The 461373-nt window shown below is 70.6% G+C and carries 380 protein-coding genes, 9 tRNA genes, 3 rRNA genes, 5 pseudogenes, 2 CRISPR repeat arrays and 2 riboswitches (2 of these 401 only partly in view); of the genes and pseudogenes, 135 read left to right on the top strand and 262 right to left on the bottom strand.

Annotated elements, in window-relative coordinates; translation table 11 throughout:
• Positions 1-112: the 3' portion of a WhiB family transcriptional regulator gene (locus tag EL266_RS05470; RefSeq protein WP_026428061.1), read on the top strand. The gene continues 194 nt to the left of window position 1, outside the view; 112 of the gene's 306 nt are visible here — the last part of the coding sequence; its start codon lies beyond the left edge, outside the window; the stop codon is at positions 110-112.
• Positions 113-1005: 893 nt separating this feature from the next.
• Here the strand turns inward: EL266_RS05470 and groES are convergent.
• Complete coding sequence (gene groES, locus EL266_RS05465) at positions 1006-1302, bottom strand: co-chaperone GroES (RefSeq protein WP_026428060.1); 297 nt, start codon at positions 1300-1302, stop codon at positions 1006-1008.
• 343 nt (positions 1303-1645) lie between these two features.
• Here groES and EL266_RS05460 point away from each other — a divergent pair, with 343 nt between their 5' ends.
• Positions 1646-2926 carry a class I SAM-dependent methyltransferase gene (locus EL266_RS05460; RefSeq protein ID WP_026428059.1) on the top strand — a complete coding sequence of 427 codons (1281 nt, stop codon included), beginning with the start codon at positions 1646-1648 and terminating at the stop codon, positions 2924-2926.
• Between the two features lie 56 nt (positions 2927-2982).
• Complete coding sequence (locus tag EL266_RS05455) at positions 2983-4221, top strand: glutamate--cysteine ligase (RefSeq protein WP_051281462.1); 1239 nt, start codon at positions 2983-2985, stop codon at positions 4219-4221.
• A 97-nt stretch (positions 4222-4318) separates the two neighbouring features.
• Here EL266_RS05455 and tsaD read toward each other — a convergent pair whose 3' ends face one another.
• The 4 genes from tsaD to EL266_RS05435 all read right to left on the bottom strand — a co-directional run bounded on the left by tsaD (position 4319) and on the right by EL266_RS05435 (position 9036).
• The gene (tsaD, locus tag EL266_RS05450) at positions 4319-5410 is read right to left on the bottom strand and encodes a tRNA (adenosine(37)-N6)-threonylcarbamoyltransferase complex transferase subunit TsaD (protein WP_051281461.1); all 1092 of its coding nucleotides are present in this window, start codon (positions 5408-5410) and stop codon (positions 4319-4321) included.
• A gap of 137 nt (positions 5411-5547) precedes the next feature.
• Positions 5548-6318 carry a succinate dehydrogenase/fumarate reductase iron-sulfur subunit gene (locus EL266_RS05445; RefSeq protein WP_026428058.1) on the bottom strand — a complete coding sequence of 257 codons (771 nt, stop codon included), beginning with the start codon at positions 6316-6318 and terminating at the stop codon, positions 5548-5550.
• Entirely contained in the window at positions 6315-8315 is a 2001-nt protein-coding gene (locus tag EL266_RS05440; protein WP_026428057.1) for a fumarate reductase/succinate dehydrogenase flavoprotein subunit, read from the bottom strand. Before EL266_RS05440 ends, EL266_RS05445 begins: the two co-directional genes overlap by 4 nt.
• A 10-nt stretch (positions 8316-8325) precedes the next feature.
• Positions 8326-9036, bottom strand: a complete 711-nt coding sequence (locus EL266_RS05435) for a succinate dehydrogenase cytochrome b subunit (RefSeq protein WP_197719293.1) — start codon at positions 9034-9036, stop codon at positions 8326-8328.
• Between EL266_RS05435 and EL266_RS13400 the strand changes: the two genes are divergently transcribed.
• On the top strand, positions 8987-9232 hold the full coding sequence (locus EL266_RS13400; protein WP_169719983.1) for a hypothetical protein: 246 nt from the start codon (positions 8987-8989) through the stop codon (positions 9230-9232). The genes EL266_RS05435 and EL266_RS13400 overlap by 50 nt on opposite strands.
• 174 nt (positions 9233-9406) lie before the next feature.
• On the opposite strand, the gene EL266_RS05430 is transcribed toward EL266_RS13400, so the two are convergent.
• The 7 genes from EL266_RS05430 to EL266_RS05400 form a co-directional block, all read right to left on the bottom strand.
• Entirely contained in the window at positions 9407-9985 is a 579-nt protein-coding gene (locus EL266_RS05430) for a GNAT family N-acetyltransferase (RefSeq protein ID WP_026428055.1), read from the bottom strand.
• Complete coding sequence (gene tsaB, locus EL266_RS05425) at positions 9982-10716, bottom strand: tRNA (adenosine(37)-N6)-threonylcarbamoyltransferase complex dimerization subunit type 1 TsaB (protein ID WP_026428054.1); 735 nt, start codon at positions 10714-10716, stop codon at positions 9982-9984. Before tsaB ends, EL266_RS05430 begins: the two co-directional genes overlap by 4 nt.
• A 102-nt stretch (positions 10717-10818) precedes the next feature.
• Positions 10819-11139: a ribbon-helix-helix domain-containing protein gene (locus EL266_RS05420; RefSeq protein ID WP_051281460.1), complete on the bottom strand. Its 321-nt coding sequence runs from the start codon at positions 11137-11139 to the stop codon at positions 10819-10821.
• Between the two features lie 194 nt (positions 11140-11333).
• Positions 11334-12260: a hypothetical protein gene (locus tag EL266_RS05415; RefSeq protein WP_051281459.1), complete on the bottom strand. Its 927-nt coding sequence runs from the start codon at positions 12258-12260 to the stop codon at positions 11334-11336.
• Positions 12253-12849, bottom strand: coding sequence for a tRNA (adenosine(37)-N6)-threonylcarbamoyltransferase complex ATPase subunit type 1 TsaE (gene tsaE / locus EL266_RS05410; protein ID WP_051281458.1), 597 nt, complete (start codon positions 12847-12849; stop codon positions 12253-12255). Before tsaE ends, EL266_RS05415 begins: the two co-directional genes overlap by 8 nt.
• A gap of 60 nt (positions 12850-12909) precedes the next feature.
• Positions 12910-14190: an alanine racemase gene (gene alr, locus EL266_RS05405; protein ID WP_034515715.1), complete on the bottom strand. Its 1281-nt coding sequence runs from the start codon at positions 14188-14190 to the stop codon at positions 12910-12912.
• Positions 14191-14266: 76 nt separating this feature from the next.
• The gene (locus EL266_RS05400) at positions 14267-15934 is read right to left on the bottom strand and encodes a bifunctional ADP-dependent NAD(P)H-hydrate dehydratase/NAD(P)H-hydrate epimerase (protein WP_232012122.1); all 1668 of its coding nucleotides are present in this window, start codon (positions 15932-15934) and stop codon (positions 14267-14269) included.
• A gap of 103 nt (positions 15935-16037) precedes the next feature.
• On the opposite strand from EL266_RS05400, the gene EL266_RS05395 reads away from it, so the two are divergent.
• Positions 16038-16424, top strand: coding sequence for a holo-ACP synthase (locus tag EL266_RS05395; RefSeq protein WP_026428052.1), 387 nt, complete (start codon positions 16038-16040; stop codon positions 16422-16424).
• A gap of 8 nt (positions 16425-16432) precedes the next feature.
• Here the strand turns inward: EL266_RS05395 and glmS are convergent, their stop codons facing one another.
• Positions 16433-18325: a glutamine--fructose-6-phosphate transaminase (isomerizing) gene (glmS, locus tag EL266_RS05390; RefSeq protein ID WP_026428051.1), complete on the bottom strand. Its 1893-nt coding sequence runs from the start codon at positions 18323-18325 to the stop codon at positions 16433-16435.
• A 101-nt stretch (positions 18326-18426) separates the two neighbouring features.
• Here glmS and coaA point away from each other — a divergent pair, with 101 nt between their 5' ends.
• Together coaA and EL266_RS05380 are read left to right on the top strand one after the other, a co-directional pair.
• Positions 18427-19386, top strand: a complete 960-nt coding sequence (coaA, locus tag EL266_RS05385) for a type I pantothenate kinase (RefSeq protein ID WP_026428050.1) — start codon at positions 18427-18429, stop codon at positions 19384-19386.
• Between the two features lie 114 nt (positions 19387-19500).
• Positions 19501-21084, top strand: a complete 1584-nt coding sequence (locus EL266_RS05380; protein WP_084501164.1) for a dihydrolipoyl dehydrogenase family protein — start codon at positions 19501-19503, stop codon at positions 21082-21084.
• 112 nt (positions 21085-21196) lie between these two features.
• Here EL266_RS05380 and EL266_RS05375 read toward each other — a convergent pair whose 3' ends face one another.
• Positions 21197-22072 (bottom strand): alanyl-tRNA editing protein, encoded by an 876-nt coding sequence (locus EL266_RS05375; protein ID WP_026428049.1) that lies wholly within the window; start codon positions 22070-22072, stop codon positions 21197-21199.
• Positions 22069-23301 carry an MFS transporter gene (locus tag EL266_RS05370; RefSeq protein ID WP_169719984.1) on the bottom strand — a complete coding sequence of 411 codons (1233 nt, stop codon included), beginning with the start codon at positions 23299-23301 and terminating at the stop codon, positions 22069-22071. Before EL266_RS05370 ends, EL266_RS05375 begins: the two co-directional genes overlap by 4 nt.
• Before the next feature lie 89 nt (positions 23302-23390).
• Between EL266_RS05370 and EL266_RS05365 the strand changes: the two genes are divergently transcribed.
• Positions 23391-23984 carry a TetR/AcrR family transcriptional regulator gene (locus tag EL266_RS05365; protein WP_026428048.1) on the top strand — a complete coding sequence of 198 codons (594 nt, stop codon included), beginning with the start codon at positions 23391-23393 and terminating at the stop codon, positions 23982-23984.
• Positions 23985-24132: 148 nt separating this feature from the next.
• Here the strand turns inward: EL266_RS05365 and glmM are convergent, their stop codons facing one another.
• The 5 genes from glmM to truA all read right to left on the bottom strand — a co-directional run bounded on the left by glmM (position 24133) and on the right by truA (position 29280).
• The gene (glmM, locus tag EL266_RS05360) at positions 24133-25488 is read right to left on the bottom strand and encodes a phosphoglucosamine mutase (RefSeq protein ID WP_026428047.1); all 1356 of its coding nucleotides are present in this window, start codon (positions 25486-25488) and stop codon (positions 24133-24135) included.
• A 284-nt stretch (positions 25489-25772) separates the two neighbouring features.
• Positions 25773-26870, bottom strand: a complete 1098-nt coding sequence (locus EL266_RS05355) for a Fic family protein (RefSeq protein WP_026428046.1) — start codon at positions 26868-26870, stop codon at positions 25773-25775.
• Between the two features lie 227 nt (positions 26871-27097).
• Positions 27098-27592, bottom strand: a complete 495-nt coding sequence (gene rpsI, locus EL266_RS05350) for a 30S ribosomal protein S9 (RefSeq protein ID WP_026428045.1) — start codon at positions 27590-27592, stop codon at positions 27098-27100.
• A gap of 39 nt (positions 27593-27631) precedes the next feature.
• Entirely contained in the window at positions 27632-28075 is a 444-nt protein-coding gene (gene rplM, locus EL266_RS05345) for a 50S ribosomal protein L13 (RefSeq protein WP_026428044.1), read from the bottom strand.
• Between the two features lie 275 nt (positions 28076-28350).
• Positions 28351-29280 (bottom strand): tRNA pseudouridine(38-40) synthase TruA, encoded by a 930-nt coding sequence (truA, locus tag EL266_RS05340; RefSeq protein WP_026428043.1) that lies wholly within the window; start codon positions 29278-29280, stop codon positions 28351-28353.
• 68 nt (positions 29281-29348) lie between these two features.
• On the opposite strand from truA, the gene EL266_RS05335 reads away from it, so the two are divergent.
• The 3 genes from EL266_RS05335 to EL266_RS05325 all read left to right on the top strand — a co-directional run bounded on the left by EL266_RS05335 (position 29349) and on the right by EL266_RS05325 (position 33344).
• Positions 29349-30107: an ROK family protein gene (locus tag EL266_RS05335; RefSeq protein WP_026428042.1), complete on the top strand. Its 759-nt coding sequence runs from the start codon at positions 29349-29351 to the stop codon at positions 30105-30107.
• Positions 30108-30313: 206 nt separating this feature from the next.
• Complete coding sequence (locus tag EL266_RS05330) at positions 30314-31855, top strand: Re/Si-specific NAD(P)(+) transhydrogenase subunit alpha (protein WP_026428041.1); 1542 nt, start codon at positions 30314-30316, stop codon at positions 31853-31855.
• A 13-nt stretch (positions 31856-31868) separates the two neighbouring features.
• Complete coding sequence (locus EL266_RS05325; RefSeq protein ID WP_034515713.1) at positions 31869-33344, top strand: NAD(P)(+) transhydrogenase (Re/Si-specific) subunit beta; 1476 nt, start codon at positions 31869-31871, stop codon at positions 33342-33344.
• Positions 33345-33434: 90 nt separating this feature from the next.
• On the opposite strand, the gene rplQ is transcribed toward EL266_RS05325, so the two are convergent.
• The 41 genes from rplQ to EL266_RS05115 all read right to left on the bottom strand — a co-directional run bounded on the left by rplQ (position 33435) and on the right by EL266_RS05115 (position 71837).
• Complete coding sequence (gene rplQ, locus EL266_RS05320; protein ID WP_026428039.1) at positions 33435-34199, bottom strand: 50S ribosomal protein L17, sunset domain variant; 765 nt, start codon at positions 34197-34199, stop codon at positions 33435-33437.
• 30 nt (positions 34200-34229) lie between these two features.
• Positions 34230-35231, bottom strand: coding sequence for a DNA-directed RNA polymerase subunit alpha (locus tag EL266_RS05315; RefSeq protein WP_026428038.1), 1002 nt, complete (start codon positions 35229-35231; stop codon positions 34230-34232).
• 151 nt (positions 35232-35382) lie between these two features.
• Positions 35383-35784, bottom strand: coding sequence for a 30S ribosomal protein S11 (rpsK, locus tag EL266_RS05310; protein WP_026428037.1), 402 nt, complete (start codon positions 35782-35784; stop codon positions 35383-35385).
• Positions 35785-35837: 53 nt separating this feature from the next.
• A complete protein-coding gene (rpsM, locus tag EL266_RS05305; protein WP_026428036.1) occupies positions 35838-36212 on the bottom strand; it encodes a 30S ribosomal protein S13 in 375 nt (124 codons plus the stop codon).
• 156 nt (positions 36213-36368) lie between these two features.
• Positions 36369-36482: a 50S ribosomal protein L36 gene (gene rpmJ / locus EL266_RS05300; RefSeq protein ID WP_005987264.1), complete on the bottom strand. Its 114-nt coding sequence runs from the start codon at positions 36480-36482 to the stop codon at positions 36369-36371.
• 35 nt (positions 36483-36517) lie between these two features.
• Entirely contained in the window at positions 36518-36739 is a 222-nt protein-coding gene (infA, locus tag EL266_RS05295; protein WP_003781847.1) for a translation initiation factor IF-1, read from the bottom strand.
• Between the two features lie 273 nt (positions 36740-37012).
• Complete coding sequence (gene map, locus EL266_RS05290; RefSeq protein ID WP_026428035.1) at positions 37013-37888, bottom strand: type I methionyl aminopeptidase; 876 nt, start codon at positions 37886-37888, stop codon at positions 37013-37015.
• Positions 37889-37909: 21 nt separating this feature from the next.
• Positions 37910-38494: an adenylate kinase gene (locus EL266_RS05285; RefSeq protein ID WP_026428034.1), complete on the bottom strand. Its 585-nt coding sequence runs from the start codon at positions 38492-38494 to the stop codon at positions 37910-37912.
• The gene (secY, locus tag EL266_RS05280; RefSeq protein ID WP_026428033.1) at positions 38491-39783 is read right to left on the bottom strand and encodes a preprotein translocase subunit SecY; all 1293 of its coding nucleotides are present in this window, start codon (positions 39781-39783) and stop codon (positions 38491-38493) included. Before secY ends, EL266_RS05285 begins: the two co-directional genes overlap by 4 nt.
• Positions 39784-40179: 396 nt before the next feature.
• Positions 40180-40680: a 50S ribosomal protein L15 gene (gene rplO / locus EL266_RS05275; protein ID WP_084501162.1), complete on the bottom strand. Its 501-nt coding sequence runs from the start codon at positions 40678-40680 to the stop codon at positions 40180-40182.
• A gap of 1 nt (position 40681) precedes the next feature.
• Positions 40682-40918, bottom strand: a complete 237-nt coding sequence (rpmD, locus tag EL266_RS05270) for a 50S ribosomal protein L30 (protein ID WP_026428031.1) — start codon at positions 40916-40918, stop codon at positions 40682-40684.
• Positions 40918-41625, bottom strand: a complete 708-nt coding sequence (rpsE, locus tag EL266_RS05265) for a 30S ribosomal protein S5 (RefSeq protein WP_026428030.1) — start codon at positions 41623-41625, stop codon at positions 40918-40920. Before rpsE ends, rpmD begins: the two co-directional genes overlap by 1 nt.
• 34 nt (positions 41626-41659) lie before the next feature.
• Positions 41660-42040 (bottom strand): 50S ribosomal protein L18, encoded by a 381-nt coding sequence (gene rplR / locus EL266_RS05260; protein WP_026428029.1) that lies wholly within the window; start codon positions 42038-42040, stop codon positions 41660-41662.
• Between the two features lie 2 nt (positions 42041-42042).
• Positions 42043-42582, bottom strand: coding sequence for a 50S ribosomal protein L6 (gene rplF, locus EL266_RS05255; RefSeq protein WP_026428028.1), 540 nt, complete (start codon positions 42580-42582; stop codon positions 42043-42045).
• A gap of 21 nt (positions 42583-42603) precedes the next feature.
• Positions 42604-43002 (bottom strand): 30S ribosomal protein S8, encoded by a 399-nt coding sequence (gene rpsH, locus EL266_RS05250; RefSeq protein WP_026428027.1) that lies wholly within the window; start codon positions 43000-43002, stop codon positions 42604-42606.
• Positions 43003-43060: 58 nt separating this feature from the next.
• The gene (locus EL266_RS05245) at positions 43061-43246 is read right to left on the bottom strand and encodes a type Z 30S ribosomal protein S14 (RefSeq protein ID WP_026428026.1); all 186 of its coding nucleotides are present in this window, start codon (positions 43244-43246) and stop codon (positions 43061-43063) included.
• 1 nt (position 43247) lies between these two features.
• Complete coding sequence (rplE, locus tag EL266_RS05240; RefSeq protein ID WP_026428025.1) at positions 43248-43814, bottom strand: 50S ribosomal protein L5; 567 nt, start codon at positions 43812-43814, stop codon at positions 43248-43250.
• A gap of 2 nt (positions 43815-43816) precedes the next feature.
• Positions 43817-44161 carry a 50S ribosomal protein L24 gene (gene rplX / locus EL266_RS05235; protein WP_026428024.1) on the bottom strand — a complete coding sequence of 115 codons (345 nt, stop codon included), beginning with the start codon at positions 44159-44161 and terminating at the stop codon, positions 43817-43819.
• Position 44162: 1 nt separating this feature from the next.
• A complete protein-coding gene (gene rplN, locus EL266_RS05230; protein ID WP_026428023.1) occupies positions 44163-44531 on the bottom strand; it encodes a 50S ribosomal protein L14 in 369 nt (122 codons plus the stop codon).
• Positions 44532-44921: 390 nt separating this feature from the next.
• The gene (locus EL266_RS05225) at positions 44922-45908 is read right to left on the bottom strand and encodes a hypothetical protein (protein ID WP_232012121.1); all 987 of its coding nucleotides are present in this window, start codon (positions 45906-45908) and stop codon (positions 44922-44924) included.
• Between the two features lie 203 nt (positions 45909-46111).
• Positions 46112-46417: a 30S ribosomal protein S17 gene (gene rpsQ / locus EL266_RS05220; RefSeq protein ID WP_051281453.1), complete on the bottom strand. Its 306-nt coding sequence runs from the start codon at positions 46415-46417 to the stop codon at positions 46112-46114.
• A complete protein-coding gene (rpmC, locus tag EL266_RS05215) occupies positions 46414-46662 on the bottom strand; it encodes a 50S ribosomal protein L29 (protein WP_026428020.1) in 249 nt (82 codons plus the stop codon). Before rpmC ends, rpsQ begins: the two co-directional genes overlap by 4 nt.
• Positions 46662-47081, bottom strand: coding sequence for a 50S ribosomal protein L16 (gene rplP, locus EL266_RS05210; RefSeq protein ID WP_026428019.1), 420 nt, complete (start codon positions 47079-47081; stop codon positions 46662-46664). The genes rpmC and rplP overlap by 1 nt, the downstream gene beginning before the upstream one ends.
• A gap of 3 nt (positions 47082-47084) precedes the next feature.
• Positions 47085-47894, bottom strand: a complete 810-nt coding sequence (gene rpsC, locus EL266_RS05205) for a 30S ribosomal protein S3 (RefSeq protein WP_026428018.1) — start codon at positions 47892-47894, stop codon at positions 47085-47087.
• Positions 47894-48271, bottom strand: coding sequence for a 50S ribosomal protein L22 (gene rplV / locus EL266_RS05200; RefSeq protein WP_026428017.1), 378 nt, complete (start codon positions 48269-48271; stop codon positions 47894-47896). Before rplV ends, rpsC begins: the two co-directional genes overlap by 1 nt.
• 31 nt (positions 48272-48302) lie before the next feature.
• Complete coding sequence (gene rpsS, locus EL266_RS05195; RefSeq protein ID WP_008729396.1) at positions 48303-48581, bottom strand: 30S ribosomal protein S19; 279 nt, start codon at positions 48579-48581, stop codon at positions 48303-48305.
• 12 nt (positions 48582-48593) lie between these two features.
• Positions 48594-49430, bottom strand: a complete 837-nt coding sequence (gene rplB / locus EL266_RS05190) for a 50S ribosomal protein L2 (RefSeq protein ID WP_026428016.1) — start codon at positions 49428-49430, stop codon at positions 48594-48596.
• A 21-nt stretch (positions 49431-49451) separates the two neighbouring features.
• Positions 49452-49757 carry a 50S ribosomal protein L23 gene (gene rplW, locus EL266_RS05185; protein WP_026428015.1) on the bottom strand — a complete coding sequence of 102 codons (306 nt, stop codon included), beginning with the start codon at positions 49755-49757 and terminating at the stop codon, positions 49452-49454.
• Entirely contained in the window at positions 49754-50398 is a 645-nt protein-coding gene (gene rplD / locus EL266_RS05180) for a 50S ribosomal protein L4 (protein WP_026428014.1), read from the bottom strand. Before rplD ends, rplW begins: the two co-directional genes overlap by 4 nt.
• A 4-nt stretch (positions 50399-50402) precedes the next feature.
• On the bottom strand, positions 50403-51071 hold the full coding sequence (gene rplC, locus EL266_RS05175; protein WP_034515706.1) for a 50S ribosomal protein L3: 669 nt from the start codon (positions 51069-51071) through the stop codon (positions 50403-50405).
• An 8-nt stretch (positions 51072-51079) separates the two neighbouring features.
• The gene (rpsJ, locus tag EL266_RS05170; RefSeq protein WP_003786051.1) at positions 51080-51388 is read right to left on the bottom strand and encodes a 30S ribosomal protein S10; all 309 of its coding nucleotides are present in this window, start codon (positions 51386-51388) and stop codon (positions 51080-51082) included.
• A gap of 540 nt (positions 51389-51928) precedes the next feature.
• Entirely contained in the window at positions 51929-53455 is a 1527-nt protein-coding gene (locus EL266_RS05165) for a hypothetical protein (RefSeq protein WP_126412198.1), read from the bottom strand.
• Positions 53456-53540: 85 nt separating this feature from the next.
• A complete protein-coding gene (locus EL266_RS05160) occupies positions 53541-55076 on the bottom strand; it encodes an alpha/beta hydrolase (protein ID WP_126412196.1) in 1536 nt (511 codons plus the stop codon).
• A 366-nt stretch (positions 55077-55442) separates the two neighbouring features.
• Positions 55443-56633, bottom strand: coding sequence for an elongation factor Tu (gene tuf, locus EL266_RS05155; RefSeq protein ID WP_026428010.1), 1191 nt, complete (start codon positions 56631-56633; stop codon positions 55443-55445).
• 195 nt (positions 56634-56828) lie between these two features.
• Positions 56829-58961, bottom strand: a complete 2133-nt coding sequence (gene fusA, locus EL266_RS05150; protein WP_026428009.1) for an elongation factor G — start codon at positions 58959-58961, stop codon at positions 56829-56831.
• Between the two features lie 79 nt (positions 58962-59040).
• Positions 59041-59511 carry a 30S ribosomal protein S7 gene (rpsG, locus tag EL266_RS05145; RefSeq protein WP_026428008.1) on the bottom strand — a complete coding sequence of 157 codons (471 nt, stop codon included), beginning with the start codon at positions 59509-59511 and terminating at the stop codon, positions 59041-59043.
• A complete protein-coding gene (rpsL, locus tag EL266_RS05140) occupies positions 59511-59885 on the bottom strand; it encodes a 30S ribosomal protein S12 (RefSeq protein ID WP_026428007.1) in 375 nt (124 codons plus the stop codon). Before rpsL ends, rpsG begins: the two co-directional genes overlap by 1 nt.
• 378 nt (positions 59886-60263) lie before the next feature.
• A complete protein-coding gene (locus EL266_RS05135) occupies positions 60264-61253 on the bottom strand; it encodes a hypothetical protein (protein ID WP_126412194.1) in 990 nt (329 codons plus the stop codon).
• 340 nt (positions 61254-61593) lie between these two features.
• Positions 61594-65550, bottom strand: a complete 3957-nt coding sequence (locus tag EL266_RS05130; RefSeq protein ID WP_026428006.1) for a DNA-directed RNA polymerase subunit beta' — start codon at positions 65548-65550, stop codon at positions 61594-61596.
• Between the two features lie 127 nt (positions 65551-65677).
• A complete protein-coding gene (rpoB, locus tag EL266_RS05125; RefSeq protein WP_026428005.1) occupies positions 65678-69199 on the bottom strand; it encodes a DNA-directed RNA polymerase subunit beta in 3522 nt (1173 codons plus the stop codon).
• Between the two features lie 1582 nt (positions 69200-70781).
• Positions 70782-71837 (bottom strand): hypothetical protein, encoded by a 1056-nt coding sequence (locus EL266_RS05115; protein ID WP_051281450.1) that lies wholly within the window; start codon positions 71835-71837, stop codon positions 70782-70784.
• Positions 71838-72243: 406 nt separating this feature from the next.
• Between EL266_RS05115 and EL266_RS05110 the strand changes: the two are divergent.
• Positions 72244-73540, top strand: a pseudogene (locus tag EL266_RS05110) (integrase core domain-containing protein).
• Between the two features lie 480 nt (positions 73541-74020).
• On the opposite strand, the gene rplL reads toward EL266_RS05110, so the two are convergent.
• Both rplL and rplJ read right to left on the bottom strand, forming a co-directional pair.
• Positions 74021-74413 carry a 50S ribosomal protein L7/L12 gene (gene rplL / locus EL266_RS05105; protein WP_026427378.1) on the bottom strand — a complete coding sequence of 131 codons (393 nt, stop codon included), beginning with the start codon at positions 74411-74413 and terminating at the stop codon, positions 74021-74023.
• A gap of 62 nt (positions 74414-74475) precedes the next feature.
• Complete coding sequence (gene rplJ, locus EL266_RS05100; protein ID WP_026427377.1) at positions 74476-74997, bottom strand: 50S ribosomal protein L10; 522 nt, start codon at positions 74995-74997, stop codon at positions 74476-74478.
• A gap of 767 nt (positions 74998-75764) precedes the next feature.
• Between rplJ and EL266_RS05090 the strand changes: the two genes are divergently transcribed.
• The 12 genes from EL266_RS05090 (at position 75765) to EL266_RS05040 (ending at position 90003) form a co-directional block, all read left to right on the top strand.
• On the top strand, positions 75765-77447 hold the full coding sequence (locus EL266_RS05090) for an L-lactate permease (RefSeq protein WP_026427376.1): 1683 nt from the start codon (positions 75765-75767) through the stop codon (positions 77445-77447).
• 514 nt (positions 77448-77961) lie between these two features.
• Positions 77962-78795, top strand: coding sequence for a (Fe-S)-binding protein (locus tag EL266_RS05085; RefSeq protein ID WP_026427375.1), 834 nt, complete (start codon positions 77962-77964; stop codon positions 78793-78795).
• Complete coding sequence (locus EL266_RS05080; RefSeq protein ID WP_051281311.1) at positions 78792-80345, top strand: LutB/LldF family L-lactate oxidation iron-sulfur protein; 1554 nt, start codon at positions 78792-78794, stop codon at positions 80343-80345. The genes EL266_RS05085 and EL266_RS05080 overlap by 4 nt, the downstream gene beginning before the upstream one ends.
• Positions 80345-80995 carry a LutC/YkgG family protein gene (locus EL266_RS05075; protein WP_026427374.1) on the top strand — a complete coding sequence of 217 codons (651 nt, stop codon included), beginning with the start codon at positions 80345-80347 and terminating at the stop codon, positions 80993-80995. Before EL266_RS05080 ends, EL266_RS05075 begins: the two co-directional genes overlap by 1 nt.
• 15 nt (positions 80996-81010) lie before the next feature.
• A complete protein-coding gene (locus tag EL266_RS05070) occupies positions 81011-81583 on the top strand; it encodes a GNAT family N-acetyltransferase (RefSeq protein WP_026427373.1) in 573 nt (190 codons plus the stop codon).
• A 201-nt stretch (positions 81584-81784) separates the two neighbouring features.
• Positions 81785-83050 carry an alpha-hydroxy acid oxidase gene (locus EL266_RS05065; protein WP_026427372.1) on the top strand — a complete coding sequence of 422 codons (1266 nt, stop codon included), beginning with the start codon at positions 81785-81787 and terminating at the stop codon, positions 83048-83050.
• A 313-nt stretch (positions 83051-83363) separates the two neighbouring features.
• Positions 83364-84902, top strand: a complete 1539-nt coding sequence (locus tag EL266_RS05060; RefSeq protein WP_034515132.1) for a peptide MFS transporter — start codon at positions 83364-83366, stop codon at positions 84900-84902.
• A gap of 594 nt (positions 84903-85496) precedes the next feature.
• On the top strand, positions 85497-85751 hold the full coding sequence (locus EL266_RS05055) for a hypothetical protein (RefSeq protein ID WP_026427385.1): 255 nt from the start codon (positions 85497-85499) through the stop codon (positions 85749-85751).
• A 67-nt stretch (positions 85752-85818) separates the two neighbouring features.
• A complete protein-coding gene (locus EL266_RS13705) occupies positions 85819-87420 on the top strand; it encodes a DUF6571 family protein (RefSeq protein WP_232012120.1) in 1602 nt (533 codons plus the stop codon).
• Positions 87354-88067: a transposase gene (locus EL266_RS05050; RefSeq protein ID WP_232012145.1), complete on the top strand. Its 714-nt coding sequence runs from the start codon at positions 87354-87356 to the stop codon at positions 88065-88067. The genes EL266_RS13705 and EL266_RS05050 overlap by 67 nt, the downstream gene beginning before the upstream one ends.
• Before the next feature lie 23 nt (positions 88068-88090).
• On the top strand, positions 88091-89023 hold the full coding sequence (locus EL266_RS05045; protein WP_126412192.1) for a DUF6571 family protein: 933 nt from the start codon (positions 88091-88093) through the stop codon (positions 89021-89023).
• A gap of 644 nt (positions 89024-89667) precedes the next feature.
• On the top strand, positions 89668-90003 hold the full coding sequence (locus tag EL266_RS05040) for a hypothetical protein (RefSeq protein ID WP_026428201.1): 336 nt from the start codon (positions 89668-89670) through the stop codon (positions 90001-90003).
• A 77-nt stretch (positions 90004-90080) separates the two neighbouring features.
• On the opposite strand, the gene panC is transcribed toward EL266_RS05040, so the two are convergent.
• From panC to folP, 8 genes are all read right to left on the bottom strand, one after another.
• Positions 90081-91016: a pantoate--beta-alanine ligase gene (gene panC / locus EL266_RS05035; protein ID WP_026428200.1), complete on the bottom strand. Its 936-nt coding sequence runs from the start codon at positions 91014-91016 to the stop codon at positions 90081-90083.
• A gap of 70 nt (positions 91017-91086) precedes the next feature.
• The gene (locus EL266_RS05030) at positions 91087-92742 is read right to left on the bottom strand and encodes a lysine--tRNA ligase (protein WP_026428199.1); all 1656 of its coding nucleotides are present in this window, start codon (positions 92740-92742) and stop codon (positions 91087-91089) included.
• Between the two features lie 152 nt (positions 92743-92894).
• Complete coding sequence (locus tag EL266_RS05025) at positions 92895-93824, bottom strand: Rossmann-like and DUF2520 domain-containing protein (RefSeq protein ID WP_026428198.1); 930 nt, start codon at positions 93822-93824, stop codon at positions 92895-92897.
• A gap of 63 nt (positions 93825-93887) precedes the next feature.
• Positions 93888-95720, bottom strand: a complete 1833-nt coding sequence (locus EL266_RS05020) for a PH domain-containing protein (protein ID WP_084501224.1) — start codon at positions 95718-95720, stop codon at positions 93888-93890.
• Positions 95717-96199, bottom strand: coding sequence for a PH domain-containing protein (locus EL266_RS05015; RefSeq protein WP_026428197.1), 483 nt, complete (start codon positions 96197-96199; stop codon positions 95717-95719). The genes EL266_RS05020 and EL266_RS05015 overlap by 4 nt, the downstream gene beginning before the upstream one ends.
• Before the next feature lie 83 nt (positions 96200-96282).
• Positions 96283-96768 (bottom strand): DUF3180 family protein, encoded by a 486-nt coding sequence (locus EL266_RS05010; RefSeq protein WP_026428196.1) that lies wholly within the window; start codon positions 96766-96768, stop codon positions 96283-96285.
• On the bottom strand, positions 96768-99122 hold the full coding sequence (folK, locus tag EL266_RS05005; protein ID WP_034515870.1) for a 2-amino-4-hydroxy-6-hydroxymethyldihydropteridine diphosphokinase: 2355 nt from the start codon (positions 99120-99122) through the stop codon (positions 96768-96770). The genes EL266_RS05010 and folK overlap by 1 nt, the downstream gene beginning before the upstream one ends.
• On the bottom strand, positions 99119-99973 hold the full coding sequence (gene folP, locus EL266_RS13395; RefSeq protein ID WP_026428195.1) for a dihydropteroate synthase: 855 nt from the start codon (positions 99971-99973) through the stop codon (positions 99119-99121). The genes folK and folP overlap by 4 nt, the downstream gene beginning before the upstream one ends.
• Before the next feature lie 362 nt (positions 99974-100335).
• Here folP and EL266_RS13975 point away from each other — a divergent pair.
• Both EL266_RS13975 and EL266_RS04995 read left to right on the top strand, forming a co-directional pair.
• Positions 100336-101025: pseudogene (locus EL266_RS13975) on the top strand (ABC transporter ATP-binding protein); the annotation flags it as partial.
• A gap of 407 nt (positions 101026-101432) precedes the next feature.
• On the top strand, positions 101433-103898 hold the full coding sequence (locus tag EL266_RS04995; protein ID WP_026428193.1) for an FtsX-like permease family protein: 2466 nt from the start codon (positions 101433-101435) through the stop codon (positions 103896-103898).
• A gap of 65 nt (positions 103899-103963) precedes the next feature.
• Here the strand turns inward: EL266_RS04995 and EL266_RS04990 are convergent, their stop codons facing one another.
• On the bottom strand, positions 103964-104635 hold the full coding sequence (locus EL266_RS04990) for a response regulator (RefSeq protein WP_026428192.1): 672 nt from the start codon (positions 104633-104635) through the stop codon (positions 103964-103966).
• 104 nt (positions 104636-104739) lie between these two features.
• Here EL266_RS04990 and EL266_RS04985 point away from each other — a divergent pair, with 104 nt between their 5' ends.
• Together EL266_RS04985 and EL266_RS04980 are read left to right on the top strand one after the other, a co-directional pair.
• Positions 104740-105909 (top strand): sensor histidine kinase, encoded by a 1170-nt coding sequence (locus EL266_RS04985; protein ID WP_026428191.1) that lies wholly within the window; start codon positions 104740-104742, stop codon positions 105907-105909.
• 549 nt (positions 105910-106458) lie between these two features.
• Positions 106459-107328, top strand: coding sequence for a sensor histidine kinase (locus tag EL266_RS04980; protein ID WP_232012119.1), 870 nt, complete (start codon positions 106459-106461; stop codon positions 107326-107328).
• Between the two features lie 38 nt (positions 107329-107366).
• Here EL266_RS04980 and folE read toward each other — a convergent pair whose 3' ends face one another.
• Both folE and ftsH read right to left on the bottom strand, forming a co-directional pair.
• The gene (gene folE / locus EL266_RS04975) at positions 107367-107939 is read right to left on the bottom strand and encodes a GTP cyclohydrolase I FolE (RefSeq protein WP_026428189.1); all 573 of its coding nucleotides are present in this window, start codon (positions 107937-107939) and stop codon (positions 107367-107369) included.
• Positions 107936-110092, bottom strand: coding sequence for an ATP-dependent zinc metalloprotease FtsH (gene ftsH, locus EL266_RS04970; RefSeq protein ID WP_084501220.1), 2157 nt, complete (start codon positions 110090-110092; stop codon positions 107936-107938). The genes folE and ftsH overlap by 4 nt, the downstream gene beginning before the upstream one ends.
• Before the next feature lie 557 nt (positions 110093-110649).
• Here ftsH and cas6 point away from each other — a divergent pair.
• Entirely contained in the window at positions 110650-111453 is an 804-nt protein-coding gene (gene cas6 / locus EL266_RS04965; protein WP_026428188.1) for a CRISPR system precrRNA processing endoribonuclease RAMP protein Cas6, read from the top strand.
• Here the strand turns inward: cas6 and EL266_RS04960 are convergent.
• From EL266_RS04960 to EL266_RS04910, 10 genes are all read right to left on the bottom strand, one after another.
• Complete coding sequence (locus EL266_RS04960) at positions 111392-113164, bottom strand: hypothetical protein (RefSeq protein ID WP_026428187.1); 1773 nt, start codon at positions 113162-113164, stop codon at positions 111392-111394. The two genes, cas6 and EL266_RS04960, sit on opposite strands and share 62 nt — an antisense overlap.
• Positions 113161-116034, bottom strand: a complete 2874-nt coding sequence (locus tag EL266_RS13505) for a hypothetical protein (RefSeq protein ID WP_197719274.1) — start codon at positions 116032-116034, stop codon at positions 113161-113163. The genes EL266_RS04960 and EL266_RS13505 overlap by 4 nt, the downstream gene beginning before the upstream one ends.
• The gene (locus EL266_RS04950; RefSeq protein ID WP_026428186.1) at positions 116003-117454 is read right to left on the bottom strand and encodes a hypothetical protein; all 1452 of its coding nucleotides are present in this window, start codon (positions 117452-117454) and stop codon (positions 116003-116005) included. The genes EL266_RS13505 and EL266_RS04950 overlap by 32 nt, the downstream gene beginning before the upstream one ends.
• Before the next feature lies 1 nt (position 117455).
• Positions 117456-118037: a hypothetical protein gene (locus EL266_RS04945; protein ID WP_051281503.1), complete on the bottom strand. Its 582-nt coding sequence runs from the start codon at positions 118035-118037 to the stop codon at positions 117456-117458.
• Positions 118034-119650, bottom strand: coding sequence for an RAMP superfamily CRISPR-associated protein (locus EL266_RS04940; protein ID WP_051281502.1), 1617 nt, complete (start codon positions 119648-119650; stop codon positions 118034-118036). Before EL266_RS04940 ends, EL266_RS04945 begins: the two co-directional genes overlap by 4 nt.
• Positions 119647-121542, bottom strand: coding sequence for a hypothetical protein (locus EL266_RS04935; RefSeq protein WP_051281501.1), 1896 nt, complete (start codon positions 121540-121542; stop codon positions 119647-119649). Before EL266_RS04935 ends, EL266_RS04940 begins: the two co-directional genes overlap by 4 nt.
• Complete coding sequence (locus EL266_RS04930; RefSeq protein WP_051281500.1) at positions 121539-123398, bottom strand: hypothetical protein; 1860 nt, start codon at positions 123396-123398, stop codon at positions 121539-121541. Before EL266_RS04930 ends, EL266_RS04935 begins: the two co-directional genes overlap by 4 nt.
• A gap of 287 nt (positions 123399-123685) precedes the next feature.
• A CRISPR array of direct repeats spans positions 123686-124147; the repeat unit is 38 nt; unit sequence GTCTCAATGCACCTTATGGCGCGTGGTGCCTTCTGACC.
• Between the two features lie 626 nt (positions 124148-124773).
• Entirely contained in the window at positions 124774-125259 is a 486-nt protein-coding gene (locus tag EL266_RS04920; protein WP_269471449.1) for a MerR family transcriptional regulator, read from the bottom strand.
• Positions 125260-125354: 95 nt separating this feature from the next.
• Positions 125355-125735 (bottom strand): type II toxin-antitoxin system death-on-curing family toxin, encoded by a 381-nt coding sequence (locus EL266_RS04915; protein WP_026428184.1) that lies wholly within the window; start codon positions 125733-125735, stop codon positions 125355-125357.
• Complete coding sequence (locus tag EL266_RS04910) at positions 125732-125935, bottom strand: hypothetical protein (RefSeq protein ID WP_026428183.1); 204 nt, start codon at positions 125933-125935, stop codon at positions 125732-125734. The genes EL266_RS04915 and EL266_RS04910 overlap by 4 nt, the downstream gene beginning before the upstream one ends.
• A 142-nt stretch (positions 125936-126077) precedes the next feature.
• Positions 126078-126681: direct repeats of the CRISPR family, unit length 37 nt; unit sequence GTCTCAATGCACCTTATGGCGCGTGGTGCCTTCTGAC.
• Positions 126682-127109: 428 nt separating this feature from the next.
• Here EL266_RS04910 and EL266_RS04905 point away from each other — a divergent pair.
• Both EL266_RS04905 and EL266_RS04900 read left to right on the top strand, forming a co-directional pair.
• Positions 127110-127394 carry a transposase gene (locus EL266_RS04905; RefSeq protein WP_026427393.1) on the top strand — a complete coding sequence of 95 codons (285 nt, stop codon included), beginning with the start codon at positions 127110-127112 and terminating at the stop codon, positions 127392-127394.
• Positions 127391-128275 (top strand): IS3 family transposase, encoded by an 885-nt coding sequence (locus EL266_RS04900; RefSeq protein ID WP_026427392.1) that lies wholly within the window; start codon positions 127391-127393, stop codon positions 128273-128275. Before EL266_RS04905 ends, EL266_RS04900 begins: the two co-directional genes overlap by 4 nt.
• A 1195-nt stretch (positions 128276-129470) precedes the next feature.
• On the opposite strand, the gene EL266_RS04895 is transcribed toward EL266_RS04900, so the two are convergent.
• The 4 genes from EL266_RS04895 to dacB form a co-directional block, all read right to left on the bottom strand.
• Positions 129471-130859, bottom strand: coding sequence for an NlpC/P60 family protein (locus tag EL266_RS04895; protein WP_051281309.1), 1389 nt, complete (start codon positions 130857-130859; stop codon positions 129471-129473).
• A gap of 85 nt (positions 130860-130944) precedes the next feature.
• The gene (gene hpt, locus EL266_RS04890; RefSeq protein ID WP_026427369.1) at positions 130945-131499 is read right to left on the bottom strand and encodes a hypoxanthine phosphoribosyltransferase; all 555 of its coding nucleotides are present in this window, start codon (positions 131497-131499) and stop codon (positions 130945-130947) included.
• A 194-nt stretch (positions 131500-131693) separates the two neighbouring features.
• A complete protein-coding gene (locus EL266_RS04885; protein WP_084500923.1) occupies positions 131694-132926 on the bottom strand; it encodes a zinc-dependent metalloprotease in 1233 nt (410 codons plus the stop codon).
• A gap of 11 nt (positions 132927-132937) precedes the next feature.
• A complete protein-coding gene (gene dacB / locus EL266_RS04880) occupies positions 132938-134335 on the bottom strand; it encodes a D-alanyl-D-alanine carboxypeptidase/D-alanyl-D-alanine endopeptidase (RefSeq protein ID WP_026427367.1) in 1398 nt (465 codons plus the stop codon).
• A gap of 269 nt (positions 134336-134604) precedes the next feature.
• Between dacB and EL266_RS04875 the strand changes: the two genes are divergently transcribed.
• A complete protein-coding gene (locus tag EL266_RS04875; protein WP_026427366.1) occupies positions 134605-135105 on the top strand; it encodes an inorganic diphosphatase in 501 nt (166 codons plus the stop codon).
• A 136-nt stretch (positions 135106-135241) separates the two neighbouring features.
• On the opposite strand, the gene EL266_RS04870 is transcribed toward EL266_RS04875, so the two are convergent.
• The gene (locus EL266_RS04870; RefSeq protein WP_084500921.1) at positions 135242-136696 is read right to left on the bottom strand and encodes a C40 family peptidase; all 1455 of its coding nucleotides are present in this window, start codon (positions 136694-136696) and stop codon (positions 135242-135244) included.
• Positions 136697-137436: 740 nt separating this feature from the next.
• Between EL266_RS04870 and EL266_RS04865 the strand changes: the two genes are divergently transcribed.
• The 3 genes from EL266_RS04865 to EL266_RS04855 all read left to right on the top strand — a co-directional run bounded on the left by EL266_RS04865 (position 137437) and on the right by EL266_RS04855 (position 141352).
• The gene (locus tag EL266_RS04865) at positions 137437-138792 is read left to right on the top strand and encodes an O-acetylhomoserine aminocarboxypropyltransferase/cysteine synthase family protein (RefSeq protein WP_026427364.1); all 1356 of its coding nucleotides are present in this window, start codon (positions 137437-137439) and stop codon (positions 138790-138792) included.
• A gap of 54 nt (positions 138793-138846) precedes the next feature.
• Positions 138847-140052: a homoserine O-acetyltransferase MetX gene (gene metX, locus EL266_RS04860; RefSeq protein WP_034515122.1), complete on the top strand. Its 1206-nt coding sequence runs from the start codon at positions 138847-138849 to the stop codon at positions 140050-140052.
• 259 nt (positions 140053-140311) lie between these two features.
• Positions 140312-141352, top strand: coding sequence for an alpha/beta hydrolase (locus tag EL266_RS04855; protein WP_026427362.1), 1041 nt, complete (start codon positions 140312-140314; stop codon positions 141350-141352).
• A gap of 125 nt (positions 141353-141477) precedes the next feature.
• On the opposite strand, the gene EL266_RS04850 is transcribed toward EL266_RS04855, so the two are convergent.
• The 13 genes and pseudogenes from EL266_RS04850 to EL266_RS04790 all read right to left on the bottom strand — a co-directional run bounded on the left by EL266_RS04850 (position 141478) and on the right by EL266_RS04790 (position 159059).
• Positions 141478-141948, bottom strand: a complete 471-nt coding sequence (locus EL266_RS04850; RefSeq protein ID WP_126412182.1) for a hypothetical protein — start codon at positions 141946-141948, stop codon at positions 141478-141480.
• Positions 141949-142192: 244 nt separating this feature from the next.
• On the bottom strand, positions 142193-142801 hold the full coding sequence (locus EL266_RS04845) for a hypothetical protein (protein ID WP_126412180.1): 609 nt from the start codon (positions 142799-142801) through the stop codon (positions 142193-142195).
• A 100-nt stretch (positions 142802-142901) separates the two neighbouring features.
• Positions 142902-143366, bottom strand: coding sequence for a hypothetical protein (locus EL266_RS04840; protein ID WP_126412178.1), 465 nt, complete (start codon positions 143364-143366; stop codon positions 142902-142904).
• A gap of 174 nt (positions 143367-143540) precedes the next feature.
• Entirely contained in the window at positions 143541-145325 is a 1785-nt protein-coding gene (locus EL266_RS13695; RefSeq protein WP_026427255.1) for a restriction system modified-DNA reader domain-containing protein, read from the bottom strand.
• 135 nt (positions 145326-145460) lie between these two features.
• Complete coding sequence (locus tag EL266_RS04830; protein ID WP_026427256.1) at positions 145461-147911, bottom strand: transglutaminase-like domain-containing protein; 2451 nt, start codon at positions 147909-147911, stop codon at positions 145461-145463.
• Complete coding sequence (locus tag EL266_RS04825; protein WP_034515041.1) at positions 147911-149290, bottom strand: DUF58 domain-containing protein; 1380 nt, start codon at positions 149288-149290, stop codon at positions 147911-147913. Before EL266_RS04825 ends, EL266_RS04830 begins: the two co-directional genes overlap by 1 nt.
• 17 nt (positions 149291-149307) lie before the next feature.
• Positions 149308-150510 (bottom strand): AAA family ATPase, encoded by a 1203-nt coding sequence (locus tag EL266_RS04820; RefSeq protein ID WP_084500876.1) that lies wholly within the window; start codon positions 150508-150510, stop codon positions 149308-149310.
• Positions 150511-150805: 295 nt separating this feature from the next.
• Positions 150806-151189 carry a hypothetical protein gene (locus EL266_RS04815; RefSeq protein WP_126412176.1) on the bottom strand — a complete coding sequence of 128 codons (384 nt, stop codon included), beginning with the start codon at positions 151187-151189 and terminating at the stop codon, positions 150806-150808.
• A 172-nt stretch (positions 151190-151361) separates the two neighbouring features.
• A pseudogene (locus tag EL266_RS04810) lies at positions 151362-152688 on the bottom strand (ISL3 family transposase).
• 391 nt (positions 152689-153079) lie between these two features.
• Complete coding sequence (gene ppdK, locus EL266_RS04805; RefSeq protein ID WP_026427260.1) at positions 153080-155797, bottom strand: pyruvate, phosphate dikinase; 2718 nt, start codon at positions 155795-155797, stop codon at positions 153080-153082.
• 578 nt (positions 155798-156375) lie between these two features.
• Complete coding sequence (locus tag EL266_RS04800; RefSeq protein WP_126412174.1) at positions 156376-157005, bottom strand: hypothetical protein; 630 nt, start codon at positions 157003-157005, stop codon at positions 156376-156378.
• Positions 157006-157204: 199 nt separating this feature from the next.
• Positions 157205-157591 carry a hypothetical protein gene (locus tag EL266_RS04795; RefSeq protein ID WP_126412172.1) on the bottom strand — a complete coding sequence of 129 codons (387 nt, stop codon included), beginning with the start codon at positions 157589-157591 and terminating at the stop codon, positions 157205-157207.
• 175 nt (positions 157592-157766) lie between these two features.
• Entirely contained in the window at positions 157767-159059 is a 1293-nt protein-coding gene (locus EL266_RS04790) for a chymotrypsin family serine protease (protein WP_026427263.1), read from the bottom strand.
• A 251-nt stretch (positions 159060-159310) separates the two neighbouring features.
• Between EL266_RS04790 and EL266_RS13385 the strand changes: the two genes are divergently transcribed.
• On the top strand, positions 159311-159466 hold the full coding sequence (locus EL266_RS13385; RefSeq protein WP_156907651.1) for a hypothetical protein: 156 nt from the start codon (positions 159311-159313) through the stop codon (positions 159464-159466).
• 294 nt (positions 159467-159760) lie between these two features.
• On the opposite strand, the gene EL266_RS04785 is transcribed toward EL266_RS13385, so the two are convergent.
• Both EL266_RS04785 and pelF read right to left on the bottom strand, forming a co-directional pair.
• Complete coding sequence (locus EL266_RS04785; protein WP_034515043.1) at positions 159761-160846, bottom strand: putative glycoside hydrolase; 1086 nt, start codon at positions 160844-160846, stop codon at positions 159761-159763.
• Positions 160843-162537 (bottom strand): GT4 family glycosyltransferase PelF, encoded by a 1695-nt coding sequence (gene pelF / locus EL266_RS04780; protein ID WP_232012118.1) that lies wholly within the window; start codon positions 162535-162537, stop codon positions 160843-160845. Before pelF ends, EL266_RS04785 begins: the two co-directional genes overlap by 4 nt.
• Between pelF and EL266_RS13690 the strand changes: the two genes are divergently transcribed.
• Positions 162525-162686 carry a hypothetical protein gene (locus tag EL266_RS13690; protein WP_232012117.1) on the top strand — a complete coding sequence of 54 codons (162 nt, stop codon included), beginning with the start codon at positions 162525-162527 and terminating at the stop codon, positions 162684-162686. The genes pelF and EL266_RS13690 overlap by 13 nt on opposite strands.
• Positions 162687-163328: 642 nt before the next feature.
• Here EL266_RS13690 and EL266_RS04775 read toward each other — a convergent pair.
• From EL266_RS04775 to EL266_RS13685, 8 genes are all read right to left on the bottom strand, one after another.
• Positions 163329-164780 (bottom strand): hypothetical protein, encoded by a 1452-nt coding sequence (locus tag EL266_RS04775; protein ID WP_026427266.1) that lies wholly within the window; start codon positions 164778-164780, stop codon positions 163329-163331.
• Between the two features lie 332 nt (positions 164781-165112).
• A complete protein-coding gene (locus EL266_RS04770; protein WP_026427267.1) occupies positions 165113-167695 on the bottom strand; it encodes an ATP-dependent Clp protease ATP-binding subunit in 2583 nt (860 codons plus the stop codon).
• Between the two features lie 216 nt (positions 167696-167911).
• On the bottom strand, positions 167912-168544 hold the full coding sequence (locus tag EL266_RS04765; RefSeq protein ID WP_026427268.1) for an O-acetyl-ADP-ribose deacetylase: 633 nt from the start codon (positions 168542-168544) through the stop codon (positions 167912-167914).
• Positions 168545-168580: 36 nt separating this feature from the next.
• Positions 168581-169033 (bottom strand): D-aminoacyl-tRNA deacylase, encoded by a 453-nt coding sequence (gene dtd, locus EL266_RS04760; protein WP_026427269.1) that lies wholly within the window; start codon positions 169031-169033, stop codon positions 168581-168583.
• On the bottom strand, positions 169033-169422 hold the full coding sequence (locus EL266_RS04755; RefSeq protein WP_051281284.1) for a DUF2516 family protein: 390 nt from the start codon (positions 169420-169422) through the stop codon (positions 169033-169035). The genes dtd and EL266_RS04755 overlap by 1 nt, the downstream gene beginning before the upstream one ends.
• Positions 169423-169540: 118 nt before the next feature.
• Positions 169541-170356 (bottom strand): response regulator, encoded by an 816-nt coding sequence (locus EL266_RS04750; RefSeq protein ID WP_084500878.1) that lies wholly within the window; start codon positions 170354-170356, stop codon positions 169541-169543.
• On the bottom strand, positions 170353-171597 hold the full coding sequence (locus EL266_RS04745) for a sensor histidine kinase (protein ID WP_051281285.1): 1245 nt from the start codon (positions 171595-171597) through the stop codon (positions 170353-170355). Before EL266_RS04745 ends, EL266_RS04750 begins: the two co-directional genes overlap by 4 nt.
• A complete protein-coding gene (locus EL266_RS13685; RefSeq protein WP_232012116.1) occupies positions 171594-173438 on the bottom strand; it encodes an ABC transporter ATP-binding protein/permease in 1845 nt (614 codons plus the stop codon). The genes EL266_RS04745 and EL266_RS13685 overlap by 4 nt, the downstream gene beginning before the upstream one ends.
• Before the next feature lie 551 nt (positions 173439-173989).
• Between EL266_RS13685 and EL266_RS04730 the strand changes: the two genes are divergently transcribed.
• From EL266_RS04730 to EL266_RS14040, 4 genes and pseudogenes are all read left to right on the top strand, one after another.
• Positions 173990-174274 (top strand): transposase, encoded by a 285-nt coding sequence (locus EL266_RS04730; RefSeq protein ID WP_026427393.1) that lies wholly within the window; start codon positions 173990-173992, stop codon positions 174272-174274.
• Entirely contained in the window at positions 174271-175155 is an 885-nt protein-coding gene (locus EL266_RS04725) for an IS3 family transposase (RefSeq protein WP_026427392.1), read from the top strand. Before EL266_RS04730 ends, EL266_RS04725 begins: the two co-directional genes overlap by 4 nt.
• Before the next feature lie 117 nt (positions 175156-175272).
• Entirely contained in the window at positions 175273-176871 is a 1599-nt protein-coding gene (locus EL266_RS04720) for a DUF5979 domain-containing protein (RefSeq protein WP_126412170.1), read from the top strand.
• Between the two features lie 227 nt (positions 176872-177098).
• Positions 177099-177290 (top strand): annotated as a pseudogene (locus EL266_RS14040) (IS1380 family transposase); the annotation flags it as partial.
• Between the two features lie 15 nt (positions 177291-177305).
• On the opposite strand, the gene EL266_RS04710 reads toward EL266_RS14040, so the two are convergent.
• Together EL266_RS04710 and EL266_RS04705 are read right to left on the bottom strand one after the other, a co-directional pair.
• Entirely contained in the window at positions 177306-177617 is a 312-nt protein-coding gene (locus EL266_RS04710) for a PIN domain-containing protein (RefSeq protein ID WP_126412168.1), read from the bottom strand.
• 17 nt (positions 177618-177634) lie between these two features.
• Positions 177635-178132 carry a helix-turn-helix domain-containing protein gene (locus tag EL266_RS04705; protein WP_026427386.1) on the bottom strand — a complete coding sequence of 166 codons (498 nt, stop codon included), beginning with the start codon at positions 178130-178132 and terminating at the stop codon, positions 177635-177637.
• Positions 178133-178340: 208 nt separating this feature from the next.
• Between EL266_RS04705 and EL266_RS04700 the strand changes: the two genes are divergently transcribed.
• Positions 178341-178541, top strand: coding sequence for a Fic family protein (locus EL266_RS04700; protein WP_026427387.1), 201 nt, complete (start codon positions 178341-178343; stop codon positions 178539-178541).
• A gap of 144 nt (positions 178542-178685) precedes the next feature.
• Here the strand turns inward: EL266_RS04700 and EL266_RS04695 are convergent, their stop codons facing one another.
• From EL266_RS04695 to EL266_RS04670, 6 genes are all read right to left on the bottom strand, one after another.
• Positions 178686-179330, bottom strand: a complete 645-nt coding sequence (locus EL266_RS04695) for a nitroreductase family protein (protein WP_232012115.1) — start codon at positions 179328-179330, stop codon at positions 178686-178688.
• Positions 179331-179379: 49 nt separating this feature from the next.
• Positions 179380-179643, bottom strand: coding sequence for a hypothetical protein (locus EL266_RS04690; RefSeq protein ID WP_126412164.1), 264 nt, complete (start codon positions 179641-179643; stop codon positions 179380-179382).
• 182 nt (positions 179644-179825) lie between these two features.
• Positions 179826-180572, bottom strand: coding sequence for a 4'-phosphopantetheinyl transferase family protein (locus EL266_RS04685; protein ID WP_232012114.1), 747 nt, complete (start codon positions 180570-180572; stop codon positions 179826-179828).
• 9 nt (positions 180573-180581) lie between these two features.
• The gene (ygfZ, locus tag EL266_RS04680) at positions 180582-181730 is read right to left on the bottom strand and encodes a CAF17-like 4Fe-4S cluster assembly/insertion protein YgfZ (protein WP_026428089.1); all 1149 of its coding nucleotides are present in this window, start codon (positions 181728-181730) and stop codon (positions 180582-180584) included.
• Positions 181731-181812: 82 nt separating this feature from the next.
• Entirely contained in the window at positions 181813-182415 is a 603-nt protein-coding gene (locus EL266_RS04675) for an FABP family protein (protein WP_084501177.1), read from the bottom strand.
• A gap of 141 nt (positions 182416-182556) precedes the next feature.
• A complete protein-coding gene (locus tag EL266_RS04670; protein WP_232012113.1) occupies positions 182557-183528 on the bottom strand; it encodes a hypothetical protein in 972 nt (323 codons plus the stop codon).
• 125 nt (positions 183529-183653) lie between these two features.
• Here EL266_RS04670 and EL266_RS04665 point away from each other — a divergent pair, with 125 nt between their 5' ends.
• The 3 genes from EL266_RS04665 to EL266_RS04655 all read left to right on the top strand — a co-directional run bounded on the left by EL266_RS04665 (position 183654) and on the right by EL266_RS04655 (position 186268).
• Positions 183654-184322: a winged helix-turn-helix domain-containing protein gene (locus tag EL266_RS04665; RefSeq protein ID WP_026428091.1), complete on the top strand. Its 669-nt coding sequence runs from the start codon at positions 183654-183656 to the stop codon at positions 184320-184322.
• Positions 184323-184614: 292 nt separating this feature from the next.
• Entirely contained in the window at positions 184615-185235 is a 621-nt protein-coding gene (locus EL266_RS04660) for a DUF47 domain-containing protein (protein WP_026428092.1), read from the top strand.
• A gap of 10 nt (positions 185236-185245) precedes the next feature.
• Positions 185246-186268: an inorganic phosphate transporter gene (locus EL266_RS04655; protein ID WP_026428093.1), complete on the top strand. Its 1023-nt coding sequence runs from the start codon at positions 185246-185248 to the stop codon at positions 186266-186268.
• A gap of 71 nt (positions 186269-186339) precedes the next feature.
• Here EL266_RS04655 and pstB read toward each other — a convergent pair whose 3' ends face one another.
• The 7 genes from pstB to EL266_RS04620 all read right to left on the bottom strand — a co-directional run bounded on the left by pstB (position 186340) and on the right by EL266_RS04620 (position 195070).
• Positions 186340-187119 carry a phosphate ABC transporter ATP-binding protein PstB gene (pstB, locus tag EL266_RS04650; protein WP_026428094.1) on the bottom strand — a complete coding sequence of 260 codons (780 nt, stop codon included), beginning with the start codon at positions 187117-187119 and terminating at the stop codon, positions 186340-186342.
• Between the two features lie 32 nt (positions 187120-187151).
• Entirely contained in the window at positions 187152-188252 is a 1101-nt protein-coding gene (gene pstA / locus EL266_RS04645; protein WP_026428095.1) for a phosphate ABC transporter permease PstA, read from the bottom strand.
• 1 nt (position 188253) lies between these two features.
• On the bottom strand, positions 188254-189189 hold the full coding sequence (gene pstC, locus EL266_RS04640) for a phosphate ABC transporter permease subunit PstC (RefSeq protein ID WP_051281481.1): 936 nt from the start codon (positions 189187-189189) through the stop codon (positions 188254-188256).
• Between the two features lie 174 nt (positions 189190-189363).
• On the bottom strand, positions 189364-190464 hold the full coding sequence (pstS, locus tag EL266_RS04635; protein WP_232012112.1) for a phosphate ABC transporter substrate-binding protein PstS: 1101 nt from the start codon (positions 190462-190464) through the stop codon (positions 189364-189366).
• Between the two features lie 116 nt (positions 190465-190580).
• Complete coding sequence (locus tag EL266_RS04630; protein WP_034515767.1) at positions 190581-191573, bottom strand: NUDIX hydrolase; 993 nt, start codon at positions 191571-191573, stop codon at positions 190581-190583.
• Between the two features lie 26 nt (positions 191574-191599).
• Positions 191600-194284: an RNA degradosome polyphosphate kinase gene (locus EL266_RS04625; RefSeq protein WP_026428099.1), complete on the bottom strand. Its 2685-nt coding sequence runs from the start codon at positions 194282-194284 to the stop codon at positions 191600-191602.
• Between the two features lie 129 nt (positions 194285-194413).
• The gene (locus tag EL266_RS04620; RefSeq protein ID WP_026428100.1) at positions 194414-195070 is read right to left on the bottom strand and encodes a hypothetical protein; all 657 of its coding nucleotides are present in this window, start codon (positions 195068-195070) and stop codon (positions 194414-194416) included.
• A 145-nt stretch (positions 195071-195215) separates the two neighbouring features.
• On the opposite strand from EL266_RS04620, the gene EL266_RS04615 reads away from it, so the two are divergent.
• Positions 195216-195292, top strand: a tRNA-Lys gene (locus tag EL266_RS04615).
• Positions 195293-195655: 363 nt separating this feature from the next.
• Positions 195656-195853: an antitoxin VbhA family protein gene (locus EL266_RS13675; RefSeq protein ID WP_026428101.1), complete on the top strand. Its 198-nt coding sequence runs from the start codon at positions 195656-195658 to the stop codon at positions 195851-195853.
• Between the two features lie 685 nt (positions 195854-196538).
• On the opposite strand, the gene EL266_RS04605 is transcribed toward EL266_RS13675, so the two are convergent.
• The 7 genes from EL266_RS04605 to EL266_RS04575 all read right to left on the bottom strand — a co-directional run bounded on the left by EL266_RS04605 (position 196539) and on the right by EL266_RS04575 (position 204074).
• Complete coding sequence (locus tag EL266_RS04605) at positions 196539-198041, bottom strand: DEAD/DEAH box helicase (protein ID WP_051281468.1); 1503 nt, start codon at positions 198039-198041, stop codon at positions 196539-196541.
• A gap of 200 nt (positions 198042-198241) precedes the next feature.
• Positions 198242-199168: an EamA family transporter gene (locus EL266_RS04600; protein ID WP_084501179.1), complete on the bottom strand. Its 927-nt coding sequence runs from the start codon at positions 199166-199168 to the stop codon at positions 198242-198244.
• 18 nt (positions 199169-199186) lie between these two features.
• Complete coding sequence (locus EL266_RS04595) at positions 199187-200137, bottom strand: endonuclease/exonuclease/phosphatase family protein (RefSeq protein WP_026428103.1); 951 nt, start codon at positions 200135-200137, stop codon at positions 199187-199189.
• A 3-nt stretch (positions 200138-200140) separates the two neighbouring features.
• Complete coding sequence (msrB, locus tag EL266_RS04590) at positions 200141-200548, bottom strand: peptide-methionine (R)-S-oxide reductase MsrB (RefSeq protein ID WP_051281469.1); 408 nt, start codon at positions 200546-200548, stop codon at positions 200141-200143.
• Positions 200549-200613: 65 nt separating this feature from the next.
• On the bottom strand, positions 200614-201969 hold the full coding sequence (locus EL266_RS04585; protein ID WP_051281470.1) for a mechanosensitive ion channel family protein: 1356 nt from the start codon (positions 201967-201969) through the stop codon (positions 200614-200616).
• 162 nt (positions 201970-202131) lie between these two features.
• Positions 202132-202797, bottom strand: coding sequence for a response regulator (locus EL266_RS04580; protein WP_026428105.1), 666 nt, complete (start codon positions 202795-202797; stop codon positions 202132-202134).
• Positions 202794-204074 (bottom strand): sensor histidine kinase, encoded by a 1281-nt coding sequence (locus tag EL266_RS04575; protein WP_051281471.1) that lies wholly within the window; start codon positions 204072-204074, stop codon positions 202794-202796. The genes EL266_RS04580 and EL266_RS04575 overlap by 4 nt, the downstream gene beginning before the upstream one ends.
• Positions 204075-204325: 251 nt before the next feature.
• On the opposite strand from EL266_RS04575, the gene EL266_RS04570 reads away from it, so the two are divergent.
• The 3 genes and pseudogenes from EL266_RS04570 to EL266_RS13875 all read left to right on the top strand — a co-directional run bounded on the left by EL266_RS04570 (position 204326) and on the right by EL266_RS13875 (position 207042).
• On the top strand, positions 204326-205273 hold the full coding sequence (locus tag EL266_RS04570; RefSeq protein ID WP_051281472.1) for a CPBP family intramembrane glutamic endopeptidase: 948 nt from the start codon (positions 204326-204328) through the stop codon (positions 205271-205273).
• Positions 205274-205508: 235 nt separating this feature from the next.
• Positions 205509-205826: pseudogene (locus EL266_RS04565) on the top strand (PadR family transcriptional regulator); the annotation flags it as partial.
• Between the two features lie 91 nt (positions 205827-205917).
• The gene (locus tag EL266_RS13875) at positions 205918-207042 is read left to right on the top strand and encodes a permease prefix domain 1-containing protein (RefSeq protein WP_026428107.1); all 1125 of its coding nucleotides are present in this window, start codon (positions 205918-205920) and stop codon (positions 207040-207042) included.
• A gap of 155 nt (positions 207043-207197) precedes the next feature.
• Here EL266_RS13875 and EL266_RS04555 read toward each other — a convergent pair.
• From EL266_RS04555 to EL266_RS04545, 3 genes are all read right to left on the bottom strand, one after another.
• Positions 207198-207270: transfer RNA gene (locus EL266_RS04555), tRNA-Phe, on the bottom strand.
• A gap of 48 nt (positions 207271-207318) precedes the next feature.
• Positions 207319-207392 (bottom strand) — tRNA-Asp (locus tag EL266_RS04550).
• A 25-nt stretch (positions 207393-207417) separates the two neighbouring features.
• Positions 207418-207490: transfer RNA gene (locus EL266_RS04545), tRNA-Glu, on the bottom strand.
• Between the two features lie 205 nt (positions 207491-207695).
• Here EL266_RS04545 and EL266_RS04540 point away from each other — a divergent pair.
• Complete coding sequence (locus tag EL266_RS04540) at positions 207696-208973, top strand: glycoside hydrolase family 3 N-terminal domain-containing protein (protein ID WP_026428108.1); 1278 nt, start codon at positions 207696-207698, stop codon at positions 208971-208973.
• Positions 208974-209161: 188 nt separating this feature from the next.
• Here the strand turns inward: EL266_RS04540 and EL266_RS04535 are convergent, their stop codons facing one another.
• On the bottom strand, positions 209162-211537 hold the full coding sequence (locus EL266_RS04535) for a variant leucine-rich repeat-containing protein (RefSeq protein WP_126412162.1): 2376 nt from the start codon (positions 211535-211537) through the stop codon (positions 209162-209164).
• Between the two features lie 233 nt (positions 211538-211770).
• On the opposite strand from EL266_RS04535, the gene EL266_RS04530 reads away from it, so the two are divergent.
• The 10 genes from EL266_RS04530 (at position 211771) to EL266_RS04485 (ending at position 222696) form a co-directional block, all read left to right on the top strand.
• The gene (locus EL266_RS04530) at positions 211771-212169 is read left to right on the top strand and encodes a metallopeptidase family protein (protein ID WP_051281474.1); all 399 of its coding nucleotides are present in this window, start codon (positions 211771-211773) and stop codon (positions 212167-212169) included.
• Between the two features lie 213 nt (positions 212170-212382).
• Positions 212383-213231 (top strand): ABC transporter ATP-binding protein, encoded by an 849-nt coding sequence (locus tag EL266_RS04525; protein WP_026428111.1) that lies wholly within the window; start codon positions 212383-212385, stop codon positions 213229-213231.
• 3 nt (positions 213232-213234) lie between these two features.
• Entirely contained in the window at positions 213235-215802 is a 2568-nt protein-coding gene (locus tag EL266_RS04520) for an ABC transporter permease (protein WP_026428112.1), read from the top strand.
• A gap of 235 nt (positions 215803-216037) precedes the next feature.
• The gene (locus EL266_RS04515; protein WP_026428113.1) at positions 216038-217918 is read left to right on the top strand and encodes an ABC transporter ATP-binding protein; all 1881 of its coding nucleotides are present in this window, start codon (positions 216038-216040) and stop codon (positions 217916-217918) included.
• Positions 217918-219654 carry an ABC transporter ATP-binding protein gene (locus EL266_RS04510; RefSeq protein WP_026428114.1) on the top strand — a complete coding sequence of 579 codons (1737 nt, stop codon included), beginning with the start codon at positions 217918-217920 and terminating at the stop codon, positions 219652-219654. Before EL266_RS04515 ends, EL266_RS04510 begins: the two co-directional genes overlap by 1 nt.
• A 154-nt stretch (positions 219655-219808) precedes the next feature.
• Entirely contained in the window at positions 219809-220714 is a 906-nt protein-coding gene (locus EL266_RS04505) for an ion transporter (RefSeq protein ID WP_051281475.1), read from the top strand.
• A 140-nt stretch (positions 220715-220854) separates the two neighbouring features.
• Positions 220855-221313, top strand: coding sequence for a phage holin family protein (locus EL266_RS04500; protein ID WP_026428115.1), 459 nt, complete (start codon positions 220855-220857; stop codon positions 221311-221313).
• Entirely contained in the window at positions 221310-221924 is a 615-nt protein-coding gene (locus EL266_RS04495; protein ID WP_026428116.1) for a hypothetical protein, read from the top strand. Before EL266_RS04500 ends, EL266_RS04495 begins: the two co-directional genes overlap by 4 nt.
• On the top strand, positions 221921-222307 hold the full coding sequence (locus EL266_RS04490) for a DUF3618 domain-containing protein (RefSeq protein WP_026428117.1): 387 nt from the start codon (positions 221921-221923) through the stop codon (positions 222305-222307). Before EL266_RS04495 ends, EL266_RS04490 begins: the two co-directional genes overlap by 4 nt.
• Before the next feature lie 170 nt (positions 222308-222477).
• The gene (locus tag EL266_RS04485) at positions 222478-222696 is read left to right on the top strand and encodes a DUF3073 domain-containing protein (protein ID WP_026428118.1); all 219 of its coding nucleotides are present in this window, start codon (positions 222478-222480) and stop codon (positions 222694-222696) included.
• Positions 222697-222814: 118 nt separating this feature from the next.
• On the opposite strand, the gene purM is transcribed toward EL266_RS04485, so the two are convergent.
• From purM to EL266_RS04410, 15 genes are all read right to left on the bottom strand, one after another.
• Positions 222815-223957 (bottom strand): phosphoribosylformylglycinamidine cyclo-ligase, encoded by a 1143-nt coding sequence (purM, locus tag EL266_RS04480; protein WP_026428119.1) that lies wholly within the window; start codon positions 223955-223957, stop codon positions 222815-222817.
• 87 nt (positions 223958-224044) lie between these two features.
• Positions 224045-225757 carry an amidophosphoribosyltransferase gene (gene purF / locus EL266_RS04475; RefSeq protein ID WP_051281483.1) on the bottom strand — a complete coding sequence of 571 codons (1713 nt, stop codon included), beginning with the start codon at positions 225755-225757 and terminating at the stop codon, positions 224045-224047.
• Positions 225758-225825: 68 nt separating this feature from the next.
• Positions 225826-227289 carry a GntP family transporter gene (locus EL266_RS04470; protein WP_084501186.1) on the bottom strand — a complete coding sequence of 488 codons (1464 nt, stop codon included), beginning with the start codon at positions 227287-227289 and terminating at the stop codon, positions 225826-225828.
• Positions 227286-228257, bottom strand: coding sequence for an NAD(P)-dependent oxidoreductase (locus EL266_RS04465; RefSeq protein ID WP_084501188.1), 972 nt, complete (start codon positions 228255-228257; stop codon positions 227286-227288). Before EL266_RS04465 ends, EL266_RS04470 begins: the two co-directional genes overlap by 4 nt.
• A gap of 70 nt (positions 228258-228327) precedes the next feature.
• Positions 228328-229785 carry a four-carbon acid sugar kinase family protein gene (locus EL266_RS04460; protein WP_026428121.1) on the bottom strand — a complete coding sequence of 486 codons (1458 nt, stop codon included), beginning with the start codon at positions 229783-229785 and terminating at the stop codon, positions 228328-228330.
• 264 nt (positions 229786-230049) lie between these two features.
• Positions 230050-231588, bottom strand: a complete 1539-nt coding sequence (locus tag EL266_RS04455; RefSeq protein WP_026428122.1) for an RNB domain-containing ribonuclease — start codon at positions 231586-231588, stop codon at positions 230050-230052.
• A gap of 102 nt (positions 231589-231690) precedes the next feature.
• Complete coding sequence (locus EL266_RS04450) at positions 231691-232293, bottom strand: hypothetical protein (protein WP_126412160.1); 603 nt, start codon at positions 232291-232293, stop codon at positions 231691-231693.
• A gap of 250 nt (positions 232294-232543) precedes the next feature.
• Positions 232544-232909, bottom strand: coding sequence for a sterol carrier family protein (locus EL266_RS04445; protein ID WP_026428123.1), 366 nt, complete (start codon positions 232907-232909; stop codon positions 232544-232546).
• A 132-nt stretch (positions 232910-233041) separates the two neighbouring features.
• Positions 233042-235126 (bottom strand): PTS fructose transporter subunit IIABC, encoded by a 2085-nt coding sequence (locus tag EL266_RS04440; RefSeq protein ID WP_034515769.1) that lies wholly within the window; start codon positions 235124-235126, stop codon positions 233042-233044.
• Between the two features lie 88 nt (positions 235127-235214).
• Positions 235215-236189, bottom strand: a complete 975-nt coding sequence (locus EL266_RS04435) for a 1-phosphofructokinase family hexose kinase (protein ID WP_026428124.1) — start codon at positions 236187-236189, stop codon at positions 235215-235217.
• Positions 236186-236956 carry a DeoR/GlpR family DNA-binding transcription regulator gene (locus EL266_RS04430; RefSeq protein WP_026428125.1) on the bottom strand — a complete coding sequence of 257 codons (771 nt, stop codon included), beginning with the start codon at positions 236954-236956 and terminating at the stop codon, positions 236186-236188. The genes EL266_RS04435 and EL266_RS04430 overlap by 4 nt, the downstream gene beginning before the upstream one ends.
• Before the next feature lie 218 nt (positions 236957-237174).
• Positions 237175-239550 (bottom strand): 5'-nucleotidase C-terminal domain-containing protein, encoded by a 2376-nt coding sequence (locus tag EL266_RS04425; protein WP_026428126.1) that lies wholly within the window; start codon positions 239548-239550, stop codon positions 237175-237177.
• Between the two features lie 232 nt (positions 239551-239782).
• A 5S ribosomal RNA gene (gene rrf, locus EL266_RS04420) occupies positions 239783-239900 on the bottom strand.
• A 209-nt stretch (positions 239901-240109) separates the two neighbouring features.
• Positions 240110-243300, bottom strand: a 23S ribosomal RNA gene (locus tag EL266_RS04415).
• 555 nt (positions 243301-243855) lie between these two features.
• Positions 243856-245411, bottom strand: a 16S ribosomal RNA gene (locus EL266_RS04410).
• The 16S, 23S and 5S rRNA genes sit together here, the layout of an rRNA operon.
• A gap of 778 nt (positions 245412-246189) precedes the next feature.
• Here EL266_RS04410 and EL266_RS04405 point away from each other — a divergent pair.
• From EL266_RS04405 to EL266_RS04385, 5 genes are read left to right on the top strand one after another with little or no spacing between them, the layout of a single operon-like run.
• A complete protein-coding gene (locus EL266_RS04405) occupies positions 246190-247455 on the top strand; it encodes a hypothetical protein (protein ID WP_126412158.1) in 1266 nt (421 codons plus the stop codon).
• Positions 247456-247509: 54 nt separating this feature from the next.
• On the top strand, positions 247510-248115 hold the full coding sequence (locus tag EL266_RS04400) for a helix-turn-helix domain-containing protein (protein ID WP_026427227.1): 606 nt from the start codon (positions 247510-247512) through the stop codon (positions 248113-248115).
• On the top strand, positions 248108-248866 hold the full coding sequence (locus EL266_RS04395; RefSeq protein WP_232012111.1) for a B3/B4 domain-containing protein: 759 nt from the start codon (positions 248108-248110) through the stop codon (positions 248864-248866). The genes EL266_RS04400 and EL266_RS04395 overlap by 8 nt, the downstream gene beginning before the upstream one ends.
• Positions 248863-249210: an antibiotic biosynthesis monooxygenase family protein gene (locus EL266_RS04390; protein WP_026427225.1), complete on the top strand. Its 348-nt coding sequence runs from the start codon at positions 248863-248865 to the stop codon at positions 249208-249210. The genes EL266_RS04395 and EL266_RS04390 overlap by 4 nt, the downstream gene beginning before the upstream one ends.
• A complete protein-coding gene (locus EL266_RS04385; protein WP_034515011.1) occupies positions 249207-250109 on the top strand; it encodes a dihydrodipicolinate synthase family protein in 903 nt (300 codons plus the stop codon). The genes EL266_RS04390 and EL266_RS04385 overlap by 4 nt, the downstream gene beginning before the upstream one ends.
• A gap of 199 nt (positions 250110-250308) precedes the next feature.
• Here the strand turns inward: EL266_RS04385 and EL266_RS04380 are convergent.
• The 4 genes from EL266_RS04380 to EL266_RS04365 form a co-directional block, all read right to left on the bottom strand.
• Positions 250309-250381, bottom strand: a tRNA-Ala gene (locus EL266_RS04380).
• Between the two features lie 95 nt (positions 250382-250476).
• A complete protein-coding gene (locus EL266_RS04375; protein WP_232012110.1) occupies positions 250477-252006 on the bottom strand; it encodes a hypothetical protein in 1530 nt (509 codons plus the stop codon).
• Between the two features lie 182 nt (positions 252007-252188).
• Entirely contained in the window at positions 252189-252881 is a 693-nt protein-coding gene (locus EL266_RS04370; RefSeq protein WP_051281275.1) for a GNAT family N-acetyltransferase, read from the bottom strand.
• A gap of 3 nt (positions 252882-252884) precedes the next feature.
• On the bottom strand, positions 252885-254096 hold the full coding sequence (locus tag EL266_RS04365) for a molybdopterin molybdotransferase MoeA (protein ID WP_026427223.1): 1212 nt from the start codon (positions 254094-254096) through the stop codon (positions 252885-252887).
• 79 nt (positions 254097-254175) lie between these two features.
• Between EL266_RS04365 and EL266_RS04360 the strand changes: the two genes are divergently transcribed.
• The 3 genes from EL266_RS04360 (at position 254176) to mscL (ending at position 256236) form a co-directional block, all read left to right on the top strand.
• Positions 254176-254823, top strand: a complete 648-nt coding sequence (locus tag EL266_RS04360) for a 5-formyltetrahydrofolate cyclo-ligase (RefSeq protein WP_026427222.1) — start codon at positions 254176-254178, stop codon at positions 254821-254823.
• Between the two features lie 222 nt (positions 254824-255045).
• Positions 255046-255711 carry an SAF domain-containing protein gene (locus EL266_RS04355; RefSeq protein ID WP_026427221.1) on the top strand — a complete coding sequence of 222 codons (666 nt, stop codon included), beginning with the start codon at positions 255046-255048 and terminating at the stop codon, positions 255709-255711.
• Between the two features lie 96 nt (positions 255712-255807).
• Entirely contained in the window at positions 255808-256236 is a 429-nt protein-coding gene (mscL, locus tag EL266_RS04350; RefSeq protein WP_026427220.1) for a large conductance mechanosensitive channel protein MscL, read from the top strand.
• 129 nt (positions 256237-256365) lie between these two features.
• On the opposite strand, the gene EL266_RS04345 is transcribed toward mscL, so the two are convergent.
• The 9 genes from EL266_RS04345 to EL266_RS04305 all read right to left on the bottom strand — a co-directional run bounded on the left by EL266_RS04345 (position 256366) and on the right by EL266_RS04305 (position 270086).
• Entirely contained in the window at positions 256366-256659 is a 294-nt protein-coding gene (locus EL266_RS04345; protein WP_051281274.1) for a hypothetical protein, read from the bottom strand.
• A 6-nt stretch (positions 256660-256665) separates the two neighbouring features.
• Positions 256666-261099: a hypothetical protein gene (locus tag EL266_RS04340; protein WP_026427219.1), complete on the bottom strand. Its 4434-nt coding sequence runs from the start codon at positions 261097-261099 to the stop codon at positions 256666-256668.
• 118 nt (positions 261100-261217) lie between these two features.
• A tRNA-Arg gene (locus EL266_RS04335) sits at positions 261218-261290 on the bottom strand.
• Between the two features lie 70 nt (positions 261291-261360).
• The gene (locus EL266_RS04330) at positions 261361-262293 is read right to left on the bottom strand and encodes a universal stress protein (RefSeq protein ID WP_026427218.1); all 933 of its coding nucleotides are present in this window, start codon (positions 262291-262293) and stop codon (positions 261361-261363) included.
• Positions 262294-262444: 151 nt separating this feature from the next.
• On the bottom strand, positions 262445-263272 hold the full coding sequence (locus EL266_RS04325; protein WP_026427217.1) for a C40 family peptidase: 828 nt from the start codon (positions 263270-263272) through the stop codon (positions 262445-262447).
• 4 nt (positions 263273-263276) lie between these two features.
• Positions 263277-263434, bottom strand: a riboswitch (cyclic di-AMP (ydaO/yuaA leader).
• Positions 263435-263807: 373 nt separating this feature from the next.
• On the bottom strand, positions 263808-264479 hold the full coding sequence (locus EL266_RS04320) for a metal-dependent transcriptional regulator (RefSeq protein WP_026427216.1): 672 nt from the start codon (positions 264477-264479) through the stop codon (positions 263808-263810).
• Between the two features lie 140 nt (positions 264480-264619).
• The gene (locus EL266_RS04315; RefSeq protein WP_051281273.1) at positions 264620-266134 is read right to left on the bottom strand and encodes an NCS2 family permease; all 1515 of its coding nucleotides are present in this window, start codon (positions 266132-266134) and stop codon (positions 264620-264622) included.
• An 85-nt stretch (positions 266135-266219) separates the two neighbouring features.
• Positions 266220-267563: a DUF3027 domain-containing protein gene (locus EL266_RS04310; RefSeq protein WP_232012109.1), complete on the bottom strand. Its 1344-nt coding sequence runs from the start codon at positions 267561-267563 to the stop codon at positions 266220-266222.
• Between the two features lie 60 nt (positions 267564-267623).
• Positions 267624-270086, bottom strand: a complete 2463-nt coding sequence (locus tag EL266_RS04305) for a helicase-associated domain-containing protein (RefSeq protein WP_034515007.1) — start codon at positions 270084-270086, stop codon at positions 267624-267626.
• 256 nt (positions 270087-270342) lie between these two features.
• Between EL266_RS04305 and EL266_RS04300 the strand changes: the two genes are divergently transcribed.
• Together EL266_RS04300 and EL266_RS13870 are read left to right on the top strand one after the other, a co-directional pair.
• Positions 270343-272025 (top strand): DNA repair helicase XPB, encoded by a 1683-nt coding sequence (locus EL266_RS04300; protein ID WP_026427212.1) that lies wholly within the window; start codon positions 270343-270345, stop codon positions 272023-272025.
• Between the two features lie 475 nt (positions 272026-272500).
• On the top strand, positions 272501-272623 hold the full coding sequence (locus EL266_RS13870) for a hypothetical protein (RefSeq protein ID WP_269471448.1): 123 nt from the start codon (positions 272501-272503) through the stop codon (positions 272621-272623).
• A gap of 458 nt (positions 272624-273081) precedes the next feature.
• Here the strand turns inward: EL266_RS13870 and EL266_RS04295 are convergent, their stop codons facing one another.
• Positions 273082-273954 (bottom strand): type 1 glutamine amidotransferase, encoded by an 873-nt coding sequence (locus tag EL266_RS04295; RefSeq protein ID WP_051281272.1) that lies wholly within the window; start codon positions 273952-273954, stop codon positions 273082-273084.
• A 187-nt stretch (positions 273955-274141) separates the two neighbouring features.
• Here EL266_RS04295 and EL266_RS04290 point away from each other — a divergent pair, with 187 nt between their 5' ends.
• The 6 genes from EL266_RS04290 (at position 274142) to EL266_RS04265 (ending at position 280865) form a co-directional block, all read left to right on the top strand.
• Positions 274142-274864, top strand: a complete 723-nt coding sequence (locus tag EL266_RS04290) for a hypothetical protein (protein WP_126412156.1) — start codon at positions 274142-274144, stop codon at positions 274862-274864.
• A 207-nt stretch (positions 274865-275071) separates the two neighbouring features.
• Positions 275072-276451 (top strand): coiled-coil domain-containing protein, encoded by a 1380-nt coding sequence (locus tag EL266_RS04285; protein ID WP_232012108.1) that lies wholly within the window; start codon positions 275072-275074, stop codon positions 276449-276451.
• Between the two features lie 194 nt (positions 276452-276645).
• Positions 276646-277485 (top strand): PspA/IM30 family protein, encoded by an 840-nt coding sequence (locus tag EL266_RS04280; RefSeq protein WP_051281271.1) that lies wholly within the window; start codon positions 276646-276648, stop codon positions 277483-277485.
• A gap of 262 nt (positions 277486-277747) precedes the next feature.
• Complete coding sequence (locus tag EL266_RS04275) at positions 277748-278350, top strand: NYN domain-containing protein (RefSeq protein ID WP_026427210.1); 603 nt, start codon at positions 277748-277750, stop codon at positions 278348-278350.
• Between the two features lie 146 nt (positions 278351-278496).
• Positions 278497-279234, top strand: a complete 738-nt coding sequence (locus EL266_RS04270; protein ID WP_026427209.1) for a response regulator transcription factor — start codon at positions 278497-278499, stop codon at positions 279232-279234.
• The gene (locus EL266_RS04265; RefSeq protein WP_051281270.1) at positions 279234-280865 is read left to right on the top strand and encodes a sensor histidine kinase; all 1632 of its coding nucleotides are present in this window, start codon (positions 279234-279236) and stop codon (positions 280863-280865) included. Before EL266_RS04270 ends, EL266_RS04265 begins: the two co-directional genes overlap by 1 nt.
• A gap of 120 nt (positions 280866-280985) precedes the next feature.
• Here the strand turns inward: EL266_RS04265 and EL266_RS04260 are convergent, their stop codons facing one another.
• Entirely contained in the window at positions 280986-282281 is a 1296-nt protein-coding gene (locus tag EL266_RS04260) for an HD domain-containing protein (protein WP_026427208.1), read from the bottom strand.
• Positions 282282-282780: 499 nt separating this feature from the next.
• On the opposite strand from EL266_RS04260, the gene EL266_RS04255 reads away from it, so the two are divergent.
• Both EL266_RS04255 and EL266_RS04250 read left to right on the top strand, forming a co-directional pair.
• A complete protein-coding gene (locus EL266_RS04255) occupies positions 282781-284352 on the top strand; it encodes an IS1634 family transposase (protein ID WP_026427207.1) in 1572 nt (523 codons plus the stop codon).
• A gap of 244 nt (positions 284353-284596) precedes the next feature.
• Entirely contained in the window at positions 284597-284881 is a 285-nt protein-coding gene (locus EL266_RS04250; protein WP_026427206.1) for a transposase, read from the top strand.
• 127 nt (positions 284882-285008) lie between these two features.
• On the opposite strand, the gene EL266_RS04245 is transcribed toward EL266_RS04250, so the two are convergent.
• Together EL266_RS04245 and EL266_RS04240 are read right to left on the bottom strand one after the other, a co-directional pair.
• The gene (locus EL266_RS04245; RefSeq protein ID WP_051281269.1) at positions 285009-285611 is read right to left on the bottom strand and encodes a hypothetical protein; all 603 of its coding nucleotides are present in this window, start codon (positions 285609-285611) and stop codon (positions 285009-285011) included.
• A gap of 365 nt (positions 285612-285976) precedes the next feature.
• Positions 285977-286561: a DUF6318 family protein gene (locus EL266_RS04240; protein WP_126412154.1), complete on the bottom strand. Its 585-nt coding sequence runs from the start codon at positions 286559-286561 to the stop codon at positions 285977-285979.
• A 556-nt stretch (positions 286562-287117) separates the two neighbouring features.
• Between EL266_RS04240 and EL266_RS04235 the strand changes: the two genes are divergently transcribed.
• Positions 287118-287417, top strand: a complete 300-nt coding sequence (locus EL266_RS04235) for a WXG100 family type VII secretion target (protein WP_026426940.1) — start codon at positions 287118-287120, stop codon at positions 287415-287417.
• A 173-nt stretch (positions 287418-287590) separates the two neighbouring features.
• On the opposite strand, the gene groL is transcribed toward EL266_RS04235, so the two are convergent.
• From groL to EL266_RS04220, 3 genes are all read right to left on the bottom strand, one after another.
• Positions 287591-289210, bottom strand: a complete 1620-nt coding sequence (gene groL / locus EL266_RS04230; protein ID WP_026426941.1) for a chaperonin GroEL — start codon at positions 289208-289210, stop codon at positions 287591-287593.
• A gap of 449 nt (positions 289211-289659) precedes the next feature.
• A complete protein-coding gene (locus EL266_RS04225) occupies positions 289660-290502 on the bottom strand; it encodes a serine hydrolase domain-containing protein (protein ID WP_026426942.1) in 843 nt (280 codons plus the stop codon).
• A 45-nt stretch (positions 290503-290547) separates the two neighbouring features.
• Positions 290548-291348, bottom strand: a complete 801-nt coding sequence (locus EL266_RS04220) for a nitroreductase family protein (RefSeq protein WP_051281142.1) — start codon at positions 291346-291348, stop codon at positions 290548-290550.
• Between the two features lie 73 nt (positions 291349-291421).
• Between EL266_RS04220 and EL266_RS04215 the strand changes: the two genes are divergently transcribed.
• Complete coding sequence (locus EL266_RS04215) at positions 291422-292189, top strand: 3'-5' exonuclease (protein WP_034514874.1); 768 nt, start codon at positions 291422-291424, stop codon at positions 292187-292189.
• Between the two features lie 45 nt (positions 292190-292234).
• On the opposite strand, the gene EL266_RS04210 is transcribed toward EL266_RS04215, so the two are convergent.
• The 3 genes from EL266_RS04210 to EL266_RS04200 are packed head-to-tail and all read right to left on the bottom strand — an operon-like array spanning position 292235 to position 294573.
• Positions 292235-293356, bottom strand: coding sequence for a hypothetical protein (locus EL266_RS04210; RefSeq protein WP_026426944.1), 1122 nt, complete (start codon positions 293354-293356; stop codon positions 292235-292237).
• Positions 293353-293997 carry a dCTP deaminase gene (dcd, locus tag EL266_RS04205; protein ID WP_034514875.1) on the bottom strand — a complete coding sequence of 215 codons (645 nt, stop codon included), beginning with the start codon at positions 293995-293997 and terminating at the stop codon, positions 293353-293355. The genes EL266_RS04210 and dcd overlap by 4 nt, the downstream gene beginning before the upstream one ends.
• Positions 293998-294045: 48 nt before the next feature.
• A complete protein-coding gene (locus tag EL266_RS04200) occupies positions 294046-294573 on the bottom strand; it encodes a TM2 domain-containing protein (RefSeq protein WP_197719272.1) in 528 nt (175 codons plus the stop codon).
• A gap of 160 nt (positions 294574-294733) precedes the next feature.
• Between EL266_RS04200 and EL266_RS04195 the strand changes: the two genes are divergently transcribed.
• Positions 294734-294804, top strand: a tRNA-Gly gene (locus EL266_RS04195).
• Positions 294805-294909: 105 nt separating this feature from the next.
• Here EL266_RS04195 and EL266_RS04190 read toward each other — a convergent pair.
• Positions 294910-296151 carry a sugar ABC transporter substrate-binding protein gene (locus tag EL266_RS04190; protein ID WP_026426947.1) on the bottom strand — a complete coding sequence of 414 codons (1242 nt, stop codon included), beginning with the start codon at positions 296149-296151 and terminating at the stop codon, positions 294910-294912.
• A gap of 331 nt (positions 296152-296482) precedes the next feature.
• A complete protein-coding gene (locus EL266_RS04185) occupies positions 296483-297184 on the bottom strand; it encodes a M50 family metallopeptidase (RefSeq protein WP_026426948.1) in 702 nt (233 codons plus the stop codon).
• 141 nt (positions 297185-297325) lie between these two features.
• Between EL266_RS04185 and EL266_RS04180 the strand changes: the two genes are divergently transcribed.
• Positions 297326-297862, top strand: a complete 537-nt coding sequence (locus EL266_RS04180) for an NUDIX domain-containing protein (protein ID WP_051281143.1) — start codon at positions 297326-297328, stop codon at positions 297860-297862.
• Between the two features lie 42 nt (positions 297863-297904).
• Positions 297905-298612 (top strand): TetR/AcrR family transcriptional regulator, encoded by a 708-nt coding sequence (locus EL266_RS04175; protein WP_026426949.1) that lies wholly within the window; start codon positions 297905-297907, stop codon positions 298610-298612.
• 30 nt (positions 298613-298642) lie between these two features.
• Here the strand turns inward: EL266_RS04175 and EL266_RS04170 are convergent, their stop codons facing one another.
• The 10 genes from EL266_RS04170 to EL266_RS04125 form a co-directional block, all read right to left on the bottom strand.
• Positions 298643-299605, bottom strand: coding sequence for a tetratricopeptide repeat protein (locus EL266_RS04170; protein WP_051281144.1), 963 nt, complete (start codon positions 299603-299605; stop codon positions 298643-298645).
• A complete protein-coding gene (locus EL266_RS04165) occupies positions 299602-300684 on the bottom strand; it encodes a VWA domain-containing protein (RefSeq protein ID WP_026426950.1) in 1083 nt (360 codons plus the stop codon). Before EL266_RS04165 ends, EL266_RS04170 begins: the two co-directional genes overlap by 4 nt.
• Positions 300681-301742, bottom strand: coding sequence for a vWA domain-containing protein (locus EL266_RS04160; protein ID WP_026426951.1), 1062 nt, complete (start codon positions 301740-301742; stop codon positions 300681-300683). Before EL266_RS04160 ends, EL266_RS04165 begins: the two co-directional genes overlap by 4 nt.
• Positions 301736-302257 carry a hypothetical protein gene (locus EL266_RS04155; RefSeq protein WP_026426952.1) on the bottom strand — a complete coding sequence of 174 codons (522 nt, stop codon included), beginning with the start codon at positions 302255-302257 and terminating at the stop codon, positions 301736-301738. The genes EL266_RS04160 and EL266_RS04155 overlap by 7 nt, the downstream gene beginning before the upstream one ends.
• A gap of 2 nt (positions 302258-302259) precedes the next feature.
• Complete coding sequence (locus EL266_RS04150) at positions 302260-303276, bottom strand: DUF58 domain-containing protein (protein ID WP_026426953.1); 1017 nt, start codon at positions 303274-303276, stop codon at positions 302260-302262.
• Positions 303277-303334: 58 nt separating this feature from the next.
• Positions 303335-304696, bottom strand: coding sequence for an AAA family ATPase (locus EL266_RS04145; RefSeq protein WP_026426954.1), 1362 nt, complete (start codon positions 304694-304696; stop codon positions 303335-303337).
• A gap of 198 nt (positions 304697-304894) precedes the next feature.
• The gene (locus tag EL266_RS04140; RefSeq protein WP_126412152.1) at positions 304895-305824 is read right to left on the bottom strand and encodes an LmeA family phospholipid-binding protein; all 930 of its coding nucleotides are present in this window, start codon (positions 305822-305824) and stop codon (positions 304895-304897) included.
• Positions 305821-306639: an FHA domain-containing protein gene (locus EL266_RS04135; protein ID WP_026426956.1), complete on the bottom strand. Its 819-nt coding sequence runs from the start codon at positions 306637-306639 to the stop codon at positions 305821-305823. Before EL266_RS04135 ends, EL266_RS04140 begins: the two co-directional genes overlap by 4 nt.
• Positions 306640-306710: 71 nt before the next feature.
• A complete protein-coding gene (locus EL266_RS04130; RefSeq protein WP_026426957.1) occupies positions 306711-308045 on the bottom strand; it encodes an FHA domain-containing protein in 1335 nt (444 codons plus the stop codon).
• Complete coding sequence (locus tag EL266_RS04125) at positions 308042-308824, bottom strand: PP2C family protein-serine/threonine phosphatase (protein WP_026426958.1); 783 nt, start codon at positions 308822-308824, stop codon at positions 308042-308044. Before EL266_RS04125 ends, EL266_RS04130 begins: the two co-directional genes overlap by 4 nt.
• Positions 308825-309187: 363 nt before the next feature.
• On the opposite strand from EL266_RS04125, the gene EL266_RS04120 reads away from it, so the two are divergent.
• Both EL266_RS04120 and EL266_RS04115 read left to right on the top strand, forming a co-directional pair.
• Positions 309188-310681 (top strand): variant leucine-rich repeat-containing protein, encoded by a 1494-nt coding sequence (locus EL266_RS04120; RefSeq protein ID WP_034514876.1) that lies wholly within the window; start codon positions 309188-309190, stop codon positions 310679-310681.
• A 7-nt stretch (positions 310682-310688) separates the two neighbouring features.
• Positions 310689-312023 (top strand): MFS transporter, encoded by a 1335-nt coding sequence (locus tag EL266_RS04115; RefSeq protein ID WP_026426960.1) that lies wholly within the window; start codon positions 310689-310691, stop codon positions 312021-312023.
• Between the two features lie 157 nt (positions 312024-312180).
• On the opposite strand, the gene EL266_RS04110 is transcribed toward EL266_RS04115, so the two are convergent.
• From EL266_RS04110 to EL266_RS13660, 7 genes are all read right to left on the bottom strand, one after another.
• Complete coding sequence (locus tag EL266_RS04110; RefSeq protein WP_051281147.1) at positions 312181-312594, bottom strand: Rv3654c family TadE-like protein; 414 nt, start codon at positions 312592-312594, stop codon at positions 312181-312183.
• Positions 312591-312905 carry a TadE family type IV pilus minor pilin gene (locus EL266_RS04105; protein WP_034514878.1) on the bottom strand — a complete coding sequence of 105 codons (315 nt, stop codon included), beginning with the start codon at positions 312903-312905 and terminating at the stop codon, positions 312591-312593. The genes EL266_RS04110 and EL266_RS04105 overlap by 4 nt, the downstream gene beginning before the upstream one ends.
• Positions 312906-313129: 224 nt before the next feature.
• On the bottom strand, positions 313130-313330 hold the full coding sequence (locus EL266_RS04100; protein WP_051281160.1) for a DUF4244 domain-containing protein: 201 nt from the start codon (positions 313328-313330) through the stop codon (positions 313130-313132).
• A gap of 293 nt (positions 313331-313623) precedes the next feature.
• Positions 313624-315075: a DUF1501 domain-containing protein gene (locus EL266_RS04095; RefSeq protein WP_026426962.1), complete on the bottom strand. Its 1452-nt coding sequence runs from the start codon at positions 315073-315075 to the stop codon at positions 313624-313626.
• Between the two features lie 21 nt (positions 315076-315096).
• Positions 315097-317196 carry a DUF1800 family protein gene (locus tag EL266_RS04090; protein ID WP_084500706.1) on the bottom strand — a complete coding sequence of 700 codons (2100 nt, stop codon included), beginning with the start codon at positions 317194-317196 and terminating at the stop codon, positions 315097-315099.
• 432 nt (positions 317197-317628) lie between these two features.
• Positions 317629-321264 carry a DEAD/DEAH box helicase gene (locus tag EL266_RS04085; protein WP_026426963.1) on the bottom strand — a complete coding sequence of 1212 codons (3636 nt, stop codon included), beginning with the start codon at positions 321262-321264 and terminating at the stop codon, positions 317629-317631.
• Positions 321265-321488: 224 nt separating this feature from the next.
• A complete protein-coding gene (locus tag EL266_RS13660) occupies positions 321489-322385 on the bottom strand; it encodes a helix-turn-helix transcriptional regulator (RefSeq protein WP_051281151.1) in 897 nt (298 codons plus the stop codon).
• A gap of 49 nt (positions 322386-322434) precedes the next feature.
• On the opposite strand from EL266_RS13660, the gene EL266_RS04075 reads away from it, so the two are divergent.
• Positions 322435-323049 carry a VOC family protein gene (locus EL266_RS04075; RefSeq protein WP_051281153.1) on the top strand — a complete coding sequence of 205 codons (615 nt, stop codon included), beginning with the start codon at positions 322435-322437 and terminating at the stop codon, positions 323047-323049.
• Between the two features lie 261 nt (positions 323050-323310).
• Here EL266_RS04075 and EL266_RS13655 read toward each other — a convergent pair whose 3' ends face one another.
• Positions 323311-328929 carry a DUF4011 domain-containing protein gene (locus EL266_RS13655; RefSeq protein ID WP_051281155.1) on the bottom strand — a complete coding sequence of 1873 codons (5619 nt, stop codon included), beginning with the start codon at positions 328927-328929 and terminating at the stop codon, positions 323311-323313.
• Positions 328930-329067: 138 nt separating this feature from the next.
• On the bottom strand, positions 329068-329790 hold the full coding sequence (locus EL266_RS04065; RefSeq protein ID WP_026426964.1) for a TetR/AcrR family transcriptional regulator: 723 nt from the start codon (positions 329788-329790) through the stop codon (positions 329068-329070).
• Between the two features lie 67 nt (positions 329791-329857).
• Between EL266_RS04065 and EL266_RS04060 the strand changes: the two genes are divergently transcribed.
• On the top strand, positions 329858-330937 hold the full coding sequence (locus EL266_RS04060; RefSeq protein ID WP_034514880.1) for an NAD-dependent epimerase/dehydratase family protein: 1080 nt from the start codon (positions 329858-329860) through the stop codon (positions 330935-330937).
• 173 nt (positions 330938-331110) lie between these two features.
• Positions 331111-332454 carry a DUF4921 family protein gene (locus EL266_RS04055; RefSeq protein ID WP_026426966.1) on the top strand — a complete coding sequence of 448 codons (1344 nt, stop codon included), beginning with the start codon at positions 331111-331113 and terminating at the stop codon, positions 332452-332454.
• A 153-nt stretch (positions 332455-332607) separates the two neighbouring features.
• Here EL266_RS04055 and EL266_RS04050 read toward each other — a convergent pair whose 3' ends face one another.
• Positions 332608-337542, bottom strand: a complete 4935-nt coding sequence (locus tag EL266_RS04050) for an acyl-CoA dehydratase activase-related protein (protein ID WP_051281157.1) — start codon at positions 337540-337542, stop codon at positions 332608-332610.
• Between the two features lie 187 nt (positions 337543-337729).
• Here EL266_RS04050 and EL266_RS04045 point away from each other — a divergent pair, with 187 nt between their 5' ends.
• The 4 genes from EL266_RS04045 to EL266_RS04030 all read left to right on the top strand — a co-directional run bounded on the left by EL266_RS04045 (position 337730) and on the right by EL266_RS04030 (position 342220).
• The gene (locus EL266_RS04045) at positions 337730-338434 is read left to right on the top strand and encodes a DUF998 domain-containing protein (protein ID WP_084500709.1); all 705 of its coding nucleotides are present in this window, start codon (positions 337730-337732) and stop codon (positions 338432-338434) included.
• A gap of 138 nt (positions 338435-338572) precedes the next feature.
• On the top strand, positions 338573-340024 hold the full coding sequence (locus tag EL266_RS04040) for an AAA family ATPase (RefSeq protein ID WP_026426968.1): 1452 nt from the start codon (positions 338573-338575) through the stop codon (positions 340022-340024).
• The gene (locus EL266_RS04035) at positions 340021-341127 is read left to right on the top strand and encodes a tetratricopeptide repeat protein (RefSeq protein WP_026426969.1); all 1107 of its coding nucleotides are present in this window, start codon (positions 340021-340023) and stop codon (positions 341125-341127) included. The genes EL266_RS04040 and EL266_RS04035 overlap by 4 nt, the downstream gene beginning before the upstream one ends.
• Positions 341128-341461: 334 nt before the next feature.
• Positions 341462-342220 (top strand): hypothetical protein, encoded by a 759-nt coding sequence (locus EL266_RS04030; RefSeq protein WP_126412150.1) that lies wholly within the window; start codon positions 341462-341464, stop codon positions 342218-342220.
• 209 nt (positions 342221-342429) lie between these two features.
• Here EL266_RS04030 and EL266_RS04025 read toward each other — a convergent pair whose 3' ends face one another.
• The 12 genes from EL266_RS04025 to EL266_RS03970 form a co-directional block, all read right to left on the bottom strand.
• Positions 342430-343293, bottom strand: coding sequence for a glutathione S-transferase C-terminal domain-containing protein (locus tag EL266_RS04025; RefSeq protein ID WP_026426971.1), 864 nt, complete (start codon positions 343291-343293; stop codon positions 342430-342432).
• Between the two features lie 184 nt (positions 343294-343477).
• On the bottom strand, positions 343478-346537 hold the full coding sequence (locus EL266_RS04020) for a tetratricopeptide repeat protein (RefSeq protein WP_026426972.1): 3060 nt from the start codon (positions 346535-346537) through the stop codon (positions 343478-343480).
• A gap of 61 nt (positions 346538-346598) precedes the next feature.
• On the bottom strand, positions 346599-348392 hold the full coding sequence (locus EL266_RS04015; RefSeq protein ID WP_026426973.1) for an HSP90 family protein: 1794 nt from the start codon (positions 348390-348392) through the stop codon (positions 346599-346601).
• A gap of 265 nt (positions 348393-348657) precedes the next feature.
• Positions 348658-349173: a hypothetical protein gene (locus EL266_RS04010; RefSeq protein ID WP_051281158.1), complete on the bottom strand. Its 516-nt coding sequence runs from the start codon at positions 349171-349173 to the stop codon at positions 348658-348660.
• The gene (locus EL266_RS04005) at positions 349173-349610 is read right to left on the bottom strand and encodes a hypothetical protein (protein WP_026426974.1); all 438 of its coding nucleotides are present in this window, start codon (positions 349608-349610) and stop codon (positions 349173-349175) included. The genes EL266_RS04010 and EL266_RS04005 overlap by 1 nt, the downstream gene beginning before the upstream one ends.
• A 149-nt stretch (positions 349611-349759) precedes the next feature.
• Positions 349760-351088: a DUF6620 family protein gene (locus EL266_RS04000; RefSeq protein WP_026426975.1), complete on the bottom strand. Its 1329-nt coding sequence runs from the start codon at positions 351086-351088 to the stop codon at positions 349760-349762.
• Between the two features lie 41 nt (positions 351089-351129).
• Positions 351130-352182 carry a hypothetical protein gene (locus EL266_RS03995; RefSeq protein WP_126412148.1) on the bottom strand — a complete coding sequence of 351 codons (1053 nt, stop codon included), beginning with the start codon at positions 352180-352182 and terminating at the stop codon, positions 351130-351132.
• A 59-nt stretch (positions 352183-352241) separates the two neighbouring features.
• Positions 352242-352457, bottom strand: a complete 216-nt coding sequence (locus EL266_RS03990; RefSeq protein WP_026426977.1) for a hypothetical protein — start codon at positions 352455-352457, stop codon at positions 352242-352244.
• Positions 352457-353503, bottom strand: coding sequence for an SPFH domain-containing protein (locus EL266_RS03985; RefSeq protein ID WP_026426978.1), 1047 nt, complete (start codon positions 353501-353503; stop codon positions 352457-352459). The genes EL266_RS03990 and EL266_RS03985 overlap by 1 nt, the downstream gene beginning before the upstream one ends.
• 620 nt (positions 353504-354123) lie before the next feature.
• Positions 354124-355128: an ABC transporter ATP-binding protein gene (locus tag EL266_RS03980; RefSeq protein ID WP_026426979.1), complete on the bottom strand. Its 1005-nt coding sequence runs from the start codon at positions 355126-355128 to the stop codon at positions 354124-354126.
• Positions 355121-356917 carry an ABC transporter permease gene (locus EL266_RS13865; protein WP_269471447.1) on the bottom strand — a complete coding sequence of 599 codons (1797 nt, stop codon included), beginning with the start codon at positions 356915-356917 and terminating at the stop codon, positions 355121-355123. Before EL266_RS13865 ends, EL266_RS03980 begins: the two co-directional genes overlap by 8 nt.
• 149 nt (positions 356918-357066) lie before the next feature.
• Positions 357067-358194 (bottom strand): thiamine ABC transporter substrate-binding protein, encoded by a 1128-nt coding sequence (locus tag EL266_RS03970; RefSeq protein WP_034514881.1) that lies wholly within the window; start codon positions 358192-358194, stop codon positions 357067-357069.
• A 50-nt stretch (positions 358195-358244) separates the two neighbouring features.
• Positions 358245-358349, bottom strand: a riboswitch (TPP riboswitch).
• Positions 358350-358574: 225 nt separating this feature from the next.
• Between EL266_RS03970 and EL266_RS03965 the strand changes: the two genes are divergently transcribed.
• The 8 genes from EL266_RS03965 to EL266_RS03930 all read left to right on the top strand — a co-directional run bounded on the left by EL266_RS03965 (position 358575) and on the right by EL266_RS03930 (position 371118).
• Positions 358575-358868, top strand: a complete 294-nt coding sequence (locus tag EL266_RS03965) for a DUF4235 domain-containing protein (RefSeq protein ID WP_026426981.1) — start codon at positions 358575-358577, stop codon at positions 358866-358868.
• Between the two features lie 310 nt (positions 358869-359178).
• Positions 359179-361698: a (Fe-S)-binding protein gene (locus tag EL266_RS03960; protein ID WP_026426982.1), complete on the top strand. Its 2520-nt coding sequence runs from the start codon at positions 359179-359181 to the stop codon at positions 361696-361698.
• Positions 361699-361957: 259 nt separating this feature from the next.
• Positions 361958-363304, top strand: a complete 1347-nt coding sequence (locus tag EL266_RS03955; RefSeq protein WP_026426983.1) for a replication-associated recombination protein A — start codon at positions 361958-361960, stop codon at positions 363302-363304.
• A gap of 618 nt (positions 363305-363922) precedes the next feature.
• A complete protein-coding gene (locus tag EL266_RS03950; protein WP_084500498.1) occupies positions 363923-364507 on the top strand; it encodes a TetR/AcrR family transcriptional regulator in 585 nt (194 codons plus the stop codon).
• Positions 364508-364916: 409 nt separating this feature from the next.
• Positions 364917-366257: a glycosyltransferase gene (locus tag EL266_RS03945; protein WP_197719271.1), complete on the top strand. Its 1341-nt coding sequence runs from the start codon at positions 364917-364919 to the stop codon at positions 366255-366257.
• Positions 366258-366435: 178 nt separating this feature from the next.
• Positions 366436-368937, top strand: coding sequence for a glycoside hydrolase family 3 C-terminal domain-containing protein (locus EL266_RS03940; protein WP_197719270.1), 2502 nt, complete (start codon positions 366436-366438; stop codon positions 368935-368937).
• Between the two features lie 236 nt (positions 368938-369173).
• Positions 369174-370481, top strand: a complete 1308-nt coding sequence (locus tag EL266_RS03935; RefSeq protein ID WP_026426445.1) for an AAA family ATPase — start codon at positions 369174-369176, stop codon at positions 370479-370481.
• A gap of 76 nt (positions 370482-370557) precedes the next feature.
• Positions 370558-371118: an RloB family protein gene (locus EL266_RS03930; RefSeq protein ID WP_026426444.1), complete on the top strand. Its 561-nt coding sequence runs from the start codon at positions 370558-370560 to the stop codon at positions 371116-371118.
• A 2-nt stretch (positions 371119-371120) separates the two neighbouring features.
• Here the strand turns inward: EL266_RS03930 and EL266_RS03925 are convergent, their stop codons facing one another.
• A complete protein-coding gene (locus EL266_RS03925) occupies positions 371121-372359 on the bottom strand; it encodes an ATP-binding protein (protein WP_026426443.1) in 1239 nt (412 codons plus the stop codon).
• Positions 372360-372568: 209 nt separating this feature from the next.
• On the opposite strand from EL266_RS03925, the gene EL266_RS03920 reads away from it, so the two are divergent.
• Positions 372569-372970, top strand: a complete 402-nt coding sequence (locus EL266_RS03920) for a DUF2218 domain-containing protein (RefSeq protein WP_026426442.1) — start codon at positions 372569-372571, stop codon at positions 372968-372970.
• Here the strand turns inward: EL266_RS03920 and EL266_RS03915 are convergent.
• The gene (locus EL266_RS03915) at positions 372965-374371 is read right to left on the bottom strand and encodes an MFS transporter (protein WP_026426441.1); all 1407 of its coding nucleotides are present in this window, start codon (positions 374369-374371) and stop codon (positions 372965-372967) included. The genes EL266_RS03920 and EL266_RS03915 overlap by 6 nt on opposite strands.
• Before the next feature lie 612 nt (positions 374372-374983).
• On the opposite strand from EL266_RS03915, the gene EL266_RS03910 reads away from it, so the two are divergent.
• Positions 374984-376462 (top strand): SGNH/GDSL hydrolase family protein, encoded by a 1479-nt coding sequence (locus tag EL266_RS03910; protein WP_232012106.1) that lies wholly within the window; start codon positions 374984-374986, stop codon positions 376460-376462.
• Positions 376463-376572: 110 nt separating this feature from the next.
• Here EL266_RS03910 and EL266_RS03905 read toward each other — a convergent pair whose 3' ends face one another.
• From EL266_RS03905 to EL266_RS03870, 8 genes are all read right to left on the bottom strand, one after another.
• The gene (locus EL266_RS03905; protein WP_026426440.1) at positions 376573-377139 is read right to left on the bottom strand and encodes an ankyrin repeat domain-containing protein; all 567 of its coding nucleotides are present in this window, start codon (positions 377137-377139) and stop codon (positions 376573-376575) included.
• A gap of 179 nt (positions 377140-377318) precedes the next feature.
• Positions 377319-378008: a response regulator gene (locus EL266_RS03900; protein ID WP_026426439.1), complete on the bottom strand. Its 690-nt coding sequence runs from the start codon at positions 378006-378008 to the stop codon at positions 377319-377321.
• 3 nt (positions 378009-378011) lie between these two features.
• Positions 378012-379106, bottom strand: a complete 1095-nt coding sequence (locus EL266_RS03895; protein WP_026426438.1) for a sensor histidine kinase — start codon at positions 379104-379106, stop codon at positions 378012-378014.
• 935 nt (positions 379107-380041) lie between these two features.
• Positions 380042-380533, bottom strand: a complete 492-nt coding sequence (locus EL266_RS03890; protein ID WP_126412146.1) for a hypothetical protein — start codon at positions 380531-380533, stop codon at positions 380042-380044.
• Between the two features lie 199 nt (positions 380534-380732).
• Positions 380733-381548, bottom strand: a complete 816-nt coding sequence (locus tag EL266_RS03885; RefSeq protein ID WP_051280971.1) for an IspD/TarI family cytidylyltransferase — start codon at positions 381546-381548, stop codon at positions 380733-380735.
• An 18-nt stretch (positions 381549-381566) separates the two neighbouring features.
• Entirely contained in the window at positions 381567-382049 is a 483-nt protein-coding gene (locus tag EL266_RS03880) for a CarD family transcriptional regulator (RefSeq protein ID WP_026426436.1), read from the bottom strand.
• Between the two features lie 128 nt (positions 382050-382177).
• Positions 382178-382885, bottom strand: coding sequence for a response regulator transcription factor (locus EL266_RS03875; RefSeq protein WP_026426435.1), 708 nt, complete (start codon positions 382883-382885; stop codon positions 382178-382180).
• Positions 382882-384222 carry a sensor histidine kinase gene (locus EL266_RS03870; protein WP_126412144.1) on the bottom strand — a complete coding sequence of 447 codons (1341 nt, stop codon included), beginning with the start codon at positions 384220-384222 and terminating at the stop codon, positions 382882-382884. Before EL266_RS03870 ends, EL266_RS03875 begins: the two co-directional genes overlap by 4 nt.
• 218 nt (positions 384223-384440) lie before the next feature.
• On the opposite strand from EL266_RS03870, the gene phoU reads away from it, so the two are divergent.
• Positions 384441-385121, top strand: a complete 681-nt coding sequence (phoU, locus tag EL266_RS03865; RefSeq protein WP_026426434.1) for a phosphate signaling complex protein PhoU — start codon at positions 384441-384443, stop codon at positions 385119-385121.
• Between the two features lie 144 nt (positions 385122-385265).
• Here phoU and EL266_RS03860 read toward each other — a convergent pair whose 3' ends face one another.
• From EL266_RS03860 to EL266_RS03850, 3 genes are all read right to left on the bottom strand, one after another.
• Complete coding sequence (locus EL266_RS03860; RefSeq protein WP_026426433.1) at positions 385266-386003, bottom strand: phosphoglyceromutase; 738 nt, start codon at positions 386001-386003, stop codon at positions 385266-385268.
• A 219-nt stretch (positions 386004-386222) separates the two neighbouring features.
• Positions 386223-386543: a histone-like nucleoid-structuring protein Lsr2 gene (locus EL266_RS03855; protein ID WP_026426432.1), complete on the bottom strand. Its 321-nt coding sequence runs from the start codon at positions 386541-386543 to the stop codon at positions 386223-386225.
• 510 nt (positions 386544-387053) lie between these two features.
• Positions 387054-387126, bottom strand: a tRNA-Thr gene (locus EL266_RS03850).
• Between the two features lie 219 nt (positions 387127-387345).
• On the opposite strand from EL266_RS03850, the gene EL266_RS03845 reads away from it, so the two are divergent.
• Positions 387346-388818: an amino acid permease gene (locus EL266_RS03845; protein ID WP_026426431.1), complete on the top strand. Its 1473-nt coding sequence runs from the start codon at positions 387346-387348 to the stop codon at positions 388816-388818.
• 2 nt (positions 388819-388820) lie between these two features.
• Complete coding sequence (locus EL266_RS03840; protein ID WP_026426430.1) at positions 388821-389825, top strand: asparaginase; 1005 nt, start codon at positions 388821-388823, stop codon at positions 389823-389825.
• A gap of 121 nt (positions 389826-389946) precedes the next feature.
• Here EL266_RS03840 and EL266_RS03835 read toward each other — a convergent pair whose 3' ends face one another.
• The 5 genes from EL266_RS03835 to tmk form a co-directional block, all read right to left on the bottom strand.
• Positions 389947-391518, bottom strand: a complete 1572-nt coding sequence (locus EL266_RS03835) for an alpha/beta hydrolase (RefSeq protein ID WP_026426429.1) — start codon at positions 391516-391518, stop codon at positions 389947-389949.
• A gap of 122 nt (positions 391519-391640) precedes the next feature.
• Positions 391641-393323, bottom strand: a complete 1683-nt coding sequence (locus EL266_RS03830; protein WP_232012105.1) for an alpha/beta hydrolase — start codon at positions 393321-393323, stop codon at positions 391641-391643.
• 128 nt (positions 393324-393451) lie between these two features.
• Entirely contained in the window at positions 393452-393706 is a 255-nt protein-coding gene (locus EL266_RS03825) for a hypothetical protein (protein WP_026426427.1), read from the bottom strand.
• A 65-nt stretch (positions 393707-393771) separates the two neighbouring features.
• Entirely contained in the window at positions 393772-394971 is a 1200-nt protein-coding gene (locus EL266_RS03820) for a DNA polymerase III subunit delta' (RefSeq protein WP_026426426.1), read from the bottom strand.
• The gene (tmk, locus tag EL266_RS03815; RefSeq protein WP_051280969.1) at positions 394968-395630 is read right to left on the bottom strand and encodes a dTMP kinase; all 663 of its coding nucleotides are present in this window, start codon (positions 395628-395630) and stop codon (positions 394968-394970) included. The genes EL266_RS03820 and tmk overlap by 4 nt, the downstream gene beginning before the upstream one ends.
• A 151-nt stretch (positions 395631-395781) precedes the next feature.
• Between tmk and EL266_RS03810 the strand changes: the two genes are divergently transcribed.
• Positions 395782-396279, top strand: a complete 498-nt coding sequence (locus EL266_RS03810) for a DUF3806 domain-containing protein (protein WP_026426425.1) — start codon at positions 395782-395784, stop codon at positions 396277-396279.
• Between the two features lie 332 nt (positions 396280-396611).
• Here the strand turns inward: EL266_RS03810 and EL266_RS14035 are convergent, their stop codons facing one another.
• The 5 genes from EL266_RS14035 to EL266_RS03790 form a co-directional block, all read right to left on the bottom strand.
• Complete coding sequence (locus EL266_RS14035; RefSeq protein WP_084500936.1) at positions 396612-396980, bottom strand: DCC1-like thiol-disulfide oxidoreductase family protein; 369 nt, start codon at positions 396978-396980, stop codon at positions 396612-396614.
• Positions 396980-397291: an SdpI family protein gene (locus tag EL266_RS14030; RefSeq protein ID WP_408608486.1), complete on the bottom strand. Its 312-nt coding sequence runs from the start codon at positions 397289-397291 to the stop codon at positions 396980-396982. Before EL266_RS14030 ends, EL266_RS14035 begins: the two co-directional genes overlap by 1 nt.
• Positions 397260-398006, bottom strand: coding sequence for a hypothetical protein (locus tag EL266_RS13380; RefSeq protein ID WP_169719967.1), 747 nt, complete (start codon positions 398004-398006; stop codon positions 397260-397262). The genes EL266_RS14030 and EL266_RS13380 overlap by 32 nt, the downstream gene beginning before the upstream one ends.
• A 312-nt stretch (positions 398007-398318) precedes the next feature.
• On the bottom strand, positions 398319-398756 hold the full coding sequence (locus EL266_RS14025; protein WP_084500932.1) for an SdpA family antimicrobial peptide system protein: 438 nt from the start codon (positions 398754-398756) through the stop codon (positions 398319-398321).
• A gap of 162 nt (positions 398757-398918) precedes the next feature.
• Entirely contained in the window at positions 398919-399521 is a 603-nt protein-coding gene (locus EL266_RS03790; RefSeq protein ID WP_126412142.1) for a hypothetical protein, read from the bottom strand.
• A 350-nt stretch (positions 399522-399871) separates the two neighbouring features.
• Between EL266_RS03790 and EL266_RS03785 the strand changes: the two genes are divergently transcribed.
• Positions 399872-400120: a hypothetical protein gene (locus tag EL266_RS03785; protein WP_126412140.1), complete on the top strand. Its 249-nt coding sequence runs from the start codon at positions 399872-399874 to the stop codon at positions 400118-400120.
• Positions 400121-400209: 89 nt separating this feature from the next.
• Here EL266_RS03785 and EL266_RS03780 read toward each other — a convergent pair whose 3' ends face one another.
• From EL266_RS03780 to EL266_RS03720, 13 genes are all read right to left on the bottom strand, one after another.
• Entirely contained in the window at positions 400210-400755 is a 546-nt protein-coding gene (locus EL266_RS03780; RefSeq protein WP_126412138.1) for a hypothetical protein, read from the bottom strand.
• Between the two features lie 408 nt (positions 400756-401163).
• Entirely contained in the window at positions 401164-401886 is a 723-nt protein-coding gene (locus tag EL266_RS03775; RefSeq protein WP_026426423.1) for an ABC-2 transporter permease, read from the bottom strand.
• Positions 401887-401950: 64 nt separating this feature from the next.
• A complete protein-coding gene (locus EL266_RS03770; RefSeq protein WP_126412136.1) occupies positions 401951-402838 on the bottom strand; it encodes an ABC-2 transporter permease in 888 nt (295 codons plus the stop codon).
• On the bottom strand, positions 402831-403661 hold the full coding sequence (locus tag EL266_RS03765) for an ABC transporter ATP-binding protein (protein WP_026426421.1): 831 nt from the start codon (positions 403659-403661) through the stop codon (positions 402831-402833). Before EL266_RS03765 ends, EL266_RS03770 begins: the two co-directional genes overlap by 8 nt.
• Positions 403658-404050, bottom strand: coding sequence for a GntR family transcriptional regulator (locus EL266_RS03760; protein ID WP_034514632.1), 393 nt, complete (start codon positions 404048-404050; stop codon positions 403658-403660). The genes EL266_RS03765 and EL266_RS03760 overlap by 4 nt, the downstream gene beginning before the upstream one ends.
• Positions 404051-404299: 249 nt before the next feature.
• Entirely contained in the window at positions 404300-404971 is a 672-nt protein-coding gene (locus EL266_RS03755; RefSeq protein ID WP_034514631.1) for a hypothetical protein, read from the bottom strand.
• Between the two features lie 123 nt (positions 404972-405094).
• Entirely contained in the window at positions 405095-406372 is a 1278-nt protein-coding gene (locus EL266_RS03750) for an OmpA family protein (protein WP_026426419.1), read from the bottom strand.
• A 19-nt stretch (positions 406373-406391) separates the two neighbouring features.
• Entirely contained in the window at positions 406392-407516 is a 1125-nt protein-coding gene (locus EL266_RS03745; protein WP_232012104.1) for a sensor histidine kinase, read from the bottom strand.
• Positions 407517-407956: 440 nt separating this feature from the next.
• Complete coding sequence (locus EL266_RS03740) at positions 407957-408724, bottom strand: response regulator transcription factor (RefSeq protein ID WP_026426417.1); 768 nt, start codon at positions 408722-408724, stop codon at positions 407957-407959.
• 7 nt (positions 408725-408731) lie between these two features.
• On the bottom strand, positions 408732-409349 hold the full coding sequence (locus tag EL266_RS03735; protein WP_034514630.1) for a DUF3060 domain-containing protein: 618 nt from the start codon (positions 409347-409349) through the stop codon (positions 408732-408734).
• 321 nt (positions 409350-409670) lie between these two features.
• Positions 409671-412526, bottom strand: coding sequence for a type I DNA topoisomerase (topA, locus tag EL266_RS03730; protein WP_026426415.1), 2856 nt, complete (start codon positions 412524-412526; stop codon positions 409671-409673).
• Positions 412527-412783: 257 nt separating this feature from the next.
• Complete coding sequence (locus EL266_RS03725) at positions 412784-414118, bottom strand: diguanylate cyclase (protein WP_026426414.1); 1335 nt, start codon at positions 414116-414118, stop codon at positions 412784-412786.
• A 141-nt stretch (positions 414119-414259) separates the two neighbouring features.
• Positions 414260-415615, bottom strand: a complete 1356-nt coding sequence (locus tag EL266_RS03720) for a diguanylate cyclase (RefSeq protein ID WP_026426413.1) — start codon at positions 415613-415615, stop codon at positions 414260-414262.
• 426 nt (positions 415616-416041) lie between these two features.
• Here EL266_RS03720 and EL266_RS03715 point away from each other — a divergent pair, with 426 nt between their 5' ends.
• Positions 416042-416791 (top strand): response regulator transcription factor, encoded by a 750-nt coding sequence (locus tag EL266_RS03715; RefSeq protein ID WP_026426412.1) that lies wholly within the window; start codon positions 416042-416044, stop codon positions 416789-416791.
• A 175-nt stretch (positions 416792-416966) separates the two neighbouring features.
• Positions 416967-418532: a sensor histidine kinase gene (locus tag EL266_RS03710; protein ID WP_084500514.1), complete on the top strand. Its 1566-nt coding sequence runs from the start codon at positions 416967-416969 to the stop codon at positions 418530-418532.
• 164 nt (positions 418533-418696) lie between these two features.
• Here EL266_RS03710 and EL266_RS03705 read toward each other — a convergent pair whose 3' ends face one another.
• Both EL266_RS03705 and EL266_RS03700 read right to left on the bottom strand, forming a co-directional pair.
• Positions 418697-419674 carry a phosphatase PAP2 family protein gene (locus EL266_RS03705; protein ID WP_084500494.1) on the bottom strand — a complete coding sequence of 326 codons (978 nt, stop codon included), beginning with the start codon at positions 419672-419674 and terminating at the stop codon, positions 418697-418699.
• A 231-nt stretch (positions 419675-419905) separates the two neighbouring features.
• Positions 419906-421573, bottom strand: a complete 1668-nt coding sequence (locus tag EL266_RS03700; protein ID WP_084500492.1) for a DUF7059 domain-containing protein — start codon at positions 421571-421573, stop codon at positions 419906-419908.
• Positions 421574-421776: 203 nt separating this feature from the next.
• Here EL266_RS03700 and EL266_RS03695 point away from each other — a divergent pair, with 203 nt between their 5' ends.
• On the top strand, positions 421777-422358 hold the full coding sequence (locus EL266_RS03695) for a peroxiredoxin (protein WP_026426410.1): 582 nt from the start codon (positions 421777-421779) through the stop codon (positions 422356-422358).
• A gap of 39 nt (positions 422359-422397) precedes the next feature.
• Positions 422398-422928: a carboxymuconolactone decarboxylase family protein gene (locus EL266_RS03690; protein ID WP_026426409.1), complete on the top strand. Its 531-nt coding sequence runs from the start codon at positions 422398-422400 to the stop codon at positions 422926-422928.
• Between the two features lie 83 nt (positions 422929-423011).
• Here EL266_RS03690 and EL266_RS03685 read toward each other — a convergent pair whose 3' ends face one another.
• The 4 genes from EL266_RS03685 to EL266_RS03670 all read right to left on the bottom strand — a co-directional run bounded on the left by EL266_RS03685 (position 423012) and on the right by EL266_RS03670 (position 427111).
• The gene (locus EL266_RS03685) at positions 423012-423524 is read right to left on the bottom strand and encodes a PH domain-containing protein (RefSeq protein ID WP_026426408.1); all 513 of its coding nucleotides are present in this window, start codon (positions 423522-423524) and stop codon (positions 423012-423014) included.
• Positions 423525-423635: 111 nt separating this feature from the next.
• Positions 423636-424799 (bottom strand): type II secretion system F family protein, encoded by a 1164-nt coding sequence (locus EL266_RS13860; protein ID WP_026426407.1) that lies wholly within the window; start codon positions 424797-424799, stop codon positions 423636-423638.
• Complete coding sequence (locus EL266_RS03675) at positions 424796-426052, bottom strand: TadA family conjugal transfer-associated ATPase (protein WP_084500490.1); 1257 nt, start codon at positions 426050-426052, stop codon at positions 424796-424798. The genes EL266_RS13860 and EL266_RS03675 overlap by 4 nt, the downstream gene beginning before the upstream one ends.
• Before the next feature lie 3 nt (positions 426053-426055).
• A complete protein-coding gene (locus EL266_RS03670; protein ID WP_084500488.1) occupies positions 426056-427111 on the bottom strand; it encodes a nucleotide-binding protein in 1056 nt (351 codons plus the stop codon).
• A 383-nt stretch (positions 427112-427494) separates the two neighbouring features.
• Here EL266_RS03670 and EL266_RS03665 point away from each other — a divergent pair, with 383 nt between their 5' ends.
• Positions 427495-428376, top strand: a complete 882-nt coding sequence (locus tag EL266_RS03665; RefSeq protein ID WP_084500486.1) for an HAD family hydrolase — start codon at positions 427495-427497, stop codon at positions 428374-428376.
• A gap of 7 nt (positions 428377-428383) precedes the next feature.
• Here the strand turns inward: EL266_RS03665 and EL266_RS03660 are convergent, their stop codons facing one another.
• Both EL266_RS03660 and EL266_RS03655 read right to left on the bottom strand, forming a co-directional pair.
• Positions 428384-428980, bottom strand: coding sequence for a DUF5655 domain-containing protein (locus EL266_RS03660; protein WP_026426406.1), 597 nt, complete (start codon positions 428978-428980; stop codon positions 428384-428386).
• Positions 428981-429142: 162 nt separating this feature from the next.
• Positions 429143-430093 carry a Fic family protein gene (locus tag EL266_RS03655; RefSeq protein ID WP_026426405.1) on the bottom strand — a complete coding sequence of 317 codons (951 nt, stop codon included), beginning with the start codon at positions 430091-430093 and terminating at the stop codon, positions 429143-429145.
• Between the two features lie 96 nt (positions 430094-430189).
• On the opposite strand from EL266_RS03655, the gene EL266_RS03650 reads away from it, so the two are divergent.
• The 6 genes from EL266_RS03650 (at position 430190) to EL266_RS03625 (ending at position 437333) form a co-directional block, all read left to right on the top strand.
• Entirely contained in the window at positions 430190-431167 is a 978-nt protein-coding gene (locus EL266_RS03650; RefSeq protein WP_232012103.1) for a hypothetical protein, read from the top strand.
• Positions 431168-431203: 36 nt separating this feature from the next.
• Complete coding sequence (locus EL266_RS03645; protein ID WP_126412134.1) at positions 431204-434092, top strand: hypothetical protein; 2889 nt, start codon at positions 431204-431206, stop codon at positions 434090-434092.
• A gap of 29 nt (positions 434093-434121) precedes the next feature.
• Entirely contained in the window at positions 434122-434901 is a 780-nt protein-coding gene (locus tag EL266_RS03640) for an AzlC family ABC transporter permease (RefSeq protein ID WP_051280984.1), read from the top strand.
• Positions 434895-435218 carry a branched-chain amino acid transporter permease gene (locus EL266_RS03635; RefSeq protein ID WP_026426403.1) on the top strand — a complete coding sequence of 108 codons (324 nt, stop codon included), beginning with the start codon at positions 434895-434897 and terminating at the stop codon, positions 435216-435218. Before EL266_RS03640 ends, EL266_RS03635 begins: the two co-directional genes overlap by 7 nt.
• A gap of 176 nt (positions 435219-435394) precedes the next feature.
• A complete protein-coding gene (locus EL266_RS03630; protein WP_026426402.1) occupies positions 435395-436312 on the top strand; it encodes an alpha/beta fold hydrolase in 918 nt (305 codons plus the stop codon).
• 46 nt (positions 436313-436358) lie between these two features.
• Positions 436359-437333 carry a 2-hydroxyacid dehydrogenase gene (locus EL266_RS03625; protein ID WP_026426401.1) on the top strand — a complete coding sequence of 325 codons (975 nt, stop codon included), beginning with the start codon at positions 436359-436361 and terminating at the stop codon, positions 437331-437333.
• Positions 437334-437355: 22 nt separating this feature from the next.
• Here EL266_RS03625 and nth read toward each other — a convergent pair whose 3' ends face one another.
• Positions 437356-438072, bottom strand: coding sequence for an endonuclease III (gene nth / locus EL266_RS03620; protein WP_051280964.1), 717 nt, complete (start codon positions 438070-438072; stop codon positions 437356-437358).
• A 186-nt stretch (positions 438073-438258) separates the two neighbouring features.
• Between nth and EL266_RS03615 the strand changes: the two genes are divergently transcribed.
• Positions 438259-438936: a Crp/Fnr family transcriptional regulator gene (locus tag EL266_RS03615; RefSeq protein WP_026426399.1), complete on the top strand. Its 678-nt coding sequence runs from the start codon at positions 438259-438261 to the stop codon at positions 438934-438936.
• A 108-nt stretch (positions 438937-439044) separates the two neighbouring features.
• Here EL266_RS03615 and EL266_RS03610 read toward each other — a convergent pair whose 3' ends face one another.
• A complete protein-coding gene (locus EL266_RS03610) occupies positions 439045-439203 on the bottom strand; it encodes a DUF4177 domain-containing protein (protein ID WP_084500484.1) in 159 nt (52 codons plus the stop codon).
• 154 nt (positions 439204-439357) lie between these two features.
• Complete coding sequence (locus EL266_RS03605) at positions 439358-439693, bottom strand: WhiB family transcriptional regulator (RefSeq protein ID WP_026426398.1); 336 nt, start codon at positions 439691-439693, stop codon at positions 439358-439360.
• Between the two features lie 453 nt (positions 439694-440146).
• Between EL266_RS03605 and EL266_RS03600 the strand changes: the two genes are divergently transcribed.
• Both EL266_RS03600 and EL266_RS03595 read left to right on the top strand, forming a co-directional pair.
• Positions 440147-442342, top strand: coding sequence for a transglycosylase domain-containing protein (locus EL266_RS03600; RefSeq protein ID WP_084500482.1), 2196 nt, complete (start codon positions 440147-440149; stop codon positions 442340-442342).
• A 3-nt stretch (positions 442343-442345) separates the two neighbouring features.
• Complete coding sequence (locus EL266_RS03595) at positions 442346-443323, top strand: metallophosphoesterase (protein ID WP_034514676.1); 978 nt, start codon at positions 442346-442348, stop codon at positions 443321-443323.
• Between the two features lie 87 nt (positions 443324-443410).
• Here EL266_RS03595 and EL266_RS03590 read toward each other — a convergent pair whose 3' ends face one another.
• Positions 443411-444298, bottom strand: a complete 888-nt coding sequence (locus EL266_RS03590; protein WP_084500510.1) for an SDR family oxidoreductase — start codon at positions 444296-444298, stop codon at positions 443411-443413.
• A 135-nt stretch (positions 444299-444433) separates the two neighbouring features.
• Here EL266_RS03590 and EL266_RS03585 point away from each other — a divergent pair.
• A tRNA-Pro gene (locus tag EL266_RS03585) sits at positions 444434-444507 on the top strand.
• On the opposite strand, the gene EL266_RS03580 is transcribed toward EL266_RS03585, so the two are convergent.
• Entirely contained in the window at positions 444489-444737 is a 249-nt protein-coding gene (locus EL266_RS03580; RefSeq protein ID WP_126412132.1) for a hypothetical protein, read from the bottom strand. The two genes, EL266_RS03585 and EL266_RS03580, sit on opposite strands and share 19 nt — an antisense overlap.
• Before the next feature lie 281 nt (positions 444738-445018).
• Between EL266_RS03580 and EL266_RS03575 the strand changes: the two genes are divergently transcribed.
• The 11 genes from EL266_RS03575 to EL266_RS03525 all read left to right on the top strand — a co-directional run bounded on the left by EL266_RS03575 (position 445019) and on the right by EL266_RS03525 (position 456822).
• Positions 445019-445768 (top strand): hypothetical protein, encoded by a 750-nt coding sequence (locus tag EL266_RS03575; RefSeq protein ID WP_126412130.1) that lies wholly within the window; start codon positions 445019-445021, stop codon positions 445766-445768.
• Between the two features lie 174 nt (positions 445769-445942).
• Complete coding sequence (locus tag EL266_RS03570) at positions 445943-447532, top strand: diacylglycerol kinase family protein (protein ID WP_051280982.1); 1590 nt, start codon at positions 445943-445945, stop codon at positions 447530-447532.
• A gap of 75 nt (positions 447533-447607) precedes the next feature.
• The gene (locus EL266_RS03565; protein WP_026426392.1) at positions 447608-448942 is read left to right on the top strand and encodes a Mur ligase family protein; all 1335 of its coding nucleotides are present in this window, start codon (positions 447608-447610) and stop codon (positions 448940-448942) included.
• Entirely contained in the window at positions 448939-449694 is a 756-nt protein-coding gene (locus EL266_RS03560) for a type 1 glutamine amidotransferase (RefSeq protein WP_026426391.1), read from the top strand. Before EL266_RS03565 ends, EL266_RS03560 begins: the two co-directional genes overlap by 4 nt.
• A 252-nt stretch (positions 449695-449946) precedes the next feature.
• On the top strand, positions 449947-450258 hold the full coding sequence (locus EL266_RS03555) for a FeoA family protein (RefSeq protein WP_051280963.1): 312 nt from the start codon (positions 449947-449949) through the stop codon (positions 450256-450258).
• Positions 450255-452354, top strand: a complete 2100-nt coding sequence (gene feoB / locus EL266_RS03550) for a ferrous iron transporter B (RefSeq protein WP_026426389.1) — start codon at positions 450255-450257, stop codon at positions 452352-452354. The genes EL266_RS03555 and feoB overlap by 4 nt, the downstream gene beginning before the upstream one ends.
• Positions 452355-452500: 146 nt before the next feature.
• Entirely contained in the window at positions 452501-452998 is a 498-nt protein-coding gene (locus EL266_RS03545) for a NifU family protein (protein WP_051280962.1), read from the top strand.
• Between the two features lie 110 nt (positions 452999-453108).
• Positions 453109-453606 carry an NUDIX hydrolase gene (locus EL266_RS03540; RefSeq protein ID WP_026426387.1) on the top strand — a complete coding sequence of 166 codons (498 nt, stop codon included), beginning with the start codon at positions 453109-453111 and terminating at the stop codon, positions 453604-453606.
• 431 nt (positions 453607-454037) lie between these two features.
• The gene (locus tag EL266_RS03535) at positions 454038-454445 is read left to right on the top strand and encodes an RCC1 domain-containing protein (protein WP_084500476.1); all 408 of its coding nucleotides are present in this window, start codon (positions 454038-454040) and stop codon (positions 454443-454445) included.
• A 151-nt stretch (positions 454446-454596) separates the two neighbouring features.
• Positions 454597-455916, top strand: coding sequence for an MFS transporter (locus EL266_RS03530; protein ID WP_084500475.1), 1320 nt, complete (start codon positions 454597-454599; stop codon positions 455914-455916).
• Positions 455917-456180: 264 nt separating this feature from the next.
• The gene (locus tag EL266_RS03525) at positions 456181-456822 is read left to right on the top strand and encodes a TetR/AcrR family transcriptional regulator (protein WP_026426385.1); all 642 of its coding nucleotides are present in this window, start codon (positions 456181-456183) and stop codon (positions 456820-456822) included.
• Between the two features lie 42 nt (positions 456823-456864).
• Here EL266_RS03525 and EL266_RS03520 read toward each other — a convergent pair whose 3' ends face one another.
• Positions 456865-458994: a beta-galactosidase gene (locus EL266_RS03520; protein WP_034514629.1), complete on the bottom strand. Its 2130-nt coding sequence runs from the start codon at positions 458992-458994 to the stop codon at positions 456865-456867.
• A gap of 217 nt (positions 458995-459211) precedes the next feature.
• Entirely contained in the window at positions 459212-460483 is a 1272-nt protein-coding gene (locus tag EL266_RS03515; protein WP_026426384.1) for an alpha-amylase family protein, read from the bottom strand.
• Positions 460484-460522: 39 nt separating this feature from the next.
• Here EL266_RS03515 and EL266_RS03510 point away from each other — a divergent pair, with 39 nt between their 5' ends.
• Positions 460523-461134, top strand: a complete 612-nt coding sequence (locus EL266_RS03510) for a TetR/AcrR family transcriptional regulator (protein WP_026426383.1) — start codon at positions 460523-460525, stop codon at positions 461132-461134.
• 226 nt (positions 461135-461360) lie between these two features.
• On the opposite strand, the gene EL266_RS03505 is transcribed toward EL266_RS03510, so the two are convergent.
• On the bottom strand, positions 461361-461373 hold the 3' portion of the coding sequence (locus EL266_RS03505) for a Dps family protein (RefSeq protein WP_026426382.1). It continues 485 nt past the right edge of the window; only the last 13 of its 498 coding nucleotides appear in the window; its start codon lies off the right edge, out of view; its stop codon occupies positions 461361-461363.

Genomic DNA, 461373 nt, shown 5'->3' with positions numbered 1-461373 from the left:
TGCGCTGCGCACCCATGAGCCCTATGGGGTGTGGGGAGGAATGAGCGAGGACGAGCGTCGCGCGCACTATGAGCGCCGGGCGCGCCGCACGATCCCCAACGAGCCGGCCTAATCGCGCAGCCCCTCACCATTCCGCACAAAAACGGAATTCACCGGGGGAAAGCACCAGGGCCTCATCGAGCCTTTCTCGTCGGGGTCGGCGAGTAGGTGGGATGCCGCCCCTGGATGCCGCCCCGGCGGACATGGGCGACCGGGACCCCGGCCTCGGGCGGGGCGCCCCTGCGTGCCGCCCAGTGATGCTGGCGCCGCCCAGCGATGGGAGGCCGGAGCGCCGGTTCGCGCCGACGACGTGGGTCTGCGTACCGGACGAAGGTTCGCGCCGACGACGTGCGCCTGCGTACCGGACGAGGGTCTGCGTATCGGACGAGGGTTCGCGTCATCGGACTGGGGTTAGCACAGGGGTGATTGACGCAAAGGTTCGTCGACGACGCAAAGGCTCGTCCGAGCCGCCCCGGCGTCGCCCCACCGATCGCACTCGGGATCGTGCGGCACGGCACACCCGCCGCCCCGGCGTCGCCCCACCGATCGCGCTCGGGATCGTGCGGCACGGCACGCCCGCCGCCCCGGCGTCGCCCCCGCCGATCGCGCTCGGGATCATGCGGCACGGCACGCCCGCCGCCCCGGCGTCGCCCCCGCCGATCGCACTCAGGATCATGCGGCACGGCACGCCCGCCGCCCCATGCCCAGGACCGCGGCCCGCACTCGCATGATCCGCAGGTCGAGCCTGAGGTTCGGGTGGTCGCGCCAGGACCACGGCCCGCACGCGCACGACCCGCTGAACCGCCCCCCCCTGCACCCCACCCCGATGAGAGAGGCTCACTCATCTCGCGCGGCATTGACTCGCGCAGCGTTGAGGGGCGACCACCATCTGGTGGTCGCCCCTCAACGCTGCGCGATGCTATCGCCGGAGGCATCGCCCCGAGCCGGCTCGGGGCGAGCATGCGATCACTTGGTGACGACCGCCAGGATGTCGCGGGCCGAGAGGATGAGGTAGTCCTCACCGGCGTACTTGACCTCGGTGCCCCCGTACTTGGAGTAGATGACCACGTCGCCCTCGGCGACGTCGACCGGGACGCGGTTGCCGGAGTCGTCGACCCGACCCGGGCCCACGGCCACGACCTTGCCCTCCTGGGGCTTCTCCTGAGCGGTGTCAGGGATGACCAGACCCGATGCGGTGGTCTGCTCGGCCTCAACCGTCTGGACGACGACGCGGTCCTCCAGCGGCTTGATGGAGATCGACATTGCGGACCTCCCCTTCTCGCTTGTCAGCGTGCGGTGGAACGGCTTGTTCGCCCTCCCGGGCTGTGCCCGGCCGCCGTCGCGGGGGTCGGCCCGACACTGGGAGTGCGAGTCGCACAGCCCATCCAACCGTGCCTGACCTGGGCGAATGCCAGACCATGGCAGGGTGGGTGAGCCATGCGCCTGCGCAGAATCTACGACGTCGTTAGCACTCAGTCAACGCGAGTGCCAACGACGTGTCGTCGTTTCGCCACGGGCGTCAGCCCTGTCCCGGCGCCGCTGGCGCGCCCTGCCGACCCCCGGCCTGCGGCGCGCGGGGTCGTCTCACATGGGATGATGGGCGGCGATGACCGATTCATCCGCCGGCTCGCACGCCGCCCTGCTCCTGACCCCGGAGGGCTGGGCCTTCCTGGCCTCCCTTCCGCCCTATGACCCCGGTGAGGCCCTGGCCCTGGGCAGGTCCCTGCGCGAGCAGGGCCACTCCCCCGCCCTGGTGGCCGCCGGGCTGACCCAGCAGCGCCTGCGGGCCCGCGCCCAGTCCAAGTTCGGGCCCTTCGCCTCCTCCATGCTGCTGACCCCTGACGGCCTGGAGCAGGCCACCCGCCTGGAGGTGGCCGCCCATCACGCCGCCCGCTACGCCGCTGCCGGGGCGCAGAGGGTGGCCGACCTGGGCTGCGGGATCGGCGGGGACGCGATGGCGCTGGCCGGCCTGGACCTGCCCGTCCTGGCCGTGGAGCGCGATGAGGCCACCGCGGCGCTGGCCACCGTCAACCTCATGCACTTCCCCCACGCCGAGGTGCGCTGCGCCGACGCCCTGGAGGTCGACATGGAGGCCGCCGGCATCGACGCGGTCTTCGCCGACCCCGCCCGCCGCGCCGCCGGCAGGCGCCTCACCGACCCCGAGGACTGGTCCCCGGCACTGAGCAGCATCCTGGCGCTGCGCGAGCGCGTCCCGGCCCTGGGGGTCAAGGTCGCCCCCGGCATCGACCACGCGGCCCTGCCCGACGACGCCCACGTCCAGTGGGTCTCGGTGGCCGGAGAGGTTGTCGAGGCCGCCATCTGGTGCGGCCCCCTGGCCCCCGAGGGCCCGGGGCGCTCCGCCCTCGTGCTGGGCGCGGGCGCCTCCGCTCATACCCTGGCCGACCCATCGGTGGACGATCCCTCCGCGCCGCCCGAGCAGCTCGAGCCCATCGCCTCGCCGCAGGACCTGGGCCCCCTCATCCACGAGCCCGACGGCGCCGCCATCCGCGCCGGCCTCGTGCCCCACCTGGCCCGGGGAATGGATGCCCAGCCCGTGGGGCCGCGCATCGCCTACCTGACCGGCGATGCGCCCCCGCCCGACCACCTGGCCCCCTTCGTGCGCAGCTGGCGGATCACCGAGGTCCTGCCCCTGCGCCTCAAGGGGCTGCGATCCCGCGTCCGCGAGCGCGGCATCGGCCGCCTGGAGATCCACAAGCGCGGCGTCGACGTCTCCCCTGACGCGCTGCGCGCCTCCCTCAAGCCGCGGGGCGAGGCCGCGGAGACCTGGATCCTGACCCGCCTGGGGCGGGGGGCCAAGGGGGCGGTCCTCGTCGTCGAGCCCGATCAGGCCGACGATCCCCGCGCCCTGACAGACGACGACCAGTAGCCCGCCCGAGGCCCACCGGGGCTCGGGGCCGAGTGCCGCCAGGAAGGACACGTGCCATGAGCGCATCCGCATACCCAGCGGGCCGGGGAGCCGGCCCCTCGGCCGCCAGCGGCCCGCACCACCACCCGCTGCGCTTCAACGACTCCCCGCGCTCCACCCTGGGGGTGGAGTGGGAGCTGGCCCTCATCGACCGCGACAGCCTGGACCTGCGCCAGTGCGCCGCCGAGGTGCTGGCCGAGGTCGGGCAGGACCCGCACGTCCACGGCGAGATGATGCTCAACACGGTGGAGCTGGTCTCGGGGGCCCGCGCCACGGTGGGCCAGTGCATGGAGGACCTGGCCTTCGCCTTCGACCGGGTGCTGCCGGTCACCGATCGCCTGCGCGTGGATCTGGGCTCGGCCGGGACCCATCCCTTCGCCGATCCCCTGGTGCAGAAGGTCACCGACGCCGATCGCTACGCGCGCCTGGTGGATCGCACGCGCCTGTGGGGCCACCAGATGCTGATCTTCGGCACCCACGTCCATGTGGGGGTTGAGGACCGCGCCAAGGTCCTGCCGATCCTCCAGGGGCTGCTCACCCGCACAGCTCACCTGCAGTGCCTGTCGGCCTCCTCGCCCTTCTGGGCCGGTGCTGACACGGGCTATGCGGACAACCGGGCCATGATGTTCCAGCAGCTGCCCACTGCCGGGGCGCCCCACCAGTTCAGCGCGTGGGAGGAGCTGGAGAACTACACCGGGGACCTCATCCACACCGGTGTCATCGAGGACTTCACGGAGATCCGCTGGGATGTGCGCCCCTCCCCGCGCCTGGGGACCATCGAGGTGAGGTCCTGCGATGCGGCGACCAACCTCACCGAGCTGGCGGGGATCGCCGCTCTGACGCAGTGCCTGGTCGAGGACCTCTCGCGCCGGCTCGATGCCGGTCGGCCCATTGACTCCCTGCCCGACTGGTATGTGGCGGAGAACAAGTGGCGCTCGGCCCGCTACGGCATGGATGCGATCCTCATCGTCAATGCCGCGGGCGAGGAGGAGCTGGTCACGGACACGGTGGAGCGCATGCTCCGCGATCTGGAGCCGGTGGCTGAGGACCTGGGCTGCGCCGCCGAGCTCGACGGCGTGCGGGCGACCCTGGAGGCGGGGGCCTCCTACCAGCGCCAGATCGCGGCGGTGGGTGCTGCCGGGGGCATGCGGGAGGCGGCGGTCCGCCTGCTCCTGGCCGAGGCCCGCGCCGGGCGGCCCCTGCGCCCCACCGAGGTGCTGGCCTCGGCCACGCCGGTCCACTCCTCGCCGCGCTGACCTCTCGCCGCGCGCTCTTCGCCGCGCACCCCCTTCGCCGAGGTAGACATTGTCCGCCGAGATTGACGGTGAATGCGTCGACCTCGGCGGGAAATGTCTACCTCGGCGCACCTGGCACCGTGGGCGAGCCTGGCGCCGTGGGCGAGCCCGCCACGATGGTGTCCAGTGGCATCGATGAATCGGGGGCGAAGTCCAGGGGCGAGGGCTCGACCCCGGCTCGCACCGCAGCCGCCCCGAGGGCCGCGATCTGGGCGCCGTTGTCCGTGCAGTAGCGCAACGGCGGGATGCGCAGCTCGATCCCCGCCTCCTGGCAGCGCTGGGCGGCGAGCTCGCGCAGGCGGGAGTTGGCGGAGAATCCCCCGCCCACCACCAGGGTCGAGCAGTCGGCCGCCTGGCAGGCGGCCACGGCCTTGGCGGTCAGGGAGTCGTTGACGGCCTCGGAGAAGCCCGCGCAGACGTCGGCCTGGGGCACTTCCCGACCCGCGTCCTGGAGGGACTCGATATAGCGGGCCACCGCGGTCTTGAGCCCCGAGAAGGAGAAGTCGTAGCGGTGGCGCTCCCTGTCCTTGGCCGCTGCCAGCCCCCGGGGGAAGCGGATCGCCCCGGGGTCCCCCTCGCGGGCCAGGCGATCGACATGCGGGCCGCCGGGGTAGGGCAGGCCCAGCAGCCGGCCGACCTTGTCGAAGGCCTCTCCCGCGGCATCATCCAGGGTCCCGCCCAGCTCGACGACGTCGGTGGCGATATCCCCGATGCTCAGCAGGTTGGAGTGGCCTCCTGAGACGATGAGGCCGATGAAGCGCTCGGGCAGGGGTCCGGTGACGAGCTCGTCAACGGCCAGGTGCCCGATGACATGGTTGACCCCGTAGATGGGCTTGCCCAGTGAGACGGCCAAGGCCTTGGCCGCTGTGATGCCCACGGTCAGGGAGCCCACGAGCCCGGGCCCGGCGCTGACGGCGATGGCGTCGACCTCCCCCAGGTCCACCTCGGCCCGCTCCAGGGCGGCGTCGAGGGTGGGGAGGAAGGACTCCAGATGGGCGCGCGAGGCGATCTCGGGGATGATGCCGCCGTAGCGGGCGTACTCGTCCATGGAGGTGGCCGTGACGTCACCCAGGAGCTCGCGGCCGCGCACCAGGGCCACGCCGGTCTCGTCGCAGGTCGACTCGATGCCGAGGATCAATGGTTCGCTCACGGCCGCCAGCCTAGTGCCTCGGCGGCCCGGCCCCGCGGACACGGTCACGGCGCCGGTCGACCTACCAATGGCAGGCGACCGGCGCCGTGCGCGTGAGTGATGCGTCAGCACCCGTCAGCGGGCTGGTCAGCGGCTCGTCAGTGGGCCTTCTGCCCCTTCCACAGGGCGTGGCCCAGGTCCCGGTTGAGGCGGGAGATGACCTCCAGCGGCACCGACTTGGGGCACACGGCGGCGCACTCGCCGATATTCGTGCAGCCGCCGAAGCCCTCGGCGTCGTGCTGGCCCAGCATGGAGACCACGCGGGCCAGGCGCTCGGGCTGGCCCTGCGGCAGCAGGCCCAGGTGGGCGATCTTGGCCCCCGTGAAGAGCATGGCCGAGGCGTTGGGGCAGGCCGCCACGCAGGCGCCGCAGCCGATGCAGGCGGCCGCCTCGAAGGCGGCGTCGGCCTTCTCCTTCTGGACGGGCACCGCGTGGGCGTCGGGCGCCCCGCCCGTGTTGACCGAGATGTACCCCCCGGCCTGGACGATGCGGTCCAGGGCCGAGCGGTCCACGATGAGGTCGCGCAGCACCGGGAAGCCGGTGGAGCGCCAGGGCTCGATCGTGATGGTCGAGCCGTCCTTGAAGGACGGGTCCTCGGCCAGGTGGCGCATGTGGAGCTGGCAGGTCGTGGAGCGGATGGGCCCGTGGGCCTGTCCGTTGATGACCACGCCGCACTGCCCGCAGATGCCCTCGCGGCAGTCGGAGTCGAAGGCCACCGGCTCCTTGCCCGCGGCGAAGAGCTGCTCGTTGAGCAGGTCAAGGACCTCGAGGAAGCTCATGTGCTCCTCGATGTCGCTCATCGCGTACTCCTCGAAGCGCCCCGGGGAGTCCTGGTTCTGCTGACGCCAGATCTTGAGCTTGATGTTCACTTGTAACTCCGCTGCTTGAGCTCGATGTCCTTGTAGATGAGGTCCTCCTTGTGGAGGATCGGCGGCTGGTTCTCCCCGCCCCACTCCCAGGCGGCCACGTAGAGGAACTGGTCGTCATGCCTCAGGGCCTCGCCCTCGGGGGTCTGGGACTCGGCTCTGAAGTGCCCGCCGCAGGACTCGCGGCGGTGCAGGGCGTCGATGCACATGAGCTCGGCCAACTCGAAGAAGTCCAGCAGGCGGCCGGCCTTCTCCAGGGCCTGGTTGAGCTCATCGGCCTGACCGGTGATGCGGGCGTCCTTCCAGAACTCCTCCTTGAGGGCCCGGATCTGCGCGATGGCCTCGCGCAGCCCCTCCTCCCGGCGCTCCATGCCGCAGTACTCCCACATGATGCGCCCCAGCGCCATGTGGAAGTCGTCCACGCTGCGCGTGCCGCGCAGAGCCATGAGGCGGGCGATGCGCTCCTCGACGTCCCGCTTGGCCTCGGCGATCTCGGGCGCGGCGGGGTCCACCTTGCCCTCGCGCAGCATGCCGGCCAGGTAGTCGTTCATGGTGTCCGGCAGGACGAAGTAGCCGTCGGCCAGTCCCTGCATGAGGGCCGAGGCCCCCAGGCGGTTGGCGCCGTGGTCGGAGAAGTTGGCCTCCCCGGCCACATACAGGCCCGGGATGCTGGACTCCAGGTCGTAGTCCACCCACAGGCCGCCCATGGTGTAGTGCACGGCCGGGTAGATGCGCATGGGGACCTCGTAGGGGTCGTCCCCGGTGATGCGCTGGTACATCTCGAACAGGTTGCCGTAGCGGGCCGAGACCGCGTCCTTGCCCAGGCGCTCGATGGCCTCGGAGAAGTCCAGGTAGACGCCGCGGCGCATCATCCGCTCGTTGCCGGCGGCGTCGCGCTCCTTGATGGCGGGGCCGACGCCGCGTCCCTCGTCGCACATGTTCTTGGCCTGGCGCGAGGCGATGTCGCGGGGCACCAGGTTGCCGAAGGCCGGGTAGATGCGCTCCAGGTAGTAGTCGCGCGCCTCCTCGGGGATCTGGCGCGGGTCCTTGTCGCAGTCCTCGGCCTTCTTGGGCACCCAGATGCGCCCGTCGTTGCGCAGGGACTCGCTCATAAGGGTGAGCTTGGACTGGAAGTCGCCGGACTGGGGGATGCAGGTGGGGTGGATCTGGGTGTAGCAGGGGTTGCCGAAGTACGCGCCCTTGCGGTGCGCGCGCCAGATCGCGGTGGTGTTGCAGCCCATCGCGTTGGTGGACAGGAAGAACACGTTGCCGTACCCGCCCGAGGCCAGCACGACGGCGTCGGCCAGGTGGGTGTCGATGGCGCCGGTGACCATGTCCCGGGTCACGATGCCCCGGGCCCGGCCGTCGACGACGATGAGCTCGACCATCTCGTGGCGGCGGAACTCCTTGACCGTGCCGGCGTTGACCTGGCGCTCCAGGGCCTGGTAGGCGCCGATGAGCAGCTGCTGGCCGGTCTGGCCGCGGGCGTAGAAGGTGCGCGAGACCTGGACGCCGCCGAAGGAGCGGTTGTCCAGCAGGCCGCCGTACTCGCGGGCGAAGGGCACGCCCTGGGCCACGCACTGGTCGATGATGTTGGCGCTGACCTCCGCCAGGCGGTAGACGTTGTCCTCACGGGCGCGGTAGTCCCCGCCCTTGACCGTGTCGTAGAAGAGGCGGTAGGTGGAGTCGCCGTCGTTGCGGTAGTTCTTGGCGGCGTTGATCCCGCCCTGGGCGGCGATGGAGTGGGCCCGGCGGGCGGAGTCCTGGTAGAAGAAGACCTTGACGTTGTAGCCCTGCTCGCCCAGGGATGCGGCCGCGGCGCCGCCGGCGAGTCCCGAGCCCACCACGATGATGTCGAGCTTGCGGCGGTTGGCGGGGTTGACCAGGGCGGCCTCGAACTTGCGCTGCTCCCAGCGCCGGTCGAGCGGGACGTGACGGGGGGCCTTGGTGTCGGCGATCTTCTCGCCCTCGTAGTACAGGCCGTCAATGAGTTCTGACATGGTTACTCGCTCACATTCCGACCGCGGCGGCGGCCGCGGCGTACTCGGCGGGGGACATGGGCGCGGGGAAGTATCCGAAGAGGATCAGCGTGGGGACGATCATGAAGACCGCGAAGAGCCCGAAGGCGACGACGAAGGCGATCAGGCGGATGACAGGGATGGTGTTGCCGCGAACCGCGCCCAGGGTCTGGAGGGCCGACCACACGCCGTGCCACACGTGCAGGCACAGGGCCACCAGGGAGACGGCGTAGATGAGCCAGACCCACCACAGCTGGAAGCCGTAGTACATGTTGGAGTAGGCCCGCCCGTGGATGTACTCCCCTCCCGGCGTGATGTGCAGGGTGGTGTACTGCAGGATGTGCCAGACGATGAACAGCAGCAGGATCACCCCGCCCCAGCGCATGGTGCGCATGGCGTAGCGCGAGGCGAAGTAGTCGGCGCCGGACTTCTTGACCGCGTACTTGTCCGATCCGCGGGCCCTGCGGTTGCGGGCCCACAGGTGGAAGGCGCTGCCGGCGTGGGCCAGCAGGCAGACCAGCAGGACGATGCGCAGGATCCACAGCACACCACTGTGCGGCAGGATCGGGACCAGCAGCTCGCGCAGGAAGTGCGCGTAGTGGTCGTAGGCGATCTCACCCTCGAAGTAGTGGAGGTTGCCGTAGGCGTGGAAGATGACGAAGAACAGGAACACGATTCCTGAAAACGCCATCATCCGCTTCATGAAGACGGTCGTGTGGAAGGCGGTTCGCTTCCTCGGGGACGGAGCAGGTGTTTTGGCCACGCCGACAGGTTATCCAACTCACCTGCGCCCTTGGTCCCATCGCATCGCTGTTCGCGCAGGTGAGCGGGCGATCCGCGTCATCCCGGGCCTGAGAGCCCGCTGGGCGGGCCTGGGCGCCTGCCGACGTCGCGCCTGAGCACCCCGTTTCCCAGTCGTTTTCGTGACGGCGGCGTTCAGAAATCCCTGCGCGCTGCCGATGGCGCCTCCTCGCGGCATGACAACAGGTCGGATGGGCCCTCTCCGCCGGAGGATCGTGCCGGGCGGTGAGGGCGGCCGGAGAGGGCGGCGGGACCTGCGCGCCCGCCGGGGCTCAGGTGGCCTCGGCGCCCACCGGGCCGGTGCTGGCGCGCAGGCCCAGGCGCATGACGACGGCGTCCTCCACCGGCGCCCGGTAGTAGCGGCGACGCAGCCCGATGGGCTCGAATCCCTGGGAGAGGTAGAGGCTCCGGGCCGCGGTGTTGGAGTGGCGCACCTCCAGCAGGACGGCGCGGCATCCCGCCCGGCGGGCGGACTCCACCAGCTCGGCGAGCATGAGGCGGCCCAGGCCCTGGCGCCGGGCGGCCGGGGCGGTGGCCAGGGTCAGCAGGTCGGCGTCCCCCAGCCCGTCGCCGTGATAGAGCCCGGCATAGCCCAGCAGGGGGAAGCCGTCCCGACCATCCCGACTGCCCCGGCCGTCCTGCTGACCATCCTCCTGGCCGTCCTCACCGGGCTCGACGACGATGTAGCGCCGATCCCCCCGTGCGGCCGCGTGGAGCTCGGCGCTGAGCGTCTGCCGGCTCCAGGCCTCGGCACCGAAGAGCTCGGCCTCCATCCGGGCGACGCGGGGAAGGTCCGCCACCTCCATGGGCCGCAGGCTGAGGCCCGCGGGGGCCTGATCAGGCGCGCTCATGTCACGCGCTTGCGGGCCTGGGGCATCTGGACATCGGCATGGCGCAGGTAGAGGGGCCGCCCATCCAGCTCCTCGCCCCGCTCCAGGCGGGCCAGGGCGATGCGGACCTGGGCCACGGCATCCCCCGAGACGGGCGCCACGGTCGGCAGGCCCTCGCCCAGCTCGGGGTAGAGCACGGCTCCCGATCCCGCCACGGCCTGGGCCGCCCCGAGATCGCGCGCCCGGTCCGGGGCCACGACGGCCAGGTCGTCGAGCCGGATGACGTCGTCGGCGCCCCTGGCGCGGTACCGGGCGGCGTAGACCTCCCGGCGTCGCGCATCGGTGGTCACGAGGATCACGGGGCCAGCCTGAGCATCGGAGCGGGTCCCGGCGAGATCGGCGGGGACCTCAGGGGCCTCAGGGGCCTCAAGGACATCGAGGGCGCAGCGGGCCACGGCATCCAGGCTGGGCACGCCGTGAACCGGGATGCCCCGGGCCCTGCCCAGGGCGCGGGCGGCTACCAGTCCGGCGCGCAGCCCGGTGAAGGGAGCGGGGCCCGTGGCCGCCACCACCGCGTCCAGGGCGCCAGCCTCGGGGGCGGCCAGTGCCTGGGCGAGCAGGGGCCCCAGGGACTCGGCGTGGCGGCGGGGATCGTCCTGCTCGATCCGGGTCAGGACCTCCAGGCCGTGGGGGCCGGCGTCCACCACGGCGACCTGCGTGCCCAGGGAGGAGTCGATGGAGAGGATACGCACGGGGCCAGCCTAGAGCAGGCTAGCTGTACTTCCTTGGGGGCGGGAACATGAGGTGTCCTTCGTGAGGCGGTTGAGGTGGCCGGGCCTGCGGGACGGCCAGGATCAGGCGGCGTTGAGGTAGGCGGTCAGGGCGTCACGGATAACGGCACTAGGGGTGGTGGAGTGGGCTGCAGCGTAGTCGTCGAGGGCGGCGTTGAGGTGCTCGGGCAGGCGGACCTGGCGGCGGGCGGAGGCGCCCGCGCCGGTGGCGTGCGCGGAGCCGAGGTTGGGGCGCCCACCGAGGATCGCTCTGAGCTCGTCCTCGTCGGCGATGGGGCCACCGCCCGCGGGGGCACCGATGGGGCGCAGCGCGCCGGCACTGGCCAGAGCGTCAAGCTCGGCGCTGGTGGTGGTGTCCGTCAGGTGGGTGTTCGAGGTGGTCATGGGTGTCAGTCCTCCCAGGGGGTATGTCCGGGCGCGTGCAGGAGCCAGCGCCAGTTGTCGGTGATCTCCATGGCATGGATGCCCGCGAGAGGGGCGCCATGCCTCATGTGGAAGTGCCCGCGTCATCCGCCGACCGTTGTGGGCCCGGGAAGCGAGCTGTCAATGGGCCGGTCGGAGGTCACGAGGAGGTGCGCCTAGAGCTTGGACAGATCGACGTGGCTCTCGGGGATGGTGTCGGCGCCCACGGGCGTGGCCTGGTGGCGCTGGCGCAGGGGGGCGGTGACCTTGCGCTCATGGCGCAGGGTGACCACAACGATGACGACGCCCACGATCGCGACGCCCAGCACGGGCCCCCACACGCCCCATCCCCCGGCGGCCTCCTCGAACTGCGGCTCGGCGACGGCCACCGGGGTGGTCTTGGCGCGCTCGCGCAGGATGCGGCCGTACTCGGCCAGGTCGATCGGGCCGGCCAGGAGGGAGGCCGCCTTGGTGCCCATCGCGCTCACCGTGCCGTTGGCCACGGCGTACCAGGCGTCCGTGCTCTGGTCGTGGACGACGTCGGCGTCCTGCTCCTCGGTCAGGTCCAGGCCCAGGGCGGCGTCCTGCTCGAAGCTGCCGCTGGCAGTGCCATCGGTGACGGTGGCCAGCACCACCCCCACGGGCTCCGTGCCCACGCTGATGGGGGCCACCCATCCCCCGGTGCTCACCGGTGGGGCGGCGGGCTGGGAGCCGTCGAGGAAGCCCGGGGCCCAGGACTTCACGGGACGCAGGTCGCCCAGGACCATCTCCCCCTGCTCACCGGTGTGCTGACGCGCCTGGGTCAGGCCCTCCTGCTCCATCCAGGCCCGGGCGATGCCCTGGGGCTCCTCGGGACTCAGGGAGGCATCGGCGGCCGGCTCGGCCGGCGGCTGCCCGTGCTCGGGAGGCTGCCCGTGCTCAGGGGGCGCGGGCTTCGTGGCCGCCACCGCCGCGGGCGAGGCACCCGTGAGTCCCGCACCGACGAGGACGGGCAGCGCCACCAGCGCGCTGAGCAGGCCAATAGAGATGAGCCCGGCCAGCGCGCGGCGCATCACCGCAGCAGCCGGGCGGACGACCACCTGCTGATCGGGGCTGTCAGTCACTGCCGGCCTCCTCAGCGCCGGCCAGGCTCTCCAGCGGGCCGGCCGGCTCGGCCAGGGTCTCCAGCTCGGCCCGGGACCAGCGCTCCCCCGCGCCCCGCAGCACGATGAGACGGCGACCGTCGTCGGCCCCGTCCAGGTCAGTGCCGGCCTCCAGGCCGCCGTGGGGCCGGCGCACCTCGACGGTCAGGGGCTCGGCCGCCAGGGACTCGACCTTGTCCTCGCCCCACTCCACCAGGGTCACCGAGTCCTGGAGTGAGGAGTCCAGATCCAGGGCATCGACCTCCTCCAGGGAGCCCAGGCGGTAGGCGTCGACGTGGATGAGGTCGGGACCGCCGCGGGTCGAGGGGTGGGTGCGGGCGATGATGAAGGTCGGGGAGGACACGCGCCCGCGCACGCCCAGGCCCGCGCCGATGCCCTGGGCCAGGGTGGTCTTGCCGGCGCCCAGCCCGCCGGCCAGGACCACGAGGTCGCCAGCGCGCAGCAGGGCCGCCAGGCGCTCCCCCAGGTCACGGGTCTGCCCGGCGCTGGCCGTGGCCACGACGACGCCCTCCTCCCCGGCCTCCGGCACGGCGGGGGCTGCCTCGGGCATCTGCTGGGGACTCACGGTGGCTCCTGGTGTCTCCTGATCGGCGTGGGGACGGCGCTAAGCCTAGTCCACCCGGCCATCGGCGGGGATATGGCGTCGCGGCACCCGGGCCCCGAGCCTGGTCACGATCTCATAGTTGATGGTCCCGCAGGCGCGGGCCCAATCATCCGCCGTGGGGACCGGGTGGGGCGCCTGGGCCGGGTCCCCCCACAGCACCGCGGTCTGCCCCTCGACGGCGGGGGCCGGACGGGCGACGCCGTCGGCGTCCCGGGCAGGCCCCAGGTCGATGACCACCTGGTCCATGCACACGCGCCCGACGATCGGGGCCCAGATGCCCGCCACCGACACGGGGCCGCAGGAGGAGGCCGACCGGGGCAGGCCGTCGGCATAGCCCAGGGGCACCAGGCCCACCCAGCGCTCCTCGGGGGCGCTCCAGGTGCCGCCGTAGGAGACGGCCTGGCCGGCGTGGAGGCGCTTGACCTGGATGAGCTCGGCCTGGAGCGTCATGGCCGGGCGCAGGCCCAGCTCCTGCGAGGTGGCAGTGGCGGGGTTGGGGCTCAGGCCGTACAGGCCGATTCCGGCGCGCACCAGGTCCAGATGCGTCTCGGGATGCCACAGCAGGCCCCCTGTGGCGGCCAGGTGGCGGACGGTCGGGCGCAGGCCTGAGCGCTCGACCTGCTCGGCGGCTGCGTGGAAGCGCTCCAGATGGTCCCGGGTGGATCCCGACTCGGGCTCGTCGGCGCGCGAGAGGTGGGACCACAGGCCGACGACGCACAGCGCCCCGTCCTGCTCGGCGGCCCTCAGGGCACCGGCGACCTCGGCAAGCTCCTCGGCCGTGGCCCCACCGCGGGACATGCCGGTATCGACCTTGAGGTGGACGCGGGCGGGGGCGCCATGGGCGCGGGCCGCGGCGGCGATGGCCCGGGCCTGCCCCACGGTGGAGGCCGACAGGTCCAGGTCGGCGGCCAGGGCGGCGCGCAGCGGGGAGTCGGGGGCCTGGGCGCGCTCGGCGGACAGGACCGGGGCGATCCAGGTCATGAGGCGGGGCGCCCGGGGGTCGGCCGCGGCCTCGGGCCCCGGCTCGGGGCGGGCGATGCCGGCGGCGTCCAGGGCCGCGCGCAGGCTCAGGGCCTCGGCCAGCTGGGCCACGCCCAGCCAGCTGGCGCCCGCGCCAAGACAGGTGGTGGCCACCTGCGCCAGGCCGTGGCCGTAGGCGTCGGCCTTGACCACGGCCATCCAGGGGGCCGTGGTCCGCTGGGCCAGGACACGGGCGTTGTGGGCGATGGCGCCCAGGTCGATGACGGCCCGGGACGTGGTGGCGGCCAGGGCGGGATCAGTGCTCACGGGTGCCTCCTCTCAGGCGCGCTGACGGCGTGATTCTCGCATCCCCGCCGCCTCCTGCCCCACTGGGCGCCCGCGCTCACCGTTGTCCCCGCGCCGAGGCGAGGCCCGCCCAGGCCCCGGGGATGGCATCGGCGATGTCCAGGGCGAGGATCGGGGCGCCGGGATCATCGCCGAGCGCCGGTCCGGCGGCGTCACCGCCGCGCGGCGCTCCGGCCCCTGCGCCCAGGCCACTGGCCAGGGCGCCCGCCCGGGCGTGCAGACGCACGCCCGCCGCCACCACCGCGACGATCTCCTTCGGCTCGGGCGCGCCGCCCCGCCGCTCCCAGTCGACGGCGGCGCCCGCCAGGAGGGCGCCCAGGATGCCGGACAGGACGTCCCCGCTGCCCGCCGTCGCCATCCATCCCGGACCCGCGCCCACACTGGTCAGGGCCACTCCCGCCGAGGCGATGAGGGTGGGCTCGCCCTTGAGCACCACCGTGGCGCCGGTCAGCTCCTGGAGGAGCCCGGCCGCCTGGGCACCATGGGCCTCGACCTCCTCGCGCGTCCAGCTGCGCCCCAGGCCGGTCAGCAGGGCTGCGGCCTCGCCGGCATGCGGGGTCAGGATGTGCTCGGGCCGGCAGGACCTGCCCTGCTCCATCAGCTCGGCCAGGAGGCTCAGGCCCCCGGCGTCGATGACGATGGGAGGGCCGCCGGCCCCGGTGCCCACCAGGGTGCCCGCGAGCAGGCCGTCCAGGACGGAGCGGACCTCAACGGCCCGGGGGCCGTCCGCGGTGTCGATGCCCGGCCCCATGACCAGGGCCTGGCTGCGACCGGCCATGGGGACGACCTCGGGCCGGCTGGCCACGACCAGATCCGCCACCCGGTGGGGAGCGCACAGCCTGACCATGCCCGCCCCGGCGCGCCCCGCTCCTGAGGCCGCCAGGAGGGCGGCCCCCGGGTAGGAGGCGGAGCCCGCCCACAGCCCCACCACGCCGCGGGTGTACTTGTGGTCGGCCAGCCCCGGGACCCTCAGGGCTCCTGCCAGCGCGGCGTCGGCGGGACGGCTCACCAGCTCCGGCCCCTCCGGCAGGGGCAGGCCCAGGTCGACGACCTCGACCCGCCCGGCCTCATGGCAGGCCGGGGGCAGGCACAGGGCGCCCTTGAGGCAGGTGAAGGTCACGGTGCGATCGGCTCTGAGCACCGGGCCGGGGAGGGCCCCCTCATCCACCCCGGTCCCACTGGGCAGGTCAACGGCCAGGACCCGGAAGGGCCTCCCCTCGGGGCGCTCATCCGCGGCCCGCAGCGGGGCGATGAGCGCTGCGGCCCGGGGCCGCAGCGCCCCGCTGGCGCCGATCCCGGTCAGGCCATCGAGCACCAGTCCCCCGCCGTTGGCCAGGAAGGACCGCACGGCCCGAGGGCCATCGGCGGCAATCACCACTCCCGCGCCGACCGCCTCATCGACGGCCATGGGCAGGGGCCTGGAGGTGGACAGCGCCGCGGTGACCGAGCGGCCCCGCCCGGCCAGGAGCGCGGCCGCCAGGAGAGTGTCGGCCCCGTTGTGACCCCCGCCGGCCAGGGCCAGCACCGCCGGGGCGCCCCCCGCCTCCTGCGTGTCCGTCATGGCATCCAGCTCGGCCAGGGCGGCGCGGGCGACCGCCTGGGCCGCGGCGCGCATATAGCGGTCCGTGTCCGCCGTCATCGGTGCCTCGGCCTGGCTGATCGCCGCTGCGGGCCAGGCCGCATCGGGGGCGTGGGTCATGCTCATGGACCTCATTGTGTCCCAGGGCACTGCCGCGGCGCCCGCTGATCGGCACCTCGATGGTGCTGGATTCCACTCCCCAGCGCGCTCCTTCCGGCACAATGGCAGGGTGATCCGTGCAGCCGGGACCGATCTGGTCGATGTCGAGCGCTTCCGCGGCTACCTGGAGCGGGTGAATCGGCTCTCCGAGCGGCTCTTCACCCCCGATGAGCTGGCCGCCTGCGTGGGACGGCCCGAGTCACTGGCCGCGCGCCTGGCCGCCAAGGAGGCCGTCCTCAAGGCCCTGGGCAGCGCCTGCGCCGAGCAGGGCATCGAGGCCCCCCAGGGGTGGTCCTACCAGGAGGTGGAGGTGACCTCCGCCCCCGGGACAGCCCCCCGCCTGGAGCTCGACGGCGTCGTGGCCTCCACCGCACGGGATCTGGGCATCGGCCACTGGTACCTGTCCCTGGGGCACGACGGCGGGATGGCCCTGGCCTTCGTCGTCGCCGCGGCCTGAGCCAGGCCTCACTCCACCGTGACGGACTTGGCCAGGTTGCGGGGCTGATCGACGTCCAGGCCCTTGGCGGTGGCCAGGGCGGCGGCGAAGATCTGCAGGGGCACCACGGTCAGCAGCGGCATCATGAGGGTGGGGGTGGCGGGCACCCGGATGATGTGGTCGGCGAAGGGCTCCACGGCGGAGTCACCCTCCTCGGCGATGACGATGGTGCGCGCACCGCGGGCGCGGATCTCCTGGATGTTGGAGATGACCTTGCCGTGCAGCATGGGCCGGCGCGGGGTGGGCACGATGACGAAGACCGGCAGGCCATCCTCCACCAGGGCGATCGGGCCGTGCTTGAGCTCTCCGGCGGCGAAGCCCTCGGCGTGCACGTAGGCCAGCTCCTTGAGCTTGAGCGCCCCCTCCAGCGCCACCGGGAAGCCGACGTGGCGCCCCAGGAACAGGAAGGAGCCGTGGGAGGACAGCTCCTCGCCCAGGGCCTTGACCGCCGGGGCCTGCTCGTCCAGGATGCGCTGGATGCTCGCGGGCATCTGGGCCAGGGTGTCCAGGTAGTCGGCAACCTCGTCGATCCACTTGGTGCCGCGCAGCTGGGCCAGGTAGAGGCCCAGCAGGTAGCAGGCGGTGATCTGGGCCAGGAAGGCCTTGGTGGAGGCCACCGCCACCTCCGGGCCGGCATGGGTGTAGAGCACGGCGTCGGCCTCGCGGGCGATGGTCGAGCCGTAGGTGTTGACGATGGCCAGGACCTTGGAGCCCTGCTCGCGGGCGTGGCGCACCGCCTGGATGGTGTCCATGGTCTCCCCGGACTGGGAGACGGCCACGGTCAGGGTCTTCTCGGAGACCACGGGGTCGCGGTAGCGGAACTCGTGGGCCAGCTCGACCTCCACCGGCACGCGGCACCAGTGCTCGATGGCGTACTTGGCCACATGCCCGGCGTAGGCCGCCGTCCCGCAGGCGATGACGATGATCTTGTCGACGCTGCGCAGCACGGAGGGGTCGATGCGCATCTCGTCGAGCCGCAGCTCGCCGCGCTCATCGACGCGCCCCAGGAGCGTGTCCGCCACGGCGGTGGGCTGCTCGTGGATCTCCTTGTCCATGAAGGTGTCGTACCCGCCCTTGACGGCGGCCGAGGCGTCCCAGGAGACCTCCCAGGTGGCGGGCTCGACGGCGGCCCCCTCCTTGTCCCACACGCGCACCTCATCGGCGCTCAGGGCCAGGACCTGGTCGTCGCCCACCTCGGCGGCGCGCTTGGTGAAGGCCACGAAGGCGGCCACATCCGAGCCCAGGAAGTTCTCGCCCTCGCCCAGGCCGATGACCAGGGGGCTGGAGCGGCGCGCGGCCACGATGACCCCGGGGGCCTGGTCGGTGATGGCCAGCAGGGCGAAGGTGCCCTCCAGGCGGGCGGTGACCGCGCGCATCGAGGCGACGAGGACCGAGGCGGCGTCGGCCCCCTGGCCGGCCAGGGCCAGGCGCTCGGAGAAGTCCAGGTCCAGGACCTGGGCGACCACCTCGGTGTCGGTCTCGGAGACCAGCACGCGGCCGGCGGCCTCGACCTCCTCGCGCAGGGAGCGGAAGTTCTCGATGATGCCGTTGTGGACCACGGCCAGGTGGCCGGCGCGGTGGGGGTGGGCGTTGGCCGTCGTCGGGCCCCCGTGGGTGGCCCAGCGGGTGTGGCCGATGCCGGCGGTGGCCGGGGCGGGGGCGGCCTCCTCCAGGGCGGTGCGCAGCCCCTCCAGCTTGCCGGCGGCCTTGACCACGTCAAGGCCCGACGGCCCGGCCAGGGCCACACCGGCCGAGTCGTAGCCGCGGTACTCCAGGCGGCTGAGGCCGTCGAGCAGGACGGTCAGGGGGCGATCAGATCCGGTTCCAGTGACAGGGCCGACGTGGCCAACGATTCCGCACATGACACGATCGAATCACGAGGCAGGTTCAGATGCCAATGGCCGGGCCGCGCACGCGGTGTGATCCCGTGCGGCCGGGCCGCGGGCAGGCGACCAGGTCGGCCCTGATTTGCCAGACTGTCCCGGTGATCACCTCGCCCTACATCGAGCTGAACCGAGATCAGTGGTCGGCTCTGGCCTCCTCGGCGCCCCTGCCCCTGAGCCAGGAGGATGTCGAGAAGCTGCGCGGGCTGGGCGACCCCATCGACCTGGCCGAGGTCGACGCCGTCTACCGCCCACTGACGGCGCTGCTGGAGGACTACATCGGCGCCACCCGGGCCAGGGCCCAGCGCACCGCCGGGTTCCTGGGGGTCGATGAGCCCCCGACCCCCTTCATCGTGGCCGTGGCGGGCTCCGTGGCGGTGGGCAAGTCCACCACGGCCCGGCTCATCGCCCACCTGCTGGCCCGCTTCCCCGCCACCCCGCGCGTGGACCTGGTGACCACTGACGGCTTCCTCCATCCCAACCGGGTCCTGGAGGAGCGCGGCCTGCTGGCCCGCAAGGGCTTCCCGGAGTCCTATGACCGCCGCGCCCTGCTGGACTTCGTCGCCGCGGTGAAGTCCGGTGCCCCCAGCGTCAGCGCCCCGGTGTACTCCCACACCGTCTACGACGTCGTCCCGGGGCGCTCCATCACCGTCCAGCGCCCCGATGTCCTGGTCTTAGAGGGCCTCAATGTGCTCCAGCCGGCGCCGCGCGGCCCGCGCCCCGGGGCCTCGACCCTGGCGGTCAGCGACTTCATCGACTTCTCCATCTACGTCGACGCCGACCCCGCCGATATCCGGCGCTGGTACCTGGACCGCTTCCTGACCCTCAAGCGCACCGCCTTCACCGACCCGCAGTCCTACTTCCGGCGCTACGCCGCCATCCCCGACGACATCGCGGTGGCGGCGGCCTCCGAGATCTGGGAGTCGGTCAACCTGGCGAATCTGCGGGAGAACATCGCCCCCACCCGGGGACGGGCCACCCTGGTCCTGCGCAAGGACGCCGAGCACCGCATGAGCCAGGTCCTGCTGCGCAAGGCCTGATCGGCCCCTTCCACGGTCCCCAGCGGGAGGCGCTCGCCTCAGCCCGAGCATGCCCGGGAATCGCCGGGGGAACAATGCGGAGGGGAGTCGACTCCGATATGCCACCATCGAGTCATGGCTATTGCGAGAAATGCAGGAGGCGCCGGGAGCGGCGGCGCCGGGCCGGCCCTGACCACGCAGGCGGCCGAGGCCTCCAGGAGGGCCGTTCTCTCCGGGCCCCAGGAGGCTCAGGGGAGCCCGGAGGCCGCGCAGGGTCACGGCAGTCCCGACAGTCACGACAGCTACGACGTCGTCGTCATCGGCGGTGGGCCCGCCGGGGAGAACGCCGCCCAGTACGCCATCGCGGGCACGGGCATGACCGCGGCGATCGTGGAGGGCGAGCTCATGGGCGGGGAGTGCTCCTACTTCGCGTGCATGCCCTCCAAGGCTCTGCTGCGCCCCCTGGAGGTGGCCGCCGCCTCCAGGAGCCTGCCGGGGCTCCGGCCCGCCGAGCTCGATGCCCCCGCGCTGCTGGAGCGGCGCGACCGGTGGGCCTCCCACTACGACGACGCCGGTCAGGTGCGCTGGGCCCAGGGCGCCGGCATCACCGTGGTGCGCGGGTGGGGGCGCCTGGCGGGAGAGCGCAGGGTGGCCGTCTCCGGGCCCGCGGGTGAGCGCGTGCTCCTGGCCCGTCAGGCGGTGGTGCTGGCCACCGGGTCGCGGCCGGTGGTGCCCGATCCCCTGAGCGAGGTGGCTGCCTGGGACTCCCGGGATGCCACCGCTGTCCAGGAGGTGCCCGTGCGCCTCGTGATCGTGGGCGGCGGGGTGGTGGCCTGCGAGGCGGCGACCTGGATGTCGGCGCTGGGCAGCGAGGTGACCATGCTGGTGCGCGGCCCCCGGCTGCTGTCGACGGCTGAGCCCTTCGCCTCCCAGATCGTGGCCGAGTCGCTGGCCGGGCTCGGGGTGCGGGTGCTCACAGGTGCCCGGGTGAGCGCCGCCTCCCGTCCGCGCAGGCAGGACCGGCCCGCGCTGGGACGCCTCCACGGCGGGCCGGTGAGCCTTGAGGTCGCACGGGGAGGCGTCCGCGAGAGCATCGAGGCCGATGAGGTCATCGTGGCCACGGGCCGCCGCCCCCTGCTGGAGGGCCTCGGCCTGGAGTCGGTGGGGCTCTCGGCCGAGGACGTCGTCTCCGGCCGGATGCCGCAGTGGCTCGACGCCGTGGGCGATGCCAGTGGGGGCGCGCCGCTGACTCATATGGGCAAGTACCAGGCGCGCGTCGTGGGTGAGCGGATCGCCGCGCGCGCCACGGGGCGGGAGCCGGAGCCGGTGGCCGGGGACGTGCCGGTGCCGCGCGTGGTCTTCACCGACCCGCAGGTGGCCTCCTGCGGGCTGACCGAGGCCCAGGCCCGGGAGGCGGGCCTGGAGGTGGCCACCGCGCAGGTGGCCTACACCTCCGCCGCCGGGGCGGCGCTGCTGCGCGACGACGCCCGTGGGCGGGCCCAGCTGGTGGTCGACCGCGCCGCGCGCGCCATCGTGGGCGCCACCTTCGTGGGGCCGGAGGCCGGGGAGCTCATCCACGCCGCCACCATCGCCATCGTGGGCGAGGTCCCCGTGGAGCGGCTGCGCCACGCGGTGCCGGCCTATCCCACGGCCTCCGAGATCTGGCTGCGCCTCATCGAGTCCCTGCCCGCCGAGCTTCTTCACCCCGACCGGAGCTGACAGGGCCCGTGATGACCGCCTCACCGCCGAGCAGCGCCTCAAGCACCTCGGCGGTGAGGCCTGAGCAAGTGCTCGGAGGCGAAGCCGCGCATGGCGGCATGGCGCCTGGGATTCACCGATGGGACCTTCCGGCGGTGGTGCGCATGGTGATCTCCGTGGCGCCCTGCACTGCGACGGGATCGAGCGTGATCGTCACCGCGCCGAGTTCGGCGAGGTCGCTGACGTGAGTGCCTCCGCACGGGATTGAGACGTCGCCTTCAGGCAGTCGGCACTTCCAGGAGCGCCGGCCCGATAGGCCCGGTGATGGCGCCGCGATGCGCACCGCGCCGCCGCCCGCGATCCAGGTGGCGAGCCGCCCATTCACCTCCTCGGTAATGCGCTCGAGGTCGTTGAAGCCGGTTGCGGGAAACCCCTTGCGGCGCAGTGACTTCCCCAGCCGGTAGACATCGTCGGACTGGTAGGGGCCGATGCGGGAGGACCGGATCGCCAGCGAGTCGAACGCCGGATTGCCGAGCGCATCGACGGGCGCGGGCTTCGTCCACTGATTCGCCAGGGCCGCATCGAGCGCGAGTGCCGCGAGGTGGCAGGCTGTGTGCCCGGCGCTGAGAGCGGCACGGTACTCGGCGTCGACCTCGACCCGCACGGTAGAGCCCTCCCCGGGTGCTGCGCCGTCAATGATGTGGGCAACGACGAACACCCACCCCTCGGTACCGGTGCGCACCGGCAGATCGGCGCCGAGGTGAAGACGATCCTCGTGGATGCCGCCGGTCACCAGGTCGATGATCTCGAGCCTGCCGTGCTCGGTGTGGAGGGCGGCGCGATCGGCGGGCTGATCGGGCCAGGCGGTATCGACCGGGTGCGCGGCGGTGCGGTCGAGCAGCACCGCGCTGCGACCATCAGGCAACGGCTCGACGTGAATGACCACGCCCTGGCTGCGGGTCTCCGCGGAAGGGTAGGTGATGATGGTGTCGGTGGAGGGCAGGGTCATACGGGGTTCCTTTCAACGAGAGTGCGCGGCACTGGTCTGGTCCGTTGCGCGCTGAGGGAGTGAACAAGGACGAGGACCGTCGCGGCGCCGACGAGCACCGCGCAGGTGGCGAAGGCGGAGGCCATGCCGGCGATGGCGAGCGTGCCGCTGGCGATGATGGTGCCCAGGGAGGTCGCGGTGCGCAGCAGCGCGAAGGCCTCGGCGCGCTTGCCCGGTGGGGCGAGAAGGTCGAGCACAAGCGAGAAATGCGTGCCGAGCCACGGCAGGCAGAACCCGACGAGCGCCGCTCCCGCAAGCGTCGTGGCGAGCGACCAGCCGCCCATCACGAGCACCATGCCGAGCGTGGTCGCGGCGAGGAAGAGGAGGACCTGCCGGTTGCGGGCCCGCCGGTTGTGGATGCTCACCCACACTCCGCCCGTGATCGACGCCAGACACAGCGCCAGCGCGAAGATGAACCCTGCAGCGGGGTCGAGGCCGAACCTCACGGCCAGCGACACTGCGGCGATCTCCACGACGGACACCGATGCCGCGCCTGCGACGGCGCAGAACAGCCACACGAGGAACTCGGGCTTCAGGAGAGCGCGCGTCGACCCGGTGGCCTCAGGCGCCTGTCCGTTGTGGATCGACGGCACCAGGAACAGCGGCGCCGAGCCCAGCACGGCGAGCACGGCGATGGCGAGCACCGGGGAGAGAGCGCCGAGGGCGGAGGCCACGACGGGGAATGCCGCGAAGGTGACCTCGTTGAGTGTCGCCGCGACCCCGAGTGCTCGCGGGAGTTGGCGCGGTTCGACGAGACTGTTGAGCAGTGCGCGCAGGTATCCGAAGGCGGCGCCGTTGACGAACCCGGCGACCATGGCGGCAGCCGCGAGACCGGTGAGGGGAACTCGCAGTGCGGCGAGCACGGCGGTGAGGATGAGCGCGAGCGTGCGAATGCCGACGAGCAGTCGCAGATAGGCCACGGCTCCCCTGCCCCGGCCCCATCGGGTGACGGGCACCGCGCCGATGATCTGCGCAATCGTCATCGACAGCACGATGACCGCGCCGTGCTCAGCCGAGCCGGTCAACGGCAGCGCGAGCAGAGCGAACGCTATCGGTGCGGCTGCCTGCGGGATCCCGAACGCCCCGTAGGCGCATACCCACCGGATGAAGAACGCTCGCGACGACCCCTCGCGCATTGCGGCCCCCTGCTCACGACATTCCAGGGTGCGACCAGATGCGGTCATGGTCATTAGCGCGTCCTCCCCGCTCGGTTGGGTCGGCATTGACGGCCTGCCTCCCGCCTCCTACCATCGAGCGTAACACTTGTTATGGAGGTTCCATGGTGCAGCGGCCTACTGCGGACGAGCCCACCGCGGACATCTCGCAGGCGGTGTGGAGGACCGTCGCCGAGGACGGGATCGAGGCAACGACCGTGCGGCGGGTCGCTGAGCGTGCCGGCTGCACGACGGGGCGCATCATGCATCACTTCCGCACCCGCAGCGCGATGCTCATCCATGCTCGCGAACTGCTCTATGAGCGCACCGCCGCCCGCGCTGATGCGGCGGAGCGGGCCATCGGTGACCCGCAGGAGCGCCTCATCGAAGTGCTGTCGGGCTCACTCACCCTCGACGCCGAGCGAGGCCAGGAGGCACGGGTCTGGACTGGATTCGCTGCGGCGGCGCTCCCAGACGGCGACATGCGCCAGACCCATATCGCGAGCACACGGCGCTGGCGGGCCAGGATCGAAAGTCTGGTCGAGGCGTGCGCAGGGCAGGCATCGACAACTGCGACTCGTCACGCCGCGATGCGACTGATCGCGCTCACCGAGGGACTGGCGGGCCTCTCATCCCTCGATCCGGATTCCTATCCTCCTGAGCAGCAGACCACTCTCCTCCGCGAGGAAGTCACCCTCACTCTCCGCGCCTTGGCTTAGGCCGCCGCGCCCAGCAGAGCCATTGGAGGGCCACGGGGGTGGCCGAGCGCCGCATGAGTCAGGTCCTGCTGCGCAAGGCCTGAGGGTGGGCCCGCGAGTTCCGCGGGCCCACCCTCAGGCGGTTGGTCATGGGGATGGGTCCCAGGCCCTACAGGCTCAGGTTGTCCTTGACGACGGTGGCCAGGGTGCCGGCGACCTTGTCGGCCTCGGCCTGGGTGGCGGCCTCGACCATGACGCGCACGACCGGCTCGGTGCCGCTGGGGCGCAGCAGCACGCGGCCGGTCTCCCCCAGCTCCTTCTCCGCGGCGGCGACGGCGTCCTGGACCGTCTTGTCGGTGCCGGCGGCCGCCTTGTCCACGCCCTTGACGTTGATGAGGGTCTGGGGCAGGCGGGTGACCACGGAGGCCAGCTCGGCCAGGCTCTTGCCAGTGCGCTTGACGCGGGCGGCCACGTGCAGGGAGGTGAGCACGCCGTCGCCCGTGGTGGCGTGGACCGTGTCGATGACGTGCCCGGACTGCTCCCCTCCCAGGGTGTAGCCGCCCTGGAGCATGCGCTCCAGGACGTAGCGGTCCCCCACGCCGGTCTGGACGGTGCGGATGCCGTGCTCGCGCATGGCCAGGATGAGGCCGAGGTTGCTCATCACCGTGACCACGAGGGTGTCCGATCCCAGGGTGCCGTCGGCCTTCATGCCGATGGCGAGCATGCCCATGATCTGGTCGCCGTCGACGAGCTGGCCCTGGGCGTCCACGGCCAGGCAGCGGTCGGCGTCGCCGTCGTAGGCCACGCCCATGTCCGCCCCCACCGCCACGACGTAGCTCTGGAGCTGCTCGGGGTGGGTCGAGCCGCAGTTGTCGTTGATGTTCAGGCCGTCCGGGGAGGCGTTGATGACGATGACCTCCGCCCCGGCGGCGCGCAGGGCGGCGGGGCCGACGGTGGAGGCGGCGCCGTTGGAGGCGTCGACGACGATGCGCAGGCCCGACAGGTCGGTGGCCGCGGAGTCGACGAGGTGGTTGATGTAGTTCTGGTCGGCGATGGTCTCGCCCTTGATGACCCGCCCCACCGCGGCGCCGGTGGGCCGGTCCTCGATCGTGCCCAGGAGGGACTCGATCTCGTCCTCAACGGCGTCGGCCAGCTTGTACCCGCCGCGGGCGATGAACTTGATGCCGTTGTCGGGGAAGGGGTTGTGGGAGGCGGAGATCATGACGCCCAGCTCGATGTTCTGAGTGGCGGTCAGGTGGGCGATGGCGGGCGTGGGCAGGACCCCCACGCGGGTGACGTCCACCCCCGATGAGGCCAGGCCGGCACTGATGGCGTGGTCGAGGAACTCACCGCTGGCGCGGGTGTCGCGCCCCACGATGGCGCGGGGGCGGGCCGAGCCCGCACCGGATGGGGAGTCCTTGACCAGGACGCGTGCCGCGGCCTCGCCGAGCTGGACCGCGAGCGCCGGGGTGAGCAGGTCGTTGGCCAGGCCACGGACACCATCCGTGCCGAAAAGACGTGCCATTGAGGGGAACCTCCTGAGTCGGTGGACATCGCTCCCCAATCCTGCCACGCCGGGGCAGCCGCGGTGGGGCGGGCGTCGTGGGCCGGGCGTGCGAGACGTCACGCATCGGGAAGGACCACAGGGCCGGCGGACGTGACTGTCGTCACTATGACGTGTACGTTTTCGCGTCGAAAACGTACACGTCGGCGCGATATGTCGTTCACGCGTACATGTCCGGTGACGCCCGGCCGCCCTCAGGCCCGCCCCGCCCGGCACCTGCGCGGGGGCGCCGGCAACGACGGCGCTCAGGCCACCGGCGGGGAGGTGAACAGCAGCGAGAGCAGCCCGTCGTTGACGAAGATCGAGGACCGCCCGATGCGCTCCCTGATCAGGACCTCGCCTTCGACCAGGGCCCCCAGCCAGTGGGAGGCCGCCTGTCGCTTGGCATACCCCGCCCTCACCACGTCCTCGATGCGGATGTAGGGCTGGGTGAACAGCAGTCGGGTGAGCTCGGCGGCCGGGGCGCGCGGCACCAGGCGGCGCACCTGCTCCTCCGTGCCGGCCTGGAGCTCGGAGATGGCCTCGATGAGCCTCAGGGCCCATGTGGCCGTGGCGTCCACCGCCTCCATCATGTAGACGATCCACTCCTCCCAGGCCCCCGCCTCGGTCACGCCCTGCAGGCAGTGGTAGTACCGGGACTTGTGCCGCAGGATGTAGCCGGAGAGGTAGAGCACCGGGGTGGCCAGCAGTCCCTTGTCCACCAGGTAGAGGAGGTTGAGGACGCGCCCCGTTCTGCCGTTGCCGTCCGGGAAGGGGTGGATCGCCTCGAACTGGTAGTGCTGAAGCGCCATGGCCACCAGCGGGTCGATCCCATGACTGCCGTGAAGGAAGGCCTCCCATGCGCTCAGGTGCTGCCGGATGACCTCGGCCCCCTGCGGCGGGGTGTAGATCCGGCGTGAGGAGGCGGGATCGCCGATGTAGGTGCCGGTGTAGTCGCGCACACGCGCCTCCACGCCTCGCAGACTGGTGCACACAATGGTGGCTGTGGTCACGCTCAAGGGCCGCTCACTCAAGGAGTCATAGCCCTGTCGCAGCGCCTCGCGATAGCGCAGCGCCTCTTTGACGGCAGGCGTTTCCGGTTGGGAGAGCGCCCCGTGAGCCGCCCGGAAGACCTCGTCATTGGTGGTCACGATGTTCTCGATCTCGCTGGAGGCCTGCGCCTCGAGCAGCGGGACCGTGTTGATGAGCATCGACGGGTCGGGGAGCCTGCGGCATGCGGCGTCCAGGGCCGCCAGGCTCCGGCTGGCTGCGATGGCCGCCTTGAGCACGCGCGGCGTCTCCACCTCGCTGCTGGGAGGCAGCGGGGGGAGGTCCTGGTACGGCACCTCGGGATCGGCCCACATATGAGGCAGGCTACCCGAGGCCACCACGACGTGTACGTTTTCGCGTCGAAAACGTACACGTCGGCGCGATATGTCGTTCACGCGTACATGTCCGGTGACGCCCGGCCGCCCTCAGGCCCGCCCCGCCCGGTCCCTGCGCGGGGCGCCGGCAACGACGGCGCCCCGCCTCCGTCGGCACGGACGGGGCGGGGCGTCGGGCGGGCCGCGGTGCCGGAGCACCGCAGCGATCAGCGCTTGGAGTACTGCGGGGCGCGGCGGGCCTTGTGCAGACCGGCCTTCTTGCGCTCCACGATGCGCGAGTCGCGGGTCAGGAAGCCGGCCCTCTTGAGGGTCGGGCGGTTGGCCTCGCGGTCGATCTCGTTGAGGGCGCGGGCGATGCCCAGGCGCATGGCGCCGGCCTGCCCGGAGATGCCACCGCCGTGGATGCGGGCGACGACGTCGAAGCGGCCCTCCAGGCCCAGGATGGTGAAGGGCGAGCGCACGAGCTGCTGGTGCAGCTTGTTGGGGAAGTAGTCCTCCAGGCTGCGCCCGTTGAGGGTCCACCGGCCGGTGCCCGGCACCAGGCGGACGCGGGCGACGGCCTCCTTGCGGCGGCCAAGGCCGGCGCCAGGGGCGGTGATGGACTGGCCGCGGCCCTCCGCGGCGCCCTCGGTCTCAGTGGTGTAGCTGGAGGGAGCGTTCTCCTCATCCAGCGCGTCGATGTCGACAGTGGTCTCAGCCACGATGTGTCCTTTGCTTGCGGGGTGCCGAGCGCAGCGCGCTCACTGGGCGACCTGGGTGATCTCGAAGGCCTGGGGGTTCTGGGAGGCGTGCGGGTGCTCGTCGCCGCTGTAGACCCGCAGCTTCTTGAGCTGGGCGCGGCCGAGCTTGGTGTGCGGGACCATGCCCTTGACGGCCTTCTCCACGGCGCGCTCGGGGCGGGTGGCCAGCAGTTCGCTGTAGGGCACGGCGGTCAGGCCACCGGGGTGGCCGGAGTGCCGGTAGGCGAACTTGCGGTCGGCCTTGCCATTGGTCAGGGCCACCTTGTCGGCGTTGATGATGATGACGTAGTCGCCGCAGTCCTCGTTGGGGGCGAACTGGGGCTTGTGCTTCCCACGGAGCAGCTGGGCGGCCTGGGCCGCGAGTCGGCCGAGGACGACGTCGGTGGCGTCAATGACGTACCAGTTCTTCTCGACGTCGCCGGGCTTCGGTGTATACGTGCGCACGGGCGTTGCCTTCGTTTCTCTTGGCGAGTGGGCACGCCGAAGCGCGTGAAGCGTCGCGGATCGGCGAGACCACCATGGTCAGGTGAGTGGTCGGAGCACAGGCGATCCGGGGCGAGTGGGACGGCACCGCGGATAAGCGCATTCGTGCTGCACGACGGTGAAACCTTACCGGCCGCACGCGATCAGGGTCAAAGGCTGCGGCGCGGCCGTCGTCGTGAGTCCCACCACGTGCGCCCCACGGGCCCCGCCCGCCGAGAGCCGCTGAGCGGAGCCGCTCAGCAGCCCAGGCAGCGGGTGACGCGGGCGCGTCGGGCCTGGGCGGCGAGCTCCTCGTCGGCAGGGTAGTCAACGCCCTCCAGGCTCAGCCCATGCGCAGGGGCGACGGGGGCTGCGCCCTGGCGCGTCCGGGCCGCCAGCAGCTCGCCGGGCCAGGCCACCGGACGGCGCCCCTGCCCCACGGCCAGCCCCGCCCCCACCAGGGAGCGGACCATGGAGTGGCAGAAGGCGTCGGCCCTGACCGTCAGGGTCACCAGGCCGGCGTCGGCCGCGGGCCCCTGCGCCACCCGCTGCCAGTGCAGGGCGGTCAGGGTGCGGATGGTCGTGGCGCCCTGGCGGGGCTTGCAGAAGGACAGGAAGTCGTGCTCGCCCAGCAGGGGGCTCGCCGAGGCCGCCATGGCCTCCACGTCAAGCGCATCGGGCAGCCAGAGCACATGACCGCGGCGGCGCGGGTCGCGCGGGGAGCGGGCATCGGCGATCCGGTAGGTGTAGCGGCGCTCCAGGGCGCTGAACCGGGCGTCGAAATCCGCGCTGACGCGACTGACCCGCAGGACGACGAGATCGCTGGACCCCCGCGGGCACCCGGGCCCGGCCTGGCGGCCCAGCACCCCGGCCAGGCGCGCGGCCAGGGCCTCCTGGGCAGGACGATCCGAGCGCCCGGGCAGGGCGCTCCAGGCCGCCTCGGGCACATCGAGATGGGCCACCTGGGCGGCCGCGTGAACGCCGGCGTCGGTGCGCCCGGCCACGGTCAGTCGCACCGGCACGCGCAGCACCGTGGCCAGCGCCTCGCTCAGCACGCCCTCGACGGTGCGCAGCCCCGGCTGGGCCGCCCAGCCGCTGAAGCCCCCGCCGTCATAGGCCAGGTCCAGGCGCACCCGGATGCTCTCGCGCACCCGGATGCTCTCGGCGCTTGCCTCGTGCAGTGTCATGGCCCCATGAGATCACGTCGCGGGCCATGAGGCCGACCGCGGTGCCCTCGACGTGATGTCATGGACCCATGACCTCAACGACAACGCTCTCAGTGGACTGCGGCGGCGGCGGCATCAAGGCCTCGGTGCTCGACGCCGAGGGCACCATCGTCTCGCGCGCCGTGCGCACCCCCACCCCCTACCCGCTCCCGCCGGCCAAGCTCGTGGAGACCATCGCCTCCCTGGCCGACCAGCTCCCCACGGCCGACCGGGTGACCGTGGGCATGCCGGGGATGATCCGCCACGGCGTCGTGGTGGCCACGCCCCACTACATCACCCGGGACGGTCCGCGCTCGCGCGTGCTGCCGGAGCTGGTGGAGGCGTGGGCGCGCTTCGACATGGGCGGGGCCGTCAGCCAGACCCTGGGCGCCCCCACCCTGGTGCTCAATGACGCCGAGGTGGCCGGGGCCGGAGTCGTCACCGGGCACGGCCTGGAGATGATCGTCACCCTGGGCACGGGCCTGGGCAACGCCGTCTTCGACAACGGGCTGCTGGCGCCCCATGTGGAGGTCTCCCAGGGCCCCGTGCGCTGGGGCCTGACCTACGACGACTACATCGGCGAGCACGAGCGCCTGCGCCTGGGCGATGCGCACTGGTCCCGCAGGGTGCGCCGCGTCGTCGACGCCCTGCGCCCCATGTACCTGTGGGACCGCCTCTACCTGGGCGGAGGCAACTCCCGGCGGATCACGGCCGCCCAGTTGGGCAAGATCGGCGAGGACGTCGTCATCGTCCCCAATGAGGCCGGCATGACCGGCGGCGCCCGCTGCTGGGCGATGGTCCGCCCCTGAGCCCATCGGGCTCCGGCCGCTCCCGGCCGCTCCCGGCCGCTCCCGGCAGCACGGCCCCGCGCCCTGGGCGCGCCTTGCCCTCTTCCCCGCTCTTATCTCTCTTATGCGTGTGAAGTTGTCGCAGGTCCAAACCACCCGTACTGTTTCCCCACTTTCCCCACAATCGACCGAGCCCCTCCCACGGGGCCAGGAGAAGGGAGGCGCTTGTGCGCATCGGAGTCCCCTGCGAGCCGCCCGGGCAGCCCCTGGTCGCGGCCACACCGCACACAGTGGAGCGCTTGGCCCGCCTGGGCCATGAGGTCCTCATCGAGCCGGGGGCGGGGTCCCAGTCCTCCTACCCCGACGCCGACTACGAGGCGGCCGGCGCCACGCTGGCCCCCGCCGCCCAGATCTGGGACTGCGACATGGTGCTGGGCACCGGCGCCCCCACCACCGACCAGCTGGACCTCATGCACTCAGGGGCGATCGTCGTCGGCCGCCTCGACCCGGCCCGCAGCCCCGAGCTCCTCGAGGCCCTGACCAGCCGGGGCCTGACCGGACTGGCCATGGACGCCGTGCCCCGCATCTCCCGCGCCCAGGCCATGGACGTCCTGTCCTCCCAGGCGAACCTGGCCGGCTACCGGGCCGTGGTGGAGGCCGCCTCGCACTTCGGGCGGCTCTTCTCCGGGCAGGTCACCGCCGCCGGGAAGTTCCCGCCCGCGGCGGTCTACGTCATCGGAGCCGGGGTCGCGGGGCTCTCGGCCATCGGAACCGCCTCCTCCCTGGGCGCCGTGGTGCGCGGCACCGATGTGCGCCCCGAGGTCGCCGACCAGGTGCGCTCCATGGGGGCCCAGTTCGTCGCCCTGCCCAGCGCCCAGGAGGAGTCCTCCGACGGCTACGCCAAGGAGATGAGCACCGATCAGGAGGCGGCCGCCCGCGCCCTGTACGCCGAGCAGGCCGCGGCCAGCGACATCGTCATCACCACCGCCTCCATCCCCGGGCGGCGCGCGCCCCTGCTGCTGGACCGCCAGGCCATCGAGGCCATGCGGCCCGGCTCGGTCATCGTCGACCTGGCGGCCGCCAATGGCGGCAATGCCGAGCTGACCGAGCCCGGGAAGGTCATCACCACCCCCGGGGGCGTGACCATCGTGGGCCACACGGACCTGGCCCGCCGCCTGCCCGCCCAGGCCTCCCAGCTCTACGGCCAGAACATCGTCAACCTGCTCACCCTGGCCACCCCCGGCAAGGACGGCGACCTGGTGCTGGACATGGAGGACCCGATCCTGCGCGCCATCACCGTGACCCGCCAGGGCGAGCTCATGTGGCCGCCCCCGCCGATCACCGTCTCGGCCGCCCCCGCCCCGCAGCAGGCGCCCGAGCCCGCAGAGCCCGACCCGCAGGCCGAGGCCGCCGCCCAGGCGCGCACCCGGCGGCGCCAGCTGACGGGCCTGGCGGCGGCCACCGCCCTGGCGGCGGCCCTGGTCCTGGTGACCCCCGCCGCGGCGGCCACCCACTACATCGTGCTGACCCTGGCGATCATCCTGGGCTTCCACGTCATCTCCAATGTGACCCCCGCGCTGCACACGCCCCTGATGTCGGTGACCAATGCGATCTCGGGCATCATCCTGGTCGGTGCCATCTCCCAGGTGGGCAACGCCGACCCGCTCATCAGCGGGATCTCCCTGGTGGCGATCGTGCTGGCCAGTATCAATGTCTTCGGCGGCTTCGCGGTGACCCACCGCATGCTCGCCATGTTCAGGAAGGACTGAGACGGTGCCTCCGATGACCCAGCTCGCCCTCGGCGCCCCGGCGCTCCTGCCCGCGCAGGCCACCGACGCCGCCCAGGCCCTGCCCTCGGCCGTCACCCTGGCCTACATCGCCGCAGCCATCCTGTTCATCCTCGCCGCCGCCGGCCTGTCCCGCCATGAGACGGCGGTGGCGGGCAATGTGGCCGGCGCCGTCGGCATGGCGGTCGCCGTGGCCGCCGCCATCGGCCTGGCCCTGACCTCCGATCCGGGCCAGGGCGTGGTGACCACGGCGATCCTCATCGCCGTGGGCCTGGGCCTGGGAGCCGTGATCGGCATGGTCCTGGCCGGTCGGGTGGCCATGACCGGCATGCCCCAGCTCATCGCCGTGCTCAACGGCCTGGTGGGACTGGCGGCCGTCATCGTCGGAGCGGTCTCCTACGCCTCCCCCGATGCCGCCTCCGCCAGCCTGGGCGCCTTCCACCTCGGCGAGGTCTTCCTGGGCATGTTCGTGGGGGCGGTGACCTTCACCGGCTCGGTGATGGCCGCCCTCAAGCTCTCCGGCCGCATCCCCGGCCGCCCCCTGACCCTCCCGGGGCGCCACCTGCTCAATCTGGCGGCGCTGATCGTCTCCCTGGTGCTCATGGTGGCCTTCCTCGTGCTGCCCGAGGGCTCCCCGGCGGCCTGGGCCGCCCTGGTGGCCATGACGGTGATCGCCCTGCTCCTCGGCATCCACCTGGTGGTGGCCATCGGGGGCGGGGACATGCCGGTGGTCGTCTCGATCATGAACTCCTACTCGGGCTGGGCCTCAGCGCTGACCGGGTTCATCGTCAACTCCGACCTGCTCATCATCACCGGCGCCCTGGTGGGCTCCTCGGGCGCCTACCTGTCCTACCTCATGTGCCAGGCCATGAACCGCTCCTTCGCCTCGGTGCTGCTGGGCGGTTTTGGCACGGACTCCTCCTCCGCGCCCGCCCAGGGCCAGGACGGGCCCATCGACCAGACCGACGCCGCCAGCGTCGCCCACCTCCTGCAGGGGGCCCGGCGCGTGGTCATCACCCCGGGCTACGGCATGGCCGTGGCGCAGGCCCAGTACCCGGTGGCCACGCTGACCGAGATGCTGCGCGCCGAGGGCGTGGAGGTCGTCTTCGCCATCCACCCGGTGGCCGGGCGCCTTCCGGGACACATGAACGTCCTGCTGGCCGAGGCCAAGGTCCCCTACGACATCGTCCTGGAGATGGACGAGGTCAACGATGACTTCGACTCGGCCGACGCCGTCCTGATCATCGGGGCCAATGACACCGTCAACCCGGCGGCCGAGGAGCCCGGCTCCCCCATCGCCGGCATGCCGGTGCTGCGCGTGTGGGAGGCCAAGCGGGTCATCGTCTTCAAGCGCTCCATGGCGGCCGGCTATGCGGGCGTGGCCAACCCCCTCTTCTTCAGGGAGAACACCTCCATGCTCTTCGGGGATGCCAAGGACACGGTCGAGGACATCATCCGCGCCCTGGAGTAGGGCGCATGCACGAATCGCAGGCACAACGATGCGGGGGCCCGGCCACCAGGAGGTGGCCGGGCCCCCGCATCATCGCTGCGGCTCAGGGCCTCACTTCTCGACCTTCTGCGCGGCGGCGCCGCCGGCGGGGGCGAAGCCCGCGGCCTCGGCGTCCTCGGCGCTGGCGAACCAGACCTCGGCCACCGTGGCGTCGTACCAGCGCGAGCCGGGCACGTGGTACTTCATGGAGTCCTCGTTGCCCTTGACCTGGTGGTCGGCGTCGGGGGCCTCGGTGGAGCCCTCCTCCACGCGCACCGAGCCGGCGTACTCGACCTTCTCGGCGGAGTCGGCGCTGTCAGCGGCGTCGGCCTCGGCGGAGGTCTCAGCCTCGGTCTCCTCAGCTGCCGGGGCCTTCTCCTCCGCGGCCTCAGCGGCGTCGTCCTTGGCCTTCTCGGCAGCCTTGGCGGCGGCCTTCTTGGCGGTGGCCACGGCGTCGGCCACGACCTCCTTGGAGGCGACGGGCTCGAGCACCAGGGAGATCACGGCCATGGGGGCGTTGTCGCCCTTGCGCGGCGCGGTCTTGATGATGCGGGTGTAGCCGCCCTCGCGGCCCTCGAACTGCGGGGCCAGCACCTCGAAGAGGCGGTAGACGGCGAACTTGTCCGTCACCTTCTTCAGCACGGTGCGACGGGCGTGCAGATCGCCGCGCTTGCCCTTGGTGATGAGCTTCTCGACGTAGGGGCGCAGGCGGCGGGCGCGGGCCTCCGTGGTCGTGATGGACTCGTGGACGATGAGCTGCGTGGCCAGGTTGGCCAGCATGTGGCGCTCGTGCTGGGCGCTGCCGCCCAGGCGGGGACCCTTGGTGGGGCGAGGCATGGTTGTCTCCTAGATGAATGACGGGCCGGCTCAGGCCTGGGGCTCGTCGCTGAACGTGGGGTTGGCGTAGTCGTCGTCCGGGACGTAGTCGACCGGCGAGCCCTTGAGGGACAGGCCCAGCTCGGCCAGCTTCTCCTTGATCTCGGAGATCGACTTGGCGCCGAAGTTGCGGATGTCGAGCAGGTCCGCCTCACTGCGGCCGACCAGCTCGCCGACCGTGTGGATGCCCTCGCGCTTGAGCGCATTGGAGGAGCGCGCCTGCAGGTCGAGCTCATCGATCATGAGCGCCAGGTCCTGCTGGAAGGCCTCATCGACCGGCGAGGGGCCGACCTCGATGCCCTCGGCCTCGACATTGAGCTCGCGCGCCAGGCCGAAGAGCTCGACCAGGGTCTTGCCGGCCGAGGCCAGGGCGTCGCGCGGGGTGATGCAGGCCTTGGTCTCAACGTCGACGATGAGACGGTCGAAGTCCGTGCGCTGCTCGACACGGGTGGCCTCGACGGCGTAGGAGACCTTCTTCACCGGCGAGTAGATCGAGTCCACGGGGATCCGGGAGATCTCCGCGTTGGGGTCCTTGTTCTGGTTGGCCGAGACGTAGCCGCGGCCGCGCTCGACCGTCAGCTCGATCTCCAGCTTGCCCTTCTCGTTGAGAGTGGCGATGACCAGCTCGGGGTTGTGGATCTCGACGCCGGCCGGCGGGGTGATGTCACCGGCGGTGACGGCCCCGGGGCCGGACTTGCGCAGGTACATGACGACCGGCTCGTCGTTCTCCGAGGACAGGACGATCTCCTTGATGTTGAGGATGATCTGGGCGACATCCTCCTTGACTCCCGCGATGGTGCGGAACTCGTGGGGGACGCCGTCGATCCTCACGGAGGTCACCGCCGCCCCCGGGATGGAGGACAGCAGCGTGCGCCGCAGGGAGTTGCCGAGGGTGTAGCCGAATCCGGGCTCGAGGGGCTCGAGCACGAACCGCGCGCGGCGGCCCTCCTCGACGACCTCCTCGGTGAGCGTGGGTCGCTGTGCAATGAGCACGTGGTTTCCTTTCGTCGCGGCGCCCGCTATATGACGCCGTTACCGGGAGCGCGGCGCACCGGTCCGGTGCCGGTGCGCCACCGCCCCGCCGGGCGGGGCGTGGGTGGGGACGACGACGCGCCGGCGGGCTGCGCCGTCGTCCCCGGTTGTCTCAGACGCGCCGGCGCTTGGGGGGCCGGCAGCCGTTGTGGGCCTGGGGGGTGACGTCCGTGATCGGGCCGATCTCCAGGCCGGCGGCCTGCAGGGAGCGGATCGCGGTCTCGCGGCCCGGACCGGGGCCCTTGACGAAGACGTCGACCTTCTTCATGCCGTGCTCCTGGGCGCGGCGGGCGGCGGCCTCGGCGGCGAGCTGGGCGGCGTAGGGCGTGGACTTGCGCGAGCCCTTGAAGCCGACCTGGCCCGAGGAGCACCAGGCGATGACAGCGCCGGTCGGGTCCGTGAGGGACACGATGGTGTTGTTGAAGGTCGACTTGATGTAGGCGTGGCCGTGGGTGACGTTCTTGCGGTCCTTGCGGCGCGTCTTGCGCGCGGCGGCGCGGGTCTTGGGAGGCATTCTTCCTTCTTCGTGATGAGGTCGTCGCCGGCGCCCTGGGCACCGGCTGCTGCTTACTTGGCCTTCTTCTTACCGGCCACGGTGCGCTTGGGGCCCTTGCGGGTGCGCGCGTTGGTCTTGGTGCGCTGGCCGTGCACCGGCAGGTGGCGGCGGTGGCGCAGGCCCTGGTAGCAGCCGATCTCGATCTTGCGGCGGATGTCCGCCTGGACCTCGCGGCGCAGATCGCCCTCGACCTGGTAGTTGGCGTCGATGTGAGTGCGCAGGGCCACCAGCTCTTCCTCGCTGAGGTCCTTGACGCGGGTGTCGGGGTTGACGCCCGTCGCCGTGAGGGTCTCGTCCGCGCGGGTGCGCCCGATCCCGAAGATGTAGGTCAGTGCGATCGCCACGCGCTTGTCGCGAGGCAGGTCGACACCGGAAATGCGTGCCACGGTGTGGTTCTCCTAGGTGCTCTCAGAGGTCGTCACCCACCTCCCCCGCCCTGCGGGCGGCCCCGGCCTCCGAGAACCGGGGGTTGCGGTGCGCCGGGGCGCATCCGCTGGGATGGGTGCTGGTTGGGGCCGCTGGCTGGGCGGCCTGCGCCGGGCTCAGCCCTGGCGCTGCTTGTGCCGCGGGTTCTCGCAGATGACCATGACACGGCCGTGGCGACGGATCACCTTGCAGTTGTCACAGATCTTCTTGACGCTCGGCTTGACCTTCATGCTGTGTTCCTCCGCCGGCCCGGTGGGCCGGCATGTCACTTGTACCGGTAGACGATGCGGCCGCGGGACAGGTCGTAGGGGCTCAGCTCCACGACCACGCGGTCCTCGGGGAGGATGCGGATGTAGTGCTGCCGCATCTTGCCGGAGATGTGCGCGAGCACGACGTGCCCGTTGCTCAGCTCCACCCGGAACATCGCGTTCGGAAGGGCCTCGACGACCGATCCCTCGACCTCGATGACGCCGTCCTTCTTAGCCATGTTCCTCCATCGGTGCTTTCTCGCTCGAGTTCACCCGGCCGACGACGCCGCCCGGGCGGACGCCACCGGGACGACGGCCCGGGGCCATGGGGCTCCAGCATGGGACTCCAGGGGGCTCCAGGGCGCGCAGTATCGTCACGGGATTGTCCGACGGCCAACTCTACGGCAGAGCTCCGGGACTCCACCATGCGCTACCGCCTCCGAATCCGGTGTTTCCGGCCACATCACGGGGCGGCCAGCGCCTCCGGCTGCCTCCGGCCGGGGTTGCCGAGGTCAGTCCAGGGTCACCGGGGCCAGGCCGAAGGGCTCCAGGCCCTGCGCTCCGCCGTCGGGGGCGGTGAGCACCCACACCCCGCCGGGCATGACGGCCACGGTGTGCTCCCACTGCACCGAGCGCGAGCCGTCCTGGGTCACCACGGTCCAGCCGTCGTCGAGCTCACGGACACGGGGCGCGCCCGCGGTGAGCATGGGCTCGATGGCCAGGACCATGCCCGGCCGCAGGCGCGGGCCGCGGCGGCGCACCGAGTAGTTGAGGACATCGGGGGGCATGTGCATGGCGGTGCCGATGCCGTGCCCCACGTACTCCTGGAGGATGCCGAACTCCCGGCCCTCCTGGGCGGCGGTGCGGGCGACGGTCTCCTCGATGGCGTCGCCGATGACATTGAGGCACTGCTCGCGCCCACGGCCCTGGCCGGCGGCGGCCCTGGCCACGGCGGCGATGGCCTCCCACAGGGCGCGCTGGCCGGTGGTATCGAGGAGCTCGTCCGCGTCGTCGCGGTAGGAGCCCACCACGGTGGTGAAGGCCGCGTCCCCGTGCCATTGGACACCGGCCTCGGTGATGAAGGCCCCGCAGTCGAAAGTGACCAGGTCCCCCTCCTCCAGGACGCGCGGGCCCGGGATGCCGTGAACCACCTCGTCATTGACGGAGATGCACGCGGTGGCGGGGTAGCCGTGGTAGCCCAGGAAGTTCGAGCCCGCCCCGGCCGCCTCGATCACCCCGGCGCTGACGGCGTCGAGCTCGCCGGTGGTGATGCCGGGCCGCACGGCGCGGCGCAGGGCGGCATGGATGTCGGCGACGACGAGCCCCGCCCGCCGCATGAGGCGGACCTGCTCGGGGGTCTTGATCTCGATGCTCTCGCGGCCCAGCACGGCGCCGTCGTCCTTGCCGGGTCAGGCGGCGATGCCGCGGGCGGCCAGGGCCTGGGCGATCCGCTCGGTGACCTCGTCGATCCCGCCCATGCCGTCGACGCGCACCAGCAAGCCCTTGCCCTCATAGAGGGCGGCCAGCGGCGCGGTCTGCTCGGCGTAGACCTCCAGGCGGTGGCGGATGACCGGCTCGGTGTCGTCGGCGCGGCCCTGCTCGTCGGCGCGCTTGAGCAGGCGCTCGACCACGGCCTCGGTCTCGGCGGTGATCTCGACGACGACGTCCAGGGCCAGCCCGGAGGCGGCCAGCATGGCCTCGAGCTCGCCGACCTGCGCCTCGGTGCGGGGGTAGCCGTCCAGGAGGAAGCCGGTGGCGGCGTCGGGGGCGGACAGGCGGTCGGCGACCATCGCATTGGTCACGGAGTCGGGCACGTACTCGCCCTTGTCCATGTACTCCTTGGCCTTGAGGCCGAGCTCGGTGGCACCGGCCACATTGGCGCGGAAGATGTCCCCGGTGGAGATGGCCGGGATGGACAGGCGCTCGGCGATGCGGGCGGCCTGCGTGCCCTTGCCGGCCCCGGGCGGACCGAGGAGGACCATGCGTGCGCTCATGAGAGGAACCCTTCGTAGTGGCGCTGCTGGAGCTGGGAGTTGATCTCCTTGACGGTCTGGAGGCCCACACCCACCATGATGAGGATCGTCGTGCCTCCGAAGGGCAGGGCCTGGGTCAGGCCCATGGCGATGACCGCCGCCGTGGGTGCCAGCGCCAGGACCACCAGGTAGATCGAGCCCGCGGTGGTGACCCGGTTGATGACGTAGGTCAGGTAGCGGACGGTGGGCTCCCCGGCGCGGATGCCGGGGATGAAGCCGCCGTAGCGCTTCATGTTGTCCGCGATCTCCTCAGGGTTGAAGGTGATGGCGGTGTAGAAGAAGGCGAAGAAGAGGATGAGCACGCCATAGGCCGTCAGGTACACCGGGTGGGTCTGCTGCAGGTTGGTCATGATCCAGTTCACCCAGCCGGAGGACTGGTTGCCGAACTGGGCCACCAGCATGGGCATGGCCAGCAGGGAGGAGGCGAAGATGACCGGGATGACTCCCGCGGTGTTGATCTTGACCGGGATGTAGGTGGTCGAGCCGCCGTACTGGCGCCGGCCCACCATGCGCTTGGCGTACTGGACGGGGATGCGCCGCTGCGCCTGCTCGACGAAGATCACCGCGGCCGTGGCCACCAGGACGATGGCGATGACGGCCAGGAACTTCCCCGCGCCGCCCGAGCCGCGCACGATGGAGAGCATGTTGGAGGGGAACTGGGCCACGATGGAGGTGAAGATGAGCAGGGACATGCCGTTGCCGATGCCCCGCTCGGTGACGAGCTCGCCCAGCCACATGATGAGGCCGGTGCCGGCGGTCATGGTCACCACCATGAGCGCCAGGGTGACGGGGGTGGCCTCGGCGATGACCGGCTGGGGGCAGCCCGGGAAGAGCTGGCCGGAGGCGGCGGTGGCCACGAAGGTGGAGGACTGCAGCAGGGCCAGGCCGATGGTCAGGTAGCGGGTGTACTCGGTGAGCTTGGCCGTGCCCGACTGGCCCTCCTTGTGCAGCTCCTCGAACTTGGGGATGACCACGCGCAGGAGCTGGATGATGATGGAGGCCGTGATGTAGGGCATGATGCCCAGCGCGAAGACGCTGAGCTGGAGCAGCGCGCCTCCGGAGAAGATGTTGATCAGGCCGAACAGCCCCTGGTCCTCGGCCTGGCCCACGCAGAACTCGGCAGCGGCCACATCGACGCCAGGAGTGGGAACGATGGATCCCAGCCGGAAGAGGGCCATGATGCCCAGGGTGAAGAGGAGCTTGGCCCTGAGGTCTGGCGTGCGGAACGCCTGCATGAATGCGCTGAGCACTCGATCTCCTGTGGACTCGGGGGTGTGTGGCCATCGCGCGGGCACGCGACACGGCGCGTGCGGCGCCCCGGACAGACTACCGTTTCCTGCCCACGGACCTGGCCTTGAGATCGCCTCGCAATGCGGGCTTTGTCACGCAACGGCCCTGACCGCCGCTCCGCTGTGACCCGGGTCCCATCGTGGGGGCCTCCGCGGGGACGCATCGGGGCGCTTCAGGGACCGCCTCGCGCCGGTGGGCGCGCGGATCTGCCGGCCGGCGCCCCTGAGGCTGCCGGCCTCCCGCCCAAGCGCCGGCCGCGGTGGCGCGGGCCGCCTCGCCGTGCACGACGACGGACCCCGGGCGGCCAGGATGTGTCCTGGCCGCCCGGGGTCCGGTGCGGCACTGGCTGAGGGTGCTCAGCGGGCGGTGATGGTGCCGCCGGCGGCCTCGATCTTCTCCTTGGCGGAGCCGGACCAGGCGTCGGCGGTGATGGTCAGGGCCACGGTGACGTCCCCGCCGCCCAGGACCTTGACCAGCTGGTTCTTGCGCACGGCCCCGGCGGCCACGAGGTCCTCGACGGTGACCTCGCCACCGGCGGGGAAGAGCTCGGCGATGCGGCCGACGTTGACCGGCTGGAACTCCACCCGGTTGGGGTTGCGGAAGCCGCGGAGCTTGGGCAGGCGCATGTGCAGCGGCATCTGGCCGCCCTCGAAGCCGGGGCGGACCTGGTAGCGGGCCTTGGTGCCCTTGGTTCCGCGACCGGCGGTCTTGCCCTTGGACGCCTCACCGCGACCCACGCGGGTCTTGGCCTTCTTGGCGCCCGGGGCCGGGCGAAGGTGGTGGAGCTTGACAACCCGCACCTTCTCCTGGCCCGCCTCCTCGGCGACGGTCTCAGCAGTCTTCTTGGTGTCAGCCATCTCAGACCTCCTCAACGGTGACCAGGTGGTGCACCGTGGCAATCAGGCCGCGCACGCTCGGGGAGTCCTCGCGCACCACGGACTGGCGGATCTTGCGCAGGCCAAGGGTCTTGAGGGACTCGCGCTGGCGGTGGGTGCCCCCGATGCCAGAGCGGACCTGGGTGACCTTGAGCTGCTTGGTCGAGCCGGCCGGCGCGGCCGGCGCGGCCTTCTGCTTGGTCGTCTTGGCCTCAGCCATCACGCACCCACTCCTTCAGCGGCCTTCTCGGCCTCCTTCTTCTCGGCCTCGGCGCGCTTGTCGGCCTCGCCCTCGGCACGGGCCCGCAGCATGGACTGCGGGGCGACGTCCTCCAGGGGCAGGCCACGGCGGGCCGCGACGGCCTCGGGCTGCTCCAGGTTCTTCAGGGCGTCCACCGTGGCGTGCACGATGTTGATCGCGTTGGAGGAGCCCAGCGACTTCGACAGGATGTCGTGGACGCCGGCGCAGTCCAGCACGGCGCGCACCGGGCCGCCGGCGATGACCCCGGTTCCCGGGGAGGCCGGGCGCAGCAGGACGACTCCGGCGGAGTCCTCCCCCTGGACCAGGTGCGGGATCGTGCGGCGGATCATCGGGACGTGGAAGAAGTTCTTCTTCGCGATCTCGACGGCCTTGGCGATGGCGGAGGGGACTTCCTTCGCCTTGCCGTAGCCCACGCCGACCGTGCCCTCGCCGTCGCCCACGACCACCAGGGCCGTGAAGGTGAAGCGGCGGCCGCCCTTGACGACCTTGGACACGCGGTTGATGGTGACGACGCGCTCGATGTACTTGTCGTCATTGCCGCGACCACGGTCGCGGCGGTCGTTGTTGCGGTCGCGGCGGCCGCGGCCCTCGCCCCGGCGCTCGTCGTTCTCGCGCTGGGCCGAGCCGTCGGACGACGCGGACCTGTCTCGCTGCGGTGCAGCCATCAGATGTTCCTCTGCTTTCTCGTCGTCGTCGGTCTCACAGCGTCAGGCCGCCCTCACGGGCGCCCTCCGCAACGGCGGCCACACGGCCGTGGTACTTGTTGCCACCGCGGTCGAAGACGACCGCCTCGATGCCCAGCGCCTTGGCGCGCTCGGCCACCAGCTCGCCGACCTTGCGGGCGGCGCCGACCTTGTGGCCCTCCACGCCCTTGGCGGCCTCCTCCAGGGTGGAGGCGGAGCACAGGGTGTGGCCGATGGTGTCGTCGACGACCTGGGCCACCATGTGGCGGTTGGAGCGGGTGACGACCAGGCGCGGGCGCTCGGGGGTTCCGGAGATGTGCTTGCGCACGCGCTGGTGACGGATCTTGCGGGCGATCCTCTTGGCGTTGCCCTTGCCCCTCTTGATCGAGTAAGCCATGGTCACTTACCAGCCTTTCCGACCTTGCGGCGCACGTTCTCGCCGGCGTAGCGCACGCCCTTGCCCTTGTAGGGCTCCGGCGGGCGGATCTTGCGGATGTTCGCGGCGACCTCTCCGACCTGCTCCTTGGAGATGCCGGAGACCTTGATCTTGAGGTTGCCGTCCACCGTCAGGGTGATGCCCTCGGGGGGCTCGACGGTCACGGTGTGCGAGAAGCCCAGGGACAGCTCGATGCCCTGGCCCTTGGCGGCCACGCGGTAACCGGTGCCGACGATCTCAAGGTTCTTCTCGTGGCCCTGGGTCACGCCCACCATCATGTTGTGGATGAGGGTGCGCGACAGCCCGTGGAGCGAGCGCGAGCGGCGCTCGTCGTCGGGCCGGGTCACCAGGATGGAACCGTCCTCCTGGCGGGTCACGCTCAGGGGCTCGCAGATGGTGCGCGACAGGGTGCCCTTGGGGCCCTTGACGGTCACCTCCTGGCCATCAATGGTCACGTCCACTCCGGCGGGAACCGGAACGGGGAGACGTCCAATACGAGACATGGTTTTCCTCCGTTCCCTCTCTCACCAGACGTAGGCGAGGACTTCGCCGCCCACGCCCTTGGACTCGGCCTGCCGGTCGGTCAGGAGGCCGGAGGAGGTGGACAGGATGGCCACTCCCAGGCCGCCGAGAACCTTGGGCAGGTTGGTGGACTTCGCGTAGACGCGCAGGCCGGGCTTGGAGATCCGGCGCAGGCCCTGGATGGCGCGCTGACGGTTGGCGCCGTACTTCAGGGTCAGGGTGAGCGTCTTGCCGACCTCGGCGTCCGCGACCTCGTAGCCGGCGATGTAGCCCTCGGCCTTGAGCATCTCTGCGATGTTGACCTTGAGCTTGCTCGACGGCATCGAGACGGAGTCGTGGTAGGCGGAATTGGCATTGCGCAGACGGGTCAGCATGTCTGCGATCGGGTCTGTCATTGTCATGAGTGGGCCTTGGCCCTTCCTCGTCGTGGTTTCCTCATCGGACCTGCGACGTAAGTTCTTACCAGCTGGACTTGCTCACGCCGGGGAGCTCGCCGCGCAGGGCCATCTCCCGAAGGCAGATACGGCACAGGCCGAACTTGCGGTACACCGAGTGGGGACGGCCGCAGCGCTGGCAGCGCGTGTAGGCCCTCACGCCGAACTTCGGCTTGCGGTTCGCCTTGTTGATGAGAGCGGTCTTCGCCATGTCACTTCTCCTTGAAGGGGAAGCCGAGCTGCTTGAGCAGAGAGCGGGCCTCCTCGTCCGTTGTGGCCGTGGTCACCACGGTGATGTCCATACCGCGCACGCGATCGATCTTGTCCTGGTCGATCTCGTGGAACACGGCCTGCTCAGTCAGACCGAAGGTGTAGTTGCCATTGCCGTCGAACTGCTTGGGGGACAGTCCGCGGAAGTCGCGGATGCGCGGCAGGGAGATCGACACGAGTCGGTCGAGGAACTCCCACATGCGGTCCCCGCGCAGCGTGGCGTGCGCGCCGATCGGCATGCCCTCGCGCAGCTTGAACTGCGCGATGGAGCGGCGGGCCTTGGTGATCTGCGGCTTCTGCCCGGTGATGGCGGCGAGGTCGCGCACGGCGCCCTCGATCATCTTGGAGTCGTGAGCGGCCTCGCCCACGCCCATGTTGACCACGACCTTGGTCACGCCCGGGACCTCCATGACATTGGAGTGGTTGAACTCCTTGAGCAGGGCCGGGCGCACCTCCTGGGCGTACTTGGTCTTGAGGCGGGGGACGATCTTGTCAGCCTTGTCAGCCATGGTCACAGGTCCTCCCCGCTCTTCTTGGCGTAGCGCACGCGCACCAGGCGCTTGCGGCCGTTGGGACGCTCGCCCTCCTCGACGCGAAAGCCAACGCGGGTGCGCTGCTTGGTCTTGGGGTCAACGAGCATGACATTGGAGGCGTGGATCGGGGCCTCGACGGTCTCGATCCCGCCGGTGCGGGCACCCTGGGCGGACTGCCCCACCTTGGTGTGCTTGGTGACGCGCTGGACACCCTCGACGATGACGCGGTCACTGTCCTTGAGGACCTGGAGGACCCGGCCGGTCTTGCCCTTGTCCTTGCCGGAGATGACGATGACCTGGTCGCCCTTCTTGATACGTGCCATTTCAGATCACCTCCGGGGCGAGCGAGACGATGCGCATGAACTTCTTGTCCCGAAGCTCACGGCCGACGGGGCCGAAGATGCGCGTGCCGCGCGGGTCGCCGTCGTTCTTGAGGATGACAGCCGCATTCTCATCGAAGCGGATGTATGAGCCGTCCGGGCGGCGGCGCTCCTTGCGGGTGCGCACCACGACGGCCTTGACGACCTCGCCCTTCTTCACGTTGCCACCGGGAATGGCGTCCTTCACGGTGGCGACGATGGTGTCGCCGACACCCGCATAGCGCCGACCCGAGCCGCCGAGAACACGGATGCAAAGGATCTCCTTGGCACCGGTGTTGTCGGCGACCTTCAGTCGCGACTCCTGCTGGATCATTGAGTGTTCTCCTGTCGTCGAGCCGGTTCTCGAGCAGCACTCGAGCCTAGCCGAACGTTCTTCTGGACTTGCGCGCCGCCGCCCCGCCGCCCGGAGGCACGGGGCTGACCGGTAGGTGAGGAGGTCCGCGGCGCGGGACTCCCAGCAGACACAGGCGCACGCGGCACGAGGTCTCTGCTGGGCGCACCGAGGGCGCGCGCAACCCCATAAGCTTAGTCCAGCCGCCCCATGACGCGGAACCTGGGAGTCTGCCGCACGCCTGTGCCTTTCCTCTCACGCCCCTCTTCTCTCGTGCGCCGAGGTAGACATTTTCCGCCGAGGTCGACGGCGAATGCGTCTACCTCGGCGGAAAATGTCTACCTCGCGAAGGAGTCGGGTGGGGAACCACCTTCACCAGCGCTGGCCGGTGGGGTGCACACCGCAGCGGGCGAGCTCCTCAATCATGGCGGCGCCCTCGTGCCGCCAGGCCTGATCCCAGGTCCATCGAGACACCTCGATGCCGGCCCGGATGATGGCGCGCTCGCGCTGGCGCTCCTCCCACACCGTCTGCTCGGCATTCTTGCCGAAGCTCTCGCGCCGGTACTTCTTGCGGCCGTCGAACTCGCCGTCGACCCTTGGCCGGGCCCAGAAGAAGTCGAAGCGGTAGATCCGGCCGTCGATACACACCTCGTACTGCAGCTCTGGCCGGGGCAGGCCGGCCTGCCACATCCGCACCCGTGACAGGGACTCCCCCGGTGATTCGGAGCGGCCGTCCGCCAGATGGGCAGCCGTGCGGGCGCAGCGCACCCCGCGCGCTCCACGGCCCAGCCTCTCCACGGCATCCTCGATCGCCTCACCGGTCACCCGCCCCTGCGCCAATGCGGAGTCCATGGCGCACACGCCCTGGACGAGTCCACCGCAGCGAGCCAAGTCGACGGCGGTGTCAGCCGCGCTCGTGGTGAGGATGCCGCCGACCTCGATGAGGTCACCCAGTCCGGCGCGCTCGTGGCGGCGAAGTCCGGAGGTGCCTCGTCGATCGCCCCGCTCCCCCACGCACTGGACCTGATCAGGGATGGGACCGACGACGCCGATCCCCTGCCAGAGCGCGGCCGATGCGCCCATGAGCACGAGGTCCCCGCCACAGACCTCCTGCGCGGCCCGGATCCTGGCGAGGTGGCGGTCCTGGTGTGTGGCCTGCGCCCATCTCTCAGTGGGCACGTAGACACCGCTGCTGATGCGGGTCAGCCCGGGCGCGCGGGACAGATGCTGGGAGGCATTGGTCTGAGAATCAGAGCTCAGCAGCAGTGGCAGGGCCTGCCCCTGAGACGGTGGCCCTGCCCGGAATGCCTGCTCGCCTTCACCTGGTGGGACGCTGCGGATCTGACAGTTGCTGCTCATGGCCCCAGAGTGCGACCGGCCGGAGCCGCGGTGCCAGGCCGATGCGCAGCCCTGGGGACAGCGCCTGCACAGCCGCTCGAGGTGGATCCCGGGACGCCCCACCATTGCGCCGAGGTAGACGTTTTCCGCCGAGGTCGACGGCGAATGCGTCTACCTCGGCGGAAAATGTCTACCTCGCGAAGGAGGCGGGAGGGGGCCTCAGATCACTTGGCCTTCTCAATGATCTCCAGAAGACGGAAGTGCTTGGTGGCACTCAGCGGGCGGGTCTCCATGATGGAGACGAGGTCGCCCACGCCGGCCTCGTTGTGCTCGTCGTGGACCTTCACCTTCTTGGAACGGCGAAGGACCTTCCCGTACAGGGAGTGCTTGTAGCGCTCCTCGACCAGGACGACGACGGTCTTGTCCATCTTGTCGGAGACCACGTAGCCGCGGCGGACCTTGCGCTGGTTGCGCTCGGTGGCCTGGGGCGTGCCGGTCTCCACTGCTTCAGTGCTGGTCTGCTCGCTCACTTCTTGGACTCCTGGCTGCTGGGAGCGGTACGGATGCCGAGCTCGCGCTCGCGCACGATGGTGTAGATGCGGGCGATGTCGCGACGCACGGCCTTGAGCCGGCCGTGGTCCTCGAGCTGGCCGGTCGCCGAGGCGAACCGGAGGTTGAACAGCTCGGCCTTGGCCTTGGAGAGCTCCTCGGCGAGGCGCTCGTTGTCCATGGCGTCGAGGTCGGACGGGGTCAGCCCCTTGGAACCGATAGCCATCAGACGTCACCACCCTCACGAGTCACGAAACGGGTCTTCATCGGCAGCTTGTGCTGTGCGCGGCGCATGGCCTCGCGTGCGAGCTCCTCGGGAACGCCGCCGAGCTCGAACATGATGCGTCCGGGCTTGACATTGGCGATCCACCACTCGGGCGCGCCCTTACCCGAGCCCATGCGGGTCTCGGCGGGCTTCTTGGTCAGAGGACGGTCCGGGAAGATGTTGATCCAGACCTTTCCGCCACGCTTGATGTGACGGGTCATGGCGATACGGGCCGCCTCGATCTGACGGTTGGTGATGTAGGCGGGCTCCAGGGCCTGGATGCCGAAGTCACCGAAGGCGATCTGGTTGCCGCCCTTGGACAGGCCCGTGCGATGCGGGCGGTGCTGCTTGCGGAACTTGGTCCGGCGGGGGATGAGCACGGCTCAGGCCTCCGTTCCCTGCTCGGCGGCAGCGTTCTCGGCGGCCGGCGCCTGCTCGGCCTGCTGCTCGCTGTTGTGACGCGCGCCGCGCTCACCGCGGCGGCCGCCGCGGCGCTCGCCCCGGCCACCACGGCCGCGGCCGCCGGCCTCGGCCTGCTGGCGGGCGAACTCGCGCTCGGTGATGTCGCCCTTGTAGATCCACACCTTGACGCCGAGACGGCCGAAGGTGGTCTTGGCCTCGTAGAAGCCGTAGTCGATATTCGCCCGCAGGGTGTGCAGCGGCACGCGGCCCTCACGGTAGAACTCCGAGCGGCTCATCTCCGCGCCGCCCAGGCGGCCCGAGCACTGGACCCGGATGCCCTTGGCGCCGCCGCGCATGGCGGACTGCATGCCCTTGCGCATGGCGCGGCGGAAGGAGACGCGCGAGGCCAGCTGCTCGGCGATGCCCTGAGCCACGAGCTGGGCGTCCAGGTCGGGGCTCTTGACCTCCAGGATGTTGAGCTGGACCTGCTTGCCGGTCAGCTTCTCGAGCTGACCGCGCAGGCGCTCGGCCTCGGCGCCGCGGCGACCGATGACGATGCCGGGACGGGCGGTGTGCAGGTCGACGCGCACGCGGTCACGGGTGCGCTCGATGTCGACCTTGGAGATGCCTGCGCGCTCCATGCCGTCCTCCATGAGGCGGCGGATCTTGACATCCTCCTCCACGAAGTCCCGGTAGCGCTGACCGGCCTTGGTGGAGTCGGCGAACCAGCGCGAGCGGTGGTCCGTGGTGATGCCCAGGCGGAACCCGGTCGGGTTGACCTTCTGCCCCATTACCGGGCTCCTTCCTTCTTCGCGGAGTCGGCCCTCTCGCCGACGATGATGGTGATGTGGCTGGTCCGCTTGAGGATCCGGCCGGCGCGCCCCTGGGCGCGGGGACGGAACCGCTTGAGGGTCGGGCCCTCATCGGCGAATGCCTCAACGATGAACAGGTCGTCCTCGTTGAAGCGCTCGCCGTCGCGCTCGGCCTTGAAGCGAGCGTTGGCGATAGCGGACTCGATGACCTTGCGCACCGGCACCGCAGCGGCCTGCGGGGCGAATCGGAGCACGTTGACCGCCTCGACGGCGCGCTTGCCGCGGACGACGTCCACGACGCGGCGGGCCTTCATCGGCGTGCAGCGCACGTACTTGGCCTGCGCCTTGGCTTCCATAGTTCTCTGCCTCTCTTGACTTCCCACGGCGTCAGCGACGCGACTTGCGATCGTCCTTGACGTGCCCGCGGAAAGTGCGGGTCGGAGCGAACTCGCCGAGCTTGTGGCCCACCATGGACTCGGTGACGAAGACCGGGACGTGCTTGCGGCCGTCGTGGACGGCGAAGGTGTGTCCGAGGAAGTCCGGCGTGATGACGGACCGGCGGGACCAGGTCTTGATGACGTTCTTGGTGCCCTTCTCGTTCTGGGCGTCCACCTTCTTCTGGAGGTGGTCGTCGACGAAGGGACCCTTCTTCAGGCTGCGCGGCATCTCAGGCTCCTATCAGCGCTTCTTGCCGGTCCGACGACGACGCACGATGAGGCGGTCGCTGGACTTGTTCGGACGACGGGTACGGCCCTCGGGCTTGCCCCACGGGGAGACGGGGTGACGCCCACCGGAGGTCTTGCCCTCACCACCACCGTGAGGGTGGTCGACGGGGTTCATGACCACACCGCGCACGGTCGGGCGAACGCCCTTCCAGCGCATGCGGCCGGCCTTGCCCCAGTTGATGTTGGACTGCTCGGCGTTGCCGACCTCGCCGATGGTGGCGCGGCAGGCGGCCTCCACGTTGCGGATCTCCCCGGAGGGCATGCGCAGCTGCGCGTACTTGCCCTCCTTGGCGACCAGCTGGACGGAGACGCCGGCGCTGCGGGCGATCTTGGCGCCGCCGCCGGGGCGCAGCTCGACGGCGTGCACCACGGTTCCCGTGGGGATGTGGCGCAGCTGCAGGCTGTTGCCGGGCTTGATGTCCGCACCGGGGCCGGACTCGACGACGTCGCCCTGGCGCAGCTTGTTGGGGGCGATGATGTAGCGCTTCTCGCCGTCGGCGTAGTGCAGCAGGGCGATGCGCGCGGTGCGGTTGGGGTCGTACTCGATGTGCGCGACCTTGGCGGGCACGCCGTCCTTGTCATGACGACGGAAGTCGATGACGCGGTAGGCGCGCTTGTGGCCACCGCCCTTGTGGCGGGTGGTGATGCGGCCCGAGGAGTTGCGGCCACCGGTCTTGTGCAGCGGGCGCACGAGGGACTTCTCGGGCGTGCTGCGGGTGATCTCCACGAAGTCGGCCACGGAGGCGCCGCGACGACCCGGGGTCGTGGGCTTGTACTTACGGATTCCCATATCGATCCTCTACCTTCCGTGTCACTCGGTGACGTCGCCGAAGATGTCGATGGATCCCTCGCGCAGCGTGACGATCGCGCGCTTGGTGTCCTTCGACTTGCCGATGCCGGTCCGGGTGCGACGCGTCTTGCCCTTGCGGTTACTGGTGTTCACCGAGTCGACCTTGACCGAGAAGATGGCCTCGATGGCCTGCTTGATCTCGGTCTTGTTGGAGCCCGGCGCCACGAGGAACGTGTACTGGCCACGGTCCATGCAGGCGTAGGACTTCTCGGAGACCACCGGCGCGATGATGATGTCGCGGGGGTTCTTGGACTTCTCGAGGCTCACTTGGACTCCTCCTCGCCCGCGCCCAGGAAGCTCTCCAGGGCCTCGGCAGTGAAGACGACGTCGTCGGAGTTGAGGACGTCGTAGGTGTTGAGCTGGTCGGCCCACAGCACATGCGCCTCGGGGGCGTTGCGCAGGGAGAGCAGGGACAGGTCGTCCTCGCGGGTCACCACGACCAGGGCCTTGCGGTCGGTCAGGTTGCGCAGAGCGGACAGGGCGGACTTGGTCGAGGGCACCTGGGAGGTGACGAACTCGGTGATGACGTGGATGCGCGCGTTGCGGGCGCGGTCCGACAGGGCCGAGCGCAGGGCGGCGGCCTTCATCTTCTTGGGGGTCCGCTGGCTGTAGTCGCGCGGCTGAGGGCCGTGGACGGTGCCTCCGCCGACGAACTGGGGGGCGCGGGTCGAGCCCTGACGGGCGCGGCCGGTGCCCTTCTGGCGGTAGGGCTTGCGGCCACCGCCGCGCACCTGGCCGCGGGTCTTGGTGGCGTGCGTGCCCTGGCGGGCGGCGGCGAGCTGGGCGACGACCACCTGGTGCATGAGCGGGATGTTCAGGGGCGCATCGAAGATCTCCGCGGGCAGCTCGGCCGAGCCGGTGGTGGCGCCCGTGGAGTCGACGATGTCGACGGTCAGGTTCTCAGACATGGTCTCAGGCTCCCTTCACGGCGGTGCGGACGACGACGACCGAGCCCTTGGGGCCGGGGATGGCGCCGTTGACGAGCAGGACGCCCTTGTCGGCGTCGACGCCGCGGATCTTCAGGTTCTGGACGGTGCGCTTGGCGTTGCCCATGCGACCGGCCATGCGCAGGCCCTTGAAGATGCGGCCCGGGGTGGCGCAGGCGCCGATGGAGCCGGGCTTGCGGTGGTTGCGGTGGGCGCCGTGGGAGGCCCCCACACCGGCGAAGCCGTGGCGCTTCATGACACCGGCGAAGCCCTTGCCCTTGGAGGTGCCGGTGACGTCGACCAGCTGGCCGACCTCGAAGGTGTCCGCGCCCAGCTCCTGGCCCGGGGCGAAGTCGCCGGCCAGGGAGGTGCGGATCTCGGCGACGTGGCGGCGGGGGGCGACCCCGGCCTTGGCGAAGTGGCCGGCCAGGGGCTTGGTCACCTTGCGCTCGTCGATCTCGCCGAAGGCGAGCTGGACGGCCTCGTAGCCATCGGTCTCGATGGTGCGGACCTGGGTCACGACATTGGTGTCGACTCGCACAACCGTCACCGGGCGCAGGATCCCGTCCTCGTCCCAGATCTGCGTCATGCCGAGCTTGGTGCCGAGCAGCGCCTTGGCAGGCGCGGCTCCAGCCGGCGTGTTAAGCGTTGTCATGGCAGTCCTCAGAGCTTGATCTCGATGTTGACGTCGGCGGGCAGGTCGAGCCGCATGAGCGAGTCGACGGCCTTGGGCGTCGGGTCGACGATGTCGATCAGCCGCTTGTGGGTGCGCATCTCGAAGTGCTCACGGCTGTCCTTGTACTTGTGGGGCGACCGGATGACGCAGAACACGTTCTTCTCGGTCGGCAGCGGCACCGGGCCCACGACCGTCGCACCTGCGCGGGTCACGACGTCGACGATCTTGCGCGCCGAGGAGTCGATGACCTCGTGGTCGTAGGACTTGAGCCGGATGCGGATCTTCTGTCCCGCCATGGCGCCTAACCTCTCTTGCTTTCGGGGACCGGTCCACGCGCTCGGGCGTGTCGCTCGCGACACACTCGGCTTCACCCTGTGAAGAAGGTGAACCGGTCTGGACACACGGAAACCCGATGGGCTCGGGTCCGTCAGACTGGTTCCCGGGTCGACCCCGGGAGGTGACCGGTGCCGAGGCGGCGTGAGAGCCCGCTCCGTACCGGCTGGGCAACGCTATCAGCGACGGCGCGAACCGCGGAAGTCGACGGCGGGGCTCGCACCTGTGAGACCGCCCACCCGGTCCACGCGCCCGGGCGTGTCTCATCCGAGTCGCGCCCAGGGCTCCTGCCGGTACCCGCCCCTCCTCCTCGCGCGCGAGGACCGGGGTTCCGGTGCTGGCCGGGCACGGGCTCACGCGAGCGGCCGCCGGGGGCCGTGCTCCGACGGTGCCGACGATCGGTCTGAGACGTTCCGTCGGCCTCGCCCGGACGCGGCACCCCGGCGGCTCCCGGCCCCAGGCGCCCCGAGCGACGTCGCGGCGCCACGCATCACGCGCGGCGATTAGCTCGCGACGAACACCTCACGCCCGCCCTCGGTGGTCCGCTCGGCGCCGATGCTCCCGTTGATGGTGTCGCTCTCGACTGTGAGCACGCCGTCGGCGTAGCTGTGCGTGACCCCGATCAACGGGATGGTCAATGCTCCCCCATCACCACTGGTAAAGCTAGGGGCTCCCAGCACCTGCAGACTCTGCCCAGAACCGTTGAGCACGAGGATGGTCATGGTGAGCACCACTTTGTCCCGATAGGCGTAGGAACCACCGAACCCGATCTCGCCGTAGTCGGAGCAGCGCAGATAGGCGATACTGGTATCGGCCTCGGCGTCGTCAATCTTCTTGATATCCGGAGCAACCTCATCCTCAGACTTCCTGATCAGCTCCTCGACCTTCCCGCTCAGTTCAGTATCAACATCCTCAGGAACAGGGGAGACGTTCTCAAGAAGGAGATCGGTCAATGTCTTGCCACTGGCGTAGAATCCGTTCTTCCACTCCGGCTCGAGGGAGTCGAGGAGAAGCCCGGTGATGAAACCCAGAGCATAGGACTCGGTATCGATCGACACGCCCAGGTACTCATCTTTCAGCAACAGTTCCCGTCGAGCCTGCAGCTGCTCATCGGACTGCCCATCCTCGATCGACAGCGCCGTATACTCCACGTAGCGGGCGACTCCCTCCGCGATGTCGTAGTGGTGGATGTCCTCCGCCTCGCTGGGGAACTCGGACTTCCAGGTGTCGAGCCAGTAGCGGGCACGCCCCAGGTGCTCCGACCTCCTGTCGGCCTCGGTGGCGGCCATGCGTAGGCGGTGCAGCAGCATGCGCCGCAGGATGCGAGGACGGGCCTCGAACGGGTAAGGGGTGTCGCGACTGCTCGAGGCTGACACGTTGATCTCACCCTGGTAGTAGAAGTGAACTAGCTCGTGCGTCACGAGGGCGAAGGCGTAAGTGGAAGGATCCTTCAGGTTGGGCACGGGCTCCGAGGCGCCGGTCGCGCTGATAGCGGGGGTAGAACCCGAAGGCTCTGCGGACCCCTCCTGGTCGTTCCCACCACTGACCGAGGCAGCCTGGCCGAGGTTGAGGGAGATGGACGGCTTCCCCTCGAAAGTGATCTTGTCGTAAGAGGTGGGCGCCTTGATGTCCGCGTACTCATCGCCCTTGAGCTCACGATGCCCGTCGGTCGAGATGACCCATGCGCGTGCGGCCTTGAGCTCCTCATCGACCTGCATGGCCACGATCCGGTGCTGGGTATAGTCGGCTCCAGGCCACACCGAGCCCATGAGCGGCCAGGAGCGGGACACCCATGCGGCCACTCCCTCGACCATGGTCTGGTACTGCTCGTCGGACAGCGGCGTCGTTCCCGCCATCCCACTCAACGGGTTATCGGGGCCAGGAGCGGCAGACGCGGACGCACTGCTGGAGCCACCGGCCTCGCCCCGCCTTCCGCAGGCGACCAGCGGAAATATGAGCGCCATTGCGGCCGTCGTCATCACTGTGCGTCGGCTCATCGTGGGGGCCGACATGAGGCTGTTACTCGTCACGGAATTCTCCTTCATCAAAGGACTCGGGTTTCAAGACATTATCCGCTGACCCGCCGGGCCGCGCGGTGCGTCGATAGTGGGCGCGCTAGGCCTGCTCGACCTCCTCCGCGCACGTGAGCCCCTTCTCGGGCAGCTCGCCGCGCAGGAGATAGGCGTCGACCGCGTCGGTGACGCACGCGCCCTTGCGGTTGTAGGCACCGTGGCCGTTCCCCTCGACCGTGAGCAGGCGGGCCGAGTCCAGCTGAGCCGCCAGGTCCTTGGCCCACTGGTACGGAGTCGCCGGGTCCCCGGTGATACCGACCACGAGGATCGGCGCCGCTCCCGCGGCCCGGATCCGGCCGGGCTGATGGTCGCTGTGGTGACCCCAACCCTGGCAGAAGGCGTCGGGATAGGCCAGCCCCGACCCGAGAGTGGGCGCGACCTCCTTGATCCTCTGGGCCTGGGCGTCCCACTGGGCGCGATCGCCACGAACCGGGTAGTCCAGGCAGTCGACGGCACTGATGGCGTTCTCGTTGGCGGCCCTGCGCGCCTCCTTCTCCGCCAGCTCCCGGGGGTCGGTCTCCTCGTCCGTCAGGGAGGGGTTGCCCAGCACCGCCAGGGAGGTGCCGTCATTGTCCCTGACGGCTCGGCGCAGCGCCGCGGTGAGCAGGTCCCAGGTGCTGTTGTCGTACATCAGGTCGATGAGCGTGCTGGTCAGCGTCGTCCCATCGACCGGCTGCCCCTTGGTGACGGGCAGGGGGTTATCGGCCGCCTTGCGGATGAGGTCCCCGATCTGCGTCACACCGGCCTGCTCGTCCCCCGTGAGCGGGCAGTCCTCACCCGCCTGACAGTGCCGGACGTAGGCGTGCAGGCTCTTCTCAAGGGCCTCCGCCTGCTCCACGACGTTCTCGGCGTGGTCCTGGGACGGGTCCTGCGCGCTGTCGAGAACCATGCGCCCGACGTTGGCGGGGAACATCTCGGCATATCGGCTCCCCAGGTAGGTGCCGTAGGAGAACCCCAGATAGTGCAGACGGGAGTCACCGGTCAGGGCGCGCAGGACATCCATGTCCCGAACCACCGAGGCGGTGTCCATGTGGTCGATGATCTCCGGCACAGGCGAGTGCTGCTGACACTTGGCGGCCAGGTCCGCAGCGGCCTGCTCGGCGGAGTCAGCCGTCTCCGTCTCAGTGCCGTTCTCCTCCCTGGCGGTGCTCCCGGACCCCCTCGACTCCAGCTCGGCGGCTACGGTGTCGTCGATCTCCTGCGGGCTCAGGCAGGTCAAGGGCGCCGACTGCCCCACGCCGCGCGGGTCGAAGCCGACGATGTCGTAGGCCGAGCGCAGGGCGTCGGAGAACGCCCCCTCCTCACCGACGTAGTCCAGGCCGCTCGCGCCAGGACCACCCGGATTGGTCAGGAGGGTGCCGATCGGCCTGCCGGAGGTGGAGGGCAGCTTCTTGAGCGCGAGGTCGATACGCCGCCCGGACGGGTCGTCGTAGCTGAGCGGGACCTCGACGGAGGCGCACTGCAAGGAGGAGTCGTCCTCGCAGGGACGCCAGTCAACCTTCTGCTGGTAGAAGCTCTCCATCCCGGCGGGGACCGGCGCGGCGCTCCGGGCGTCCACGGGTACGACCGACGGCGGCACGGCACCGCCTAGTGCGCACGCCGGCAGGGCCAGGCAGGCTGCGACCACCATGAGCAAAGAGGCACACCGCCTACGATCCGTCTTTATTCTCACGGAGGCGATCCTAGGTCGATGACAGGCAGCACCCATCCATCCGTCGGACGATCATCGGAATCACCCTGGTCGTTCCACAGGAGGAGAACCCTCTCTTCCCAGAGTCGTAGACCGGCGAGCGAGGCCGCCCGCGCTACCGGAGCACCCCTCAGGCCCGGTCGCCCTTCGCCCGGCGGCCGCTTCCTCAGACGGCCGTCCCCCGGACCTCACGAGGTCCGGGGGACGGCCGGTGGCTGGTTCTCACCCGTCTTCATCGACGACGGGCTCAGATCCTCACTTGAGGACCTTGGTGACGCGGCCGGAGCCGACGGTGCGGCCACCCTCGCGGATGGCGAAGCCCAGGCCCTCCTCCATGGCGATGGGCTGGATGAGCTGGACGCTCATCTCGGTGGTGTCGCCGGGCATGACCATCTCGGTGCCCTCGGGCAGCGTGATGACGCCGGTGACGTCGGTGGTCCGGAAGTAGAACTGCGGACGGTAGTTCGAGTAGAAGGGGTTGTGGCGGCCGCCCTCGTCCTTGGTCAGGATGTAGACGTGGCCCTCGAACTCGGTGTGCGGGGTGATGGAGCCGGGCTTGCAGACGACCTGGCCGCGCTCGACGTCCTCGCGGCGGGTGCCGCGCAGGAGCAGACCGCAGTTCTCGCCGGCCCAGGCCTCGTCCATCTGCTTGTGGAACATCTCGATACCGGTGACGGTGGTCTTCTGGGCCTCGCGGATGCCCAGGATCTCGACCTCGGAGTTGATCGGCAGCTTGCCGCGCTCCACACGACCGGTGACCACGGTGCCGCGGCCGGTGATGGTGAAGACGTCCTCGATGGGCATGAGGAAGGGCTTGTCCATGTCACGCTCGGGGGTGGGGATGAACTCATCCACCGCGTCCATGAGCTCCTTGACCTTGCCGGCCCACTCGGCGTCGCCCTCCAGGGCCTTGAGGGCGGAGACGCGGATGACCGGAGCCTCGTCGCCGTCGTAGTCCTGGCTGGAGAGCAGCTCGCGCACCTCCATCTCCACCAGGTCGAGCAGCTCCTCGTCGTCCACGGCGTCGGACTTGTTGAGGGCCACGAGCAGGGCGGGGACGCCGACCTGACGGGCGAGCAGGACGTGCTCGCGGGTCTGGGCCATGGGGCCGTCGGTGGCGGCGACCACGAGGATGGCGCCGTCCATCTGGGCAGCACCGGTGATCATGTTCTTGATGTAGTCGGCGTGACCGGGGGCGTCGACGTGCGCGTAGTGGCGCTTGTCGGTCTGGTACTCGACGTGCGCGATGTTGATGGTGATACCGCGCTGGCGCTCCTCAGGAGCCTTGTCGATCTCGTCGAAGGGGGTGAAGGGGTTCAGCTCCGGGTACTCGTCGTGCAGAACCTTGGAGATCGCGGCGGTCAGCGTCGTCTTGCCGTGGTCGACGTGACCGATCGTTCCGATGTTGACGTGCGGCTTGGTCCGCTCGAACTTGGCCTTGGCCACTGGTGTCCTCCTGGGACTCGGGTAGGTCTCTTCGTCGGGATTCGACTAGCACATGCTAGCCGCAAGTGACGGCGAGAGTCTCTACTGGTGGATGTTGGAAATCTTACTGAACAGGATGCCTGAGAGCGCGGCCGCGCCCTCAGGGGCGCTGGGGACCGCACCGCGGTGCGGGGGCGGCCCCCAGCATGCAGGGCGTCACACGCCCTTGACCTTGGCGATGATCTCGTCGGCGACGTTCTTGGGAACCTCGGCGTAGGAGTCGAAGGTCATGGAGTAGACGGCCCGGCCCTGCGTCTTGGAGCGCAGGTCGCCGACGTAGCCGAACATCTCCGACAGCGGCACGTTGGCGCGCACCACCTTGACGCCCACGGCGTCCTCCATCGAGGCGATCATGCCACGACGGGAGTTCAGGTCACCGATGACGTCGCCCATGTACTCCTCGGGAGTACGGACCTCAACGGCCATGACGGGCTCCAGCAGGACCGGGGAGGCCTTCTTGGCGCCCTCCTTGAAGGCCATGGAGCCGGCGATCTTGAAGGCCATCTCCGAGGAGTCGACCTCGTGGTAGGCGCCGTCGACCAGGGTGGCCTTGATGTCCACCATGGGGTAGCCGGCGAGGATGCCGGTGAGCATGGCGTCCTGGACGCCGGCGTCGACACTGGGGATGTACTCGCGCGGGACGCGACCGCCGGTGACGGCGTTGGCGAACTCGTAGTGCGCGGACTCGCCCTCGGCGCCCTCCTCGGCCACCAGGGGCTCGAAGGTCATCTGCACCTTGGCGAACTGGCCCGAGCCACCCGTCTGCTTCTTGTGGGTGTACTCGACCTTGTCCACCTTCTTGCGGATGGTCTCGCGGTAGGCGACCTGCGGGGCGCCCACATTGGCCTCGACCTTGAACTCGCGGCGCATGCGGTCCACGAAGACGTCGAGGTGGAGCTCGCCCATGCCGCCGATGACGGTCTGGCCGGTCTCCTCGTCCAGGGAGACGGTGAAGGTGGGGTCCTCCTCGGAGAGTTTCTGGATGGCCACGCCCAGCTTCTCCTGGTCGCCCTTGGTCTTGGGCTCGATCGCCACGTGGATGACCGGGTCCGGGAAGGTCATGGACTCCAGGACCACCGGGGAGCCCTGCGCGCACAGGGTGTCACCGGTGGTGACGTCCTTGAGGCCGATGAAGGCGTAGATGTGGCCGGCGTGGGCCTCCTCCACCGGGTTCTCCTTGTTGGAGTGCATCTGGAAGAGCTTGCCGATGCGCTCCTTCTTGCCCTTGGTGGCGTTGAGGGCCTGCTCGCCCTGCGAGATCTTGCCGGAGTAGACGCGCACGTAGACCAGCTTGCCGTAGAAGGGGTGCGTGGCGACCTTGAAGGCCAGCGCGGCGAAGGGGCCGGACTCGTCGGCGGAGCGGGTGATCGTCTCCTCCTCGTTGCCGGGGAGGTGGCCCTCGACGTCGGGGACGTCCAGGGGCGAGGGCAGGTAGTCCAGGACGGCGTCGAGCACGGGCTGGATGCCCTTGTTCTTGAAGGCCGAGCCCGCCAGGACCGGGAAGGCCTCGCCGGCCACGGTCAGCTTGCGGATCCCGGCCTTCAGCTCGGCCAGGCTCAGCTCCTCGCCCTCCAGGTACTTCTCCATGAGCTCGTCGTCCGCCTCGGCGACGGTCTCGACCAGCTGGCCGCGCAGCTCCTCGGCCTTGGCCACGAGCTCGGCGGGGATCTCCTCGTACTCCACGACGGAGCCGCGGGTGTCCTTGCCGTCGGCGTCCTTCTCGGGGAAGCGGATGGCCCGCATCTCCAGGACGTCGACCAGGCCGGAGAAGTCGTTCTCGGCGCCGATCGGGAAGTTCAGGACGATCGGCGTGGCGTGGAGGCGGTCGCGGATCGTCTGGACGGAGAAGTCGAAGTCGGCGCCCAGCTTGTCCATCTTGTTGATGTAGCAGATGCGCGGGACGTTGTACTTGTCCGCCTGGCGCCACACGGTCTCGGACTGGGGCTCAACGCCCTCCTTGCCGTCGAAGACCGCGACGGCGCCGTCGAGCACGCGCAGGGAGCGCTCGACCTCGACGGTGAAGTCGACGTGGCCGGGGGTGTCGATGATGTTGATCTGGTTGTTCTTCCAGAAGCAGGTGGTGGCGGCGGAGGTGATGGTGATGCCGCGCTCCTGCTCCTGCTCCATCCAGTCCATGGTGGAGGCGCCGTCGTGGGTCTCGCCGAGCTTGTAGTTGATGCCCGTGTAGAACAGGATGCGCTCGGTGACGGTGGTCTTGCCGGCATCGATGTGGGCCATGATGCCGATGTTGCGGACCTTGGTGAGGTCTGTCAGCACGTCGAGTGCCACTAGTGGTGTCCTTCGTTCGTAAGTCTTGGCCGGGAGGCGCCGGGTCCCGCCATGGGGCGGGAGGCCCGGCATGCTGGGTTCACCAGCGGTAGTGGGCGAAGGCCTTGTTGGACTCGGCCATTCGGTGCATGTCCTCGCGGCGCTTGACAGCGGCGCCCAGGCCGTTGGAGGCGTCGAGGATCTCGTTCATGAGGCGCTCGGTCATGGTGTTCTCGCGGCGCTGGCGGGAGAAGTCCACGAGCCAGCGCAGGGCCAGGGTGGTGGCGCGGCCGGGGCGGACCTCAACGGGGACCTGGTAGGTGGCGCCGCCCACGCGGCGGGAGCGGACCTCCAGGGCCGGGCGGATGTTGTCCAGGGCGCGCTTGAGCACGGAGACCGGGTCCTGGTCCGTCTTGGTGCGCACGCCCTCCAGGGCGCCGTAGACGATGCGCTCGGCGGTGGACTTCTTGCCGTCCAGCAGGACGCGGTTGACCAGCTGAGTGACCACCGGCGATCCGTAGACGGGGTCGACGACGAGCGGGCGCTTGGGTGCGGGGCCCTTACGAGGCATTACTTCTTCTCCTTCTTGGCGCCGTACTTGGAGCGCGCCTGCTGGCGGCCCTTGACTCCCTGGGTGTCCAGGGAGCCGCGCACAATGTGGTAGCGGACGCCGGGAAGGTCCTTGACACGACCGCCGCGCACGAGCACGATCGAGTGCTCCTGGAGGTTGTGCCCCTCACCGGGGATGTAGGCCGTGACCTCGATGCCGGTGGACAGGCGCACACGGGCGACCTTGCGGAGGGCGGAGTTGGGCTTCTTGGGGGTGGTGGTGTACACGCGGGTGCACACACCACGACGCTGCGGGCTGGACTTCAGCGCGGGCGTCTTGGACGCCGTGCGCTTGGTCGAGCGGCCCTTGCGGACCAGCTGCTGAATCGTGGGCACTACGGATTCTCCATCTTGACGTGCATGGACGTGATGCGCTGCCTGCTCATCGGGCCGCCCTCCGGCTTCACGGCGCGCGCTGCCGCGGGGAGGGCCGGCCCGCCTGCGCCCGAGGGCCGACGTCCGGAGCCCCGCGCAAGGGGCCCGTCGGTTCCCGCTGCGGCAGACCCGCATGGCCAGCGCTGCGATACTGCGGTACTGCGCAGAGCAGCGCGGCTGGGAACGGAATGGAGAGCGGTGACCGGCGTGCGGGCACCGCGGGCCAGGCTACCGCCGATCAGCCCCCGGCCGCCAGGCCCGCAGGGCCGGGAGCGGAGTGCTGTCGGCCACGCCGTCGGGCCGCGCCCTGATGCGGGGGCGGCGGGCCGGTGCGCGCCCCTACTCGGGCTGGCCGGCGCGCAGGATGTCAATGACCTCCTGGCTCCAGGGGATGTCCACTCCCAGGGACTCGGCCTGCTCGACGATGCCCTCGACCTTGGCGGGATCGACCTGCCCGGTGACCTCCTGGGCGTCGGCCAGGGTCTGCTGCTTGAAGGGCTCGGCCCCCAGGTAGATGCCGGCGGCGCAGGCGCCGATCGGCAGGAAGAAGGCGCCGAGCATGAGGGCCATGGCAGCGGTCTTGGGGCGCGAGCGCCCCACGGCGACGAAGCTCGTGATGACGGTGATGAAGGCCAGGATGGCGCCGGCGACGATCGCCCCCACCGCCGTCCAGTTGAGCTCGACGGTGCCCTGGATGAGGTCGAACACGCGGAGGGTGGTCAGCAGCGTGTAGCACCCCCATCCCAGCAGCCCCAGGGTGACCAGCAGCAGGAAGACGCCCATGGGAAGTGCCGCGGTGCGCTGGCGGACCCGGCGCATCGCGGGCGGCAGGACCTCGGCCGGCTCCTGGGGGACCGCCGGCGCGGGCTGGGCGGGCTGGGCGGGCTGAGCGGGCTGGGGCGTGCGCTGGACCGGCATGGCGGTGGTGGGCGCCACCGGCTGGTGCGCCGGAGCGGGGGCGACGGAGGCCGGCATGGCAGGCATGGCTGAGGTCGGCTCCACCGTGGCCGGCATCATGGATGTCTGCTCGCCCTGGGTGGGCCAGGCGGTGGACAGGGCGGAGGTCGGCTCCCCCTCGGAGGCGAAGACCGAGGTGTGCTCGCCGCCGGCGGGCAGGGCGGAGGTCGGGTCCTGGGGGATGGCGAAGGCGTCAGTGGCCTGACCGTCACCACCGGGCAGGGGCATGGCGGAGGTGGCCTCATCCTCGTGGGCGGCCAGGTCCGGGGTGGCGGAGACCCGCAGCGCCCGGTCCCTCAGGCTGATGCGCTCGGTGGCCTGGGGCTCGCGATGGTGGTCCGGGGACTGCCCGGGCACGGGTGGAATGGACACGATGACGGACTCCTCGTGCAATGGCCTGCCTCTACCGGGCCAGCAGGTGCGCCGACGCCGGTCCCGCATATGCGGACACCCCTCACGGTACGGCACGCGCGAGCCGGCGCAAGGCTCGGCGAGCCGCGTCACTGGTCCTGGCCCGGGCGTGCCATGCCGCGTTTTCCGCGCACCCACTCCCCCACGGCCGGGCCGGGCGCGGGGCGCGAGCCTCAGGGTGAGATGCCTCGCTCGACGCACCGACCGGGCGGGCAGTGACTGCCAGGGGGCCGGTCAGACGCCCCGGGGCCCGGACCGCTGATCCAGCGGTCCGGGCCCCGGGGCTGCCCGACGGCGGGGCTCAGAACTCGAAGTCCTCACTCGCGGCGGTGAAGCCGGGGCGGAAGTCCTCGGAGAAGTCGGCCCGCAGGTCGCCCCCGAAGTGGAAGTCGTCCAGGGCCACGGACTCCCCGAAGGAGGACTCGTTGAAGCCGGTGCGGGAGAAGACCTCGGCCTTGACCTCCTCGGTGGGCTCGACCTCGATATCGGCGTAGCGGGCCAGGCCCGTGCCGGCGGGGATGAGCTTGCCCAGGATGACGTTCTCCTTGAGGCCCAGCAGAGGATCGGACTTGCCGTTCATGGCGGCCTCGGTGAGCACGCGGGTGGTCTCCTGGAAGGAGGCCGCCGAGAGCCAGGAGTCGGTGGCCAGGGAGGCCTTGGTGATGCCCATGAGCTCGGTGCGGCCCGTGGCGGTCTTGCCGCCCTCGGCCATGACGCGGCGGTTCTCCTCGCGGTAGTGCATGACATCGACCAGGTCGCCCTGCAGCAGGCGGGTGTCCCCGGAGTCCAGCACCGTGACGCGGCGCAGCATCTGGCGCACGATGACCTCGATGTGCTTGGAGTGGATGTCCACGCCCTGGGAGCGGTAGACCTCCTGAACCTCCTCGACCAGGTGGCGCTGGGTGGCGGCCACCGAGCGCAGGCGCAGCACCTTCTTGGGGTCCACCGGGCCCTCGGTGAGGGCCTGGCCGGGCTCGACGTGGTCGGAGTCGGCGATCAGCAGGCGCTGGCGGCGCGAGACGGGCACCACCACGTCCTCCTCGCCGTCGTCGCGCGTGATGACCAGGCGCTTGCCGTCGGCGTCGTCCTCGATCTTCAGGGTTCCGGCGGCCTCGGCCACGGCGGCCTCGCCCTTGGGGGTGCGGGCCTCGAAGAGCTCCTGGACGCGGGGAAGACCCTGGGTGATGTCGGCGGCGCCCGCGGCACCACCGGTGTGGAAGGTGCGCATGGTCAGCTGCGTGCCGGGCTCACCGATGGACTGGGCGGCGATGATGCCCACGGCCTCGCCGATGTCCACCCGCTTGCCGGTGGCCAGGGAGCGGCCGTAGCAGGCCGCGCAGGTGCCCACCACCGAGTCGCAGGTCAGCACCGAGCGGACCGAGATCTCCTCGATGCCCGCATCGATGGCGGCCATGACCTCGGCCTCGCCCAGGTCCGTGCCGGCCTCGACGACGACCACGCCCGACTCGTCCACCAGGTTGCGGGCCAGGGTGGTGCCGTAGACCGTGGTGCTCAGGATCTCGCTGGGCTCCTTGAAGCGCTCGCCGTCGACCTCCACCCAGGAGAAGATCCGCTTGGTCAGGCCCTTGCGGGTCCCGCAGTCGTCCTCGCGGACGATGACGTCCTGGGAGACGTCGACCAGGCGGCGCGTGAGGTAGCCGGAGTCGGCGGTGCGCAGCGCCGTGTCCGCCAGGCCCTTGCGGGCGCCGTGGGTGGCGATGAAGTACTCCAGGACGCTCAGGCCCTCGCGGTAGTTGGACTTGATGGGGCGCTCGATGAGCCGCTGCTTGGGGTCGGCCACCAGGCCGCGCATGCCGGCCAGCTGGCGGATCTGGTCCCAGTTGCCTCGCGCCCCGGAGACCACCATCTGGTAGACGGTGTTGCGGTGCGGGAAGTTCTCGCGCATGGCGTCGGCGACCTCGGCGGTGGCCTTGGTCCAGATGTCGATGAGGGAGGCGTAGCGGTCCTCCTCGGTCAGGGCGCCCAGGTCGAACTGGTCCTCGATCTCGGCGGCCTCATCCTCGTAGCGGGCCAGGATCTCGGCCTTGGCCTCCGGGGAGACGACGTCGGCGAAGGCCACGGTGATGCCCGACCAGGTCGACCAGTAGAAGCCGGCCGCCTTGAGGGCGTCCAGGGATGCGGCCACGTCCACGCGCGGGTAGTTCTCCGCCAGGGCGTTGACGATGTTGCCCAGGGCCTTCTTGTCCACCACGTAGTTGACGTAGGGGAAGGACTCGGGCAGGGCCGTGTTGAACAGGGCGCGCCCCAGGGAGGTGCGCAGCGTGATCGGCTCGCCCTCCTCATGGTCGAGGGGGGCCTGCCAGCCCTCGGGCGCCACGATCCCCTCCTCGAAGCGGATGTCGCAGGCCGCGTTGACGTGCAGCTTGCCGAAGTCGTGGGCCATGACGGCCTCGGCGAAGGAGGAGAAGGACGGGACCACCGGGTTGCCGGCGGCGTCGAGCTCGACCTCGACCGCCGGGTCGGGGTCGGAGGTCAGGTAGTAGGTGCCGATGATCATGTCCTGACTGGGCATGGTCACCGGGCGCCCGTCGGAGGGCTTGAGGATGTTGTTCGAGGACAGCATGAGGATGCGGGCCTCGGCGGCGGCCTCGGCGCCCAGGGGCAGGTGGACCGCCATCTGGTCGCCGTCGAAGTCGGCGTTGAAGGCGCCGCACACCAGCGGGTGGAGCTGGATGGCCTTGCCCTCGATGAGCTGGGGCTCGAAGGCCTGGATGCCCAGGCGGTGCAGGGTGGGGGCGCGGTTGAGCAGCACGGGGTGCTCGCGGATGACCTCGGCCAGGACGTCCCACACCTTGGGGTTGGCGCGCTCGACCATCCGCTTGGCGGCCTTGACGTTCTGGGCCTCCTTGAGCTCGACCAGCCGCTTCATGACGAAGGGCTTGAACAGCTCCAGTGCCATCTGGCTGGGCAGGCCGCACTGGTGGAGGGCCAGCTGGGGGCCCACCACGATGACCGAGCGGCCCGAGTAGTCCACGCGCTTGCCCAGCAGGTTCTGGCGGAAGCGCCCCTGCTTGCCCTTGAGCATGTCGGACAGGGACTTCAGGGGGCGGTTGCCCACGCCGGTGACCGGGCGGCCGCGCCGTCCGTTGTCGAACAGGGCGTCCACGGCGTCCTGAAGCATGCGCTTCTCGTTGTTGACGATGATCGTCGGGGCGCCCAGGTCGATGAGCCGCTTGAGGCGGTTGTTGCGGTTGATGACCCGGCGGTAGAGGTCGTTGAGGTCGGAGGTGGCGAAGCGCCCGCCGTCGAGCTGGACCATGGGGCGCAGGTCCGGGGGGATGACCGGGATGTTGTCCAGGACCATCGACTCCGGGGCGGTGCCGGTCATGCGGAAGGCGTTGACCACCTTGAGGCGCTTGATGGCGCGGGTCTTGCGCTGGCCGGTGCCGGTCTCGACGATCTCGGCCAGGGCGGCCGCCTCGCTCTCCAGGTCGAAGTTGCGCAGGCGGGCCTGGATGGCCTCGGCGCCCATGGCGCCCTTGAAGTAGATGCCGTAGTCGGCGGCCATGTCCCGGTAGAGCACCTCATCGCCCTCCAGGTCGCCGACCTTGAGGGAGACGAACCGGTCCCAGACCTTGTCCATGTGCTCCACGGTGCGCTGGGTCTTGCGGCGCAGCGCCGTCATCTCCCGCTCGGCGGTCTTGCGCAGCTTCTCGCGCTGGGCGGCGTCAGCGCCCTCGGTCTCGAGCTGGGCCAGGTCGGACTCCAGGCGCTGCTGGCGCGCCTCGACGTCGGCCAGCCCCGACTCCTCGACGTGCTTGCGCTTGACCTCCAGCTCGTTGCGCAGGGAGGGAAGGTCGTCGTGACGGGCCTCCTCATCGACCTCGGTGACCATGTAGGCCGCGAAGTAGATGACCTTCTCCAGGTCCTTGGGGGCCAGGTTGAGCAGGTAGCCCAGGCGCGAGGGCACGCCCTTGAAGTACCAGATGTGGGTCACCGGCGCGGCCAGCTTGATGTGGGCCATGCGCTCACGGCGCACCTTGGAGCGGGTGACCTCCACGCCGCAGCGCTCGCAGACGATGCCCTTGTAGCGCACGCGCTTGTACTTGCCGCAGGCGCACTCCCAGTCACGGGTGGGGCCGAAGATCTTCTCGCAGAAGAGCCCGTCCTTCTCCGGCTTGAGGGTGCGGTAGTTGATGGTCTCGGGCTTCTTGACCTCGCCGTGCGACCAGGACTTGATGTCCTCCGCGGTGGCCAGGCCGAGCTGGATCCTGTCGAACACGTTGGCGTCGAGCACAGTTCCTACTTCCGATGGTTCAATTCACCAGGTGATGTCGTCGGGGCGGCCGTCGTCGTGCTTCCAGGACGACGACGGCGCCCGATGGGCGGCGAGCGCGGGGCCCCGCCCAGTGGAGTTGTCCGGATCAGATCTCGTCGACCGTGGAGGCCATGGCCCCGCCCGGGCGGCGGCCCAGATCGAAGCCGAGCTCCTCGGCGGCGCGGTGGGAGTCCTCGTCGGTGTCGTCCAGGCCGATCGCGTTGCCCTCGGCGTCCAGCGCCTCAACATTCAGGCACAGCGACTGCATCTCCTTCATGAGCACCTTGAAGGACTCGGGGATGCCGGGCTCGGGGATGTCATCGCCCTTGACGATGGCCTCGTAGACCTTGACGCGGCCGATGACATCATCGGACTTGACGGTCAGCAGCTCCTGGAGGGCGTGGGCGGCGCCGTAGGCCTCCATCGCCCAGACCTCCATCTCGCCGAAGCGCTGGCCGCCGAACTGCGCCTTACCGCCCAGCGGCTGCTGGGTGATCATGGAGTAGGGGCCGGTGGAGCGGGCGTGGATCTTGTCATCCACGAGGTGGTGGAGCTTGAGGATGTACATGTAGCCCACCGAGATGGGGTACGGGAAGGGCTCGCCCGAGCGCCCATCGAACAGGTGGGCCTTGCCGTCGGACTGGACCAGCTCCAGGCCCTCGGGGCTGGGCAGGGTGGAGTCCAGCAGGCCCATGAGCTCGTCGTCGCGCACGCCGTCGAAGACCGGGCTGGCCACGGGGGTGCGGGGCTCGGCGCTCACGCCGTTGTCCGGCAGGCGCAGGGCCCAGGCCTCCCCCGCCTCGCGGGCGGCGGTGGCGTCCCAACCGCGAGAGGCCACCCAGCCCAGGTGGAGCTCGAGGACCTGGCCGACGTTCATGCGGCTGGGCACGCCCAGCGGGTTGAGGATGACGTCGACCGGGGTGCCATCGGCCAGGAAGGGCATGTCCTCCACGGGCAGGATCTTGGAGATGACGCCCTTGTTGCCGTGACGGCCCGAGAGCTTGTCGCCCACGGTGATCTTGCGGCGCTGGGCGATGTAGACGCGCACCATGCGGTTGACCCCGGCGGGCAGCTCGGCGTCGTCGGAGGCGGCGTCGATCTCCCGCACGCCGGTGACGATCCCGTACTCGCCGTGGGGGACGCGCAGGGAGGTGTCGCGCACCTCGCGGGCCTTCTCCCCGAAGATGGCGCGCAGCAGGCGCTCCTCACTGGTCAGCTCGGTCTCGCCCTTGGGGGTCACCTTGCCCACGAGGATGTCGCCGCTGCGGACCTCGGCGCCGATGCGGATGATGCCGCGCTCGTCCAGGTTGGCCAGGGTCTCCTCGGAGACATTGGGGATGTCGCGGGTGATCTCCTCGGCGCCCAGCTTGGTGTCGCGGGCGTCGACCTCGTGCTCCTCGATGTGGATCGAGGTGAGCATGTCCTCGGCCACCACCCGCTGGGAGACGATGATGGCGTCCTCGTAGTTCAGGCCCTCCCAGGTCATGAAGGCCACGAGGAGGTTCTGGCCCAGGGCCAGGTCGCCCTCGTTGGTGGCGGGGCCGTCGGCCAGGACCGAGCCCACCTCCACGCGCTCGCCCTCGGTGGCCACGACCCGCTGGTTGTAGCAGTTGCCCTGGTTGGAGCGGCGGAACTTGGCGACCTTGTAGACGGTCTCGGTGGCGTCGTCGTTGGCCACGCGCACGAAGTCCGCGCAGACCTCGGTGACCACGCCGGCCTTGTCCGCCACCAGGACGTCCCCGGCGTCAACGGCGGTGCGCCGCTCCATGCCGGTGCCCACCAGCGGGGCGTCGGGGCGGATGAGCGGCACGGCCTGGCGCTGCATGTTGGCGCCCATGAGGGCGCGGTTGGCGTCGTCGTGCTCCAGGAAGGGGATGAGCGAGGTGCCCACCGAGACCATCTGGCGGGGCGAGACGTCCATGAGGTCGACCTGCGAGGAGGGGACCAGGGCCGGCTCGCCGCCGGTGACGCGGCACAGGACGTGGTCCTCGGCGAAGCGGCCGTCCTCGGTGAGGGTCACGTTGGCCTGGGCGATGACGTGGCGGTCCTCGTCGTCGGCCGTCAGGTAGTGGGTCTCATCGGTGACCTGACCGTCCTTGACCACCCGGTAGGGGGTCTCGATGAAGCCGAAGGGGTTGATGCGCCCGAAGGTGGCCAACGAGCCGATGAGACCGATGTTGGGGCCCTCGGGGGACTCGATGGGGCACATGCGCCCGTAGTGGGAGGTGTGGACGTCGCGGACCTCCATGGAGGCGCGCTCGCGCGACAGGCCGCCGGGGCCCAGGGCGCTCAGGCGCCGCTTGTGGGTCAGGCCGGCCAGCGGGTTGTTCTGGTCCATGAACTGGGAGAGCTGGGAGGTCCCGAAGAACTCCTTGATCGCCGCGGTCACCGGCCGGATGTTGATGAGGGTGTTGGGGGTGATGGCCTCGACATCCTGGGTGGTCATGCGCTCGCGCACCTGGCGCTCCATGCGGCTCATGCCGGTGCGCACCTGGGCCTGGATGAGCTCGCCCACGGCGCGGATGCGACGGTTGCCCAGGTGGTCGATGTCGTCGTACTCCACGGCGATCTGGGTGATCTCGCCGTCGCGCACGCCCTCAACGCTCTCGGCACCGGCGTGCAGGGCCAGCAGGTACTTCAGGGCCGCCACGATGTCCTCAATGCGCAGCACCGAGTCGCCCAGCTCGGTGGCCAGGCCGAGCTTCTTGTTGATCTTGTAGCGGCCTACCTTGGCCAGGTCGTAGCGCTTGGGGTTGAAGTAGAAGTTCTCCAGCAGGGTGCGGCCGGCCTCGACGCTGGGCGGCTCGCCGGGGCGGATCTTCTTGTAGATGTCCAGGAGGGCCTCGTCCTGGGTGGTGACCTTGCGGTCCTCGTCCAGGGCGGAGGTCAGCGCCGGGTAGCCCTCGAACTCCTTGCGGATCTCGGCCTCGTCCATGCCCAGGGCCAGCAGGAAGACGGTGACGTCCTGCTTGCGCTTGCGGTCGATGCGCACGGCCACGCGGTCGGACTTGTCGATCTCGAACTCGAGCCAGGCGCCGCGCGAGGGGATGAACTTGACGCTGTAGACGAACTTGTCCGTGGCCTTCTCCGTGGTGCGCTCGAAGTACACGCCCGGGGAGCGCACGAGCTGGGAGACCACGACGCGCTCGGAGCCGTTGACGATGAAGGTGCCGCGCTCGGTCATGAGCGGGAAGTCGCCCATGAAGACCGTCTGGGACTTGATCTCACCGGTGGAGAAGTTCTCGAAGTCCGCCACGACGTAGAGCGGGGCGGCGTAGGTCAGGTCCTTCTCCTGGCACTCCTCGGCCGTGTACTTCGGCTCCTCGAAGCGGTGGTCGTGGAAGGACAGGGCCATGGCCTCGGCGAAGTCCTCGATGGGGGAGATCTCGTCGAAGATCTCCTCCAGCCCCGAGGTCTCGGGCAGGGAGCCGGGGCGCGCGCGGTTGGCGGCACTCACCCGCTCACGCCATTTCTCGTTGCCGACGAGCCAGTCGAAGCTCTCGGTCTGAAGGGCCAGGAGGTTGGGAGCCTGCATGGGCTCCGCGATCTTGGCGAAGTTGATGCGCCTGGACGCGGTGCGGGCGGCGATGTCGGCAGCAGTAGGTGCAGAGGTGCGCGAGGCAGCCAAAGGGGATCCTTCCCTCAGATCGGGGACCACTCGGCGAGCACTGGGCGCATGCGCGCTCGGGGCTCACCGGCCGCGTGGGCCTGTGGGACCCACGGGTCTGAAGAGAGCGCTGAGACGAATGCACACAATGGACGCAAAGCGCTAGCGTACACGCCCGGGTCAGCCGTATCTACGGCGAGCAGCGCGGGGTGCTTGCGATTCCCGCCACAGTCGCGCATACTGCCCCACTCCCTGGGCCCGCAATACTCACACCGCGGCGGTGGGCGGTGGTGGGCGGGGTGGAGGCGGCGGAGCCGGCGGGGTGGCGGAGGCCGGTTGGCGGGTGGGTGGGGTGGCGGAGGCCGGTCGGCGGGTGGGTGGGGTGGTGGGCGCGCGGGTGGCGGTGGGTGGGCCGCGGCGGGCGGCGGTGGGTGGGCCGCGGCGGGTGCCGTCGGACGTGCGTCTGCGTACCGGACGAGGGTATGCGTCATCCAACGAGGGTCCGCACATAGGCAACTGACGCAAAAGCTCGTCCCCGACGCAAAGGCTCGTCATCGAGCCGGCGCGGCGGGCGGGCGCCAGGCAGGGCAGCAGGCAGCGACGGGCATGCGGGCGGCAACGGCGAGCACGGCCGGCGGGGCGGCAGGCGCCCGCGGGCGAGGTGGCGGGAGGCGTCGGTCGGTGACGACATCGGGCCGGCGGCGTCGGACGTGCATCTGCGTACCGGACGAGGGAATGCGTCATCCAACGAGGGTCCGCACATAGGCAACTGACGCAAAAGCTCGTCCCCGACGCAAACACTCGTCACCGAGCGGGCGGGTGGCAGGCGACGGGCAGCGGGCCGGACGGGCGGCCGCGGACAGCGACGACGTCGGGCGGGTGCCGTCGGACGTGCGTCTGCGTACCGGACGAGGGTATGCGTCATCCAACGAGGGTCCGCACATAGGCAACTGACGCAAAAGCTCGTCCCCGACGCAAAGGCTCGTCATCGAGCCGGCGCGGCGGGCGGGCGCCAGGCAGGGCAGCAGGCAGCGACGGGCATGCGGGCGGCAACGGCGAGCACGGCCGGCGGGGCGGCAGGCGCCCGCGGGTGAGGTGGCGGGAGGCGTCGGTCGGTGACGACATCGGGCCGGCGGCGTCGGACGTGCATCTGCGTACCGGACGAGGGAATGCGTCATCCAACGAGGGTCCGCACATAGGCAACTGACGCAAACGCTCGTCCCCGACGCAAACACTCGCCATCCAGCCGGCGCGGCGGGCGGGCGCCAGGCAGGGCAGCAGGCAGCGACGGGCATGCGGGCGGCAACGGCGAGCACGGCCGGCGGGGCGGCAGGCGCCCGCGGGTGAGGTGGCGGGCGGCGTCGGTCGGTGACGACATCGGGCCGGCGGCGTCGGACGTGCATCTGCGTACCGGACGAGGATATGCGTCATCCAACGAGGGCCCGCACATAGGCAAATGACGCAAACGCTCGTCCCCGACGCAAACACTCGTCATCCAGCCGGCGGGCCGGGCGGGTGGAGGGCAGCGGGCCGGGCGGGCGCGTGGACTGCGGCGGCACCGGCGCCGTCGGCCAGCGCCGTGCCGCCGCTCCCGCCGCTCACCTCACCACGCCAGGTCGCGCGGCGGCCGAAGACCGGCGACGACCGAGGCGGGGAAGAGCCTCAGCAGGCGGTCGGCCAGGGCCGCCATGTCCTGAAGGTCCTGCCAGGTCACGCGCAGGAAGTCCCACCCCAGGTCGTGGATGGCGTCCTGCCGGAGCTTCTCGGCGAAGACGTCATCCTCGGTGCGGTACTTCAACCGCCCATCGAACTCCAGGGCGATGCCGAACTCCGGCCAGCACAGGTCGATGAAGTACTCGCCGCGCCTCGTGACCACCAGGCGCTGGAGCGATGGGGCCGGCAGGCCCAACGACAGCACCAGCCAGCGCAGCACGCTCTCACCGGGCAGCATCGCCCAGGGACTGGCTACCGCCAGGACCGCCCGCGCCCGCGGGAGGCCTCGGCGCCCACGATGACGCTCCAGGAGCGCATCCCAGTAGGCACGGGCCTGCGCCAGGCGGTCTTGACAGGCCTCCGGGTGCCAAAGATCGGGCTGGCAGTATCGGCGCAGCGCCGCATCGGCGATCGACAGGGCGTTGGCCGGCGGCTCGTCGCAGGCGGCGTCGAAGGCAGTGCGCAGAATTGTGGTCACAGCCACCCCGGACACGACCTCGATCTCCTCATCGGCGACCTCGAGGCAGCGTCGGTGGATTCGCACCCGCGCGTCATAGACACCGGCGCGCTGAACGACGACGGGCTCCCCCGTGGCGGGGAAGTGGAAGGTCGGCAGCAGCACTGTGCAGCGCTGCGGGCGCGAGGGCAGGGCGAGGTAGACGTCGGGCTCCTGGGTCCACATGGACAGGCCGTGGACAAGCGCGGCGGAGGTGTGGGTCAGGCAGCGAGCAGAGGGCGTCGTCCGCAGGGCGGCCATGGCTCGGCCCAGGGAGACCGTGAAGCGCTGCTCCCAGCGCTGCCGATCGAGCTCGAGCTTGATGTAGACGCCCCGCATGACCCGCTGCAGTCCGGGAGTTCGCCACAGGTTGCGGCTGCCGCAGCTGTCGGCGTAGTAGAGACGGGGGCGCAGGTAGTTGGGGATGCTGTTTGGGCTCGTTGTGTCCATGTGGCGAGTGTGTGCGGCGGCGCCTCGTCAAGCACGCCCCAACGGGGAGCCTGTGGAGAACTCCGCGGCAGCCGGCTCCTGTCCACAGGCCGGTGATCCGATGCCCCGCGGAATTCTGCGGATCGCCCTCCCAACCCGCACAGGCCCTGCATGCTCCTTACCTGCCCGACGTCGACCAGCCCTCCTGTCATCACGGGGCCTCCGAACCGCCGGCCCCGGTGGCGGGCGGCGTCGGTCGGCGACGGTCGGCGACGACGTCGGGCGGGTGCCGTCGGACGTGCGTCTGCGTACCGGACGAGGGTATGCGTCATCCAACGAGGGTGTTATGTCTCAGGACATCGGTGACAGTTCTGCCTCAGGACATCGGTGACGGTTTGAGGGGGTCTGGTGGTGACACTTCGATGGGCTGGTGAGCAAACCTGTTGATCCTCGTATCCGCCTGGCGATCGCCAACTGGCCCGCCGACGCCCCGCGTGGGGCGGTGGCCTCGTTGGGCGCCGAGCATGCCATCTCCCGCAATACCTTCTACAAGCTGCGCCGCCGGGCCGAGCAGATGGGCCAGGCCGCTGTCCTGGAGCCCCTGTCGCGCAGGCCCCAGACGAGCCCGACCGCCCTGGGCCAGGAGGTCAAGGATCAGGCCGTGTCGGTGCGCGCGGCACTGGCGGCCTCGGGCCTGGACCATGGCCCGGTCAGCGTTCATGACAAGATGAGGCAGATGGGCCTGGACAACCGCGTCCCCGGCAGCGCTGGCCCGCCTGTTCCGGGCTCGGGGCCTGGCCCGGGCCGAGCCGTCCAAAAGGCCCCGAGCGGCCTGGAGGCGGCTCTACCCCGCGCCCAACGCCTGCTGGCAGATCGGGCGCCACCACCTACGTGCCAGGCGGCGGCCGCAAGTGCGTGGATCCGCCCGGCTCATCGATGACCACTCCCGCCTGGCCCTGGCCTGGCTGGCGGCCCGGGGCGAGACCAGCACCGCGGCGATCACCGTCCTGTCACGGCCGTGGCGCGCCACGGGGTGCCCCAAAGACTGCTGACCGACAACGGCAGCGCTTTGAACCCCACCAGGCGGGGCAGGCAGGGCGCGCTCGTGGAGCACGTGCGGGCCCTGGGGGTCGAGCCCATCACCGGCAAGCCCTACAAGCCCACCACCCAGGGCAAGACCGAGCGCTTCGGCCACACCTTGCTGCGCTACCTCGATGCCCAGCCCCTGGCCAAGGACCTGGACGAGCTGCAAGCCCAGATCGACGCCTTCGACCAGATCTACAACACCCAGCGCCCCCACCAGGGCCTGCCCGGACACATCACCCCGGCCCAGGCCCGACCACGCCACCCCCATCGCCGAGCCCCCACGCCCCCACACAGCCAACGACGAGCCCATCATCCCCGGCGGGGCGCCCACCAGCCACAAGCCACGGACCCGCTCCAGGACCCCGCAGCGCGGTCAGCGACGAAGCCGGATCCAGGCCAACGGCACCGTCAGCCTGGGGGCCATCGTCTTCCTGGCCTCCAAGGCGCACGCCCGATGCGATGTCGAGATCACCTGGGACCCCGCGACCATCGTCTTTGCCACCCCCGACGGCCAGATCCTGGCCCAGCACACCTGGCCCGCCCCTGGCGTGACCTACGTCTCCACCCACGCCCCTGACCCCACCAACTCCCGAGGCGGACGAGGCCGCAAGAAGACACAACCGTCACCGATGTCCTGACACACCAACTGTCACCGATGTCCTGAGACAGAACTGTCACCGATGTCCTGAGACATCACAGTCATCCAACGAGGGTCCGCACATGGGCAAATGACGCAAACGCTCGTCCGCGACGCAAAGGCTCGTCATCGAGCGAGCGCGGCCGGCGGGTGGCAGCTGGCGGACGGCGTCGGGCGGGTCTGCGGGCAGCGGGCCGGACGGGCGCGCGGACTGCGGCGGGCCGGCGGCGTCGGACGTGCGTCTGCGTACCGGACGAGGGAATGCGTCATCCAACGAGGGTCCGCACATAGGCAAATGACGCAAAGGCTCGTCCCCGACGCAAAGGCTCGTCATCGAGCCGGCGCGGCAGGCGGCGCCGACGAGCGACGCCGCCCCGCACGCACAGCCGGGCCCCTCCCGCATGATCGCGGGAGGGGCCCGGCCGGTGCTTGCACCCCCAGGCCTCAGGCGACGCGCGCCCGAGCACCTACGGGGACGGGCTCACTTGAGGGTGACGGTGGCGCCAGCGCCCTCGAGCTGCTCCTTGGCCTTCTCGGCGGTCTCCTTGTTGGCGCCCTCGAGAACGGCCTTGGGGGCACCGTCGACGAGCTCCTTGGCCTCCTTCAGGCCGAGGGAGGTCAGGGCGCGCACCTCCTTGATGACCTGGATCTTCTTGTCGCCGGCGGACTCGAGGATGACGTCGAACTCGTCCTTCTCCTCCTCAGCGGCGGCCTCGCCACCGGCAGCGCCGGGAGCGGCGGCCACGGCCACGGCGGCCGGGGCGGCAGCGGTGACGTCGAAGGTCTCCTCGAAGGCCTTGACGAACTCGGAGAGCTCGATGAGGGTGAGCTCCTTGAACTGCTCGATGAGCTCTTCGGTGGTCAGCTTCGCCATGATGGGCGTTCCTTCCTGGTGTGGTTCCTGCGCGTGCAGGGGTGGTGGATGACGCGTGCGGCTCAGGCCGCGGTCTCCTGCTTGGCGCGCAGGGCGTCGACGGTGCGCACGGCCTGGGAGGCCGGTGCGGCGAAGAGGTACACAGCCTTGGACATGGACGCCTTCATAGCGCCCGCGGCCTTGGCCAGCAGCACCTCGCGGGATTCGAGAGAGGCGAGCTTGTCGACGCCGTCGGCGGACAGCACGGTGCCGTCCATGACGCCGCCCTTGATGACGAGCTGCTTGTTGTCCTTGGCGAAGTCACGCAGAGCCTTGGCCGCCTCGACCGGCTCACCGGTGACGAAGGTCAGGGCTGAAGGGCCCTTGAGGTCCTCGGCGAAGGCCTCGAGACCGACCTGGCGGGCCGCGATGGCGGCCAGCGTGTTCTTCACCACGGCGTACTCGGCGTTGTCACCCAGGGAACGGCGCAGCTCCTTGAGCTGGGCGACGCTCAGTCCCCGGTACTCAGTCAGCAGGACCGCATCCGACTCGCGGAACTTGTCCGCCAGCTCGGCAACAGTTGCCTCCTTGTCAGGCCGTGCCATGGGCCCTCCTTCCGTGGTCTGCCGCAGGGCCCGCTTCATGGGAAAAGCCCCGCGCCGGTGGGCACGGGGCTCGCAGTGCGGGGTCTCCCCCAGCGGGTCTCGTCTCACCTGCGCCGGCTCCACCTGTCAGCGGACTTGGTCCCGCCTGGGCGGGAGACCTGCGGTCTTTGGCAGGGGCAACCATACACACCGACGACGACGCCCCCGCAAGACCAGCGGGCGTGGGAGTGGTCACGGGGCCGGCCCCGCCCGGCGCACCCGTTGCCCGGCCACCCTGCGCCGACCACCCGCCCCCCTGGCGCCCCCGCCCCCGGCGGCCAAGGGCACCGTGGCCGCCCGACACCTTGCGCGCCCGGCGCGCCGCCCCGGCCGTCTGGCGCCCTGCGCTGGCCACCTTGCCCGGGCATCCCCAGCCCCCTGCGGCCAAGGGCACCGTGGCCGCCCGACACCCTGCGCGCCCAGCCCCCGGCGCGCCCGCCCCCCGGCGCCCCCGGCGCGCCCGCCCCCCGGCGCCCCCGGCGCACCCCAGCCCCGGCCGACACACGCCCCAGCCACCCCACCCCGGCCGGCGCAGGCGCCGGCGGAACAACTCCGCCCACCACCGCCGCCTCCGTCACGCTCGGCGCGCGCTCGACCGCCCTCCGCCTCCTCCCTGACCTGGGACCACGCCGCCGCTTTGTGCACTGGAGCGCCATCCGTGGCAGTATCGATGAGAAATTCATCCAGGGATCGCCCTGCCTACAACAGATCAACTCGGGGAGCAATCAATGACGCCTGTCCTCCTTGGTGGCCTGCACGCTGCCTCTTTCACGCCGTCGACCACTGCGGTGGGAGGCAGTGTGTACCTGACAGCGGCCGTGGGCCTGCTGCCGCTGGTGACCTTCTTCCTCCTCATGGGGGTCTTCAAGGTGGCCACGCACTGGTGCTCCCTCATCTCCCTGGGGCTGGCGGCCGTCCTGGCCGTGGTGGCCTTCGGCATGCCGGTGGGGATGACCGTCATGAGCGCCACTCAGGGGGCGGCCATGGGATTCGTGCCGATCATCTACATCATCATCGCGGCCGTGTGGCTCTACAACCTCACGGAGGTCTCGGGGCGCTCGGCGGATCTGCGGGCGGTGTTCAACGCGATCGGCAAGGGCGATATGCGCGCCCAGGCGCTGATCGTCGCCTTCTCCTTCTGCGGCCTCATGGAGGGCCTGGCCGGCTTCGGCGCGCCCGTGGCCATTGCCGCGGCCATGGTCGCCACGCTGGGCGTGGCCAAGCTGCGGGCGGCCGCCGTGGTCATGGTGGGCAATGCCATCAACGTGGGCTTCGGGGCCATGGCCATCCCGGTGACGACGGCGGGCAAGCTGGGCGGCCAGGAGCCGGTGACCGTGGCCTCCTTCATGGGCCACCTGACCTGGGTGCTGTGCGCCGTCATCCCGCTGGTCCTCCTGTTCATCCTTGATGGGCTGCGGGGCGTGCGCCAGCTGTGGCCCCTGGCGGTGGTGGCGGGCCTGGCCACGGGCGCCGGGCACTTCCTGACGCCGACGCTGTCCTATGAGCTCACCGCGGTCCTGGCCTCTCTGCTGGGCCTGGCGGCCTCCTACGCCTTCCTCCTGGTGTGGACGCCCACAACCCCCCAGGAGCACCGCTCCCACGTGGACAAGGCCGATGCGCCCGACCGCGAGCGCGTCATCCTGGCCCTGCTGCCCTACGTCCTGGTGGTGGTCATCATCGCGATCACCAAGCTGTGGAAGATCGGGGTGGATCTCAGCCAGGCGCTGCGGGCGACGGATATCTCGGTGCCGTGGCCCGGCGTGCACGGCTCCCTCCTGGGGCCCGACGGCGAGGCCTCGGCCAGCGCCATCTACACCCTGCAGATCCTGTCCAACCCGGGCACCTGGATCCTGGTGACCGCCGTGATCGTCACCCTCGTCTACTCGGCGCGCTCGGTGCCGGGGGCATTCGAGATGACGGTGCGCCAGGGCTTCACGACCCTGGCCACCACCTGCCACACGCTGCGCCTGGCGATCCTCACCATCGCCAGCGTCATGGCCCTGGCCTATGTCATGAACTTCTCGGGCCAGACCACGGCGATCGGCGCGGCTCTGGCGGCCACGGGGGCGGCCTACGCCTTCCTGTCCCCCGTGCTGGGATGGGTGGGCACGGCGGTGGCGGGCTCGGCCACGAGCGCCGGCGCCCTGTTCGCCAACCTGCAGGCCACGGCCGCCCAGGGGGCCGGCCTGGATCCGCGCATCCTGCTGGCGGCCAACACGATCGGCGGCGGGCTGGGCAAGATCGTCTCCCCGCAGAACCTGGCCATCGCCTCGACGGCGGTGGAGGCCCCGGGCTCGGATGCGGAGATCCTGCGGAAGGTCGCCCCCTACTCCCTTGGCCTGCTCCTGGCGCTGTGCACCCTGGTGTTCATCGCCTCCCAGGGCTGGCTGGACGCCTACCTTCCCGCCTGAGCCCGCCTGAGCCCGGCGCCCCGGCAGGGCGCGGACGGGGCCTGCGCCCCGACGGACCGGGCGCCCCGACGGGCCGGGCCGGGCGCCCACGCTCTGCCCCAGCAGCTCTCTCCCGCCCCGGCGCGCCGGGCAGGACGGGTTGGCCGGCCCAACCCAGCCAACCCAGCCAACCCTGCCAACCCTGCCAGCCGGGCCAGCCCGGCCCAACCGGCGCCGAGGGGCACCGCTGGGCGGCCGCCCGGTGCGCCGTCGTCGGCCCTCGGGCGGGCGTCCTCGCGGGCCGACGCCGATAACCGCATTCCCGCTTGACGAAAAAGACGGCGTCGGTTCGGGCCGGGCCCAATCCCCGCCATGGGAGCGGGTCGACCCCGATCCGGCCTGATGGCGCCGAAGACGCCTCCCTTCATCAGATCTCCACCCCGGCGCTTCGATCACCGTGCCAATGAGGGCTTAACCTCAACGCATCATCAACGACGCTGTCAGGGCGCCTCAGCGCCCATCACGGAGGTGCATTGTGCGCATCGCACTATTCGCGACCTGCCTGGCGGACACCATGTTCCCGCAGGCGGCGCAGGCCACCGTCTCCATCCTGGAGCGGCTGGGCCATGAGGTCTTCTTCCCACCGGGCCAGGTCTGCTGCGGGCAGATGCACGCCAACACCGGCTACTTCGCGCATGCGGCCCGCATCACCCGCAACCATGTCGAGACCTTCTCCCCGGTGCTCGACGGGCAGTGGGACGCCATCGTCATCCCCTCGGGCTCGTGCACGGGGGCGGCCCGCCACGAGCAGAAGCTGGTGGCCGAGCATGTGGGGGACGCCGCCCTGGCGGCGCGGGTCGAGCAGATCGCCGCCCACACCTATGACCTCTCCGAGCTGCTGACCGACGTCCTGGGCCTGGAGGATGTGGGCGCCTACTTCCCCCACACGGTCACCTACCACCCCACCTGCCACTCCATGCGCGTGGCCGGGGTGGGCGACCGCCCCTACCGGCTGCTGCGGGCGGTGGAGGGCCTGACCCTCATCGACCTCCCCGACGCCGAGGTCTGCTGCGGGTTCGGGGGGACCTTCTCGGTGAAGAACTCCGAGACCTCCACGGCGATGCTGGCGGACAAGATGAGCGCGGTCATGTCCACCCGCGCCGAGATCCTGTGCGCCGGGGACTACTCCTGCCTCATGCATATCGGCGGGGGCCTGTCCCGCGTGCACTCCGGGGTGAGGATCATGCACCTGGCGGAGATCCTGGCCTCGACCAAGGAGGCGCCCTTCGAGGGCAATATCTCCTTCGCCCCCCGCCAGACCCAGCCCACCCAGCCCACCCAGCCCACGAGCAAGGCGGTGACACGATGACACAGGTATTCCTGGGCATGCCCCACACCGGCGGCTGGCGCACCGACGTCGAGCAGCCCGCCGACACCCTGCGCTGGGGACACACCTTCCCCCAGGGCGCCCACAAGACCCTGGCCAACACCCAGATGCGCCGCAATCTGGGCCACGCCACCCGCACCATCCGCTCCAAGCGGGCCATGCGCGTGGCGGAGATGCCCGACTGGGAGGAGCTGCGCAACGCCGGGGAGGCCGTGAAGTTCGAGGTGGCCTCCCGCCTGCCCGAGCTGCTGGAGCAGTTCGAGGCCAATGTGACCGCCCGCGGCGGGATCGTCCACTGGGCGCGCGACGCCGCCGAGGCCAATCGGATCGTGGCCGGCATCATCGCCTCCAAGGGCGTCGACGACGTCGTCAAGGTCAAGTCCATGGCCACCCAGGAGACCAATCTCAACGAGTACCTGGCCGACCGGGGCATCACCGCCCATGAGACGGACCTGGCCGAGATGATCGTCCAGCTCGCCGACGACATGCCCTCCCATATCGTCGTGCCCGCCATCCACCGCAACCGCTCGGAGGTGCGCGGCATCTTCCTGGACAGGATGGAGGACGCCCCGGCGGACCTGACCGATGACCCCCAGGAGCTGACGGCGGCGGCCCGCGCCCACCTGCGGCACAAGTTCCTGCGCGCCTCGGTGGCGGTCTCGGGGACGAATATGGGGGTGGCCGAGACCGGGACGGTCTCGATCGTGGAGTCCGAGGGCAATGGCCGCATGTGCCTGACCCTGCCCGACACCCTCATCACCCTCATGGGCATCGAGAAGCTGGTGCCGCGCTTCCAGGATGTTGAGATCTTCACCCAGCTGCTGCCGCGCTCGGCCACCGGGGAGCGCATGAACCCCTACACCTCGATGTGGACGGGCGTGACCCCGGGCGATGGGCCCCAGGAGTTCCACGTCATCCTCATGGACAACGGGCGCACCAAGACCCTGGCGGACCCGGTGGGCCGGGCGGCGCTGGCCTGCATCCGCTGCGGCTCGTGCATGAACATCTGCCCCGTCTACCAGCACACCGGTGGGCACGCCTACGGCTCGGTCTATCCCGGGCCGATCGGCTCGATCCTCACCCCGCAGCTCACCCAGGGGCTGGCCGACGACGATCCCGTCCACACCCTGCCCTTCGCCTCCTCCCTGTGCGGGGCCTGCGGCGAGGTGTGCCCGGTCAAGATCGACATCCCCACCATCCTGGTCCACCTGCGCGCCCGCTCAGTGGATGTCAAGCGCCGCCTGGTGCCCGATATCTGGGATGTGGCCCTGGGCGCCTCGGCGCCGGTGATGTCCAATGAGAAGCTGTGGGCGGCCGCCTCCCAGGCGGTCAAGGCCTCGGCGCTGGTGGGCGGCCAGGATGGGACGATCGGGGCCCTGCCCTTCCCGGCCTCGCTGTGGACCGGGGCCAGGGACCTGCCGGTGGCGCCGGCCGAGACCTTCCGCCAGTGGTGGCGGCGCACCCACCCGGAGGCCCCGGGCGGCGGCTCGGCGGCCCAGTCCACCGCCTCGACGACGACGGAGGAGAACTGATGGATGCCAAGACTGCGATCCTGGCCCGGGCCCGCGATGCGATCTCGCGCTCCCAGAGTGGCCCGGTGCGGGAGATCCCGCGGGACTACATCCGCTCGGGCACCGAGGCGCCGGGCTCAGCGCCGGTGATCGAGGAGATGGTCGACAAGCTCGAGGACTACTCGGCCGCGGTGTCCCTGGCGCCCACGCAGGCCGAGGTGCTCGACGCGATCGACGCGCTGCTGGGGCCGGCGCGCATCGTCGTCGTGCCCGACGGACTGCCCCAGGAGTACAAGGAGGCCGCCGGGCGCGGTGGGCGCGAGCTGTGGGAGGACTCGCGCGAGGCCCCCATCGCCACGCTGCGCCTCGATGAGGCCGACGCCGTGCTGACCTGCTCGCGCCTGGGCATCTCGATCTCGGGCACGATCGTCCTGGACGGCGAGCCCGATCAGGGGCGCCGGGCGATCTCCCTGATCCCCGACCGCCACGTGGTGGTCCTGGAGCGCGAGTCCGTGGTGCCGACGGTCCCCCAGGCCGTCGATGTCATGGGGCTCCACCCCACTCGGCCGATGACGTGGATCTCGGGGCCCTCGGCCACGAGCGACATCGAGCTGGTGCGCGTCAACGGCGTGCACGGGCCGCGCAATCTGGGCGTCGTCATCGCCCACTGAGCATCGGGTGATTCCATGCCCTTCGAGATTCGCCCCCTCTCGCCTGAGAACTTCGACGACTTCGCCACCGTCGCGAATCCCAACCGGAGGGCCACCCACTGCTGGTGCTTGTCCCATCGGCTCACGGCCGCCCAGATGCGCGAGCTCGGTGACACGCGCGAGGACGCCCTGCTCGCACTGTGCCATCGAGATCCCGGCCCTGGCGTCATCGGCTATGACGACGGCGTTCCCGTTGCCTGGTGCGCCATCGGGCCTCGCTCCGCGATCCCCAGGCTCGAGGCATCCAGGCTTATTCGGCGCATCGATGACGTAGGCGTATGGGCGATCATCTGCGTGGTGGTCCGCAGCCGCGGGTTCCGCCGGAAGGGCTATGCGCTGCAGGTGATCAACGGGGCGGTGGCCTATGCCGCCCAGCAGGGCGCCCCGGCAGTGGAGACCTACCCGCCGGACACAGATAAGCGCATCGACACGACCATGGCCTTCCTGGGCACACGAGCCCTCTTTGAGAAGGCCGGCTTCACCAAGATCGGCATGACAGAGGCGACCGGCGCCGGCCACCCCCGCTGCGTCATGCGCCGAACGCTCTGATCGCCCCACCCCCACTCACCACCAACACCGACCGGACCGAGCTGCCGATGCGGCGCAGTATGCTTAGGTTTACCTTGCTTGCATGACTTACGTCCCATAGGATTCTGCTGTCCTGATCGGGCGGCGGCTGACCCGCTTCATCCGGCACCGGCGTCCGGCACGGGCCCCGTGGGGCCCGCTCATCTCACAGTCGAGGTATCCATGGTCACGCGTCAGATCCCCAAGCCCAGCGAGATCTTCGAGCTTCTCCAATTCAAGGCCCCTGATCTCAACGGCCGCCGACGACGTCTGGCCGCCGCCCAGACGATCTGGGACCTGCGCGCGCTGGCCAAGCGCAACACCCCGGCAGCCGCCTTCGACTACACCGATGGCTCCGCCGATGAGGAGATCTCCCTGCGCCGGGCCAGGCAGGCCTTCCGCGACATCGAGTGGCACCCCGACATCCTTCGCCCGGCCCCCGATGTGAACACCTCCTGCCAGATCCTGGGCGGCCCCTCGGCCATGCCCTTCGGCATCGCCCCGACCGGCTTCACCCGCCTCATGCGCACCGAGGGCGAGACGGCCGGGGCCGGGGCGGCCGGGGCGGCGGGCATCCCCTTCACCCTGTCCACCCTGGGCACCACATCCATGGAGGATGTGGCCGCCGCCAACCCGCGCGGGCGCAACTGGTTCCAGCTCTATGTCATGCGCGAGCGCGAGATCTCCTACGGTCTGGTGGAGCGGGCCGCTGCCGCGGGCTTCGACACCCTCATGTTCACCGTGGATGTGCCCACGGCCGGGGCGCGCCTGCGCGATAAGCGCAATGGCTTCTCCATCCCGCCGCAGATCACCGCCTCCACGGTGCTCAACACCGCTATGTACCCGCGATGGTGGTTCGACTTCCTGACCACGCCCAAGCTGGAGTTCGCCTCCCTGTCCTCCACGGGAGGGACTGTGGGAGAGCTGCTGGACAGCGCCATGGATCCCACGATCTCCGACGAGGACCTGGCGGTGATCCGCTCCCTGTGGAAGGGCAGGATCATCATCAAGGGGGTCCAGAACGTGGCGGACTCCAAGCGCCTGGTGGACCTGGGGGTGGACGGGATCCTGCTGTCCAACCACGGCGGGCGCCAGATGGACCGGGCCCCCATCCCCTTCCGCCTCCTGCCGGAGGTCCTGCGGGAGGTCGGCCGGGACACCACCGTCATGATCGACACCGGGATCATGCACGGCCAGGACATCATCGCCGCCGCCGCGCTGGGAGCGAAATTCTCCCTGGTGGGCCGCGCCTACCTGTACGGCCTCATGGCCGGGGGCCGCGCCGGGGTGGACCGCGCCATCGAGATCCTCTCCGATCAGGTGGTGCGCACCATGAAGCTGCTGGGGGTGGCCAGCCTCGACGAGCTCGAGCCCCGTCATGTCACCCAACTGACCCGGCTGGTACCGGTTCGCCCCGAAGTGCGCGCGGCAGCCGATCTGGAGCGCTGAGGCGCACCGCCGGCTCCGGGGCGAGCGCCCTGGGGCCGGCGCCCTGGGGCCGGCGCCCTGGGGCCGGCGCCCTGGAGCGGGCGCCCTGGGGCCGGCGCCCTGGAGCGGGCGCCCTGGGGCCGGCGCCCTGGGGCGGGCGCCCTGGAGCGCCGTCGGGCGGCGGCGCCTGATCGCGGCATCGCGCCCGGCTCGGGGATACGGGGACGGGGACGGCGACCCATTCCCACGCGACGCCGGATGCCGGAGCGCTAGGCTCAACTCCGTCGTCGCGGGCTGCCTGCGCGCGGTCCACCCTCCCCGGAAAGGACGCCATATGCCAGCCGAATCAGCCTCACCATCCCCAACGCTCTCGCGCTGGAGGCCGGACAGGCTGCGCACCTCGCCGTCGGTGGAGGACCGCGGCATACTCGGCCACCCCAGGGGCCTGCCCTGGATGCTCAATGTGGAGATGTGGGAGCGCTTCTCCTACTACGGGATGCGCGCCATCCTGCTCTACTTCATCACCGATACCGTGGCGCGCGGCGGAATGGGGATTGATGAGAACACCGGGCAGGTGATCCTGGCGGCCTATGGGGCCGCCGTCTACCTGCTGGCCATCCCCGGAGGGATCTTCGCCGATCGCATCATCGGCCCCTGGTCCTCAGCGCTGTACGGCGGCGTGGTCATCATGGCCGGCCACCTGTGCCTGGCGGGCCCCACCGGCCTGCTGTCGTGGATCGGCATCGCCCTGGTGGCCGTGGGGACAGGCTTCGTCAAGCCCAATCTCTCCACCATCGTCGGCGGCCTGTACGACACCGGTGATCCGCGGCGCGACGCCGGTTTCCAGCTGTTCTACATGTCGATCAACATCGGCTCCTTCTTCTCTCCCCTGGTCACCGGGTGGCTGCGGGCCGCCTACGGCTATCACGCGGGCTTCGCGGCGGCGGCCGTGGGCATGGCGCTGGCGCTGGTGGCCTTCGTCTACGGGCGCCGCAAGCTCTCCTCCTTCGCCTTCGAGATCCCCAACCCGCTGGCGCGCGATGATCGCCGTCGTCTGCTGCTGGGGTCGGCGGCGGCCGTGGTGGCGGCGGTGGTGCTCGTGGGCCTGCTCTACGCCGTGACCGGGACGATGGCCTCGGCCATCGCCTATGCGCTCTTCCTCATCTCCACGGGGGCCTCGATCGCCTATTTCGCGGTCATGCTCCGCTCCTCCAAGGTCACCGCCACTGAGCGCACCCATGTGCGGGCCTACATCTCGCTGTGGATCGGGGCCGTGCTGTTCTGGATGATCTTCGAGCAGGCCTCGGGCAAGATGGCGACCTTCGCCCTGTCCCACACCGATGGCACGACGCCGTTCTTCGGCTGGTCCTTCAGCGCCGAGTCCTACCAGTCCGTCAACCCGGCCACGGTGGTCATCCTGGCCCCTGTCATTGGCTGGCTCTTCACCCGCCGCGCGGGGCGCTTCCCCTCCACCGTGGTCAAGTTCGCCACGGCGGTGCTCATCATCGGCCTGTCCGCGCTCATGATGGGATTTGGCTTCTCCGCGTGGCCGGGCGGGGCGGTGCTGGCGCCCTGGTGGTTCCTGGTGGTGGTCTTCGCCTTCCAGACGGTGGGTGAGCTGTTCCTGTCCCCTGTGGGCCTGGCGACCACGACGGCGCTGGCCCCCAAGGCCTTCGCCTCCCAGGCGATGGCCCTGTGGTTCCTGGCGGTCTCCACCGGCCAGGGCGTGGCCGCCGTGGTCATCGAGCGCACCGGCGGGATTGGGGACTCCGCCTACTACTACGGCCTGGGGGCGATCACCGTGCTCATGGCGGTGGCGCTCTACGCCGTCGCCCCCTGGACCCAGCGCCTCATGGCCGACGTCGAGGGCTGAGCTGCGGGCCGTGCCCGGCGGCCCGTGCCCGGCGGCTTGTTCCCGGCGGGCCGTGCCCGGCGGCTTGTTCCCGGCGGGCCGTGCCCGGCGGCTTGTTCCCGGCGGGCCGTGCCCGGCGGCTTGTTCCCGGCGGGCCGTGCCCGGCGGCCGTGCAGCCGGGCCCCGCGCCGCCTTGCACACCCCGCGCTCTGTGCCCCCGCGCCGCAGCGTGGGGGCACGGGCAATACGGGAGATCGGGGTGGATGAAGGAAGGTCGGCGCTCCCGGCGCTTCGCAATCCGCGTTTTCCGTGCCCCACGCCTTCTCACTCTGCGCGCCCTGTGCCCCGGAGCCGCAGGGGGCACGGGCTGAGTAACCGGACATGCTCGGCCTGCTCTGGGTGTTCGGCATGTGTGTCCTGCGCGCCCAGGTGGGCGGGACCTGGCTCTGTGCGCGAGCCGAGCTCTGGCCGCTCTGCGCTGTTCGCCGGGCAGTACTCCCCGGTGAGTTCGGCCCAGGTCACGCTCCCCGTGGACCAGGCGGGTCTATAGATCTAGCCTGAGAAATAGCCTGAGTTGTGAGGGCATGGACGCTGACCACGAGACAGGAGGATGCCATGTCGAAACCGGAGTACGAAGCACTGACGGAGCTGATCGACTACGTGAGCGCGAAGAACGACGAGATCGGCTTCTCCGACGCTAGTTCTGACAAACTGGATTTTTACTGGAAATACATCAATCACGAGATGGTATGGAAGGCTCCCCTAGCCGACAGCATGGCCACAGCGGCGAGAACCAGGATAAGGAGCACCTCCAGCGTATTCACATCATTTTTGAGAACATTGAAATCGGAGCGAGAGAAGTTCCGCTAATAGACACGAAGTCACAAAACAACTACACGTTCGATCGCCAAGAAAACCAGAACCACAGGAGCATGTCATGGCAAAATTCAAACTCAATCCCGATAGACTAAAAAGTGAAATCGAACGCCTCACTTTATTCATCCAGGAAACGAGATCTGCCAGAAGTGCGATTCACCGCAAATATGAATCGACAGCAGGGAAGTACAATCTTAGCGACATCAGCTCTTTCAATGGGAGCGTGAGCGCCAACTGCGACCGTCTAGCCCAGTTGGCAGACGAGATCGAGAGCGCCCGGAGAGGGATTGTTCATCTGAATCAGAACGGCTTAACAACCTCTCCCGACGGGAGCGGAACCGTCGAGTACGAGATCCCAGACGGCACTGTCATCAAGAGCGGAAAAGCCCTCAAAAGTTGGAGTCAGGGGAAGGTGGACGGCCATAATTTAAAATTACTCACCAAGGACTACAACAACCTCAATGACGAAGAAAAGAAGCAGTATAAAAAAATTATCGAAGAAGGTGACTACCTTACTGACATTCCAGATTTCCGACGAGAGGAGAAATTGGAGGAAATTCGCAAGCGCTTAGAAAGCAGGTCAGATGATAATTACTACTCCGCCGGCGTCGTCGATGGAGTCGGTCCAGAAAATCTTACTTCAATACCCCTACGAGAAAGAGAAATCGATACACAAAAAAAGATGGCTAAATTTCTCGGAATTCATCTTGCTGGCGCCTCGAAGACCTGGACGCGCGATAAGCAGAAATCGGTCGCCCGCGCAATCAAGGAATCGATGGACGAGAGTGGCGAGTACGGTCGTATCACCGTATTCAACAGGATGATGAAAGAGAATAACACGAACAAGAATGGACGCAACAGCCTCTCCTTTAATAAAGACTTCCTCGTCACCCTCGGCAACACCCTCCGGTCGATTGATTGGCAGAAGATATCTCGTCTCCTAAAGAACAGGAAGGAGCTAGCTGACGAAGGAAACGACACTTTCGCGGTAGATCAATTCGGCGATTTCCTCACCGACGGCTCCTGGTCCTGGAGCGACGACGATCCCGACTTCACCATCTTCGATCCTATTTACGGTATCCTTGACGCTATGACAGGAAACCCCCATGCAGCAGCAGAATTCTTCGCCCCCAACGGAAGAACATCTGCGCCTCAGGATATCAGGGACATCATCCACCGCAGCAGTCTAGGGGATAACGATTGGACAAAGAACCTCACCACCATCAGTGCCCATATGGCGGAAGAGTTTGGACGGGAAGATTTTTCCAAGGCCGGCAAAACTACGAAGAGTTACATGGACAAATCCGCATTCACCACCTCGCTGATTTTCAATGAGATTGGCGAGAACGACGTAAAGTTGGGAGACCTTGCAAGGGAGAACGCCTTCACAGTCATGACGATCTACGCACCCGGCGTAGAGAACTCAGGGTGTTATTCATGGGGGTTTGTTCGTGTCGTTAGTTGGTGCATCGGCCGTCTCGGGAGAGAATTGGGTTACCACACTCGATTCTCTTGGGGAGGCGGCCGATGCATTACGAGTCTACCACGGGGCTGTGCGATGAGGATATCGATGAGCTTGTCGGGCGCATCGAAGAGGTGCTCGAATCTCGGGGCCAGAGTCTATTGGGCTACCGCCTGGGGCTCAGGCAGCAGGTGGAGTTGACCTTGATTCTGGCGCGCCATAACATCTCCCAGGCCCTGGCCGCCGACATGTGCGGCGTCTCCCAGCCCACCGTCTCCAGGATCTGGAGGCGCATGGTCCCCTTGCTGACCCATGTGCTGGCCATGAGTGGGATCTCTCTGTCCCAGGCAGTGGCTCAGGGCAGCCTGCTGCTCGTTGATGGCACGCCGATCCCCACTGGTAACAGGCCCGCAGCCGGCAGGCAGGTCGAGAAGGCCAACTACTCGGGCAAGCACCATGCCCAGTGCCTGAATGTCCAGGTCGCCGCCACCACCGACGCCACCCTGGTGGCGGTCTCGGACCCGGTGCCCGGCTCACGTCACGACAGCGCCGCCTTGAGCCTGTGCGGCTGGGACACGATCCTCACCGGCGCCGATTGGATCGCCGATACCGCATACACCGCTCATGGCGCACTGACCCCCATCAAGAAGACGCCGGGAAGAGATCGTCTGGAATGGGAGAAAGACTTCAACAGAGCCGTGTCATCCACGCGCGCCGCCATCGAGCACACCATCGCGACGCTGAAGAAATGGAAGATCCTATCCACCGGCTACCGCCACCGCCTGGCAGAGCTCCCCAGCATCATCACCCTGATCACCAAACTCGAACTCTACAGAACAGGCTGGTAACCCCCACATGAATAACACCCTCAATGATTGATGGCGGAAATAAGAGCAGTAATACATTCAACACATACACCAGCCCTTACGATACATATAATGAGGAAGAATGGGACGGCAAGGTTGGTACACAACCAACATTCTCCGATTATGCGCTCTCCGAATTAATCGGCCAGACTTTCGACGATAAAAAGCGGCAAACCGACATGCAAATTCGCCTGAAAGCCATCGACGCGAGTCGCTACATGGCGGCCCTGAATTATTACAAAAAAACCGGCAAGGCTACGCGACTTACTGAATATTTCGCTAAATATTATCACAAAGAAGGGTTTGTCACTGGGGCTTTCAATGAGAGGACCGTTGCTGACGCAAAAGAGAGGGATCGAAGGGAAAGAGAGTGGATACGCAATTCAAGAGATACTGCGGTTGCAGTTGCTGGTGCAATTCCATACGCATCCGGAGCCGTCTCCGTGACAATAGATCGGATTTCGGAGGATCTGGAAAATCGGCTCGCGAACAACACAAAGGAAGCCATAGTCGGCAACTCTGACGTGAAACGAGACAGAAACCAGCAGGCTCGACTTAACGCCTTGACTCTACTATTAAATTCTAACATGTTTACACAGCGCCAGCTCAGAGATTTTATGAGCGCTGGCAACCACGGCAGTATTGTTGCTAAGGACGAAAAGACTGGGAAATTGGTCATTGACAAAAAATTAATCGCGGGTCTCCGCTCTACGGATGAGACGACGCGAATCCTCGCAGAGGAAAAACTCGATAATTTCGACAGAAATAAGTCCGCCATGGAATCTCCTGCAGCCAGCAGCGTCGACGGCACGACTAGCAAAGGCAACGGCAAAGACTTTTCTTTTAATGAGGGTTACAAGAGAGCGAAAGACGGAGAGGAGCGGGACGGTAAGAAGGCGGCTTATCCGAATAAGTTCAGCGACAACAAAAATAGGTAATTTCTAACTTCATAACTCTTGCGTGAATTAGCGTCCTTCCAGGCCTAGAAAGGTGCGAACTCACATAACAGGACGGAGTCAGGGGTGAGCGAGCGAGCCAGGACGACCAACACCACCGCTGTCATCACCATCTCTCCCCCGAGGCATCAACGGCAGCCTTGCACAGGTTCGGCTCTGCGGGTCAGATCTCCACATCCCGCATGGTCTCGGGCACAACACTTCTCGCATCTGGGATGAGCGTCAGCTGAGGCCGACCACACGCAGATGGCAGTGGCCACTTGCCCCGTATCCGAGGAGAACTCTGGCCCCGAGCGGTTTTGCTTCCTTCACCAGCAGTCTGCTGTCTGTTGCCGACCAGGGAGAAGGCGTCGTCGTCGAGCACACCACTATTACCGTGGAGCCCGCCGACCGCGGCCTGAGTGCGATCACCCGCCTCATCGCCGTCGGAGGCCCACACCGCACCCCGTCTTACCCGTCCATCATCGAGGACCAGCAGCCTCTCTGCGAACCCGGCCCGCCGTCAGGCACACCGCTGCTACAGTGAATTCCGCCGACCACGGCTGAGCACAGTCACCGGGCTCATCGCCGTCGGGCACCCGCACCGCAACCCTGCGGGCCGGTCCTCACGCATAAGGAGATAAGGAATGACCTACCCATCGACCGAGCCGCGGCCCGCGCTGACCTCCAGCGAACTGAGCCATCTGGAGCTCAAGCAGACCTGGTGGATCGGTGAGGGCTATGACTGCGAGGAAGTGGACTCCGTCGTCCTCGATGTCATCGACACACTGCGCACCTGGGAGGCCGCGGCGATCACCGGCGGGGCCCCGCAGCACCAAAGCACCCGACGCTTCCTGAGCTCAACAGAACTCCAGGGCGTCATGTTCAGGGCACTGAAGTTCGGCCGCAGCTACGACCAGGACCACGTCGACGATGTCCTCGAGCACGCGACGGAGACCCTGCGCAACTACGAGTCCGCCTGACCCGTGATTCCGCCAATTTGCGCGAGTTCGTACATTTCCGGGCCCGGAAAAGCACGAACTCGCGCAAATTGGCGGAGTCAGGGGAGGATCAGGGTGTTGTCGATGAGCCTGGTGGAGCCCACGCGGGCCGCCACGGCCAGCAGCCAGGCGGGGGCATCCGCGCTCCGCGCTGCGCCGGCAGCCAGGCCGAGCCCCGCGCCGGCCAGATCCTCGAAGGTGCCAGGGTTCACCACCGCTGCATAGTCGACCTCGACCCCGTCGGCGGCCTCCAGGACCTCCAGGGCGGCAGCGCGCACGGCCCGGGCATCGCCGCCCGACCTCGCCGCGACCGCACCGGCCTCAAGCGCCCGGGACAGGGCCAGCGCCTGTTGGCGCTCCCGCGCACTGAGATAGGCGTTGCGCGAGCTCATGGCCAGGCCGTCATCCTCCCGACGAATCTCCACCGGCACGATCTCCACACCGACGGCCAGGTCCTGGACCATGGCCCGCACGATGGCCAACTGCTGGGCGTCCTTCCGCCCGAACAGTGCCCACTGGGGCGCGGTCAGGTTCAGCAGGGTGAGGACCACCTGACAGACCCCGGCGAAATGGGTGGGCCGACTCCGCCCCTCCAGAACCGTGGCCAAGGGGCCCGGATCGATGCGCACCCCCGGCTCGCCGCGAGGGTAGATGACCTCGGTCGTGGGGGCGAAGACCACCAGGCGCCCCGTACTCTCCCCGCGCTCTCCCAGGACCCGCTCCAGCCCATCCACATCGCGCTCCAGGTCGCGCGGGTAGGCCTCCAGGTCCTCCCCCGCGGCGAACTGCAGTGGGTTGACGAAGATCGTCACCACCACAGTTCCCCCCGGCCCGGCCAGGTCGGCGGCCCGGCGGACCAGGTCGAAGTGCCCCTCATGGAGGGCGCCCATGGTCATCACCACGGCGCGCGGCCCAGGACAGAGCTCCAGCGCGGCGGCCAGCTCGCCACGAGTACGAGCCAGGGCAGTGCGGTCGGCAGAAGGATCAGCGCTCACGCCCCAAGGCTAGATGATCGGGGGCCGAGCCCCGCACGGGAACGCTGGAAGCCGGGGCGACAGGGCGAGATCAGCCGCGCTTGACGATGGGGAAGGTGATGGTCTCGCGGATGCCCTGGCCGGTCAGGGCCATGAGCACGCGGTCGATGCCCATGCCCATGCCGCCGCAGGGCGGGAAGCCCTGCTCCATGGCCACCAGGAAGTCCTCGTCGAGGATCATCGCCTCGGGGTCGCCATTGGCGGCCGCCAGGGCCTGGGCCTCGAAGCGCTCACGCTGGACAACGGGGTCGGCCAGCTCGGAGTAGGCGGTGGCGGTCTCCATGCCGCGGATGTAGAGGTCCCACTTCTCCGTCAGGCCCGGCCGGGAGCGGTGGTAGCGGGTCAGCGGGGAGGTGTCCTCGGGGAAGTCGAAGACGAAGGTCGGCTCCCACAGGTCATCGCCCACGGTCACCTCGAAGATGTCCTCGACGATCTTGCCGGCCACCGCGTAGTCATCCACCTCCAGGTCCAGCCTCTCGGCGATCCGCACCAGCTGCTCGCGAGGAGTCTCCACGGTGATCTCCTCGCCGACGGCCTCGGAGACCGAGGTGTACAGGTCGATCTGGCGCCACTGGCCGGACAGGTCGTACTCGGTGCCGTCGGCCAGCGTGACGATCTCCTTGCCCTCCTCCAGGCCCAGCGCGTCGCGGGCGGCGACCTGGATGAGGTCACGGGTCAGCTCGGCCATGCCGTGGTAGTCCGAGTAGGCCTCGTAGGCCTCCAGGGCGGTGAACTCCGGGGAGTGGGAGGAGTCCACGCCCTCATTGCGGAAGTTCCGGTTGATCTCGAAGACGCGGTCCACGCCGCCCACCACGGCGCGCTTAAGGTAGATCTCCGTGGCGATGCGCAGGTAGAGGTCCGTGTCGAAGGCGTTCATGTGGGTGACGAAGGGCCGCGCGGACGCCCCGCCGTGGATGACCTGGAGCATGGGGGTCTCCAGCTCCAGGTAGTCGCGGCCGTGGAAGTTCTCGCGGATGGAGCGCACGACGGCGGCCCGCGTGCGCACCATGTCCCGCGCGGCGGGCCTGGTGATGAGGTCCAGCTCCCGACGGCGCACCCGCTGCTCCTCCGAGAGGGTCACCGTCTCCCCGGCCTCATTGGTCCAGGTCTTGGGCAGTGGGCGCAGGGCCTTGGAGGCGATGCGCCAGGCCGGGACCTCAATATCGTCATCGCAGGCCTCGGCCAGCTCGGCGCCCTCGCGCAGGATGGGCTCGGCGAACACCGAGAGCTCGCCGCGCCGCGAGCAGCCCACGCGGCCGTGGACGAAGAGATGATCGCCCAGGTCCACATCCGCCTTGAAGGCCGCCAGGCTGGAGTGCCCGGAGCCGGGCAGGGACTTGGCCGAGAGCATGGCCTGAAGAGTGGTGCCCGCGCCATCCATGAGGGTGACGAAGCACAGCTTGCCGGTGTTGCGCAGGAAGACCACGCGCCCGGCCACGCCCACCAGGACCTCGGTCTCCGCGCCGGCCTCGAGGTGGCCGTGCGCGGCGCGCACCTCGGCGATCGTCGTGGTCACCGGCACGCTCACCGGGTAGGGGTCCCAGCCCTCCTCCCGCAGGCGCTCGCGCTTGCCGGCGCGGACCTGGAACTGCTCTCCCGGCCCGGGATCGGAGGCGGGCCGGGGGGCCTCACCGGACTCGGCGGGCTCAGGGACGGGGGACTGCTGGAGCTCATGGGCGTCGGTCACGCCCGGAAGTCTACCGGGAGCCCCGGTGCCGCCGAGCGGCAGGCGCCGGGCTGTTCCTCACGCCCGCAGAGACCCAGGCGCCCCGGCCTGCCGCATCCCGGATCGCAGCAGATGCTCCTGCCATCGCGGCTGGTATGGATCGACCGGGTGGGTCACGGGGCCGTGTCCCCGAGGGCCTGCCTCAGCCGGCGCGCCTGCGAGGCGTCGATCCGCCCCTGGTCCAGGCAGCGCTGCACCGTGGCGCCGGCCAGATGCCGGTAGCTGCTCACGACATCGCCCAGATCACGGCCCTCCTCGTCGCCCAGCGCCTCAAGGGCCTCCAGGTGGGCGGCCACCGTCCCCGCGTCGCCGCGCGAGACCGGGCCGGTCAGGGCGGTCCCGCCCTCCTGCAGGGCCCGGTCCAGGGCGGCACCGAGCAGGGGCCTGAGAGTGGCCGGGGCGTCATCGACCCCGGCGGCGCGCAGGGCCCGGACCGCCTGATCCACCAGGGTCACCAGATGGTTGGCGCCATGCGCCAGAGCGGCGTGGTAGGCGGGCCGGGCGGCCTCATCGAGGATGAAGGGCTCACCGCCGAGCTCAACGGCCAGGGCCTGGGCGATGGGCAGAACCGCCGCGGGAGCGGTCACGGCCATGGGGCAGCCCACGAGCCTGGCCACATCCGTGGAGAATCCGCCGAAGGTCATCGCCGGGTGGATGGCCAGGGGGATCGCCCCCAGGCGCCGGGCGGGCTCCAGGATGGCCAACCCGTGAAGCCCGGAGGTGTGGGCGACCAGCTGCCCCGGCTGCCAGCGGCCAAGATCGGCCAGTCCCTGAACAAGGGATCCCAGGGCGTCATCGGGCACGGCCAGCAGGACGAGCTCGGCGCGCTCAACGATCTGCTCGACCTCGGCCAGGGGCACGCCCGGCAGAAGCATCTCCGCCCGCTCCCGGGATTCCTCGGAGACGGCGTGGACGCCGACGATCTGGTGCTCCACCGCCCTGAGCGCCGAGCCCAGGACAGCGCCGACGCGTCCCGCGGAGATGATGCCCACCCCCAGACGCCCAGGACGCCCGGCAAGGGCGGTGCCATCAGTCAAACTCATGGCACCGATGCTCTCACGGCTGCCACCGTCCCAGGGCCGGCGGCGCTCACGGGTCGGCCGCGCTCACGGGTCAGGCGACTCTACGACGGGCCACCCAGCGGCAGCCGGCCCAGCAGCCGGCGGCTCGGCGACAGGCCACCCAGCAGCAGGCGGCTCTGCGATAGTCCGCTCAGCAGCAGATGACCCAACGGTGGGCGCCGCTGCAGCGGGCGGCCCAGCAGCAGGCGGCGCCGCAACAGATGCCACCGCAGGCCGCCCCGCGGCGGATGCCCCGGGATCATCCGATGCCCCGGGGACTGTGATGGCCCGCTGGAGCCAGCGGTCCAGGTGCTCCTGGCTGCGGCGCATCACCGAGCGCTCGGCGATCTCGTGGACCAGTGCGTAAGCGTCGACGGCAGGGAGATTGCCCACCCACATGGACAGGTCGTCGGCGACCATGTCGAGCTTGAGGGAGGCCAGGCCGAGCCGCCGGGCCATGGGCCCCCGGAGCACCCGCAGGGACTGGATGCGCTCGTAGGGCACGGCGATGATCCGCCGCCGCACGCGCCCGGTGCGGACGATCACGCAGGTCCCGGTCAGGATGATGGCCTCGCGCCGCCAGACGATCGGGGAAAAGACCCGGCCGCGCGGGGAGACGCGCACGAAGCCCCGCCCGGGCTCCCCCACCGGGGCGCGGCGGTCCCCCACCCCATCCTCATCCATCCCGTCCAGGGCACTGGCCAGCAGCCCATCGGGGTCGGCGTGCCCGAGGTCGGAAATCACCAGCCACAGCGCGCGCAGCGCGGTGGCGCGCTGGCCCACGGGCAGGAGCACATCGATCGCCGCGGACTGGCCGTTGTCCTCCGAGCTGCCCTCGCGCCCGGCCACGACGATCTCCACCCTCCACCAGTCCTTGGAGCGCCACAGCAGGGGCTGGCCGATCTTGACGGCGTGAACCCGACCTGGCGGCAGGGTGCGCGAGATCTCCGAGGTCAGCCCGTAGCGCATGCGGATGCCACTGGGGGTGGCGGCCGCGCGGAAGTCCCAACCATTGTTGAAGCGCCGCCACACGATGGTGATGACACCCACGGGCGTGGCCAGGGCCGGCATCAGCGCCCCCAGGGCGGACAGGCTCGCCATCTCGCTCGTGATCAGGGCCACGGCGGCGGCGCCGATGGAGGCCAGGGCGAAGACGAGGCCGCCGACCACCACCCCGCTGCGGGCCATGGAGGCCAGGAGCATCCCGGGCTGAACCGCGTAGAGGGGGTGCTCCTCGCGGCTCCGCGGAATCCTGCCCGGCGCCTCGACGCCCCCCTCCCCCGGCGCCTCCCGCCCTGCCGGGGATGCCGCGGCATTGTGAGGCCCATCGGCGACTCCCGCCGCCAGGTCCAGGATGCGCTCGCGCAGCGCCTCCAGGTCGCGGGTTCGCAGGAACCCGATGACCACCCGGGAGTCCTTGCCCCCGGCCACCTCCACCGTCAGCTGCCCCATGCCCAGGATGCGGCCCAGAAGGGGATGGACGACGTCGACGGACTGGATGCGCGGCAGGCGCGCGGTGCGCAGCTGGCGGAAGAGCAGGCCGGTGCGCAGGTAGACGCCGTCGGCATCCACCGCGTAGGAGCGCCGCCACCAGGAGGCCAGGCCCAGCAGCGCCCAGATCAGGAGCAGGGCCGCCACCACCAGCCCGGCGTAGAGGACATGCGCCGCGGCGATGCCGCCGCGCTCATCGAGGTACCGGTAGGCCTGGACGATCTCATCGAGGTTCTGGACGGTGATGAAGGCCAGGATGCCCGTGGCGATCTTCCACCCCTCCAGGATGGGGGTGACGATGGACACCCGCCGCCAGCGGACGTCGGCGGGCAGGGCGATGCCTCGCTCCTGCTTGTGCCTGCCGCCTGCGGCCTGCCGGCGGGTCACAGTCCCGCCATCCTCTCCTCGCCGCGCTGGGACAGCACCTGGCGCAGGTGCTCGGCCTGGGCGACGGGGAGCCCGTTGATGGTCGCATCGGTGCTGGCCGAGGCCGTGTGGAGACGGACCTTGGCGATGCCCAGGCGCGAGGCGAGGGGCCCCTGGGAGGTGTCGACGAACTGCATGCGGCCATAGGGGATGACGCTCATGGAGCGGAACATGACGCCGTGGCGCCACAGGAGGTGGTCGCCGGTCAGGGCGTAGCCCATGGCCCTCACCTGGCGCGGGATCAGCCACAGCATCCAGACCATGAGCCCCGCGCCGACGCCGGAGCACACGAGCCACCAGGGGCCCAGCAGGTAGCCGGCCACGGCCCCCGCGATGATGAGGCAGGCGCAGCACAGCACGGCGATCAGGAGCCTGGCAGTGGTCAGCCGGGCGGAGACCGGTTGGAAGGCAACGCCCTCAGGGGCGAAGGGGTGATCCATATCGACCTACTCCTCGCTTCGACGATCCCCCATATCCTCCCAGGTCAGCGGCCTGCCCGCTGGCCTGTCGCAGAATCGGCCGGTCAGGCGGCCGCGCCGCCGGAGGGGGCGCCACCGGGACCATCCTCATCCTCGCCGTCGGAGATGACGCACCAGTGCTCGACGACGAAGCCGATGATGCACCAGATCAGGCAGGCCACCAGGCTTCCGCCCGCGCTCCAGGCGTGCTGGCCCATTGCCGGGGAGTCGGGGGACAGCAGGGCCAGGACCAGCTGACCGCCGTAGACCCCGCCCACGACGGCGCCCACATGCGCCGAGGCCTGGGCCGCCGCTGCCGTGATGGCGGCGCCGGTCGGGGTCATCCAGGTGCGCTCGCGCGCGCGCAGGCGCCGCACGGCCAGCCCGCAGGTCAGGACGATTCCCGCGATCCCCAGGGCGACCAGGGCCCCCCAGGGGGTCAGGGAGGGAAGCCATCCGCGATGGCGCAGCACCACGTCGCCAGCCGCCCAGGCGGCCACTGAGGCAACCGCGAACCAGGCCAGGGCACTGGTCCAGCGGGTCCGACGCATCAGGAGCCCTGACGGGGACCTGAACCGGGGCCACCCCCGATGACGTCGTTCCACTGCAGCGGGGCGTCCCAGGAGTCCTCGGCGCCGGCCGGGGGAGCCTGGCCGGGGACGTGGAAGGGCGAGTGCTGGCCCAGGTCTAACTGCTCGCCCTGCCCCACCTGCTCGGGCTGCTCGACCTGCTCCGCCTGATCAACGGGCACCGCGTAGTCGGTGCCGAAGGAGGCCGCCGCGAAGGGGTTGTCCAGGCCCTGGGCCGCGCCGGGGCCCTCGGCCTGGGGCTCTGAGGGGAGGTCCGGCTGGGCGGCGGCGCTGCGCGGCTCGGCGGACTGGACGGCCTGGATGGCGTGCCCGGCCTGCGGGTCCGACCCGAGCCCTCCGACGCCGCCGAGGTACTCGGCGGCCAGCTCGGCATCGGCCACGGAGCGCTCATTGCGGGTGGCCTCGTAGACCACCTCCATGGGCTCGGGGTCCTCCTCCAGGACGGGGGGCGCCACGTAGGGGCCGGTGGGCTTGTCGGGGATGTTGTCGGTGTCGAGCCAGTCGAAGGCGAGCCAGCGCAGGCCGTCGCGGCCCGGCGCCTCGTCGGCCAGCTCGGCCACGGCCCGCCCGTCCAGGTCGGCGAAGGGGTCCGCCTGAGCCCAGGGCACCAGCACGAAGGCCCGCTCGTGGGCCCGCGGGTGGGGCAGGCTCAGCTCGGGATCGTGGGAGGTCACGCCCTCGACGCTGATGACGTCGACGTCCAGGGTGCGCGGGGCCCACTGGGTGGTGCGCACCCGTCCGGCCTCCGCCTCCAGCTGCTGGCACAGGGCCAGCAGCTCGCGCGGGGTCAGGGTAGTCAGCGCGGTGACCACCGTGTTGAGGTAGTCGGGCTGCGGCTCGGCGTCGGGCAGGACCTCGGCCACGGTGCGGGCCAGGGGCCCGACCTGGAGGACCTCGAGGCCCTCGGCGCCCTGCAGGGAGCGCACGGCGTTGCGCAGGTTGACCAGGACGTGGCCGGCGTTGGCGCCCAGGGCGATGACCGCCCCCACGGGGCGCCCGGGGCGCTGGTCGAGCGGGTCCACCGCCTGAGCGGCGACGACGGGGGCCGACTGGTCCTCCCGGGCCTCCTCGGGAGCGTCGGTCACCGGGGCCTGGGCCAGGAACGCGCCGGGGTCGTCAGCGCTCCCAGCGCTCCCCGCCGGCCTGGCGGAGTCGGCTGGCTCAGCGGAATCGGCCGTGTGAGCGGTGGGATCGAGCAGCGCCGCGCTCGCCGCGGACTCGCCGCCCAGGCCGGCCGCGGCCGCCTCGTCACCGGCGGCGTCCGGGAGGCCCGGGAGGCCCTCCTGCTGGTCCAGGTAGGAGTCCTGGGGCGAGCCGATGCCGGTCTCGGCGCGGTGGCGACCCTCCCCGGGAAGCTGGATGGGAAGGCCCGCCGGCAGGGAGTCGATGGGGGCCGCCGGCGCCGCGGCGTCGGCCACGGAGTCCTGGGTGACCCATCCCTCGGAGTCGTCGACCACGGGGCTGGGCCCGCCGACCGCGGCCTCCTGCTCGGCGGCACCGAAGTCCGGGTAGCCGGGCTCGTCGTCCGCCTGGACGGCGGCCATGAGGGCGTCCTCGAGGAGGTGGTCGGCGTCCTCGTCCTGGTCGCCCAGGTCGGGCGCGGCGCTGTCCGTCACGGGCTCGGGCTCGGCGCGCAGGGGCGACTGGCTCGCGGGCTGGGCGGAGAGGAGGTCGGGGGCCGACAGGGCGTCGGAGGCCTGCGCTGAGTCAACCGAGTCAGCTGAGTCCTGGGAGTCATCCGCCCAGGCCTGGCTCCCCCAGGTGGTCGAGGCGGCGATGCCGGCGGCACCCGTTGCCCCAGCGGCCCCGGAGAGGTGCTCGTCGGGGGACTGGGCGCGGTGCGAGGTGTGGCGGCGGGCCTCGGGCTCGGCGGGCTCAGCGGCGGGGGCCGCGGCCGACTCGGCGGGCTCGCTCGACTGGGCGGCATCCGAGACGCGGTGGATGGTCACCGCCACATCCTCGAAGGCCACATCCAGGGGGGCCTGGGGCTTGTGCACCGTGATCTCAGCGGCGCGCACGCGCGAGTAAGACAGGACCTTTTCAGCGATGCGGTCCGCCAGGGACTCCAGGAGGCCCACCGGCTCGCCCTCGATGATGGTGACCACGGCCGTGGCCACCGTGGCGTAGTCCACGGCGTCATCGAGGCTGTCGGTCACGGCGGCCACCGCGGTGCCGCGCGGGCCCAGGTCGAGGGTGACGTCGACGGTGAAGAGCTGTCCCTCCTCGCGTTCGAAGGGCAGGACGCCGTGATGGCCGCGGGCTGACAGTCCGACCAGACTGATCCGGTCGCCGGTCGCGGTGACGGTGGTGCTCACTGGTGTTCCTTCCAGAGGGAGGCGGTGCGAAGAGCGTCCCGGTTGGCCGGGACCTCGTGGACTCTGACCGCCCAGGCGCCTGAGGCGGCTGCCAGGGCAGTGGTGGCGGCGGTTGCGGCGTCGCGCTGGGCGGGCGCGGCGCCCTCGTCGCAGGCAAGGGAGAGGAAGCGCTTGCGGGAGGCGCCGATGAGGACCGGGTGGCCCAGCTCTGCGCCCAGGGTGCCGGTGGCGGCCAGGAGCTGCCAGGACTGCTCGTGGGTCTTGGCGAATCCGAGCCCGGGGTCCACCACGATCTGGTGGGCCTGGGCCCCGGCGGCGGCGAGCTCGTCGAGGCGGGCCCGCAGCTCTGCCGTCACGCCCGCGACGACCCCCTGGGGGTAGTCGGTCAGGGTGTCCATGGTCTCCGGGCTCCCCCGCCAGTGCTGGCAGATGTAGATGGCGCCGGACTCGGCCACGAGGCGGTGCATGGCGGGATCGGCCAGGCCCCCGGAGACGTCGTTGATGATGCTCGCCCCGGCCTCGAGGGCGGCCTCGGCGGTGGCGGCGCGGGTGGTGTCCACGGAGACGACCGTCTGCTCGGCCAGCTCGCGGATCACCGGCAGGACGCGGGCGGCCTCGGTGGCGGCGTCGACGCGCTGGGCGCCGGGACGGGTGGACTCCCCACCGACATCGATGATGTCGGCTCCTTGGGCCACCAGGTCGCGGCCATGGGCCACAGCGGCCTGCGCGGTGTCCCATCGCCCGCCGTCAGAGAAGGAGTCCGGGGTGATGTTGACAACCGCCATGAGCAGCGTGCGCCCGCGCAGCGACCGCGGCAATGACGCCGGGGCGATGGCAGGCACGGAACTCACAGGCCCAGGCTAACGGTTGGGCCGCCCTTACGGGTGCACCCGTGTGTTTTCCGCCCGCGGCGAGCCGCTGGAGGGGCGATCGACCGGGGCATGTGTCCACGGTGAACAACTTTAACGGCAGCAGCCACGTGGTCACTCGACGAAACCATGCTCTCACCTGCATGGTTTCTAAAGGTTAGGATTGAGGTGGCTTTGAAAGTTGTTCATCATGGACAGAATCCGTCCCACATCATCCTTTGGTCGCAGATGGCCCGCGATCCCAGCCCTTCGCCGCATTCCCCGGCGCGCCGGGCGCTCCTAGCCTGATGAGCAGGTCGCAGTCACAGGCTCGAATCACTGGCGCACAGCAGAAAGGCTGAACCATGGAACCCCGCATTCATCCCACGCAGGCCGTTGTCGAGGCCCGGGGAGTGACGAAGGTCTACGGCCAGGCAGACGCACGGGTCGTCGCCCTTGATGACGTCACCCTGGCCATCGGCCAGGGCGAGTTCGCCGCCATCATGGGCCCCTCGGGCTCGGGGAAGTCCACCCTCCTGCACTGCCTGGCCGGCCTCGACTCCCCTACCTCTGGCCAGGTCCTCATCACCGGCGAGGACCTGGCCGGCATGAATGACCGCCAGCTCACGAAGGTGCGCCGCGACAAGCTCGGCTTCATCTTCCAGTCCTTCAACCTGCTGCCCACGCTGACCGCCCAGGAGAACATCCTCCTGCCCATGCGCCTGGCCCATCGCACGCCGGACAAGGACTGGTATGACGCCGTGGTGACCACGCTGGGCATCGGCGACCGCCTGACTCATCGGCCCACCGAGCTCTCCGGCGGCCAGCAGCAGCGCGTCGCGGTCGCCCGCGCCCTGGTCAGCCGCCCCGACGTCATCTTCGCCGATGAGCCCACCGGCGCGCTGGACACCGCCTCGGCCGCCAACCTTCTGGAGACCCTGGTCCGCATGTGCGAGACCCTGGGGCAGACCATCGTCATGGTGACCCACGACGAGGACGCCGCGGCCACCACCAAGCGGATCATCCGGCTGCGCGATGGCCGCATCGTGGGCGACTCCCCGGTCTCGCGCCTCGGCGCCCGCGTTGCACCGACCGCTGGCCAGCGCAACCAGCACAGCCACGTGGCTGCTCCGGCCGCTCCCGCAGCGCCGGCAGCGCCAGCAGCGCCAGCAGCGCCGGCAGCGCCAGCCCCGGGCACCGCCCCCGGGGCGACGGCAGGCTTGCCGTCGAGCCCGCCGGCCGCCCCACCGTCGAGCCCGCCGGCCGCCCCACCGTCGAGCCCGCCGGCCGCCCCACCGTCGAGCCCGCTGGCCGCCCGGCCGGCCGGCCCGCCAGCCGGGCTCGGGGCCGCCCGCCAGCCCAGCGCCCCCGGTCGCCCCGGGTATATCGCCCGCCACGCCGCTGCCCCCGCCCAGCCCCACGGGTTCGGCCCGGCGCGCGCCACAGGAATGGGGGCCCGCTGATGCCCACGATCCTCGATCTGCGGCGCACCATCGCCGCACTGGTCGCAGTCGCCATGAGCGCGGCCCTCATCGCCTTCGCCTTCATCATCTCCGACTCCTTCCGCACCCAGGTGCAGCAGGACGCCCGCCTGTCCGTGGGCGGCGCCTCCGTCGTCGTCACCGACGGGCGCCTGGCCAGCAGCACCGAGGGCGGCCTGGATGAGGCCCTCGTGTCCCGGATCTCCGAGCTCGACGGCGTCGAGTCCGTGCGCGGCGCGCACTGGACCGCCCTCAAGCTCGACCTGCCGCCGCAGCTGGCGAACTCCATCGGCAGCACCATCGCGGTTCAGGACGTGCCCGCCCTGACCGAGCACACCAGGCTGACCAGTGGCCGTCTGCCCCAGGCGGCCGGGGAGATCGCCATCAGCACCGACCTGGCCGAGCAGCAGGGTCTGGGCGTGGGCGACACGATCCGCACCACGACCCCCGATGAGAGCGCACGGCGCGCCTCCTCAGTGGTCGGCATCATCTCCCCGGGGGCGGACTCCCATCGCGCGGGGATCGGCACCATCTACGCCACCGCCGACCAGATCGTGGAACTGGGGGCCGATGTCGACTACCACTACCTGTACGTGACCGGCTCGCCGGCCACCAGCCCCGCAGATCTGCGCGACAAGGTCGCCGAGGCGGTCAACGCGGTTCAGCCCTCGGCCTCCGTGCAGACCGCGGAGGACGAGATCATCCAGCGCACGAGCAGCGAGCAGGGGGGCGCGACCATCGCGACCATCCTCAACCTGCTGGCCCCGGTGTGCGCGGTCGTGGCCATGATCGTCATCGCCACCACCTTCACCACGCTCGTGGCCCGCCAGACCCGCACCATCGGGCTCTTGCGCTGCATCGGCAGCAGCCGGCGGCAGGTGATGCTCGCCATCCTGCGCACGGGCCTCATCACGGGAGTGATCGGCTCCTTCATCGGAGCGGCCGTGGGAGTCGGCAGCGCTGCGGCCCTGGTGCGATCGGGGACCTTCGCCGATCTGGCCGGCGAGCACCTGACCATCTCCCCGGTCTCCGTCGCACTGACCATCGCCCTGGGCTCCCTGGTCGCGCTCGTCGCGGTGCTGCGCCCCGCTCGCCGGGCCACTCGCATCTCGCCACTGGTGGCGCTGACGGGCCAGACCGCGGACGTCAGGCAGGCGGGGCGCCGGCAGCGGTGGGCCGCGATCCTCGGTGCGGCCCTGGCCCTCATCGGAGGGGCGCTGGCCGCACTGGGCAGCATGGGAGGCCAGCTCTACCTGGCTGCTGCCGGGAGCCTGGTGGCTGTGGCAGGTCTCCTGGCGATGCTGCCCCTGCTCACGGTGGCGATCGTCAGCCTCATCGGGAGGATCGGCGCACCGGGGCGGTTCCCGATCCTCCACCTGGCCGCTCGCAACCTGGCCGGCAACTCCGGTCGCTCCGCAGCGACGGCGGCCACGCTGTTCGTCTGCGTCCTGGTGGGCTCTGCGCTGTTCGTCGGGCTGTTCTCCCTGAGGGTGTCCTTTGACGACATGGTCCACAAGGGCTCTCCCGTCGACATCCAGGTCCATGGCGTCACGCCGCAGACCGACACTGAGGCCCTCTCCTCAACCATGACATCGATCAGCGGGGTGGAGAAGTCCATCTACGTCCCCTCGATGGACCTGACCAGGACCGTGGGAGGCGAGCAGGCGCCGATCAACGTCATCGCCATCGATACGGCGCAGGCCGCCACCGTCGTGCGCACCACCCAGGGGCTGGAGGAGCTCTCCGATGACACGATCATCGTGGGCAGCATCTATGACATCCCCGACGGCGCGCAGGTCATCCTCACGGGGCCCGGCGGCCAGACCACGCTGACGGCACGCCGGCTCGAGGGCTGGGGAGCGGCGATCACCCCCGCCACCGCGCAGCGCCTGACAGGGGGAGCCCCCACGGACTCCATGATGTGGATCCGTGCCGGCGAGGACTCCTCGGCCGCCACGGAGAAGGCCGTCCGGGAGGCGACCCAAGGGCAGGACCTCATGGTCGTGGGGAGCGCGACGGCGCGCGCCCAGGTCGAGGCGAATATCAACCGCGTCATGCTCATCGTGTGCCTCGTCATCGGGGCGGCCTTCATCATCTCCCTGTCCGGGCTGGCCAACACCACCGACATCTCGGTCCTGGAGCGCACGCGCGAGATCGGCGTGCTGCGGGCCACCGGCTCCAGCCGATCCGAGATCAGGCGCCTCATCGTCTCCGAAGGAGTCCTGCTGGCCATCACCGGAGGAGTCCTGGGAGTGGCCGCGGGAGCCGGTCTGGGCGCCGCCGGGACCGTAGCGGCGCTGAAGGACGGCGGGGTCACCCTGGACATCCCTGCCGCGGCACTCGCCGGGATTGTCATCGTCACCCTGCTTGTGGCTATGGCGGCCTCCCTGCGGCCAGCCGGGCGGGCGAGTGCCATCCCGCCGGTGATGGCGCTTGCGGAGGACTGAGGAAACCGGGGCCGGGCGCGGCGTCGCTGGCCCGATGCCCGCAGGTGGGCAGCAGCGCGGCGCGCTCAGCGAGCGGCGTCCTGGGCGTGATGGACGGCGACGACGAGTTTGAGCCGGGACGATACAGAGAACTTCTTCATGAGGTGGGAGACATGCGTCTTGACCGTTGCCTCGGAGACCACCAGGCGGGCGGCGATCTCCGCGTTGGAGTACCCCTCGCACAGCAGGTCAAGCACAGCCTGCTCGGCGGCTGTGACCTGGGGCAGGGGCGGCGGGGCAGGGCGGATATGGTGGGCGACAAGGCGGGAGGCGGTGGTCGGGGATATCGTGGTGCCGCCGTCGGCGGCGGCGAGAACGGCCCGGATGATCTCCTCCGGGGTGCTGTCCTTGAGGAGGAAGCCGTTCGCGCTGGCGGACAGGGCCGCGAGCATGGCCTGGTCGTCATCGAAGGAGGTCAGGACCACCACGGCGACGCCGGGGTGGTCCTGGCGCACCCGGCTCAGCAGCTCCAGGCCGTCCATCCTGGGCATCCGCACATCGGTGAGCAGGACGTCCGCCCGGACTCGTCGCAGGAAGGCAAGCGCGTCCGCACCGTTGGAGAAGGTTGAGAGGACCTCGATGCGATCCGAGGAGTCGAGGTAGGTGCGCAGCGCGGTCAGGACGAAGGGGTCATCGTCAACGAGGGCAACGCGAACCATCGAGGAGTGTGAGGCTGTCTCCGGAGCACGGATGGTCATGGCAGGATGCTAATGGCTTGCAGGTGAAGAAACTCCCTGGAAGACAGGTGAGCGGCATCGAGAGGGGGCTCCGTATGGCACGAGCGGCAAGGCTTCCCGGTCTCGTGACAGGCCTCCTCGCCCCCACGCGTCTGACTGTGTGGACACCCAGGCTCCGCACGCACCTGCTGTGTCTGGCCTGCGCGACGCTGCTCACGCTCGCCGCTGTGGCGGCGCTGGTCCCGGATCGGCGGACCGATGCGTTCTACATGGTGACCCTGCTCATCAGCGGCCTGGGCGTCGCAGTGCTTTCAGTGGCACCGCTCATCAGCAGTGGCCTGTGCCTCGGCACGCTGTACGCGTTCCTCCTTGCACTCGGCGATGCTGCCCCTGCGGGCCCTTCCCTGCCCGCTATTGGGCCGTGGCTGTGCGCATCGGTCCTCCTGACCCGCGGCTTCAGCAGGCTCAGCGCCTACGGTCTTGTCCTGATCTCTCTTGGCGGGTCGGTCATCGGCCACCACTCGAATGTGGTTTCCAACTCCGCGCTTGCGACAGATTTCACCTACACCATGCTGGTGGGGACGATCTGCCTGATCGTTGCCGAGCTCATGCGCCAGCCACGCATGGAGGCCGAGGCCGCGGCCCGGCGCCATGAGGCGGATATGCGGAACCAGCGCCTGCTCATCGTCTCCGAGCTGCATGACACCGTCGTGCGCGATCTGACTCAGGCGGTGATGAGGGCCGAGCAAGCGCGCCTGGCCCAGCCCGACGCGCCACTGGTCGGCGAGCTCGGGGCGATGACCTCCTCGGTGCGCACCGCCGTCGATCAGCTGCGCTCCAGCCTGCGGTCGATGAACGACATGGCGGATCAGGTGCCCCTCGACGTGCTGGCATCCTCCGCGCCGAGGTCCTTGACAGAGGTGGTCGACGAGACGCGCCGCACCCTCGCGGCCCGCGGGATCAGCCTGGAGACGGCAGGGCTTGAGGCGCTGGAGAGCGCGAGGATCGGCCCTGGGCTGCGCCAGCAGTTGGTGCGCATGCTGGGCGAGCTGACAACCAACATGGCCAAGCACGCGGCGCCCGGGCCTGCGCGACTCGTCGTGGAGCACGATGGGATGAGCCTGGAGGCGATGAGCTCCAACACGGTCGACGCCGGGACGGAGGCGGATCCGGTGGCCTCGTCCGGATTGGGACTCGTGGGAGTGCGGCGCCGCGTGGAGGCCCTGGGCGGAACTCTGAATGTGTCCCGCACCCCGGATCGCTTCACCGTCGTCCTATCCGTACCGGTGGTGTAGGCGCTGGCCGCTCCACCGCCGCAGCTCGACCGCGACCCCTCCTACTGCGCCCAAACTTTATGAGAATTAAATAAAGTGAAGTAAGGGTATTAACCCCGCTGAGATAGGTCCTCAGGGCCCGCAGCACCATCGGGTCATCGTCGACGACTATCACTCGACATTTCTCATCACTATTTTTTGCCGCACTGGAGGGGAGGGGTTCACTATGCATGGAATAATGATAACCATCAAGCCCTCGACACGGGAGGCGCCACCGTGCATCCCCACAACTCCAGCAACCGGGCCTCCGTCGTCTGGTGGCCCCCACGGCACGCGCACATGATGCATGCGGGTATCGCCCTCTTCCTGTTCATCGCCTCCCCCCTCGTGGGCGGTTCCCGTCAGCCATGGGGACTAGCGATCACGGCGCTCCTCGCGATCTGCCTCCCCTTGTCCTCCCTGCGCCCCCGCATTGGTCTCTTCGCCAGCCTTGTCCTCGCTTGGATCGGTCTGGCCGGAGCGGAACCGATCGCCCTGTTCGCCATCGCGATCCCCTGGTTCATCTGTGCAATGCTCCTGTCCAGGGGACATCCACGCCGCACGATCTACCCCGCCGCCGCGGCGCACGCCCTCGCGCTCATCATCTACGCCTCCCAGACCCCCGATGGGCCGTTCTTCGGCACCCTGGCGACCGCCATCATCGCAACCCCCTGTCTAACCGCTGGCGAGATGGTTCGACTGCATCGCCAAGCGACCGCCCGGACCGAGCTGGAGCGCCAGGAGAGGCTGGAGCGGCAACGGCGCCTGGTGATCTCAGAGCTCCACGACACCGTGGTCCGCGACCTGAGCCATGCGGTCATGCTCGCCGAGCAGGCCCGCCTGACTCATCCTGATGACGAGCTCCTCCACCGCGAGCTCGCCGCGGTGACCGCCCCGGTCCGCAGCGCCATCAAGCAACTGCGGAACAGCCTCAAGGCGATGAGCGCCGCCAAGGGAGACGACGCCCTCCTCCTTCTCGCCTCCTCTCCCCCGCCACCCCTGTCAGAGACCATCGAGCGCGTCCGCGCCTCGCTTGCCCAGCGCGACACGGTCCTGCTGGTCGAGGGCCTGGAACTACTCGATCATCAGAGCATCACCCCGGGCGTGCATCAGCAGTTGGTGCGGGTCATCGGGGAGCTCATCACCAACGCCTCGAAGTATGCACCCCCATCGACCAAGGTCTCCCTCCTCATCGAGACCGATGACCGCACCGTGGAGTGCATGTGCGTCAACGCCATCGGCCCTGATACCCCGCCCAGTACGGCTCTGTCCTCCAAGATCGGCCTGGAGGGGGCACGGCGCCGGATCGAGACACTGGGCGGCACCTTCACCGTGAGCAAAACGGCCGAGCGCTGGTCCGTCGTCTTCAGCGTCCCGATCCAGGACGACGACGCAACCTGAGGCGCTCGCATGCGGGGCCCCTCGCGGCCCCGCGGACCTCAGGACCGGCCGCCCTGGATGAGGCTCATGGCCTCAGCCCGGGTGGCCGCGTTGCGCAGTTGGCCGCGCACCGCGGAGGTCACCGTGTTGGAGCCGGGCTTGCGCACGCCCCGCATGGACATGCACAGGTGCTCGGCCTCGACCACCGTCAGCACGCCCCGGCAGCCCAGTCGCTCCACCATGGCGTCGGCGATCTGGGCGGTCAGGCGCTCCTGGACCTGGGGGCGACGGGCGTACCCCTCCACCAGCCGCGCCAGCTTGGACAGGCCGGTCACGCGCCCGCCCTCCCCCGGGATGTAGGCCACATGCGCCTGGCCGTGGAAGGGCAGGAGGTGGTGCTCGCACACCGAGTACAGGGGGATGTCGCGCACCAGGATCATCTCCTCATGCCCGACGTCGAAGACCCGCTCCAGGTGCTCGGCCGGATCCTCCTCGAGCCCGGCGAACATCTCCGCATAGGCGCGCGCCATCCGATCAGGGGTCTCGCGCAAGCCGTCACGGTCGGGGTCCTCGCCGATGGCCACGAGCAGGTCGCGCACCGCCTGGCGCACGCCCTGCGCGTCATAGCTCACGACCCGGACCCGAGGTCGCCCTCAGCGCCCCCGGCACTCTCAGGGCTCTCGGCGCTCCAGCCGCCCTGGTCGGGCTCAGCGTCCTGGCCGCCCGCAGCAGCGTCGTCCGGCTGCGCATCCGCAGCCTGCTCGGCTCCGCCCGGAAGCGGGGCGGGATCCGCGATGAGGGAGTCGTCGGAGCGCCACAGGGGCCGCTCGGCCTGCTTGACCACGGGGGCGAAGATCTCCTCCAGGTCCTTCTCCAGGAGCGTCTCCCGATCCAGGAGCTGGTCGGCCAGGCGGTCCAGGACGGCGCGGTTGCGGGTGAGGATCTCCCAGGCCTCGCGGTGGGCGGCGTCCAGCAGCGCCCGCACCTCGGCGTCGACCGTGGCGGCCACCTCCTCGGAGAAGTCCCGGCTGGTGGCGGACAGCCCCAGGACCGTCTCGTTCTCGGTGGTGCCGAGCTTGACGGCGCCCACGGCGGCGGTCATGCCGTAGTCCGTGACCATCTTGCGGGCCGTGGAGGTGGCCTTCTCGATGTCGTTGGAGGCGCCGGTGGTGGGGTCGCGGAAGATGATCTCCTCGGCGGCCCGCCCGCCCATGGCGTAGACGAGCTGGTCGAGCAGCTCGTTGCGGGTCACGGAGTACTTGTCATCGGCGGGCATGACCTGGGTGTAGCCCAGGGCCCGACCGCGCGGCAGGATGGTGACCTTGGTGACGGGGTCGGAGTACCGCCCCGCGGCGGCACACAGGGCGTGGCCGGCCTCGTGGTAGGCGGTGACCCGCTTCTCGTGGTCGTTCATGACCCGGGTGCGCTTCTGAGGGCCGGCGATGACACGGTCGATGGCCTCATCCAGGGCGCGGTTGTCGATGAGCTGGGCGTTGGAGCGGGCCGTGAGCAGGGCCGCCTCGTTGAGGACATTGGCCAGGTCCGCACCGGTGAACCCGGGGGTGCGCTTGGCCACCAGGTCGAGGTCGACGTCGCGGGTCAAGGGCTTGCCCTTGGCGTGGACCTTGAGGATGGCGGCGCGCCCCGCCATGTCCGGGGCCTCCACGGAGACCTGGCGGTCGAAGCGGCCGGGCCGCAGCAGCGCCGGGTCCAGCACATCGGGGCGGTTGGTGGCGGCGATGAGGATGACATTGGTGTTGGCGTCGAAGCCGTCCATCTCCACCAGCAGCTGGTTGAGGGTCTGCTCGCGCTCGTCGTGCCCGCCGCCGGTGCCCGAGCCGCGGTGACGGCCCACGGCGTCGATCTCATCGACGAAGATGATCGCCGGCGCGTTCTCCTTGGCCTGGTCGAACAGGTCGCGCACGCGCGAGGCGCCCACACCCACGAACATCTCGACGAACTCCGAGGCCGCCATGGAGAAGAAGGGCACCCCGGCCTCCCCGGCCACGGCCTTGGCCAGGAGGGTCTTGCCGGTTCCGGGCGGACCGTAGAGCAGCACGCCCTTGGGGATCTTGGCGCCCACGGCGCGGAACTTCTCCGGCTCGGAGAGGAACTCGCGGATCTCCTCGAGCTCCTCGACAGCCTCATCCTCACCGGCGACGTCATCGAAGGTGACGTCCGGCATCTCCTTGGAGCCGATCTTGGCCTTGGACTTGCCAAAGCCCATGGCGCCACCGCGCCCCCCGCTCATGCGCGAGAACATCCACCACATGATGACCAGGAAGATGGCCAGCGGCAGGAAGAGCTGGAGCAGCGAGGACCACCAGGAGGTGGTGGGCACCACCGAGTTGAAGCCGGCCTTGGGGGCGGCCCCCTGGACCAGGTTGTCGACCTGCTCGGCCTGGGCGTCGGTGAAGGTGAACTGGACGCGCTTGCCCATGTCCTCCTCCGACTCGCCCTCCTTCTTGGGCTTCTGCACGTAGGACTCGGTCAGGTCGAGCTCGACGCGCTGAGTGCCATCGATCACCGTCACCGACTCGACGGTGTCCGGCTTGTCCTTGAGCAGGGCGATGCCGTCGGAGGTGTCGATGGCCTGGTAGCCGCTCAGGGCTGAGGTGAACGCCCAGATGAGCAGCATGACCAGGACGATGGGGGCCGCCCACAGGAACGGGTTGCCCAGCGCGCCGCGGCGCTTCTTGTCACGCCCGCTCCTGGCGTCCTTCTTATTCATGTTGCCCGGCTTGTTCGGGCGCTTACGGCCAGGCTTCTGGCCCGTGTCACTCATCAGCGGTGGATCCCTTCGCGCGTGTGCACCCTAGACGTTAGCCGATGGCGGGCGGATTCTCCCCATCGCCTCGGCCCATGTTCGCGCCAGGCGTGGGCAGCACCGGGGGAATCCTGGACGGGAATACCGGGACCCGGACCCGCCCCCTATCGAAGCGTCGGGGTGGCGAGGGGCACCATGGCGCCGGCATGGGAGCGGCGCGGGATCACCGCCGGCCTTCTGGCCCAGGGGCAGCGGACCCGGAGACCGAACGAGGCGCTAACGGCGCCGCGAACCCTCGTCGGTGACGCGAAGCGCCGCCGCCTCCCCTCGGCATGTTGTCCACGGTGAACAACTTTAAGGCTCACCGCCACCTGCCGTAATCGCGAACGCGCAGGTCAGGGCACTTTTCCGGCCGCAGACCAGCAAGCGGAGGCGGTTAAAGTTGTTCACCGTGGACAACCGCGCTCAGGCCGCGGGTGCCCGAAACCGCCCTCATCGGAGCATCGAAGTGGCAGAGTGGGTGGCACTGGCGCGAGATCCGGCGCGGCAGCGGTCTCATCGGTGGAGGTGCACTGATGCCCAGTACTGCACTGGTCAGCTTCGATGCGGCCGCGCCGGTGGCGGCCACGCCCCGCCGGCTTCATGCGGCCTGGGGACGGGTCTTCGACCTGCCCGAGGGAGTCTCCCGCGAGCGCGCCGCCGCACGGCCCGCCCTGGCTGCCCGCCCGCCCCATGACCTGGCGGGCACCAAGCCCTACTGCCTGGGGCAGTTGTCCGCGGGCCCGGGCGCATTCGGCATGGAGCTGCGCTTCCTGGACGACCGGCTCCTGGACACTCTGGACGCGTGGCTGGCCTGGGGCGGGGTGCTGCCGATCGGGGACGGCAGTGGCCGCCAGGCGCCTCTTGTCCCCGTGGAGGCCCAGATCCTGGAGCAGGCCTCCTGGGAGGAGATGGCAGCCGACGACAGCGCCTCGACCTGGCTGGTGCGCCTGCTCTCCCCCACGGTCATCACCTCTCGGGGCAGGCATCTCGACACGGTTCCCCCCGCCTCCTTGGCGACGAGCCTGCACACCCGGTGGCGGCAGTGGTCCCCCGCCACGGCGCCCGAGCTGCCCGGCCGCGACGCCCTGGAGCGGATGCTGGCGACCCAGGACCGCACTCATCCGGTGAGCGTGAGCCTGGGCATGCCGCGCAGCGATGGGCGGGGCCGGCTATCCTCCCGCAGGATCACCGCGCGGGAGGGCGAGATGCGGATCAGCGGGACCCCGGGGGCGCCCGCCACCCGCGTCTTCTCCAGCCTCATGTCCCTGGCCCGGTTCACCAACGCCGGCTCTCATGCGGCCTTCGGCATGGGCGCACTGGATGTGGAGGCCTTGTAGTGCGGCCAGGCGGGCCGCGCGGCTCAGAGGGACCGGCGGGCTCGGGGATCGTCGGTGGTGCTCGGGTCCTGGCGGTCGGGCGGCTTGAGGCTGACGTGGAGCACCCTGGCGATGAGGATGCCGATGAGCACTGCGAGGAGGAGGACCACGGGCAGGGATGCCAACCACCACCATCCGCGCGCTCCACCATGCGGGCGCCGGGGTCCCAGTTGATCCATATCTCCAGCAGGACGGTCAGCGGGACGCCGATGAAGGCCAGGACGCCGACCGCCCATTCCAAGGTCTGCTGCTGGCGCGCCTCGGCGGCCTGTCGCTCGCGCTCGAGCTCCTGGCGCCTGCGCTCGATGGCGTTCCTCTCGGCGTCAACCCGACGCTCCTCGCGCTCGATGAGGGTCTGCACGGTCTCGCGCAGGAGGCGGGCCTGCTGGACGATCTGGGCGACGGCGTCGTCCAGTCCCGCCGCCTCCTGCATCCAGGCGAGGAGCTGGTCCACGCGGTGGTGCTCGGCGATGTTCGTCCACCATTCGGAGGCCAGGAAGGCGACGGCCTCGCTGTCCAGGGCGATGGCGTTGTCGATGAGCTGATCGAGGCGCTCCTGCTGGTGGGCGGGGCAGGCTCCCTGGTGCAGGTGGTCCCGCAGCCGCTCGGCAGTGTCGGCCAGCTGCTGGGACAGGGAGCGCACTCTCAGGCGGTCCAGGGCCACCAGGAGGTGGATGTCGAGGTCGGTGGAGCAGGCGCGCAGCATCCCCTCGCACAGGAAGGGGTCCGTGCTCTGCCGGGCCAGGTAGGCCGTCCCGGTTCTTCCGACGGCGACCGCCCAGCTCTGGGAGAGCAGGTGGGTGCGCTTCAGGTGGGCCTGGTAGTTCTCCTCGCTGAGCTCGACGCCGCCGGGGGTGGGGAAGTCACTCCACTGCCAGCCGGAGACCGCGAGCTGCGGCGCGCCCAGCCTGCTGCTGGCGGCTGCGCCCAGCTCGGCGTCGGCGCGCAGGAGGCTCTGGACTTCCTCGGACACCCAGGCGCCCTGGCCTGCTCCTGGGGTCCGGGGCTTCGAGCCGGGCCCGGGCGACCAGGCGGCGCTCAGCCTCCAGGGGACCCAGGTCAGTGTCAGTAGCGGAGGGGCGAACCAGCCTTCGCGCTCCTGGTGGTCGGAGGCCAGCGTGAGGGGGTGCTCACCGCAGACCTCCGGGGAGGCGAGGAGCTCGGTGAGGAACCCGCCCAGGTGGGGCAGGGCGCCGAGCCGCATCGTGGTGTTGAAGCAGCGCTCGTAGTCGGCCTGGGGGACGACGGCGTGCACGGCGAGGATGACTGTGCAGGATCCGCTGCGCTGCTCGGAGACCCGCAGCACCTCCAGTGCGCCGATCCGCAGGTCGGGTTGGGCGCGGTGCGGTGCGGTGGGGTCGGTGGGCTTCGCGTAGTCGGCCAGACTGTCCAGGGGCTTGGATCGCCGGTTGCCCGGGTCCAGGAGCCTGGCGGCCACCTCCGGGTGGACGTATCCGGCGCGCCAGAAGCTGCTCGCGTTCCTCCTCCTGCCTGCCCTGTCGCGGGCGCGAAGATTGAGGGCGCCATCGTTCCAATTCTTGAAGGTGGTCTCCCAGCCATCGGCGGCCTCTGCCTTCCACAGGGTGATGAGCCGCATCTCCTGGGGGTCGTTCAGGTGGATGAACCCGGTGCCCTGCGCGTGCGCGGGCTGCGTGGACTGCCCGTCAGTCATGGCCCGCTCCTCCCGACTCGTGCGATGAGTCCTCGCCCAGGCGCGAGCGTGGCCAGGCCCCGCGCGGCCGTCACCTGGCCGGTGCTGTCACGGATGAGGTCGGCGGGCCATACCAGGTCGGAGCGCTGGGGGTGGTGCTCGGCCACGACCCGGCCGGTGATGTAGAGCGTGCCCGGCCTGGGATCGGGCAGGGGCGGGTCAATGCCCTGGACCCGGCGGCCGATGGAGAGGGGGACCTCCCGGGCGCGCTCGTCGTCTTGGGGGTCCCGGACGGCGAGGATCCCCTGCTGGCCCTGGTCGAGTAGGAGCCTGGGCGACTGGCCGGCGCTGGGTAGGCGCAGTGGCTCGCCGACGCCGCAGTCCAGCACGACCTCATGGGGGGTGAGGTTGATGAGGGTCTGGGGCTCGCCTAGAGCATCTCCTGGCAGGAGTGCCGCGGTCGGCTCCTGGTCGCGGTTCCCGCTTCCGCAGTGGTGGGCGAGCAGCGCGTGGATGCCGTGGCGAACCCGCGTCATGCGCTCGTCCCAGTCGGAGCTGCCGGTCCAGGGGTGGTCGCGGCGGACGGCGCGAACCGCCTGGCGCAGGAGCTGCGGATAGGTGAGCTCAGGATGGGCCCGCCGCCCCTGGGGTCCCAGCTCGTGGGCGGTGGCCTCCTCCAGGCCCTGGGAGCCGTGGTTGATGGGGGTCTTGTTGCGAATCCTGTAGAGCAGGCGCAGCAGTGCGCCGGCCGGGGCCTCGCGCAGATTCACGCCCTGGGGAATGTCGCCGTAGTCGCTCATCGCCAGGATGACGGGGGTCCGCTCGGGCTTCGGAGGGATGTGGAGGAGTTCGCCGGCGATGGTGGCGAGCCGGATCTGCGCGTCGTCCTGCAGCTCGCCGGAGTCGATGAGGCCGGCGATGGCTCCCAGCACGGCCAGAACGGTGGGGGCGTGAGCGTCTCGCGTTTGCGGACTGGAGCGCACGGCGGCAAGAAGCTCCTCGGCCAGGATGCCGCTGCAGGCGGCGAACCGCTTCATGTCGGAGTCTCCCAGTGCCAGGAGGCGCTGGGCGGTGAGCAGGTCGAATCTGTCCAGGCAGTGCATGGCCGCCTTGAGCAGGGCCGCGCGAACGTCCCTGTCGAGGCCGAACTGGTGGAATTGGAACTGCTCCCGGCCCTGGCCCTTGGTGATCGAGGACATGAGGAGGACGGGGACTCCGTGGTCGGCTCCGAAGGCCTGGGCGGCTTGGAGCAGGGCGATGGCTGCGGCTTTCTCACCGGTGGTGGCGACGACAACGGCGCGGGGCCGGGGGCTCTGCTGGCTGAGCCAGGTTCGCGCCTGATGGCGCAGGCCCGTCATCGCCTCATCGATCTGGGCCGAGGAGAGCTCGGGGGCGGTCATCGAGGCGTATTCGCGCAGTGAGACCTCGGCATGCCCCCAGCCCTGGTCGACGGCGGACCGGGAGGGACGATCCTCACGAGTCCTCTTCACGGTCTCCTGCACCTTCTGAGCCGCCTGATGCGTTTGCGTAGAGTGCGCGATGAGCGCCTTGAGCGCCAGGGGGCCTGGCACGGCGCAGGAGTCCCGCAGCTCACGGGCGGGAGGCCGGGAGAGCAGATTGACCACCAGTGGGCGGCGAGGATGGCCCTCGCCGGCGCGCTCCTTGCCCTGCGCGAGGAGCAGGCAGATCTCCGACCCCGGCCAGTTCAGCCAATCCGGGATCCTGTCCCCGAGCTCGCGACGCACCTCTGCCACCAGGGGAAGGGCGCGGTCATCCCTGGTGGGGGAATCGGCGTCATGGGTGGCGTTGTTCCCGAGCTCGACCAGGTGCTGACGGGCGAGCATCCATTTGTCAGGCTCCTGCAGCGAGCGCTCAAGACGCTGGATGCGGCCGAGAGTCTGCCCGGGACTTCTACTGCCGTTCTTACTCTGATCCGTGTGCCCTTCGGTGGCCTTATGGAGTTCGAGATAGACGGCGGTCATCCAGGCCCGCAGGGCCATGCCTGCTGCGAGGTCGCCACGCGCAACATCGGTGATCAGCAGGGCAGCGATGTCATCAGAGGTGGCTTCCAGCTCTGACCCGCCTCCCCCGAGGGCACGGCGGATGGAATCGGCCGCGGAGCGGACATCGGAATCGTGGTCGTCAGTGGGCTTCGGGGCTCCGGTGCCCTGGAGGCTGTCGAGGACCGTGGGCAGCCCGAGCCCGAGAAGCCATCCTCTCAGTGGGTCTGCCGGTACTGACATGTCAAGCACGGGCGGGTCCCACCGCTCCTCGGCCCCCGACCGTGCCTGCCGGTCGAGGAGGATGAGCGACCAGTTGTCGGGGTGGGTTGCGGTGGTGACCGCTGCGGCGGCCAGGACGACGGCCATCGCTCCCCCGCCCAGCGGGAGCAGCACATGCCCGTGGTGGGACCCCACCACGGACTCCAGCTCCTCCAGGCTGGAAGCCTCCTCGAGTCCTGGCAGAAGGCAGGCGTCGTGGATTCGCACCGGGCGGCCGGCAAGGAGCCCACCGTCCTTGACCGCGATTCTCAGGGCCGTGGTCAGCGCCTGCGCCAACTGCTCGGTGGGAGTCCGATCTCCTTTGACTCCGACGATGATGATCTCCAGGGGCTCTGCTGGCGCTGTCGCCGCACCGGTGTGAGCGGCCTGGGCCTGGGCGCCGCGATTCACGAGCGCGGCGATCTCCTGGTCGAGTGGGCTGCGCATCCCGCCTGAGGGCTCTCCTGGCGCAGGGGCGTCATAGTCCAGATCGATGATTCGACGTCGTGCCTCATTTGGCTCCTGGCAGTCCGCCAGCTCTCGGCAGCGCTCGATCGAGGCGCGCTCCGCCCCCTCCTGCCGTCCAGGGATGCCGAGATCAGCGAGCCCCGCGATGTGCACGAGCAGCATGGTTTCTCCTCTGCTTCGATGGCAGCAGATCCGTATCGATGGGGCGCGGGTCATCGACCAAGTCCCGTGGTGAGACACCGCCCCCCTCCCTGGGCAGCCCCTCCTCGGTCAGGTTGTTCCGCTTGTTCTCCTCCAACGACATATAGCGGACATCGACGCCGTCGGTATAGCCGTAGGCCGCCCGCTGCATGGCCTTGACCCACGGAAGCCTGTCCAGGAGGCTCAAAACATGAGAGGGCAGAGTCGGAAGCGATGCTGGAGCGCTCTCCAGGCCGAGGCACGCATTGAGCTCCCGGTAGCTCTGGGCGAGGTCGTCTCCGCGGACCGCCCGCACGCCTCCGTCGGGGATCTCCACCTTGACCACTCCGAGGCCGAGGGGCTTACCCAGGCCCATGCGCAGGAACCCAGCCTCGTCGGACTGGCGGTGCTGGACCGGGACAAGGTTCTCGGGCGTGAGGATCCACAGGAGTGCCGCCAGCTCGGAGGCGGACAGGTCGGAGAAGCGGAGCGCGCATCTCATGACGCTCCCGGTGGCGATCCAGGAGACGACGCGCAGCCGGACCGAAGGCCCTGGTGCCTCCATCCCGGAATCTTGGTGAACTTTGGTCGCCTTGTGGGGGAATCCAGTGGTGCCGAGGTACTTGCGCTCAACCGGATACGCCGCGCTCCCGAGTTGCTGGCCCTCCGCATAGTAATCGGCCCGGGGCAGTGGCCCTCCACCGCGCCTGGTCAGAGTCCTCCCCTTGACATCGGTGAGAAAGCGGCGAGCAGACGTCGGTCTGGGACTCAGCAGAGGCGAAAGAAGACGAGGTTTCTCCCTCACCACGACATCCTCGGTGTCGACCGCGCTAACGGCGATCCTTCCTCGCAGGGCCACATCCCCGCCTTTGGCGTCCTCCTCTGCTTGTGGCACCACGTAGCCGAAGAGGCGGTCCGCCGGGCTGGCCTGCTCCCGGTCGCCCAGGGGCAGCACCTTCTGGCTACGGGCCAGGTCATGCGGGGAAGCGCTGTACTCCCGACGGCCAGAGGCTCGGGGAGTGTCGGGGCGGTAGGTCAGCCGCTCTGTCCGCTCCTCGAAGACGCGGAACCGTGACGCGGTGAGAGTCTCGTAGGCGCGCGAGAGCATGCCCTTGATCATGGTGGGAGGGACGATGACACGCCCATCACCATCCCGCGGGAGGCCCACGATCGCCGCCTCCTGCCCGGTCTCCGATCGCTCTTGCTCCCCGAAGACGATGGGGGTCATCGCGGTCAGGCGCAGATCGATGGAGCCCGACCACCGCTCGGCGTGCAGATGGTCGTGCCCCTCAGCCGCATGGTCGGTGAAGATCTCCCGTGGGAGCTCCCCTTCTTCTGCGTGATTTGCGGCGCAGTCACGCAAAACAGGGATGCGGTTGACCGCGGAGTGGAACAGTGCCATCTCAACCCCACTTTCCGGTGAGAAGCTCGTCGGCGAATACTGTGCTGCCGTATTCGCTCTCCTGGGTGAAGACCTCCAGGCTGGTCATCGTTGGCGCTGATCCCGTGCGCTCGGCACTGTGGTGCTGGAGGTAGGCGTTGTGGCGCCACCAGCACGGCTCGCCCACGGCACCGCTGAACCCCTGCCCTGCTGGGGCGGTCTCGACGCGGATCTCGGCGCTGCCCGCGCCGTTGATCCAGCGCAGCTCATGGGCGAGCAGGCCGCCTTCGGCATGGCCCAGGGGCCGCCAGAGCCGCAGTTCGTACACGGTGTCGAGTGGAACAGATTCGCCGGCGGTGTCGGTCAGAGCCTCGGCCGTGGCGCGACGCAGGGCACGGGAGCCCGTGGTGGTCTCGGCCAGGCCTACCCACGGGCCTTCGCGCTCCTCGCCGTCCAGGAGGGCGAGGACGTCGCCCACGGTGGCGGTGGGGACCGTGGCGGCGGGCGTCTCGCTCCAGATTCCCTCGCTCAGCTCCGGCAGGTCCCTGCTCAGGGCGCTGGCAACATCCTGGGGCGTCAAGGGCTGTGCATTCTCGGCGTTCATCGCGCTGCACCTTCCTGGGCGGTCTGCGTCGTCGTGCGCCCGGGGGCGTCATCGAGGTAGTCGGTCCATGCGCCTCCCCCATCGGCTGCGATGGCCTCATTGAGCCCTCGCAGGCGGGTGAGCAGCTCCTCGGCGATCCGCCTGCTGCCCTCGGCCCCTGGGGTGTCGGCCGTGATGCGCCAAGCGCCGTCGAGAAGGGCGTCATCGCCGTCGATGCTCACCGCGGTGACCTCGACGGCGCCCAGGCCCCGTGTGCCGCGGCTTCCCAGGGTCAGCGTTCCGGTGGCGAGCTCGGCGATGACCAGGCCCAGCAGGCACAGGGCCGCCCGCTGCCGGTTGAGGGCCTCGGCGCTGTTGACGGCGCTGCGCGCCACCCGCTGCAGGTCGACCTCCAGGACGAGGTCGTTCCAGTCGACATCGGGGATGAGCTCGCAGTACAGGCCCCCATCCTTGACTCCTCCCGTCCAGCGATCCCCGGCGTTGTGCGTGCGCTGGGTGAGCGTCTCCGCCCGCCTCTGGCTGTCCGGGGTCTCCATCACCCGGACTGCGCCGCGACGCTCGGTGGAGCCGAATAGCTCGCGCACCAGGCGCGGGTCCTCGGCGAGCTGCTGGTGAACCCCTGTCCCCGACCAGTCCCGGTCCTGTCGATCGGCCTGCTCCCCGGTCAGGAGGATGGTGCGGGCGATCCGACTGGCACGGCTGCGCAGTGCCCCGCGCACGCTCGATCCGGGCAGCACCAGGGCGCCGGCCTCATCCGAGGCCCTGCCCTTCATGGAGCGCTGACGCAGGGGGCGTGTGGGGACCGGCTCCTCACCATTGCCACCATTGACCTCCTCCTCATCGCGCGGCTCGGCGATGAGAATGCCGGTGGGGCTCCTCCAGCCGATCACGACGGTCAGCCCGCGCGCGGGCCGCACCTCCTGCACGGGGATCGAGTGCTGCTGCTGATGGTTTGCGAGGAAGGCGAGCAGTCCCCGGGGATCGGCCAGGGCATCGCGACGCACCGGAATCTGAGGTCCTGGCGCCTCATTGAGCGTGACCCGTCCCCAGCCGGCGTTCTGGCGGCCTCCCAGGCTGACGCGCCCGGCGGCCAGGAGGCCCACCACCTGCCCCAGGAGGGTCTCCACGGCGGTGGGATCGCCGTCGTCCTGGATGCTGCCGACCTGGGCGGTCAGGCGCAGGTTCAGCGTGACCCCTGCCGGGATGATCTCGTGCTCGAACAGCGCGGTGTCCCCCGCGCTGCCCCAGTAGCGGTCGACGGCGATTCCCGTGCGGTACGTCGCCTCGACTCCGCTGAGGTCGATGGCGTGGACGGTCAGGGCGGCCGCGCGGTCCTGGTCTCCCCAGAGCGCCAGCAGCGGGTGGTCCCGGTCCTGGCGAGCGAGCTCATGGCCGTAGGCCTCCATCCAGGCGGCTCGCAGCGCACCCTTGACGCTGCGCCCGCTGAGCACGCGGTCGCCCACCGCGTCGCGCGCGAATTGTCTGGGCGCGGTTTCCCGCTGCTCCTGACTTCGCGCGGCCGCACTGCGATCGACGTCGTGCTCGGCTCCGCCGCTGTGCAGGGGCGAGTCGGTGCGCAGGACCAGGTCGAGCTGGTATCGGGTAATGCTCATGATCTGCTCCCCTCGCCGGTGAAGTCGCACTGCCTGAGTCTGCGGGCCCGGATCCTCGCCCCCGCCCCGTCATCCGCGAGCAGGTGGTGGCCGACGGCGATCCTGCCGTAGCCCTGCTCGCGCAGGTGCCCGATGCCCTGGCGCTGAAGTCGCGACAGGCGCTGGGCCAGCTCCTCGTTGCGGGCGGCGTCCTGGGCGGCGATGCGCAGGGTGGTGCCCGCCTGGATGGCGATGCGGCTGGCTCGCGGCTGCTGGCTCGCGGCCGACCAGCCGTCCACGCGCCGGTGCCGCAGGCCGACGGCGTAGCGCGGGTCCGTCCCCTCGGCGTCGGGATCGGGGACGAGGGTGAGTGGGAGGCCTCCGCCCAGTGCGTCCAGCAGGGGACCCACGCCTCCGGCGGTGCCCAGGCGGGGCGACCGCAGGATCACATCGGAGAGGCACCAGATGGTGAAGTCCTCGGGCGCACTCCCGCTGGGGGCCGGGGCGGTGGCCTCCAGTACGGGGCCCAGTGAGCAGGTGGCTGTCCCGTAGGTGCCGGAGAGCCGGCGCGATCCAAGCCGTGCGGGCCGGCTGAGGAGTGCGCTGAGCTGGTCGTCGACGATCTCGTGCAGCGCGGCGGACAGGCTCACCTCGGCCTGGAGGACGACGCCGGCCGGAAGGGCGCGGACCATGAAGAGCTGGCCCGTGGCGGCGGCCCCGGTGCTGGCCTGGATGGCTGTGGACTGCCGGCCCACGAGAGCCGGGGCGCCCAGGGCGACCTCGGCGTCGCCCTCGATGCGGTCGAAGATGTAGCCCGAGCGCATGGGGACGTGCACGCCGGTTGGCTCCTGGCTGTGAAGCCGGTTCCACAGCTCGAGCTGCGCCGCGCTGTCTCCTGACCGCTTGTCCCGGGAGAGGACGAGTGGGACGGGCAGGCCCCGCACCCCGCCGACCACCGGGGTGGCGTCGCTGACTCGCAGCATTCCTGTGACGACGGCGTCGCGCACGAGGTCGCTGCTGGGGAAGGCGTGGCGCAGGCGGGAGTGGACCCAGGGAAGCAGGACGGTCCCGCGCAGGAAGTCCAATGAGCGCACCTCATTGGAGTAGGGGACCTCATAGGACACCAGGGGCGTGTCCAGGCGGATGGTGAGCGTGGCGGTCGCCGTCGTCTCGCAGGCGGATGGGCCGGCCTGCCGGGCGGCGCTCAGCACGACGGGCTGCCCCCTGGTCGGGCTGGGGGCCTGCGGGTCCCTGGCGACGCCGTCGTCGAGCAGCCTCTTCACGTGTGAGGCGCACCAGTCGCGGTCCAAGGGTGTGCCGTCATCGACGATGAGGGCGCGGCAGGCCCCGTCGCCGCTGGTCCGGTCCGAGCCGACGGCGGTGATCAGCTGGGCGGCCAGGGCCAGTAGGAGGCGGGCGTCCTCGCGCTGCTGGCTGTCCCAGGTGATCGGGCTGCGATCCAGGCCCTCGGTGAGGAAGGTGATGGTGGCCTCCCCGCTGCCCTTGCCCGCCCGCTCGACAAGGCGCAGGAAGTCCTCCTTGGCGGTGCCGGTCGCCTCGTCGATGGACACTCCGATGACGGTGTGCGTGGGCCGGTGGTCGCCTCCTTCACGGGTGGATACGGTGATGGGCGCGTCGGAGAGGCTGATGAGGCGCGGGTGCTCACTGGTTCCGAAGAGGGTCTGGGCCAGGCTCTGCCAGGCGTGGCGGTCAGGGCCGTCCAGGGCGCGGGCGGCGTTGGCCGCCTGCTCGCGCAGGATGCCGGTGAGGATGGTGGCGCGCAGGAGGGGCAGTCCGGAGTCGCCTGGCTCTTTCTCGATGACGTCGTCGAGGCCTCCGGCGATGCCGGTGCCTGTGGCTGCGCCCCAGTCGGAGTCCAGGGTCAGGCGCAGGGTGAGGGGTGCGGGGTTCACGCCGTCTCCTCCTCGGTGGTGGTGGCTGCGGGCGTCGCGCCGGCGGAGGATGCGGGGGACGCGAGGGACGCAGGAGAGCCGGCCAGGGCCTCCTCCAGGTAGGAGGTGGGCAGGAGGTCGGAGAGTTCGAGCAGGTCGGGGAGGTATCGGGGGTCGTCGATGCCGTCGATGAGGGTGTCTCCCAGGACGCGGCGGGCGTCCGCCCATTCGGCGTCGATCGTGCCTGTCAGCTTTTGGTGCTGCTCACTGTCCTGGTCCAGCGCTGAGCGCTTGGACAGCAGCGAGCGGATGCGGGCGGCGCGGGTTCTGGGGAAGGCGGTGCCGCTCGGGGTCATGCCCCGGGCGTGGCAGGCGCGGTGGAGCATGGCCTGCCAGGCGGCGCCTTGGAGTGAGTCGGTGGTCGAGCCTGTGGTCGGGTCTGCGGTGGGGTGCTGCTCGGCGGGCGCGTGCAGCCGGTAGGGCCTGGCGGTGAAGCTCCTGTAACTGGCGAGGAGCTCGCCGGCGTCGACGATCGTTGAGTCGATGAGCGCGTGGTAGGTGAGTGTGGAGCACTCCCTGCCTTCTTCCTTGCCGGTTCTCTTGGCCTCGGAGACGAGTGCCTCGGCCAGGGTGTAGGCCAGGTGGAAGGGGAAGTTGCGCGGGACGATCGCCGCTCCGGCGGCCGCGGTCATGGAACCTGTGCTCTGGGATGCTCTGAGGGAGGCGGGGCCGAGGTATCGCAGGAGGGCGTCGTCGGCGGTGGCCTCCTCGTAGGCGCGCAGGTAGGCCTCCATGAAGGGGAGGGCGTAGTGGCCCTCGGTGAGAACGGTGAGGTCGTCCCCGCCCATGAGAATGGGCACGACGGGGATGATTCGCTCGGTGGCGGTTCCGCGGTGGTCGGCCTGCCATAGGCGGGCGACCTTCTCCCATGCCGTGAAGAAGGCGTGGGTGACGGAGTCGTCGAAGCGCTTGTTGATCTCAAGGAGGAAGCGGCGCAGGGATTCGGCGTGGTCCGGTGGGCATCCGACCTCGCGGTGGAAGACGTCGGAGCTGACGCGGCTCTTGCTGTCGTTGAGTGCGCGCATGATGGCGCCCACGCCGTTGCCGTCGATGTGGATGACGGCGATGCGGGAGAGCTCGATCGGTTGCGCGGATCGTGCCCGCGGGGCGCTCTCGGCGCGTGAGCTGTCCGTGGGTTCGGGCTCCTCGGTGTTCTCGGGGTCGGAGTCGAAGGCGTCCTCGAGTGCCTTGAGGCTGTCCATGAGGAGGGCGTCATCATGACCGATGAGCTGTGCGAGGGGCGTGAATTCGGAGGCTTTTTTGACGAGGTGGTTGCGGGCCTGGATGGCGCAGGCGCGTTTGACTTGACTGGGTAGGGAGTGGGCGGTTGCGCCGGGCGGGCGGGTACCCAGGAGTGTGCGCCTTGGTGCGGCGGGCAGGTTTGAGTTCTCGGCGCGCTGCAGGAAGGGGATTTGGGGGAATCTGGCCTCCGCGGGGGGCCGGCTCAGGGCGTAGCGGCTGGCGAGGGAGTGGATGCGCCTGAGGTCGGATTCGGTGACGTTGATGTGGGTGCCGTTGCTGGGGTCCGCGAGTGGCATGAAGACGCCGGTGACATCCATGCCCGGGGCGATGGCGTGGACTCGACGGGTGGTGGCGCCAATGAGCCTGGTGGCGGAGTCCTGATCGGGGACGGTGAGGATGGTTTTGCCGGAGGAGTCTGAGACGCGGGTGGTGGTGATGTTCAGGGCTGCGGCGATCTCGTGCGTCCATGGGGCGAGCATCGTCAGCAGGAAGGAGCCGCCGATGTTCTCGCGCTGGCGCGGCGAGGAGAAGACGTAGCGCTGATTGCCGCCGGTCTCGAGCATGACGAGGTACATGGTTACCTTCTTTGGCGTCTGGAACGACGGCAACCTAGCACAAGTGGACGAGCGGCGATACCTTTTGAGGAAAGCCATGCCGCTACTCAACAAACGCGCAGGTCAGAGCACGTTTGACCGAGAGAATGCGACACGTCTGATCGTGAAGAGTCAACTTAAATGAGCGCAATTCTTATGGGTTGATCCAAATCGATCGCAAGCACCTTTGGATGAATGCTGGGCGCCCCGACATCCTGACAACGTGTTCGAAACAGCCAAACTGCACCATTTGCTACACGACGCCTTCTTACTCAATGCACCTTATGGCGCGTGGTGCCTTCTGACGTACCGGATTGGGACTTCTTCCCTTGGATGGGCGTGTCTCAATGCACCTTATGGCGCGCGGCGCCTTCTGACGAGTACTACGGGTGGTCCTGGAACCTCGTCCACACGTCTTAATGCACCTTATGGCGCGTGGTGCCTTCTGACTTGATGTTAGGGCAAGCGTTCGCAACGCCCGCGTCTTAATGCACCTTATGGCGCGTGGTGTCTTCTGACACGCCCAGCACCACCTCAACCTCACGTGAACGTCTCAATGCACCTTATGGCGCGTGGTGCCTTCTGACCCTTTGAAGACAACCCGAGGACCACGGTCGAGGGTCTCAATGCACCTTATGGCGCGTGGTGCCTTCTGACCGCCAGCTATGACTTGCTGGCGGCGATCTTTCTAATGTCTCAATGCACCTTATGGCGCGTGGTGCCTTCTGACCCACCCCTCGATCCACCCCCTGTGACCAGGGACGATGCGACGAGTAGCGCCAGCGGCTCTCAGGCACCTGTCGAACCGCCTCGGCACCAAGGCAGTTCTACCACATCCGCGCAGGTCAGCGCCACAGCGCCAGCGACGCGCTTCTCAAGCCCCCGCCACCCGGCTTTCAACGACCTCTTGCGGAAAAGTGCCCACGCACCACTCGACATCAGACAACCCCTCGCCCTCCAGGACCACGCCCCACCGACTCCCCGCCCCACCCTCACCACACATCAGAACAGACCCCGGTACAGCTCGCCGTCATCCTGACTGGGCGGCACGCCCAGGACCTGCACCCGATCGCGACAGGATCGACACAGACGATAGACATGCACGACATCATCAGAACTCTCGATGGGCCTTTCTCATCAACCCTGACGAGAAAACCTCACTGTAGCGGTACCGTCAGACACGAACCAGTGCGGAATCACGCGGATCCCACCCCAGACCCACGAACTGAACGCGCAGCCCGCCCCTCACGGGGGCGAGCACCTGCACGTGGGAGACCCCGGAGCGACCGGTGCTCCTCCCGGCTGCCGTCACCATGACTGCGGTGCACGCCGCTGCGGCCGGAGGACAGGGGTCGGGTCAGGCGTCGATCACCGGCAGGCAGACGTCGGTGACCCAGGCAGCCGGGTCGGGATCCTGAGCCGGGCTGACCCGGTATATGTTGAACATCGGCCCCGTGCGCAGGTCGTGCGCGGCAACATAGGAGCCGAGGACGGCGGTGGCCTCCGGCACGCCGTCGTAGCTGCCGTGCAGGGTGGCGACGATGACGTCGCGCGCCGCGCTCATCTCCCCCAGCCGGGCATGCTCGGCCCTCAGGTGCTCGGCGTGGGCGGACAGGAGCCCGCTGAGGCGCTCAGGATCATCGCGGTCGGCCATGACCTCCCTGATCTGCGCCACTGGCAGCCCGGCCTCACGCAGACGCGTGATCCAGTGGGCGTCCACGAGCTGGTCGGGGTGGTAGTAACGGTGGCCGGTGAAGGGGTCGACAGCGAAGGGGGTGAGGACCCCCTGCTCCTGGTAATGGCGCAGCATGCGCACGCTGATGGCGGTCAGCCTGGAGAACAGGCCGATTCTCAGCAGTCCGACGCCGGTGGCTCGATGGTCCGGCCGGCACTCTCGCAGGGGTGGTCCATGCCGCTATCGCACATGCTCACACCGTGTCAGGTGCAAGGAGCCGTCTGAGTCCACCGGGAGAACGCGAGAGCCACGTCGAGCATGTCGGCCCGCCCGTCGGCCACCCTCATGACGAGGTCGTAGGCCTCATCGTCCGGGGACTCAATCGAGCACCCGTTGATATCGAGGAGCACCAGTGCGGCCAGCCAGCCGAGGCGCTTGTTCCCGTCGACAAGGGCGTGGTTGCGGACCAACGACTCAAGGAGTGCAGCCGCCTTGTGGGCCAGCGACGGGTAGGCGTCCTTCCCAAGGAGCGTCGTCGCGGGGCGACAGGCTGCGGACTCGAGGAGGCCCAGATCACGCACCGGCCCGACACCCAGGTCGTTGACGAGACTCAGCAGGTCCTCAAGCGAGAGGTACTCGGTCACCGTCCAAGCCGCTCAAGGAGATGACCGTAACGATCTCGTACACGCGCTGAGGCGTCTGCGACCCTCCGCTCGTGCGCGCGCCGCGCCGCAGTCTCGCGAATGGCCCGCACCGTGGCCTCCTGGCGGCTGATGCCGTCCTCCTGCGCGATACGGGCGAGAATCTCCTCATCATCCTTGGTTAACCGCAGAGTCATCGCCATGACGCGATGATACCACTTCGATACCACGCGACTGGCCTCCCCAGTCGCAGCACCGCAGGAGCGTCACGGTCCTTCACCGTCGTCGGGGCCAGTCACCCGCGGCGGGTGTCCACAGATATGCAAGGACAAAGGCGCTGAGACCGTCGCAATGCACCTTATGGCGCGTGGTGCCTTCTGACTCTGATGGGCGCAGCTGGATCCTAGAGATCCCAGGTCTCAATGCACCTTATGGCGCGTGGTGCCTTCTGGCCGCCGCCTCACCCAGGGGGCAGGCATCACGTCTTAATGCACCTTATGGCGCGCGGTGCCTTCTGACGAGACCGAGGATGCACTTGATGCCGCTAGATGGAGTCTCAATGCACCTTATGGCGCGTGGTGCCTTCTGACCAACAAGGAGAAACACCATGGCAAACCCAGCTAATTGTCTCAATGCACCTTATGGCGCGTGGTGCCTTCTGACTAGAACTGGGTGGGAGCAGCCCCATCCAGACGAGGGTCTCAATGCACCTTATGGCGCGTGGTGCCTTCTGACGACCTCAATCTCTACTACTCCTACGAGTTGGAGTGTCTCAATGCACCTTATGGCGCGTGGTGCCTTCTGACGAGAGCTTGAGAGGAAGGAGGCGACCATGGGGGTCGGTCTCAATGCACCTTATGGCGCGTGGTGCCTTCTGACCCAGAAAGGACCAGGACGATGACCATCACCATCGTCTCAATGCACCTTATGGCGCGTGGTGCCTTCTGACCCACCCCCCGATCCACCCCCTGTGACCAGGGACGATGCGACGAGTAGCGCCAGCGGCTCTCAGACACCCGTCAAACCGCCTCGGCACCAGCACTGTTCTACCACATTCGCGCAGGTCAGCGCCACAGCGCCAGCGACGCGCTCCACAGGCCCCCGCCACCCGGCTTTCAACGACGTCTTGCGGAAAACTGCCCACGCACCACTCGACATCAGACAACCCCTCACCCTCCAGGACCACGCCCCACCGACTCCCCACCCCACCCTCGCCGCGCGTCAGAACAGGCCCCGGTAGAGCTCGCCGTCATCCTGACTGGGCGGCGTGCCCAAGATCTGCACCCGATCACGGCAGGATCGGCACAGGCTGGGGTGAGTGGTGTTTCTCGGACAGGGGAGGATTTTCATCCTCCTTTGATTCGATAGGATGGAGCCATGTCAAGGGCAAAGTACTCTGATGAGTTCAAGGAACAAGTGGTGCGCGAGGTGATCGAGAAGGAACGGTCGATCGCGTCGGTGGCCGCTTCCTACGAGTTGGTGCCCCAGACGGTGGGCAACTGGGTCGCGAAGCACAGGAAGGAGCACGGCAGCGCTGAGGAAAGAGAAGCGGTTGCCGAAGCCGAGGAGGTAGCCCGCCTGAGGAAACAGGTCCGCGAGCTGCAGCAGGAGAACGAGTTCCTGAAAAAAGCGGCGGCCTTCTTCGCGAAGGAACAGCGGTGAGTCACAAGTATGCGCTCATCAATCGCGAGGAAGGCAACTACCCGATCGTCTCGATGTGCCGGTGGTCGAAGGTCTCCCGTTCGGGCTACTACTCCTGGCGGGACCGGCCACAATCGGCGACCTCAATGAGAAGGGAAGAGCTGACGGCCCTGATCAAGGCCGAGTTCGAGGCCTCGGACGGCACCTACGGGTACCGCAGGATTACCGCCCGTCTGGGGCGCAGAGGCGTGGTGGCGCACCATGACACCGTGCGCTCCATCATGCGCGAGCGCGGCCTGGTGGCCGCTCAGCCTCGCCGAAGGACTCGCACCACCACCCCGGCGGCCGACCTGAAGGAGTGGCCAGACCTGGTGGAGCGCGACTTCACCGCCACGGCGCCAGGAACCAAGTGGGTCGGGGACATCACCTATATCCGCACCTGGGTGGGATTCGTCTACCTGGCCACCGTCCTGGACTGCGCCACGAAGAAGGTCGTGGGCTATGCGATGGCTGATCACATGCGCACTGAGCTTGTCTGCCAGGCTATTGATATGGCGGTGCGCAACTGCCCGCCGGTGACAGGAACGACGATCTTTCACTCCGACCGGGGGTCGCAGTACACCTGTCAGAAATTCGCTGAGCACCTGGGCGCCTATGGTATTCGCTTGTCGGTGGGCAGGACCGGGGTGTGCTGGGACAATGCGTGGGCGGAGTCCTTCAATGCCACGCTCAAGAATGAGAGGGTGCACCGGATGGTGTATCCCACACGGGGCAAGGCCATGAATGATATTGCCTCATGGATCGAGCTGGTCTACAATCACACCCGGCTGCATTCTTCTCTGGGATATCGCACTCCTAACGAGGTGGAGCGCGAGCTCCTGGACCACAAGAAGGCAGCCTGACCAACACAACACACAGTCCGAAAAACACCCAGCAGTCCAGCACGATGCGCCGCACGGCATTGCGCGGTATGGACAGATACGGAACGGAGTGCTCGGACTCCACCACCAGCCGATCCCGCGTCACGCTGACCCTCGCACCGTCCCGCCCCACATAGACGACGCGGTCCGGATTGGCGTCGTGATCAACGTCGTGCCGCGGATCGCACACCGGATAGGTGGAACCCAGGTCCTGCCCCAGGAGGCGCCGACTGCTCACCGCCGCCCCCAATGCCTTCACGGCAAGTTCGAGTCGCACATTGGGGACGAAGTCCTCCACTGGGGCTTCTGGTCCACCGTGCGCTGGCCGGCGGGGCGGCTCACCCGGTGAGGACGGTCTTGCACATTCATTCATGAGCCCCACCAGAGTGCCCACCCAGGAATCCGCATGATTCCGCGGATCCGCCACCCACGCCTCCCGGGCAGCACCAGGATGAATGTGCATCAGCGTCGCCGATGCACATTCATCCCTTCTCACCGAGGCAGTCGCCAGCCCAGATCGTTGGAATCCCAACGATCCCCCACGCAGACACGCAGAATGAATGTGCAACACCGAGCCCCACCACAACCCAGGCCCACCACCGACGGCCACACCCCCGCCCCGACCCCGACCTGTGGGGGCCGGAAGCCCAGCCCCACCACCGACGACCACACCAAGAGACCTGACCGCGGAGCACTGGGTGAGGCCCTCCAGCAGGTCGCGCGTACCCAGGCCGCGGGCTGCGCCCCGTGCCCGGGGCGCAGCCCGCGCGGCATGTTGTCCACGGTGAACAACTTTCAGACTCACCACTCACTCCACACCACCTGCCGCAATCGCGAACGCGCAGGTCAGGGCACTTTTCCGGCCGCAGACCAGCAAGCGGAGGCGGTTAAAGTTGTTCACCGTGGACAACCACGGGCGCAGCCGGCCCCGGCACGGGACGCCGCGGACGTGCGTTTGCGTAGCGAACGTGCACTTGCGTCACGCACCCCTGTGCCAACCCCAGTTCGATGACGCAAACCCTCGTCCGGTACGCGAACTCACGTCATCGGCGCGGACCGGCCGGGCCAGGAACCAACCTGACGAACACAGAACACACGGGTGTGGCCCGCCGGCCGGAGCCGACGGGCCACACCCGTGTTCTCGACTGCACTCAGCGCCCTGGCGGCGCTGGCTGTCTCATTCGCCCGAGCTCGCCGACGGGCTCGAGCCCCCGCGGGCCCGCAACCGCCGGAACAGCATGAGGCCAACGCCGCCTCCCACCAGGAGGACGGCCAGCAGAATGCCGGCCACCGAGGCGCCCGTGGAGGGAAGCCGCGACTCCTGGCCCGCGGCCGCCTGGGCGGCGGGCTTGGCCCCCTGGTCCTGGGCCTGAGTCTGAGCCTGGGCAGGGGCGTCGCCCTCGACCTGCTCGGCGCTGACCTCGGGGACATCAGCCTTGGCCTGCGCGTGGGCCTGCTGAGCCGCGGCCGTCTGCTCCGCGGCCGTCTGCTCCTCAGCCGCCTGGGCGGCCTGCTCCGACTGCTCGGCCTGAGCGGCCTGCTCGCCCTGCTCCTCCTGCGAGGCGGCTGCAGCGCCCTGATCGGAGGCGGGCTGCGCACCCGCCTGAGCCCCGGAGGCGCCGGCGTCAACGGAGCTGCTCTTGGTCCCCGTCCAGTTCGGACGCGCCACGAAGCTCAGTTCGGCCTTGAGGGACTCGCCCATCTTCGAGATGTGCACGCCCTGACCGGCGGCCTTGCCGGTGGAGTGCATGAGCATGCCGTCACCCAGGTAGATGGCCACGTGGTAGACGTTGGCGAAGGTCGAGCGCGAGCCCGCGCCGGTGCCGGGGCGCACGGTCGGGGTCGGGCTGGAGAAGAACAGGACATCGCCGCGCTGGTAGTGGCCCTCGGTGTCGTACCACATGTCGCCGTTGGCGTAGAACCAGCTGGCCAGGTTGTTGGCCTGCCACAGCCCGGAGCCCTCGGGGTTCTGCCCGAAGTCAACGGAGTAGCCCACCACGGAGTTCTTGTCCGCGGTGTAGGTGGAGCTCTGGTAGTTCCAGCCCACCAGGGTCATGCCCACGAAGGTCGAGCAGCTGACGGCGTAGGGGGCCTCCTGCTCCTGGTGGATGACCTTGCCGGACAGCGGCGAGACGCGGGAGCCGTCCCACTCGAGCTGAGTCCCGGCATCCACGAAGGTCTGCCCGCGGGCGATCATGTCCTCAGCCGCGGCGGCGTTGGGCTGGGTGGTCGGCGCGCTGGGGAGGTTCTGGGGCATCGCCCAGGAGCCGTCCGCCAGCGGCAGGGCGACATTCGCCCCTGGACCGGTGGGCTGCGTGGTGGAGATGGTGTATGTCATCCCTGAGCCGTCGTCGGCGAACTCGTCGCCGGCGGTGGTCACCGTGCCCGATAGCCCGGTCGCCTGCTGCATGTCCGCCGTGGTGTCGAAGCGACTGCCAGAGGACTGCGAGGCGGGCAGGCCCCCGGCCGGTCCAGCCATCGCCGCCGGGGCGATGAGCGAGGAGGCGAGCAGTGCAGTGGCGGCCATCGCGGCCCCACGTCGTAGGTTCGGCTTGTTGTCAGCCATGCGCAGTAACTCCTGCCGTAGTCATCAGTTGGCGCGAGAGACCATACCGTGACCTGATGACAATGCAAGCACTTTTGGAGGCCCCTCAGCCTCCGTAGACCTCCGGGCTCAGGGTGCCGATGAAGGGGAGATTCCTGTATTTCTCCGCATAGTCCAGGCCGTAGCCGACGACGAACTCGGTGGGGATGTCGAACCCGACATATGTCACATCCACGTCAACCTTCGCAGCCTCGGGCTTACGCAGTAAGGTGGCGATTTCCACAGAGGCGGGCCCCCGGGAGCCGAGGTTCCCCACCAACCAGGACAGGGTCAGGCCCGAGTCGATGATGTCCTCGACGATGAGCACGTCGCGCCCGGTCAGGTCGGTGTCCAGGTCCTTGAGGATGCGCACCACGCCGGAGGACTTGGTGCCCGAGCCGTAGGAGGACACGGCCATCCAGTCCATGGGGACCGAGCGGTGCAGGCGGCGCGAGAGGTCGGCCATGACGTACACGGCCCCCTTGAGCACTCCCACCAGGAGGAGGTCGCGCCCCGCGTAGTCGGCGTCGATCTGGGCGGCCATCTCGTCGAGCCGGCGCCCGATCTGCTCCTCGGTGATGAGGACCTGCTGCAGATCCGACCCCATGTCAGCGACATCCATCACTTCCGCCTTCCGTCGGCGCACGATCGGGGCGATGCCCCGCCTACCAGCCAAGCCTGCCACACAGCCATGTCTCAGCCCGGCACATCCTGCTCGCGCCCGGCAGCCCCTTGGCCCGGAATCCGGCGGCCCGGCTGCGCCCCTCGGCGCGCCCAGCGCCCCTCAGCGCACCCAGCGCCCCGGCGCCCTGCCGCTCAGCCCACGCGCTCCAGCCACAGGTCGGGGCGGGAGATCTCGGCGGGTCCGGGCAGGAGCTCGGGCCCGTCCCACACCCGGTTGAGGCCCTCATGGCCCGCCCGGGCGATGACGGCGCGGGCGAAGGCGACGCCGTCGACGTACTGGGCCTCCTTGGCGTCCAGGCTCACCAGCCGGTGCAGGAGTGAGCCGACGCCGAGCCCCGGCCCCACGCCCAGCGTGTCGGAGCCGGTGCGCGAGAGCACGGCGCGAAGGCGATGGACCGAGGGGATGCGCGTGGGCCCCACGGAGTCCAGCACCGCCTCGGCGTGCCCCTCCAGGAGGGTCAGGGCGGCCACGAGTGAGGCCAGGCCGGCGCGCTCGGAGGCGCTGAGCAGCTCATCGAGCGCCGGCCCCTTGCCGGCCAGGACGGCCCCCAGCCCGATGCGTCCCATCCTGCGGCTCAGGGCCGGATGCTGGTCCTGACCGCCGATGCTGCGCACCACGGCCCGCAGCACATCGCGCGCCTGGCCAACGAGGTACTCCGAGAGCCAGGGCGCGGCGGCGAGCTGGATGGCGTGGGTGGTCTCATGCAGGGCCACCCAGGTGGGCAGGTCGAGCAGGTCGAGGTCCAGACGACGGCGCACCGCCAGCACATTGGGCGCCACGAGCAGCAGGCGCGGGGTGGGCTCGCCGGCGCCCCCCGGGGCGGGATCGGCCGTCAGGGCGTGCGTGCCGGGCAGGACCTGGCCGAGCAGCCGGGTGGAGATGAGGCTCAGGGCCCCGGCCACCTCCACGGCGCCCGCGGTGCGGGTCAGCCTCGCGGCGGGCGGCGCGGGCACCGCCGCCATGAGGCCGCGCAGGCTGGCCGCCGAGGCGCGGATGAGCCCGGCGCGGTCGACCACTCGCAGATCGGTGTGGGAGGCGACCTGGGCCGCCGCCCGGCGCAGGCCGGTGATCTCGGCGATCCACTCGGGGGCCTGGAGGGCCGAGCGCCTCAGGACCGCCACGGTCCCGGCCCGCACCTGCCGGGAGACCACGGGCCCCGGCGGCACCAGCGCCGCCATCCGGTCCACGGCCTGCCAGTCGATGAGCCCGGCGGCGGTGCCCTCCTCACCGAGGGCGACCGCCTCACCGGCGGCCTCCCCACCGGGGGCGCCGGCCCGGGCGGCGAGGCGCCAGGGCTCCCGGGGCGCGCGCGCCGCGGCGCGCCCCGCCGACTCCCCCTGCCTGCTCTTCCTGTGCTCGCTCATGCGGACCCCGCTCAGCCCTGGCAGCCGCAGGCCGCCAGCGGCGCCACCACATTGTTGTCCAGGGCAGCGCGGGCGCCCCAGGCGTTCTCCGCGGGGAAGCCGTCAACGACGACGGCGAAGGCCAGCAGCCTGCCATCGGCGGTGGTCGCGACGCCGGACAGGGACACGGACTGCTCCAGGGAGCCGGTCTTGGCCCGCACGGTTCCGGCCGCCTGGGTCTCGTGGAGGCGGTCGTCCAGGGTTCCGTCCAGGGCACCCACGGGCAGGGCCGAGATGAGCGCGCGCCCGACGGTTCCGCCGTCGGGGGCCGCGGCGCGCGCCAGGATCTGGGCCAGGAGGCGGCCGGGGACCTTGTTGCCCTTGGCCAGTCCCGAGGAGTCCAGGAGAGTGACCCCCGAGGTGTCGAAGCCGTCCTTGCGCAGCTGGGCGAGCACGGCGCGCGAGGCGCCCTGGAAGTCGGTGCTCTCCCCCGCGGTGGCGGCCACGAGCCGGCCCTCGACCTCGGTCATGGTGTTGTCGGAGGTCTTGAGGGACAGGGACAGGATGTCGGCCAGCGGGGCCGATGAGACGGCGGCCAGCTCCGAGGCGCCCGACGGGGCGGCGGCGCGGGAGACCTCCCCGCTGACCGTGATGCCGGCGTCCTCCAGGTGCTGGCGGAAGACCTGGGCGGCCTCCATGGCCGGGTCGTCGGGATAGTCCCCCTGGCCGTGATGGGCGGAGATGTCCACCATGATGGGCTGGATCTTGGCCACCCAGGCCTCGTTGCCCGCCTCCCAGCCGTCGTTCCAGGCAGGCCCGGTGAACAGGGTGTCATCCAGGCTCACCGACACGCTGGTCACGCCCTGGGCCTTGAGCGCCTCGGCGCTCTGCCTGGCCAGGTCTCCCAGGCCCGCCCGCCCGGCCGTGGCCGTGGGGTCGCCCTTGTCCTCGGCGAGCAGGACGTCTCCCCCGCCCACCAGGGTCAGGGTCGAGCCCTGGAGCACCGTGGTGGTGCTCAGGGTGTGGTCGGCCCCCATGAGGGACAGGGAGGCCTGGGCGGTCAGGAGCTTGTTGGAGGAGGCCGGGGTCACGCCGCTGGCGGCGGAGTGGTCGAGCAGCTCGGTGCCCGAGGCCACGTCGATGACGGAGGCGGAGACGGAGGCCCCCTCCATGGCGGGGTCGGCGACCATGGAGGTGACCATGGCGCTCAGCGCGGCCGATGAGGGCATGGGCGCCTCAGGGTCCAGGCCGGCCACCTGCGCCTGGGGGAGGCTGGGGGCGCTGATGGTGGGGTGGGGCTGCGCCGCGATGTCCATCGGGGCCACGGTGACGGGACCGGGCACCAGGTCGAGAGCGTCGGCCAAGCCGTAGTAGCCGCCGGCAACCAGGAGGCTCGCCGCAGTCAGTGCGGCGATCTGTGCCTTGCGCATGTCTCCTCTTTACTGACGTGGGATGCTTGTTGTCAGGCAGTCGCCCTGACCTGCACCGACAGGCGCGTTGGCCGGGACGGCACCGGGGCGGGCGCCCGCATGCGGGAACGGGGCCATGGGGTAGCGCAGTTGGCCACCTCGAAGGCCTCCGTACGCCACACTAGTGCTATCAGGACCTGCGTCGGGATCGAAGCCGACCCCATCGCCGGTCCGAGCGGTCACATTCCTGCGGTCCCACCCGGACCGCCCCACAAGCGAAGGAGGCTCCCGTGGAGTTCGACGTCACCATCGAGATCCCCAAGGGAAACCGGAACAAGTACGAGATCGACCATGTCACGGGCCGCATTCGCCTGGACCGCATGCTCTTCACCTCTACGCGCTACCCGGACGACTACGGGTTCATCGACGACACCCTGGGCGAGGACGGCGACCCCCTGGACGCGCTGGTGCTGCTGGAGGAGCCGACCTTCCCCGGATGCGTCATCCGGTGCCGCGCCCTGGGCATGTTCCGCATGCGGGACGAGAAGGGCGGGGACGACAAGGTCCTGTGCGTGCCCAGCGCCGATCAGCGCGCCTCCTGGCGCACGGACATCGAGGATGTCTCGGAGTTCCACCGCCTGGAGATCCAGCACTTCTTCGAGGTCTACAAGGACCTGGAGCCGGGCAAGTCCGTGGAGGGCGCCCACTGGGTGGGCCGCGAGGAGGCCGAGGAGGAGATCCGCCGCTCCTACGAGCGCGAGGCCGAGCGCGCCCAGCGCGAGGGCCACTGATCCCCCGCCCGGGCACCCTCGCCCGCCCCGCGATCAGCGGGAGGACGACGACGGCCGGTGACCTGAGCAGGTCACCGGCCGTCGTCGTCGATGGGCTCGGGGCGGCCTCACGGCGCAGGGACCGCCCGGCCCCGGCTCAGTAGGGGCGCACCGCGTAGGGCATGGCCCCCGAGTAGCGCATGGAGGTGATCGTGACCGTGTAGCCGAAGGTGGGCGCCTCGATCATCATCCCATCACCCAGGTAGATGGCCACATGATAGATCCCCGACTGGCTGCCGTCCGAGGACCAGAAGACCAGGTCTCCAGGGATCGCCTCGGACAGCGGGACATGGGTCCCCTCACCGTACTGCACGCGCGAGGAGTGCGTCAGGCCCACCCCGGCCTCCTGGTAGGCCATCATCGTCAGGCCCGAGCAGTCCAGTCCGCTGCTCGACTCCCCGCCCCACACGTAGGGCGTGCCGATGTAGTTCTTGGCCGCGGCGATGGCGGTGGCCGCGGCGTCCCCCGAGTAGGAGGGCGCCTCGGGCTCAGGCTCGGGGACATCCTGGGCGGGGGCGGGCTCCTCGGCGGGCTCCTCGGCGGGCTCCTCGGCGGGCTCAGCCGGGGCCTCCTCGGGCTCCTCCTCAGGCTCAGCCGGGGCCTCCTCGGGCTCAGCGGGAGCCGGGGCGGACTCCTGGCTCGGCTCCTGCGTGGGCTCCTCGCTGGGAGTCTGCGTCGGCTCCTGTGTAGGCTCCTGAGTCGGCTCCTCGCTGGGAGTCTGAGTCGGCTCCTGGCTGGGAGCCGGCGCGGCATTCTTGGCGGCCTCCTCCGCCGCCTCCTTGGCCGCAGCCTCCTCGCGGGCCCGCCGCTCGGCCTCGACCTGCTCCTGGTGGCGGGTCTCGAGCTCCAGGGTGGTGCCCCGCTGGGTAGCGAGCTGGCTCAGAAGGGCCTGCCGCTTGGTCTGCGTGTCGGTGACCGCGGTCAGGGCCGCGTTGGCGGCGGCCTCCGCGGTGTCCTTGGCGGTCTGCGCCTGGGTGGCTGCGGTCTCCTTCTCGGTGACCTTCTGGTCGGCGACGGCCTTGAGGCTGTCGGCCTCGGCCTGCTTGGCCTCGACCTTCCGCACCCGGGACTCGGCGTTCTCGCCCATGCGGAGCCTGGCGACCTCGGCGGCGGAGAACTCGGCCAAAGTCTGGGAGGTCACGTAGGGGGCCAGCGCGCTCATCGCGCTGCCGCCCTCCTGATAGGTCTGAACGACGACGGCGCTCAGATCCGCCCGGGCCGAGCTGGTGGCCTTGGCGGCCTTGTCCGCGTCGTCCTGAGCCGTCTTGGCATCGGCCGTGGCCGTGCTCAGCTCGTCGGCCGCCACGAGGTAGTCCTCGTTGGCGATCTGGGCGTTGAGCTGGGCCGCCTCCAGGTTGGTGTTGAGCTCGCTCAGCCGCGCCTCGAGCTCGGCGATCGAGGCACTGGTGGTCGACTCGGCCGCCTTGGCCTGGTCGATGTCCTCCTGGTTGACGGGGTCGGCATGGGCTGCAGGTGGGAAGGTGCAAGCCAGCGCCAGGATGGCCGCGGCGATCGGGCCGCGCCTCCATCGCTTCTGGGTTGTAGGGCTCACAGGGATCTCCGTCGTCGTTCAGGGTGCGCGCCGGGGGCCGCACCGGATTTGTACCTTCGCCACAGTAGTCGCTCCGGTTCATTCTGGAAACACTGTTCACATCATTCACATCGATCACTTACACCACTGTAGTTTCCGAGAGATCCGCGGCATGAGGCCGATCGGACATCTCGATATCACCATGTGATCGACGTGACATCCCACACAGGCGGCGCCGCCGCAGGACGAAGGGCCACGGCGGGCAGTCCCGCCGCCCGAAACCGCTGCCCGCAGCCACTGCCCGCGACCACTGCCCGCAACCGCGCCCATGGCACCGCGCCCCACGGGCCCTCACCGCCCCGGGGCTCCGGGGCTCCGGGGCTCCAGGTGGGGCGGGCCGGGGCGCGGCGGCGGGGCGGCCCTCGGCCCCGCCTCACAGGGCCTCCCCTCTTCACCGCCCCGGGGCTCCGGGTGGGGCGGACCGAGGCGCGGCGGTCGGTGGGCTGAGGCGCGGCAGAGGGGCGGCTCTCGAATGGAAGGCGAGCAGCAGGTGAGCGGCAAGATGCGTGCGGGCGCGCAGGGCGGCTATGGTCTGCCCCATGTCCTGCGCCGCACACGCCCGCCGAATGCACTGCTGACGCGCACGCCGCCTCAGCCCACGTGCGCGTCGCCTCTCCACATCCACCACCGGTGGCGGACGAGGAAGCGCCAGGATCCGCGCCCGCGCAGCCGCCCCGGTCCACCGCACCGAGGAGCACCCCATGACCGACGCCACCACGCCCGCCAACCCCGCCGACTGGCGCTTCGAGACCAAGCAGGTCCAGGCCGGCCACGACCCCAAGGCGGACACCGCCCGCGCCCGGGCCATCCCGATCTACCAGACCACCTCCTACGTCTTCGACTCCGCCGAGCAGGCCGCCGCCCGCTTCGCCCTGAGCGACCTGGGCCCCATCTACACGCGCCTGACCAACCCCACCAACGACGTCGTCGAGCAGCGCATCGCCGCCCTGGAGGGCGGGGTGGGAGCGCTGCTGACCGCCTCGGGGCAGGCCGCCGAGACCCTGACCTTCCTGACCCTGGGCGGGGCGGGGAGCAACATCGTCTCCTCCCCCTCCCTGTACGGGGGCACCACCAACCTGCTGACGCACACCCTGCCCAGGCTCGGCATCGAGACGCGCTTCGTGTCCGACCCCGCCGACCCCGCGGCCTGGCCCGCCCAGGCCGATGAGCGCACCATCGCCTTCTTCGGGGAGACCATCCCCAACCCGCGCGGCGACATCCTGGACATCGAGGCCGTGGCCGGGGCCGCCCACGCCCTGGGCATCCCCCTGGTGGTGGACAACACCGTGGCCTCGCCCTTCCTGACCAGGCCCATCGAGTGGGGCGCGGACATCGTGGTGGCCTCGGCCACCAAGTTCCTGGGCGGTCACGGCTCCACCGTGGCCGGGGTGATCGTCGACGGCGGCAGCTTCGACTTCGCCGCCCAGCCCGAGCGCTTCCCGGGCTTCAACACGCCCGACCCGTCCTACAACGGCCTGGTCTACGCCCGGGACCTGGGCGTGGGGGGCGCCCTGGGGGCGAATCTCGCCTTCATCCTCAAGGCCCGCGCCGAGGGTCAGCGCGACCTGGGCTTCCCGCTGGCCCCGCACTCGGCCTTCCTCATCGCCCAGGGCATCGAGACCCTCTCCCTGCGCATGGAGCGCCACGTGGACAACGCCCTGGCGGTGGCAACCTGGCTGGAGGGGCGCGACGACGTCGAGCGCGTGCGCTACTCGGGCCTGCCCTCCAGCCCCTACTACGAGCTGCACCGCAAGTACTGCCCGCGCGGGGCGGGCGCGGTCCTGGCCTTCGACCTCCCCGGGGGCAGGCAGGCCGGGGAGGCCTTCATCGACGCCCTGGGGCTGCTGTCCAACCTGGCCAATATCGGGGATGTGCGCTCCCTGGTCATCCACCCGGCCTCCACCACCCACTCCCAGGTCGACGACGCCGGGCTAGCGGCCGCCGGGATCACCCCGGGCACGGTGCGCCTGAGCGTGGGCATCGAGCATGTCGACGACATCCTGGCCGACCTGGCCCGGGGCCTGGCGGCCGCCGCGGCAGTGGGCCCGGGCGCCTGACGGCGCGCGTCACCGTCGTCCCGCTGAGACCGCTCCTGCCAATCGGAGGAATCCATGAGCACTGCACCCGATGCCCTGCCCCTCCCGTCCGAGGCCGTGCCCTCCTACGGCGTGGGCACGGCCGCGTCCAAGCTGGTGGATCGCCAGGCCGGCTCCCCCACTGGGGCGTGGCGCACCGGCGATGACCCGGGGCGGCGCCGCTTCCTGGAGATCGGGGACCTGCCTCTGGAGTCCGGGGAGGTGCTGCCCAACACGGTCCTGGCCTTCGAGACCTGGGGGGAGCTGAGCCCTCAGGGCGACAACGCCGTCCTGGTGCTCCATGCACTGACCGGGGACAGCCATGTCACCGGCGAGGCCGGGCCGGGCCACCCCACGGCGGGCTGGTGGTCGGAGGTGGTCGGGCCGGGCCGGGCCATCGACACCGAGCGCTTCTACGTGGTGGCGGCCAACATCCTGGGCGGCTGCCAGGGATCGACGGGACCCTCCTCGATCGCCCCGGACGGCCGCCCGTGGGGCTCGCGCTTCCCCTGGCTGACCACCCGGGATGCGGTCGAGGCGGAGGCGCGCCTGGCGGACGCTCTGGGAATCGAGGCCTTCCACCTGGTCATCGGGGCCTCCCTGGGCGGGCACCGCGCCATCGAGTGGGCGGTGACCCACCCCCACCGAGTGCGCAACCTGGCCCTGGTGGCCACAGGGGCCTCGACCACGGCGGACCAGCTGGCGTGGTGCCACCTCCAGGAGCTGGCGATCGTGGCCGACCCCTACTTCTTCGACGGGGACTACTACTCCCATGCGGTGGGGCCGGTGCGGGGGCTGGGACTGGCGCGGGCGCTGGCACATACGACCTACCGCTCGGCGGCCGAGCTCGATGCGCGCTTCGGGCGCAAGCACCAGGGCCAGGAGGACCCGGCGGTGGGGGGCCGCTACCAGGTGGAGTCCTACCTGGACTACCACGCCGGCAAGCTGCTGGCGCGCTTCGACGCCAACTCCTACCTCATCGTCACGCATTCGATGATGGTGCATGACGTGGGCACGGGCCGCGGGGGGATCGAGGCGGCCCTGGCCAGGGTGACGGCGCGGACCCTGGTGGTCGACGTGGACTCCGACCGGCTCTTCCTGCCCGCCCAGGCCGAGGAGCTGGTCTCGGGGATCGCGGGGGCGCAGAGGCGGACGATCACCTCGCTGTTCGGTCACGACGGCTTCCTCATCGAGGCCGAGCAGATGGAGGCGGCGCTGCGCGAGTTCCTCGACGGGGCGTAGGGCCGGGCCGGCGCGCCTGTGGGCCGTCGCAGGGCCTTCACCGCCGTCAGCGCGGCGAAGGGCTCTCGTGGGCGATAATGGCCCCGTGAGCACAACCGGCAGAAGCAGTGGGCCAGGCACAGGCGCCGAGCCTGAGAGCACAACGGGAACCGACATCGAGGTCAGTCCCGGGGCCGCGCTGAGGACGAGCGGGCAGACCGGTCCTGATGACAGCCCTCGGGAGGGCGCTGACTCGGGGGCCTCGCAGGAGCATGCCCCGGTGGGCGCCTGGGGGCCTGACATCCTGGGGCCGGGCTTCTACGCCCGCACGCTGGAGCTGCTCCCCGATGATGAGGACGACGGCGCCGTGGCCACACTGGTGCGCCATGTTCCGGCTGATGATCCGGGGGCGCTCGTGGGAACGCCGTCGAGCCCGAGCTTTGTCTACCTGTATCTGCACGGGTGGAACGACTACTTCTTCCAGGCGCATCTGGCGCGGGAGATCGCGCGCCTGGGCGGGGCCTTCTACGCGCTTGACCTGCGCCGCTATGGCCGCTCGTGGCGTGAGGGGCAGATGCACGGGTGGTGCTCCTCTCTGACGGATTACGACGAGGACCTGGGCCTGGCGCTGGGGGTGATCCGCGCGGAGCACGGGGATGCGGACCTGGTGCTCTCGGGGCACTCGACGGGTGGGTTGACGGCGGCGCTGTGGGCGGATCGGCATCCGGGGGCGCTCAGCGCGCTGGTGCTCAGCTCGGCGTGGCTGGAGATGCAGGGCTCGGACATTCTGCGCTCGGTGGGTGAGCCGGTGATCCGGACGCTGGCGATGCGCGATCCGCGTATGGCGCTGCTCTCCGGGATGATCAACCCGGAGAACAGCTTCTGGGTGGTTGATGGCTGGGATGTCGAGCGCGAGGGCCCGCTGCCGGATCCCTCTTGGGAGGGCGACCCGTATGTCACGGGGTGGCCGATCAATCCGGCGTGGTGCCCGCGGCCCTCGGCTCCGATTCGGCCGGGGTGGCTGCAGGCGATCCTGGCGGGGCATGCGCGGGTGGCGCAGGGACTCGATATCCGGTGCCCGGTGCTGTCGATGTGCGCGGGCAGCACTCGTCTGGGGGTGGCGTGGACGCCGGAGTCGCGGCATGCGGACACGGTGATCGATGCGGCGGCGACGGCGCGGCGCTCGGTGCGCCTGGGCGACCTGGTGACGGTGGCGCGCTTCCCGGGGGCGGTGCACGATCTGACGCTGTCTGAGCCTCCGGTGCGCGAGCAGGTCTTCTCCGCCCTGCGGCGCTGGCTGGCCGCCTACGTGCTGCGCTGAGCGTCTGGGATGCCCTCCGCCCTGCGTCTCCGATAGGCCGCGTGTCGCACTGAGGGCCTGGGAGTCACGGGAGTCGAGCGTGGGGCTCGCACTGGTCGTGCTGGCCATGGCCGCCTCGGCGTGACTCAGTAGCCCGGGCTGGGCGTCACGGTGGGGGTGAAGTTGGGGACCGGCCGCTCTCCGCACGCCCAGGGTCGCACCGTCTTGACGAGGTTGACCGCATCCACGGCCGGATCGCGATCCTTGGCCTGCTTCTCACTCAAGTGGAGGCGGACAACAATCCCACGATTCTTCTCATCACCACACCGCCACGCCGCGGTAACACCGGGCCCTTCATCATGAGTCCTCCCCCCTTCCCCTTGCGCCACTCCATCGATGGTAAAAGGAACACCATCCTGGCCGAAGAGACTCCGTTTACCCGCAAAGGGATAACCCGAAAGCGTGGAAAGGCCAAGAAATTCGATAGGCCCCCAGTCAATGTACACCGACGCTTCGGCAAAATTGCTATCAGTAGCATTAACATTGCAGTCAAAATAGGAGTACTCATCGACCGGCTTCGGATTAGCCTTCGGCGATTCACCGACAACCGGCCTCACATCCGACAGGCGGAGACCCGGGCAGATCCACCTATCAGCCGTAGGCGACGCCGAAGCCGTCGCACCTCCGTCAGAAGAGGAGCACCCCGCAACAAGAAGCAGCGTTGAAACTATCGAGAAGCACTGTGTGACAATGCGTCTCATGTTGACTCCGGATACATCATAGCAACCATTAACCCGATGATAGCAAGCATCGTGGGAGTCGCCAACCCATCCCGCAGGGAACCTGGCCCCACCTGAGGCTTCAGTACCCTGGGCTGGGCGTCACTGTGGGGGTGTAGTTGGGGACCGGCTGCTCTCCGCACGCCCAGGGGCGCACTGTCCTGACGAGATTGACCGCATCCACGGCCGGATCACGATCCTTGGCATGCTCCTCATTCAAATAAACATCTACAACAATCCCTCGACTTTTCTCATCATCACACCGCCACGCCGCCGTTTCACCTCGCCCCTCATTGTCGGTCCTTGCCCCCTCCCCTTGTTCGACTCCATCGATACCAAAAGAAACTCCATCCCCATCAAAAAGACTCCGCCCTCCTTTAAAAAAAGCACCCAAGGACGAGTCGTTGTCGCCGATCTTTCCCCAGTTAATGCGCACAGACGCATTAGCATGACCTTCGTCAGCAGCATCGATTATGCAACTAAAAAAAGAAATTCCCTGGACCCCAATCGGATCAACGTCGGGTGACTCGCCGACGACCGAACTCACATCCGACAACCGAACTCCTGGACAAATCCACCTATCAGCCGCGGGTGACGCCGAAGCCGTCACACCCCCATCAGAAGAGAAGCAACCCGCAACAAGAAGCAGCGTCGAAACTACCGAGAAGCATTGCGTGACGATGCGTCTCATGTCGACTCCGGATACATCATAGCAACCATTAACCCGATGATAGCAAGCATCGTGGGAGTCGCCAACCCATCCCGCAGGGAACCTGGCCCCACCTGAGGCTTCAGTACCCTGGGCTGGGCGTCACTGTGGGGGTGAAGTTGGGGACCGGCCGCTCTCCGCACGCCCAGGGGCGCACCGTCTTGACGAGGTTGACCGCATCCACGGCCGGATCACGATCCTTGGCATGCTCCTCATTCAAATAAACATCTACAACAATCCCTCGACTTTTCTCATCATCACACCGCCACGCCGCAGTATCCCTGCGCGAACTATTGTCGGTCCGAGCGCCCTCGCCCTGCTCCACCCCATCGATGGTAAAAGGAACCCCATCCTCACCGAAAAGACTTCGTTTCCCCTCAAAAGGACCATCTACAGATGAGGCGAGATCATGAATGCGACCCCACTCAACACGCATCGACGCGTCAGCGAAATCACCGTCAGTAGCGTAGGTATAGCAATCAAAAAGAGCGAGCTTCTCGATCCTCTTCGGATCAACCTTAGGCGACTCTCCGACAACCGGACTCACATCCGACAGCCGAACCCCCGGACAAATCCACCTATCAACCGCTGGCGAACCCGAAGCCGTCGCATCCCCACCAAAGGAGGAGCACCCCACCATAAGCGACAGCGCAGAGCTCGCTGCCAAACACGACAGGAAAACGTTTCCAGTTCGCATTGCCGCAATGGCCCGATCTGCAGATTACTCGCGTTCGGGGAGGGCCTCGCGCAGCTCGCCGAGCTGGGGGCCGCGCACGCCCAGGCGCCACACCCGCCAGCCATCGGCGTCGTCCACGCCCTGGGCCGCATTGGCCGCGGCGGACGGGTCAGTGAAGGTCCGTCCATCCACCAGGGCGATCACGCCCTTGCTGGACAGCGTCGCCTCGTGGTAGATGCCCCGGCGCAGGCCTTGCCAGATGATCCGCTTGGGCCTCTCAAAGCCCGCGGCGATCGCCGCCAGATCAGCAGCGGCCTGGGCAGAGCCGGGAGTCGGCTTCCCCGCCGCCGCCCGGTTCTCCGCGTCCTCCACACCCACCTGCTCCTCATCGGGGCGCTGATCCCACACGCCGGCGCCCTGGCGCGGGGTCACTCTGGTCACCGACACCGGTGAGCCGCTCGGAGTGCCCAGCACCTGGACGGGGGCGATCCCCGGCCCCTGAGGCTCAGAGGCCCGAGCACCCGCAGCCCTGGCCGCGGCCCGATCCCCGGCGCCATCCGCGCGCTCCGCATCAGTAGCAGGCGCGGGCACCGGCATCGCCGCATGCGCCCCATGGGTGACCACCGCCTCTTGGCGGGCCGCCCCAGCGCTATGAGCCCGGCGCCCCGGAGCCGTGCGCGGTGGCACCGCCTCCCTCGCAGCGCCCTCAGCGCCCTCTGCGCTGGCACTGCGCCCTGGCGTCTTGACCTCAGTGGCGGCCCCAGTCCTCGGCTCCGTTCTCGCAGCGCTACCCGTGCTCCCTGCGCTGCCTGCGCTCACCGCGCTCCCTGTGCTCACCGTGTTCTTCGCACTCGCCGCAGTCACCGACGGGGCCTGGCCGGATCGGGCGGCCGGTGCCGCCTCAGACCCGGGCTCCGGCGGCGTGACCGCCGAGACCGCCCGCTCCCGCCGCCCCGGCGATGCGACCTCGGCCGCTGCGGACCTGGCGTGCCGGCGCCCCTGAGACCGGCCCAGGCCGAGCAGTCCCGCGCGCGCCGCACCGCTGTGAGCCTCAGGCGCCTCAGGAGTGCTGGCCACCACCGGGGCGGGCTCCTTGCCCTTCTCCCCCACCGGCATGACGACGGTCTCCTCGCCCTGGGGCTGCTCCTGCTTGGGAGCGACCATCTCAATGGGCCCGGTCACCGGCTCGCTGCGGCTGGCCTGGGATGCCGGATCGATCGCCCGCGACCCCGAGCCCGTCAGCTCCGGCCGTGGCGCCCTGGCCACCAGGAGGGGCCCGCCCGCGCCCAGGGCGCCGTCCTCGACCTGCTCGACCACCACCACGACGCGGGCCTCATCAACCACCCGCACATCCACCTCGTAGAGCTCAACGCCCGAGCTCATAAGAACCGCCAGGCCTGCGCGCACATCAGCCTTGACCGCCGTGGTCAGGAAGGTCAGCCGCGGGCCCGCCTCCACCTGGGCGGGCATCGCCTCACGGAACTCGCTCCAGTCCTCCCGGAAGGCCACCACCCCATTGCCGTAGCGGTTCGCCAGCTCGCGGCGGCCCAGCCCGGCCATTGCCGTCAGCCGGCTCATCGCCGCCATGACCTCTGCCGCCCCCAGGGACTCCACCACCTCCACCAGGACCACCTGGCCGGTGGCGTCCAGGGCGGTCAGACTCTCCCCGCCCTCGATCTGATTCCACTCCAGGGGGAAGAGGGGACGGCGCAGCACATCAACGATCTGACGCCGGACGGCGCCAAGACTGCGAGCCCGGGTGTCATCATCCGCGGCGCGTCCCAGCCGCACCGGCAGAAGGTGGTTGCCATCGAGCTCGTACATGGCCATGAACCAGAAGCCTTTCCTCGTCATCGTGCGCAACCGCGCCGGCGTCGCGCGGCACCGCGGGCGATTCCCCATATCCTCTCATGATCACGGTTGTGCAGCGAAGCCTTGCCCCGCCCACCAGCGCCGGCCCACCGGTCACCCGGGCAGGAGGCTCGCCGGGGCCACCGTCGCGCGCAGCCTGCCCCACCGGCCGGCCACCCGCCGCAGCGCGGCGCGGGCCGTCCCCACATCGGCCACCAGCCCTGCCGTGTCCACTGAGTCCACAGGGCCCACTGAGTTCGCAGCCTGTCCGGCGGGACCGTAGCGCTCAGCCACGACGGCGCGCGCCACCCGCTCCAGAGCCTGCCCGGCCCCCTGATCCCCGGCCCGCTCCCCCTGGCCCATGACCGCGGCCAGCCCCTGGGCGATGGCCTCCTCCGTGCGGGCACGCGCCGGCGCCCCGCCCAGCCCCAGGTCCCTGGCCGTGTCCAAGAGCTCCTCCCAGGCCCGGGCCGCGGGCTCCCGCCCCGCCTCGATGGCCGCGATCCGACGTCGCCGCACCACCACGCGCAGGAGGGCCGGCCCCGCCAGGAGGCAGACCACCACCAAGGCGACCGCCGTCCAGCCCAGCACCCGCAGCACCGACCCATCGTCCTGCCGGCCCGCGCCGGTGACCGGCGGGCTGCCGGCGGCGCTGCTGGGCGCGGACGCCGAGGGCTGGGAGGAGGCCGTGGCGCCCTGGGGCGGGCCGGCGCTCGGGGTGGGCTCCTCGCCCGCCCCCTCATCAGCCGCCACACCCGCACCACCGGGCGTGGGCTCGAAGGCCACCCAGCCGACCCCGTCCAACCACACCTCGGGCCAGGCGTGGAGCTCCTCGCCGCTGACGGCCGTCCACTGCCCCGGCCCGGAGAAGGAGGAGGCGTAGCCGATGGCGATACGCGTGGGGATGCCCAGGGATCGGGCCATGGCGGTGAAGGCCGAGGCGTAGTGGGCGCAGTAGCCGCGCCGCTGCTCCAAGAAGGTCGCGACCACGTCCATGGTGCCGGCGTCATCGGCGTCGTAGGGGGCGGACTCGTCGTAGACGAATGCCCCGCCCCGCAGCCATGCCACCAGCGCGGCCGCCCGGGCGCCGTCATCATCGCCCGCCTGCTCGACGACCGCCTGGGCGCGCTGCCCGATCACCGCCGGCATGTCCTCGGGAAGTTCGGTGTACGACTCCAGCGCATCGGGGTCGGGCTGGGCCGCCGGGAAGGGGACGGGCGTGGTCGGCCGGCCCTCGGCGTCGGCCACCGCATTCCAGCCCAATGCCGTGTAGGTCTGCCCCGGCTCCAGGGAGACGCCCAGGCCCGTGGCCGTCGTCGAGCGCGACATCCAGAACCACCGCGAGGCATCCAGGCTGCTGCCCTCCACGCCCGGGGGCAGGGAGACCGGCTCGGCCACGGGCTCGGTGATCAGGGCGGTGGACTGCAGGGTGGGCAGGTTCGTCGAGCCCAGCGTGTGGGAGGCGATGGTCACCGACTCCACCGCGCCGCGAGCATCCTCCACGCTGGTCTGCGCGGCGCTGACCGCTCCCCCCGCGCTCAGCGCGCCCCGGCCCTCAGCGCTCTGGAGCTCCTCGACGGAGGAGCGCTCACGCACGTCGTCGGGCTCCCAGGTCCGCCCCTCCAGGGAGGAGATCACGGCCAGGGTCAGGCGCATCGAGGTGCCACGCTCCATCTCCCCGGTGTAGCTGAAGGCCGTGGCACTCGACCCGCGCACCAGGTCATCGGACAGGGACAGGCTCGTGTCCGGCGCCGCCGCCCCGGCACCCGCCCCCGGGGGATTCCACACATGATCCTGGGTCACTGGGGTCGATCCCATCACGGCGGCGCCCACCGCCAGCGCCAGGGCGCCCAGGCCCAGAGCCGTCAGGCGGCGCGTCCGGCTGGGGCCATGCCCATGACCGGCGTCATGAGTCATGGCGGGCCAGTGGCGGGCGGGGGCGCAGGCCAGGATGAGCCCCAGCAGACAGGCCCCCATCACCACCAGCAGGAGCGTGCTCGGGGAGCGCGAGACCACCAGCGGCACCAGGAGGAGCACCGATGCCGGCACCAGGCCCGAGATCCCCACCGCATCGGCGCCCCCGGCCGACAGCACCGCGCAGGACCAGGCCAGGACCAGGCAGGCCAGCACCAGGGCCGAGCCCAGCACCCCCGAGGAGTCCACGGGCGGGACCCCCACCGAGATCAGTTCGCGCAGCGCCCCCACCTGGCCCTGGGGGTCGTGCCACCACAGCTCGGGGTAGGGCGAGCCCAGGCCCGTCAGCGGGACCATGGCGCCAGCGGCCGCCAGGCCCACCAGCAGGGCGGCCAGCGGGTGGCGGGGCCACAGGCTGCGACCCACTGCCGGCACCATGATGGCGGCAGCCCCCACTGCCAGCGCCTGGAGCTGCCAGGCCCCGGGGGCGACGATCGGCTCCAGCGCCTCGATGGCCGCCCACCACGCCACGCACAGGATCGCGGCGGCGATGACCGGCTCCAGGCGCCCTCCGGCTGTCAGGATGCGGTTGCCGACGTCGTCGGGTCGCAGCCGGGCGGAGCCGGCACGGGACGGGCGTGAAGGACTCATCACTGCTCCTGCCGATCAGCGACGGCCAGCACCCGCCAGGTATCAGGGGCACCGGTGGCCTGGGCCCGACCCGCCCCGGCCACCACCAGGACTCCGCGCGCGCCGGGATCCAGGGGCGGGAACACCGCCTGCCCGCCACCCTGGGGGCTGGCGGTGATGACGACGTCGGCCCTGGCGTACCGGGGCAGTGCCACTGATTCCAGGGACAGGCGGGGCTCGTGGTCGGCCACCGCCTCCATCGCGCCCAGGCCGCCCGGGGCTCCGGGCTCCAGGCGGGCCAGGACCTGCAGCAGCCGGCCGGCCTCCGCCTGCTCGGTGCCGAAGCGCAGAGCCGCCCAGGCGCCCTGGCCGGGGCGGCGGGCCAGGAGCAGCAGGTCGGCCCCCAGGCGCTGGCGGGCCCACTGCCCCACAACCCCGGCGGCCAGGGAGATCGCGGCCTCCAGGTGCTCGGGACCGCGGTAGGCGCCCGGCTCCACGACCAGGGCGAGGCTGGGGTGGGGCAGGGCCTCGTGCTCGCGCTCGACCACGAGGAGCTGGTCGATGCGCGCCGACTGCCGCCAGTGGATGGAGCCCAGCGCGTCGCCGGGACGGTACTCGCGCAGGCTGGCCAGGCGCTCCTCGCCCTGGTCACCGAGCCTGCCCCCGGGGAGGTCGCAGGCGCGGGGCGCGGGCAGGGGCTCGGGAAGCTCGGCGGGCCGGGGAAGGACCAGCACCTCGGTGGAGGCCCCCAGAGGGATGCGGGCACGGGCCAGGCCCAGGGGCTCGGCCACCACGATCCATCGCGTCATCACCGCCTCCGGCCCGCGGCGCTGCGCCGTCATGCCCAGCGCCGAGCGACCCGCATCCAGGGGCGTGAGCGCCCGACCGGACCGCTCGGGCCCCACCTGCCAGGCGACCCAGGCGGGCAGGAAGGCCGGCAGGAGGCAACGGACCTTGATACTCACCCAGAGCCGTTGGCCCGCCTGCGGCTGGCGCGAGGCGGTCAGGCGCACCCGCGGGCGGCGCACGGCATTGACCACCGCCAGGGCCGCGGCCGCCATGAGGCCCACGACCACCGGGGCGGCCAAGAGGCTGGCGGCGTCGGTCAGCAGGCGCAGGCGCAGCAGGTACCAGGACATGACCAGGAGCAGGGCCACCGCCAGCAGCCCCCACCCGCGACGGGTCAGCTCCAGGCGCGGCAGGCGGCGGGCCACCTGCCGGAGCTCAGGAGCCTCCGGCGCCACCCCCGTGGCCGTGGAGCGCGGGGCGCGTCTGGAGCCCAGGGCGTGCGAGGCGCGCGTGGCACGCGAGGGCCCGCGTCTGGACCCGGGGCTCGCCCGCCCGCCCCCTGCGCTGCCCTTGGCGCCTCCCGGGGCGTTGCCGGCCATCGTCTGAGTCATCAGCGGCTGGCGGATCATCAGGCGGCCGGAACCGGGGTGCGCGCCACAATGCGCGCCAGCGCCTCCCCGGCGGCTCCATGAGCGGCAGCGGATGAGGGGAAGCGCCCGGCGGGGATGAGGCGATGGGTCAAGGCGCCGTGAGCTGCGCGGGCGACGTCGTCGGGCGTGACGAAGCTGGACCCGCGCATGGCGGCGCGCGCCCGCGCCAGGGCCGCCAGCTGGAGACCCGCGCGCGGGCTGGCGCCCAGGGCGATCGCCTCATCCGCGCGGGTGGCCCCCACCAGGGCCACGATGTAGCCGGCGACGGGCTCGGCCATGGGCAGGCGGGCGACGGCGCTGCGGGCCCGGCGCACGTCCTCGACGCTGGCCAGGGGCTCCAGGGCGGCCAGGGGGTCGACGCCGCTGCGGGCGGTGTGCATGGCGGTCTCCGCTCCCGGCTCGGGGTAGCCCATGGAGATGCGGGCCATGAAGCGGTCGCGCTGGGCCTCGGGCAGGCTGTAGGTGCCCTCCATGTCCAGGGGGTTCTGGGTGGCCACCACCATGAAGGGGTCGGGAAGCGCCATGGGGCGACCCTCGACGCTGACGCGCCCCTCCCCCATGGCCTCCAGCAGGGCCGACTGGGTGCGCGGGGTGGCCCGGTTGATCTCATCGGCGATGACCACTGAGGCGAAGACCGGGCCGGGGTGAAAGCGGAAGGCGCGGCTGGACTGGTCGTAGATGCTCACGCCGGTGACATCGGCCGGCAGCAGGTCGGAGGTGAACTGGATGCGGGTCGAGCTCAGGTCCAGGCAGCGGGCGATGGCCGTGGCCAGGGTCGTCTTGCCCACGCCGGGGACGTCCTCGATGAGCAGGTGGCCGCCGGCCAGGAGGGTGGCGATGGCGGTCTCGACGGCGCGGCGCTTGCCCACCACCACCGTCTCGATCCGCTTGCGCAGGGAGCGGGCCAGGGCATGCAGGGCCTCGGGGGTCACCGGGGCCTCAGAGGAGGCCGATGTGGAGGCTGTGGATGCAGAGGGAACAGTGGCGGGCGGGGCCGCGTTGGCGGGCACGGGCTGGGTGTCGGGGACGTGTCCGTGGGCGGCCGAGGCGTGCGGTGAGGCAGGTGGGACGCGGTGGGCGCCGGAGGCCGGCGGCACGACGGCGGGGTCCGAGCCGGCGCGGGCACGTGTGCGTGCGGGCGGGATGGCGGGTCCTGGCGCCGATGGTGCTGCACTGGTCATGACGCGATCATGGCACGCCTGCCTGGGGTGCCTCCCGATGCCTCACCCTCAGCGGAACCAGGGTCCTCGAGGGGGCGCCGCTCAGGAGCCTGGGGCACTCAGGGTTTGGGCCCGGTGGGCTCGGTGGGAGTGGTCGGAGTCGCGGATAGGCCCGCCGGGCGCAGGGACGGCGGCGCCCTGGTCCTGAGGCCTCGCAGACGTGCGTTCGCCGTCGCAGGCGCCGCTTCGCTTCATGCTACCGAGCCCGGCACTGGGGGAAACTGGCGCGGACCGGCGCCTGCCGGCACCCCAGCCCTCACCCCGACGATGCCGCGGGCGAGGGCGTGGCGGTGCTTGTGGCGGGGTCGTTGTAGTTCGGGCCAGGATCCTCCGTGCGCTCAGGGGCATCCTTGAGCACCTCCGGGGCATACTTCCGGACGATCTTCTCCGCCGCCGCCACAGTGGACGCGTCGACGTCATCGACGGTGAGGGTCCTGACTGAAAACCCTGCCCGGCCTTCCACCCAGTAAGCGTGAGCCTGAGGACTCGACGTCCAGTCCGTGGAATACGCGAAGACCACCGCATTAGTGCCCGGAACAGGCTCACCCTTCGTGCCCGTGCGCCGCTCCAGCGTCCTCAAGGCATTATTTCCGTTCTCCCCATAAGCAACCCATGAGTTATCCGTAGCGCGCAGCACCACCGTTCCACGCTCACCAGAAATCCTGCACCATATGGGTTGCCTACCCTTGTCGTTAACCTCCTTAACATAACCAACAATCGGGCGCACATCATCCGCAGTGAACAGACCGCAATACGGCTCTTCGACCGCCCCAATATGGGCTCTTCGTGTTTGGGGGTGTGGTAGGTGGGGCTTATGGGTGGGTGTAGGTGGTTGCTTTGAGTTGGTCCTTGAGGCGTCCGGCGTGGATGAGGCTGCGGGTGGTGTAGTGGGTCAGGTTGCGGAATCCCAGGGCGATGCCTCGCAGGTGCTCCAGGCGCCCGTTGATGGCCTCGGTGGGGCCGTTGGATGTGTGGGGGCGCTCGAAGTAGGCCAGGATGTCCTGGCTGCGGCTGGTCAGGGTCTTGGCCAGTGCCGTGATCTCCTCCAATCCGGCCGGGATGGGCCGGGTCAGGGAATCGATGGCGCGTTGCATCAGGAACCGCCCCAGGCCGCGATCCTGGGCCCGGTAGGCCTGGATCAGGCGCTGGTAGATGCTCCAGGTGGCCTGCACGGCCGCGTGGCGCTCGTGGGCGAACAGCTCCTGGAGGCGCTGCGCGCCGGGGTCGGTGAGCAGGTCGGCCCCGGTGCGCAGGGTGCGCCTGGCCCGGTAGAGCGGGTCGGTCTTGGTGCCCCGGCCCCCGGTGGTCTGACGCTGGATGCGGCGCCGGCACTCATCGAGTCTGTCGCCTGCCAGGGCGATGACGTGGAAGGGGTCCATCACCGCCCGAGCTGCGGGAAGCTGCTGGGCAGCGGCGGTCTTGAACCCGGTGAAGGCGTCCATGGCCACCACCTCGACGCCCTGCCTCCAGGACTGGTCGCGCTGGGCCAGCCAGTCCTGGAGGGCCCTGCCAGAGCGGCCCTCGATGACATCGAGCAGGCGGGCCGGGCCAGTGGCCTGGCGCACGGGGGTCAGGTCGATGACCACAGTGACGTAGCGCTGGCCGAGCCTGGTATGACGCCAGATGTGCTCATCAACGCCGAGGACCTCGACCCCCTCCAAGCGGTGCGGATCATCGGCGCCCATCCGCTGGGCGCGGGCGAGGATCGCGCTATTGGCCGTGTGCCAGGCCACCCCCAACGCCTGGGCGACCCGGCGCATCGACATGCACTGGCGCCCCAGGGCCCACAGCCCCCAGTCCACGCCCCTGGCGGGTCAGGCGCGCCCGGGGCTCGGCCAGGCCGGTGGTGTCCTGCCTCCATACCCGCTGGCAGTGCTCGCAGGAAAAGCGCCGCAGGCGCACCACCAGCTGTGTGGGCCGCCACCCCACCGGCACGTGCGCCAGGCGCCGGGTCACGGTGCCCCGCGCCAGGCCCTGGGCCCCGCAGGCCTTGCAGAAGGGATCCTCCACGCACACGGGCATGCGGCACTCGACCACCGCCCGCTCAGCCTCCAGGCGCTGGCCCACCGCCACCAGCCCCAGGCCATCCAGCCCCAGGAAGGTAGTCAAATCCGGACAGGAGAAGGTAGCGTCAGCCATGTCGAGGTCCTCCCAGATGGGTTGGTTAAGCAGCTCCCATCATCAGGGGACCTCGACCCCTACCCCAGCAACGACGCACCCACACCAACCACCATCACACCCATAAGCCCCACCTACCACACCCCCAAACACGAAGAGCCCCAATATGGCAACCCGTACAGCAGGTCAGCACTATCGCCGACGCGAGAACAACCCCTAAAGGCGACCCCATCTTCATCATTTCTCTTTATTGCGAGACAGGTCTCGGAATCCTATTATTTGACGACGTAGCAAATGCCACAAGATTTTCGCCCCCGGTTGGGTCTGCGCAGCGGGATCGTGCTCCGCAGACCCAACCGGGGGCGACGTGAATCGGGCTCGAATCCGGCCCGCTCAACTCATCTGGCTCGGCTCAGTCCTCGGCCTTGGACGGGCTCAGGATGGCCACGCGGCCGGCCTCCAGGCGCGCCACGGGCACGCGGAAGGGGGAGCAGGACACGTAGTTCAGCCCGGAGCGGTGGAAGAAGCCGATCGACTCCGGGTCGCCGCCGTGCTCACCGCAGACACCCAGCTTCAGGTCGGGCTTGGTCTCCCGCCCTCTCTCAGCGCCGATGGCCACCACGCGCCCCACGCCCCGCTCGTCGATGGTCTCGAAGGGCGAGACCCCGAAGACGCCCAGGTCCAGGTACTCCTTGAAGAAGACGCTCTCGACGTCGTCACGCGAGAAGCCCCAGGTGGTCTGGGTCAGGTCGTTGGTGCCGAAGGAGAAGAAGTCCGCCTCCTCGGCGATGGTGTCCGCACTGACCGCGGCGCGCGGCAGCTCGATCATGCAGCCGATCGGGAAGTCCAGCGCGTACCCGGAGTCGGCCGAGACCTCCGCCAGAACCGCAGCGGCGCGCTCCCGAACCACCTGCAACTCCCGCACGGAGCCCACCAGGGGGATCATGATCTCCGGGCGCGGGTCCCCGCCCTTGGCCAGGCGCTCGACGGCCGCCTCGGCGATGGCCCGCACCTGCAGCTCGATGAGCCCCGGCATGGTCAGCAGCAGGCGCACACCGCGCAGGCCCAGCATCGGGTTGGACTCGTGGTTCCTGCGCACCACGGACAGCAGCCTCTCATCGGCCGGGTCCAGGGTGCCGCGCTCGCGATCCAGGGCCACCTTGACGCTCAGCTCGGTGATGTCCGGCAGGAACTCGTGCAGGGGCGGGTCGATGAGGCGCACCGTCATGGGCTTGCCGTCCATCGTCTCCAGCATCTCGACGAAGTCGCCCTTCTGCAGGGGCAGCAGCTCAGCCAGGGCGGCCTCGCGGCCCTCCTGGGAGTCGGCCAGGATGAGGTTCTGGACGAACTGCTTGCGCTCACCGAGGAACATGTGCTCGGTGCGGCACAGCCCCACGCCCTGAGCCCCGCGGTGCACGGCGCGGCGGGCGTCCTCGGGAGTGTCCGCATTGGCGCGCACCTCCAGACGGCGCACCTTGTCCGCGTGGCGCATGAGGCGGTGCACGGAGGTCACCAGCTCGCGGGTGTCCACGTCCCCGGCGGTGTCCAGCGCCTCCTCCAGGCCGCGGCGCAGGTAGGTCATGACCGGAGAGTCCACCACGGCCACCTCGCCCAGGAAGACCTCACCGGTGGTGCCGTCGATGGCGATGACGTCCTCGGAGGTGAAGACCTCCTCGCGCCCGGCCACGCGCAGGGTCTTGGCGCTGGCGTCGACCTCCAGGGCCTCGGCGCCGCACACGCAGGTCTTGCCCATGCCGCGCGCCACCACCGCGGCGTGGGAGGTCTTGCCGCCGCGAGCCGTGAGCACGCCGGTGGCCGCGACCATGCCGGGCAGGTCATCGGGGTTGGTCTCGCGGCGCACCAGGATGACGGACTCGCCCGCCTCCGCGCGCGAGACGGCCTCGGCATTGTCGAAGACGATGCGTCCCACGGCAGCGCCGGGGGAGGCGGGCATGGCGCGCGTGAGCAGATCGCGCTCGGTGTCGTCGTCGAACTGGGGGAACATGAGCTGGGTGAGCTGCTCCCCGGTCACACGCGTGAGGGCCTCATCCATGGTGATGAGCTTCTCGTCCACCAGCTGGGTGGCCACGCGGAAGGCCGCAGCGGCGGTGCGCTTGCCCACCCGGGTCTGGAGCATCCACAGCTTGCCGCGCTCAATGGTGAACTCGATGTCGCACAGGTCCCGGTAGTGGGTCTCCAGGCGCCGCATGATGCCGCGCAGCTCGTCATAGGAGTCCCGGTCCAGGGACTCCAGGTCCGCCAGGGACAGGGTGTTGCGGATGCCCGCCACCACGTCCTCGCCCTGGGCGTTGACCAGGTAGTCCCCGTAGACGCCCGAGCGGCCCGTGGAGGGGTCACGGGTGAAGCACACGCCGGTCCCCGAGGTCTGGCCCATGTTGCCGAAGACCATGGTGCACACGTTGACGGCGGTGCCCAGGTCGTGGGGGATCTTCTCGCGGCGGCGGTAGAGGTGGGCGCGCTCGGTGTTCCAGGAGCGGAAGACCGCCTCCGTGGCCATATCCAGCTGGGCGCGCGGGTCCAGGGGGAAGTCGATGCCTGCGTGGGTGCGCACGATCTCCTTGAACTCGCCCACCAGCTCAGTCAGGGCCTCGACATCCAGCTCGTAGTCCAGGGCCACGCCGCGCGAGGCCTTCTTGGCCTCCAGGGCCTCGGAGAAGTGCTCGCCGTCCACATCCAGGACGGTCTTGCCGAACATCTGGATCAGGCGCCGGTAGGAGTCCCAGGCGAAGCGCGGGTCATTGGAGGCCTCGGCCAGGCCCCGAACGGACTCATCGTTCAACCCGATGTTCAGCACTGTCTCCATCATGCCGGGCATGGAGAACTTGGCCCCGGAGCGCACCGACACCAGCAGAGGGTCGTCGGCAGCCCCCAGCTCGCGGCCCAGCTCCTCCTCGACCTCCCGCAGCGCCCGGGTCACCTGGACGGAGAGCTCCTCAGGGACCGCGCCGGAGGCCAGGTAGGCCCGGCAGGCATCGGTGGTGATGGTGAAGCCGGGAGGAACGGGGAGGCCCAGGCGAGTCATCTCCGCAAGGTTGGCGCCCTTTCCACCCAGGAGTTCCTTCTGGTCCTTGTCACCCTCACTGAATCGGTACACGTACTTCGTGGGCATCCTTGCCTCTCTCGGTGTCGGTTCTTGTGGAACGCGGGCCACTCTAATGTGACCTCAGTCCTAGCGCCAAACGGGCACGCCCCACGGCCACGTCCTTGGAGGTGGACTCGTAGAGCGGTAGCACCGGTCGAAGGGGCGAGCCGATGCCCTCTGGCTCAAGCGCTCGTAGGCCAGGGGACTGAGCAAGGCGCTCCCGACCCCGAGAGTCTGCGTCCCAAGTGCCCACCGGCTCTCGGGTCTTCTGGTCCTCCGCGCGCTGCTGCTGAGCGCCCGTGGACCTCGCGAGCGCCTGCCCGGCGGGGCGGCTCACCCGGCAAGGACGGTCATGCACATTCATTCATGCGCTGTGGCGGACTCCCCGCCCGGGAATCCGCATGATTCCGCGGATCCGCCTCCCACACCTCCGGCGCTGCACCAGGATGAATGTGCATCAGCGTCGCCGATGCACATTCATCCCTGCAGACAGCGCCGCGCGCGAGGGAAGATCGTTGGAATTCCAACGATCCTTCACACGACCATGCAGAAAGAATGTGCAACACCGGTCTTAGCGCTCCCGCGAGGCACGGGGCGGAGTCGTCCTACCCGGTGCCCGCGGCCTCCTGGGCAGCTTCACAGGTGACCCTGATCGGAACGCTGACGCCCTTCAGCGCATCCAGGACCGCCTGCTTCTCCTCCTCGCTGCACCCTCCAGTGGACTCAGCCTCACCGGCGAGCCCGACCACGATCCCGTCATTGACCGGATCCGGGGCGACCGACTCGATCCCCAGGGCACTCGCGTCCGCCTCGAAGACCTGGCTCATCGCCGTCCTTATCTGCTCAGGCGAATTCTTGTTGACGATGACGCGCAGCCGCTCAGGATCCTCAGCGGACTCGCGCAGCGCCGCCACACCCTCGGCATCCTCCGAGACGACGTAGACCTCAACCACCTGACGGTCCGAGGTCAGCACCACCCCGAGCACGGTATCCGGGTGCTCCTGGGACATGGACTCCGCGGCGTCCGCCAGCGCCCTGACCTCGGGCGGCTCCTCGCCGTACCAGATGCGCTGACCGTTCTCGTCCTCCTTGTTGACGCCGATCGCGCTCCCAGAGCTCGGCTCCTGGTCACCGGCATCGCGAGAGTAGAGGGCCACCACGCCTCCGCCAATCACGACGGACAGGACAAGCAGTAGAGCACCGAGCAGCACCGCTCTCCGCCTTGATACCGCCATGTCAGCACCTCTCTTCATCATTGAACGGCACGTGACGTCGGCCACAGCGAAACAAAACACCATGGAGACGAGGGCTGGTCAGGCAACCCACGACGCTCTTCCCCATCTCTTCCCAGAGCACCCTCATGCCACTCCCGGCCGGGACGGACCAAACCGCCGGACAGGGCCGAGTCGACGGCCCGCCACCCAGTCACTACCGCTACTCCCACGGGAACGTCGGCGGCGGCTCGCGGTTGTGGTCACAGGCGAGGACTCGGATCCACCAGATCTGCCCGTCATCGATGATGGCGACGCGACTTGACGTCCCATCCTTGTGCTCCCAACACGCGGAGGGCATATCCCCATCCACAGCATGCGCCAGGAACTCCTCATAGCCCCAGCGGTCGCCAGTGGGATCCGCCTCGACCGTGGGATCCGGGACGCTCCTCGCAGTCACGGAGATCGATGAGACACGGCCGGCCTCATCGAACTCGATGCCGCACACATACACATCCTTGCCAGACAGCTTCTGGGCCTGAGCCACCGTCAAGGGCGGAGCCTCCTCCATCCCAGAGACGCACAACTCCTCAGCCTCCTGAACACTCATCCCAGGCGAAGGAGAGTGAGACGGCGACGGAGACACTCTCCCCCACCCGATGGGCTCAAACCACCCCCGAGGCTCCGCCACCCCGTAGAACAGCAGACCACCAAACACCAGGCAGTGCAGGACCACCACCCCAAGCGGCCACCGCCCCAACCACACCTGCCACCGACCAGCCGACCTAACCGACCCTGACATCCCTATCCCACGCCCGGAGCCCCGACAACTGCGTCACAGTGTAGAGACACCGACCCTCACTGTCATTGAAACCCGTCACGACCCCGTAGGCGATCTGACCCCCTTGGCCATGCGTAAAGTGCGAGATCCCACCGGAATCTCCTTCATCAAACCCGTTACAATCCGAGGTCCCATCCCGGTCTCCGTCGTGGGACACCACAGTAAGCTGACCAACCCAGATTCCACCCTCAAGCAGCCTGAAGCCATTGACCCACCTGACCACATAGCGGCATGTCTGTCCCGTCGCGGCACCGGACATGCACAACTCGCGACCAGCCGCCCTCATCCCGAAGAATCCATCAATAATCGAGGCCGAGGACGAGGAAGAGACATCACCGTCATAGACCTCCATCGCGTAACTTGACCCTCGCAGCAGTTGCCAGTCACCGTAGCGGTAGGAATTGGTCGGCCACGTGGTCGTGTACGTGTTCCCAACGAGTTCGGAACTATTCTCCCACCGACCTGTCCCACAGTGCCCGGCCGTCAGCGAGTAGTACCGCCCGCCAAGCTCGATGGGCACGCCGAGGCTACAACTCTTCAGTTCGTCCTCGCCGATCTTCCTGAGAATCTGCGCCCCCGCGAAGTACGGGGCGGAGTCGTTCGCCCGGGTCCCCGCAGGTTCCTGGGCAGCCTCATAGAAGACCCTGACCGGAACGCTGACACTCTTCAGCGCATCCAGGGCAGCCTGCTTCTCCTCCTCGCTACGCCCTCCCGCGGACTCGGGCAGCATGTACTCGTCTGTCAGGCCAACGGCGATCCCGTCGTTGATCGGATCCGGGGAGACCGCCTCGATTCCCAGGGCATCCGTATCCATCTCGAGGACTTGCTTGACCGCCGCGTCAATCTGGTCAGGCGAGTTCGTGTTGACGATGACGCGCAGCCGCTCGGGATCCCCAGCGGACCCGCGCAGCGCCGCCACACCCTCGGCATCCTCCGAGACGACGTAGACCTCAACCACCTGACGGTCCGAGGTCAGCACCACCCCAAGCACCGTGTCCGGGTGCTCCTGGGACATAGACTCCGCGGCATCCGCCAGCGCCGTGACCTCAGGCGACTCCTCCCCGTACCAGATGCGCTGACCACTCTCATCTTCCTTATTGACGCCAATCGTGCTCCCAGAACTCTGATTCTGGTCGCTGGCGTAGGCGGGATGGGGGACCGCTATGCCTCCGTAAGCAACGATAGGCAGGGCAAGCAGGGTACTGAGCAGCGCAACTCTCCGTCTCGACACCGCCATGACGGCACCTCTCTCTTCACCATTGAACGACACATGACGTAAGTCACAGCATAACAAAACGGCCACGCATCTGACACGGGCTAAGCAGTTCCCAGCACTCTTCCCAACTTCTTCCCAGAGCACCCCCATGCCACTCCCGGGAAGTTTGGACTGCGGGCCTTGCACCCGGGGGCGTATCCCCGAGGCCATCATCCCCACCGCTCGCAAGGGTTGGTGGGTTTTTTCTCCCTGCATCCCTGGCGGTGGCGGGGATGCCTGCGCCCACCACCCCGCTACTGCGCGTCGTGGCGGTCATGGGCTGCCAGAACGTGCACCTGACCGCCCACGAACTCTTCATCCCCAACCAGCCCAGATGGCAGGCCCCGATCTCCCCAGGCCGCAGTCGCGCCAACACCCCAGCAGCCTGATGCGCACCTGCTCCGCTGCAGCCAACGGCTCAGAGCGCACCAACGGAGGCGACACCGGAGGTGGAACGGACCAGTCGCTATCCGCGCGGTGCTGAGCCCGATCGGCGGGACGCCGCGGACGTGACTTTGCGTCGACAACGAGACATTGCGTCATTCACCCTTGTGCTAACCCCAGTCGGATGACGCGAACCCTCGTCCGGTACGCAGACCCTCGTCGTCGACGCGAACCAGCGCCCCCTTTCGCAGCGCCGCAGCTCCACCCGGCGCAGCCGGGGCCGCACCACCACGCCCGCCTCAGGGGCGCAGGCCGATGAGCCCGTGGTGGCCGGGCAGGACGACGTTGCTGGGCAGGGCCTGGCCGTCGGGTCGGCCATCCGGGCCGGGCAGGACCAGGCCGCTGGGCAGGGTGAGCTCGGCCTGGCGCTGGGGGTCCAGGACAACGGCTGCCACACCGCCCTCGAACTCGCGAGTCCAGGCCCCGGCCTCGCGGCGCGGCCCGGTCAGGGGGGCGCCCAGGTCGGCGTCGAGGGCGGGGAACCAGGGGGTGCGCGAGTAGTCGTCATGGCCGGTGGCCGTGTAGGCCCCCTGCCCGGCGCCGAAGACCCAGAAGGCCGCCAGGCCGTAGAGGCCGTGCGGGGCCTGGGCGCTGCCCCCGTCGGGGGTGCGCACGATGGAGACGCCCGGGCCGCGCAGCTGGTGGATCTGGGCCAGGGCCGTGGGCTCGTCGAAGAGCTGCTCGCCGCCCCAGCCCAGCCAGCACTCGTCGAAGCCCCCGCCCCAGGCGGCGTGACGCTCCCAGCGCCCCGGCTCGCGGCGGGCCTCGGCGATATTGGGCACGAGGATCTTGCCGACTCCGGCCAGCCCAGCCCCGACCTGCGCGACGAATCCGTCCAGGACTCGGCGCAGCTCAGCCGCCGAGCCCACCTCCTCCAGGGGGAAGGACAGCCCGTAGTAGTCATCGAAGACGTCGTTGTCGGACATGATCCCGTCGAAGGCCGTGCCCTCGATGTCCTGGCAGACCTGCTCCACCCAGCGGGCGCGGTAGCCCTCATCCCAGACGCGGGCCTGGAAATGCCCGGGATAGGTCGACCACTCCACCAGCGAGCCGTCGCCTCGCCGGGCCAGCCAGTCGCGGCGGGTCAGCTCGGCGTGAGTCAGCCCGGAGGCGCAGCGCTCGGGGGGCTCGAAGTCGCGGGCCGAGGACAGGCACCGGTAGGCCAGCACCGTCATATCGGGCCGCGCGTCCTTGATGCGGGCTGCCGCCTCGGCCTCCCAGGGCTGGAGGATGGCCGCCCGGTAGTGCTGTATCGCGAAGTCGATCTCCGCGGGCTCCAGGGGGTCTCCGTACCGGATCCAGGCTCCGACTCCGCTCACGCTCACGCTCCGCTCCCGGCACCGCCCTGCCGGTAGATCTTGTTGTAGGCGGCATTGACCTTGTCCAGGTTGTAGGCGGCCTCCACGCGGCCGCGCGCTGCCAGGCTCAGGCGCTCGTAGAGGTCGATGTCCTCGATGATCCGCTGAACCTCGTCGGCCATCACCGTGGGATCGCCCGGCTCGATGATGGTGCCGCACGGGCCCCACACGGTTCCGTCCTCGGCCACGATCTCATCCTCGACCACTGAGCGCACGGCGCCGACGTCGGTGCTGACCGTGGGGATGCCCGCCCCCATCGTCTCCAGGGAGACCACGGGCAGGCCCTCGTTGTAGGAGGGCAGGACGAACAGGTCGAAGGTGGGCAGCAGCTCGCGGACCTTGACGGTTCCCCGGATCGTGATGACCGATTCCAGTCCCAGCTCGAAGATCCGGTTGAGGCACTTCTCGAAGTACTCGGGGAAGTGCTCGGTGGGGCCGCACACATCGAGGTGGATCTTCAGGCCCCGGTCCACCAGGATCTTGATGGACTCGATCATGTCCAGAAGACCCTTTATGGGGACGACACGAGCAATGTAGACCAGGTTCCACAGGTGGTTGTCCGTGCCCTCCTCTCGGATCGCCCGAACTGCTGCCATGCGCGCCGCGTAGGACGCATCGAATTCCTTGGTGACGATCCCATTGGGGATGACGACGGCGCGGCTGGCGTCCCCGCCCAGCTCGGTGGCCTCGGTGATGGCCCGGGGGTAGAGGTAGGTGGTCTGGTAGGCGTAGGGGTAGCACAGGCGCCCCATCTCCAGCCACCAGGCCATCCACATGCGCTCACGCCCGGGGACGTCGAAGGTGCGGTAGTCCCCCAGGGTGATGTTGAGGTCCATGCGCCGATCCAGCAGCGTGTTGACGGTGTCGCGCACGTAGAGGTTGTGCTCGGTCAGCAGGAACTTGGTGCCGTGCAGGCGCGAGGCGGCCACGGACAGCAGGGAGGCGTAGCCGGTGGTGTGCGCGTGGTAGACGGCCGCCCGGGGCATGGGCTCGGAGAGCACGGCGTAGGCCAGGGAGAAGAAGTCCCGCAGGCACCAGAAGACCTCGGACATGGACATGCCCAGGTCGGGCATGAGCTCGCGGTAGGCCTCCATGAACTCCTGGGTGCCCAGGATCGCCCAGACCGGGAAGCGCCGACTGCCGCCGGCCAGGCCCTCGGTGATGATGTCCCACAGGGGCTCGGTGCGGCCCTCCTGGGCCAGGGCGAGCAGGGAGCGCACCAGGCGGTAGGACAGCTCGCGCCGCTTTCGCCTGCCCATGCGCAGGTCGCGGGGGCGGGCCTTGAGGAAGTCCTCCTCATGCTCGACCATCGACAGGTAGAGGACCCGCACCCACGAGACGTTCTCGGGCATGTTGTAGAGGTCCTTGCTGGGGGCCTTGGAGTCCCAGGTGATGTGGATGATCCCGAAGCTCAGCTCGGGGTTTCCGGTGATGATGTCGTGGACGACGGCGGAGACCCCGCCCTTGAGATAGGGGTAGGTGGACTCCATGACGATGGCAACGTCGACATCCGGGTAGACGCCGTCAGTGGGCACACCATCGGGCCAGGAGTCCGCGGTGGCGGAGGCGGTGGAGCCTGCCGCCGGCGCCTCGCCACGGGTATGCGGGGTCGAGCCTGCGGTGGAGGGGGCCGCGGAGGGTGCCGATGAGGGCAGCACCGCGGGAACGGGCCCAGCAGGAGCCGGCGAGCCAGCGGGCGCCACCGCAGGAACGGGCCCAGCGGGAGCAGGCCCAGCAGGAGCCGGCGAGCCAGCCGGCGCCACCACGGGAACAGGCCCAGCAGGAGCAGGCCCAGCGGGAGCGGTGATCGGGGCCGGCGCCCCTGGTGCAGCACCCGGCGCCCCAGGCGCAGCACCCGTCTCCCCTGGGGAGGCGCCCGGCAGCGCCGCAGGCGCGACCGGCGCGGGCAGCGGGTCAGGAACCACGGCCGGACTGCTCGCGGGCCGCGGTCCGGGCATGGCGGGCTGCGGCCCGCCGGGGGCCATCTCCGGAGCGCTCGGCGCGATCAGCAGATCAGACGACCCTGCCGGCATGCCCGATGCCCCCGCGGGGGCCGTCCTGGCCGGAGGAGCGCTCAGCGCCTCGGCCACGACTGCGCCCGCGGGCACGGCAGGCACGGCAGGCGCCTGCGCTGCCCGCGTCATGGACGCGGCTCGGCCGGCCGACGTCGTCGGAGCGGCCTGCGCGGCTGGGGCAGCCGGCGCTGTCGGTGCTGTCGGTGCCACGGGGGTCGCCGGAGTCGCAGGCGTCTGCGGGATGGCCGACCCATCGGGTGGCGCAGCAGGCACGGCGGGCGCAGCCGGCCGCGCCTGGCTCGTGGCCGGCGGCGTGCCCGGCGGAGCCGACGTACCCGCAGCGCGTCCGGTCCGAGGCGGCATGGGCGCATATCCGCCAGCCGGAGCGGAGTAGACCGACGGGAGTGCCTTGAGCCTTTTGCGCATGGAGGAACTCACCAGGACATCGCCTTTCCCCAGAAGAAGGAGTACTCGGGAGCGGCCCAGCGCCGCCGGTAGAGCACGAGCCCCACCAGGCACAGGACCAGATCGACCCCCGCCAGAGGCAGGTAGGCGTCGGCGCTGCCATGACTCAGGATGAGCGCCGCAGACACGGCGACGTGGATGCCCGAGAGCAGCATCGCCGATGTCTGATCACCAATATGGTCGATCTCGTAGGCCAGCAGCGTCAATACGGAGAAAAGGAGAGAGGAGACACCCACCGTCAGGATGACGAGCGTCTGCTCGGGCATGACCAGGGCCACCACCACCACGCAGATGAGCAGGCCTCCCACGCCCACCGCCACGGCCCGCCCCAGGCTGGCATCGAGCATGCGGCGCAGCACCTGCCCCCTGGCGCGCAGCCGATCCATGTCCTCCTCATCCAGGAGCGCCTGGAAGACGGCGACCTCAGTGTTGACGCGCGGGGAGGTCACCGCGAAGTAGTAGCAGTAGGCCACCACGGCGGGCTGGAGGCCCAGGTAGACCACGGCAACCTCGAAGTCCTTGCCGGCGGCCAGGAACAGGAAGAGCTTGTCCGACCACAGCACCCCGCCCAGGATGAGGCCGCGGGCCATGTCCTGGACGAGCACCCCGGCGGGTGCCGAGCTGGGCCGCAGGATCGCCGCGAGGGGCCGGCCCATGGCCAGCATCTGGCTGGCCGCCCCCAGGACAGGAGGCAGGATCCACCAGGCGGGCACCACCAGCAGGGCCAGGGCGTAGACGAGCCACCCCATGGCCCACAGTCTGCGGTGGCCGGAGATGTCGGCCACGATCAGGGACTGGATGAAGACCACGTGGGCCAGGAGCAGGCAGACGTGGGCGCTGAGGGCGCCCAGCCCCCATCCGGTCACCGTCGCCACCGCCAGGACCACCATGAGGGTCGGCAGCAGCGCCCACAGGAAGAGCACCGGCCACAGCGAGCAGTACTTGCGCATCACCGGCCCAGGGCCGCGCCCCAGCGTGTCCCCCAGCAGGCGGTAGACCGGGTTGCCGGCGACCTGGCTGATCCACGGCACCGCCACCGAGACGCTGAGGATGATGCTCTGCAGGGGGACGCCGTCGATGGAGCGCTCGGCGATGCGCCCGGCCACGACCGGGAAGGTCAGTCCCAGCAGGATGGCGGGGGACATGGCCAGCAGCATGGTGGCCGCCCACCCCCGCCTGGCGCCACGGGCCATGACGCCCTGGCGCAGGGCGCTGGTGGGCGGTGCGGTGACCAGTCCCAGGGTGATGAAGACGATCACTGTCAGGGCGCCGACGGTGGCCGGGGGCGGCCACTGGGCCCATGCCAGGACCCCGGCGACCAGGCACGCCACCCCGAGCGCCGCGACCCCGTTGTAGGTGCGCAGCGCGGGGCGCCTGAACCGGGAGATGTGGCGGGGTTCGTATCTGACTGCTTGGCTCATGGGGCTTTCTTGGCAAGAAAGCGCGAATGCCGCCGGATCGCACCGGCATCCGCGGACTGGTCGATCATGACAGGTGGCGACGAGGTGTCACGGTACTGTAACGGCCGCAGGCCCTCGCCCGCGGTGAGGAGGGCAACAATGCGAGCCACCCCACGATCATCGCGGCATCAATCACCACCGGGGCCACAGCCCGCAGGCGCATCAATCCGCACGACGGCGCACCATCGTGCCGGTTCACATCACGAGGGGGCCGCTCGCCAGGATCCTGGCGAGCGGCCCCCTCAACGATGGAGAGCCGACCTGGTGATGGGGCCCGGGTCAGTGCGACCCGGTCAGTGCGACCCGGAGTCGGGGGCGGGGGCCGCGCCGCCCTCGGAGCCGGCACCGGGCGCCGGGGCGCCCACGGCCTCGGAGACGATCTCCTCGGCCTCGCGCACGGCGGCCTCCTCGGCCACCCCCGGGCTCCAGGGCTCACCGCGGAAGATGAACTCCCCGAGGATCGACTCGCCCTGGGCGTCGACGACGACCTTCTGGCCGCGCTCGATCTCCCCGAAGAGGATCTTCTCGCTCAGGGCGTCCTCGATGTCGCGCTGGATGGCGCGGCGCAGCGGGCGGGCCCCGAGCACCGGGTCGAAGCCGCGCTCGGCCAACAGGTCCTTGGCCGCCTCGGTCAACTCGATGGCCATCTCCTGCTCGGCCAGGCGGCCGGCCAGGCGGGCGATCATGAGGTCGACGATCTGGCGCACCTCCTCCTTGGTCAACTGCGGGAAGACGATGAGGTCGTCAACGCGGTTGAGGAACTCGGGGCGGAACTGCTGCTTGAGCTCGCGGTTGACGTGGGCCTTCATCTCCTCGTAGTCCATGGCCCCCGAGTCGGTGGACTGGAAGCCGGTGGCCACCGCCTTGCCGATGTCCTTGGAGCCCAGGTTGGTGGTCATGATGATGACGGTGTTCTTGAAGTCCACCTCGCGGCCCTGGGCATCGGAGAGGTGCCCGTCCTCCAGGATCTGGAGCAGGGAGTTGAAGATGTCGGGGTGGGCCTTCTCCACCTCGTCGAAGAGCACCACGGAGAAGGGCCGACGGCGCACCTTCTCGGTGAGCTGACCGCCCTCGTCGTAGCCGACGTAGCCGGGAGGCGCCCCGAAGAGCCGCGAGACCGTGTGCTTCTCGGCGAACTCGGACATGTCGAGCTGGATGAGGGCGTCCTCGTCGTCGAAGAGGAACTCCGCCAGGGCCTTGGCCAGCTCGGTCTTGCCCACGCCGGTGGGGCCGGCGAAGATGAAGGAGCCGCCGGGGCGCTTGGGGTCCTTCAGCCCGGCCCGGGTGCGCCTGATCGACTTCGACAGGGCCTCGATGGCCTTGTTCTGGCCGATGATGCGCTTGTGGAGCTCGGTCTCCATGTTGAGGAGCTTGGCGGACTCGGCCTCGGTGAGCTTGACCACCGGGATCCCGGTGGACATGGCCAGCACCTCGGCGATGAGGTTCTCATCGACCTCGGCCACCTGGTCCAGGTCGCCGGACTTCCAGGCCTTCTCCTTGGTCGCGCGCTCCTCGCCCAGGCGGCGCTCGTCGTCGCGCAGGGCGGCGGCGCGCTCGAAGTCCTGGTCGTCGATGGCCGACTCCTTCTCCCGCTTGACCTCGGCGATCTTCTCGTCGATGTCCCGCAGCTCCTGGGGAGCCGTCATGCGGCGGATGCGCAGGCGGGCGCCGGCCTCATCGACCAGGTCGATGGCCTTGTCCGGCAGGAAGCGGTCGTTGATGTAGCGGTCGGCGAGCTTGGCGGCGGCCTCGATGGCGTCGTCGGTGATGACCACGCGGTGGAAGGCCTCGTAGCGGTCGCGCAGACCGGTGAGGATCGAGACGGTCTCCTCGATGGAGGGCTGCTCGACGGTCACCGGCTGGAAGCGCCGCTCCAGGGCGGCGTCCTTCTCGATCTTGCGGTACTCCTCCAGGGTGGTGGCCCCGATGGTCTGGAGCTCCCCGCGGGCCAGCATGGGCTTGAGGATGGAGGCGGCGTCCACCGCGCCCTCGGCCGCGCCGGCGCCCACCAGGGTGTGGATCTCGTCGATGAACAGGACGATGTCGCCCCGGGTGCGCACCTCCTTGAGGACCTTCTTGAGGCGCTCCTCGAAGTCACCGCGGTAGCGCGAACCGGCCACGAGGCTGCCCATGTCCAGGGAGTAGAGCTGCTTGTCGCGCAGGGTCTCGGGGACGTCGCCGTGGACGATGGCCTGGCTCAGGCCCTCGACGACGGCGGTCTTGCCCACGCCGGGCTCACCGATGAGGACGGGGTTGTTCTTGGTGCGCCGCGAGAGGATCTGCATGACCCTCTCCATCTCCTTGTGGCGCCCGATCACCGGGTCCAGCTTGCCCTCGCGGGCGGCGGCCGTCAGGTTGCGGCCGAACTGGTCGAGGATGGCGCTGCCCGAGGGCGTGCCCTCCTTGGAGGGGCCCCCGGCGTTGACGGTCTCCTTGCCCTCGTAGCCCGAGAGCATCTGCATGACGGTCTGGCGCACGCTGGACAGGTCCCCGCCCAGGTTGGTCAGCACCTGGGCCGCCGTGCCCTCGCCCTCGCGCAGCAGGCCCAGCAGCAGGTGCTCGGTGCCGATGTAGTTGTGGCCCAGCTGCAGGGCCTCGCGCATGGACAGCTCGAAGACCTTCTTGCCCCGGGGGGTGAAGGGGATGTGGCCGGTGGGGGCCGACTGCCCCTCGCCGATGATCTCCACGACCTGGGCGCGCACGGCGTCCAGGGAGATGTCCAGGGACTCCAGCGCCTTGGCGGCCACCCCCTCGCCCTCGTGGATGAGGCCGAGAAGGAGGTGCTCAGTGCCGATGTAGTTGTGGTTGAGGGCGCGCGCCTCATCCTGGGCGAGCACGACGACGCGACGGGCGCGGTCGGTAAAGCGTTCGAACATCTAGTGATTCCTCCTCGGCACGTGCTCTGGCGCACCGCTGACTACCCACGGGCTGCAGGATCGGGCGGCGCAGCGCCGTGGGTGAGGGTGGCGCTGGGCACGTGCTGACTAGGCTAACCAGAGGGGCCCACCGCCCATGCCCCTGTTCGCGGTAGGCGTGAGTCAAGGTTGAGCCGACCCGACTCAGGTACCAGGAGGCTCCCTACTCCCGGCCGCTCAGGAGGCCAGGGCCTCCTCGAAGACGGCCAGAAGCGGCTCGGAGAAGAGCACGAAGCGGATGAGCCTCAGGCCCTGCGGCGTCCCCGGCGTCCCCGGCGTCCCCGGCGCCCCGCTGCTCTCCCCGCGCGCCGGGCCGGCCGCGGCCTGAACCGGGTCGACGCCGCACACGCTCATCCCGCAGGCCGTGTCCGCCCGGGCGGCGCAGGCGCGGGCGGCCTCCACGGCGATGCGGGCCACCTCCCGGCCCTCCCATCCGTAGACCCCGGCCGACACCGCGGGAATGGCCACGCTGGCGCAGCCCAGCTCCTCAGCGGTCTCCAGGCTGGAGTCGAAGGCCGAGCGCAGCAGGGCCGGGTCGGTCTGGCCCGCGTGACGATTGGGGCCCACGGTGTGGATCACCCAGGCGGCGGGCAGGTCGAATCCCGGCGTGGCCACGGCCGAGCCCACCGCCAGGCCGTCGGGCAGGCTCGTGTCCCGCAGGTGGCGGCAGGCCTCCAGCAGGCCCGGGCCCGCCGCCCGGTGGATGGCGCCGTCGACCCCTCCCCCGCCCAGCAGCGAGGAGTTGGCGGCGTTGACGATCGCGTCCACCCGCTGGGCCGTGATGTCCCCTTGGACCGCCTCAATGATCATTGGGTCTCTCCTCTCATGTCCTCCCACGACGGGTCCTCAGGCCTCGACCAGGATCGTCACCGGCCCGTCGGCGAGCATGTCGATCTCCATATGCGCCCCGAAGCTCCCAGTGGCCACCTCCAGGCCGCGAGCGCGCAGCGCCTCGACCACCGCCGCCACCAGGGGCTCGGCCACCGGCCCGGGGGCCGCCTTGTTCCAGGAGGGGCGCCGGCCCTTGCGCACATCGGCGTAGAGCGTGAACTGGGAGACCACGAGAACCGGGGCGCCCAGGTCGGTCACGGAGCGCTCCGACCCTGGGGCGCCGTTACCGCCGGGCTCATCGAAGAGCCTCAGCTCGGCGATCTTGCGGGCGATGGTGGCCACCTGCTCGGGGCCGTCGTCGTGCGTGGCGCCCACCAGGGCCAGCAGGCCCGGGCCATCGATGGAGCCCACCACCTCGCCGTCGACGCGCACGGCCGCGCGGGTGACCCGCTGCAGGACGGCGCGCATCAGCGGCCCGGGCGCCAGTCGCGCGGACCCGAGTGGGGTCGCCGCTGGGAGGCCCGCCCCGGGATGCGGATGGTCGAGCGGACCTTGACCGGGGCGTAGAAGCGCAGGGCGGGGCGCACGTCGGCCAGGTAGACGGCGTTGGCAACAACGCCCAGCAGGCCGATCATGGAGGCGGCCCCCATGAGGAGGACAACAGCGATGCCCGCGGCATTGACTCCCACCCAGAAGCCCTTGGTGCGCTTGCCCGCCGCCGCGTAGTGCTCAGGGGCGCGCAGGGCGGCGTCGATGAGCGCCCAGGCGCCCATCACCACGGCTGTGACCTGGACGGCGAACCAGGCCCAGGTCACAGCCTTATCAAGGACATGGGCGATCAGAGTCAGCGCTTCCACGCCCCCAGGCTACCGGGCGCAGCGCCCCTGGCGGCAGGCCCATCCCCACGCCCAGCGAGAACAGGGCGGGCCGGCTCGCCGCGCCCCCGATCGGCGCCGGGACCCGGCCCTGGCCGCCTCAGCCCAGGTCGAGCAGTCCGCGGCGCAGGGCCTCGGTGACGGCGGCGGTGCGCGTGTCCACGCCGAGCTTGCCGTAGGCGCGCAGCAGGTGGGTCTTGACGGTGGCCTCGGTGATGTACAGCTCCTGGCCGATCCGGGCGTTGGGCAGGCCCCGCGCCACTGCGGCCAGCACCTCGCGCTCGCGCGGGGAGAGGGTCACCGGGCCGGTGGGCCCGCCGCGCCCCCGATCGGCGCCGGCGACCGCTCCCCCTGCGCCCCTGGCCGCCCCGACCAGTCGGGTGGTGATGGCCGGGCTCAGGGCGCTGTGGCCTGCGGCGGCCGATCGCACGGCGGCCAGGATGTCCTCGCGCGGGGAGTCCTTGAGCAGGTAGCCGATGGCTCCGGCCTCGACGGCGCGCAGGATGTCGCCGTCGGTGTCGTAGGTGGTCAGCACCACCACGCGCGGGGCCGGCGAGGCGGCGAGGATCCGGCGCGTGGCCTCCACGCCGTCGAGCACGGGCATGCGCAGGTCCATGAGGACCACATCGGGGCCGAGCTCGGCGGTGAGCTCGATGGCCTGCTGGCCGTCCTGGGCCTGGCCGACGACGAGGAGGTCGGCGCTCCCGGAGAGCATGTCGACGATCCCGGAGCGCACGACGGGGTGGTCGTCCACGACCAGGAGCCGCACCGGCCCGCTGTCCGCCGCCCCGTCCTGGCCGCCGGTCTGGGGCCCCTGGGGCGGGGGCGCGGCAGGCGGGGCGGTGGGAGGCGGGATGTCGGGGGATGCAGGGGATGCGGGGGATGCGGGCGCCGCGGTGGGCTCGGCTGGGCTCATAGCGGCATTCTCGCCTCAAGGATGGTCCCGGTGCGGCCCTGGGCGTCGGGGGCGTGGAGGGGGTCCACCGTCAGGCTTCCTCCCAGGGACTCCAGGCGAGCCCTCATCCCGCTCAGGCCCGTGCCCTCCGGGGCGCTGCGGGTGCCGCGGCCCTCATCCCGCACGGAGATGATGATCTCGCCGGCCTCGGCCTGCGCGCTGACCCGCGCCCTGGTGGCGCCTGAATGGCGCACCACGTTGCTCAGCGCCTCCTGGACCGTGCGCAGCACCACCACCTGGCTGGTCACGGGCAGGTCCTCGGGCAAGCTGGTGTCCATGGCGACCTTCAGTCCGTGCCTGTGCTGCTGGCCGGCCAGGCGGGTCAGGGCCGCGCCGAGCCCGGCATCGTGCAGGGCGCTGGGAGCCTGCCCGGCCACGAGGGCGCGCGCCTCGCTGAGGTTCTCGCGGGCGATCTCCTCGATCTGGGCCAGCCGCTCCTGCGCCGCCTGGCAGCCCTTGGGCCGGGGTTCCGCGCCTGCCGCGTCTGCCGCGCCGGAGGCCGCCAGCCCCGCCTGGGCGACCTGCGCCAGGGTGATGACCGAGACGAAGCCCTGGGCGAGGGTGTCGTGGACCTCCCGGGCCCAGCGCTCGTGCTCGGCGGCTCTCCCGGCGGCCCGCTCGGCGGCGGCCAGCTCCTCCTGCACGGCGACCAGGGCGGCCATGGCCTCCTGCTTGTCCGCCAGCGCCCGGACCGCCTGGGCGCGGGTGACCACCACCCGCAGGATCCACACGCCCATGAACAGGGAGAATCCGGTGGAGATCAGGGCGGTGAGGAGCCAGTCGGCATCATGCCCGATCCACCCGACCACGGCGATGCCCGCGCCGAAGAGCAGCGTGGCCCTCACCCCCGCCCTGAAGGTGCCGTGGGCGATCCACAGCAGGGGGAAGACGAGGAAGAAGAGCCCGAATGCCTGGGAGGTCCGCCACAGCAGGACCAGGTTGAGGCAGGCGAGCGTCCAGACCAGGATGCGCCCGGTCCACCGGGGCGGCTCGACCCATTCCAGCGCCGCACGGACCCTGGGCGAGGACATGAGGCGCATGAGTGTCCCGACGTCCTCGGCGATGGCCGGCGGGCCCTGCCCCGCGGTGCCCGCGCTGGGGCCGAGTCCGCCTCCCAGTGCGACCCCGCCCCGGGATGGGGCCGGGCCCGCCGTGGCCTCGGGCTGCGGCGTCGTCGGGATGACGGGCTCCAGGGGGCTCATCGGTCCACCGTATCGCGGCGAGTGATGACCACGGCGGCCACGATCCCGGCCACCAGCCAGGCGGACACGATCGCCAGCCCCTTGCCGGTCTCCCAGGCGCCGGTGGGCTCGGCCATGGCGAAGGTGGAGGGCAGGAGCGCCTCGCGCATGAGCTCGGCGGACCAGCGCACCGGCAGCACCGAGAAGGTGTGGACCATCCAGTCGGGCAGTTGGGACAGGGGGAAGAAGATCCCCGAGACGAACTGCAGCATGATGACCACCGGGGTGATGAGGCCCGAGGCGGAGCGGGCCGTGGGGCTCATTCGGCCGATGGCCAGTCCCAGGGCGGTGCAGGTGGCGATCATGAGCAGGCCCGTGCCCGCGAGCAGGCCCCAGGCGCGGGCGGTGGTGGGCAGGTCGATGTCCAGGCCGTAGCGGGCCACGAGGATGAGCATGGCGGTGTTGGCCAGGGCGAGGATCGTGTTCGAGGCGCATTTGCTGGCCACGTGCACCCAGGCCGGGGTGGGGAGGCCGGCCAGCCTCCGCAGGGCCCCGTCCTCGCGCTCGGTGGCCACCGCGATGGTGAGGTGCTGCAGGCAGGTGGTCATGATGCCGGTGGTGATCATGGCCGGCAGGAGGTACTCGGCGTAGGACACCGAGGGGGCGATGTCATCGGGGAAGACCGCGTTGAAGATGCCCAGCATGAACAGGGGGTAGAAGAACTGCATGGCCAGGCTGATGGGCTCGCGGAAGAAGGTGAGCAGGCTTGTGCGGGTCAGGGTGGCGACGACGGCCAGCGCACGGGAGGGGCGCGGGGCGGGGCGGGCGGTGCGGGCCGCGCTCGGCCGCTGGGCGGGGTGATGCGCCCGCGCGGGCCCCGGGTCCTGGGGTCTGGCGGCGGTGGGACCGGCGGGGTCGGCAGGGTGGGCGGGGTCGGTAGAAGTCTCCCCGGCCGGGCCGGTGTGCTGGGCGACGAGCGCCAGGTAGTGGTCCTCCAGGGTGGGAGTGGAGACCTCCAGGCCATCGATCTCGCCCTCGGCCTGCTGGGCGAGCAGGTCGCGCACGACGGCGGTGGGAGTGGTGGTGCTCAACTGGCGCTGCCGGCCCTGCTCGATCCAGCGCACGGTCCGCTCGGCGCCGGCCTGGAGGGCGAGCTGCTCGGGGGTGCCGTGGGTGACGACGCGCCCGCCCAGGATGATGGCGACCTCGTCGGCCAGGTGGGCGGCCTCATCGAGGTAGTGGGTGGTCAGCAGGACGGTAGTGCCGTCGTCGCGCAGGTCCTCCACGAGCGTCCAGAACTCGCGGCGCGCCTCCGGGTCGAAGCCGGTGGTGGGCTCGTCGAGGAAGAGCAGCTCGGGGCGGCCGATGATGGCCAGGGCGACGTCGAGGCGGCGCCTGCGCCCACCGGAGAGGCGGGAGGACCGGGTCCGGGCGTCGTCGGCCAGGCCGACGCGCTCGATGGTCTCGGTGACGCTGGCGGGCTCGGCGAAGAAGCGGGAGACGTGGGTGACGGCCTCGGTGACGGTGAGGTCGGCCAGGTCGGTGGAGGCCTGGGAGACGATGCCCAGGCGGGAGCGCCAGGCGCGGGAGGCGTGGCGGGGGTCCTCGCCCAGGACGGTCACCGTGCCCGAATCGGGGCGGCGCAGGCCCTGGAGGATCTCCACGGTGGTGGTCTTGCCGGCGCCGTTGGGGCCCAGGAGGGCCAGGACGCTGCCGGCGGGGACGGTCAGGTCCAGGCCGTCCAGCACCTGCTTGGATCCGTAGGACTTGGTCAGTGAGTGCAGGGCGATGGCTGGAGTCGCCGGGGAAGCCGGGGCAGTCCGGTCGGCCGGAGCGGCGGTGGTGGTCAGTGCATTGGTCATGCCGCAAGTCTTGGGACTGTGCCAATGCCGCGGTAGCGACTGCATGGGCGACGCGAGCGTCCACCGGATGGTGGACACCGTCCCCGCGGCCACCGCCCAGCGAGAAACGGCGAACGGCCGGCACGTCCAACGAGCGGGGCGAGTGGAACTTCTCGGACAGGAGAGATTCTCGTCTTCCTTTGATCCGATCGGATGGAGCCATGTCAAGGGCGAGGTCCCGGGATGAGTTCAGGTCCGGTGATGCACGAGGTGATCGGGCGAGGAAATCGGGCGAGAGAACCGCCTGGAGTGCTGGGTGCTCTCATGCCGAGAGCTCGACATGAATCCAGTTATTCGGGCGCTGTGAACTACCGGGCGGCTAACACAGGAGGGGCGCTTGAGAGGCGTGACCGTTTTGCGTCTGATTCGTGACCCGGGGGCAGGGCGCGGGATGGGGATTGGTGGGTAGCCTGGCTAGTGGCGTGCTTCCCCAGCGCGCTGCGACTGGGGTGAGTGGTGTTTCTCGGACAGGGGAGGATTTTCATCCTCCTTTGATTCGATAGGATGGAGCCATGTCAAGGGCAAAGTACTCTGATGAGTTCAAGGAACAAGTGGTGCGCGAGGTGATCGAGAAGGAACGGTCGATCGCGTCGGTGGCCGCTTCCTACGAGTTGGTGCCCCAGACGGTGGGCAACTGGGTCGCGAAGCACAGGAAGGAGCACGGCAGCGCTGAGGAAAGAGAAGCGGTTGCCGAAGCCGAGGAGGTAGCCCGCCTGAGGAAACAGGTCCGCGAGCTGCAGCAGGAGAACGAGTTCCTGAAAAAAGCGGCGGCCTTCTTCGCGAAGGAACAGCGGTGAGTCACAAGTATGCGCTCATCAATCGCGAGGAAGGCAACTACCCGATCGTCTCGATGTGCCGGTGGTCGAAGGTCTCCCGTTCGGGCTACTACTCCTGGCGGGACCGGCCACAATCGGCGACCTCAATGAGAAGGGAAGAGCTGACGGCCCTGATCAAGGCCGAGTTCGAGGCCTCGGACGGCACCTACGGGTACCGCAGGATTACCGCCCGTCTGGGGCGCAGAGGCGTGGTGGCGCACCATGACACCGTGCGCTCCATCATGCGCGAGCGCGGCCTGGTGGCCGCTCAGCCTCGCCGAAGGACTCGCACCACCACCCCGGCGGCCGACCTGAAGGAGTGGCCAGACCTGGTGGAGCGCGACTTCACCGCCACGGCGCCAGGAACCAAGTGGGTCGGGGACATCACCTATATCCGCACCTGGGTGGGATTCGTCTACCTGGCCACCGTCCTGGACTGCGCCACGAAGAAGGTCGTGGGCTATGCGATGGCTGATCACATGCGCACTGAGCTTGTCTGCCAGGCTATTGATATGGCGGTGCGCAACTGCCCGCCGGTGACAGGAACGACGATCTTTCACTCCGACCGGGGGTCGCAGTACACCTGTCAGAAATTCGCTGAGCACCTGGGCGCCTATGGTATTCGCTTGTCGGTGGGCAGGACCGGGGTGTGCTGGGACAATGCGTGGGCGGAGTCCTTCAATGCCACGCTCAAGAATGAGAGGGTGCACCGGATGGTGTATCCCACACGGGGCAAGGCCATGAATGATATTGCCTCATGGATCGAGCTGGTCTACAATCACACCCGGCTGCATTCTTCTCTGGGATATCGCACTCCTAACGAGGTGGAGCGCGAGCTCCTGGACCACAAGAAGGCAGCCTGACCAACACAACACACAGTCCGAAAAACACCCAGCAGTCCAGACTCCCTCCGCCAGCGCCTCGTGGCTGCGTGCGTGATGCGGCGTTGCGTTGTTGTTGACTTGTTGAATGGAGCATCGATGCGAGGTCTGCCCGCATTCATCACAGGGCGCGCACACCGTGGCCGGGACCGGAGCGGTGGTTCGCGCCGCCGTGGCGCGCTGTTCGCCGCCCTCCTGGTCATCGCCGCCCTCATCCCGGCGGGGCGCCCGCCGGCCATGGCCCAGGACGTTGCGGGCATCACCGTGCAGGCCTCCCCTGTTGTGTTCAGTTGGGTTTCCGTGCCCAATCAGACTGAGACCTTCATGAACTCCAATCCAACCTTCACGTACACCTACAAGTGTTACAGCCCAGCCGGGACCGCCTTTGCGGAGGGGACCGTGACCCTGAAGGGCCGCGAGGAGACCCGTCTCGAATTCCCCACTGGCGACGCGGGAACCGACTACTGCATGTTCTGGGTTGAGAAGGACGAAGACGCGCACGTGCCAGGATTCACGTTCCAGAGCTCAACGCCGTACAAGGGCGTTCTCACGACCGATCCGACAAGGAAGGTCTACCTGTCCACCTACTACAACGTCATTCCGGGCGATTTCACGGTGTCGAAGGTCGTGACCGGCGAGCCTCCGAGTGAGTGGCTGAAGACCTATAAGCAGTACCGGTTCACCTATACCTGCACGACCGATGCCGGCGCGGTGCAGAAGGGCCTGGTCTGGGTTCAGAACGGGAAGTCGGTCAAGACGTCCGTCGTTGCAAGCGACTGCGTGATCAAGGAGGCGGATGTGGACTCCGACTTCCTGAACGCTGATGTGACCACGACCTATTCGGTCAATGGTGGCGCGTCGACCAGTGAGCCGCCGACGGTGAGGGCGACGCGCGGTGATGGGGGGAACCCGACTGTGACGGTGAATAACCACTATGCCGAGCTTCGCGGTGACTTCGCCGTGGTCAAGACGGTGACAGGGGCTGATGCGGGTGATCGGGAGTTCGTGTTCACCTACACGTGCACCGACCCTGACGAGACCTCGGGCTCGATGAGGGTCCGCGCGGACGGGCAGCCCGTCAACGCCGGGTTCTCACTGCCGAAGGACACCACCTGCACGATCGTCGAGCAGCGCGAGGGAACCGAGATCGAGGGCTACACGCTCTCCAAGCTCGGCCAGGCCACGGTGACGATCACGGCGGGCGCCACGGCCCGCGCCGAGATCGAGAACACCTACACGCCCGCTCCCGCCCCCGAGCCCAGCCCGGAGCCCACCCCGTCCGCGACCACGCAGGCCCCCAACCCCGAGCCCAGCCCTACGGCCACCACCGAGGCACCCAACCCCGAGCCCAACCCGGAGCCCACCGCCACGGCCACCACCGAGGCCCCCAGCCCGGAGCCGAACCCGTCAGCTACCACGCAGGCCCCCAACCCGGAGCCCATTCCCTCGGCCACCACGCAGGCCCCCGCTCCCGCGCCCAGCCCCTCGGCGGATGGGAATGCGACGGCACCGTCGTCGGCTCCTGCGCCCGCCGGCTCGGCGAGTGCTGGTGCGCCCTCAGCGGGCAGCGGTAGCGCCAAGGACCGCCCGGCACTGGCGCGCACCGGAACCAGCCCCGTTGTTCCCGCCCTCCTGGGCAGTGGGACCGTCCTGGTAGGCCTGGCGCTGCTGCGGGCCCACTCCCGCCGGCGGAACTGAGACCGCCTCAGAGGCACTGAGACGCGCGCCATGACATGATGCGGAGGGCTGCCCCACAAGGCAGCCCTCCGCATCACGCTCCCCACAGCAGGAACCGGCATGCCCGGACCTTATTCGGCGACCTAGCCTCGGGTTTTCGTTGTTGGGGTGGTGCGGTAGGGGTGAAGGCTACAGCAGGCTTGTATCCACGGGCGGGAGCCCGGGCTGGTGAGGTCAATGCGGTGGAGCGGGCCGTGGCCCGGGCCCGGGTGTGGAAGTTGGCCGGCAGGCACGCCCCGGGGGCGGGCGCCTCGGCGGCCCGGCCCCAGGTGATCGATATTGATGCCACCCTGGTCAATGTCCACTCCGACAAGGAGGGCGCGGCCCCAACCTTCAAGAAGGGCTATGGCCTCCACCCGCTGACGGCATGGCTACCACATGCACAGGCGCTCCGCTCAATCGCACATGATGGCGGCCGCGACGACGTGACGGTCGTCTGGATCGGGCAGACTGATGGCTGGTTCCAGCGCCTCCCAGCCGGTCACTGAGGCGTCACTGAAGGCGGCGTCCATGGCAGCGGCTCGGCGTTGGATGGCGTCGATGGGCAGCTGGGGATGAACCTGTTCGATCGCGTGGACTGTCTCGGCGATGATCCGAGTGCTCCACAAGGGGCGGTAGAGGCCGTCTTCGGCGAGCCTGAGGAGAGTGTCAGCAAGCGTCACTGGGACGAGCACGCAGGCGTCCAGCATCGCTGAGAAGCGGGTCATGTCGGCGCGTCGTCCCGTCAGCCCTTGCGGGCCTGTCGCAGGGCGGCTGTGTAGTCCGTTGCGGTGGTGTCGTACAGGCCAGCCTCGACCGCCTCGCGAGTCATGGCGTCCAAGGCGTCGCTGCGCTCCTGGGCGGACTGGCGCTGGTACTCGACGACGTCAACGAGCCGGACCCGGCGGTGCCTGCCTCCTGTGGGGCGCTCGAAGGGGATTCGACCGGATTCCAAGAGCTTGACAAGGGTGGGGCGACTGATGCCGAGGAAATCCGCGGCCTCCTGGGTCGTCAGCATCTGGTCGACGGGCGCGACGGTGATCGCTCGGCCCTGCGACATGGCGCGGACGACGTCACTGAGGACCTGGTAAGCCTCCAATGGGAGGCCGACGGTCTGACCGTCGGGCCCGAGAAGCGCGGCCGGCTCTGTCACCTGGTCCAGGAAGTGGGACAGGTCGAGCATGGGCTCGAGGTCCTCAGGGGGCAGGGTCGTCGAGTGCGTCATCGTGGTCGTAGCGCTCATGACACACACAGTAACCAAGAAATCGAAAAAACTGAAAGCCCGTGAGGTGTGTGTTCGCCGACAGCCAGGTCGGCGGCGCGGGCTCCACTTGGGCATGTGACCAGCCGAGCATTCCGTCCCGGGGCCGGGCCAGGATGCCTGCGCAACTGTCACCCTTGGAGCCGACCGCGATGTCCTGGCACCTGTCCCAGGGGCTGGGGCGCAGCTGATGGAGGTACTCGGCATCGTCAATCAGACCCGTGCCCTCAACCGTCATGTACAGCCGCTGCTGGACGCCGGGTCGCTGGAGCGGACGATCCCGGACAAGCCAACCAGCCGCCTCCAGCGCTACCGGCTCACCGACGCCGGACGCGACTGCCTCGACAGCAACAGCCAACGTGATCCTGCTGATCGGGATGATGACAAGTAGGTCGCATGCCCCGTGCCCTTCCCTTCCGTAGGGAGCCTCCGGAGAGTGTCGGCGAGCGTCACTGGGACGAGCACGCAGGCGTCCAGCATCGCTGAGAAGCGGGTCATGCGGCAGGGGCGTGCGCCCGCCGAGAGGCAGGACTGGTCAAGAGGCCCAGCGGAAGTTGTCGCGGCCGGCGCCGACCTCGAAGAAGTACTTGACGATGCCGCGGTCCTGGCCCGCGTAGTCGCCCTCCTCGCAGGTGATCATCACCTCGCCGTCCCTGCCGGCCAGGGTGAAGGCCTGCTTGCCGAAGGCGGTCGGCGCGAGCAGTGCCGCCTCGACCCCCTGAGTGAACCACGCTGGGGGCTCGCCCTCGTAGGAGGCGACCTCCTCGGGGCGCTTGGAGTCGTGCGCGGTGCCCTGGGTGGCGCCGTAACCGAGGGCGACGACGGCGACCACCCGCCCCGTGGCGCCACTGGCCCTGGCGGCTGCTCTCTTGGAGAAGGTCCCGCCGACCCACCACGTGTTGAGCCCGAGCTCCTGCGCGGCGAGCATGAGGCCAGCGCCGGCGTGACCGAGTCGCTCGTCGAGGTCAGGCGTGTCCGGGCCGGCCATGACCAGGCAGTTGCGCACGCTACGGGCTCGCACCGTGCCCCACAGCGGTCCGAAGACGCGCGCGCTGCCGGCCAGCAGGTGGATATCCGTGCCGTGAGAGGCGTTGGCCTCCTCGACGCGGGCCAGCAGGGCAGCGGCGAGGTCGTCGAGGGGAGTATCAAGGTACTGGCGCACCACGTGCCGGGTACGCATGGCGTCGGTGATGGGCATGAGAAACCACTCCGTCTATTGCGTACGCCGATCATACGGCGTGGCGGGGGCCGGGGAGAAGCAGTGCGGCCGGCGGCTGCCCCTCCTCCGGTCGCGAGCGCACCTCATCCTGGTCGACGAGGAGAACCCGGATCGTGCCGGTAAAGTGAAGAGGCTCGTCGAGGATAAGGCTAGCGGCGTCCTGACCAAGGTCCCGGTTCCTGGAATCGAGGGGAGGTCCGAGAGACCCACGCCTCCTGAAGCCGTCGGCATGATCGATAAAGCCATCGACTCCTTCAACGACGCGCGCCGCCATCGAGCACACCATCGCAGTACTGAAGAAATCGCGGATCCTATCCACCGGCTACCGCCACCGCCTGGCATATCTCCCCAACATCATCACCCTGATCACCAAACTCGAACTCTACAGAACAGGCTGGTAACCCCCACATGAATAACACCATTAGTTCCCCCGCCCTCTCAGCCCTCCGACCCCATTCAGGATCGGTCCCAGCCGCCGGCGGGGACCGTCAGCGCGGCGACCAGCAGGCCGTCCTTGGCCAACCATCGTCCGCCCAGGAGCCTGCGGCTCGTCCCCCTCCTGCTCACCAGAGCCGAGAACCGGCCGTCAGCGCTGATGGCGACCTCAGCGTCGCTGAAGTCGAGCCACCCTCCCTCGCGCGGGAACCAGGCCTTGAACACGCATTCCTTGATGCTGAACAGCAGGCGGTCGAAGGCAACGCCAGGGCACCGGGCGGCCAGATCCGCACAGGCACGGCACTCCCCCTGTGAGGCCACCTCATCGAGCAGTCCGGGAGGAAGGCCGTCATTGGGCTCAGCGTCGATGCCGATGGAGTCCATGTCCGCGCGCCGGGCCACGGCGGCGGCGCGGTATCCCTGGCAGTGGGTCATCGAGCCGACAACCCCGGCCGGCCACACCGGCTCGCCATGCGGACCGGGAACCTGCACGGGGCGCTCATGCCCCAGTTCGCCCAGTGCCTGCGCGGCGCACCAGCGCACAGTGGTGAACTCCGCGCGCCTGCGCTCGACGGCCCTGGCCACAGCCTCGCGCTCGGCCCGGGCCAGGGGGAGGTCGCGGTCCGTCGTCGTCTCGACCACAGCAACCGACGGCGGCAGCAGCGACCGCAGCCACTGCTCCTGCGGGCTCACGCCTCCACCGAGGTCGTGATGGCTGCTCATCTCAGCGCCGGGACGCCCCGTGGATGCCTCGGTCTCCCGTTGCATGGGCGCCCCTCAGCGCAGTAGGCCGGTGCGCAGCTCGGCTCCCGGGCGCTGGGCGGGGCTGGCCTGGGCCCGACCCTCGGGGGAGACCAACGGCTCCTGGGCGGCGTCCACGCGCCCCGCCCCCTCGGGCAGCTCCACGGTCAGCTGCTCGGACAGGGGGACGGCCCGACGCAGCAGGGCCAGCGCCATGGGACCCAGCTCGTGGTGGCGCACCACGGAGGTCACCGTCCCCACGCCCCGCTCCCCCAGGCGCACGACGGCCCCGGGGACGGGCATCTCCCCGCCCAGGCCGTCGAGCTGGAGGATGGTCAGGCGCCGCGGGGGCCGGCCCAGGTTGAGGGTGCGGGCGATGGTCTCCTGGCCCGGGTAGCAGCCCTTGGTCAGGTGAACGGCGGTGCGCAGCCAGTCCAGCTCGTGGGGGATGGCCCGCTCGTCGGCCTCCCGAGCGCGGCGGGGCCGGCCGGCCTCGACGCGCAGCGCCTCCCAGGCCAACGATCCCGCCAGGGACCCGCCCTGGGCCAGGAGGGCGTCAAGGACCCCGTCCACGGCGTCGACCGGCAGGAGGACCATTCCCGCCCGGTAGTCGGCCCCCGGGTGGGTGAAGGCCTCCAGGCCCGCGTCATAGCTGGTGCCGCCGGCCACCACGCCGGGCCAGGGGTCGCGCCATGTGCCCGCGTGGGCCCCCGCGCTCCTGGCCGCCTCCTCCAGGGCCTCCAGCCCCGGCCCCAGCGCCCCCAGGACGGCGAGGCCCTCATCCAGGCCCACCTCGACGCGCAGCATGAAGCGCATCCGCTCCAGGAAAGCGACCAGATCACCGCCCGAGCCGGCCTCGGTCACCAGGAGCAGGCGCTCGCCGTCGTCCAGGGCGGCCAGGGCGTGGGTGATGCGGCCGTTGGCGTCCAGCAGGAGGGCCTCCGCTCCGCCGTCGCCGGGGGCCAGGCCGGTCAGGGACTGGCTGGACAGGGTGGTCAGCCAGCTCAGGCGGTCCGGCCCGGTGACCGCGACGACGTCGCGGGCCAGGGGACTCGCGGCCTGTCCCCGGGCGAGGGCGGCCTGCTCGCGCAGGGGGTCGCCGAGGTGGGCCGGCACGGCGGCGTCCGGGTCCCCCTCGGGGTTGGCGACGGCGCCGGGGCGCCCCAGCAGCGGTGAGGTGCGCATGCGTGCTCCCTTCTGGTCTGGTCTCTGGTCGATCTCGTCCGGCTCGTCCGGGCCGGTCTCGCAGCGAGTCCCAGCCGGCCCCTCACTCATCCTCGACCCGGCCCAGGCGGCCCGAGGCGTAGGTGCTCAGGTCCTCCACGCCGAAGGCCGCCATGTCCTGGGTCCACATGAGGTCCCCGCCCACCAGGCCGAACATCCGGGTCATCTCGGTGACCGGCGCGGAGCTGCGGGTGCGGCCCACGGCCTGCGTGCCCACCTGGGCGCGCGGCCCCTGGATCCAGCCCTCCCAGACGCCCACATGCCCGGCGGGGTCGGCGGAGATGAGCTCCAGGCTCGTGACGGGGGTGGTCGTGTCGGCGTCGTCGGCATCGGGGGCCTCCTGGCCCACGGGGCGCCAGTAGGCGGTCTCGGTGGACCAGATCTGGGCGGGGGTGAGCAGGTCGGCGCCGGTCAGCCCCGGCATCTCGAAGTCCAGGTTCTGGCTGCGGGTGGCGTCCACGGTCCAGATGGTGGTGCGCTGGCGCAGGTAGGGGCCGTCGTCGTGGTCGAAGACCATCTCCTGGTAGACGGCCTGCTCGGGGATGGCCTCCCCGTAGGTGAGGATGCCGTAGCCGCGCCAGGCTCCTACCAGCCATGCCAGGGGGTAGAGCTCGGGGGGCAGGTCGTCAGGGAAGGTGAATGCCATGGGGGCAGCCTACGGGCCCGGGCTGGGCCCGGTCAGCACCCGCCCCGGCCCGCCCCCGGGCTCAGGGCGCCGCCGGACGCCGCCCGCGGGGCGCCCTGCTCGGGCACCGACTGCTACCGACTGCCGCGTGCGCCGAGGATCCTAGCCGGCGATGAAGCTGCCCATGAGCCGGGCGATGGCGTAGACGGGGATGCCCACGGCGAGAATCGGCACCAGGGCTGAGGCCACCGCCGCCCTGCCGCCCGGCACCCAGCGGTGGGTCCACAGGATGCGGTTGCCGGCCGCCATGAGCACGCCGGCCACGAAGCCCACGATGAGGCAGGCCGCGGCGCTCTGAGCGGCGGCGGCGGTCCCCATATGCGCCGGGCCGAAGAACCCTCCCGAGGCCAGCACCCCTCCGGCGATGCCGGCCACCAGGGCCGGCACGGTGACGGTCAGCAGCTCCAGCGCGGTGGCCCGCATCTCCAGGACGGACAGCAGCGCCCCGACGAACAGCGCCAGGCAGGTCGGCACGATGACAGCCGGGTCGGCCAGCCCCGACTCCAGGGCGCACCAGGCGGCTCCCGAGATCACCGTGAGGCATCCGGTGACGGTGGAGGAGACGTCCTCGACCAGGCCGGGCCTGCCGTCGCGGCGCGCCATCTGGGCCAGGAAGGTGGCGATGATGGACAGGGCCATGACGATCCCCGCCGCCCCCAGGTCATGCAGGACGAAGACCAGACCGGCGGCCGCCCAGCCGGCCAGGGTCATGACAATGGAGGCGCCGCGGTCGTGGCGGGCGCGCAGCAGCGCCGGCCAGCCCTGGGCGGCGGCCGGGATGAGCACCATCAGGAGGACCAGGCGCACCCAGTCCGGAAGGGCGGCGCCCACGGCCAGGAGCACCGGGACCAGGCCGGCCACGGCCAGGCGGGTCCAGGCGGGGTCGGCGGCGCCCGGCTCCACCGGCACGGCGTCGGGGGGCAGCTCGGGGCCCAGCTCGATGGTACGCCCCATGGGCTCGGGGGCCGGCGCCGCGTCCTGGTCGTCTGGGCGCGCGCCGGTCGGGGCGGCGCCGGTCGATGCGGCGCGCCGGGAGGAGGCGGCCGATCGGGAGGGTCGTTTGCGGGTGCTCACAAGCAGCATCGTTCCATACCCGGTGAGCGGCGATGTGGTTGACTTGCTCCCAGCCGCGCCGCCGCCGCCCTCGGGCACCGGCGGCGCGCCTGACCTGGAGTGATGCGCAAGGGAAGGAGGGCTCCATGCGAATCATCATGTTCACACGGGAGACCACTGCCACCAGCGTTCTGCCCGCCGCCGCCCTCCTGGACTCCGAGGTCGAGTGCCTGGCCCCCATCCCCTCCTCCTATGTGGCGGTGGACTCGGCCGACGTCGTCATGATCGACGCCCGCGGCGACCTGACCCGGGCGCGCGCCCTGTGCCAGCTCTTCACCGGCCCCATGGACTGCCCGCCCATCATCCTCATCCTGGAGGAGGGCGGGGTGGCCGTGGTCCAGAGCGACTGGGGGGCGGCCGACTTCGTCATGGCCGACGCCGGTCCCGCTGAGCTCTCGGCGCGGATGCGCCTGCTGCGCGCCCACGTCCCGGTGGTCGAGTCCGTGGACGGCGATCTCATCGAGGTCGGCGACCTGGTCATCGACACCACCGCCTACACGGCCCGCCTGCGCGGGGCCATCCTGGACCTGACCTACAAGGAGTTCCAGCTGCTGAAGTACCTGGCCGCCAACCACGGCCGGGTCCTGACCCGCCAGAACCTGCTGGACGAGGTCTGGGGCGAGGACTACATCGGCGGCTCGCGCACCGTCGATGTCCATATCCGCCGCCTGCGCGCCAAGCTGGGCACCGAGCACGACAACCTCATCGGCACGGTGCGCAATGTCGGCTACCGCCTGGACGCGCCCCAGGAGTAGCGGCGCCGGGCCAAGGGCATCAGACGGCCATCAGACGGCCATCACAAGTCCATCGGCCTGTATCCTGGTGGTCGACGTCGGGCCGCGACGGGCCCCGGGCTCCAACTCAAGCCGCCACGAGCGGCATACGCGCCGACTGGCGCTCTCCGGCCCGACGTCCTCTCTTTCCCCCGGTTCCTTCAGCGAGTCCTCCCGGCCTGCGATAGTCTGAGGCGCAGTTATTCCGGAGCCGGCGGCATGGTTGCCCGCGGCGCACGCCCCGGCCGGTCCCTGCACACCGCCAGGAGCGCCCGTGCGACTGCACCCCCGCAACAACGACGACGAGATCATCGCCCTGATCTCCCAGAGCGCTGGCGCCCTGGTCACCGCCGCCGGGCTGCTGGCCCGCATCATCTCGGCCGACCGCAATGACCGGGCCGCCCTGCGCGAGGAGCTCCACGCCGTCGAGCACGCCGCCGACGAGACCCACCACCGGCTCATCCGCCTCATCAAGGACACCTTCGTCACCCCCGTGGACCGCGACGACCTCCACCGCATCGGCTCCCTGCTCGATGACTGCATGGACGCCCTGGATGAGGCCGGCGACGTCGTCGTGCTCTACCAGGTGGGCTCCCTGCCCCCGGCCTGCACCGAGCAGGTCCAGATCCTGCTGCGCTGCGCCGAGCTGAGCGCGGAGGCCCTGCCGGGCCTGCGCTCCCCGGCCTCGCTGCACGAGTACTGGGTGGAGATCAACTCCCTGGAGAACGCCGCCGACCGCCTCTTCCGCTCGGCCACGGCCGAGCTGTTCGCCACCGAGCGCGACGCCATCCGCCTGGTCAAGGTCAAGGAGGTCATCGAGCGCCTGGAGACGGCCGCCGACGCCTTCGAGGACCTGGCCAATGCGGTCGAGTCCCTGGCCATGAGCGAGGGCTGAGGGCGCCGAGATGGAGGTCGTGCCACTGGCCACCGGGGCCGCCATCGTCCTGGCCCTGGTCTTCGCCTTCACCAATGGCTTCCACGACGCCGCCAATGCGGTGGCGGCCTCGGTGTCCACCCGGGCGATCAGCCCCCGGGCGGCCCTGGCCATGGCGGCCGGGCTCAACCTCCTGGGGGCGCTGCTGGGCACGCAGGTGGCGCTGACCATCGGCTCGGGGATCCTGGAGGCGGGGGACGTCTCGGGGGCCGAGGGCCTGGTGGTCGTGGCCGCCGGACTGCTGGGGGCGATCAGCTGGAATGTCGTGACCTGGTGGCTGGCGCTGCCCTCATCGTCCTCCCACGCCCTGATCGGGGCGGTGGCCGGGGCGGGGATGGCCGTCGGGGCGGATGTGCACTGGGAGCGGCTGACCGGCGCGGTGCTGGTGCCCATGGCGGCCTTCCCACTGCTGGGATTCGCCACGGCCTGGGGGCTGACGGTGGGGCTGCGGCGGTGGCTCGCGGCGCGCCCCTACCACTCCACGATGCGCCGCTTCCGCCTCCTGGAGACGGTGGCCAGTGCCCTGACGGCCCTGGGCCATGGGCTCCAGGACGCCCAGAAGTCCATGGGGGTCATGCTCATCGCCCTGGGCGCCGGGGGCTACCTGGAGCTGGAGGGGGCCGCCGCCCAGGTCCCGGCCTGGGTGCGCCTGAGCGCGGCGGCCGCCCTGGGCGCGGGGACCTGGGCGGGAGGGGCCAGGATCATCCGCACCCTGGGCTCGCGCATCGCCCGCCTGGACGCCTCCCAGGGCTTCGTCGCCCAGGCGGTGACGGCCTCGATCCTCTACGTGGCGGCCTTCGGGATGGCGGCACCGGTCTCGACGACGCACACGGTCTCGGCGGCCATCGCCGGAGCGGGCGGGGCCAGGCGCATGCGCCGCCTGCAGTGGGGGACGCTGCGGCGCATCGGCTTCGCCTGGCTGGCGACCCTGCCGGCGGCCGGGGCGATCGGCGCCCTGGTGTGCCGCCTGCTGCTGGGGGCCCTGACGGCCTGAGGGGCCGGCATGAGGAGCCCGGCTCAGCCGGCCTCAACCCGGATCAGCCGGGCTCGGCCCGGGCTCAGCCCTCAGCCGAAGCGGCCGGAGATGTAGTCCTCCGTGGCCTGCTGGGACGGTGAGGAGAAGATCTTGTCGGTGGTGTCGTACTCCACGAGCTGGCCGGGCTTGCCGGTGGCCTCCAGGTTGAAGAAGCCGGTCATGTCGCTCACGCGCGAGGCCTGCTGCATGTTGTGGGTGACGATGACGATGGTGTAGTCGGACTTCAGTTCGGAGATGAGGTCCTCGATGGCCAGGGTGGAGATCGGGTCCAGGGCCGAGCAGGGCTCGTCCATGAGCAGGACGGCGGGCTTGACGGCGATGGCCCGCGCGATGCACAGGCGCTGCTGCTGGCCTCCGGACAGGCCCGAGCCGGGGCGGTCGAGCCGGTCCTTGACCTCATCCCACAGGTTGGCGCCGCGCAGGGAGGTCTCGACGATCTCATCGGCCTCGTCCTTCTTCAGGCGGCGGTTGTTCAGGCGCATGCCCGCCAGGACGTTCTCGGCGATGGACATGGTGGGGAAGGGGTTGGGCCGCTGGAAGACCATGCCGATGGCGCGGCGCACCTGAACCGCGTCGACCCCCGGGCCGTAGAGGTTGACGCCGTCGACGATGACCTCGCCCTCCACGCGGGCCCCGGGGATGACCTCGTGCATGCGGTTGAGGGTGCGCAGGAAGGTGGACTTCCCGCAGCCCGAGGGGCCGATGAGGGCGGTGACGGACTTGGGCTCGATGGTCACGTTGACGTCCTTGACGGCCAGGAAGTCCCCGTAGTAGATGTTCTCGCCGATGACGTCGATTCGCTTGGACACGTGTGCTTCCTTCGCAGTGGTCGGGGCGCGGATCAGCGCTTGCCCTTGGGGCTGAAGTGCATGGAGATGAGGCGGGCGGCCAGGTTGAGCAGCATGACCAGGATGATGAGGGTCAGCGCCCCGGCCCAGGCGCGCTCCATGGTGTCCGCCTCGCCGCGGGAGTACTGGTCGTAGACGAGCACCGGCAGGGTGGCCATGGATCCCTCCACCGGGTTGGTGTTGGTGCGGATCGTCAGGCCCACGGTGATGAGCAGGGGCGCGGTCTCCCCGATGACGCGGGCCACGGCGATCATCACCGAGGTGGTGATGCCGGCCACGGCGGTGCGCAGGACGACCTTGACGATGGTCAGCCACTTGGGCACGCCCAGGGCGTAGGAGGCCTCGCGCAGGTCCTTGGGCACGAGCTTGAGCATCTCCTCCACGCCGCGGATGACCACCGGGGTCATGAGGACGCTCAGGGCCACGGCCCCGATGATGCCGGCCTGGTAGCGGGGCCCGGCGACGGCCAGGAACACCGAGTAGGCGAAGAGCCCGGCCACGATGGAGGGGATGCCGGTCATGACGTCCACGAGGAAGGTCACGGCCCGGGCCACCCAGCCGCCGTTGTACTCCACCAGGAAGATGGCGGTGAAGATGCCCAGGGGGATGGAGATGGCCGAGGCGATGCCGGTGATCTGCAGGGTCCCCACGATGCCGTGGTAGAAGCCGCCATTGGACTCATCGGCCCCGCGCATATTGGTCAGCAGGAACTCGGTGCCGAACCTGGCCGAGCCTCCGACCAGCACCATCCAGACCAGGGAGACCAGGGGCACCATGACCACGGCGAAGGCCAGGTAGACCGAGACGGTCATGAGGGTGTTGCGCCCCCAGCGCTCGCCCTCCTTGATCCAGGACCAGGCGGTGGCGCCCACCAGCCAGGCGGCGGCGGTGGCCACGAGGGTCGCGGCGATGCTCCAGTCGGCCAGCAGCCCGATCCCGCCGACGACGACGAAGGCGGCTCCCAGCGCGGCCCACAGGAACCAGTCGGGCAGGCGGTAGGAGGTCAGGGGCACGCCCTCGATGCTGGGAGGGTCGGCCAGCGGGTCGAAGGGCGCGGAGGATGCCGGTGCGGTGGAGGATGTGGGTGCGGTCATGTCAGTTGGCCCCCGAGAACTCTGCGCGACGTGCGATCACCCAGCGCGCCATGGAGTTGACGGCGAAGGTGATGATGAACAGGACCAGGCCGGTGGCGATGAGGACGTTGACGCTCATGCCGAAGGCCTCACGGAACTGGGCGGCGATATTGGCCGCGATGGTCTGGTGCTGGCCCGCCTGGAGGACGCGCAGGTTGATGCCCAGCCCCGGGGACAGGATCATGAGCACCGCCATGGTCTCCCCCAGGGCGCGGCCCAGTCCCAGCATGGAGGCCGAGATGATGCCCGAGCGCCCGAAGGGCAGGACGGCCTGGCGGATCATCTCGTAGCGGGTGGCGCCCAGGGCCAGGGAGGCCTCCTCATGCAGCTTGGGGGTCTGCAGGAAGACCTCGCGGATGGTGGCGGTGATGATGGGCAGGATCATGACGGCCAGCACCAGGGAGGCGGTCATGATGTTCTTGGCCGGGGCCGTGTAGTCGGCGAACAGGGGGATGAAGCCCAGTGTCTCGGTCAGCTGGGAGTAGAGGGGGTCGAGCAGGGGCACCAGCCACAGGAACCCCCACAGGCCGAAGACCACCGAGGGGATCGCGGCCAGCAGGTCCACCAGGTACCCCAGCCCCTGGGCCAGGCGGCGCGGGGCGAAGTGGGAGATGAACAGGGCCACGGCGATGCTCAGCGGCACGGCCACCGCCAGGGCGATGAGTGAGGACAGCAGCGTGCCGAAGACCAGGGGGGCCACGTAGCTCCAGAAGCCCTGCCCGCGCATGAAGGAGATGTCCTCCAGGTCCGCCGATGAAGCGGTGAAGGCAGGCAGCGCCTGGCCGACGAGGAAGGCGGTGACCAGGGCCAGGACCACCATGATGAGCAGGCCCGCGCCGAAGGACAGGCCGGTGAACACCCGGTTGCCGGTGCGGCCGGGGGCCCGGCCGGTGCGGATGGCGGTCTGGGCGCCGTCGGGCTCGGGCCGCTGGGCCCGCTCGGCGAGGCCGGCCTCCTGCTGGGAGGCCGGCCGGGCGTCGTCGGGCCCTGCCGGGGGCGCGCCCTCGGCGGCGTCATGAGGGGGTGTGGTGGCCACGGGCGACCTTCCCTTCGGTGATGGTGGGTGGGCGGCTCAGGAGCCGATCGTGTCGATGGCGGCCAGGACCCGCTCGCGCAGGGCCTGGGAGATGGGGGCGCAGCCGGCCTCGGCGGCGGCGGCCTCCTGTCCCTCCTGAGAGGCCATGTAGCGGAAGTAGGCCTTGACGACCTCGGCGATCCGGGGGTCGTCGTAGCGCTGCCTGGCGATGAGGTAGGAGATCAGGATGATCGGGTAGGCGCCGGCGGCGGCGTGGTTGAGGGAGTAGATGACCCGGGAGTCGGTGGCCTGCTCATCGAGCGCCGAGGCATCCAGGGTGGCGGCGGCGGCCTCGGCGGAGACGGGAACGAAGTCCTCCCCCGACCCCACGGCCACGGTCCCCAGGGAGTCGGGGATCTTGGAGGCGTCCGCGTACCCGATGGTGCCCTTGGCCGCGGAGATCGTCTGGATCACCCCCGAGGTCCCGTCCCCGGACTGCCCGCCGCTCAGGGGCCAGGTCTCGGCGCCCTCGTGACCCCAGGCCTGGGGGGCCACGGCGTGGAGGTAGGCGGTGAAGTTCTTGGTGGTTCCCGAGTCGTCGGAGCGGTTGACCACGGTGATGCGAAGCTCGGGCAGATCCACGCCCTCGTTGAGGGCCGCGATGGCCGGGTCGTTCCAGGTGGTGATGTCACCGGCGAAGACCCGGGCGATGACCTCGCCGGTCATGTTGAGGTGGGTGTCCCCGCCCAGCCCCGGGACGTTGTAGGCCACGGCGATCGGGGAGATGTAGAGGGGGACCTCCACCGCCCCGCCCAGGGCCTGTGCCTCCTTGGCCTCCATGGCGGCGTCGGAGCCTGCGAAGTCCACGGCGCCGGCGATGAGCTTGGTGCGCCCGGCCCCCGAGCCTCCCCCCGCGTAGTCGACGGCGGCGGCGAGGTTGAGGTCCATGAAGCCGTTCATCCAGGCGTCCTGGGCGTCGGCCTGGGAGGTGGCGCCGGCCCCCTTGATCTCGCCCTCGAGGTCACTGTTGGCCCCGGGGGCGGGGGCTCCGGCGTCGCGCCCGCAGGCGGTCAGGGAGGCCAGGGCGACGGCGGCCGCCCCCAGTGCGAGGCGCCGGGTCAGGAGCACCGGAGCCGGGAGCGAGTCTGATCGTGACACGCCTCGACGCTAAGCAGCCCAGGTGACCGCCCAGGGTGATCCAGGTGAACTCTCAGTAAATTCTTCTTGCCGCAACCGCCATGGAGCGCCGTCGCCCGGCCCGGGGCGTGACCCGCTCAGCGGCCCTGGGACAGGACGGGGCGCTGCTTCTCGATGGCCACCGCCCGGATGCGCCCGTGGGGGCGGCGGGCCATATGCACCACGAGGATCTCCCCGGTCTTGAGCCAGGGATCCTGGTCGGGCACTGAGCGCAGCAGGCGCCCGGGGGCGTGCTCGGCCACCGCCTCCATGATGGTGGGGAGCACCGGCCGGTGGGTGCACAGCGCCACCGGGTCCTCGCGCTCCCGCAGGGCGCGCGCGACCACCTTGCGCGCGCCCTTGGGCCGGGCCGCGTGCGCCGCCTCGGTGAGCGCCGACTCGGTCTCCAGCTCGATGCCCGCCGCCCGGGCGTAGGGCGCCACCGTGTCGGCGCAGCGCCGCCACGGGCTGGTGACGACCCGCCCCACGCCGTAGGCGGACAAAATCGGCACCAGGGCCCTGGCGCGGGTCTCCCCCTGGTCATGGGTCAGGGGGCGGGTGGCCTCATCCTCCTGGGCGGAGCGCTCCTTGGGACGGTTCCACACCGAGCGCTTGACGGCACGGGCGTGGCGCACCAGGACCAGGGTCCAGGTGTCCAGCTTGCCGTCCTCCCACAGGTCCACCAGCTCCCCCAGCAGCTCGCGGTCCCGGGCGTGGGTCAGGCGGGCCCGGGCGCTCTTGACCCGCAGCCACACCGCCTCATCGATCTCCCGGGCGGAGGCCGGCTCGACGGCCTCACGGGCCACCAGCGCCGCCGAGTCCTCCTGGGCCGGGCGGGCCGCCCAGTAGTGGACCTCCTTGCGGGCGCCGTCGTCGAGCCGATAGCTCACCGTGCTCAGGGGCTGGCCCAGGACGATGGGGATGCCGGTCTCCTCGGCCACCTCCCGCACCGCGCAGGAGCGCACCGACTCGCAGTGCTCCACCTTGCCCTTGGGGAAGGACCAGTCGTCGTACCGGGGGCGATGGACCAACAGCACCTCCAGGTGCTTGCCGCTGCGGCGCCACACCAGCGCGCCGGCGGCGCGCACCATCCTCCTCGTTGCCACGACCGGCCCCGTCAGCTGCGGCCCTTGACGCGCGAGCGCGCCCGGGACATGAGGCGGGCCTGGATGTCCTCCAGGCGCTGGCCGTCAGGGCCCTCGATATGGCGGGTCCAGGTGCCGTCGGGCTCCAGGTGCCAGGAGGCCACCTCATCGCTGGCGCAGCGGGTGACGACATCCTCGAGGTAGGCGACCATCGTCGGGTCGGTGATGCGCACCAGGGCCTCGACGCGCCTATCCAGGTTGCGGTGCATGAGATCGGCCGAGCCGATGTAGAGCTCGGTGGTGCCCCCGGCGGCGAAGGCGTAGATGCGGGAGTGCTCCAGGAAGCGCCCCAGGATGGAGCGCACCCGGATGTTCTCCGAGAGGCCCGGCACGCCCGCGCGGATCCCGCAGATGCCCCGCACCACGATGTCCACGCTCACCCCGGCGCGCGAGGCCCGGTAGAGGGCGTCGATGACGGTCTCATCGATGATCGAGTTGACCTTGATGCGGATCCAGGCGGGCAGACCGGCACGGTGGTTGGCGATCTCGGCCTCGATGCGCTCGACCAGCCCGTCGCGCAGGCTCCGGGGCGCCACCAGCAGGCGGCGGAAGCGGGCCCGGGGGGCGTAGCCGGAGAGCTGGTTGAACAGGGTGGTCAGGTCCTGGGCGACATCGCGGTCGCAGGTCAGCAGGCCCAGGTCCTCATACCCGCGGGCCGTCTTGGGGTGGTAGTTGCCGGTGCCCACATGGCAGTAGCGGCGCAGGCCCTCCCGCTCCTGGCGCACCACCAGCAGCAGCTTGCAGTGGGTCTTGAGCCCCACCATCCCGTAGACGACGTGCACGCCGGCCCGCTCCAGCTTGCGGGCCCAGGAGATGTTGGCCTCCTCGTCGAAGCGGGCCTTGATCTCAACGATCGCCACCACCTGCTTGCCGGCCTCGGCGGCCTCGATGAGGGCATCGACGATGGGCGAGTCCCCACTGGTGCGGTACAGGGTCTGCTTGATGGCCAGCACCTTGGGGTCGGCGGCGGCCTGGGCCACGAACTCCTGGACGGAGGTGGAGAAGGAGTCGTAGGGGTGGTGCAGCAGGACGTCGTGCTCGCGCATCGCCGCGAAGACATCGGGGGCCGAGGAGGACTCGTGCGCGGCCAGGCCCGCGGCGGTAACCGGCACGAAGCGCGGGAACTTCAGGGCCGGGACGTCCAGGTCGTGGAGCTCGGACAGGCCGTTGAGGTCCAGGGGGGCGGGCAGCTCGAAGACGTCGTCGTCCCGCAGGCCCAGGGCCCGCACCAGAAGGCGGCGGGTGAAGGGGGAGATGGTGTTCTCCACCTCCAGTCGCACGCTGGCGCCGAATCGGCGCCGCTCCAGCTCCTTCTCCATGGCGGTCAGGAGGTTCTCGGCGTCGTCCTCCTCCACCTCCAGGTTCTCGTTGCGGGTCACGCGGAAGAGGTGGTGCTCCAGGATGTCCATGCCCGGGAAGAGGTGGTCCAGGTGCTGGCCGATCACCGTCTCGATGGGGATGAGGGCGCAGCCCGAGCCGGGATCGGAGGCGTCGAGCTCTCGGCCGGGAACGGTGATGAGCCGGGGCAGCGATCCGGGCACCTTGACCCGGGCGAAGTGCTCCTTGCCGCTGCGCGGGTTGCGCAGGATGACCGCCAGGTTGAGGGACAGGCCCGAGATGTAGGGGAAGGGGTGGGAGGGGTCGACCGCCAGGGGGGTGAGCACCGGGAAGATGTGGTGGCGGAAGTAGCGGGTCAGGCGCTCGCGCTGGTCCAGGCCCAGGTCATCCCACATGAGGACCTCGATGCCGCGCTCAGCCAGGGCGGGGCGCACGTCGTCGTGGAAGATGGAGGCCTGGCGGGCGGTGAGCTCCTTGGCGCGGGCAGTGACCCGGGCCAGCACCTGGTGGGCGTCCAGGCCCGAGGCCCGCACCGGGGTGATGCCGGCCTTGATGCGGCGCATGAGCCCGGCCACGCGCACCATGTAGAACTCGTCCAGGTTGGAGGAGAAGATCGACAGGAACCAGGCTCGCTCCAGCAGGGGCATGTCGCGGTCCTCGGCCTGCTCCAGGACCCGCTCGTTGAAGTCCATCCAGGTCAGCTCGCGGTCGGCGAAGCGGTCCTCGAAGGACTCCAGGGGCGCCAGCCCCTCCTCGGGATCCGGCTCCTCCGACGGCGCTGCCGGTCTGGCTGTGCCGGCCGGGCCGCCCGCGGTCGCGGCGGGGACGGGTCCGGCTGAGCCGGCGCCCGGTGCGGGGGCGCCGGGGATGCTGAGGGCCGCGGCCGGGGCCTGCGCCAATCCGCGTGAGGAGGGCGTGGGAGCGCTGGCCGTGGCGGGCTCGTCATCGCCCTCCTCGAAGTCCTCGTCCTCGTACTGGGGTCCGGAGTCGTCGGCGAAGTCCCTGGGGTCGGCGGGCTCGATGACGTGCTCGTCCAGGGGCGGCGGCGCGGGAGGCGCCGGGGAGGGCGAGCCGGGATCGCCCTGGTGGTCGGCTGCCGGGGTCTCGGCGGCGTCGTCGGGCCTGGGCGGGGCGGTCGGCGCACTGGGAGCGGTGGCGTCACCGGGTGGGGTGGAGCCCGGGGCAGCGTCCGGTGCGACCGGGGCCTCGGCGGAGTCGGCGGGCTGCGCGGGGTCTGCCTCCTCGGGGGCGGGAGCCTGCCTGGCCCAGCCGCCGAGGAAGCTGGACAGCGGGACCGGGGAGGAGTGCGCAGTGCTCATGGGCACATGCTCCCACGCCCCGCGCGGTCCTGCGTCCCGCTTGAGGCGGGATATTCGGGCCAGGGCCACGGCGAGCCGGCAGCAGGCCGCCCCCAGAACCGCGCACCGCCCAGGGGCGGTGCGGGCCGCTCAGTCCAGCAGGCCGGCGGTCGCGCGGCGGGAGGCCTCCTGGAGCTCGACGGCGGTGGCCGTCAGTGCGGAGTCACGGCGGGTGACGCGGTCGGCGAGCTCGTCGGCGTCGTCCTCGATCCACACCGGGTTGGAGCCGGCGGCCAGGGCGCGCAGGAAGCCGGAGGCGGCGGACAGCAGCGGGGCCAGGGCGGTCACCGAGCCGTCCAGGCGGCCGGCCAGGACGGCATCGAGGCGCTCGCGCAGCGCCTCGGGGGAAGGCGCGCGACGGGCCTCGGGCAGGGCCGACTCGAATCGGGCGGTGGCCGCCTCGTCGTCGGCCAGGTCGAGGGTGGTGGCGTAGCGGCGGGCGACGAGGTCAGGGTCGCGGCGGATCCACTCACGCAGCAGGAACAGGCGCCACAGGGTGCCCGGCAGGGTGGTGGCCGGGGAGTCGGCCCACAGCTCGGCGACGGAGTCGACGCCGTTGGCCGCCACGGCGGCGACGACGCCGCTGCGCGTGATGGGGTCGTCCGGGGCCTCGTTGGGGAAGCCGCCGACGAGCGCCTGGGCAGCGCGGTGGGCGAGCTCGGAGGACACGGCGGTGTCCGCGCTGCCCTCGATGGCCTCGGCGGCCTCAGGATCAAGACGGGCGGGACGGTGGAACTGGCGTGCCATGTGTCATCTCCTGGTGCTCAACGAGGACGGGACGGGCGATGGTGATCGCGCCCCGTCGCATTGTCCCGCGCGCGGGTCCCCGGGTGAAGCGAGGGACGCTATGCTGACCGCGTGCACGGCCATGACCTGGGTCATGACCGGCGGCGCCCCTTTAGCTCAGTCGGTTAGAGCTGCGGACTTTTAATCCGAAGGTCGTGGGTTCGAGCCCCACAGGGGGCACCAGCGCTTCGGCGTGATTGCAGGGGAAACCAGGGGTCCCGAGCGACCGTCAGGGACGCCATGTCCTCCGTTTCCCGCCTTGCGTGGCTACACGTATGGCTACACCTGGAAGGGCGGTGACGCGAGGGCTCCGTCCACCAGGCACAGGCTCCCACCCCCTCCCCTGGCACCAGCGCCTGCGACGGTTTGTCCATGGTGAACAACTTTACCCGCCTCCGCCCACGGGCCCGCCCCTGAGACTGCGCTCTGACCTGCGCGTTTGTCATCGCGGCCAGCGGTGGCGAGCCTTAAAGTTGTTCACGGTGGACAAAGTTTGTGGGACGTTGACTAGGCTGGGCCAAGCACCGGACGAGAGGAGCATGCCCTGTGCCCACCAAAACAGCAGCCACCGCCACGACCGCGGCCGAGCGCGAGTCGCGAGTGGCCGAGGCGACCCACAGCGGCGAGATGGAGGGCCTGGCAGTGACCGCCGTCGGCCGCCAGGACGCCCAGGAGTACGTCGCCGGCCGCATCGACTCCGATGAGCTGGTGGCCCGCGCTCGCGCACGCTATGGCCTCGACTGAGTTCGTCGACCCGTAGACGAAGGTTGCCCTCGATGAAAGCGCGCCAGGCTGTCGTTCCCCACGAGTACCGCCGAGGCCGCGCAACGATCCCCGAAGGCGGAGCGATGACGGGCACCAGTACGTGCGACGGGCACCAGTACGTGCCACGGTTTGTCCATGGTGAACAACTTTACCCGCCTCCGCCCACGGGCCCGCCCCTGAGACTGCGCTCTGACCTGCGCGTTTGTCATCGCGGCCAGCGGTGGCAAGCCTTAAAGTTGTTCACGGTGGACATCTTTGCCCGCGTCCCAGCCGCTGGCCTGCGTCGACGACGTGCGTTCGCGTAGACGACGAGGGTTTGCGTCATCCGACTGGGGGTAGCACAGGGGTGATTGACGCAAACGCACGTCCGGTATGCAGAGTCACGTCCACGACGCCCCGGGCACGGCAGACCACAGGACCGACAGGCTCTACTTGTCCTTTCTGGACAGGACCACCACGGCGCCAATGATGGCGCCGACGACGATCAGGCCGACGATGATGATGCCGCCGAAGACGATCATGCCGGTGCCCACGACCATGCTCTCCTCCTTCGATAGCGCAGAATCCCCAATGAATAAGGGACCAATCAGAGGCTACCCCGCGGGAGTGGTCATGCGCATGGGCAGCCCGCCCCTGGCACCGTCCCCGACTGAGCCGGCCCCTCTCAGCCCTTCCCGGCCCTGCGCTGGTGACCGCCCCGGCTCCCGCGCGCGCCGCCTCGCCGAGCACCCGCACGGCCACCACGGCCCGCGCGCCCGGTCCTTCTCTCAGAGCCCTCAGCGCCGCCGGAGCCCCTCGCGCCGCCGCCGCGGCCGCCACCGCCACCACCGCCACCACCATGGGCACCGGATCCTGCCTGGGACGCCGTCCCCCGGCGCCCGCGCCCGCGCCCGCCCTTGGGCAGGTGGGCCCGGCCGGTGGGGCTGGCCTTGATGGCGACTCCCTCGGGCATGTCCTGCGCGGCCACCACCGGGGCGACCTCCCCCACCAGGGCGCCAACAACCTCGTCCTCGGGACGAACCCGCTCGATATCCGCCTTGATCCGCGCCTTGCGCATGAGCACCTGAACATCCTGCCTCTGCTCGGGCAGAACCAGGGTCACCACGGTGCCGGCCGCCCCGGCCCGGGCGGTGCGTCCCGATCGGTGCAGGTAGGCCTTGTGCTCGGCCGGCGGGTCGACGTGCACCACGAGCTCCACGCCGGAGATGTCAATGCCGCGCGCGGCGATGTCGGTGGCCACCATGACGTGCACCTGCCCGCTGGTGAAGGCCCTCATGGCCCGCTCGCGTGCGTTCTGGCTCATATTGCCCTGCAGCTCGACGGCGGGGATGCCGTCCTTGGTGAGCTTGCGGGCCACGCGGCGCGCCAGGTGCTTGGTGCGCGTGAACAGGATGCGCCGCCCCGTTCCGGAGGCCAGGCGGCGCACGACGGCGTCCTTGGCGGTCTTGTCCGCCACCTGCCAGACCCGGTGGTCCATCGCCGAGACCGGCGAGGTGGAGGGGTCCACGGCGTGCTGGAGCGGGTCGCGGAGGAACTCGCGCACGAGGGCGTCGACCCCGTTGTCCAGGGTCGCGGAGAACAGGAGGCGCTGGCCGGCCGGCGTGGCCCGCAGGATGCGGCGCACACCGGGCAGGAACCCGAGGTCGGCCATGTGGTCGGCCTCGTCCAGGACGGTGATGGCGACCTCGTCCAGGTCGATGAGCCCCTGGCCCATGAGGTCCAGGAGCCTGCCCGGGCAGGCCACGACGACGTCGACCCCCGCCGCCAGCGCCCGCTCCTGCGGCTTCTGGGAGGTCCCGCCGAAGATCGTCGTGACATCCATATCCACCACGGCGGCCAGCGGCTTGATGACCTCGGCGATCTGCAGGGCGAGCTCGCGGGTGGGGGCGAGCACCAGGCCGATGGGGTGGCCGGGCCGGGCCTTGTCCTGGGCGGCCAGGCGCTGGACCAGGGGGAGGCTGAAGGCCAGGGTCTTGCCCGAGCCGGTGCGCCCCCGGCCCAGGACATCGCGCCCGGCCAGGGTGTCGGGCAGGGTGGCGGCCTGGATGGGGAAGGGCGCCGTGAAGCCGCGGGCGTCGAGGTCCTCGGCCAGGTCGGCATCCACGCCGAGGTCGGTGAAGGTGGGCTCGCCGGCCGAGGGCAGGCGGGAGGAGGTGAATGCGGGCACGCGTTGTCTTTCGCTCGTCTCGAGCCACGGTGCGCCTGCGGCGCCGGCTCTGCGGGGTGCCGGTGGGCAGGTCTGTCGGGCGCCTGGGCGGGCGCCGGAGCCTGGGCACCAGCCGGGCCGCGGCGGGTCGCCGGGCCAAGGCCCTACCCTGCCTGATCAGGCACCGGTCTCCAAGGACCCCGCTCACACCTCGGTGCGGGTCAGGACCGTCCCGCCAGGGCGACGGCGATGGAGATGAGCACCAGCCCCACCGCCTCCCCCGCATTGGGCAGCTGGCGCAGCATGACGACGCCGACCAGAAGCGAGGTGGCGGGCATGAGGGAGGCCAGCAGGGAGAAGGAGGCCGTGGCCAGGCGCCGCATGGTGACCTGGTCCAGGGCGTAGGGCACCACGGTGGACAGGAGGGCCACCCCGGCCACGGCGGCGACGGTGGGGACGTCGGTCAGGGCGCGCATCGCCGTCGGAGCGGCCAGGGGGAGGTAGGCCAGCGCCCCGGCCGCCGAGGCGATGGCCAGGGAGTCCAGGCCGGTGCCGCGGACGGCCACGCGCCGGCCCAGCAGGATGTAGCAGGCCCAGGCTCCCCCGGCGGTCAGCGCCAGCAGGACCCCGGTGCGCTGGCGCTCGTCCCCCATGTCCAGGCCGAGCCCGGAGATCGAGACCACCCCCGCCATGGCCAGGAGCGCCGCCACCCGCGGCGCCCAGCCGCGCCCGGTGGCCAGGGCCACCGCCACGGGCCCCAGGAACTCCAGCGACACCGCCGTCCCCAGGGGGAGGTGGTTGATGGAGGCGTAGAAGATGACGTTCATCGTGGCGGTGGCCAGGCCGAAGGCGGCGCAGACCGCCAGGTCCCGTCGGCTCCACGCCCTCCTCCAAGGCCGTCGCCAGGCCATCAGCACCAGGGCGCCGATGGCGATGCGCCACCAGGCCACCGTGGTGGAGGGCATGAGGGCGAACAGGGAGACGGCGAAGCCGGCGCCGATGTAGCTCGACAGCCCGGCTCCCATGAAGATCAGGGGCGCCGGGACCGCTGTGATGGCGGCGATGGCCCGGCCGGGCCCTGTGGCGCCGGCGCATCGGTCCGAGGCCCGAGACCCGATGGGCCGGTCGGCGGGGCGGGTGGCGGGCATGGGGCCATTGTCGCCCCTCTACCCCACGGGCTCCAGATCCACCCAGGTGCCGGCATGGTCGGAGATGACGAAGGTGCGCGTCCCCCAGGCCGCGGCGCGCAGCAGTGGGCCGCGCGCGCTGGCCAGGGCCGCCTCCAGAGGCTGCCCGCTGGCGTCCACGGGCCAGGGGTCGGTCATGAAGTGGTCGATGCGCCGGTTGGGCGAGGCCGCGGGGAAAGTGGGGCCATCCCCCACCAGGCGCCCCACTCCCAGGGGGGTGAGCTGCTCCGGTCGCAGGTTGTAGTCGCCGACCAGGACATGCGCGCCGGGCTGGGCGGCCAGGTGCTGCCAGGCGGCGGCCACCTGCTTGGCGGCGGTGTCGCCGCGCGTGGCCAGGTGGGTGGAGGCCACGGACAGCGGGGCGCCACTGGGCATGGTGATGGTGGCGCCGACCATGACCCTGTGGGTGGCGGTGAAGAGCTTGTAGGAGCGCGGGCTCCAGGCCCGCTCCCCTCGGCGCACGATCGTGGCCGGCCCGCGCCCCAGCCGCTTGTCGGTCCAGGCCTGGACGGGGTGGCGCGAGAGCAGGGCGTTGCCGTAGCCGATGGGCCTGGCTCCCACGAAGGCCCGCAGCGGCCCCAGCGGCTCGTGGCGGGCGGCGGTCAGCTCGCAGCGCAGGGGCCGGCGCCGCAGCCCCACCACGGGCCCGGCGTAGGCGGCGGCGAAGCGGTAGTGGGACATGCCCAGGGCCTTGGCCAGGAAGGCCGTCTGGTTCAGGCGCCCGGAGCGGGGCTGGCCCAGGTCCACCTCCTGGAGGGCGACGACGTCGGGGGCCAGCTCGGCGATCTGCTCGGCGGCGGCCTCCATGACGGTGCGGGCCACGGCCGGGGAGGAGATGTCCGCCCCGGCCAGCGAGCCCGTGGCGGCAGCGCCGTCCCCGGCCCCGGCGCCGGGCAGGCCGTGCTGCAGGTTGAGGCTGAGAATGCGCATGGCTCAGTCCTGGTCGAAGGTCAGGCTCACCGAGTTCATGCAGTAGCGCTGCCCGGTGGGGGTGGCCGGGGCGTCGTCGAAGACGTGGCCCAGATGGGAGTCGCAGGCCGCGCAGCGCACCTCGGTGCGCACCATGCCGTGGGAGGTGTCCTGGCTCAGGGTCACGGCGCTGGAGTCGGCCGGGTCGTAGAAGGAGGGCCAGCCGCAGTGGGAGTCGAACTTGGTGGTGGAGCGGAACAGCTCGGCGCCGCAGCCGCGGCAGCGGTAGACCCCCTCGCGGCTCTCGTTGAGGAGCTCGCCGGTGAAGGGGCGCTCGGTGCCGGCCTCACGCAGGACGTGGTACTCCATGGGGCTCAGGGCGGCGCGCCATTGGGCATCGGTGCGGGCGGCTGCGGCGGGGTCGATCGTCATGTGCCCATCGTTGCCTGCCAGGGGCCCCGGGGGCGACGGCGTTCCCGCTGCGTGAACGCATCGGCTCAGCGGTGCCCTCGGCCCAGGCGGGGCCGGCTGAGCCAGGAGCGCCTCTTGGGCTGGGCCTCGGCGGGCGGGGAGGCCTCCGCCTCCTCGCTGGGGCTCTCGGGCTCACGGCGCGCCTCCTCCTTCTGCCGGGCGATGAGCTCCTCGGCCAGGCGCGCCACGTGCTCGGGGGTGGGGTCCTGGGTGATCTCCACCTGATCGACCTCCACGCGGGTGCGCGGCAGCGCATAGGGGGCCTCGCGCTGGAGCCAGGTCACCAGCTCCTCGCGCACATGGGATTTCAGGGCCCCGATGTCGGAGGAGTTCTTGCCGGACACGGCGATCTTGATGGTGAGGATCCCGCCGACGGCGTCGGCCACCTCCAGTGAGGCCTCCCGCCCGTCCCAGGCACTGGAGGCGGCCACGATCCGGGCGAGCTCGACGCGCAGCGCCGCCACCGGCGCCCGCCAGTCCAACTCCATGGTGATCCCGCCAATGCCCTGGGTGCCTCCGCGCGACCAGTTGGCGAAGGGGTTCTCCGTGAAGTGGGTCGAGGGCAGCACCAGGCGCCGATCGTCCCAGGTGCGCATGACCACGTAGGTCAGGGTGATCTCCTCGATGGTGCCCTGCTCGGTGTCGACCACGACGAGGTCCCCCACCCGGATGGCGTCGGTGGTGGCCAGCTGGACCCCGGCGAAGATGTTGCCCAGGGTCGAGCGCGCGGCCAGACCGGCGATCACGGAGACCAGACCGGCGGAGGCCAGCAGGGACCCCATGGCCACCCGCGCGCTGGGGAAGGTCATGACCGCCCCGACCAGCCCGCAGACGATGACGATGACCTCGGCCACGCGCCTGAGGATCTGCGCCTGGGTGGTCACCCGGCTGGTGCGCCCGTGGTTCCCAGCGGCCCGCACATTGGCCACCACGGTGGCCTCCACGGCCCTGGTGGTGCCGGCCAGCAGCCAGGTGGCGGCCAGGATGACGCCGATGAGCAGGGCGTGCAGGGTGATGAGTCGGGTGGCGCTGTTGCTCTGGCCCACCACGGCCAGCTGGGCGCCCATGTAGGCGCCGGTCAGCGCCCCGCCCAGGTAGCCGGGGCTGGAGCCGAATCGCGCCAGCTCGGAGTAGAGCTGGCGCCGCGAGCCGAGCATCCTGAGGACCAGGAGCACCACGAAGACGACGGCCAGGCCCACCGCTGCTCCCAGCCCCGCCCTCCAGGCGATGTCCAGGAGGCTGACGCCGGTCTCCTGGACGGCCTCGACGGTCTGGTTGACGTCGAGGGTCGGGAGCTGGGTGGGGGTGCCCTCCGGCTCGGAGGTGGGCTCATCGGGGGTGGGGGTGGCGGTGGCGGCGGACAGGAGGGCACGCAGGGGCATGGGCCCAGGGTAAGTGGCGGGCCGTGGCCGGTCTGCGGGACGCACCGGTGAGGATGCGCACCGCGAACAGGGGCGGGCCCGGCCCGCCGCCCCGGCGGCTCGGGCGCCCGCATGCGGTGCTGAGTGCCCGCTGGCTGCGCTGAGCGCCCGGGTGGGCGGGGCCTACGGCTGCGGCGGGTGGAGCGCTCGGTAGAGGGTCAGTGCCAGGGCGGTGCGGTCGGGCACGGCCAGCTTGCGCAGGAGGGCGGAGACGTGGTTCTTGACGGTGCCCTCGGCCAGGACCAGCTGGTCGGCGATCTGGCGGTTGGTCCGGCCCTGAGCCACGAGCTCGCCCACCGCTCGCTCGGCGGGGGTGAGCACCGCCAGCTCGGGCGGCTCCTCGGGCTGGCCGGGCGACTGCGCGACGGCCTGCTGGGCGCTCAGCGCCAGACGCGCCACGCGCGGATCGATGACCATGCCGCCGCTGTGGACGGCCTGCACGGCGTCGGCCAGGCCCTCGATGGAGGTGTCCTTGAGCAGGAAGCCGGCGGCTCCCGCGGCGATCGCCCCCTGGACGATATCCGGCTCATCGAAGGTGGTGAGCACGAGGACCGGCAGGCCCGGATGGAGCTCGGCGACCCGGCGCACCAGGGTGACCCCGTCCATGACCGGCATCTTGGCGTCGGCCAGGACGACGTCCACCTCTCGGGAGCCCAGGACCGCGAGCGCCTCCTGCCCATGGGCGGCCTCGGCGATGACCTCGACCTCGTCGATGGTGGAGAAGAGCATGACCAGGCCGCGGCGCAGCAGTTGCTGGTCGTTGACGATGAGGACGCGCACGGGGCTCATGACGCCTCCTGGGGTCGTAGGGCGGTGCGGGTCGGCAGGGTGAGGCGCAGGCGGAAGGTCTCGCCGTCGCGCCCGGCGGTGGCGCCGCCTCCGAGCTGGGCGGCGCTCTCGCTCAGCCCGCGCAGGCCGAAGCCCGCCTCCGGCCCTCCGCGCTCGCCGACGGCCGGGGTGGGGATATCGTCGCGGCGGTCGGCGGGGATCGGGTTGGTGACGGTCAGGGTGACGTGGTCGGATCGGTCGGCGGGCTCCTGCGGGTCGGCCGCCAGGCCGATGGTGATGCTCCGGGCGCCCGAGTGGCGCAGGGCGTTGGTCAGTCCCTCCTGGACGGCCCGGTAGATGAGGAGCTCGGCCTCCTGGGCCAGGGCTCCCGGGCCGATCTCGTCGGTGACCTCCACGTGCACGCCGGTGCCGCGGAAGGAGGCGGCGATGGCCTCGAGCCCGGCGGCGCCGGAGGTGCCGGAGGTGCCGGTGGTGTCGGTGGCGCCAGCTCCCTGCGCCGTCCCGTGGGCGGCCAGGACCGTGGGGCTGGCGGGGCTCAGGGCCCGCACCCAGGTGCGCATCTCGCCGACGGCCTCGCGGCTCGTGCGCTCGGCGACGGCGATCTCCTGCCAGGCGGCCTCGGGATCGCGCCGGCGCACGCGGGAGGCGAACTCCAGGCTCATGCCGATCTGGGTGAGGCGATGGCCCAGGCCGTCGTGGAGCTCGTGGGCGGCGCGGGCGCGCTCCTGGGCGAGCATGAGCTCCTTCTCGACGGCGGCCTGGCGCTCGGCGCGCACCAGGGCGGCGTCGCGCTCGGCCAGGGCCTGGCGCTGGTCGGCCAGGACGGCGTCGTAGCGGGCCAGGACCAGGCCCAGGATGGTGCCGGAGGCCACGAGGGCGAGGAAGCCCACCCCCACGCCGAGGACCTCCAGCGGGGCGTGACCGAGCACCATGAGGAAGACGACCAGCCCGATGACATAGACCAGGTCGGCGATGAGCCCCGCGGTCAGGGACAGGTCGATGACCACCAGCGCGGAGGCGATGAGGAGGGCCGGCACCACGTGGGTCGTCCCGCTGCCCACCATGGAGGAGGTGGCGACGCACACGAAGGCCGTCACGGAGCACACGGCGCGCACGCGCGGACTGCGCGCGCGGTGGCGGATGGCCCAGGCCAGCGCCAGGACCGCCGGCACGCACAGGAAGGCGCCGACCACCACCGGGGCCCTGTCCAGGTGCTTCAGGAGCGGGAGCTCGGCGATCACCTGGCAGATGACGGCGATCGCCTGGAGGCTGGGCATGATGGCCCATCTGGAGGTCTATGGCCACCGTGACCCACTCAATGGCCCGCTCACAGGCCCGCTCAGGGCCTGCGGGCGGAGGTCGGCGGCGACGTCGTGCTGCGCGCTCACTCCTCCACGGTAGGTCGCCGGTGGTGCCCGCGTCCCATGACCGGGGTCATGACCGGGCCCGACGCCGGTCATGGTCGGGGCGCCGCAGTCCGGTCCCTGGTCACGCGATTGCGCCCCGGGCGGACTCCTACCGTCGAGGCATGAGCATCTCAGCACGCACCGTCGCTCCGGCACATCGGTCCCTCATCCGCACGCCCCCTGCCCCCGAGCCGCAGGCGACCGTCCAGGCCCCTGGACGGGGCCATCGCCTGCCCGGGTGGGCCAGGGTCCTCCTGGCCGTCGTGGCCACGGCCCTGTCCGCCTTCTCCGTCATCCTTCCCACGCTGATCCCCGGTGTCCTTGACAAGGTTCAGGGCCCGGAAGCCACTGCCACGACGGCGCTGATCGTCATCATGATCATCTGGGCGCCGGCCCTTCCCTGCTACCTGCTGACGTCGTTCCTGCTCACCCGGTACGTGGACCGCCGTCCGCCGGCAGTCCTGGGACTGCGGCTCAGTGCCCGGTCGATGGCCGGACTGCTGGGGGCGACCGCCCTGGCGGCGGCCGTGGTGCTCCTGGTCCGGGTGGTCGTGCACATGGCCGGCGGTGGTCAGCCGGTGGACGCCAATCCCGGCGGCGCACCACTGGCCCTGGTCATCGCCTACGGCCTGGCTCGCGCATTCCTCCTGCAGGGCATCGGTGAGGAGGTGCTGTGGCGCGGCTACGTCCTGCAGTCCCTGTCCGCCCGCCCCAAGCGGGCCCTGTGGGTCAGCGTCCTGGTCTTCACCGCCATGCACCTCATCTCCCAGGGCGGTCAGGACGGCGCCCTGGATCGCGTCCTCTACCTGATCCCCACCTTCGGCTTCGCGCTGCTGGCCGGGTGCCTGGCGCTGTGGACGCGCAGCGTGTGGCCGGCGATCGGCATCCACGGCGGCTTCCACACGGGCCACGTCGTGGCGACCGTGACGGGCGTCAACAGCCTGTCCATCCCCCAGGAGGTGGCCGTGGGCCTCATCATGACGGCCCTCGCCCTGGTGGTCGCCACCCGGATCACGCCGCAGCGCTGGGCCGAGATCGCCCAGCGGGGCCCCTACGCCCCGGCCCAGTGAGGCCGCGCGCCCGCGATACTGGCGTGTTCCCCACCGTTGGACGGCGAGCCCGTCCATCGGTGGGGAACACGCCTGTGCGCCGGACCGGGTGGTGACAGCGGCGGAGGCGGATGTGAAGGGAGCGGTGAGACAGGCGGGCCGCCCGCCCGATATGCGGATAGACGTACTACGGTTGACGTAGTACGCTTGTCGAGACACCGCACCTCGTATCCGCCCGTGCCCGAGAGGAGGCCACATGATCAGCGCCGATGCGATTCGCGGCTACATCGACCTCATCGTCCTGTCCCTGCTTCGCGCCCGGGCGTCCTACGCCTACGAGCTCGCCAAGACGATCACCGAGGTGGCCCGCGGCGACTACACGATCAAGCAGACCACCCTCTACTCCGCCCTCAAGCGCCTGGAGGCCGCCGGGCTCGTCGACTCCTACGCCCACACCTCCACCTCCGGCAAGCCCCGCACCTACTACCGCCTCACCCCGGCCGGCCAGGCCCACCTGGACTCCAAGCTCGCCGAGTGGGAGTCCACCCGGACCCTGGTCGACCGCTTCGCCCAAGCCGCCTCCTCACCCCAGCCCGGCCAGGGCGAGGACGTGAGCGCACCCCAGCCCGGCCAGTCCCCGACGACCCCCTGACAGGAGAGCACCGATGGATGCAATCGACACCTTCCTCGACGCCATGTTCGCGCCCTACCCCGCCACACCCCGCCTCATGGAGGCCAAGGCCGAGCTGCGCACCATGATGGAGGACGCCTACGGCGACGCCATCGCCTCGGGCAAGACCCACAACGAGGCGGTCGGCAAGGTCATCACCGACTTCGGCAATCTGGAGGAGCTCGCCCCGATCCTCGGCATCGAGACCGAGCTCCGCCCGGCCGACGCCGCGGGCGGCCAGGACACGGCCCCCGGCGCGGCCGAGCCAACCCTGGCCGCGGCCTCCGGCCCCACACCCACCCTCAGCCCCGCCCCGGGCTCCTACCCGCCCGTCACCCTTCCCGAGGCGCAGGCCCTGGCCGAGGCCCGCCGCACCACCAGCCGGCTCCTGGGGGCCGGAGTCGCCCTCATCGTCGCCTCCGGCACACCCTTCATGATCGCCTTCGCCCTGTCCGACAGCAGCCAGGGCCCCATTGGCTCGAGCTCCAGCACCCTGGCGACCACGGGATCCGTCATCGCCCTGTGCCTGGGGCTGGCCCTCGTGGCAACAGGGGTCGGGCTCCTCATCCGCCGCGGCCGCGCCTTCGTGGGACTGGGCCATCTGACCGACGGCCACTTCACCCGCAACCCCCAGACCGCCGCATGGGCGACCCGCCTGCGCACCGACCATGAGGGGCCGCGGTCCCGGGCCCTGGCCATCGCCGTCGGGCTGTGGATCGCCGCCGGAGCGCCCCTGCTCGCCGGTGGCCTGTTCGACATGAGTGACAACGCGACCACCCTCGGGGTGGCGGCGGCCGCCGCCCTGGTCGCGCTGGGCCTGTACATCTTCCTGCCCACGAACTGGGCGGCGTCCACCTACTCCACCCTCACGGAGGAGGGGCACGCCCTGCCGGGCACCTACGAGTACGAGGACGAGCGCAACGACCGCATCATCGGCACCTTCGCCGCCGTCTACTGGCCGATCGCGGCCGTGGTCTACCTCCTGTGGGGGTTCATCTTCAACGCCTGGGGCCACTCCTGGGTCCTGTGGCCGATCGGAGGCGCCCTGTTCGTCGGGATCGCAGCCGTGCTGCACGCCCGCACGTCCGCGAGGCGGACGAAGGCCGAGGCCCAGCGGTAGGCCGCACCACGCCGCGCCACGCCACGCCGGGGCGCCGCCCGCCGCACCCCGGCCCCGGCGGGGCCTCGGCCCCCACCGCGCCCCGGGCTGCGGCACCCGGCCCGACAAGAAGAGCGAAGCCCCCGGGACCTTGTGGGTCCAGGGGGCTTTCGCCGTGGCTCCGACCGGCGTCGATCCGGTGACCTTTCGATTTTCAGTCGAACGCTCTACCAACTGAGCTACAGAGCCGTGGAATGGGATCGGCCCGACCAGTTCTGATCGGGCCGATCCTCTCCGCGACCTTGACGGGACTTGAACCCGCGACCTCCGCCGTGACAGGGCGGCGCGCTAACCAACTGCGCCACAAGGCCATTGAATGGCATTCGCACGAATCCGTACCCCCAACGGGATTCGAACCCGTGTTACCGCCGTGAAAGGGCGGGGTCCTAGGCCGCTAGACGATGGGGGCCCTAGGGCCTTGGCGTCGTCGCGCCTCGAACCGGGTAGAACACTAAGGGGCGCGGGCCCGACCGCGCAAATCTCCGCCGCGTGACCCTCCTCACCGCCCACTTTCCCCTGTCATGGCAGCGCTCAGGGGCGATTGCGCCGGCCGCTCACCGCCCCGCGCGCCCACGGCCAGCGCGCGCCCCGACAGGTGCCCTATGGTGCTGACCATGACGGAGCTCCACGGGCCTGCCGAGCCGTCCTCGGCGCCGCACCCGCCCGACCTCTCGCGCCATGTGGGCCGCCGCCCCGCCATCGCGGCCGCCCTGCTGGGCGCGGTCTCACTGGCCGCCTGCGGAACCCAGGACCCGCCCGCCGCGGGCCCCACCAGCGCCACCAACGACGCCCCCTCCCCCACCCCACCGCCCGAGCCCACGACGCCGGCGGCCAGTCAGACGCCGTCGGCCGACCCGTCCTCGCAGTCCGACGCCCTGGAGGGATGGTCCCTGGAGGAGAAGGTGGGCCAGCTCATCATGGTCGGCGTCGACGCCTCCGCCCCCGCTCCCGCCTCCACCTCCGCCGTGACGGAGCACCATGTGGGCTCGATCTTCGTGGCGGGCCGATCCCAGGCCTCCAGCCAGGCCATCGGACAGACCATCGCCTCGATCACCGGTCAGGCCGGTGAGCGCGGCCGCCCCATGCTGGTGGCCACCGACCAGGAGGGCGGCGAGGTCCAGGTCCTCTCCGGCTCCGGCTTCTCACAGATCCCCTCGGCCCTGGAGCAGTCCAAGCAGTCCCGCGACCAGCTCCTCGCCTCGGCCCAGCAGTGGGGCCAGGAGCTGGCCGAGGCCGGGGTGACGATGAACCTGGCGCCGGTGGCCGACCTGGTGGATATCGCCTCCCCCAAGGACAACGGGCCCATCGGGGCCTGGGGCCGGGAGTACGGCCACGACGCCGCAACCGCCTCATCCCAGGCCATCGCCTTCGCCGAGGGGATGCAGGCAGCCGGCGTCATCCCCACCTACAAGCACTTCCCGGGCCTGGGGCGGGTCACCGACAACACGGACACCTCCGCCAATGTCATCGACCGCAGCACCTCGCGCACGGGGGACGCCGCCGTGGGGGTCTTCGCCGAGGCCATCGCCGCCGGCGCGCAGGTGATCATGATGTCCTCGGCGGTCTACGCCCTCATCGATGACTCCACGCCCGCGGTCTTCTCCTCGACCATCGTCACCGACATGCTGCGCACGGAGATGGGCTTCACCGGGGTGGTCATCACCGATGACGTCTCCGCGGCCACCCAGGTCCAGGACTGGGATCCCGGTGAGCGCGCCATCCTGGCCGTCAGGGCCGGATGCGACCTCGTGCTGGCCTCGGCCGAGCCCTCCTTGGCCGCGCCCATGGCCAAGGCGCTTGTCGAGGCCGCCAAGAAGGACACCGCCCTGGCCGCGCGGATCGATGAGTCGGCCCGCCGCATCCTGGCGCTGAAGGCCACCCAGCCCTCGTAAGCGCTCGCGCGAACAGGGCGGGGGTCACCGCCGCCAAGCCTCGCGAACGTGCATATGCGTCGACGACGAGGGTTTGCGTCAATCACCCCTGTGCTACCCCCAGTCGGATGACGCAAACCCTCGTCCGATACGCAGACCCTCGTCCTCCCAGGACCAGGGACCGCTCACCGGAGCAGGGCGCGCCGGGCTCAGCGCAGCTTGGTGGTCCCCTCCGGGGTCCCGCTGGTCCCCATGCGCTTGGCGAAGCAGTGGTCGGCGTCGTAGCCCTGGGTGTCGCACCAGGCGTTGGCGGCATCCGAGGAGCCGAAGGCGGTGCCCTCCAGCGTCACCCACCAACCGCCGCCGGGATCGAAGACCGGCCAGTCATCGCTGTAGACCAGCCTTGCCGAGGAGTTGGTCTGGCGCGTGGTGAGGAACTCCTGCAGCGTGCTGCGGTTGTCCCAGGTGATGCCCTCGGCGTACAGGCCGGGCCGCTTGGAGGACAGCTGGGGCGTCCACTTGCCGGAGAGATCGCTGGTCACGACGGCCTGGTCGCGGTCGGCGTACCAGCGAAGCGCCTTGCCGGCGGCGCTCTCCTCCTGGACCGCGAGCACGGCGTCGCTCTGCTCGGCGGCCTGCACCACGGAGCCGGTGATGCTCGAGCCCTGCGGCTCAAGGGATGTCCCGGCGCTGCGGTCCGGCTCGGTGGTGACCACCAGGGAGGCGGCGTTCATGTCCGCGGCCGCGCGGTAGTAGTGCTGACCGCCGAAGCGCAGCGTGAGGGTGACGCCGTCGGCCGGGATGAGCAGGGGCTTGCTGGAGAAGTCGAACTGGCCCGAGGCGACCAGGAAATCGGGGTCTCCGTCGCCCCGCACATTGGCGGGCCCGTAGACCATGATCTGATCCGTCACCCCCGCCAGGAAGTCCCCCTCCGCGCAGGCGGTGGTCACGGTGGCCTTCATCTGCAGTCCTTGGTCGGACTCGGACAGAGAGGTCGGGGTGATGGTGGGCGCTGTGTCGCAGGCCTGGACGGTCTCGTCAATGGTGACGGAGCTGGCCGGCATGGGCTCCGCGCCCGACGACGCACCATCGGATCCCGCACTGCTCTGGGAGTCTGAGGCGGTGTCATCACCCCGATCGCCCAGGTAGGCGCTCCCCAGCCAGGCGCCGCCTCCCCCGACGATGACCATGAGCAGGACGACGATGACCACCATGAGGTGCTTCTGGGAGGAGCTCGAACTCGGCTGAGGGCTTGGCGATGGCTGCGGGACGGCCACATAGGCGGGGGCGTAGGGCTGCTGGCCCTGGTCGTAGTACTGAGGGGCGCTGCTGGCCGAGGCGTAGACCGCCGGGGAGACATCCCCGATGTAGCCGAGAGCCCCGCTGGGGGTATCGGCCCATGCGGCAATGTCCTCGGCCGACGGCGGAGGAGCCACCGGCGGGTCGTCATCCGACTCATCGTCATCGGATTCGTCCTCGGATTCGCCCGCATCGGACTCCTCCGGGTCCACCGCGGCCACGACGGCCGTGTCGGCGTCATCCTCGGCAGTCTCGTCGTGAGAGTCCCCAGCAGAGGAATCCTCAGCCTCATCAGCAGCAGGCTCGTCCTCGGGCTGAGCGTCAGCCGGCGCCTCGACACCCTCCTCGGAGTCCGCCTCGTGGGAGTCCTCATCCGAATCCGCCTCAGGCTCACCCTCAGACTCATCATCAGCCGACTCCTCGGCTGCGCCTTCAGCGCTATCCTCGACAGTCTCGTCGTGGGAGTCCTCACCAGAGGAATCCTCAGCCTCATCGGCAGCAGGCTCGCCCTCGTCCTCGGACTCCACACCAGCCTCCTCAGCAGCGGGCTCGCCCTCAGCGCTATCCTCGACAGTCTCGTCGTGGGAGTCCTCATCCGAATCCGCCTCAGGCTCACCCTCAGGCTCATCATCAGCCGACTCCTCGGCTGCGCCTTCAGCGCTGTCCTCGGTCTCGGGCTCGGGCTCAGCGTCAGCAGGCTCGCTGTCAGTCAGCACCCCGGCGCCCTCCTCAGCACCCTCTTCCCGAGAATCTTCAGCAGAAGGGTCCTCCTCCGAGTCCGACTCAGACTCGGCGTCGGGCTCAGTGTCAGCCGACTGCTCGGGCGCGCCTTCAGCGCTCTCCTCGGCAGTCTCGTCGTGGGAGTCCTCACCAGAGGAATCCTCAGCCTCTCCAGCAACCGACTCGCCCTCACCCTCGGACTCGGCATCAGCCGACTCCTCGACTGGGTCCTCGGCGCTGTCCTCGACATCGGCCTCCTCGGCGCTGTCCTCTCCGCTGCCCTCAGCCCCACCCTCGGACTCGCTCGTCGAGTCCGAGGACTCCGGGTCAGCGTCGCCCCCGGTGCCAGGCACGCCCCTCGCCGCCAGGGCGGCGTCAACCGCCGGGGAGCCCAGGCCCGCCAGCCAGTCGAGCAGATCGCCGTGAACCGCGGGATTGGCCGCGAGCGCGGCACGCAGATCCGGACGGTTCCGGGCGATGGCCGCCTGCAGCGCCTCGTCCGTGGTCTGCGCGGCGCAGGCATGGTCTGCCCGACTCGCCTCCATCATGAGCTGCAGGGGATCCATGAGGGCCTTCCCAGAAGTGCGTGAGCATGGGTCCGCATCCCGCCTGAAGAGACATGGACCACCATGACACCCCAGATCGTAGCGACCCGACCCGCCCCTCGGCCATCGAACGGGACTGCGGTTCCCCAAGGCGGCTGCACAGTGCACCAGCCGGTGCGCGAATCCCCCTGAGAGCCCGCCGAGCACCGCGCCCCGGCCGTGGGCGACCACGCCCCCTGTGGCAGGCTTGAGCCATGACTCAGGAGCCGGTGTCCGCCCTGTCCCTCCAGGAGTTCGAGGAGGCCGTGGCCGATGGCCTCGACCTCATCCCCGAGGACCTGGCCGAGGCCATGGACAACGTCGTCGTCCTGGTCCAGGAGGAGCCGGATGCGGACATGCTGCGCGAGGAGGACTATGACGAGCAGGGCCTGCCCACGCTCCTGGGCCTCTATGACGGCACCCCCCTGACACAGCGCGATGACAGCTGGTCCCTGGCCCTGCCGGACCGGATCCTCGTGTTCCGCGGCCCTCTCCAGCGCTGGTGCGCCACCCGCGAGGAGCTGGTGGACCAGATCGCGGTGACCGTCATCCACGAGGTCGCCCACCACTTCGGGATCGACGACGCGCGCCTTCACGAACTGGGCTGGGACTGAGCGACCCACCGGCCCGCCGAGCCCCACCGTCCCACCCTGCCCCACTCGGGGGCTCCCAAACGCGGGGGCTCCCAAACGCGGGGGCTCCCAAACGCGGGGGCTCCCAGCACGGCACCCCCGAGGCGCCCATCAGGGTTTCCCCCCATGGCTGCCGGCCCTGACTTCATCCGTGCGGAGGAGTGATCGGCGATACATGCCTGGAACGCTCTCCCCATGAGCACACACGCAGTTCCCACTCGCCCCACCGGACACAGCCTGCTCCGGCCTCATCAGCCGGTCGCCGACCCCGTCCTGTCCGCCCGAGCGCTGTCCAAGGTCTACGGCAAGGGATCCGGCGCCGTGGCCGCGCTGGACAGGGTCGACGTCGATATCGCCCGTGCCCGCTTCACCGCCATCATGGGCCCCTCCGGCTCCGGGAAGTCCACCCTCATGCACTGCCTGGCCGGTCTGGACGCCGTCACCTCGGGCACCGTCCACCTCGACGGCGATGAGATCTCCTCCATGAGCCAGCGCCGCCTGACCAAGCTGCGCCGCAAGCGCGTCGGCTTCATCTTCCAGTCCTTCAACCTCGTCCCCACCCTGACGGCCGCCGAGAACATCACCCTTCCCCTGGACATCGCGCGCACCAAGGTGGACAAGGCGCGCTTCGAGCAGGTGATCAACGCCGTCGGCCTGGCCGACCGCCTGAGCCACCGCCCCGCCGAGCTCTCCGGCGGCCAGGTCCAGCGCGTGGCCTGCGCCCGCGCCCTGGTGGGCGCCCCCGCCGTCGTCTTCGCCGACGAGCCCACCGGCAACCTGGACTCCCACTCCACCGAGCAGGTCCTGTCCATCCTGCGCCGCAGCGTCGACGAGCTCGGCCAGAGCGTCGTCATGGTCACCCACGAGCCGGATGCGGCCGCCTGGGCGGACACCGTCATCTTCCTGCGCGACGGCCATGTGGCCGCCGAGCTGCCCGCCCCCAGCACCGACCGCGTCCTGGACGCCCTGCGCGAGTTGAGCGGGGAGAGCGAGGCCGCCCACGCGGCTCGCTCCACCCCGGCACCCACCGGAGCGGAGGCCTGAGGCATGCTCAAAGTCGCCCTGCGCTCCATTCGCGCGCATTTCAAGCAGTTCCTCCTGACCACCATCGCCGTCGTGCTGGGCATCGCCTTCCTCTCGGGCACCCTGGCGCTCAGGGCGGTCCTATCCGACACCTTCTCCTCCCTGCTGTCCTCGACCGTCACCTCCGACCTCTACGTCACCGGCAAGCCGATCGAGGGCACCGAGGACACCACCGCGGTCATCACCGAGCGGATCGACAGCTCCCTGGCCGATGAGGCCAAGCAGGTCGAGGGGGTCACCACCGCCCACGCCGGCGCCTCCGTCATGGGCGTCCTCGTTGGCGCCGACGACACCCCGGTGACCACGTCGGGCGCCCCCACGCTCATCATCTCCCTCGACGACGAGGAGACGGACATGACCTGGGTGGCGGGCAAGCGCCCCAAGGGCGGCAGTGAGATCGCCCTGGAATCGGGGGCCATGGAGCGCTCGGGCCTGAAGGTCGGGGACACCACTCATGTGGTCGTCCAGGGCCAGCCCACCGAGGTCACCGTCGTCGGCGAGTTCAACTACGGCACCTCCATGGCCGGGGCCACCGTCATCCACATGGACGCCGACTGGCTCATGCCCCTGGCCGCGCCCGACGGCAAGGTCACCAGCATCTCGGTCAACGTGGAGGACGGCGCCGACGTCGAGGCCGTCAAGGATCGCCTGGCCCAGGCCATGCCCGACAGCACCCGGGTCATGACCAAGGCCGAGATGATCAAGGAGAACAACAAGCCCATCGAGCAGGTCCTGGGCTTCGTCCAGACCTTCCTGCTGGTCTTCGTGGTCGTGGCCATGTTCGTGGGCTCCTTCATCATCATGAACTCCTTCGCCATGAGCGTGCGCCAGCGCGTGCGGGAGTTCGCCCTGCTGCGGGCGGTGGGAGCATCGCCGTCCTCCGTGTTCGGCACCGTCTTCCTCCAGGCCCTGGTCATCGGCATCATCGGATCAGCCCTGGGCCTCGTGGTGGGGGCGGGCCTGCTCCAGGGGATCGTGGCCCTGCTGGAGGCGGCCGGCATGCCCCTGGACAGCGGCGTGCCCATGACCCCGACCATCATCGTGACCTCCATGGTCATGGGAGTCCTGGTGACGGTGGTCGGCGCCCTCCTGCCGGCCCGCGACGCCGCGATGACCCACCCGGTGGAGGCCATGCGCGACGCCGGAGGGGCCAGGGAGAAGTCCCTGGTGCTGCGCACGGTGCTCGGCGGCCTGCTCCTGGCCGCGGGGATCGCCGGCGTGGCGGCGGCCTGGGTCAACGAGGGCATCGATCAGCGCAGGCTCATCCTGGGCCTGGGGGCCGCCGGGGTGATCCTGGGCCTGCTCGTGCTCTCCCCCGTCCTGGCCCGTCCCATCGTCAGCCTGATCGGCCTGCCCCTGCGCCTCATCCGGCCCTCGGGCCGCCTGGCGGTGCGCAACATCGTCCACAACCCCCGGCGCACGGCCAATACCTCGGGGGCGCTCATGGTGGGCATGGCCCTGGTCTGCGCCGGCGGCACCCTGGCCGCCTCCATGCAGACCTCCACCGCGGATGCCATCAACACCTCGCTCAAGGCCGACTTCGTCATCCAGCCGGTCCAGAGCACGGGCACCGCCGTCATGCCCGCTGAGATGGCCGATGAGATCGAGCAGATCGACGGCGTGGCCACGGCGGAGCGCTTCACCGGCCACATGGTGGCGGCGACGATGCCCGACGGCACCCAGGCGCCCACCACCAACACGATCGTGATGAACGCGGCGGCCTTCAACAAGGCCATGGACCTCAAGGTCGTCGAGGGCTCACTGGAGGACGTGGACGCCACCCATGTGGCGGTGCGCGAGGACGTCGACGCCACGATGGGGGACACGGTCACCCTGACCGGGCCGCTGGGCACCGTGCAGGCCACCGTGGTCGCCGTCGTCGATCCCGACGCCATCAGGGCGGACTTCTACACCTCGCCCGAGCTGGCCGCCGGCGTGGGCTCGTGGACGCGAACCACGCCCACCGAGGCCGACCAGGTGCTGGACACGCCCCTCGGCATGCTGCTGACCCTGGAGGAGGGGGCCGACGCCGGCGCCGTGCGGGACAAGGCCGAGGAGATCCTGGCCCCCACCTACCAGTACTCCGTCTCCAACGCCGAGGAGCTCTCCGACATGGTGGGCCAGCAGGTCAATCGGACCCTGGCCATCGTCTACGGGCTGCTGGGGCTGTCGATCGTCATCGCCGTGCTGGGCATCGTCAACACCCTGGTGCTCTCGGTCTCCGAGCGCACCCGCGAGATCGGGCTCATGCGGGCCGTCGGCCTGGGCAAGTCCCAGCTGGGGGGCTCGATCGTCATCGAGTCGGTGCTGACCGCCGTGTACGGCACCGTCCTGGGCGGGGCGGCCGGGGTGGCGCTGGCCGCGGCCCTGCGCAAGGTCCTGGAGGACAACGGGCTCACCACCCTGTCCATCCCCTGGGGCCAGCTGGTGGCGATGCTCGTGCTCTCCGTGGTCGTCGGTGTCATGGCGGCGCTGTGGCCGGCGCTGCGCGCCTCGCGCATGCCGGTCCTGGACGCCATCGCCACCGAGTGATCGCCGTCGGGTGCGCGGGCCGGCTCCTGGCAGGCCGGCCCACGCACCCGGCGCGCAGGCCGCGCGGCCGGGCAGCGGGAGTCCCGCTTCCCGGCCGCGCGGTCGTCGTCCAAGGGGCCCGGGCGCGCCCCGCTGGGAGGCCTGGAGTACGCTTTCACACGTCATGCCCGCCTCCGCATCCAGCCGGTCAGCCCGGCCCTCACGCCCCGCCCGCTCCATCCGCGCCGTCCGCTCCATGATCGGCCGCCTCCTTCCGTCGCCCGGCTCCCCCCTTCCCCAGCCACCCACCACAGGCACCGCCACCCTGCTGCTCTGGCTGCTCAAGCGCGCCTCGGTGCCGATCATCGTGGGCTCGCTGTTCGCCATCACCTCCAATGTCATCCAGGCCTCGGTGCCCGCCTTCCTGGGAGCGGCCCTGGACTCGGGGATCGAGAACGGGCTAAATCCCCACATCTGGGCCATCGGGCTGGGACTGCTCGGGCTCTTCGTGATCTACGCGATCGGGGACACCGGCCAGGCCTACTTCGGGACCCTGGCGATGGTGCGCGCCACCTTCGACGTCGACCGCCTCGTGGCCAGGCAGGTCGTCATCGCCGGAGCCGACCTGCCCCACCAGGCCTCCACCGGGGAGATCGCCTCGATCGTCGCCTCGGACGCCCAGCGCATCGGAGGCTTCGCCCGGCGCATGCCCGAGCTGATCGGCGCCGTCGTCTCCCTGGCGGTGGTGGCCGTGCTCATGCTGAGCACCTCCGTGCGCCTGGGGCTCATCGTCATCATCGGGCTGCCGCTGGTGGCATGGATCGTCACCCTGGTCATCAAGCCGCTCCAGCGCCACCAGGCCCACCAGCGCGAGGCCCAGTCGCGGGTCACCACCATCACCACCGACACCGTGGCGGGCCTGCGCATCCTGCGCGGGATCGGCGGGGAGGACGTGTTCGCCGCCCGCTACCGCGAGGCCTCCCAGGAGCTGCGGCGCCGCGGCGTGCAGGTCGCCGGCGCCCAGTCGATCCTCATGAGCCTGCAGGTCCTCCTGCCCGGCCTCTTCGTGGCCATGGTGGTGTGGGTGGCCGCGCGCATGGCGGTGCTCGGCGAGATCACCCCGGGCAACCTCGTCACCTTCTACGGTTACACCGCCTACATGTCCTGGCCCCTCATGGTCTTCTCCATGGTGGTGCAGGACTACACCCAGGCCGTCGTCGGCACCCGCCGCCTGGGCCGCCTGCTGCGGGTGGTGCCGGCGGCGGGGACGGTGCGCGAGCGCCTGGACCTGGACCCCTCCCGCGCGGTTCCCGCCCGCGGGGAGCTGGTGGACACCTCCACCGGGCTGCGCCTGGCCGCGGGCCGCATGACCGCCCTGGTGGCCCCCGACCCCGAGGTGTCCGCCGCCGCGGCCACCCGCCTGGGGCGCCTGAGCGACGCCGGACCCACCGTGACCCTGGGAGGCCAGCCGCTGGCCAGCATGCCCCTGGAGAAGACCCGCGCCAGCGTCGTCGTCTCCGGGGCGACCGCCCAGCTCTTCACCGGCACCCTGCGCGACGCCCTCGATGTGCGCTGCGCCCCCGACCCGGCCCCGGCGGAGGTGGCGGTCCTCATGCGGGCCGAGGCCGAGCGGGCCGGGCTGGCCGACGTCGATCAGCAGGTCCGCGCCCAGGAGCGCCAGATGCCCGGGGACGACCGGCTGCTGGAGGCCCTGGAGGTGGCCGACGCCGGCGACGTGCTGACCTCCCTGCCCCAGGGCCTGGCCGGGATGATCACCGAGAAGGGCCGGTCCCTGTCCGGCGGCCAGCGGCAGCGGGTGGCGCTGGCCCGGGCGCTGCTGACCGAGGCCCCCACCCTGGTGCTCATCGAGCCGACCTCGGCGCTGGACTCCCACACCGAGTCGCGGGTGGCCCGCCGCCTGGCCGCCGCCCGCCAGGGCCGCACCACCATCGTGGTCTCCGCCTCCCCGCTGGTCCTGGAGGCCTGCGATGAGGTGGTGCTCCTGGACGACGACGGCGCCGAGCGCATCCGCTCCACGCACCGCGACCTGCTGACGGCCGCCCGGACCGGGCGGGAGGACGCCCGCGCCTACCGGGACATCGTGGCCCGCGCCACCGGAGAGGAGGTGGAGTCCTGATGGCTCTGCCCCTGGCCCCCGGACAGGTCGCGATGCGCAAGACCTTCGGGATCATGGCCTCCTACCGCAGGAGATTCGCCCTGGTCCTGGCCCTGCAGATCCTGTCGATCCTGGCCACCCTGGTGGCGCCCCAGCTGCTGGGCCAGCTGGTGGGCCGCGCCTCCCAGGGCCTGGCCAGCGCGGGCTACGTGGATCGGATCGTGGCGATCATCATCGTGGTGACGATCATCGGCGCGATCATCAACCGCTACGCGCATATGCATGCCCGCACCCTGGGGGAGGCGGTCTTCGCCGATCTGCGCGAGCGCATGATGGGGCGGGTGGTGCACCTGCCGCTCTCGGCGGTGGAGTCCGCGGGGACCGGTGACCTGGTGGGGCGCACCACCAATGACATCTCCCGCATCGAGTTCCTGGTGCGCGTGGGGATCCCCCAGATCATGGTGTGCCTGGTCACCATCGTCTTCACCGTGGTGGCGGCCGCCGTCGCCGACCCGAGGCTGGCCCTGGGGCTGCTGGTGATCGCCCCTCCCGTGTGGGCGATGATGCGCTGGTACCTGCCGATCTCGGTGCCGGCCTACCGGGCGACCTCGGCCACCTATGCGCGGCTCAACGGCGCGGTCTCCGAGACCGTGGAGCACGCCCAGACCGTGGACGCCCTGGGGATCGGCAACCGCAGGGAGGCGGCGATCGCGGCCTGCGTGGCCGAGGCCTGGTCCCTGGAGACCTATACCGCGCGGCTTCGGGTTTGGCTCTTCCTGGTGCTGGATGTGGCCTGGCGCGCGCCGGTGGTGGTCATCCTCCTGTGGGGCGGCTTCCTGGCGGCCCACGGGCAGGCCACCCTGGGGGCGATCACCACGGTCTGCCTCTACGCCATGGAGCTGCGCAAGCCGGTGGGGCAGCTGATGTTCTGGATCGACCAGGTCCAGATCTCCCAGGCCTCGCTCTCGCGCATCCTGGGGGTTGAGGAGGTCCCGCCGGACCGCGCCCCCACCGGGGAGGTGCCACAGGGCACCGCCATGGAGCTGGACGACGTCCGCTTCGCCTACCGCGAGGGCGTCGAGGTGCTTCACGGCATCGACCTGGCGCTGGTCCCCGGGGAGCGCCTGGCGGTGGTGGGCCCCTCGGGCTCGGGCAAGTCGACCCTGGGGCGGATGCTGGCGGGCATCAACCCGCCGACGTCGGGGAGTGTGACCGTGGGCGGGGTGCGCCTGACGGACCTGTCCGAGGCCGAGCTGCGCCGCCACGTGGCCCTGGTGACCCAGGAGCACCATGTCTTCGCCGGCACCATCGCCGACAACGTTCGCCTGGGGCGCCCGGGGGCCGACGATGCCACGATCCGCGGCGCGCTGGAGGCCATCGGGGCCGACGCCTGGGTCGATGAGCTCCCCGAGGGCATGGAGACCCTGGTGGGCTCGGGGCATCTGTCCCTGAGCCCGGCCCAGTCCCAGGAGGTGGCGCTGGCCCGGCTCGTGCTGCTCGACCCCCACACCCTCATCCTCGATGAGGCCACCTCCCTGCTGGATCCGCGGGCGGCCCGCACCCTGGAGCGCACGCTGTCCAGCGCCCTGGCGGGGCGGACCGTGGTGGAGGTGGCGCATCGCCTCTACACGGCCCAGGACGCCGACCGCGTGGCCGTGGTCATGGACGGGCGGATCGTCGAGCTGGGCACGCATGATGAGCTGGTGGCCCTGGGCGGGGAGTACGCGGCCCTGTGGGAGGCCTGGAGCCAGGAGTAGCCCGCTCCCTCAGTCCGCCAATCCGTGAGTCCGCCAATTTGCGCGAGTTCGTACTTTTCCGGGCCCGGAAAAGTACGAACTCGCGCAAATTGGCGGAGTCAGGGGGTGTTGTCTACACTCAGCGCCGTCCCGCCTCACACCGGAGATCCCTCGCATGACCCCTCAGCCCACTCCCTGGCGCCGGCGCCTCGACGAGTGGGTCCACTCCACGCGCGTCCAGAACGTGGTGATGGCCCTCATCCTCATCAACTCCGTGACCATCGGCCTGGAGACCGCGGTGGCCCACGGCTCCGCGCTCGGGCGGATCCTGACCGTGATCGACCACACCGCGCTGACGGTCTTCGTGGCCGAGATCGTCATCAAGCTGGTGGCCATGGGGCCGCGCCGCTTCGCCCGGGACGGATGGAACATCTTCGACTTCCTGGTGGTGGCCGTGGCCCTGGTTCCGGGAGCGGGCCCGCTGTCGGTGCTGCGAACACTGCGAATCCTGCGCCTGCTGCGGGTCATCAAGTTCATGCCCAGCCTGCGCCGGGTGGTCGAGGCCCTGCTGCTGTCGCTGCCGGGCATCAGCGCCATCGCCCTGCTCATGGTCATGATCTTCTACGTGGCCGCGGTGATGTCCACCGCCATGTTCGGCCCGGCCTTCCCGGACTGGTTCGGCAACCTGGGCCGATCCCTCTACACGCTCTTCCAGGTCATGACCCTGGAGAGCTGGTCGATGGGGATCGTGCGACCGGTGATGGAGCATTCGCCATGGGCCTGGGCCTTCTTCGTGCCCTTCATCCTCATCTCGGCCTTCACCATGCTCAACCTGTTCGTCGCCGTCATCGTGGACACGATGTCCCAGATGGATGCCCGCCACCAGGGCGACGACGACGCAGCAGACGCAGCCGAGGCATCCGGCACGGCCGCCGACGACGCGGCCGCCTCCGGCGCTGAGCCCGCCGACCCGCCCGCCGACCTGCCGGCTGACCCGCCCGCCGACCTGTCCGGCGAGATCCTGGCCGAGCTGCGAGCCCTGCGCGAGGAGGTCGCCGCGCTTCGCGCCGAGCGGGTCTGACCGGTGCCGGCGAGGACCGTGCGCCTGGGGCACAGGCCCGCACATGGGGCAGCAGTTCCCTGCACGGCCGGCCTGTGAGATTCTTGGGCCAGTGGGCCCTGCCCGCAGCATCCGTCCGCCGCCTCGAAGGTTATTCACCTATGGCCCAGAATCAGCCTCCTGCTCCACCTCCCCCGCCAGCGCCGGGCCGCTCGCCCCAGCCCAGCCTGGGCGAGCTCGTCTCGCGCATCTCGGAGAACGTCTCCGCCCTGGTGCGTGGTGAGATAGCGCTGGCCAAGGCCAAGGCCATGCGCATGGCGACCTCCTCGGGACTGGGCGCCGGGCTGCTCGGCGGTGCCGCGGTGCTGGGCCTGTTCGCCTTCGGACTGCTGCTGACCATGGTCGTCCAGCTCCTGGCCCTGGTCATGCCGCTGTGGGCCGGCTGCCTCATCGTGGCCATCATCCTGCTCATCATCGCCGCCGTCCTGGCCTATGTGGGCCTCCAGAAGCTCAAGGCGGCCAAGGCCGACAACCCCGACCCGCGCCCCAACCTCAAGCAGAGCGTGGAGACGGTCCGGACCGCGGTGGTCGCGGGCCTGGAGAGGGGGAACGCCCAGTGAGCACGCCCAGAGTCCCCGCCCCCGACGCCCCCACCCAGCCCATCCCCCGCGTCCAGGCCGCCAACGGCACCGGCAAGCCCGGCAAGCCCAGTAAGCCCGGCAAGTCCGTCAGGCCCGCCAGGCGGAAGGGCCCCACGCCTGAGGCCCTGGCCGCCGAGCAGGACGCCCGGCTGCGGCGCCTGGCCTCGGATGTCGACACCCTGGCGGCGCGACTGGCCCCCGCCGCTCTCCAGCGCCTGGCCGAGCAGACGGCCTCCAGCGCCATGACCGAGCTGCGCGCCCGCGCCGAGGACCTCAAGGGCCAGGCCCGCGCCCGGGCCACAGCCATGCGCTCCCAGACGCGGTCCACGGCCCAGCACCTGGCCTCCCGGGCAGGCCTCGCGCCCGACGACGCCTCCCGCCCCGCCCCGCAGGACACCGGTGCGGGCTCCCAGGGCCCGGGGCTGTCCGCGCCCGCGCGCCTGTCCCGCATGCTCGACGACGCCCGCGACGGCGAGCCCGTGGCCCTGGGCGCGGTCACCGCCGCGGCCCTGGGCCTGGTGGGGCTCGGCGCCGTGGCCCTGGTCAAGGCCATCACCGCCGGCACCGCCTCCTCGGAGACGATCTCATGAGCGACTCCGAGCAGATGAGCGGATCCTCCCAGGACGCCCCCGCCACTCCCGAGCAGCTTGAGGAGCGCCTGCGCGCCCAGCGCCAGGCCCTGGCCGATTCGGTGGACGAGCTGGCCTGGCGCGTGGATCCGCGCGCCCAGGCCCGGGCCGCCGGCGAGGAGCTGCGCGATCAGGCGCAGGCCGGCCTCAGCGCTCTGCGCGGCCAGGCCGAGGAGGGCCTGGCCGATCTTCGCGGGCGCGCCGACTGGCTCAGGGCGCGGATGGGCAGGACTGTCCGGGGCGTCCAGGACGGCGACCCCCAGTCGCTCAAGGAGGCGGCGGCAGCGATCGCTGTGGGAGCGGTGGCGACCGGGCTGGTCGTGGCGGGTCTTCTGCGCCGCTAGGGCCGCGCGGCCCACGAGCCTGGGAGCTGCGGGGTGGGCGGCACCACGGTACCTGGGCGACTCCCGAATGGTGTTCCTGTGCGGCGACGATGTACGGTTGCCCCACGACACATTTGACCAGGAAGAGCGCGCCACGTGCGTGCCGTGACACGTTGGAGGGGGTCGAGCCTATGGGGCGCGGCCGTCAGAAGGCCAAGGCGACCAAGGTCGCCCGTAAGCTCAAGTACTTCAGTCCGGAGACGGATTACGCGGCTCTCGAGCGCGAGCTCGTCTCCGCGTCCTCTGCCTCCGAGGCCGGGGAGGACAACGACTACGAGGAGCTGGCCGCCAAGTACGCCGTCGATGACGATGACTGGGATGAGTCCGACGAGGTGCCAGGTAACCGCTGAGGCCGCTCAGCCCACTCATGCACTGAATTCCTCAGAGGGAGCGGTGGAACCGCTGCGCCCTCTGAGGAGTTCTGCGCATCTGGGCGCCCTGGTGGGGTGAGGCGGGCGGGCCCCGGGCTCACTCGCTGCGGTAGTCGCCGTGGATGTCCACGGCGCCTCCATCGACTCCCTTGGTGCCGGCCACGAGCCGGCCCCGGGCGCGCCCGTCGTCCTCGCGCACCTCCCCCAGCACCCAGGCGGGGATGCCCGAGCCCTCGGCGATGCGCAGCACGCCGTCGGCCCCCGAGGGGTCGACGACGGCCACCATCCCCACCCCCAGGTTGAGGGTGGCCTCCGCGTCCTCCCAGGGCACTTGGCCGAGCTCGCGGATCGTGGAGAAGACCGGCGGGACCTGCCAGGAGGCCCGGTCCACGCCGGCCACGAGCCCGGCGGGAAGGACGCGCGCCAGGTTGGCGGCCAGTCCCCCGCCGGTGATGTGCGACAGCGCGTGGAGGGGGCCGGGGGCGGCCGGGGAGGACAGGGTCTCCAGCATGGCCAGGCACACTCGGGTGTACAGGCATGTGGGCTCCAGCAGCTCCTCGCCGAGGGTCCGCCCGAACTCCTCCACGTGGCGCTCCAGCTCCCAGCCGGCGGCCTCGACGACGCGGCGCACCAGGGAGTAGCCGTTGGAGTGCAGGCCTGAGGAGCCCAGGGCCACCAGGACATCCCCGGGGCGCACCCGCTGGGCGCCCAGCATGCGATCGGCCTCGACCACCCCGGTGGCGGCCCCGGCGATGTCGTAGTCCTCGGGCCCCATGAGGCCGGGGTGCTCGGCGGTCTCCCCGCCCAGCAGGGGGGTGCCGATGGCGGCGCAGGCCGTGGCCACACCCCGCACGATGTCGGCGATGCGCTCGGGGACCACGCGGCCGCAGGCGATGTAGTCGGTCATGAGCAGGGGCCGGGCCCCCACGACGACGATGTCGTCGACCACCATGCCCACCAGGTCCTGGCCGATGGTGTCGTGGATGTCGAGGGCCTGGGCGATGGCGACCTTGGTGCCCACGCCGTCGGTGGAGGTGGCCAGCAGGGGGCGGGTGTAGTCGCGCAGGGCGCTGGCGTCCACCAGGCCGGCGAATCCTCCCACGCCTCCCACCACGGCGGGGGTCATCGTGGCGGCCACGGCCTCCTTCATGAGCTCGACGGCGCGGTCTCCGGCGGCGGTGTCCACCCCGGCCGAGGCGTAGGTGATGGGCTGACTGGCCTGATCGGGTACTGGGGGCATCGGGGGCTCCTTGAGAATCGATCGGTCTGATGGTCGGGGCGGGGGCGGACCGGGGCCGCCCCGGGGCGGGCAGGGGCGGGCCGGCGCCTAGGTGGTGGGGCCCGCTGTTCCCAGAGGGCTGCCGGCCCTCAGGTCGGGCAGGGTGATGGAGTCGGGGTCGACGGCGCCGGCAGGCGCGGGGGTCCCGCGGCGCCGGTAGGCCGAGGGCACGCGGCGCACCGGGCCGGCGACGACGACGGCGCCCTGGGAGGGCGGCTGGATCGGGTAGTCGCCGGTGAAGCAGGCCATGCACAGGTCCTGGGCGCGCTGGGCGGTGGCCTCCACCATGCCCTGAACGGACAGGAATCCCAGGGAGTCGGCTCCGATGGAGCGGCAGATCTCCTCCACGCTCATGCCGGTGGCGATGAGCTCGGCGCGGGTGGCGAAGTCGATGCCGTAGAAGCAGGGCCACAGCACCGGCGGGGAGGAGATGCGCACATGGACCTCGGCGGCCCCGGCCTCTCGCAGCATCCGCACCAGGGCTCGCTGGGTGTTGCCGCGCACGATGGAGTCATCGACCACCACCAGGCGCTTGGACTCGATGACCTCGCGCAGGGGGTTGAGCTTGAGGCGGATTCCCAGCTGGCGCAGGGTCTGGGTGGGCTGGATGAAGGTGCGCCCCACGTAGGCGTTCTTGACCAGGCCCTGCCCGTAGGGGATGCCCGAGGCCTGGGCGTAGCCGATGGCGGCGGGGGTGCCCGACTCGGGCGTGGCGATGACCATATCCGCCTCCACGGGGTGCTCCCGGGCCAGGGCGGCGCCCATCTCGTTGCGCGAGGCGATGACCGAGCGCCCCGAGATGCGGGTGTCGGGGCGGGCCAGGTAGACGTACTCGAAGACGCAGCCCGCCCGCCGCACGGTGGCGAAGCGGGTTGAGCGCACGCCGTCGTCGTCGATCTCGATGAGCTCGCCGGGCTCGATCTCGCGGACGAAGGCCGCCCCCACGATGTCCAGGGCCGCCGTCTCCGAGGCGACCGCCCAGCCGTTGGCCAGGCGCCCCAGCACCAGGGGCCGCACGCCATGGGGGTCGCGGGCGGCGTAGAGGGTGCGCTCATCCATGAACACCAGGGAGAAGGCGCCGCGCAGCATGGGCAGGACTCGGCGGGCCGCCTGGTGGACGCTCAGGGGCGCGGGGGCGCCGTAGGCCTCGGCGAGCTCGACCTCGTCGGCGATGCCGCTGGCCCGCAGGTCACCGGCGGCGTCCCAGTCCGTCAGGGCGCCGCGCTCGCAGATGAGGTTCATGAGGGCGGCGATGACGGCGGTGTCGGTGGAGGACCCGCGGCCCAGCTCGCCGGTGAGGTCCTCTCCGGTGGTGGCGCGCACGGCCTCGATGAGCTCGCGGGTGTTGGTGAGGTTGCCGTTGTGGGCCAGGGCCAGGGTGGAGCCGGAGGCGGGGCCGAGCATGGGCTGGGAGTTCTCCCAGGTGGTGGCCCCGGTGGTGGCGTAGCGCACGTGCCCCACGGCCATGTGGCCGGCCAGGGAGGACAGGGCGCCGTCGTCGAAGACCTGGGAGACCAGGCCCAGGTCCTTGTAGACCAGGATCTGCTCGCCGTTGGAGGTGGCGATGCCGGCGGCCTCCTGGCCGCGGTGCTGGAGCGCGTAGAGGCCGAAGTAGGTCAGGCGGGAGACCTCCTCCCCCGGTGCCCACACCCCGAAGACGCCGCACTCCTCGCGGGGGGCGGGCTCGAGCTCGTCGAGGCGGTCAGCCGGGGCGGGCGCGTGGAGGGGGCCGGTCAGCCCGTGGTTCTCACCAGTGCTCACCCGCACAGTCTTCCACGTCACGCGGCCCGGCGCTCCCGCGACCCGCTGGGCCGGGCCGCAGCGGGCCCTCAGGCCAGCATCCACAGCATGGCGGTCAGGGCGAACCCGACGAGGCCCGCGATCGTGGACAGGGCTGTCCAGGTCTTGAGCCCGTCCTTGACGCTGAGCCCCATGTACTTCGTGACGATCCAGAACCCGGAGTCAGAGACATGCGACAGCCCCAGCGCCCCGAAGCCGATCGCCATCTGGATGAGCACCACCTGGAAGGCCGTGTACCCGCCGTTGGCCACGGCGTCGGTCAGCAGGCCGCCGGTGGTGAGGATCGCCACCGTGGCCGATCCCTGCGAGGCCCGCAGTGCCTGGGAGATGACGAAGGCGGTGACCAGGATCGGCATATTGGCCTCCACCAGCACCCCGGACAGCGCCTTGCCGATCCCGCTGGCCACGAGCACGGAGGCGAAGACGCCGCCGGCACCGGTGACGAACACGATGGTGGCCACATCCGGCAGGGCCGAGTCGATGATCTCGCCGCGCCTGGCCAGGCCCCAGCCCTGCTGGGCCCCGATGATGAGGTAGGCCAGGATGACGGCGGTCAGCAGCGCCGTCGTCGAGGAGCCGACGAAGCCCAGGATCCCGTGAGCGGTGCTCCCCTCCTCAACCATCATCTGCCCCACGGTCCCCAGCATCATCTGGGCGATGGGTGCGACGATGAGGAAGATGACGGTGCCCGGCCCGGTGGCGTGGGGACGGGCGACGGCGCCGCCCGGCTCATAGGTGGCCTCGGCGCTGTCCTGCGCGGAGCCCAGCGGGCTGCCCTCCAGGACGATGCCATCCACATTGAACAGCTTCGACGCGAAGTAGGAGGCCACCGCCACCACCGCGCACACGGGCAGGGAGACCATGGTCAGCAGCCCGACGTCGGCGCCCAGGGTCGCGGCGGAGGCGACCGGCCCGGGATGGGGCGGGACGACGACGTGCAGGGCCATGAGGGTCGCGGCGACCGGCAGGCCGATCTTCAGCGAGTTGATCCTGGCGATGTGGGCGAAGCCGAAGACGATCGGCGCCAGGATGATGAAGCCGACGTCGAAGAAGATCGGGATGCCCAGGATGAAGGAGGCGGCGGTGACGGCGGCGATGACGCGGTGTCGCCCCAGCACTCGGGTGAAGCGATCGGCGAGGATCTCCGCGCCTCCGGCGGCCTCGACGATGCGCCCCAGGATCGCCCCCAGGCCCACGATCATCGCCACGGTTCCCAGGGTCTTGCCCATGCCGTCGGTCATAGTGGTCACGATGTCGCCCACAGGGATGCCGGCCACGAGCGCCAGGCCCATGGAGACCAGGAGCATGGCGATGAAGGCGCTCATCCTGACCTTGATGACCAGGACGAGCAGGACGGCAATGGCCCCGGCGGCCAGGAGCAGCAGGACGGGGGCGGATAGGACCGGCTCGGGAGGCTCATCCCCGGCCAGGGGGAGGGCGGAGGCGAGCGTCGGGGAGGCCAGGAGGCCTGGGCTCAGCGCGACGGCGCTCATGACGGCGCCTGCCCGGCTCGACTGGCGGCGCCCGCCTCGCCCGGGCCCGCCTCACCTGGGCCCGCCTCGGCCGTGGCCGGCGCGCTTGGGCTCGGTGCCAGAACGGTGATGATGCTGGAGTCGTCCTGGGCCGCCAGGCCTCGACGCGCGCCCTGGAGGTAGAGCTGCTCGGCGGCGGCGGCCACCGGCGTCGACAGGCCCGCGCTCTTGGCGGCGGCGGTGACGATGCCCATGTCCTTGACGAAGATGTCCAGGCGGGAGCGGACCTCGGCGCCGGCCTCGTCGTAGGCCTGGAGCATGCGCGGGCCGCGATCGCCCAGCATGAAGGAGGAGGCGGCGCCGGCCATGAGCGCCTCCAGGGCGGCGGCGGTGTCCAGGCCCAGCGCGTCGGCCAGGGCCAGGGCCTCCCCGGCGGCGGCGATATGCACTCCGCACAGGAGCTGGTTGACGGTTTTCATGGCCTGCCCGTAGCCGGGGGCATCACCCACTCGGACCAGGGTGGAGGCCAAGGCGTCCAGGACGTCGTGCGCGGCCTCCCAGGAGGCGTCCTCGGCACCGACGACGACGAGCAGGTCGCCGGTGCCCGCGCGCACCGGCCCACCGGAGACCGGGGCGTCGACCAGGCCCAGGCCGGCTGCCGCCAGGCGCTCGGCCACGGCGGAGACTCCCTGGCCGCCGACGGTGGAGGTGAGCAGGACCTGCGCCCCGGGCCTCATGGCGGCGGCGATGCCGTCCTGGCCGAAGAGGAGCTCCTCGAGCTGGGCCTGGTTGCGCACGGCGACCAGGACGGCGTCGGCGCCGGCGGCCGCCTCGGCGGCGCTTGCGGCAGGGGCGATGCCCGCCTGGCAGGCCAGGTCCAGGCGCTGGGCGGCGATGTCGAATCCGGTGGTGGTGAAGGTGCGGGCCAAGTGGGAGGCCATGGGCAGGCCCATGGCGCCCAGGCCCAGGACGGCGACGGTGCTGGTCATGTCGACCTCCTTGGATGAGAGTGGGGTGGTGCGAGCCCGGTACCCGGCCGGCGGCCGGGCCGGTGGCCGATCAGCCGGCCCAGTGCGATCCGGTCCCGGCGTCCAGCGTGGCGACGACGGCGGCCAGGGAGTCGTCGTCGCCGACGTTGCCGGCGAAGACGATGTAGGGCACCCCCGCGGCGGGGCCGTCCTGGGGCTCCCACAGGGAGACGATGCCGGGCAGCATGGGGCCGCGCACGATGGCCCGGCTCATGCCCAGGCCCCTGCTGGCCACGTCGGAGGAGGTGATGCCGCCCTTGGCGATGATGAAGCGCGGGCAGCGCGCCGCCACGATGCGTTGGACGACCTCGACGACGGCCTGTGAGACGCGACGAGCGAACTCCAAGGACTCCTCGGCGTCGCGCCCGGCCACGAAGGCCCCACCGCGGCGCACGACGACGCTGCCGGTGCGAAGGGCCTCGATGGCGGTGTCGGCGATCTCGGCGAGATGGGCTGGGCCGCGCGCGTCGTCCAGGACGGTGGGCACGTCCAGGACGATCTCGGGGGTGGAGGTGGCGGCGCGCAGGGCGTCGACCTGCCGTCCGGTCAGGCCCACGTGGGAGCCGACGACGATGAGGCCGCCACGGGCATCCGATTCCGGGGCGGTGCTGGCCGGCTGGGCCTGGTCGGGGCTCAGTGGCTGGTGGGGCTCCTGGCCGATGCGAGCGCGCACGAAGGGCGGGCCGACCCGGTAGACGAAGGTGGATCCGGCGTCCTCGGCGCGCTGGAGCGCGCGGGCCAGGAGCCGCAGGTCGTTCTCCTCGACGCAGTCCACGGCGATGGGCGTGCGGCTGGCGGCCGAGCCCAGGATGTCGACGACAGCGTCCTCGTCAGTGCGCAGGAGCGTCAGGTCGATGGTCAGGACCCGGCCGGCGGGCACGGCGCCCCCGGTCTTCTCCTCGACCCAGGCGGCCAGCTGGGAGGCTCGGTAGCCGAAGGTCTTGTCGCCGGCGAACTCGGTCTCCCCGACGGGCACGTAGCCCGCCGTCGGGGAGCCGGCGTAGTGGATGCCGCCCACGGTGATGCGCCCGGCGTCGGGGAAGGCCGGGGACAGGATGATGCCGTCCACCGGGGTGCCGGCCCTCTCCATGAGGTCGGCGATGGTGTCGGGCTCCAGGGGGTAGTGGCCGCGCAGAGTGGAGTCGGAGCGGGAGACGAAGGCGATGGCCGTGCCGGTGCGCTCGGCGGCCTCCAGGGCGTGGGTGACGACCTCGGTGTTGACACGGGCGGCGTCGTCCGCGTCCAGGGAGCGGGAGTTGGTCATGACGTAGACGGCGGGGGCTCCCCTGCCCAGGGCCCAGACCAGGTCCTCGACGCTCCAGCCGGTGATGACCGGCAGGTCGGCGACGGACTGGGTGCCGGTGGGGTCGTCATCGAGCACGATGAAGGTGCGCCCCGGGCTCGGGATATCGGCGGAGGCCACTGGCGGGCCGGCCGGGATGCCGCGGAGCAGGTCGTCCAGGGTGGTTGGTGATGGGTGCTCGGCCATGGCTCTCTCCTTCGCGAGACCGTGGTGGCGCCGGTGCCCGAATGACGCCTGGGCGCCATCCGCCTCGCCGCCCGCCTCATCGCACCGAGATGCGCCTCACCGTACCGTGCCGGGAGTCACATCAGCAAGGGTTTTCTGACCCCTCCTGGCCCGCACGCGGTCACTGATGCACCCGGGCCGCCCGTGCCCGCATGCGCCAGCGCCGCCCCGCGGCTGATTGGTCGACCCAGTGCCAGGACGCGCGGGGGCCAGGACCGTGCCGGCTCAGACGAGCTCGAAGTCCGTGCGGCCGGTGGCGGGGTCGGCGCGGCGCAGGCGGGCCCGTACCCGCTCGCCCACGGGCAGTCGTGGCGCGCTGCCGGCGCCGGGCTGCGCGGGGGCCGAGGCGCGGATCTCGGTGACGACGGCGGGCTCGGTGAGCATGAGCTCTCCGCGGCCCTCGCGCACGGAGGTGATGACGCCCTCGAAGACCTGCCCCTCATGGCCGGCCAGGACCATGGCCTCCAGGATGGACACCGCGCCGCGGCCGATGGCCTTGGCCAGGCGACCGGTGCGGGACATGACCTCGGGCAGCTCGGGCAGGGCCTGGGCGACCCAGTCGGGCACGGGCCGGCCGGCGCAGGCGGCGATGCAGACCTCCTCGCCGTAGCGGTCCACCAGTCGGCGCAGGGGCGCGGTGACATGGGCGTAGCGGGAGGCGATGGCGGCGTGGATGGCCTCCTGCTCGCCGTCAGGCCCCTGGCCGGGGGCGTCCGGGCCGTTGAAGGCCAGGTAGCCCGAGCCGCGGAACAGGCTCATGGCCTGGTCCATGAAGGCGGCGTGGGCGGGGACCTGGTGGTCCAGGGAGCGCAGGAGCTCGGGGTAGGGCTGCTTGGCGGGCCAGTCGATGCCCAGGGCGCGGGCGACGCGGCGCAGGCGGGCCTCATTCTCGTCCCTAGCCGGAGGCAGGGTGCGCAGGATGCCGACGCCGTGGCGCACCATGATGGCGGCGGCGCTGATCCCGGTCATGAGGGAGATCTGGGCGTTGTAGTCCTCGACGGGCAGGCTGGCGCGGTAGACGAGTCGGTAGCCCTCGTCCTCGGTCTTCTCGATCTCCTGCTCCGGGGTGGTCAGGGAGGTCCCGCCGCGCTCGGCCTCGCGCTCCAGGCGCAGGCGGCCGATCTCCTCCAGGAGGGCGGGCAGCCCCGGGGGCACGGGGGCGGGCAGGCTCGCCCCGTCGAGGGCCTCCTGGACCTGGGCGTAGGTCAGGCGGGCGCGGGAGCGCACCAGGGCGCGCTCGACGTGGGCGGTGAGGATCTCGCCGCGGGGGTCCAGGTCGATGGTCCACAGGCAGGCGGGGCGCTCGACCTCCTCCAGGAGGGAGGCGGCCCCGTGGGAGAGCGCCTCGGGGTGCAGGGGCGTGGCGGCATCGGGGGCGTAGATGGTCTCTCCACGACGGCGCAGCTCGGCATCCAGGGCGCCGCCGGGGGTGATGAAGGTGGCCAGGGAGGCGATGGCGTAGTGGACGCGATAGCTGGGCCCGTGCTGGTCGGCGGGGTCGAGGCGCTCCAGGGCGAGGGCCTGGTCGAGGTCCTTGGAGCCAGGAGGGTCGATGGTGACCAGGGGCAGGTCACGGGCGTCGCGCGCCCCGTCATCCAGGAGCCGCTGGGGGCCGCCAGCCTCCCAGGCCTCGGCAGCGGCCTGAGCCTCGGCGAGGGCCTCGGGCGGGAAGTCGGTGATGCCGTGCTCTGCCCGCAGGGCGTCCAGGGCGCTGGCAACCTCGGCGGGCGCGGCGGTGTAGGCGCTCAGTCGTGTACGGCTCATGGGAGGAACCTACCGGGCCGGGCGGCGGGAGTGAGGAGCCATGGGCGCCGGCGCCCGCGCCATCACCCGGACCGGACAGGCCGCCGGCGCCACACACTCCAGTCACTGAGAGTCGAGAGGACTGGGGTATACGGTCCTCTTCTGCCTAGGACCGCTCGCAACATCCGGTGCAATCGGTGCGATGGACCGCCCCAGGGCCAGCATCTTATCCGTTCCATCAACGGAGTTGCCTTGAGCATCCCTCCATGATGACGACATAGCTAGGAGGTGACCGGAAGGGTACTGCCACACGAAGAACGAATTGCCCTTCCAATAGGCAGTGAATCCCTCACCCTCAACCCCTTCAACAGACACCATCTCATGCGGGACCTCAGCCTTAACGTAATCATAGTCGGCCATGATATCTGGAAGACCAAAATAGCCGGTCTGCCCATTATACTCATACTCTATGTCTAATCCATCACCTACCTCCTCGTGATCGGTGAAAAGAACCATGCACGTTAAAACAGGTTTATTCTCGCCATAGGAGTACTTGGAGAAGGCGAAGTATTTGATACGGCGGTCCAACGCACTGTTCATATCCCCCGCGGTCATCAGGTCACAGACCTTCACATCACCGGGAACCCCCTCATCACGGGCCTTCTCACTTCCCGTCGCGCATCCCGCCAGGGAGACGCCAACCACCAGGGCGGGAAGCAGCACCACCCGACACGCCCTACTTAAAACTCGCCGCCGTCGATCCCATAGCATCATGCCCGTTGGTCCACGCATCATCAATCTCACCCCTCATATCATTAAGGTCCTGGTTAAATCCCTTGTCCATTTGGACCCTCGCCTCCCATTCCGCAACCTCCTCCAACTCCTTAGAAGTAAGACCTTCGAGATCAACCCCATAAATGATCTCACCATCAGCCCCTCGCCACCGCCCAGTACACGGCCAGGCCCGGCATCCAGCTCATTCCGTGAGAATTGGCAGGTAGTCCGACAGGTCGCAGCGCTCCCCCGAGGCGCGCAGGGCCCCGCGCGCTGCCGCCTCCCGCCACTCCAGGCGCCCCACGGCCAGGGCCAGCCAGGTCTCGGCGTCGGTCTCGACGACGCTGGGCGGGGTGCCGCGGCGGTGCACCGTGCCGGCCACCGCCTGAGTCACCCCGAAGGGCGGCACCCGCACCTCCACGGAGTGTCCCGGCGCGCAGGCCGACAGCTCCTCCAGGCAGTAGCGCACGGCGGTGGCGGTCACGCTTCGGGGCACCTCATCGCTGGAGGCCCACTGCCGCAGCGCGGCCACGCCGTCGGCGGGATCGATACGTCGTCTGGGAGCCATGGCGCGAGCCTACGCCGCGGGCCGGCCGCCCGGGCGCAACGCCCAGGCGGCCGGCCCGGGAACCCCACCATGCCCCGCGCACGCGATGAGGCGGGCCCCCAAGGGACCCGCCTCATCGACTCGCCCGGCCCGTCAGGCCTTGTGGGCGTGGCTCTTGAGCAGAACCACCAGGGCGGCGGTCACGGCGACGCCGGCCAGGATCGCGAGGATGAATCCGAAGACGTTCTGGATCGCGAAGGCCACGAACAGTCCCCCGTGCGGGGCGCGCGAGCCCACGTGCATGGCCATGCACAGCGCACCAGTGACCGCGCCTCCGGCCATGGTTGAGGGGATGATGCGCAGCGGGTCGGCGGCGGCGAAGGGGATGGCGCCCTCGGAGATGAAGGACAGTCCCAGCAGCCAGGCGCTGCGACCGTTCTCCACCTCAGCCTTGGTGAACAGGCGGGGCCGCAGGAAGGTCGCCACCGAGACGGCGATCGGGGGCACCATGCCGGCGGCCATGACGGCGGCCATGATCTCGAAGGAGGCCTGCGTGTTGGCGGCCAGGCCCGCCGTGCCGAACAGGTAGGCGGCCTTGTTGACCGGCCCGCCCAGGTCGAAGCACATCATGAGCCCCAGGATGATGCCCAGGAAGATGGCCGAGCCGCCGCCGGACATGGCGGTCAGCCCATCCTGCAGGTTGGTCATGAGGGTGCCCAGGGGCCGGCCCAGCACCATGTACATGAGACTGCCCACGACCAGCGTTGTCCCCAGGGGGATGACGACGACGGGCATGAGGCCGCGCAACCAGCGCGGGACGTCGAGGCCTACCAGCCAGGCGGCGAAGTACCCGGCGAGGATGCCGCCGACCAGGCCGCCGATGAAGCCGGCGCCCACGGCACCGGCCACCACGCCCATGGCGAAGCCGGGGGCGATGCCCGGGCGCCCGGCCAGGCCGAAGGCGATGTAGCCGGCGAGCGCCGGGACGAGGAAGCCCATGGCGGCCTGGCCCAGCATGAACAGCACCGATCCCAGGTAGAGCATGAAGCCCGTGGCATACTCGGCGCCCGCCACCGTGCCGGGCAGGTTGGTCAGGGAGTACTCGTTGACCACGGTGGCGGCCACGGAGTCGGTGGCGCCCTCAGGGGTCAAGGCGATGTCGTAGCCGCCGAAGAGGAACCCCAGCGCGATGAGCAGACCGCCCGCCGCCACGAAGGGGATCATGTAGGACACGCCGGTCATGACGGCCTGCTGGAGGCGACGCGCCCAGTGCACGGACCCCTCGGCCTCCTCGGAGGCGTCCTGGCTCGCGGCGGCCGCCGGCACCCGGGCGGCGGAGGGGTCGTCGATGGCCGCCAGGGCCTGGTCCACCAGGGCACCGGCATCGTTGACGGCGGCCTTGACGCCGACGTCGATGACCGGCTTGCCGGCGAAGCGCTCCCGGCCCTTGACCGGCAGGTCGTGGGCGAAGATGACGGCCGAGGCGCGCTCGACCAGGGCGGGGTCCAGGGCGTCGATCTTGCCCGATCCCTGGCCCTCGATGGCCACGGTCACGCCGCGGTCCTTGCCGGCCTGCTCCAGGGCCTCGGCGGCCATGAAGGTGTGGGCGATGCCGGTGGGGCAGGAGGAGACGCCCACGATGACGACCTCCTCCCCGGAGGCCTTGGCGGCCGGCGCGGAGACCGCATCGTCCTTGGGCTTGTCCGCCGCCTGCGCGCCCTTAGAATCCTCAGCGCCCTCAGCGCCCTCAGCGCCCTCAGCGCCCTCGAGAAGCTCGGGCTGGACCTGGCCGGTGACGATCCTGGCGACGTCCTCGGCGCTGTCGGCCTCGCGCAGTGCCCCGGTGAACTCGGCCTGCATGAGGCCGCGGGCGAGCTTGGCCAGGAGCTGGAGGTGGACGTCGTCGGCGCCGTCGGGGGCGGCGATCATGAAGACGAGGTCGGCGGGCACGCCGTCGGCGGCGCCGAAGTCCACGGGCTCGGCCAGGCGGGCGAATCCCAGGCTGGGGGCCAGGACGTGGGGGCTGCGGCAGTGGGGGATGGCGATGCCGCCGGGGATGCCAGTGGGCGCGGTGGCCTCGCGGGCCCTGGCGTCCTCGGCCAGGCCCTCGGAGGTGCTGGCGCGACCGGCGCCGGCGACGGTCGCGGCCAGGAAGTCGATGACGTCCTCCTTGGCCGGGCCGGCTTGGGCGTCGAGGACGACCAGCTCGGGGATGATCAATGGTGTGCTGTCGGTCATGAGGCTTCCTTGGTGTCCGGGGGATGCCGCGCGGGCACGCGGCGGGCAGAGTCGGTGATCGGAGGACTGTGGCGGGTGATGTCCGGCCCTAGAGCCGGGTGACGACGGCGGACTGCGCGGGCAGATCGGCGGGCGTGGGAAGGGTGGTGCCGGGCAGGGAGGCCGCGGCTGACCCGTAGGCCATGGCGGTGGCCAGGCGCTCGGCCTCATCGGCCCCGCGCACGGCGGCCAGGACGTAGCCGGCCACGGAGGAGTCCCCCGCGCCGACGGTGGAGACCACCGGCACCTCGGGCGCGGTGGCGTGCCAGGCCCCGTTGGCGGTGACCAAGACGGCGCCGGCGGGCCCCAGGGTGGCCATGACCGCCCCGATGCCCAGGTCAACCAGGACGCGGGCGGCTGCGGCCACGGGCTCCAGGTCCCCGGCGATCGCCCCCTCCTCCAGGTCGGCCGCCCCCACCCCGGCCAGCTGGGCGAGCTCCTCACCATTGGGCTTGATGAGATCGGGGGCGGCATCGGGCAGGTTGTTGGCCAGGGCCGCCAGTGGCGCATCGGAGGTGTCGACGGCGATGCTCACCCCGGCGGGGCGCAGCAGCTCGACCAGGCGCACGTACCAATCCACGGGCGCCCCGGGGGGCAGGGACCCGGACAGCACCGCCCAGTCGCGCTGCCCGCCCTGGGACAGCGCCCCCAGGAGGGCCTGCTCAACGGCCTCGACCTCCTGGGCGGCCAGGCCGGAGCCGGGCTCGTTGAGCTTGGTGGTGGTGCCGTCGGGCTCGGTGACGGCGGTGTTGATGCGGGCCGCCCCGGTCACGGCCACGGGCAGGGCGCTCAGCTCATCGAGGCCGAGCTCCTCGATGGCCCCCAGCAGGGGGTCGTGGGGCGCGGCGGGCAGGACGGCGGTGGCCGGCTGCCCGGAGTAGGCCAGGACTCGGGCGACGTTGACGCCCTTTCCGCCGGGCTCCACGGTCACCGAGGCCAGGCGGTTGACGCCGCCTCGCTGAAGGGGACCGGGCAGGGTGACGGTGCGATCGAGTGATGGGTTGGGTGTCAGGGTCAGGATCATGCGATGAGGACCTCGGTTCCGGTGTCGTGAAGGTGGGCGGTCAGGTCGGGGGGCGGCGGGGCGTCGGTGACCAGCAGGTCGACCTCGTCCGCCGCGGCGAAGGAGACCAGGTGCTCCTGGCCGATCTTGGTGGCGTCCGCCAGGGCCACCACGCGGCGGGCGCAGCGGACCATGGCGCGCTTGACAGTGGCCTCGTCGGGGTCGGGCGTGGACAGGCCGTGCAGGGCGGAGACCCCGTTGGTGCCCATGATGGCGACGTCCACGCGCAGGGCGGCCAGCGCCTCCAGGGCCTCTGAGCCGACGGCGGCCTGGGTCAGTCCGCGCACCTGGCCGCCCAGGATCCTCACCGTGATCCCCTCCAGGGAGGCCAGGTGGGCGGCGATGAGCACCGAGTTGGTGATGACGCTCAGGCGCGGCCCCCCGCCCAGGAGGCGGGCCAGGGCCCCGGTGGTGGTGCCCGAGTCCACCAGCAGAACGGTCCCCTCGGACAGCCCCAGCCGGGGCAGCGCCGCCTGGGCGATGGCCTGCTTGGCAGCGGTGTTGAGCTGCTCGCGATGGGTCACGCCGGTCTCGGGCAGGGCCAGGACCGGGGCGGGGACGGCGCCGCCGTGGATCTTGCGCAGGACGCCGCGGCGATCCATGGCGGCCAGGTCCCGCCGAATGGTCTCGGGGGCGACGGCGAGGCCATCAGCCAGGTCGGCCACCAGGACGCGGCCCGAGGCGCGCAGCTGCGCGAGAATCGCCTGCTGCCTGCTGTGCGCGTCCATGCTCGCCCCTGACATCCTTGTCACACCGCCTGCCCGTTCGGGCAAATCCGGTGCGGCTTCCTCTCCGTTCAAACAGGAGCCTAAGCCCGTTCCCACATTCTGTCTACCCCTTTTCGCACGATGCCCTGTTCTCGCAGGTCACGGCCGGTGAGGGCGGATCAGCGGGATCCCGCCGACCGGCCCTCACCGCCGCGCCCGGAGGCGGACCGCCCGAGGCCTCAGGCGCGGTCGGTCTGGCGGAGACGGCGGTGCAGGAGCAGGGCGCCCCCGAGGAGCAGTACCAGCCCTGCGCCGAGAGGGAGCACCGGGGCGGCCCCGGTGCTGGCCAGCCCCGGTCGCCCGGAGGGCCCGGGGGAGGGCTGAGTGCGGGCCGACGGCGTCGCCGTGACCGCCTCCCCCGCCGCCTGCCCGGCAGCAGCCCCGGCAGCGGTCCCGACGCCAGCCCCTGCGGTAGGGGCGGGAGCGGAGGTGGCCTGAGCGGTGGGCGCCGTCGAGGGCTCAGCGGTGGGCGCGCCGGTGGGCGCCGCATCCGCCTCGGCCTCGATGAGGAAGGAGTTGAGGACCGTGCCCGCGGCGTCGAGCGACTCGACGCTCACCCAGCGGCATTGGGCGGCGCTCAGGGTGCGGCAGGGGCCGATCTCGGCGTCGGCGGGCATGGTGAGGCTCAGCTCGGCCCGGCCCGTGGTGGGGCCCGAGGGGTCCACCTGAAGGTCGATGTCCTGGCTGAGGATCTGGGCGCCTCGGCTCATCACCCGAAGGCTGCGAGCACCGGCGGCCTGCTCTGCGCCATTGGTGTAGGCCAGGCCGTCAAGAGTCACGGTCAGCGCGCCGTCATCGCCGGCGCTCACCGACAGGCCCGTCTGCCGCTTGTCATAGGAGGCGGTCACGGCCTGATCGCCGAAGGAGGCCAGGTAGGCCGAGGTGACATCGCGATCCAGGGTGCCGGTGTTGGTGTAGGGCCGACCGCTCAGAGCGGTGTAGCCGTCCCCGCCCTCCAGGAGGAAGGAGTTGGAGGCCACCACCACGGTGTCGGTGTCGGCCAGGGCCTGGCCGTCGATGACGATCTGGCGCACCACCCGGGATCGGGCCGCCTCGATGTCTGCGGCGCGCGTATCGGCCCCGGCCCCTGTGGCCGCCAGATCGGCCTGGATGGCGGCGAGCTCGGCCTGCGCCCCGACGTCGAGCAGGACGCTGGCGTTGCTCGACAGCCCCAGGGTCAGCACCGAGCGGCTGGCGCCGGGCTGCCACTGCTGGGCCAGGAGCGCCTTGAGCTCGGCGCCGGTCATGGTGGTGTAGGCCATCTCGTTGCCGAAGGGCTGGACCGTGTAGGCCTCCCCGGCTGTCAGGACCCCGTCGCCCTCGCCCGCCTCGCTTGAGGCGTAGGTGTAGTCGGCGCGCACTCCCCCGGCGTTCATGATGCCCAGGTAGTGGGCGCCGTCGGGCTGGATGTCCGTGGCCAGCCAGTGGCGGAAGGACTCGGCGATGAGGTTGGAGGCGGTGGACTCGGTGCCACGGTGACTGCCGGGGCCCCCTCCGTCGGATCCGCGCAGGAAGTCCGAGCCGATGCGCGCCAGGGGGCGGGAGCCCTCCGCGGCGGAGTCGGCTTCGGCGCGCGAGACGATCCCGGCCACGCCGTAGGCGTCCGCGGTGCAGGCTGAGGAGCGCAGGTCGATGTTGTCGGCGGTGACCACCGTGGTGGAGCCGGTGGCGGGATCGTGCCTCAGGGAGATGCGCCCCAGCGCCCACCCGTAGTGATCGGCCTGGACGACGGCGATCTGGTTGCCCTCCGCCCCCGTCATGCTCCGGGCGAAGGGCACATGGGTGTGGCCGGCGAAGACGGCGTCGACGTGCCGATTGAATTGCGGCGCGGTGGTGGCGGCGTCCTCGTGGCTGAGGACGACGACGACGTCGGCCTCCCCGTTGGCCTCCTGGCCGTCCTTGAGCTCGGTGGCCCGCGTGTTGGCCCGCTCGATCGCCGGGCTGAGCTCCAGGGTGGAGATCGCTGAGGGGGACACCAGGGTCGGCAGCTCGTCGGTGACGACGCCGACCAGGGCCACCCTCACGCCGTTGATCTCCTTGATGATGGCGCCGCGGCTGCCCTCGGCGTCCAGTGCGGAGGAGCCGGTGAGGTTGGCCGCCAGGACCGGGGCGTCCAGGGTGGGCAGGACCCGGTCCTCCAGGTCGGCCAGGCCCTGGTCGAGCTCGTGGTTGCCCAGGGCCGTCGCATCAACGCCCATGGCGTTGAGGGCCTCCAGGGTCGGGCGGTCCTGGAGGATGGAGGAGACATAGGCCGATCCGCCGATGGAGTCACCGGCGGAGACAAGAAGCGTATGGGGGTTGTCGGCGCGAGCAGCGGCGACCTCGCAGGCCAGGGTGACGGCGCCGGGGTCGACGACGCGGGTCTGCCCGGTGTTCCGGTCGATATCCGTGGTCCGGGATAGGTGGCCGTGCAGGTCGGTGAAGCCGAGCAGGTCGATGGTGACAGCGTTGTCAGCCGCCGGCGCGGGCTCGGCTTGCGCCGGCATGGCGAGAGAGCCGAGAAGAAGGGCTGGGAGCAGCGATGCGAGCGTGGCTGCCAGGCGTGAACGAGGCATGGGACGTCCTTGGGAGACGACGGGGTAGGGACGTCGCTCACAGTACGCCGACACCGTGATATGTGCTACGTGAAAGGGAGCGGAAAAGGGGTCGGAGCGATGTGGCCCGTGGGCGGCTTCGGCCATGGGCGGTGGGTGTCGGGGTGTTTGGGTGTGGTGTGGGGTGTGTTTGGGCCCCTGGGGTCCGCCCTGTTTGGTGTGGGGCGGGTCCCAGGGGCCCGGTGTGGTGTGTGCTCGGTGGTGTCCTACTCTCCCGCACCCTGGCGGGTGCAGTACCATTGGCGCTGGCGGGCTTAGCTTCCGGGTTCGGGATGGGTCCGGGCGTGTCCCCTGCTGCTGTGACCACCGAGACGGTGGTGGGGCTCCCCCTCCTCGTGTGTCCCCTTGTGTGTGGGGTGGGGGGGGTTGGTGCGGTGTTGCGGGTATTCGGTTGTGTGGTGGTTTTGTGTGTGGGTTGGTCGTGGACTGTATAGTGGGTGCGTTGGTGTGTGTGCTCGTTGTGGTTCCCCGGTGTGTTCCCGTGTGCTCGGGGTTTCCCGAGCGTGTTGGGGTTTTGGGGGTTGTTTTGTGTTGGCCTATTAGTACCGGTCAGCTCGGAGGCCATTGCTGGTCTTCCACTTCCGGCCTATCTACCCAGTGGTCTGCTGGGGGCCTTCCACCCACGGGGGGTGTGGAGACCTTGTCTTGGAGGTGGTTTCCCGCTTAGATGCTTTCAGCGGTTACCCGTTCCGAACGTGGCTAACCAGCCGTGCCCCGGGCGGGACAACTGGCATACCAGAGGTTCGTCCGTCCCGGTCCTCTCGTACTAGGGACAGGTCTCCTCAAGTCTCCTGCGCGCGCAGAGGATAGGGACCGAACTGTCTCACGACGTTCTAAACCCAGCTCGCGTACCGCTTTAATGGGCGAACAGCCCAACCCTTGGGACCTGCTCCAGCCCCAGGATGCGACGAGCCGACATCGAGGTGCCAAACCATGCCGTCGATATGGACTCTTGGGCAGGATCAGCCTGTTATCCCCGGGGTACCTTTTATCCGTTGAGCGACGACCCATCCACACGGGATCGCCGGATCACTAGTTCCTGCTTTCGCACCTGCTCGACCTGTCGGTCTCGCAGTCAAGCTCCCTTGTGCACTTGCACTCGACACCTGGTTGCCGACCAGGCTGAGGGAACCTTTGAGCGCCTCCGTTACTCTTTAGGAGGCAACCGCCCCAGTTAAACTACCCACCAGGCACTGTCCCTGACCCGGATCACGGGCCGAGGTTCAGGCGCGCACCATGACCAGAGTGGTATCTCAACAGTGACTCCACCACCACTGGCGTGGCGGCCTCATCGTCTCCCACCTATCCTGCACAAGCCATGCCACACGCCAATACCAAGCTGTAGTAAAGGTCCCGGGGTCTTTCCGTCCTTCTGCGCGAAACGAGCATCTTTACTCGTAGTGCAATTTCGCCGAGCTCATGGTTGAGACAGCGGGGAAGTCGTTACGCCATTCGTGCAGGTCGGAACTTACCCGACAAGGAATTTCGCTACCTTAGGATGGTTATAGTTACCACCGCCGTTTACTGGGGCTTGAATTCACCCCTTCACCACCAGGGGTGGTTGAGGGCTCCTCTTAACCTTCCAGCACCGGGCAGGCGTCAGTCCGTATACATCGCCTTGCGGCTTCGCACGGACCTGTGTTTTTAGTAAACAGTCGCTTCCCCCTGGCCTCTGCGACCCTCCCCCCTAGCCCGCAAACGGGGCTTCAAGGGTTGGGCCCCCCTTCTCCCGAGGTTACGGGGGCATTTTGCCGAGTTCCTTAACCATGATTCACTCGTGCGCCTAGGCATACTCTGCCCGACCACCTGTGTCGGTTTCGGGTACGGGCGGCTGGCACCATCGCGTCGAGGCTTTTCTCGGCACCACAGGATCACCCTACTATCCCCCACCAGTGGTGGGGTCACCATCACGCCTCACCCCCGTCATCCAAGACAGGCCCCCGGATTTGCCTGGGGACCGGGCTGCGCGCTTGAACGGGCCAAGCCATCAGGCCCGCGGAGGCTACCACTGTGCGTCACCCCTGTTAACACGCTTGCCTACCTGCGCGGAGGGTCCCCAGACCCAGCCCCCACCACACCCAGCCACCACCGAAGCGGCAGCCGGGTGCTTGCGTGGGGGCCTGGGCGTGGGTCAGCACCCGCGCGTCAGCATGGTCGGTGCTTCACCGGTACGGGAATATCAACCCGTCATCCATCGACTACGCCTGTCGGCCTCGCCTTAGGCCCCGACTCACCCAGGGCGGACTAGCCTGGCCCTGGAACCCTTGGTCATTCGGCGCTAGGGCTTCTCACCCTAGTATCGCTACTCATGCCTGCATTCTCACTCCCGCGCCATCCACCCCTGGGTCACCCCGAGGCTTCACCCGGCGCGGGACGCTCCCCTACCACCCACCACCCCTGCCAAAAGAAGCCGGGACAAGCCCAGCCCTGGAGGGCTCATATGTGGTGGGTCCGCGGCTTCGGCGGTGTGCTTGAGCCCCGCTACATTGTCGGCGCACGACCACTTGACCAGTGAGCTATTACGCACTCTTTCAAGGATGGCTGCTTCTAAGCCAACCTCCTGGTTGTCTGCGCGACCGCACATCCTTTCCCACTTAGCACACGCTTAGGGGCCTTAGCCGGCGATCTGGGCTGTTTCCCTCTCGACCACGGAGCTTATCCCCCGCGGTCTCACTGCCACGCTAGCGCCCGACGGCATTCGGAGTTTGGTTGACGTCAGTAACCCTGTGGGGCCCATCAGCCACCCAGTAGCTCTACCTCCGCCGGGCAACACGCGACGCTGCACCTAAATGCATTTCGGGGAGAACCAGCTATCACGGAGTTTGATTGGCCTTTCACCCCTACCCACAGCTCATCCCCCCAGTTTTCAACCTAGGTGGGTTCGGCCCTCCACACGCTCTTACACGTGCTTCAGCCTGGCCATGGGTAGATCACCCCGCTTCGGGTCCAGGACGCGCCACTACAATCGCCCCATTCGGACTCGCTTTCGCTACGACTACCCCACACGGGTTAACCTCGCGACACGCCACTGACTCGCAGGCTCATTCTTCAAAAGGCACGCCACCACCCCACACCCACAACAAAGCAGGCAAGGGCTCTGACGGCTTGCAAGCGCCCGGTTTCAGGTACTATTTCACTCCCCTCCCGGGGTACTTTTCACCATTCCCTCACGGTACTATCCACTATCGGTCATCAGGAGGTATTCAGGCAGCCAAGTGGTCTTGGCAGATTCACACAGGATTCCACGAGCCCCATGCTACTTGGGAACCCCACCCACACCAGGAACACCACCGGTTACGCCTACGGGGGTCTCACCCTCTACGCCACGCCATCCCAGACGCCTCGGCTACCAGCACACCCAGTGCCGCCCCCCGGCAGAGAGACGAACAGCAAAGCCCCAACAACACCGCGCACGCAACCCCTGCCGAGTATCACACGCACACGGTTTCACCATCATCCGCTTTCGCTCGCCACTACTCACGGAATATCTTCTCCTACGGGTACTGAGATGTTTCACTTCCCCGCGTCACCCCCCGCGCCCTAGACAATTCAGACACGGGTGACACGACATGACTCGTGCCGGGTCCCCCCATTCGGAAACCCTCGGATCACAGCCCGCCAGCCGGCTCCCCGAGGCTTATCGCAGGCCACCACGTCCTTCATCGGCCCCTGATGCCAAGGCATCCACCGAACGCTCAAAAAAACAAAACAACAACACCACCCCCACACAACAAAAAGCCATGCAGAAGCAATGCGACACAACAAACAAAACACTAAACACATTCACAGCACTACACGCACCACCCCACGCACCCCAGGACAACCCCCAGGACACGCGACAAGGCGGCACGAGATGCTCGCACCCACTATACAGTTCACAACCAACCCACCCACACCCCCAACCCCAGCAGTCACGCCCACGCACAACGCGCGAGCCACTACCACCACCAGAGCACGGGGGTCGGGCCACCAGGGCGCACCGCCCCAGAACCCGACAGCATGCCACCCCCACCACCAGCCCCGCGCACAACAGCGCCAGACAGACAGCAGGGCACCACCCACACCCCACCCCACAAGGGGCACTGATGCTGGTGGTGGTTCCTCATGCCATTACTCCCCGCACCACACCCACCGGGGTGGTGCGGGTCTCCCAATCATTGGCGGCAGCCCCTGTGCTGCGTCCCGGACCGGGCCCCACACAGGGCCCGTAACTACTGGTCTGTCCGGGTCGCAAGGGGTCTGCCGCGCCGCTATTCGGGCTCCTAGAAAGGAGGTGATCCAGCCGCACCTTCCGGTACGGCTACCTTGTTACGACTTCGTCCCAATCACCAGCCCCACCTTCGACCGCTCCCCGTAGGGCCACGGGCTTCGGGTGTTGCCGACTTTCATGACGTGACGGGCGGTGTGTACAAGGCCCGAGAACGTATTCACCGCAGCGTTGCTGATCTGCGATTACTAGCGACTCCAACTTCACGGTGTCGAGTTGCAGACACCGATCCGAACTGAGACCGGCTTTAAGGGATTCGCTCCGCCTCACGGCATCGCAGCCCTCTGTACCGGCCATTGTAGCATGCGTGAAGCCCAAGACATAAGGGGCATGATGATTTGACGTCATCCCCACCTTCCTCCGAGTTGACCCCGGCAGTCTCCCGCGAGTCCCCACCACCACGTGCTGGCAACACAGGACAAGGGTTGCGCTCGTTGCGGGACTTAACCCAACATCTCACGACACGAGCTGACGACAACCATGCACCACCTGTGACAGCGCCCCACAAGGAGGAGACCACATCTCTGCGGCCAGCGCTGACATGTCAAGCCTTGGTAAGGTTCTTCGCGTTGCATCGAATTAATCCGCATGCTCCGCCGCTTGTGCGGGCCCCCGTCAATTCCTTTGAGTTTTAGCCTTGCGGCCGTACTCCCCAGGCGGGGCACTTAATGCGTTAGCTGCGGCGCGGAAGACCCGGAAAAGGCCCCCCACACCTAGTGCCCAACGTTTACGGCGTGGACTACCAGGGTATCTAATCCTGTTCGCTCCCCACGCTTTCGCTCCTCAGCGTCAGTAACGGCCCAGAGACCCGCCTTCGCCACCGGTGTTCCTCCTGATATCTGCGCATTCCACCGCTACACCAGGAATTCCAGTCTCCCCTACCGCACTCAAGCCGGCCCGTACCCACCGCAAGCCCCCAGTTGAGCCAGAGGATTTCACGACAGACGCGACCAGCCGCCTACGAGCTCTTTACGCCCAATAATTCCGGACAACGCTCGCGCCCTACGTATTACCGCGGCTGCTGGCACGTAGTTAGCCGGCGCTTCTTATCCAGCTACCGTCAACCACCCCACACAGGAGGCGGCCTGCTTCACTGGCGAAAGAGGTTCACAACCCGAAGGCCTCCATCCCTCACGCGGCGTCGCTGCATCAGGCTTGCGCCCATTGTGCAATATTCCCCACTGCTGCCTCCCGTAGGAGTCTGGGCCGTGTCTCAGTCCCAGTGTGGCCGTCCACCCTCTCAGGCCGGCTACCCGTCACCGCCTTGGTAGGCCATCACCCCACCAACAAGCTGATAGGCCGCGAGCCCATCCCCCACCAAAAAAACCACAAAGGGTCATCTTTCCCGACCCCACCATGCAGCAGGACCAGAGCATCCCGTATTAGCCCCACTTTCATGAGGTTATCCAAGGAGTGAGGGGCAGGTTACTCACGTGTTACTCACCCGTTCGCCACTAACCAACCCCAACACAAGGCCAGGGCCAGCCCGTTCGACTTGCATGTGTTAAGCACGCCGCCAGCGTTCGTCCTGAGCCAGGATCAAACTCTCCAAAAAAACTCTTCAGAGAAAAAACTCTCCCAGCCCAACCCACCCACACACCACCAACACAGCAGCACACGGGCAGGCCAAACCAAAAACAAAACAACCAGAGCACCCCCCAAACCACACAACCACAAACAGCCGCACAGCCCAAGAAAATGCCCCAGCCAAAAATGGCATAAAAAACATGACACACTATCGAGATCTCAAACAACACACCCACCAGACACAAACCACACAAACGCGACCCGCATCCAAAGGCGACCGGATGAACATTACTGAAATCGAACTTTGACGTCAACTTGAGAATCAGTGATTCCCGCCTCAGCGACTTGTCCGAGTATTCAGTTCACCCTTGCCCGACTCCGACCTCCGGATCACCCGGAGCGGTTGGGCAGGAGGGAACATTACGCACCGGCATCGCCGCGGTCAAACACCAGGGCAGTGATGGTCCGCACACCCGTGGATGCGCGCATCGCCGCGACGCATGCACCGCGGCCGCCCCTGTGCGCCCGGCGTTTCGGGAAGCCTGTGCGCCGAGGCACTGGTGACCCCGATGCCGCTCGGCACAGGCGTCTGGCGGACATCATCACGCCGCCGTGTCATGCTCAAGGGCATGCCGGTCTCTCATCCGTACCCTCCGCGCTCGGGCTCGACCGAGACTCCGCCCCCCGTGCCTCCGACCGTTCAGGTCCCTCTTTACGGCACGGCTCCTGGCGGCGCGGCCGGCATGCCATCCGCATCGAGCGCTGAGCCTCCGTCCGCTCACCGCCGCTCGCCTCGTCGACGGCGAGTGTCTCTCATTGTGCTCCTCATCGTCTCACTGGTGGCCGCCGGAGGACTGGTCACCTACCTACTCACGCGGGATACCCTCAATCCGGGCGGCCGCTGGTCGCCCGCCTGGCTCAATGGCTTCTCCACGGCATGGACCCTGGGGCCTCCTCAGGACATCGGCGAGGACATGAGGATTCTCCTCGAGGAGGATCACCTTGTGCGCGCCGTCAGCATGGGCACGTCCATCACCATCTCCGTCTTCGACATCCGCGATGACGCGCCCCGGCTGCTGTGGCAGGACAGCGTCGAACACTCCGATCCGGATCCTGCCGCGGCCCCGGGTGAGACCGGGGACGCTCTGGGATCCGTCATGGTGTGGCGGAGCAGGATCGTCGTCGGCGCCACCTTGTTCGATCTGCACACGGGCTCTCGCACCCAGGCCCCCTGGCCGGCCACGGCGATAGTCAGCGTTGATTCGACGCAGACCAGGGCCTACACCTGCGAGGGCGCGAGCTGCACCCAGTGGATCTCGCCAACCGAGCGGGGCTGGACAACCACATTGCCCTCCACCGGCAGTGTCGGGAAGGGGATCATCGATCCATCGCAGACGAGCGACGGCCATCTCCTCGCCGCAGTGGCAGAGGATCCTCATGCCGATCAGCCCTCCGGCTACGCCGTCGTTCAGAGCCTCGACGGTGAGGCCACACCTCTGACGGTCACGGGAGCCTCGGCACCGATCGCGCTGGCAGACGGATGGCTGAGCATCGACCGCAGGAGGATCGGAGCCGCGAACACGGTCACCCTCTACGAGCTCGATGGCACCGTCTCCGACACCTTCCCGCTCTTCTCCGAGCCCTTCACCACCTACCCCTGGTCGAGGGCGAAGCTCACCCGTGAGCAGGCCACCGCATGGCTCAAGAACGGCGACACCTCATGGGCCCCTGCCACGATCTCGGTCTCGGCCGACGACGCTGCCTGCCAATCCCTGACGGTGGGCGATCAGCAGCTGGAGCTGGGAGCGGACAACACTCTCACCCGGCAGAAGGACGGGCGGTGCGTGGGCTCGGACGCCATGAAGGCCTTCGAGATCTCAGGGCAGGGAGACATCATCTCCTTCCACCGGATCACGGACACCGGGCGGTTCCTCATCCTGGTCGACGTCGCCAGGGCCACCATCGCCGACCCCATCCCCTTGGGAAGCGGCTGGAAGAGCCATGCCGGCGCCAAGGAGGTGCTGGCAGTGCTGGACGAGAGCGGGCGGATCACGGGCTATCGGGCCCGCTGAGCAGCACACATCCAGATCTCGACAGTACCCATGGAGTGCAGTATAGTGCACTCCATGGATGCACGAGCGGAGTCACTGGCGCATGCGATCGGCGCGCGAGTGAAGCAGGAGCGCAAGGGCCGCGGCTGGACACTCGATCAGCTCGCGGCCCACGCGGGCTTGAGCCGTCGCATGCTCGTCAACGTCGAGCAGGGCAGCGCCAACCCGAGCGTGGGCACGCTGCTGCGACTCTCCGATGCCCTCGGCGTCGGCCTGCCCGCGCTGGTGGAATCGCCTGCCTCGCGCACGGCGACGCTCACCCGGAACGGTGAGGGCGCCGTGCTGTGGACCGGCGACCGCGGCGGCCGAGGGGTCCTCGTGGCCGGCACCCAGCCGCCGAACGTCGTCGAGCTGTGGGACTGGACCCTCGCACCGGGGGAAGAGCATCGAAGCGAGCCGCACAGCGCGGGCACTCGCGAACTGCTGCACGTCCAGGACGGCGTGGTGACGATGGCCGTCGGCGAGGATCGCTTCGAGCTCGCCCGCGGTGATGCGCTGACCTTCGACGGCGACCTGGCCCATGCGTACATGAACACCACTGACGAGCCCGCCCGCTTCTCCCTGACGGTCTACGAGCCGGGAGTCGGGGCGGCGCACAGAACGGAGATCCCGAATGCCTGAGACCATGACCCCCGAGATGAGCCCCGGCGAGTTCCTGGCCGCCTCCACCGTGGAGCCCGCTGTCTTCGCCCTGCGCCCCGACTACCGGGCCATGCTCGTCGTCATCGACGGGCTGACCCCCGCGATCACCGCTCAGGAGGGCGGCAACGGCGTGGATGATCTCGTCGCAGCGGCCGAGGGGCACGCGGCCAGCCTGCTCGCCGCGACTGCGGTGGATCAACTGCCCCACATCGCGGCGTGGCGGGAGGCCTACAGGGGATTCGGGGCGAAGCCGCAGCGCACCCGCAACAGCCTCGAAGCCCTCACCCGTCGCGCTGAGAAGGGCCTTCCGCGGGTCAACGCCCTGACCGACGTGTACAACGCGATCTCGGTGCTGCACCAGATTCCCTTCGGGGGCGAGGACCTCCACCGCTATCGGGGTCCGGCGCGCCTGATCCGCGCCACCGGCGATGAGCCCTTCGACACCACAGTGAGCGGGGAGCCCGCAACCGAGTACCCCAGTGCCGGTGAGGTGGTGTGGTGCGATGACGCCGGGGTGACCTGCCGCAGATGGAACTGGCGCCAGGGGCGCCGCACCGGGCTCACCGATGACACGACCAGGGCCTTGTTCATCCTCGACGCCCTCGCCCCAGTCTCAGACGCCGACCTGCGCGCCGCGGCAGACGCCCTGGTCGACGCGCTCTCGGGCCTGGGCGGCGAGGTTCATGCGACCAGTCGTCTGATCGGGGCACCGCTGAAGGAGGAGGCATGAGCACCGCACCGACGTACGTCTCCACCTTCATCTTCGAGACGAAGAGCCTGACCGACGAGTTCCACCGCCTCAACAGCGAGATCGCCCAGCGCGCCCGCCAGATCCCCGGCTTCCTCGGGGAGGAGGCCTGGCACAACGCGAGCACCGGCCTGCATGCGGAGGTCTACTACTGGACCAGCATGGAGGCGCTGCGCACCCTGGTCGAGATGGATGCGCACCGGCTCGCGAAGTCCCGCAACGGGGAGTGGCTCGGCGAGTACCGGGTGGTGATCTCCGAGGTGCGGTCCGTCTACGGCAACCCGGTCCTGGGCCTTGAGCATCGGCCCGATCAGGAGCCGTCATGAGCTCCCTGTTCACCGGCCTGAGCGCCTTCCCCCTGACCCCGCTCCACGATGATGCCGTCGACGAGGCGGCATTCGCCGGACTCATCGAAGGACTCGCGGCGGCGGGCGTGGACTCGATCACCGCTCTCGGGTCCACCGGCTCCTACGCCTATCTCACGCCCGAGGAACGAGCCGGCGTGGCCCGCCTGGCCGTGGAGCACGCTGGTGCGACGCCGGTGTTCGTCGGGGTCGGGGACCTGCGCGGCTCGCGTGTGCTCACCCATGTCGACAATGCGGAGGCGGCGGGCGCGGCGGGGGTGCTGCTGGCCCCGATGACCTATCAGCCGCTTACCGCCGATGAAGTGTTCGAGCTCTTCCGCACCGTCTGCGAGCACACTGAGCTGCCGGTGATCGTCTACGACAACCCCGAGACCACGCACGTCACGTTCACCACCGATCTCTACGCCCGCATCGCGGAGCTGCCGGGCATCGCCTCGATCAAGATCCCCGGCGTGCCCGTAGACCCGCTGAGGGCGCAGGAGCATGTGGCGGCGATTCGCGCGGTGATCCCGGAGCATGTCACGATCGGGGTCTCCGGCGATGCCTTCGCCGCGACGGGCCTGAACGCGGGTTGCGAGGCCTGGTACTCCGTCATCGCAGGCACCCTGCCTGAGCCGGCTCTCACGATCACTCGCGCCGCTCAGGCAGGCCGCGCCGACGAGGCGGTCGCCGAGTCGGAGCGACTCGCCCCACTGTGGGAGCTGTTCGCCGAGTTCGGAGGCAGCCTGCGCGTCATCGCCGCAATAGCCGAATACCTCGGCCTTGTCCCGCACCAGTCCCTGCCCCTGCCCATCCAGGGCCTGACCGCCCCCCAACGGGAACGAGTGGCCTGCGTGGTCGACCACCTCAGCCTTGACTGAGCACCGTCGAACACCGACCTTCCTGCTCAAAGACCCCATCCGGTAGGGGCACGACTTGTCCACCGTGAACAACTTTACCCGCGTCCGCCCTCGGGTCCTCGAGGAGGAAAACGCTCTGACCTGCACGTTTGGCAAGGCGACAGAGGTCGATGGGCCTTAAAGCTGTTCACGGTGGACAAACCGGCCTGACTGCGAGGGGTGGAGCTAGGGGGATTCGAACCCCCGACCTTCTCATTGCGAACGAGACGCGCTACCAACTGCGCCATAGCCCCTTGTGCGCCACGATCGTAGCACCGTGGCGGGTGCTGGGAGCAAATCGGGCGGCGGTGACAACGCCCACCGCCGCCCGGTCAACCCCGGAGTCCCGCTACTCGCCCGCGGCGCGGCGCCGCTCCAGGATCGCGTCCAGGTCGATGGGCTGGAAGTCCTGCTCGGCGAAGTCCGGCGCCGTGAAGGTCCTCACCGTCTGCGGGCGCGCGGGCACCGGGGCCGAGGCATGCTCCTGGACCACCGGCTCGGCGTAGGCCCGCCGGGGTGCGCGCGCCGCCAGGGTGTAGGTGGGCGCGGGCACCTTGATCGGGTGCCAGCCCTGGGGCGGCGTGGCCGTCGTCAGCTCCTTGACAGTGCTCTTGTCGGTGCTGGTCGAGCCCGTCGAGCGCGAGGCCTTGCACACGCCGGACTCGTGCCGCTGCTCGGCGGCGGGCACGTTCTCCACCGGTGCCGGCTCCTGGACCTCGACCCGCTCGGCAGCGGGCTCGCGAGGCTCGCTGCCCGCCCCACCGGCCACCGAGGCCGTCGCCCGCTCGGGGCCGGCCTCCACGGCCGCCGCGACCGCCCCGGCATCCTCATGAGCCTTCCTGCGCGGCACGATCTGGGACCATGCCGGGCTGCTGGCCCTGAAGGACATGGCGGCGCTGAGGAACTCACTGGTGCGGGGCCGCCGGGATGCGCGAGCCGCGGGCTCGCCAGTCTCGCCGGCCTCATCGGCCCCGGCCGGCTCAGCGCCCTGCTGGGAGGGCGCCCAGGCGGGCTCACCGATCTCGGCGTCCATGCTGGGCTCATCGCCAGCGGCCGCCACCGACGTCTCGCTGGGCTCCAGCTCCTCGATCTCACCGATCTCCAGAGCCGACGCCGCCGACTCCTCGCTGCGAGCCCCCGCGGAGGCCACCGCGCCCTCGCGATCCACGCGAGCCTCGCGCAGGTCGCTCTCCTCGCGGCCGACGGAACGGCCCTGCTCGCGCTGCGGCTCGCCGATGGCCTCGGCCAGGGCGGCCTGCCTGAGCTCGGCCATCTCGGCCATGGAGTCCATGGAGTCCTTGGAGTCCTTGCCCTGCTGGCTCTCCAGGGACTGCGCCACCACCGCGGTGGAGGTGCGCCGGCCCGTCAGCCCCACGAGCTCGCGCTCGAGCTCGGCGATCCTCCGGGTCTCGCGGCGCTCCGAGGCCGCCGAGGCCCTGGCCGCGCGGTGCCCGGCGGCCATGGAGACTCCCAGCAGCGCGGTGGGCACCAGCGCGGGCCACCACGGCAGCGCGGTGAAGAGACCCAGCACCCATGCGCCCAGGGTCACGCCCAGCAGCACGCAGGCCACCACGCCCCGGTGGGAGGCGGCCACCCGCCGCCGCTCACGAGCCTGGGCATGCGCCTTGCGGGCGCGGGTGAGCTCGCGCTCGGTGCGCAGCGCACGCACGTTCCTGACAGCGGGCCTGTTCATCGCCCTCACCTTTGGTCGACGTCGGAAGAGCTCCGCATGCCCACTGCTCTGACAGGTCTCCTCAGCCAGGGCCGGTCCCGTGTCCAGGACTCGGAGCTCGGCGGAGTAGCGGTCCTCAATATTGGACAGGCCGGTCATCTCCCGGCGCCCCACCAGGAAGGGCAGAAGGTATACGGCGAGAATCACGATGAGGGCAGTAAACGCCCAGACCTCGATTCCCACACTCCAACCGTATGCGCCGCCCCGTCCTCAGACACGGACTGACACTCCGTGTCGGCTGCGAAATCGCTGGGATTCGCAACGAAAAGTGGCTATCACAAGCACCAGGGGAAACCTGATTCACGCCAGTCACACCAATCTCATCAGTGTCAGGATTGTCCGCCTGTCAGCCCATCGACAAAACCCGCACGGCCGCGCCGGTCCTCCGCGACGACGGCGAAGGAGACATGGTCCGCCCACACCCCATTGATATGCATGTACCGACGGCGCAGCCCCTCCTCGCGCAGCCCCAGGGCCCGGCACAGCGCCAGGCTCCGGTCATTCTCGGGGCGCACATTGATCTCCACCCGATGCAGCCCCACGGCCGGCCCCAGCAGATGGTCCAGGGCCATGGCCACCGCCAGGCGCGCGATCCCGCATCCCTCGAGGGACCCGCCGATCCAGTACCCCACCTGCGCGCTGCGCAGGCTTCCCCAGTGGATGGGGTCGACGCTCAGCTGCCCACCGAGTGCGCCATCGACCTCGATGACGAAGGACATGGCCTCCCCGAGCCGGGCGCGCCTCTCCTGGGCGCGCACGAAACTGGCGAAGTCCAACGCGCCCTCCCCCGCTTGAGGCGGGAGCGTGGCCTCCCAGGGGGACAGGCGGGCGTCGTCGGCCAGTCTCAGGGCCCGCCAGGCCTTCTCGTCCTGGAGACGCAACTCGCGCAGGGCCACCACCGCCGCCCCGGCCAGCCCTCGCTCAGCGGCGCGGGCGCTCAGGCGCACGGGCCAGGCGAAGCGCCGGGGCTCGGACGACCACAGCCTGCCCAGCAGACGGCCGCCCGCCATGGCTCTGACCACCGCTCAGGAATCCAGGACCAGGCAGTGGAGGGTATCGCCGGTCACCACCGTCTGCGTGCCCTCGGGCACCACGGCGATGGCATTGGCGCGCGCCAGGGCGTGCAGGCTGATGCGCCCGGGCGGCGCGGTCGGCTCCGCCCGATAGCCCTGGGCCGGGGAGCCGGTCAGGTTCACCGGGACGAACTCGCGCATCCCCGCCGGGGAGCGCCACCCCGCCGAGACGATGGCCGGAAGAGAGGAGCGGTGCAGGGAGGCCCGCCCCGCGATCTGCCGCAGCACGGGGCGCACGAAGGTCTCGAAGGCGATCTGCGCGCTGACCGGGTTGCCCGGCAGGCAGAAGATCGGCGTGCCCTCGATGGTCCCCAGCCCCAGCTGGCGCCCCGGGGACATGGCCACCGCGTCGAAGCGCACCGCGCCCAGGGGGGCCAGCACCTCCTTGATGGTGTCCCCCTGACCCGCGGACAGGCCGCCGGTGGTGATGAGCATGTCCGCCCGCACCAGCTGATCCTCGATGCACTCGGTCAGCGCCCCCAGCTCGTCGGGGACGGCCGCCACACGGAAGGCCCGCCCCCCGGCATCGGTGACCGCCGAGGCCAGGGCGTGCCCATTGGCGTCGAAGACCTCCCCGGCCTCGCGGGCCTGCCCCGGCTCGACCAGCTCATTGCCGATGGAGATCACGACCACGCGGGGCGCCGGGCGAACCCGCACCCGATTGAGGCCCAGTCCGGCCAGCAGGGCGACATGGCGCGCAGAGACGCGCGAGCCCCGGGCCAGGACCGTGGTGCCCTCACGCACGTCCTCGGCCCGGCGCCGCATGTTCTCACCGGCCGCCACGGACCGCCCCACTGCCACCCGGGACGAGCCCCGGTCCGTGTCCTCCCAGGGGACGACGGCGTCGGCGCCCAGGGGAAGGGGCGCGCCGGAGTCGATGAGGATGGCCGATCCGGGCACCAGGCGGGTGGCGCGCATATCGCCGGCGCGCACGGAGTCGATCACGTCCAGGGCGATGGGGCGCTGGGGCCCGGCCCCGACCAGGTCGGTGGAGATGACGGCGTAGCCGTCCCGGCCGGCCAGGTCCACGGCGGGAAGATCGATGCCGGCCACCACATCCTGGGCCAGCACGCAGCCGACGGCATCGGGGAGGACCACATCCAGTGGTGCGGCGGCCTGGGCGATCTCGAGGCAGGCAGCCAGGTGCTCGGCGACTGTTCTCATGGGGCTCAGATTACCGGCTTGACAGCGCGATTTCGGGGAAGCGGCCCTGTTCCTGACGGGAACCTGAGAGGATGGTGCCATGAGCGACGGCGCCCCGACCCTGCCCGATACCGGCCGCCTGGCACCCGATGACGCCAAGGAGCAGCTGCGCACCGCCCTGCGAGACCGACGCCGCTCCCGCCACCCCCATGATCGGGCCCACGGCCCGGCCTGCCACGCCCTGACCGAGCACGCCCTGGAGGCGGTCGCCGGGGCGGGATGCGTGGCGGCCTTCGTGTCCACCGGCGCTGAGCCCTGCACCCGTCTGCTCCTGGAGTCGCTTCACACCCGGGGGGTGCGGGTGCTGCTGCCGGCGCTGGGCCCGCAGCTGGCCCGCAGCTGGGCGGAGTACCGCGGCGCCTCGGACCTGGGCGAGCGAGCCCCTGGAAGGCCCCCGGAGCCGGGGGGCGAGGCACTGGACTCCCAGGCCCTGGCCCAAGCCGACGCCGTGCTCCTGCCCGCCCTGGCGGTGGACCGGGCCGGTCGCAGGCTCGGTCAGGGCGGCGGCTGGTACGACCGCGTCCTGCCGCTGCGCCGCCCGGGCGTTCCGACCTTCGCCGTGCTCCATCCCGACGAACTGGTCCCCGGTCCCCTGCCCACCGAGGAGCACGACCAGCCGGTCGAGGCGGTCATCACCGCCGAGCAGTGGTTCCTCCTGGAGGGCTCGCAGTTCGCCTCCGGCTCCTGAGCCCCGGACTCCGCGGGGCGCCGGGCACCACAGGCGGCACCGCACCACCGCTGTCCACAGGGCCGCGCACCGACCGCGCAGCGCGCCGGGGAGCGGCTCACCATCGGGGTCATGACACCGACACTCCTGCGCCGCTCGGCCCCGCCCGGCCCCCATGACCCGGTCCCCTCCCACCGCGGACGCACCCGCCCCTCTCTGCTGCTGTGGCGCCACCGCCACCTGGTGGTCGCCGTCTGCCTGGGCGCAGCGGTCCTGGTGGCCCTCAGTGTTCTGCGCCCGGGACCCGAGCCGGGCCAGCAGGCCCTGGTGGTCTGCCGCCCGGTGTCCGCCGGCAGCGTCTTGACGCAGGCGGATCTCCAGAGGCGCAGCATCCCCCTGGACGCCCTGCCGGAGTCCGGCCTGGCGGGCGATGAGGCCGTGGGCAGCCGGGCGGCCATCTCCCTGGAGCCGGGCACCGTGCTGACGGCCTCGATGACCAGCGCCGCCATCGCCCAGGGACTGACCCCCGATGAACGACTGGTGCAGGTGCCCGTGGAGGTCGGCGCCGAGCTGGCCGTCCCCGGCGCCCGAGTCGACCTCATCGGCGAGGCGGCGCCGACGATCCCTCAGGACCAGGGCACCGGGACCGGGGCCGAGTCCGGGGCCGAGCCCAAAGCCGAGTCGGGGGCTGAGCCCGCATCCGCAGCGCCCCCTGCGCTGGGAGCGCCGCGCACCGCGGTGCTGGCACGCGGTGCGCGAGTGGTGCTCGTCCAGGCGCATAGCGATGGCAATCAATGGACATCCGGGAGAAAGGTCACATTTGTGACACTTGCGGTCGCCGCCAGTGACGCTACTCTGGTAGTTGGCGCGGCCACGAATGGTGCGCTCGGCGTTGTGCTGAGCCCGTGATGCCGCTGCGGCCGCTCGGGCTTCGAGCGCGTCTTTTCCGTTCCCCCCGAGGCGCACACGGCAGACCTACGCCTGCGCCACAACGAAAGGATCGTCATGATCAAGGGATTCAAGGAGTTCATTGCCCAGGGCAATGCTCTGGAGCTCGCCGTCGCCGTCATCATCGGTGGGGCCTTCAGCCCGATCGTTGACGCGATCACCAAGGCCATCATGACCCTCATCGGTCAGATCATCGGTTCGCCGAACTTCGACGCCGTGGGCGCCTTCTCCCTGGTCGGCGGGTTCCACATGCCCACCGCCGAGCAGGTCACGGCCAACCCCGACGCCTACATCATGCCCGGCACCATCCTGACCACCGCCATCAACTTCCTCCTGGTGGCCCTGGCCGTCTACTTCTGCATCGTCGTGCCGATGAACAAGCTCAAGGAGCTCCAGAAGAAGGCTGAGGAGGAGGCTCCCGCCGAGCCCACCGATGTCGAGCTGCTCTCCGAGATCCGCGACCTGCTCGCCGCCCGCAACAGCTGAGGCGGCCCCAGCCCGCTCCAGGGCTGAGCCACAGGCTGACGAGTCAGGCCCCACGGCGCATTGCGCCGTGGGGCCTGACTCTTTCATGGACCGGTATGGGCAGGGCGGCCGCCCCGCTGTGAGTACTTCCTACTGCCAGTGGGGCGGGACATCGGCCAGGAGGCGGGCGTCATTGGAGTCTTTGGCGTCGTCGGCATGCCCTGCATGCCCTGCCCGCCCGGCCCTCTCCGCCCGTCCCGTCCGCTCATCCTGCCCGGCGCCCGTGGCCAGGGGGTCGTGCTCGTAGTCGGGGCGGGCCAGGTCCTCGGGCTCCAGGCCCTGCGCCAGGCGCCGGCGATCGCGCGCTGAGAGGGCCACCACCCGACGACGGCGCCCGGCCCGGCGCGCCGCCCAGCCCTCGGCTGCCCGTCCCTCGTCAGTCACTGTCAGTCACCGGGCCCGCCGCACGGCGTTGGCCAGCACGGCGTCAATGCCCGCCCCGCGGCGGCGCAGCGCCAGTGTGGAGCGGAGCTCCTCGATCTCCTCGCTCTCCTGGCGCACCAGGCCGTCTGAGCGGATCCAGGCCACGAGCTCATCGAGCTGGTCATCGGAGTAGGCCTGCAGGGGCAGGCCCTGGGCGATGGGCGGGCGTGGCCGACGCTCAGCCGAGCCGGCGCCACCCACCGAGGGCGCCTGCGCCGCCTCCTCCACCACGGCCGCGCTGGCAGAGCTGGCCGCGCTGGCCGCAGCAGGCGTGGCCGCGGCCTCGTCTCCCGCATCATCAGGGGCCTGGCCGCCTGCCGCCCCCACCGGCGAGGCCGCCGGGGGCGCGGGATCCGGCTCGCCGTCCTCCAGGCGCGGGGGCAGGGCCTCCACATGCGGGGACTGGGCCTCCTGACGGGCGATGAGCTCGGCGAGCACCAGCTCCTCAACGGCGGCCGCCTCCCCCTCGGGATCGACGAAGACCCCCACGGAGAAGGCCATGTGGACCCGCCAGCCGCGCCTGACCAGGCGCTCAACGCTGTAGCGGTCACGGCGCCGCAGGCTCGGCTCGGCGACGTAGTCGGCGTCATCGGTCAGGACGGCCACGAGCAGCTCGTCGGGGAAGTCGGGATGGCCGATCGCCAGCGGAATGCGCACCCCGCCGTCCACGCCGTAGCGCGGCACCACGGACAGGCCCTTTCGCCACAGCCTCTCGGCGAGGTCGACCAGCAGGCGATCGGGCATGCGCCCGGCCGAGGCGGCTGCCTCCGAGGCGTGCTCGGCCCGGGAGAGCACCTCGCGCAGGAGCCGGGCCCCGGCGGCGTGCAGACGACTGGCGTCGATGTCGCTGGCCGCCAGACAGGAGACCACCTCGGTCGCGCCTCGCGAGGCGCACAGGGCCTCGACCAGTCCCACCATCCCGGCATGATCGGCCACCGAGGCGAAGCTGTGGATGGTGCGTCCGTGCGGCGTCTTGGCATAGCCGACGCTGAGGATGATGTGGTCGCGCCGGATGGAGCGGGCCTGGCTGAGATCCACCACCATGAAGGGCTCGGGCGCCCCCGGGGAGAAGAAGTCCTCCAGGGCCGGGGATCCGGCCACCGCATGGGTGATGGCGCTGCGCACCGCCTCGGCGTGCCGCGCGTTGAGGGCGATGACCCCCAGTGACTCATCCGGGCGCGTCAGGGCGCGATCGATGACCAGGTCGACGACGCGGTCCACCTCCGCGGCCACCGTCTCGACGGCTGTCTGCCCGGGGGCCGGCATGCCCCGGCCGTCGACGAGCTCCAGGCTCAGGCGCCCCGCCCCCGGTGGGGCCGGGATCGCCTCGACGACGCCCTCGTAGCCGTGCTCGGACAGGAAGGAGGCGATGCCGGCGTCCAGGGCGTTGCGGGAGGTCGGCAGCGTCACCCTGGGCAGCAGGGGCCCGAGCTCGGCGGCCAGGCCGGTCTGGCCGCGGCGCGGGTCGCCCACCACCAGGACCTGCTCGGCGCGCACGAAGGCCGGCAGCACCTGCGCCACCGGCATATGGGCGCTGGCATCGAGAACCACCAGGTCGATCAGCGCCATGGGGTCCAGGACCTGGGGCACCAGGGTGGGCGGGACGATCCAGACCGGCTTGGCCACCAGCGCCATCGGGTGGGCGGCGATGATGTCCCTCAGCGGCACCCCGTCCTCGCGGGCCAGGGCGATGTAGAGCGCGCGCGCCTCGGCCTTGTCCGCATCCACCGCCATGCGCACGCGGCGCGCGTAGGCCTGGGCCACGGGCCCGGGCAGGGACTGCGACTGGGCGGCGTCCAGGTCGCGCAGGCCCTGGGCGAGTCGGCTCAGCGCCGTGGCATCCAGTCCGCCCAGGGCCTGATCCTCACGCATGATCTGGGACAGCAGCGAGGACCACCAGCAGTAGGTGAGCTCGGCATCGATGAGCTCCTCGGGCACGTCCCGGGCGGCGATGTCGGCCACGAAGTCCGTCAGCCCCAGGGAGTCGAGCTCGGCGCGCAGGCGGTTGACCTCGGGGAGCTTCTGGGCGGTGAGGTCGTCGGCGGCGAGGCCCTGGACCAGCTCCAGGACCTCCTCGAAGGGGCGATCCACCAGTGCGGTGGTGTGCCCGCTGCGGGCCAGGATCGGCTCGATGGCGTCCATGGCCGTGCGCGCGCGGGAGGCCGCCAGGGCCATCTCATCAAGGCCCTGGGGCAGGCGCGGCCAGCCGCCGTCAGGATGGTGGCGATTCCACAGCTCCCGGCGCTGCTGGACGGCCACGAGCTCATCGTGCAGGTCCTCGACCACGCGGCCGGGGCGCACCAGGTCCTTGGCCTGGCGGGTGAAGCGGCGCCGGCTGGAGCCGTCCATGTAGATGCCCCGGGCCTCCCGCCACTTCTTGGAGGCGGTGGCGATGACCATGTCAGCGGCGGAGCGCTCGAAGACCTCCGGTAGGAAGACGTCGAGGGACTCGCGCACGCCGTCGAGCATCTCGAGCTGCTCCTGCCACTGGGACAGGCAGGTCGGTCGGGTCAGGCCCGCCGACTGGCTGGCCGAGTCCACATGCTCGGTGATGGCCGGCAGCAGGTCGACCGACAGGGCGCGCATATGCACCAGCGCGTCGGTGGCCTCATCCATATCCGTCACGGCGATGCCATTCCAGGCGCTGGAGGCCACCTCGGTGGTGAACACCCCCAGGGCGTGGCCGCGATGGAGGAGCTCGCGGGCCCGCTCCAGCCCGGGCTCGTCAAGGCGCTCCAGGCGCCCGGGAGCGATGCGCGCCTTGGTGGAGGTGCGCGAGCGACGGCTGGTCATATCCGCCAGGGTCTGCAGGGCCTCGTAGGCCGATACCCCCCACGGCTCGCGGCGCTTGTGCAGGGCGGCGACATAGCCGCCCAGGCGGGCGCGCACCTGCTCCAGGCGCTCGCGCATCTCGACGATGCCGGCCACATCCAGCTCGGGGGGCTGGACGCCCATGGCCTCACGGATCTCCTCCGAGGCGTGCAGCCTCCAGGCGGCGTCCTCGGTCAGGTCCAGGACCAGGGAGCCCAGGCCAGCCGCGCGCAGGGCATCGGCCACGGCATGGCCATCGGCGCTGGTGGCAGGCACGTGCACCACGGTGCGCCCCGAGGCGGCCGCATCGGCGAAGACCGCGGCCAGCGTTGCCGGGACATCCGATCCCGGGGGCGCGTCGATGAGGAGGCTGGCCCCCGAGCCCACGGCCTCGATGGCCGCCAGCTGCCCGGGGTCCAGGTCGCCCACGCCCCGCTCGGCCCCCGTGGGCCGGTCCGCCCGCTGAGGGCGGGGCAGCTCGACGGCCAGTGCGGTGCGCGCGCCCTCATCGCCGGCCAGGGCCGCCACCAGGGCGGAGGTGCGGGAGCGCTCGATGACGGCATCGAAGTCCTCGACCAGCGCCTGGCCGGGGTGGACGAAGGCCCCCACCACCAGCCGCTCATGGATCTCGAATCCCGGCAGGTGCTGGCGGCCCAGGGCCCCGATCCGAGCCAGGGCGGCCCGGGGGGTGAAGCCCGCGGTGGACAGGGCCGCCCGGGCGATGCCCTCAACGTCGGCGCTGCACTGGTAGCGGCGCAGCGCGCGGGTGAGCACCGGGTTGACCTCGATGCTCGGCTCCAGTGTCAAGGAGGCATCCGATGAGGCGTTGGCCAGGCGCACGGGCCGCAGCAGAACGGGGGCGTTGACCGTGCGCACGCGGGGGCCGGGGTCCTCGGCCGGGAGGAAGCCGGCGGCAGCCATGGCGGCCTGGGCGGCGTGCTCGGCGGCGATGCGCTCGACATGCGGGATCTGGGCGGTGCGGTCAGCGTCGCCGGACTGCGCCACTCCCAGGTCATAGGGCGTGGCGGGGTCGGGCCGCAGGTCGGCCTCGGCCCGGTCCTCCTGGTCGTCGTCGGGCACGGTCTCGTTCCAGGTGGCCACGCCGATGGCCAGGCAGACGGGGGCCACGCCGAAGCTGCGGGCCAGGACCTCGGAGCGAGTGGCGACCTCCTCGAGCGACTGGCGGGCCACGCCCAGCGCGCCGTGCTCGCGCACCAGGCTGGTCAACTGGGTGGAGCGGCCGGCGTAGAGCTGGGCCAGCCCCGAGGGATGGGCGGCGGTCAGATCAACGACGCCCTCCAGGGAGGCGATGTCGTCCAGGCTGGCCACGCCGCCCAGGTCCACGAGCTCGTCGCGCCAGACGCTGAGGGCGGCCTCGATGCGCTCGCGACGCTCCTCATCGGCCTCTGTCAGGGGAGGGGCGGGCGCAGGCCCGGGATCGCGGGGAGGCCGAGCGGCGGGCTCGCGCGGGGGCGGGGCGGGCTCGGCGATCGGCGGCTGCGCGGGGCGCTCCATGACCTCGTCAGGCTCATTCGTCGCGGGGGCGGCGGATCGCCGTCTGCGGCCGAAGGAGAACAATGGAGGCGTCATAGCGCCCAAGATAACGGGCCGGCACGCCCAGAGCGTGACGACGCGGCGGGGAGGCAGCCAGTTCTCCCGAGTCTCACAGGCCGCAGCATCCGTGGCGGCGGCAGCCGCCGGACAGTCGCGCCCTCGATTGGATTCGAACCAACGACACCCGCTTTAGGAGAGCGGTGCTCTATCCCCTGAGCTACGAGGGCATGGCCGCAAGCCTACCAGGGCGGCGGGCCCCGGCCGTGCCGGGGCCCGCCGTCCTGGGCGCGTCGTCTCTCAGGCGCGGCCCCAGGGCGTGGAGCGGCGGCCGACGGCGTCCTGAGAGGAGCGGGAGGGGACCACCATGACGGGACAGGAGGCGTGGGACAGCACCGCCTGGCTGGTGGAGCCCAGCAGCAGGCCGGAGAACCCGCCGCGGCCCCGGGAGCCCACGACCACCAGATCCACCGCCGTGGAGAACTCGGCCATGAGCTCAGCGGGGTTGCCGTCCAGGGCGTGGCGGCGCACCTCCACCCCGGGGTGGGCCGCCACGGCCTCGGCCACGGCCCGGTCCAGGCCCGAGCGGACATCGGCGAGCACCTGATCGCGGTCCACGGCCGCCGGCAGCCAGGCCAGGGCGCCGGCGCCCGAGGCCATGGGCACCGCGGCGATGGCGGTCAACTCCGCCCCCCAGGCCTCAGCCTCCTCCACCGCCCAGCGCAGCGCCTTGCGGGCCGAGGAGGAGCCGTCCACGCCCACCACGATGCGGCGAACCGGGGTGTAGTCGGCTCCCTGAGTGCGCTGGGGGACCACCACCGTGGGGCAGTGGCTGTGGGCCGGCAGGGCCGATGAGACGGTTCCCAGGAGGCGGTCGGCGAAGCCTCCCCCACCGCGGGTGCCCACCACGGCCAGGGTGGCCTCATCGGAGAGGTCGACGAGCACGCCTGCCGGATCGCCGGTCTCCAGGGAGCTGGTGACCGTCACACCCGTCCCCTCGGCCCGGGCCACGGCCTCATCGACAACGGCCTGAGCTCCGGCGCGGATGGCTGAGTCATCCAGGGCGGCGTACCCGCCGTCCAGGGAGGCGGCGGTGAATGAGGGCAGGGAGTAGGCGCACAGAACGTGAACGCGCCAGTTCTTGCCGGCTGCACGGGCGACCGCCCAGTCCATCGCGGCTAGGGACTCCGGTGAACCATCCACTCCGACGAGGACGACATTGTCTTCAGCCATGGCATGCGCACCTTTCTCAGTGGGCTCGACGAATTAGCCGAGCACTATTCTGCCCCGAATCCAGTGTGGTGACCACCACCCTGCCCTGAACACGCCAATGGGGCGGGCACCCTTCGGTGCCCGCCCCATTGATGAGTGCGAATGGTGACGCTCAGCCCACGCGGTAGTAGGTGGGGGAGCCCCACACGGCGCGGTAGACCACACCGGTGGACTCGTTGCCGGCGTCGATGACCATGCCGTCGCCGGCGTAGATGCCGACATGGCCGGGCCACCACACGAGGTCGCCGGGCTGGGCCTCGGCGGCGGAGACCTGGTAGCCAGCGCCGGCCTGGGCCTCCGAGGTGCGGGGCAGGGAGATGCCGTGCTGGGCGTAGACGTAGGAGGTGAAGCCGGAGCAGTCGAAGGCGCTCGGGCCGGAGGCGCCCCAGACGTAGGGGCTGCCGACGTACTGCATGGCGGTGGCCACCACGGAGGAGCCGGCGGCCGGGGCGGCAGCGGGAGCCTGAGAGGTCTCAACAGTGGCGGGGGCGGAGGCAGTCTCAGCAGAGGCGGCACCGGAGCCGGCGGCGGACTCCTCGGCGGACTGGGAGGTCTCGGTCTGCTCAACGGCCGGCTGGGCGGGAGTCTCAGCGGCGGGAGCAGGGGCAGGGGCGGGAGCGGGGGCGACAGCCTCGACCTCAGTGGCGTTCTCGGCGACCCACTGGGCGTCATCCGCAACGGCGACGGCCGCGTTGGTGGTGACGGCCTCGCGGGCGTCAGCCGCAAGAGCACCAACGCCGGAGGCCTCGAGGGAGCCGGCGGAGGCACCCACCTCGCTGCTGGTGGTACCGGCGGCGGCGGCGCCGGAGGCGATCATGGTCAGGGCCAGACCGGAGGATGCGGCAACCGCGAACCCGCGACGTGCGGAGGGCGCCAGGTCATCCAGCGGGGTCAGAGCGCGAGTGGCCTTGCGGTGACGTGCTGTTGTGCGTGAGGACATGAATGCTTTCTCCTGTTTGAGCCGACGAGGTGAGCTGTCGGGTTCGGACTGGAGACGTCCGGCCCGCTGCTGCGGGCTTCACCCCAAGGTCACTGGGCCGGAGCCCGGGTGACCGAGATTGGTTCCCCCGTTCCTGCCACTTGATGGTGGTTCACTGGCCCCGGACCGAGCGGCAGGACTAAGCCCCGATCCGGAACGCTGCCCGAGAGGTTGTCCCTGGCAACGTCGAGAACGCTACATGACCGGATGGGGCCGCGTCACGATAGCGTCACCCACACCGCTGTGAAGAAGAACACCCGCATGGCCGATGCGCTGTTGTCCCGTTTTCTCCCTGGGACCTTCGCTCATCTTCCCGACAAGATCCCCCTCTGACCAGCAGAAACGTCGCCTCCTCAGAGGCCGGCGGCCCGGGTGGGCCGGCACCGGATAACCCCGGTGCCGGCCCACCCGGGCCGCCCTGCCCAACCATCGTCCCGACTGTGAGGGAGACGAGGGTCTCACACGTTTCAACGCCGCCCGCTCGGGCAGCCCCGGCTCAGCGCGCCAGGAACAGGTGCCGGGCGACGTCGCCCCCCAGCACCACCGGATCGCCCGACGCGCCGACGATCCGCACCCCACCGGAGCAGCTGCGCAGCTCGACCCGCTCCCCCGCGCGGATCTCAGCCTCCTCCAGGGAGGCCAGCAGATCGGCGTCGGCCTGGATGGGCTCACCGATCCGGTGCACAACCGCCTGCACGGGGGACTGGCCGGCCAGGCGGTCGGAGCTGATCTCATCGTCGCCGGGCGCGGGGCGCCCGGCCCCCCGCGCCGGGACGCGGTTGCCGAAGGGGTCGGTGCTCACGTCGTCGAGGATCGCGGCCAGCCTCTCCTCGACCTGCTCGCTCATCACGTGCTCCCACCGGCAGGCCTCGTCATGGACGAGGACCCGATCCAGGCCGACGACGTCCAGCAGCAGTCTTTCAGCAAGACGGTGCTTGCGGATCACCTCAGTGGCGCGCAGCCGGCCGGCCTCGGTCAGCTCCAGAGAGCGGTCCTCGGCGACCCGGATGAGGCCGTCGCGCTCCATGCGGGCCACCGTCTGGGAGACCGTGGGCCCGGAGTGCTCCAGGCGCTCGACGATGCGCGCGCGCAGCGGAGGAACGCCATCCTCCTCAAGCTCGTAGACGGTCTTGAGGTACATCTCCGTGGTGTCGATGAGCTCGCTCATGCGATGGGTCTCCTGCCTGGCCGGATGCGGGTCTCACTGCAGCGGACGAACCGGTGGCCCGTCGGGCCCGGGGCGTCGGTGCGATGACTCACAGAGTACGCCGAGTGCGCCCGGATCCCGGCCCGGTGCGCCGCTGGGTCTCATGCGACTCCGAGGATCGCCTTGATGGGGGTCAGCGTGAAGTAGACGATGAACAGCGCCCCGGCCAGCCACATGAGGGGGTGGACCCGCTTGACCCCGCCCGTGGCGACCTGGATGACCAGGTAGGCGATGATGCCGGCGCCGATCCCATTGGTGATGGAGTAGGAGAAGGGCATCATGATGATGGTCAGGAAGGCCGGCAGGGCGATCTCCGGGGAGCTCCAGTCGATGTCGGTGACCTGCATCATCATGAGGAAGCCGACGACCACCAGGGCGGGGGTGGCCGCCTCGTAGGGGACCATGGAGACCACCGGGGCGATGAACATGCTCAGCCCGAACATCAGGCCGGTGACCACCGAGGCCAGGCCCGTGCGCGCGCCCTCCCCGACGCCGGCCGCCGACTCCACATAGGAGGTGTTGGAGGACACGCCTCCGGCACCACCGGCCATGGCGGCCAGCGAGTCCACCACGAGGATCTCGCGGGTGCGGGGCGGGTTGCCCTCCTCATCCAGCAGCTCGCCCTCGGCGCCCACGGCCACCATCGTGCCCATGGTGTCGAAGAAGTCGGCGAGCATGAGGGAGAAGACCAGCAGGACCATGGAGACGATCCCGACCTTCTCGATGGATCCCAGGAGGTTGAACTGGCCCAGGGTGGCCAGGCTGGGCAGCTCGATCGGCGAGCCCTCCAGGTAGGGGCGGCTCAGCGCCCAGCCGGTGAGGTTGACCGGCCCGCGCTGGGGATCGTCGTTGAAGGTCCCCAGCTGCAGGACCGCCTCGAGGATGACGGCCAGCACCGTGGAGGAGACGATTCCGATGAGGATGGCCCCCTTGACCCGGCGGACGTGCAGCACCAGGATCAAGAAGAGCCCGAAGAGGAAGACCAGGACCGGCCAGCCCTGCAGGGAGCCGCCCAGGCCCAGCTCCAGGGGCGTGCCGCCGGGGCGCACCACCTTGGCATCCACCAGGCCGATCAGGGCGATGAACAGGCCGATGCCCACCGAGATGGCGGTTTTGAGGTAGGTGGGAACCGCCTTGAAGACGGCCTCGCGGAATCCGGTGAGCACCAGCAGAAGGATGATGATGCCCTCGATGACCACCAGTCCCATGGCATCGGCATAGGTCATGCCGTTCATGCCCACCAGGGTGTAGGCGACCATCGCATTGATGCCCAGTCCCGCGGCCAGGGCCATGGGGTAGTTGGCCACGACGCCCATGAGAATGGTCATGACGCAGGCCACCAGGGCGGTGCCGGCGGCGATCTGCTGAGTGGTGCCCAGGGGGGCGATGCCCTCATGCTCGGCGGACAGGATGAGCGGGTTGAGGACCAGGATGTAGCTCATCGTGAAGAAGGTGACGATGCCGCCACGAATCTCACGGGCCATGGTCGAGCCTCGCTCGGTGATGTGGAAGAAGCGGTCGAGCGGCGAGAGCGCCGTCGCGCTGGCAGGGGATGCGGGTGTGCTCACGGCGCAGATTCTCCCTGCTTGACGGCGCCGGCGCCAATACGGCCACATGCGGGCACATACGGCCAACACGGCCAACACGGCGGCCCCCCGGCTCAGCATGCGCCGGGATGAGCGCGCCCGCGGGGCCGGTCGCTCAGCGCTGGGGCAGGGCGGCCTCCAGATCGGCCAGGGACTGGGGCCGGGTGGAGCGCGAGGCGATGCCGGCCGTCAGGGAGGCCGACAAGTCCGCCACGGCGGCACGGGCCGAGGCCGCCCGATCCTCGGCGTCCTGAGCCCCGGAGTCCGACGCCGCCTCCTCGTCCTGCTCAGTCGCCTCACTCGCCTCACCGGCCGGCTCCCCAGTGGGCCGGGCGACGGCGCTGGGGCCGTCCCCCTGGGTGGCCTCCTCCTGGGAGTCCCCCTGGACTGCCTCCCGGCTAGTCTCCTCGGCGTCCTCCTGGGTGCCCTCCTGCGCCTGCCGCCCGGCGGGCTGCGCCGACTCGGCCCGCCCGGGCTCCGGGTCCTCCCCAGCCTCCGCAGCGGACTCCTGCGAGGGGGCCGGCGGGGTGACGGACTCCGGCGAGGGGGCCGGCGGGGTGACGGGCTCTGGCGAGGGCGCCTCCTGCCGGTCCTCATCCGCAGCGGAGTCCTGCTGCTCGGCCAGGGTCATGCCCTGGCGCAGGCCCAGGCCGTCGGTGCCGATGGCCTCCATGGAGTGGTCGTCCACGCGCGCGGGGGTGATGGGCCACTCCGGGCCCTGGTCGGGCAGGTCGGTCTCCGAATGGGCCCCGCAGCCGTGGTCCAGGGAGACCACGGTTCCGTCGTCGGCCGCCCACTCGTTGGCGCAGACCCCGAACACAGCCCGCAGGGAGCCGGCCATGGGGAGGAAGAACCCGCAGGTCGAGCAGGTGGCGTGGGCTGAGCGCACGCCCTCGGCACCGGGGCCGTGATCGCCGTCGTACCAGCGCTGGGCCGCCCGGGAGACGCCCTCGGAGCTCAGCACGCGGGGTCGGCCCAGGTCCAGCTCATCCAGGGCGACGGCGTCGGCGTCATCCCCGGTGGCCTCCCAACCGGGCTCCAGGCGCTCGTCGGTCTCACGGCGGGGCAGGCGATCGGTGCGGGCCACATCGCCGGGCTCCAGGCGCTCCGCCCAGGGCACCCAGGCCGGTGCGAGCAGGGCGTCCTCACCGGGCAGCAGGCCCATCTCGCACACGGTGGCGGTGCGCCCCCGCAGCGGCCGGCCCACCGTGGCCGCCCAGCGCCAGCCGCGATACCCGGGCATGGTGCAGTCGAACAGGTGCGTGACCAGGCGCTCGCCCTCGGGGACGGCGGCCACGTACTCGCCCACCGTGCCCCCGGAGATCTCGCCGAGGGCTGCGCGGGCCATCTCCACGCAAGCGGCGGAGGTCAGGGTCTTGTCCTTGGCGGCCAGCGCCTGCGCCGCAGCGGTGGGCATGGCACCCGGGCGAGGGACCGACTGGCTAGCAGTGTGTGTCACGCCGCCCAGTGTAGGGGTCAGCTCGCGCACCGCGGCTGAGTCCTGCGACACCGCCGGCACTCAGTCCTCGGCCACGGCGATGATCCGGTGGGGGGCCACGGTCAGCTCGGTCTCGCGCCCCAGGTCGCGCAGCCGCACCCTGCCGGGCTCAACGCCCACCACCCGCACCCGCCGCTCAACAGCCGTGCCATCGGCGGCCGCCAGGCGCAGGCGCAGGCGCGCCCGGGAGGCCTGGGCCTGACGCAGCATGGCCATGGCGTGCACGGGGTCACTGGCCGGCCCGCCCTGGCCGCCCTGGCCGGCCGGGCCGATCTGGGCCGCGCGGTCATCCTCCCCCTGACGCATGCGACGCACGAGGGCGGGCAACTCGCGCATCCGGGTGGGCTGAGCCGGCCGGTAGGCGCCGCCGGGCCGGGCGGGCCGGACGGCCCGGACGGCGGGGCCCTCAGCGGGGGTCAGTGCGGTCACCAGGCGCCCCTGGGAGTCCTCCAGGGCCGGGGCCATGCCGATGCGGCGCAGCTCGCGCAGCACCTGGAAGGCGGGAGCGGTGGACACGAGGATGCCGGGAGCGATCTCCCCGATGCCCAGGGAGCTGAGGCGGGGCTCGGCCAGCACCCTCGCGGCCACGGCGGGATCCTCGATGCGCAGGATGCTGGCGGCCTGGCGCACCCGCACCGCGCCGTGGCGCCGAGAGGCGTCCTCCACCAGCGCGGTCAGGGCGCTGGGCAGGGGCGAGGGGCTGAAGCGGGCCAGGTCCGCCAGGATCTCGGGGGCGCCGTGGCCGGCGTCCATGGCGGCCCGCACCGACTCGGGGGTGAATCGCACTCCCAGGGCGCCCCCGCGCGACTCCACGGCGGCGGTGCGCTCCAGGAGAGCGGCCAGCACGGGGCCGGGGCGCCCCGGGACGATCGCCGTCAGATCGCTCTGAACCAGAAGGGTGTTGACCGCGGCGGGGATATCCGCCTCCAGGGCCGCCTCCAGATCGGCCAGGAGCTGGGCCTCGGGCTGGGAGCCCGCCTCAGGCGGGGCCTCGATCTGCTCGGCGCCCGGCCTGCGGGCCGCCGCTCCCATCGCCCGGGCCAGGATCCGGCCGGGGCCGGACAGCGCCCCGGCGCCGGTGATCCCCAGCATCCGGGCCTCGGCCAGGATCGCGCTGACGGCTCCCTCGGGAGGCCGACGGCGGGGCCGCTCATGGGTCAGGGCGGCGCGCACGAAGGCGGGGGTGGCCACGGCGCCCTCGGGGAGCCCGGCCAGCAGGGCGAGGATCCGGGCGCGCAGGCGGCGGACCCAGCCGGCCTCCAGATCGGCGGAGAGGACTGAGCGCAGGGCCCCGGCGTCGTCGCGCGCGCCCACCAGCCAGGGAGTGCGGGCGCTGCGGGCCCAGCCCAGGACCAGGGTGGCCCAGCGCCGGGCCAGGGAATCGGTCCGCCAGGTGCCGGCCTCGTGGGAGGGCAGCCAGTTGGCGCCCGAGTCGTCCAGGCCCAGCAGGTCGGCGCCCGCGGCGACCTCGATGATGGAGGCGGCCTGCTCGCCATCCAGGCCCATGGCCTCGGCGGTTCGGGTCAGGGCCCGCACGCCCACGCCTCCCGAGCGCAGGATGGGCCCCGGCTCTCGGCGCCACTCCTCCAGCAGGGCGCCCACGAGCCGCACCGACTCCTCGGCGCTGAAGGCGGCCTCGGCCCCCACCGCCTGCATGTCCACCACCTGAAGGTCCTCGGCCCTGGGTGCCTCCAGCTCCCGGCGGCTCAGGCGCCCACCGCGCAGGGCCAGGGCCACGTCGCGGGGCATGACCAGGCGGGTCCGCCCCTGAGCGTCGGCTGATCGCACCAGCCAGCCCCGGTCGATGAGGGGCTGCGCCGCGGGGGCCTTGCCACCGGGGCGCAGGGTCCCCACGGGCGGGCCCCAGGCCAGGACCTCGGCCATGTCCACGCTGGCCTCGGGCAGGCGGAGGGCGTGGGGCGAGCCCCCGGGGGCACCGGCGGCGTCGTCATCCTCGGAGTCGGCGCCACCGGGGTCATCAGCGCCGTCGGGGAGGCCGTCGGGGAGCTGGGCGGCCCTGAGCTCCTCGAGGCTGGGCGGCAGGGTCGCCACCGGGTCCGCCCCCGGGGCCAGGCCCAGGGGGTGGGGCCCGAAGGCCTCTGCCAGCCCCGCCGTCGGGCGCCCGCCGACCACGAGCGCCAGGCGGCCCAGCTCCTCCAGGCAGGCATCGACCTGCTCGCGCGCCAGGCCCAGGCCCGCGGCGATCGCCGGCGCATCGGGCCCGGCGCCGTCGCCCGGGGGCGCCGCGTCCGGGGGCGCCGCGTCCAGGGCGACAACGGCCTCGGCCACGGCCAGGGTCGGGGCGTCCAGATGCGCCATCGCCGCCTCAGCGCTGGCCCGGCCTCCCGCGCGGGCCGCGAGCGCTGTCAGGCTCGCCGAGGGCGGGGCGATGAGGTCGGGGCGGGCCGCCAGGAGGGCCACGATCCCCTCATCGGCCATCGCGGTCAGGCGCGAGGCGAGCTCGGATACGGACAGGGGGCTCATGCCGCCAATCGCCCCCTCGCGCTCCCCTGCCCACCAGCGCCCGGCTCATGCGCCCCGGGCCCGCGCTGTCCGTGGTCATGCATGGCCCGCATCCTATGACCTGGACCGCGGTCGGGCGCGCCGCCGTCCACGCATGACGGCCGGCCGCCCATGACACCGGGCCGTGCATGAGGTCGGGCAGCGCATCGGCTCAGCCACCGGTGAAGGCGTCGCGCCCGTCACGGCGGCGTCATCATCGCCACGGGATACTCCTGCCATGCCTGCTCCTGCGCCCGATGGCCCCCTCATCGTCCAGTCCGACAAGTCCGTCCTGCTGGAGGCCGCTCATCCCGGCGCCGCTGAGGCACGCCGGGCCATCGCGCCCTTCGCCGAGCTGGAGCGGGCCCCGGAGCACATGCACACCTACCGGATCACGCCCCTGGCGCTGTGGAACGCCCGCGCCGCCGGGCTGGATGCCGAGACGGTGGTCCATGCCCTCATCACGCACTCGCGCTTCCCGGTGCCTCATGCGCTGCTGACCGAGATCGCCGAGACCATGGACCGCTACGGCCGCCTGCAGCTGGTGGCGCATCCCGCCCACGGCCTGGTGCTGCACTCCACGGATGCCCCGGTGCTGGAGGAGGTGCTGCGCTCCAAGCGCACCAAGGGACTGCTGGGGGAGCGGATCGGGCCCGAGGACGTCGTCGTCCACCCCTCGGAGCGGGGCAGCCTCAAGCAGGTGCTCATCAAGCTGGGCTGGCCGGCCGAGGACCTGGCCGGGTACGTCGATGGCCAGGCCCACCCCATGGCGCTGCGGGACTCCCCCGAGGCGGTGGCGGCCGGCGAGCCGGGGGCCTTCGCCCTGCGGCCCTACCAGGACGAGGCCGTGGAGTCCTTCTGGGCGGGGGGCTCGGGCGTGGTGGTCCTGCCCTGCGGCGCGGGCAAGACCCTGGTGGGGGCCGCGGCGCTGGCCCGCTCCTCGACGACGGCGCTGATCCTAGTGACCAATGCGGTCTCGGCGCGCCAGTGGAAGGAGGAGCTGGTCCGCTTCACCACCCTGAGCCCTGATGAGATCGGGGAGTACTCGGGGTCGCGCAAGGAGATCCGGCCGGTGACCATCGCGACCTACCAGGTGCTGACGACCAAGCGCAAGGGCGTCTACCCGCACCTGGACCTGCTGGACTCCCATGATTGGGGGCTGATCGTCTATGACGAGGTCCATCTGCTGCCCGCCCCGATCTTCCGGATGACCGCGGACCTGCAGGCGCGCCGCCGCCTGGGGCTGACTGCGACCCTGGTGCGCGAGGACGGGCGCGAGGACGAGGTCTTCAGCCTCATCGGTCCCAAGCGCTACGACGCCCCGTGGAAGGACCTGGAGAACCAGGGGTGGATCGCCCCGGCCGTGTGCACCGAGGTGCGCCTGAGCCTGGACGCCTCCGAGCGCATGGCCTACGCCACCGCCGAGCCGGAGGACCGCTACCGCCTGGCGGCCAGCGCCCCGGCCAAGCCGCGGATCGTCGAGGCGCTTCTGGCTCGCCACCCCGGGGAGTCCGCCCTGGTGATCGGCAGCTATGTGGATCAGCTCGAGGAGCTGGCGGCCCATCTGGACGCCCCGGTCATCACCGGGTCGACGACGGTGCCCGAGCGCACCCGCCTCTACAGCGCCTTCCGCGCCGGGGAGGTGCCCGTGCTGGTGGTCTCCAAGGTCGCCAACTTCTCCATCGATCTGCCCGGGGCCTCCGTGGCGGTGCAGGTCTCGGGGTCCTTCGGCTCGCGCCAGGAGGAGGCCCAGCGCCTAGGGCGGATCATGCGCCCCAAGGATGACGGGCGCCAGGCGCACTTCTACACGGTGGTGGCCCGTGACACCGTGGACCAGGATTTCGCGGCCCACCGCCAGCGCTTCCTGGCCGAGCAGGGCTACGCCTACGAGATCATGGAGGCCTCCGACCTCCTGGACTGAGCCCGACTGGCCCCGCGCCGCGCACCCGCCGGCGAACCGGGCCTGCCCGCGGAGGCGCCCTACCCCACGCCGCACCCCCTCCGGCGTGCCGGCCCCTGCCCTGCTGAGGCGCGACCCCACGCCGCACCCCCTCCGGCGTGCCGGCCCCTCCACCTGAGGCGTCGTGGACGTGCGTCTGCGTATCGGACGAGGGTTCGCGTCATCCGACTGGGGTTGGCACAGGGGCGATTGACGCGAACCCACGTCCTCTACGCAATCTCTCGTCCGGTACGCAGAGTCACGTCGTCGAGGCGAAGCAGCGCCCGCCGGCGCCCCGCACCCGCCGGCGCGCGGGCCGCCCGCCTCGGGCCGCTGGGGGACCTCATGATCATCCGCCAGGAGGAGGGCAGGGCGCACGGCGGCGTGCATGATGGGAGTCACTGCGGGGCCTAAGGACATGACCCGCAGTTCGACCCTCACCATGAAGGGGCCATCTATGCACGCGAAGAGACTCCACACCCTGGCCACCGTCGGCCTCTATCTGCTCGGCATGCTGACGCTGGTCCTGTCCTGCGCCCTGGCCTGGCTGGTACTGGGCACGATGGACGTCAGTCACTGACCTCAGCGCCAAGGGCGCGCCCGGTCGCTCACCGTGGACACGGGCGCAGTACCGGCAAACACACCTCCTCGGGGAGCCGCATGATCATGCGGCTCCCTGTTCATGTTGTGGGGCGGGCGCTGCGGTGGGGCACTGGCCGACGGCGCCGGCCCGGTGAGCAGCACGACTGTGGGCGCTGTCGGGCGTCGTCGGGCTCCTTCGGCCCGCAGTTCTCATCGCCTCACGGTTGCCTCGTGCGGGCCCCGGGCACACGAAGACCCGGGGTGGAAGGCGACGGCTGGCGCGTGGATCAGACCAAGGATCGCGTTGGTCTGCGCAAACGATCCACGCTCCTGCGGCTGGGCCGTGCACCCTTCCACCCCGGGCATGACTTAGTCTGCCTCATCGAACGCGTGTATGCGACGGATTGAACTCCCCAGGTTGCACTCTCCTTCAGGCTCGGCTCGCCGGCCGAGGGGTCAGGCCGTCGTTCGACGGGCCGCGTAGGCGCGTGATTCCCGGGCGAAGCCGCGCGCCAGCGCCCGGCCGAAGGCCTGGATGACGGGGTCGACCTCCCGGGCGGCCTGCGTCGCCGCCTTGCCTACCTCGATGGCCTCGGCGGGCATGTCCTCCTCGGGCAGGGAGTCGGCGCCGGAGACACCCTGGTGGCGCAGGAAGGAGCGGGCCTGCCAGTAGCCGATGCGCTCGGGCGAGGACTCCGGATGGTGCTGGAGGGCCAGGAGCTTGCCGGCGCGCCAGGCCTGCACGGGGGCCGCCTGGGAGGAGGCCAGCAGCACAGCGTCCTGGGGCAGGGCGACGACGACGTCGTCGTGGGAGACGATGACGGGCAGGCGGGTGCCGTCCTGGGTGGGGATGCCGGCGCGCACGGCTGCGCGCACCGCCTCGGCCACGGTCTCGGCGAAGAGCGGGTCGGCCTCGGCGGCCTGGGTCAGCTCGAGCTCGACGATGCCGCCCTCGCGGCCGTGGGGTGAGGGCACGGCGGTCTGGCCGCCCAGGGCCTCGGCCGCCACCTGGGCGCCCAGGCAGATGGTGATGGCGGGCATGCGCGCGGCCACGACCTCGCGCAGCAGCGCGCGCAGGTCCTCCAGCCAGGGGTGGGTCTCGTCGTCGTGGGCGTTCATGGCCCCGCCCAGGACCACCAGGCCGTCACCCAGCTCCGCGAGGGCGGGCACGGGCTCGCCCTGCCACAGGCGCACCATGGTCAGGGAGGCGCCCTCGGCGAAGAGCCACTCGCCCAGGCGACCCAGGGGCGCGCCCCTCTCGGGCTCGATGACGGTGATCGCCAGGGCCTCAGCACTGACCGACCTATCGTTCCGCGGTGTTTCAGTCATGCGTCCAATTGTGTTGATCGCCGGGACCCGCGCAAGCCGAGGACGAGGGCCGGATGCCACAGACCCGTCGGCAGGAGGCCAGCCAGCTCAACCTGACGCCGACAGCGGTCAGGAGGATCGACGGCGGCACAGTACGATATGAGCATCTATCCGGCGAGCGACACGATTTTTCACTGGAAGGCATTGGATGGCCCTGTCTAGCGGGATCGACCTAAAGGGTGACTGCTTTGCCCGTGTCGCGTTATGCGCGATTCTCGCCATCAGCATGTCGGCCTGCGCCAGCACCAGCAAGCCGGAGGCCACGCCACCCTCTCCAACGACGGCGGAACCCGTTTTCCTGACGGATGAGACTCTCTGCGAAGCAGTCTCACACCAGTTATTAAAGGACGAACTGTCTTTTCAAGTGGAGGACTACACCTACGAGCACAAGGCTTTCATCGATCAGAACGGAGAGAATGCCGACACCTTCAACTGCGACCTCTACGGATGGCACCTTCCCCCAGGAGGTCAGTACGGCCTCAGCATTGGTTACGCCCCTGGCAGGCAACTCAGCGCCGGCCTCACAAGTTACGACTTTTCTGCACTCGATGACGACGGCATGGATTCTATCACTCTTGAGGGAATCGAAGGAAGAGGCTACATCTGGATCAACAGCTCTTCTTGGCATGCGAGCGCGGCGTGGCTATACCCGGACGATCACGCACTACATATCATCTTCTTTTCAAGAGGGGGCTCTGAGCCTGCATCTGACAATGACGCAGCCATTGAGGACATGCGCACACTCCTCAAGGAACTCATCGTCGCCATCCCGCCGGTCGCCGCCGGCCCGGACCAGGGCTTCACCTTCGTCCCCAACCCCCACGACCCCCAAGACGCCGCACGGCGCCGAACCTCCACCGCCACCCCCTGAGGGGCCACACCTGCCGGCCCGTGCTCTCGCCCCGCACTCGCGGCCGCTCCTCCCTCCCCTCCCCATCGCATCACAGGCCCTCCCCGACCCGGCCGATGTGCCGCCTTGGGCGAACCGGCTTGCCGCTGGAGCCCGCCAGCGGCGACGATATGCCTGACATCACGCGGCATCCCGGCAGCCAGGGCATGCCGGAGGAGGAAGGACACCATGATCTTCTCGCGCTGGATGAACCGCGGCCAGGAGCAGCAGTCCGCCAGCGGTCCCACCGCGTTGGAGGCCCTGCGCGCCCGGGCCGGCAACGCCCTGGTCGTGGCCGACGACGCCGTGCGCGCCGCCGATGAGGAGCTGTCCTACGCCCAGGCCCAGTTCGGCCTGTCCGCCACCGATGCCTTCACCGAGGCCCTGGCGCGGGCGCGCGAGCACGTCTCGCGCTCCTTCGAACTGCGCAAGCTGCTGGAGGACGACATTCCCGAGACCCCCGCCCAGCAGCGCGAGATGTACACCGAGATCCAGCAGCGCTGCGAGGCCGCCATCGCCGAGATCCGCTCCCAGGAGGAGGCCTTCAACAAGCGCCGGGGCCTGGAGGCCAACCTGCCCACCTCCTTCACCGAGACCGCCCAGCGGGCCGACGAGACCGAGCAGGCCATCGTCATGGCCGACACCCTCCTGGTGACCCTGCGCGCCGCCTACCCCGAGTCCTCCCTGACCAGCGTCTCCCAGGCGCCCGAGCAGGCGCGCCGACTCCTGGCGGCCGGTCGCACCGCCCTGGACCAGGCCCGCACCAGCGCGCAGGCCGGGCAGGAGGCCACAGCCGTCGAGCAGGTGCGCATCGCCCAGGGATCCATCGCCCAGGCCGGGGCGCTGGCCGCGCAGGTCACGGGCGCGCGCGAGCGCCTCCAGCGGGCCAGCGCGGATCTGGAGGCGGCCATCGCCTCGATCTCCTCGGACCTGGTCGACGCCGAGCGCCTGGCCTCCATGGTCCCCACAGCCACGCTGTCCCCCCTGGTGGCCCAGGCTGAGGCCGCCGTCGCCCAGGGCCGGGCGGCCACCGGCCCTACCCCGGAGGGGGACCCTCTGGCGGCCCTGGACAGCCTGGCCCGCGCGGAGGCCGCCATCGACGCGGCCCTGGCCCCGGCCAGGGAGCGCGAGGAGAACGACTCGCGCGCCCGCGCCTCCCTGGGCTCGCGCCTGGCCCGCCTCAACTCGCAGATCGAGGCCGTCACCGCCTACATCACCACCCACCGCGGCACCGTGGGATCCTCGGCGCGCACCGCCCTGAGCGAGGCCTCCCGCCACGCCACCGCGGCCACCACCATGCAGACCACCGACCCGACCGCCGCCCTGGCGGAGGTCGCCGCGGCCGAGCCCCTCGTCGCCCAGGCCCAGGCCCTGGCAGAGGCCGATACGCGCGGCGGCCACTACTCCGGTGGCCCGGGCGCGGGCGGGGACTCCATGGGGAACCTCGGCGCGCTGGTCCTGGGCGGTCTGCTCCTGGGCGGGGCCATGAACGGCGGGCGGAGCTACGGGGGCTGGGGCGGGGGCCTGGGGGACCTAGGAGACCTGGGAGACATGTTCGACTTCGACTGAGCGCCCGCGCGGACCGGGGCGGTCGCGGCCCCCGCACCGGACCCGCCCAGCATCATGCTCTCAGAGATCATCCCCCAGGCGGGGTGACCGCCGGGGACCGGCCTGGAAGCATCACCACCCAGAGGCCATCAACCACATCTGACGCGCCGGCGCCCCGCCGTCGCGACTGGACCACTCGTTAAGGAGAAGCACTCATGGCTGAGAAGCAGTCGATCCTGGGCCGCGTCGCCCAACTCACCCGGGCCAACATCAATGCGCTCCTGGATCGCGCCGAGGATCCGGAGAAGATGCTCAACCAGCTCGTGCGCGACTACACCAGCTCCATCGCCGAGGCCCGCGACGCCGTCGCCCAGACCATCGGCAACCTGCGCCTGGCGGAGAAGGACCACGACGCGGATGTCGCCGAGGCCCGCGACTGGGGCAACAAGGCCCTGGCCGCCTCGCGCAAGGCCGACCAGATGCGCGCCGCCGGGGACGCCGCGGGCGCGGACAAGTGGGACTCCCTGGCCAAGATCGCGCTGACCAAGCAGATCACGGCGGAGAACGAGGCCAAGGCCGCCGAGCCCATGATCGCCTCCCAGCGCCAGGTGGTTGAGCAGCTCAAGACCGGCCTGCAGCAGATGGAGGTCAAGCTCGGCGAGCTGCAGTCCAAGCGCGACCAACTCGTCGCCCGCCAGAAGACCGCCGAGGCCCAGGTCAAGGTTCAGGGCGCCATCCGCTCCATCAATGTCATGGACCCCACCAGCGAGCTGGCCCGCTACGAGGACCAGGTCCGCCGGGTCGAGGCCCAGGCGGAGGGGCAGATGGAGCTGGCGGGCTCCTCCCTGGAGTCCCAGTTCGCCGAGCTGGAGGCCTCCAGCGCCCAGTTGGAGGCCGAGGCGCGCCTGGCCGCCCTCAAGGCCGGGGGCGCGTCCCCCGCCCTGCCCGGGTCCGACTCCCAGACCCCCGCCCAGATCACCGACGGCGAGGTCGACGCCGCCTTCGACCAGCTCAAGGCCCAGAACCAGGCCCAGGCGGACGAGTCCTCCTACTGACAGCCCCGCCCAGTTGACAGCCCCGCCCGGCAGGGCCGGGCCCGCCCGGGGGCGCGCCTCGCTCATCTCAGCGTCGCGCGCCCCGGCGCATGCGGGGCCGGGGCATTGTGGCCCGGCCAGCGGGCGACGCGCCGGGGCCTGCCCCGCGGACCGGCGATCCTTCCCGCCTCCCCCATGGGCCGCGGAGCACGGATGGGGAGGACGCCCCGGTTCCTCGCAGGAGACTCCCGTCCTGACTCCAGCCAGCGGCTAGCATTGATGCATGAGTGCACCGACCTACCTTCTTGTCGACGGAGAGAATATAGACGCCACCCTGGGCATGAGCGTGCTGGGTCGACGCCCCGAGCCCGAGGAGCGCCCCCGCTGGGACCGCGTCCTGTCCTACTGCGACGAGCTCTCCGATGCCTCCGCGGAGGAGGGCGAGGGGGAGGATGCCCGTGCGCTGTTCTTCCTCAACGCGACCTCGGGTCATATGCCCATGGGATTCGTCCAGGCGCTGCTGGCCATGGACTATCGGCCGGTGCCCCTGGCGGGCTCGGGCGGCCCGGAGGAGAAGGTGGTCGACGTCGGCATCCAGCGCACCCTGGAGGCGCTGGCCGGCCGTGTGGAGGCCGGTGAGCAGGCCCATGTCCTGCTGGGCAGCCACGACGGCGACTACGTCCCCCAGGTCGAGCGGCTCATGGAGGCCGGAGCGCAGGTGGGAGTCCTGTGCTTCCGCGAGTACCTCAGCTCGCAGCTGGCCTCCCTGGCGGAGCGCGGACTGACGGTGCACGACCTCGAGGCCGATGTCCGGGCCTTCACCATCGCCCTGCCTCGCGTCCGGATCATCCCGCTGGAGGAGTTCGATCCCTTGGCCTTCCTGTGATGTCGGCGGGGCGTCCGGCCCCGCCCTCACAGCGCCCTCGCGCCGCCCGGCGACGGACTCACGTGAGTCCCGTCTCATCACATGCGCATGAGACTCTTGCAGAACACACTCAGACAACCTTCAGGAAATGGGGGGATGGTGTACGTATGGAGCGTTCCCAGCAGTCCCGCACCGAAGCCCATCTCCTCGTTGTCGACGACGAGCCCAATATTCGTGACCTGCTCGCCTCCTCCCTGCGCTTCGCAGGATTCGAGGTCTCCACCGCGGGTGACGGCAACGGCGCCCTGAAATGCACTGAGAAGAGCTCCCCGGATCTTATTGTCCTGGACGTCATGCTTCCCGATATGGACGGATTCACCGTGGCCCGCCGCCTGCGGGAGCGGGACGTGTCCACCCCGATCCTCTTCCTGACCGCCCGTGACGACATGGCGGACAAGGTCCAGGGACTGACCGTGGGGGGCGACGACTACGTGACCAAGCCCTTCGGCCTGGAGGAGGTCATCGCTCGCATCCGGGCCATCCTGCGACGCACGCATGCCATCGAGAACGAGGACGACGGCGTCGTGCGCGTCTCGGACCTGGTCCTCGACGAGGACGCGCACGAGGTCCACCGCGCCGGGATCGAGGTGGAGTTGTCCCCCACCGAGTTCAAGCTGCTGCGCTACCTCATGCTCAATGCGGGACGCGTGGTCTCCAAGTCCCAGATCCTCGACCACGTCTGGGAGTACGACTGGAACGGCGACGCGGCCATCGTGGAGTCCTACATCTCCTACCTGCGCCGCAAGGTCGACCAGATCGACGACCGTGACGGCAACCCCGTCACCCCCCTGATCCAGACGCGGCGCGGCGTGGGCTACATGCTGCGCGAGCCCAAGGCGGAGTGATGGCTGCTGCGCGGTCTGCCGCGCGCACTCGGGCGCCCCTGAACAAGCAGCACCGTCCCATCAAGCGGGGGCGCTGGCATCCGCTGATCGCCGTCCAACGGCCCTGGCAGGCGCTGCCGCTGCGCAGCCGCCTGGCGCTGATGACCACCGCGGTGCTGTCCATCGGCCTGCTCATCTCCTCCTTCGTCGTGACCTCCATGCTCGAGCGCAACATGATCAACCAGATCGACGCCCAGCTCAGGGTCACCGGAGCCGCCTTCGGCACCGAGGGCCTGGCCCGCATGAACAACGCCCCCGGAGGTGGGGGCCCGCTGCCATCGACCTACTACGTCGAGGCCGACTACATCTCTGGCGACCGCGATGGCCAGTGGATCCACCCCGACACCTCCGAGGAGTACGGCGTCCCCCAGTTGGAGGGCAAGCTGGACTACCGCACGGTGCTGGCCAATGAGGGCGATCCGCAGATCATCACCGTCGACTCCAGCAACTCCCCCCACAAGTGGCGCGCCATCCTCATGCTGCTGCATGACAGCAACACCAAGGAGTACGTCGGCGTGGCCGCGATCGCCCTGCCGATGAAGAACGTCACCGAGACCGTCGAGCGCACCCGCCTGGTGGTGGCCCTGGCCGACGTCGTCATCATCCTGGTGGGAGCGATCACCTCGACCTACCTGGTGCACCGCTCCTTCCGCTCGCTGCGGCAGATCGAGTCGGTGGCCGGGCGGATCGCCCAGGGCGACCTGTCGGCGCGCATCCTGGTCACCGAGCCCTCGACCACGGAGGTGGGCTCCCTGCAGCGCGCCATCAACACCATGCTCACCCAGAACGAGCACGCCTTCTCCGTCCAGGTCGTGGCCCAGGAGCGCATGACCCGATTCGTCTCGGACGCCTCCCATGAGCTGCGCACACCCCTGGCCGCGATCCGCGGCTACGGCGAGCTCTACCGGATGGGGGGCGTGCCGACCGACCGCACCGGGGAGGTCATGTCCCGCATCGAGACCGAGTCCAACCGCATGGGCCGCCTGGTCGATGACCTGCTGCAGCTGGCCCGCATGGATGAGGGCCGAGAGATGGTCATGGAGCCGCTGTCCATCACCGAGCTGGCGATCGGCGCCCTGAGCGACATGGCGGTCCTGGCCCCCGACCGGGATTGCTCCCTGACCCCCCTGGAGGATCCCGACGACGACGAGCAGGCCGAGGCCCCCGACGTCCAGGTGGTGGGCGACCGCGACCGCCTCTCCCAGGTGCTGACCAACCTGCTGGGCAACGTGGTGCGCCACACGCCCGCGGGCACCCCTGTTGAGATCGCGGTGGGCACGCAGAGCGACTCCACGCTGCCGGGAACCTCCGGAGGACAGGGGGTGGCGGTGGTCGAGGTCCGCGACCACGGCGGCGGCGTGCCTCCCCAGGAGGCGGAGAAGGTTTTCCAGCGCTTCTACCGCTCGGACTCCTCACGCAACCGGGAGACCGGCGGCTCGGGCCTGGGCCTGGCCATCGTCCTGGGGATCATCGAGCGCCACGGAGGCACGGTCCAGATGCTCCAGACCCCGGGGGGCGGGGCCACAGTGCGCATCGAGCTCCCCCTGCCCCCATCAGAGCCCGATCCCGATGCCGATCCCGAGCCCGCCTGATCCGCATCCCTCACCAAGACTGGTCCGGGCACCGGACCCCACCAGGCAGACGCGCCTGACCGTCAGGATCAGCGGGCCGTCAGGATCAGCGGGGCGGTCCTGGGAGGCGATGGCGAGGCGCTACAGGTCGCCAGCGCCGTCGTCGACGATCTCCTCGGTGATCGGGGCGATCTCGCCGGTGCGCGCCTCGCGCGCCGCCCGGGCGGCCTGGGCCCGCTGCCGCACTGTCTCAGCCATGCGCTCGCGCTCCTCCGCGGCCTGGGCGTGGCGGCTGATCCCCCGCTCCTCCCCCGCCCGCGGCGCGGACAGGAGCCTGTCGAGATCCTCGATGCAGGACTCCATCGAGGCGGCATGCGACATGCCCTTGCCCTCCTTGCGCAGGCCCCCGACGGGAACGCCATCGGCAGGGGTGCGCGGGGAGGCGGCCGAGGGCGCGCCGGAGCGCTCCAGGCGCGGGGCGCCCGCAGGCGCCACGACGCGGGGCGGCAGCGGGGAGGCGCTGTGCTCGGCCTGGGCCTGGGTCTGGGCCTGGGTCTGGGTCTGGCCGGGCTCATCGGCGCTCGCCCCGCGGGGGCGCTGCTCGATGCAGCTGCGGGGACCGTCGTCGGGCTCCTCGCTCAGGCTGCACAGGGAGGGGTCCGCCGCGCTCCCCTGGCGGGAGGTCGGCTGATCGGCGGAGGGGTCGGCGACGTGACCGACCTGCGCGCACTGCTCGGCGTCTCCGGGGGAGAGCGCCTCCAGCTTGGCGCTGACGCGCGCCGCCTCGGCCTCGAGGTTCTGGCGCGCCGGCAGCTCCCAGCGCTCCCCCAAGGGCGAGCGGAAGAGCCGATCGCGCCCCAGCAGGCGGGTGGTGATGGCCAGCCGCGCCCGCAGGTACTCGGCCTGAGGGATGTGGGCGTACTCCTCGCGCAGCAGGCGCAGGTACTCCTTGTAGGTCTGCGGGTCGACCGCCAGGGTGCCCAGATCCGCGTCGATGAGGGCCATGGCGTCGATGTCCTCGGCCGTCAGCGTGTGGCGCTTGAGGTTGACGATCAGGGAGCAGACCCGCTCGACCGCCTCCGGCGGCACACCGAGCGCCTGGAGGTCCTGGGCGGCGAACTGCGCCGAGGCCATCTCATCCTCGCCGCCATTGCGGACCCTGACCTGAACGGTGTCGGCGCTGAAGACGCAGCCGTGGTACCAGGTGGCCACGCGCATGAGATCGGGATCGTGGGACTCGTCGGCCAGCTCGTCAACCCGGGCCAGCATGTCAATGACATGGCGCAAGGTGTGGAACCGCCGGTCGGGGGTGGACCACAGGGCCACCAGATGCTCCCCGGCCGCGCGGATCTGCTCGGCGTCAGCCGTGGCGCCCAGCGCCCTGACGGAGCGCGAGAAGGCGGGAAGGAGCCACTGCGGCGCGTCGTTGACGCCCATCGTTCTGCCTCCGGGATCGGATACGGGTTGCGCGGACTGCTGACCAGGTGCTGACCAGCTGGTGACCAGAGCAGCGTGCTGCCTGGCTCGGGCTTATGCGCGGCATGCGTCGGCACGGACCCGGATGTCGAGGTGCGTGCCATCGTAGGACCCGCGGCGCTGCGGCGTCGAACATATGGGATGTCTGTCCCGCCACGTGAGGACTGTGTCCATCGTCGCACCAGTCCGGGTGACGGCGCCGGGTCTGTCCCGCCACGTGCGGACCGAGCAGTGGGCGACTCTGCCTATCGAGGCTGGCGGGTGGCCGGCGCTGGATCGCCTCAACGACGTGGGTTCGCGTCGCAGACGTGAGTTCGCGTCATCCCACGGGGGTGGGCACAGGGGTGTTTGACGCCTGACTCCTGACGGGGTGTGGGGGTGGTTGGGGTTTTTCGTTGGTATGGCGGGGTGGGGGTGGTGGTTGTGGGGCACTAATGGGTGGCCGGTAGAGTGATGGGGTGTGAGCCCGTATATCCGCAGAGTGCGTACCGCTTCTGGCGCTACGGCGGTGCAGATCGCCGTGAAGGAGCGCGGGACGCGCCGGATTGTGGAGCACCTGGGCTCAGCCCACACTGAGGCGGAGTTGGCGGCCCTGGTTCAGGCGGGCAGGGAGAAGATACAGGCCGGGCAGGGCGTGCTGGACCTGGCCGGTCTTGCCCCTCAGTCCGCTTCCGCAGTCGCCTCGGCGGTGGTGGAGTCCAAGCGGTGTGCTCTGTTGTGGGATGTGCTGACGGGCGCCTATGAGGCCCTGGGGCTGGGTGAGGCCACGGGCGGGGACCAGGCCTTCAAGCAGATGGTGCTGGCCCGCCTGATCGAGCCCACCAGCAAGGAGCAGGTCCCCGTGGTGCTCGGCGAGCTCGGAGTTGACGCCGTCACTGCGCGCTCCTTGTTCCGCTGCCTGGCCCGTTGCACCAGCAACGACTACCGGTCCCGCATCCAGGGCGCCTGCCTGTCACATGTGATCACGGGCGGGGACCTCAGCTTGTGCCTGTATGACGTGACAACCCTGTACTTCGAGACCGACAACGAGGACGGGCTGCGCAAGGTCGGCTACTCCAAGGAGCGCAGGGTGGATCCACAGGTCATCGTGGGCCTGCTGGTGGATCGGGCGGGCTTCCCCCTGCGGATCGGTTGTTGGGAGGGCAACAGGGCCGAGACGTCCACCCTGATCCCCATGATCGAGGGCTTCCGGAAAAACGCGGGTATTGAGCACCTGGTGATCGTGGCGGACGCCGGCATGCTCTCGGCGGCCAACCTTGAAGCGCTCGATCAGGCGGGTATGGGGTTCATCGTCGGCTCGCGGATGGCCAAGGCGCCGGTGGACTTGGCCGCGCACTTCCGCTGGCATGGGGACGCCCTGGTCGACGGGCAGGTGATCGACACCATCACCCCGCGCCACGGCGCTACCAGTGGGGAACGCGACCAGTCCGTTCGGGATGAGCCGGTCTGGGACCCCCAGAGTCACCCGGGGTCGTGGCGGGCGATCTGGGCCTACAGCGCCAGGCGGTTCGCCAGGGACAACAAGACCCTGACCGCTCAGGAGAACCGGGCGCGGGCGGTGGTCGCCGGCGACAAGCGCCCCAAGGCCACCAGGTTCGTCACCGTCCGTAAGGGCGACCAGGTCCTGGACGACAAGGCTCTGGCCCGCGCTAAGCGGCTCGCGGGACTCAAGGGCTACGTGAGCAATATCCCCGCCAGTATCATGCAGGCCGGTGAGGTGATCGACTCCTACCACGAGCTGTGGCACGTGGAGCAGTCCTTCCGCATGTCCAAGCACGACCTGCGGGCACGGCCTGTCTTCCACCACACCCGTGACGCGATCGAGGCCCACCTGACAGTGGTGATGGCCGCCCTGGCGGTAGCCCGCCACCTACAAAACGCCACCGGGATGAGCATCAAACGACTCGTGCGCGAGCTGCGACCACTCCAAGAAGTCACCATCAGCGTCAACGGGCACCAAATCACCGCCCAACCCCAGATCACCCAGACCGCACAACAAATCCTCAACAACCTGAACGCCGCAGGGCACTAAACCGTCAGGAGTCAGGTATCGAGGCTGGCGGGTGGCCGGCGCTGGATCGCCTCAACGACGTGGGTTCGCGTCGCAGACGTGAGTTCGCGTCATCCCACGGGGGTGGGCACAGGGGTGTTTGACGCACAGTCACGTTGGTGGCGCAAAGGCACGTCTGCGGCGTTCCGGGGTGGGCATGGGTGGGGTGAGTGGCGCTTCTCGGACAGGGGATTTTCGTCTTCCTTTGATTCGATAGGATGGGACCATGGCAAGGGCGAAGTACTCGGATGAGTTCAAGGAGCAGGTGGTGCGCGAGGTGATCGAGAAGGATCGCACGATCGCGTCGGTGGCCGCTTCCTACGAGTTGGTGCCCCAGACGGTGGGCAACTGGGTCGCGAAGCACAGGAAGGAGCACGGCAGCGCTAAGGAAAGAGAAGCGGTTGCTGAGGCCGAGGAGGTAGCCCGCATGAAGAAACAGGTCCGCGAGCTGCAGCAGGAGAACGAGTTCTTGAAAAAAGCAGCAGCCTTCTTCGCGAAGAACGACCAGTGAGGCGGCGCATGGGGTCTCGGTAGGTTTGCGGTGGGCGTGTCTCCGCATCGGGTGAGTCCAGGTGGTGGCGAGCCGCTTGCGGGTCTGGGAGTCCAGGTCGGATGGGTGGGGGTGTGCTGTGCTGGGCTCAATGCTCTCGTTGTTCTTCGGCGTCGTCGGTGAGGTAGGTGATGGTGCGCACGACGTCGTAGGCGGTGGTGGTCTCGGTGGTGGTCAGGGTCCCGGGGATGGGGCGCCAGGCGCTGGTCCCGGCGGGCTGGTAGCGGGCCCTCCAGGTCGTGGTCAGCGTGGTGTGGATCTGGGTATGCGTGGTGGTGTAGTCATGCCACACGGTGTGATCGGGCCAGGCCGCCCCCGGATCAGTGGTCGACAGATACACCCCGTCCCCGAAGTCCCACAGGTAGGAGATCGGCGTGGTCTCGATGGTCACCGCCCGACCCAGGATCTGGGCGGTATAGGTGCGGGTCGCGGAACTGGTGTAGACGATGAAGGGCTTGGTCGACAGCACCTGGGGGCCCGGGGGCTGGCGGGTGATGCCCGACCCGCTCAGGGACAGGGCCGCCAGATCATGAACACTGACCACCACGCGCCCACCCCCACCCGGGGCAGCCGGGGCCGGGGCCGGGGCAGGGGCCGGGCCGGTGGCACGGGCCAGCAGCTCACCGAGCCTGCACGCATCAGCGCCCGCGCCCCTGTCATCACAGGAGGACTGCTGAGTCTCCACCACCACAGCCCCACCATCCGACTCCCCCGACCCCGACGGAACCGAAGGAGCCGAAGCAGCAGGCTCCTCATACACCACCGACTCCTCACCAGTGATGACGACATTGTCGCCGCTTCCAAAACCATCGACGACACTGGATTCATTTGCTTGCGCTGGCGCATTCGCCGCAGTATGAATAAGAATTGCGAGGAGAATCGAGAGTGTTAGCGCGCGAAAATAGTTGCCCCGCGATGAGAGCATGATCGTTCGCTTCTTAAACGACCTCTCGCAAGGCCGATGATTGTCTGCACTTCTGGCGCAAAGACAAGTTTCACGCCCACGGTATCGGCGATTCATGTTATTGCTCGTTCCGCAAATCTCGTCGTGCTGCATCAAGAGTGCTCACCTTCACCAACAACCCACCGCTTACCGTTCCATCGAAGCGCTAATTTTAGCGTCGTTTCGGAACTAGCGTCGTGTGTCGTCTGACCACCGGTCCCATCATGCCTGACCGCCTCGCTTTGCGCCAGCTTCAGCTCGACCGAGGCATAGTCATAACCCTCATTCTGCTCGTAGATAGTGGTTTCGGTGATGGTGAGATCCCAAGGATCCATCCACCCCCCAGAATCATGCAGATTGGTGAAGTCATCGATGACGGACTTGCAGAATTCGCAGCGTTCTTCGCTCATGGCTTTCCACTCGGTCAGGTCGCCGGTGGCGGAGGCGTAGGGCAGCAGCGAAGCGAAGTACTCGGCGGCGGCGCCTCGGCCCTCGGGGGTGTTGTAGGTCGCCAACTCGGGCATCACCGGCGCCGCAGTGGCCAAAGCCTCCTGCTTAAGACCCCACTCCTCCACACTCAGCCCCTCAGCAGCAGCACTGGCACTGACCACCGCCGCAGCACTGGCCGCAGCACTCGCACTGGCACTGGCCGCCGCAGACCGCTGCGCATCCCACGTCGCCTGCTGACTGGCCATCATCTCCGCATGCGAGGCCCCACCCGAGCACCCCGACACCACCAGCACCAAGGCAACCACGGCCACAGCACCCGCCAGGCCCGGCACATGCCCCCGACCAGCACCGCGCTCGCCAGGGCGACCAGCACACGCACCAACAACCGACCCAGCAACCCGCACACCCATGAGCGGCCACCCTCCACGCGATCCGAACCAGCACGGGCCTCACCCTCGAGACCAACACCAACACTACCCAAACCACCCCCACCAACGTCAAGACCCAAACCCAACTCTAGGGACTTAACCGACTCACATCCCCAGAGACCCAGCCCCGGGGCTCCCAATCCGGGGCACCGTCCCAGGAGGATGACACCCGCCCAGACCCACACCCCAGGACTCCCAGGTCTTCCTCGCCAGACCCCGTGGCGCCCCGGGCACCACAGGCCCCCTGCTGCGGGCGCTGTCCACAGGCCTCGCGGCCGCCGAGGCGAGAGCCCTGGACTCGGCCCTACCGTGGTGGGTACGGAACCCGCTCCTGGCGAGGCCCGGAATCGAGGCCCGCCCATACGAAAGGACAGCCATGCCCTCCTTCGCCGTTGACACCACCGCCGTCTCCGACACCGCCGTGCGCGCCCGCACCCGGATCGCCACGATCCAGACCGAGGTCGATGGCATGCAGAGCGACATCACCTTCCTCCAGGGCTCCTGGACCGGATCGGCCTCCGACTCCATGGCGGTATGCGCCTCGGACTGGCGCCTCACCCAGCTCCAGGTCCAGGCCAATCTCGACCAGATCAGTCTGGCCCTGGACCAGGCGGCGCTGACCTATGACGAGACCGAGACCACCAACGCCGGCCGGTTCACCCAGTCCCGCGCCTGAGGGGCAACAGCCCCGCAGCGCCCGATCACGGGATACCGTCGAAACCCAATCCCGCGTCCGGCAGACCAACTGCGAGCACCCTGCCCACCGCGCCGCGAGCATGACGGCGGGCCGCCCCTGTCATCAGGAGCGGCCCGCCGCGGTTGGGCTCGATGCCCGAGCTGATCAGCGGATCAGTACATGCCGCCCATCTCGTCGCCACCGCCGGCCGGGGCGGCCGGGGGCTCCGGCTTGTCCGCCACGACGGCCTCGGTGGTCAGGAACAGGCCGGCGATGGAGCCGGCGTTCTGCAGCGCGGAGCGGGTCACCTTGACCGGGTCGGCGATGCCGGCGGCCAGCAGGTTGACGTAGTCACCGGTGGCGGCATTGAGGCCCTCGCCGGTGGGCAGGTTGCGCACGCGGTCCACCACGACGCCGCCCTCGAAGCCGGCGTTGACGGCGATCTGCTTGAGCGGGGCCTCGACGGCGACCTTGACGATCGCGGCGCCAGTGGCCTCGTCGCCCTCCAGGTTGAGGGACTCCAGGGCCTCGGCGGCCTGGATGAGGGCGACGCCACCACCGGCGACGATGCCCTCCTCGACGGCGGCCTTGGCGTTGCGCACGGCGTCCTCGATGCGGTGCTTGCGCTCCTTGAGCTCGACCTCGGTGGCGGCGCCGGACTTCAGGACGGCAACGCCACCGGCCAGCTTGGCCAGGCGCTCGGAGAGCTTCTCGCGGTCGTAGTCGGAGTCGGAGTTCTCGATCTCCAGGCGGATCTGGGCGGTGCGGGCCTCGATGGCCTCCTTGTCCCCAGCGCCCTCGACGATCGTGGTGTCATCCTTGGTGACGACCACCTTGCGGGCCTGGCCCAGGTCCTCGATGGTGGCGTTCTCCAGCTTCAGACCCACGGTCTCGGAGATGACGGTGCCGCCGGTGAGGATCGCCATGTCCTGCAGCATCGCCTTGCGGCGGTCACCGAAGCCGGGGGCCTTGACGGCCACGGACTTGAAGGTGCCGCGGATGCGGTTGACCACGAGGGTGGCCAGGGCCTCGGCCTCGACGTCCTCGGCGATGATGGCCAGCGGCTTGCCGGCCTGCATGACCTTCTCCAGCAGGGGCAGCAGGTCCTTGACGTTGGAGATCTTGGACTCCACCAGCAGGACGTAGGCGTCCTCCAGGACCGCCTCCTGGCGGTCGGCGTCGGTGACGAAGTAGGGGGAGATGAAGCCCTTGTCGAAGCGCATGCCCTCGGTGACCTCGAGCTCCAGGCCGAAGGTGTTGGACTCCTCAACGGTGACAACGCCCTCGTGGCCGACCTTCTCCAGGGCCTCGGCGATGAACTGGCCGATCTGCTCGTCGGCGGCGGAGATCGAGGCGGTGGCCGCGATCTCGTCCTTGGTCTCGACGTCCTTGGCGTCGGTCAGCAGGCGCTCGACGATGGCGTTCACGGCCTTGTCGATGCCGCGGCGCACGGCGATCGGGTTGGCCCCGGCGGCCACGTTGCGCAGGCCCTCGCGCACGAGCGCCTGGGCGAGCACGGTGGCGGTGGTGGTGCCGTCACCAGCGACGTCGTCGGTCTTCTTGGCGACCTCCTTGACCAGCTCGGCGCCGATCTTCTCGTAGGGGTCCTCCAGCTCGATCTCCTTGGCGATGGTCACGCCGTCGTTGGTGATCGTCGGGGCGCCCCACTTCTTGTCCAGGACGACGTTGCGGCCCTTGGGGCCCAGGGTGACCTTGACGGTGTCGGCGAGGGTGTTCAGGCCGCGCTCCATGCCGCGGCGTGCCTCCTCCTCGAAGGCAATGATCTTGGACATTGAGTCTCCTCCACGAAGTGGTGGGTGGCCGGTTCGTGCCCGCGACGGACGGATCGGCGCCGGGCGTTCACGTCACGCCCCGCTCCGGCCCTCACGTCCCAGCCGGGTCTGTTGTCACTCGAAGGCTCCGAGTGCTAACCGCAATGCTGGCACTCTCGGGCGTCGAGTGCAAGACGCCTGCCGGCGGGGTCGGACGGAATCCTCCGACGGCGAAGCCTCGGCCCCGATGATGCTGGTCACGGGCCCGTCCACTGCCACCGTCACCTCGGTGACCGGCCGGCCCGACGACGTGCCTTTGCCTATCGGACGAGGGTTCGCGTCATCCGACTGGGGTTAGCACAGGGGTGATTGACGCAAAGGCTCGTCGTCGACGCACGCGCACGCCCACGAGCGCGGGCGCGCCCCACCGGCCCGCCCCACCGGGGCGCGCCGTTGGCCCGGCGGGGCGCTCACAGGGCGAGGATCTGGTCGCTGAGGGCCGGCCAGTGCTCCTTGTGCACCGCCCCGAAGGGCCGCTCGCCGAGGAACACCGCCTGACGCCCGGCCTGCGGGTCCACCCACAGGAAGGAGCCCGACTGGCCGAAGTGCCCGAAGGTCGCGGGGCTGTTGCGCGTCCCGGTCCAGTGCGGCGCCTTGGTCCCGCGCACCTCCACCCCCAGGCCGAAGCCATTGGGGGCCTGCCTGCCGTATCCCGGCAGGATCCCCTCCAGGTCGGGCAGAACGGGGGCGCAGGCCCGGGCAGCCAGCGCCGGGGAGACCAGGCGGGGCGCCGCCAGCTCGCGGGCGAGAACCGCCATGTCCCCGGCACTGCCCAGGCCCGAGTGGGCCGGGGAGCCGGGGATGAGGACGCTGGCCATCCCCAGGGGCTCCAGGACCGCGGTCTCCACCCAGGTCTCCAGGGGCATGCCCGTGGCCTCCTCCAGGCGCCGCCCCAGCACCTCGATGCCCCGGTTGGAGTAGATGCGGCGCGCGCCCGGCTCGGCCAGCTGCGCGTCGGAGTCGAAGGCGATGCCCGAGGCGTGGGCGAGCAGGTGGCGGACCGTGGCGCCCCGGGGCGCCGGCTCCCCAGCCTCATCATCAAGGCCCAGCAGGCCCCGCTCGACGGCGACCAGCGCCGCCCAGGCCACGATCGGCTTGGTCACCGAGGCCAGGGGGAAGACCTCGTCGACGCGCCCGGCCTCCCCCAGCACCGCCCCGCCGGAGGTGACCACGAGCGCGAGGGGGAAGTCGAAGGCCGCCAGCGCGGGCAGGCCGGACAGGTCCGCGGGCGCACCGGCTCCCGATGACTCCATTGCCGCCATTGTCCCCATTGTCCCCATGCTCATCACCGCCGCCCCTCAGTGCAGGGCCAGGCGCTGCTCGCGCAGGATCTCCAGGGTCGGCGCCGTGGCGGCCGCCCCCACTCCGAGGTTGCGGGCGATCAGCGTGGAGAAGGAGTCCAGGCGCGCATTGGCGTCCCGCAGGTCGTAGTACTCCTGGACGGTGGTGTCGTAGGCGGCGAGCGCCTCCTCCTGGGCCTCCAGGCGCGGGTAGGCGTCCACGCCGGTGGTGATCCGGCGGGGCAGGCGCGGCTTGTACTGGGGGGTCTGCTCGGCGCGGCCCACGATGAGGCCCACCAGCGGGAAGGTCCGCTCGGGCAGCCCCAGGGCGCGGATGACGGCGCGCGCATCGCCCTGGATCGAGCCCAGGTAGACCGTGCCCAGTCCCAGGGACTCGGCGGCCACCACCATGTTCTGCGCGGCGATGACCGTGTCCTCCAGTCCCTGGAGGAAGACGCTCATGCGCTCCAGGGGCTCCAGCGATGCCCCGGCGCGCTGGCGGATCACCGCGTTGCGGTGCAGATCCACCACGAAGACGAACAGCTCCCCGCGGCTGCCTCCCACATAGGGCTGGCGGGAGGCGCCGTGAACGGCCTCGCGGATCGCCGGGTCCTGGACGCGGATGATCGTGGTCTGCTGCAGGAAGGAGGAGGTGGCCCCGTGCCGGGCGGCATCCAGGAGGGTGGTCACGGTGGGCTCGTCGAGGCCTCCCTCGGCGAAGGCCCGGATGGTGCGGTGCGCCATGAGGGCGGCGATGGTCTCATTGCTCACGGGCGTGTCCTGGGGCGCGGCCAATGCCGCGCTGGGGGCGTCAGTCATGTCTCCTCCTGGAACGGGTGCCCCGATCCTACGGGCGCCGCCGGGGAAGAGGGCCGGGGTTAGGCTCGTGGCGATGCCCTTCTACCACCGCCCTCCCGCCGACCGCGCCCCGCTGCGCCCCGTCCAGGCCCCGGCACCGGCCCCCTCGGCGCCCTCGGCGCAGGCGCAGTGGCAGGCGCGCCACGTGGGATACGCCGTGGTGGACCTGGAGACCACGGGACTGTCCCCCACCACGGACTTCATCCTGGAGATCGGCCTGGTCCTGGCCGACTGCGCGGGCCGAGTGGAGTCCAGCTGGTCCACGCTCATCGATCCGGGCCGGGGCGTGGATGTGGGCCCCACTCGCATCCATGGGCTCATGGCCGAGGACCTGGCCGGGGCGCCCGCCCTCGACGAGGTCGCCGACCTGCTGGTCTCCCAGCTCGCCGGCCGGGCCGTGGTGGCGCACAACGCGCGCTTCGACGTCGGCTTCCTCACCCACGCCCTGGGGCTTCGCGGCCTGCTGGACCGCGGGGCCCGCGTGCCCCGGGTGTGCACCATGGAGTGGTCCCGGCACTTCATGACCACGCCCTCGCGCCGCCTGACCGCCTGCTGCCAGGCGGCCGGAGTGAGCATCGATCAGCACCACTCGGCCCTCGACGACGCCCTGGCCGCCGCGGGCCTGCTGCGCCACTACCTGGCCGTGGGGGCACGGCGGGGCGAGGAGCCGGCCTGGTCCCACGCCATGGAGCAGGCGGCGGTCTTCTCCGGCTGGCACTGGGACCCCTCCCGGGCTCGGGCCGCCCGGCCCCGCCTGCTCGCCCGACGGCGCCCCGGCGCCCTGCGCGACCCCGAGCGCTGAGCCGGCGCGCCCGGCTCCGGCCCCGGGGCCGGAGCACCAGCAGGACTACTGGCCGGGGTCCAGGGAGACCAGGAAGCCGTCGTCATCCACGGCGACGCCGGTCACCGCCCCCACCAGGATGGTGGCCAGCTCCTCGATGAGGTCGCGGGCGGTCTGGCGCTCCCTGCGCCGCGAGCGCGAGACGACCTCCTCGTAGGCGTCGGCCTGGTCCAGGGGCTTCCAGCGCAGGTCGTAGGACAGCACGGCGCCGCGCGCCCAGCTCTCCCCGCGCACGGCCAGGGGCAGGCCGTCGGTGGCCCCCACCTGGACCTCGATGCTGCCCCAGCCCTCGCGCTCGCCGTCCACCGGGGCGATGACGGCGTAGCCGTCGAGCTCATCCTCGATCACGCCCCCGCTGGCGGCGGCGCGGGCCTCCTCCCACTCGGTGCGCGAGCGCACCTCCTTCGAGGCGTGCCAGGCCTTCTCAAAGACCTCGGCGCCGATGGTCTCCACGAGGCGCTCGAGCTTGTCGGGGTCCACGGCATCCAGGCCGATGGCCTTGGGGGGCTCGACGGCGTGCAGGGCCGGGCGCATCCCGGGGGCCCGCTGGCCCAGCAGGGCCGCCAGGTCCTCCGGCCCGATCCACACCGGGCCGTAGACGGTCAGGGAGGCCGAGACCTCCGGGCTGGGCTCGATGAGCACGGGGTCGGCGCCGTCGGGTGCGCCGGGGATGAGGCGCAGCGCCCCGGCCAGGCGCCGGGCGATGGCGCGCATCCGGGTCAGCGCCACCAGCTCGGCTCCCGTGGGCTGGGCCAGGGGGAAGGCGTCCGCCAGGGGGTCCTTGCCCGCCAGCGCGGGGGGCAGGGCGCCGGCGCGCACGCGGGGGCAGTCCAGGACCATGAGCTGGCTGGTCCACTCCGGGGCGCCCAGGAGTGAGCGCATCTGCGCATCGACATCCCAGGGGCCCTGGAGGTAGGCCCCCGGGAAGAGCTGGAGGCTGGAGACTCCCACCCAGCCGGCCTGAATGTCCTGGGACAGGGCCAGGGCCTCGACCTCGTCGGCGGTGACGTCGTCGGCCAGCAGGAGGAGGTGGTGGGTGTCCAGCTTGCCCACGGGCAGCATGGAGCCCGCTGAGAAGGTCCCGGTGTCGGTGGGAAGGGCGGCTGCCAGATCGGTGGACTCGCTCATGCGTTCTCCTCGCTCGTGGTGGGGGGCTGGGCGCCGGTGGAGTGCTCGGCGGCCGGGGAGGCATCTGGGATGCGGATGCGGTGGAAGGACAGGTGGGAGCGCGAGGCCGTGGGGCCGCGCTGGCCCTGGTAGCGCGAGCCCGAGGCCCCCGATCCGTAGGGGGCGGCCGCCGGGCTGGACAGGCGGAAGAAGCACAGCTGCCCGATCTTCATCCCCGGCCACAGCATGATGGGCATGGTCGCCGTGTTGGACAGCTCCAGGGTGACGTGCCCGGTGAACCCGGGGTCGATGAATCCGGCGGTGGAGTGGGTCAGCAGCCCCAGGCGCCCCAGGCTCGACTTGCCCTCCAGGCGGGCGGCGACGTCGTCGGGCAGGGTCAGGCCCTCATAGGTCGCGCCCAGGACGAACTCGCCGGGGTGGAGCACGAAGGGCTCCTCGGGGCCCACATCCACCAGGTGGGTCAGGTCCTCCTGGGCGGCCGAGGGGTCGATCACCGGGTAGCGGTGGTTGTCGAAGAGGCGGAACCAGCGGTCCAGGCGCACGTCGATGGAGGCGGGCTGGATCATCGCGGGGTCGTAGGGGTCCAGGACCACGCGACCCGCCTCGAGCTCGGCGCGGATATCACGGTCGGAGAGCAGCACGGGGCAGATTGTGCCAGGTGCGCGCCGGCACCGAGCACCCCCCGGATCTCAGTCCCGCAGCGGAAGGCCCTGGGCGTCCACGCCCCACGGGGACTCGCCCGGCTGGGCGCACAGGATGAGGATGCCCTCCACCAGGCCCCACACGCTGGAGACGATCGCACCGAAACCGCAGGTCAGCAGGGTGATGAGCAGCTGGGCCACGGCCTTGCCGGTGTAGCCCAGGTAGAAGTTGTGGATGCCGAAGCCGCCCAGGAAGATGCCGAGCACGCCGGCGGCGACCTTGGACTTGTAGGCGTAGGAGGGCTGCCCATAGCCGTAGGCGGCCTGCGGGGCGGCCTGATACCCGGCCTGGTACCCCGACTGGTATCCGGCCTCCTGGTAGCCGTAGCCGGCCTGGGCGGCGTAGTCGCCCTGCGGGTAGGCGCCGGAGGCCGGGCTGGTGTAGCCGCCCTGCGGGTAGGCGCCGGAGGCCGGGCTGGTGTAGCCGCCCTGCGGGGAGGGCTGCGCCGCATCGGGGCCTGACTGCGGGGGCTGCTGCGCGGACTGGGGATCGGAAGGACCAACGGGACTGACCATGTTGCGAATCATGTCAGATCCGGGGAGTCGATGATGAGGCCGTCCGAGCATCGAGGCGTCGTCATCGTCACGTCCGGCCCTGCTGGCGGCATCGATTTGCGAGCGCGGGGCATGAGTGGGGTATGCTGCTCCAGCGCCTCCGCCGAACGACGGAGGCCGCGCGGGTGTAGTTCAATGGTAGAACTTCAGCTTCCCAAGCTGACAGCGCGGGTTCGATTCCCGTCACCCGCTCCGCAAGCGCTGAAGGGCCGGCCCACCGGGGCCGGCCCTTCAGCGTCTCATTCACAGTCTCGTTCACCTATTCACCGGCGCGCCGTGCGCCCACTGCGCGCCCACTCAGGCGCTGGCGGCCTCCAGGTCCACCTGGGTCGCGCTGAGGATCGCCTGGGGGTCGGCCTCGGCCAGGCCGGTGAGCTGGTCGTCCAGGGAGGCGATCGCATCGGAGGAGCCCGCCAGCACCGGCATGCCGACGGCGTACTCGGCCCCCGTCGCGAAGGCCTTGAGCTCGGGGTGCTCACCGGTCCAGGTCTGCGTGGCCGACGTCGAGGCGGGGATCGTGCCCGCGGCCGACGCCAGGGCGAGCTGGCGCTCGGCGGCGCTGAGGTAGGAGATCAGGGAGATGGCCTCCTTCTTGCGCGGGCTGGACTCGGCCACCGCGTAGTAGCGGGCGAACAGCAGGGTGCCCTTGCCGACGGGCCCCTGGGGCAGCTCGACGACGATATGGGCGAGGTCCGGGTGATCGGCGGCCAGGGTGGCGGCGAACTCGGTGGGCTCGATGGTCATGGCGGCCTGGCCCATGCTGAAGGCCTCCGCCCCCGAGTTGGCGTCGAGGTCCGTGGCCAGGGTGGCGCCCGAGCCCAGCAGCTCCTTGACCTCGTTGAGGCCGGCCACCGAGCCCTCCGAGGCCGCGGTGATCGCGCCCTGGGCGTCGGTCAGCCCTCCGCCGGCCTGAACCATGAAGGCCCCCAGGCGGGCGTACTGCGGGGACAGCGCCAGGCCGCTGACCTGCGCCCCGTCCTGCTCCCCGCTCAAGGCGCTCGATACGGCTCTCAGGGCCTCCCAGGTGGTGGGGTAGTCGGCCTCGGTCAGGCCCGCGGCCTGCCACATGGAGCTGTTGATGTAGAGGGCCAGGGTGGAGAAGTCGGTGGGCACGCCGTAGACGGCGCCCTCATACGTGGCGTTGGCCACCAGGGCCGGGTGGAGGTCCGTGGCGCCCTCGACCGACTCGGTGTAGGCGTTCAGGGAGCCGGCCTGGGCGTAGGCGGCCAGGAGGTCGGGAGTCAGGTGCACGACGTCGGCGCCGCCCTGCGAGGCCAGGCCGGCCGCCATCTCGCCGCGCGGGTCGCGGGTGACCTGGAGGGTCACCTGGATGCCGCTGTCCTTGGTGAAGGCCTCGACCGCCTCCTGCACGGCGGTGGACTGCGCCGAACCGGCCGGGTCGACCAGGACGGTCAGGGCGTTGTCGTCTGAGGGGGTGGCGTCCTGCTCGTCTCCGCGCAGCAGGCTGCATCCGGACACGGCGCCGCCCAGGGACGCGGCGAGGACGGACAGGCCCAGGGCCCGTCGGCTGATCAACATGGGTGCTCCTTGAGATGCTCCAGAAGGGAAGGGGGTGACAGGATGCTAGAGCACTCCCGGGCGGGTCCCCCACCCGAGTCTCACTGCGTCTCACCGGGGGCGGGGCTGGCGCTGCCCGGCCTGGGGCCCCAGCGCGGGGACACCGGGCGCGCCGGGTCCCGGGATCGAGCGAGGATCGAGACCGGATCGTGGCCTCCAGCCTCTCCCTCAGGCCCCGACCGACCCGATCGGGGCCGCCCGAGCCGGTCGGCAGGAGGAGCCGGCGGGCCCCCTCAGGGCACGAGCCGGCCGTCGTCGGGGCGCCCGGGCCCCGGAGCCTGGCCGTGGGATCTCACAGCAGGGAGCGCAGCGCCAGGAGGCTCAGGCCCGTGGCCGCCGCATCGATGAGGAACCAGGAGGCCAGCCATGCGCCCGCCGGCACTCCCGTCAGCTGGGCCAGGGTGCGGTGGTCCTGGCCGGGATCGCGCGATCCGGCGACGTCGCGCAGGGAGTCCCAGGCGCCCACGAGCAGGACCAGGCCCATGCCGGCCACCAGCCCCGCCGACCAGGGCCCGCCCCACCACCACAGGGCCGCCGTCATCGCCCCGGCGAGGACGACCAGTCCCGCCGTGCGCAGGGAGCGGGCCATGACCAGCAGGCCGACCAGCAGCACCAGGGCGACCACCAGGACGGTCCCGGCCCATCCCCCCAGGGCCGCCAGCGTGATGACGGTGCCCAGCACCGCGGGGGCCGGGTACCCCGCCCACGTGGTCAGGGCGCGCCCGATGCCGGTGGGCGGCCCGGAGGTCACGGCGTGCCCGGACAGGTCCTTGCCCACGACGAATCCATGGAAGCGCCGCCCCACCGCGATACCGATAACGGCATGCCCGGCCTCATGCACGATGGTCACCAGTGTGCGCCCCCAGCGCCTGGCCGCGGGCCAGGCCAGCGCCAGGGCCAGCACCACCAGGGCGGGCCACAGCGCCTCCAGGACGGGCGGCGCCGTCGGCAGGCTGCGGTTGAGGGCATCGTTCCAGAACTCGGTCCAATCCACCCCGGCAGTCTGCCAGGTCTACCTATGAGTCCCGCTGTGCGCCTGGTGACCGCCCGGCGCGCACCACCGGGTCGCGCGGCACTCGCCGACGGGAGCCGGGCGCGCCGGTGGCGGGGACTGGCGCCGGGTAGCCTGGCGGGCATGCCGGAGTCCCAGGCCCCGACCAGCGGGCCCGTCCATCCCCCGCCCGCCCCGCCGAGGCTGGTGGTGGCCGCCGCCATCGTCGACAGCCTGTCCCGCCCGACGGCGCTGCTGTGCGCCGCCCGCTCCTACCCACCGGCACTGGCGGGCAGATTCGAGCTGCCCGGGGGAAAGGTGGAGCCCGGCGAGGACCCCCGTGCCGCCCTGGACCGCGAGCTCGCCGAGGAGATCGAGCTGCGGGTGCGCTACGGCGAGGAGCTGGTGGCCCCGCCTCATCTGGCCGTGGCGCCACCGGGGCTCGCCCCGGCCTGGCCCATCCTGGCGGGCCTGCGGATGCGGGTGTGGCTGGCGGAGGCGGACCCCGCCGGGCAGCGGGCCAGGGCCGGCGCGGACCATGAGGAGCTGCGCTGGGCGCCCCTTGCCTCGCTGCTCGACCTGCCCTGGCTGGAGGCGGACATCCCCATCGTCGAGGCTCTCCAGGCCCATCTGGGCCTCCGCCCGGCACGGGGCCGCGAGGATCACCCGCCTCTTTCCTGACATTCCTGGAAGAGCCGTCACCTCACGGATTAGGATGACCTCATGCCGAAGATCATGGGCTCCTCCCTGGCCGAGCACCGACAGCGCACCCGCACCGCACTGTTCGAGGCGCTGTCCCAGCTCATGGCCGAGCGCGGCTTCGAGAAGATCACCCTGTCCGACGTCGCCTCCCGGGCCGGCGTGGGCCGCACCGCCGTCTACAACCACTTCGCGGACAAGGAGGACCTGCTCCTGGCCTTCATGGAGCATGAGTCCGCCAGGTACGCCGAGGAGCTCGCCCGCGCGCTGGCCGGGACCCGCGACCCGATCGACCGCCTGCGCGTCTACGTGCGCCAGCAGGCCCTCATCAAGCGCCACTACCACTTCCCCGCCTCCGGGCCCCTGGCCAATGCGGTCTCGCGGGACACGGCCGGGAGCCTGCGCGCCCACAGCGCGCTCATGGCCCAGATGCTCTCCTCGATCCTCACCGAGGCCATGGATGAGGGCCGCATCCCCCAGCAGGATCCGGCCCTGGTCATCCCGCTCATCCACGCCACCGTCCTGGGGGGCAGGCCCACGCCCAGCGAGCCCGAGGCGCGCAAGGCCTACCTGGAGTCCCTCGATGTCTTCGTGCTGCGGGCCGTGGGCGCCGCCCAGCCCGAGCACGCCGTGCCACCGATCCCCCGCCCGCATGCCGCTGAACCGGTCGAAGGCCCGGACGATGCCTCACCGGCCACCGATCGGCAGGGCGCCCCGCGGCGCGCGGGCTGAGCCGGCTGGCCTGCCCGACGGCCCGGGCGCCTACCAGGGCTTGACCCCCGAGCTGGAGTCGTCCTTGGGCTTGGTGGTGGAGGACTGCTCCTCACCGTTGCGCTCACGCAGGCGCTGGGCCCGATCATCAGGGGTCTGGGTGACCTGGGCCGAGCTGGTCTGCCCGGGCGAGGGCGTCGAGGTCTCCCCCGGGGAGGAGGACTCCTGCGGGGACGGGGACTGACTGGCGGTGGAGGACTCCTGCGGGGTCGGTGACTGGCTGGCGGGGGCAGTGGGCTCACCCGACGGCGTCTGGCTCGGATCGGGCTCGGGCTCCGGCGGCGGGCATGACTCGGCGGCCTCCTGCGCCTTGGCCACGCGGTCCTGACTGCCCTGCTCGTCTCCCGCCGCCTGAAGGACCCGCGCCTGCGCCAGATGCGACAGGGACAGGTTGTAGCGCACCCGGCACTCCGGGGACTGGGCCGGCTTGAGGCCGGTGTTGGGGTCGGTCTGGGTGGCGACCGGGACCGTGCGCAGGGCCTCCTCCAGGGATCCCTGCGCCGCCTCGGCCTGGCCCGCGGCCAGCAGGGCGGTGCCCAGGTTGTAGTGGACGCGCCACTGCTCCAGCCACGGGTTGAGGGAGGCCACGGTGCGGTAGCGCGAGGTCGCGGTGGCAAGATCGCCGCTGCCGTAGGCGCGGTTGGCCGCCATCGTCAGGCCGAAGACCAGGCTGGACCACACCACCAGCGCGGTCACGAGCAGGGCGGGCAGCGCGCCGATGAGCAGGAGCCGACGGCGACGGCGCAGGCGCTCGGCCCGACGGCGCGGATCCTCGGGGCCGGGATCCCCCGCGGCATCCATGACATCCGTGACATCCGCGGCATCCCGGGCATCCGGGGCAGTGCCGGGCGCGTCCTGCGGCAGGTCCTGGCCCTCCTGGGGGGCCTGCTCCTGGCGCGTCGGGTCCTGGGTGGCATCTGGCTGGCGCTTGCGCCTGCGCGGGCTCAGTCTCATGGCTTCCTCCCCGAGGAGATGAGCAGCCGGAGCCGGGAGTCGACGCGGATGAGCTCCATGAGCTCCCAGATCATGAGGATGGCGCCGATGAGGCCCAGGGGCCACACCACGAAGCGCCGGGCCCCGCTGGAGACGCGCCCATCGGTGAGGACCGCGTCGATGTCCAGGTCGGTGAAGGTCTTGGGATCGGCGTCGTCCTGCCCACCGGTGCGGTGGACGTAGTCCAGGCCCGTGGCCTGGGACACGGCCTTGAGGGCCTCCTCGTCGATCACCGAGACCCCCGGCTGCCCGGTGGCGCTGTCAAGGATGGGCTCGGCGCTGGTGTGCTCCCCGGTGGCCGGGGAGCCGTCGTAGCTGCGCATCTGCCCGCCCTCGGCGGTGCCGTAGCCCAGCACCGCACCGCCGTCGATCACCTCCCCCAGGGACTCCCAGCTCCAGCCCTGGGCGGAGGCCTCCTGGGCGCCCTGGCCCTCATCGGTGGCCTCGCCGTCGGACAGGATGTAGACCAGGCGGATGTTCTGGGGATCGGACTGGCGGGACTCGGCCAGCATTCGGCTCAGGGAGGGCAGGGCCAGCTCCAGGGAGGAGCCGGTCGAGCGCGCGGTGACCTCCTGGGTCAGGGTGCCGATCCAGGCGTCCACCGCGTTGATGTCCGTGCTCAGGGGAAGCTCGGTGGCGGCGGTGGAGTCCAGGGCCAGGATGGAGTAGCGGGCCGTGGGGAAGGCGGCGCGGATGGAGGCCAGGTCGGCGCGCGCCCCGTCCAGGCGGGTCGCGGTGGGGTTCTCCACGCCCTCGGGGGCGGGCCCCGCCCAGTCCTCGGCCGCCATGGAGCCGGTGCGGTCCACCAGCAGGTAGACCTCCACATTGGACACCGAGATGGACTCGCTGCTGCGCACGGAGGGCCCGGCCGCGATGGCCACGGCCACGACGGCGATGCCCGCGCGCCTCCACCAGCTGCGGCGCGCGGTGGAGTCGGCCCCGTCGCGCTGCAGGCGCAGCCAGCCCCAGGCCAGCAGCAGGACCATGGCCACGGCGATGACAACGACGAGGATGCCCGGGATGATCGGCCGGAGGGTCATGCGCGCCTCCACACTGTCAGGCCCACGTAGACCAGGGTGATGATCAGCAGCGCGATGCCCAGCCTCTCGGGGACGTCTGTGTTACGCACCTCGGTGGCGCCCCCCATCTCGGCGACCTGGGAGGCCTCGAGCTGCTCGACGATCTTCCCGCCGGTGCCCGAGCTCTCGACGTCGTAGAAGCGCCCACCCGCCTCCTCGGTCAAGGACTTCAGCTGCTCGCGGGCCTCGGGGGGCGTCAGCTCGGTCTCCCACTGGGAATCCATGTCAGGGTCGGATCCGTAGATGGAGAACAGGCGGATCTTGCGCTCCGAGAGCTGGGAGACGGCGTCGGGAAGAGCGTAGATCTGCTTGCTGTCAGGGTCGATGACCTGGTTGTCCGTGGCGTAGATGATGGAGCGGGAGCGCTCCAGGCCCTGCTGGTCGAAGGCCATGGCGCAGGAGGCCAGGCCATCGCCCGCCAGGGAGGAGGCCTGGAGCTCGACGCTGATGGTCCCGCCCAGGGCCTCGTCGTAGGCCTCCATCTCCTCATAGGTGACATTGTTGGGGTCGATGTCCAGGACCTCGGCGAGCTCGTCCATCTTCCTGCTCAGCAGGTCGTAGTCATCGGTGAGGGGGACGATGGTCTGGGCCGAGGAGTTCCAGGCCACCAGGCCCACGCGCTCCCCGTCGAAGGTGTCCACCATCTCGGAGAAGGTGTTGAGCACCGAGGAGTCGATGGTCACCATGGAGGTGGACACGTCCAGGCACAGGACGATGTCCCGGTTGGCCAGGTCCTCGTTGCGCTCGACCTCCCTGACCGGGCGACCGGCGATCCCGGCGGCCGCCACCAGCGCGCAGACGGCCATGACGGCCAGCCCCACATGCAGCCAGCGCCGACGCCGGATCCGGGCGCGCACCTGCGGCAGGGCGAGCAGGCTCATGGAGTTGGCCAGGCGGCGCGGCGCCTCCTGCCGGCCGCGGGCGGCCCGGCGGGGCTGGGGCCCCGAGCGCAGCAGGGCGACAAGAGCGCCGACGGCGGCCAGGATCAGCAGCAGGGCGGTCAGCCAGGGCATCACCATCGGTTGACCACCTCCTCGGCCCGGTCCAGGGCCTCCTGGGCGGCGGCCTCGGGCTCACGGTCGAAGGAGGGCTGCTCCCAGATCGCCAGGAGCTCGCCGACATGCCCCAGCGGGTTGTCATCCAGGGGTCGGCGCGCGCGGCGCACCTGGCTCAGGCGCTGGGTGACCGAGCTCGGCCCGGTGGTGTCGGCCATGGCCAGGATCTCGGTGACCGTGGCGGTGGTGATCTCCTGGCCGCTGCGGGCCTCGGCGAATCCGCGCATGAGGGCCGCCAGCTCCAGGTGGAGGGCCCGCAGGTCGAGCTCGCCCGACCGCCAGCGCGAGGCCACGCCCTCGATCCTGTCCGCCCATTGGCGCCGCTCGCCGGGGGCCATGGGGATGTCGCCGACCTCCGTGCTGACATCGCGGCGCGTGACCAGCAGGGTGCGCGCCAGCCAGGCCGCCACGATCATGAGGCCGACCACGGCGATCACCAGCAGCCATGCGGGCATGAGAACGGGGGGCGCCGGCTGCACGCTCATCTCCTCCCCCGCGCCACGGCGGCGCGCTCGCGCTGGAGCAGCTCGGCGATGGACTCGATGAGGGTCTCCTCGTCCCTGACGACCCCGGTCTCGAGGTGGCGGGCCTCCAGCAGGGCGGCCGCCGCATCCCGGCGCTGGCCCGCCACGGCCGCGAGCTGGGCGGTCAGAGCGACATCGGCGCGCAGGAAGGCGGGGATCTCGGCGGGGGCATCGATGTCCCAGGCGCGGCCGCCGCCGATGCGCAGGGGGTCGTCGTCCTCGATCTGGATGACGATGACCTCGTGGCGCATGGACAGCCGCCGCAGCCAGACCTCGCTGTCGGGTCCCGGCTGGGAGGTGTCGGTGATGAGAATGACCAGGCTGCGGCGCCGGTGCCAGGTGATCACTCGCTGCATGAGCATCGGCAGGCTGGAGGCCGGGGCGCCGGGGGCCAGCTCGCCGTCGGGCCCATCCAGGGCGTCGTAGGTCCGCGACAGCAGCGTCAGGAGGGTCTCGGCGTGCTTGGCCCCGGAGCGGGCCGGGCGCGAGATGGTGCGGGCCGCGTCCCCCGCGACCAGGGCCACCGAGTCTCCGCGCATGCGCGCCAGGTAGGCGAAGACCTCGGCCACCCCCACGGCCAGCTCTCGCTTGTCCTGCCCGCTGGGGGCCTGGGCGGCCATGGTCCGGCCGGTGTCCACCGCCAGGACCAGAGGCACCATGGACTCGCGCTGGTAGCGCTTGATGACGGGCTGGCCGACCCTGGCGGAGGACTTCCAGTCGATATCGGTGATGTCATCTCCGGGGCGGTAGATGGACATGTCGTCGAAGTCCTGGCCCCGCCCCACGAACACCGACTTGTGGCGCCCGTCGAGCAGGCCGGTGGCCCGCCGCAGGGTGGGCAGGGTCAGGGCCGCGCGCAGGCGCTCCATGCGGCTGCCCCGGCGCCGGGGCCGGCCCTCCTGGTGGGACTGCTCGCCGGCCCCCGCTGCCGGTGAGGCGGGGGCTGGGGGGCGCGCAGGACTCCTCGTGGTCATCTCCGGGATCACGCCTCGCAGCTCATGAGACTCATGAGGCTCATGGGAGTCATGGGAGTCATGGCGTGGGCACCGCGGCGAAGATCGCGTCAATGATCGCCTCGGGGGGCACGCCGTCGGCCAGGGCGTCGTAGGTCAGCACCAGTCGGTGGCGCAGGACGGCATGGCGCAGCAGGCGCACGTCGTCGGGGATGACATAGGTGCGCCCCTCCTGCAGGGCGATGGCCTGGGCCACCTTCATCAGGGCGATGCCGCCGCGGGGGGAGGCGCCCACGCGCACCTGCGCGTCCAGGCCGGCCACCGGACGTGGGCCGCCGCCCCGTGAGGTGTTGATGAGGGCCACGATGTAGTGCTTGATGACCGGGTCGACGTAGACGCGCTCGGCCGCGCCCTGGAGCCACTCCACGTCCTGGGTGGAGATGGGGGCCGAGGTGATGGGCCTGTCGAAGGAGCCGTTGGAGATGCGGTCCAGGACATCGGCCTCCTCGCTGGGGCGCGGGTAGGCCAGCACCTCCTTGAGCAGGAAGCGGTCCATCTGGGCCTCGGGCAGGACGTAGGTGCCCTCCTCCTCGATGGGGTTCTGGGTGGCCAGGACCATGAAGGGGTGCGGCAGGGGGTAGACGACGCCGCCGATGGAGGTCTGGCGCTCCTGCATGGCCTCCAGCATGGCCGACTGGGTCTTGGCGCTGGAGCGGTTGATCTCATCGAGCAGGACGATGTTGGCGTGCACCGGCCCCAGCTGGGTGGTCATCTCGCCGGTGGCGTAGTTGAGGATCTGGGTGCCCACGATGTCATTGGGCATGAGGTCGGGGGTGCACTGGATGCGGTGGAAGGAGCCGGAGACGGCCGAGGCCAGGGTCTGGGCGGCCGTGGTCTTGGCCAGGCCCGGCACGCTCTCGAGCAGCACATGGCCCCCGGCCATGAGGGTGGTCACCAGGGCCACGCGCAGCTGACTCTGGCCGACGACGCGCTGGGAGAAGATCTCGGCGACCCGCCGCAGCAGGGCCCCCGCCCTCTCCACATCGGCCTCCGGCCCGTCGGGGGCGCCACGACCCACTGAGGCGGCGCGGGCCTCGCGCTTGAGGGCCTCGCGCGAGGGCAGGGGGCCGGTGGTGGCGGGCTCCTCGGTGGGCGCGGCAGGGGCCGACCCGTAGCCGGACTCATCGGTGGTCCTCGGGGGCTCGGCGCTGCGCGGCGGCAGGCTCGGGGCGGGCGGCACCGCCGGCGGGGCCGAGGCCGCCGCCCGCGCCGCGGGGATCGAGGGGGGCACGGGGCCCGGGTAGCCCTCCGGGCCCCCGGTCGCGGGGCGGGCCGCGCCGGGCTGGCCGACCTGGGGCGGGTGGGCGTGGCGCCCCCCAGGCACGGGCTGACCGGGCTGACCGCCCGACATCGGTGCTCCCTGGTCGGGCTGTGTGCTCATGGCTCTCCTGGTGGTCCTGCTCGGGCGCCTCGGATCGGTCTGGACCGGGCGCGCTGGAAGGCTATACGAGGCGGGGCCGCTTGGCAGTCCCCCGCAGGCGGCCAGCGCTACCCATGGCGGCGCGCTGCCCGCGGCTTGCCTGCAATGGCGCCGAATCCCCTCATGGTGTGAGCCCTGTCCCCCGGATGGCGCCCGGGCCTACAGCCCGGACAGATCGACGCCCTTCCCCGTCAGGGTCAGCTCCAGGCCCTTCTCGGTGATCCGCGCCTGGCTGAGCGACAGGCCCTCGGGCAGGAAGCCCAGGGAGACCTCGGTGGAGTCCATGCCCAGGTAGCCCAGCCACTCCTCCTGGCCCGAGCCGACGGACACCACTCCACCGACATCAACGGATGCCAGGTCCAGCATGAGGTTGCCCTCGGGGGTCACCGAGGGGGCGACGTCGATCTGCGTGCTCACGCCGTGCACCGAGGTGTCGATGGAGATGAGCGTGAGATCCTGGTTGGCGCTGGCCGAGGTCTCCGACAGCCCGCTGCCCTGGAGCTCGACGATCTGGGCGACCTGGTTCCAGTCCAGGTGCCCCACGATCCGCACCTGGCCCACGCGGCGCGGCGAGCGCACGGCGACCTGCTTCAACGAGGCGTCCAGATCCGTGATGACCAGGCTCTGCCCGCGCAGGAGCTGCTCGGCCCCCAGGGCCGGCCCCAGATCGAGGCTGGATGCCGTGATATCCAGGCTGTCCAGGGATCCTGAGGCCAGCTGGGGCAGGACCAGGCCCTGGGTGGTGATCGAGGCATCCTGGCTCAGCCCCGGCAGGGCCTCGCGGATCGTGGTGTCCACCTTCGCGCGGGCGTAGCTCTCAGCCCAGTACGCCGCGCCGCCGAGCGCCAGAACGAGCACGAGGACCACGGCCAGGCAGCCGCAGCCGATCGCCCGTCGTCGGGATCGGGGCCTGGCGGCGCCGGAGGCGGCCTCCGGGGCGGCGCCGTCGAGCCCCACCGCACTGCCGAACTCACCGGCATCCGTGAACTCGCCGACGTCCTCGTGGTCGACGGACCACCCCGAGGAGCGGTCCTGATCGGGGGCGGATGCCGTCTTGTCGCTGCGAGCCGCGCGCCTCAATGTCCTCACGAGTCCTGCCCGCCCAGGCCGTCCTCCAGGGGAGCAGTGGTGGCCGGACTCTGCGAGGCGGCCTGGTTGATGGCGTACTCCTCGTCCAGGAGGTGCAGGTCGTCAGCGGTGACCATGAGAGTGGACACGGCGTGCTCAACCAGTGCGGTGCGCCGGTTGGAGGCGGCGCCCGCCACGCGCCCGCCGCGCAGCCCGCGCACGCCGACGCGGTCGAGCTTCTCGCAGACGTTGTCCAGCTTGCGGTTGAACTTGGTCATGGGCCATCCCAGGCGGGCGGCCGCCGAGGCGGAGGAGGGGATCTCAGCGGCCCCGGTCCCCGCCCGCTTGAGCACCGGCTCGGACAGGGCCAGGATGAGCAGCAACTGGGAGCGGGTCATGGGGGTGACCCCGATGGTGGTCTGCCCCGTGGACTGCCGGGCGCCGTCGATCCCGCTGAAGCGGTCCTCCCCGGAGGTGATGAGGTTGATCTCGTAGGTGGTGGGCCCGGCCGAGAAGGTCAGGATGACGCGGGGGAAGACCAGGGGCAGGCGCGCGCCCGGGGCCAGCCGGGACTGGACCAGCCCCTCGCCGTCGGTCAGGGTCGCCGAGAGCCGCGAGCCCTCGTTGGCGATCCACCACAGCCCCTCGGAGTGGGCGAAGACGAGGAACCTGCGGTGGAGGTAGGGGTTGTCATCGATATCGAGGTCGCCGCCGCGGCCGATGACGAAGGCCTCGCCTATGTCCACGCGGTGGACCTCGCCCGAGAAGTCCAGGACGAGCTCGTCGGGGCGGTCAGGGTCAACCTCGGGTAAATCCGTCCAAGTCAGGTCACTCATGAGATCTCCTTGTGGGTGGCAGTGATAAGCAGGCGATAAACAGGCGTTCAGCGGGTCAGCGGGTCAGCGGGTCATACAGGTGCGTCGATGCGGATGGTCACGCCGTCCCCCACGTCCAACAAGTCTCCCACGAGCAGCGGCGTGGGCATGCCCGCCGGCAGGAGGACTGCGGCATGGCCGGGTCGGGCCAGGACGGTGCCGTTGGACGATCCCAGGTCGCGCACGATGACGTTCCAGTCCACGGGGGTGAAGGCCAGGTGGGAGCGGGAGATCAGGTGGGTGGGGCTGGGCACGGGGGTCAGGACCACCAGATGGGGGTCGGCGCCGTAGGGGACCTGGGGGGCCCGGCCCAGGATGACGTCGCCGGCCAGGGGGACCTGCTCGCCGGTGGAGAGCCTCAGGGTCACCAGGACGGGGCGGGGCACCTGGCGGAAGTCGCCGGGAAGGGGCTGCCCGCAGCGCACGCAGTAGGTCAGGTCCGTGGGGTTGGCGTGCCCCTGGGGGCACATGGAGGCGGCCACGATCGGCGCGGCGCCCAGGGCGGCCAGGGCCGCCGGGACGATCTGGGTGCTCAGATCCGACTCGCTCCCCGCGGTCGACGGCGGGGGCGCGGCCGGAGGATCCGGCGGGGTGGGAGGCGAGGGGGGAAGCGGCGCCGCGGGCGGGCGGGCGGCACCCTGCGCCCGCAGGGGCACCGGGGCGGAGTTCGTGGAGGAGGCCGACGGCGCCGAGCGGGGGCTGCGGCGGCGCCGGCCCGAGCCGGGCTCGGGCTCGGGGAAGTGGTGGAAGGGGGAGGCCGGCACATCGACCGTCTCCTCCGCCCCATCGTCCTGGCCGGGCGGCGGGGGCACGTCGTCGGGATCCATCCACACCCCGGTGATGCCCAAGTCATCGGCGCCGTCGTCCTCGGCGGCATCGGGCCCCTCCAGGGAGGCGGTCTCGGGGGTGCTGGCCTCGTCGGATCGCCGCTGCGCTCGCCTGCCGGTGGCGGGCTCCACGTCTGCCGCGTCGGCGCCAGCGGCCCGGGGGGCCTGGCTGTCCCCGTACTCCCCGTGCTCCCCGCTCTCCTCCGCCGCCCCGGGCTCCGAGAGTTCCGCAGCCGGGGCGGGCTCATGCGCCCGGGCATCGGTGGCGCTGGGCTCAGCGGCGCTGGGCTCGGTGGCGCTGGACTCAGCCGCCCGGCCCTCCAGGACCTCCAGGATGCGGCGCCCCAGCGCCATGCCCTCCTCCCCCTGGGAGGCCGGCGGCAGGAGCAGGGCGACGCCGTGGGCGCCCTCGATGCGCAGTCCGCCATCGGGGGCTCGACTCAGGCCGGCGGCCAGGGCAGTGCCCGCACTGCCCTGCTCCCCCGCAGGCAGGTCAGGCGCCTGCGGGGGCCGGCTCGCCGCTCCCCGCATCGGCGTCATCGGTGCTCCGGGAGCGGGACATCAACGACCAGGGCCGTGGTGTTGTCGTGGCCTCCCTCCTCCAGGGACGCGGCCACGAGAAGCTCGGCCGTGCGCTGGGCCGGGAAGCCGGCGGCCAGGATGGTGGCCAGGGCCTCGTCGTCGAGCTCGTCGCTCAGGCCGTCGGAGCACACCAGGAGGCGATCGCCCGGCTCCACGGCCAGCGTGTACAGGTCGGGGATCGCCGTGTCGGCGATGCCGCCGCCCAGGGCGCGCGTGACCACATTGCGACGCGGATCGCGGCGGGCCTGCTGAGCCGTCAGCTCACCGGAGTCGATGAGGACCTGGACCTGGGAGTGGTCGCGGGTGATCTGGGACAGGATGTTGTATCGCAGCAGGTAGACGCGGGCGTCCCCGATGTTGAACACGAGCCAGGTGGACTGGGGGGGCTGGAGGGGGTCGGGGTCGGGCAGCTCGGCGATCACCGCGCCGGCGACGGTGGCCCCCGGGAGGAAGGCGGCATGGGAGGGGATGGAGACGATGGCGGCCTGCGCGGCGGCCACGGCGTCGACCACCTGGTCGATGGAGGTGATCGGCACGCCGACCAGGCTGTGGAGGGCCTCGATGGCGGCCCTGGAGGCGGCCTGTCCGGCGGCGTGCCCGCCCATGCCGTCCACGACGATGAAGACCGGGCTGATCGCGATGCACCCGTCCTCGTTGACCGTTCGCAGGCGGCCCACGTCTGTGGCGGCCCCCACCACCGTGGGATGGGTCATGGCCCCGGGGTACTCCCCTGCCATCTGATCGGCGCCCTGAGCCGCATCATCCTGCGCCTGACCGCCTGCGCGGTGAGCGACTCCGGCCCATGCGGCATCAGTCATCGACTCCCTTTCTGTCCATGCGGATCACGGCGTGCCCTTGCACATGACATGCTCCATGGGCCACCGTATAACGATCCGGGTGCGACGATACCGCTCGACGGTCCCGCTGGCACCCAGATGAAGTCCCCAAAGGCTCCCCCGGTACTCTCCGGGGAGGCCAACGCCACGGCTCGGCGCCATGCCATCGACGGGATCGCTCGACCACGAGCAGCCCTGCGAGGCCGGCTCCGCGTCAGGCGGCACACCACCAGGCAGACTCCCGACCCAGCGAAGGACACCAGCATGTCACCGGCCAAGGACGAGCTCGTCGCTCGCGCGCAGGACCCCAACGCGTCTCTGGAGACCCTGCATCAGTTGGCGCAGAACTACCCGGGTCTGCGCCCGCATATCGCGGCCAACCCTCGGACCTATCCGGCACTGCTGAAGTGGCTGGGCACCCTGGGCGACCCTGAGGTCGATGCCGCCCTGGCCTCCCGCGGCGAGGCCGCGGACGCCTCGGGGGCCACCACCCAGATGCCCTCGAGCTCCCCGGCCGCCGGATCGGTGGCCAGCACCGCGCCGATGAGCGCGGCGAGCACCACCCCGATGCGCGCAGCCGGCTCGGCGTCATCGGCGATGTCAGCGGGGTCGGCGGGCTCGGCGATGTCAGCGGGGTCAGCGATGTCGGCGGGGTCGGCGGGGACCGCCCCGATCGGATCGGCGGGTTCAGCCGGCTCAGCCGGGGTCGCGGGCGGGTCGGGGGCGTGGAGCCCGCAGGGGGCAGGGGAGCCCCAGCCTGGGCACACTGTGGGGCAGTCCTTCTCCGGCCCGGTCAGCAGCCGTCCGGCCACCGTCTCGCGGCAGTCGACGAGTCGTTTCATCTCCTCGCCCGCCTCCCCCTACACCCCGGGGCAGCCCACCAGCCCGACGCTGCGATCCCCTGATCGCCACAACGCCGAGACGCATGCCACGCCCATCGGCGCCCACGGGCAGCCGAGCCCGGCCCAGCCCGCCTACGCGGTGACCCAGCCCACCGGGGAGCAGACCGTCTACCACCAGCAGCCCGCCCCGGCCTCCCTGCCCGGGTCGATCGCCCCCGGCATGGCAGCGCCTGCCGGAGCGGCGGCCGGAGCGGCAGCCGGGCAGGCCACGGTCTTCGGCGTGGGAACGGATATCGGCCAGGAGGAAGAGGAGGCCACGGCCAGCCCCTCAGGACGCTTCCTGTGGATCCTGGCCGTGGCCGTTCTGGCCCTCATCGTCTTCATCACCGCCTGGTTCCTGGCCTCCGGCAAGGACGAGGATCCCTCGGCCGCCCCTGAGCAGTCCCAGAGCGTCCAGGAGGAGCCCTCCACGATCGCATCGGCCCAGGGCCAGGAGGCCAAGACCGCCTCGCCGACGCCGACCCCCACCTCCTCGGCGACCCTCAAGGCCCCCGCCCCCGAGGACGCCATCGAGCTGAGCTCCTTCACCTCGCCCAGTGGCAACATCACCTGCACGATGACCGAGGACTCGGTGTCCTGCACCATCAAGTCCTACGAGTTCGACTTCAAGGACGGGGGCAGCTCCTGCTCGGCCGGCTCCAAGCCCTTCACCGTCTCGGTGGGCAATGAGGGCCAGGCCTCCGGCGCCTGCGGGGACAGCTTCGACACCACCGGCGCGAGCCTCCAGTACGGCGCCTCGGCGAAGAACGCGAAGTTCGCCTGCACCTCAGCCGAGAGCGGTATCCAGTGCTGGAGCCAGGTGAGCGGGCAGGGCTTCACCCTCTCGCGCTCCGGCTCCGAGACCACCGCCCGCTGACCCGGGGATGGCCGGAAGCTACTCCCGCGTTCTGGCCCATCCCGGGGCGCGGTCCTTCTCCACTGCCGGGCTCCTGGCCCGCTTCCCCATGTCCATGGTGGGGATCTCCACGATTCTCGCCGTGCAGTCCACCTACGGCTCCTACTCGGCGGCCGGGCTGGTCAGCGCCGTCAACATCGTGGCGCTCGCGCTGGGCTCGCCGCTGCTGGCGCGACTGGTGGACGCCCACGGGCAGGCCCGGGTGATGCTGCCGGCGACCCTCGTCTCGGCGGCCGCCCTGGCCGCCATGGTGGGGGCGACGATGATGCGCATGCCCCTGGCGGTGCTCGCCGTCCTCTCGGCGCTGGCCGGGGGCCTGGCCGGCTCCATGGGCTCGCTGGTGCGCTCGCGCTGGACCGTCATCCTGCGCACGCCCGAGGAGATCCACACCGCCTTCTCCCTGGAGGCGGCCCTGGACGAGGTGGTCTTCATCATCGGTCCCGTGCTGGCCACCGCCCTGTGCACGAGCCCGGTGCTGCCCGTGACCTCGGGGTGGCTGGCGGCGCTGGCCATGCAGCTGGTCGGGGGCCTGTGGTTCCTGTCCCTGCGCTCGACCGAGCCGCCGGCTCACCGCCGGGCCGCGGCCCGCCGGCGCGACGGGGAGCGAGCCGACTTCCAGCAGGTCGACGGCGGCCAGGACGACGGCGGTGACGGCGCGGGCTCGCCCGCTGGTGAGGCGGGGCGCGCCGGCGATGCGGAGCCGAGTGCCAGGCCGGTGCTGCGCCATGTCCCGGTTCTGGCGATCATCGCGATCTTCCTGTTCTCCGGGGCCATGTTCGGGGCCAATGACGTGGCCGTGGTGGCCTTCGCCTCCGAGCAGGGGGCCAAGTCCGCGGCCGGTGCGGTGCTGGCCGCCTGGTCGGTGGGCTCGCTGACCGCGGCCCTGGTCTACGGCTCGCGCGCCTGGGGGTGGCCGCTGTGGAAGCAGCTCATGGCGGGCGTGGTCTTCTTCGCCGTGGGGACCTCCACCTTCCTGGCGGCCCCGAACCTGCTCGTGCTCAGCGTGCTCATGGCCCTGACCGGGATGGCCATCGCCCCGACGATCACCACCGGCAACAACATCGTCCAGGTCACCGTGGCGCCCTCCCAGCTGACGGAGGGCCTGGCCTGGGTGAGCACGGCCCTGAACATCGGCGTCTCGCTCGGCTCCCTGCTGGGCGGGCGCATGATCGACGCCGCCGGGGCGCAGGGGGGCTATCTCATGGTGGCGGGCTTCGCCTGGGTGGCCGTCCTGGCCGGGCTCGCCGGCCTGCGGGGCCTGAAGGCCGTGCGCTCGGCCAGCAGCACCGGCCTGGCGGCGTAGGCGGGCGCCGGGGCCCGTCAGGCCCTGGCCGCCTCGCAGCCCGGGCCTCACGGACTCTCGCGCCCTGCCCAGCACCTGCCCGCCAGCGCATACAACGCAGGCAGCACTGGCAAGACAGGCAGCGCGGAGTCTCGCCCACGGGGGCGCGCCAGCCGGCTCACGGAGCACTCGGGGGCGCATCCACGGGGCCGGCCCTGGCCAGTGCCGTGGCCTGACGGGCCACTCCCAGGACTCGCACCGGCACCTCCACCCCCACCGTGACGTCCTCGCCCTCGACCCGGCAGGACCCCATTCGCGCACCATTGGCCTGGGCGACGCGCTGCGCCGTCGCGCAGGGGTCGCCGGGGGCGGCGATCGAGGTCAGCGCCGTCGCCCCGGCCAGGGCGGCCATATCCGCGGCCATCCGCGCCCGGCCCGAGGCCCCCTGGGCCTGGATCAGGCCGACCGCCATCAGCCCCAGCGTCAGCAGTGCGGCGATGATGCCCAGGGCCATCACCGTCCCCGAGCCGCGCTCCTCGGCGAGCGCCCCGGCCGGCCCGCCGCCCGTCCCGTCCCGGACAGCCCGGCTCATGGCGCACCCGGCTCGGTGTAGGCGCAGGCCCTCGCACTGGCCACCACTCCCAGCCCGCCCAGCGGGCCGGGGACCGGGCGCGAGACCGTCACGCAGGTCAACTCCCCGGAGTCCACCCCCACATGCACCGGCCCGGCCACCCTGTGGGCGGCCCCCGCGTAGTCCGGGCTGCCGATGGCGGCCTGGCGGGCCGCGCTGCGGGCGGCGTCGGCCACCCGCAGCTGGGTCAGTCCCGCGCTGATGGCGGCCAGCACCAGCAGCAGGACCAGGACGACCGCGGGCAGGGACACCGCGGTCTCAGCCGTCACCATGCCGGCCTCCCCTCCACCGGGGCCAGCGCCGGGGCGGTGCCCTCCCCGCGGCCGCGGACCGGGGCGGGGCCGCAGCGGCCGCGGGGACCGTTCCTGGCGGCCCCCACGGCGGGCCGGTCCCTTGGTGCAGGACCTGCCAGTCCGCCTGGCTCCCATGCGGGGAGGGCCGGTGCTCGCCGTCGGGCGGAGGCTCGCGCGCCCGCCCGGAAGCACGGCGCCGCACATCACACCGACAGCGCCGACTCGATGATGGACTGCAGCGCCCCGGTCAGGCTGCCGGACCTGATCAGCGCCAGCAGCAGCCCCGCGAAGGCGGCGGCGGCCAGGGTGCCGATGGCGTACTCGGCGGTGGCCATGCCGGCCTCGCCTCCGGGATCGGCATGGCCGGCGGGGTCCACCGGCGTCTCGGGGCGGGTCAGGTGCATGCAGTCGCGCACAGTGCGCAGGGTTCTCCTCATGGGGGTCTCCTCCCGAATCCATGGGCCTGGCATGGGCGCCAGGCCCAGCGGGTGCCATACCCGCGCATCCAGAGTGACCCCCGGGCACGGGCCCATGACGAGGCGGTTGCCCAGGACTGTGGAGACCACCTGCAGCAGCAGGCCTGTGGTGCTGGGAGGGCCGGCCGGTCCGCTCAGGGCAGGCGCCCGCGCCCCGAGCCGCAGTGCCGAGCCAGTGCCGGGCCGCCTCCGGCCCCGGGCGCTGCCGGGGCCGGGGCGATCTAGACGATCCCCAGGGGCGTTCCGGGGGTGAAGCCCGGGAAGACGTCGGCCACGGAGGAGCCGTTGCCGAGCTTGGTCGAGACGATCTCGGACAGGGCCTGGCGGTAGTCCAGGGTGATGGGCACGTCGCCCAGGGAGAGGTTGGCCTCCTCCAGGCTCGGCACGGTCCCCAGCACGCGGCCGCCCTTGACGCCGCCGCCCAGGACGAACATCGTGTTGCCCTGGCCGTGGTCCAATCCGCCGCTGCCGTTCTCGGCCACGCGCCGGCCGAACTCGCTCATCGTCACCACGGTGGTGCGCGACCAGTGCTCGCCCAGGTCCTTGCGGAAGGCGGCCAGGCCCTCGGCGAAGTCCCGGGCCCGGCGGGAGAACCAGGCCTGCTCGTCGGCGGCCGAGCCCAGGCCCGCATGCATGTCCCAGTCGCCGATGTCGATGCAGGCGACCTCCATGCCCACACCGGCCTTGGCCAGCCGGGCGATCTCCGCCAGGCCCTTGCCCCAGGTGGAGTCCGGGTAGCCCTCGGGGGCCGTGGACTGGTCGGCGCGGATCTGCTGGAGGGTGGTGGCCGCGTCGAAGGTGGAGGCGGCGGTCTCCTGGGCCTGGCCCCCGGCGCCGCCGTACATCTCCTCCAGCACGGACTGGACGTGGGACTTCATCCGGTCCCCGCCCCACACATCGAGGCCGAAGTCATCGATGGAGGACACCGCCAGGGTGTCCAGGGCGTTGGTGGTCAGGGAGAAGACCGTGGAGGTCCCGATGCTCACGCCCCTGAAGGTCCCGGTCTGCGAGGATGCGGTCTGCAGGTGGCGGCCCAGCCAGCCCGAGCGCACCGAGGCGGGGGCCGCGCGCTCCACCGTCACCTGGTCCACGAAGTGGGATCGGGAGACATCCGGGGAGCCCGAGCCCTGGATGATGGCCAGCTGCCCCTCGTCCCAGATCGGCTTCATGGCCTTCATATGGGCGTTGAGCCCCCAGGTGGCGTCCAGCCCCAGGGTCTGCTCGGCCTTGACCGCGATGGAGGAGCGGGCCGCGTAGTAGGCGGGGTCCCCCACGGGCACGACCGCGGAGAGCCCGTCGAAGCCGCCGCGCATGAACACGCAGACCAGCAGCTCCTGGGGGCCGCTGGAGCCCTCGGGGGGAGCGGCGAAGGAGTAGCGGGGCATCGTGGTGGTGGTCAGCAGCGCCCCGAATCCGGCGGCGGCCCCGGCCAGGATGTGGCGGCGCTTGACGTGGCGGGGCCCGCCGTCGACATGCTCGACCTCGGTCAGCTCGGGCAGGTCGTAGTTCTCGGTGACGTAGCCATCCGCCTGGCATCCGGTCATGGGGCGGGTGACGCCGTCGACCTCCACCAGCAGGGCGTCCTGCGCCTCGTCATGGTGGTGCATGGGGGTGACGATGTCCTCGCGCATGAGGGCGGCGCCCTGGGTGAAGCGGGTCTTTCTCAGTGCCATGGATCTGCTCCTCATGAACTCTCAGCGAAGGAAGCCGTAGGGGCTGGCGAAGCACAGGCGGACCGCCTGCGAGGTGTGATGCGGCAGGTCCTTGTCCGTGACGGTCCATGAGCCGGGCTCACCGGACTCGGGCAGTCCCGCCAGGAGGGCGGCCACGGACTCAAGGTGGGCGTCGGGCCAGGAGTAGCCGGTCAGGTGCCAGGAGATGCGCGCGGCGGTCTCCATGGCCTTGGCCCCCGAGGAGATCTGCAGGACCGAGACCCAGTCGTTGACGCCGGACTCCTTCTCATCGCCGTGGACGGCCGACTGCGCGGCATTCCACAGGTGCATCATGAGGCTGGAGGACATCCAGTAGGAGGCGGTGTCCGGGTAGCCGTCCACGGTGGCGTACATGCGCGGGGCGTGGCCGGCGCCCTGGATCAGCCAGCCGTAGGCGCCGGTGTTCCAGGTGTCATCGGAGCTGACCGAGCCGCTGGGGGTGCCGATCTGGGTGTGGGAGGCCCGCGCGATGGTCATGATGAACTCCATGGGCCGGCGCCACTTCTTGCCCACTGACGCGCCGAACTCGGAGTGGGTCAGGGCCGCGCGCACGGCCGGGGCGATGCGCGTGTCATTGTCCAGGTAGGCCTTGGCGATGTGCTCGACGACGGCGTTGGAGGGCTCGTCGGCGATGTAGCGCCGGGCGATGCGGGTGGCCAGGCGGCGGGCGGTGGATGGCTGGGCGCACAGGTGCTCGACGTAGCGCTTGAGCAGGTCGGGGCCGGCGGCGGGGTCGGAGTTGGGGTCGGAGAATCCCAGGAGGCTGACGGCGCCGGTGGCGTGGGCCTCGGGCCGGTAGGTGTAGGACATGGTCTCCCAGTCCATGCCATGGCCGGTCAGGATGGTGGTGGAGGCCTTGACGTCGTCCTCGGTGTAGGCGTCGCGGCCCACGGTGTAGAGCTCCAGGAGCTCGCGCCCCAGGTTCTCATTGGGCTTGTCCTTGGTGGACTCGACGTTGTCGAGCTCCTGGAGGAGGGCGACGTCGGTCAGGGCCGCGTGCAGCAGATCGGCGTAGCGCCCCAGGGCGTGGGTGCGCAGCAGGACGTCGAATCCGGTGATGAAGGACTCGGCCTTGCCGTGGATGGGGACGTAGATGTGGTCGCCCAGGAGCTCGACGACGGACTCGGCCAGGACTCGCTTGCTCAGGCGCACCCGGGTCAGGACGGCGTTGGTCACGGTGGGCGCGGCCCGGTAGACGGCGTCCCCGGTGGGGCCCTTGAGCTCGGAGGCGGGCATGCGCGACCAGGAGTAGTGGCCGGCGATGACGGCCTCGGCCGCGGAGTCGTCGATGCTCTCGGGCGTGAGCTGCTGGTCGATCCAGACCTCGGCGCCCATGCGCTCGATGTCGGCGGCGATATCGGCGGTGGCGGCGATGGAGGCGCGTCGCGCCAGGTGCCAGGCCGGCGAGGTGTTGAGGGTGATGCCGGGGGCGAGGTCGGTGGTCACCGAGATCGAGGCCTCGGAGGGGGCGTGGCTGTAGACCTCCGGAGCGGTCTGGGAGCCGGTGCCGCCGTTGTCAGCGCTGTTGTTGTCAGCGCCGCCGGTGCCCCCGGTGCTGCCGGTGTCCTGAGAGCCGCCCTGGCTGCCCTGGCCGTCCTCCTGGGGCTGCGCGTCAGAGGTGTCAGAGGATGAGCCGCCCCCGTCCTGGGACTCCTGGGCCCGGCGGGCCTGCTCGGCCTGCTCCTGGCTCTGAGCCTGGTTGGAGGAGGGGTCGGGCGCCATGGCGGAGGTGTCGCCCTCCTCGACGCCGGTGATGCGCTGCGTCAGGTCGCCGGTGACCCGGGGCGTGGCCTGGGCCCCGGAGGCGCCTGGGGCTCCGGGGACCCCGGGGCTGCCGGGCGTGGCCGCGGCGTTGCCCGACGGCGCGGATGTGGCGCTGGTCGACCCGCCTCCCGGGGTGCAGCCCGCAAGCCCTGCGGCCACGGCGGTGCCGGCCACGCCCAGGGCACCCGCGCCCAGGAGCCGCAGGGCGGCGCGGCGCGATCCCGGTGACGGTGGCGGGGCCGCCGCGCTCATGGCGCGCCCGTCGGGCTGCGGCGCCTCGGCGTCGATATGGTCTACTGTGTCTGGAATTGTGTTCATGAGTGGTTGGCGTTTCTCATCACATCATCAGTCGGATCGGACTGCGCACCGGTCCGCCGCCTTGCGACTCTCGATGCCCCTGCAGTCCTGTCCACTGTAACGATCGCGTCACCGGGACGCTCAACCGCTCAACTACGCTCACAGACCGGCAGTAAACGCTGCGAGTATGGGGAATACTCCCCATCCCTGGGATATATCAGGAGTGCATCTCACAGTCGATGAGCCGGGGTGCGGAGCGCCGATGCCGGCACCGCCCCTCCACCCCGACACCCGCAAAGTCCAGTCACAGCAAGCGATCAGCGTCGTCGTCCAAGGGGCGCTCGGAGCGCCGTGCCGCACCTGGCAAATCCCTGACAATTGTCCGGCCATCGACTGATCGCAGCCCGATGAAATCCTGCCGCGCGCCCCTGCCGGCCCGCCTGCGGCCAGGCCTCAGCCCTCGATGAGCTCGCGGATCTCGGCAGCGCTCAGGGCCGCCGGACCAGCCGCTGCGGCCACAGCCCCCGCGCCCCCTCCGGCGGCGTCCTGGGCCGCGGCCGTGCCCTCGACCACGCGCTCGAAGAGCTCGGCCTTCTTCTCCTTCAGGGCCATGACCTTGTCCTCGATGGTCTGGGCCGAGACCATCCGGTAGACCATGACCGGCCGGTCCTGGCCGATGCGATGGGTGCGGTCCACGGCCTGCTCCTCGACCTGAGGGTTCCACCAGGGGTCCAGGAGGAAGACGTAGTCGGCCTCGGTCAGGGTCAGGCCGAATCCCCCGGCCTTGAGCGAGATGCAGAAGACCTGGGCGCCCCCGGCGCGGAAGGAGTCGATGACCTCCTGGCGCCGGGAGGTCGCCCCGTCCAAGTAGGCGGTGGTGATCCCCCGCCCCTCCAGATGGTCGCGCACGCCTGTCAGGTACCGGGTGAACTGGCTGAAGACGAGGGCCCGGTGTCCCTCGGCCAGGATGGGCTCGAGGTGCTCGACCAGGGCCGTGACCTTGGCGGTGGGCTTGCGGCGCGCCCCTCCGGCGGGGCTCTCCTCCAGGAGGGCGGGGTCCAGGGCCATCTGCCGCAGGGTGGTCAGCGCCTTGAGGATGGAGAAGCGCGCCTGGGCGGAGTCCTCCTCCAGCAGGCCCAGGACCTTCTGGCGCTCGCGGGCCAGGCGCTGGTCGTAGGCGCGCCGGTGGGCCGCGCCCAGCTCGACGGCCAGGACCTGCTCGGTCTTGGCGGGCAGCTCGGCGGCCACCTGCTCCTTGGTGCGCCGCAGCAGGAAGGGTCGCATCCGACGCTGCAGGCGCTCGAGGGCCTCGCCGTCCCCGCGGTCGATGGGGCGGTGGTAGAGCTGCCGGAAGCGCTCGGGCCCGGGCAGCAGGCCGGGGGCGGAGATGCTCATGAGGGACCACAGGTCCATGAGCGAGTTCTCCAGGGGCGTGCCGGTGATCGCGATGGTGGAGGGCGCGGGCAGGCGCCGCACCGCCTTGTAGGTGGCCGAGGCGTGGTTCTTGAGGAACTGGGCCTCGTCGCACACCACCCAGTCCCACTGCTGGTCGGCGAACTCCTCCTCGCACAGGCGCACGATCGTGTAGGAGGAGACGACGACGTCGGCCCCCGAGGCGATCTCCTCCACGGAATGCTCGCGCTTGGCGGTGGTGCGGGCCACCGTGCGCACGCGCAGGCCGGGGCAGAAGCGCTCGGCCTGCTCCACCCAGGAGCCGACGACGGAGGTGGGCGCGATGACCAGCACCGGCCGGGCGGGCCCGGTTCCAGGACCGGCTCCGGGATCGGGGGCGCCGGCCGACCCAGTGGGGTCAGCGGGCGCAGCGGGACCAGCGGGGTGAGCGGGCGCAGCGGGGCCAGCGGGCGCCGCCTCAGGACCGGCTCCAGGATCGGGGGCGCCGACCGACCCGGCGGGGTCAGCGGGGCCAGCGGACCCAGCGAGGTCAGCGGGGCCGGCAGGCGCGTCAGCCTCCCCACCGGCCCCGCGCTGCTCGACCATGCGCTGGACGGCGGCCAGGACCTGGACGGTCTTGCCCAGGCCCATGTCATCGGCCAGGACCCCGCCCAGGCCCAGGCTCCGCAGCAGGTCCAACCAGCGGTAGCCCTCGAGCTGGTAGGGGCGCAGCTCGGCGCTCAGGCCCTGGGGCACGGGCGCGGCCAGGACGTCCCGATCCCCGGCGGCCCCGGGCTCCTCGCCCTCGCCGCTCTGGATGGCCTCAGCGGCCTCGATGCGCTCCAGGAGCCGCCCCACCCGCTCCTTCCAGCGCCTGGTGGTGCTCCCCACCACGCCCAGGGCCTCCAGGGCCTCGTAGTAGCCGGCATGGAGAGAGGTCACGCGCAAAGTGCCGCGGGCCTGGGGGTCCTCCAGCTCGCGCCCCTCCTCCATGAGCCGTGCCAGGGCGTGGATCTCGGGGCGGTCGATGCTCACCCAGAGCCCTGAATCGAGCAGCACCTCCTGCTCTCCGGCGGCCAGGGCGGTCATGAGGCGGGGGATGGGGATCTCCTCGTCCCCCACGCGCACACTCACCCGCAGGGAGAACCAGTCGGGGCGATCGTCGTCGTCGGAGACATCGGTGGTGATGAGCGGGGCATCGGCGGCCTCGCGGTAGTCGGGCGCCTCCCCGATCACCTCCACCGTGAAGCCCTCGGCCTGCTGAAGGTGGGGCAGGACCGTGGTCATGAATCGGGCGGTGTCCATGCCGTCGAAGGCCTGGCTCCGCCACAGGCACCAGCGGCCGAAGTCGGACAGCAGGGCGTTGAAGGCCGCTGAGGCCAGGCGGGCCTCGGCCTCGGGGTCGCGCCGCACCCTGGCGCTGTCCTCCTCATCCCGCGAGGCGGGGGGCAGGTCCCGGGAGACCGACTCTGCCACCACGGAGAGGTTCTCCAGCTCGTGGCGTCGCCGCACCTCCCCCGAGGCGGTGGTGTAGCGCACCGACCAGGAGGTCCGCAGGCGGTGGGCCTCGGGGTCGATGCGCACGGTGAGAACCAGGCCCGCCTCGACCGGCTCGGGCAGGCGGATGCCCTCGTCGACCCGGATGACGGGCAGGGCCGCGACCACGGCCTCCAGGTGCTCGGCCTCGAAGCGCGGGACATCCGGGGCCGGGATGGTCAGGCGCTCGGTCCGCCCACCCAGGACCCGCGCCAGGGCGGGCCCGGGCGGTGGGTCCAGGGGCAGAAGGAGGAGCTCGCCGTCGGGGAGCCAGGAGCAGCAGGCATGGACGGGATCGCCCAGGGGCTCCAGCATGAGCGGGGGGTGGCCCGCCAGCTCCTCGATCTCACCCGTCTCGAAGGAGGGCAGGATGGACAAGGACCCATCCGGATCGTCCTGCAGGGTCACGCCGGCCCGCAGCCCCTCCAGGAGGCGCACCGACGCGCCGTTCCTCTGGGCGGTGGTCAGGACGAGGCCGGCCTCGACGCCGCGGCGCAGGGCCGACCAGATGCGGGATGGGGCCGTGGCCAGGTCGAGGCGGGAGTCGCTGTAGTAGAGGCTGGCGTCGAACATCCCCACCATGCCGACGAGGTCCTTGAGGGCGTCGAGGATCGCGGGGGCCACCTCGCCATCCAGGTCGCCCTCGTAGATGCGCCGCCAGGACGCGCCCTGCCGCTTCCACCCGCGCTGGCCCTCGATGAGCGGCCGCAGGGAGAGCGTCTCCCGCTGCATCCAGCCGCGCTCCGGGGCGAGGGCGACCTCCAGGGCCATGCTGCGCAGGCGGGCCCGCTCAACGTGCAGGATCTGGCGCAGTTGGGACTCCCACGCGGGGAGCTGGGCCTCGGGCTCCTCCTCCGCCAGGGCGCGCGCCGTGAGCATGAGCGCCGCGGCGTGCTTGCAGTCGGCCCCCACCGGGCACGAGCAGCTCCCGCTCCATGCCCTGGCCGAGGAGCGGAACACGATGGTCTGGTAGACGCGGGAGCCAGAGCCCCGGACCTGGGCGGTGATGATGTCCCCGCCGCCGGCGACCGAGATCCCCCGCACCATGCCCCTGAGCGCGTAGTCCTGGCCGCGCATGTAGGCCCGGCCGCCCACCGTGGCGATGATGCGCTCATCGCTGAGCCCTGCCGGCCAGTCGCCGTACTGGATCTCGCGTGACATGGGCACACCCTACGGGCGGGGCGCGACACGAATCCGCCTCGCCGCGCCGGCGCCGGGACCCAGGCGGCGTCCGGGGCGGCGTCCGGATCCGGAGCCGGACCCGGAGCCTCGCGAACGAGCCTTTGCGTCGACGACGAGCGTTTGCGTCAATCACCCCTGTGCTAACCCCAGTTCGATGACGCGAACCCTCGTCCGATACGCAGACCCTCGTCGTCGACGCGAGCTCACGTCGTCGACGCCGACCGGCGCCGATGACGCGAGGGCACTCCCGCGGCCGGCGCGCCGGAGGCCTGCCGGTAGCCTCCCGCGCTGCGCCCCAGCACCGCACGGAAGTCCCGGGCCAGGTGGGCCTGGTCGGCATAGCCCAGCTCAACGGCGATCTCGGCCAGCTCCGCTCCCTCGCGCACGCGGCCGGCCGCCTCCTGGAGGCGACGGCGTCGGATCATGGCGTAGGGGGTCAGCCCCACGTACCGGGCGGCCAGGCGGTGGGCGGTGCGCGGGGAGACGCCGAGTCGCTCGGCCAGGTCGGCCACGGTGTGCACCCCGGCCTCCCCCATGACGATCTCGAGCATCCGGTTGGCCAGCAGGCCCTCGGAGGAGGGCTCACCGACCCGCTCGCGCAGCCAGTCGCCCAGCACCGCCGCGGTCTGCGCCCCCGGATCCGTCCCAGCCGCGCGCGCGGAGGCGACGGCGTCGTGCAGGCCCGGCGCCTCAAGCGGGACGTAGCGGTCGCGCAGCCCGGCCGGGTCCGGGGTCAGGGCGGGCACCGCCGCGGGGCGCAGGAGGGCGCCGATCACCCAGCCGCGGCCCTCCAGCTCGCGCACCGAGGCGCGGGTGGTGGGCCCGGCCAGCCCCACCATGCTCGTCCACCTGCTCGTCGGCCTGCTCGTCTGCCCGCCCGTCTGCACGCTCGTCTCCACCGCGAGGTTGCAGCCCGGGAAGCCGATGATCTCCTGACGGGCCTCCTCGCCCACCGGATGGTCCCACGAGGCGGCCCAGAACCAGCAGACCAGGTCCTCAACGCCCGTGGGCTCCAGGCGGCGGAAGTCCACGGGCAGGCGCTCGGGGTGCAGGACGCCGCGTTCCCTCTGGTCAGGGGGCGAGGCCGAGGAGGCGGGCATGGCAGGAATGTACAAGCCGGGCAGTCCCGGGCGGCCCTAGCCTCGAGGCATGACCTCGGATAAGAACCACGCTGATGCCACTGAGCCCACTGAACCCGCCGCGGGCGGCGCGCGGGCGCCGAGCCGGGCGGCCACGGGGCGGCACACGACTCGTGGCACCCCGCACGGCTACACCTCCCTGACCCCGTTCCTGCCCCTGGCCGACCCCGAGGGCGCGCTGGCCTTCTACCAGGAGGTGCTCGGGGCGCGCCTCGTGGGGTGCACGCGCCTGGGCGAGGTGATCGCGCATGCCGAGCTCGAGCTGGACTCGGGGCGCTTCCAGATCGGGGCGGCCTCGGCTCTTCCCGGGATGCGGGCGCCGTCGGGGGCGGGCATGGCCGACGAGGCCGGCGAGTCTGACGAGACAGAGGACATGTACTCGCTCTGCCTCTACTGCCCGGATGCCGACGAGGTCGCGGCCCGGGCCGTGGCGGCCGGCGCCGTGCTGCGCGAGCCGCCGGCCGACTTCGTCTCCGGGGATCGCTACGCCTCCATCCGCGACCCCTTCGGGGTGCGCTGGGCGATCATGACGCGCGTGGAGGACCTCTCCGACGCCGAGTCCCAGGAGCGGATCCGCGCCTGGGCCGAGCAGGCAGCAGCGCCGGGGCAGGAGGGGCCGGCCTGAGCCCGGCCGGGCGCACTCCGCCATCGGGCAGACGGTCCCGCCGGGCCGCCCGACGGCGCCGTGAGCCGACCGCGGGCACAGCGCCCTCCACAGTCAGCGGCATCCGTCGCGGACGGTCCACGACCTCCCCCTGAGCACCGGGACGCTGGAGGTCACCGTGGCATGCTCACATCCATCTGCCCCCAGCCGCTCCACTGACGCGCCCGGCCGACGGCGCAGGCCCCCGCTCATGCCCTCCGCATGGGCGGGAGCGCGGGCAGGTCAGAGCCGGGCGGCCTCGTCCTGGTCCTCGTCCTGGCCCTCGTCCTGAGCCTCGTCCTCGACTTGCCGCAGCGCTCTCATGAGCGCGGCGTTGACGGTGGGCGTCAGCTTGCGGTTCTTGGCGCTCAGACGCCGCAGGGCGGCCTTGCACAGGTCCTCCGGGGAGGTCCACTCCGGCTTGGCCGCGCGCACCTGCCTCATCAGGACGCGCAGCTCCTGGGGATGGATCTCCTCAATGCCGCTCACATGGTCCAGGGCGTGACGTCGATATTTCCGGAGCACCCGCTCGAAGTCATCTCTTTCCCACACGAAGTCGTGCTCATCGATATGGGCGAAGGAGTCGCCCAGGATGTCGCGAACCTTCTCCTCGCGGCTCTTAGTGGTGCGCGACAGGTTGAAGGCGCGGCAGAGGGTGACGATCAGGCGTCGCATGATCAAGGGGGCCTCGGTCTCGCAGATCGCCTGCGCGACCCGCCTGACCTCACGGCGCGCCTCCTCGTCCGTGGCCGCGCGGTCCAGGATGTCCCGCGAGCGCGTGCCCTCGGGTCGCCATGACTCATAGAGGGCAGGCGCCAGGGGACCGGAGGCCTGCGACACCCGGGCGGGCTCAGCGGGTCCGGCGGGTTCAACCGGCTCTGCGGGCTCTATGGGCTCCGCAGGCCCAGTGGACTCAGCGGACTCAGCAGGTCCAGCAGACCCAGCAGGCTCGGCAGGTCCAGCAGACCCAGCAGGCTCAGCAGGTCCGGCGGGCTCGGCGGGCTCGGCGGGTCTAGCAGGCCCAGCGGGGTCTGCGGGCTCGGCGGGATCAGCGGACTCAGCAGGTCCGGCGGGCTCGGCAGACCCAGCGGGTCCAGCAGACTCAGCGGGCCCTGCGGGCCCTGCGGGCTCTCCGGGTCCAGCGGGTCCAGCGGGCCCAGCAGACCCAGCAGGCTCAGCAGGTCCGGCACGCCCGGCAGGCTCAGCGAGCCCTGCCTCGGCCGGGGAGGAGCCGGGCTCCACCGCGGCCGCCGTCCTAGTCGCTGCCCGACCGACCGGCGCGGGGCCGCCGGCGACGTCGACCAGGTGGGCCACCACGGCCTGCGGGTCGGCCACCCACTGGGGCAGCCACACGCGCTCGACCCGCGACCAGCCCACGGCGGTGAGCACATCGGCCGGCATCAGGTCGCGATCGGCGAGGCACTCGCGCCGGTTCCAGGCGGGCCCGTCCAGCAGGACCGCCACGCCAGCACCCGCCGGCCCACCCGGCCGCGCTCCCGCGGGGGATGCCAGCACCAGGTCGATCTCGAAGCTGGAGTGCCCCACCCCCACGCTCACCTCCAGGCCGGCCTCGCGCAGGCGCTCGGCGAGCTCCACCCGGTACCGGTCGATCTCGCCGGCCGATCGGGGCCGCGCCCGCGGCGCCCGGCGATCACGCACCGCCTCCAGGTAGTTGCGCAGGTCCTTGGGCCCCTGGTGGGAGCTCAGCTCGGCGCGCAGCTGCTCGGGGGCGAAGCTGGCGAAGACCACCATCTGCTGGCGCGCCCGAGTCAGGGCCACGTTGAGGCGGCGCTCCCCTCCCAGATGGCTCAGCGACCCGAAGTTGAGCGGGACATTCCCGCCGTCCTTGGCCGAGAAGGTCAGGGACAGCAGGATCGTGTCGCGCTCCTCCCCCTGAACATTGTCCAAGGAGCGCACCAGCAGCCCGTCGCGCTGGGTGAGGGCCGCACGGATGCGCTCGACGACGGAGCGCCGCACCCGCCCCTTGGACTCGCGCAGCCGCTCCTCGATGAGGTCGCGCTGGCGGGAGTTCAGGGTGATGACACCGATGGACGGCGTCGTCTCCGGGCTGAGCTCGAAGCGGCGGATCACCTCCTTGGCCACCGCTCGCGCCTCCACCGGATTCGTGTTCGGCAGGATCCCCGGCCGGCCCCGCGCCCCCGCCGGGTAGTACGTGCCGGCCACCTGCCTCAACGAGATGCCATGACCGCCGGGGCCGCCGTCGGGCCCGGGGGCCAGCGTCAGGGGGCTGGGGAAGGTGGCCAGTCGCCCGCCGTAGTAGTGCTTGTTGGAGAAGGCGATGAGGGACTCATCCCTGCTGCGGTAGTGCCAGGTGAGCGCCCGATCGGGCACCCCGGCGGCCAGGCACCGCTCCAGGATCGACTCCGCGCCCGTCTGCGAGGCGCCCTCCAGGTCCCCGCCACTGGCGCTGGGCGCCGGCGGCATCTGCTTGCGGTCGCCGACCACGACGGCCGAGCGCCCCCGCCCCAGCGCGCCCACGGCCCCGGCCACGGTGATCTGGGAGGCCTCGTCGAAGACGACCAGGTCCACATGGGTGCGGTCGGCCGGCAGGAAGCGGGCCACCGAGTCCGGGGAGACCAGCAGGCAGGGGGTGATGGCGGTGATGAGGTCGCCGTACTCGCCCATGAGGTCGCGCACGCTCAGCTCAGAGCTCCTGCGGCCGAGCTCGCGGCGCAGTGCCGTGCCTCGGGCCCCGGCCTCCTCCAGCACCCGGTCCCGGTTGCGGGTGACCCGGGCGAGCACCTCCCGGGGCGCCAGGGCGCGCAGGGCATCCCGGGTGGCCCGGTACTCCTGGAGGAGACGGGCGTGGTCAGCGGCGTCGAAGGAGTCCAGGCCCAGGCGGCGGCCGGTCTCGGCGAGCCGCTCACGGGCCGCCCGCAGGTTCTCCCCCTGGGCGCCGATCACCGCGTCATGGGCCTCGTAGTAGGACGCCCCGTCCTGGGGGCCGTGCAGGCTGCGCCGGTAGCCCTCCAGGTCGGCGCGCAGCCCGGCCAGCCGGTCGCGCAGCGCCCGGGGATCACCGCTCTGCCCGGCGGGCTCATCGGCGCCCGCCTCCAGGGACCGTCGAAGCCCCTCGCGCACCGTCTTGGGCCTCATGCCATTGTCATGAAGGTTGAGCAGGAGGTCCCCGATCCCGACCTCCTCACGCAGGCGGCGCGCCACGACCTCCAGGGCTGAGGCCTTCTCCGCCACGAACATGACGGTGCGCCCCCGGGCCACGGCCTCGAAGATGAGGTTGGCGACCGTCTGGGACTTGCCGGTGCCCGGAGGCCCCTCGACAACCAGGCTGCGCCCTGCGACGGCGTCGGCCACGACCCGGGCCTGGCTCGAGTCCGCGTCCAGGGGCAGGCCCTCGATGAGGGCGTCCAGATCTTCAGGCGCCTCGGGGGCGGGGCCCCGGCCGGGGTGCGGGGCTGGGCCGCCGTCCGTGCCCCCGCCGGCCGTATCCCCGCTGGCCGTATCCCCGCGGCCCGGGCCCTGCCCCAGCAGGCCGGCCACCGGGCCGGCGATGAGCGCGGGCCAGTGCTCCTCCAGGTCCTTCCACATGCGGTAGGTGGAGAAGCGGAACAGCCCCAGATGAGCGGTGGGCTCCACGCGGGCTCGGGGGAGCACCTGGGCCAGGCGCTCAGTCACGGCCTCCAGGGTCGCGCCGACGTCGATGCCGTGACTATCGCGCACGGGCTGCCTCAGCTCCCCCAGATCGATTCCCACATCGGCCTTGAGGCGCTCCAGCAGGGAGAAGTTCGGGGTGGAGGTCTCGGCCTCATCCAGGCGGATCCCGAAGGTCTGCCCCTCGTGGACGATGGTGACGGGCACGAGCATCAGCGGTGAGCGCAGGGGCTTGCCCACCGACTCCCACTCCAGGGTCCCCAGCGCCAGGTAGAGGTTGTTGGCGCCGGTCTCCTCGATGGTCGTCCGGGCCAGGGCGTCCATGGAGGCCAGGCGCCGCTCATGCTCCGTGCCCTCCAGCTCGGTGCGCACCCGGCGCTGGGCCAGCAGGTCCTCGGCGGTGGCCTGGCCGGCGTCGGCGCGCTCCAGGACGAGCTGGTCCTGCTGGTTGACCAGATCCTCCAGGCTGCCCAGAAGATGGGGCGGGAGGCTCAGGGCGATGGCGGAGCGCGAGTGGCGGCTGATGAGCGGATTGCGCAGGGTCAGGTCCAGCAGGCTGCGCTTCCAGTCCTCGACCTCCGACGGCGGGGCGCTGCCAGCCGCCGGAGAGCCGGTGGGCGAGGCGGGCTCCTGCGCGCGGGGCTCTGGCTCCTCGGCGGTATCGGCGGCATCGGCCCCCGGGCCCGCCTCATCGGCGATGTCCTGGGCCGGGGCGACCGCGTCGAACTCGACCACACGATCGTCCTCCCGGCGCGCGAGTCCCGGCTGCGGGCGCGCCCCCGCCGCGCGGGCCCCGCCCAGGTCGAGGGCCAGGACGACCCCGCCCAGCGCCGCCAGCGCCCTGCGGCGCCTCGTCGCCTCCAGGGAGTGCACCATGGCGGTGCGCGCCTTGACCGCCAGCAGCGGGTTGATCACCCCGAGCTCGCCGCGCTCGACGAGCCCCGCCACCTGGCCGGGGGCCAGCGCGGGCATGCCGCCTCCGTCGCGGACGTAGGCCACGAAGACCTCGCGCTCCGTGAGCAGGAGGGCGGCCGGGATCTCCAGCCGCTCCAGGAGCCCGGCGATGAGGAGGGCGATATCCAGGGCCGAGCCCACGCCGACGTCGAGCACCTCAGCCGCTGTGCGCAGGGACCGCGGGGCATCGGCCCAGGCCGCCGCGTCGCCGTCGACCCTCAGGCCCAGGCGGCGCACCTCGGTGCACACCGCCCCGGCCACGGCGTCGGGGACCGGGTCGCGGCGCACCCGGTTGGTCACCGTTCGGGCGATCCGGGCCAGGGCCGCCTGGTCCGGCTGGACGAAGGTCGCCAGCGCAGCCCCCGCCCAGCGGCTGCCACCGCTCATCCGCCAGCGCCGCGGCGCCAGGGCGGCCAGGCCCTGCAGATGACGCGCCTGGGTACGGCCCTGGGTGTCGGTGATCTCCACGCACAGCTCGGCGGCGCAGTCCTCATCGATCTGGAGCAGCTCGCCGGCCACCAGGGGGAGGTTGGCGGTCAGCCTCCGATCCCCCTGGGAGATATCCCAGGCCAGGGTCTGGGGCGCGGTGATCTCACGGTCTCCCCCATGCTCGACGACGCTCACGCGCAGCTCGACCACGCCCAGGTCCCCGGCCGCGCCCGAGCCCCGGCCCGGGGAGGACATGGCCGCCATGCCATCGGCCGGGCCGGGCGCATCCGCGCGAGTGGGCGCCCACCCACCGGCCAGGCTCAGGTCGAGCACGGCGGTCAGGGTCAGGCCCGCCAGCGCGTGCGCATAGCCCAGGACGGCCTCGCATCGAACACCGATCCCCACCGCATCCAGAGGGCTGAGGGCCGGCCCACGACCACCGTCCAGCGCGGCGATAAGGTCTCGCACCTCCTGCCGGGGCCCGTCGGAGGCGCCGATCATCCACAGGGTCTCGCTGACGGCGACCAGGCAGGCGAGCGCACGGTCGGCACCGAGGCGGCCATGGACGGCGTCGTTGCGCAGGCGGCGAACCTCGTGGAGCTTGGAGGCCAGCCCCGGGGGCAGCGCGAGCAGGAGGCGGGAATCCTCGCCACGAGCGGTCAGGATCCTGATCTGGGTTGACAGATCCTCGAGGTCAACGGAATGCGAGTCGCGACGCGCGGCGGCCAGGGCGCGCTGGGAGGCGGATCGGCCGGCGGCCTTGAGCGCGCGCTCGGTGAAGACCCTCAGCTGCGCGGGCAGGACGCGCAGCAGGCCGCGCAGGACGAGATCGTGATTATCAGGTGTCATGGCAGGGAGAAGAGAAGCAGGGACGGATGCGGAGAGTCTCCGCGGCTCACCCTAGTGCGCGCCTGCGACATATTTTCTGGGACCGGTCGAAACGTCACCCATCTGCATCCTTGGACGCGCCCCGCCACCCCGGAGCGCTTAGGGCGCCTCCGCTGCCAGGGCTCGCAGGAGGAGGGCGATCTCCGCCTGGCTCAGGGGAGACCGGTTCGGGTCGCGGCTCGACGTCGGCCCCGGGCCGCTCAGGGTGATCCCGGCGATGAGGGCGCCCAGGATGAGGCGGGCGGCCGACTGCGAGTCGAGGGCCGTGATGTCCTCACCCCTGGCGCGGGCGCGCTCGCGGATCTCCTCCAGGTGCTCGCGGGTGGCCTCGTAGAGCTCGTCGCGCAGCAGGGCGTCCAGCTCGGGATCGAGGCGGGCCTCACCCAGCAGGGCGACCAGTGCCGCGCCGGTGGCTCCGGCCAGCACGCGGTTCTTGTGCGCCAGGAGCGCCGCGAGATCGCCCCGCAGGGAGCCGGTGTCGGGAGCGCCGCCGGCCCCAGCAGGGCCCTGGAGGCCCCCGGTGCTCCCCGAGTTCTGCGAGCCTCCTGCGCCCCCGACCCCCTGGGCGCCGATGCCCCCGTCATCCGCCCCGTGCGAGGCCGCCAGCTGGCGGGCGGCGGCGATGACGAGGGCCTGCTTGGTGGGCCACCGGCGGTAGAGGGTCGCCGTGGACACGCCCGCGCGCTTGGCCACGGCCGCCGTGGTCAGTCCGCCGTAGCCGGACTCGGCGAGGATGTCGCGCGCCGCCAGCACGATGGCCGGCCCCAGGGCGGCGTCGGTGGGACGCCCCGGGGGGCGCTTGGCGGGGTGGCGCTCGGTCACGGCAGCATCCTACCCTCACATTACGAAACTGCTTGACTTCGTTTCATGGCACTGAGATGCTGCACCCATGAACGCACTCCTGACCCACCACGGCATCGACCTGCGCGGCATTCCCGTGGATGCCTCCGCCCCCGTCATGGTCACCGGCGCCACCGGATACCTGGGCAGCTGGGTGGCCGCCGGCCTGCTCCAGGCGGGCGCCACCGTTCACGCGCCGGTGCGCGACCCCCACGACCAGCGCAAGACCGGCCACCTGCTGCGAGCGGCCGAGGCCACCCCAGGCACCCTGCGCCTCTTCACCGCCGACCTGCTGGAGCCCGGCTCCTACGATGAGGCCACCGCCGGCTGCACCACGATCATCCACACCGCCTCCCCCTTCATCCGCTCGGTCAGCGACCCGCAGCGCGATCTCGTCGATCCCGCCCTGGAGGGGACTCGCAACGTCCTGGGCTCGGCGAAGCGCTGCGACTCAGTGCGGCGGGTCGTCCTAACCTCCTCCATCGCCGCCATGTACGGCGACGCCGCGGACCTGAGCCGGGCCCCCGGTCACCTCATCACCGAGGAGGGCTGGAACACGAGCTCCTCCCTGACCCATGAGCCCTACTCCTACTCCAAGACCCTGGCGGAGAAGGAGGCCTGGAGGATCGCCGGGCACCAGGAGCGCTGGGACCTGGTGACCATCCACCCCTCCCTCATCCTGGGCCCGGCGCTGGGCCCCGCCCCCGCCTCCGACAGCTTCACCATCATGGAGATGCTGCTGGACGGGACCATGCGCTCCGGGGCGCCACGCATCGGCCTGGCCGTGGTCGACGTCCGCGAGGTGGCGCAGGCCCACCTGGCCGCGGCCTTCCTGCCCCAGGCCCACGGCCGCTACATCGTCTCCGCCCAGGACACCGACTCCCTGGGACTGGCGGACATGCTCAGGCCCCGCTACGGCGGCAGGCTCCCCCTGCCCCGCCGGGCGGTGCCCCGCCCGATCATCATGGCGCTGGCGCCCCGCCTCGGTCTGACCCGGGACTACGTGCGGCGCAACGTGGGCTACCCGCTGCGCGCCGACGCCTCGCGCAGCCGCGAGCTGGGCCTGCGCTACCGGCCGGTCCAGGAGTCCCTGGAGTCGATGGTCGAGCAGATGCTGAAGCGGCGCTGAGGGGGCAGGCCGCCGCGAGCGGGCGGCGTCGGACGTGCGTCTGCGTACCGGACGAGGGAATGCGTCATCCGACGAGGGTTAGCACAGGGGTGAATGACGCAAAGGCACGTCGTCGACGCAAAGGCTCGTCCGGGACCGCCCCGGGGCCGGCCGAGGCGCGCAACAATAGCGCCATGCTCATGCCCTACTCGCCCGCAGCCGAGCCACTGACGCGCCTGGCCGACGGGACAGTCAAGCAGATCAGCCCCTTCACCGGCACCGAGGTGTGGACCGTCCCGGGACGCGGCGACCGCCCCATCTCCCAGCCCCCCACCGATGTGCGCGCCCTGACCCCTCAGGACCGCACCCAGGCCTGCGCCTTCTGCCCGGGCCGCTACACCGAGACGCCCCCGGAGAAGTCCCGCCTGGTGCGCACCGAGGACGGCCTGGCGCGGCTCGACGCCCTGCCCGCCTCCCAGCTGCGGGCCACGACGGCGGAGTTCCGCCGCATCCCCAATCTCTTCGAGATCCTGTCCTTCGACTACTGGCGCTCCAACCACGGCTACGAGGTGCCCGACGCCGCCCGCGAGCGCATGGACGCCTACCTGGCCGACCCCGCCGGGGCCGCGCATGCGGCGGCGGTGGCCAAGACCAAGCTGAAGGCCTCGGGGGCCGAGCCCTCCTCCTGGGACCTCATGGGAGAGGAGGCCCGCCGCCACTACCTGGCCTCCTTCTTCGCCGGGGGTCACGACCTCATCGTGGCCCGGCGCCACTTCACCGACGATGCCACGGACTCCTCCTGCCTAGCGGGCTCGGGGACGCTGAGCGTGGCCGAGCACCGGGCCTACACCCGCATGGCGGTCGACGCCATGGAGGATCTGTACGCCTCCAACCGCTGGGTGCGCTACGTGGCGGTGTTCCAGAACTGGCTGCGCCCGGCCGGGGCGAGCTTCGACCACCTGCACAAGCAGCTGGTGGCCATCGATGAGCGGGGCGTGACCAGCGAGCTGGAGCTGGCCCGGGTGCGGGCCAACCCGAACCTGTACAACGAGATGGCGGTGGACTACGCCGCCTACCGCGACCTGCTGGTGGCCAGCAACGAGCATGCGGTGGCCTTCGCCGGATTCGGGCACCGCTACCCCACCCTGGAGGTCTACTCCACCTCCGCCACGCCCGAGCCCTGGCGCATGGCCCGCGAGGAGGTCGAGGCCGTCTCCGATCTCCTGCACGCCCTGCACGCGGCCACGGGCGCCGACGTGCCCTGCAATGAGGAGTGGCACCACAAGCCGATGGACGTCGACCAGCCCATGCCCTGGCATGTCACGCTCAAGTGGCGGGTCTCCACGCTGGCCGGCTTCGAGGGGGGCACGAAGATCTACCTCAACACGATCGACCCCTGGAGCCTGCGCGATCGGGTGGTCTCCCGCCTGGAGGACCTGCGCGCGGACCGGCTCATCGCCCCCATGGCGGTGGGCGAGGAGTGCCCGACGACGCCCAACCGCCTCCTGTACAACCCGGTCCTGGCCGTCCAGCGCTGAGGCACGGGGCGACGACGAGCCGGGAAGCCTCGGCACCGCGCGTGGCACCGGGGCCGGGACACCGGGGCGTCCCCCGGGTGGGCCCCGGCCCTCAGGGGCGCGGGGTGAGGGCCGGCCACTGCGGCGGCGATCGCCTGGCCCGCTCCCCAGCCCTCAGGGGCGCGGGGTGAGGGCCGGGGCCGTCTCCCCCGCCACATCCGGGGAGACGGGGGTGGCATCGGGCGCGGGCCCCAGGTCGGCCAGGAGGGCTCGGAAGGTCTCGCGGCTGTCCGCCTCCTGCGCGGACCGGGCCTGCTGGTGGGTCATATGCGCGGTGGAGATCATGAGCTTGATGCGGTTGAGCTGGTTGACCTCACTGGCCCCGGGGTCGTAGTCGATGGCCACGATGTTGGCCTGGGGGTAGTGGCGCCGCAGCTGGCGGAACATGCCCTTGCCCACGACGTGGTTGGGCAGGCAGGCGAAGGGCTGGCAGCACACGATGTTGGGTGTGCCGTGCTCGATGAGCTCGATCATCTCAGCGGTCAGCAGCCAGCCCTCGCCGGCCTGGTTGCCCAGCGACAGGATGCTCGAGGCCTTGCGGGCCAGCTCACCGATGGGGGCCTCGGCGTCGAACTTGCCGGTGGCGGCCAGGGCCCGGCGGGCGGGGGCCTGGAGCTGCTCGATGAGCCACATGGCGGCCTTCTTCTTGCGCAGCGAGCCGGCGCCGATGCCGTAGGCATCCGCCTCCCACTGGGCGGTGGCCAGCCCACTGAGGAGGAAGGCCAGCAGCCCCGGCACGACGGCCTCGCAGCCCTCGGCCTCGATGACGTCGATGACGTGGTTGTTGGCGTCGGGCTGGTACTTGACCAGGACCTCGCCGACGACGCCCACCCGGGGCCGGCGCGGCGAGTCGGACAGGGGCAGCTCGTCGAACTCGCGCACCATCTCGCGAAGGAGGCGCCGGTAGCCCAGGCGCCCGCCCCAGGTGGCCGACCGGCCCCGGTGCTCGAAGAACTCGGCGATGATGGCGTCCCAGCGCTCCACGAGCGCCTGGGTGGAGCCGGGCACCGCCTCGTAGGGACGCACGCGCAGGGTGCAGGTGTTGAGGGTGTCGCCGATGATGACGCCCTGGAGGAGTCCCAGGCCCATGGCGGGGGTCAGCTCGAATCCGGGATTGGTCTCCAGGCCCTGCAGGGAGATGGCCACCACCGGCACCTGGGGGTAGCCGGCCTCGCGCAGGCCCTTGCGCAGCATGGCGGCGTAGTTGGTGGCGCGGCAGATGCCTCCGGTCTGGGAGATGGCCACCACGCAGCTCTCGGGGTCGTGGCCGCCCTCGGTGAAGGCTGCGATGAGCTGGCCGATGACCATGATGGCGGGGAAGCAGGCATCGTTGTTGACATAGCGCAGCCCCACCTCCAGGTCGGCCTTGGTGGCGGACTCTAGGAGCTCGACCCGGTAGCCCAGTCGGCGCATGAGCGGCGCCAGGGGCCGGAAGTGCACGGGGCTCATCTGGGGCATGAGGATGGTGTGCGTCGAGCGCATCTCCTCGGTGAAGGCCGGAGTGGTGGCCGCCGGCAGCTCCCGGGCGCCGACGGCGCGCTCGGCGGGGGCCCGGGAGGCGGCCGCAGGCCCATCGGGCTGCGCGGCGGGCCTCTTAGTGGGTCGCCGCGGGCCCTGCTCAGGGGTCTCGGTCAGGGTCGTGTCGATCTCGTGGGCCTCCTGGCCCCGGTCCCGGCGGGCCTGGGAGGCGGCGGCCAGGGAGCGCAGGCGGATGGTGGCGGCGCCCAGATTGGAGACCTCGTCGATCTTCAGGCTGGTGTAGACCCCACCGGCGGATTCCAGGATCTCCTGGACCTGGTCGGTGGTCACGGCGTCGACCCCGCAGCCGAAGGAGTTGAGCTGGACGAGCTCGAGGTCCTCGCGGCCGACGACGATCTCGGCCGCCCGGTAGAGGCGGGAGTGGTAGGCCCACTGGTCGCGCACCCGCAGGCGGGGCGCGACCTCAGGGGCGGCCACGCCCCTGGGGGCGGGCAGGCCCTCGGCGGTGACGTCGGACCAGTCCTCGGGGGACCGGTCCCGACGCCGGAGCGAGGCCACCGCCCGGGACAGGGCGCCGGCGGACGCGGCCCGATCGGCGCCGTCGTCGGCCTCAGAGGCGGGCTCGGGCAGGATGGAGTCCTCGGAGAGGACCGCCAGCCCCAGGGTGTTGATGACGTCGGGGACGCCGTGGTTGATCTCCGGGTCGATGTGGTAGGGGCGCCCGGCCAGGACGATGCCCTTGCGGCCGTTGGCCTCCATCCACTCCAGGGCGCGACGGCCCTCGGCGCGCACGTCGGCCTTGAAGGCGGCGTCCTCGGCGAGGCCCGCGGCCACGGCCCGCCGGGCCTCGGGCAGGGTGACCCGCCAGTCGGCCAGGACCTCGACCAGGCGCCTGGCGAGGGTGGCCGGGTCGGCCAGGTTGAGGAAGGGGGCGAGCAGGCGCGCGCCCCCGTCGCCGGCCCGGGCGTCGGGCTCCTGGCCCTCCATGCCCTCCATGGCCCGGCTGACGCCCTCCATATTGGTGCGGATGACCTCGGGGTAGGTGGCCACGATGGGGCAGTTGTAGTGGTCGTCGGCCCCCTCGACGAGCTCGCGCTCGAAGAAGACGCAGGGGAACCAGATGGTCCGCACGCCCTTGGCGAGGAGGGACTCGATATGCCCGTGGGCGAGCTTGGCCGGGTAGCAGACATTCTCCGAGGGGATGGAGTCCATCCCGGACTCGAAGAGCTCGTGGTTGGAGCGCCCCGAGATGATGACGCGGAATCCCAGGGAGGTCAGGATGGTGAACCACAGGGGGTAGTTCTCGTACATGCCCAGCACCCGGGGAATGCCGATGTCCCCACGGGTGGCGGCGCTCTCGCGCAGGCGGCGGTAGGAGAAGGCGCGCTTGTACTTGTAGTCGTAGAGATTGGGCAGCTCGGACTTGGTAGCGCGGCGCTCCTGGGTGGCGCCGCGCTCGCAGCGGTTGCCGGAGATGTGGCGCTGGCCGTCGTTGAAGGTGGTGATGGTCAGCTGGCAGTGGTTCTGGCAGAGCTTGCAGGTCGAGGCCTGGGTGGTCAGGGAGAAGCGGGAGAGCTCGCCCATGGTCATCAGCTCGCTGGGGCGGCCCTCGTAGGTCTGCCGGGCGGTCAGGGCGGCCCCGAAGCAGCCCATGAGCCCGGCGATGTCGGGGCGCACCACCTCTCGGCCGGTCAGGAGCTCGAAGGCGCGCAGGACGGCGTCGTTGAGGAAGGTGCCGCCCTGGACGCTGACGCGCTCGCCCAGCTCATCGGCGTCCTTGAGCTTGATGACCTTGTACAGGGCGTTGCGCACCACCGAGTAGGACAGTCCCGCGCTGATCTCCCCGACGCCCGCGGCCTCCTTCTGTGCCTGCTTGACCGAGGAGTTCATGAACACCGTGCAGCGCGAGCCCAGGTCCACGGGGGCCGGGGCCCGCAGGGCGCGGGCCGAGAAGTCGGCGATGCCCAGGCCCATGGACTGGGCGAAGGTCTGCAGGAAGGAGCCGCATCCGGCCGAGCAGGCCTCATTGACGCTGATGGAGTCGATGACCCCGTCCTTGATGCGCAGGTACTTCATGTCCTGGCCGCCGATGTCGATGACGGAGGTGACCCCGGGGTTGAGGCGGGCGGCGGCGCGGTAGTGGGCCATGGTCTCGACCACGCCCTGGTCGATGTGAAGGGCGGCCTTGACCAGGGACTCGCCGTAGCCCGTCACGCAGGAGCGCACGATGCGCGCCCCGGCGGGCATCTCCCGGTGGATGCGCCGCAGGATCTCAACGGCGGCGGTGACCGGGTCGCCGTCGTTGGAGGCGTAGTGCTCCCACACGATGCGGTCCTGCTCATCGAGGACGACGGCCTTGATGGTGGTGGATCCGGCGTCGATCCCCAGGAAGCAGTCGCCGGTGGCGACGTCGGCCCGCTCAGCCTCGGCCGGCTCAGCCTCGGCCGGCTCAGCCTCAGCCGGCTCAGCCTCAGCCGGCTCAGCCTCGGCCGGCTCGACGTCGCAGGTCCTGACCTCAGGGGATCCGCCGCTCGCCCCATCGGCCGGCTCCTGCCCGGGGGCGGGCCAGTGGGCGCGCTCGACGTGGGCGCGGGCGTGGCGGGCTCGGAAGGCCTCGAGCTCGGCGTCGTCGGCGAACAGGGGGCGCATGCGCGAGGTTCCCAGATCAAGGGCCTTGCGGGTGGCCAGGCGGGTGGACAGCTCCTCCAGGGTCACCGGCTCGCCGCTGGCCAGCATGGCCGCGCCCAGGGCGACGTAGAGCTGGGCGTCCAGGGGGCAGGTGAAGGAGTCGGCCTGCTCGCCCAGGGCCCGCTGGAAGGCGGCGCGCAGCTGGGGCAGGAAGTGCAGGGGGCCGCCCAGGAACATGACATGGCCGCGGATGGGGCGCCCGCAGGCCAGGCCGGCGATGGTCTGGGTGACGACGGCGGCCAGGACGGAGGCGGCCAGGTCCGTGGGCTCGGCGCCCTGGTTGATGAGGGGCTGGAGGTCGGACTTGGCGAAGACGCCGCAGCGCGAGGCGATGGGGTAGAGGGTGGTGTGGCGCGAGGCGAGGTCATCGAGGCCGGCGGCGTCGGTGTGGAGGAGCTGGGCCATCTGGTCGATGAAGGCCCCGGTGCCGCCGGCGCAGGTGCCGTTCATGCGCTGCTCGGGGGTGGGGTGGAGGTAGGTGATCTTGGCGTCCTCCCCTCCGAGCTCGATGATGACATCGGTCAGGGGGTTGCGCTCGCGCACGGCCTGGGTCTCGGCGATGACCTCCTGGACGAAGGGCAGGCCCATGAGCGTGGCCAGGCTCAGGCCGGCCGACCCGGTCACGGCCCCGCGAACGGTCAGGCCGGGGTAGGCCTCGGCGGCATCGCCCAGGAGCCGGGTGACCTCTCCGCGCACGTCGGCATGGTGGCGGCGGTACTCGCTGATGAGCGGCTCGGGCTCGGGCTGTTCCGGCGTGGGCTGGGGCAGGAGGACGAGTTTGACGGTGGTCGAGCCGATGTCCAGTCCGAGGCGCACCGGGCCGGTGGTCTGGGCTCGTATGAGATCGTCTGCCGGACGGTCCAGCGGGATGGATGCGCTCATCGGTTCACCTTCGACGCCGAGGGTTGGCCTGACCAGCACCACCGTATCGGCAGGTCGCGCCTGGTTCAATGCTTTTGCGCGTCAATGGGGCGCTCACCGGGGCGCGCATCGCGGGCCAGCAGTCGCACGGCGCGGGCTGGGGCGGATCGGGGTGACGGCGCCTCCCGCCCCCGGATAAGGTCGGTGCATGGCGTCGCGTTCCTTATCGGGGGTTATTCTCATCGGATCGTCGCTGGCCTACGGCGTGGGCCAGGCGATGGCGCTCAGGCACTGGGATGGCGAGTACTCGATGCGCATGAACCTCATCAGCGATCTGGGCGCCTCGACCTGTGCGATGACCGACGACGCCTACCCGGCCCGCTATGTGTGCAGCCCCGGCCACGGGTGGTTCAACGGCGGCGTCATCGCGTCGGGGGTGCTGCTGGCCCTCGCCGGGGTGGTCATCGCCGTGGCGGGGCGGCGCGCCGCGGAGGTGATCACGGCCCGCACCGCCAGCGCTGTTCTCGTGGTGGCCGGAGTGGCCATGGCCGTGGTTGGCGCCGTCCCCTTCGACCGGGACGTCGATGTTCATGATGCTGCCGCAATGGTCACGGCTGTCTCGCAGTGGAGCGCCGCCGCCCTGCTCCTGGTCCCATCGCGGGTGTCGAGGTCTCGCGCTGAGGACGACGACGGAGCCGCAGGAGCCACTGGAGCCGCCGGAGCCGCTGCCAGGCATCCCCGCATCCACGAATTCCTCAGCCAACTGACCACCGCACTGCTGCTGGCATCCGTCGTCGGGTTCGTCATGTTCGTCCTGCCTACCTCGCAACCCGGCCTGTGGGAGCGGATCGCCTTCGACGGGCAGGCGCTCATGATGCTGACTCTGGGGGCGGCGCTCATCGCCTCGGACTGAGCACGGCCGGGATGTCCCCGCGATCCGCGGCCGCCTCGCGCACGGGCGTCGTCGTCGGAAGGTCAGGGCCGGGAGAGCGGGTGGGGAGAGAAGCCCAGACGCACCACGCGCATCCCGGGCGACGCGTAGGATCACGGCGTGAGCAACCCGGTGATCGACTCCCTCCAGCGAGCCGTGGAGGCCTCCCCGAATGACGTTCCCCTACGACTCCATCTGGCCGAGCTCCTCATCTCCGAGGGGCGCGGCTCCGACGCGGTGACGCACTGCGCGACGGCGCTGCACACCGAGCCCGACAACGCCCGCGCCCGCGAGCTCATGGCCCAGGCGCTCTCGGCGGAGGCACCCGCGGTCGCCGCGCCCGCCCAGGCAGCGCCGCAGGCTCCCGTCCAAGGCGCCGAGGACTCGCAGGGCCCCGACGCCGGGCAGGACTCCCCCGCACAGGGCCCTGACGCCGGACAGGACTCCACCACGCAGGGCTCCGACGCCGGACAGGACTCCACCACGCAGGGCTCCGACGCCGGACAGGACTCCACCACGCAGGGCTCCGATGACGGGTTCGACTGGGCCAGGGCCGAGGACGACCTCGGCGCCGGCCCGGCCGCGCCCTTCATCGATGCGCCGCCCTCTCCGCCGTCGGCCGGTCAGTCCCAGCCGCCGGCCCAGCCCGTGAGGGAGCCCCTGGCCGCGTCCGACTCCGAGTCCGAGCAGCTGGCCTGGGAGGTCGAGGATCCGGAGATCCGGCTGGCGGACGTCGGCGGCCTGGCCGATGTCAAGCAGCGGCTGGAGGTCTCCTTCCTCGCCCCGCTGCGCAACCCGGAGCTGCGCCGCCTCTACGGCAAGAGCCTGCGCGGAGGGCTGCTGCTCTACGGGCCGCCCGGGGTGGGCAAGACCTTCATCGCCCGCGCCGTGGCCGGGGAGATGGGGGCCTCCTTCATCAACGTGGCCCTCACGGACATCCTGGACCCCTATCTGGGCAACTCCGAGGCCAATATTCACAGTATCTTCACCAAGGCCCGTGAGAGCTCGCCGTGCGTCGTCTTCCTCGATGAGCTCGACGCGATCGGCCTCAAACGCTCCTACCAGCGGCACTTCGGGATCCGCGGGGTCATCAACCAGCTGCTCCAGGAGCTCGATGGGATCGAGGGGAGCAACAACGGGCTCTACGTCCTGGCCGCTACGAACACCCCGTGGGACCTTGATCCGGCGCTGCGCCGTCCGGGGCGCCTGGACCGCGCCATCCTCGTGCTGCCGCCCGATGAGCCCGCTCGTGCGGCGATCGTGCACACGCATCTCAAGGATCGCCCGGTCGAGGGCATCGACTTGCATCAGGTGGCGGCGGCGACCGAGGGATTCACAGGGGCGGACCTGGCGCATGTGTGCGAGACCGCTGCGGAGAAGGCCCTCATGGACTCGGTTCGCTCCGGCGCGCCCCGACTGATCGGCATGGCGGACCTGCATGCGGCGATCGCTGAGATCCGCCCCTCGACGGGGCCGTGGTTCGAGACGGCGCGCAATGTCGTGCAGTACGCCGACCACTCCGGTGAGTACGCCGAGCTCAGGGCGTGGATGCAAGCGCGCAGACTCCTATGAGCGAGTCCAGCTACCAGCGCTACGACGAGATCCTCACGCGCACCGCGCAACTTATCAACATGGGACGCAACTCCCAGGCCATGAGCGCGCTGCGCAGGCTTGAGGCGGATTTCCCCGAATATGAGGGGGACACCAAGACCCTCCTGTCCGCCGTCCATCGGGAGTCGGGGAACCTGCCCCAGGCCATCGAGACGGCGCAACGGGCGGTCAGCCTTCTCCCCGACAGCCCGGCGCCCCTGAGAGCACTCGCCCGCGCACATATCGCGAATGGTGACGCTCAGGCTGCCGAGGCACCGCTGCGGCGCGCTCTGAGCCTGGATCCGGACGACGTCGCCGCTCGGCATCATCTGAGCATCGCCCTGCATATTCGTGGTCAAGGGGACGAGGCCCGCCGTATCGCCTGGGAAGGAGTGCTCCTCGCCCCCGAGGACTCGGATTCTCACCTGATCTTCGGGATGGCTACTCTCCCCGAGGATCCCCGCCTGGCGTGGCAGGCCTTCCGTGAGTCCGCCCATCTCGATCCGACCAATGAGCAGACTCTCCTCCAGCTCGGATACGCCAGCATGCTCTGCGGCTACCGCGAGGAGATGGCACAGGCCATCGCAACCGCCGCGGCACTCGCCCCTCAGGAGCCCCGCATCCCCAAGCTCGTCGGTGTCATCATCGGTCGCGCCATCTGCATGGCGCTGCTCTGGATGCTCCTGGGGCTGCTCGCGCTTGCAGGGATCCTGGTGGCCATTGAGGTGGGGGGCCCGCCGGTGGCCACTGAGGTGGAGGGCCCACCGCTGTGGATCGCGATCGGCCCCATGGTCGCCACGGTGATCGTGTGCATCTGGACCTTCGTCGTCCGCGCTCGCCCGATCCACCGCAGGATGCCCTCGGGCTTCTTCCCCCTGGCGCGCCGGGCGATGGCGCCCCGCCGGCTCTCCCTCATCTCCTTGGGCATTCTCGCCGGTATGGGGCTTCTTCTCGTGGTCGCCGCGGTGTGCACGCTGTTCGACTGGTCGGGGCCGGCCGTCCTCGCATACCGAGCGGGGATTCCGGCGTGCATCGTGGCCCTGGTCCTCGCCATCGTCGACTTCAGGCGCTCCGCCGCGCAGTAACCGGCTCCCGGGCCTCCCCCGGCCGACGCCGATCGCGAGAGTTCGCGTCAACGGACGTGACTTCGCGTAGACGACGCGCCTTTGCGTCAATCACCCCTGTGCTACCCCCAGTCGGATGACGCAAACCCTCGTCGTCTACGCAGACGCACGTCGTCGACGACGCCCGGACTTGCCAACTGCACAGCCGCGCCCCATGACGAGGCTGGCAACCGCGACTGAGGAGCGGCCAGGGAGCGGACCCAGGGTCGCAGCGACCCGCATTCCCACCACCGCTGCTACGATTTCTCGTAGAACGACTGCACCTCAACGACAAACCTGAGAAACGGTATTCCTGATGTCTCGTTCATCGAAGATGATCAACACGCTGCTCGTCGCCGTGATTCTGTCCCCCCTGCTCCACTTCACGGACATCAGGATCACCCTGCCCCAGGCCTCCATCCCCCACTACAACTACGCACCACCGGCCGGCATGGTGCGTCGCATGCTCCACCTAGGAGACATCCCCGGGATCACAGAGGACAACTGGCGCGGCGTTGAAACAGTTTGGACAGAGCTCATGTCATACAACACGGGATGCTCCACAATCGACACGATGTTGGACTATTCTCTTCCCGAGAACCGGGAGCTCCGGAGGACTAGCGTCACCTTCACCTTTCAAGGCGTTGATATCACGCAGACCATGGCGCTAGACATTTACGTTTTCAATCAACTCGAAAGTTTCGAGCGCATCGCTGCGTCTTTCTCGGAGTGCGATGGCGAGACCTTTCAATTTCGGTCAAGTGAGGTATCACCACGGGGCTCCATGGTCACCGAGGCATTCACCGCTATCCCTGCCGATCAGCTCCCCCAAGGCGTCGTCGGCTACACCTCCGTCATCACCGCCGAGGACGGGTCGCAGCGCACCACCCAGCGCATCGTCGTCCCCGTCATCGACGAGCACAACAACCCCGGACTCATCGCCCTGAGCACCACCACCGACGGCCCCGAGCCAGCCGACCTCTCCCCCGTCGACCTCCTCGATGCGGCCCTGACCCGCGCCGAGGTCACCATCGACCCCGCCGCCCTGGCAACACCCACACCCACCGCCACCTGAGCCGAGCGCGAGAGTTCGCGTCAACGGACGTGACTTCGCGTAGACGACGTGACTTTGCGTCAATCACCCCTGTGCTACCCCCAGTCGGATGACGCAAACCCTCGTCGTCTACGCAGACGCACGTCGTCGACGACGCCCGAGGGCACGGGACGCCACCGCCCGGCACACGCCCGGCGCGCACGCGCCCCGCCCCCGGTGCCGTAGCGCGCTCAGCAGCCCAGGGCGCTGCGCTCCTCGGGGCCGACCCAGCCCGAGCGGCCCTCCAGGGCGCGGAACCAGCGGGCCAGCGCCGGCCAGAAGGAGATCGGCGGGGCCTCCCCGCCCGGGTAGACCTGGCGGCCGCCGTACTCATAGGCCTGAACGGTGGTGAACAGCCGGATGTCAGAGCCGGTGGGCTGGTCCCCGCACAGGAACTGCCCCACCGACACCAGGGAGGACAGCGGCGGGCCATCCATCATCGTCAGCCCGTCCTCACGGCTGGCCTCCATCCTCGTGGCCCGCGCCAGCAGCGTGTCCACCACATCGAAGCCCACCAGCACCCCGTTGGCGGCCTCCGCCGCCTCCTCAGGGTCCTCGGAGTGCGTGGCCACCGAATGCCCACGGTTGATCTGGGCGCCAACCCACTCATCCCAGGCATCGGTCGAGTTGCGCCGCCCCAGCGGATACAGATCAGGGGCGCCCTCACGATGCAGGTCCCACCAGGCCGTGGCCAAGTCGAACAGCAGCGCCCCGGAGTCATCGCTGACGACCTCCCCGGTGGTGACATCCACCAGCGCCGGCACCGTGGGCGGCGGCTCATAGCCGGGCGTGCCCTCGTAGACCTCCGCCAGGGAGCGGGCGCCCAGCGCCGGGTCCACTCCCGGCTCGCCGTCGGGCCCGGTCAGCTCCCAGTAGCCGTCCTCGCCGCGGCCATAGGTCCACGACAGGGGGATCGCCTCCGTGAGCCCCAGCAGGCGTCGGGCGATGAGCACGCGCCGCGACCAGGGGCACACCCCGGCGGCGATGAGCCGGTAGCGCCCGGCCTCAACAGGTAGGTCGTCGTCTGAGAATCGGTGCGAGGTGGCAATGGCCATGGGAGCCTCCCGGCGGATCTAAGGGCGTGATGGTGCCTCAGGGACAATCATGCTCCACACCTCCCCGCATGGCATCCGATTCACAGGGGGCGAACCGCCTTGCCCACCGGGGCGCACATATGCGTTTCGGCCCGGCGGCCGGGCGCGCCCCGCGAGTCCGGTCATCGACCGGCTCAGGACCGGCTCAGGAGAAGGCATCCTCCACGGTCTCCACATAGGCCAGAGCATCGTGACCCTCCCAGCGCGGATGCGCCAGGAGCTCGCGCACGCGGGCGCACACGGCCAGGGCGGCCTCCCTGTCATCGCGATCGGCGTGCAGGCTGGCCAGCAGGCACAGGGAGCGGGCCGCGGAGTTGCGGTCATCGGTGCTCATGTAGCCCTCAACCGCCGCCTCGCAGTGCTCGATGGCCTGGGCCGTCTCGTCGGCGCGCCACAGGATCCAGGACATGTCGTCATGCCAGTCCCCCTGCTCCCAGGCCATGGAGTACTGCTCGGAGTCGGGCACCTCCATGAAGGTGTCCTGGGACTGGCGCATGATCGCCAGGGCGTCGTCGAGCCGCGAGCGCGCCATGGCCACCGTCAGGTCATCGACCAGGGCGCGCGCCGCGCTGCGCAGCATGCGCCCCTTCTCGATCCTGCCCAGGTCGGTGCTCACGTCCTCCAGGGCGGCGGCCCGCTGGAAGAGCGCGGAGGACTGGACATTGTCATCGAGGTTGCCCGCGGCCGTGGCGGCATTGGTGTAGGCCTCCTTGGCCGCCGCCAGGCGGCCGGCCGACTCCAGGGCCTCGGCGGAGGCCAGGGAGTGCTCCAGGACGCCCTCGTGCTCGCCCAGCCCCATATGCACCTGGGCGAGGAACTGGTGGATGAACAGGGTCATGCCCGGGACCTGCAGGGAGGTGGCGCGCGAGAGCGCGGTCTCCAGGACCTCGGCGCTCTCCAGGAACCGCTCCGCCACGCCCAGGGCCTGGCCCAGGTTGAGCAGGGAGGCGATGGTCTGGAAGGGCATGCCCATGGCCATCGTGGTGTTGGCGTGCTCGCGGAACTGCTTGACGGCCTCCTCGTACTGGTCGACCTCCATGGAGGCCACTCCCAGCAGGCGCCGTCCGCGCAGCGCCGTGGGCAGGGGCATGATGTCGTGGCGGCGCATGACCTCCTCGGCCAGCTGGCAGGCCTCGACCACCTCCCCGCACTCGGCCAGGATCTCGGCGCGGGCCATGTCCACGGCGTCGCGCATGTCCTCGGCGTGCAGCTCGACGGGCACGTTCAGCCAGGCGCGCTCCATCAGCGCCACGGCCCGCAGCCCCGGCTCCTTGGCCTCCAGAGAGGCCAGGACCCCGGCGATATCGGACAGGACATCGGCGGCCAGGATGCAGGAGTCGACCAGGTCGGGGTCGGCGGTGGCCAGGTCGGCGGGGGCCGACGGCGCGGCGGGGTCCTCGGGGCCCAGGAGCCTCTCCAGGCGGCCGGCCACGACGGAGAGCATGGTCTCGACCCGCTCGATGCGGCCGGCCCGCTCCGGGGTGGTGTCCCGGCCGGCCTGGCGGTCGGCGGTCATCTCCTCGTTGAGGTTGGCGATGTCGACCTCGACGGCGCCCAGGACCCCGGACTGGCTCTCGCGCAGCGGTCGGATCCGCAGGCGCTCCTCAATGGCCCGGTCGTACTCGGTGCGCCGGGAGTAGGCGCTGGCGCGCAGGCTGGAGGCCTCGGCCTCCAGGCCATCGGGGGCGCGCCCGGGCTCGGGCAGGTGGTCGAGGACCGCGGCCTGGTCCACGATGTAGAAGTACTCGGCCCCCGCGCCCACCTGGCTCAGGGTCCTGGCGTAGCGGCGCACGGCCGTCTCGCCGTCCCCCACGGGCGCGGGGCGGGTCAGGTCCACCAGGGGGAAGGGCTCGTCGGCCTCCTCCGAGTCGGCCGAGTCGGCCGAATCCGCCCCGGGCGGCGGGGCGGGGGCGGGCGAGTTCTCCTGGCCGGCCCCGCGACCCGCGCCGCCGCTATCCAGGGAGACCAGGCCCAGGGCCGAGTCGAAGCCGAACTCCTCGGCCCCGGAGGGCACGGGCTGGCAGGTGGGGACCGGCTCGGGCAGGGCCTCGGGGGTCTGGAGGAGCTCGATCTGGGCGCCGGTGCCGTCCTGGCCGGCCAGGGGCGCGCGGGCCAGGCTGCGCTCCAGGTGGTCGGAGATCGTGGTGTTGGCATTGCGGGCGTCGAAGGCGGCGGCCAGGTGGCGCGCCCATCCGGAGAACTCGGCGTAGGCCTGGGAGATCGTCGTGGACTCCTCCATGGCGGGGTGGGGCGCCCACAGGGTCTCGGCGGGCACCGCCACGCCCAGGGCCTCCTCGCCGCGGCCCACGCGCTCGGCCTCGCGCAGCACCAGGCTCATGCCCCGCAGCGCCGTGAGCAGGGCGTGGGCCGACTCGGCCTGATCCAGCCACTCGACGTGGCGGCGCAGCAGCTCCAGGCCGCGATCGACCTTGCCCACCAGGGCCAGGTACTCCAGGTGGTAGCCGATCGACACCAGGGCGTTGGGGTGGCGGCGGATCTCCCGGTAGGAGCGCATATGCGCGTCCCAGGCCGCCTTGGGGCGCCCGGTGGCCAGCAGTGGGAGCAGCACCAGGGACTGCATCATCTGGGGCTGGACATCGCAGCCCACGTCCTCGCGCAGGATCGGCACGGCCGTGCCCACGGCCAGGTCCCAGTCCTCGGTGCGGTAGGCGTAGGCCACCTGCCGCATGGGATCGCAGCCCTCGCAGTCGGAGTTCTCATCGCGGGGCGTGGCCCGCCAGGCCGCCAGCTCCTCGGCGGCCTCCTCCTCCAGGCCCAGCAGTCCGGCCACCGAGGCCCGCTCGCCGTGGACCACGTGCATGGAGGCCCCCTGGGAGCGGTAGAACTCCTCCAGGCTGGCCTCCAGGCGGCGCACCTGGTCCTTGGCGACCTTCGGGTTGGCGGCGGCCACGGCCACCGACCACTTGAAGTGCCAGTGCAGGGTGCGCAGCTGGTCGGCGTCGAACAGGTCGGGGCGCTCCTGGAAGCGCGCCAGGTTCCACACGAAGGGCGCCAGCGCCTTCCACTCCTCGTTGCCGTGCTGGTAGCCGTCGGTCAGTGCCAGCCGGGTGGCAACCTGCAGATCCTCCTCGCCCAACGCGTCGGCCCAGGTCACGGCCTCGGCGATGAGGGCCGACGCCTTGGGGCCGTAGCTCAGCGCCTCGGCGTAGGCCAAGCGCTCGAGGATGTCTTCGCGGGTTGTCATTGGTGGATCCTTCCGGTGAGTGATGCGCAGGGGCTCGTCGGAGCCAAGGGTGGGTGAGCCGTCATTGCGCCTGCGGCAGGGCTGAGTCGAGTAGGGAGCCGAGGGCCTCGGCCGCCCAGGACCGCTCCTTGGGCCCCAGCGGCTGGTGCCCCAGCAGGAGGCACTGGATGTACAGGCCCCTCAGGGTGCGGGTCACGACGGCGTCGTCGGCCCTGGCGGAGACCAGGCGCACCACCAGGGGGTTGGTGCGGTTGAGCACGAGCCTGGGCACGGGGGACCCGGCGAAGGGGTCGGTCACGCCCAGGATCTCGGACCACACCCCGGTGGCGGCCCTGGTGGAGGTGCGGGCGGCCACCCGCCCGGCCAGGTCCGGGTCGGGCAGGTAGAGCGCCGGCAGGGTGGCGGGCTCGAAGCGGCGCATGACCACCTCGCAGTCCTCGGGGTCGATGGCCTGGGCCGCCAGCATGAGGACCTCGATGGCCTGGGCCTCCTCGGCCGGCGAGCACGGCGAGAAGGCCTCCAGGAGCTCGCCGGGGTCGACCAGGGCGATGTCGGCACCGGCCTCCAGCAGGTCGGGGCGCGCCAGGAAGGCGGCGATGACCTCCTCCTCGTAGGCGTAGCCGGCGTTGACCAGGACGATGCCCTGGGAACTGGCCACATCCGCCAGGGCCCGGTACTGGTCCACGGTGCGGGTGAAGCGCACCGGCTTGCCGCTGGCGGCCAGCTGGGCCAGGGTGCGCGGGCCCAGGGTGGACTCCACCGGGGCGTGGCGCACCACGAGCTCGAGCATGTCCGCATCGGAGATGGCCACCGAGCGCAGCCCGACGGCGTGGGCGGCCACGAACTCGGCGAAGCGCCTCGGGGCGGCGCGCGCCATGCGCTCCAGCCAGGAGCGCACCGCGGCGCCGATGGCCTCCCTGGTCTCGGCGCGCAGGTCGTCATCCACCAGCTGCTCGCGCGAGGCGGTCAGGCGCAGGTGGGCGGCATCGGCGACGACGCGCACGAAGTACGCCCACTCGGGGACCAGGCCCTCGGCGGAGCGGGAGACGAGCATCCGCTTGACATAGGCGGTGTGGTGGGCGGTGGCCGTGGGGTGGGCGGAGGTGATGACCGCCAGGCCGCGCAGGCCCGCGGCCGGCACCTTGAGGTCGATGATGTCGAAGGGCTCGGCGTCCAGGGTCTCGGCGCACCAGCGGCGCTGCTCGCGGCGGGAGAGCTCCCAGGGGGCCTCCTGGTGGGCGTGGCGGGTGCGGGTGGCCCCGCCCTGGCCCGAGCGCACCTCGACGTCGATGGGCAGCAGGGAGCCGAACTCATCGACCAGGGCGCGCACCGTGTCCGCCCGCAGCCAGGGCTCCCCGGGCAGGCCGTCGAGCTCGACCAGGGTTCCCGGCTCATCGAGCCCGTCCTCCCCGGCCTCCAGGGCGCGCACCGCGTAGGTGCCGTCCGTGCGGCCCACCCACTCCACGGTGGGGGCCTGGGGCTGGCGGGCAGAGCGGGACAGGACGCGGATCCGCTCGGAGACCATGAAGCAGGAGAGCATGCCGATGCCGAACTGGCCCAGGTAGTCCCCCCGGGACAGGCCCAGCTCATCGCGCTTGGAGGAGGCGCCGATCGTTGACAGCAGGTCCGAGGCCTCCTGGAGGGTCAGGCCGATGCCCGTGTCCCGGCAGGTCAGGCCCCCGTCGGCCACGGTGATCGTCACCGTGGCCGGGCAGTCGGGGTCCTGGAGGCGGCGAGCGGCGATGGCGTCCACGGTGTTCTGGAGGAGCTCGCGCACGTAGACGCGCGGCCCTGAGTAGAGGTTGCGCGAGAGGAGGTCCACCATCCCGCGCAGGTCAACCTGGAACGTCGCCATAGGTCTGTGAGGATTCCTTCCTGTCCGTGCCCTCAAAGGTGCTCATCCGTGCTGCTCGATGCGCTGCGCCCCCGGCGTCCCGGCCCACATGGCCGACGCTCGGCAACGCCGTCGGCTCATAGGGTCCGACACGACGCCGCCACGGGGCAACCCGGGCGATGCGCGCCAGTGTCTGCCATGTTGCTGGAGGTCTCATGACAGTTCCCCGGGCGCCCGGACCGCGGCGCGCCCCGACCGCGAGGCGGGCGAGGCCCTCGCTCGCGCCTCACTCCTCCGGCTCGCCGCCCTGGGCGGCCGGCTCCTCCTGGTCTCGACTCCCCTGGGCCTGGTCCGGGGTGGGCTGGCCGAGCTCGGTGAGGATCTCGCACACGGCGCCGTCGATCCCGCCGATGGTGAAGTCGATGACACTGTCGAGCTGCTCGTCGTTGAGCCCGCCCCCCGTGGAGACGGTGGCGTTGGCGTGCAGGCCCAGGCCCTGCTCGTCGACCACCAGGTAGACCGCCGGCATCACCCGGGAGTCGGCCACCCGGTGGGCCACGGCCCGCACCTCCTCGACGGTGGCGAAATCCGTGGGCAGGGAGGTCAGGTAGCTGCCGTGGACGGACATGATCCTGTCGGAGACCACGGTGAAGCTGTAGAAGACGCCGTCGAAGCCCGCGCGGATGACCCGCCCCGAGCCGCCCAGCTCATAGGCGAAGGAGTTGGTGATGAACCACGAGGCGAGACGGTCCATGCTCACCGAGGGCGTCAGCGTGCCCTCGGGCTTGTTCCACCAGGCCATCAGCTCTCCCCCCAGGTCACCAGCGCCGGATAGCGCTCCTCGATATCGGCGAAGAAGCGCATGGTCATGCGCACATCGAGATCCAGCAGGAAGGCCAGCTGCTCATCGGAGCGGCCCTTGACCACGTACTCGGCCATGGCGGTGCCCACCAGGAGGTGGTCGCCCTCCTCGGGCCGCAGCACCGACATGCGCGGGCCGTTGGAGCGCATGTGATGGGAGTCGGCCAGGGCGCGCAGCTCCTCGGCCTGATCGGTCTCGAAGCGGCCGCGCCAGTAGCCGCGGCTGGACAGCAGGGCGCCGTCGCCGTGCAGGCTGAACACGATCCGGCAGCCGGGGAAGTCGACGAGGATCTCGTCGTCGACGCGCTCGAAGACCAGGTCCTCGCCGGACAGCCAGGCCTCAACCCTCTCCAGGGTGATGTCCGGATGAGCACTCATGGGGCACCTTCCATGGGGTCGTATCGGTCATGACGCAGGCTTGCCGCCCCGCCGGGGGCGGGCGCCCGACCCGGCACCGGGCCAGGATGCCCGGCCCGCCGGCTCGGCCCCGCCGGAGGCCGGCCCCGCCCGATGGCGGGGATGAGCCGCTAGAACTCGATGTCGGCGGCGATGTCCTCCACGCCGTCGGGCAGCGCTCCCGGAGCGGTGTCAGCACTGTATCCGGTCAGCTGGGTGAAGATCTCCTTCTTCTTGACCTCCTGGAGGGTGAGGATCCGGTCGGCGTTGCGCATGTCGCTCATCCACGCGCCGCCGGCCGTGGCCACCTGCATGACGGTCACGCCGTAGGTGGACTCCAGATAGCCGCCGCCATCGATGCCGGCCTCGGCGGCCGCCTGCATGGCGGCGGAGGCCTCGATGTAGAAGCTCATATCCGTGCTCAGGCGCGCGGAGTTGTCCCCACCGGGCAGGGCGGAGGCCGCCCCGCCCGCGGCCGCGCAGGCCTCGGGGGTCAGCACCGGGTGGGGCGTGGTGCTCAGGGACCGGTACTGCATGCCCACCGTCATGGGGTGGGTCTCAGTCATGCGGCGCATCCACTCGGCGCTGGCCGCGTCCCACATGGGGCGCTCAACGCCCAGCAGCGAGCAGATGACATCTGCGCTGGTGCCCTCGTGCATGCGCTGGGAGCCGGCCACGTAGTCGTGCAGGCTCACGCCCTGGACCGGGGCGAACTCCGGGCCCGAGGTGTCCGCGCCGGCGCCGGAGATCATGGCGTTGATGTCGCCGAAGGCGGCCTGCTCGGCCTGGGCCATGGCCGCGCCCGAGGGGTCGGCGAAGAAGTCGACGATCGGTCCGTGGATGGACAGGTGCAGGCCGATGATGCTCTTGTGGACCTCCTCGACCGCATCATCGGTGCGCCGGCCCTGGGAGCGGACGTCCATGTACTCGCGCAGGGCGTCGGCCACCATGTCGAAGGCCTCGTAGACGTCCCCGACGACGGCCGACAGCGCGCGCGAGCCGTTGAAGTCCCCGAGCTGGTGGACGGTGACCTGGGCCTGGCCGATGCCCTGCTCCCAGCGGTAGAGCAGCTGCTGGGCGCTGGGGAGGTCACCGGCCTCGGCGGCGCGGGCGATGTCGACGTGGCCGTCGATGAGGGCGCTCCAGGGCTGGTACCAGGCCTGGGCGTACTGCGCGGCGCCGGCGGGCAGGTCGGCCGGGGCCTGCGGGTAGCGCAGGCGGGCCATCTCCTCGGCGTCCAGGCCCTGCTCCATGCGCTGGGAGAAGCCGTGGGGCAGGTCGACGGCGTAGTAGCCGTCGCCGCCCGAGGCCCCGTTGACATTGGGGGCCTTGAGGGAGATGTTGGTCTCCAGGCCCATGGAGGCGGCGCCCTGGTTGATGGCGTCGGAGACGGCGCTGGCGCCCGCGTTGGCGGCCGCCTGCTTGGCAGCGTTCTTGGCTCTCTGGAAGAAGCCGGCCATGGTGGGTCCTTTCGGGGTGGTCTCGAATCCGGGGCGGGGCCTCAGCGCGGCACGGCGTCGGACATGCGGTCGGCGGCCGCCTGACGGCGGTCCCACATCTCCTCGGTGAAGGTGCCGTCGAGGATGGACTGGGCCAGGGGATCACCGGGGCGCATGACGTCGCGCACAACGCCCAGGATGAGCGCCAGGTGCTCGGTGTGGCCCGAGGCGCGCATGCCCATGGCGGTGACGCCGATGTTGCCCATGACGTTGAGGTACTCCGTCTCGTAGTGGCGGGGGGAGACCTCGTGGGGGGTGAGCTGATCGGTGTTGTCCTCCCAGGCAGCGCGGATCTTGCCGGGCATCTGAGGGGCCAGGCTGCGGGCGTAGAAGGGCAGGAGGCGGCTGAGCACCCGGAACTGGGAGGTCAGGTAGTAGACGTAGGAGACGAAGTCCATGCCCCCGCCGCCCTCGTGACCCGCCTCGTAGGTGCGCTTGAGGTCGGCGCATTCGGCGTCGGCCAGCTCCTCGGCCCACCTGGGGGCGGCCCGCATCGCCTCGGAGGGCTGGAAGGTCACGCGCGAGCCGCATCCGCCGCAGGTGACGTAGACGGCCACGTGGTAGAGCTCGGGCAGGGCCACCGGGGCGCCGCACTGGCTGCAGGTGAAGGAGGACTGGGCGGCGCGCCACTCGGCGATGGCGCGGTCCCACTCCTGGCGGGTCTGGTTGGCCTGGCCCGCGGCGAAGATGTCCTCGATCACCGCATCCATGCGGTCCTCGAAGCTGTCGACCTCGTGCTCGATGTCCTCGGTCAGGTTCCTCAGCACGCGGAACTCGTCCATGGACAGGTCGTCGTCGTCCTCCAGGTCCTCATAGGGCGAGATGTACTGCTCATAGGCCCGCTCGGCCTTGGTGTGCAGGAACATGATCTGCCGATGGATCTCCATGCGGAAGGTCGCCACCGAGTTCGGATCGGTGGCCTGGAGCTCAGCGGCGGTCTGCTTGGCCTGGGCACCGAACTCGCGGGCGCGGGCCTCCATGCGGTCGAGGTAGACCGTCATGCGGTTGGACAGGGCTTGGAGCTCGGCGTGGTACTGGGCGAAGGTGGGCATCATGGCCTCCTGGCGCTGGCGGGGACAGTGGACGTTCGGGGCGGGCGCGGCGGCCCGCGGGCTCACGGCGGGGGCCGGCGCCCGGCGGTGATGAAGGCGTAGCCGCAGTAGGCGCACTCGGCCAGGTCGTAGGGCTCCTGGCGCCCGGCGCCGCAACCCGGGCAGGTGCGCACGGTGACCACCAGCTCGTCCTTGGCGTACTGGATGGAGGAGGGGGCTGAGCCCTGGGCCCGCTCCTGGGCGCGGCGGCGCATGCGCTCGACCAGGGACTCGCTCATCAGAAGGCCTCCAGGATCTGGGCCTTCTTGGCCGCGTACTCCTGGTCGGTGATGAGCCCGGCCTCGGCCAGCTGCTTGAGCCGCTGGAGGCGGGCCACCGGGTCATCCGCGGCAGGAGCCTGGGGGGCGGGGGCCGGGGCCTGGGGCGCCGGGGCGCTGTGGGGAGCCGGGCCGGGGGCCGGCGCCTGGGGGGCCAGGGCGCCCGGGGCCTGCGCGGCGGCGGCGCCCTGGGGCATCTGGCCCATCATCATGCCCATGGCCATCCCGGCCTGGGCGCCGGCGCCCACGGCCGTGGACTGGTCCCCGACGGCCACCGCGGTCTGGAACTGCTGGAAGCGCTGCATGTCCCCGATCATGTTCATCGAGGTCACGGTGTCGTAGTACTTGTTGACCTCATCGGGCAGGGTCACCGAGGCGATGGTGAACTGGGTGATCGAGACCCCCAGGTCCTCGAAGTAGGGGGCGATGGCGGGGGCCAGGCGGGCGTTGACCGCCGAGAGGTTCGCGGCGACGTCGCGCACCGCGATGCCGGAGGTCGCCAGGATCTCGCCGAACTTCGCGGCGATGTAGTCGCGCAGCTGGACCTCCAGGTCCCGGATGGACAGGATCGGGTAGGCCCCGGCGTACTCGCGGAAGAAGCGGGCCACATCGGTCACGCGCGCCGAGTAGGAGCCGAAGGCGCGCACCCGCACCTGGCCGAACTGCGGGTCGGCCATCATGACCGGCGCCGGGGTGCCCCATTTCAGGTCGACGAACTGGCGGACGGCCACGTAGAAGACGTCGTAGACATGCGGGGAGGCGAAGCCGTACTTCCAGCCGGCCAGGTCGGACAGGACCGGGATGTTCTGCGTGGGCAGGGTGTGGGTGCCCGGGCCGTAGACCATGGAGGCCTGGCCCCGTGAGAGCAGCAGGGCCGCCTGGTTCTCGCGGACCACGAGCTGGGCGCCGGACTTGATGCGCCCCTCCTGGTCGGGGAAGCGCCACAGCACCCACTGGGGGTCGGGATCAAGACACTCGATGATCTCGATGAACGGGCTGCGAGGCATCGTCTGCTCCTCTGTTGGTGGTCGGGGAGGGCCGCAGGCTCGCGGGATCCCGCGCCTGAGCGGGCGGGCCGCGAGCGCTCCTGCGCAGGAGGGGCCAGGAGGGACTCAGGCGGAACCTTGGGCGACCAGCAATCCGGATGCTAGCCCGATGGACTGTTCAACTGCGAGCCGGCGGCGGGGCCCGCGCATGGGCAGGTCTCCCCATCCCCACCGGTGCCCATCAACTGCCCATTGACACCACGCCGATCATCCCTTGCATCCCCCGCGCCGGCGTGGGCCTCAGCCCGTCACTCCCGTGCCCAAGATCACCCAGGATGCGCGGTGGTCGCGGATGCCTCCGTGGCCGCTCGGGGGCCGCTCGGGGTGAGGGGCGCGGCCTGGGGCGCCGGCCCAGGACCCAGGCGGAGGGGCCCGGCGTCGAGGACGTGGGTTCGCGTCGAGGACGAGCCTTTGCGTATCAGACGTGCCTTCGCGTCAATCGCCCCTGTGCTAACCCCAGTCGGATGACGCGAACCCTCGTCGTCGACGCAAACGCACGTCGTCGGCGCGGTGCGGGCGGGGTGCAGGACGACGGCGCGCGGCTCCCACAGCTCCGGCGACTCCGACGGCTCTCGCGCCGATCACACCCACGCGGTGCGGGCGGGGTCCAGGACGACGGCGAGGCGATCACCGGGGCGGTGAGGTCGCGCGGTCAGCACCGTGGCGCGCCCCAGCCCCTCGACGTCGGCCACCGCCTCCCACTGGCCGCGGCGCAGCCGGCAGGAGACCACCCGCGCCTCCAGGCCCGGGCCCCCGCGCTCGGCCTCCCCCTCCACCGAGCCCAAGGCCCCCGGGGCCAGGGCCAGCAGCCCCGACGCCTGCGGGCCGTCGGCGGGCGGCAGGCCGAGCCGGGCGGCGGTCTTGGCCGGCAGGAAGGGCCCGAAGCCCAGGAACTCGGCCACCTCCCGGCTGCCCGGATCCGACCACAGCTCCTCAGGGCTCCCCACGCGCATGAGCCGGCCCGCGCTCATGATGCCCACCCGGTCGGCCACGGTCATGGCCTCATCCTGGTCGTGGGTGACATACAGGGCGGTGGTGCCCTGGTCCCGCAGGATGGCGCGCAGGTCGGCCGCCAGCTGCTCGCGCAGGGCCCGGTCCAGGGCGGAGAGCGGCTCATCGAGGAGCAGCAGGCGCGGCCGGGGCGCCAGGGCCCGCGCCAGGGCCACGCGCTGGGCCTGACCGCCCGACAGCGTGGCAATGGCCCGGCCCTCATAGCCCGACAGCCCCACCAGCTCGAGCATCTCGGCCACGCGGCGGTCCCGCTCCTGGCGCGCCATGCCGGCCAGGCCGTAGGCGATATTGCCGCCCACGTCCCGATGTTCGAAGAGCTGGCCGTCCTGGAACATGAGGCCGAAGCCGCGCCGGTGCACCGGCACGGGAACAACCGACTCCCCCCGCCAGGCGATCGAGCCCTCGGCGTCCTCCAGCCCGGCCACGGCCCGCAGCAGGGAGGACTTCCCCGAGCCCGAGGCCCCCAGGAGGGCCACCACCTCCCCCGGCGCCATATCCAGGTCCACGCCGTCGACGGCGCGCAGGCCCCCATAGCTGACACTCAGCCCCTCAAGGCTCAGGGCGATCTCAGGCATCAGTGCTCCTCTCGGGCGGCGCGGGCAGGGACGGCACAGGGACCGGCGGCGCGGGGCGCGCCTTCGGGCCGACGCCGGGGCCCGCATCCGAGCCGACACCTGGGCCCACGTCAGGGCGCGCCTCGGGGCCCGCCCGCCCCGTGGCTGCCCCGCTCATGCCCGCCCGGTCCGGGTCGCGGCGCGAGCGCGCCGTCTGCGCCCATTCGCAGGCCAGCATGATCGCCGTCGACCCGACCGCCAGGACCACCCCGGCAGCCAGCGCCATCCCCTGGTTCTGGGCTCCCGGGCTGGAGATGAGGCGGAAGACCACCACCGGCAGCGTCGGCTCCTGAGGGCGCACGAGGAAGGACGTCGCCCCGAACTCCCCCAGGGAGGTGGCCAGGGCCAGCCCCGCCGCCAGGCCGCTGGCGCGCAGCAGCTGGGGGCCATCCACCGTGGCCAGGACCCGTCCCGGCCCCGCCCCCAGGGAGGCGGCCGCCTCGCGCTGGCGCGGATCGATGGCCCGCAGCGCCGGCAGGAGGGTGCGCACCACCAGCGGCACCGCCACCACCGCCTGGGCCAGGGGCAGAATCCACCACGAGCTCGTCAGGGCCAGGGGCGGTCGGGTCAGGGTGATGAGGAAGCCGAAGCCCACCGTGACCGCCGAGACCCCCAGGGGCAGCATGACGACGGCGTCCAGCAGCCCCAGGGCCCGGCGCGCCGCCCGCCCGCGGGGCCGGCGCGAGACCACCAGGCTCACCGCCGCCCCCACCACCAGGGCGATCACCGCGGCGGCCAGGGCCACGCGCACCGAGTTGGCGGCGGCCTGCCAGACCGTGACCACCAGGGCGTTGCGGCGACCCGTCGTGCCCAGGTCGGCGTAGTTGGCCAGGGTCCACTGCCCCGCGCGGCGCAGCGAGCGGGTCGCCAGCACCGCCATGGGCGCCACCAGCAGCCCTCCCACCACCAGCAGGGTCACCCCCAGGGCCGGGGCGTCGGCGGCCCGCAGGGGCTGGGCCGGGACGTCCAGGCGCAGCCGCAGCCGCGTCTGGGTGGCGCGGCGGGCCCGCTCGCAGGCCCACAGCACCATGGCGATCACCAGCAGCTGGAGGATCGACAGGACCGCCGCGCCCCGCAGGTCCAGGTACTGGGCGGTCAGGACGTAGATCTCGGTCTCGATGGTGCCCGCGCCCATGCCTCCCAGCACCAGCACCACCCCGTAGGCGGTGGCGCAGAACAGGAAGACCAGGGCGGCGGCCGAGGCGATGGCCGGGGTCAGCGCCGGGAGGGTCACCGTGGCGAATGCGCGCAGCGGCCCCGCGCCCAGTGCCCGGGCGGCCTCCACCGAGCGCGGATCCAGGCGGGACCACATGGTGCCCACCATCCGCACCACGAGCCCGTAGTTGAAGAAGACCAGGGCCGCCACCACCGCGGTCATCGTCCCCTCCAGGCGCAGGCCCGCGACCTCGCCGCCCAGGGGGCCGGAGGGGGAGAACAGGGCGTGGAAGGCCAGGCCCACCACCACGCTGGGCAGGACGAAGGGAGCGATGACCAGGCCGCGCAGCAGGTCCCGTCCGGGGAAGGAGCGCCGGTAGAGCACCAGCGCCCCGGGCAGGGCCAGGACCACGCTGATGACGGTGCCCAGGGCGGCCTGGGCCAGGGTCTGGCCGATGATGCGCCCGGTGCGCTCGCGGGCCAGGACCTCGACGACGCCCCCCAGGTCCAGTGCGCCCTCCGGGGCCAGGCCGCGGGCCATGAGGCTGGCCACCGGCCAGGCGAAGAACACGCCCAGGAAGAGAGCGGGGCCCACGACGGCGACCGTCCAGGCCGCCCCCTCCGCCCGGGATGGGCGCGGGCCGGACGGGGCAGGACGGGACGGAACGGAACGGGGCCGGGCAGGACCGGACGGGTCCGACGGGCCGGACGGGGCAAGCCGGGCCGGGTGGGGCCGGGCCGGGCTCACGCGCCGACGGCCTTGGTCCACTGCTCCAGCCAGGTCTCGCGGTTGGCGGTGATATCGGCCGGGGTCACCTCGACCGGGGCCTTGGCCAGGGGGCCGAAGCTCGTGATCTCCGTGGGAAGGGCGGCGCCGTCGTCGACCGGGTACATGTACATCTGGCCGGGGATGTCCTCCTGAACGGTGCGGGTGAGCATCCACTCCACGAAGGCGCGCCCGCCCTTAGGGTTGGCGGCGCCGGCCAGGACCCCGGCGAACTCGACCTGGCGGAAGGCCGTGTCCAGCAGGGCCGAGGTGGTCGACGACGCGCCGTCGTCACTGAGGGTGTAGGCCGGGGAGGAGGCATAGGAGACCACGATCGGGTACGTGCCGCCCTCCCCCGCTCCGGAGAAGTTGGTGTAGTAGGCCTCCTCCCATCCCGCGTCAATGCGGGCGCCGCCGGCCACGAGGCTCTTCCAGTAGTCGGCGAAGCCCTCGGCGCCGAAGTGCCCGACCGTGGCCAGCAGCCAGGCCATGCCGGTCGAGGAGGTCGAGGGGTCGATCGCCACCAGGAGGCCGGCGTACTCGGGCTTGGCCACGTCCTCGAAGGTGGCGGGGGGCGTCAGGCCCTTGGAGGAGAAGTAGGCGGTGTCGATGTTCAGGCACACGTCCCCCATGTCGATGGGGGCCAGGGCGGGGGTGTCCTCGACGATGTAGGGCTTGGCGGAGGCCGGCAGGGTGACCGCCGTGGTGGTGTCGATGATGCCCTGCTCCAGCGCGCGCGAGGCGTAGGTGTTGTCGATGCCGAAGACGGCGTCGCCCAGCGGCGCGTCCTTGGTCAGGACGAGCTTGTTGACCAGGGCGCCGGCATCGCCGGAGGTGGTGTGGACCAGCTCGTAGCCGGTCTCGGAGGAGAAGGAGGCCAGGACGTCCTCGGACAGGGAGAAGGAGTCGTGGGTGACCACGGTGACCTTCTTGGAGCCCGCGCCCGAGCCCCCCGAGCCCGAGCAGGCGGCCAGGCCCAGGCCCAGCATGGCGGCACCGGCGCCGGCGGCGCCCAGCAGGCCGCGGCGGCTCAGCGCGGGTCGGGCGGACCGGGCAGGCCGGGCGTGCGGGGCGGGAGGGATGGAGTGGGCGGGATGGTGGATCATGGTCTGCCTCCTGGATGGTGGTCCGGAGGGCCCGGATGCGATGGCCGCGCCCGGGGAGATGCTCGACTTCCTTCGCCGGTGCTAGCCGGAGCAGGTTCGAGGGTCTGCGGGAATCCGCACTCTCAGCGCCGGGAGGCGCTCCCCTGTCGTGGGGCCAAGCCTAGATGATGCGGCTGTCCCGCTGCGCTCGGTGAGCCCGCTGCGCCCGCCGCGCTCATGCGGGCGGAATCTGAATTCGGCCGGCACGTGGGGCCGGTGGGGCGCCCGCCGCGCTCATGCGGGCGGATCGCGGGCGGATGGGGCATGATCGGGCCAGCGGGGCCGGCCGCCGTCGGCCGCCGATCGACGCGATGCGCCCGAGCGGGCGCCAAGGAGGACACATGGGCAACAAGGATGCCGGCTCCACCGACCTGGCCTGGAAGGTCACCGCGGCCGCGGCCACCCTCGCCTCGGGCTTCGTGGCCGACAAGGTCGTGGCCCTGGGATGGCGGGCCATCACCGGCCACCAGGCCCCTCGCGAGGAGGACCAGGTGCTGGAGTACAAGCTCATGGAGGTGGTGGCCTTCGCCGTCATCTCCGGGGCGGCCATCGCCCTGACCCGCCAGCTCGGCCTGCGCCAGGCCGCCAAGTGGTACGTCAAGCGCCACGCCCCGCTGCCCGCCATCGAGGCCTGAGCCCCGGGCCGCCCAGACCATGGGCCCGACCGGACGTGCCCCGGGCCCGGCAGGCCCGCGGGCGCCCACCGCTCAGCCCGCGAGGCCCAGCTCTGGCGGCGGAGGGGTGAGGGCCGCAAGCCCCATATCGCCATCTCCCCGCCCGGCCCCCGCTGGGCGGGATGGGGCGGTGCCGTACCGGTGGAGCGCCGTCGGCTCCCGAGCGGCACGACCGGCCGCGAGTAGGCTGGTGGCCGCGTCGAAGACCGCCGCCGCGAGGGCCCGGCCGGGCGCCGCGGCTGGCGCCCCCATCCCCTGAGGAGTGGCCGTTATGAGCGTTGTGCAGATCGTCTGCGCCGTCATCGTCGCCGTGGCGACGACGATCGGAGTGGCGGTTTTCGCACGCGCCTGTTGCACAATTGCCGCCCGTCTGGCCGTGGGCCGTCCCGTCCCCCGTGAGCGCCTGCGCCCCGTGATCCGGCGCGCCGTGGGGATGCTGGGGGCCGTCGTCGGGCACTCCGCCTTCAAGGGCAGGCCCTTCATCCGGGCCGCCCACTGGCTGGTCATGGTCTCCTTCCCGCTGCTCTTCCTGACCCTGGTCACCGGGTACGGCCAGGTGCTGGGCGGGGCGAGCTTCGCGCTGCCGCTGATCGGGCACGCCGCCTGGTGGGCCTGGGCCGTGGAGATCATCGCCTGGCTGTCCCTGGCCGGGATCGTGGGCCTGACCATCCTGCGGCGTCGGGTGACCCGGACCCGCACGGCCCCGACCTACCCGGCGGACTCCGAGGGCGGGCGGCGGCCGCGCACCTCGCGCTTCGCCGGATCGACGGCCTCCCAGGCGGTCTTCGTCGAGGCGATCATCATCGCCGTGGTGGCCTGCGTCCTGGTGCTGCGGATGCTGGAGCACGCCCACCTGGCGCTGTCCGCAGATCCCGCCGAGCGCGCCCTGGCCACCTGGACGCACTTCCCGCTGACCGCCTGGAGCGGGCCGCTGCTCACGCCCCTGGGGGCCGGCGGCCTGGAGGCCGCGATCCTCGTGGTGGCCACCGTCAAGGTGGTGGTCTCGATGTGCTGGTTCGTGGTGGTGGGGCTCCAGCCCTCCATGGGAGTGGCCTGGCACCGTTTCCTGGCCTTCCTCAACGTCTACGCCCGCCGCGAGATCGACGGCGCCAAGGCGCTGGGCCCGCTCCAGCCGATCGTGGTGGGCGGCGAGCCGCTGACCGAGGCCTCCATGGATGCCCTGGAGGAGGCCATGGAGGCCGCCGAGGAGGGCACCGGGCCCGAGGTGCGCCTGGGGGTGGGGCGCATCGAGGACTTCACGTGGAAGGGCCTGCTGGACTTCTCCACCTGCACCGAGTGCGGGCGATGCCAGGACCTGTGCCCCGCCTGGAACACCGGCAAGCCCCTGTCCCCCAAGCTCTTCGTCATGGCGCTGCGCGACCATCACGCCGCCGCCGCGCCCTACCTGCGGGCCGCCGCGGCCATGGGCGTCGGCCCCGAGGAGGTCAGCGCCGAGCAGGTCTCCGCGCGCCCCGCCTCGGGGGCGGGGCGACTCCTGGGCCTCCATGACGGGCTGGCTCGCGAGACCTCCCTGGGCCTGGTGGAGGGCACGGCGCATACCGGCGACGTCCTGGGGGCCCTCCTGGAGGCCAAGGCCGCGCCCGGTGAGACCGGCGTGGCCACGGCCCCCGCCCCGCTCGCCGGCGAGGTCATCCCCGCCGACGTCCTGTGGGCCTGCACCACCTGCGGGGCCTGCGTGGATCAGTGCCCGGTGGATATCGAGCATGTGGACCATGTGGTGGATGTGCGCCGCCAGCAGGTGCTCATGGAGTCGGCCTTCCCCAAGGAGCTGGGCGGCATGTTCCGCAAGCTGGAGTCCAAGGGGAACCCGTGGGGACTGGCGGCGCGCAAGCGCCTGGAGTGGGCCAAGGGCCTGGACTTCGAGGTGCCGGTGATCGGCCAGGACGTGGAGTCCGCCGCCGAGGTCGACTACCTGTTCTGGGTGGGCTGCGCCGGCGCCTATGAGGACCGCGCCAAGAAGACCACGCGGGCGGTGGCCGAGCTGCTGCACACCGCCGGGGTCAGCTTCGCGGTCCTGGGCGAGGGCGAGACCTGCACCGGCGACCCGGCCCGCCGCGCCGGCAACGAGATCCTCTACCAGATGCTCGCCGCCCAGAACGTTGAGACCCTGCGGGAGGCCGGCGCCCAGCGCATCGTGGTGACCTGCGCGCACTGCTTCAACACGATCTCGCGGGAGTACCCGCAGATCGGGGGACGCTACGAGGTGGTCCACTACACCCAGCTGCTCAACCGGCTGGTGCGCGAGGGGCGGCTGACGCCCGTTCCCCCAGATGCGGGGAGGGAGGTCGATGACCGCGCAGGCGGTGCCCTGGAGGAGGGCGCCGAAGGCGTGGCGGGGCTGGCGGGAGCGGCCCGAGGGACGAGGGCCGCGGATGGTAGCCAAGGCGCCCTCCTCCAGGACACCGCCGCCCCCACCGTCACCTACCACGACGCCTGCTACCTGGGCCGGCACAACCAGGTCTACTCCCCGCCGCGCGAGCTGCTGGAGGCCACGGGCGCCACGACGGTGGAGATGCCCCGCAGCCAGGAGCGGGGCTTCTGCTGCGGAGGCGGCGGGGCGCGCGCCTTCATGGAGGAGTCGATCGGCACGCGCATCGCCGTGGAGCGCTCCCGCGAGGCCATTGGCACAGGGGCCCAGGTGGTGGCCACAGCCTGCCCCTTCTGCACCACCATGCTCTCCGACGGCGTGGCCAGCGAGGGCGCGGACGTGCGCGTGACCGACGTCGCCACCCTCATGCTCGAGGCAGTCCACCGCGGCCAGGGAGGCTGAGCCACCCGAGTTGCACATTCATCCTGCGACCCCGCCACCCGATGTGGCGTCATTCCAAGGATCCGTCTGCCGAGACGGCCTCAGGAGCAGAGATGAATGTGCATCGCCGGCGTCGATGCACATTCATCTTGCCTCCACGACCTCTGCCCGGCGACCACAACCGCGTCATTCCGCCAATCGTGCCCCACAGGCCGCGAAATGAATGTGCAAGCCCGCCCGATGCCTCGGGGCACGACCGGTCAGCCCGTAGGCTCAAGGCATGGTCAGCCATCACGCGCAGGAGGAACCCTCGCTCTTCGATGCCGCCGCCGAGTCCGGCGGCCCGATGGTCGACGACCCCGCCCGCCCCTTGGCCGACCGGCTTCGGCCGCGCAGCCTTAGCGAGGTCGTCGGCCAGGATCACCTGCTGGCGACCGATGCCCCACTGGGGCGGATGGTGGAGGCCGGCCGCCTGTCCTCGATCATCCTGTGGGGCCCGCCGGGGTGCGGAAAGACCACGATCGCCCGACTGCTCGCCGAGCGCGCGGGTCTGGTCTTCGAGCAGATCTCCGCCACCTTCTCCGGGGTGGCCGACCTGCGCAAAGTCTTCGACGCCGCAGGGCGGCGCCGCCAGATCGGCCAGGGCACGATGCTCTTCGTCGATGAGATCCACCGGTTCAACCGCGCCCAGCAGGACTCATTCCTGCCCTTCGTGGAGGACGGCACGGTGGTGCTCGTGGGCGCCACCACGGAGAACCCGAGCTTCGAGCTCAACGGGGCGCTGCTGTCGCGCTGTCAGGTCATGGTGCTGCGCCGCCTGGATGAGGAGGCGCTGGGCGAGCTGCTGGCTCGCGCGGAGGCCCTGACCGGCCGTGCCCTGCCGCTCACCCCGGAGGCGCGCCCGGCCCTGCTGGCCATGGCCGACGGCGACGGGCGCTACCTGCTGAGCATGGTGGAGCAGATCCAGGGACTGCCCGCAGGCGCCGGGCCCGTGGGCGCAGGGGAGCTGACGGATGTGGTCGCCTCGCGGGCGCCGCTGTACGACAAGTCCTCCGAGGAGCACTACAACCTCATCTCCGCCCTGCATAAGTCGATGCGCGGCTCGGACCCGGATGCGGCGCTGTACTGGCTGGCCCGGATGCTCACCGGCGGCGAGGACCCGCTGTACGTGGCGCGGCGCCTGGTGCGCTTCGCCAGTGAGGACGTGGGCATGGCCGACCCCGGCGCCCTGCAGATCGCCCTGGCCGCGTGGCAGGCCTACGAGCGACTGGGATCCCCCGAGGGGGAGCTGGCCATCGCCCAGGCCGTGGTGCATCTGGCGACGGCGCCCAAATCGGTGGCGATCTACCGGGGCTACGGCCGGGCGGTGAGGCTCGCGCGCCGCACGGGCTCGCTCATGCCGCCGGCGCATATCCTCAACGCGCCCACCCGCCTGATGAAGGAGCTGGGCTATGGCGAGGGATACGAGTACGACCCTGATGCCGAGGATGGTTTTTCCGGTGCCGACTACCTGCCGCAGGGCGTGGAGCGCGAGCCTCTCTACGAGCCCACTGGCAACGGTCACGAGCGACGGATCCGGGAGCGCCTGGAGTACTGGCAGGCCCTGCGCGCCGAGCGCAGGGCCTGACTGCGCGCCCTCTCCCGTCCCGCCCCTGCCGGTGGTGCCGGGTGTTTTTCTCAGGGGGTTCTCAGTACGCATCGGTGGGTTCTTTCAGGGTCATGGCGTTACATAGTGGACACCACCGGACGGAACCGGTCCCGAGGGTTGGGGAGCCCGACGACGGAACGGACCTCCGAGGCCGGCAACAGGTCTTAGGGAGCCTGGAGCCGCCGCTTCCGGTGAAGGAGGCGACCGCCTCCCCGGGTGCATGGGAACCCGGGTCGCAGACGGTCCCTCGCGAGGCTTGGACCCCCGGGTCCGGGGCACACCCCCGGACCCGGGGGTCAAGTCCACCCCAGACCCATACGGCGACTCACACGGCGGCCCCGGAGCCGGCCGGACCCCGCCGACGTCGACGTCGACGTCGACCCCGACCGCGCAGCGCGCACCGGGCGGTCAGGGCACACCGGACGCGCAGTGCGCACCGGGCGGGCAGGGCACACCGGGCGGGCAGCGCATGACCGTCACCCGGGACCCGTTGCCCGCAGCGCACGGCATGCGCGGGCGGGAGGAGCAGCATGATTGCGCGGGTCCTGCCCGCGAGGCTCACCGACGGGTGGGCCCGCCAACCAGTAACCTCAGCGTGTGAACCCTCAGCAGTCCACTGATCAGCGTCGGCGTCTCAGCCCCGAGCAGCGGCGGGAGGAGATCATGGCAGTAGGGCTGGAGATCTTCGCGACGGGGTCCCTCATGCAGGTCTCGGTCAATGACATCGCCAAGCGGGCAGGCGCCTCCCGCGCGCTCTTCTACCACTACTTCCCCACCAAGCAGGATCTGGTTCGGGCGATCGTGGCCCATGAGATCAGCCAGGTGGAGAAGCTCGCGGGCGAGGAGAGCATCGAGGACGTCATCACTGCCTACGTCGCCTACGTCCAGGGCAGGCCCATGGGCTACCAGGCGCTGCATGTGGCCGGCCTGGAGAAGAACGACGCGGTGATCGGCGAGGCGATCCAGGCCAGCCGTGAGCACTTCGAGGCGCTGCTGCTGCATCTGCTGGGCATCCCTGATTCCGACGTCCAGGCCCGCTTCGCCCTGCGCACGTGGACCAGCATGATGGTGGCCACATGCCTGGAGTGGCAGAACCACCCCGAGATCGATCGCGAGACGGTGGTCGGGATGATGGTCAGGGCGCTGCACGCCCTCGTCCCGCAGAAGGAGCCCGCCCCGTAGGCGGTGCTGCCGCAGGGGCATTCCGGGCCCCTCCAGCATCACAGAAAGGTAACGTCAATAAACGCACGCGCTCACCCCAGTCGCCCCGAATGACGGGCCGGAGACCGCTGGCACCGCTGGCGAAAGTCGCCTACGCCACGCACACAGGCTTGCGATAGCGCAACAGGACGAATTCCCCCTCCAGGCTGATGGCACGGGCCCTGAACACCTGGTACTCTCCGAGCGTATTGGACGAGGCATCCAATAGATTGAGCCTTCGTTCTTTTTGCCATTGACCCAGGGGAGACATCGTATGTCGGTCATCGCACACCGATGCACAACGGCTCATGACGCCAGCAGCCACACCACGACGACCGGTGCACCAGCAGCACGCGGCTCGGCGCACCACTCTCATACCCGCTCGGCCGCAATGCGCGCCAGCGGCGCCCCCTCTCCTGAGTCAGGCGGTCAGGCGCACGCCTGCCGCGTGCTATTCGCCCCCGAAACCATCAACATCGCCGAGGTCACGCGCAGCATCGAGGTCGCCAAGCGCATGCCCGACGGCGTGGACTGCGTCTTCACCGGCTTCTCCCCGCGCAACTCCGAACTCATCAAGCAGGCCGGCTTCGACTTCATCCTCCAGGAGCCGCGCCTGACGGATGCCGAGGCCCGCCAGGCCCTGGACTTCGATCAGGGCCGCAGCCTGCGCCACCCCTTCACCCGCTCCATGCTCTCCCAGCGCGTGGCCTCCGAGCGCGACCTCATCCGCCGGCTGTGCTCAGGCGCGGTGGTCATCGGGGTCACCCCCAGCCAGTTCATCTCCGCGCGCGCCGAGTCGGTGCCCCTGGTGTTCGTCCGGCCCTTCGCCTACTCCCTGCCCCACCTGGAGGCGGCCCAGCGCCTGGGCTCGACGGGCTTCCTGCCGCGCACCACCGCAGCGCAGCGGCTCATCGACCGCGCCTCCGCCGCGGCCCTGCACACGGTCGGCATGCGAGTCCCCCTGCCGCGCCCCTTCTACCAGGTGGCGGCGGATAACGGCGTGACTCTCCCCTCCAGCTTCGCCGCCGGCCTGACCGCCGACCTCAACCTCATCGCCTCCGCGCCCCACCTGCTGCCCCCGAGCCTGGAGATGCCGGAGGACCATCGCGTCGTCGGCCCGATCTTCGCCCACCTGCCCGGGGAGGTGCCCCCGATCGTGGCCGAGCTCGCGGCCGGAGAGCAGCCCCTGGTCTACTTCGCGGTGGGCTCCTCGGGCAATCGCGAGCTGATCCTCAGCGTCCTGAGCCGCATGGAGCAGGCCCCCTGCCAAGTCCTGGCCCCGGTGCGCAGTTACCTGAGCGAGGCGGATATCAGCTCCCTGCCCGCCAATGTGCATGTCACCGACTGGCTGCCGGCCGACCGCCTGGGGGATGCCATCGACCTGGCCATCACCCATGGCGGGGAGGGCACCGTTCAGACCAGTTGCGTCCAGGGCTGGCCCTTCATCGGCATCCCGCTGCAGTTCGAGCAGCGCTTCAACGTGCAGCGCTGCGTGGCCTTCGGCTCGGCCCGCCTGGTCAACCAGGCCGACGCCGCCACCACCGACTGGCCCGCCCTGATCCGCACATCCCTGGCCGACCCGGACATGCGCGGACGCGCCAAGCGGATGGCCCGCCTCATGGAGCGCCTCGACGGTCCCGGCGAGGCCGCCCGCTCCATCATGGAGCTCCTGGAGGGCCCGGGCACCGGTCTTGGAGCCCGTGCGTCACGCTCCTCCCTGGCATTGGCCTGAGGATCGGCGCCAGGCGCGACCGACCCCAACGAAGAGCCCGGGTGCGGGCGGAGGCCCTTCGCGGGCTTCCATCCGCACCCGGGCTCTTCGTCTGCCCCGACGGATCGAGGGCGGCCTGCCGCGAGAAACAACCAAGTGGTAGAATCGCGGGCGTCATTCCCGACCAAAGGAGCTCCACGTGACCCCCGCCGACCCCTCCGGTACCGCCCAGGCCCCTTCGCCCGCCGCGGCGCACCAGTCCCCCACCGACGGCGAGCACCGCGCCCCCACCCATGCGGAGCACCGCGCCCGTGCCGATGCGGAGCACCGCGCCCGTGCCGCAGAGCTCGTGGCCCGCATGACCCTGGAGGAGAAGGCCGGGCTGACCTCCGGAGCCGACTTCTGGCACCTCAAGGCCGCCGAGCGCCTGGGCATCCCCCAGATCATGGTCACCGACGGCCCCCACGGCCTGCGCAAGCAGGCCGAGTCCTCCGACCACCTGGGCATCAACAACTCCGTGCCCGCCACCTGCTTCCCCACCGCCTCCGCCCTGGGCTCCTCCTGGGACCCCGAGCTCGCCCGCGCCGTCGGCCAGGCCCTAGGAGCCGAGACCGTCGCCAACGACGTCGCCGTCATCCTGGGCCCGGGGGTCAACATGAAGCGCTCGCCCCTGTGCGGGCGCAACTTCGAGTACGTCTCCGAGGACCCGCTCCTGGCCGGGCGCATCGGGGCCGCCCTGGTCGAGGGCATCCAGTCCCAGGGCGTGGGCACCTCCCTGAAGCACTACGCCGCCAACAACCAGGAGACCGACCGCATGCGCGTCGACGTGCGCGTCTGCGAGCGGGCGCTGCGGGAGATCTATCTGCCGGCCTTCGAGCACATCGTGCGCACCGCCCAGCCCTGGACCGTCATGTGCTCCTACAACCGGCTGGGCGGCACCTACGCCTGCGAGCACCCCTGGCTGCTGACCACCGTGCTGCGCCAGGAATGGGGCTTCGACAACCTCGTCGTCTCCGACTGGGGCGCCGTCAACGAGCGCGTCCCCAGCCTGGCCGCGGGCCTGGACCTGGAGATGCCGGCCTCCGGGGGCCGCACCGACGCCCAGATCGTGGACGCGGTGCGCTCCGGCGAGCTGGAGGAGTCCGTCCTGGATGCCGCCGTCGAGCGCATCGTCACCCTCATCCTGCGCTCCAGCGCCACCCTCCAGGAGGCCCGGGCCCGGGGCGCCGACTACGACCCGGCGGCCCACCACGCCCTGGCGCGCCGGGCCGCCGCCGAGTCCACCGTGCTGCTCAAGAACGACGACGCCGCTCACGGCCCCGCCCTGCCCCTGGATCCCGCCGCCTTCAGCGCCGAGCGCCCCCTGGCCCTCATCGGGGAGTTCGCCCGCACACCCCGCTACCAGGGCGCCGGCTCCTCCACAATCAACCCCACCCGCCTGGACAGCGCCCTGGACGCCTTCCGCCAGGCCCTCGGGGAGGAGGCGGTGACCTTCGCCCCCGGCTACCACCTGCCAGAGGCCGACGGCGCCCCCGGCCAGGAGCTGAGCGCCGAGGCGCTGCGGAACCAGGCCGTCGAGGCGGCGCGCGGAACCACGGCCGTGCTCATCGTGGGCCTGCCCCAGAGCGACGAGTCCGAGGGATACGACCGCAGCCACATGGACATCCCGGCCGGACAGGTGGAGCTGGTCCGCGCCGTCGGGCAGGTGGCGGCCACCACGGTGGTGATCCTGGTGGGAGGCTCGGCCGTCGACGTCTCCTGGGACGAGTCCGCCGATGCCCTGGCTGTGGCCTGGCTGGGCGGGCAGGCCGGCGGGGCGGCCATCGCCGACGTCGTCCTGGGCGCCCAGGCCCCCTCGGGCCACCTTGCCGAGAGCCTGCCGGTGCGTCTGGCCGACCTTCCCGCCCAGCTCAACTTCCCCGGCCATGACTCCGCCGTGGACTACGGCGAGGGGATCTTCATCGGCTACAGGGCCCTGGATGCCATGGGGCGCGAGGTCGCCTACCCCTTCGGGCACGGCCTGACCTACACCTCCTTCGCGCTGAGCGCGGCGAGCGTGGAGCCGGCCGGAGGGGCGGAGGACGGTGGGGCGGAGGACGGCGCCCTGGTGGCGGGTCCGCCCGTGAGCGCCGGTGATGCCGGGGCCCAGGGGCGCGTCCTGGCCACCGTGCGCGCCACCGTGACCAATACCGGCCAGCGCGCCGGGGCTCAGGTGGTGCAGGTCTACGTGGGCCGGGCCGGCGCCTCGGCTGTCGAGCGCGCCCCGCGCGAGCTGCGGGGCTTCACCAAGGTGCGCCTGGAGCCCGGGCAGTCCACGGAGGTCGCCGTCGAGCTGACCCACCGGGACCTGGCCTACTGGGATGAGGCCGCGTCGGCCTGGAGGGTGGAGGCGGGCGACTACGAGGTCGGCCTGGGCTTCTCCAGCCGCGACCTTCCCGCCGTTCTGCCCATCGCCGTCCGGGCCCCGCAGCGGGTGCGGCCCCTGAGCCTGGACTCCACCGTGGCCGAGTGGCTGGCCCACCCTGTGGGCGGCCCGCGCCTGGAGGAGGCCTTCGCCCAGGCCCTGGCCTCCCTGCGCGAGGATGAGGCGACCTTCGAGATGATGGCCGCCATCCCGGTCAACCGCCTGGCCGCCATGCCCGGCATGGACATGGACCTGGAGAGCTATACCCGGCTCTTCGAGGAGGTCAGCGCCGCCTGAATCCCTGACTCCTCCTGACTCCGCCAATTTGCGTGAGTTCGTACTTTTCCGGGCCCGGAAAAGTACGAACTCACGCAAATTGGCGGAGTCACGGCCAGGGTGTTCACCAGAGCGCCGCGACAGGCAGGCCCCACACAGCCCTGCTCCCACCAGCCAAGACTGGCGCACAAGATCCCCCAAGACCGCTCTACGGGAAGATTCTTCCCCCGGGAGCTCTCTCGCTGTATGGTGACGCCATGTTGCTCGCGTTCTCCGTCGCCAACTACCGGTGCTTCGCCGAGGAGGCCACCCTTGACTTGACCCGGGGCGCTCTGCGGACTCTCACGCCTCGGGCGGGTTCCTCCTGGGAGGAGAGCACCTGGCGCACCGCGGCGATCTATGGCGCCAATGCTTCGGGCAAGTCCACACTGATCAGCGCGATCAGCCACCTTCGGCACGCCATCAAGGGCGAGCGCGGCCTCCTGCATCAGCCTCACCTCCTTGACGGCGAGTCAGCCGCCCTCCCAACGCGCTACCACGTGGACTTCATCCACGAGGGCATCCGCTACGCCTACAGCGTCGAGGCTCAGCCCTGGGGCATTGCCCGCGAGGAGCTGTGGGAGGCCGGCTTCCGCTGGAGGAAGCTGTTCATCCGCACCCAGGGCGAGCAGGACAAGGAGCCGACCATCGACGCCGGCAGCTCTCTGACAGGCCCCACCGCCGAGGTCCGACGCATCACCACAACCGAGGACCTCTTCCTGGCCGTTGCCCTGAGGTATGGCCACGCCTCCCTGGCGCCAGTGGCCCGCGGCCTGCGCGCCTTCCGCTTCATCCGCCACGACGACGAGGAGCGGGCGGCGCGATTGCAGTGGATGATGGCCCAGCTTGCGAACACACCTGCGCAGTGGACTGAGATCTCAGACGCGATTGCGCACACCGCCGACCTTGGCATCACTCGGGTGGAGCTGGAGGAGCGAGATCTTCCGCCGGAGTTCCTGGACTCGCTTCGTCGCTTCCTCCGGTCCGTCCACGAGCAGGAGGAGGACGCAATCCCCGATGATCTCCTCGCCGCGCTCAAACGGTCACTCGTCTTCTACCACCGGGGTACTGACGGCCAGGAGCGCCGCCTTCCCCTTGGCGCCCAGAGCCAGGGCACTGTGACCTGGCTGGCGACGGTGGGCCCTGCCCTGGACGCCATGCGTCAGGGCCAGACCCTGTTCGTCGATGAGCTCGATGCCAGCCTGCATCCGACTCTGAGCGCCACGCTGGTGGAGCTGTTCAAGGACCCCGATCTCAACCGCACGGGCGCCCAACTCGTCTTCACCACCCACGACACCTCCCTACTGGACAACTCCCCCACGCAACTGCTGGACAGCGGCGAGGTGTGGATGTGCGAGAAGTCGAGCGACGGCCGCAGCGAACTGTTCTCCCTGGCGGACTTCACCAGCACCCGCAAGGGCACGAACAAGCAGCGCCGATATCTCGTCGGGGCCTTCGGCGCCATCCCCACGGTGGACGCCTCCAAGATCCGGCAACTGCTGGCCACCGACCACGAGGCAGCCTGAGGTGGCACCACGGGGGAATAACCGCCGCCAGGCAGGGCGGCGGAGGGGCCGGCAACCCCGCCAGGAGAAGCGCGCAGTGCTCCTGGTCACCAACGGAGCCGTGACGGAGAAGCACTACCTGGATTGGCTGGCTCGCCTCACCCGCGAATTCAGCCAAGGCGTCGCCGTCACAGTTAAGTACATTGGTGGCGCCCCGTCGACTGTGGTCAAGGATCTCAAGGGACCACGATCGGACCTCAGCGCCTTCGAGGAGGTCTGGATCATCGTCGACCACGACGGCGAGGACCGTTCCACCTTTCTGCGCGAGTGCAAACGACTGACCACGCGGAGAACGATTGTGCACGGCGTCGTCTCGGTGCCCTGCTTCGAGGTCTGGCTCAACGCCCACTATGAGCCTGTGCGGAACTACCAGAGCCAGGCCGATGCGCAGGCCCACTACGCCCAACTCACCAGACAACCCAAGGGCGCCAAGACCATCCCTGACGATCTGCTCTGCGCCGAGGCCATGCGCGACGCCGTCGACCGATGTCACCTGCCCGGCGAGGCCCTGCCCGAGCGAGACACCCAGGGCCCCTGCCCCTCAACGACCATGCCCCACCTGCTGGCCAGCCTCGGGCTCATCGCCCCTCTCTCGTAACCTCACCAGAGCGCCGCGACAGGCAGGCCCCACAGGCGCTCCGCGTACTGGTATCCCTCGCCTGCGGTCCCCAGCACGATCCCACCGAGGAAGCGGTCACCCAGGGACTCCTTGAGGAAGACCAGACCCTTGAAGTGCTCGGCGCGGAAGGTTGATGAGGCCTTGACCTCGATCCCGAGCACACGTCCGTCCATGAGTTCGACGATCAGGTCGACCTCAAGGCCGTTCCGGTCACGGTAGTGGAAGAGCCGGTACTCCTCCTCACTCCATCCACCCTGGCTCATCAGCTCGCCGACGACGAAGGACTCGAGCAGGGGCCCGATGCCATCAGCCGTCAGTGGCGCGAGGGATGCCGCGGTCTGGGAGTTCAGGCGCATGGCGAGAGCCGAGTCGGCGAGGCTAGCCTTGGACCGGCCCGTCTCGCGCTTGGTGAGGCTCGGCGTCCAGGGCTGAAGCAAGTCAATGAGGTAGACAGAGCGCAGCGCATCGACATAGGCGCCGATCATGCTCTCGGAGATCCCCGTGGCGCTCGCGATGCGGGCCTTGACGAGTTCACCCGACTGGTTCGCGGCGAGCAGTGAGAGCACCCTGCGCAGACGAGCCTCGTTGCCTCCCCCGGGAACCTCGGCGAGGTCGTGAGTCATCAGCCGCGAGAGGTAGGAGTCGAGCCAGGGCCCGCGCATCCTGCGACTGAGCCGACGAGCCTCCGGGAACGCGCCCCGCTCGAGGACATCCAGATAGTCGGCGCGACGCAGCGAGGTCGAGCAGTGCCGCCAGTCGACGCCGTCGGCGACGAGCCGGTCGACGAAGGACGCGCTGGTACCCGACAGCTCCGCCTGACTCAGCCCGCGCAGACGCAGGTCGATGGCGCGTCCGGCGAGCGAATCGCCTCCTTTGGCCTTGAGGATGTTCGACGACCCGGTGAGGATGAACCTGCCCGGCCTGCGGTCGCGGTCGATGCTCGCCTTGATCGTGAGCAGCAGTTCGGGGAGGCGCTGAACCTCATCGATGACAAGCGTGCCCTCGGGGATCTGCTCGACGACCTGCCACGGATCAGCGGCGACGGCGTCACGGACGCGACTGTCATCGAGGGTGACGACAGCGTGGGGACGGTTCTCGACGAGCATCTGCGCCAGCGTGCTCTTGCCGGCCTGCCTCGCCCCTTGAACAACGACGGCGGGAAAGTGGTCAAGGTACTCCGAGCCACGGAGCTGAAGCCCGCGCCCGACCAGTTCATCCATGACTCAACCATAGCCGAGATCGTGGATTTGCTGAGCCTCGATCGCGGATTCGCTGGGCTCCGATCGCGGGTTCGCTGCCCCCCTCCCCCGTGACTCCGCCTTTTTGCGTGAGTTCGTGCTTTTCCGGGCCCGGAAAAGTACGAACTCACGCAAATTGGCGGAGTCAGGAGGGCTGGCGCGTCCCGCCGTCATCAGGTAAGGCTAGCCTCATGACGACAACCGCCCCCGCCGCGCAGTCCTTCACCCACCACTCCCGCGCCCGCGTGCCCACCGATCGGCCCGCCCGGTACGGCAAGCAGCTCGCCAGCCACATGGGTCGCAAGATCACCACCTCCTGGGACGAGCAGACCTCCACCGGCACCCTGATCTTCGACCGGGAGGGCCCGGTGGTCGGCGTGGTCACGATGAGCTGCGACGACGGCGCCCTGCTGCTGGAGCTGAGCGCCGATGAGGAGCATCTGGCCTCCCTGGAGCAGATCATCGGCATCCATCTGGCACGATTCGGCGCCCGAGAGGCCCTGGCGGTCACCTGGACCCGCCCCGACGGCGAGGGATCCACCCAGGGGCCCCTGTCCCCCGAGGACCTGGAGCGCCGCCGGCCCGGCTCATGACCTCGCGAGCGATTCCGGCTCGCCCACGCGCAGCATGAGCAGCAGGCCCACCGCCAGGACGCTGACGATCCCCAGGATCCCCCAGTAGGCGGCTCCCGGGCCCACGATCCGCGTCCCCAGCGCGATGAACAGGCCGTACATGCTCGGCGCCATGAAGGACACGGCCCGCCCCGTGGTGGCGTAGAGGCCGAAGATCTCCCCCTCCTTGCCCTCGGGGATGAGGCGGGCCAGGAAGGAGCGGGCGGCCGACTGCACAGGCCCCACGCAGGCGGACAGGACCATGCCCAGCGCCCAGAAGGCCGCCCGGCCCGCGTCGTGGAGCGCGAAGACCAGCAGGCCCGCGACGATGAGGATCACCAGGCTGCCCAGGATGACCCTGCGCGCGCCGATGCGGTCATCCAGGTGGCCGACGGCGATGGTGGCGATGCCGGCGACGATATTGGCCGCGATGGCGAAGACGATGACGTCCCCCGGCGAGAAGCCGAAGGTGTTCTGCGCGATGATGCCCCCGTAGATGAAGACGCCGGCCACCCCGTCGCGGAAGACGGCCGCCGCCAGCAGGAACCACAGCACGGTGGGGTGGTTGCGGTACAGGCCCACCAGCGTGCGCCACAGCCGCTTGTAGGAGGCCAGGAGGGACTCTCGGGGCGCGGCCGCGGCCTCCGGGGCCGGCTCCGACGCCCCGACCGGGGCCTTGACGACGGCGTCCTCCTGCTGCGCCCCTGACCGTGAGCCCCGGTAGGCCTGGGTGAGCAGGACGGGGATGGCGAAGATCCCGAACCAGGCCGCGGCCACGAGCATGGACACCCGCACGTTGAGCCCGTTGGCGCTGGTGACGCCGAACCAGCCGACCTCAGGGGCGATGAAGCCGACGTAGACGATGAGCAGCAGGGCGATCCCGCCGATGTACCCCATGCCCCATCCCAGGCCGGAGACCGCGCCGAAGCGCTCCTTGGTGGTCAGTTGGTTGAGCATCCCGTTGTAGTTGACCGAGGCGAGCTCGAAGAACACGTTGCCCAGGCCCAGCAGGGTGATGCCCAGCCACAGGTACCCGGGCTCGGGCAGGACCAGGAACAGGCATGCGGAGATGGCCACGACGACGGCGGTGTAGGCGCCCAGCCAGAAGACTGTCCTGCCGGCGCGATCGGAGCGCTGCCCGGTGACCGGGGCCAGCAGGGCGATGCAGGCACCGGCGACGGCCAGGCCGATGCTCAGCGAGGCCTCATTGGCGGCCTTGTCGCCGAAGGGAGCGCTGGTGAGGTAGACCGTGAACACGAAGGTTGTGATGACGGCGTTGAAAGCGGCCGACCCCCAGTCCCACAGGCTCCATGCGATGATGGGCCAGGTCAGCAGACTGGGACGGTCCTGTTGCACGGCGCTTGGCACGGCCCTGGTTGTCATGGAGGAACCTTACGGCGCCGCGGCTCTCTCCGGCCCCACGATGGGCAGGTCTTCCCCGCCCCGGCCCGTCTGAAACGGGCAGAAACGGGCGCTGAGCAGGCATGGAACGGGCACTGACGATGATCAGTGTTGTCCCAGAGGCGATCGCTGGGGAGTATATAGGCATGCTGCGGCGCACTGCTCACCGCCATCGCGGATCGGGCGGGGAGTGTGAGTCGCGGGGTGTTACAAGGCCTCCTGATGGCCGTCATATCGAGCATCGTGGGGAGCTCCTCATGTTGTGCATGCCTGCGATCGGTTTCACTGCGCTCTGCCTCCGGCTGGCACCCGGTGCCGGCGGAAGCAGAGGATGCCGGCTCTGATCGTCCCCTTCAGCAGCGGCCAGTGGCCCTCGCAGGCAGAGGACTCCGCACGATGCTCGGGACCCCTGACTCCTCAGGGCATGACGGGCATGGTCTTGGGACACCACATGACGCGAACGAGGGTTTGCGTCATGAGCACATCTCGCGTCGTCCTTTCATCGGTTGGCACAGGGCAGGATGGGGCGGGGTACCGCTCGTGACGCATTCCCTCGTTCCGTCACTTATGACGACTTCCGGGAGGAGCAGCCAGGTGCGTGCACGACGTCGTTCATGGCCGCTGGGAGCGAATGCGGTCCTGCCCATTCCCCTGGCCCTGCTGCTCATGGTGGCCGCAGGCGCGCCCGCCGCTCACAGCGCCGAGGCCGACCTCGAGGGCCGGTACGTGGCCCTGGGGGACTCCTACGCCTCTGGCGCGGGAGTGAGCCCCTATGAGGAGGGCAACGGCTGTCAGCGCTCCACCGCCGCCTACCCGCATGAGGTGGGCAGGCGCACGGGCACGGACCTCACCTTCGCGGCCTGCTCGGGTGCGCGCACGGCCGACCTCTATGAGCCCTCCGCTGCGAATGGGCAGCCGGCCCAGCTCGATCGCCTGGGCCAGGACACGGGCCTGGTGACGGTGTCGATCGGCGGCAATGACGCGGGGTTCAGCCGGGTGCTCACCGAGTGCATCACGGGCAAGCGCCTGCTGCCCTTCGTGACCTGCCACAACGATCCTGCGGTCTCCGGGCCGTCAGAAGCGGCTCTGGAGACGCTGGGCGGGACTGGGGCGCGCGACGGCGTGCGCAGCTACGACTCGGTCTTCTCCGATATCTCCTCGCGAGCCCCAGGGGCACGGGTGGTGGCGGTGGGGTACCCCCATATGTTCCCTCCGGAGGGGGGCTCCGGGGGAGGGCTGTTCTTCGGCCGCTGCGAGGGGGTCAAGAAGGTTGATCAGCGCTGGATGATGGCCAAGACCGACGAGATGAATGCGTCGATGCGCGCCGCGGCGGTGCGCCACGGCGGCGCCTACGCTGATCCTGTTGATGATTTCGCCGGCCACGAGCTGTGCGGCAGCTCCGATTCCTGGTTCTACGGGCTGACCTCCGATGGCCGCTTCCACCCCACGGCCGCCGGCCACGCCGCCCTGGCCAAGGACGTGCATGCGACGATCCAGGGCGGCCAGAGGCAGGCTCCCGCCCCGGCCTCCGGTGTCGGCGTGGACAATGTGCGGCCGGTGGGCGAGGCGACGGCGACCCGCCGCGGTGATCACTTGGATCTGGATGCCACGGCCTCGCGTGACGGTGATGGCGCGGTGGCCGACGTCGACTGGTACATCCAGCGGCCCGATGGCTCGGAGACGGTGCTTCAGGGGGCGCGGGCCACGGTGCAGGTCGACGCCGATGAGCCGGTCGAGGTGACCGCCGTCATCACCGATGACCGGGGTCTGACGGATTTCGTCACTCACGTTGTGCCGGCGCTGGAGGGGGACCAGCCCCAGCCGGCCAGTGGGGCGGGTCAGCAGGAGACCAGGCTGGTCATTCGGGGAACCGAGCACATGCCGGTGTCCACCATCGATCCGGAGCGTCTGGCGTGGGCGGACGGCCAGCCGGCCACCGTCACGATCGCTGATGCCGACGGCGATGGCGTGGATGACGTCATCGTCACCCGTCCCGGCGCCGAGCCGGGACCCCACTGCCTGAGCGGCACCCTGACCGATGGCACCGCCATCCAGGCCTGTACCTCGCGGTAAGCGCATTGGTCCCACTGCTTTGAGGCGGCCGATGACCGTTTTGGAGGAGATTCGCCATGGACACAGCGCACTCGTTTCGCAGACGAGCAGGTCACCTCATAGTTACCTATTCATACTCTTTGCTCAGCGAGACTAATGTCCTCCATACCGGTCGTCCGCGGCGGGTCGTAGGTGCCGTGCCAGCCGACCAGGACGCGGTCGAAGGAGTCGGTGTGGTGGCGCTGCCCGGCCGGGATGCTCACCCGCCCGCCGCCGTAGGCGATGATCATGTTCGCGTTCGCCGTGCGCTCGCGCGCCTCCTCGAACAGGCTGCTGCTGGGCAGGAGCCCGGGGTCGGAGGGCGCTTGCCAGAGCCCCTCGGCGCCCCTTGCCGCGTGATCCAGGAGGTCGGCGATGCGGAAGTGCCCGCGGCGCCGGGCCGCCTGGGCGGGCGTATCGCCTTCGGCGGCGGTGGAGGCCCCTGCCGCGATGAGTACGCGGATCGCCGGCTCCTGGCCGAAGTGGGCCGCCTGGTGGAGGAAGGTCCACAGCGAGCCGGGCCTGCGGTAACGGGAGCATGTGACCAGCAGCGCCCGGTCGCACGCCCAGGACTCCAGGACGGCATCCCACCTGCCGCTCCGGGCCAGGGCGTAGGCGCGCTCGACGTTGATGCTCGCCTTCTCATAGGGAACGGTCATCGTGCTCCTCACCCGGTCGGCTCCCTCGGGGAGTCCGGCGGGATCCCCAACCGATACCAGTATGCGTGCACCGGACCGCCGTGCCCGCGCGGAGATGTCCCCGCACACCGTCGCTACCACGACACTGCTGGAGGGCTCCCGGTGCGAACGAGACCCGCACTGAGGTGATGCCGGGGCTCTCAGTACTTCTCGGAGCTGCCGACTCCTGCGTAGGCGGCGATGAGCTCGGCGCGGGAGTTGTAGCCCAGGCGGTGGAGAACCTCGGAGACGTAGATGCGCACCGTGCTCTCAGCCAGGCCCATCACTTTGGCGACTCGCCTGTTGGTGGCGCCGGTGACAAGCAGCTCGTAGACGCCCCTGAGCCGAGGCGGAAGCGCCTCCGCCTGGCGCAGAAGCGACTCCTGCGCCTTCCTGTCGCGGGCGTTCTGGGTGAAGGCATTGATGAGGACCTCGGTGGCCCGCTGGGAGACCACCTGCTCGCCGCGCACCGCCCGCCTGAGATAGTCGACCACCTCGTCAGCGGGGCAGTCCTTGGTGAGGAAGCCCGTGGCGCCGGCGTCGAAGGAGTCTCTCAGCGCCTCGGGGGTATCGAACATGGTGAGCATGACCAGGACCACCCGGGCGTCGAGCTGCCGAATCTGGCGCGCCGCCTGGGGGCCGCTCATGCGAGGCATATTGACATCCAGGAGGATCGCATCGACCGGGGGCCGGCCCGTGTCTCCCTGCGCCATCATGGCCTGGAAGATCGACAGCGCCTCGTGGCCGTTCTTGGCCGCGGCCACCACCTCGACATCACGGATAGCCGCGATCTCCGTGGCGAGCATGGCCCTGACGTCACGGTCATCCTCAACGATCATCACGCGGAGCATGGGCTATTCCCTCCCTTCGATGGGTAGAGCGGCGATAACCAGCCAGCTCGTGTCACTCGCCTTGACATCCAGAGAACCTCCCGCTCGGCGGAAGCGGTTCTCCAGCGCGGCCAGTCCGTAGCCGCCCCGCAGGCTCTCCTCGTCCTGATAGTACGGGTAGCGGGTGCTGGCGCAGGTGATGTGGAGGAACTGATCGTCGATCTCACAGACCACCGAGACCACGCCGCCGGCCGCACCGTACTTGAGGCAGTTGAGCGTGCTCTCCCGGACAATGGCCACCAGCAGCACCTCATCGGCATCTCCCTGACCCAGGACGGCCTGAGCCTCAGGGGCGATGTTGACATCCAGTTCAATATCCCGCTGCGCCAGGGCCTTCTCCGCGGTCTCGATCGCCTCGGCCAGTGTGATGCGACTCGCCACGCTCTCGCCCTCCTCGGTGAGCGTGGAGATCATGGCGCGCAACTGCTTGAGGGCGTTCTGCGCCTCCGTGGCGATGTAGTCGCCGCGCCGCCGCCGCACCCGCTCCCCCGCCGTGCCGATAGCGCGGGCGGCGAACATGATGCGCGTCATGCTCGCCGCCAGCGTGTCATGGAGGTCCAATGCCAGCCCCTCGCGAAGCGCGACCTCAGCGCGTCGCATCTCCTCTTGAGAGGCGATGACCTGAGCCTCGAGGAACTCCGTTCGATGAACGAAGATGCGCCCAACTGCCACAGCCGCCAGGCATGCAGATCCAAAGACCGCCAGTCTCATCACTTCTATCAGAACTTCATCAGTCTCATAGATGAAACTCGCATGAAGCACTACGAAAACAGCGAATGCTCGCCAATGAAATCCCCGAATCCCCAAGTCGATGACGACACCATAGACGAGCATCCAGGACCAAGTAACGCTAACCTGAGAGAAAGCGATCATCGAGAAAACGATGATCGACGGGAGTATCCAGCCGAAACTTGGGGTGCGCATGTACCACAGCACGGCCATGATCAGCGCAAGTTCCCATCCCCACGAGAACTCTTTGGCGAACCTCGGATCGAAGAGATCCCGGACATCCAGCCCCAGGACCACCAGTACAGACGCGCCAAATAAGATTGCGCGCAAGCGCGCCGCATTCTCGTGAGTCCCTCTAGAAGTAAGAAAACTGATCCGACTCACCTTCTACGGGCACAGCGTGGTCTTGTAAGCAAAAAGCCAGCACCAGTGCGGCTCTCTCCAGACAGGAAACCATCCACCAGCAGGGAACACGCTTTCACCTCCTCTCCTAATGGCGCGCTTGGCGACACACCTTCACCTCAGCGAAGCAATCCCGAGTCATTCTCCGAAACTCCTCATTGGCGGTGCGAAGCTCTTCGCGATTGAGACCACGCTCCCAGAGGAACCCGATGGACGGCAACCGCAACCCGAGGAGTCGCGCACCGCCACGGGGATCGCATCCCCTGCCGAGCAATGGTGCAGATGTCATGACAGTGCCATCAACCGGACGAACGAGCTGGGGACCCGCCCGCCCGTCAAGCCAATGTCAATCTGTCGGTTCTATAGTACCCGGCCGCATCTCTCGTGCAAACCCCACCAAAAAATGCGTCGAGTGACACAGTGGCCACCGATCAAGGCCGCACGCAACGGACTGATGGAACCCTCACTCAATCGCTCAACCACATTCATCACGCCACTACCAGCGTCAGTCATACCCCATAAGGCGGCGCCAAGCCAAGCGCACCGGAACAAAGCACCTCATGAGCACAGCACGCCATTGACTGCGCTCATATGCTGCTTTTCATGGTCGGGCAGCATGACGCGCTTGTGCAAATCATAAAATGATAGTCGAGAAATGTTGTCGATACCGAATTCAACAACATCCCAACGCCCTCCCAGGCGGTTCCCACACCGAGCTGCCCACCGGGCCGTCGACAAGCGCCCCTGGGAGCCCCGGTCGGGCTCCTGGCCGCCCCTACGACGGCCTACGCTCCAGGTCACCACTGGGCCACCGTCAGGGCGTGCAGGTCGTCCGCGCCATGGAGGCCCAGGCGATCCCGCCCTTACCCAACTCCGATGACATCGCGCGCATCAGCGCCGGCTCCCCGGGCGGCGGTACCACCGCGGACCGGGTCGTGGCTCCACAGGTCGGGCTCCTTGCTGGAGCCGCCGCTGCTCGCCACGCGCCTGGTGAGGAGCTCCAGAAGAGCAATCGCCGCACCGAGCGTCGCGCCGATCACCGCCATGGAGGCCAAGCCGCCGCCGAGAAGAAGAACGGAGGTCGCGATCGCAGCGGGCACCGAGCGCAGAAGAACAAGGTCAGCGTCCCAGTGCCGGTACGGGTTGTCCGCCCCGCACTGCTTGATCACCGATCGCTGCCGCAGGCAGTCGAGGGCTTCGCTCACGCAGGCCGCAAGCAGGGCCGCGCCCAGCACTCGCATCGGGCCGGCAGCCGCCCCGCTCGCCCAGGACCACGCACCGATGGCCGGCACCAAGAGCGTCCCGTAGACCAGCACCATTGCGATGCGCCCCAGCACGGCAGCGCAACCTGCCATGAGATGCCACACCCCACCAAGGCCACCGAGACCTGCCGTCATGACGCCCTCGCCATCCTAGGGAACACCGTACAGTGAGTGTTCAGCGGATCGTCCGCGAACACCCAGCATTACGGTACGAGAGCCACCTTGCCGTGTCATCACTGATGTTCGTCAGTGGCCCCGCGGCTCTTCTCCCCGATCTTCCCCGATCTCCGCCTCACAGTCTCGTCTCGCGCCCCGTGCCGGGGTGCGTCTCGAGTTCAAGGAGGGCCTCGGCGATGGCCAGGTCCACCGGGGTGGTCACCTTCAGCGAGCGCTCATCACCAGCCACGACCACAACGCGTCCACCGGCGGCCTCCACCAGCCCGGCGTCGTCGGATGCGGCCTGCGCCTCATCCTCAGCGCGCTGAGCCCCGAGGCGGTGGGCGCTGACCAGCGCGGCCGCGGCAAATCCCTGCGGGGTCTGCACAGCACGCAGCACGGAGCGCTGCGGTGTGCCGACGACGCTCTCGGCCTCCACCCCGCCCGCCGACGCCGCCGGCGCCACCTCCTTGATGGTGTCGGTGACCGCCAGGGCGGGGATGACCGCCTCGTATCCGGCCTGCACGGCCCGCACCACTCGGAGGATCACCTCAGGCGGGGTCAGCGCGCGCGCCGCATCATGGACCAGCACCACCTTCGCACCGGGCTCCATCTCCATGGCCGCCTCCAGGCCGCGCGCCACGGAGGCCTGACGGGAGGCCGAGGAGCCCGCCACCACCCTGATCGGCACCCGGCTCGGCTCATCCTGCCCGCTGCCGCTCAGTTCGCAGAGCTCGGCGCGGAAGCGGGCGACGTCGTCGGGCGGGGCGGTGACCACGATCCCATCCACCGCCCCGGAGTCGATGAGGCCTCCGGCGGCCCGGCGCAGCAGACTGACCCCGCCCACGCGGACCAGGGCCTTGGGACCGCCTGCGCCCAGGCGCGATCCTGAGCCGGCGGCGGTGAGGATGGCGACCACGGGGCCGCCCGGATGGATCTGGGAGGTGCTCATCGGGCCCTGGGGCTGGGCTCAGGAGGCCAGGACCTCATCGAGGCGGGACTCGGCCTCCTCCTCGGGGGTCTTCTGCGCCAGGGCGAGCTCGGAGACGAGGATCTGGCGGGCCTTGGCCAGCATGCGCTTCTCCCCGGCGGACAGACCGCGATCGGTGTCCCGGCGGGAGAGATCCCGAACAACCTCGGCGACCTTGATGACATCCCCGGAGGCGATCTTCTCCTGGTTGGCCTTGAAGCGCCGCGACCAGTTGGTGGGCTCCTCGGTCAGCGGGGCCCGCAAGACATCGAAGACCTTCTCCAGGCCGGACTCATCGACCACATCGCGCACGCCGATGAGCTCCACGCTCTCAGCCGGCACCAGGATCATGAGATCGCCCTGAGCGACTTCCAGCTGCAGGTAGGTCTTGGACTCACCGCGCACCTTGCGCTGCCGGATGTCGATGATCCGGGCGGCGCCGTGATGGGGGTAGACGACAGTCTCGCCGACTTCAAAGGTCATGGGAATGACACTCCAGGTAGGTTGCGGGGTCCTAGTTTATCAGGGCATACCGCGGAAAGGCCGGGGAGGTATCTCACAGGCCCCCAGGTGGCACCGCCCTGCCGGCTCTGCGTGCGACCGATCCCCACTCAGTCCTGGGAGACCAGTTTGTACCCCAGTCCCCGCACGGTTGTCAGGACCACGGGATGGGAGGGATCGAGCTCGATCTTGGCGCGGATGCGCTTGACGTGGACGTCGAGGGTCTTGGTGTCCCCCACATAGTCGGCCCCCCAGACCCGCTCGATGATCTGGGCCCGCGTCAGCACCCGATCAGGGTTGCGCAGGAAGAGCTCCAGCAGCTCGAACTCGCGCAGCGGCATGGCCACGACCTCCTGGCCGACGCGCACCTCATGGCGCTCCACATCCATGCTCACCCGCCCCGCGCTCAGCACGCCCGCCTCCTGGGGCGGCGGGGGCGCGGTGCGCCGCAGCACGGCGCCCATACGCGCCACGAGTTCGCGGTAGGAGTAGGGCTTGGTGATGTAGTCGTCGGCCCCGATCTCCAGGCCCACGATCGTGTCGACCTCGGAGTCCTTGGCGGTGAGCATGATGACGGGGGTCTGCCAGTTGCGCCGGATCCGCTTGCACACCTCGGTCCCGCTCAGGCGCGGCAGCATGAGGTCCAGGAGGACCAGGTCGATATGCCCCGGCCCGTCCGGGCGGGTCTGGGACTCGAAGAGCTCGACGGCGGTGGCGCCGTCCTCGGCCAGGACCACCTCGTAGCCGTCGCGACGCAGGTTGTAGGCCAGGGGGTCGCGGAAGTTCTCCTCGTCCTCGACAAGAAGGATGCGGGTCATGGTGCGCTCCTGGTGGGCTCGGCGCTGGGCTCTGCGGCCTTGCCGGCATTCGGGCTGTGCGGCGCGGCGGCACCGGCTGGGTCTGCGCCACCGGCCTGTCCGACGGCGGTCTCAGCAGTCCCAGTGGACTCAGCAGGCTCAGCGGTCTCGGTGGACTCAGCGGGCTGAGCGGCCTCGGGGACCTGCGCCGCCTCGCCCTGCGGGCGCAGGCGCGGCAGCACCAGGGTGAAGGTGGAGCCCCGGCCGGGAGCCGACCACAGCTCAACAGTGCCGCCGTGGTCGGCGGCCACATGCTTGACGATGCTCAGGCCCAGCCCGGTGCCGCCGGTGGCGCGCGAGCGAGCCTTGTCCACCCTGTAGAAGCGCTCGAAGACGCGCTCCTGATCGGCCTTGGGGATGCCGATGCCCTGATCGACGACGGCGATGCGCACCAGATCCGAATCCGCCGGATCCAGGCCGACCCCCACCGAGACCCGGGTGCGCGGCTCGGAGTAGCGGATGGCGTTGTCCAGCAGGTTGCGCACCGCGGTGGTCACCAGGGCGGCATCCCCCCGCACCCTCAGCCCGCGGCGCCCGCCGGAGACGAGCTCGACCTGGCTGCTCTCAGCCTCCACGCGCACGCGGTCCAGGGCCTCGGCGATGACCTCGTCGATCTCGACGTCCTCGGGCTCGGCCAGGGCATCGCCCTCCTGGAGGCGGGAGAGCTCGATGATCTCCTGGACCAGGACGCCCAGGCGCTTGGCCTCCTTGCGCATCCGCCCGGCGTAATCGCGCACATGCGCCGGGTCATCCGCACCGGCCTCCACGGTCTCTGCCAAAAGCGAAATCGCCCCGACCGGGGTCTTGAGCTCATGAGAGACATTGGCGATGAAGTCCCGGCGCATATCCTCCACGCGCTTGGCCGCAGTGCGGTCCTCGGCCAGGATGAGGATGCGCCCCCGGCCGATCCCGGCCACGCGAACCTGCAGGTGGAAGCTGCCGGCGCCCGCCACCGGCCCCCGAGCCACGGTCACGGCCGCATCCTCGGCCACCCCCGAGGCGCGCACCCGCGCCACCATGGCGGCGATGGTGGCGTCGGCGACGGCGTCGTCGCGCAGAATGGCGAAGGAGTAGGCGCTGGCCGAGGCGCGCAGCACCTCATCATCGTCGTCGAGCACCACGACGATGGAGCGCAGGGCGGCGAGCACAGGGACCGCATCCATACCGGCCAGCCCTCCAGGAGCCGGGCGGGAGGCACGACGGCGATCGCGCTCCGACATGCCGAAGGCCAGGGCAGCGGCGGTCCCCACAGCCACGCCGACGAGCGCGGCCAGGATCAGCAGCCAAACGAGGTCCACGCCCCTAGGGTAGGAGGTGGAGGCGGCAGCGGCGAGCACAGTCGAGCACAGCGCCGCGCCGGGCCGCGCCGGCAGGACGGCGAGACGCGCTGTTCATCGGGTGTGCGCCCAGGCTGCCCCCGCCGTTCACCGTCCACCCCCACACTGATGCCACACCCGACGCCGTCGGCCGCTCAGCCCCGAGCTCAGCGGCAGCATCGATGAACAGGAGCCGCCACGTGCGCGACATCTTCAACCAGGAGCTCCAGCAGCTGGGCTCCGATCTTGAGTCCATGGCCTCCCAGGTGGCAACCGCCATCGAGCGCGCCGCCGAGTCGCTGCGCCACAGCGATATCGTCATCGCCGAGCAGGTGATCGACGCCGATGAGCGCATCAACGATCTCCAGCGCGATATCGACGACCTGTGCGTCATGCTGCTGGCCCGCCAGCAGCCGGTGGCCGGCGATCTGCGCAATGTCATCTCGGCGCTGCGCATGGCCCAGACCCTGGAGCGCCAGGGGGACCTGGCCCGGCATGTCGCGGCCATCGCCCGCGGCCGCTACCCCGAGCCGCCCGTGCCCGAGCCGATCCTCGGCCTCATCCTGCAGATGGCCGACCTGGCCGTCCAGGCCGGCCAGAACGTGGCCCAGCTGGTGTCCAGCCGTGACCTGGAGCTGGCCGCCGCCATTCAGGCCGGCGACGCCGAGCTGGATGCCCTGCACCGCCGGTCCTTCCAGATGATCCTGGACCCGGCCCACGACATGAGCCGGCAGCAGGTGATCGACGCGGTGCTCATGGGGCGCTTCCTGGAGCGATTCGGCGACCACTCCACCTCGGTGGCCCGTCGCGTGGCCTACCTGGTCTCCGGCGCCTCCATGCCCGGCACCCACGACGCCCAGGACGCCGACGCCCTCCACTGAGATCCTCGGCGACCCTCGCCGATCCTCGCCGATCCTGGCCAGCCCCGCCCGCGTCCCCTCAAGGGCGGCCGGGCCTGGTCATCAGCGCGATTCGGGCGGTGCCGGGATATCCCGGCACCGCCCGAATCAGGTCAGGGATGCGGCCTACTTGCCCTGGTTGGCCACGGCCGCGATCTTGGCCTCGGCCTCGGGGTCGAGGTAGCGCCCGCCCTTCTTCAGGGGCTTGAGGGTCTCCTCGTCGAGCTCGTAGACCAGCGGAATACCGGTGGGGATGTTGACGCCGGCGATGTCATCGTCGGAGATCTCGTCAAGGTGCTTGACGATGGCGCGCAGGGAGTTTCCGTGCGCCGCGATCATGACCGTCCTGCCGGTCTTGATCTCGGGGACGATCGTGTCATCCCAGTAGGGCAGGAGGCGCTCAAGAACATCCTTGAGGCACTCGGTGGCGGGAATGGGCTCGCCGGCGTAGCGCGGGTCGGTGTCCTGAGAGAACTCGGAGCCCGGCTCGATGGGCGGCGGGGGGACATCGTAGGAGCGGCGCCAGAGCATGAACTGCTCCTCGCCGTACTCGTCACGGATCTCCTTCTTGTTCTTGCCCTGCAGGGCGCCGTAGTGGCGCTCGTTGAGGCGCCAGTGGCGCTGGACGGGGATCCAGTGGAGGTCAGCGGCATCCAGGGAGAGGTTGGCGGTCATGATCGCGCGGCGCAGCATGGAGGTGAACAGGACGTCCGGCAGGACTCCCGCCTCCTTGAGCAGCTCACCGCCTCGGGAGGCCTCGGCGCGGCCCTTGTCCGACAGGGGCACATCGACCCAGCCGGTGAAGAGGTTCTTAGCGTTCCATTCGCTCTCGCCGTGGCGGAGCAGTACCAGGGTGTAAGCCATGTGCCTATCCTGCCAGGGCCGGGCGCGGCGCGCGAGGGACTGAGGGCACGAATCCCCGCCCCGCCGTCGTGCCGCCGGCCCGGATCGATCGGGGCCGACCCGCCCTACCCGCCCGACCAGCGGGATCGCCCCCTCGCCCCGCCCAGGGCCTGAGAGCACACGACGGCCCGGCGCCGCATGATGCGGTGCCGGGCCGAAGTGCGCGGATCGCCCGATAGCTCAGTGGGCGTTCTTGTAGGCCTCGCGGATCTCAGCCGAGACGCGGCCGCGGTCAGAGACCTCCAGGCCCTGCTCGCGGGCCCACTCGCGGATCTTCTGCGTGTCCGAGGCACCCGCGTTACGACGACGACCAGCATTACGACGGCCGCCGGTGCGACGGGCCTTGCCGACCCACTCCTCAAATGACTCACGCAGCGCTGCCGCGTGCTCGTCGTTGAGGTCGATCTCGTAGCTGACACCATCGAGAGCGAAGGTGACAGTCTGGCTGGCCTCGGAGCCGTCGACGTCGTCAACAAGGATGACCTGAGTCTTCTGCGCCATGATTCCCCATTCGGATCTGTTGGCGGGACCTCCTGATACGAATCCCGCGCTGTCGGCAACAAGGCTAAACGCCCTTTCCGAATCATGCAACACTTGATTCGCCAATATTCTCAGACAACTTTCAGGGCCATCACGGGGCGGCTCCCAGTTTCTCCCTGTTTCCTGACGGTCCCGAGGGCTCGCTTTGGAGAGGTTCTACGCCCCGGGGTCTCGTCCAGGCCCTCAACCGGCATCCATCTCGGCAATTGCGCAGGATTGGCCAGGATTGGCCAGGGCCACTGCGCCACTGCCCGCATCGATTGGATCACGGCGGATCATGGCGCAGCACCTGCGCCGGCTCCAGCATCGCGGCGACGATATCCCGACACGGGCACGGGCAATCCCTCCGGTACCGCCCGACAACGATCCACGGCAGATCCGCCGCAGGCATCGTCGCCCATGGGGCGCATGCACAGCCCTCGCTCAGACGAGAGACAGCGAAGCCCCGGGACAGGGTCCCGGGGCTGATCGAGCCGCCTGTGGGAATCGAACCCACGACCTATTCATTACGAGTGAATCGCTCTGCCGACTGAGCTAAGGCGGCGCGGCGCGTGGCGCAGCGGCACTGAACCTACCCCGCGCGCGGCGTCGGACGCAATCTGGCGGCACAGGACGCCTCGGTGGTTCTGGACACAGCATCCGCAAGCGCCGCCGCGGGTTCCATGGGACCATCAATGGAGGCACCACCGTCGCAGCGCCGCAGCCGTCGTCACCACGTCACCACGTCACCACCACCCTCATCCTCACCTCAGGGAAGGCAGTCATGTCACACTCCTCAGACCCAGACTCCTCACGCCCGCAGAGTCCCGGCCCCGTCCAGGATCGAGGCGATGCCGGCTACTCCAAGTCACTCAAGAACCGCCACCTGCAGATGATCGCCATCGGCGGCTCCATCGGCACCGGCCTATTCATGGGGGCGGGAGGCCGCCTGGCCCAGGGCGGGGCGGGCCTCATGTTCGCCTACGCGATCTGCGGGCTCTTCGCCTTCCTCATGGTGCGTGCCCTGGGCGAGCTCGCGATCCGCCGCCCCTCCTCCGGGGCCTTCGTCTCCTATGCGCGGGAGTTCCTCGGGGAGAAGGGCGCCTACATCACCGGCTGGTTCTTCTTCCTGGACTGGTCCGTCACCGTCATGGCCGACATCACAGTGGTCGCCCTCTACCTGCACTACTGGAGCGCCTTCCACGTTATCCCCCAGTGGGTGCTCGCGCTCCTGGCGCTGATCCTGGTCTTCATTCTCAACATGCTCAATGTCAAGATGTTCGGCGAGGCGGAGTTCTGGTTCGCCCTCATCAAGGTCGGCGCCATCGTGTCATTCATGCTCGTGGCCATCTGGGCGATCCTCACCGGCTCCCGCACCGGCACGGACGCCACCGGCCACACGCTGACCGCCGGCCTGCACAACATCTCGGACAATGGGTGGTTCTTCCCCCAGGGCCTGCCCATTGTCTTCGCCCTGACCCTCGGGGTGGTCTTCGCCTTCGGCGGCACCGAGATGGTCGGGGTCGCCGCCGGTGAGGCCGAGAACGCCGCGAAGGTCCTGCCCAAGGCGATCAATTCGATGATCCTGCGCATCTTCATCTTCTACGTGGGCTCCGTCATGCTCATGGCCCTGGTGCTGCCCTATCACGCCTACTCCGGGAGCGAGTCCCCCTTCGTCACCTTCTTCTCGGGCATTGGCGTGCCCTATGCCGGCGATATCATCCAGGTGGTCGTCCTGACCGCCGCGATGTCCTCCCTCAACGCCGGCCTCTACGCCACCGGGCGGACACTGCGCTCCATGGCCGTGGCCGGAGAGGCGCCGCGGATGGCCGCCGGCCTGAACAAGTACCAGGTCCCCGCCGGTGGCATCGCCCTGACCTCCGCCCTGGGACTGCTGGGCGTCCTGCTCAACGCATTCCTTCCCGGCGAGGCCTTCGAGATCGTCATGAACCTGGCGGGCATCGGGATCGCAGGAACCTGGGCGGCGATCCTGGTCACCCACCTGGCCTTCCTCAACCGGGTCCGCGCCGGCGCGGATACCCGCCCGGCCTACCGCATGCCGCTGGCGCCCTTCTCCAACTACGCGGCACTGACCTTCTTCACCGTGGTGGTGGCCTCCAATCTGTTCAGCCCGGCCGGCCGCTGGACGCTGGCGCTGTTCGCCATCGTCGTCGCCATGATGGTGGCCGGCTGGTACGCGGTGCGCAACCAGATCCGCAGCGACCTCCTCGACGAGGTCCTGGCCGAGGAGGGCTGATCATGCGCGTGCATCTCACCTACGCCGGGGGGACCATCGGCATGGTGGACTCTCCGCGGGGCCTGGTGCCGGGGGCCGATCTGGAGGGCTGGCTGGCCCACCTCCTGGACGGCACCGACCTGGCCGAGGCCGTGACCATGACCAGCCTGGACCCGCTCATCGACTCCTCCAATGCCACCCCCCTGTCCTGGCAGGCCATTGCCGAGGATCTGCGCGCCCACGCCGCTGAGGATCCCGATCGCGCCTTCGTGGTGCTCCACGGCACGGACACCATGGCCTACACCTCGGCAGCGCTGTCCTACGCGCTGACCGACTTCCCCTGCCCCGTGGTGATCACCGGCTCCCAGCTGCCCCTGGGCGTGGTGGGCTCCGACGCCGCCCCGAATGTCACCGGGGCCCTGCGGGCCGCCACCAGCGGGCGCCTGAACGGAGTGGGCCTGTTCTTCGGGCACCGGCTGCTGGCCGGCAATCGGGCCACGAAGACCTCGTCCTGGGCCTTCCAGGGCTTCGACTCCCCCAATGCCGCGCCACTGGCGGTCACCGGCGGACCCTGGCAGTGGGCCCCCGCCCCGCCCCGGGGAGCCGGATGGCCGACGCCGCAGCCCTACGCCCGTCACGACGTGGTCGTGGTGGACCTGGCCCCGGGGATCACGGCGGCCCGCCTGGAGGCCCTGCTCACCCCGAGGCCCGAGGCCGTGGTGCTGCGGGCCTTCGGCGTGGGGAACGTGCCCAGTCAGGAGCCGGGGCTGGCCGCGGTGCTCGAACGGGCCATATCCGCGGGGACCGCGGTGGTGGTGGCCTCCCAGTGCCATCAGGCCGAGGTGCTGCTGGGCCACTACGAGTCGGGCGACGCGGTGGCCCGGATGGGCGCCGTCGGCTCGCGGGACATGACCCTGGAGGCCGTCTACGCCAAGGTCCAGTTCCTGGCCAGCCAGGGCCTGACCGGTGGCGAGCTGGCCGCTCAGATGGGCCGTTCCATCGCCGGGGAGCTCACCGAGCCGAGCTGAGCCCAGTAGGCCCCTGGCGGCCGGCCGCCCGGCGACCGGTCCTTCAGGAGTCGGTGGCGGGGGTGGCGGGGCCTGCGAGCCGTGCCGGCCGGCGCAGCCGCCCGGCCCCCTCCGGCTGGCCCTACTTCTTGCCCTCGCAGGTCAGGCCCTCCTCGGGCATGGTGCCCGCGAGCAGGTAGCCGTCCACGGCCGCCGTCAGGCAGTCCCCGGCGCGACCGTAGGCGGCATGCCCCTCACCCTTCCAGGTGACCAGCTGGCCCGACTCGAGCTGCTCAGCCAGCGACTGGGACCACTCGTAGGGGGTGGCCGGATCCCCGGTGGTGCCCACCACGAGGATCGGGGCGGCCCCGGAGGCCGTGATCGGCTTGCGCTCCCTGGTGGACTCATGTCCCCAGCCCTTGCAGTGCGCGTCGGCATAAGCGAGCTGAGCGCCGAAGGTCGGGCCGACCTTCGTCAACTCGGCGGCCTGGGCATCCCATTGGGCCTCATCTCCCTGGACCGGGTAGTCCAGGCAGTTGATCGCCCCGATCGCCTCATCGCCGTTGGAGGCGTAGCTGCCATCGGAGTCGCGCTCGGCGAAGTGATCGGCGATGCGCAGCAGAAGCGATCCATCGTTCTGCGTCATGGCCTGATCCAGTGCTGCGGTCAGCGTGCCCCAGTTCGCGCTGTTGTACAGGGCGCCGAGTACGGCGTCGGAGGCCAGGTCGTGGGTGAGGGGGCGGGAGGAGTCGCTCGTGGTCAGAGGCGCGTTGCGCGTCATCTCCAGCAGGGACCGGATCTGCTGGACCCCGGAGTCGACGTCGCCGCTGAGCGGGCATGCCGAGCCCGCCTGGCAGTCCTCCACGTAGGTGCGCAGCGCCCTTTCGAAGCCCTTGGCCTGGCCCAGCGTCACCTCGGAGGCGCTCAGGGACGGATCCAGGGCGGCGTCGAGCACCATCCGCCCAACATTGCCGGGGAAGAGCTCGGCATAGGTGGCCCCCAGGTAGGTCCCGTAGGAGTAGCCCAGGTAGGTCAAGGAGTCCTGGTCATCGACTGCTCGCAGCACGTCCAGGTCCCGGGCGGCGCTGACGGTGTCGATATGGTCCAGCAGCCCCGGGGTGGTGGTCTTGGCCCCGCACTGCGCGGCGCTCTCCTTGCCCTCGGCCTCCGCCTCCGCTGCGGAGGTGACGCCGTCGTCGCCGACCTCTCCGGCGCGCTCGGCATCGAGCTCGGCGTCGCTCAGGCAGTCCACGGCGGTGGAGGAGCCCACGCCGCGCGGGTCGAATCCGACCACGTCGTAACTGCCCAGGAGGTCCTCGCTGAGCAGGTTGTCGATCTCCCCCACCATGCCGACGCCCGATCCGCCAGGACCACCGGGATTGATGAAGAGCGTGCCGATGGACTGACCGTCAGCGGCGCGCTTCTTCATCGCGATCTCGATGGTCTCGCCGTCGGGCGCCTCATAGTCCAGGGGGACCTTGACGCGGGCGCAGGTGAATCCCGTATCCGATGCGGCCTCGTTCATCGCGCCCTCGGCCTCGCAGGGGAACCACTCGACCTCCTGGCCGTAGAAGGACTCCAGGCCCGCGGGCACCGCGGCGGGGCTCTGGGCCTGCGCCGGCGTGGGGGTCACCGACCCGCTGCCCTGGCATCCCGCCAGGGCAGCGACTGCGACGAGGAGTGCGGCGGCGGCTCGCCGGGGGCTCGAGGTCATCAAGGTGCTCACCCCGAAAGCCTACGACCGGCCGCGTCGTCCTCCCTCCTCCTCAGGAGGGAGGACGACGCGGCCGGCAGTCGGGGCCCGAATGACGCTGACGGCATCCGCGAGACAATCGCCTAGAGCGTGCAGACCAGATCGTCCGAGGGCATCTCACCGGTCAGCAGGTAGGTGTCCACGGCCTTGTCCACGCAGATGCCGGCGTTGCCGTGCAGGAGATTGGCGTAGGCGCCGTGGCCGCTGCTCTCCACGGTGACGAGCTCGGCGGAGTCCAGCTCATTGGCCATGGCCTCGGACCAGTGGTAGGGCGTGGCCGGGTCCCCGGTGATGCCGACGACGACGATCGGCGCGGCTGACTTCCCGTCGATCTCCAGGGCGGGCTCCTGACGGGTGTGGCCCCAGCCCTGGCAGAGCGCGTCCATCTCATTGGCCTGCGGATCGGCCACCCAGGAGGTCATATTCCCCTCGACCGGACGATCCATGCAGTGGATCGCGATGCCCGCCTCACTGACCGTCGCCGGCCCCGCGGCCTCCAGGGCCTTGGCCACTGCCGTGGCGTTGTTGGCGTTCTTCGCCTGGGCCAGGACCTCGGTCACCTGCGGCCAGACGACCGAGGGGTAGTAGAGGGAGCGGACGACGAAGCTCTGAATCTCATCCCCGGTCACCGCGCGGTTGGGGTCATCGGTGGGGATGGGAGTCTCATTGGCCTGCTTGATGAAGTCGGCGAACTGCTGGCCGGCCTCCTCGCCGGTGCCCGTGAAGGGGCAGCCCTCCGTGGCCACGCAGGACTCCAGGTAGGCGGCGAGGGCCGCGTTCATCGCCTCGCTCTGCTCCTTGCGGAAGCGAGCGTGGGTCACCGTGGGATCCATGGCGGAGTCCAGGACCAGGCGGCCGGTGTTCTCCGGGAAGAGCTCGGCGTAGGCGGCCCCCAGATAGGTGCCGTAGGAGATGCCCAGGAAGTCCAGATCGTGCTCGCCCACCAGGGCGCGCATGATGTCCATATCGCGGGCCACCGACTCGGCATCGACATTGTCGAGCAGTCCCACGGGCCGGGTGTGCTTCTCGCACTGCTCCCTGAGCTGAGCCCCCTGCCCCACAACCGCCTTGAGGTACTCCTCGGGGGACTGGGGCTGCGCGGCCTGGTCCTTGGCGGCTCCCGGATCCAGCGAGGGGTTGACGGAGTCGGAGCCCTGGGCACTCCCGGTGCCATCGGTGCTCCCGGTGCTCCCCGACGGGTCGTCCTGACCCTTGGGGCCGCACTGGATGGGGGTGGAGGATCCCACCCCGCGCGGGTCGAAGCCGATGATGTCATAGGCCTGGGCCACTTCAGTGGAGACCACGGCGCCCTGCGCCACCGCCGGGATGAACCCGTCGATCCCCGAGAAGCCGGGTCCGCCCGGGTTGAAGAACAGCGCGCCCTGGCGCTTGTCCTTATCGGTGGCCGGATGCTTCTTCATGGCGATCTCAATGCTCTCGCCCTCCGGATCGTCGTAATCCAGGGGGACCAGCGCCGTGGCGCACAGCAGGCCCGTGCCCTTCTCGGCCGCGATGCCATCGCCGGCAGTGCAGGGGTACCACTCCAGCGCCTGCCCGTAGTAGCTCTCCAGCCCCGCCGGAACGGTGGCCTCATCATGGGGGTGGCGCTCCTTGCCCTCGGCGGCCAGGGCCGTGGTCGGCCCCAGGGCCAGGGCGGCGCAGGCGAGCAGGGCCGTGGCCGCGATCCGGCGGCCACGAGAGGCGCTCATCGAGGGATTGGCGGCCGTCCTGCGGCGCCGCGACCAGCTCATTCTCGGCGGTCTCACGTTGATCTCCTTGATCGGGATGGCGGCGGGGATGGCCGCGTCCCATCGGTGGGATCGCACCATCATCGCCCGTACATAGACACTATAGACAGTAACGACAGCGTAACGCCAATCCCCGCACATGATAATCACAGCACATTCTCACGGCGGGGCGCCTCGACCGCGGAGAGAGTCATGCCTGCGCCCACCAGTCCAACCGGCTCGGTGGGAGTGTCGTCGGGCAGAAGGGGGTTATCAGCCTCGCACTCGGCCAGGATGGCCCGCAGCGCAGCACCGGTGGGGAAGACCCCGCGCTGGGCCGCGCGCCGGCCGCCGCAGTCCCGGCCCACGGCCTGGCGGCTCCGGTCGCGCGGCCTGCTGCGCCCGCCGGCTACCCGCTCCATGGGGCAATATGAGCACTCCCCCGCCCCTGCCTCCAGGGGCAGGGGCGGGGACCGCTGCCCTGACCTCAGGCCTGTGGGCGCAACTGGATCATGAGGGCCTCCACCGCCAGCAGGGGCGCGGCATTGGAGCGCAGGCGGGTGCGGCACTCCTCGATGGCGGCGATGCGCGCCAGGGACTGCTCGGGCCCGGTGGAGGCCGCCGCCTGATCCACGGCCTCGCTCAGGTCGATATTGACCCTCTCGACATCGCTGCCCATCTGCGCGGCCAGGACATCGCGGTAGAAGGAGAGCAGGTCGATCATGGCGCGGTCGAGCACATCGGTGCGGGCGCGCTTGGCGCGGCGCTTCTGGTCCTCCTCCAGCTGGCGGATCTGGGCCCTCAGAGAGGGCGGGATCTTGCCATCGGACTCCAGGCCCAGGGCGCGGGTGAGCTCGGCCCTCTCCTTGGCGTCGCGCTCCACCGTGGCCTCCTTGGCCTCCGATTCGGCCGCCTCCACCAGGGAGGCGGCCGCCAGAACGGCATCACCCACCGAGCGCAGGGAGACGGGGGCCATGAGCAGGCGACGACGCCGATCCCAGGCATCGGGGTCGGTGGCCAGATGGCGGGCCAGGCCGATATGGGACTGGCTGGCGCGGGCGGCGCGGGCGGCCAGCTCGGGGTCGGCGCCGTCGCGCCGCACCAGCAGCTCGGCGACGGCCCGGGCGGGCGGGATGCGCAGGGTCACCAGGCGGCAGCGCGAGCGGATGGTGGGCAGGACATCGTCGGCACTGGGGGTGCACAGGAGCCAGACGGTCTGCGGGGGCGGCTCCTCGATGGACTTCAGGAGCACATTCGTCGTGCGCTCGGCCATGCGGTCGGCGTCCTCGACAAGGATGACGCGCCAGCGCCCGGTCCAGGGGCGGCGCTGGGCCTCGCCGATGAGCTCCTTGACCTCATCCATGGTGATGAGCAGCTTCTCCGTGGCCAGGCGCACCACGTCAGGATGGGCGCCGGAGACGGCGTCGCGGCAGGGCTTGCACTGCCCGCAGCCCGGGGTGGGGCCGGTGCACTGCAGGGCCGCGGCGAAGGCGCGGGCGGCGGTGGATCTGCCTGAGCCGGGCGGGCCGGTGACCAGCCAGGCATGCGTCATGGCCGAGTGCTCAGCGGCCGGGGCGGCCTGCCCGCTCGTCTCCCGCTGCTCGGCCACCGCCCGGGCCGCCTGCGCGGCCGCCGTGAAGGAGGCGACGGCGGCCTCCTGGCCGACCACGTCATCCCATACGCTCATGCGCCACCGCCTGCACGCCCGACCCGCTCCAGGGCGGGCGCCGTGCGCTGGGCGATCTCCTGGGCGACCTCGTCAATGCCGCGCTCGGCGTCGACGACGATGAAGCGCTGGGGCTCGGCGGCGGCCAGGGCGAGGAACTGCTCGCGCAGAGCCGTGTGGAAGGCGTCGGGCTCGCGCTCCAGGCGGTCGGCCCGACCGCGATCGGCGGTGCGCAGCCGGGCCAGGGCGGGGTCGGCGTCGAGCAGGATGGTCAGATCCGGCACCAGGCCCTGGGTGGCCCACAGGGACAGCTCCCGCACCTCCGCGGCCCCCAGGCTCCTGGCTGCGCCCTGGTAGGCGACCGAGGAGTCGAGGTAGCGGTCGGTCAGGACGACGGCGCCGCGCTCCAGGGCCGGGCGGACCGTGGTGTCGATGTGGTGTGCGCGGTCAGCGGCGTAGAGAAGGGCCTCAGCTCGGGGCGAGACATGGCCGCCGTGCAGCAGGAGCCGGCGGATCTCAGCCCCCAGCTCGGTGCCGCCGGGCTCCCGAGTGACCACGACCTCCCCGCTCAGACTGGAGGCGAGGCGGGCGATCTGCGTGGTCTTGCCGACGCCGTCGCCGCCCTCGAAGGAGATGAACAGTCCGGCGCGGGAGGCAGGCGCGGTCTCGGGTGCGGTCACGCGCCCAGGATATCGGGAGCGGGCGGGCCTGAGTCACGAGCTGATTCCTGCGGCGGCCGAAGGCTGCCAGAAGGCTGAAGAATTGTGGCCCCGGGGAGAGGTCGCGTGCCAGGATTGGGGGAGCGACTCCGCCACGACGTCAAGGAGCCCCATGCCAGAGCCCGCCGAGATACTTCCCCTCAATGAGGCCGAGCAGGCCTGGCTGGCCGAGCAGTTGACCCGGGCCCGCGAGCTGGGGCTGACCTCCATCGACGCCCTGGAGGAGTTCTTCGAGGCCCAGCGCAGCGCCTGGTACGAGCAGCGCGAGGACCGCCGCCCCGACCCGAGCCCCCAGGTCACCCTCATCGGCGCTGCTCTGGGGCAGATGCTCATCGAGGCCTGCGACCTGGAGTGGAGCGTGCTGACCGACGAGCAGGGCACCGCCCTGGCGGTCACCGGCGAGACCACCTCCATCGCGCTGCTGCCCATGAGCTCGGTGGCCAAGCGCTGGACGGGAGAGACGATGACATCCCTGCCGGAGTACCTGGAGCTCGCCTCCGCCGAGGTCGAGCGGCTCCGCCGGGCGGCCGCGCGCGATCTCACCAGCCCCGACGAGCCCGCAGACCGGGGGCAGCGCACCAGGGGCCGACGGCACCGGTCCCGCCGATGACGCCAGACGCCCCGCGGCGCACCGGCCGCTCACCGCGCAGGCCAACGAGCCGCTCGGCAGTGACTCGGCAGTGAGGCGCTGAGGGCGTCTCACCCACGTGAGCGCCCCAGGTAGAGGCGGTGGCAGACCCGCCAGGAGGCAAGACCATGAGCTCATGGATCGAACTGGCCCACAATCACACTCGATTGCGCATATCACTAGGATTTCGCACCCCTAACGAGGCGGGATACGAACTCCCGGAATACGACCTTCACCACCCCCGACACTCCGCAGTTTTGATCATGAGTCTCTCAACGAAACTCCATGATCAAAAATCGCCGCGAATAGGCGATTCATAGACGACAGCCTCCCCTAAGTGGAATCTTATTCCTCAGAAACGAGACAAGATGATACAACGTTCTACAAAAAGGTCTAACTGGCGGAAATAGAATCACATCACCCAACAACCTCAGAGGCATGGAAGAATGCAATAGGACTCTCCCGATAGCACTTTCCTCCAGATAAAATCTGGATCCATCCCAAAAAATAGCCGTCTTCTTGGTGAGTGACGCACCCGGGCCAGAGTATGAATAATTGGGAACAAAGTTCACCGTCTCATCGTAAATGCGACTTTGAACAAATCGAACAAAGTTCTTACAAAAACTACAATCCTGATCATACACAAATACCGCGCTCGAAAAACTAGTGCTCGACTTTGTCATTAGAGCGACTCAACCTCCCTCGCCTTTCTGTTCGCGACAACAACTTGAATCGCCGCCAAAACTAGTACAAGCACCGCACTCAACACGATATTGATGACGATCAAAATCTCGCTACTGTCTAGAAAAATGAGCGCCGCAGTGGACACTCCGGAGCAGAATAAAAATGCACCTTGGATCAGATAGACCCACCATACAGATCGGTTAGCGTATGAGAATGCGCGATCACTTCGCATTGTTTCTTTGGTTCTCACGCCAACAAAATAGTTTCTCTGCAGGTTACTACGCTTCGCTTTGATGCTCAGAGCTACCATTACGAAACCACTGACGACCAAAGAAAAAGAGACGATCCAAAACATTTCGATAAACTCCTTCCATCTCAGGATAAAATGCAAGCACAGGAGTGACAAGATACATTATTATAACGCAAATCATTGAGCACAAGAAACTCCATAATCCGAAAGCAAGGGCAAATGCCGTATGTAGCATCACTCCTATCATAGCAATACGAATCTTAGTTCGAGGACGTGCTAAAAGCGCCAATGCGAGCATCGCCTCTATCCCAAGCACGCCGTAGTTCAGCAAAACGGTGCCTAACCAACTGCCCGAGACAAACTTCAATATAGACAAGAATGGCTCGGGAGGACTAAATGTCGGATCGGTGATCCAATACCACACGCTCGTCCCATTCGCCCACTCCGGCACATTTAACTTCCCCAACACTGCGTGCGCATAAATAACGGATCCTTGAATTGAGAATAGTATCAGAGCAGACCACCATATTGCCCGCAAAACAATCGGTTGTCCAAAGTACTTTCTTCTCCCACTCCAGTGATGCAATCTCAAATCGCCAAAATGGTACATGACAAATATCGCCGTCATCGCCAATGCGACCTGATCGCCTCCGTCAATAATCGGAACCGAGTGGACAAAACTCCACATTAGCCAGAAGTGCAGAATACTAGTGAGCCACGGTAAAACTCCGACTATCACTGAAAGCAAGATGATCAGAGAAATTGCGTAGGCCATCCCTCCCTCGTGAGGATTCTGGAAGCAGTAGATGCCTACTGTTCTATTCATTCCGAAGCAAGCTACTCCTCCTGGATAGTTTGCGGATCTAAAAAACAATTGGTCCTTGGGAGTGAATAGAAGCGTAAGAAGAGTTCCCGACCCAAGAACTGTTCGAGCCATACCTGCAGTAAATAGATGAGGGTCACGCGAGATTATGGCATTACTAAACCTGTCCAGCAATGGCGTACCGTGCGTAGACTGAATGGAACTCTCGCTACCAGCGATGTCTGTCCGTTCTGGCATCATCTCTGACCACCTCCAATGCACTACCTATGATGATGTATTGCATTCTACGTTTAAATATAGGACCTTTCCCGGCATTCCTATAGTTGAGTTTCGATAGGCCCACGGGATTGGCTGAGATTCGGTAATAGCGATCAAGCCACACAATCTAGGATCGTACTGGGTCACAGTAATACTGGTAGGAATTTCGCCTTCGATGCAGGATCGAAATTTGGAAACATTTCGACAGTCGATCCAATCTTGTTCTCCTGTCTCTGCGATTAGCGCCTGAATGTCAAACTCAGTCAATCTTGATTCTCGATTTAGACCGAATGCATAACGGGCTTGCATGTTGGGTCCTCTTGTCGCAGGTCGCCACGACTGATTTTCCTTGTCCAGTACGTAAGGGACATGGCGCAAGTCCCTCGGCGATTTAGTGAAAAATGCCCAACCTTGCATCGTTACCGAACGTACGTTAGAGGCCATGGATCGAATATGTTTTCCTCCTGTGTCTCCAATTGGGAGCCAAGCCACCGCCTGGAGGAAAATAATCGAAACGACCAAAGTGATAGACAATAGTGCGGGAGCTCTGCGCGAAAGACTGGAGTTGTTATCTGCCTGCTCGTCAAATTGCCCTGTCTCCAACTATCAGTTCACTCCCTCGATGACATCTACTACAAAAGACTCGCGAGTCGCCGCCGAAACTTTTGCCGACGCGGGCCCCCAAAGCCAAGCTCCGGCATAAACCGCGGCACCGATAACCACCGCCCCAAAGGCTGTGATTGCGACTGTATTGTGTACTGCAGCCGCTAGGTATGCAACGCAAACAACTGCTGCGCCGCACGCTGCAGGTTGCGGTTCCTGATCCACTACCTCAGGCATTTTCTCTTCGGCATATGAAATTCCGACTTGAGCCAAAGCGTCCAGTCCCTTCTCAACCTCTAGGGGATCGTCACTTTTGATAAGGGTTACTGCAGAATGAATCTCATTTGATCTAGTTGCGATCAAGTCATTCACTGTGTGGTCTACCGCGTTGACATACTCTTGTTCAGAAATACTTTCGGGCAACTGAATCTCAAACCCGATCTCCTCAGCCACGGGGCCCACACCGTACATTAGTCCCTTTACCACTTGTTGGTCTGAGTAACCTTCTTCCCGGGCCTGCGCAGGCAGACCGTAACTGATCATCCACAGAAAGAATGCGATAATCGTTGAGACAACGATGGGTCGAGTAGCGGCGGTCAGTCTCATTTTCGACTCTCCTAATATGTTCGATGGGATTCCAGGCTGTCAAACTATCGTTTCGATTGTCAATCCCTCACAATGAAGTTCTATGATGCCTACAACTGCGCGCTTCGGGAAGACCGTGGACTGATATGAGCTTCCTCGCTGATTCTTTGGGCAGCGATCCGGCTGTGTGATGTCTGATATGCTAGCGCCGAAGTCTAGGTGTTTGGAGGTTTCCACAAGTGGGCTCTTGCGAGATGTCTCGCGCCTCTGCTGTCTTAGAGCTTGGTGTCAAGTCTGGCTCCTGGCACTAAGGTCGGGACTTAGTGTCAGGAGTCAGGAGGAGCGACTCTGCCACGATGTCAAGGAACCCCATGCCAGCGCCTGCCGCGATACTTCCACTCAATGAGGCCGACCTGGCCTGGGTCGCGCTGCTGCCCATGAGCTCGGTGGCCAAGCGCTGGACGGGAGAGACGATGACATCCCTGCCGGAGTACCTGGAGCTCGCCTCCGCCGAGGTCGAGCGGCTCCGCCGGGCGGCCGCGCGCGATCTCACCAGCCCCGACGAGCCCGCAGACCGGGGGCAGCGCACCAGGGGCCGACGGCACCGGTCCCGCCGATGACGCCAGACGCCCCGCGGCGCACCGGCCGCTCACCGCGCAGGCCAACGAGCCGCCCGGCAGTGACTCGGCAGTGAGGCGCTGAGGGCGTCTCACCCACGTGAGCGCCCCAGGTAGAGGCGGTGGCAGACCCGCCAGGAGGCGTAGACGCTGAGCCACATGAGCGGGACAGTCATTCCCAGCGCGTACGGCAGCCTGCCGCCCTCCAGGGCGGCGTGGACCAGCGCGTCACGAGCGCCTGAATCATCTGCCCACGCCGCCCCGCAACTGACGACGGCGATCAGGGAGAATCGAGCCAGCGCCGTGAGTCTCGCCGCATGCCGAGGGGTTCTCTCCCTCAGACGGATAACGTCCACCGTCATCATCTCGCTCATCGGCACAAGCAGCACAAGGATGATGACGATGATCCGCAGGCGCAGCACGGCGGCGAACAACTCATCGGTATTCGCCGCCCATATGGCGGTGCCGGTGAGCACCACTGCCTGCGCGATCACGATCTCGGCGACGAGGATGAGGAAGTAGGCATCGATAATGCTCGGAGTCCTCACCGGCAGCATGGAGTACAGGGACAGGCGCCGCGAGATCGTCACCGGCGATATCCGCATCCATCGCATCATCATCGCCAGACCGAGCACCATGACAAGCGCTCCTACGCCCCCATGAAGGGAGCTTCTCCCCGGGACCACCGCCCACACGGAGAGAAGGAAGGACACCCAGAGCACCGATGGGGCCACTCTGGTTCTCATGAGACCGAATCCGCATTCGATGCGGATGATGTCGATAAGGTGGCGAACCCGCTCAGCAGCCCGCGCCTCCGGGACCGCGGACTCCGCCCGGCCAGCCGTCATGCCATGCCACGGATAACAGCCATCGCGAGTACTCTCCGCCATCTCGTTAACGCTCCCAATAGCGTGACCACAAACTGCGGGCACACGTCACCGCAACCAAAACCCAGGCGCAGCCGCGCCGGCTCCGCCGATCCCGGTGAGTATACAGTCATCGGACTGCCCCTCATGAGCGGATGGCGACGCAATCTCGGGAGGAGATCAGAGATCCTGCCGCTTGTACATCCATGCGGTCAACAGGCCGGAGGCCACCACGACCGCCGCGCAGCTCGCGGCGCAGAGCCACAGCCCAGGAGCGGATACCGTGAGAGCCGAGGCCCCGGGCGCGTACTCGCCCCCCTTGATCCCCTGGGTGAAGCCCTCAACGAATCCCACCACGGCCGGGGCGAGGAAGTAGAGGAGCGCGATCATCGATAGCCGCACCGCCTGAGAGCGGATAAGCGCGATCGGCAGGGATATCGCCACCAGCATCAGCGCGACCAGGAAATACAGGATGTTGCTTCGCCAGGCCTCCGCGTCACGCTCGGTGATAGCAAGCGTCGCCAGCACCATCGCGCTGATCATGAGCACGTGGGCCCCTGTGATGAGCAAGCGCGCCCCCACGACATGGCCCCGCTCAATAGGAAGCGCGGCATACAGGAAGCTGGCACCGGCGCGCGAGGGTGACGCCCACATCAGCTCGTTGACAACCAGGATGGCAACAGGAATGACGAAAACTGCCACTCGACCAATCTCCATCAGCGGATATCCGACGGCATGGAAGATGGTGACCCCGTACAGGGCCGCCATGGCGGCAATACGAGGAGGCCGTTGCGCCAGCAGAAGGTCCAGGCGAATCACCTCCCACACAGCCCTGAGGCCCGTGAGGCGATCCATGGGCTCCGCCGGCTCCATCACACTGCCCTCTTGTGCCTCATCCATCATGGCTCTCCCTACCCGCGCGCTCACCACACGTCCTTTCCGCGATCCTCATATCAGTGACCCCAGGTCAGTGATCCTGCCGGAGATAGACATACGCGCTCAGGCGCCGGCAGGCCTCGATCACCACAGCACTCATCACCGCCGCGTACCCCAGGGCCGCGAGCGCCGTCATCGGCCCCGCCTCGGCGTCGCCAATCATCTGGGACAGGCCCCATCCCACGGCTCCTACCGCGCCTGAGACCGCAACAGCCGCGCCCAGCCATGCCGCCATCCCCACCGCGCGCTCGCCGAATCGCATATGTGCCGGCATGTGGAGGGAGATGAAGGCCACCTGGGCGATCGTGAGGGCCGCCGCCCGCAGCAGATCACCGCCTCGGAGCACCTCATCGCCCATCACCGCGGGCGTCAGCGTCATCATGACGGGCCCCAGGGCGGCGACCGCGCCCGTCGCCATGATGATGACGCAGCGAGCATTGATCAGATCCCTGCGCGACATGGGCAGGGCCCCGTGCAAAGACCTGAGACCGAACATGGAGTCCGCGAGCCACATCGTCCGCTGGAGCAGCGTCAGGGTGACGGTGATCCCCGCCCATACCCCGAGGCCGATCGCCTTGTCGCCGTGCCCCATCACGGCTCCCGCGCTCACTCCTGCCGCCAGGGCGGTCAGCACCGTCAACATCACCATCCACGGCCGGATCATGAGGAGCTCGAGCCTCAGCACCGCCACCCACGCACCGGGACGCCGCTCACCATGACCCCTCCCCGACCCCGCTGCGGCCGAGGGCTCAGCCGGCCCGCTCGCGCTCCCCGCACGCACCGCCGCCCTCCCGGGCTCGGCCACCCGCGGCGAGGCCAGCATCGGGGCGGCCCACTCCCGGGCGGCCCCGCCCGCTCGCTCGACTCTCAGCATGCCGCCGGGCTCCACCCAGCCGTGCGGCGCCAGCGTCTCACTCACCACGGGCCTCCTTGGCGATGTAGACGGCCAGGTCCTCGATCGTGGGCCGCTCGACGACCACGCGCTCGGCGATCGCCTCGGCGTCGGCCACCGGCAGCATGGCCTCCCAGCCCAGCTGGGTGCTGCGCAGGCCCAGGCTGGCCATGCGCACCTCGGGGGTCAGGCAGTCCGGAGTCCCCCGCACCACGCGGAAGGAGTCCACGATGTCAGCCGCCGTCCCATTGGCCACCACCCTGCCCTGGGAGAGGATGACGAGATAGTCGGCCAGGCGGTCCAGGTCAGCGGTGATATGCGTGGAGAAGAGGATCGTGTGGCTCTCCTGGGTCATGTACTGGGCCAGGGAGTCCACCATCTCGGTGCGCGCCAAGGGGTCCAGCCCGGAGGTCGGCTCATCGAGGATGAGCAGCTCCGGGTTGTGGGCCAGGGCCACGGCCATCTGCAGGCGCATGCCCATGCCGCGGCTGAGCTCCTCGACCTTCTGGGCGGGCCTGAGCCCGGCGGCCCCGATCTCCCGGGCGAAGACCTCGGAGTCCCAGGTGGGGTAGAAGGGGGCCAGGCCCCGCTCGACGTCGCGCACCCGCCACTGCCCGTGGTAGGGAGGGGAGTCGAAGACCACGCCGATGCGCTCGTGGGGCAGGCAGGTGGCCGATCCCCGGTCCAGGTGGATCATGCCCAGGATGGCCTTGATCGTCGTCGTCTTGCCCGCGCCGTTGGCCCCCACGAAGCCTGTGACGTATCCGGCCGGCACGGAGAAGGTGACGTCCTCCAGGGCGAATCCGCCTTTGAAGCGCTTGGTCAGGTGGCTGATCTCCACTGGGTTCACGGGTTCTCCTTGGCGGTGTCAATGACGGTATCGAGCATGGCGTGCAGCTCCTGGCTGCTGAGCTGGGCCAGATGGGCCCGCTCAACGGCGCGGTCGAGGTGCTCCTCGACCTCCCGCAGCACCTGCTCGCGCACGAGCTCCGAATCGCGGGGCAGGACGAAGTAGCCCTTCCCGGGGACATTGGCGAGGAAGCCCTCGGATGTCAGGTCGGCGTAGGCGCGCGTCGTGGTGATGACACTGACGCGCAGGTCCCGGGCCAATGCGCGGATCGAGGGCATCATCTCGTCGGCCTCCACCTGGCCCGAGAGGATGGCATCCCTCACCTGCTGAGCGATCTGCTCGTAGATGGGGACGCCCGCCGTGTTCGACAGGACCACAGTCAGCGGCATCACTCCTCCTTCCGTACATAGACACTATAGACAGTAAGATCACTGCTGTGTCAAGGCGGGCGGCGCCGGCGAGCAGATGACACGGGACCGGCCGTCTGACATGGCAGACGGCCGGTCCCGCTCACGGGGAGGAGCGAAGTCGACAGAGCCGACAGAGTCAACAGAGCCGACAGAGCCGACTCAGCCCGAGCATGTCCGCAGTGGCCCTGCGCGCCGCGTGGTCGCAGACATGCTCATCTCGCCCCGGGCTCAGTCCTCGGTGCCCTGAAGGCGGGTCTCGTTGTAGTCGCCGAAGTCCTCCACCGTCGGAGTCTCCCCGGCCCACACGACCTCCGCGCTCGTGCCCCGCATGACGACGCGCTTGACGTCATAGACGTAGACCTCGGCGTAGTCGCCCTCGATGACGAGGGTGTCCACGTAGTCCACGACCACCCGGGCGCTCGTGCCCGAGATCGTCAGAGTCTGGACATCGCCCTCGATGCGGACGTAGTCGTAGTCCTTGCTCATCGTCATGGCGCTGTTGGCGCGCACCGTCCGGTCGACGCCGTCCAGGACGGAGAGCCAGTCATCATCGGTGATGGTCGCCGATGCACCCGGGCGGTCGGCCGCGGGCTTGGGCCCCTTGCCACCGGAGGACGACGTCGCCTCAGCCGAGGCCCGCTCCCGTCCCTCCTGGTCGGTTGAGGCCTTGGCCGACGGGGTCTGCTCCGCCGGCTCAGCACTGGCCTGGTCCTCCGGGGAGGCCTCGGCCTCATCGGTCTGGGAGGCCTCGGCGGCCTGAGCCGCCTCAGTGGCCTGATCGGTTGAGCCGGCCGAGGAGTCGCCCTGCCCGCCCACATTGATGGCGCAGGCACCCAGCCCCAGGGACAGCACGGAGGCGGTGCAGGCGGCCAGGGCACGACGACGAAGGGAGATGGTCATAGCGGATCGTCCTATTCGGTGAGAGGGGTGTTGGTGGCGCGCATACGGGCGCCGGGGAGCAGGTGAGGATGAGGAGAGATGGGATGAGTGGCGGGTCGCGCCCGCGGGTAGCGTCAGGGGCCCTCAGAAGGCCGGGATGAAGATCTCCACCCGACGGTTGAGCTGGCGGCCCGCGGGATTGTCCGAGCCGTCCGGGTTCTCATTGGGAGCCACGGGCCGGGTCTCCCCATGGCCGATGACCTCCATGGAGGCGTTGACGCCGTCGGCCTTGAGGGCATCGGCCACCGCCTGGGCGCGCTCCTCGGAGAGGGTCTGGTTGAAGGCGTCGTCGGCGATCGAGTCCGTGTGCCCCAGCACCTGGATGGAAGGAGCCTTGGCGTCCTTGAGCACGGTGGCCAGGTTGCCCAGGGTGGTCGAGGCGTCCGCGCGCACCTCCGAGGCGCCGAAGTCGAAGAGCACCCCGTCCTCCAGGGTGATCACGGTGCCGCAGGAGGTCACCGGGTTGACGGCGTCGATGGAGGGGAAGTCGCCCACCTTGCCGACCTTGGGCAGCGGCTTGGCCTTCACCGTCTGAGCGTTGACCAGGGCCGTGCCGTCACCGTTGTTGACAATCGACAGGCTCTTGTCGGTGTAGGACCCCGAGCCGTCGCCGTTGTTGACGATGGAGACCTCACCCGTGGAGTAGCTGCCCGACCCGTCGCTGTTGATGACGATGGACTCGCCCGTCTGCGAGTTGGTGTAGCTGCCCGAGCCGTCACCATTGACCACGACGGACAGGTGAGTGTCGGTGTAGCTGCCTGACTTATCCCCGTTGACCACGATGGAGACCGTTCCGTCGGAGTAGCTGCCCGAGCCATCACCATTGTTGACGATGGAGACATTGTCCTTGCTGTAGCTGGCCGAGCCATCGCCGTTGTTGACCACGGCGGGCCCCTGGGATGAGGCCGAGGAGGCCGATCCGTCGCCGCCGATCACCGTGGTGCCCGAGCCGGTGGACAGGACACCGGGCTCATCGCAGCGGGCCGGACCCACACTCACCCCGGGCACCGAGGTGATGTCCCTGGTCAGGTCCTGGGTGAAGGCGCCGCCGGAGTCGGTCAGCAGCCCCAGGTCGGGCAGGGTGAACATGGGGATGGGAGGGATCTCGCCGGCCTCATAGCCGGCCACGGTCTGGGCGCTGGCACCAGTGGTCGCGCCGGCGCTCGCCCCCGAGGAGTTCGAGGCCTGGGACTGAGCGCCGGTCTCGCCGTCGGCCTGTGAGCTGGCCTCGGAGGCCGGGGCGGCGGCATCGGAGCCGGAGGAGCCGCTCCCGAGGTTGAGGGAGCAGGCGGTCAGGGACAGGGCGCAGGCTGAGGCGCATGCCAGGGTCAGGAAGCGCCGCATGGGGAGTGCTTTGTTCATATCCACAACAATAGTGGGCTCATGTCGCCCACCTGTCCCCGGTCTGTCGCGGTCCTGCGACAGGCAGGGAGACCCACACCCGCGAGCCCACGCCCTCCTTGGAACTCATGGTGGCCCGGCCCCCATGACGGCGGACGATGGTGGCCACCAGCGGCAGGCCCAGGCCGGAGCCCGGCAATCCACGGGCATTGCCGGCCCGCCCCAGCTCGGCCCACACCACCGGCATGTCCCCCTGGGGCACGCCGATGCCGGTGTCCGCCACCTCGATGGTGACCGTCCCGGCCTCCTCCCGACCCCGCACCTCGATGCTCCCGCCGGGGGGCGTGTACTTGGCCGCATTCGACACCACGTTGTAGATCACCGAGTACAGCAGGTCCCCGTCCCCGCGCACATGCGGAAGGGGCCAGGGCACCTGGGGCAGGTCCAGGCCGATGAGGGTGTGATTGCCGCTGGCGGCGATCTCCTCCCGCACGGCCTCGACGGCGTCGGTCACCGTCTCGGCCAGGTCCACGTCCTCCCAGGCCAGCTCGGCGGTCTCCAGCTCGGCCAGCTTGCGCAGGTCCGTGATGAGCCGGCCCATGCGCCTAGCCTGGGCATCGACCACATCCAGGCGCGCCTTGCGCTCCGCGCGCGAGGCCTGCGGCATATCCGCCACGGCTGCGCGCACCGCCGTCAACGGGTTCTTCAGCTCATGGTCCAGGCGCCGCAGGAACTGCTGGTGGCGCTCCCAGGCCTCCCGGCCCGCCTCCCGCCGGGCCCGGTCCCGGGCGCGGGCCAGCAGGCGGCGCACTGCCACCACGGCGGCGGGGATGAGCAGGAGGATGAGGCCGGCCTCCAGCACCAGCAGCGGCACGGATGCCGTCAGGGAGACCATGGTGCGCCCGTAGGCCACCTGCGCGAAGGCCACGGCCAGGCCCAGGAGCGCGACCGCGCCGATCCACAGCGCGGCCCGCCACCGCGGAGTGCGCCGCCGCTGCTCCTGGGGCTCGGCGGCCTGGGAGGTCCCCGGCCGATCGCTGCTGGCCCAGGCCGTCGCCGGCGCCTGGGCCGAGGCGCCCGACGACGGCGGGGAGGCCGGTGCCGGGGCCGGCTGCCCGGCGGCCGGAGCCGGGATGGGCTTCCCGGCGGGCGCAGCCGCGGTCACTTGCCCGGCGGCCGGACCCGGGATCGGCACTGGCCGGAGGGGGCCCGGTGATGCTGCGCCCGGAGATGGGTCGCCAGAGAGCTCACCGGGGTTGAGCCTCGTCGTGACCTGGGCACCCGACCACGGCGGTGACGCGGCTGAGCCCCCGGCCACGGGCGGCGAGGGCGAGGGGCCCGCCGAGGACGCCGCGGGGACTGCCGGGCCGGGCGGTCCCGATGCCGTGCCCAGCGCTCCGGGTGTTGGCGTGCCGGGTGTTGGCGTGCCCAGCACCGCAGAGCCCGGCTCCCAGGGAGCCGACGAGCCCAGCGCCCCGGAGCCGGCAGCCGGTGGCGGTGGCCCCGCCGGCGGAATGCTCCCCGGAAGCGCCCTGGCACGGGGCCGCCCCCGGGGCTCCCCCGCGCCGGCCTGCCATCCGTCGCCCGGCGGCGGGCCCGGGGCGCTCACGCGCGGACCCCGGCGCGGAACCGGTAGCCCACGGAGGGCACGGTCTCGATGTAGGTCGGGTTGGCGGCGTCGTCGCCCAGGGCCTGACGGATCTCGCGGATGCGGTGATCCACCGCCCGGGTCGAGGTGGCGAAGTCGATGCCCCATAGGGAGGCCAGCAGGGCCTCGCGGGTGTGCAGCTCCCCGGGATGGCTCATGAGGTAGTCCAGCAGCATGGTCGCCTTGGGAGTCAGCGCCAGCTCCCGCCCTCCCAGGACGACGCGGCGCGAGGCCCGATCCAGCACCAGGTTCCCGGCGGTCAGCCGGGGGGCCGAGCTCAGCGGGGCGCTCGCGCCCTGGGTGCGGCGCAGCACGGCGCGGATTCGCGAGGCCAGCTCAGCGGGGTCGAAGGGCTTGGACAGGTAGTCGTCGGCGCCGTCGTCCAGGGCCGAGACCCGCTCGTAGGAGGCGTCGACCTGGGTGAGCAGGATGATGGGGGTCCATTCCCCGCCCGAGCGCACCCGCCGCACCAGCTCCCGGCCGTCCATGCGCGGCATGAGGACGTCGGAGACGACGATGTCGATCTCGTAGGCGCCCAGCAGCTCCAGGGCCTCGGCGCCGTCGGAGGCCAGCATCACCCGGTAGCCGCTGCGCTCCAGGTAGGGGCCCAGGGAACGGCGGATGGGGGCCTCGTCGTCGACCAGCAGGACGGTGGCGGCCGGAGCCCCGGCCTGGGCCGTGGGCGCGGGGGATGCGGCGGGCGCGGGGGAGGCGGACCAGGTCATGGCCGGCTCACTGCTCCAGCTTGGTGGCGGTGTTGCCCACGCCGGTGTTGTCGACCTGCGGGTCTCCCTCGAGCCAGTGGACGGTGACATTGGCGCCGCTGATGACGACCTTGTCGACGCTGCGCACGTAGACGGTCACATCCGCGGCGCTGACAGTGAGCGTGCCGACCTTCTCCGCGGCGACGGTGCTCATGGCGCCCGAGACATCGAGCTGGGTGACCTCACCGACCACTTTGGTATCCGCCATGGCGGTGGTCACCGAGACCTTCCCCTCGGCGTCGGGCTCCACCACGTTGCCATCGGTGAGCACCGAGACCCAGCCCGGGTCGGAGATGTCGGAGGGGACGCTGGCGTCAGTGGCGGCGTCCTTGGCAGCGTCCCTGGCGGCGTCCTTGGCGGCGTCCTTGGCCTTGTCGACGGCCTCGTCAACGGCATCGTCAGCCGCGCTGGCGGCATCGTCCGCCTCCGGCGCGGCGGCCTGGGACTGCGTGGTGTCATCGCCGCCCTGGCCGGCGGAGCTGGCGGAGTCGGAGGAGCCGGAGGAGCCGCCGTCGACGGTGAGCGAGCAGGCGCCCAGGGCCAGGGTCAGGGCGAGAACAGCTGCGGATGGCGCGAAACGGCGCATGATGGGTTCCTCTCGATGATCACAGGGGAGTGTGTGCGGGCACTAGAGTACGTCGCCCGCCTTCGCAGCGCGTCGCCGCCCTGTCGCAGCCTCGCGACGCGGCTCCCATGCGCGCCCCGGCCTGCCGGGGCCTGGACCGCCGACCGGAGCGCGCTCCGTGGCGGAGGCGGCGCAGGCGGGTGGGCCTCATCGCCAGGCGTCGCCAACGTGCCTTTGCGTCAACGGACGTGACTTCGCGTCAATCACCCCTGTGCTACCCCCAGTCGGATGACGCGAACCCTCGTCGTCGACGCAGACCGGCACTCCGCGCGGGGGCCGCGGTCAGGAGTCGTCGGACTTGGTGGCGGTCGTCGTCGCCGTCGTCCTCTTGGCCGGGGCCTTCTTGGTCGTCGTCTTCTTGGCGGTCGTCTTCTTCGCGGTGGTCTTGCGCGTGGTGCGCTTCTTGGCCGGGCCCTTGGCGCGCTTCTCGGCCAGCAGCTCATAGGCGCGCTCGGGGGTCACCGTGGCCGGGTCATCATCGCGGCGCAGGGTCACATTCGTCTCCCCGTCGGTGAAGTAGGGGCCGAATCGCCCGTCCTTGATCACCACGGGACGGCCCGAGGCCGGGTCCGTTCCCAGCTCGCGCAAGGGCCCGCGCGCGCTCTGGCCCCGGCGGCGCTTGGGCTGGGAGAACAGCTCCAGCGCCCCCTCCAGGGTGATGGAGAAGATCTGCTCCTCCGTCTCCAGGGAGCGCGAGTCCGTGCCCTTCTTCAGGTAGGGGCCGTAGCGGCCGTTCTGAGCGGTGATGTCCTGGCCGGACTCGGGGTCCTGTCCCACCACCCGCGGCAGGCTGAGCAGGTCCAGCGCCTGCTCCAGGGTCACGGTGGACAGGTCCATGGACTTCAGCAGGCTGGCGGTGCGGGGCTTGGGGCCGGCGGCCTTCCTCGCCGTGCGCTTCTTGGCGGCGCCTGAGGCCGCCTCGGGCTCAGGGGCGGCCTCCGGGGCGGGCAGGACCTCGGTGACGTAGGGCCCGTAGCGGCCATCCTTGGCGATGATGGTGTGCCCCGTGGCCGGGTCCGTGCCCAGCTCGCGACCGTCGTCGGCGGCGCGGGCGAACAGCTCGCGGGCCTTGTCCAGCCCCAGCTCATCGGGGGCGACGTCGGCCGGCACATTGGCGCGCTTGCCCTCGGCATCCTCCAGGTAGGGGCCGTAGCGCCCCACGCGCAGGGTCACGCCCTCGCCGATCTCAATGGAGTTCACGGCCCTGGCGTCGATCTCCCCCAAGCCCGCCACCAGGCCCTTGAGCCCCTGGGCGGTCAGGGCCGACGCCGTCTCCGGACTGCCGGCATCCGGCGCCTGCCCGTTGTAGAAGCGGGTCAGCCAGGCCACCCGGTCCTCCTCGCCGGCGGCGATGCGGTCCAGGTCGCGCTCCATGGAGGCGGTGAAGTCGTAGTCGACCAGCTCGGCGAAGTTCTCCTCCAGCAGGCGCGTGACGGCGAAGGCCAGCCACGTGGGGACCAGGGCCTGGCCCCGATGATCCACGTACCCGCGGTCCGAGATCGTCGACATGGTGGCCGCATAGGTCGAGGGGCGGCCGATCTCCCGCTCCTCCAGGGCCTTGACCAGGGAGGCCTCCGTGTACCGCGGCGGCGGGGTGGTCTCATGGCCGGAGGCCTCCACGCCCAGGGGGGCCAGCTCCTGGCCGGAGATCATCGAGGGCAGGCGCGCCTCCTTCTCCTCCTTGGCGGCCGGGGCATCCTCATAGCGCTCGGCGTCGCGGCCCTCCTCATAGGCCGCCAGGAAGCCGCGGAAGGTGATGACCGTGCCCGAGGCCGTCAGGCCCGCCAGGGAGAAGGTGGGGCCGGCATCGCGCGACTCCCCGCGAGCCGCCGTCAGCGGGACCTCCACGGTCACCGTGGCCGTGGAGCCGACGGCGTCGGCCATCTGCGAGGCCACGGTGCGCTTCCAGATGAGCTCGTAGAGGCGGAACTGGGCGCCGGTGAGCTGGGAGGAGACCTGGGCCGGGGTGCGGAAGTGGTCTCCGGCGGGACGGATGGCCTCGTGCGCCTCCTGCGCGCCCTTGGACCTCGAGGCGTACAGGCGCGGGGAGGACGGCACGTACTCGGCGCCGTAGAGCTCGGCCACCTGGGTGCGGGCGGCGGCCACGGCCTGGCCGGACAGGGCCGTGGAGTCGGTGCGCATGTAGGTGATGAAGCCGTTCTCGTACAGGCCCTGGGCCACGCGCATGGTCTCCCGCGGGTTCATGCGCAGCTTCCGGGAGGCCTCCTGCTGAAGGGTGGAGGTGGTGAAGGGCGCGGCCGGGCGGCGCCGGTAGGGCTTCTCCTCCAGGCCGGCCACGCGCGGCTCCCCGCGCTCGATGGCCTCGGCGACGGCGCGGGCCCCCACCTCGTGGAGGTGGACGGCCGAGGCCTTGAGGGCGGCGGGGCGCAGCTGGCCGTCGTCCTGGAAGTCGCGCCCCGTGGCCACGCGGCGACCGTCGAGGGTGGCCAGGCGGGCGGTGAAGGAGGCGGCCTCGCGGGCCGTGGCGTCCACCGGGGACAGAACGGTGGTCAGGCGGGCCTCCACGCCCCAGTAGGCGGCGGAGACGAAGGCCATGCGCTCGCGCTCGCGCTCGACCACCAGGCGGGTGGCCACGGACTGGACCCGGCCGGCCGACAGCCCCTGGCGGACCTTGCGCCACAGGACGGGGCTGACCTCGTAGCCCACCAGGCGGTCCAGGATGCGGCGGGTCTCCTGGGCGTCGACCCGGTTGGTGTCCAGCTCGCGGGTCGAGGCCAGGGCCCGAGTGACCGCCTCGCGGGTGATCTCCGTGAAGGTCATGCGCTTGACGGGGATGGTGGGCTTGAGCACCTCCAGCAGGTGCCAGGCGATGGCCTCGCCCTCGCGGTCGTCGTCGGTGGCCAGGTAGAGCTCGTCGGCCCCCTTGAGGGCCTTCTTGAGCTGGGCGACCGTCTTCTTCTTGTCCGGGTTGACCACGTAGTAGGGGGTGAAGCCGTCCTCGACGTCGACCGCGAACTTCCCGTAGGGGCCCTTCTTCATGGTGGCCGGCAGCTCAGAGGGCTGGGGAAGGTCCCGGATGTGCCCCACGGAGGCCTCGACCTCGAAGTCATCGCCGAGGTAGCCGGCAATGGAGCGCACCTTGTTGGGGGACTCCACGATGACGAGCTTGGTGGACACAGGCGATCTTCCTCACGAACGGGGCGCGCTCAGGCGCCTGGCGGATGGCCGGATGCCGGCATGGGCCGACTCGCAGCCGAGACTAACGCACAGCGCAACCCCAGCCTTCGTCCTGCGCCGCGCTGCACCTACCCGCGCCGAGGTAGACATTTTCCGCCGAGATCGACGGCGAATGCGTCTACCTCGGCGGAAAATGTCTACCTCGGCGTGTGGGGTGGGGCGGGTGGGGGCGAGGGCGCGGCGCGGGCGGGTGGGGGTCACCGCAGCTCGGCCAGGGAGCGGCGGATCTCCATGAGGCGCTGCTCGGTGGCAGTGGCGTCGTAGTGCAGCGCCAGGCCGCGGCACTCGGCGGCCAGCTGGGCCAGGGAGCGCACCTCCGGGAAGCCCTGGGCGGTCAGGCCGGCCACCTCATCGACCACGGCCGAGCCCGAGGCCGCCTCGCCGCCGCCGCGCACATCCACCCACTGGCCCAGGCGCCGGGCCGCGCGGTCAAGGCTGGAGGTCACCGTGCGCAGCGAGTCGTCGAGCTGGCCGACCTGGGTGCTCACCGAGCGCAGCACCGGGGTCAGCCCGGCGAACCCGGACTCCAGCGCCTCGCACAGGTCGGTCAGGGAGTGGACGGCGTCCTCCTCGGAGCCGTCGAGGATGGAGTGGGCGAAGCGCCCCACCATGAGAGTCAGCAGGCGCATGAGCGCCACGGCGAAGCGCAGCTGGGTCACGGCGTCGTGCATGGTGCTCAGGCGATTGGGCAGGCCGGACAGCTCGGTGTTGGCCGCCTGAGCCAGCTCGGCGATGCGCTCGGCCAGGACCTGGGCCTTGGTGCGAGCAGCCGCCCCGCTCTCCAGGGAGACCAGCTGGCCGATGCGGCTGATGCGGCCCTGCACCCCGGCCACGGAGGCGTGCGTGGACTCCATGGTGGTGATCAGGCGCATGTACTCGTCGAGCTCGAAGACCAGCGCATTGGTGTCCCGCTCGATGGAGGCGACCGTGTTGAGGATGCGGGCCACCGGCCCCATGGCCTCGGGGGCCACCGCCGGCACGCGCACTCCGGCCGAGACCAGGGAGGCCACCTCCCGCGGCAGGGAGGCCAGCGTCATATCCTGCAGAGAGCCATACCCCAGGGAGCGCAGCTCACCGGCCAGCTCACCGGCCCCGTACTCCCCGATCTGATGACGCGAGGCCGCGCGAGAGGCGAGTTGGCGCTCCTTGGCCCGCACCCGGCGGTAGGCGTCCTCGGCCGCCGTGCGCGTGGCGGTGTCCATGGGCTTGATGCGCACGGACAGGTAGCCCTCCCGCAGGGGCACCACGGTGGCGAAGACCCGGTAGTCCAGGCCGTCGACGGCGCGGTTGGTCACGTAGGCGCACACGGGCCGGTTGGCCTGGAGGTCGTCCCACATGAGGCGGAACAGGCCGGCGGGCATGTCCAGGTGGCGGATGATGTTGTGGGCGGCGCCGATCAGGCGGTCCCGGGAGTACCGCGAGAGCATGTCGAAGGTCCTGTTGGTGTTCTGAATGACACCCTTGAGGTCCGTCGTGGAGAAGAAGATGTCCTGCGGGTCGAACAGGCGCTCGTATCCGATCTGCGATTCCATAGTGCTCTCTACCTAGTTAGTGGGATGTCCCCAATCCGGATGCGGTTCCCTTGGTCAAACTCCCAACATCATCGGGGCAAGGGACACGTTAATGGCCAAGTCCCATCAGTGGTAGGCGAGTTATCAGATCGTCACCAAGCGTCACTGAGCTGCGATCTGCTCCAGGGTCTGGCGCACAGTGGTCACGCGCTGACGCACCACCGGCTCGTCAAGCGTCACGACGACGCCGCGGGCCTTGGCGGCCAATTCGGCCAGCGATGAGGTCTCCGGGAAGCCCTGCTCCCCCAGCTGCTCGGCCTCCTGAAGAACGGCCTGGGCGTCAACGCCCTCGACCAGGGGCTGGGCGCCCTCATCATCAAGCGCCCGGATCCACCGCTGGAAGGGCCGCTTGACCCGATCCAGGTTGGAGACCACCGAGCGCAGATCGGCATCGAGGCGCTCAGCCAGATCGGCGGCCTTCTGGCACGAGGGAATGAGGGGCTCAAGATCGGTGAGCAGGGCCTCGGCGAGATCACCGATCGACGCGGCCGAGTCGGATTCCACGTCGTCGAGCACCGAGGCGGCGAAGATGCCCGCCATCAGGGTGTGCAGCCGCATGAGGGAGGAGCGGAAGCGCACCTCGGAGACGATCTCGTAAAGCGAGACCAGGGAGGAGTTGAGCTGCTGAAGGACCTCAACCGCCTGAGCGCTGCGCTCCTTGACCCGCTCGCTGACCGTGGGCACTGAGGACTCGCTGTCGGGGCTGGTGACCTCGCCCACCAGCGCGCCCACCCGGGAGGCGCGCTCGATCACCGAGCGCACACCGGAGGCCCAGGTGCCCAGGGCGTTGATGAGGTCCTGGTACTCCCCGAGCTGGTAGACCAGCTCATCGGTGTCGCGCTCAATGGCCACCATCGAGCTGAGGATGGAGGACATGGGGGAGTCGGTCTCCGCGCGGCGCGGGACGCGCACGCCCTCGACGACGAGCAGGGCGAGCTCGCGGGGCAGCGCCGCCCGGGCGAAGGAGTACAAGCCGTGGAACTGGACGCTCTCCAGCTCCTGGGCCAGCAGCGCCGCGCCGTGCTCGGCGACCTCGCGGCGGTTGTGCCCCTGCTCGGCGTACTGGCGCTCGGCCTCGCGCACGCGCTGGTAGATCTCCTTGACCGGGGTGAACAGGGCGTGGTTGTTGGGGCGCACGCGCACGGAGAGGTAGCCGTCCTCCAGGGCCGCCACCGTGGCGAAGACCCAGTAGTCCAGACCATCCTTGGCCTGGTTGAGGACGTAGACGCAGGCGGGACGGCCCTGCTCCAGCTCGTCCCACATGAGCTTGAAGGCACCGGCCGGCATGCTGTCATGGCGGATGATGTTGTGCGGAGCACCGACCAGCTCCTCGGCGCTGTATCGCGACAGGGAGTCGAACACCCGGTTCGTCCTGCGGATGACGCCCTTGGCGTCAGTGGTCGAGAAGAACAGGTCCTCAGCCCCGAAGCGGCGCTCGTTGCCCTCGACGTATTCCATGACTCTCCTGGTTGTAGGCGATGTCATCGACGGCCCGCGGCCACCGATGACGCTATCAGCGCGTTGCGCAGTTCAGACTCGCGCCCAGTTGGGGACTGGGGCCACGCCGCGGGACGACGTCGGGATATTGGGGAGGGGACGCGATCCGTACGGGGGGAGCCTACGCCGCCAGAGCGCCACTCGGCACACCGCAACTGTGAGCATCCATGCCACCGGCCTCACCAGTCACACGCGCCCCGAGCATCACGCTTTGGATCGCCGCCTTGCCACCCAACAGGACTAATCCCACATATGTGCAGCACAACACCGCAAGCATGTCACACTCCCGGTGTCACCGGATATACCTCGAGGTTTCAACCTCATAACACAGGCGGAGCACAGGTGTCGCTCTGGTCAGGCTCAGCCCGGCGATGTTGAATGAGCAACATGACGAGCGCCCCAGAAACCCTGACCCGCCCGGACGGCACCGCCGTCCGCGTCCTCGTGGTCGACGACGAGCAAATGCTGGCCGATCTCCTGGCCAGCGCCCTGCGCTACGAGGGCTGGGAGGTCACCACCGCCAGCACAGGGATCTCCGCGGTCAAGGCCGCCAAGGAGATCGACCCTGACGTCATCGTCCTGGACATCATGCTGCCCGACTTCGACGGCCTGGAGGTCATGCGCCGCATCCACGGCCACAGCCCCTCCATCCCCGTCCTCTTCCTCACGGCCAAGGACGCCGTGGAGGATCGCGTGGCCGGGCTGACCGCCGGAGGCGACGACTACGTGACCAAGCCCTTCTCCCTGGAGGAGGTGGTGGCGCGCCTGCGGGCGCTGCTGCGCCGCTCGGGGGCCGGGGAGGACAAGCCCGCCTCCCTGCTGGAGGTCGGGGATCTGCGCATGAACGAGGACTCCCACGAGGTGTGGCGGGGCCAGGACGAGATCCGCCTGACCGCCACCGAGTTCGAGCTGCTGCGCTTCCTCATGCGCAACCCGCGCCGCGTCCTGTCCAAGCCGCAGATCCTCGATCGGGTCTGGAACTACGACTTCGGCGGCCAGGCCAACATCGTCGAGCTCTACATCTCCTACCTGCGCCGCAAGATCGACAAGGGCCGCGAGCCCATGATCCACACCATGCGCGGAGTCGGCTACGTGCTCAAGCCCGCCCAGAGCGCCCCCCAGGGCACTGGCGCGTAGAACCACCGACCGCACCCCAACCGCATCGGAGCCGGGCATGCCCCCACTGTCACACCGTTGCGACGGCGCTCCCGACGCCCCCGCCCAGGCGATCGGCCCCACCCGTCCCGCTACCAGGCGGGTGCGCAGCCTGCGCACCCGCCTGGTGGCGGGCGTCGTCGGGCTGGTCCTCATCATGGCGGCCATCATGGGAGCCCTGTCGACCATCACCCTGCACCACACCCTCATGAGGAAGACGGACGAGCAGCTCTTCGCTGCCTCCGAGCGGGCCACCGGCGATCCCGCGCCGGCCCCCCAGAGCACCGTCGCGCCCTCGGACCCCGATGAGCAGCACGGATCGAGCGAGCACAACGGCGACGACGACCGTGGACTGCCCCCCGGCCTCAGGGCCGCCGGCCAGTCCACCGGCACCCTCAGGGTCGTCCTCACCGGGCAGGCGGCGAGCCGGGACCAGGACGGCAAGGACAGCCGGGACGATGATGAGAGCCAGGAGGACCAGACCTTCCAGGCCGCCTACATCGACAATCGGGGGCGCTACACGGCGCTGAGCGCCGATGCCTGCGCCGAGCTGCTGGACCTCACGCCCAACTCCCACCCCGAGACCGTCCACATCAAGGGCCTGGGCGACTACCGCGTCATGGCGAACCTGGACCCCGCCAGCGGCAGCACCGTCATCACCGGCCTGTCCCTGGAGGCGAACAACGGCCTGGTGCGCACCCAGATGCTCATCGAGGCCATCGCCGCCGCCCTGGGCGCACTCATCATGGCCCTGGCCGGGCGGGCCATGGTGCGATCCTCCCTGGCCCCCCTGGAGCGCGTGGCCAGCACCGCCCAGCGCGTGGCCGCCCAGCCCCTGGAGCGCGGCGAGGTCAGCATCGAGGAGCGGGTGACCGACGCCGATCTGGCCTCCTCATCGGAGGTCGGGCAGGTGGGCACCGCCCTCAACACGCTCCTGGGGCATGTCGAGGCCGCCCTGGCGGCCCGCCAGCGCTCCGAGACCCAGGTGCGCCAGTTCGTGGCCGACGCCTCCCACGAGCTGCGCACGCCGCTGGCCTCCATCCGCGGCTACACCGAGCTGGTCCAGCGCGAGAGCCCGCCCGATCTGACCGAGGACGCCGAGCGCGCCCTGGACCGGGTCCACTCCGAGTCCCTGCGCATGACCGCGCTGGTCGAGGATCTGCTGCTGCTGGCGCGCCTGGACGCCGGACGGGAGGTGGAGCGCGAGGAGGTGGATCTGGTGGAGATCCTCATCGACACCGTGGCCGACGCCCAGGCCGCCGGCCCGGATCACGACTGGCACCTGGACCTCGAGGTCCTCTCGCCCCCCGCTGACGCCGACCCTGAGCAGATCGAGGACTTCACCCCCGAGCCCGCCCTGGTCCAGGGCGAGGAGGCCCGCCTGCGCCAGGTGCTGGTCAATCTGCTGGCCAACGCCCGCGTCCACACCCCCGCGGGCAGCCGGGTGGTGGCCTCGCTCAGCCGCGATGGGGGAAACCTGGTGGTGCGCATCAGCGACAACGGGCCCGGCATCGACCCCGGGGTCCGCGAGCGGATCTTCGAGCGCTTCGCCCGGGGGGACGCCTCCCGCGAGCGCGGCACCGGCTCCACGGGCCTGGGCATGTCGATCGCGCAGGCCATCGTGGCCTCCCACGGCGGGACCCTGAGCGTGGACTCCCGCACCGAGGGGCCCCAGCGCGGGACGGTCTTCACCGTCGAGCTGCCCGCCGCCGACCCCCAGTAGTGGCCTGGGTCGGCCAGGGCCGGCGGACCCGGGCCCGGGCCCCGTCAGTCCAGTCATCCGATCAGGCTCCGGCCGCGGCGTCGGACCAGGTCGGACCAGGTCGGACCAGGTCAGATCAGGTCGGACCAGCCCTCAGCGGTCCCGGCACCGAGACGGTGGATGGTTCAGCGGGAGGTCGGCTCGCCTGGGCTCTGAGCGGAGGGCGTCGCTCCCTGAGCCTGGGAGCCCTCAGCCGGGCTCCCGCCGTCGGGGCGGCGGGAGGGCGAGGGGTGGAAGCCCAGGGCCGTCACCGACGCCAGGGTCAGGCAGCCGACCGCCACCGTCGCCGCCGAGCCCACCGCGTAGGAGGCGAAGTACTCCGTGCGCGCGAAGGACTCCCCCAGCCTGCTCAGCACCCACAGGCCCAGCGCCACGGCGGGCAGGGCGCTCAGCGCGCCCAGGCAGGCCAGAAGCCAGGTGATACGGCGCTGGCGGGCGAGCTCGGGGCTGGAGGCCGACTCCGCAGGCTCCTCGGCGCCGTCGGCCCAGGCCCCGCCGGCCACCGCGATCCCGCCCCAGGCCACGGCCACCAGCAGGGCAGCCAGCACGTCGGCGGGCCGGTGCCACTGGCAGACCAGGGTGGAGTAGCCCATGGCGACCGAGCCGGCCGCCCCCGCCCAGGCCGCCCAGCCGCGCCAGCGCCCGCCGGCCAGCAGAACCAGGGCCACGGCCGCCGAGGCGGCGATCGTCGTGTGCCCCGAGGGCAGGGTGTTGGCATTGTCCCAACGGACCGTCATGTCGTAATCGGGGCGCACCAGCACCCAGTGCTTGAGGATCTGGGTGCTCGCATTGGCGCCGACGACGGCGATCACCGCCCAGATAGCGCGACGGTGGCTCCGGCGCGCCAGGCCCACCAGGAGGATGACGACCACCAGGGCCACGGCCGCCGGCATCGAGACCACGGACAGCAGCGCACGGGCCTGGTCATTGACGTAGTGGGAGCCGATCCGCGACCCCTCCAGGGCGGCGGCCTCCAGGAACTGCCCGGAGCGGGTGCGCACGAACACGGCCCACAGACCCACGGCGCCCAGCAGGCAGACAGCCGCGAGCGCGGAGCCACCCAGGCGCATGCGCCTGGTCAGTGCCGGTGCTCGCAGAATCATCACCGTGCGATGCTAAGCGCTGACCCGCCATCCCATGCCCCTCCCGAGGGCGATTCGGCTGCGGGACAGGTCACGCAGGCATCTCAGCGGCCCGCGCGAGGGCCTGCGTCGTGACCCGTCACACCGAGTCCGCGCCATCGCGCAGTCGATCGACGACCGGCGGCCGGCCAGTGCCGCAGCCTCCCCGGCCAGGCCGGCGCGGCCTCGCCCCAGGGTGTGGGCGGCCTCGGGTCAGGACGGCCGGCGCAGGGATAGCAGGCCGCAGCGGGCCAGCTCGCGGGCCTCGGCCAGCACCTGGGCGCGCAGCTCCAGCGCCTCGCGGCCCTCCAGCCCGCTGAGTGCGGCCAGGGCGGTGGCGATCTGGGACAGGCTCAGCTCGCCGTCGGCCACACCGGCCAGGGCGCTCATGGTGGTGCTGGCGACCAGGGCCCTCCCCAGGCCCCCGCCCTGGCGCAGGAGGATCACCGTGGGCTCGCTCTGGCCGGGGATGTAGTGGCGCTCCTCGGTGACGTCAGCGGAGCGGACCGGGTGCAGGGCGGACAGGGACTCCTCGTCGAGCCCGACCACAAGGCCCTGGGCCTCCACCACCTCGGCGACATGGGCGCCGAGCGCCCCGGTGCCGCTGGTGGTCACCTCCTCCAGGACGCGCCAGGGCTGGCGGGGGCTGTCGGGCATGGCGACGATGAGGTAGCCCATGCCCAGGGCCTCGACCCCGCGATCCTCGAAGTCCCCGGCCCAGGCCTCCAAGGCGGCGTCGAATCCCTCCGGGTCGCGCTCCGGGGCCAGGCCGCCGTCGCGCAGCCACAGGGCGGCGTAGGCCACAGGGTCCTGGACCTCGCGCTGGACCACCCAGGCGTCGGCGCCCGCCGGCAGCCAGGACTCCACCTCCTGACGCCAGTGACTCCCCCGCCGGTGCTCCCAGTTGCCCAGGGCCACCGCGATCCCGCCCGGCTCCAGGTGATCCCCCAGGCCGGCCAGGAGCCCGGGCAGGATGGGGCCGCCGGCGTCGCGGTACTCCATGAGCGGCAGGCCCGCCTCGCGCACCGCCGTCGGCGTCAGCACGAAGGGCGGGTTGGTGGCGATGAGGTCGAAGCGCCTGCCGGCAACAGGCTCCAGCAGGGAGCCGGCCAGGAGCTCCAGGCGATCCGCATCCCCGGCCAGAGCGGCGTTGAAGGCGGTGAAGGCCAGGGCCCGCTCGGAGAGGTCAGTGGCGGTCACGCGCTCGGCATGGCGCAGAAGGTAGAGGGACTGGATGCCGCAGCCGCACCCCAGGTCCAGGGCCGAGGCGACGGGCCGGCGCGGGGTCAGCCCGGCCAGGGTCAGGCCGGCGCCGCCGATGCCCAGGACATGGTCAGGGGCCAGGGCGCGGCCGGTGACGAGCTCGCCCAGGTCGGAGGCCACCCACCAGCGCACGGGGCCGGAGTCGTCCGCGGCCTCATGGGGGCGCAGGTCCACCCGGGCGCGCACCAGGCCCCGGGAGTCGGGCTCGGTGATCAGGCCGATGGCGGCGGCGCCGCGGCTGCGGGTGCGCGGCCAAACGGCGTCGAGCTCGGTGGCGGCGATGGCCTGGCCCAGCATGAACAGGGCGGTCAGGAGGGCGACCGGTGAGGGGGAGGCCCCGGCCGCGCGGTCCTCGTCCAGGGCACTGCGGATGGCTCGGCGCGCCGGGGCGAGGATCTCGCGCTCCAGCGCGGCCTGAGCGGCCGGGCCCAGCAGGTGGGCGACGGCGTCGACCCCCCAGCCGCTGGCCTCTAAGTCCTTGCGCAGATCCCGGGCCCGCTCGGGGCTGAGGACCGGTGGGGGCGGTGAGGCCGGCGGGGCCAGCTGGACTGGCTGGACTGGCTGGACTGGCTGGGCCGATGGGGGCGACTGAGGGGGCTGCGCGCTGGACTCGCTCATGACCCGACCGTAGCCCGGGCTGGAGGCCGGGGCGCAGTGCGGGGCCGGTCGCCGTCGGCAATCGTTTCCATAACCTCTATCGCATAGTTCATCGCCACCGAGGCGCTTGCCCCTATTAACCGAGTGACCTAGCGTTGCGCCATCAGGGCCCCGCCCTGTTGGCAGCCGCATCGTTCATCCCACCAGCCCCAGGAGGCACCCACATGGCCGTTCTGACCATCGGCGACCAGTTCCCCGCCTACGAGCTCACCGCCGTCGTCCCCGGCAACCTCAAGGACGTCGAGGCCAGCCAGCCCGAGGACTACTTCACCACCGTCTCCTCCCAGGTCCCCGAGGGCACCTGGCGCGTCGTCTTCTTCTGGCCCAAGGACTTCACCTTCGTGTGCCCCACGGAGATCTCCGCATTCGGCGACCTCTACCAGGACTTCAAGGACCGCGACTGCGAGGTCGTGGGCGTCTCGGTGGACAACGAGTACACCCACTACGCCTGGCGCCGCAGCCACGACAAGCTCCAGGACCTGCCCTTCCCCATGGCCTCCGACCTCAACCGCGAGCTCGCCTCCGCCCTGGGCGTCCTCAACGCCGATGGCGTGGCCGACCGCGCCACCTTCATCGTCGACCCGCACAACGTCATCCAGTCGGTGTCCATCACCTCCGGCTCGGTGGGCCGCAACACCGACGAGACCCTTCGCCAGCTCGACGCCCTGCAGTCCGACGAGCTGTGCGCCTGCAACTGGAAGGCCGGGGCCGCCACCATCGACGCCCTGGGCGAGATGACCAACTGAGCCCCCGGGCGACTGAGAAACCGAGAAAGCGAGACCCGCATGAGCATCGAGACCCTCCGCTCCGCCCTGCCCGAGTGGGCCAAGGACCTGTCCCTGAACCTGTCCACCCTGGCCCGCTCCTCCTCGCTGAGCGAGCAGCAGCAGTGGGGCACCTTCGTGGCCGCCGCGGCCGCCACCCGCAACGAGTCCGTCCTGGTCCAGGTGGTCGAGGACGCTCGCGGCCACCTGAGCGAGGAGGCGCTCAAGGCGGCCCTGGGCGCGGCCTCCATCATGGCCATGAACAACGTCGCCTACCGCACCCGCCACTTCCTGGGCGAGGCCTACGCCAATGAGCGCATGGGCCTGCGCATGAACATCATCGGCTCGGCCGGCGGCGTGGAGAAGGTCGACTTCGAGCTGTGGAGCCTGGCGGTGTCCACCATCAACGGCTGCGAGAAGTGCGTGACCTCCCACGAGGCCACCGTTCGCGGCGAGGGCCTGTCCACCGAGCAGGTCTGGGAGGCCGTGCGCATCGCCTCGACGCTGGCCGGCGCCGCCCAGGCGATCAGCGCCGTCGAGACCCTCGGCTGACCCCGTCACTCCGCCAATTTGCGTGAGTTCGTACTTTTCCGGGCCCGGAAAAGTACGAACTCACGCAAATTGGCGGAGTCAGGCTAGTTGGTGGGGTCGGCGTCGATGGCGCCCTGGATGTCGTTGAACAGCAGGTTGGAGATCTCGACCTGAACCATCTCCACCTTGGGGATGTCGTGGAGGATGAGCGGATCATCCGAGGAGGTCTGCAGGGCCAGAGTCCCGCAGCCGAAGAAGCGGTCGCTCAGGTCCTTGTCCTGCTGGACATCCGAGATGCGGCTCAGCGGCAGGTCATGACCCGTTCGATTGAGGATGCCCGAACGGGTGATGACCCGCTTGGTCGTGATCGTGTAGGTCGTGGTCAGCCAGGCCAGCCAGGCCAGGACGAAGGCCGGGACACTGATGGCCAGCGCCAGGAGCCAGATCGCCAGATAGCCCCAGGGACTCCACTCCGCCGGCACGAGCACCGAGGCGACCACGGCCGCGACCAGGATGAGGGCCAGCAGGGCGATCCGCCCCAGGATGACCTTGATATGGGTGCGCATATGCCGCACGACGACCTCGTCACGGCTGAGCATCTTCTTGGGAATTGCCATGGCCCCCATGGTGCCAGACTCCCCCGGACTCGCACCGGCCGCAGGCCGCGGCAATATGAGGCGATATGGGGCGATATGAGGCTCCGCGGCGCGGCCGCGGCCCGGGCCGTCTCAGCCCGCCAGCATCCCCAGACCCACGGAGGCCACCACCGGCACAATGCCCAGGATGACGAAGGCCGGCAGGTAGCAGCCTCCCAGGGGGAGCACCAGGCGCACCGCCAGGCGCTCGGCCGCCTCCTCATCCTGGGCGCGCCTCCCCGCGCGCAGCGCGCCCGCGGTGGCCACCAGCAGGGAGTCCGGTGACGCCCCGTCCTCCCACCCCGGCCGCAGGCAGGCCTCCAGCCGACGGCGCCGCTCCCGCCACCGAGCGTCCTCCGGCGCCGCCCAGGCCTCCTCCCACTGCGCCCCCAGCAGCAGTGCCCGCCCGACGACGCACAGCCCCTCCTCCTCAAGGGCCTGTCCCAGGGCCGTGAGGACCCCGGGCAGGGAGGCGCCAGAGCGCAGGGAGGCGGCGGCCAGATCCAGCACCAGGGCCTCATCGACGCTGCCCGACGGCGCCGTCGCCGCGCGCACCAGGCGGGAGGTCAGGCGATTGCCCACCACCATGAGCCCCACCCCGAGCAGGCCCAGTGCCGTCCCCCAGCCGCCGTCCAGGAGCAGGGAGGCCGGATCAGCGCCCACCAGGGCGCCCAGGACCAGCCCCACCGGCGGCAGGCATGACAGGAGCCGGGCCGTGGTGCGCGGCCCGGTCAGTGCGGCTGAGCGGGAGGACTCCGCCCGACCGGCCTCGGCCACGGAGTCGGCCACCGCCTCCAGGATCTCCGCCAAGGGGGCTCCCAGCCGGGCCGAGAGCCGGCAGGAGGCCACGGCCCCCGGCACCGCGGCGGCGCAGGCACGGCGTCGGGCCCGCGCCGCCCGGGAGGGCGGGAGCGCCACCGTCCCGCCTCGCAGGCCGGAGAGCCAGGAGTGCCACGAGCCACCGGCCTCCAGGCTGAGCAGGGCCGCAGGGACGCCGTCCTCCCCCGGGCGGGCCCCCTGCGTGATGCCGATGCGGCCCAGCGCCCGCTGCCAGGCCGCCTGAGGGGTGGAACCCGCCCTCAGGAGGCTGGCGACCTCGACGAGCAGCAGGCCGATCTCCACCTCCGGCATGGCCTCAGGGCGAGGCGGCCGCCGGCGCTGCTCCAGCCGCGCATGGGGGCCGCGGCGCGGCGGCAGCAGCATGACGGCGACCGCCAGGGCGACCAGCAGCGCCGCCACCCAGGGTCCCCCGCTCATGATCCGCCTGCCTGCGCCCCCGGGGCCAGCCCCTGGCCCGGCCCCTGGCCCGGGCTCTCGCGCCCCGCGGCCCGGCCCGACTCGCCCAGCGCCGCCTTGACCGGAGCAGCCCCGATGCGCTGGGCCAGCTGCTCAACCCCCGGCCCGGCCCGAAGGCGCCCGTCCTGGCCCAGGACAAGGGCCTCGCGGCATTCCAGAATCGGCCCGGCCGCCGTGGCCAGGCGTCGCAGCACCCCCAGGGACTCCACCCTGCGGCTCCCGCCAGCGGGCGCCGTGGAGCGGCGCAGGTGGACCACGGCGTCCAGGGCGCTGGCCGCCTGGGCCGCCACCGCCGCCTCATCCATCTGCGCCAGGGCCCCCAGAGCGGTCAGGCGGGAGGGGACATCGGCCGGGGAGTTGGCGTGCAGGGTCGCCCAGCCGCCCTCGTGCCCGGTGTTGAGCGCCGTGAGCACATCGCGGACCTCGGGGCCGCGGCACTCCCCCAGGACGATCCGGTCGGGGCGCATGCGCAGCGCCGTGCGCACCAGTGCGGTCATGGTCACCGCCCCCACCCCCTGGACATTGGCGCCGCGCTCCTGGAGGTGGATGACATGGGGGTGGTCGGGGCGCAGCTCGCTGGCCTCCTCGATGCAGATAATCCGCTCATTGGCCGGCACGAGTGCCAGCAGGGCGGCCAGGAGCGTGGTCTTGCCGGTCCCGGTGGCCCCGGTGATCAGGCAGCTGGCGCGCCGCGCCACAAGGGCCGACAGGACGCCGTCGAGCCCCGGGGCCACGGTGCCGGCCCGCACGAGCTCATCCAGGGTGAAGCTGCTGCGGCGCTTGGTGCGCAGGCTGATGAGGGTGCCCTGGCTGCTCAGGGGCGGGAGGACGGCGTTGAGGCGGGTGCCGTCGGGCAGGGTGGCGTCCACGACCGGGCAGGCGTCGTCGAGGCGGCGGCCGGCCGAGGCCGCCATGCGCACGGCCAGTGCCCGCAGCTCGACCTCCTCCATGGCCCGGCCCATGGGCTCCAGGCCGCGGCCGCGGTCGATCCACATGCGCCCGGCCCCCACCAGGACGTCGGTGACCCCCTCCGTGTCGATGAGGGGCTGGAGATGGGGGCCGGCGCCCTCGACGTCGGCCCGCACCCTCTGGGACAGACGGGCCAGGCCGGCCTCCCCGGTGGCCGGGCCGGCGCCGTCATCCAGGGCGCGATCCATCGGTGCGCCGCGGGCCAGGGCGCTGCGAACGCGGGTGAGCTCGGTGTCCGGGGCCATGGCTCAGCCCTGCCCGCTCATGCCGCCCGGCGCATCCGTGCCCGCCTTCTCCTGGGCCGCACGCTCCTGGACGGCACGCTCCTGCTCCAGGAGGCGGCGGGCCAGGACGGTGGCGGCTCGGCGCATGGCCGAGCGCGCCCGCACCGGGTCCTCGCCGCGGGCGATGCGCTGGGCCACGGCGCGGTCGGTGGGAACCGTCCCCAGAACGGGGCAGCCCGCGATGAGCTCCAGGTCCGCAACGGTTGTGTCCTCCCCGCTCTTGCGGGCGACCACCTCCACGGGCACCTCCAGCCGGGGCACGAGCGCCTCGCAGGCCACCGCCGAGCGCAGATCAAGGCCGGCCAGGAGCAGAGCGCGCGAGCCCGATGGCGCGGGCAGGCTCCGGGGCAGGTCGACCAGGACCAGGTCGTGCTCACCGGCCAGCGCCTCCAGGACCGCGCCCAAGGATCCCCCGGGCGCGCTCGCGGGCAGGGGCGGACCGCCCCGGGCGTCCCCGGTCAGCACGGGCATGGCGTGCCAGGCGGGCAGGGCGCCGATGAGGCGCCCGGGCCGGAAGGCGGACTCATGCTCGGGAAGGTCGCCCCAGCGCAGGCCAGGAAGGATCTCCTCCCCCAGGAGCAGGCCCAGGCTACCGGCGGGATCGAGATCCACGATGGCCACACTCCTGCCCTCGCGGCGCAGCGCCCAGGCCAGGTGGAGCAGGAGCGTGCTGGCCCCCAGCCCTCCACGGGCCCCGGTCACGCAGATGATGCGTCCGCCCCGGCCGTCGCCCGACGACAACGCCCTGCCCCCGCCTGGCCGGTCGCTCGCCGGCTCCGGGGATTCCGCCCGCTGCCGAGCCCCGGCCTCCCGGGGCCCGGCCTCCCAGGGCCCAGCCTGCCCTGCGCTGGGCCCCCTGCCGCCCTCGGGGCTGAGCAACGGCGCCTGGGGCGACCTCGACGCCGAGGGATCCCCCTTCCCGGAGGCCGGCGCGGGACCGATGGGGCCACCGGGCCACCGGCCCGGTGGCAGGGCGGGCTCCTGGCCCGGCTCCTGGGGCAGGTCCGACGGGGTGCTCATGCGATCCTCCTTGACAGCGCGGGGTGAACGGTTTCCATGCTGTGACAGGCGCACGCGCCCCCGCCTCACCGCGATATCAGACCTGTGGGCGGGAGCCGCGATGCGCGGCCTGTGGTTCCGGGCCCGCCGCGTCATCACGCCAGACTCCCAACACGTCGACGTCGGGTGGGCGGCCATCGCCCCCGACCTGCCCTGCCCCGGGCCACGCGCACACCTCCCACGCACCCCGCCCGGCCGGGCCGCGGGACCTCACTGTGTGACGGTGAGCCGAGGCCCCCGCGCGCCCCGCCCGGCCGGGCCGCGGGCGCCCTCGCGCCCTCCGGGCCCGCGCGAGCCCCGCATCAAGATGACGCCCGCCCACCGGCCGTGGTGTCATTGGCCCCATGCCTGCCACTGGAGGCGCTCAGCCCGCCGCAACACTCCGCGCCAGTGCGCCAGGCGCCCGCAGCGCCCCCCGACGCCGTCGCGCGGCGGCCTACTTCGACCTGGACAAGACGATCCTGGCGACCTCGACCGCCATGGCCCTGGGGGCTCCCATGCACCGCTCCGGCCTCATCTCCTCCCTGGCCCTGGCACGCGGCGCCGTCGCCCAACTGCCCTACCTCCTGGCCGGGGTCGATGCGGCGCGCGCCTCGCGGCTCATGGAGCATCTGGCCACGATGTCCTCGGGAGTCTCCCAGCAGGCCCTGCGCGATGTTGTGGAGGGAGCCCTCCTCAGCGCCATCGAGCCGGCGGTCTACGCCGAGGCCCTCGACCTCATCGAGGGCCACCACCGCGCCGGCCACGACGTCGTCGTCGTCTCCGCCTCCATGGTCGAGATGGTTGAGCCGGTCGCCCGCCTGGTGGGGGCCGACCGCGCCGTGGCCACCCGCATGGAGGTCAACTCCGACGGCCTGTTCACCGGCAGGATCGAGCGCAGCCTGCTCCACGACGAGAAGGCCGTGGCCCTGGCCCAGGACGCCGCCATCCACGACATCGACCTGTCGCGCTCCTGGGCCTACTCCGACTCCATCTCCGATGAGCCCCTGCTGCGCGCCGTCGGCCACCCGGTGGCGGTCAACCCGGATCGCGAGCTGCGCCGCCTGGCCGAGGGCGAGGGTTGGCCGGTGCGCGACTTCGCCCGCCCTGTGCAGCTGCGCGCCTGGCGCCCGCGGCTCACCCGGGCCACCGGGCTCATGGTGCTGGCCGCCCTGGTGGCCGCCGGCACAGCGCTACTCGCCGCGCGGCGCGGCGCATCCCCCAGGATCCGGGGATCGCGGCGGTAGGAGCGGCTCAGGCCCGCTCCCACGCGGCTCGCAGGAGCGGCAGGAGGGAATCGGCCGTAGCGGCAAGGTCCGCGGGTACGCCGTCGGGCCCGGCGAGATGGATGACGTGCGTCGCCTGGGCGAATCCCCTGGCCGCCTCCAGGCGCGGATCGTCGGGAACCGGTCCTCGGAAGCGCAGTCCCACACGCAGGCGGCCCCGCGTGCCGGGGCCCAGGGCGGCGAACTGGGTGCGGCGCACGACGGGGATGTAGGTGGCTCGCCCCTGGGCCTGGGCGCCGTCGAGAGTGAGGGCGGCGGCCAGGACCGCGTCGTGGAGCGGGCGCAGGACCGCCTTCTTCCCCGAGTACATGGCTTGCGTGTGCTCCTCGAGCGTAGGCGGCTCCCAGCCGGCACGCCGGGCCACGGCGTCCGCCACTGTCCACTGGGAGTTCTGCGGCAGCGCGTGAGCCTCCTTGAGCCAGGCGCGCACGCCCTTCTGGTTAAGAGGGTCGAGACGGCCAGCACGGGCCTCAGCCTCGACAAGGCCGCACCAGTCCTCCAGGCGCCGCCCCGTCCGCGACTCCAAGGATGCGCTGACAGCAGCCATCATGTCTGAGGGTTCCATGCCTCCCATTGTGCGCCGCGCAGCGCGGATGTGTCCGCCACGACCGCCTTTCAGCGCCCCGGCACCAAGACCCCATCGCGTTTCCGCAGGTAAGAGTTCAGTCACCAATCGTCACTGAACGCGCCCGCCTTCTGACGCTGGTCACCGCGGACAATCCGCGACTCATCCGGACCGCCACGTACCCGCCTGGATGGCCCGGCACAGCGCCGTGGCCTCCTCGATCCCCACCAGGATGGCCTCGGCCTGCCACAGCACCCAGGCCACCACGCCCTGAGCGCTGCCGGAGGCATAGGCATGCGCCGCCTCGCCGTAGGCACCGGGATCCCGGGACGCGTAGAACTCGGTGACCGCCGTGCCGGTGGGCTCCAGCCCGTCGACGGTGATGAGATGGCGCACCAGGATCCTGCCCACCGCCTCATTGCCGGCGGTGAAGGGCCTGGCCGCCACCATCTCCCCGTGGACGACCGCGGCGCGCACCAGCGCCGGGGCCCCGGGCAGCGCGATCAGCTCCTCCAGCCCCCTCAGGCGCTCTCGCACGCCCGCGCCCTCACGCGGAATCGCCACCTCCTCCACCGAGATCGCCCCACCGGCCGCCAGGGGACCGGCCACATCCCGGTGCACAGAGGTCAGCAGCCCCCTGGGGGTGGGCAGTGGCGGGCGCCCGCGGCCCACCAGGTCGGGCATCCAGCCGGTCACCCGCACCCCGGCGCGCCACCGCCCCGCCGCGGCATCCAGGCCGGGGTCGCCGGTCACGGCCTCCTCCAGGCTGGCCGACGCCACATGCTCGCGCAGCACCGAGGCGGGCAGCACCGCGCCCTCCACTCCGGCCGAGGCGACCGCCTCACGGATCGACGTCTCCGCGCGCGCCTCCCGCCAACGACGGCGCAGGGCGTTGTGCCAGCGCAGCTCGGCTGAGGCCTGGCGCACCGCCTCCTCCGCCTGGCGCACCCGCTCATGACCCGCCAGGGCCGTCAGGGCCGCGAGGGCCGGTGAGGCCGCATGCTGAGAGCCGCTGGAGCCGCCTGCTGCACCGCGGCCTTGCCGCGCCTGCCCGGCAGACGGTCCGGGGGCGGACCCGATGCCCACTGAACTGCCCACTGAACTGCTGCTCATGGCGTCCTACTCTGGCACACGCCGAGGTCGGCCTCGATGAGCGCCGGCGCAGGCCCACCACCGCCTGGCGGGAGTCGATCCTCTAGACTCTGCCGGGTGAGCGACTCCCCCTCCCTGAGCGCCGGACCAGATCCGGCCCCCACGCCGGGCATGGGTATACCCATTGCCCCTCGGGGCAGACGCCGCGATCACATGGTGGCCGCCGCTGCCGGCATTGCCCTGGCCCCCATCTGCCTGCTGCTCATCGGCCTGGCCTTCTCCGCCCATGAGACGGGACTCGTCCTGCGCTCGGCACTGCTGCTGGTGGTTGTCGTGCTCCTGGCCGCTCCCGCGGCAGTGCTCTTCGCCACCCGCTCCTCAGTGGGCTTCCTGGCCTCGGGGCTGACGGCGCTGACCGCGCAGCTCATCATCCTCATGGCGCCCGCTCACGCGGCCTCGGCTCCCGTGGCCTGGGCGCACGGCCTGATCTCCACTGGCGCCGTGCTGCTCGTGGCCGGCCTGTGGTGCGGGGCATCGTGGGGAATGCGCCTGGCTCGCCGCGGCGGGCAGGCCCAGGGCCGCCAGGCCTTCCGCCTGACCAGGGAGGACAAGGAGATCGGTCTGACGCCGGCTCCACCGCCCTCAAGGCGACGCGATCATCTGCTGTCCCTGCCCTGGTTGCTGGCGGCGCTGGCGGGCACGGGCATCCTGCTCCCGCGCGCCTACTATCTGGCCGTCTCCCCTGGCATGCAGCCGGGAGTGCGCATCTACCTGGCCATCGCCGCCAGCTTGATCCTGCTCGTGGCGGCCACCGCCTCCATCGGCCGCTCCACGCTGGGGGCGCGGATCGCCGGCCCTCTCCTCGTCGTCGTGGCGCTGCCTGCGCTGCTGGGTGATGGGGTTCCCGGCTCAGGCATGCTGGGCTGGCTGCTGCCGTACGGCCCCGGAGCGGTGGTGGTCATCGCGAGCGGCCTGATCGTCATGGTGGCGGGCTGGGGCGGCCATCTCGCACGCCGGCAGGGACGCTCTGCCGCGCTTGCCCAGTTGCGCGCTGGGCAGTCACGCGTTTCCGGGCCCACGGGGGCCGGGGACTAGGGTGGGGGCACACTGGGTGCACATAAGGAGGATCTCGTGAGCACTGATGATTCCAGCCGCCAGGGCTCTGGCCCGCACAGCCCCGAGCCCCTGACTCCGGCGCAGGGTGAGGAGGCGCTGCTCCTCCCGAGCGCTGCTGCACCCAGGGGCGCCTCTGCCTCCGCTCCCACGGCCGACGACGCGCAGGACGCCGTGGCCTCCGGGCAGACGCCGGCGGAGGCCTTCGGGGCAGAGGACCTGGTCGACGGCGAGCAGGTCTCCCCGCCGGAGCAGGGTCCCGTGCAGGTCACCCCGGCCAGCCCGTCATCCCCGGCCCGGGTGTCCTCGCTGCCTGCGCCGCCGGCCAAGGTGATGCCGGCGTCTCGGACTGGCGTCCCCAGTGCGACCCCGCCTTCGGGACTGCCCTCCGCGCTGCTGCGCGCCTCCTCGCCGTTGAGCGCGCGTGAGCCGGGCCCTCGCCCGACGAGCATGCAGCCGGGGTGGGCTGCCACTCCCGCTGAGCCCCCTGCGGCTGCTGGCACTGCTGGCACCGCCGGCCCGGGCGAGTCGGCCAGCCCGGCACAGCCGGGCGGGCAGGCGAGCACCGCCTCGGCGCCCGCGCAGGAGGCCCCGCCCCAGCCGAGCACGCAGACAGCCGCCGCCACAGCCAGTGCAGACGAGCCGGCACAGACCGCCTCAGTTCAGGCCGGCCCAGTTCAGGCTGCCCCCGTGCAGGCCTCCCCTGCCCAGGCCACTGAGGCCTCCGCCTCACCCCAGGCCGCCCAGACTCCAGCCCCGGCACAGCCCCCGGCCCAGCCGAGTGAGCGGACAGCCGCAGCCGGCGCAGACGAGCCGGCTCAGGCCGCCCCGGTTCAGTCCCCGGCACAGCCGTCAGCCGAGCCGCCCTCCCCCACCAAGCCCGCGAGGCCCCGGGAGGCGACAGCCCTCGACGCGCCCGACCACTACCAACCAGCATTGGTCCCCGTCGAGTTCGCCAGCCCCTCGGCACCTGCCGATCCCACGGCGGCCCCCCAGACCGAGTCCACGGCAGCGGCTGGCCCTGCCGGCCCGAGTGAGTCGGCCAGCCCAGCCCAGCAGGGCGAGCGGCCGAGCGAACAGACCGCCGAGGCCACCGCACCAACCCAGACAGCCCAGGCACGGCCTTCGGCCCAGCCGGGCGGGCAGGCCAGCGCCGTCTCGGCGCCCGCCCAGGAGGCCACATCCCAGCCGGGCGAGCAGGCAGCCGCCGCAGCCAGCGCGGACGAGCCAGCGCAGACCGCCCCAGCTTTGGCCGTCGAGCCCCTCGCTCCAGCTCAGGCCGCCCCCGCGCAGGCCACTGAGGCCATCGCCTCACCCCAGGCCGCCCAGACTCCAACCCCGGCGCAGCCCCAGACCCAGCCGAGCGAGCAGGCCAGCGCCGCCTCGGCGCCCGCGCAAGAGGCCCCATCTCAGCCGAGCACACAGGCAGCCGCTGCCACAACCGCCACAGCTGGCGCAGATGAGCCGGCACAGACCGCCCCCGCTCTGACCGCCCCCGCGCAGACCACCGAGACCTCCGCCTCACCCCAGGCCGCCCAGACTCCAACCCCGGCACGGCCCCCGGCCCAGCCCTCAGCAGAGCCGGCCTCCCCCGCCACGCTCACCGAGCCCGCTCAGCCTGCAGACCCCGCCAGTCCTGCTGACTCCACTGGCACCGCTGAACCCGTGGTCCCGCTCCAGGCCATGCCTGTGGGCCCGGCCCGTCCGCTCCAACCCACCCCCGCGGCACCGCGGGCGGACCGCCCCGAGCCGGCGACCGCCGTCGAGCCCGCAGAGCCCGTGAAGCCAACAGGCGCCCCCGCCCTGGGCACCCCGGCGCCCTCCCCAGCCTCCCGCCCCACTGCGCGGGCGGCACGGGCGACCGTCGTGTCGCCGCCTGCCGTGCCTGAGAAGCCGGAGCCCACCCTGGCGCCCCCCGCCGAGCAGGAAGCGCCGGATGCGGCGCAGCCCACCTCGGCCACGCACCAGCCGATCAACATGGACGACGTCGAGTCCACCGCGGTGCGACGCCGCTCCCTGCTGGCCGACCTGCCCGCCGCAACGCCCATGCCCATGGACGCCGCCACCCCCGAGGAGGCCGCCTCCCCGGATGAGTCGGCCCCGGACCCCGCCTTCGCCCTGGACCAGGCGGCCCAGAGCAGCGAGCCCACCTCCGTCGACCCGGCCGGCCCCGGAGCAACCGCCCCTGCCGCCCGCCCAACGGCCGCGCGCAACCCGACCCCTGCTGGCCGCACGGGCCAGGCCGGCCGCGCCGCCTCCACCACGGACCGCCAGGCCTCGGCCGGCCCGAGCTCACCGCCCACCGCGTCATCGGCCGGATCATCGGCCGACGAGCCTGCGCAGGCCGGGACCAAGGACGCCGACAAGCGCTCGCAGGACACCCGGGAGGACTCCTCGGCCGAGGAGCCGGCAGCCTCGCGCGCCGCCTCCCACTGGGCCGGGGTGCTCATCGCCCTCGTCCTGTTCCCCCTGGCCTGGTTCCTCACGCGGGAGGGCGCCACCGCACTGACCGGCGGCGAGCCCGCCACATGGCCCTCCTCCCTGTCCCTGCGCGGCCTGGCCATGCTGGCCGGCGGGGCCGCGGTGTTCAGCCTCGCCGTGCTCGCCGCGGTGCGCTCCACTCTGGGGGCCATCGTCGTCGGCAGCATCGGGGTGCTGCTGGGACTGCCCTTCGTGGTGGCGCCGGGGGCGCTCGCCGACCTGCTGGGACCCACCATGGAGCGCCTCAACGCGCACTCCGACCTTGGGGCCTCCCTGGCCACGCACATCATGGCCGACGGCCTGAGCGGCCGCTTCGTCCTCATGGGCCTGTTCATGATCCTGCTGGGAGTCGTCACTCATGGCGCGCGCAAGGCCGGCAGGCGCGAGCAGGCCGCCCTCGACCGCTTCCGCCGCGACCAGGGGTGAGCAACCACCAGGCCGCCCCGGGTCGGTCCATGACCAGCGCGGCCGACGCCGCCCGGGATGCCGTGCCCGTCATGATCGGCTACGTCACGCTGGGACTCGCTGCAGGCATGCTCCTGGTGGCTGCCGGGCTGACCTGGTGGTGGGCTCCGATCTGGAGCCTGGTCATCTACTCCGGCACCATGCAGATGCTCCTGGTGCCACTGGTGGCGGCCGGTCAGCCCCTGGCGGCGATCGCGCTGTCGACGGGCTTCGTCTCGGGACGGCATGTGTTCTACGGCCTGGGATTCCCGCTCCACCGGGTGCGGTCGGGCCTGCTCGCGCGCCTCTACGGCGTGCATGCCATCACCGATGAGGTCTACGCGCTGCTGTCCTCCAAGGACCGTCAGACGATGTCGGGCCGCTACGTCCTGGTTGTCGAGGCGCTCTGCCACAGCGCCTGGATCACGGGGACCACGGCGGGAGCCCTGGCCGGCACCGGCCTGGCGCGGCTGGCGGGCGAGCGCATCGAGCTGCTGGGATTCGTCCTGACCTCGCTGTTCGTGGTCCTGGCCATTGAGAACTGGCGGGCGCATCCGGATGCGGCGGTGCTATGCGCGGCGCTGGTCGCCAGCGCCGCCGGGTTCGGCGTCGGTGGCTCGACGGCTCTGCTGGTCTCGCTGCTGGTCCTCGCCGTCGGCCTGGTGCTGCTCTTCGTATGGCGCAGGAGCGCCGAGGCCCAGCCCGGCGGAGCTCAGCCCGGCGGCTCCCAAGGCGACGACGGCGCGCACGGGCCCACCGACAATGGCGCCTACGGGGAGGCGCCATGCTGAGCACCTCGCAGACCATGGTCGCCGTGGCGGTGGTCGCCGTCATCACCTTCTCCTGCCGACTCGCGCCCTTCATCCTCCTGCGCGGACGACGGAACAACGCGATGCTGGACTTCCTTGCCCGCACCATGCCCCTAGGGGTGATGATCGTCCTGGTGGCCTACACGCTCCAGGGTCTGGGGACCAGCCTCCTGAGCTGGGCTCCAGCGGTGGGCGGCATCGGAGCAACGGCGGCCCTGCACCTGTGGCGGCGCTCCATCGCGCTGTCACTGATCGGCGGCACGGGGGTCTACGTGGCCCTGAGCCTGGCACTGGGCTGAGCAAGCGACCGTTGTGGAGGGCTTTAGACCGGGCCACCCTGAATGCGAATTCCGTCATCGCAGTTCGCACTTTAGTAACCATGAGGTAGTCAGATGGCGTCACGGTGAATGTCCTCCACAACGGTCATCACGGTCGCCCAGACGACCTCCTGAGGAAGAGCGCCTAGGCTGGTCCAATGCCCGTCATCGTCGCCCGACCCGGCCCGTGGACCCACCGAGACCTCACCGCCGGAGGAACCCGCTTCCACGTGGCCCTGGCCGGGCCGGAGGCTGTCAGTGGCGCCGGCGCACCCCTGGTGCTGCTGCTCCACGGCTTCCCGCAGTGCTGGTGGACCTGGCGCTCGGTCCTGCCCGCCCTGGCGCGGGCCGGGCACCGCACCGCCGCCCTGGATCTGCGCGGCTTCGGCGGCTCGGACCGACCCCCCGCCGGCTACGACCTGGCCACCCTGGCCCATGACGTCGCCAGCGTGATCCACTCCCTGGGGCATGAGCGGGCCATGGTCGTCGGCGCCGGGCTGGGCGGACAGGTGGCCTGGACACTGCCCGGCCTCGCCCCCGAGGTGACCGCCGCGATCGCCACGGTGGGCTCGCCCCACCCCCTGGCCCTGCGCTCCCTGCGCTCCCGCCTGCTCTCAGGCACCGCCATGCAGTACCTCAGCTTTCAGATGCGCGGCCTCGCCGAGCGCCGCCTGCGCTCTCGCACCGCCATGGAGGGCCTGCTGCGCTCCTGGGCCGGCCCGCGCACCCGGGAGGCCGTGGCCCGCCACGCCGGCTACTACGCCGAGCTCATGGCCCGCCCGGGCGCCGCCCAGACCGCCCTGGAGCCCATGCGCAATCTCATGCTCTCGCGGGCCGAGGTCGCCGCCCTGGAGCAGCCAGTCCGGGTACCGGTGCTCTCCGTCCAAGGCGAGCTCGACCCGATCCAGCCCGCTCAGGCCTACGCCCGCGACACTCACCATGTGACCGGGCGCCTGCACCAGGTCTCCATCCGCGGTGTGGGTCATCTGCCCCAGGAGGAGGCCCCCGCCAAGCTCGTCTCCGTGCTGCTGCCCTTCCTGGCCGAGCATGCCGCTGGCGCCGCCTCGGCGCGCTGACCGAGCAGCCCATGCCCCGCCGTCGGGGCGGGCGTAGCCTGGGAGCATGATCGTCACCCTGCCCGATGAGGAGCTGCTCGACGCCCTGGTCGCCCACCACCCGCCCCTGGGCGTGGAGCTGCGCGTCTGGGACTGGAGCCGCCCGGTGCGCGAGGCCCTCGGTGAGGAGGCCGACGAGGTGGTCGGCGTCGTCCTCCCCTATCTCCGCGCCGCATCTCAGTGGCGCTCCCTGGCCGACCTGCCCCGGCTCCGCCTGATCCAGGCGCAGTCCGCGGGCTACGACAACCTGCTGCCGATCGTGCCCGACGGCGTGGCCCTGGCCAATGCGCGAGGCGTGCATGACGCATCGACGGCGGAGCTGGCGCTCGGGCTGATCATCGCGGCCCAGCGGGAGCTGCCCCGGTGGGCTCGGGCGCGCTCCTGGGAGACGGTCCAGACCCGGGCCCTGGCGGACTCGCGCGTGCTGATCGTCGGCGCCGGGGAGATCGGGGAGGCCATCCGGCGCCGCCTGGAGCCCTTCGAGGTTGACCTGACCAGGGTCGCCACGCGCGCCCGCGACGACCAGCACGGGCATATTCACGGCATCGATGAGCTGGAGCAGCTGCTGCCATCGGCCGATATTGTCGTGCTGATCGTGCCGCTGACCGAGCGGACCCGGGGTCTGATCGGCGCCGAGCAGCTCGCACTGCTGCCCGACGGCGCCCTGCTGGTCAACATGGCCCGCGGCCCCGTCGTCGACACCCGGGCGATCACCGCGGAGGTGGTCTCAGGCCGCCTGCGGATGGCCTCCGACGTCTTTGACCCCGAGCCCCTGCCCGAGGACCACCCGCTGTGGCAGGCGGACGGCGCCCTGATCAGCCCGCATATCGGCGGCAACACCACCGCGATGGCGCCGAGGATCCTCGCCCTGCTCGCCGATCAGCTCCCGAGGCTGGCCGACGGCAGGCCGCTGCTGCACGTCGTCAACGAGCGGGCGGACCCCGCCGCCCCGCGCGCCGGCGCAGCCCGGCCCGCGCCTTGACCGGCCCTCCGGCGCGCTCCTGTCACACCCCCACGCGCGGGCACAGCCCGGCCGCCAGGGCGCAGTCCTGGCAGCGCGGGGACCGCGCCGTGCACAGGGCCCGGCCGTGCTCGATGAGCCGGTGGCAGCCGTCGGTCCAGCGATGCGGCTCCCACAGGGCGGCGATGTCCCGCTCGACGCGCAGCGGGTCCTTGGCGCTGGTCCAGCCGAGCCGGCGAGCCAGGCGCCCCACATGGGTGTCCACGGTGATCGCCGGCTGCCCGAAGGCGTTGCCGAGCACCACATTGGCGGTCTTGCGCCCCACCCCGGGCAGGCGGACGAGCTCCTCACGCGAGTCCGGGACGACGCCGTCGTGCCGCTCCAGGAGCCCGGCACCGATGCCCAGCAGGTGCCCGGCCTTGGCCCGCTGGAACCCCAAGGGCCGCAGGATCGCCTCCAGGTCCTCGCGCCGCGCCGCCGCCAGGGCGGCAGGGTCGGGGTAGCGCTCGAAGAGCTCGGGGGTGACCGTGTTGACCCGGGCATCGGTGGTCTGGGCGGACAGGACAGTGGCGACCAGGAGCTGGAAGGGCCCGTCATGGACCAGGGCGCAGCCCGCATCGGGGTAGAGGCGGGCGAGCTCGTCATCGACGGCGGCGGCTCGGGCGGCGGGGCTCGCCGGGTCGCTCAGCGGGTCGCTCGCCGGGTCGCTCGCCGGGTCGCTCGCCGGGTCGTCATGGCGCCGCTGATCGTGCTGGGACATGTTCCTCCTGATGAGCGCCTCCTAAGCAGGGACGCGCCAAGCATGTCCCATCGTCTTTGACCTTCGCCACGGGAAGGCTACAATGCACGACGGCGTGCCACAGGTCACAAGACCATGGCAGGATAGACACTGAGGGTTCCCGCACACCGGGAAGCCAGCCCCACCAGCACCACCAGGAGGACCTCCGTGGAAGACAGCATCATTTCCAGGATCCCTCTCTTCGAGGGCATGAACCCCGACGAGCAGGAAGAGCTTCGCGCGATGATGACGCAGACGACCCTGCGCCGCGGCGAGACCCTCTTCAATGAGGGAGACGCGGGAGACCGCCTCTACATCCTTCTGTCGGGGAAGGTGAAGCTCGGCCATGCCAGCGCTGATGGCCGCGAGAACCTGCTGGCCGTCCTCGGCCCGGGCGAGATTGTGGGCGAACTCACTCTGTTCGATCCGGGGCCGCGCTCGACCACCGCCTCCGCCGTGGCCCCCACCGAGCTGCTCACCCTCGATCACAACCAGCTCATGGGCTTCGTGGAGTCCCACCCCCAGCTGGCCAAGGACATGCTGCGCGCCCTGGCCCAGCGCCTCCGCCGCACCAACACCGCCCTGGCGGACCTCGTCTTCTCCGATGTCCCCGGGCGCGTGGCCAAGGCCCTGCTGGACCTGGCCGACCGCTTCGGCACCTCGACCGACGACGGCGTCCACGTCCCCCACGACCTCACCCAGGAGGAGCTCGCCCAGCTCGTGGGCGCCTCCCGCGAGACCGTCAACAAGTCCCTGGCCGAGTTCGTCTCCCGCGGCTGGATCCGCCTGGAGGGCAGGGCCGTCACCCTGCTCGACGTCGACCGCCTGCGCCGCCGCGCCCGCTGACCGCCCCACAGACCGAGCCACACGGGCCATACCGGCCACACAGCGACGGCACCCTCCGCCGACAGGGCGGGGGCGCCGTCGTCCTGCGCCGTCAGAGCCGTCGGAGGCTCAGTCCCGAGGACGCTTGAGGTAGGCGACAAGGTTCTCCGAGCCGGCAGGCCCGGGGATCACCTGAACGAGCTCCCAGCCGTCGGCCCCCCACTGGTCGAGGATCTGCTTGGTGGCGTGGGTCAGGAGGGGGACAGTGGCGTATTCCCATGTAGTCATGCCCCCAGCCTAGGACGCCTCCGGCCGGCCAGGAAGCGCTCACCGACGGTGCAGCCGATCGGGCGGCGGAGGCGGCGGTCATACGGTCGCGCATCGGTCGCTCGGTCCGGCATCGCCCCGCAGTTCACAAGGCGGTCGGGAGGCCACGAGGCGATCAGGAGGCGCAGCGCACGCGCGCCAGAATGCGCGGGGCACGGCGGGCGTGGATCTCGGCGACCAGTTCGTCGTCCTCCCGCTGAAGCCAGGCCCCCCAGTCCTCGATCTCGGGGAAGCGGCGTAGCAGGGCGCGGCGCTCACGCTCAGTCAGTCCGCCCCACACACCGAAGCTGGACTCGGAGTTCAGCGCCTCCGCCAGGCACTCCATGCGCACAGGACATGCGAAGCACACCGATCGAGCATCACGCTGCTCAGCACCCTTGCCGAAGAGATGGTCTGGCTCAACCGTCGCGCAAGCAGCCCTGGCGGCCCAGGTCTGGTCATCAGTGGTCATGCTCTCCCCCTAGAACGCCGAACGTCTCTGTCAGCCGCGTCACAGCCGTTACCGTATGGCAACCGATCGTCACACACCAAATCTCCCTGGTGGAGCCCATCTCAATGCGCGGTCACCCCAATGGCTCTCGCCAGCAGGGCCGTCGCCCTGGCGGCACCCGCCTTCACCTGCGCACTTGACCTCCATCGGCGGCCATATCACCGGCTGGCACCGCCCCTGACGTTCTCTGACAGCGAGGGCCTGAAGATTAGTCCACATCCGCGATTGACATCGGCACAGGCCAGCATCTATAGGCGCCAGGGCACGTCACGCGCATCTTCCCCTATCGCACGTCTCCACCCCGGCGGGCGCGGCCCCTTCCACTGCCCGCACACACCCCTCTTAGGCGCTTCCCAGCGCCCGAGGGGGCCACACCACAGCGCCGGACCGCCGTTTGGACGTAGTCTGAGGGGCATGTCGTCATCCTCCGCACGTGGACGCTCCCTGAGCCCGGCTCAGGTCGTCTCGATGCTCCTGGTCTTCCTCCTGCTGTCCAGCGCCGGTGGCATCCTCTCGGCAGGCTTCGCCGCGCCCTTCGTGGGCGCCGCCAGCGCGATCACGAATGCCTCCGCCCAGCTCTTCGAGGAGCTGCCCAGCGACTTCGAGATCCAGGAGCCCAGCGAGGTCTCGGTGATCAAGGCCTCCGATGGCACGCAGATCGCCGAGTTCTACGCCGAGAACCGCATCGTCGTGCCCCTGTCCGACATCTCGGTCAACATGCAGAACGCGATCGTGGCCGTGGAGGACCAGCGCTTCTATCAGCACAAGGGCGTGGACCCCACCGGCATGATGCGCGCCCTGGTGTCCAACACCCAGTCCGACTCCCGCCAGGGAGGCTCAACCCTGACCCAGCAGTACGTGCGCAACGTCCTGGTGGAGGCCGGCCTGAAGGAGGATGATCCGGCCGCCATCCAGGAGGCCACCGAGTCAACCATCCCCCGCAAGCTGCGGGAGGTGAAGTACTCCCTGACCCTGGAGCAGAAGTACTCCAAGCAGCAGATCCTGGAGGGCTACCTCAACATCGCGCCCTTCAGCCCCTCGACCTACGGGGTGGAGGCCTCCGCGCAGCACTACTTCTCGCATTCGGCCAAGGAGATGACCGTCCCCGAGGCCGCCCTCATGGCGGGCGTGACCAACGCCCCCAGCGCCTTCGACCCAGTGGCCTACCCCGAGTACGCCAAGAAGCGCATGGACTGGGTGCTGTCCAAGATGCTGGAGGAGAAGTTCATCACCCAGGAGCAGCACGACGAGGGCGTCGCCACCCAGATCGCCGACATGCTCAACGTCAAGCCCGAGCAGGCCGCGGGCTGCGGCGCCGCGGGCAATGCCGCGTACTTCTGCAGCTATGTGGTCAACGAGATCCTCAACTCCGACATCTACGGCAAGGAGGTCTCCGACCGCCGTCAGCTGCTGGTGCGCGGCGGCCTGACCATCACCTCCACCCTGGATCTGGGCAAGCAGCAGGCCGCCCAGCAGGCCATTGAGAGCGTGATCCCCACCGACGACCCCTCCGAGGCCAAGACCACGGTGGCGTCTGTGGAGCCCGGCTCGGGCCGGATCATCGCCATGGCCCAGAACACGGCCTTCGGCAGCCCCGATGAGACTCATCCCCAGGCCACCCAGGTGGTCTTCGCCGCCGATGCCAAGCACGGGGGCTCCGCGTCGGAGTCGGGCTCCTCCGGCTTCCAGCCCGGCTCCACCTTCAAGGCCTTCATCCTGGCCCAGTGGTACCAGGAGGGCCGATCGGGCTACACCACCTTGAACACCCGGCCGCGCCAGTTCTCCGCAAGCTCGTGGAACATCTCCTGCGCTCCGGAGCTGGCTGACAGCTGGGCGCCCCAGAACGTCAACTCCAGCCTGGACGGCTCCCACTCGGTGGTCTCCGCCACCCAGCAGTCCATCAACGTGGGCTACGCCGAGATGCTCAACATGATGGATGTGTGCGCGGTGACCGATCTGGCCGCCAAGATGGGCATCACCACGAATGACGGCTCCCCGCTGGAGCCCCGTCCCTCCATCGTGCTGGGCTCCCAGGAGGTCCCGCCCCTCAACATGGCGGCGGCCTTCGCCACCTTCGCCGCCTCGGGCACCTACTGCCGGCCCATCGCCATCGACTCCATCACCGACACCAACGGCACCGAGATGGCCGTGCCCTCCGCGGACTGCTCCCAGGCCATGACGGAAGAGGCGGCGAACAAGACCGCCAACACCCTGACCTCCACGACGCAGGCACCGCGGGGCACCGCCAAGGACGCCGCCTTCGGCCGTCCCATCGCCGGCAAGACCGGTACCACCGACAACAACGACAATGTGTGGTTCGTGGGCTTCACCCCTGAGCTGTCCACCGCCACCTGGGTGGGGCATTCCGACGGCTACTGGCCACTGAACAACCAGGTGATCGGCGGCCGGATGTACGGCACCATCTACGGCTCCGACCTGGCCGTGCCGATCTGGCGCAACTACATGTCCGCGGCGCTGGAGGGCGCGCCCGTGCAGTCCTTCCCGCCGGCGGACCTGGGCGGCGGCGGGGGCTCGAGCCCCTCGAGCTCCGGTGGCTCTGGTGGCTCAGGCGGCTCCGGGTCGGGGTCCAGCAGCAACAACGAGGGCTGAGTGGTGAGTGGATTCTCCTTCCCCAGGGCGGCACTGAGCACCCTGGGCGGCGCGGTCGTGCTCGGTGCCGGCACCCTGGCCTACAGCCTCCTGGAGGCGCGCCGACCGGTGGTCCGCCGCATCGAGGTCCCGGTCCTGGCTCCCGGCGAGGAGCCCATCACGCTGCTGCACCTGTCGGACCTGCACCTGACCGACCGCACCGAGTGGCTTGTGGAATGGGTGCGAGGCCTGGCGGATCTGCGCCCCGACGTCGTCATCAACACGGGGGACAACCTCTCCCTGGCCTCCGGGCTTGAGCCCCTGCGCCGCGCCCTGGAGCCCTTCCTGGAGTTGCCGGGAGCCTTCGTCATGGGCGACCACGACTACCGCTCCACGGTTTTCAAGCTCCCGGTGCGCTACCTGCGACGCGATCCGCGCAGCGCCGACGACCCGCAGCGCGAGGCCGCCATCCAGGCCCTGCCCTGGGAGGAGGTCCGCGACCTTCAGGCCTCCGGTGGGTGGGCGGACCTGACCAACGCCCGCGGCGGGCTGCTGGTCCGCGGTCGACGCATCGAGTTGGTCGGCGTCGACGATCCCCATGTGCACCGGGATCGGTTCCCGGCCGCCGTCGAGACCGGCGCGATCGGCCTGCCGGCGGTCCTGGATCATGCGGGCCGGGCGCTGCGCCTGGGCCTGCTCCACGCCCCCTACCAGCGGGTGCTCACCATGATGGCCAACGACGGCGTCGCCCTGGCCCTGGCCGGGCACACCCATGGGGGTCAGTTGTGCCTGCCCGGCTACGGGGCGCTGGTGACCAACTGCGACCTGGACACCTCGCGCGCCTCCGGGCTCTCCCATTGGCCCGACGTCGATCCGACCGCCGTCGACAGCGATCGGCTCATGCGCCTGCACGTCTCAGCCGGCCTGGGCACCAGCCCCTACACGCCGGTGCGCCTGGCCTGCCCGCCCCAGGCCGCGCTGCTGACCCTGGTCCCCGCCTGACTGACCCGTCACTCCGCCAATTTGCGCGAGTTCGTACTTTTCCGGGCCCGGAAAAGTACGAACTCGCGCAAATTGGCGGAGTCAGGGCTAGCGGCGCCAGCGGGCGAATCCACCTTCGGAGTTGATGACCTGCCCGGTGATCCAGCGCGCCTCGTCGGTGAGCAACCAGGTGATGAGGCGGGCGGCGTCGTCGGGCTCCCCGTAGCGGCCGAAGGGGAACATGCCGGCGATCGTGGCGAAGACCTCTTCGGTGAGGTAGCCGGTGTCCACCGGGCCCGGGTTGACGGTGTTGACCCGGATCCGGGCGTCGGCGAGCTGGTCGGCGATGGTCAGGGTGACCCCGGCGATGGCGGCCTTGGCGGCGGCGTAGGCGATCTCACCGGGCATCGGCCCCTGCGCCTGGCCCGAGGTCAGGAAGACGATCACCCCTCCCGCGGTCGCCGTTCCCGAGGCGAAGGCCTCCTGAGAGGCGAAGGCCTGGGCCAGGAGGATGGAGGCGCGGGCATCGACTCGCCAGTGCTGGTCCAGGACCTCCTCGGTGAGGTTCCCCAGCGGGCCATCGGGCTCGCTCATGGCCTGATTGCAGACCAGGGCGTCGATATGGCCGTGGGCCTTGGTCGCGGCCTCCATGAGGCGCTGGGGCTCGCCGGGGGCCGCGAGGTCGGCGTGGATGCTGGTCAGTCGTTCGCCGTCCGTCACATGAGTGCCGATCGACTCCATGACGGCGTCGATATCGTCAGCGCCCCATGACTGAGCGGTGTCATGGGGCGCGTAGTGGTGGGCGATGATGCTGGCGCCGTAGGCCGCGGCCCGGCAGGCTATGGCATGGCCGATCCCCTGGCGACGGCTGACTCCGGTGATGAGGACGGTGCGCCCGGCCAGCGGCAGCTGATCGCGGGCCAGAGGATGCAGGAGGTTGGGTGCGACTGTGGCGTCTGCGAGGTCAGGTATGCGGTGATGTGCGACGTTGCTCATGATGCCAGTCAACGCGATGCGCCTGCGCAGTGCAGTCCCATGGGTAGGACGCCCCATCGCGCACGTGACCGAGCACTCAGCCAGCCCGATTTCCCTCCCCTGTCACCGCGCCGCTATAGTTGCGCCTGCTGCACTCGGGGTGTGGCGCAGTTTGGTAGCGCGCTTCGTTCGGGACGAAGAGGTCGTGGGTTCAAATCCCGCCACCCCGACCGATGAGGATGCCCATGAGCTTGCTCATGAGGCATCCGAAGAGGGAGGGGTCGTAGGCCGTCAGGCCGAGCACCCCGACGACGAGAAGGCCCGCGAGCTTGCTCGTGAGGCATCCGAAGAGGGAGGGGTCGTAGGCCGTCAGGCCGAGCACCCCGACGACGAGAAGGCCCGCGAGCTTGCTCGTGAGGCCTTCGAGGAGGAGGGGGTCGTAGGCCGTCAGGCCGAGCACCCCGACGAGAAGAAGGACGCCACCCGCCAGCGAGCCTGCGACGCTGGATGGGTGGCGTCGTCACCGAGAAGACCCGCCATCATCACGCGACGCCCCAGTCGCGCCCACCCGAATCGCGCGGACGACGCCGCCGCGCCCAGTTCCGCTGACGGAGTTCCCCCGCGCCCCTGGACAGTCCCTGGACAGTGCTGCCCATACCCCCGCCTCGGCCGAGCCCCTATCGTGACGGTGCTGCCATCGGGCATTCCCATCGAAGCGCGTATCTGACAGGAAGAGCACCCATGAGACTCACTCACCGTTGCCGCACGGCAATGACCGTCGTCGGCCTGGCCGGGGCTCTGAGCCTCACGGGCTGCGGCTTCCTGCCCCTGCCCGGCGGCGACGACGCCGCAGACTCGACAGACTCGACCACCGCCTCTCAGGAGGAGACTCAGGACTCGTCCGACGAGTCCTCAGCGAGCAAGGACTCCTCCGACGGCTCCTCGTCCAAGGCCTCCGAGACGGCCTCAGCCACCGCCTCCCCCGCCCCCGACGGGTACACGGAGATCACCACCCCCACGACCGGCATCACCTTCGCCATCCCGGAGGACTGGACGGATCTCAGCACTCTGTCCGAGGAGGAGCGCCGGCAGACAGCCGAGGACCACGGCATGACTCTTGAGGACCTCAATGACTACCCACGACGATTCGATCTGGTCGTCTTCGCCCCCGAGGCGGAGAACGGGATCACGAGTCACCTCGCTGTCGCCAAGAAGAAGCTCCCTCGCTGGGAGTCGGTCTCCGAGGCCGACGTCTCCGAGATCCTCGAGGGTGATGGCGCCACCGTGGCCTCCTACGAGACGGTCCAGACGGCCAACGGCGAGGGCGTCCGCGCCCTCTACACCTTCTCCTCCGACGACGGAGTGGAGATCCACGGCATCCTCCTCGCGCTTCCCAACTCCGAGCAGGAGAAGGTCGCCGTCTTCATCACCACCTCCTCCGCGGACAGGAGCAAGGAGATCGCCGACGTCGTCATCGAGACCGTGCACTGACGCCCCACCGCCCCGGCCCTTCCCCACTCCCTCTCCTCGCCCCGCTTGTGACCGGCCTGGCCACAAGCGGGGCGAGACCCGTGCACCGCACCGACCCCCTGCATTCACCGGCGCCACCACTGGCGCTAGGCTGGTCCACCGTGGGATCAGCGATAGGGAAGCACGGTGGTCACGATGCCTGACTCAGCCGATTCGCGCACCCAGGGCCAGCGCCTTGCCCGCCTGCGGCGCCTGGAGGCGTTCCTGGGAGCCGGCTTCGCCCTGTCCCTCATCGTCTGGACGGCCCTGACGCATACCGGCGCCCTCGATGCCCTGGATGAGACCCTGGGCGCCCCCGTGCCCGCCCTGCGATCGACCCTTGGCCAGATCCTCGAGGCACTGGCCCTGCTCACCCACCCCCTGGTGATCCTGACGGTGATCGTCGGCTGGGCGCTCTACTCCTACAAGCGGCGCATGCGCCGCCTGGGGCTGGCGCTGGCGCTGGCCGCACTGGGCATCCCCGCCCAGGTGCTGCTGTCCTGGGCCATGGCCCGCCCCGCGCCCTCGCCGGCCTTCACCGACTCCGTCTCAGCGGTGGTCCCCACCTATCCCAGCGCCCACGTCACCGCCATGACCCTGGCCGCCTGGGTGCTGGTCACCCTCATCCGGGCGCACCGTCGCGGCTCCTCGCTGGTGGCCCTGGGCACGGTGCTGGGCTATGGGGCTGTGGCGGGAACCGCCGTCGAGCAGTGGCTGCTGGGGCTGGCCCGGCCCTCCGACCTCATCGGGGGGTTCCTCCTGGGGGCGGCCGTGGCCAACCTGGCCCTGCGGGTGGGCGGGGTGGAGTCGATCCTGGCCGCCTGGGCGCTGCGCCGCCGCCCCCGTGAGGCGCCGGAGCGCCGCGTGGCCATCATCGTCAACCCCACCAAGGTCGACGACCTGTCCCTGCTGCGGCGCCGCGTGGAGTCCGAGGCATCCGCCGCCCACTGGCAGGCGCCGCTGTGGCTGGAGACGACGCCGGAGGACGCGGGCCATGAGATGACCCGACGCGCCCTGGCCGCTGGCGTGGACCTGGTGATCGTCGCCGGTGGGGACGGCACAGTGCGGGCGGTCAGCTCCGAGTTGGCCACCACCTCCACTCCCATGGCGCTCATGCCCTCCGGCACGGGCAATCTGCTGGCCCGCAACCTGTCCATCCCCCTGGATGCCGACGACGCCCTGCGCCTGGCCCTGACCGGTGACCCGGTCTCGGTGGACATCATCGAGTGCGTGCACGACGGCGGCCGCGAGCGCTTCGCGGTGATGGCCGGGATGGGCCTGGACGCCCAGATCATGGAGTCCACCGACGCGGGCCTGAAGAAGGTCATTCGCTCGGGCGCCTACGCGGTGGCCGCGGTCCAGAACGCCGGGCTGGAGCCCTTCTCGGCCTCGGTCAGCCTGGATGGCGCCGAGCCGCGCGAGCAGCAGATGGTCATGGCGCTGCTGGGCAATGTCGGCACCATCACGGCGGGGGTCACGCTGTTCCCCAATGCCTCTCCCCGTGATGGCCAGGTGGACCTGCTGCTGGCCAATCCGGATCGGGTGGTGGACTGGGCGCGCCTGGGCGCCCAGGTCCTCACCGGCCAGGAGATGCCGGGATTCACCCTGGCTCGCGCGCGCCGGGTGCGCATCGAGGCCGATTCCGCGGTGCCCTTCGAGCTCGACGGCGATACGGCCGGGACCACCCGCGTCCTGGAGGCACGGGTCCTGCCCGAGGCGCTGCGCGTGATCGCCCCGACTCCCTAGGGTCTGCTCGCCGCGCCCCGCCCTGTCCGAGCCTGTCCTAGAATGGCGCGGACCTCTAGCCCAGACAGGAGCCCCATGCGTTCTCGACTCACGGTCGCGCTCGGACACGCGGCCCGCCTGGCCGCCCGGATGCGCGGCGGCGGCAGCGGTGGAACCGCCTTCCCCGGACTGGTCATGGAGCGCACCGATCCTGGTTTCCTCTCCCGCACCCTGGGGCGCCTGCCCCACGGCGTGATCGTGGTCTCGGGCACCAATGGCAAGACGACGACGACCAAGATGGTGGTCCAGCTGCTGCGCGAGCAGGGGCTGAGGGTCTTCACCAATCGCACGGGCTCGAACTTCGTGCGCGGGGTGCTGGCCTCGCTGCTGACCGAGGTCGATGCGGCCGGGCGGCTGGAGGCGGATATCGCGGTCCTGGAGCTCGATGAGGCGCATGCCGTCCACTTCGTGGCGCAGATGCCGCCGCGGGCCTGCCTGCTGCTCAATGTCATGCGCGACCAGCTCGACCGCTTCGGCGAGATCGACTACACGGCCTCCCTGCTGCACACCATCGCCACGGCCACGCGCGAGGTGGTGGTGGTCAATGCTGACGACCCGCGCCTGGCCTCCCCGGATTTCCTGGGGGATGTCTCGGCTCGCACGGCGGCCTTCGGCATCGGCGCTCGCCTGCGCTCCCTGTTCCTGTCCGACGACGATCTGCGCTCGGGCGCGGACGATGCCCCGGCCGAGGGCCAGGAGCGGCCGGCCGCCGATGCCGGCGCGCCCGCGCCGCGGGTGACCCTGGAGGCCATCGAGGGCCAGCGCGCCACGGTGCGCGTGGATGGGGCGGATCATCAGGTGGACTTCACCATTCCCGGTGTCCACAACCAGCTCAATGCCTGCGCGGCCCTGGAGGTGGTCCTGGAGGTTCTGGGCGATCGCGCCGACCTGCCCGGGCTGCTGGCCACCCTGGGGCGCGTGGAGGCGGCCTTCGGGCGCGGTGAGGTCCTGACCCTCGATGGCCGCCCGGTCCAGCTCTCCCTGGTCAAGAATCCGGCGGGCTTCCGCATGGGGCTGCTCTCCGCCGCCGCCCAGGCACAGGACGGCGAGGCGGTGATGGTGGCGATCAATGACGAGTACGCCGATGGCCGGGACATGTCCTGGCTGTGGGATGTGGACTTCTCCGCCCTGCGCGCCGGCGGGGTCGATGTGGTGACCGGCGTGCGCTGCTGGGACATGGCCCTGCGCCTGGACTATGACGAGGTGGGGGTCGACGCCGTCGAGCCCGATCTGCGCAAGGCCCTGGATCTGCTCAGGCAGGCCTCGGCCACGGCCGACCGGCCCATGCGGGTCTTCACCACCTACACCGCCATGCTCTCCCTGCGCGCCATCCTGGGCGGGCTCACCGAGGTCGAGGAGGTCATGTCGTGACCGCGTTCTACGAGCACAGCACCCAGGGCCCCGCACGCGGCACCATCCGCCTGCTCCAGCTCTACCCGCGGGATATGAACATCTACGGCGACTGGGGCAACACCCTGGTGCTGGTCCGCCGGGCCCAGAGGCAGGGCTACGACGTCGAGCTGGTCTCCTACGACCCGGGGGGCGAGCTCCCCGAGGGGGTTCACCTGGTGGTGGGCGGCGGTGGTCAGGACTCCGGTCAGGACCGCATCAAGGAGGATCTGCTGGCGGTGGGGCCCCAGTTGCGCGCCTGGGCGGCCGACGGCGTCCCCATGCTCGTCATCTGCGGGCTCTACCAGCTCTTCGGGCACCGCTTCGCCACCGGGCAGGGCGCTGAGATTCCCGGGATCGGGCTGATCGACGCCGAGACCCGCGCCGGTCAGGGCCGCCTGATCGGCAATATCACCCTGGACACCGAGGAGTTCGGCCAGGTGGTGGGCTACGAGAATCACTCGGGCCTGACGACGCTGGGCCCGGGGGCCCGCCCGCTGGGGACGGTGCGCGTGGGCGATGGCAACAACGGCTCGGACTCCACCGAGGGCGCGCGGGTCCATCACGTCATCGGCTCCTACCTGCACGGCTCCCTGCTGCCCAAGAACCCGGTGGTGGCTGACTGGCTCCTGGAGCGCGCCGTCGCCCTGACCGGGGCCGCCTGGGACCCCGAGCCCCTGGATGATGCCTGGGCCGAGCGCGCCCGCGCCGTGGCCGTGAGCCGCCCCCGCTGAGTCGTGCGGCGTGAGGCCGTCGCTGCCGGTGATGGACTGGGAGGACCCCGATGGAGGCCCTCAGTCCCAGGTCAGCGCGGTGTTGCCTGAAGACGGCGCGCCCATACGGGCTCCGTGACCCCTCATGCGGTCGCCGTCACGCCCGGCAGGCTGACATGTGAATCAGGAGAGGCTACCCTCAAAGTGCGCGGAGATGAGCCTCGCGCTCATCGCGCTCACCCCGATCATCCGACGATCAACCAGAGGACAGCCGTGAACACCTCCTCCCAGAGCCACGGACCCCACAGCGGAGCGGGCGAGGAGACCCGGCTCTCGGACCTGCGGCCCGGGCACTGCGCCACCATCACCGGGGTCGGCGCCGAGAGCCCCGATCCCGCGCAGGCCCGCCTGACCCGGCGCCTCCAGGACCTCGGGCTCATCCCCGGCCGCACCATCTCCGCGAGCCGGCGCGCGCCGCTGGGCGACCCCACGGTCTTCACCGTCGCCGATTACGAGCTGTGCCTGCGCCGGAGCGACGCCGAGCAGGTCCGCATCACCGCGGCTCGCAAGGAGGCGGACTCGTGAGCGCTGATCACTGCGGGCACGACGGCGCGGGGAACGACGGCGGCTGTCACTGCGGGGCCTCCAGCACCACCGTTGTGGCAGGGGCCCGCCGCGTGGCCCTGGCCGGCTCCCCCAACGCCGGCAAGACCAGCATCTACAACACCCTGACCGGGCTGCGGGCCAAGACCGGCAACTACCCCGGCGTCACGGTGGCCCGCTCCCAGGGCAGCTGCTCGACCGCCAACGGCACCGTGACCATCGAGGACCTGCCCGGCGCCTACTCCCTGGAGCCCATCAGCCCCGATGAGCGGATCGTGCGCGATGTCCTGACCGGCCAGCACCAGCAGGTCGAGAGCCCCGACGCCCTCATCGTCGTCATCGACGCCACGACGCTGCGCCGCGGCATGACCTTCGTGGCCGAGGCCCTGGGGCTGGGCCTGCCCACCTGCCTGGCCGTGACCATGACCGATGAGCTGACCCGGCGCGAGGGGCGGCTCGACGTCGAGGCCCTGGGCCAGGCCCTGGGCGTGCCCGCCGTGCGGGTCCTGGGCCACCGCGGGCTGGGCATTCCCGAGTTGCGCGAGCACCTGGACCAGATCGCCACCTGGCCGCGCACTCCTATCGCCCCGCCCACCGACCCGGGTGAGCTCGCCTCATGGACGGACTCCATCCTGGCGGCGGCCGACTACGCCTCGCCGGTCGCCGACCGCACCACCTCGGCCATCGACCGCGTGCTCCTGCACCCCGTGGCGGGCACGGCCGTGTTCTTCGCCGTCATGTACACCTTCTTCCAGGCGATCTTCACCTGGGCGGCGCCCTTCCAGGATGCGATCGAGGGCGTCTTCGGGGCGCTGTCGGAGGCCATCCACGGCTGGCTGGACGCCTCCGCCCCGCTGCTCGCCGGGCTGCTGGCCGATGGGATCGTCGGCGGAGTGGGGGCGGTGCTGGTCTTCCTGCCCCAGATCATCATCATGTTCCTCATCATCGCCGTCCTGGAGGGCGTGGGGTACATGTCCCGTGCCGCCTTCCTCATGGACCGGGTGATGAGCAAGGCGGGCCTGGAGGGGCGGGCCTTCGTGGCGCTGCTGTCCTCCTTCGCCTGCGCGATCCCGGGGATCATGGCCACCCGCACCCTGCCCAGCGCCAGGGACCGCCTGGCCACCATGCTCTCCGCCCCGCTCATGACCTGCTCGGCGCGGCTTCCGGTCTACGTCATCATGATCTCCCTGCTGGTGGACTCCGATGCGAGGATCGGGCCCTTCGGGGCGCGCGGGACGGTCATGTTCGCCCTCTACCTGCTGGGGGCGTGCTCGGCGATGGTGGCGGCCTGGGTGGTCAAGCGCCTGACCGACCGCGACGGCGTGCTGCTGCCCTTCTACATGGAGATGCCGCCCTACCGCCTGCCGCGGCCCCGCGCCGTGGCCCTCATGGTGTGGGATGCCTGCAAGGGGTTCATCAAGAAGGCCAGCACCATCATCACCCTGACCACCATCGTGCTGTGGGTGCTGCTCAATGCCCCCATGCGCTCCGAGGCCGACTTCGCGGCGCACTGCGCCGCCGATGCCGAGTGCGCCGCGGTATCGGCCGCCGTGGAGGATCCCTCCTCCTCGCGGGTCATGGGCGAGGACGGCGCCCCCATCACCGAGGCCGAGGAGCTTGAGGCGCTGCTGGAGGCCCACCGGACCTCCTACACCATGGACAACTCCTGGGCCGCCTCCATCGGCCGGGCGCTGGAGCCGGTCTTCGAGCCGCTGGGCTTCGAGTGGCGCATCAATGTCGCCGTCGTCTCCTCCCTGGCGGCGCGGGAGACCTTTGTGGCCACTCTGGGGCAGATCGCCGCCGCGGAGGACCCCGAGGAGCCCACCTCGCACCTGGCGACGATGACCTACCAGGAGGACACGATCACCAACAAGGCCGGGGACCAGCTCTTCAACCCCGCCACCCTGGCGGCGATCCTCGTCTTCTTCGTCTACGCCCTGCAGTGCATGGCCACCGCCGGGGCCATGCGCCGCGAGACCGGGACCTGGAAGTGGCCGCTCATCGCCTACGGCTACATGTTCGTCACCGCCTGGGTCATGGCCGCCCTGGCCCGCGCGATCGTCGCGGCCCTGCTGTGAGGCTGTGGAGCTCGCGGGCGGGCGCGAGAGCCCGAGCCCAGTCGGAGTCGCGCTCCGGCCTGGGCCCTGGGCCGGGCTCCGGGCTCGACGCGCGGGCCGGCCGGCCCGTGCCCACCCACCCCCAGACCACGCCGGATCCATCGGTCATGCGCTGGGTGGTGCCCGACGGCCTGCTGCCCTTCGCCGGGCAGGTGGCCGCTGCGCCGTCGGACCTCATGGAGCTCGTGGAGGACGGCACCCTGGAGGCCCTTCACGCGGCTCCCGGCGCCGTGCTGACCCTGCTGGGGGACGGGCGCTCCTGGGAGGCTGAGGGAGGCCGGGTGCGCGCGGCCCTGGTCGCGGCGCTGGCCGCTCCCGAGCAGTGGCGGGCGACCGAGCAGGCGCGGTCCCTGGGCCCCGATGAGGCGCTGCGGGCGGCCGCCGAGGAGATCGCCGAGGGGCGCGTGGGCGAGCTGGCCCACAGCCACGGCGGGGCCTTCGTGGTGCGGTCGGTCTCCAACGGGGTCGTTGAGGTCGCCATGGAGGGCGCCTGCCACGACTGCCCGGCGTCCCTCATCACCATGCACGCCCGCTTCGAGCACCTGCTGCGACGGCGCTGCCCCTGGCTGGTCGAGGTCCGGGAGGCGGGCGCGCCGAGCCAGTAGGCGGGTGCCTTGCCGGTGGGCGGGGCCGGTAGGCGGGGCCGGGGCGGCGCCGTCGGGATGCGGGGCCTGCCGGGTGGGCCGCTGAGATCGGCAGACCGTATGCTCGGGACATGCCGACTCCCGAGTTCATCCTGTCCCTGCGCGAGAAGATCGGTCACGACCTGCTGTGGATGCCGGGGGTCAGTGTCGTCGTCGTGGATGACCAGGGCCGGCTCCTCCTGGGGCGGCGGGCGGATAACGGCCAGTGGGCGGTGGTCTCCGGGATCCCCGACCCGGGCGAGCAACCGGGGGCGGCGGCCGTGCGCGAGTGCCTGGAGGAGACCGGGGTGGCGATCGAGCTGCTGGCCCTGGTGGGCGTGGTCGCCGGAGAGCCCAAGGCCTTCCCCAACGGGGACCGCTGCGTCTTCATGGACATCAACTTCGTGGGGCGCCCCGTGGCCGACTCCGAGCCGGCGCGGGTGTCCGATGACGAGTCGACGGAGGTCGGCTGGTTCTCCCCCGAGGACCTGCCCGAGCCGCTGCTGGCCTCCTCGCGCCAGAGGATCGCCTCGGCCCTCGTCCTCCTGGACGACCCCGCCTTCCCCCGCGTCCCCGCCCACTTCGCCTGACAACGGGCCCGGGCCCGCGGCGGTGCGCTTGACCGCTGGCCGCGCGAGCCCGGAGGTCGGGCGCTTCCGGGGGCTTCCGGGGCGCTTCCGGGGGCTTCAGCGCCCGCCCGCCTGAGCCGACGACGTGCCTTTGCGTACCGGACGAGGGTTCGCGTCATCCGACTGGGGTTAGCACAGGGGTCATTGACGCATTCCCTCGTCGTCTACGCAAACCCTCGTCGTCGAGACAGCGACCGGCCCCACATCGCCGACACAGCAGCCCCGGCCCCACATCATTGCCGCAGCGGCCGGCCCCACGCCGGCTCGACGACGAGGGCCCCTCACCTGGTGCACTCACCGCGGCGCGCGAGGCCTTCGACCCTGGCGGCCGCGCCCTTCTAACCTGTGGCGGGTCACTCACCGCCGCGCGAGGCCTCCCCTGCACTCGCCGCATGCCTCCGCGGGCTCTGCTTCACGCCATCGCCGCCGGCCGCCGCCATTGCGTGGGACGGCGCAGTGACGGCACGGTGGTGGCAGCGGGTCACGACGGTGCCGGCGAGTGCCGGGTCGCCCCATGGCGCGAGGTGATCGCCGTCGCCGCCGGCAATGTCCACGCCTTCAGCAACACGGGCCGGTCGCACACCGTGGGCCTGCAGGCCGACGGGACCGTCCTGGCCACGGGGTGGAACGCCCACGGCCAGTGCGAGACCGGGGCGTGGCGCGACGTCGTCGCCGTCGCGGCGGGAGCGGCCCACACGTTGGGCCTGCGGGCCGACGGCACCGTCCTGGCCACGGGAAGCAATCGCGATGGCCAGGTCGAGGTCTCGGGCTGGGCGGGCCTGCGCGAAGAGCATCGGTAGCGGACCGGCCCTCCTGGCGCACGGCGCCTCCTGCCTGTGTCACCAGTCGCATTGACGCTCCACATGCGGGCCGATACCATCTACTCACTACCTATTAACCAATAGATAGTGAATCGTCAGATCCGCACCGCCGCGGAAAGGATGCACGCGCATGGCACAGACGCCGGCTGAGACCACTCCCACCGAACCCGACCCCGCCACCTCCGAGCCCTCCCCCCTCTCCCCCGAGACCGGCAAGCCCCTGAGCCGCCTAGTCATGGTCCGCTTCGGCATCGGCTTCTTCCTCATCTCGCTGCTGTGGGCCATCGGGCTGAACATCATCGCCTCCGTGCTCCTGCCCCAGCGGCTCAAGGACCTCGGCGTCGACAACCCCGACTCCCTGCTGGGAACGATCAGCGCCATCACCGCCGTCGTCTCCCTGGTCTCCAACCTCATCTTCGGCGCCTTCTCCGACCGGACCCGCTCGCGCTTCGGGCGCCGCACGCCCTGGGTGGCGTGCGGAGGCGTTCTGGGCGGGATCACGCTCTTCGGCGTGGGCGTCCTGTCCAACACCACCCTGCTGGTCATCGACTACTGCCTGTGCATGGTCGGCCTCAACATGATGCTGGCCCCGGCCATCGCCGTGCTCTCGGACCGCGTGCCCGAGAAGATCCGCGGCACGATGTCGACCTTCTGGGGAGTCGGCGTCTCGATCGGCTTCCCGCTGGGAGGGATCATCGGCGCCCAGTTCATCGCCACCGGGCAGGCCTCGCTGTCGGGCTTCGCCATCGGGGGCATCCTCATGGGGGTCTCGGGCATCGTCGCCGTGGCGCTGTGGCCGCGCGAGGCCCCCTCGACTCAAGCCGACGCCCAGGCACAGTCCGTGGATGATCTCCTGCGCTCCTTCATCCCGCCGACCAAGGGCGCCGGCGACTTCTACAAGGCCTTCATCGGCCGCTTCACCATGCTCGTGTCCTACCAGATGATCAACGCCTACCAGCTCTACATCATCCAGGACTACCTCAGCCTGTCCACGGCCCAAGTGGCGGGAACCCTGGCCACCACCAACCTCATCATTCTCATCACCAGCGTCACCGGCGGCTTCCTCGGCGGGCCCATCTCCGACCTCCTTCGCCGCCGGAAGGTGCCGGTTGTCCTGTCCTCCCTGTGCTTCGCCCTGGGTGTGGCGATGCCCTGGCTCATCCCCTCGCAGGTGGGCATGTACCTCTTCGCCGCGATCGCAGGCTTCGGCTACGCCGTCTACAACTCCGTGGACCAGGCTCTCAACGTCGATGTTCTGCCCGACCCGGACAAGGCGGGCAAGGACCTGGGGATCCTCAACATGTCCACCACGCTGGGGCAGATGTCCGGTCCGCTCATCACCGCCAATGTGGTCACCCTGACCGGGAGCTACGCGCTGGTCTTCCCCATCTCCATCACCTGCGCCGTCGTCGGCTGCTTCTCGATCTTGGCGATCAAGCGGGTGCGCTGAGAGCGCGCATCACAGGCGGGCGGACCCAGTATCCGGGCCCGCCCGCCTGCGCCGACGACGTGACTCTGCGTAACGGACGAGGGTTCGCGTCATCGCACTGGGGTTAGCACAGGGACGATTGACGCAAGGGCACGTCGTCTACGCAAACCCTCGTCGTCGAGACAGCGACCGGCCCCACATCGCCGACACAGCGGCCCCGGCCCCAGGTCGTCGAGGCGAACACGCGCATCGGAGATCTGACAAGCAGGGCATAGGATGCTGGGCATGTCCACTCCCCGAGGAAAGCGCGTGAGGCTGTCGGCCGATGAGCGGCGCGAGCAGATCGTCGAGACCGCCACCGAGCTCGTTGGCCGCTACGGCTTCAACGGGCTGTCGCTGCAGGCAGTGGCCGACGCCGTCGGCATCACCCAGGCAGGACTGCTGCACTACATCGGCAACAAGGACGGACTGGTCACCCTGCTCCTGTCCGAGCGCTACGACCGCCAGGGCACACCGCAGGACTTCCTCGACTCCGGAGACCCGGCCGCCACCAACCCCGAGGGCATGAGCCTGCCCGCCTACTTCCGCTACCTCGTGGCCTTCAATGAGGCCCGCCCCGCCCTCATGCAGCTCTACCTGGCGCTCGGCGTCGAGGCCACCGATCCCGACCACCCCGCCTATGACTACTTCATCGATCGGCCCGACAAGGTCTGGGAGCACTACTCGCGCTACACCTGGCGCCTTCCGCCCGAGGTCATCGAGGCCGGCGGCTGGGCCTCCATGCGCCCCCTGGTCGAGATGGCCATCGAGGCGATGGACGGCGCGCAGATCCGCTTCCTGCGCGAGCCCCCGGTCAGCCTGAGCGCGGAGTGGGCCCGCTGGGAGCCCATCCTCTTCCCCTCACCGGCATGGGACGGCTACCGCTAAAGCTCACCGACTGGCCCGGATCCCGGTCCAGCCGCTTGCGCGTCAGGACTCCAGGACGAGCACGCCCCAGGCGGGGATGGTGACGGTGGTCGCCGAGTCGACGACGGCGCCCGCCTCGCCCAGGGTGCCCAGGACGTCGTGGCCGCGAAGGGGCAGGACGATCTCAGCGGCTTCGCGCGAGTAGTTGAGGACATAGGTCAGCGCCCGACCGCGGCCGTTGGTGCCGCGCCGCACGGTGACCGTGCCGGACAGGTACTGGGGCCAGTCGAGCAGCTGGCGCTCGTCGAGGACCGTGAGCAGCACCGCCCGAAGCAGCTCGGGGCTCGTCCAGGTGGCCAGGTGGGTGATGGAGCCGGACTCACCAAGGAGGCGACGGGCGATCGCGGGTCCGGACCATGCGTGGTGCTCGTAGGTGGCAAGGACCTGGACGTCGCCCTGCCCCTCGAGATCCTCCACCGGGGTGAGCAGCTCCATGACGGTGCGGGCGTCCAGATCCACCTGGGCCGTGCCCATGAGCTCCTCAGTGCCGAGCATCCGGGCCAGCGCTCCGGTGGGGGCCAGGCGCACGCCCTCGGGGATGGTGAACTGGTCGGTTCCCAGGCCCAGCAGCGCGGACAGGCGGTGGGGCTGGCGATCGGTGAAGACCTGGAGATTGTCGTCGGCGACGCCGGTGCGGAAGGTCGTCACCAGGTTCCCGCCGCCGGTGGCGTAGGCGCGCAGGGTCTCGAAGGTGGAGCGAGGCGCGCTGTAGAGCGCCGGAACCACGAGCAGGTCGTAGCGGGCGAGCCGCTCCACGGGGGCGTCGGCGGGGACGATGTCGACCTCGATGTTGAGGTCGAACAGCGCGTCGTAGACCCAGCGGAAGACGTCGTTGTAGTTGGTCCCGCCGCCGCTCAGCGCCCGGGGGAAGCCGGTGTCAAGGCTGAACCACTCCAGGGCGGTCAGAGCCTCGTTGGAGATCATGATGGCCGCCCGGTTCTCCTTGGTCAGGCCGGTCAGGGATGCGGCATGCTCGGCCATCTCCGCGCCCAGGGCGCAGGCCTCGCGGTAGGTGGGGTTGGGGCTGTAGTCCTGGGAGACCAGGCCCTTCCAGTAGGTCTCGAAGGAGTTGTGGAGGGAGCCCCAGTGCCAGTACATGAGCCCGCAGGCGCCGCTGGCCAGGTGGGAGTAGCCCTGGAGGCGCAACTGGCCCGGGTAGGGAAGCCAGCCCACCTGCCCCTGGGCCTGGGCCTCGAGCACCAGGTAGGGGGCGCCCTTGAGGCTGCGGGAGATGTCCCCGCCGAAGCCGATCTCCTTGCCGCTCAGGTGGTCCTGGCTGGGGTGGTAGATATCCACCCCGGCCAGGGTGACGGCGTCGGCGGCCGTGAAGTGGTCGACGGCGGGCTGGACGCCGTAGGAGTACCCGCGCCACTCGTAGTCGAAGTTCTGGGTGACGAACTGATCCTCTCGCCGGTAGTCATCGATGATGGCGCGCTGCCAGGTCAGGAACTCGGTGACCAGCCCGCGGCGGAAGGAGTCGAAGGCCGCGGCCAAGGAGGCGTTGATCGTGCCGGTGACGTCGGGGAACTCCTCCCAGGCGTTGATGCGGTTGGACCAGTAGTTCAGCCCGTAGGCGGCGTTGAGGGCGTCCAGGTCGCCGGCGAAGCGCTCCTTGAGGGAGTCGACGAAGGCGCGCTGGATGTCGGGGTTGGCGGCGTCGTAGTACTTGGTCTCGTTGTCGAGCTGGAAGCCGATGACATTGCTGCGCCCGGCCGTGCGCTCGGCCAGGGCGCGGATGGCCTCCTCGGCGTAGCGGCGGTAGGCGGGGGCCGCGATGCTCATGTTCTGACGGGGCCCATAGGAGCTGGGGCCGGAGGCGGTGACTGCCATGACCTCGGGGTGGCGCGCGGCCAGCCAGGTGGGGACGGCGGCGGTGGGGGTGCCGACGATGACGTCGAGGCCGTGGTCGGCCGCGGCGTCGATGGCGCGGTCGATGTGGGTGAAGTCGAAGACGCCCGGGGCCGGGTTCCACGTGCCCCAGGTGAACTCGGCGATGCGGATGGTGGTGAAACCGGCCTCCACCATCATGGCCATGTCCCGCTCCAGGCGGTCGGGGCCCGCGGAGGCCGGGGTGTACTCGTCGTAGTAGGCGGCGCCGAAGATGAGGCGGTTGTCGGTGGTCTGCTCGGTCATGGGTACCTCCTGTGGCGGCGCCATCGCCGTCTATCTAGTGATTGCTAGATAGTAGACGATCGGGGCCGTCAGGGGAAGGGACCTGCGGGGCCCACGAGCATGGCAGGTGCGTACCGGCCGCAGTGCGGCAGCGAGGCGCCCGGCCCCTGGTCGCGGTGGCACCGGGGCCGGGCGCCTGGCTGAGACTCGCTGCGACGCGAGGTCCGCGCGGCTCCGTCTACGCCGGCTCGACGACGAGGGGCTCCTCGCCGGGGGCGCTCACCACGGCGCGCGGGGAGGGATCGAGGCTCATGTCTACACCGATGCGCTGGTCGGCGCCCTGGGGCCCGACGGCGTCGTACCGCAGGTGCTCATTGGTCAGCTCGCTGACCTCAGTGCGGGCGCGCACCAGCCAGGGGTGGCGGCGGCGCAGCCCGATGAGGTCCTGGTGGAGCCGGTAGGTCCACTCCCCCAGGGCGGACAGACCCCCCGGCCCGGCCGGCAGCGCGGGGCGCACCTCATCGTCACCGCCAAGCTCCTCGCGCTTGAGGCCGGTGAAGGCCTGCTCGTCGCCGTAGTAGATGGTGGGGACCCCGCCCACGGTCATGAGGACCACCAGGGCCAGGGCCGCCTTGGCCGGCCCCACACGGCTGGCGATGCGGGTGACGTCATGGTTGCCGATGAAGGTGGCCGGGATGAAGGACTCGAGGAACTCGTTGTGGCGCCTGAGACACCAGTCCAGCTCGAAGAAGTTCGCGTCGTTGAGCGAGCTCCAGATCGCCTTCCACAGCTCGTACTGGGTGACGGTGTCCACCGTGGAGTCGGCGACGAAGCCGGGGTAATCGCCGTGGATGACCTCGCCGAGGAACCAGGCGTCGGGATGACGCCGGCGCACCGCCGGCAGGACCCGGGCCCAGAAGGCGGGCGGGACGGCGTAGGCGGCGTCCAGTCGCCAGGCGGTGGCGCCCCTGTCCAGCCAGTGCGTGAGGACCCGCACGGCCAGATCCACGACCTCATCGCTGTCATGGTTGAGCGCCGCGAGGGAGTCGTGCCCCTCGAAGGAGGCGTAGCCGCCTCCCTCGTCGAAGCGGAACATCCCGCGCTCGACGCCCCCGGCCTGCGCGGCCCGGAAGAGGGGGTGGTCGGTGCCCACATGGTTGAGGACGCCGTCGAGCATGAGGGCCAGTCCGCGGTCGCGGCAGGCCTGGGCCAGGCGGTCGAAGGCGGCGTCATCGCCGAGGCGGGGGTCGATGGCGGTGTGGTCGGTGGTGTCGTATCCGTGAGTGGATGAGGCGAATATCGGCCCCAGGGCCAGGCCGTTGGCGCCCAGCTCGACGGCGTAGTCGAGCCACGGCTCCAGGCGATCGAGCCGCGGGGCGCCCGGGCCGGCGAGCGACTGACCCGGCTCGGGACGAATGGGCGCACCCGTGGCGCCCAGAGGGTAGACCTGCCACCAGATCGCATGATCGACCCAGGCGGGAGTGCTTATTCCAGATGACTCACTGAACATGCTAGTGAGGGTACACACTAAGGGCGGTATGCTGTCAATATGCCTCGCACAGATCGTCGGCAGCGCCTGCGCATGGACCCCGAGGAGCGCCGCAGCCTTATCCTGACTGCAGCCCGTCAGGCCTTCGCATCCCAGCCCTACGACAAAGTCTCCATGACTGCGATCGCCGCCCAGGCCCAGGCCTCCGAGGCGCTGGTCCACAAGTACTACGCCTCCAAGGCGAGCCTGTACGCCGAGGTCCTCGCTGCTGCCGCCACCGAGCTCTCCCAGCGCACCCAGGCCGCAGATGCCGCCCTGCCCGCCGGGTCCTCCAACCGCGACCGCGTGCGCATCTGGCTGATGACCTACCTGGACTTCGTGGCCGAGCGCTCTGCGGGGTGGGAGGCCTATCAGCTCCTGGCTGGCCACGGCCCCTCCGAGGCGAGCGCAGTGCGCCATCACATGCGCCAGGAGACTGTCGCCGCGCTGGCCAACGTGATCGGAGGCCAGCAGGGCGCTCGGGAGCAGGCCGCGTTCTGGGGCTACACAGGATTCGTCGACACAGTCTGCCTGCGCTGGGTCGAGGACGGCTGTCCGGAGGACCAGCGCCACAGCCTCATTGATGCAGCCCTGGGGTGCCTCGAGGGAGCCCTGGGCGACTGGCGGGGCTGACAGCGCAACGCCGTCATGCAAGGACCAGAGCTGGGGACCTGCGGCAGTGATGCGCCATCGCACCACCAGGACCCACACGCGCAGGGCCGCCCCCAGCCCTCCACTCGGCGGGCCAGACGGCGAGCGGCAGGGCCTACACGCTCAGGGCCGCCCCGGTGGTGGGGCGGCCCTGAGCATGGAGCCCGTCCGGAGCGCCGGCGGGCGATCAGTGAGCGACGGTCGGCGATCAGCGCGCGGGG

This window comes from Actinomyces slackii, from assembly GCF_900637295.1.
GTDB classification, from domain to species: Bacteria; Actinomycetota; Actinomycetes; order Actinomycetales; family Actinomycetaceae; genus Actinomyces; species Actinomyces slackii.
This window is presented reverse-complemented; position numbering and strand designations above follow the sequence as displayed.

Bases quoted from the DNA above. Each gene is read 5' to 3' on its own strand.
- groES (WP_026428060.1), bottom strand. From the start codon at position 1,302: ATGTCGATCTCCATCAAGCCGCTGGAGGACCGCGTCGTCGTCCAGACG.
- EL266_RS05460 (WP_026428059.1), top strand. From the start codon at position 1,646: ATGACCGATTCATCCGCCGGCTCGCACGCCGCCCTGCTCCTGACCCCG.
- EL266_RS05455 (WP_051281462.1), top strand. From the start codon at position 2,983: ATGAGCGCATCCGCATACCCAGCGGGCCGGGGAGCCGGCCCCTCGGCC.
- EL266_RS05440 (WP_026428057.1), bottom strand. From the start codon at position 8,315: ATGTCAGAACTCATTGACGGCCTGTACTACGAGGGCGAGAAGATCGCC.
- EL266_RS13400 (WP_169719983.1), top strand. From the start codon at position 8,987: ATGACGAAGAACAGGAACACGATTCCTGAAAACGCCATCATCCGCTTC.
- EL266_RS05435 (WP_197719293.1), bottom strand. From the start codon at position 9,036: ATGAAGCGGATGATGGCGTTTTCAGGAATCGTGTTCCTGTTCTTCGTC.
- EL266_RS05430 (WP_026428055.1), bottom strand. From the start codon at position 9,985: ATGAGCGCGCCTGATCAGGCCCCCGCGGGCCTCAGCCTGCGGCCCATG.
- EL266_RS05420 (WP_051281460.1), bottom strand. From the start codon at position 11,139: ATGACCACCTCGAACACCCACCTGACGGACACCACCACCAGCGCCGAG.
- tsaE (WP_051281458.1), bottom strand. From the start codon at position 12,849: ATGCCCGAGGCAGCCCCCGCCGTGCCGGAGGCCGGGGAGGAGGGCGTC.
- EL266_RS05400 (WP_232012122.1), bottom strand. From the start codon at position 15,934: ATGAGCATGACCCACGCCCCCGATGCGGCCTGGCCCGCAGCGGCGATC.
- glmS (WP_026428051.1), bottom strand. From the start codon at position 18,325: ATGTGCGGAATCGTTGGCCACGTCGGCCCTGTCACTGGAACCGGATCT.
- EL266_RS05380 (WP_084501164.1), top strand. From the start codon at position 19,501: ATGGCTATTGCGAGAAATGCAGGAGGCGCCGGGAGCGGCGGCGCCGGG.
- EL266_RS05375 (WP_026428049.1), bottom strand. From the start codon at position 22,072: ATGACCCTGCCCTCCACCGACACCATCATCACCTACCCTTCCGCGGAG.
- EL266_RS05370 (WP_169719984.1), bottom strand. From the start codon at position 23,301: ATGACCATGACCGCATCTGGTCGCACCCTGGAATGTCGTGAGCAGGGG.
- EL266_RS05365 (WP_026428048.1), top strand. From the start codon at position 23,391: ATGGTGCAGCGGCCTACTGCGGACGAGCCCACCGCGGACATCTCGCAG.
- glmM (WP_026428047.1), bottom strand. From the start codon at position 25,488: ATGGCACGTCTTTTCGGCACGGATGGTGTCCGTGGCCTGGCCAACGAC.
- EL266_RS05355 (WP_026428046.1), bottom strand. From the start codon at position 26,870: ATGTGGGCCGATCCCGAGGTGCCGTACCAGGACCTCCCCCCGCTGCCT.
- truA (WP_026428043.1), bottom strand. From the start codon at position 29,280: ATGACACTGCACGAGGCAAGCGCCGAGAGCATCCGGGTGCGCGAGAGC.
- EL266_RS05335 (WP_026428042.1), top strand. From the start codon at position 29,349: ATGACCTCAACGACAACGCTCTCAGTGGACTGCGGCGGCGGCGGCATC.
- EL266_RS05325 (WP_034515713.1), top strand. From the start codon at position 31,869: ATGACCCAGCTCGCCCTCGGCGCCCCGGCGCTCCTGCCCGCGCAGGCC.
- rplQ (WP_026428039.1), bottom strand. From the start codon at position 34,199: ATGCCTCGCCCCACCAAGGGTCCCCGCCTGGGCGGCAGCGCCCAGCAC.
- rpsK (WP_026428037.1), bottom strand. From the start codon at position 35,784: ATGCCTCCCAAGACCCGCGCCGCCGCGCGCAAGACGCGCCGCAAGGAC.
- rpmJ (WP_005987264.1), bottom strand. From the start codon at position 36,482: ATGAAGGTCAAGCCGAGCGTCAAGAAGATCTGTGACAACTGCAAGGTG.
- infA (WP_003781847.1), bottom strand. From the start codon at position 36,739: ATGGCTAAGAAGGACGGCGTCATCGAGGTCGAGGGATCGGTCGTCGAG.
- EL266_RS05285 (WP_026428034.1), bottom strand. From the start codon at position 38,494: ATGAGCGCACGCATGGTCCTCCTCGGTCCGCCCGGGGCCGGCAAGGGC.
- rplO (WP_084501162.1), bottom strand. From the start codon at position 40,680: ATGGCTGACACCAAGAAGACTGCTGAGACCGTCGCCGAGGAGGCGGGC.
- rpmD (WP_026428031.1), bottom strand. From the start codon at position 40,918: ATGGCTGAGGCCAAGACGACCAAGCAGAAGGCCGCGCCGGCCGCGCCG.
- rpsE (WP_026428030.1), bottom strand. From the start codon at position 41,625: ATGGCTGCACCGCAGCGAGACAGGTCCGCGTCGTCCGACGGCTCGGCC.
- rplR (WP_026428029.1), bottom strand. From the start codon at position 42,040: ATGGCTTACTCGATCAAGAGGGGCAAGGGCAACGCCAAGAGGATCGCC.
- rplF (WP_026428028.1), bottom strand. From the start codon at position 42,582: ATGTCTCGTATTGGACGTCTCCCCGTTCCGGTTCCCGCCGGAGTGGAC.
- rpsH (WP_026428027.1), bottom strand. From the start codon at position 43,002: ATGACAATGACAGACCCGATCGCAGACATGCTGACCCGTCTGCGCAAT.
- EL266_RS05245 (WP_026428026.1), bottom strand. From the start codon at position 43,246: ATGGCGAAGACCGCTCTCATCAACAAGGCGAACCGCAAGCCGAAGTTC.
- rplE (WP_026428025.1), bottom strand. From the start codon at position 43,814: ATGGCTGACAAGGCTGACAAGATCGTCCCCCGCCTCAAGACCAAGTAC.
- rplX (WP_026428024.1), bottom strand. From the start codon at position 44,161: ATGGCACGTATCAAGAAGGGCGACCAGGTCATCGTCATCTCCGGCAAG.
- rplN (WP_026428023.1), bottom strand. From the start codon at position 44,531: ATGATCCAGCAGGAGTCGCGACTGAAGGTCGCCGACAACACCGGTGCC.
- EL266_RS05225 (WP_232012121.1), bottom strand. From the start codon at position 45,908: ATGAGCAGCAACTGTCAGATCCGCAGCGTCCCACCAGGTGAAGGCGAG.
- rpmC (WP_026428020.1), bottom strand. From the start codon at position 46,662: ATGGCTATCGGTTCCAAGGGGCTGACCCCGTCCGACCTCGACGCCATG.
- rpsC (WP_026428018.1), bottom strand. From the start codon at position 47,894: ATGGGGCAGAAGGTCAACCCGACCGGGTTCCGCCTGGGCATCACCACG.
- rplV (WP_026428017.1), bottom strand. From the start codon at position 48,271: ATGGAAGCCAAGGCGCAGGCCAAGTACGTGCGCTGCACGCCGATGAAG.
- rpsS (WP_008729396.1), bottom strand. From the start codon at position 48,581: ATGCCGCGCAGCCTGAAGAAGGGTCCCTTCGTCGACGACCACCTCCAG.
- rplB (WP_026428016.1), bottom strand. From the start codon at position 49,430: ATGGGAATCCGTAAGTACAAGCCCACGACCCCGGGTCGTCGCGGCGCC.
- rplD (WP_026428014.1), bottom strand. From the start codon at position 50,398: ATGTCTGAGAACCTGACCGTCGACATCGTCGACTCCACGGGCGCCACC.
- rplC (WP_034515706.1), bottom strand. From the start codon at position 51,071: ATGACAACGCTTAACACGCCGGCTGGAGCCGCGCCTGCCAAGGCGCTG.
- rpsJ (WP_003786051.1), bottom strand. From the start codon at position 51,388: ATGGCGGGACAGAAGATCCGCATCCGGCTCAAGTCCTACGACCACGAG.
- rpsG (WP_026428008.1), bottom strand. From the start codon at position 59,511: ATGCCTCGTAAGGGCCCCGCACCCAAGCGCCCGCTCGTCGTCGACCCC.
- EL266_RS05115 (WP_051281450.1), bottom strand. From the start codon at position 71,837: ATGGACACAACGAGCCCAAACAGCATCCCCAACTACCTGCGCCCCCGT.
- rplL (WP_026427378.1), bottom strand. From the start codon at position 74,413: ATGGCGAAGCTGACCACCGAAGAGCTCATCGAGCAGTTCAAGGAGCTC.
- rplJ (WP_026427377.1), bottom strand. From the start codon at position 74,997: ATGGCACGGCCTGACAAGGAGGCAACTGTTGCCGAGCTGGCGGACAAG.
- EL266_RS05090 (WP_026427376.1), top strand. From the start codon at position 75,765: ATGACGCCTGTCCTCCTTGGTGGCCTGCACGCTGCCTCTTTCACGCCG.
- EL266_RS05080 (WP_051281311.1), top strand. From the start codon at position 78,792: ATGACACAGGTATTCCTGGGCATGCCCCACACCGGCGGCTGGCGCACC.
- EL266_RS05075 (WP_026427374.1), top strand. From the start codon at position 80,345: ATGGATGCCAAGACTGCGATCCTGGCCCGGGCCCGCGATGCGATCTCG.
- EL266_RS05070 (WP_026427373.1), top strand. From the start codon at position 81,011: ATGCCCTTCGAGATTCGCCCCCTCTCGCCTGAGAACTTCGACGACTTC.
- EL266_RS05065 (WP_026427372.1), top strand. From the start codon at position 81,785: ATGGTCACGCGTCAGATCCCCAAGCCCAGCGAGATCTTCGAGCTTCTC.
- EL266_RS05060 (WP_034515132.1), top strand. From the start codon at position 83,364: ATGCCAGCCGAATCAGCCTCACCATCCCCAACGCTCTCGCGCTGGAGG.
- EL266_RS05055 (WP_026427385.1), top strand. From the start codon at position 85,497: ATGTCGAAACCGGAGTACGAAGCACTGACGGAGCTGATCGACTACGTG.
- EL266_RS13705 (WP_232012120.1), top strand. From the start codon at position 85,819: ATGGCAAAATTCAAACTCAATCCCGATAGACTAAAAAGTGAAATCGAA.
- EL266_RS05045 (WP_126412192.1), top strand. From the start codon at position 88,091: ATGATTGATGGCGGAAATAAGAGCAGTAATACATTCAACACATACACC.
- EL266_RS05040 (WP_026428201.1), top strand. From the start codon at position 89,668: ATGACCTACCCATCGACCGAGCCGCGGCCCGCGCTGACCTCCAGCGAA.
- EL266_RS05025 (WP_026428198.1), bottom strand. From the start codon at position 93,824: ATGAGTTTGACTGATGGCACCGCCCTTGCCGGGCGTCCTGGGCGTCTG.
- EL266_RS05015 (WP_026428197.1), bottom strand. From the start codon at position 96,199: ATGGATCACCCCTTCGCCCCTGAGGGCGTTGCCTTCCAACCGGTCTCC.
- EL266_RS05010 (WP_026428196.1), bottom strand. From the start codon at position 96,768: ATGCGTCGGACCCGCTGGACCAGTGCCCTGGCCTGGTTCGCGGTTGCC.
- EL266_RS04995 (WP_026428193.1), top strand. From the start codon at position 101,433: ATGCCCACGATCCTCGATCTGCGGCGCACCATCGCCGCACTGGTCGCA.
- EL266_RS04990 (WP_026428192.1), bottom strand. From the start codon at position 104,635: ATGACCATCCGTGCTCCGGAGACAGCCTCACACTCCTCGATGGTTCGC.
- EL266_RS04980 (WP_232012119.1), top strand. From the start codon at position 106,459: ATGCTCCTGTCCAGGGGACATCCACGCCGCACGATCTACCCCGCCGCC.
- ftsH (WP_084501220.1), bottom strand. From the start codon at position 110,092: ATGAGTGACACGGGCCAGAAGCCTGGCCGTAAGCGCCCGAACAAGCCG.
- cas6 (WP_026428188.1), top strand. From the start codon at position 110,650: ATGCCCAGTACTGCACTGGTCAGCTTCGATGCGGCCGCGCCGGTGGCG.
- EL266_RS04960 (WP_026428187.1), bottom strand. From the start codon at position 113,164: ATGACTGACGGGCAGTCCACGCAGCCCGCGCACGCGCAGGGCACCGGG.
- EL266_RS13505 (WP_197719274.1), bottom strand. From the start codon at position 116,034: ATGCTGCTCGTGCACATCGCGGGGCTCGCTGATCTCGGCATCCCTGGA.
- EL266_RS04950 (WP_026428186.1), bottom strand. From the start codon at position 117,454: ATGGCACTGTTCCACTCCGCGGTCAACCGCATCCCTGTTTTGCGTGAC.
- EL266_RS04945 (WP_051281503.1), bottom strand. From the start codon at position 118,037: ATGAACGCCGAGAATGCACAGCCCTTGACGCCCCAGGATGTTGCCAGC.
- EL266_RS04940 (WP_051281502.1), bottom strand. From the start codon at position 119,650: ATGAGCATTACCCGATACCAGCTCGACCTGGTCCTGCGCACCGACTCG.
- EL266_RS04930 (WP_051281500.1), bottom strand. From the start codon at position 123,398: ATGTACCTCGTCATGCTCGAGACCGGCGGCAATCAGCGCTACGTCTTC.
- EL266_RS04910 (WP_026428183.1), bottom strand. From the start codon at position 125,935: ATGGCGATGACTCTGCGGTTAACCAAGGATGATGAGGAGATTCTCGCC.
- EL266_RS04905 (WP_026427393.1), top strand. From the start codon at position 127,110: ATGTCAAGGGCAAAGTACTCTGATGAGTTCAAGGAACAAGTGGTGCGC.
- EL266_RS04895 (WP_051281309.1), bottom strand. From the start codon at position 130,859: ATGGCTGACAACAAGCCGAACCTACGACGTGGGGCCGCGATGGCCGCC.
- hpt (WP_026427369.1), bottom strand. From the start codon at position 131,499: ATGGATGTCGCTGACATGGGGTCGGATCTGCAGCAGGTCCTCATCACC.
- EL266_RS04885 (WP_084500923.1), bottom strand. From the start codon at position 132,926: ATGAGCGAGCACAGGAAGAGCAGGCAGGGGGAGTCGGCGGGGCGCGCC.
- dacB (WP_026427367.1), bottom strand. From the start codon at position 134,335: ATGCGCAAGGCACAGATCGCCGCACTGACTGCGGCGAGCCTCCTGGTT.
- EL266_RS04865 (WP_026427364.1), top strand. From the start codon at position 137,437: ATGACCGACGCCACCACGCCCGCCAACCCCGCCGACTGGCGCTTCGAG.
- metX (WP_034515122.1), top strand. From the start codon at position 138,847: ATGAGCACTGCACCCGATGCCCTGCCCCTCCCGTCCGAGGCCGTGCCC.
- EL266_RS04845 (WP_126412180.1), bottom strand. From the start codon at position 142,801: ATGAGACGCATCGTCACGCAATGCTTCTCGGTAGTTTCGACGCTGCTT.
- EL266_RS13695 (WP_026427255.1), bottom strand. From the start codon at position 145,325: ATGGCCATGTACGAGCTCGATGGCAACCACCTTCTGCCGGTGCGGCTG.
- EL266_RS04830 (WP_026427256.1), bottom strand. From the start codon at position 147,911: ATGAGTCCTTCACGCCCGTCCCGTGCCGGCTCCGCCCGGCTGCGACCC.
- EL266_RS04825 (WP_034515041.1), bottom strand. From the start codon at position 149,290: ATGACTCAGACGATGGCCGGCAACGCCCCGGGAGGCGCCAAGGGCAGC.
- EL266_RS04820 (WP_084500876.1), bottom strand. From the start codon at position 150,510: ATGACCAGTGCAGCACCATCGGCGCCAGGACCCGCCATCCCGCCCGCA.
- ppdK (WP_026427260.1), bottom strand. From the start codon at position 155,797: ATGCCCACGAAGTACGTGTACCGATTCAGTGAGGGTGACAAGGACCAG.
- EL266_RS04800 (WP_126412174.1), bottom strand. From the start codon at position 157,005: ATGGCGGTATCAAGGCGGAGAGCGGTGCTGCTCGGTGCTCTACTGCTT.
- EL266_RS04795 (WP_126412172.1), bottom strand. From the start codon at position 157,591: ATGAGTGTTCAGGAGGCTGAGGAGTTGTGCGTCTCTGGGATGGAGGAG.
- EL266_RS04790 (WP_026427263.1), bottom strand. From the start codon at position 159,059: ATGGCGGTGTCGAGACGGAGAGTTGCGCTGCTCAGTACCCTGCTTGCC.
- EL266_RS13385 (WP_156907651.1), top strand. From the start codon at position 159,311: ATGCCTGCGCCCACCACCCCGCTACTGCGCGTCGTGGCGGTCATGGGC.
- EL266_RS13690 (WP_232012117.1), top strand. From the start codon at position 162,525: ATGAGGGCAGCACCGCGGGAACGGGCCCAGCAGGAGCCGGCGAGCCAG.
- EL266_RS04775 (WP_026427266.1), bottom strand. From the start codon at position 164,780: ATGAGCCAAGCAGTCAGATACGAACCCCGCCACATCTCCCGGTTCAGG.
- EL266_RS04770 (WP_026427267.1), bottom strand. From the start codon at position 167,695: ATGTTCGAACGCTTTACCGACCGCGCCCGTCGCGTCGTCGTGCTCGCC.
- EL266_RS04765 (WP_026427268.1), bottom strand. From the start codon at position 168,544: ATGATCATTGAGGCGGTCCAAGGGGACATCACGGCCCAGCGGGTGGAC.
- dtd (WP_026427269.1), bottom strand. From the start codon at position 169,033: ATGCGCGCCGTCCTGCAGCGGGTCACCCGCGCGGCCGTGCGCGTCGAC.
- EL266_RS04750 (WP_084500878.1), bottom strand. From the start codon at position 170,356: ATGAGCCCAGCCGAGCCCACCGCGGCGCCCGCATCCCCCGCATCCCCT.
- EL266_RS04745 (WP_051281285.1), bottom strand. From the start codon at position 171,597: ATGAGCCCCCTGGAGCCCGTCATCCCGACGACGCCGCAGCCCGAGGCC.
- EL266_RS13685 (WP_232012116.1), bottom strand. From the start codon at position 173,438: ATGACCAATGCACTGACCACCACCGCCGCTCCGGCCGACCGGACTGCC.
- EL266_RS04730 (WP_026427393.1), top strand. From the start codon at position 173,990: ATGTCAAGGGCAAAGTACTCTGATGAGTTCAAGGAACAAGTGGTGCGC.
- EL266_RS04720 (WP_126412170.1), top strand. From the start codon at position 175,273: ATGCGAGGTCTGCCCGCATTCATCACAGGGCGCGCACACCGTGGCCGG.
- EL266_RS04710 (WP_126412168.1), bottom strand. From the start codon at position 177,617: ATGACCCGCTTCTCAGCGATGCTGGACGCCTGCGTGCTCGTCCCAGTG.
- EL266_RS04705 (WP_026427386.1), bottom strand. From the start codon at position 178,132: ATGAGCGCTACGACCACGATGACGCACTCGACGACCCTGCCCCCTGAG.
- EL266_RS04700 (WP_026427387.1), top strand. From the start codon at position 178,341: ATGGAGGTACTCGGCATCGTCAATCAGACCCGTGCCCTCAACCGTCAT.
- EL266_RS04695 (WP_232012115.1), bottom strand. From the start codon at position 179,330: ATGCGTACCCGGCACGTGGTGCGCCAGTACCTTGATACTCCCCTCGAC.
- EL266_RS04690 (WP_126412164.1), bottom strand. From the start codon at position 179,643: ATGGCGGCGCGCGTCGTTGAAGGAGTCGATGGCTTTATCGATCATGCC.
- EL266_RS04685 (WP_232012114.1), bottom strand. From the start codon at position 180,572: ATGCAACGGGAGACCGAGGCATCCACGGGGCGTCCCGGCGCTGAGATG.
- ygfZ (WP_026428089.1), bottom strand. From the start codon at position 181,730: ATGCGCACCTCACCGCTGCTGGGGCGCCCCGGCGCCGTCGCCAACCCC.
- EL266_RS04675 (WP_084501177.1), bottom strand. From the start codon at position 182,415: ATGGCATTCACCTTCCCTGACGACCTGCCCCCCGAGCTCTACCCCCTG.
- EL266_RS04665 (WP_026428091.1), top strand. From the start codon at position 183,654: ATGCGAATCATCATGTTCACACGGGAGACCACTGCCACCAGCGTTCTG.
- EL266_RS04655 (WP_026428093.1), top strand. From the start codon at position 185,246: ATGGAGGTCGTGCCACTGGCCACCGGGGCCGCCATCGTCCTGGCCCTG.
- pstA (WP_026428095.1), bottom strand. From the start codon at position 188,252: ATGACCGCACCCACATCCTCCACCGCACCGGCATCCTCCGCGCCCTTC.
- EL266_RS04630 (WP_034515767.1), bottom strand. From the start codon at position 191,573: ATGGTGCGCGCCGCCGGCGCGCTGGTGTGGCGCCGCAGCGGCAAGCAC.
- EL266_RS04625 (WP_026428099.1), bottom strand. From the start codon at position 194,284: ATGAGCACTGCGCACTCCTCCCCGGTCCCGCTGTCCAGCTTCCTCGGC.
- EL266_RS04620 (WP_026428100.1), bottom strand. From the start codon at position 195,070: ATGGCACGCCAGTTCCACCGTCCCGCCCGTCTTGATCCTGAGGCCGCC.
- EL266_RS04600 (WP_084501179.1), bottom strand. From the start codon at position 199,168: ATGCCCGCCACCCGCCCCGCCGACCGGCCCATCGGGTCTCGGGCCTCG.
- EL266_RS04595 (WP_026428103.1), bottom strand. From the start codon at position 200,137: ATGCGCATTCTCAGCCTCAACCTGCAGCACGGCCTGCCCGGCGCCGGG.
- msrB (WP_051281469.1), bottom strand. From the start codon at position 200,548: ATGACGATCGACCCCGCCGCAGCCGCCCGCACCGATGCCCAATGGCGC.
- EL266_RS04585 (WP_051281470.1), bottom strand. From the start codon at position 201,969: ATGCCCCTGCGTGCCCTCCTGTCCGCCGCCACCGCCACCCCCACCCCC.
- EL266_RS04580 (WP_026428105.1), bottom strand. From the start codon at position 202,797: ATGAGCCCCGTGCGCGTCCTCATCGTCAACGACCAGCAACTGCTGCGC.
- EL266_RS04575 (WP_051281471.1), bottom strand. From the start codon at position 204,074: ATGCCCAGCCTCCAGGCGATCGCCGTCATCTGCCAGGTGATCGCCGAG.
- EL266_RS04570 (WP_051281472.1), top strand. From the start codon at position 204,326: ATGAGCATCTCAGCACGCACCGTCGCTCCGGCACATCGGTCCCTCATC.
- EL266_RS13875 (WP_026428107.1), top strand. From the start codon at position 205,918: ATGGATGCAATCGACACCTTCCTCGACGCCATGTTCGCGCCCTACCCC.
- EL266_RS04540 (WP_026428108.1), top strand. From the start codon at position 207,696: ATGACGGAGCTCCACGGGCCTGCCGAGCCGTCCTCGGCGCCGCACCCG.
- EL266_RS04535 (WP_126412162.1), bottom strand. From the start codon at position 211,537: ATGGATCCCCTGCAGCTCATGATGGAGGCGAGTCGGGCAGACCATGCC.
- EL266_RS04530 (WP_051281474.1), top strand. From the start codon at position 211,771: ATGACTCAGGAGCCGGTGTCCGCCCTGTCCCTCCAGGAGTTCGAGGAG.
- EL266_RS04525 (WP_026428111.1), top strand. From the start codon at position 212,383: ATGAGCACACACGCAGTTCCCACTCGCCCCACCGGACACAGCCTGCTC.
- EL266_RS04520 (WP_026428112.1), top strand. From the start codon at position 213,235: ATGCTCAAAGTCGCCCTGCGCTCCATTCGCGCGCATTTCAAGCAGTTC.
- EL266_RS04515 (WP_026428113.1), top strand. From the start codon at position 216,038: ATGATCGGCCGCCTCCTTCCGTCGCCCGGCTCCCCCCTTCCCCAGCCA.
- EL266_RS04510 (WP_026428114.1), top strand. From the start codon at position 217,918: ATGGCTCTGCCCCTGGCCCCCGGACAGGTCGCGATGCGCAAGACCTTC.
- EL266_RS04505 (WP_051281475.1), top strand. From the start codon at position 219,809: ATGACCCCTCAGCCCACTCCCTGGCGCCGGCGCCTCGACGAGTGGGTC.
- EL266_RS04500 (WP_026428115.1), top strand. From the start codon at position 220,855: ATGGCCCAGAATCAGCCTCCTGCTCCACCTCCCCCGCCAGCGCCGGGC.
- EL266_RS04490 (WP_026428117.1), top strand. From the start codon at position 221,921: ATGAGCGACTCCGAGCAGATGAGCGGATCCTCCCAGGACGCCCCCGCC.
- EL266_RS04485 (WP_026428118.1), top strand. From the start codon at position 222,478: ATGGGGCGCGGCCGTCAGAAGGCCAAGGCGACCAAGGTCGCCCGTAAG.
- purM (WP_026428119.1), bottom strand. From the start codon at position 223,957: ATGCCCCCAGTACCCGATCAGGCCAGTCAGCCCATCACCTACGCCTCG.
- EL266_RS04470 (WP_084501186.1), bottom strand. From the start codon at position 227,289: ATGAGCGCCGTCGCGCTGAGCCCAGGCCTCCTGGCCTCCCCGACGCTC.
- EL266_RS04465 (WP_084501188.1), bottom strand. From the start codon at position 228,257: ATGACCAGCACCGTCGCCGTCCTGGGCCTGGGCGCCATGGGCCTGCCC.
- EL266_RS04460 (WP_026428121.1), bottom strand. From the start codon at position 229,785: ATGGCCGAGCACCCATCACCAACCACCCTGGACGACCTGCTCCGCGGC.
- EL266_RS04455 (WP_026428122.1), bottom strand. From the start codon at position 231,588: ATGAGCCGTACACGACTGAGCGCCTACACCGCCGCGCCCGCCGAGGTT.
- EL266_RS04445 (WP_026428123.1), bottom strand. From the start codon at position 232,909: ATGGCTCCCAGACGACGTATCGATCCCGCCGACGGCGTGGCCGCGCTG.
- EL266_RS04440 (WP_034515769.1), bottom strand. From the start codon at position 235,126: ATGACCGACAGCACACCATTGATCATCCCCGAGCTGGTCGTCCTCGAC.
- EL266_RS04435 (WP_026428124.1), bottom strand. From the start codon at position 236,189: ATGATCCTGACCCTGACACCCAACCCATCACTCGATCGCACCGTCACC.
- EL266_RS04430 (WP_026428125.1), bottom strand. From the start codon at position 236,956: ATGGACGCGCACAGCAGGCAGCAGGCGATTCTCGCGCAGCTGCGCGCC.
- EL266_RS04425 (WP_026428126.1), bottom strand. From the start codon at position 239,550: ATGCCTCGTTCACGCCTGGCAGCCACGCTCGCATCGCTGCTCCCAGCC.
- EL266_RS04400 (WP_026427227.1), top strand. From the start codon at position 247,510: ATGGATGCACGAGCGGAGTCACTGGCGCATGCGATCGGCGCGCGAGTG.
- EL266_RS04395 (WP_232012111.1), top strand. From the start codon at position 248,108: ATGCCTGAGACCATGACCCCCGAGATGAGCCCCGGCGAGTTCCTGGCC.
- EL266_RS04390 (WP_026427225.1), top strand. From the start codon at position 248,863: ATGAGCACCGCACCGACGTACGTCTCCACCTTCATCTTCGAGACGAAG.
- EL266_RS04385 (WP_034515011.1), top strand. From the start codon at position 249,207: ATGAGCTCCCTGTTCACCGGCCTGAGCGCCTTCCCCCTGACCCCGCTC.
- EL266_RS04365 (WP_026427223.1), bottom strand. From the start codon at position 254,096: ATGAGAACAGTCGCCGAGCACCTGGCTGCCTGCCTCGAGATCGCCCAG.
- EL266_RS04360 (WP_026427222.1), top strand. From the start codon at position 254,176: ATGAGCGACGGCGCCCCGACCCTGCCCGATACCGGCCGCCTGGCACCC.
- mscL (WP_026427220.1), top strand. From the start codon at position 255,808: ATGATCAAGGGATTCAAGGAGTTCATTGCCCAGGGCAATGCTCTGGAG.
- EL266_RS04340 (WP_026427219.1), bottom strand. From the start codon at position 261,099: ATGACGCCTCCATTGTTCTCCTTCGGCCGCAGACGGCGATCCGCCGCC.
- EL266_RS04330 (WP_026427218.1), bottom strand. From the start codon at position 262,293: ATGGCTGAAGACAATGTCGTCCTCGTCGGAGTGGATGGTTCACCGGAG.
- EL266_RS04325 (WP_026427217.1), bottom strand. From the start codon at position 263,272: ATGTCCTCACGCACAACAGCACGTCACCGCAAGGCCACTCGCGCTCTG.
- EL266_RS04320 (WP_026427216.1), bottom strand. From the start codon at position 264,479: ATGAGCGAGCTCATCGACACCACGGAGATGTACCTCAAGACCGTCTAC.
- EL266_RS04315 (WP_051281273.1), bottom strand. From the start codon at position 266,134: ATGTGGCCGTATTGGCGCCGGCGCCGTCAAGCAGGGAGAATCTGCGCC.
- EL266_RS04305 (WP_034515007.1), bottom strand. From the start codon at position 270,086: ATGAGCCCCCTGTCCGTATCCGAGCTCGCCTCGCGCCTGACCGCGATG.
- EL266_RS04300 (WP_026427212.1), top strand. From the start codon at position 270,343: ATGCCTGCTCCTGCGCCCGATGGCCCCCTCATCGTCCAGTCCGACAAG.
- EL266_RS13870 (WP_269471448.1), top strand. From the start codon at position 272,501: ATGCACGCGAAGAGACTCCACACCCTGGCCACCGTCGGCCTCTATCTG.
- EL266_RS04295 (WP_051281272.1), bottom strand. From the start codon at position 273,954: ATGACTGAAACACCGCGGAACGATAGGTCGGTCAGTGCTGAGGCCCTG.
- EL266_RS04290 (WP_126412156.1), top strand. From the start codon at position 274,142: ATGGCCCTGTCTAGCGGGATCGACCTAAAGGGTGACTGCTTTGCCCGT.
- EL266_RS04285 (WP_232012108.1), top strand. From the start codon at position 275,072: ATGATCTTCTCGCGCTGGATGAACCGCGGCCAGGAGCAGCAGTCCGCC.
- EL266_RS04280 (WP_051281271.1), top strand. From the start codon at position 276,646: ATGGCTGAGAAGCAGTCGATCCTGGGCCGCGTCGCCCAACTCACCCGG.
- EL266_RS04275 (WP_026427210.1), top strand. From the start codon at position 277,748: ATGAGTGCACCGACCTACCTTCTTGTCGACGGAGAGAATATAGACGCC.
- EL266_RS04270 (WP_026427209.1), top strand. From the start codon at position 278,497: ATGGAGCGTTCCCAGCAGTCCCGCACCGAAGCCCATCTCCTCGTTGTC.
- EL266_RS04265 (WP_051281270.1), top strand. From the start codon at position 279,234: ATGGCTGCTGCGCGGTCTGCCGCGCGCACTCGGGCGCCCCTGAACAAG.
- EL266_RS04260 (WP_026427208.1), bottom strand. From the start codon at position 282,281: ATGGGCGTCAACGACGCGCCGCAGTGGCTCCTTCCCGCCTTCTCGCGC.
- EL266_RS04250 (WP_026427206.1), top strand. From the start codon at position 284,597: ATGGCAAGGGCGAAGTACTCGGATGAGTTCAAGGAGCAGGTGGTGCGC.
- EL266_RS04240 (WP_126412154.1), bottom strand. From the start codon at position 286,561: ATGATGGCCAGTCAGCAGGCGACGTGGGATGCGCAGCGGTCTGCGGCG.
- EL266_RS04235 (WP_026426940.1), top strand. From the start codon at position 287,118: ATGCCCTCCTTCGCCGTTGACACCACCGCCGTCTCCGACACCGCCGTG.
- groL (WP_026426941.1), bottom strand. From the start codon at position 289,210: ATGTCCAAGATCATTGCCTTCGAGGAGGAGGCACGCCGCGGCATGGAG.
- EL266_RS04225 (WP_026426942.1), bottom strand. From the start codon at position 290,502: ATGGAGTCATCGGGAGCCGGTGCGCCCGCGGACCTGTCCGGCCTGCCC.
- EL266_RS04220 (WP_051281142.1), bottom strand. From the start codon at position 291,348: ATGACTGACGCCCCCAGCGCGGCATTGGCCGCGCCCCAGGACACGCCC.
- EL266_RS04215 (WP_034514874.1), top strand. From the start codon at position 291,422: ATGCCCTTCTACCACCGCCCTCCCGCCGACCGCGCCCCGCTGCGCCCC.
- EL266_RS04210 (WP_026426944.1), bottom strand. From the start codon at position 293,356: ATGAGCGAGTCCACCGATCTGGCAGCCGCCCTTCCCACCGACACCGGG.
- EL266_RS04200 (WP_197719272.1), bottom strand. From the start codon at position 294,573: ATGGTCAGTCCCGTTGGTCCTTCCGATCCCCAGTCCGCGCAGCAGCCC.
- EL266_RS04190 (WP_026426947.1), bottom strand. From the start codon at position 296,151: ATGTTGATCAGCCGACGGGCCCTGGGCCTGTCCGTCCTCGCCGCGTCC.
- EL266_RS04180 (WP_051281143.1), top strand. From the start codon at position 297,326: ATGCCGGAGTCCCAGGCCCCGACCAGCGGGCCCGTCCATCCCCCGCCC.
- EL266_RS04175 (WP_026426949.1), top strand. From the start codon at position 297,905: ATGCCGAAGATCATGGGCTCCTCCCTGGCCGAGCACCGACAGCGCACC.
- EL266_RS04170 (WP_051281144.1), bottom strand. From the start codon at position 299,605: ATGAGACTGAGCCCGCGCAGGCGCAAGCGCCAGCCAGATGCCACCCAG.
- EL266_RS04165 (WP_026426950.1), bottom strand. From the start codon at position 300,684: ATGACCCTCCGGCCGATCATCCCGGGCATCCTCGTCGTTGTCATCGCC.
- EL266_RS04160 (WP_026426951.1), bottom strand. From the start codon at position 301,742: ATGGTGATGCCCTGGCTGACCGCCCTGCTGCTGATCCTGGCCGCCGTC.
- EL266_RS04150 (WP_026426953.1), bottom strand. From the start codon at position 303,276: ATGACCACGAGGAGTCCTGCGCGCCCCCCAGCCCCCGCCTCACCGGCA.
- EL266_RS04145 (WP_026426954.1), bottom strand. From the start codon at position 304,696: ATGAGCACACAGCCCGACCAGGGAGCACCGATGTCGGGCGGTCAGCCC.
- EL266_RS04135 (WP_026426956.1), bottom strand. From the start codon at position 306,639: ATGAGTGACCTGACTTGGACGGATTTACCCGAGGTTGACCCTGACCGC.
- EL266_RS04130 (WP_026426957.1), bottom strand. From the start codon at position 308,045: ATGACGCCGATGCGGGGAGCGGCGAGCCGGCCCCCGCAGGCGCCTGAC.
- EL266_RS04125 (WP_026426958.1), bottom strand. From the start codon at position 308,824: ATGGCAGGGGAGTACCCCGGGGCCATGACCCATCCCACGGTGGTGGGG.
- EL266_RS04120 (WP_034514876.1), top strand. From the start codon at position 309,188: ATGTCACCGGCCAAGGACGAGCTCGTCGCTCGCGCGCAGGACCCCAAC.
- EL266_RS04115 (WP_026426960.1), top strand. From the start codon at position 310,689: ATGGCCGGAAGCTACTCCCGCGTTCTGGCCCATCCCGGGGCGCGGTCC.
- EL266_RS04110 (WP_051281147.1), bottom strand. From the start codon at position 312,594: ATGAGCCGGGCTGTCCGGGACGGGACGGGCGGCGGGCCGGCCGGGGCG.
- EL266_RS04105 (WP_034514878.1), bottom strand. From the start codon at position 312,905: ATGGTGACGGCTGAGACCGCGGTGTCCCTGCCCGCGGTCGTCCTGGTC.
- EL266_RS04100 (WP_051281160.1), bottom strand. From the start codon at position 313,330: ATGCACCTGACCCGCCCCGAGACGCCGGTGGACCCCGCCGGCCATGCC.
- EL266_RS04095 (WP_026426962.1), bottom strand. From the start codon at position 315,075: ATGGCACTGAGAAAGACCCGCTTCACCCAGGGCGCCGCCCTCATGCGC.
- EL266_RS04090 (WP_084500706.1), bottom strand. From the start codon at position 317,196: ATGAACACAATTCCAGACACAGTAGACCATATCGACGCCGAGGCGCCG.
- EL266_RS04085 (WP_026426963.1), bottom strand. From the start codon at position 321,264: ATGTCACGCGAGATCCAGTACGGCGACTGGCCGGCAGGGCTCAGCGAT.
- EL266_RS13660 (WP_051281151.1), bottom strand. From the start codon at position 322,385: ATGCCCGCCTCCTCGGCCTCGCCCCCTGACCAGAGGGAACGCGGCGTC.
- EL266_RS04075 (WP_051281153.1), top strand. From the start codon at position 322,435: ATGACCTCGGATAAGAACCACGCTGATGCCACTGAGCCCACTGAACCC.
- EL266_RS13655 (WP_051281155.1), bottom strand. From the start codon at position 328,929: ATGACACCTGATAATCACGATCTCGTCCTGCGCGGCCTGCTGCGCGTC.
- EL266_RS04060 (WP_034514880.1), top strand. From the start codon at position 329,858: ATGAACGCACTCCTGACCCACCACGGCATCGACCTGCGCGGCATTCCC.
- EL266_RS04055 (WP_026426966.1), top strand. From the start codon at position 331,111: ATGCTCATGCCCTACTCGCCCGCAGCCGAGCCACTGACGCGCCTGGCC.
- EL266_RS04050 (WP_051281157.1), bottom strand. From the start codon at position 337,542: ATGAGCGCATCCATCCCGCTGGACCGTCCGGCAGACGATCTCATACGA.
- EL266_RS04045 (WP_084500709.1), top strand. From the start codon at position 337,730: ATGGCGTCGCGTTCCTTATCGGGGGTTATTCTCATCGGATCGTCGCTG.
- EL266_RS04035 (WP_026426969.1), top strand. From the start codon at position 340,021: ATGAGCGAGTCCAGCTACCAGCGCTACGACGAGATCCTCACGCGCACC.
- EL266_RS04030 (WP_126412150.1), top strand. From the start codon at position 341,462: ATGTCTCGTTCATCGAAGATGATCAACACGCTGCTCGTCGCCGTGATT.
- EL266_RS04025 (WP_026426971.1), bottom strand. From the start codon at position 343,293: ATGGCCATTGCCACCTCGCACCGATTCTCAGACGACGACCTACCTGTT.
- EL266_RS04020 (WP_026426972.1), bottom strand. From the start codon at position 346,537: ATGACAACCCGCGAAGACATCCTCGAGCGCTTGGCCTACGCCGAGGCG.
- EL266_RS04015 (WP_026426973.1), bottom strand. From the start codon at position 348,392: ATGGCGACGTTCCAGGTTGACCTGCGCGGGATGGTGGACCTCCTCTCG.
- EL266_RS04010 (WP_051281158.1), bottom strand. From the start codon at position 349,173: ATGGCCTGGTGGAACAAGCCCGAGGGCACGCTGACGCCCTCGGTGAGC.
- EL266_RS04005 (WP_026426974.1), bottom strand. From the start codon at position 349,610: ATGAGTGCTCATCCGGACATCACCCTGGAGAGGGTTGAGGCCTGGCTG.
- EL266_RS04000 (WP_026426975.1), bottom strand. From the start codon at position 351,088: ATGGCCGGCTTCTTCCAGAGAGCCAAGAACGCTGCCAAGCAGGCGGCC.
- EL266_RS03995 (WP_126412148.1), bottom strand. From the start codon at position 352,182: ATGATGCCCACCTTCGCCCAGTACCACGCCGAGCTCCAAGCCCTGTCC.
- EL266_RS03990 (WP_026426977.1), bottom strand. From the start codon at position 352,457: ATGAGCGAGTCCCTGGTCGAGCGCATGCGCCGCCGCGCCCAGGAGCGG.
- EL266_RS03985 (WP_026426978.1), bottom strand. From the start codon at position 353,503: ATGCCTCGCAGCCCGTTCATCGAGATCATCGAGTGTCTTGATCCCGAC.
- EL266_RS03980 (WP_026426979.1), bottom strand. From the start codon at position 355,128: ATGCCTGAGATCGCCCTGAGCCTTGAGGGGCTGAGTGTCAGCTATGGG.
- EL266_RS03970 (WP_034514881.1), bottom strand. From the start codon at position 358,194: ATGATCCACCATCCCGCCCACTCCATCCCTCCCGCCCCGCACGCCCGG.
- EL266_RS03965 (WP_026426981.1), top strand. From the start codon at position 358,575: ATGGGCAACAAGGATGCCGGCTCCACCGACCTGGCCTGGAAGGTCACC.
- EL266_RS03960 (WP_026426982.1), top strand. From the start codon at position 359,179: ATGAGCGTTGTGCAGATCGTCTGCGCCGTCATCGTCGCCGTGGCGACG.
- EL266_RS03955 (WP_026426983.1), top strand. From the start codon at position 361,958: ATGGTCAGCCATCACGCGCAGGAGGAACCCTCGCTCTTCGATGCCGCC.
- EL266_RS03945 (WP_197719271.1), top strand. From the start codon at position 364,917: ATGCGCGCCAGCGGCGCCCCCTCTCCTGAGTCAGGCGGTCAGGCGCAC.
- EL266_RS03935 (WP_026426445.1), top strand. From the start codon at position 369,174: ATGTTGCTCGCGTTCTCCGTCGCCAACTACCGGTGCTTCGCCGAGGAG.
- EL266_RS03925 (WP_026426443.1), bottom strand. From the start codon at position 372,359: ATGGATGAACTGGTCGGGCGCGGGCTTCAGCTCCGTGGCTCGGAGTAC.
- EL266_RS03920 (WP_026426442.1), top strand. From the start codon at position 372,569: ATGACGACAACCGCCCCCGCCGCGCAGTCCTTCACCCACCACTCCCGC.
- EL266_RS03915 (WP_026426441.1), bottom strand. From the start codon at position 374,371: ATGACAACCAGGGCCGTGCCAAGCGCCGTGCAACAGGACCGTCCCAGT.
- EL266_RS03905 (WP_026426440.1), bottom strand. From the start codon at position 377,139: ATGACCGTTCCCTATGAGAAGGCGAGCATCAACGTCGAGCGCGCCTAC.
- EL266_RS03900 (WP_026426439.1), bottom strand. From the start codon at position 378,008: ATGCTCCGCGTGATGATCGTTGAGGATGACCGTGACGTCAGGGCCATG.
- EL266_RS03890 (WP_126412146.1), bottom strand. From the start codon at position 380,533: ATGGCAGGTTGCGCTGCCGTGCTGGGGCGCATCGCAATGGTGCTGGTC.
- EL266_RS03885 (WP_051280971.1), bottom strand. From the start codon at position 381,548: ATGAGCACCTCCCAGATCCATCCGGGCGGCCCCGTGGTCGCCATCCTC.
- EL266_RS03880 (WP_026426436.1), bottom strand. From the start codon at position 382,049: ATGACCTTTGAAGTCGGCGAGACTGTCGTCTACCCCCATCACGGCGCC.
- EL266_RS03875 (WP_026426435.1), bottom strand. From the start codon at position 382,885: ATGACCCGCATCCTTCTTGTCGAGGACGAGGAGAACTTCCGCGACCCC.
- EL266_RS03860 (WP_026426433.1), bottom strand. From the start codon at position 386,003: ATGGCTTACACCCTGGTACTGCTCCGCCACGGCGAGAGCGAATGGAAC.
- EL266_RS03855 (WP_026426432.1), bottom strand. From the start codon at position 386,543: ATGGCGCAGAAGACTCAGGTCATCCTTGTTGACGACGTCGACGGCTCC.
- EL266_RS03845 (WP_026426431.1), top strand. From the start codon at position 387,346: ATGTCACACTCCTCAGACCCAGACTCCTCACGCCCGCAGAGTCCCGGC.
- EL266_RS03840 (WP_026426430.1), top strand. From the start codon at position 388,821: ATGCGCGTGCATCTCACCTACGCCGGGGGGACCATCGGCATGGTGGAC.
- EL266_RS03835 (WP_026426429.1), bottom strand. From the start codon at position 391,518: ATGACCTCGAGCCCCCGGCGAGCCGCCGCCGCACTCCTCGTCGCAGTC.
- EL266_RS03825 (WP_026426427.1), bottom strand. From the start codon at position 393,706: ATGGAGCGGGTAGCCGGCGGGCGCAGCAGGCCGCGCGACCGGAGCCGC.
- EL266_RS03820 (WP_026426426.1), bottom strand. From the start codon at position 394,971: ATGAGCGTATGGGATGACGTGGTCGGCCAGGAGGCCGCCGTCGCCTCC.
- EL266_RS03810 (WP_026426425.1), top strand. From the start codon at position 395,782: ATGCCAGAGCCCGCCGAGATACTTCCCCTCAATGAGGCCGAGCAGGCC.
- EL266_RS14035 (WP_084500936.1), bottom strand. From the start codon at position 396,980: ATGACAAAGTCGAGCACTAGTTTTTCGAGCGCGGTATTTGTGTATGAT.
- EL266_RS14030 (WP_408608486.1), bottom strand. From the start codon at position 397,291: ATGGTAGCTCTGAGCATCAAAGCGAAGCGTAGTAACCTGCAGAGAAAC.
- EL266_RS13380 (WP_169719967.1), bottom strand. From the start codon at position 398,006: ATGGCCTACGCAATTTCTCTGATCATCTTGCTTTCAGTGATAGTCGGA.
- EL266_RS14025 (WP_084500932.1), bottom strand. From the start codon at position 398,756: ATGGCCTCTAACGTACGTTCGGTAACGATGCAAGGTTGGGCATTTTTC.
- EL266_RS03790 (WP_126412142.1), bottom strand. From the start codon at position 399,521: ATGAGACTGACCGCCGCTACTCGACCCATCGTTGTCTCAACGATTATC.
- EL266_RS03785 (WP_126412140.1), top strand. From the start codon at position 399,872: ATGCCAGCGCCTGCCGCGATACTTCCACTCAATGAGGCCGACCTGGCC.
- EL266_RS03780 (WP_126412138.1), bottom strand. From the start codon at position 400,755: ATGGTGCTCGGTCTGGCGATGATGATGCGATGGATGCGGATATCGCCG.
- EL266_RS03775 (WP_026426423.1), bottom strand. From the start codon at position 401,886: ATGATGGATGAGGCACAAGAGGGCAGTGTGATGGAGCCGGCGGAGCCC.
- EL266_RS03760 (WP_034514632.1), bottom strand. From the start codon at position 404,050: ATGCCGCTGACTGTGGTCCTGTCGAACACGGCGGGCGTCCCCATCTAC.
- EL266_RS03755 (WP_034514631.1), bottom strand. From the start codon at position 404,971: ATGACCATCTCCCTTCGTCGTCGTGCCCTGGCCGCCTGCACCGCCTCC.
- EL266_RS03750 (WP_026426419.1), bottom strand. From the start codon at position 406,372: ATGAACAAAGCACTCCCCATGCGGCGCTTCCTGACCCTGGCATGCGCC.
- EL266_RS03740 (WP_026426417.1), bottom strand. From the start codon at position 408,724: ATGACCTGGTCCGCCTCCCCCGCGCCCGCCGCATCCCCCGCGCCCACG.
- EL266_RS03735 (WP_034514630.1), bottom strand. From the start codon at position 409,349: ATGCGCCGTTTCGCGCCATCCGCAGCTGTTCTCGCCCTGACCCTGGCC.
- EL266_RS03725 (WP_026426414.1), bottom strand. From the start codon at position 414,118: ATGGAATCGCAGATCGGATACGAGCGCCTGTTCGACCCGCAGGACATC.
- EL266_RS03720 (WP_026426413.1), bottom strand. From the start codon at position 415,615: ATGGAATACGTCGAGGGCAACGAGCGCCGCTTCGGGGCTGAGGACCTG.
- EL266_RS03715 (WP_026426412.1), top strand. From the start codon at position 416,042: ATGACGAGCGCCCCAGAAACCCTGACCCGCCCGGACGGCACCGCCGTC.
- EL266_RS03710 (WP_084500514.1), top strand. From the start codon at position 416,967: ATGGCGGCCATCATGGGAGCCCTGTCGACCATCACCCTGCACCACACC.
- EL266_RS03705 (WP_084500494.1), bottom strand. From the start codon at position 419,674: ATGATTCTGCGAGCACCGGCACTGACCAGGCGCATGCGCCTGGGTGGC.
- EL266_RS03700 (WP_084500492.1), bottom strand. From the start codon at position 421,573: ATGAGCGAGTCCAGCGCGCAGCCCCCTCAGTCGCCCCCATCGGCCCAG.
- EL266_RS03695 (WP_026426410.1), top strand. From the start codon at position 421,777: ATGGCCGTTCTGACCATCGGCGACCAGTTCCCCGCCTACGAGCTCACC.
- EL266_RS03690 (WP_026426409.1), top strand. From the start codon at position 422,398: ATGAGCATCGAGACCCTCCGCTCCGCCCTGCCCGAGTGGGCCAAGGAC.
- EL266_RS03685 (WP_026426408.1), bottom strand. From the start codon at position 423,524: ATGGCAATTCCCAAGAAGATGCTCAGCCGTGACGAGGTCGTCGTGCGG.
- EL266_RS13860 (WP_026426407.1), bottom strand. From the start codon at position 424,799: ATGAGCGGGGGACCCTGGGTGGCGGCGCTGCTGGTCGCCCTGGCGGTC.
- EL266_RS03675 (WP_084500490.1), bottom strand. From the start codon at position 426,052: ATGGCCCCGGACACCGAGCTCACCCGCGTTCGCAGCGCCCTGGCCCGC.
- EL266_RS03670 (WP_084500488.1), bottom strand. From the start codon at position 427,111: ATGAGCACCCCGTCGGACCTGCCCCAGGAGCCGGGCCAGGAGCCCGCC.
- EL266_RS03665 (WP_084500486.1), top strand. From the start codon at position 427,495: ATGCCTGCCACTGGAGGCGCTCAGCCCGCCGCAACACTCCGCGCCAGT.
- EL266_RS03660 (WP_026426406.1), bottom strand. From the start codon at position 428,980: ATGGAACCCTCAGACATGATGGCTGCTGTCAGCGCATCCTTGGAGTCG.
- EL266_RS03655 (WP_026426405.1), bottom strand. From the start codon at position 430,093: ATGAGCAGCAGTTCAGTGGGCAGTTCAGTGGGCATCGGGTCCGCCCCC.
- EL266_RS03640 (WP_051280984.1), top strand. From the start codon at position 434,122: ATGACCAGCGCGGCCGACGCCGCCCGGGATGCCGTGCCCGTCATGATC.
- EL266_RS03635 (WP_026426403.1), top strand. From the start codon at position 434,895: ATGCTGAGCACCTCGCAGACCATGGTCGCCGTGGCGGTGGTCGCCGTC.
- EL266_RS03630 (WP_026426402.1), top strand. From the start codon at position 435,395: ATGCCCGTCATCGTCGCCCGACCCGGCCCGTGGACCCACCGAGACCTC.
- EL266_RS03625 (WP_026426401.1), top strand. From the start codon at position 436,359: ATGATCGTCACCCTGCCCGATGAGGAGCTGCTCGACGCCCTGGTCGCC.
- nth (WP_051280964.1), bottom strand. From the start codon at position 438,072: ATGTCCCAGCACGATCAGCGGCGCCATGACGACCCGGCGAGCGACCCG.
- EL266_RS03610 (WP_084500484.1), bottom strand. From the start codon at position 439,203: ATGACTACATGGGAATACGCCACTGTCCCCCTCCTGACCCACGCCACC.
- EL266_RS03605 (WP_026426398.1), bottom strand. From the start codon at position 439,693: ATGACCACTGATGACCAGACCTGGGCCGCCAGGGCTGCTTGCGCGACG.
- EL266_RS03600 (WP_084500482.1), top strand. From the start codon at position 440,147: ATGTCGTCATCCTCCGCACGTGGACGCTCCCTGAGCCCGGCTCAGGTC.
- EL266_RS03590 (WP_084500510.1), bottom strand. From the start codon at position 444,298: ATGAGCAACGTCGCACATCACCGCATACCTGACCTCGCAGACGCCACA.
- EL266_RS03575 (WP_126412130.1), top strand. From the start codon at position 445,019: ATGAGACTCACTCACCGTTGCCGCACGGCAATGACCGTCGTCGGCCTG.
- EL266_RS03570 (WP_051280982.1), top strand. From the start codon at position 445,943: ATGCCTGACTCAGCCGATTCGCGCACCCAGGGCCAGCGCCTTGCCCGC.
- EL266_RS03565 (WP_026426392.1), top strand. From the start codon at position 447,608: ATGCGTTCTCGACTCACGGTCGCGCTCGGACACGCGGCCCGCCTGGCC.
- EL266_RS03545 (WP_051280962.1), top strand. From the start codon at position 452,501: ATGCGCTGGGTGGTGCCCGACGGCCTGCTGCCCTTCGCCGGGCAGGTG.
- EL266_RS03540 (WP_026426387.1), top strand. From the start codon at position 453,109: ATGCCGACTCCCGAGTTCATCCTGTCCCTGCGCGAGAAGATCGGTCAC.
- EL266_RS03535 (WP_084500476.1), top strand. From the start codon at position 454,038: ATGCCTCCGCGGGCTCTGCTTCACGCCATCGCCGCCGGCCGCCGCCAT.
- EL266_RS03530 (WP_084500475.1), top strand. From the start codon at position 454,597: ATGGCACAGACGCCGGCTGAGACCACTCCCACCGAACCCGACCCCGCC.
- EL266_RS03525 (WP_026426385.1), top strand. From the start codon at position 456,181: ATGTCCACTCCCCGAGGAAAGCGCGTGAGGCTGTCGGCCGATGAGCGG.
- EL266_RS03520 (WP_034514629.1), bottom strand. From the start codon at position 458,994: ATGACCGAGCAGACCACCGACAACCGCCTCATCTTCGGCGCCGCCTAC.
- EL266_RS03515 (WP_026426384.1), bottom strand. From the start codon at position 460,483: ATGTTCAGTGAGTCATCTGGAATAAGCACTCCCGCCTGGGTCGATCAT.
- EL266_RS03510 (WP_026426383.1), top strand. From the start codon at position 460,523: ATGCCTCGCACAGATCGTCGGCAGCGCCTGCGCATGGACCCCGAGGAG.